Genomic DNA, 460210 nt, shown 5'->3' on the forward strand with positions numbered 1-460210 from the left:
GTGCTCTTGCAGCTCGCGTTGCAGCAGCAGGGTGCGGTCCACGGCCCAACGGTCCAGCGCCAGCATTTCTTCGGCCGGCAGGATGTCGGTGGCCGGGTTGAAACCGGTCAGGTTGGAGAGCAGGAAGCGCGCGGTGTTACGGATCCGCCGGTAGGCGTCCGCACTGCGCTGCAGGATCTGCTCGGAAACCGCCATTTCACCCGAGTAATCGGTGGAAGCGACCCACAGACGCATGATGTCGGCGCCCAGGGTGTCGTTGACCTTTTGCGGCGCGATCACGTTGCCCAGGGACTTGGACATCTTGCGGCCGGACTCATCGACGGTGAAGCCGTGAGTCAGCAGCTCGCGGTACGGCGCGTGATTGTCGATGGCGCAACCGGTCAGCAACGACGAGTGGAACCAGCCACGGTGTTGGTCCGAACCTTCCAGGTACAGGTCGGCACGTGGACCGGTCTCGTGGCCCATCGGGTGCGAACCGCGCAGAACGTGCCAGTGAGTGGTGCCCGAATCGAACCAGACGTCCAGGGTGTCGCTGATCTTGTCGTATTGCGGCGCTTCGTCACCGAGTAGCTCGGCAGCGTCCATCTTGAACCAGGCTTCGATGCCTTCGACTTCGACGCGCTTGGCGACTTCTTCCATCAGCTCGGCGGTACGTGGGTGCAGCTCGCCGCTTTCCTTGTTCAGGAAGAACGGGATCGGCACGCCCCAGTTGCGCTGACGGGAGATGCACCAGTCCGGACGGTTGGCGATCATCGAATGCAGGCGCGCCTGACCCCAGGCCGGAACGAACTTGGTCTCTTCGATGGCTTTGATCGCCCGCTTGCGCAGGGTGTCGCCGGTCACAGGTTCTTTGTCCATGCCGATGAACCACTGCGCGGTGGCACGGTAGATCAGCGGAGTCTTGTGACGCCAGCAGTGCATGTAGCTGTGTTCGATGATGCTGGTGTGCAGCAGCGCACCCACTTCGGTCAACTTGTCGACGATGGCCGGGTTGGCTTTCCAGATGAACTGGCCGCCAAAGAACTCCAGCGACGTTGCGTAAACGCCGTTGCTCTGTACCGGGTTGAGGATGTCGTCGTTGACCATGCCGTACTTCTTGCAGGTCACGAAGTCGTCCACGCCATAGGCCGGCGAGGAGTGAACTACGCCGGTGCCAGCGCCCAGTTCAACGTACTCGGCCAGGTAAACCGGCGACAGACGGTCGTAGAACGGGTGACGGAAGTTGATCAGTTCCAGCTCTTTACCGGTGGTGGTCGCAATGACCGAGCCTTCCAGGCTGTAACGGGCCAGGCACGACTCGACCAGCTCTTCAGCCAGCACCAGCAGTTTGTCGCCGACGTCGACCAGGGCGTAGTTGAATTCCGGGTGAACGTTCAGCGCCTGGTTGGCCGGGATGGTCCACGGGGTGGTGGTCCAGATCACGATCGAGGCAGGTTTGCCCAGCGACGGCAGACCGAAAGCGGCAGCCAGCTTGGCTTCGTCGGCAATCGGGAAGGCCACGTCGATGGTCGAGGACTTTTTGTTCTCGTACTCGACTTCCGCTTCAGCCAGGGCCGAACCGCAGTCGAAGCACCAGTTCACAGGCTTCAGGCCCTTGAACACGAAACCGCCCTTGACGATTTCTGCCAAGGCACGGATTTCACCGGCCTCGTTTTTGAAATCCATGGTTTTGTACGGGTTGGCAAAGTCGCCCAACACGCCCAGACGGATGAATTCGGACTTCTGGCCTTCGATCTGCTCGGTGGCGTAGGCACGGCACAGTTCGCGGGTCTTGTCCGCGCCCAGGTTTTTACCGTGGGTCACTTCGACTTTGTGCTCGATCGGCAGACCGTGGCAGTCCCAGCCCGGAACATAAGGCGCGTCGAAACCCGACAGGGTTTTCGAGCGGATGATCATGTCCTTGAGAATCTTGTTCAGCGCATGACCGATGTGAATCGTGCCGTTGGCGTACGGAGGACCGTCGTGAAGTACGAACTTCGGACGATCCTTGCCAATCTCGCGCAACTTACCGTACAGGCCAATGCTGTCCCAGCGCTGCAGAATCTGCGGTTCGCGCTGAGGCAGGCCGGCCTTCATTGGGAAGGCGGTGTCCGGAAGGTTTAGCGTGGCTTTATAGTCGGTCATTTAAGGCTCTTCATTAGCGATTGGCGCTAGGTGCGACAGGGCACGGGCGGCGGCAACATCCGCATTGATCGCCGTCTTAAGCGCCTCCAGAGAGGCGAAACGCTGCTCTTCACGCAGCTTGTGGTGGAAAACCACCGTCAAACGCCGGTCATACAGATCGCCGGCAAAATCTAAAAGATGCACTTCGAGGTGGGCTTTGCCATCACCTTGAACGGTTGGCCGCACGCCGATATTGGCGACGCCTGGCCAGGTCTTGCCGTCGATGTCGACGTTGACCAGGTAAACCCCGGTCAGCGGCACGCGACGACGCTTGAGTTGTATGTTGGCCGTGGGCGTACCCAACTGGCGCGCCAGCTTCTGGCCATGCAGGACCCGCCCGGCAATCCGGAACGGACGCCCGAGCAGTCGCTCGGCCAAGGCGAAATCAGCAGCGGCCAGTGCATTGCGGACCTGGGTGCTGCTGACGCGAATACCGTCCAGTTCGACAGTCTGCGCCGCTTCGACGGTAAAACCCTGAAGGACGCCAGCCTGTTGCAGGAAATCGAAATCCCCTACCCGGTCGCAGCCGAAACGGAAATCGTCACCGACCTCAAGATGTTGCACACCGAGGCCATCCACCAGAATGGTGTCGACGAATTCGCTGGCGCTGAGCTTGCTCAAGCGCTGGTTGAAGGCCAGGCACAGGACCCGGTCGACACCTTCCTCGGCCAGCAGCTGCAGTTTATCCCGCAGCCGGGCCAGACGGGCCGGCGCCGTGTCCGGCGCGAAGAACTCTCGCGGCTGCGGCTCAAAAATCACCACGCAGCTGGGCACGCCCAACTCGAGCGCGCGCTCACGGAGCCTCGCCAGGATAGCCTGGTGGCCACGGTGAACACCGTCAAAGTTGCCAATAGTGGCGACACAGCCCCGATGCTGGGGGCGCAAGTTGTGGAGGCCTCGAACCAGCTGCATAACGCGCTTCTTGCTCATAAAGTGGTCGATTATAACCACACCCGGCGGCCGACGACAGGCAACACCGTAACCCAAAGTGATCGAGCCGACAAAACCGTCGATTCGCCCGTGTTTATCGAGGTCGTGACCTCAGCTCAGCGTTTTGCGATTGAAGTCTCGCAAACGGAAGCCCATCAACAGCAACATGCCGAAATAAGCCACCACACCGGCAACGACCAATGCGCCCAGACGCAGGAACCGCTCCAGCATATGCCCCTGATCCCAGGCTGGCATGAAATGCATTCCCACCAGTAACACAGCAGACATCACCAACACTGCAATCACTAGCTTGAAGCCGAACTTCGCCCAACCCGGTTGCGGCTCATACATCTGCTGCTTACGTAGCTGATAGAACAGCAGGCTGGCGTTAATGCACGCGCCGATGCTGATGGCCAGTGCCAGACCGGCGTGAGCCAGCGGGCCGATCAACACCAGGTTGAATAATTGGGTAACGATCAGGGTGAAAATCGCGATTTTTACCGGTGTGCGGATGTTTTGTTGCGCATAAAAGCCCGGCGCCAGCACTTTGATCACGATAATCCCGAGTAAACCGACCGAATAAGCGATCAGCGCCCGCTGGGTCATGGAGGCGTCAAACGCGCTGAACTGGCCGTACTGGAACAAAGAAACCGTCAGCGGCTCGGCGAGAATCCCCAGCGCCAGGGAGCACGGCAACACCAGCATGAAACACAGGCGCAACCCCCAATCGAGGATCCGCGAGTATTCCTGGCGATCCTTGCTGGCGTAGGTCTTGGCCAGGGTCGGCAGAAGAATCGTACCCAGCGCCACACCCAGCACACCGGACGGCAATTCCATCAAACGGTCGGCGTAGTACATCCATGACACGGAGCCGGCGACCAGGAACGAGGCGAAAATGGTGTTGATGATCAGCGAAATCTGGCTCACCGATACACCGAGAATCGCCGGCAGCATTTGTTTCATGACCCGCCAGACGCCGCTGTCACGCAGGTTCAGTCGTGGCAACACCAGCAGGCCGATCTTTTTCAGGTGCGGCAGCTGATAGAGCAATTGCGCCAGACCACCCGCCAGTACTGCCCAGCCCAGCGCCATGACCGGCGGATCGAAGTACGGCGTCAGGAACACCGAAAAGATGATCATGCTGACGTTGAGCAGGGTCGGCACGAAGGCCGGCACCGAGAAGCGGTTATACGTGTTGAGGATCGCCCCGGCCAACGAAGACAGGGAGATCAGCAATATGTAAGGAAAGGTCACCCGCAACAGACTGGCCGTCAGCTCGAATTTTTCCGGCGTGTCGGTGAAGCCCGGCGCGGTCACCCAGATGACCCACGGCGCAGCGATCATGCCCAAAGCGGTGACCAACGCCAGCACCAGCGTCAGCAGGCCCGAGACGTAGGCAATGAAGGTTCGCGTCGCCTCCTCGCCCTTCTGGCTTTTATATTCAGCAAGAATCGGCACAAATGCCTGGGAAAAAGCCCCTTCGGCGAAGATCCGCCGCAGCAGATTGGGCAATTTGAAGGCGATAAAGAAGGCGTCAGTCGCCATCCCGGCGCCAAATGTGCGCGCAATGAGAGTGTCACGAACGAACCCCAGAATCCGGGAAAGCATCGTGATAGAGCTGACGGCGGCCAACGATTTGAGCAGATTCATTGAAAGAGTTTGTGCCTGTCGATAAACAGCAGGCGAACAAAGCGCCTACTTATGCGATACTCCGCGCCGCAGCAGCACAGAGCCAAAGCTCGCGAGTTTACAGGTCAAGCGCCGGAAATAAATATCCCGCCTCTTTATACCTACCACTTAGCGGAACGTCTCAACCGCCCTTGACAAGACATCAACTCATCGGCATGATTCGCGGCCTATTTTGTTTGCTATTTCCTAAAAAGTCTTTCGAGGAGCTCGACGGTGGCCAACACACCTTCCGCCAAAAAACGTGCAAAACAGGCTGAGAAGCGTCGCAGCCACAACGCCAGCCTGCGTTCCATGGTTCGTACCTACATCAAGAATGTAGTTAAGGCCATCGACGCAAAAGACGCTGAAAAAGCTCAAGCTGCTTACGTTCTGGCCGTGCCAGTTATCGACCGTATGGCCGATAAAGGCATCATCCACAAGAACAAGGCTGCTCGTCATAAGAGCCGCCTGAACGGTCACGTCAAGGCTCTGAACCTTGCTGTTGCCGCATAAGCGATAAGCTTGTTAAAAAACCGACCCTAGGGTCGGTTTTTTATTGCCTGCGACTTGGTAAACGCCGCGCAAAAAAAATGTGGGAGCGGGCTTGCTCGCGAAAGCGGTGTATCAGGCGATATTAATATCAGCTGATACCCCCTCTTCGCGAGCAAGCCCGCTCCCACATTTGGATCTTCGTTAGCTTATTGAGCCTGCGCCCACGGCAAAATCGGAATCGCAGTCACCGCATTCTGCGGACTGCCTTCGATCACACGATCGCTATAGACCAGGTACACCAGCGTATTGCGCTTCTTGTCGAGGAATCGCACCACCTGCATGGTCTTGAACACCAGTGACGTGCGCTCCTTGAACACCTCGTCACCATCCTTCAACTCGCCTTTGAAGCTGATCGGCCCGACCTGACGACAAGCGATAGACGCTTCTGCACGATCTTCAGCCAACCCCAAACCACCCTTCACGCCACCCGTCTTGGCCCGCGAGAGGTAGCAGGTCACGCCCTCAACCTTTGGATCATCAAACGCTTCGACGACGATGCGGTCATTCGGACCGACAAACTTGAACACCGTCGACACCCGACCAATCTCCTCGGCCGAGGCCAGCAGCGGCATCGCCAACAGCAGACCCAACAATCCTTTTGCCACGCGCATTCAGGTATTCCTTCAGACCAGGATCAGGTTATCGCGGTGAACCAGTTCCGGCTCTGCCATGTAACCCAACAGACCGACAATCGCCTCAGACGACTGACCGATGATTTTTTGTGCCTCCAGCGCGCTGTAGTTGGCCAGGCCTCGGGCGATTTCACGACCGTCCGGCGCCACGCAAACCACCATCTCGCCACGACGAAAGCTGCCCTGGACCAGCTTGACACCCACAGGCAGCAAACTTTTGTTGCCTTTGGACAGCGCCGTCACCGCGCCGGCATCCAGCACAAGCGTGCCGCGAGTTTGCAGGTGCCCGGCCAGCCATTGCTTGCGCGCCGCCAACAGGCCGCGCTCAGGCGACAGCAAGGTGCCGATGCGCTCGCCCGCCTTGAGGCGATCCAGCACACGGTCAATACGCCCGCCAACGATGATGGTATGCGCACCGGAACGAGCCGCCAGCCGCGCAGCACGCAATTTGGTCTGCATGCCGCCACGACCCAGCGCACCGCCCGTACCGCCCGCCACCGCATCCAGCGCCGGATCATCGGCGCGCGCTTCGTAAATCAGGTTGGCGTTAGGGTTATTACGCGGATCGGCGTCGAACATGCCATCGCGATCCGTGAGGATCACCAACAGATCAGCCTCGACCAGGTTGGCCACCAGCGCCGCGAGCGTGTCGTTGTCGCCGAAACGTATTTCATCAGTGACTACGGTGTCGTTTTCGTTGATCACCGGAATAACTTTCAGCTCAACCAACGCGCGCAAGGTGCTGCGGGCATTCAGGTAGCGCTTGCGGTCGGACAAGTCGTCGTGAGTCAGGAGAATCTGCGCGGTATGCCGGCCATGCTCGGCAAAGCTCGACTCCCAGGCCTGCACCAGCCCCATCTGACCGATGGCGGCAGCGGCCTGCAACTCGTGCATCGCACTGGGTCGTACGGTCCAGCCCAAACGGCTCATGCCGGCCGCCACCGCCCCTGAGGACACCAGCACCAACTCGACGCCAGCCTCATGCAAAGCCACCATCTGCTCGACCCAAACACCCATTGCCGCGCGATCGAGGCCCTTGCCGTCCGCCGTCAGCAAAGCGCTGCCGATCTTCACGACCCAACGCTGCGCACCTGTCACCTTGCTCCGCATCATCTTCAACCTTAGCTTGAGGACAGCGCGACCTGGCACTGCCCGTGACGTTAATCGTGGCTATTACTGACCAACGATCGATTTCCAGATACTAAAACGCCGCTCTAGTGAGCGGCGTTTAAGTTTATCGCAACGAATCAGTCACGCACGTAAATGATTTCCGGACCGTCTTCGTCATCCACATCTTCTTCGTCCCAATCATCGTCGCCGATGTCATGGACCGACTTCACGCCGCTACGGCGCAGGGCACGCTGGTCATCCAGGGCCTGCAGCTGAGCACGGGCTTCGTCTTCGATGCGCTGATCGAGCTCGGCCAACTCTTCCTTGTAAACCGGGTCGTTAGCCAGGCGATCAGCACGGTCTTCCATGCAACGCATGATGTCGTGGCAAAGACGCTCGGTGCCCAGCTTGGAGATAGCCGAGATCACGTAGACCGGACCGGTCCACTCCAGGCGATCAACGATTTCCTTGACGCGAGCATCGTGCTCTTCTTCGAGGATCTGGTCGCACTTGTTCAGCACCAACCAACGATCACGCTCAGCCAGGGACGGGCTGAACTTGGTCAGCTCGCTGACGATCACTTCAGCAGCATCCGGCGCGCTGGCGTCATCCAGCGGCGCCATGTCCACGAGATGCAGCAGCAAACGGGTACGCGACAAGTGCTTGAGGAAGCGAATCCCCAGGCCTGCGCCATCGGAAGCACCTTCGATCAGACCCGGAATGTCCGCGACCACGAAGCTTTTCCAGCGATCGACACTGACCACACCCAGGTTCGGCACCAGCGTGGTGAACGGGTAGTCGGCGACTTTCGGCTTGGCAGCCGACACCGAACGAATGAAGGTACTTTTGCCAGCATTCGGCAAGCCCAGCAGGCCGACGTCAGCCAACACCTTCATTTCCAGCTTCAGATCACGCGCCTCACCCGGCTTGCCCGGAGTGGTCTGACGCGGAGCACGGTTGGTACTGGACTTGAATCGGGTGTTACCCAGACCGTGCCAGCCGCCGTGAGCAACCAACAAACGCTGACCGGCCTTGGTCAGGTCACCAATCACTTCCTGAGTGGCGGAGTCGATAACGGTAGTGCCGACCGGAACACGCAGGACCAGTTCTTCACCTTTCTTACCGGTGCAGTCAGTGCTGCCGCCGTTGGAACCACGCTCGGCATCAAAGTGCCGGGTGTAACGGTAGTCCACCAGGGTGTTGAGGTTTTCGTCGGCGATCATGTAGACCGAGCCGCCATCACCACCGTCACCGCCGTTCGGGCCACCGTTTTCAATGAATTTCTCGCGACGGAAGCTCATGCAACCGTTGCCGCCGTCACCGGCCTTTACTCGAATCGATACTTCATCAACAAACTTCATAACAAAACGCCTCTCGTCATACGGACGAGCCGAAAAACACTAAGACATAAGACTCTTGCAAAAATGAGCGCAGCGACCTCAATCAACGACCGCAAATCCAGCGCTGGAGCCCATCACAAACAGCTTTGCAAGAGACTCACCCCACAAACGAAAAAGCCCCGTCGCGAGACAGGGCTTTTCCAGCAACTACGTAATTATGCCGCGACGACTGCAGTCTTCGGGACAATGCTCACGTAACGGCGGTTGAAAGCGCCTTTTACTTCAAACTTGATCACGCCGTCGATTTTAGCGAACAGAGTGTGATCTTTACCCATGCCAACACCGTAACCGGCGTGGAATTGAGTGCCGCGCTGACGCACGATGATGTTGCCCGGAATGATAACCTGGCCGCCATACATCTTCACGCCAAGGCGTTTGGCTTCTGAGTCGCGACCGTTACGGGTACTACCACCAGCTTTTTTGTGTGCCATGAGTCAATTCTCCTAGTGAGGAATTAGGCTGAAATTAAGCCTGAATACCGGTGATTTTGATCTCGGTGTACCACTGGCGGTGGCCCATACGCTTCATGTGGTGCTTACGACGACGGAACTTGATGATGCGGACTTTATCGTGACGACCTTGGGAGATCACTTCAGCCACAACGGTAGCGCCAGCAACAACTGGAGCGCCGATGTTCACGTCATCGCCATTGGCGACCAACAGAACGCGATCAAAAGTAACGGATTCGCCGGTAGCGATTTCCAGTTTTTCGATCTTCAGGTATTCACCTGGGGCGACCTTGTATTGCTTGCCACCAGTAACAATTACTGCGTACGACATGGTATTTCTCCGATAATCCTGCTCACCCAGCTCTTTATAAGAAGAGGTATTGGCTGGCATGGCTGCATTGGGCTGGAAGGCCTGTTTGCAATTGCGTAAGGCAGGTGCTGCCCAGGAAGTTCAGGGTGCGCGATTGTACGCAAGCTGCCGGGGCGATGCAAGAGGCCGTCCATCGTACCTTGACACCCGCCGACGTGGGTCCTAGCATGCCGCGCAACCCTTCTGGAGCACCTGTCGCTGATGCAACCCCAAGCTTTCTACCGCGCGGTGGCGGACGATTTTAGCGCCGTCGACGGCATCATCAAGAAGCAGCTGACTTCCCGAGTGCCGCTGGTATCGAAAATCGGCGATTACATTACCTCGGCTGGCGGTAAACGCCTGCGCCCTCTATTAGTGTTGCTGTGTGGCAAGGCTCTGGGTCGCGAAGGCGATGACCTGCGCCTGCTGGCCGCAACCATCGAGTTCCTGCACACCGCGACCCTGCTGCATGACGACGTGGTCGACATGTCCGGCATGCGCCGTGGCCGTTCGACGGCCAACGCCATGTGGGGCAACGCGCCAAGCGTGCTGGTGGGCGACTTCCTGTATTCGCGGTCCTTCGAAATGATGGTCGAACTGGGCTCCATGCCGGTGATGAAAATCCTTTCGCAAGCCACGCGCATCATCGCCGAAGGCGAAGTGTTGCAGCTGTCCAAGGTTCGTGACGCCAGCACCACTGAAGAAACCTACATGGAAGTCATCCGCGGCAAGACCGCGATGCTCTTCGAAGCGTCGACCCATAGTGCGGCAGCGCTCTGCGAAGCGACATCGGAACAGTCAGAAGCCCTGCGTACATTCGGCGATCATCTGGGCGTGGCGTTCCAATTGGTCGACGACCTGCTGGACTACAAAGGCGATGCCGAAACCCTGGGCAAGAACGTCGGTGACGATCTGGCTGAAGGCAAGCCGACCCTGCCGCTGATCTACACCATGCGCGAAGGCACGCCGGAGCAGGCTGCCCTGGTGCGCAAGGCGATCCAGAAAGGCGGCATCGAAGACCTGGAAAGCATCCGCGAAGCCGTGGAAGCGTCTGGTTCGCTGGATTACACCGCCCAGCTGGCTCGTGACTACGTGGCCCGCGCGATCAAGTGCCTCGACGCGCTGCCTGCCAGCGAGTACCGCGATGCGCTGGTCGAATTGAGCGAATTTGCGGTCGCCCGTACGCACTGATTTTTACAGCAAGATCAAAAGATCGCAGCCTGCGGCAGCTCCTACGGGGCTGCGATCTTTCGCTGTCACCCCTCCTCCGCCTAAAACCCTATATAATGTGCGACTTTTAGCGATCCTCAATCCAAGGAGCTTTAGTGAGCACGTTGCCACCCTGCCCAAAATGCAATTCCGAATACACCTACGAAGACGGCGCCCAGCTGATCTGCCCTGAGTGCGCCCACGAGTGGTCCGCCAGCGGCGAAGCCGAAGCAGTGTCCGATGACACCGTGAAAAAGGATTCGGTTGGCAACGTCCTGCAGGACGGCGACACCATCACCGTGATCAAGGACCTCAAGGTCAAAGGCACGTCGCTGGTGGTCAAGGTCGGCACCAAGGTCAAGAACATCCGCCTGTGCGATGGCGATCACGACATCGACTGCAAGATCGACGGCATCGGCCCGATGAAGCTCAAATCCGAGTTCGTCAGAAAAGTCTGAGCCTGCTGTATTCCATCCCGCGTCCCGCGTGGGATGGTGCTTCACCCTCCCCCGCTTCGCCCAACAATCCCTCGCAATAGCCAAACGCCAGCCGTTTTGACCTTACGCAACCTTTACCCTTAAAAAAACACAAACCGCCAATAGGTCCTTGCTATTTGATGAATAAGAATTATTCTCATTGAAACCCATCAATGGAGATGAGACCCATGACTTATTTGATCGACGCCTGGCTGGACCGCCCACACCCTTACCTCAGGATCCTGCATCGGGAAACCGGGGAAGTTTGTGCGGTGCTTGAAGAAGAAGCCTTGACCGAGCTGCAGGATCAGGGTGATCTGGACGTCAACGGCTTGAGTTCCAGCGAGCCGGTGGTGCTCAAGGAACTGGTGCGCAATCTGTTTCTGTTCTGCTATGCCCGGGCATTGCGCCCGACAAGCGAACTGCACCACAAGATCGAAATATGATGCAGCGCAAAAAACTGTGGGAGCTAGCCTGCTGGCGATTGCGATCTGACAGCCAACATTGCTGCTGACTGACACACCGCTATCGCGAGCAGGCTCGCTCCCACATTAGCCCGACGTAGTATCGAGCCGGGTCTTACAGAACGTCGAGCAGCTCGACGTCGAATACCAGTACGCTGTGCGGCGGAATGCTGCCAACGCCTTGAGCGCCGTAAGCCAGTTCGCTCGGCACGTACAGACGCCATTTGCTGCCGGCGTTCATCAGTTGCAGGGCTTCGGTCCAGCCAGCGATCACGCCGCCAACCGGGAATTCTGCAGGCTGACCACGATCGTAGGAGCTGTCGAACACAGTGCCGTCGATCAGAGTGCCGTGGTAGTGAGTGCGCACTTGATCTTCACGGGTTGGCTTGGCGCCTTCACCCTGAGTCAGCACTTCGAATTGCAGGCCGGAAGCCAGGGTGGTGATGCCGTCACGCTTGGCGTTTTCAGCCAGGAATGCCAGGCCTTCGCCAGCAGCGGCTTCAGCTTTGGCAGCCGCTTCAGCTTGCATGATTTCGCGAATGACCTTGAAGCTCGCGGACATTTCTTCCTGACCTACACGGCTTTCCTTACCGGCGAAAGCGTCGGTCAGACCTGCCAGGATCGCGTCCAGGCTAACGCCCGGTGGCGGGTTGTCGCGCAGTTGATCGCCCAGCTGACGGCCAATACCGTAGCTGACGCGGGTTTCGTCGGTGGACAGATTTACTTCGGACATGACACTGCTCCGCTGTGCGGACGGCCCTGGAACTTGCCGTGCGTACACAGCGCGTCCCGGAGCGCCCGGAACCAAAAGGGCCAGCAGACTAGCACAGATGCCATTGCGTTGATGAGAGGTGTCAGTGCTGCCACGCAATCGGTACCTTCAGGCTCCCCTCGGAACTGGCACCGAGCCCACACATCTCGTCATGAACCGAAACGTGTACAAGGTTGAATGGCAAGCTGGGAAAGGCATGAAGCACTTCACGCGCATGCTCGACCGAACGTAAATGAAACATCTGGCCGTGGTTATCACTCAACGGATACGCCGCGCCATGCATCCGCGCTTCCAACAGGTAGATCCCGCCTTCCATCGAGATCAGATTGAGCTCATCAACCTTCCCGGCGATGGCATAAGCATTCAACTCTTTCAGGTCCATAAACGCACCTCACGCAATGGCGAGCCAAGATCTTTACAGGCATAGGCCTCGGCGCATCAAAGTACAAGCCACAAACGACACCGCCCGTCTGTTTCGCAACAGACGGGCGGTTTGGTATAGCGATAAGAAGCGATCAGTGCTTGGTCAGCTTATCCAGATAACCCATGGCAAACGCCGAAATCACGAAGGTCATGTGGATGACCACGTACCACTTCAAATGCTCGGGATCGACGTTCTTGGCGTCCATGAAAATCCGCAGCAGGTGGATGGAAGAAATGGCCACGATGGAAGCGGCCACCTTCATCTTCAACGAAGAGGAATCCATGGTGCCCAGCCAGTTGAGCTTTTCCTTGTCGTCATCGATATCCAGTTGGGAAACGAAGTTCTCGTAACCGGAAATCATCACCATCACCAGCAAACCGCCTACCAGCGCCATGTCGATCAGCGACAGCAACACCAGAATCAGATCCGACTCGGCCATCGAGAACACGTTAGGGATGACGTGGAAGACTTCCTGGAAGAATTTCAGCGCCAGGGCCAGCAGCCCGAGGGACAGACCGAAGTAGATAGGCGCCAGCAGCCAGCGGCTGGCGTACATTGCATTTTCGATAAAGCGTTCCATTAAATCTCACAAGGGGGCTGGAAATGGCCGCGAGTATATCAGCCACCTGTTACACCCAGAAACCGCCGGGAAATCCGCAACCTGCGAGTGTGTGACAAGGTTTTTCTGCTAGTGTCCAAAGCATTGACAGCTCAGCGACATCGGACAGGAAGACGGGAAATGGATGTGCGATTGCCCTTAACGAGCGCCGGCATTTGCCTGGCTTTGCTGATGAGCGCTTGCTCACCCAGCGATGAGAAGCGCCAGGTCAGCCTCGAGGAAAAGACTGCGCAGTTCGAGAAGTCTCTGGATGCGATTCAAGATCCGAAACTCAAGGAAGCCGTAGCTGAACTCGGCGGCTCACTGTTGTTACTCGAGCGGGCGCAACTCAAGCTCGACAGCAAACCGGTGGAAACAGAATATGGCGAAGACGCCCTCGCCGCCCTCAAGCACTATCCGACGCCCCAAGCCTTGGTCGACACGTACATCAACGGCCTGTTCGTGCTGCACAAAGATTCCAGTTCCGACTACCTGACCGACCTGCAACCGGTGTTCCCCTTCAACTTCAACATTCCGGTCGCGTTTCTCTTTCCCCATAGTCTTGAATGGCAATCGGTGACCTTGAGCAACAAACGCGTCATCCCGTTTCAGCCGGAATGGTCAGAAACCGATCCTGGAATTCAACTGAGCCCGTCGAGCTCAAACCTGACCAACCCCGACGACCTGACGGTGACCTACCCCTTCATCGACGGCCTGGACGTGGACAAAAAGAACCAGCCACAACCGGTGAGCCTGCAAGGCAAGGTGGAAGTGATCGCGCCGCGCCGACTCTACAGCTTCGACCTGACGAAAAAGGACGTTGGTCAGACTCGCACCAACGACAACCTCAGCGTCACCCTGCTGAACCTTGCAAACAACTACGCCGAAATCGAATTCAACAACAGCGCGCCACAGGCCCCCGAGGTCGGCGAAACACCGCTGAACCCGCTGATCGTCCAGGCCAAGGACAGCACCGGGCAATTTCTCTCGCGCTCAGGCTCGATCAACGAAACCTCCACACAAATAGCCTTCTATCAAAAGCAACTGGCGAAAATGCAACAGCAGAAAGCCTGGAGCGAGAGCTTCGAGAAACAGATCGATGAAGAGCAGCGCGCCTTTGAGAAGCAACAGAGCCACCATTATTCCAAGGTGTACTTCAACGGGTCGATCGACGCTCTTGAGGTCAGCGTACTGGACTTTTCAACCGCCACGGTGACCCGCAAGGACCTGAACCTGCCGGTACTTCGCTTCGACCCACACACCACGCAAAAGACCATCCAGCCACTGACGCTGCCGGTGGTGGTGTACGACGACCAGGCCCCGATATGGCTCAAGGGCGCCACGCTTGGCGAGGAACAACTGAAAAAGAGCGTCAGCATCAGTCAGTCGGTCGAAGAGCCCAGCGCCGCGCGTATCGAGTTCTATCACCCCAAAAGCTTCAATGATGAGCTGCTCGGCACCTCCTTCAGCCCCGGCGAAAGCCCGGTCAGTTTCTTTACCGAGGACGGTAACGGCAAACGCGATGAGCCGATCGAGTTGCCGCCTGAGGCTTACCAGGTCGATCCCCTGCGCGGCATCATCACCTACGACTTGAACCTGTTTCCAGAAACCCCGGCTTACGCGGTGGGCTCCATGCCGCTGTTTCTCGCCACTGTCGAAAAGAAAACCATCGACGCCCACCAGTTGCCCAAAGGGCTGGTGCTCAAAGGCAATGCGCTGGTGGTTGATCTGAAGCAGTTTCCCGCCCAGGACTGGCGTTTCTTCGCCAAGGACGACAGCGGCAATTATCTGAAGGAGATTCTTTCGGTCAGCCACGATGCGAGCGCAGAAGGCCCGGCATTATTGGGGGTGCATTACTTCTACGGACAGCCTGCCCGTCTGGAAACCTATCAACGAACCGATCTCTCCACCGTGCAATATGGCTTCGAGGTCAAACTCGACAAGGCGGACACGTCCAACCTTGCTCAATAGCCTGTTCAGTGCTCGGGCCGAAACTCGAAACCTCCAGGGTTGCGGCAGCGGCCACCATTGATTTCCCGCAGCTGAGCTTGCAGGTGCAGGCACCAGATTTGCGGATCATCGGCCAGCTCATAGCCGTGCAGGGTGAGACTTTCAACAATGGTGTCGAGGATCGACTCAGCCACAAAGGGGCCATGAAACGGGCCCTGGGCTTTGATGGCAGAAGGTTGTTCGCCGGCCATTCCAGCGGCGAAGAGTAAGGTCCACATGCCCGTATCCCCCGCCAATGGGCGGATGGCACACTCGATACGGGTCACAAGGCCCAGACATTGACGGGTGAGGCAGAGGTTGCGCGACATGGCGGCGACCCTCGGTAGATCCGGTATTCAGCCCCCACGGGAGGGCTGTCTCGATCCAGTGATTACTGTCGATATCCTTGACCTGAGAATAGAGGAAAAGTCTGACTAGCACGTCAAGTGAGACCAGAAGGCGCCGAATGGTCATTGTGTGAATATTGACGCCAGACTGATGGCACTTTTTCGGAGTGCGCCGGATACAAATGTGGGAGCGAGCCTGCTCGCGAAAGCGGTGTGTCAGGCGACATTGACGTCAACTGACACTCCCTCTTCGCGAGCAGGCTCGCTCCCACAGTGGATCTACGTGATCCTCAAATTGTTTCTGTATCAGGCCGGCTTGGTTTCCACCAAGGCTTCCTGCGCCATCTCTTTCTCAGCTTCCTTGAGGTCTTCTTCGCTGATCATTTCTGCGATGACCCGCAAGCGTTCCACCACCCGCGCGTTAACGCTGCCTTCAGGGAACTGACCATCGGCGTCCGGCGCACCGGCCGGCTCGCCGACCAACAGGCTCAGGGCTTCATCAGCCTGGCGCACGGCGTAGACGTGGAACTGCCCCGCGCGCACCGCCGTCAGCACTTTCTCGTCGAGCATCAGCGTGGCAACGTTGGCGTGGGGAATGATTGCGCCCTGCTCCCCGGTCAACCCGCGCGCTTCGCAGAGTCGGAAGAAGCCTTCGATCTTCTCGTTGACCCCACCCACCGCCTGCACTTCACCGAACTGGTTGATCGAGCCGGTGATCGCAAAACACTGCTTGAGCGGGGTTTTCGACAGGGCCGAAATCAAGGTGCAAGCCTCGCCCAGCGATGCGCTATCACCATCGACGTAACCGTAGGACTGCTCCAGGGCGATACTCGCGGAAATCGCCAGCGGGAATTCCTGGGCGTAACGACTGCCCAGATACCCGGTGAGGATCATCACGCCTTTGGAGTGAATCGGCTGGCCAAGATTGACCTCGCGCTCGATGTCGACGATGCCGCTGCCGCCTGGATACACCGTGGCGGAAATCCGCGCCGGTATACCGAAGGCCGAGTCACCGACCTCCAGCACTGTCAGCCCGTTGCACTTGCCGACCGCCGCACCTGCGGTGTCGATCAGGATGATCCCGGCCAGCATGTCATCGAGAATCCGTGCCGAGACGCGCCCGGTACGCGTGGCCTTGGCCTTGAGCGCACGTTCGATGTGCCCGGCGTCGGTCATTTCGTCACTGGCCAGTTGGCGAATGAAATCCGCCTCGCTGACCAGTTGGAACAGATCACCGATCCGCGCCGACAAACGCCCCTGGTGTTCAGCCAGGCGAGCACTGTAAGTCGCCAGACGCGCCACCGCATCAGCGGTCAGCGGCGCCATGCCTTCTTCGGAGGTGCGGGTCTTGAGCAACTGGGCAAACTGCTCCAGGCTTTCATCGACCATCGGGATGTCTTCGTCGAAGTCCACCAGGACACGGAACATCTCCTGGAAGTCCGGATCGAGGTCCTGCAGCGTGTAGTAGAGCTGTCGGGCGCCGATGATGACCACTTTGACCTGCAACGGAATATGTTGCGGAGTCAGGGTCACAGTGGCGAAACGGCCCATCTCGCCCAGCGGCGATTCCATTTTCAATTTGCGCGATTGCAGCGCGCGTTTGAGCGCATCCCACACGAACGGCTCACTGAGCATTTTTTCCGCTTCAAGAATCAGGAAGCCGCCGTTGGCGCGGTGCAGCGCACCCGGACGCAACTGTCGATACGTGGTGTAGAGCGCGCCCTGATCGGTGGTGTACTCGATGCGGCCGAACAGGTTTTCGTAAGTCGGGTGCGGCTCAAAGACCACTGGCGCACCGCCGCTGAACGGATGACCGACCACCAGGCTCGGCGCGTATTGCTCTTCCAGCAGCTTGCGGGCGATGGCGTCCGTCTTGCTGTCGTCCACCAGTTGCTCGACCACGGTCTTGAGCAGATACACCTGCATCGCTTGCAGGTAACCGCAAACGCCGGCGTTTTCCGCGTACTTTTCCGACAGCGGCGAGAGCAAGGGTTGCAAGGCCAGGGTGATGGTTTCTTCGTTGAGCTGGCGCAGTTGATTGCTCGACTCACGCTTCCATTGCGGCAAGCTGGCGAGTTCTTCGTTCAGCCGCTCTTCCAGCCACGAAATATCCTCGTGAAAACGCTCGCGATCGACTTCCGGCAACTGGGCAAATTCGGCCTCATCCACAGCCTTGCCTTCGCTCATCGGGGTGAAGGCGATATTGGTGCTGTCGCGGTACAGCGCAACGTCCTTCTCCAGCGCCAGGCGCTCGATCACATCCAGCGCCTTGTCGTAACGCTGGTTGAAGGCGCGGTCGATGGCGCTTTTCTTTTGCTGGTAGGACGGGTGTTCGAACACGGCCGGAAAAGTCGCCAGCAGGTTGTCGATCAAGCCGTTGATGTCATCGATAAAAGCACCGGCGGTGCCAGAGGGCAATTCCAGAGTGCGAGGTTCGCGAGGATCATCGAAATTGTTGACGTAGACCCAGTCCGCCGGGGTCTGCAGGCGTTTGCCTTCGGCTTTCAGATAGCGTTTGACGAACGAAAACCGGCCGGTGCCGGGCTCGCCCATGACGAATACGTTGTAACCGGGGCGTGGCATTGCCACACCGAACTGCAAGGCTTCGACCGCACGTTCCTGGCCAAGCACTCCGCGGAAGGGCTCCAATTCATTGGTGGTAGAGAAGCTGAACTGTTCAGCGGAAAACGGACGGGTCAGCGCTTCGGGCGCTAGACGCAAGCTGGCAGCAACAGGATCAGGCATCGGGCTTCCTTACATCAGGCGGGGCAGATAGCGGCATTCTGGCGCTGCCCATACCTCACTTGCAAGGCGCGCCTCTAGCCAAAGCATAGACAAAGCGACATCTCCAAGCGGGGCGGGCTTAAATCAATGTTTTCAACGAATGTTTCGCAAAAAATCACGGAACCCCAGGAACGTGCCTAAACTCCAAACTGCGCGGCTGGAACAATAACCGGCCCACTGGCGCCAGATCGGGCCAGCCCCCTGTCCATTGGTATGCACATAAAGAGAACAAAGCTATGAAACGGATTCTTCTCGGTACTCTCTTCGCCGCTGTATCCATCAACGCCATGGCTCAGGCGCCAGGCGGCCCGGATTGCGGTTGGGGCAACATGCTGTTCGAAGGTCAGCGTGGCACCCCGGCTCACTTCCTGGCATCCACCACCAACGGCACGTCCGGCAACGCAACCTTCGGGATGACCTCGGGTACCAACGGTTGCGCAACCAATGCGTCGCTGACCTATGGCGGCAAATCCTGGATTGCCATGAATGGCATGATGAACGAGCTCTCTGAAGACATGGCTAAAGGTCAGGGCGAAGCGCTGACCACTTACGCTGTAGTACTGGGCGTGGCGCCGGAAGACCGTGCGCATTTCGCCGCCGTCACTCATGAGCACTTCCAGCAGATCTTCAGCAAGGCTGATGTGACCGCTGACGACGTGCATACCAACACCCTGGCCGTTCTGAAGAGCGATCCTCGTCTGGCCAAGTACGCTACTCAAGCTTAAGCTCGAACCGCCCGCTCCTTCTCGGGGCGGGTTTTATTTTTTGAACCTGGCCCTTTTGGCCTGCCCCTTTGGGTCTTTGTTTTTTTCGACTTAAGTTGCCCACTATGCTCAAACGCCTTGCCTGGCTGGCGCTCTGTGTCTGCGCCCCGCTGTCTGCCACGCCCAAAATCGACAATCAACGTTTGCAGCAATTGGCCAATGACCCCTTCTGGATTTCTCTGGGCCACTACGAAACCGCCAAACTCGGTGGCTGGCGCAGCTATGTCAGCGACAAGAAATTCTTCCTCGCCGCCGACGGCAATGAACATCCGGACCGTGAGCTGGCGGCGACCGTGCAAGCGCTGTACGCCCCGGCCAGCGCCGGTGAAAAGCATGCGCAATGCGTCTATCCCGCCCGCACCCGCTGGCTGAAGGCGCAGCTCAACCTGAGCGATCTGCCGACGCTGGACTGCACTGAATTCAAGCAATGGTTCAAGGATGTTTCGCCCCACAGTGCGGTGATGATTTTCCCGGCGGCGTATCTGAACAGTCCGTCATCGATGTTCGGCCATACGTTGCTGCGTATCGACCAGGCCAATGTGCAGAGCGATCAAACTGCCCTGCTCAGTTATGCAATCAACTTCGGCGCGTACATCGAAGGCTCGGACAACAGCATCCTGTATGCCTGGAAAGGCTTGATGGGCGGCTATCCTGGTCTGTTTGCTCTGGTGCCTTATCAGGAAAAACTCTCGGAATACCGCAGTCTCGAGAATCGCGATCTGTGGGAATACCGCCTGAACCTGACCCAGGCAGAAACCGAGCGCATGGTCGAGCACGTCTGGGAGCTCAAGCAGATCCAGTTCGACTATTTTTTCTTCGACGAAAACTGCTCTTATCGTCTGCTGGAATTGCTGCAAGTGGCCCGCCCGAGCCTGCGATTGACCGAACAATTCCCGCTGACCGCGATTCCTACGGACACCGTCAAAGCGGTGAAAGAAGCCGGACTGGTGGAATCCATTCAGTATCGACCGTCTCGCGAACGTGAACTGCTGAGCCGCGCCGAGCCGTTGCCCCATGAAGAACAGGAATGGGTGCTGAAAGTCAGCGCCGACCAGAAGCAACTGCAAGAACCGGCATTCAAGGCTCAACCCAAGGATCGTCAGGCGCTGATCATCGACGCGGCCTATCGCCTGGAGCGCTACCGCGCCAACGGCCAGGAACGCGACCCGCAACGGGCGCAGCGCAGTTTCGAACTTCTGCGGGCGATCAACCAGAACCCCGCGCCGGAACTGGACATCCCGCAACCCGGCTTGCCTGAGGATGGCCACGAATCCCGCACTTGGCAGGCAGGCATCGGCACTCGGGGCGACAAGGCGTTTGGCGAATATGGCCTGCGCATGGCGTATCACGACCTCAACGACAACGCCGAAAGCTTCCCCCTCGGCGCGCAGATTGAAATCCTGCAAATGAAACTGCGCCAGTACGAAGGCAATCACTGGCAGTTGCAGCAATTGGACCTGGCGACCATCCGCTCCCTGACCCCGCGCAATGAATTGCTGCAGCCACTCTCGTGGCAAGTCACCGGCGGCCTGGAGCGCGTGCCGGGCAAGCATGACGACGAAACTCTGGTCAGCCACGTCAATGGCGGTGGCGGCGGGACCTGGCAACTGGGCGACGACATGCTTGGCTTTGCTTTGGGCACCGTGCGCGTTGAGCACAACAACGACTTTGCCGGCTTCATCGCACCGGCGGCGGGCTTCAACAGCGGTTTGCTGTGGAAAAACCCGCTGGGCAACTTCAGCCTGGAAGCCAAGGGCGACTTCTTCACCAACGGCGAAGTGCGCCGTAGCGTGAGTCTGAATCAGCAGTGGGAATTGTCGCGCAACCTGGGTTTACGCCTGAGTGCCCAGCGCGAATTCAGCCACCTGGCTTCGCCCGAGAACGAAGTGATGCTTGAGGTGAAGTGGTATCACTATTGACCTTTTGATCTTTCTTTCACATCCCGCTCACGAATCCACTCCTAGACTTCTCCTATAGGCCGTTGACGGCCTGGGAGTCTGAGATGTGGCGTTGCGTGGGTGTGGCGGGTTTGCTGATGTTGATCGCGGGTTGCCAGACGACCCACGAGGATTTGATCGCCAAGGGTTATCCACCGGCATTCGCCGATGGCTTCGATGACGGTTGCAGCAGTGGCCGGCAAGCGGCGGGGGCAATCACCGGAGAGTTTCGTAAAAACGTTCCACGTTACCTCAAGGACAAGCAGTACGCCGAGGGCTGGAGCGATGGCTTCCGTCAGTGTCAGGCGATGCGCGAAAGCGAGGACCGTGAGGATTATCGCAGCCACCATTGGGACGACCGGAACAAAGCCTGGCAGCAGCAGAAGGATCAGGACGCCGCTCGTGCTTTTCGCTCGCAATAAGTCGCCCACAGATATCTGTCGAAACTAAAAGCCTGCGACCATGGCCCAAACCCTATAACGGGAGACAACCATGAGTCGCGCCTTCGTCAATGAAGATAATGCCGCCGCGCAAGCCGATCAGCCCGTCGAACGGCAAGTCAGCGCGCAGCCCAATTACGTCACGCCCACGGGGCTGGCCCAGTTGCAGGTGAAAGTCGCCGAGGTGCAAAACCTGCTCAATGAACAGAGTGCAAAGGGTGAACTGGCAGACAAACAGAGCCAGGCTGACCTTGAGCGCGACTGGCGGTATTTCAATCAACGCCTGCAAAGCGCTCAGTTAGTCGTACCGGCCTCCTCGACCAACAAAGTGCAGATTGGCGCCTGGGTGACGTTTGCCGATGAACAGGGCAAAGAGCAGCGTGTGCAGTTGGTCGGCGAGGATCAGGCGGACGCTGCCAGCGGATTGATCAATTGGGGGTCGCCACTGGGGCGGGCGTTGCTCGGTGCGCAGGTCGGGGATGAAGTGCTGTGGAAGCGACCGGCGGGAGATTTGGTGATTGAGGTTTTGAATATAGATATTGAGTGACCATTAGGCCGCCTTCGCGAGCAGGCTCGCTCTCACATTTGAAATGCGTTCCCCTGTGGGAGCGAGCCTGCTCGCGATGGCCGCGCTGCGGCCTATCTGAAACCCCATAAAAAAACGGAGCCCGAAGGCTCCGTTCTTTCATGCAACCAACCTGAAATCAGGCCAGTTTCTTGTGCCGTACACGATGCGGCTGAGTCGCGGCTTCGCCGAGGCGTTTGCGGCGGTCGGCTTCGTACTCGGTGTAGTTGCCTTCGAAGAACACCGCTTGCGAGTCGTCTTCGTACGCCAGGATGTGAGTCGCGACGCGGTCAAGGAACCACCGATCGTGAGAGATCACAATGGCGGCGCCCGGGAAGTCCAGCAGGGCTTCTTCCAGGGAACGCAGGGTTTCAACGTCGAGGTCGTTGGACGGTTCGTCGAGCAGCAGGACGTTGCCGCCCTCTTTCAGGGTCAGCGCCAGGTGCAAGCGACCGCGCTCACCACCGGACAGGTCCTTGACGAACTTCTGCTGATCGCCGCCCTTGAAGTTGAAGCGACCGACGTAGGTGCGCGACGGGATCTCGTAGTTGCCGATGCGGATCTGGTCGGAACCGTCGGAGATTTGCTGGAACACAGTCTTGCTGCCGTCCAGGTCTTCGCGGCTCTGATCGACGCACGCCAGTTGCACGGTTTCGCCGACTTCGATGCTGCCCGAATCCGGTGTTTCCTTGCCCATCAGCATGCGGAACAGGGTCGATTTACCGGCACCGTTACCACCGATCACGCCAACGATGGCGCCTTTAGGCATGGAGAACGAAAGGTTGTCGATCAGCACGCGATCGCCGTAGCCCTTGGAAACGTTCTTGAATTCGATGACCTTGTCGCCCAGGCGTGGACCGGCCGGGATGTAGATCTCGTTGGTTTCGCTGCGCTTCTGGAATTCCTGCGATTGCATTTCTTCGAAGCGTTGCAGACGAGCCTTGGATTTGGACTGGCGGGCCTTGGCGCCTTGGCGCACCCACTCCAGTTCTTCCTTCATGGCTTTTTCGTGGGCCGACTGCTGCTTGGATTCGGCAGCCAGACGATTGGACTTGGCTTCAAGCCAACCCGAATAGTTGCCCTCGTAAGGGATACCGGCGCCGCGGTCGAGTTCGAGGATCCAGCCAGCGACGTTGTCCAGGAAGTACCGGTCGTGCGTGATCGCAACCACGGTGCCCGGGAAGTCGTGCAGGAAGTGCTCCAGCCAGGCGACGGAATCGGCGTCCAGGTGGTTGGTCGGTTCGTCGAGCAGCAGCATGTCGGGGGCAGACAGCAGCAGGCGGCACAGGGCCACACGACGCTTTTCACCACCGGACAGGAATTCGACCTTGGCATCCCACGCCGGCAGGCGCAGCGCATCGGCGGCGACTTCCAGTTGGCGATCCAGGTTGTGACCGTCGCTGGCTTGCAGGATGGCTTCGAGCTTGGCCTGTTCGGCGGCCAGTTTGTCGAAGTCGGCATCTTCATCAGCGTAAGCCGCGTAGACCTCGTCCAGGCGCGCCTGGGCGTTCTTGATCACGCTGACCGCTTCCTCGACCACTTCACGCACGGTCTTGGTCGGATCCAGGATCGGTTCCTGCGGCAGGTAGCCGATGTTCAGGTCCGGCATCGGACGGGCTTCGCCCTCGAATTCGGTGTCGACGCCGGCCATGATTTTCAACAGCGTGGATTTACCCGAACCGTTGAGGCCGAGTACGCCAATCTTGGCGCCCGGGAAGAACGACAGCGAAATGTTTTTCAGGATTTCCCGCTTCGGCGGAACAACTTTACCCAGCCGATGCATGGTGAATACGTATTGAGCCATGGAGAACCTAGGGTCAGTGAACGATGAATGATTGGGGCGCGGGCGATGCCCGGCCAGGCCGTGCGCGTTGGCCGATTGATGGGTATCAATGCGTGCGCGCTGAAAAAGCCTGATTCTAGGAGCTGGAACGCTCCCGCGTAACCGGCAAAGCTACCTGATTGACGGAAGGCAGTCCAGCCGAGCGGGACTGGCACTTTGCCACAACTCAGGGCATGCTAGCCGCCCTCCGGGCGTCCGGCTTATAGTGCACGTCGCGCCAGTCCAGCCAAACCGCAGGATTACAGTTTGTCTAATGTCTCTCCCCCTTCTTCCGTGAGCGCACTCAATCCTGCGACCGGCTCACCCCTGCGTGGCTCCTTGAAGGGCGCGCTGGCGACGCTCGTCCTGTTGCTGCTCGCACTGCTGTTCTGGCAGTTGCTGGATCAGCTGCGCGAGACCCAGAAAAACCAGCGTCAGTACACCATCGACTACACCGCCGATCTGGCCTCGCAAGTCAGCTTGAACATGGCGCTCAACGCCCAGATCGCCCTCAACCTGCTACCGATCGTCGAACAACCAAAAAGCGCCGACGAACTGCAGGTGCTGCTGCGCAAGCTGCAAAAATCCTTGCCTGACCTGCGCAGTCTCGCGTTGCTCAGCCCTTCAGGGAAAGTCCTCGGCGACAGTGCCGACGACAGCAACGACGCCGACTACCTGAGCGAACTGGTCCGGCGCAGTCACGCCCAGACCCATTATTTCAGCAATGCCAATGACGGCTCGGTGGTGCACCTGTTGCTGCATCAAGCCAGCGGTAACACCCGCGGCTACTGGGTTCTGCGCCTGACGCCGACATTTTTTTCATCGCTGACCAAACAAAACGAAACCGGTATTCGCCCGCTGTGGCTGGTGGAAAACCGCTTCAATCACCAAGTCATCAGTCGCGATGAGCCACTACCCTTGGCCAAGCCCGGCGAACTGACCGAGGACGATGTGGCCAACAGCGTGCTGACCGTGCCCCTGAGCAGTAGCGACTGGCAACTGCGCGGGTTGTTCGACCGGCAACGGATGATCGAACAGCTGTTGCCGGCGTTCATCGGCAAATGCCTTCTGGGCCTGGCCTTCTCGCTGCTGCCGTTCATCGCCCTGCTGAACATGCGCCGCCGCCAACGCCAGGTGCACGAAGGCCGTCGACGCTACCAGGATATTTTCGAAGGCACCGGCGTCGCCTTGTGTGTACTCGACGTATCCGGGCTCAACAGCTTCTTCGACAAGGCTCAGCTGCACAGCAGCGAACACCTGAAGGCCTGGCTCGAGACACCGGAACAACGCCAGCACCTGCTGCAGGAACTGCGCATCACCGAGGTCAACCTGGTCGCCCTGCAACTGCTCAACGTCAACACGTGCGATCAAGCCTGGAAACTGCTGATCGACGGTAACCCGCAGGACGGCACCGCCATCGGCAATCAAGTGCTCGACGCGGTGCTCAACCAGCAGAAACAGCTTGAACTGGAAATCAAACTGCAAGACGCCAATGGCCGCGACCAGCACTTGTGGCTGGTCCTGCGTCTGCCGGAAGACCAGGACGACTATAAAGCGGTGATCCTGAGCATCACCGACATCACCAGTCGCAAGCTGGTCGAACTGTCGCTGTTGGAGCGTGAAGGATTCTGGTCCGACGTGGTGCGCACCGTGCCGGATCATCTGTACGTGCAAGACGTGATCAGCCAGCGAATGATTTTCAGCAACCACCACCTCGGCCAGACACTCGGTTACAACCGCACCGAACTGCACCAGATGGGTGAGTATTTCTGGGAAATTCTGCTGCACCCCGAAGATGCCGACTTCTACCACCGCTCGCGCCAAACCCAGCGCCAGACCGGTTACAGACAATTGATGCAATGCCAGCTGCGCTTTCGCCATCGGGACGGTAAATGGCGGCGCTTCGACATCCGCGAACAGGCGCTGGCGCGGGACAAGCACGATCAGGTGACGCGAATCATCGGCGTGGCCAAGGACATCACCGATCAGATTGAAGCCAGTGAGTCCCTGCGCGACAGCGAGCAGCGTTACCGGATGCTTGCCGAAAGCATCAGCGACGTGATTTTCTCAACCGACAGCAAGTTGGCGCTCAACTACGTCAGCCCGTCGGTGCAAGCCGTGCTGGGCTACGACGCCGACTGGATTTTCCAGAACGGCTGGCAATCGACCATCGCCAACCCGCAACAGCTGACCGGCATTTACAGCCTGATGGACCGGGTCAGCAAAGCGCTGAATAAACCCGACCAACTGGCGCTGTTGCGCAGCCAGGTGCAGACCCAACTGTTTTTGTTCGACTGCCTGCGGGCCGACGGGCGCAAGATTCCCATCGAACTGCGGCTGGTGCTGGTCTGGGACGAACACGGTGCGTTCGAGGGCGTGCTGGGCGTCGGTCGCGACATCAGCCAGCAACGCCGGGCCGAAAAAGACCTGCGCATGGCCGCGACTGTATTTGAGCACTCGACCTCGGCGATCCTGATCACCGACCCGGCCGGCTACATCGTCCAGGCTAACGAAGCCTTCAGTCGTGTCAGCGGTTATGCTGTGGAGCAGGTGCTCGACCAGTTGCCGAACATGCTGACCGTCGACGATCAGCAGGAAGCCCATCTGCGTTACGTGCTCAAGCAATTGCATCAGCACAGCACGTGGGAAGGCGAAGTCTGGCTCAAACGACGCAATGGCGAGCATTACCCGGCCTGGGTCGGGATCACGGCGGTGCTGGATGACGAAGGCGATCTGGCCAGCTACGTGTGCTTCTTCAGCGACATCAGCGAACGCAAGGCCAGTGAGCAGCGGATTCACCGCCTCGCCTATTACGACGCCCTGACTCACCTGCCCAACCGCACACTGTTCCAGGATCGCCTGCACACGGCACTGCAATCGGCCGAACGGCAGAAGTCCTGGGTGGTACTGATGTTCCTCGACCTGGACCGATTCAAACCGATCAACGACTCCCTGGGCCACGCCGCTGGCGATCGCATGCTCAAGGAAATGGCCACGCGCCTGCTCGGCTGTGTCGATGATGACGACACCGTGGCGCGCATGGGCGGCGATGAATTCACCTTGCTGCTGCAACCGCGGGCCAACCGTGAAATTGCCTTGAACCGGGCGATTCATGTGGCCGAACAGATTCTCGCCAGCCTGGTGAAACCGTTCGTGCTTGAAGGCCGAGAGTTCTTCGTCACCGCCAGTATCGGCATCGCCCTGAGCCCTCAGGACGGTAACGAACTCAGCCAGCTGATGAAAAACGCCGACACCGCGATGTATCACGCCAAGGAGCGCGGCAAGAACAACTTCCAGTTCTATCAGGCCGATATGAACGCCAGCGCCCTGGAGCGTCTGGAACTGGAAAGCGACTTGCGTCACGCCCTGGAGCAGAACGAATTCGTCCTCTACTACCAACCGCAGTTCAGCGGCGATGGCAAACGCCTGACTGGCGCCGAAGCCTTGCTGCGCTGGCGCCATCCGCGACGCGGTCTGGTGCCGCCGGGAGACTTCATTCCGGTGCTCGAAGAGCTCGGTCTGGTGGTGGATGTCGGCGACTGGGTGATCAGCGAGGCCTGCCGTCAGCTCAAGACCTGGCATCAGGCCAAGGTCCGGGTACCGAAGGTGTCAGTGAACATCTCGGCCCGGCAGTTCTCCGACGGCCAGCTCGGCACGCGAATCGCCACCATCCTCAAGGAAACCGGCCTGCCGCCGGCATGCCTGGAGCTGGAACTGACCGAAAGTATCCTGATGCGCGAAGTCAGCGAAGCGATGCAGATTCTCGCCGGGCTGAAAAATCTCGGCCTGAGCATCGCGGTCGACGACTTCGGCACCGGTTACTCATCGCTCAACTACCTCAAGCAGTTCCCGATCGACGTGCTGAAAATCGACCGCACCTTCGTCGACGGCCTGCCGTCGGGCGAGCAGGATGCGCAGATCGCCCGCGCGATCATCGCCATGGCCCACAGCCTCAATCTGGCGGTTATCGCCGAGGGCGTGGAAACCCACGAGCAACTCGACTTCCTGCGCGAGCATGGTTGCGACGAGGTTCAGGGGTATCTGTTCGGCCGGCCGATGCCGGCGAACCGGTTTGAGGCGCAGTTCAGCAATGATGCGTTGTTCATGTTCGACTGAGGCCTTGTGGTGTTGCGGGCGGCCTCTTCGCGAGCAAGCCCGCTCCCACATTTTGAAATGCGTTCCCCTGTGGGAGCGGGCTTGCTCGCGAAGAGGCCCTCCGACGCACCGCATATCTGGTCATGAAGCCCACTTGTCTGCGACATGATGTCCTTTCATATGCCATCTAAAACCCATTGGGTTAGAATGCCCCCCTTTTCTGCCCCGATCCTTGAGGACCGCCATGTTCAGCCGTGATTTGACTATTGCCAAGTACGACGCCGATCTCTTTGCCGCCATGGAGCAAGAAGCTCAGCGCCAGGAAGAACACATCGAGCTGATCGCTTCGGAAAACTACACCAGCCCTGCGGTCATGGAAGCTCAAGGCTCGGTACTGACCAACAAGTACGCCGAAGGCTACCCGGGCAAGCGCTACTACGGTGGTTGCGAGTTCGTCGACGTGGTCGAGCAACTGGCCATCGACCGTGCAAAAGAACTGTTCGGCGCTGATTACGCCAACGTTCAACCGCACGCCGGTTCGCAAGCCAACAGCGCCGTTTACCTGGCTCTGCTGCAAGCGGGCGACACCATCCTGGGCATGAGCCTGGCGCACGGTGGTCACCTGACCCACGGTGCCAGCGTTTCTTCCTCCGGCAAGCTGTACAACGCCGTTCAGTACGGTATCGACGGCAACGGCCTGATCGACTACGACGAAGTCGAGCGTCTGGCGGTTGAACACAAGCCGAAAATGATCGTGGCCGGTTTCTCTGCCTACTCGCAGATCCTGGACTTCCCGCGCTTCCGCGAAATCGCTGACAAGGTTGGCGCCTACCTGTTCGTCGACATGGCCCACGTGGCCGGTCTGGTCGCCGCTGGCGTCTACCCGAACCCGGTGCCTTTCGCTGACGTCGTGACCACCACCACGCACAAAACCCTGCGCGGTCCACGTGGCGGCCTGATCCTGGCTCGCGCCAACGCCGACATCGAGAAGAAACTGAACTCCGCAGTATTCCCTGGCGCCCAAGGTGGCCCGCTGGAGCACGTGATCGCCGCTAAAGCGATCTGCTTCAAGGAAGCGCTGCAACCTGAGTTCAAGACCTACCAGCAACAAGTGGTGAAAAACGCCCAGGCCATGGCCGGCGTGTTCATCGAGCGCGGTTACGACGTGGTGTCGGGCGGTACTCAGAACCACCTGTTCCTGCTGTCGCTGATCAAGCAGGAAATCTCCGGTAAAGACGCTGACGCCGCTCTGGGCAAAGCGTTCATCACCGTGAACAAGAACTCCGTGCCAAACGATCCACGCTCCCCGTTCGTCACCTCCGGCCTGCGCTTCGGTACTCCGGCTGTGACCACTCGTGGCTTCAAGGAAGCAGAGTGCAAAGAACTGGCCGGCTGGATCTGCGACATCCTGGCGGATCTGAACAACGAAGCGGTGATCGACGCCGTTCGTGAGAAGGTCAAGGCCATCTGCAAGAAGCTGCCGGTATACGGCGCCTAATCAGCCCGCAGAACCGCAGCAATGAAAAAACCGGCCAGTGATGGCCGGTTTTTTTTCGTCCGCAATTTTTTCAAACCGCGAAAAGGCTCAAGGTCGGGGCATTGCGCTCAACTGGTAAGACCGGTCATGCCAATTTTTCAAAATATGCTTGCGATCACCCAAAAACAGCGCCTAGACTGCGCCTGCACTGGACATACCGGTAAGACCACAATAATTAAGTCCTGAATCTGATGCGCGAAGCGCACGGCAGCCAGGACACCGACCAGGATTCCTCCCATGCTCAGATGGTGCTCGCGTTCAATCTTCCTCCAAGTGGTTCTCGGACTGGTGCTCGGCATCGTCTGCGGGCTGACCCTTCCTGAATACTCCGCCCAGCTCAAACCTCTCGGCGATGGCTTCATCAAACTGATCAAGATGCTCATCGGTCTGATCGTGTTCTGCGTAGTGGTCAGCGGCATCAGCGGTGCCGGCGACCTGAAGAAGGTCGGGCGCATCGGCCTGAAATCGGTGATCTACTTCGAAATCCTGACCACCATCGCCCTGGTGATTGGTCTGGTGTTCGCTTTCAGCACCGGCATCGGCAGTGGCGCGAACATTCATCTGGATCAGCTTTCCGCTGCCGACATGGGCGACATCGCCCAGCGTGGTCAGCACATGCACACCACCACGCAGTTCCTGATGGACCTGATCCCGACCTCGGTAATCGGCGCCTTCGCGGAGAACAACATTCTGCAAGTGCTGCTGTTTTCGGTGCTGTTCGGCAGTGCGCTGAACCTGGTGGGCGAAGCAGCGTCGGGTATTTCCCGGCTGATCAATGAACTGAGCCACGTGATCTTCCGCATCATGGGCATGATCGTGCGTCTGGCGCCGATCGGCGTGTTCGGCGCCATCGCTTTCACCACCAGCAAATATGGCTTGGATTCGCTGCAACACCTGGGCAGTCTGGTCGGCCTGTTTTACCTGACCTGTTTCGCGTTTGTGTCAGTGATTCTCGGCCTGGTGATGCGCCTGTCCGGCCTGCGGATGTGGCCGTTGCTCAAGTACCTGCGCGAAGAACTGCTGATCGTCATGGGCACCGCCTCCTCCGACGCCGTGCTGCCACAAATCATGCGCAAGCTTGAGCATCTGGGCATCGGCAGTTCGACGGTCGGGCTGGTGATTCCGACCGGTTACTCGTTCAACCTGGACGGTTTCTCGATCTACCTGACCCTGGCCATCGTGTTCATCGCCAATGCCACCGGCACGCCGCTGGCCATGACCGATCTGCTGACGATTCTGCTGGTGTCGTTGATCTCCTCCAAAGGTGCCCACGGGATTCCCGGCTCGGCGCTGGTGATTCTCGCGGCGACACTGACGGCGATCCCGGCAATTCCGGTAGTAGGCCTGGTGCTGGTGTTGGCAGTGGACTGGTTCATGGGCATCGGCCGGGCGCTGACCAACCTGATCGGCAACTGCGTCGCCACTGTGGCCATCGCGCGCTGGGAAAAGGACATCGATATCCAACGGGCGAATAAAGTACTTTCTGGCCAGGTGGGTTATACCTTCCAGCCGAGAAAACCTGTCGGCCCGGCACATCAGCAGGAATTCTGAATAATCGCCGTGTCTGCCCACGGGCAGGCACGGTCATCAATCGTTTTGGATGCTCATGGAGCGAACAGTGATCACCTCGTCAACCGTCGTCAATTCAGTCGTAGAGAAACTCCGGGCCGCTTTGGCCCGTGGTCAGTGGCGCTCCGGCGAGATGCTGCCGGGGCAGCGTGAGCTGGCCGAACAACTGGGCATCAGCCGCCCGAGCCTGCGTGAAGCCGTCATCGTGCTGGAAACCCTCGGGCTGGTGCGCTCCATGCCGGGTAAAGGCGTGGTGGTGCTAGAGGCCAATCTCAGCGACAGCCAAAGCCACGACAGCGCAGTCGCCGGTGCGAGCCTGGAAGACGTGCTGCAACTGCGCTACACGCTTGAACCGTTCATTGTCGGCCTGGTGGCGCAGTCAATCAGCAGCAAGGAAGTCGGGCAGTTGCGCCTGACCCTGATGGACATGCGCGAAGCGCTGGAAGCCAACGACAGTGAAGCCGGGGTGAACGCCTACATCGCGTTCCACGAAGAGCTGTTCACGCTGACCTCGAACCCGATTTTCCAGAGTGTGGTGCAACAGACCAGCAACGCCCTCAAGCAAAGCGCCGACGTGCTGCGCAACTCCCCGGAGCATTTGGCTGAGCGCCTTGAGGAGAACGAAGCCGTGGTGCGCGCTATTCGCAGCAAAAACAGCGCCCAGGCCAGCGCCGAGATGCGTCGGCACATCCTTCGGGAAGGCCAGCGGATGGGCATCGAATTGAATATTCCGGACGACAACCTCGTCACTTGAGTCCGCTTCGAACTGGAGACAAGCCATGAACAGCTTCGCCTCACCGCAAACCCTCACTGCCCTGCCCTTCCCGCGCGCGAACACCGGGAAGCCGTCGGCGGATGATCTCTACTCACGGGTATTCGATGCCATTCTCGAACAGCGCATCCATGCAGCCAGTCGCTTTACTGAAGACAGCCTGGCGCAGATGTTCAGCGCTCGACGCAGTGACATTCGTAGCGCGCTGACGCAGCTGTCCCATCAGCAGATCATTATCCTTCGGACCAATCATCGTCCCCGAGTCGCCGCGCCCGATGCCGAGCAGACTCGGCAGACGCTGCATGCCCGACGACTGACAGAAATCACACTGGCTCGACTGGCCTGCCGACAACCTCGTCCGCAAGACTTGAAACGCCTGCGTGCCTTGATCGACAGCGAACGCCAATGCACGGCGCGTGGTCCGGCAATCCGACTGTCTGGGGAATTTCATCTGCAACTGGCTGAAATGGCGGGGAACGCACCGTTGGCGCATTTTCTCGGCACTCTGGTACCGCTGACTTCGCTGGCGATTGCGCAGTTTGATCCGCAGGTGGAGGGCTATTGCACGTGGCAGGCGCATGCCGCAATTGTTGATGCAGTGGAGCGTGGGGATGCTACGGCGGCCGAGATGTTGATGACCCGGCATCTGGATCATCTTGAGCAGGCACTGCTGAACTCTGGATCGGTAGTCAGCCAGAATCGTGTTGCCGGTTAGATTGCCTTCGCGAGCAGGCTCGCTCCCACAGGTGAATGCATTTCAAATGTGGGAGCGAGCCTGCTCGCGATGGCGGCATCAGGCCCGCTGAAATATCGGGCTTACTCCGCCGCGACCCGCGCAAACCCCTCACGAATCTTCTCTTCCGGCAAATCATCGGCAATGAACACGATCACGCTTTCGCGCGTTTCATCGTCGGCCCACTCCGTGTCCCAATCAAATCCGTATAACTTCAACACCCCCTGAAACACCATGCGCCGCGGCTCGCCAAGGATGTTCAACACGCCTTTGTAGCGCAGCAATTGCTTGCCATGGTCCTCCAGCAGTTCGTTCATGAACTCGCTGAGTTTGTCGATATCCAGCGGCTTGTCGGTGCGCAGCACCAGGCTGGAAATGCGGTCGATGGACGGCGCTTTGCTCACTGGGCGCAGGCTGACGCCGCCACCCAGGTCGGCATTGAGATTGAAGCCGCGCACGTCGAGCAATTCGGCCAGATCGATCTTGCCGTGCTCGACCACGCGGATCGGCGCGCGACGGTTGATGCGGGTCAGGCGCTCGCTCAGCGCGGTAAAGGTCGCCTCGTCCACCAGATCGCGCTTGCTCACCAGTAAGCGGTCGGCGAAACCGATCTGCGCCTGGGCGATGGTTTGAGTCAGGTGGGTGTCAGCGTGTGCCGCATCGACCAGGGTAATGATGCCGTCGAGGATGTAGCGTTCGCGCAGCTCTTCATCGATGAAAAAGGTTTGGGCCACCGGTGCCGGGTCGGCCAGGCCGGTGCATTCGATCACCAGACGGTCGAAGGCGATTTCGCCGCTGTCCAGGCGTTCGAGCAGCAGGTACAAAGCCTTGGTCAGGTCAGTGTGGATGGTGCAGCAGACGCAGCCATTGGACAGCGTCATCACTTGCACCGGTTCGTCGCCCAACAGTTGGGTGTCGATTCCGGCGTCACTGAATTCGTTCTCGATCACGGCGATTTTCAGGCCGTGTTCGGCTTTGAGCAGGTAGCGCAGCAGCGTGGTTTTTCCCGCGCCGAGAAAGCCACTGAGGATTGTTACCGGGATGGGAGAGGACAAACGGGTTCTCCTGTTTCACAAAGTTAAAAAACAACACAAAACAAATGTGGGAGCGGGCTTGCTCGCGAAGAGGTCGTGTCAGTCGACATTAACGTTGAATGACACACCGCTTTCGCGAGCAAGCCCGCTCCCACAGGGATTGCATCAGCCAGTCTGTTGCTTCAACAGCACTTCGGCCCACCCTTGCCGCCGTAACGAGCTTCCTGACGTTCCCGAAAGAACATCTCGTAGGTCATCACCGGTTTGTCCGGGTGTTTGGTTTGCATGTGCTCGACGTAGGTGTCGTAGTCGGGCATCCCGACCATCAGGCGCGCGGCCTGACCGAGGTATTTACCGAGGCGACTCAGGTCATTGAACATGCTGCAATCCTCGATTACGCATCCGGCAGAGCCTGGAATGGCGCTTCTTTATCCGTACGTTCCTTGCTGCCCCAGGCGGAAATACCGACCTTGAGCGCATAGAACAGGATACTGAATACCACGAACAGGAACAGCGCCGTCAGCGTTGCGTTGGTGTAGGCGTTGAAGATCACGTGTTGCATCTGCGTAATGTCCTTGGCCGGGGCGAGGATCTGACCGTTGGCCAGCGCATCGCTGTACTTCTTGGCCAGCGACAGGAAGCCGATCGCCGGGTTGGCATCGAACAGCTTGATGAAGCCGGCAGTGGTGGTGCAGATCAGCAACCACACCGCTGGCAGCATGGTGACCCAGACGTAGCGCTGGCGTTTCATTTTGATCAGCACAACGGTGCCGAGCATCAGCGCGATACCGGCGAGCATCTGGTTGGAGATACCGAACAGCGGCCACAAGGTGTTGATGCCACCCAGCGGATCGATCACGCCCTGGTACAGCAACCAACCCCACATCGCCACGCAACCGGCGGTCGCGATCAGGTTGGCGGTCCAGGACTCGGTGCGTTTCAGCGCTGGCACGAAGGAACCGAGCAAGTCCTGCAGCATGAAACGTCCGGCACGGGTACCGGCGTCGACGGCGGTCAGGATGAACAGCGCTTCGAACAGAATTGCGAAGTGGTACCAGAACGCCATGGTGTTTTCACCCGGCAGGACACTGTGCAGGATCTGCGCGATACCAACCGCCAGGGTCGGCGCACCGCCAGCACGGGCCAGGATCGTGGTTTCACCGATGTCCTTGGCCACCGCTTGCAGCGCTTCCGGGGTAATCGCAAAGCCCCAGCTGCTGACGGTTTGTGCCACGGCCACCACATCACCGCCGACGACTGCCGCCGGGCTGTTCATGGCGAAATACACGCCCGGCTCGATTACCGACGCAGCAACCATGGCCATGATGGCGACGAAAGATTCCATCAGCATGCCGCCGTAACCGATGTAACGGGCGTTGGTTTCATTATCCAGCAGCTTCGGCGTGGTGCCGGAAGCAATCAGCGCGTGGAAACCGGAAACCGCGCCACAGGCGATGGTGATGAACAGGAACGGGAACAGACCGCCCTTCCACACCGGCCCCGTGCCGTCGATGAACTGGGTCAGCGCCGGCATTTTCAGCTCAGGCATGGTGATCAGGATGCCGATCGCCAGCGCCACGATGGTGCCGATTTTCAGAAAGGTCGACAGGTAGTCGCGCGGCGCCAGAATCAGCCAGACCGGTAACGAGGCGGCCACGAAACCGTAACCGACCAGCATCCACGTAATCTGCACGCCAGTGAAGCTGAACGCCTTGGCCCAGACCGGATCAGCGGCAATCTGCCCGCCGAGCCAGATCGAACCCAGCAGCAACAGCACACCGACAACGGAGATTTCACCGATGCGACCCGGGCGGATGTACCGCATGTAAATGCCCATGAACATCGCGATCGGGATGGTCGCCATCACCGTGAAAATCCCCCACGGGCTTTCGGCCAGGGCTTTCACAACGATCAGCGCCAGCACCGCGAGGATGATGATCATGATCAGGAAGCAGCCAAATAGCGCAATGGTCCCGGGAATGCGGCCCATTTCCTCACGAACCATGTCGCCGAGGGAACGGCCATTGCGGCGGGTGGACATGAACAGGACCATGAAGTCCTGAACGGCACCGGCCAACACCACGCCGGCAATCAGCCACAACGTACCGGGCAGGTAACCCATCTGCGCCGCCAGGACCGGACCGACCAGCGGCCCTGCGCCAGCGATGGCGGCGAAGTGGTGACCGAAGAGGATGTGTTTGTTGGTGGGGACGTAGTCCAGACCGTCATTGTTGAGCACGGCGGGGGTGGCCCGTCGCGGGTCGAGCTGCATCACATTGTTAGCGATGAACAGACTGTAGTAACGATACGCAACCAGATAGATGGCCACAGCGGCGACCACAATCCACAAGGCGTTGATCGCCTCGCCTCGGCGCAATGCCACTACACCAAGGGCGCACGCCCCTACGATTGCCAGCAGCAGCCAGGGTAGGTGGCGTAGCAGGCTATTATTATTTTTCATTTTATGATTCCAGCCAGGGTGGACAAGAAAGACAGCCATCCCGAGTTTAGCGCTAACGGCCGCAAAGGCCATCCCCCGCCATGGGGTGAGCCATCACTTTGCTGGCAGCCTTTGACAATGCGGGTCTATAGTCAGCGGACATTTACGAGGATTGCGCCATGAGCGAGCACCCTGCCGATCGCCGCCGCTTCAAACGTATTGCGTTCGATGCCCGAACCGAGCTGAGTCAAGGGGAATTCATCTGGCCGGTGAAGTTGATCGACCTGTCCCTCAAGGGACTGTTAATCGAAAAGCCCGAACCGTGGCTGGGGAATCGGGAGTGGCATTTCCTGGTCGATATTCATCTCAACGAGGACGTCGCCATCAAGATGGATGTGCAACTGACCCACGATGATCATGGTCAGCTCGGCTTCGTCTGCCGACATATCAGCCTGGAATCCATCGAACGCCTGCGGCGATTGGTTGAACTCAACCTGGGCGACTCGCAGGAGCTCGAACGGGAGTTGGGGGCACTGATCGAAGTCTGAAGGCCAATCCCATACTCATGTGGGAGCGAGCCTGCTCGCGAATACGGTCTGACATTCAACATTTAAGTCGACTGACATACTGCTATCGCGAGCAGGCTCGCTCCCACAGGTTTTGTATCGACCTGAAAGTTATTCGAAGAGGGCGTCCAACGCCTGCTCCAGACGCGTTACAGCAATAATCTGCAACCCCGGCGGCGCTTCTTTAGGCGCATTGCCCTTGGGCACGATGGCGCGTTTGAAGCCGTGTTTGGCGGCTTCTTTCAAGCGTTCCTGGCCGCTCGGCACCGGGCGTACTTCGCCGGAAAGCCCGACTTCGCCGAATACCAGCAGATCATGGGGCAGTGGCCGGTTGCGCAAACTGGACATGACCGCTGCCATCAGCGCCAGATCGGAGGCTGTTTCCAGCACCTTCACCCCGCCAACCACGTTGAGAAACACATCCTGATCGTGGGTCGGAATGCCGCCGTGACGGTGCAGCACGGCCAACAACATCGCCAGTCGATTCTGGTCCAGCCCCAGCGTTACCCGACGTGGATTGGCCAGGTGACTGTCGTCCACCAGCGCCTGGACTTCCACCAGCATCGGCCGCGTCCCTTCCCACGTCGCCATGACCACACTGCCCGGCACTTCTTCCTGCGCACGGGTGAGAAAAATCGCCGAAGGGTTGGAGACTTCTTTCAGCCCCTTGTCGGTCATACCGAATACGCCCAGTTCGTTGACGGCGCCGAAACGGTTCTTCACCGCCCGCAGCAAACGCAAGCGCCCATCGGATTCGCCTTCGAAATACAGCACCGTGTCGACCATGTGCTCCAGCACTCGCGGTCCCGCCAACGCACCTTCTTTCGTCACGTGACCGACCAGGAAAATGGCCGTGCCGCTCTGCTTGGCATAGCGCACCAACAACGCAGCGCTTTCCCTGACCTGGGACACGCCGCCCGGTGCCGATTGCAGTTGTTCGGTGAAGATCGTCTGGATCGAGTCGATCACCATCACCTTGGGTTTTTCCTGCCGGGCCGTGGCGATGATGGTCTCGATGCAGGTTTCGGTCATCACCCGCAGTTGATCCTGAGGCAAACCGAGGCGGCGGGCGCGCATGGCCACTTGCTGCTGGGATTCTTCGCCGGTGACGTACAGCGCCGGCATGACTTTGGCGAGGTTGCACAAGGTTTGCAGCAGAATGGTCGATTTGCCGATCCCCGGATCACCGCCGATCAACACCACCGAGCCATCCACCAGGCCGCCACCCAACACCCGATCGAGCTCGCTGGACGCTGTGGAAAAACGCGGGATTTCTTCGACGCTGACTTCGGCCAGGGTCTTGATCTGTGCCTGTTGACCGGTCCAGCCGGTGCGACCGCTGGGGGCTGCGGCGCCACCGCTCTCCACCATGGTTTCAGTCAGGGTGTTCCAGGCCCCGCACTCGCCGCACTGGCCAGCCCACTTGGGGAAGGTTGAGCCACACTCGGTGCAGCCGTACATGCGCTTGGCCTTGGCCATCTGAACTCCCGGCAAAAACCGCGATGATAGCTCAGCTGGTGCGGATCAGCGCGGCGAAGTTACCCAGCGGATCTTCGGCAGCAACTTTCTCAGCCCCTGGAATATATCAACCGCATTACTAATTATAAAAACCTGTACAACTTCCCGCCCCAACATACCCAACCAAATACTAGTCTTGCCCAATGAAACAAAAATCGAAACCTGTACAAATCTTAGCCATTTAAAACCTGAACGTACAACCTAACTGTTAAGCCAAACTTACAACATGAACAACCAAGCCAATGGCAATATAATGGCCTTCGGATATTTAGCACAGGTAATTTGTTTTAGGCGCGAGTCTTTACACCCTGCAAACCATTAATTTAAAAACTTGACGTACCTCACGTTGACTTGCATCAACCCAGTGCGACTGCCCCTACTTTCTATAGTTTTATCCTGCACCTCTCTCCACTCAGTGAGGCGAGTGATCGACGGATAAAATGTCCTGCGGGTGCACTGGAGGCCCCAGTCCAAAGCTGCCACCCCGAGCAAGAGTGATGGCATTTTCAAACTTTTTATCGCCGAGAAGGTCGGTAGCAGGCAAGCTCTGTAAGCAGTTGTTTCGAGCGGGATGCATCATGCTGATTTACACTGCATTCACCAACCTCATCTGTAACAAGGAAATAACCTATGGGCGTGATAAGTGAGTTCAAGGCCTTCGCGGTCAAAGGTAACGTGGTCGACATGGCCGTCGGTATCATCATCGGCGCCGCCTTCGGCAAGATCGTTTCATCGTTTGTCGGCGACGTGGTGATGCCACCCATTGGCCTGCTGATCGGGGGGGTAGACTTCAGTGACCTGGCCGTCACGCTCAAAGCAGCCAACGGCAATATTCCGGCGGTAGTGCTGGCATACGGCAAATTCATCCAGAGCCTGATTGACTTCATCATCGTCGCCTTCGCGATCTTCATGGGCGTCAAAGCCATCAACCGCCTCAAACGCGAAGAGGCCGTTGCGCCAACGCTGCCGCCGGTTCCGACCAAAGAAGAAGAGCTGCTGGAAGAGATCCGCGATCTGCTCAAGGCTCAGAACAATCGGCCCTGAACGCGTTAGTCAAACAAGAAACGGCGCCCTTGAGGCGCCGTTTTTTTTACCAGTAGTTTTCCACCGCCACTTGCCCGGGTCGGCGACTGAGGCTCAAGTGCATGTGGCGCTGTTTGAGCAATTTGCGCGAGTCATCGATCATCTGCGGATTGCCGCAGAGCATGACCCTCGAGTGCTCGGCCGTCAGCGCCAGGCCTGCCGCCCGCTCCAGCTCGCCATTTTCGATCAGCGCAGTGATCCGGCCGCTCAGAGCGCCATGATGCTGCTCGCGCGTGACCGTGGTGATGAACTGCAGCTTGTGCGCAAACTCCGCTAAATAGTCGCGCTGGGCCAACCCGCTGACGAGGTCCTGATAAGCCAGCTCCCGGGCTTCGCGCACGCTGTAGACCAGGATGATTCGTTCGAATTTCTCCCAGACCTCGAAGTCCTGCAGGATCGACAGAAACGGTGCCAGGCCGGTGCCTGTGGATAACAACCAGAGATCACGGCCGTCGACAAAGCGATCCAGCGTCAGGTAACCAAAGGCCTGACGCTCGACCAGCAGCGTATCACCGACTCCCAGCCGACTCAGCTCACTGGTGAACTCCCCCCCTGGCACCACAATGGAAAAGAATTCGAGGAACTCGTCATAGGGCGACGACACCATGGAATAGGCGCGCCATACGGTGCTGCCGTCAGCCTTGGTAACGCCCAGCCGGGCGAATTGCCCTGCACGAAAGCGAAAACCAGGATCCCGGGTGGTCCGCAGGGTGAACAGACTGGGGGTCAGCGACTGGACGTCGAGCAAGCTCTGGCGAGTGAATTTTTCTGCACTGGCGGTCATGGGGTGCTCCATTCAACAGATAGCCACAGTGTCCCGCAAAGCGGAGTGATTAAACACCGGTGATTTGTAGTGGCTTTAGCCAGGGACCCATTCACATCAACTTCATAATACGACTTAACATTAACTACCCAGTTAACGCACAAATCCAAGGCTGATTAAAGTAAGTCAGACATTTCGTTATCTATGCCAGTACTCCATAACGTTAGAACCAGATACTTGCTTAAAAATCGCAAACAAAGCCAAAAAGTCTCACACGAACATAGGAAACATCCTACACTCGGCTCGTGCCAGATCTTGGATCCAAAAAGGCACCCCCCAAGTAACATCACACCTGGAGAGACATAATGGAGAGGTGGAAGGAATCACAACTCAACCAATTATCGCGAACAACGGAGATTGATATTGCCTACCGGATTTCACTGGGTTTCGCGAAAAATATAGGCTTTAAATTTTTTGCCTTTTCAACAACATACCAAACAAAAACTGACCACTTTAATACAGTCCAGCTCAATAACTACCCTACGGACTGGAACATTGAATATGAACAAAAAAATTTCGGCGCGACAGACCCAGTAGTGGCTCACTGCAATCACTCCAGATTGCCTGTCCTTTGGAGCGAAGAACTTTTCTCCAAGACCCCGTGCTTGTGGGATGCGCTTGAGAAACAAGGATTGCAGCACGGCTGGTCACAATCGGTCCATGACGAGGACAGTGGTGTTTGCAGCATTCTGAGCCTGGCCAGAAGCCATTGCCCGATCACTGCGTTTGAGCTGTATGAAAATCTCGGTTTTTCGGTGTTCATCGGGCGCCATCTGCATGCGCTGATCGCACAGACACTGCCCAGGAAATCGACCAAGCCACCCGTGCCGCATTTGTCCCCCCGCGAGATCGATGTGTTGAAACTGGCAGCTGATGGCAAGACTGCGTATGAGAGTGCCAGAATCCTCAATCTCAGCGCACGCACGGTCAATTTTCATGTTCAAAGCGCGATTCTGAAACTGGGGGTCAATAACAAGATTTCCGCAGTCATCGCCGCCACCAAGGACGGTTTTCTAAATAGCAGCGCAATGCGTTGACCCAAAAAACCTGCAAGTAATCCAAAAGAAAAAAACGTACCATTTGCGGTCCTTCTTGAGTGTTGACGTGTGAACCTTCACGACGCAGTGCACTCGGACGGTCACGCCCGCTACAACGCCCTTGGGCCGCGGGACACCTGTTGATGACCCCGTTGATTACCCAGAGCCCCGCCTCATGCCCTTGCTCGAAACACCCTTCGCCCGACTCGACCTGATCCGCCAGCCCGAACAGCAGAACGAACCGCTGCAGGCATTTGATGCCGCAGACGAATACCTGCTCACCCATCTGGCTGACCAACAGCCCTCGGCCGACACTCGGGTTTTGGTGCTCAACGACAGCTTTGGCGCATTGGCCGCCAGCCTGGCGGGCAAGGTTCAAGTGACCAGCAGCGGTGACTCGTTCCTGGCCTTTCAGGGACTGGAAAAAAATCTGATCCGTAATGGCCAAGCATTTGATGCGGTGCCAAGCATACCGGCCAGTGAACCCTTTTCAGGCCCTTTCGACCGGGTACTGATCCGGGTCCCGAAAACCCTCGCCTTGCTGGAAGAACAACTTATTCGCTTGCAGGGTCAACTGGCGCCGGGGGCTCAGGTGATTGCTGCGGCGATGATCAAGCATTTGCCCCGCGCCGCGGGCGATCTGCTGGAACGCTACATCGGCCCGGTGCAAGCCTCGTTGGCGGTGAAGAAGGCTCGGCTATTGGTCGCGACCGCTGAAGTCAAAGCGCCTGTCGTGTCCCCCTACCCGACCCGCTATCGACTCGACGCACCTGAGATCGAATTGCTGAATCACGCCAATGTGTTCTGCCGCGAAGGCCTGGACATCGGCACGCGAGCGTTTTTGCCGCACCTGCCAAAGAGCCTCGGCTCAGCGCGGGTTGCCGACCTCGGTTGTGGCAACGGAGTTTTGGCCATCGCCAGCGCCCTGCAAAACCCCGAGGCCCACTACACGCTCGTGGACGAGTCGTTCATGGCCGTGCAATCGGCAGCCGAAAACTGGCGCGCGGCGCTGGGTGATCGGGAAGTGATTGTACGTGCCGGTGATGGTTTGGCGGGTCAGGAACCTCAGTCTCTGGACGTGGTGTTGTGCAACCCTCCGTTTCATCAACAACAAGTCGTCGGCGACTTCCTGGCCTGGCGCATGTTCCAGCAGGCCCGAGAGGCTCTGGTCGTGGGTGGCGCGTTGTACATCGTCGGCAACCGTCATCTGGGTTATCACAGCAAGCTCGCGCGGTTGTTCCGCGGCGTCGAGCAAGTGGCGGCCACACCCAAGTTCGTGATCCTTAAAGCCCGAAAATAATCCAAGGCAAAAAAAACCCTCCTACAATTGGAGGGTTGTAAATCCGTGCCGCAAGGCAACGGGATGGGATCAGGTGCAAAAAATCAGTGGGTCGTCAGGCCCGCGGCATTCATGAACATGCGCATCAGGCTGGCCACGATGAACAGCGCCACCACGCTGCCGGTCCAGATCATCGCCAGCCAGCCGAGTCGCTGCCAGAGCGGCTTTTTCTCTGCTGCTTCGATTTCCTGCAAGGAATGTTTACCCGCCTTCATCGCAATCTCCTCTGAAGAAATGGCGCAGGTATCAGCCCTGCGCCACTGTCGCGCGTTCTAGTGATAGCCATCTTCGTGGGTGACCTTGCCGCGGAACACGTAGTAGCTCCAGAAGGTGTAACCCAGGATGAACGGGATGATGAACAGCGTGCCCACCAGCATGAAGCCCTGGCTTTGCGGCGGTGCGGCGGCGTCCCAGATCGAGATCGACGGCGGCACGATGTTCGGCCACAGGCTGATGCCCAAACCACTGTAGCCGAGGAAGATCAGCACCAGCGTCAGCAGGAATGGCGTGTAGTGCGCATTGCGAGCCACCGCTCGGATCAGACCGTACATGGTCACCAGCACCAGAATCGGCACCGGCAGGAACCAGAACAGGTTCGGCAGGGTGAACCAGCGAGCGGCAATCTCGGCATGGGCCAGCGGGGTCCAGATGCTGACGATACCGATCACTGCCAACACCACGAAAGCCAGCGGTCGAGCCAGGTCATGCATCTGCTCCTGCAATTTGCCTTCGGTCTTCATGATCAGCCAGGTGCAACCGAGCAGCGCATAAGCCACCACCAGCGCCAGGCCGCAGAACAGGGTGAACGGCGTCAACCAGTCCAGTGAGCCACCGGCAAATTGGCGATTGACCACCGGCAACCCATCGATGAACGCACCCAACGCCACGCCCTGGAAAAAGGTGGCGGCGACCGAGCCACCGATGAACGCTTTGTCCCAGAGATGGCGCTTGTCGTCCCTGGCCTTGAAGCGGAACTCGAAGGCCACGCCACGGAAGATCAGCCCGATCAGCATAAAAATCAGCGGCAGGTACAACGCCGAGAGCACCACCGAATAGGCCAGCGGGAAGGCCCCGAACAACGCCGCGCCCCCCAGCACCAGCCAGGTTTCGTTACCGTCCCAGACCGGCGCGACAGTGTTCATCATCACGTCACGGTCGGTCTTGCCCGGAATGAACGGGAAGAGAATCCCGATCCCCAAATCGAAACCGTCCATGACCACGTACATCATGATGCCGAAGATGATGATCACGGCCCAGATCAGCGGAAGATCAATACCCATGAGTCAAATCTCCTTGGTCAGGCTGGGGCTGTTGTCGCCGTCACCGTTGTCATCGGCGGCGGACATCGGACGGGCCGGCGTGCGTTTCCGGCCAGGACCACCCTCATTGGTTTCCTTGCCTTCGTCGATCTTCGGCCCTTTGCGCACCAAGCGCATCATGTAGCCCAGACCGGCACCGAACAGCGCGAAATAGACCACGACGAACATGATCAACGTGATGCTCATCTGCATGAAGCTGTGATTGGAGGACGCATCTGCCGTGCGCATCAGGCCATAGACGACCCACGGCTGACGGCCGATTTCAGTGGTGAACCAACCGGCGAGGATCGCGATCAGGCCGGACGGCCCCATCCACAACGCCAGGTACAGGAACGGCCGCGAGGTATACAGCTTGTCGCGTTTGCGCAGCCACAGGCTCCACAAACCGGTGAAGATCATCAGAAAGCCGAGCCCGACCATGATCCGGAACGACCAGAACACGATGGTCGAATTCGGTCGATCTTCAGGCGGGAATTCCTTGAGTGCCGGGACCTGTTTGTCCAGCGAGTGCGTGAGGATCAGGCTGCCCAGGTACGGGATCTCTACCGCGAATTTGGTCCGCTCTTCTTTCATGTCCGGCCAGCCGAACAGGATCAGCGGGGTTGGCTCATCGCCATGGTTTTCCCAGTGACCTTCAATCGCGGCGATTTTCGCCGGCTGATGCTCAAGCGTATTCAGCCCGTGGAAGTCACCGATGACCGCTTGAATCGGCGCCACGATCAAGGCCATCCACATGGCCATCGAGAGCATGGTGCGGATCGCCGGGTTGTCCTTGCCACGCAGCAAATGCCAGGCCGCCGAGGAGCCGACGAAGAAGGCAGTCGCAACGAACGCCGCCGTCGCCATGTGCATCAGGCGGTACGGGAACGACGGGTTGAAGATCACTGCCAGCCAGTCCACCGGAATCACCTGGCCATTGACGATTTCATAGCCCTGCGGTGTTTGCATCCAGCTGTTGGAAGCGAGAATCCAGAAGGTCGAGATCAAGGTGCCGATGGCAACCATGACCGTAGCGAAGAAGTGCAGATTGCGCCCGACCTTGTTCCAGCCGAACAGCATGACACCGAGAAAACCGGCTTCAAGGAAGAAAGCAGTGAGTACTTCGTACGTCAGCAGTGGCCCGGTCACCGAGCCGGCAAAGTCCGAGAAACGGCTCCAGTTGGTGCCGAACTGATAGGCCATGACCAGCCCGGAGACCACGCCCATGCCGAAGTTGACGGCAAAGATCTTCGACCAGAAGTGGTACAGATCGCGGTACGTGTCGTTATGGGTTTTCAGCCACAGGCCTTCGAGCACCGCCAGGTAACTCGCCAGGCCAATGGTGATGGCGGGAAATAGAATGTGAAACGAAATGGTGAACGCGAACTGCATCCGGGCGAGATCAAGTGCCTCCAAACCGAACATAAGTCTTCCTCTGTCAGGTAATACCGGCTGAAGGCTTGTGGCCTACACCCACTGCCCCCACGGATATGGAGTGTGGCGAATTTGAATTCGTTCTTTTTTTACAAACATCACAACGTAGGGAGTCTGGCCATCTGGCCGCCGGATCAATTCCACGAGCGGTCTTGATCTGGATCAAGCAACGTTAAAAGAGTAGTCCCATTTTTGACGATGGACGGTGTGGTCTTTTGCCGCGTGACAGGTTGCCTCACCGATGCGGGCCAGGCATATCGGTGTCTAGCTAACGAAATTTCCCAGCCCTGCAACTTTTCGTTACAGCTTGGTGATAATCTCGACCCTCCCTCGCTCAAGACCGGCCCTCAGATGCCCAGCCAAGCGCCCTTGCTGTTACGTCATCACCGCCCATTTATCGCGTTTTGGCTGGCTCGGGTGTTTACCGCCAGTGGTTTCCAGATGCTCACGGTAGCCATTGGCTGGAACCTCTACCAACTGACCGGTAATGTGCTCGACCTGGGCCTGGTCGGTCTGGTGGAGTTTGCCCCGCGAGTGCTGTTCATGCTGCACACCGGGCATGTCGCGGACCGCTATGACCGGCGCAAGGTCGCGGCTATCTGTCAGTCCCTGCAAGCATTGATCGCCCTGTCGCTGGCCATCGGCAGCGCGACCGACAATGTCACCCGGGAGATGATCTTCATCCTCGCGTTCCTGCTCGGTGCCGCCCGCTCCTTCGAGATGCCGACCACCCAGGCCCTGTTGCCGAGCATCGTGCCCAGCGCGCTGTTCCCCCGCGCGGTCGCCGCCGCCCAATCCGCACAACAATCGGCGACTATCGTTGCCCCGGCCCTCGGTGGGCTGCTTTACGCCTTCGGCAGCGTCTGGGTCTACGGCCCGACGGTGATCCTCTACATCATCGCCTGCATGCTGATGCTCAACCTGCCTGCACGGCAGACACCGCTGAACAAGGGCAAAGCAACCCTGGATTCGCTGCTGGCGGGCATCCGCTTCATTCGTAGTCGTCCGGACATTCTCGGGGCGATTTCTCTGGATCTGTTTGCGGTATTGCTCGGTGGCGCGACGGCGTTGCTGCCGGTGTTCGCCAAGGACATCTTGCTGACCGGCCCTTGGGGCCTGGGCCTGCTGCGTTCAGCGCCGGCAGTGGGTGCGCTGCTGATGTCGCTGTACCTGGCGAGATTTGCCGTGGAGCGCAACGTCGGACGGGTCATGTTCACCGCAGTGGGTGTATTCGGCGTTGCGACCATTGCGTTCGGCCTGTCGACCTCGTTCTGGTTTTCCCTGGCGGTGTTGGTGGTGTTGGGCGCGGCGGACATGATCAGCATGGTGATCCGCGCCTCCTTTGTGCAACTGGAAACCCCGGATGAAATGCGCGGCCGGGTCAGTGCCGTGAACGGTCTGTTCATCGGCGCTTCGAACCAGTTGGGCGAGTTTGAATCAGGCTTGACCGCCCACTGGTTCGGCACCGTGCCAGCGGTGGTCATGGGCGGTATTGGTACGTTGGTGGTGACCGGGGCGTGGATCAAACTGTTCCCGACCCTGGCTAACCGCGACCGAATGCATGTGCCGGTGGAAGAAGTGAAGGCTTGAAGCAGTTTGTCCGGGGCACTCTCTAGACCACCAACTCCCCCGCCACCGCCGCTCGCCTGGCTTTGCCGCAGAGTTGTTCCACCAGCGTCAGGGCGAATTGCAACGCCGCCCCTGAACCTTGGGCAGTGATGCAGTTGCCATCGACCACCACCGGTTGATCGACGAAGTTGCACCCCAACAGTTGATGGCTGGCCGATGGCAGGCAGGTCATGCGCCGCTGACGCAGTACGCCAAAGGCTTGCAGCGCCAGCGCCGGGGCCTCGGCGATGCCGGCGAACAGGCGCCCGGCCGCCACCTGATCCTTGATCAATTGTTGCAGGGGTTGATGCGCCGCCAGATGTTGCGCCCCCACGGCACCGCCGGGCAGGACGATCAGGTCGAACGGCTGTGCCAGCACGTCCACCAGCATCGCATCGGACGTCACTCGGGTGCCGCGCGCGCAGGTGAGCATGCGCCGCCCCTCGATGCTGGCCACCACCACTTCAACCTTGGCACGGCGCAGCACATCGATCAGGGTCACTGCTTGCAGGTCATCGATGCCCTCGGCGAGGGTAATCAGAGCTCTAAAGGTCATGGGCGCAGTCCACAGGATGATCTTTAAAGCGTAGTCAGCTTTCCTGACCCTTGTTCGAGCTCGCCGTTACTTGATGTAAAGCTGCGTCGACAGCGTATTGCCGGGCGCGTTGATCGACGTGTTGCTGAAGGTGAACGTGCCTTCCTGTTTACCCGCCAGATCGAAGACATACAGATAGCCGACGGTTTTTTTCCCGACGGTGCAGTCGGTCAGATTACCGTTATCAAACGCACAGACCGGCGTCCGGGTGCCGTTCACCTCAAAACCATCCAGCCCGACATGCGCGCTACGACCGTAACCAACTTCCAGCACGTAGACCTTGATGTTCGGTCCGCTGTGATTGCAGCGGGTTTGTTCTTGCCCCTGCGCGATGTCTTCAAAGCCGCAGGCCGGCGACTCGACCTTGAGTACCTTCACCTGACTCAGCGGCGCCGCCGATGCGGCCGAGGCGGTGTGTGCCCCCAGGAACATGGCGATCGACACTCCGAATACGGCAATCAGACGTTTATTCATGCAATACATAAGTACCCCCAAAACGAGCGCGCAGTATGGCGCACTTGGCTTTTCCGCAAAACATCGACGACGATCGCAGCCATAAGCAGCCATAGCCCCACGCTGCTGGTATGATGCGCGGCTTTTTCCGACCCACAGAAAATTACCAGGCGCCATCAGCGGTCTGTGCTTTGCTGTTGAGGTCGATACATTCACGGCGCCTGGCGCGCCACGGGGAGCAGACATGCTGGAAAGGCTGTTTCAACTCAAGGCACACAACACCAACGTGCGGACCGAGATTCTGGCGGGCTTCACGACCTTTTTGGCCATGGCCTACATTCTGTTCGTCAACCCGAGCATCCTCGGCGAGACCGGCATGGACAAGGGCGCGGTGTTCGTCGCCACGTGTCTGGCCGCCGCCATCGGCTCCACGGTAATGGGCCTGATCGCCAACTACCCGATCGCTCTCGCGCCGGGCATGGGCTTGAATGCCTTCTTCACTTACACCGTGGTCCTGCACATGGGCCACACCTGGCAAGTGGCGCTGGGCGCAGTGTTCATCTCGGCCGTGTGCTTCTTCCTGCTGTCAATCTTCCGCATCCGCGAATGGATCATCAACAGCATCCCGTTGCCGCTGCGTTCGGCGATTGCCGCCGGTATCGGCCTGTTCCTGGCCCTGATCGCCCTGCATAACGCGGGCATCGTGGTGAGCAACCCGGCCACCATGGTCGGCCTCGGCGATTTGAAACAACCGGCCCCGATCCTCGCGACCCTCGGCTTTGCCCTGATCGTGGCGCTTGAAGCGCTGAAAGTGCGCGGCGCGGTATTGATCGGCATTCTGGCAGTGACCATCGCTTCGATCGTGATGGGCTTCACCGCGTTCGGCGGCGTGATGTCGATGCCGCCGTCGTTGGCCCCGACCTTCCTGCAACTGGACATCAAGGGCGCCCTGGACATCGGCCTGGTCAGCGTGATCTTCGCCTTCCTGTTCGTCGACCTGTTCGACAACTCCGGCACCCTGATCGGCGTCGCCAAGCGCGCAGGCCTGATGGGCAAGGACGGCCACATGCCGAAAATGGGCCGCGCCCTGATCGCCGACAGTACCGCGGCCATGGCTGGTTCGCTGCTGGGCACCTCGACCACCACCAGCTACATCGAATCCGCAGCCGGCGTGAGTGCCGGCGGCCGCACCGGCCTGACCGCTGTTGTCGTGGCGATCCTGTTCCTGTTGGCGCTGTTTTTCTCGCCATTGGCGGCCAGCGTTCCACCCTTTGCTACCGCGCCTGCACTGCTGTTCGTCGCAGTATTGATGACATCCGGCCTGGCCGAAATAGACTGGGACGACATCACCGTCGCCGCACCGGTCGTGGTCACTGCTCTGGCCATGCCGTTCACTTATTCCATCGCCAACGGCATCGCCTTCGGTTTCATCTCCTGGACCGCGATCAAGCTACTGTCCGGCCGCGGCCGTGAACTGAACTCGGCACTGGTGATTCTGTCGATTCTGTTCGTGATCAAGTTGGGTTGGTTCAACGCATGACTTTTGATTCCCAAGCTTACGCCGTTCAACTCGAAGAGAAGGTCACGCGCCTGCGTGACCTGTTGGCCCCGTTCGGTGCGCCAGAACCTGCGGTATTCGACTCGCCGCTGAAAAACTTCCGCCTGCGCGCCGAATTCCGCCTGTGGCGCGAAGCCGGCGAGCGTCACTACGCGATGTTTTCCCAGGAAGACAAACGCACGCCGATCCTGATCGAAGAGTTCCCGATTGCCAGCCTGCGCATCAACGAGTTGATGCCGCAGCTGAAAGCGGCATGGCAAGCCAGTGCGGCCCTGAGCCACAAGCTGTTCCAGGTGGAGTTTCTGACCACCCTGGCCGGCGATGCGATGATCACGCTGTGCTATCACCGCCCGCTGGACGAGCACTGGCACACGGCGGCGTCGAAACTGGCCACCGACCTGAACGTCAGCATCATCGGCCGCTCCAAGGGCAAACGCGAAGTGATCGGTCACGATTACGTAGTCGAGCAGATGGACGTCGGCGGTCGCACCTTCAGCTATCGCCAGCCGGAAGGCGCGTTCACCCAGCCCAACGGCACCGTGAACCAGAAGATGCTCAACTGGGCTTACGACTCACTCGGCGATCGCTCCGACGATTTGCTGGAGCTGTATTGCGGCAACGGCAACTTCACATTGCCGCTCGCGACGCGCGTGCGCAAAGTGCTGGCCACCGAAATCAGCAAGGCGTCGGTCAATGCCGCGTTGAGCAATCTCAGCGAAAACGCTGTGGATAACGTTACCCTGGTGCGTTTGTCCGCCGAGGAGCTGACCGAAGCCCTGAACGAAGTTCGTCCGTTCCGTCGTCTGCACGGTATCGATCTGAAGAGCTACGAGTTCGGTAGCGTCTTCGTCGATCCGCCTCGCGCCGGCATGGATCCGGACACCTGCGAGCTGACCCGTCGCTTCGACAACATCCTCTACATCTCCTGCAACCCGGAAACCCTGGCGGCCAACATCGCCCAGTTGCACGACACCCATCGCATCACCCGATGCGCAATGTTCGACCAGTTCCCGTGGACCCATCACATGGAATCCGGGGTGTTGTTGACCCGCCGGTAATTGTCAGTACCAGATACAAATCAGCCGTCATCACGACGGCTTTTTTGTGCTTGCTTAAAGGGTGATATCTGTCTTGCACGGACGCCCGCCCTTACGGCCATTCGCCCGTGCAGCCTCTGCTTTGGCGGCGCTGCTTTGGCGACCATTACGCGAGGCGATGACCGACGCGGCCATATCCATCAGCGGCTTGCTGGCCGAAACCATCCCGGCGATGGAGACCTGCAGATCCTTGCCCTCGTGGCAAAGGGCTGTCCCGGAAAAGCCGACTTTCAGGTCTGCGAAATCCTCGACGTCGAAATCATCGAACTCCGGATAGTGCTGCACGGGCAACAGCACGCCACTGCCATCAATGAAATTGACCGCCAGGCACGGTTCCACAAAGGTCACCGAAGTCGCCCGCAGACCGCCTTTGTGGCGCATTTGGCCACGCTGGATGGCTTCATCCAGCACGGCTTCGGTTACGGGCCGATCCACCAACATTTTTGCTGTTATCGTTTTCATAGTTCGATCTCCACGCCCTCCGGAACGCCCATCAGCGCCAGTAGGGTCTTGTTCGTCTCGGGCTCATAGCAAGCCGAGCCAATCATGCAGGTCGTACTGGCGACCCTTTTTACCACCACGACTTCGCTGGTTTGCCAGTCCCATATCTGATGATCGAGGCAGACCGTGTGCAGCTTGTCCCACCAGATACACCGAGCGCGGCGCAAATGTGCGGGTTGTCCGAGTGCGTGACGCAACCCTTCCAGCACCGCCACAGGTGGCCTGCGAGAATGAGGAACCACGTCCCACAGTTCGACACTGTTGTGCCAGAAGCTGAATTTGAAGCGCGCACTCCAGGTTCCGGCATCCACATGTGCATGCGGCGGGCAGTGCTCATCGCGCAACATGATCACCATTGAAAACCCTTTGTAGCTGAATAATCTCATGCTAACCCATCCGTTAGGTTAATGAGCCCGAAGACCCGACATTCCCTGGAAAATCCGATAACTGGCGCTGAGCTTTCGATCAGCCATCCGCCATTGAGCCTAGTGCTCAGGCTCTTATCAGGCCGACGGATAACGGCGAAAATTGGTAAGCAATCCTTTCACCGCCGCCACAAAAATGGTGGTGAAATTCAGTCCTTCATTTGATCCCCGGTGTAATCAATCATGCAGCGACAATTCGACGATCTTCAGCTGGGCAGCATCGAACTGTTTTGTCTGGCTGCCGAGGCTGGCAGCTTTACCGCCGCCGCGCTGGTGGCTGGTGTGACGCCCGCAGCCGTGAGCCGTTCGGTGTCGCGTATGGAGGAACGCTTGGGCGTGCGGTTGTTCGCCCGCACCACCCGCAGCGTCAAACTGACCGACAGTGGTCGGCGGTATTACGAGGAATGTCGTCAGGCGCTGGCGCAACTGGTCGAGGCCCAGCGCGAGGTCATGGGCCAGCAGCAACAGCCTTCCGGCACCTTGCGCATCAGCATTCCCACCACCTATGCCCATCACCGGATTCTGCCGCTGCTGCCGGCATTTCGGGCACGCTTTCCAGCGGTGAAGGTCGAGTCGCACATCAGCAATCGCAACATCGATTTCGTCGGTGAAGGCTATGACATGGCGATCCGCGTGCGGGCGATTCCGGATTCCGGCCTGATCGCCCGACAGTTGGAAGACGCCGCGCTGGTGATGATTGCCAGTCCTGACTACCTCAAGCACGCGGGCATTCCACACACGCTGGATGATCTTAAACAGCACGAGTGCATCCAGTACGAATTGCCCAGCAGCGGTCGGCGGATTGCCTGGCTGTTCAACGACAATGGCGTGCATCGGGAGATTCTGGCCGAGGGCAATCTCAGTTGTTCCGACGACGTACTGGGCGGCGTGACCCTGGCCAAACACGGGGCGGGACTGTTCCAGACCTATCGCTTCATCGTCGAAAACGAACTGGCCGATGGCTCGCTGGTGGAAGTGCTCAAGCCTTATGGTGGGCGCTCGCGACCGTTCACCCTGCTCTACCCGCAAACTCGCCATATGCCGTTGCGATTGAGGGCGTTTATCGATTTTCTGGTGGAGCATCTGCCCCGCTGAAAAGCCGAAACCGTCCGATCACCGCACACATTAACCCTGAGAACCGCCTCTACAATTGACCAAATTAACCAGCTAGTACAATTTATCTCCACAGGCTGAACCCTCGGCCAATGCCAAAAACAATAAGTGGAGAGACCCCGATGCCCCCTATCGTTCTGGTGCTCAACGGCCCGAATCTGAACCTGCTCGGCACCCGTGAACCGGCGACTTACGGCCACGAAACCCTGGCCGACATCTCAGCGTTGTGCGGTCGTGCCGCCGAAGAGTTCGGCCTGGCGGTGGAGTTTCGCCAGACCAATCATGAAGGCGAACTGCTCGACTGGATTCACGCCGCGCGCGGCCGTTGCGCCGGGATCGTCATCAACCCGGCCGCCTGGACCCACACCTCGGTCGCGATCCGCGATGCGTTGGTCGCCAGCGAATTGCCGGTGATCGAAGTCCACCTGTCCAACGTTCATGCCCGCGAGCCCTTCCGCCACCACTCTTTTGTGTCGGCTATCGCCACGGCGGTGATGGCCGGTTTCGGTAGCCACGGCTATCGTCTGGCGCTGGAGCATTTCAGCCAACGTTTGAAGGGGTGAACGCCGTGACTCAGAACAACGCTGTGCTGGCCGGACTGATCGGCGCCGGCATCCAGGCTTCTCGCACCCCGGCGCTGCACGAGCATGAAGGCGATGCCCAGGGTTTGCGTTACCTCTATCGCCTGATCGATCTGGACCCGTTGAAACTCGACAGCAGCGCCCTGCCCGACCTGCTGATGGCCGCCGAGCGGATGAACTTCACCGGCCTGAACATCACCTTTCCGTGCAAGCAGACGATCATCCCGCTGCTCGACGAGTTATCACCAGAAGCCCGCGGCATTGGGGCGGTGAACACGGTGGTGTTGAAGGACGGCAAACGCATCGGCCACAACACCGATTGCCTGGGGTTCGCCGAGGGTTTTCGTCGTGGCTTGAAGGGTGTTGCCCTTGAGCGCGTCGTGCAAATGGGCGCCGGTGGCGCTGGCGCGGCAGTGGCCCATGCCCTATTGAGTGAAGGCGTACAGCTGCTGAACATTTTCGACGTGGAGATCAGCCGTGCCCAGAGCCTGGCGGACAATCTCAATCAACATTTCGGCGTCGGCCGGGCTGTGGCGGGCCATGACTTGCCGAGCACCCTGGCCCAGGCTGACGGTCTGGTAAACACCACCCCCATGGGCATGAAAAAACTGCCGGGCATGCCAGTGCCGGCGGAGCTGCTTCGAGGTGAGTTGTGGGTGGCGGAGATTGTTTACTTCCCGCTGGAAACCGAACTGCTGCGAAATGCCCGCGCGTTGGGTTGCCGCACGCTGGATGGCGGCAACATGGCAGTGTTTCAGGCGGTGAAGGCGTTTGAGTTGTTCAGCGGCGTGGTGCCGGATGCGCAGCGGATGCTGGAACATTTTCAGAGCATGAATGGCTGAACGAATGTGGCGAGGGGGCAATCCCCTCACCCCACATCAGGCCTGCAGATAGCGCAAAACCGACTCGCAAATCATCTCGCGATGACGCTGCTTGATGCTTTCGTCCGGCAAGTCGATCTGAAAGATCTCTCCGAAGGTATGGCGGTTCGACACGCGATAGAAGCAGAACGAGCTGATCAGCAAATGCACATCCAAAGGCTCGAGCCCCGAACGGAACACACCTTCCTCAGCACCGCGACGCAAAATCTCGCCCAGTGAATCGAGGATGGTGTTGTTCATCGCCTTGATCGCATCGGAGCGCTTCACGTATTCAGCGTTGTGAATGTTCTCGATGCTGACGATACGCACAAAGTCGACGTTGTGATCATGGTGGTCGAAAGTGAATTCCACCAGCCGCCGAATAGCCTCGACAGGAGCCAGTTCGGTCAGGTGCAGACGGTTTTCAGTGCTGCGGATATCGCCGTAGAGTTTCTCCAGCACCTCGATGTAGAGCTGTTCCTTACTGCCGAAGTAGTAATAGATCATGCGTTTTGAGGTGTGGATGCGCTCGGCAATCGCATCGACGCGAGCGCCGGAAAGTCCCTGCTGGACGAACTCGACAATCGCCTCTTGAAGGATGTTCTCGCGGGTCTTTTCCGGGTTGTTCTTGCGACTCTTGCGCGGCTCGACAATCGGCTCGTCGGGCGCTGCGGAGAGTTCTGAAGTTATCGTCATTGCGGGCTCACGGCCATCACTGCACAGGTTGGCGATTATGGGCCGCGCCGCACAGTGAAGGAAGCCGTGCGGCGGCGGTTTGTACCCGTGTTTACGATTTTCCTACAACTTTGCCTGACGTACGGCACCGCTTCGAGACTTGGCCATCGCCGCCAGTCGCACCGCGACATTGGCTGCGCCGTAACCTGCGTAACCGTTCTTGCGCTGGATGATCTCGAAGAAGAAGCGTCCTTCAAACGGCTCGGTATACACATGGAACAGCTCGCCACCCAGGGCATCGCGGTCGTAGAGCACGTTGTAATAGGCCAGTTCGCTGAGGAACTCGTCGTCGAAATCGAACCGCGCGGCGAGGTCATCGTAGTAATTGAGCGGGATATCCAGCAGCGGTACGCCCGCCTCCTTGGCCCGGCTGACTTCGGCAAAGATGTCGTCGCAATCGAAGGCGATGTGATGCACGCCGGAGCCGCGATAACTCGACAGCGCGTGTGAGATCGCGGTGTTGCGGTTCTCGGAAATGTTCAGCGGCAAGCGGATCGAACTGTCCCGGCTGCGCAGCGCCCGACTCTTTACCAGACCGTACGGGTCAGGCAGCACTACTTCATCGTCGGCTTCGAAATCCAGCAGGCTTTTATAGAACAGCACCCAACTGTCGAGGCTGTCGGCCGGCAGCGCCATGGCCATGTGGTCGATGCGCTTGAGGCCGCCACTGGCCATGGCGGCGGGTTGCAGATTGAAGTCGGTGCCGTAGACATCGGCGTCCTGGTCCACCAGATAAATCAGACTGCCATCCGGCGCGCGCACCGCGGCGAGTTCCAGTTCATTGGGGCCAACCAGCCCGCGATACGGCTGACCTTTATAGGCCACGGCCCGGGCCAGCGCACTGGCGCTGTCCTTGACCCGCACGGCAGTGGCGCACAGCGAGGGGCCGTGAGCTTCGAAAAAACTGTGGGCGAACGAGTAAGGCTCGGAGTTGAGGATCAGGTTGATATCACCCTGACGCAGCAGGCTCACGCTCTTGGAACGATGCTGGCCGGCCTTGACGAAACCCAGCCGTTCCAGCCAATGGGACAGCTTGGCGCCAAGGCTTTCGTCCACGGCGAATTCAAGAAACTCGATGCCGTTGTACTCGCTGGCCTTGGGCGTCTCGAACAGAATGTCGACAGTGGCCGGTGGCGTGGCTTCCTGTGCCAGACGTTCGCGGGTTTTCTCCTCCAGGTACAGCAACGAGCGCAAACCGTCGGCGGCATTGGCCCGTGGCGGCGCGGCGCGGAAGCCATCGTTGAAGATCTCCAGCGACAACGGCCCGGTGTAACCGCTCTTGATGATCGGCGCGAGGAAACCCGGCAGATCGAATTCGCCCTGGCCGGGGAAACAGCGGAAATGCCGGCTCCACTCCAGCACGTCCATGGCCAGGATCGGCGCGTCGGCCATTTGCACGAAGAAAATCTTGTCGCCGGGAATCTCGGCAATCGCGCTCGGGTCACCCTTGAGTGACAGCGTGTGAAAGCTGTCCAGCAATACGCCGAGGTTTGGGTGATCGGCCTGACGGACGATGTTCCACACCTGTTGATAAGTGTTCACGTGGCGGCCCCAGGCCAGCGCTTCGTAGCCGATCCGCAAACCACGAGCACCGGCGTGCTCGGCCAGCAGGCGCAAGTCGTCGATCAGAATCTGTTCGTCACCGATGGCGTCGGCCGAGGCGTTGCTGCACACCAGCACCAGGTCCGTGCCCAGTTCCTGCATCAGGTCGAACTTGCGCTCGGCCCGCTCCAGGTTGCGCGGCAGGCGGTCGCGGCGGCAACCCTCGAAATCCCGGAAGGGTTGAAACAGCGTGATCGCGATCCCGAGATCGGCGCACATCTGTTTAATTTCCCGCGGACTGCCGTCGTAGTAGAGAAGGTCATTCTCGAAAATCTCCACCCCGTCGAAACCGGCGGCGGCGATGGCTTCAAGTTTTTCCGGCAGGGTACCGCTCAAGGACACGGTGGCAATGGAACGCTGCATATTTCGACTCCCGGTGGAGGCTTCGGCTACAGGGAATTTGCGCCGCTTTTAAAAGAATGAGCGAATTATTGAGCCGGGTTGTTTAATGAGCAATTCAAAGTGTACTACCCGGTTAGTTTTGCGTGCGATTATCGAACACAATGGCCCTTGGCGAATTGACGATTTTTCGTCCACTGCGCAACATCGACTCCACATTGAGCCCGGTCACACACACCGGTCTCGGTTACCAAAGACCCAGAACACCACATAAAAATAATCGGTGGCCTACATGACTCCTTCTCAAAGCTCTCCCGTGGAGCGTTCCTCCATGACTCCTGCCACTGGTGGCATCGGCGACAAGATCCGCGGCGCGATGGCGGTCGGCAAAACCCGTTGGGGCATGCTGGCGCTGGTGTTCTTCGCCACCACCCTGAACTACATCGACCGCGCCGCACTGGGCGTGATGCAGCCTATTCTCGCCAAGGAAATGAGCTGGACGGCGATGGACTACGCCAACATCAACTTCTGGTTCCAGGTCGGCTACGCCATCGGTTTCGTGCTGCAAGGCCGGTTGATCGATCGGGTCGGCGTCAAGCGCGTGTTCTTCTTCGCCGTGCTGCTCTGGAGCCTGGCGACCGGCGCCCATGGCCTGGCCACTTCGGCCGTCGGCTTCATGGTCTGCCGGTTCATTCTGGGTCTGACAGAAGCCGCCAACTACCCGGCGTGCGTGAAGACCACCCGGTTGTGGTTCCCGGCCGGCGAACGCGCCGTGGCCACCGGCATCTTCAACGCCGGGACCAACGTCGGTGCGATGTTCACCCCCATGTTGTTGCCGCTGATCCTGCATGTCTGGGGCTGGCAGGCCGCGTTCCTGTGCATGTCGTCACTGGGCGGGATCTGGTTGCTGTTCTGGGGCTTGAAGTACTTCAACCCGGAAGATCACCCGAGCGTTAAACAATCGGAACTGGACTACATCCAGAAAGAAGTCGAACCGGAACAATCCCGCGTACCGTTCTCGAAAATCCTGCGCATGCGTGGCACCTGGGCCTTCGCCCTGGCTTATGCGATTACCGCGCCGGTGTTCTGGTTCTACCTCTACTGGCTGCCACCGTTCCTCAATCAGCAATACAACCTGGGGATCAACGTGACCCAGATGGGTATCCCGCTGATCATCATCTACCTCACTGCCGATTTCGGCAGCGTCGGCGGCGGGATCCTGTCCTCGTTCCTGATCGGCCGCGGCGTCAACCCGATCAAGGCGCGGCTGATGTCCATGTTCCTGTTCGCCTGCTGCATCGTCGGCGTGATCATGGCGGCGGGTTCGAGCAGTCTGTGGGTCGCCGTGTTCGCCATCTCCCTGGCCATCGGTGCGCACCAGGCCTGGACCGCGAACATCTGGAGCCTGGTGATGGACTACACGCCTAAACACATGATGAGTACGGTGTTCGGCTTCGGTGGCATGTGCGCGGCCATCGGCGGGATGTTCATGACCCAGTTGGTCGGCCACATTCTGACGATCACCAACAACAACTACACGGTGCTGTTCACCATGATTCCGGCGATGTACTTCATTGCGCTGATCTGGATGTACTTCATGGCACCGCGCAAGATTCCAACCGTCACCCCGTAACCCCCCTCCCCCGGCAGGCCTGATTCCAGGCCTGCCCTGCTGCTCTCACCGACGACTCTGCTGCCAGGCTGCTGCCAACCCGCTGCAACAAATCACCGCGATCCCGACCACCGTGGTCAGGGTCGGCGTGTGAGAAAACAGCAACCAGCCCAGCAAACCGGCAAAGACAATCTGGCAATAACCGAACGGCGCCAACAACGCTGGGGCTGCGTGGCGGAAGGCTTGCGTCAGAAACAGGTGAGCCGTCATCCCGCAGGCGCCCAGCGCCACCATCATGAATCCATGGCCCAGGCTGGGGACTTGCCAGAAGAATGGCACCAGCGCACTCATCACCAGGGTGTTGCACAACCCGGCGAAGAAGTTGCTGGTGGTCGGGCTGTCGATGTTGCTGAGCTTGCGGGTGAGCAACTGATAGAAGCAGAAAAACAGCGCCGAGCAGAGCGGCAGCAACACCGCCGGAGTAAAGAGTTCTCCGCCGGGATGGACGATGATCAACACACCGATGAATCCACAAATCACTGCAATCCACTGGCCACGCGTGACGTGCTCGCGCAGCAGTGGCACCGACAGCGCAGTCACCAGAACCGGCGCAAGAAAGTTGACCGCCGTGGCTTCGGCCAACGGGATGTACTGCAAGCCGGTGGTGAAAAACAGACTGGTGCCCAACAGGCACAACGCCCGCAACAGCTGAAGTAACGGCCGTTTGGTTCGTAGGACACCGAGCCCGGATTGCGGCAGAAAAATCCCGGCCATCAGTAAGGTGTGAACCACATACCGGGCCCACACCACCATGACGATCGGGTAGAAGCCCGAGAGGTATTTCGACAAAGCGTCGTGACTGGAAAACAGGAAGGTCGCAACGACGATCAGCAAAATCCCTTTGAAGGGTTGGTTTACGCCGGAGAGCGGAGTGCTGACGGTCATTCGATATCCCTTGTGTCTTGCAGCAACAATTTAAAAGCATCCCTTACAGCCGCGCTAACAACTCATGGGTTTTACTCAACGCCATCCGCGCTCGCTGCAACCCGCTCACGCCCTGCTCAAGCAACTTCACGGTGGGGATCTCCAGGCTCAACGGAATATCGGCCGGTAAACACTGCAACAACCCCGCCAGATCACAATCGCCATCGCCCGGAAAACGCCGCTCGTTACGGGCCTGGCGCAGAATTTCGGCCATGTCCTTCGGCCTTGGCCCGGCAACGTCGCACAGCTGGACATACCGTAACCGTGACGGGGCAACTCTGGCCAGATCTTCCAGCCGCGAAGCCGAACGGTCGAAGTGAAAGGCATCCACCAACACCGCGCCGTTTTCACGCCCCGCGTTTTCGACGATGCGCACCGCTTGCTCAAGATTGCGCGCATCGGTCCACGGCATGAATTCCAAATGCGGATGAAGCCCGTAAGGTGCCGCCAGATCACACAGCCGAGCGAAGTTATCGGTGAGCCGCTGTTCGTCAGAATCGTTACCGGCCACCAGCAATTCACTGGCACCGAATTCGGCACCGACCGCCAGAATCTTCTCGAAATCGGCGACGACGGTTTCCGGTTTAAGGCGCAGGATTTCGACATCCAACACACGAATGCCGGTATCGCGCAGTCGCGCCAATGTCCTGCGCCGTAACCCGACATCGGCGACCAGCGCAAAGTGGTGTTCTTCAGGCGTCGCAGGCTCCAAGCGTAATCCGACATGACTGTAGCCGGCCTGTGCTGCCACTTCGACCATCTCCGGTGGTGACAATTCCAGTACCGTCAGGCTGGCCAGGGAAAAGATCCTTTCGTTCATGGTCATTCCTCGATCAAGGTCGGTGCGCAGGCACGGCCGGTTTCGGCAGCCTCGCGTATCGCTTCAATCAGCGCCAACGTGCGGGCGGCATCGGCGACGCTCACCAGCGGCTCGACTTCCCGACGCGCCACGCGCACGAAATGCTGCAACTGCAAACGCAGCGCTTCATCGGCGCTGAAGTTTTCCTGCACCGGCAGCAACGGTTGGTGCCACCCCCCATCGGTGTCGGCGTAGTGCCAACGCTTGAGCTGCGGAATGCTCAACGCACCACCGGTCCCGGCCAGCAGATAACACGGCTGATCGGCCTGACGTGGGTACACCGGGTTTTCCCCGGAATCCAGCTCCCAGCTCCAGGGCGCCGCGACCGCGTCCGAACCGGTCAGGCTACCCAGCGCGCCGCTGTCGAATTGCAGCAACACCGCCGCGCAATCTTCGTTGGCAAACCCCCGCACCGCATTGCTGGTGATCGCCTGAACCTGCCGCACTTCGCCACACAAATGCCGAAGCAGATCGAGGTCGTGAATCAGGTTGGTCAGCAACATTCCCGCGCCGGGTTCACGGCGCCAGGGCGTCTCGAAATAGCTGTCAGGTTTGCGCAACTGCCAGAGCGCGGTCACCGTCGTCAGCCGGCCCAGCGCGCCGCTCTGCACCAGTTCATGGGCGCGGACGATCAACGGATTGTGCCGGCGATGATGACCGACCAGCACAGGAACGCCCGTGGCTTTCGAAGCGGCGACCAGCTCGCGGACTTCATCCCTGTGCACGCCCACCGGTTTTTCCAGCAGGACCGGCACACCGACAGCAAGGCAATCGAGAGCAGTGCTGACGTGCAGCGTATTCGGGTTGGCGACGATCACCGCGTCTGGCTTGACCTGCTCCAACATCTGACGGTGATCAGCGAAATACGCCACACCCCACTCCGCCGCGAGGCCTGCGGTTTGCGGACCCGGATCGGCCACTGCGCACAAGGTTGCTTCCGTCAGCGACTTCAGATGCTGGTAGTGCTGCTGGCCCATGTTGCCAGCCCCGATCAGGGCAATACGCAGGGGTGAACTCATCGTGCGGTCCTCTTGTGATTATTGTTGGAAGAGCGAATTCCAATAATTTAGAACCTGGTTCCAGATTCTTACACAAGCAAACCAAAAAAGTGTGCGAACAACGCACGCATCAATCAGCTGAACAACTCTGAAGCCAGACTGGCTGCCGACAGCTCCTCGGTAAACGTCAACAACAGCGGCGCCAACTCATGCAGTCGCGCCCCCGGCATCCGCGCGCTGGGCCCGGCGATGCTCAGCACACCGATGACTCGACCATCACTCGGATGTCGCACGACCGCAGCAATCGCCGAGGTGCCCACCGCCGAACTCTCCTCGACCCAGGCATAACCCTGCTCCCGCGCCATACGCAGGCGTTCCAGCAATTCGATGTTGGAACGCGGTGCATTCGGCCCGAGGTCCTTCGGCCGCTCGCCACCCTGCCGTTCGACCAGGGACAGCGCCTCGGCATCGCTCATGCACGCCAGCCACGCATGCCCCGACGCGGTGTAAAACAAGGGCGCATCGCGGCCCATGTCCGGGTCGTAGCGCAGGCCGGAACGGGCGCCCTGGGATTTGGCGATCCAGATCTGCCGCTCACCTTCAATCACCCCAAGCCGCACCAGCTCGCCGGTTTCCTGGGCGAGGCGATCAAGCACCGGCTGCACAATATCGGCGCCGCTGCCCGACAGGTAACGGAAACCCATGGCCACCAGTTTGGTCGACAGGTGATACCGCAAGTTCTCCGGATTCTGTCGCACATAACCCAGCCGAATTAGCTCGGCGAGCAACCGGTGGGTCGCGCTTTTGGGAATATCCAGTTGCTCCGCCAGCGTCTGCATCGGCAGCCCACGAGGGTCACTGGTGAGGCTTTCAAGCACGCTGAAAACACGTTCGATCTGACTGCCGGCCATGGGAGGTTCCACACAAAATTTGTCCGATTCTAGAAGACAACCGACCGAATGCGAAATCTGGAACCCACTGTCCGATAACCGCCCGATTTACCCCGTTGAGCAGTTGCCGAGCCCGATCACGCTCCTATATTTTCTGGAATCAAATTCTAAAAAATACAAACCGCTGGAGCTTCAGACGATGCCTGCCGAATCAAAAAGTCTCCCGGATATCGATTGCGACGTGCTCATCGTCGGCTCCGGTGCGGCCGGGCTATCGACTGCAGTCACCGCTGCGTGGCACGGTTTGAAAGTCATCGTGGTTGAAAAGGACCCGGTGTTCGGCGGCGCCACGGCGTGGTCCGGTGGCTGGGCCTGGGTGCCGTGCAACCCCTTGGCCCGGCGTGCCGGGATCGTCGAAGACGTCGAGCAACCGCGCACTTACCTGAAACACGAATTGGGCGAACGTTACGAGCCGGCCATGATCGATGCTTTCCTCGAAGCCGGGCCGCGGATGGTGGCGTTCTTTGAGCAGCACACCTCGCTGCAGTTTGCCGACGGCAACGCCATTGCCGATATCCATGGCGATACACCGGGCGCCGGCACGGGAGGACGTTCGGTCATCGCTGCGCCTTATGACGGGCGAAAAGTCGGCAAGCTGCTTAAGCGTCTTCGCAAGACCCTGCGGGAAACGTCGTTCATGGGCATGCCAATCATGGCAGGCGCGGACCTCTCGGCATTTCTCAATCTGACGCGCTCGCTGTCGGCGGCCTGGCACGTGACCCGGCGCTTTTCGCTGCACCTGTTCGATCTCGCCGTTCATGGTCGGGCGATGCAACTGGTCAACGGTGTCGCGCTGGTGGCTCGGTTGGCAAAATCCGCCGAAGACCTCGGCGTATTGCTCTGGGAGTCGGCGCCCGTTACCGAACTGCTGTGCGAAAACGATCAGGTCCGAGGCGCGGTGGTCAGCACCACCAAAGGCAAGGTCCGCATCCATGCGCGCAAGGCCGTGGTGCTGGCGGCCGGCGGTTTTGCCAATGACATCGAGCGGCGCAAGGCATTGTTTCCCCGTACGCCAACCGGGCATGAACATTTGGCGTTGCCACCCCTCGGCGTCTGCGGCGATGGCCTGCGACTGGGCGAAAGCGCCGGCGCGCGGGTGAACACCGATCTGGCGTCGCCGGTCGCCTGGGCACCGGTTTCGCAAGTGCCACACAAGGACGGCAGAATCGGCCACTTCCCGCACATCATCGAGCGCGGCAAACCGGGGATCATCGGCGTGTTGAGCAACGGCCAGCGCTTCGTCAACGAAGCCAACGGCTACTACGACTATGTGACGGCCATGGTCGCCGCCGCCCCGAAGGGTGAAGCAGTCGCCTCCTGGCTGGTTTGCACGCATGGCTTTCAGCGGCGTTATGGCTTGGGTATCTCTCGGCCGTTTCCGCTGCCGCTGTCATCCTTTCTCCGCAACGGCTATCTGAAAACCGGCAACACGATCGAGGAATTGGCCGAGGCCTGCGGCATCGACCCGAACGGTCTGCGCAGCACTGTGTCCGAATACAACCGGCACGCGCGCAACGGTGAAGACCCGCTGTTCGGTCGCGGTTCGACGCCTTACAACCGCAAACAGGGTGATGCGTTGCAGCAACCCAACCCTTGCGTCGCCCCGATCGAACAAGGTCCGTTCTATGCCGTGAAGGTCCAGCCCGGTTGCTTCGGCACCTTCGCCGGCCTCAAGGTCAATGAACATGCCCAGGTTCTTGGCGAATCGGGCGAGGCCATCGCCGGGCTGTACGCGGCGGGCGGCGACATGGCCAGCATCATGGGCGGCCACTACCCCGCCGGCGGCATCAATCTGGGCCCGGCGCTGACCTTCGGCTACATCGCCGCGCGACATATCGCAGGCATTACCGCTTACGAACAGGAGATCGACTATGCAGCGCATCGTTAACGCACAGGGTTTGAACATGCCCAAACTCGGCCTCGGCACCTGGCCGATGCTCGGCGAAGAATGCACACGCGCCGTGGAACAGGCCTTGGCATTGGGTTATCGGCACATCGACACCGCCGCGGCCTACAACAATGAAGACGCCGTCGGCCAAGCGCTGGTGAACAGTCCTACCCCTCGCGATCAAATCCACGTCACCACCAAAGTCTGGTGGGATCAGCTTCAACCCGATGCCATGCGCCATTCCATGGACCGCAGTCTCAAGGCCTTGCGCAGCGATTACGTTGACCTGTTCATGATCCATTGGCCGACCACCGATTGGGACCTGTCGCGCACGATCGAGACCCTGGTGTCGTTCAAGGAACAAGGACTGGCGCGCAACATCGGTGTGGCGAATTTTCCACTGCCGTTGTTGCGCAAAGTCGTCGAGGAACTGGGGACGCCGCTGTCAGCCATCCAGGTCGAATACCACGTACTGCTCGGACAAAACGCTCTGCTGGACTACGCCCGTCAACATGACCTGGCGCTGACGGCCTACACGCCACTGGCCCGCAACAAGGTCTCGGACATCCCGCACATTCAGCAGATCGCCGCCAAACACGGAGTCCTGCCAACACAGGTCGCACTCAAGTGGCTGCTTGATCAACCGAACGTGGCCGCCATTCCAAAAGCCAGCAGCCAGGCCAATCAACTGGCCAACCTGGCGGCGCTCGAGGTGAATCTGGATGACGAAGACCGTGCGTTGATCGCCGGTTTGTCCAAACGCGAACGCCAGGTCAACCCGGACTTTGCGCCGGTGTGGGATGCGTTCGACCGGTAATTCCCTCGACGCGGGCGGTCGCCTGCTCGATAAAAACCCGTCGCCTGAAGGAATTAGATGGGTTGTCTGTGTTCAATACGAGTCTGGAAGACTCCCGGCCACCCTCCACAGGCTGCCGGGAAGACTGCTGTGCGCAACAAAAGATGGACGACCGGACTGGCGCCGCTCCCACTCAGCAGCAACACTCATCCCACGGACAATCAGAGGGTTCCCACATGCTATGGAAAAAAGGCCGACGCAGCGACAACGTGGTCGATGCCCGTGGCGATGATGTCGGCGGTGGCGGTGGCGGGATGCGCTTTGGTGGCGGCAAGGGTCTGAGCCTGACGGCGATTATCTTGATCGTCGGGATCGGCTGGATCACCGGCCAGGACCCGATGCAAATCCTCGGGCAACTGACCGGGCAGATGAGCGAGCAATCAGCACCGGCCCCGACTCAAACCCGCAAGGCGCCGCCGGCCAATGATGAAGGAGCCGAGTTCGTGCGCTCGATCCTCGGCGATACCGAAGACACTTGGGGTCAGATTTTCCAGCAGGCCGGTCGTCAATATAAGGAACCGACCCTGGTGCTGTTCAGCAACCGCATCAATTCGGCCTGTGGTCTGGCGACATCGGCGACCGGCCCGTTCTATTGCCCGGCAGACCAGAAGGTCTACCTGGACATGAGTTTCTTCCAGGAAATGTCCCAACGTTTTTCCGCCGCTGGCGACTTCGCTCAGGCCTACGTGATCGCTCACGAAGTCGGACACCATGTGCAGACCTTGCTCGGTGTTTCGGCAAAGATTCAGACCGCCCGCCAACAGGGCCGTCAGATGGAAGGCGACGGTGGTTTGCTGGTACGCCAGGAACTGCAGGCCGATTGCCTCGCCGGAGTCTGGGCCAACAATGCGCAGAAACGGCTGAACTGGCTGGAACCCGGTGACATCGAAGAAGCCTTGAACGCCGCCAATGCCATCGGCGATGACCGTTTGCAGCAACAAGGTCAGGGGCGCGTGGTCCCGGATTCATTTACTCATGGTACGTCGGCGCAAAGGGTGCGCTGGTTCAAAACCGGATTCGCGCAAGGCCAGGTCGGCCAGTGCGATACCTTTGCAGCGAAAAACCTATAAATGAATAAGTGGCTGTTAGCTCTACTGATCACCTGCGCAAGCGCCCAGGCTGCCGAGCATGCGGTCAAGGAAGTCAGCCCCGGACGCCTGCTGCTGACTGCAGGTGAAATCGCGGTGGGCATCGGCCCGGCGCCGAAAAAAATCGAACGCGTGCTGATCATCATCCATGGTCGATTGCGCAATGCCGACACCTATCGCCAGAGCGCCGTGCACGCGGCCGAACAAGCCGGGCAAAGCGCGAGCACCTTGGTGCTCGCCCCGCAATTTCTCAATGACACCGACGTCGCGGCCAATCCTGTGGCTGACAGCGTATTGCGCTGGCAGGGCAATGACTGGATGGCGGGCGGTTTATCCACCGCTCCGTTTTCCCTGAGCTCCTACGCGGCGCTCGACGAAATCATCGCCCGAATCGGCGATCGGAAGCAGTTTCCAGACGTGAAGCAAATTGTCATCGCCGGTCACTCCGGTGGCGCTCAGGTGGTGCAGCGATACGCGTTGCTGGGCCACGATCAGCCAGCGCTCAAGGCGGCCGACATACAGGTGCGTTACGTCATTGCCAACCCGTCGTCTTATGCATACTTCGATGAACGACGGCCAGTGGCGTTCAAACATGCCGCTTGCCCGAATTTCAATCGCTGGAAATATGGACTGGCGGATTTACCCGCCTACGCAGGCGGGCAAACAGCCAAGCAGTTGGAGGAAAACTACGTCAAACGCGATGTCGTTTATCTGCTCGGGCAGCAGGACAGCGACCCGAAGCAGCCGGCGCTGGATAAAAGCTGTGAGGCCCAAGCTCAGGGAGCCAATCGATTGGCTCGCGGGCGCAATTATTTTGCTTATCTGAAGCGGCTGCATCCTCAAGGATTGAGTCAGCAGCTGATTGAAGTACCCGGGGTCGGGCATGACGGGGATGGGATGTTTAACTCGCAGCAGGGGCAGAAGGCGTTGTTCGGTCAGTGAGTTTTTGTGGTGGCTGAGCTGACGCCATCGCGAGCAGGCTCGCTCCCACTTATGACCGCATTCCAATGTGGGAGCGAGCCTGCTCGCGAAGGGTCCCTCAAGCCGACAACATTTTCCGCAACGCCACACAATCGGCGGCATGCCAATCCGTCAATTCCGGCCAGGGATTATCCGGCAGGTTCACCAACACCGTCCGCGCCCCTGCCGCCCGACCGCAATCCAGATCAAAGCGGTAGTCACCGACCATCACCATCTCACTGGCCGGGACATTCCAGGCCTGGGCCAACTTCAACAAACCACCGGGATGCGGTTTTGGCGGTGCTTCATCACGGCCCAGCACATCCTCCACCGCGAAGCAGTCGGCCAGGCCGATCGCCTCCAGCGTCACATGCGCCAGTTCGCGAGCATTGCGCGTGAGAATGCCCAGGCGATAACCGCGCCCGGCCAGCTCACGCACCAGTTCTACCGCGCCCGGTGCCGCTTTCGAACCGAGCGCCAGGTCCCGTTCGTGTTCCAGCAACCACGCATGTTTGGCGGCGGCTTCATCGGCCGGCAGCGCGGCGAGGTGGGTCAGGATGTCGTCTTCGGCAGGAATCGCCAACGCCACGCGGATCGCCGCGAAGTCATGCACGGCCACCGTCAGGGTGCCGTCCATATCGAACACCCAGTGCCGCACCTCGGCCAGGCTCATGCCCAATCCTTGCGGTGACGAATCAAACCTTCCTGAGTGACCGACGCCACCAGTTGCCCGGCGCGGTTGAACACGCTGCCACGGGAGAAACCGCGCGAGTTGCCCGCCCAAGGACTGTCCATCGCGTACAGCAACCAATCATCGGCACGTAGATCCTGATGGAACCACAGCGCGTGATCGAGGCTGGCGACCTGCATGTCTTTCTGCCAGACCGATTTGCCATGGGGCTGCATCGACGTGGTCAACAGACCGAAATCCGAGGCGTAGGCCAGCAAGTATTTATGCAGTGCCGGAGAATCGGCCAAGGCACCGTCGGCGCGAAACCAGACATACTTGATCGGATCAGACGGCTGCGGGTTGTACGGATCTTTCTCGGTGATCGGGCGGAACTCGATCGGTTTCGGACAGAGAAATTTTTCGCGCATGTGCTCGGGGATCAGGTGCGCGCGCTGCTGAGTGAGTTCCAGCTCCGAGGGCAGGTTCTCCGGGCCAACCACGGTCGGCATCTCGGCCTGGTGCTCGAAGCCTTTTTCGTCGTACTGGAACGACGCACTGCAGGTGAAAATCGGGTTGCCCTTCTGGATCGCCGTCACTCGACGGGTGCTGAAACTGCCACCGTCGCGCACCCGATCAACCTGATAAACCACCGGCAACGCGGAATCGCCGGGACGCAGGAAATAGCCGTGCATCGAATGCACATGGCGCGCTTCTTCGACCGTCTGACTGGCCGCCGACAGGGACTGACCGATCACCTGACCACCGAACAGCTGACGAAAACCCAGGTCCTGGCTGCGGCCACGGAACAGGTTTTCTTCGATCGGTTCCAGGGTCAGCAGGTCAACCAGATCATCCAACACTTGGCTCATTCAGACTCTCCTCACACAACGCATGCCGCGCAGTCTTGGCTGCGACGGTCGATTCAATTTCTGGCCAGGGCCCATGGGAGCCATTGTAAACGTCCGTGCCGGCTTATCCATGCAAGGTTTGTAGCCATTGTTCACGGGTGATGCGGTACAGCGCATGGTGACGCAGGGGATGATCGGCCGCGAGCATCGGGTGGTCGAAATCATCGGCTGAATCATGGTGCATGCCGATTGCCTGCATGACTTTCTGCGACGGCGTGTTGGTTTCGGTGGTGAAGGACACGACTTCTTTCAGTGCCAACCGGTCAAACCCGCAGCGCAGAGCGGTCCACGCCGCTTCACTGGCGTAGCCAAGGCCCCAGTGCTCGCGAGCCAGGCGCCAGCCGATTTCGGTGGCCGGGGTAAAACGCGCGTCGAAGCCGACCTCTGCGAGCCCGGTAAAACCGATAAATGCCCCGGTGTCCTTACGTTCCAGCGCCCAGAGACCGAAGCCATGCTCGGCAAAATGGCCACGAATCCGTCCGATCAACGAAGCACTTTCCAGTCGACTCAAGGGCGCCGGAAAATATCGCATCACCTGTGGATCGGCGCACATCGCCGCAAACTCCGGCAAATCCTCATCACTCCACTGCCGCAACAACAGTCGCGCGCTCTCGAGTTCCAGTATCGGTTCCATCATGCCCCCCGTTCCCATGCCGCAAGTCTACATCGCTGGTAGGATCCTTCACTCATTCCTACCTACCGTCCTGTATAAATCAGCCATGCCCCTGCCCCTGATCTACCACGAAGACTACAGTCCCGAGTTCCCGGCGGATCACCGCTTCCCGATGGACAAGTTTCGCCTGCTACGCGATCACCTGGTGGACAGCGGACTGACTCGCGACGCCGACCTGCTGCGCCCCGACCTCTGCCCGCCAGAGATTCTCGCGCTCGCACATGACCCTGCGTATATCGAACGCTACATGGGCGGCGAGTTGTCCCGCGAAGACCAGCGGCGCCTCGGTCTGCCGTGGAGCGAAGCCCTGGCCCGACGCACAGTACGTGCGGTTGGCGGCTCTCTGCTGGCGGCTGAGCAGGCGCTGGAACATGGTTTGGCCTGTCACTTGGCCGGCGGCACCCATCACGCTCACTACGACCATCCTGCCGGGTTCTGCATCTTCAACGACCTGGCCGTGATCAGTCATTTCCTGCTGGAAAGCGGTCGGGTGAATCGGGTGCTGATCTTCGACTGCGATGTGCATCAGGGCGACGGGACTGCACGGATCCTGCACAACACCCCGGAAGCGGTGACCGTTTCCCTGCACTGCGAGAAGAACTTTCCTGCACGCAAAGCCGAAAGTGACTGGGACATTCCACTGCCCAAGGGCATGGGCGATGCCGATTTCCTGAAGGTGGTGGACGATGCGCTCAATTATTTGCTGCCGCTCTACCAACCTGACCTGGTGTTGTACGACGCCGGCGTCGATGTGCATAAAGATGACGCGCTCGGCTACCTGAAGCTGACAGACGAAGGCGTCGCCGCTCGCGATGAAAGCGTGATGCGTCATTGCCTGGGCCGGGATATTCCAGTGGTCGGGGTGATCGGCGGCGGCTACAGCAAGGACCGCAAGGCCTTGGCGCGCCGTCATGGGATCCTGCATCACAGCGCGCAACGGGTCTGGCAGTCATCAGGTTGTCATTGAGGTGTGGGTCTTTACCCACAATGCCTGTGGAACTGCCTGTGGATAACCTGAGTGAAAGGTCCTACAGGCCACGCTGCATATAGCCTGCAAAGTGGTGGTTGTTTTTTGATCAGCTTCTTCAACAACTCCCACAATGATTCGTGCTGGTAGAATGCGCGGCTTATTCCGCCACGCCGCAGCTCTCACCATGACCCAGCCCTCGCCCTCCGCCTCTTCTCACGTTGCCATTATCGGCGGCGGCCCCGCCGGTTTGATGGCGGCCGAAGTACTGAGCCAGGCCGGGATCAAGGTCGACCTGTACGACGGCATGCCTTCGGTGGGGCGAAAATTCCTGCTGGCCGGCGTGGGTGGCATGAACATCACCCATTCCGAAGCCTACCCGGCATTTCTCTCACGCTACGCCGAACGCGCGCCGCAGATTGCGCCGCTATTGCGGTCATTTGGCGCTGATGCGCTGTGCCAATGGATTCATGAACTGGGCATCGAAACCTTTGTCGGCAGTTCCGGCAGAGTCTTTCCTACAGACATGAAAGCCGCCCCTCTGTTGCGTGCATGGCTCAAACGTCTGCGAGACAGTGGCGTCGTTATCCACACCCGTCACCGCTGGCTCGGCTGGGATGACAGCGGTGAATTGCGCATCGACAGCCCCGAGGGTGAAAAAACCGTCAAGCCTGACGCAACCTTGCTGGCCCTTGGTGGCGGCAGCTGGTCGCGCCTCGGCTCGGACGGCGCCTGGATGCTGCCACTGGAACAACGCGGCGTAGGACTCGCGCCGCTGCAACCGAGTAATTGCGGCTTCGAGGTGCAGGCCTGGAGCGAGTTGATGATCAGCAAATTCGCCGGCGCACCGCTGAAAAACATCGCCATTGGCCTCAATGACGACGTGCCGCGGCTCGGGGAATGTGTGATCACGGCGACCGGGATTGAAGGCAGTTTGATCTACGCCTTGTCGGCGCCGATCCGCGAAGCCATCAATCAGCACGGCTCGGCAACCACTCACCTCGACCTGTTGCCGGGCAAGCCTGTGGATAAGGTTCAGGCTGCGCTGAGCAAACCGCGTGGGTCTCGTTCCATGTCGAAACACCTGCACAGCCAGCTCGGGATCGATGGTGTGAAAGCGGCGTTGCTGCGCGAACTCACTCCGGCCGAATGCTTCGCTGATCCGGCGCTGCTGGCCAAAGCGATCAAGGCGTTGCCACTGACACTGGTGAAAACCCGCCCACTGGACGAGGCCATCAGCAGTGCTGGCGGCGTGATGTTCGAGTCGATGGATGAGCGCTTGATGCTCAAGCAACTGCCTGGCGTGTTCTGCGCGGGAGAAATGCTGGATTGGGAAGCGCCGACCGGCGGCTATCTACTGACCGCGTGTTTCGCCAGTGGGCGAGCGGCAGGGTTGGGGATGGTGGAGTGGTTGAAACGAGGGGCGTGATTTGTTTGCCGCACGTACTACTACAGCCTTCAATATCCACCCCTCACCCCAGCCCTCTCCCCAGTGGGGAGAGGGGGAAAGGGAGCAGATCCCCATGATTTTCAAGCCTGAGTTCGACTCGATTTCTCAGGTCGATGTAGCTCGAAAGAACAACTGGGTCAGTCCCCTCGCCCCTTGGGGAGAGGGTTAGGGTGAGGGGCTGGATCTCAAGCCGATCACACCATCAAGGCTTCTTCTTACGCGGTCCAGTATTAAACACCGGCACCTTCCGCACAGGCTTGATCGAAGGCTCCGGCGCCGAAGCATCCCCACTCTCAACCCATTTACCCAAGTTGCGTTTACCGCCACCGGAGGTCTTCGGCTTCTTCGGTTTTTTCGGCTTCTTGACCACCTGACCGCTGGCATCGGTATCCGGCACCCGGTGCTCAGGCTCGAAGTCATGCTCCATCTGGCGAGGCAATGTCTGACGTGTCAACGTCTCGATGGCCGACAGCAGATTCACTTCATCGGCGCAGACCAACGAAATCGCCTGCCCGGTTGCACCCGCGCGACCGGTACGACCGATCCGGTGGATGTAGTCCTCAGCCACAATCGGCAGGTCGAAGTTGACCACCAATGGCAAATCTTCGATATCCAGACCACGGGCCGCGACGTCGGTGGCCACAAGAATCTGCACTTCACTGGCCTTGAAACGGTCCAGGGCACGCTGACGGGTCGCCTGCGGTTTGTCACCGTGGATCCCGTCGGCATTGATGCCCAGACCCTGGAGTTTTTCCACCAGCGCATCCACGCCGTTGCGGGTCTTGGCGAACACCAGCACCTGCTTCCACTTGCCCTTGCGCAGCAAGTGGATGAACAGCTCCGGCTTGCGCTTCTTGTCGACCGTCACCACCCATTGCTTGACGGTGTTGGCCGCCACGTTGCGCGGGCTGACTTCGATGCTCAGTGGATCGTTGAGCATTTGTCCGGCCAGCAAGCGGATCGCGTCGGAGAACGTCGCGGAGAACAGCAGCGTCTGACGTTGCTTGGGCAGCACGCGGTAGATATTCCCCAGTTCCTCGGAGAAACCAAGATCAAGCATGCGATCGGCTTCGTCCAGAATCAGGGTTTGCAGCTGATTGAACTTGAGGGCCTTCTGGCGATACAGGTCGAGCAAACGACCTGGCGTCGCCACCAGCACGTCAACACCCTTGCGCAGCTTCATCATTTGCGGGTTGATGCTGACGCCGCCGTACACCGCGTAAGTGCTCAACGGCAGGTTCTCGGCGTACTGACGCACGGCTTCGTGAACCTGTTCGGCCAATTCGCGGGTCGGCACCAGGATCAGTGCGCGCACCGAGTTAGACGCCACTTTCGGCCCTTCCATGGCCAGCAATTGCAGGAGCGGCAGCGCGAAGCCGGCGGTCTTGCCCGTCCCGGTCTGGGCGGCGGCCATCAGGTCGCGACCGGCCAGCACCGCCGGAATGGCTTGCGCCTGAACCGGCGTCGGGGTCTGGTAGCCGAGCGTCTCGAGAGAGCGCAGCAAGGGTTCGATCAGGCCAAGGGAGGCGAAAGTCATGGGATTACCGTAGGAAAATTCAGCGCGGTTGTGCAAAACGAGTGTGCAATGGCGCGCAGTTTACCCTAATTCACACGGGATTCTGTCGGCACAACCACGGCGGGACGTTCCGGCGCACGACGCCACTGCGGCAACCCGATCAGCACCACCGCGCTGATGATCACCGCCATGGCCAATGCTTCCTCGATACCAATGGTCTCGCCGACAAACACGATCCCCAGCAACACCGCCACGGCCGGGTTGACGTAGGCATAACTGGTGGCCGCCGCCGGCCGCACGTTTTTCAACAGATACATATAAGCGTTGAAAGCGATGATCGAGCCGAAGAAGGTCAGATAGGCCAGGGCCGCCCAGCCTTCGATCGGCGGCATGGCTTCCAAATGCTCACCGCTCAGTGCACTGCCGATCAACAGGACCACGCCGCCCACCAGCATTTCCACGGCACTGGCCATCGCGCCTTGTGGCAACGGCAAGTGTTTGCTCCACACCGAACCGAATGCCCAGGAAGCTGCGGCGAATATCAGCAACGCGGCACCCAGCGGGCTCGATTGCAGGTTGGAACCGAGATTGAGCATGGCGATGCCGATCAGCCCGAGCACAATCCCGGCCCATTCGAGACGGGTATTACGCGCGCCCCAGAAATATCCGCAGAGCAAGGTAAACAGCGGCACCGTCGCCACCGCCAACGCAGCCACACCCGAAGCGACACCCATGTGTTCGGCCACGCTCACCCCGCCGTTACCGCACGCCAGCAGCAAAATCCCGATGATCCCGGCGGCTTTCCACTGCGCCCAGGTCGGTGCCGGCGCCCCGCGCCAACGCAGGAACGCGTACATCAACGTCCCGGCGATCACGAAGCGGATACCGGCGAGCAGCAACGGCGGCCAGTACTCCACGCCGATGCGAATCACCAGGTAAGTCGAGCCCCAAATCACGTACAACGCGAAGAAGGCAGCGATCAACGGTAAGGGAAAACGACGTAAGCCAGGCATGGGGCAACTCGTAGGCAAGACAAGTGAACAGCTATTCTAGAAAGGCCAGCGGCGTAAAATAAGTTACAAAACCTGTTTATAGCGCCGGTACACTTTTCAAAACACGGAGATCACCGCTATAAACCGTGTTTTCGAAAGTCAGTCATTTTTCAGGAGTCCGACGATGGACAAATACGACCGCATGCTCCTCAGCGCCCTGTTGGAAAACGGTCGTGCGTCCTACGCCGACCTGGCGCGCAAAGTGAATCTGTCCGCTCCGGCCGTGGCCGAGCGCGTCGCCAAACTGGAAACCAGCGGGGTGATCACCGGTTACCAGGCGAAAGTCGACATGGCCAAGCTGGGCTTGCCGATCCAGTGCGTCATCGAACTGCGTTTGAACCAGCACGGTAATCAGAAGGCCTACGACGACCTGATCAAAATCCCACAACTGACCGAGTGCCACCGGGTGACGGGTGATCCGTGCGTGATCATGCAAGCGGCCGTGGGTTCGATGCCGGAGCTGGAAGAGTTGATCAACCGGATCGCCAAGTTCGGGTTCAGCAAGACGTCGATCGTATTGTCGAGCGCCATCGAAAAGCGCGTGCCGCTGGGGCAGTTGGAAGGGAATGGCAAGTAGGAGCTGTCGAGTGAAACGAGGCTGCGATCTTTTGATCTTGTTTCTTAAAGCTAAGTCAAAAGATCGCAGCCTCGTTTCACTCGGCAGCTCCTACAGGGGTTCAGCGGTGTTTCAGTCAGAACCCGCGATGGCGCTTCAGATGCTCATTAATCTTCGCCGCCGGCACTTTCTGCAAGCTCACCAGCAGATCATGGGACAACTCGCGCAACCCATGCTTCTGCCGCAGCTCCTGCGCCAAATGCGCCGTCAGGTTGGCCGCCATCTCGGCATCGGCCATGGCCCGGTGAGCCTGGTTAACAACCCGTTCCCACAGGTGTTACCTCATTCCTGTGGGAGCGGGCTTGCCCGCGAAGCGATCTGTTAAACGCCGCTGTAACTTGCAGACAACAAACCAGGCATATCCCGCAGGCGAACCCAAGGTTCTTTGCGCCAATGCAGCAGCCGCAGCGTTCCGCCCGCCCACTCCATCGCCCGCATATGCGGCGCTTGAGTCGAAACGGGCCCCGCCTCCTCCCGCAACATCGGCACCACATGGTGGGTCAACCAACGTCGCAAATGGCGGTTTTCCGGGCAGTAGTGATAAACCAGCATCGCGTAAACGCCAGACTCACTGAGCATCAAGGTTTCTTGCGCGTCATCGCTTCCAGACAGTCGCATCACTTGCCGCTGATCCGCATCAAGCTTGAGCGCTTGCCGCCCGTTTAGCTCCATCCCCATCAGCCGCCCGATATCGCGGGCACAGAACCACGCCTCCGCATGCAGCAACAGTGCTCGTAGCTGGATGTGATGACGAATAAATGTTTGGGGTACGAATTGAGCTGCGAACGCCGCGACGGCGGACTGAACTAAATCATCAGGGGGATTCGGGGTAACTTTGATCATGGCAAATATCCTAACGAACGTTGGGGATGCCAGCATCACTTGCAGATGATGGGTGGCAGCTGTGTGCGGGTCTGCAAGACCGAGTCGTTAGGCAACCTCGGCAGACCCGAAAGTCTCCCGCACACAGCCACCATAAATCGATGGTCGCCAAGTAAAGCGACGCGATTATAGGTGCGCTGGTAGGCGCCCAACAAATTATCGGCGGGCTTGCAGTCCCGATCGCTGATTTTGCAGCGACGGCCAAGAGATTAGCGGTGCAGCACAGGGGGGGCAAGACGGATAATCCCTAATGTTCGGTAGGACCGATCATCAACCCGAAGGCGTCGTTAAACAGAGTCATTTCTCCGCCTACCGAAACGTATCTATCGCAGGATGGAAGCAAAAAAAATCTGCAGACACCGCTTGCCGATTGAAGGCTATTCAGCTTACCAGGCGAACGACCAGCACGAATTAAATGAAGAAAATGCAGAGATGAGCTAGAAGTAAACTCTGTGTTTAACAGATATTTTTCAGCTCATGAGATGAACACAGCTCAGAGCTTGCTCAGCGTGAATCCTCAAACATATTAAGGAGAGCGATTTGAATCTTGAGACGAACATACCAGCAGAGCTTTGGGCATCGATAAGAACAAACTATGAAAAGCGAAATTTTACCGGAGCAATTTTAGATGCATTTCATTTCTTAAGTGACCTAATACGAAAAAAATCAGGATCAGAGGGAGATGGCGCAGCTCTTATAGGCACTGCTCTTGGAGGAGCCACACCAAAAATCAAGCTCAACAAACTCCAAAGTGAATCAGAGTGGAATGTACAAAGGGGGATGGAGCAACTACTGCGAGGAATCTATCAAACATTTCGAAATCCTCGAAGCCATGAAAAAACTGCTGATAGCGAGGAAGACGCACAAATCATAATTATTTTTCTCGGATACATTGTTCGCCAACTCGACTTAGCAAAATCACAATTCTCTAGAGAAGACTTTATAAAAAGAATACTGGACCCGGATTTCGTTCCACAAGCACGTTATTCAGAACTGCTAGTTGAAGAAATACCGACCAGCCAGCGCTTAGAAACATTTCTTGACGTATATCGCGCTAAGAATTCCGGAAAAATCGACAACCTCCGCCACTTCTTCAACGCGTTACTACCGAAACTTTCAGATGACGAGCGCGCCCAAGCATATGAAGTTATTTCAGAAGAACTAAAAATAGCTGATGACGAAGCGACCATAAGAGTTGTAATCGGTACTCTAGGAAAAACTTGCTGGAAAAACCTGCACGAGACTGCTCGACTCCGAATCGAAAACCGTCTGATCAGATCAGTAAAAGAGGGTAAATATAACGCCAAACAGAAGCGCGTACGAGACGGTTCACTAGGCACGTGGATAATTTCGATATTTTCACAAATCTCATTAAAACAAGAAGCACTCAGAGCCATTTCGGACAGCTTGGAATCATCAAGCACTGAGCGCGAGGACTACATCTTAAAATATATTTTTTCAAGCATGGCAAGCTTATCCGACACATTCCCATTTGGATACGATGACCTTTTTACAAGTAAGCTAAAAAAATGGAGATGAGCGATTTTTCAAAGCAATAAGAGATAGCAGTCCTTGGACTGACTGGAGCTTAGAACTTTCAGACGCAATAATTAACTTCGAAGCGGTAGAACCTATATACGACCCTTTTGATGACGACATTCCGTTCTGAGAACCATCAGACAATGAATTTCGACAAAGATGAAGCCCACTTATTCACGTGAGAATAAATTGAATAAGTGGGCTAACGACGGGAGTAGAGTTCGTTTTGCGGTAGCACTTTATAATTCAACATTGATGTCGTCTGACACGCCGCCATCGCGAGCAAGCTCAGCTCCTACAGGGGATTTGTGGTGGGTGTCAGAACCCGCGATGCCGCTTCAGATGCTCATTGATCTTCGCCGCCGGCACTTTCTGCAAGCTGACCAGCAGATCATGGGACAACTCGCGCAACCCATGCTTCTGCCGCAGCTCCTGCGCCAAATGCGCCGTCAGGTTGGCCGCCATCTCGGCATCGGCCATGGCCCGGTGAGCTTTACCGGTGTGAGGCAGGTTGGCGAACGTGGTAAGCGTGCCGAGTTTGTGGTTCGGCGCGGCGGGCATCAAACGGCGGGCGAGTAGCAGCGAGCAGGCAAAGTTCTGCAAGCGTGTGCGTTTGATCCGCCCCAGCTCAAAGTCCCAGAACTTCTGGTCGAACGCGGCGTTGTGAGCCAGCAACGGTGTGATGCCGACGAATTCGTTGACTTCGTTCATCACCTGCTCGGCCGATGGCGCGGTGCGCAGCATCGCATTGCTGATGCCGGTGAGTTGTTCGATAAAGGCCGGGACGCGCACGCCGGCATTCATCAGGCTTTGGTAACGCTCGACGATGCGCCCCTGTTCAAGGATCACCACGGCAATTTCCGTGGCCCGGCAGCTGCTGCTCGGGGAGATCCCGGTGGTTTCAAAGTCGATGACTGCTATGCGTTCCAAACCTGTTTCAACTCCGTAAAAATCAATTCTTGAGCAGCAACGCGCCTTCGATCGGCACGTAGCGGCTGGCGGCGCGGATCAGCGAGTTGGCCGTCAGGCCCGGTACGCCGTAGGCCACGGCTTGCACCCCGTGCTTGGTGATGATGCGCTCCAGCAACATGTCGAAATCACCGTCACCGGAGGCCAGCACCACTTCGTCGACATGATCGGCGGCGTCCATGATGTCGAGGGTGATGCCCACATCCCAGTCGCCCTTGGCCGAGCCATCGCTGCGCTGGATGTAGGGCTTGAGCTTCACGACGAAGCCGAGGTTGCGCAGGATCTGCTGGAATTGCTGTTGTTTGCTGTCGCCGCGATCGATGGCGTAGGCATAGGCCTCGACGATATCGCCCTGCTTGCTGATATCAGCCCACAGCGCGGCATAGTTGAAATGGCAACCATAGGCCTGACGCACGGTGTAATAGAGGTTCTGAACATCGGCGAACACTGCGATTTTTTTCACCGGTCATCCTCGTTGGCGCGCCGGAGCGCGGGCAGGATCAGGCACCAGGCCCGAAAAGTTGCCCAGTATGCCAGCCTGAAGGATTGTTCCGCGAATAATCGGCCCGAAGCGCCGCAGCGCTCCGGACGAATGGCGTATCAGACGAAGGAATCGTCGTCGCCGCCGAAGAACGATGAGCTGTCATCGCTGTAGTCGGCGTCGGTAAAACCGCCCTGATCACTGGAGTTGTCAGCCACACGCTGATCATCGCCCCAGCCCTTGTCACCGCTCTGATCATTGACCTGAGCCGGTTCTTCCTTGATCACTTCAACCACTTCCGGCTGCTGATTGTGATGGAACAGGCTGCTGATGCCTTGCGCCAGCATCACGCCACCGGCCACACCAGCGGCGGTTTTCAGCGCACCACCGAGGAAACCGCTGCCGGCAGGCTGTTGCGGGGCGTAATTCTGCTGAGGCGGCGCTGCACCGAAGTTCTGTTGTGGCGGCTGCGAGTTGAACGACGGCCGTGCCGGTTCACGCCAGCCGCCACCACTCGATGCGGGTGGACTTTGGGTAGGCGCTGGCTGCGGATCACGGGAACCGCCACCGAAGATGCTCGACAAGAAGCCACCGCTGCTCGGCGCCGCAGCCGCAGGCTGAGCCTTGGCCGATTGCAGTTCGGCCTGCAATTGCTGGACTTGCTGGGCGAGTTGTTTGTTCTGTTCGTCGAGGCTTTTGATGGCGGCCTCTTGCACCAGAATCGCCTGGGTCATGAAATAGCCTGCCGTAGGCTGGCGAGTCAGGTGTTCCTTGATCCGCGCCTCGGCCTGGGCGTCGCGCGGGGCTGAGTCCGTTTCGGCCTGTTGCAGCCGGGAAAACAGTCCATCGATCAGGGTTTGTTCTTCGCTGTTCATGGCGACCTCGTAGATTGCCGGGAATATCGTCGCCCTTATCCACTGTGGATAAGGTGCTCATCTGTAATGGAGGCTGATACAGGATGTTTCAATGGTCTTTACCGAACGTTTACGTTTGCGCCCCAAAGCGCTTCATCGGTTAAAGTGGGCCACTGCTTTCAACCTGCGATACCGACTGATGAATTCGTTCGATGTGCTGCGTGACTCTCTGTACTTCTTCAAGCGCAATCTGGGCCAGATCGTGCGGCTGTGCCTGCCGCTGGTAATCTTCGAGGCGGTCCTCCAGCAAGTGGTCGACCACTCCACCGAGCCGGACAGCTTTCCCGGTATCAGCGTGATTGTCGGCCTGCTGGTCTACCCGCTGTACACCGCCGCGCTGATTCTGTTTCTCGATGCCCGCAGCCGGGGCGAGTCACCGCGCAATCGCGACCTGCTGGCGAGGGCCGCCTACCTGTGGCCGCGCTTCGCCCTGCTCACCGCCCTCAATACCTTGTTGATCCTGATCGGCCTGTCGCTGTATTTCCTGCCGGGCATCTGGCTGATGGTGACCCTGGCGTTTGGCGAGTACCTGCTGGTGCTGCGCGGCTTCGCCCCGCTAGCGGCGATGAAGGAAAGCCTGCGCCTGAGCCGCGGCAACTTCCTGCGCATTCTGGTGTGCATTCTCTGTGTGATGGGCCCGTTGTGGGTGCTCAAGGGCGCAACCCTGGCGGTCTATCCCGAACCGCAGAACCCGGTGATATCGCTGCTGATCGACAGCGCCCACAGCTTCCTGCAACTGTTCGTCAGTGTGGTGCTGTTCCGCTTGTTCATGCTGATCGACGATGTGCCCGAGAAAATTGACGGCCCGCTCTGACCGCTCCACCCGTGGGCTTAAGCCCGTCTGTCGGTTATGCTCGGGGTCAACTTTTGTAACGCTATAAGCCGAGCCATGACCCGTCTACTGCGCTACACCCTGCTGGGCCTGTTGACCGTGGCCGGCCTGATTGCCCTGATCTACAACCTGACCTGGCGCCCCGAAGCCAAGGAAGCCTTGCCGGTCAGTTGCAACGCCCAGGCACCGACGCTGGTGCCCGGTCAGGCGTTGAAGGTGATGACGTGGAACGTCCAGTACCTGGCGGGAAAACGCTACGTGTTCTGGAATGACCTGGCGGCCGGCAATGACGAAAAACCCACGCCCGAAGACATGGCCTTCAGCCTCGATGAAGTGGCGCGGGTGATCCGCGACGAACAACCGGACGTCGTGCTGTTGCAGGAGCTCGATGACGGCGCCAAGGCCAGCGATTACCAAAACCAGTTCAAACTGCTTCAGGAGCGAGTCGCGGACCTGTATCCGTGCAACGCGCACGCCTTCGACTGGAAAGCCGACTTCGTGCCTGAACCGCACATCTTCGGCAGCGTCGGCCGGCAACTGGCCACCCTCAGCCGCTACCAGATCGAACATGCCGAACGCCTGCAATTACCGGTCGCACCAGCCAATTTCATCACCCGCCAGTTCAAACCGAAAAATGCCTTGTTGGTCACGTATCTGCCGTTGAGCGGCGGCGGTCAGATAGCGGTGCTCAACACCCATCTGGACCGCGTTGTCCCGCCCGACGAAACACTGCAATCCCAGGTGACGGCCACGGTCAAAGTCCTCGACAAGTTCGAAAGCCGCGGCACGCCGTGGTTGATCGGTGGGGACTTCAACCTGTTGCCGCTGGGGCAATATCGACGCCTGCCCGACGAGCAACGCACGCCCTACTCCGCCGACAGCGCGCTGCATGTGCTGTGGGACAAATACCCGATGATCCCGACCAACAACGAAGCCAGCGGCATCGACCGGGCGCAGTGGCTGACCCATTACCCGAATGATCCGGGCTTGAACGGCCCGGACCGGACTGTCGACTACCTGTTCTACAGTCCGCGGATCAAACGGGTCGAGGCGACGGTGAGGCAGGACGACACCCTGCGGATCTCCGATCACTTGCCGGTGATCGCCCGTTTCCTTTTACCCGCCAACTAACGATGCAAAACCTGTGGGAGCGGGCTTGCTCGCGAAAGCGGTGGGTCAGCCGACATCAATGTTGAATGATAAATCGCCTTCGCGAGCAAGCCCGCTCCCACAGGGATTTGTGCACGGTCAATGTTCCTCCTCCAGCTCATCGTGCAATAGCCCGAAGATCTTGCGCTTCATGTCGATGAACGAGCGCTCCATGACCATGTCCAGGGTCCGTGGGCGTTCGATCGGCACGTCCAGAATCTGCTTGATCCGACCCGGCCGAGCGCCCATCACGTAGACCCGGTCGCCCAGCAGAATCGCCTCGTCGATATCGTGGGTCACGAACAACACAGTCTTCTTGCTATTGCCCCAGACCCGCAACAACAGTTGCTGCATTTGCAGACGCGTCTGACTGTCGAGTGCACCAAATGGCTCGTCCATCAGCAGGATTTGCGGATCGTTGGCCAGCGCCCGAGCAATGGCGACGCGCTGCATCATGCCGCCGGACAGCTGCTTGGCGTAGTTGTCGGCAAACCCGGTCAGGCCGACTTCGTTGACGTAGTAGTCGACGATTTCCTTGCGCTGAGCGGCGGCCATTCCGCGACGCTTGAGACCGAACTCGACGTTCTGCCGCACGGTCAGCCACGGAAACAGCGTATAGCTCTGGAACACCATGCCGCGATCCGCGCCCGGTCCTTGAACTTGCTGGCCACCGACATAGATCTCGCCTTCCGTGGGCTCATTCAATCCGGCGGTGAGGTACAGCAAACTCGACTTGCCGCACCCCGAAGGCCCGACCAGTACGGCAAATTGTTGATCTGGCACTTCAAACGACACCTGATCCAGCGCGGTGAACACGCCACCATCGGGCTTTTGATAGCGAAGGCTGACCTTGTCCACTTGCAGCCGTGGCGCGGCGTGCACCGGGGCGGCCTGTGGCGTGACGAAACGAGGGTTGACGGCGCTTACTGAGCCCATGCGGCGATCCTCAGACGGAGAAAACGGAACAGTTGATCGGTGACCAGGCCCAACAGACCGATGATCGCGATAGCCAGGAAAATCACATCCACTTGAAAGCCGCGCATGGCTTTGAGGCTCAAGTAACCCAGACCGCTGGAGGCCGCGACCAGCTCGGCGACCACCAGGTAAGTCCAGGCCCAGCCCATGGTCACGCGCAAGGTGTCGAGCACACCCGGCAACGACGCCGGGGCGATCACATGCAGCACCGCATCGCGACGGTTTGAACCCAAGGTGTAAGACGCGTTGATCAGGTCCTTGGAGATGCCTTTGGACACGTCCGCGATCATCACCAGTTGCTGGAAGAACACGCCGAAGATGATCACCGAAACCCGCTGCTCCAGACCGATGCCGATCCACAGAATGAACAGCGGCACGAACGAAGTTACCGGCAGGTATCGGATGAAATTGACCATCGGCTCAAGGAACGCCTGGACGATGCGAAAGCTGCCCATCAACAACCCCAACGGCACCGCCACCAGCGACGACACGATGAAACCGACCATCACCACTTCGAGGCTGGCCCACACATGCAGACCGAGCGTGCCGTCGCGGCTCAGGCGCACGGCGGCCTCGACCACCGCGCCCGGTGTCGGCAGGAACATGCCCGGCACCACGCCACCGTAAGACAACCCGGCCCACAGGCCGACCAATAACACCCAGGCCAGACCGCTCGCGCTCCAGATCACTGAAACCGGCAAGCCGGTCTTGGGCGTGATGCAGCGGCTCAGCCATGAATTGCGCTTGAACATGCAAACCTCCTAGAGCGGGCTGACGAAGCGGTTGTCGATCAGGTCGTCATTGCTGACGCTGTAAGGTTTGCCCTGCAATTCACTGGCGGTCTCGTTGGCCAGTTTGATCAGCGGTTCGCTGTCGCCCGGCTTGCCCGGCGAGCCGAGGAGTTTTTCACTCATGGCCTGATCGTAGAAGCGCACGCCTTGCGCGGCAGCGGCCAATTCCTTCGGATCGGCGAGGTAACCGCCGACGCCTTTGGCCATGATTTTGTAAGCTTCTTGCGGATGGTCCTTGGTGTACTGGACCGCCTTGTACAGACCGGCCACCAAGGCCTTGACGTCTTCCGGCTGTTTCTCGATGACTGTGCAGTTGAGCGCGACCACGTCGACAATCACTCCCGGCGTGCTACTGCTATCGATCAGCACCTTGCCTTGTTGCTTGCTGCGAACCATCGACAGGTGCGGTTCCCACGTCACCGCGGCTGGCACGCGACCGGCGATGAACGCGGTAGCGGCGTCGTCGGCCGTCATGTTCTGCACGGTGATGTCGCTCATTTTCATGCCGTGTTTTTTCAGCAGGTAAGACAGCCAGAACTGCGAAGTCGAACCTTCGTTCACCGCCACGGCTTTGCCTTTCAGCTCCTGCAGACTCTTGACGTCCTTGCCGACCAAAACACCGTCGCCACCATGGCTGTCGTCCAGTGCAGCTACAGCCTTGAAGCAGAATTGCGGACGGTATTTGAGCACTTCGTCGATGGTCGACGCCGAGCCCGACAACTCGCCCGAGGCTTGCGCGGCCATGTACATCGAAGCCTCTTCGACGACGGGTAATTCGACGGTCAAACCGTTTTCCTTGAAATAGCCCAGGTCCTGAGCCAGGTAGAGCGTGCCGTAACCGACCCACGTGGTGTGGCCGATAGAGAGGGTGCCGGCCTGGGCGCTGGTAGCGACCGTCGCGGCAATGGCGGTGACCGCCAGTGGATGTGCGAAGCGGGTAAGCAAGGACTTGATCATGGAGCACTCCCAAAGCTGTTGATTTAGTTTTGTCATGGGCAGTACGGCCAGCGGCCTTGGAGAAGTGCTGCCACCTGAGGTCTCTGATGGACCTTTCGGCGAGCAGCGTTTGGCTGACTGGCGAGGTCGATGTTGGCCCAAGGCGGGGATTAGGAAAATTAGGAAATATGTCGATGGGAGTGATGAAAAAACTGGGTAGCGCGCACTGCGAAAGGGCGCTGTGGACGGGGATGCCCGAGGTGGGTGCAAAAGCCTGGAGAGGTGTGGTGGATGTGCCATAGCAATCGCGAGCAGGCTCGCTCCCACACTGGATCTGTGTCGATCACAAATCCAATGTGGGAGCGAGCCTGCTCGCGATAAGGTCCGAAGGACCTTCCGGCAGCGTCAGAGCCGACCGTATTCCTGTGCCGTACGATCAACGGCTTTCAGAGTTTTGCCAACCAGCTCATCCACCTCTTCACGACTGGCAATCAACGCCGGCGCCATGATCATCCGTCCCAGTGTCGAGCGAATAATCACCCCCTCTTCAAAGCCAATCGTGCGGCAACGCCAGGCAATGTCGTTCTCGTTGGCAAAGCGCTTGCGACTGGTTTTGTCTTCAGCCAATTGCAACGCCGCCACCATGCCGACACCCTGAATATCGCCCACCAACGGGTGCTTGCCGAACACCTCGCGCAAGCACTGTTGCAGGTACGGCCCGATGTCATCCTTGACCCGCGCCACCACCCCTTCATCACGCAATGCCGTGAGGTTGGCGATGGCCACCGCCGCCGCCACCGGGTGCCCGGAATAGGTCAAGCCGTGGGCAAACACCCCGCCCTGCTCCACCAGTACCTGAGCCATTTTCTTCGACAAAATCAGACCGCCCATGGGGATGTAACCCGAGGTCAAACCCTTGGCGATCGACAGCGTGTCCGGCTCGAAACCGAAGTGCTCGTGGGCGAACCATTCGCCGGTCCGACCGAAGCCACCGATCACTTCGTCGGCGCACAACAGCACATCGTACTGGCGGCAGATCCGCTGAATTTCCGGCCAGTAACTCTCTGGTGGAAAGATCATCCCGCCCGCGCCCTGGAACGGTTCGGCGATGAACCCGGCGACCTTGTCCGCACCGAGTTCGAGAATCTTCGCTTCGAGTTGCTGCGCCGCCCGCAGGCCAAATTCAGCCGGGGTCAGGCTGCCCTCGTGGGCGAAAAAGTACGGCTCATCGATGTGTTCGATGTCGGGAATCATGCCGCCCATTTCGTGCATGAACTTCATGCCGCCGAGCGCCGTCGCCGCCAGCGTCGAGCCGTGATAACCGTTCCAGCGACCGATCATGATTTTCTTCTCGGGCTTGCCGAGGATCGTCCAGTAACGGCGCACGGTGCGGATCAGCACCTCGTTGGCCTCGGAGCCAGAGTTGGTGTAGATCGCGTGGCTGTAGTGCCCCGGCAACAGGCTGAACAGCAGCTCCGACAGCTCGATCACCTGCGGGTGGGTGGTGTGGAAAAACATGTTGTAGTACGGCAACTGCTCCAGCTGCCGAGTCGCCGCAGCAGCCAGATCCTTGCGGCCGTAACCGAGGTTGGTGCACCACAGCCCGGACATGCCGTCGAGGTAACGCCGACCATCGTTGTCCCACAGATGCAGACGCTCGCCACGGACCATCACCCGAGGCCCTTCATCGTTGAGCGCTTTTTGATCGACGAATGCGTGGATGTGGTGCGCAGCGTCGGCGGCCTGGTAGTCGCGGGTTTCACGTGGTGTGGTCATCGCCAGTTCTCCGTTTTGTTATTAGCGGCTGTTATGAGCGCAGCTGAAACCAGGTGGTCTTCAACTGGGTGTATTTATCGAATGAATGCAGTGAAAGGTCGCGGCCGAAACCGGATTGCTTTCCGCCGCCGAAAGGCACGGTCACGTCCAGCGCGTCGACACTGTTGACCGACACCGTGCCGGCTCGCAATTGCCGCGCCACGCGGTGGGCGCGATTGAGGTCGTCGGTCCACAGCGACGCGGCCAAACCGTAGACGCTGTCGTTGGCCAGCTGCAAGGCGTGTGCCTCGTCATCGAACGCCGTGACCGCCAGCACCGGGCCGAACACTTCATCGCGAAACAGCGGCATGTCCCGGCTCACGCCGGTGAAAATCGTCGGCTGAATGAAGTTGTCGGAGCCGTTGAAAATCGACTGTCGACCGCCACAAAGTTTCGTTGCGCCTTGGCGTTCGGCCTGTTGGATGAACTTCATGATGCGTGCGGTCTGGCGGCTGTCGACAATCGCCCCGGCGCGGCTCGACGGGTCCAGCGGGTCGCCCGGCTGCCAACGTTCGGCGTGTGCTTTGAGGCGCTCGACGAACTCGTCATGAATAGAACGCTGCACCAACAACCGCGAGTTGGCCGAGCAGACTTCACCTTGATTGAAGAAGATCCCGAACGCGGCTTTCTCGGCGGCGAGGTCAAGGTCCTGACAATCAGCGAACACCAGATTGGCGCTCTTGCCGCCGCACTCCAGCCACACCTGTTTCAGGTTGGATTGCGCGGAATACTGCATAAAATATTTGCCGACTTCGGTGGAGCCGGTGAACACCAGGCAATCGACGTCCGGGTGCAGACCGAGGGCTTTGCCGGTCTGCTCGCCGAGCCCCGGCAACACGTTCAACACGCCGGCTGGCAGGCCGGCTTCCAGCGCCAGCTCGGCCAGACGCAAGGCGGAAAACGGTGATTGCTCGGCGGGCTTGAGGATCACCGAATTACCCGCCGCCAACGCAGGTGCGAGTTTCCAGGCGGCCATGTCCAGCGGGAAATTCCATGGCACCACGGCAGCGACCACGCCCAGCGCTTCGCGGGTGATGGTCGCCAGCACGTTCTGCGCACTCGGCGCGATCTGGTCATAGAGTTTGTCGAGGCTTTCGGCGTACCAGCGAAACACCCCGGCGGCGCCCGGCACGTCGATGTTGTAGGCGTCCATCACCGGTTTGCCCATGTTCAGCGAATCGAGCAGCGCCAGTTCTTCACGGTGGGTCATGATCAGATCGGCCAAGCGCAACAGCACTTGCTTGCGCTCATTCGGCGAACGCGCCGACCAGGTGCCGGCCTCGAACACTTGCCGCGCATTGCGCACCGCGGCGTCCACCTCTTCATCGCCGCACGCGACCACGTTGGCCAGGCACTGGCCGGTGGCGGGGTTGATCGCGGCGAAGGTCTGCCCCGACTGCGCCGCGCGGGGTTTGCCGTCGATCACGGCTTGATCGGGAAACTGCAGCGCAGCGGCTTTGTTTTGCCAGAATGTAAGCTCGAACACGTTCAGATGCTCCTTGGGCTTTCTTGTGGATTGGATGGTGGCCCAGGCCTGTGTCCAGGAAAAATAGTAAAAATGTCTTCGCAGACCATGAAAAAACTGGGCAGCTAATCTCCCCGCTGGCGCGGTATGTGGTTATTGTTCAGGCATAACAACACCGTCGTCAGAACGGATGCAGTCGGCGCGAAAATTGCCTGGATGTCGAAATCATCCACCCCGAGGTTTGCCGTGGCTGCCTACAACCTGCGTCAATTGAAGTACTTCATCACCACCGTCGAATGCGGCAGCGTCGCCGAGGCCTCGCGCAAGCTGTACATCGCCCAACCGGCGATTTCCACGGCGATCAAAGGCCTGGAAGACAGCTTCGGCGTGCAACTGCTGATCCGTCATCACGCCCAGGGCGTGTCCTTGACCCCCAGCGGCGCACGCTTCTACCGCAAGGCACAGGAACTGTTGCGCATGGCCAAGGAGTTCGAACAGAACGCCCTCGCCGACAACGACGTGGTGGCCGGGCAAATCGATATCGGTTGCTTCGAAACGGTCGCGCCGCTGTACCTGCCGCAGTTGATTGCCGGGTTCTCGGCGCTGTATCCGGGGGTAAAAATCCGTATCCGCGACGGCGAACAGCAAGAGTTGGTGCAAGGCCTGACCTCGGGCACCTTCGACCTGGCGATCCTGTATGAACACGACCTCGACGCCACTATCCAGACCGAACCCTTGATGCCGGCGCAGCGACCTTATGCGCTGCTGCCGGCGGATCATCGCTTTGCTCAGCTGAAACAAGTGTCGCTGCGTGACCTGTGCCTGGAGCCGATGATTTTGCTGGACGTGCAACCGAGCAGGACCTACTTCGTCAGCCTGTTCGAAGAGTTGGGACTGACGCCGAACATTGCCTTCAGCTCACCGTCGATCGAGATGGTCCGGGGCATGGTCGGGCAAGGGTTCGGCTTCTCGATCCTGGTCACCCGGCCGCATTCGGAATGCACCTATGACGGCCAGAAAGTGGTGTGCGTGGACATCGTCGAAGACATCACCGGCTCAGGGCTGGTGGCGGCGTGGCTCAAGCGCGGGCAACTGACCAAACCGGCGCAGTTGTTTGCCGACTATTGCCGGGAACAATTGACCGCGAAAGCCGCCTCTTGAACATCAACGTCAAAAGATCTTCAGCTTTTACGGGGTTTGATTCGAGCGGTCGCCTCGGCCACCAGCGGGTCATCCGGCCAGTAGTGCTTCGGATACCGCCCCTTCAAATCCTTCTTCACCTCGGCATACGTGCTGCGCCAGAAGTTCGCCAGATCCTGGGTCACCTGCACCGGTCGCCGCGCCGGGGACAGCAAATGCAGTTTGACCACCTGCCGGCCACCGGCAATCCGCGGGGTTTCGGCCAGGCCGAACAGCTCCTGCAACCGCACCGCCAGAATCGGCGGCTGCTCGCTGTAATCCAGACGAATCGATGAACCCGATGGCACGCTCAAATGATGCGGCGCCAGCTCATCGAGCCGTTGCGGCAGTGGCCACGGCAACAGGTTATGGACGATGCTCGACAAGTCCAGATTACCGAAGTGACTGAGCCGCGAAACTTTGCCCAGATACGGCATCAACCAGTGTTCGAGACTTTTGAGCAATGCAGCATCGCTGACATCCGGCCATTCACTCTGATCTTTACTGCTGAGGTCCAGCTGTCGCAGCAACGCCACTCGCGCTTGCCACTGACGCAGCTCTGGAGTCCAGGGCAACAGCTCCAGACCTTTGCGGCGTACCAGGTTCACCAGCGCCTGACTGCGGGCGGTCTCATCGAGTCCGGTCAACGGCTCGCGGCTGAGGATCAATTCACCAACCTTACGCTGCCGCTCGGCGCGCAACACGCCTTCGCGCTCGTCCCAATCCAGTTGATCGACGTAGCGCACCTGTTCGGCCAACACTGAATCGAACAGCGCCGGATCGAAATCCGCCGCCAGATAAATGCGTTCTTCACGCTGGCCCTGACGACTGCCGAGATCGGCGATCACCAGCCACGGTTGCTTCATCAAACTGTCGGCTTCGGCGAAAAGCGCTGCGCGACCGTTGGCCAGGCGATACTCCGCGCCACCGGCACGACGCTGCTGGGCAACGCGGTCGGGATAGGCCAACGCCAGCAGTGCGCCGAGCCAGCGCGGATGATCCGGATCGCTGACCGGTTCCGACGCCTTGCCCCGCAGATAGCCGCGGTATTGCCGCGCCAGTTGCCGGGCACGTTGCACGCCACCCTGAGCGCCGCGTGCGGCCCGTTCTTCACCGGACAACAGCACCAATCGGCTGTGCAGATCCGCCCCGGCGCCACGCAAAATATCTCGCTCGCCGAGCAAGGCCGCGACATCGCAGGCCATGTCGGCCAAGCCGAGCGCCTGACCGCGCAACAGCAAATGCGCGATACGCGGATGCGCTGGCAGTTCGGCCATCGCCTGGCCGTGACGGGTCAGCGCTTCGCCGTCCAATGCGCCCAGGCGATCAAGCAAGTCCTGAGCCTGTGCATAAGCGGCCGCGGGCGGCACGTCGAGCCACACCAATTGCCCCGGTGTCACGCCCCAACGACCGAGTTGCAACGCTAATCCGGCAAGGTCCGCCGAGAGAATTTCCGCACTGGCATAGGCCGCCAGTTGCTCGTGCTGGTCTTGCGACCACAACCGATAACACACGCCCGGTTCCAGCCGCCCTGCCCGGCCCGCGCGCTGAGTGGCGCTGGCTTTGGAAATACGTTGAGTATCGAGGCGGGCCATGCCACTGCCCGGATCGAAACGCGGCACCCGCGCCAACCCGGCATCGATTACCACACGCACGCCGTTGATGGTCAGGCTGGTCTCGGCGATGTTGGTCGCCAGCACCACTTTGCGTTTGCCGGCGGGGGCCGGATCGATCGCGGCGCGCTGGGCGGCGAGGTCCAGTTCACCGTGCAATGGGCAGAGCAGAACCTGTGTGCTCTCACCCAGTGCATCGGCGAGTTGTTGATGCACCCGACGGATTTCCGCCTGCCCCGGCAGGAACACCAGCACACTGCCTGTTTCATCATTCAAGGCTTCGAGAATGGTCTGCACCAGACGCGGCTCGATGAATTCACCCGGTTGGAACGGTCGGCCCCAGCGCATCGCCACCGGGTACATGCGGCCTTCGCTGCGCAGGATCGGCGCATCATCGAGCAACCCGGCCAGGCGTTCGCCTTCCAGCGTTGCCGACATCAACAGGATTTTCAGCGGTTGATCGTCACGAAACAGCTCGCGGCCATTCAGGCTCAAGGCCAGCGCCAGATCGGCGTCGAGGCTGCGCTCGTGGAATTCGTCGAAGATCAGCAAACCTACGCCTTCGAGCGCCGGGTCGTCCTGCAAGCGTCGGGTCAGAATCCCTTCGGTGACCACTTCGATACGGGTTTTGGGGCCGACTTTGCTGTCGAGACGAATGCGATAGCCGACGGTTTCGCCGACCCTCTCGCCCAGCTCACTGGCCAGACGCTCCGCTGCTGCCCGCGCGGCCAAACGGCGCGGTTCGAGCATCAGAATGGTCTGCCCGGCCAACCAGGGCTCGTTGAGCAAGGCCAACGGCACGCGGGTGGTTTTACCGGCGCCGGGCGGTGCTTCGAGCACGGCTTCGTGGCGTGTAGCCAAGGCTTCACGCAGGGCGGGTAAAACTTCATCAATCGGCAAAGAAATCATGCTGGCTCCCAAACAGAGGGCCGAGTATAACGGCGAACTGCTTGTCGCTCGTTGCTGTCCTAATTCATATCGACGACGCTTCGTTTTCCAGATGACTCAGGAGATTTCATATGCGTGTTCCCTTTCGTTTGATTGGCGGTGTATTGGTCGCGACGTTGCTGACCCAGGTGACCGCTTGCGGATCGATTTTCTACCCTGACCGTCGCGGTCAGATTGACGGCAAGATCGACCCGGCCATCGCCGCGCTGGATGCCGTGGGCTTGCTGTTCTACATCATTCCCGGCCTGATCGCGTTCGCCGTGGACTTCGCCACCGGCGCGATTTACTTCGAGCCCGGCAAGACCGCCCAGGTGGCCCCGGAAAAACTCAAGGAAGCCATCGGCGCCGACGGCAAGGTCGATAACCACAAGTTGCAGACTATTCTCGAAACCGAACTGGGCCGCAGCTTCCCGCTGGATGACCCGCGCCTGATCCAGCACAAGGGCAGCGCCCAGCAACTGGCCATGTTCGGCCTGCAACCCGCCGCGTAATCCGTGCATAAGAAGGAACGACAGCACCTATGATCGCAAGCTCCGAACATGCCCGCCTGCTGCGGCTGGCGACCCGTGCCTCGGTGGCGGTGGCGTGCACGCTGATCGTCGCCAAAGCCATCGCCTGGTGGTTGAGCGGTTCGGTGAGCATGCTCGCCGGGCTGACCGACTCGGCCCTCGACGGCGTCACCTCGCTGCTCAACCTGCTCGCGGTGCATTACGCCTTGCGCCCGGCCGACGATGATCACCGTTACGGCCATGGCAAAGCCGAGTCGCTGGCGGGCATGGCTCAGGCGTTGTTCATTGGCGGCAGTGCGGTGCTGATTGCCTTGCAGGCGATCGATCGACTGAAACACCCGGAACCGGTGGGGGCGCCGTGGATCAGTATCGGGGTGATTGTGTTTTCCCTGGTGCTGACCCTGGCCCTGCTGATGTTGCAACATCGGGTCGTCAAGGCGACCGGTTCCAACGCGGTGCGCGCCGATTCCTTGCATTACCGTTCGGACCTGCTGCTCAACGGCAGCATTCTGGTGGCGCTGGTGCTCGCCGGGTTTGGCTGGCATCAGGTCGACCCTTGGTTCGGTTTGGGGATTGCCGTCTACATTCTCTGGAGCGCGATTCATATCGCCCGGGAAAGCTTTACAGTGCTGATGGATGAAGAACTGCCGTCAGACGTCAGCCAGCACATGCTCGAACTGGCCTGCAGCGTACCGGGAGTATTGGGGGCGCACGACCTGCGCACACGAATTTCCGGCAACCAGTGGTTCGTGCAGTTGCACCTGGAATTGCCGGGGGATTTGACCCTGTCAGTCGCTCACGGCATCAGCGACCAAGCCGCCGATGCCATTCATGCCGCGTACCCGCGAGCCGAAGTGCTGGTGCACGCCGACCCGCAGGAAGTGGTGCTGGCAGGCAAGTCTCAGAAAGAAACCTGATAGCCGCGACTGCTCAGGCAGTTGCCCTGGGCCTGTCGGTAGGCTTGTACCACCGACGGGTCCGGCTGGTAGGTGGCCGTTCGCGGATCGAAGCCACTCTGCTGCACCGCGTATTGATAGCACTCGTAACCGTCCTGATTGACCTGCTCTGGCGACTGACCGTTGGCCGGATAAGCCACCACGTCATAACCATTGCTGACCGGTTGCGGCTGCGGTTGCACGGGCGGCTCGACCACGACGTAATCCTGAGTGCTTTCCTGATAGGCGTAATAAGAACCGGCCGCCAGGAACAACAGCGCGCCACCGATCCACATTTCACGCGCGTAATCGGGCAAGTAGCTGACACGAATCCCGCGTGGCGGCTGTACCACCACATAACGCGGGCCTTGTGGGCGGTACCAGTAGCCGCCGGAGTAGAAGTAATCCTGGCCACGGTACGGCACACGGTAATCACGGTCCGGGAAGCGATCGATCACATGACCGGGACGGTACTGCGGGCCGGGACCCCAGCCATTGCCGTGCCCATCCGGGCGACCGGCCCAGCGATGGTCATCGGGACGCGGACCGTTGTTCTGCCAATGCTGGTTGTTATCGTTGCGCCGCGGCACGTCCTGATAGTAACCACGCTGCGGCTGCTGGGTCTGGCGCACGGTATCGGGCCGGCCCTGAATCGGCAGGTCATTGGCTGGCAACTGCGGAGGTGGGGGCGGCGAGCGAACCGGATTGTTGTAATCGTGCTGCGGCCGGGACTGGTTCTGCCACTGGCCGTTGTTCTGATTCTGGTCGTTGTGCTCGAACTGACGACTGTTGTCGCCACGAATGATTTCGTTATTCTGCGCACGCGGCTGGTTATTCTGCTGCGGATTGTTCTGCGGGCGCGGCTGATTATTTCCGCCATGGCCCTGATTGTTTCCCTGGTGGCCATCCGACCCGTGTTGACCGCCATCGGGGCCACGGGTTTGCGGCTCATCGGCCAGCGATTGCGCAGTGACACTGATACACAGCAAACCAACACCGGCCAAACGCCAGATGCGCGACTTCATGCTTTTCCTCACTGCGGGTTAGGGCCTGTACGTAAGACTGGGAAAGCACCGGCCGGTTCTGCAACAGGTTATCAGTCGCGAAACTTATTTATTGAGCGCCGTCGTCAAATTCCGGGCAAAAGAAAAGGGAGACCCGTCGGCCTCCCTTTAGAGAACTTCGTCCGTGCTCGACGCTTATGACGTCGGCTCACCTCACGCCGTCTTCTGGACAGTGTGTAGCTCGGGGGCCGACTCATCCCCGGTGGGGGTGGCGACCGCAGCTGGCCTGATTGGGCGAGCCGCACTGGACTGTTTGTCCGAGCAGTGATTCTGGTGATAAGAATAGGCTCGCGGCGCCGGCAGAGGATTGCGAAGATTGCTCAAATAAACATCACTTGCGCAATTTTTAACCCTGGATAGATAATCCACCGCAATAGTTATGACAAAGGCCTGATTGATGAGCAAACTCGACCGATACGACCTGAGCATTTTGGCGGAATTGCAGCGTGACGCGCGCATCTCCAATCAGGAGTTGGCCGAACGCATCGGCCTGTCGCCTTCGCCTTGCTCGCGCCGGGTCAAGCAACTGGAAGACGACGGTTACATCTCCCGCCAGGTGGCCCTGCTGGACCGCAAGATGCTCGGTTTGAGCCTGACGGCTTACGTATTGATCGGCATGGACCGGCATACGCCAGAGCGGTTCGAGAACTTCGAAGCGGCGATTCGTACGTTGCCGCAGGTGCTGGAATGCAGCCTGGTGACCGGGATGGATGCCGACTATCAGCTCAAGGTCGTCGTGCCGGACATGGATCATTATCAGAAATTGCTGCTGGGACACCTCACCCGGATTGAAGGGGTGACGAGTGTGCGGTCGAGTTTTGTGTTGAATCAGGTGCTCAACAGCACTGAACTGCCCCTCACTCACTTGCGCAGCTGAGACCCGCTTCTGGTAGGAGCTGTCGAGTGAAACGAGGCTGCGATCTTTTGATCTTGCTCTTTAAAAACAACATCAAAAGATCGCAGCCTCGTTTCACTCGACAGCTCCTACACAGCGCCTACAAGGGTAGGGCCGGGCGACGAATAGCTGCGACACGCTGCCGCAGGTCAATACTTCGCCAATCGCCCATGACGTATACTCCAGCGCCTTTTAGCCCCGCCCGCGCTGGAGATGCCTGATGGATCCTGCAGTACTCGAAGAGTGGATGATGACCGGACTGGTCAGCATCCTGATCATTTTCATGGGTTTCATCGTCTGGGATCTGGCGAAGAAATCCAAGGCCGGCCGCTTTGGCTCGTTCATCCTGTTCTTCGTACTCGGCCTGGGCGTGGCCGCGTTCGTGATCAAAAGTGTGGTCATCGGCCTGATCGAATCCGGCACGTTATAAACGCGCCGGCACTTCCTTCCACTGGCCCTGATCGAGCCCTTCGATCGACCAGTCGCCGATTTTGACCCGCACCAGACGCAACGTCGGCAAGCCGACCGCTGCGGTCATGCGCCGCACCTGACGGTTACGCCCTTCGCGAATCACCAGCTCCAGCCAACTGGTCGGCACACTTTTGCGAAAGCGCACCGGCGGGTTGCGTGGCCACAGTTCAGGTTCTTCAAGCTGTCGCGCTTCAGCCGGTAGCGTCATGCCGTCATTCAGTTCGACGCCATCGCGCAATCGCTGCAATTGCTCAGCACTCGGCTCGCCTTCCACCTGCACCCAATAGGTCTTCGCCAGTTTGTGTTTAGGGTCGGCGATCCGCGCCTGAAGCTGGCCGTCGTTGGTCAGCAGCAGCAAACCTTCGCTGTCGCGGTCCAGCCGTCCTGCCGGGTAAATCCCAGGAATCTCGATGTAATCCTTGAGTGTCGCCCGCCCTTCGCCGTCGCTGAATTGCGTCAGCACATCAAAAGGCTTGTTGAACAGAATCAGCTTCGGCTCGGCCGGCGGCGCTTTGGCGACACGGCGCGGGGCTGAGGACGATGGCGCAGGCTTCACGCCAGGGCGGCGGGAAACGGGACGTTGAGGACGAGACATGGGAAAAGGAACATCTAACGGTCAGGGCTGCTAATGCTAGGGCGTGCCATCGATTATTTCCACCGTCGCGTTGTCGCCTTAAAGCGGGCCAGGCAAGGCGCAGGCCGCTGGGAATGGTCGCTCCCTTTCCAAGGCCTGCAACGCAGCCTGGCCCGCTTTAAGGCACAACCCGAAGGGCCGGGCCTGCTGTTGCGCAGGGCTGCGTTGCTCGGAGCTTATTTGGAATGACCAAACAACGCTCCTCGCGCCTTGCCCTGCGCAACAGCAGACCCGGCGCGGCAGTGGAAATAATCGATGGCACGCCCTGCCCTGACTGCCAAATGACCACGACAAACCGTTAGCGGAACGGCGGCTCGTCGAAGCTGCGCAGTTTACGCGAGTGCAGCGAGTTGAGTTCGGTGCGCAACAGATCCACCGCCTCGATCCCGATCTTCAAGTGCTGGCTGACCGCACGCTCATAGAAGGCGTTGGCCGAACCCGGCAACTTGATTTCGCTGTGCAACGGTTTGTCCGAAACACAGAGCAACGTGCCGTACGGAACCCGCAGGCGATAACCTTGCGCCGCGATGGTGCCGCTTTCCATGTCCACCGCCACGGCGCGAGACAGGTTGATCAGCGGACGTTCCTGAGCCCAGCGCAGTTCCCAGTTACGGTCGTCGTAGGTCAGCACGGTGCCGGTACGCAGGCGTTTTTTCAGTTCGTCGCCCTTCTCACCGGTGATATTGGCCGCCGCTTGCTGCAACGCCATCTGCACTTCGGCCAGCGCCGGAATCGGAATATTCGGCGGCACGACCCGATCGAGAATCCCGTCGCGGCGCATGTAAGCGTGCGCCAGCACGTAATCGCCAATGGTCTGCGACTGACGCAAACCGCCACAGTGGCCGATCATCAGCCAGCAATGCGGACGTAGCACCGCCAGGTGGTCGGTGATGTTCTTGGCGTTGGACGGGCCGACGCCAATGTTCACCAGGGTCACGCCGTGGCCGTCGCTGGCGATCAGGTGATAGGCCGGCATCTGATAGCGGTGCCAAACCACACCGGCGGCAATCGCCGAGGCTTCGCCGTGGTCCATGCTCTTTTCAATGATCACGTTGCCCGGCAAGACCATGCGCACGAAACGCGGATCGCTGCGCAACTGTTCCAGGCCATGAACGATGAACTGGTCGACGTAACGGTGATAGTTGGTCAGCAGAATCCACGGTTGCACATGACGCCAGTCGCTGCCGGTGTAATGCACCAGGCGGCGCAGGGAGAAATCCACCCGCGCGGCGTCGAACAAGGCCAGCGGCAGCGGGTCGGTATTTTCCCAATCGTACAAACCGTCGGCGATGCCATCGGTCGCGGCAGACAAATCCGTACTCGGGAACACTCGCGCCAGCGTGGCAGCGGTGACGCCGGAGCCGGCCAGTTCTTCGCCCTGCTCAACCACGTACGGATAAGGAATATTCTGCTGGCTGATGCCCACTTCCACCGTCACGGTGAAGTCGTGCATCAACGGCACCAGCTGTTCCAGCAGGTATTTACGGAAGGCAGCGGGATGAGTGACGGTGACGCTGTAAGTCCCCGGCAGTTGAACCTTGGCGTAGGCCCGAGTGGTCTGTGGGACTTCGCCCTGGCAAAGGTAGGTCAGACGCAGTTCGGGATAACGAAACATCGCACGCTGTTCGGCGTCCGGTTCGACTCGATCCTTGAGGTATCGCTTGAGCGCCTGGTTCAGCGCGGTGGTTGCACGATTGTGCAAGAGCGCAAGCCGGTCCACGGCTTGCTCGGCGGTTTGAACGACAATAAAAGCTTCGGTCACGATCAGCATCCTGTGTTCTGACTTGCAGGCCTTCATCTTGCCTGTATCGTCGCTTCACGGGAACAGCGGTTGCTACACAAATGCCAAGTCCACCGCAGATCAAATGTGGGAGCGAGCTTGCTCGCGATGACTGACTAACAGTCGACAGAGATGTCGACTGTTATGCCGCTATCGCGAGCAAGCTCGCTCCCACAGGGGTTTTGTGTCGTTCACAAAAGCGGAGTTGAGCGGGCGACAATCGCTTCCACATCCAGCCCACGTGGCAACGCGCCATACACCCGACCGGCCGAACCCAGGCGGCTGGCGATGAAGGCATCACTGACGGCGCCGTTGCCGGCCTCCAGCAACAGCTTGGCCTGAAGGCCCAAGGCGATGTCTTCGGTGAGCTGGCGGGCGCGGTATTGAATGTCGCTGGTGTCTTTGAACGCTGCCTGCAATTGAGTGATGTGTGCGGCCAGGCGCTTGTCGCCATGACCATCGCCCAACTCGCTGAACAGTACGTCGAGCACACCCGGCTCCTTCGACAACGCTCGCAGTACGTCGAGGCATTGCACGTTGCCGGAACCTTCCCACGTCGAATTGACCGGCGCCTCACGGTACAACCGCGGCAGGATGCTGTCTTCGACATAACCGGCGCCGCCCATGCATTCGGCAGCTTCGTTGATCATTCCGGGCGCGCGTTTGCAGATCCAGTACTTGCCCACCGCCGTGACCAGCCGGGCGAATTTGGCTTCATGCTCATCATCCAGATGATCCAGCGCCCGGCCCATGCGCAGGCTCAAGGCCAGGGCGGCTTCGCTTTCCAGGGCCAGGTCGGCCAGTACGTTTTGCATCAAGGGTTGTTCGCTGAGCAATTTGCCACCGACCTTGCGGTGAGCGCAGTGGTGGCTCGCTTGGGTCAGGGCCTGGCGCATCAGCGAACTGGAACCGACCATGCAATCGAAGCGGGTCATGGCGACCATTTCAATGATGGTCGGAACGCCCCGTCCCTCCTCGCCGACCATCCACGCCAGCGCACCACGGAACTCCACTTCGCTGGAAGCGTTGGAGCAATTGCCGAGTTTGTTCTTCAGGCGCTGTATGTAGAACTGATTGCGCGTGTCGTCCGGGCGATGGCGCGGCAGCAGGAAGCAGGTCAAACCCTTGTCAGTCTGGGCCAGGGTGAGGAAGGCATCGCACATCGGTGCCGAACAGAACCATTTGTGGCCCACCAGCTCATACGCCTGGCCCGGACCACTGGCACCGACCGGAAAAGCCTTGGTGGTGTTGGCCCGCACGTCGGTGCCGCCCTGTTTCTCGGTCATCGCCATGCCGATGGTGACCCCGGCCTTGTGGGCCATGCCGACGTTGCGCGGGTCGTATTCGGTAGAGAGGATTTTCGGCAGCCATTGCTCTGCCAGATCCGCTTGCAGGCGCATCGCCGGGACGCTGGCGAAGGTCATGGTCAGCGGGCAACCACTACCGGCTTCGGCCTGGCTGTGCAGGTAGGTCATGGAGGCGCGGGCGACGTGGGCGCCGGACTGCGGATGCGCCCAAGGCAACGAGGTCAGACCGTGCTCGACCGCGGTGCGCATCAACTCGTGATACGCCGGGTGAAATTCCACCAGGTCGATGCGATGGCCGTAACGGTCATGGCTGCTGAAAACCGGCTTGTTCTGATTGGCCAGGAACCCGGCTTCCATCAGCGGCCCGCCGGCCAGTGCGCCGTAAGCGTCGATCCGCGACTCGGCCCACCCGGCCCCGAAACGCCGCGACCACTCCTGCAACGGCAGGTCGATGCGATACAGGTTGGCGCCGTCCAGCGACGGTGGCTGATTGGTGACTTCGTGGGTTTCGGCGAACTGATGCAGGTTCATGACGAGGCTCCTTTGGTCAGCCAAGGGACTTCAGTTAAGCACCGCCCCCCGGCTGAACAAAGTGTCATATCTGCCTAACTGTCGGCGCTTTCGCCTTGTCTTGGACACAGCACCCGGCGATAGAGCGCTGCCTGCAGGTCCTCGAATTTCACCGGTTTGCTCAGGTAATCGATCAAGGCACCGGTCGGGCAGCGTTCCCGATCAATACTCATGGCAATCACGAATACCGGCAGTTCGGCGCAGCCCGGCAACGCGCGGATCTGGCAACAGAGGGACGTGCCACCCAGAGATGGAAGCTGGCAATCGAGCAATACCGCATCGAAGGTTTCGCGCTGCAAGTGATCGATCGCGGCAGCCCCGTTGTCGGCGGTGCGCACCCGGAAGCCCAGCTTGAGCAACATGCCGCGCATCACCAACTGATTGATGCTGTTGTCATCAACCAGTAGGACAGTGCAGTCCTGAGGCAGCCGCAGGCGAGGAAATTCCCGGGTCATCAAGGGCACTGACGGCCGCTCCACCACGGGCAGCTCGAACTCGACGTCGAGCTGGAAGCGGCTGCCACGACCAGGTTCGGAGCGGTGAGTCAGTTTTCCACCGAGCAATTCGACCAGTTGCCGACAGATTGCCAGGCCAACGCCCAGACCGCCGTATTCACGGGTCATCGAGCCATCGAGCTGGAAGAACCGCTGATACAGCGTCGCCTCCCCCAGATCGGTGAAGCCGATGCCGGTGTCGATCACCGCAAAGGACAGCGCCAGTCGGTCGGGCGCCACGGGTTTGCCCGTCACCCGCAGCGCCAGTCCGCCGATCCGCGTGAACTTGATCGCGTTATCCAGCAAGCATTCCAGGCATTGCGCCAACTTGTCGCTGTCGCCGTGCAAGCGATCCGGCAGCCCCGGCGTGACCTCGACCTTGAAGTCCAGCGACTTGCTCAACGCGTTGCCCTCGAACTGCAGGCGCAAAGCCTCGACCACCCCGCGCAAACTGAAAACGGCCGGATAGGTCTTGAGTTTGCCGGCCTGCAACTCGGTCAGGGTGAGGATGCCGTTGACCATGCGCATCATGTCTCGCGCGGAACCGGCGGCCGTTTGCTGATATTGCTCCAGCTCCGGGTCCATCTCGACGGTCTGCATCAGCTCAAGCGAACCGATCACACCGTTCATGGGCGTGCGCAGTTCGTGGGTCAGGGTGGCGAGGAATTCGTCTTTGAGCTTGTTACTGCGAGCCAGTTGCTGGTTCAGCACTTCAAGCGTTTGACCGGCATCGAACAGGGTCTGCGCCTGTTGCTCGCGCATGGCATTAATGCGATCGGCCAGCGCCAGGGACAACAGCGCCACCTCTATCGCCGAGCCGATCTGGCTGGAATACATGGTCAGGAACACGTTTGGCAGGTAACCCAGCACCATCAGGGTGTTGACGATGCCGCCGAGTAAAAACGCCGACCAGGCAATAATGAAATAACGCGCCACTCGCAGGCCACGCAGCCAGGCGAAAATCCCCGCGGCAAAAATCACTACAGTGAAGATCAGTGCCAGCGCCGTCGCCAGGCGCAGGGCCAGGGCGTAACTGGTCATCAACGACAACCCGACCACCACCGCGCTAAACGCAATCAACGCCAGCAGCAAGCGGTCGAGCCAACGACTGTGGGTCGCCGTCTGCAAGAAGCCGCGGGCGAACTGGCTGCCGAACAGGCCTGCGCAACCGATGAAAAACGGCGTCGCTGCGTTCGCCCACCAGGGATTGTTCGGCCAGAAATATTCCACCGCCGCGCCATTCACTGACAGCTGATACAAGCCGAACGAGGCGATATAGAAGATGTAATAGAGGTAGCTGGTATCGCGCACGCTGAGATAGATGAACAGGTTGTACACCAGCATCCCCAGCAACACGCCGTAGATCAGCCCCAGCACATAGAGTCGGATCGGTTGCTCTTCCAGGTAGGCAGTGCTCGACCACAGGGTGACCGGCGCCTGGATCGATCCTTCACTCTGCAGGCGCAGGTACAGGGTTTGCGCTTGATCAGGGGTGAAGTTCAGATCGAACAAATAGTTGTTCTGGCGAATTTCGCGACTGTCGAACGGCAAGGCATCGCCGGTCTGACGTGCCAGTTGATAGCCACCGGCCGCATCGGGCAAATAGAGATCAAGGTGATCAAGGGGTGGATAGGCCAGTTCCAGCAACCAGGTGCGTTGAGCCGCAGGGTTGGTCGGGCGGTAATGCAGGTCGATTTTCAGCCAGAACACTGAACGCGAGTAACCGGCGTTGAGGGTGGCTTTGTCGTGGGTTTTGAAGTTTCCGGCCGCGGCTTGTGCACGGACATCGGCGATGGTCGCCTGACCGCCCGCGTCTTCGAACACTTGCAAGGTTCGGCCCAAGGGAAGGCTTTGAGTGAATTCGTCGAATTCGACTGCACTCGCCATGAGGGGCAAGCACAACAGCAACATCAGCAAATAGCGCATTTAAGCCCCAGCGTGGCCTGTCCGGTTATCTCAGGAAGCCCCTCATTCCTTTTGAGTAGACGTAAAACCGGTATTACCTGTTATTGGTTTGGATCCACTCTAGCATAGCCGTTGGTGGCCATTGAACACCATTGAAATTTTTCCTACAAAGGCTCTAGCACGGGCGTTCCAGCTCGATGTATTGAGATAGAGCTGTTTCGCCGGTCAGATTGTGACAATGGCCTGAAGGCGCACGCATTTTCTCGTCACAAGGCCAATGGGTCGGCACCCGAAAAAAGATGTTTGGTGGTAAGCTCGCGCACCATGAATATCTACAGCTCTCGCCCCGTTGTCCTCTGTCTCTCCGGCCACGACCCAAGTGGTGGCGCCGGCTTGCAGGCAGATATCGAAGCCCTGCTCGCTCAGGGTTGTCATGCGGCCCCGGCCGTCACCGCCCTGACCGTGCAAGACACGGTCAACGTCACTGACTTCCGCGTCCTCGACCGTGAGTGGGTGTTGGCCCAGGCCAATGCCGTGCTCAACGACTCGACGGTCGCGGCGGTGAAACTGGGCATGCTCGGTTCCCTGGAAATGGTCGACACCGTGGTCGAACTGTTGTCGGCGCACCCGCATTTGCCGGTGGTCTGCGACCCGGTGCTGCGTGCCGGTGGCGGCGGACGCCTGGGCAAGGACGAAGTCGGCTACGCCATGCGCGAGCGCCTGCTGCCCCTGTCGATCATCGCCACCCCAAACCTTCCCGAAGCCCGCATCCTCGCCGAACTGCCCGAAGGCACCGCGGACGAGTGCGCCGAAAAACTCCTGCCATTCGTCAAACACCTGCTGATCACCGGCGGCCATGGCGATGAACACGAAATCCACAATCGCCTGTACAGCCGCGACGGTCACCGCGAAACCTTCACCTGCCAGCGCTTGCCCGGCAGTTATCACGGCTCCGGTTGCACGTTGGCCAGTGCGCTGGCCGGTCGTCTGGCCCTCGGTGAAAATCTCGCCAGTGCCGTGCAGACCGCGCTTAACTACACGTGGCGCACCCTGCGTGATGCGGAGCAGTTGGGCAAAGGCCAGTTCGTGCCGCGCCGCCTGCCGCTGGATTTCTGTTCGTAACTGTCCATGCGTAAAGCAAAAAGGATTGCCCGATGAAGCTACGTGGCCTGTACGCCATTACCGATAGCCAACTGTTGGCAGGTAAATTTCTTTCGTACGTGGAGGCGGCGCTGGAAGGCGGCGTCACCCTGCTGCAATACCGCGACAAGAGCAGCGACGAGGCCCGCCGTCTGCGCGAGGCCGAAGCCTTGCGCGATCTGTGCGAACGCTACAAGACCCAGTTGATCATCAACGACGATGCCGAACTCGCTGCACGCCTGAACGTCGGCGTGCACCTGGGACAGACCGACGGCCCGCTGATGCCGGTTCGGGCACTGCTCGGTCGCCAGGCAATCATCGGTTCGACCTGCCACGCGCAACTCGAACTCGCCGAGCAAGCAGCGAAGGAAGGCGCCAGTTACGTCGCCTTCGGTCGTTTCTTCAACTCCAACACCAAACCCGGCGCACCGACTTGCAGCCTCGAATTGCTCGACCAGGCCCGCAGCAAACTGCACCTGCCGATCTGCGCGATTGGCGGCATCACCCTGGAGAACGCCGCGCCACTGGTGGCCCACGGGGTCGATCTGCTGGCGGTGGTCCATGGCTTGTTTGGCGCCGAGAGCACGGCTGAAGTGACACGCCGGGCCCGCGCATTCAACGCCCTGCTTTCTATTTAAGTAGCTTAAAAATCTGATTTGAGAGCCCGATCATGTCTCGTTCCGAAACGCTGTTTGCCAATGCCCAGAAACACATTCCCGGTGGCGTGAACTCGCCTGTTCGCGCGTTCAAAAGCGTTGGCGGCACGCCGTTGTTCTTCAAGCACGCCGAAGGCGCCTACGTCACCGACGAAGACAACAAGCGTTATGTGGATTACGTCGGTTCCTGGGGGCCGATGATTCTCGGCCACAGCCACCCGGATGTGCTGGACGCCGTGCGCAAACAGCTTGAGCACGGACTGTCCTACGGCGCGCCGACCGAGATGGAAACCCAGATGGCTGATCTGGTCTGCTCGATCGTGCCGTCGATGGAAATGGTGCGCATGGTCAGCTCCGGCACCGAAGCCACCATGAGCGCTATCCGTCTGGCCCGTGGTTTCACCGGCCGCGACAGCATCATCAAGTTCGAAGGCTGCTACCACGGTCACTCCGACAGCCTGCTGGTCAAGGCCGGCTCCGGCGCCCTGACCCAAGGCGTGCCGAGCTCGGCCGGTGTGCCGGCGGCCTTCGCCAAACACACCCTGACCCTGCCGTTCAACGACATCGACGCCGTCGAAACCATGCTCGCCGAAGTCGGCCAGGACGTGGCGTGCATCATCGTCGAGCCCGTGGCCGGCAACATGAACTGCGTACCGCCGGCGCCAGGTTTCCTCGAAGGCCTTCGCACCCTGTGCGACAAGCATGGCGTGGTGCTGATTTTCGACGAAGTGATGACTGGTTTCCGTGTCGCCCTTGGTGGCGCACAAGCCCACTACGGCGTGACGCCAGACCTGACCACCTTCGGCAAAATCATCGGTGGCGGCATGCCGGTTGGCTGCTTCGGCGGCAAGCGCGAAATCATGTCGCACATCGCACCATTGGGTCCGGTCTATCAGGCGGGCACCTTGTCGGGTAACCCGCTGGCCATGGCTGCGGGCCTGACGACCCTGCGCCTGATCAGCCGTCCCGGCTTCCACGCAGAGTTGACGGCCTACACCAGTCGCCTGCTCGATGGCCTGCAACAGCGCGCCGATGCGGCGGGTATTCCGTTCGTGACCACACAGGCCGGCGGCATGTTCGGTCTGTACTTCAGCGGCGCCGACGACATCGTGACCTTCGATGACGTGATGGCCAGCGACGCCGCCCTGTTCGGGCGCTTCTTCCACCTGATGCTCGAAGGCGGCGTGTACCTGGCGCCGAGCGCCTTCGAAGCCGGCTTCACCTCGATCGCCCACGGCGAAACCGAGCTGAAACTGACGCTGGATGCCGCCGAACGTGCATTTGCTGCATTGAAATAACGCTGTGCCGCTGACGTTGGCGGTTGCCAGCGTCAGCTTTCACCTGCATTCCCGCCCTTATTCCTACGCTTCTGCTCAAAATCCCCAGCAAAGTGGGCGATATATTCCCCGCGCAGCAGAAAAACGAGTAAAGACTTTGTAAGGTTGGCCCTGCTTATTTCATAATGCGCGCTTATTGGATCCCTCGACGGGTCCGCGCGCCCTTCAGAGGTAAGTCGATTCCCATGAACCGCACCGGCCGCGCCCTTGCATTGGGCTGCCTGTTGCTCCTTCAGCCCCTGCTCGCGCTCGCACAAGCAGGCGGCAACTCGTTGTTAATCCCAGCGATGGGTCGTTGCACCCTCAATACTCAGCCGCAAGACTTGGCGCAGGCTCTCGCCGCCTGCCAGAAAGCGTCGGATGAAGGGGATGCGCAAGCGCAATACGAGTTGGGTGAGTTCTACTACGACGGCAAAAATACGCCGCGCGACCTCAAAAAAGCCCTGGGCTACTTCGAAAAGGCCTCGCTGCAAGGCCATGCTCAGGCGCAATTCAAACTCGGCACCATGTTCTTCCACGGCGAAGGCGTACCGGCCAATAACGTCCAGGCGTATATCGTGCTGAAAATGGCTGCGGTCAATGGCGCTGAAGAAGCGTTGGACACCGCCGACGAAGTCGCCGAGAAAATGCCCCGCGAAGAACTTGAAGTGGCTACCCAGGTACTGGGGCAAATCTTCCGCAAATACCTGATGGAATTGCAGAGCGCCGATGGGCGTACGCCGTTTTCGCCACTGCCTTGAATTCTGCTTCGATCTTTCTGACCCCTTCGCGAGCAAGCCCGCTCCCACATTTGATCTGCGTCTTACACAAATCAACTGTGGGAGCGGGCTTGCTCGCGAAGGGGGCGACGCGGTCTTAAGTTAAGGCTTACTTCTCAGGCATCGGCATCGGAAACGGCATGACATTGCCGACCGCGCCGCGGGCTTCGCTGATTTTCGGCGTGCCGAGGCGCTCGACCTCGTCGATCCGCACAATCGAATGCATTGGCACAAAGCTGCGCACAACGCCTTCGAACTGAGCCTTGAGCTTTTCTTCGCTCGGATCGACGACCACTTGCGTGCGCTCGCCAAAGACGAACTCTTCCACTTCCAGGAAGCCCCACAGATCACTTTGATAGATCTGCTTGGCATACATTTCGTACACCTGGCCCTGATTGAGGAAAATCACCTTGTAGATTGGAGCTTCACGTTTGGTCATGGTGGGCGAGCAACACATCGGGGATAAAAATGAGGGCGCGAACTATAGCATAGCCACCGGACGCACAGCGGTAGGAACCTTGGGTCATGTTCCCTATAATGCGCGGTTCTTTGAATCACGTGATGACTCTGTCCATGGCCAAGAAGCTTTACATCGAAACCCACGGTTGCCAGATGAACGAGTACGACAGCTCGCGCATGGTCGATCTGCTGGGCGAACATCAGGCCCTGGAAGTCACCGCTCGCGCTGAAGATGCCGACGTGATCCTGCTCAATACCTGCTCGATCCGCGAACGCGCCCAGGACCGGGTGTATTCCCAGCTCGGCCGCTGGCGCGAATTGAAACTGGCCAACCCGGACATGGTGATCGCCGTCGGCGGTTGCGTGGCCAGCCAGGAAGGCGCGGCCATCCGCGATCGAGCACCGTACGTGGACGTGGTCTTCGGCCCGCAGACCCTGCACCGCCTGCCGGAAATGATCGACGCCGCCCGCGCTACCAAACTGCCGCAAGTCGACGTCTCGTTTCCGGAAATCGAAAAATTCGACCACTTGCCCGAGCCGCGCGTCGATGGCCCAAGCGCCTACGTGTCGGTCATGGAAGGCTGCAGCAAGTACTGCACGTTCTGCGTGGTGCCTTACACCCGTGGTGAAGAAGTCAGCCGACCCTTCGATGACGTGATCGCCGAGATCATCCACCTGGCTGAAAACGGCGTGCGCGAAGTGACTCTGCTGGGGCAGAACGTCAATGGCTATCGCGGGACCACTCATGATGGTCGTTTGGCTGATCTCGCCGAACTGATCCGCGTCGTCGCCGCCGTCGATGGCATCGACCGCATCCGCTACACCACCTCACACCCGCTGGAGTTCTCCGACAGCCTGATCCAGGCCCACGCCGACGTACCGGAACTGGTCAAACACCTGCACTTGCCGGTGCAATCGGGCTCGGACCGAATCCTTTCCGCGATGAAGCGCAACCACACCGCGCTGGAATACAAATCCAAACTGCGCAAACTGCGCGCCGCTGTACCGGGGATCTGCATCAGTTCGGACTTCATCGTCGGCTTCCCGGGCGAGACCGAGAAAGACTTTGAACAGACCATGAAGCTGATCGAAGACGTCGGTTTCGACTTCTCCTACTCGTTCGTCTATAGCCAGCGCCCGGGTACTCCGGCTGCCGATCTGGCCGACGAAACGCCGGAAGCGCTGAAAAAAGAACGCCTGAACGCCCTGCAACATCGCCTGAACCAGCAAGGCTTCGAGATCAGCCGACAAATGGTCGGGTCGATCCAGCGGATTTTGGTAACCGATTATTCCAAAAAGGACCCTGGCGAGCTGCAGGGTCGGACCGAGAATAACCGCATCGTCAACTTCCGCTGCGACAATCCGACGTTGATTGGTCAGTTCGCCGATGTGCACATTGATGCTGCTCAGCCGCACTCACTGCGGGGCTCGCTGATCTCGTAACACCGCATATTCCTGTGGGAGCGAGCCTGCTCGCGAAGGCGGTTTGACATTCAATTCATGATTGACTGTCAGGCCGCCTTCGCGAGCAGGCTCGCTCCCACAAGGGACGGTGTTGGACGTTGCTTTATTTAAGACCTTTCGCACCCAGGCCACTGGCGTTATCCTTGATTTCATCTTAATTGCCCCAGGGCGGCTAAATACGACCTTGAACGCACCCATAGAACCACATCGTTTTATCCTCGAGCCTTTTGAAGCTCGCCGCTTCGCCAATCTGTGCGGGCAATTCGACGAGCATCTGCGCTTGATCGAACAGCGCCTGACCATCGAGATCCGCAACCGCGGAAACCAGTTCGAACTGATCGGCGAGCCCAAACACACCACCTCCGCGGAAAACCTCCTGCGCCGCCTGTACCGGGAAACCAAAGGTACCGAGCTGTCGCCGGACATGGTTCACCTGTTCCTGCAGGAATCGGCCGTCGAAGAGCTGGACAACGTCTCCCCCTCCGAACCCTCCGTCGCCCTGCGCACCAAAAAAGGCATGATTCGCCCTCGTGGCTTGAATCAGTTGCGCTACGTGAAGGAAATCCTCGGTAACGACATCAACTTCGGCATCGGCCCGGCCGGTACCGGCAAGACTTATCTGGCCGTTGCCTGCGCGGTAGACGCACTGGAACGCGAGCAGATTCGCCGCATCCTGCTGGTGCGCCCGGCGGTTGAAGCGGGCGAAAAGCTCGGCTTCCTGCCTGGCGACCTGTCGCAGAAGATCGACCCGTACCTGCGCCCGCTCTACGACGCACTCTACGAAATGCTCGGCTTCGAACACGTCGCCAAGCTGATCGAGCGTCAGGTGATCGAAGTTGCGCCGCTGGCCTACATGCGCGGTCGCACCTTGAACAACAGTTTCATCATCCTCGACGAAAGCCAGAACACCACCGTCGAGCAGATGAAGATGTTCCTGACCCGGATCGGCTTTGGCTCCACGGCGGTCATCACCGGTGACATCACCCAGGTCGACCTGCCGAAAGGCACCAAGTCCGGGCTGCACCATGTGATCGAAGTGCTCAAAGACGTACCGGGAATCAGCTTCACCCATTTCATGCCCAAAGACGTCGTGCGCCATCCGCTGGTGCAGCGCATCGTCGAAGCTTACGAGCGCTTCGAGAATCGCGTGGCCGACGAACCGGCGAAGTTCTCGTCCAAGGACAACCGCCACGATGCTTGAGCTTGATCTGCAACTGGCTACCGACGCGCCTGCCCCAAGCGAAGCCGAGTTCCGCCAATGGTGCGAACTGGCCCTGCGCCAGCGCACCGCTGATTCCGAGATGACCATTCGCCTGGTCGATGAAGCCGAAGGTCGTGAGCTCAATCACACCTGGCGGCAAAAGGATTACGCCACTAACGTTCTATCGTTCCCCGCAGACGTTCCCGACGAATTCCTGGATATCCCGTTACTGGGCGATCTGGTGATCTGCGTGGCAGTGGTCGAGCGCGAAGCCGCCGAACAAGGCAAGGCACTCAAGGCCCATTGGGCTCATCTGGTCATTCACGGCTGCTTGCATCTGTTGGGTTACGACCATATAGATGACGATGAAGCCGAAGAAATGGAAGCACTGGAACGAACGTTGCTTGCAGAGTTGGGCTATCCCGACCCGTATGCGGACGACGAAACAGACACATCCCCTATCGTTACAACAAAGGATTCAGAGTAATCGCTATGAGCGAAGATCGATCGAGCAACGGGCAAAAGTCATGGCTGGGTAAGCTCACCCAGGCTTTTGCCCACGAGCCGAAGAACCGCCAGGAGCTGCTGGAGCTGCTGCGCGATGCACACCAAAACAAGTTGCTGGACAGCGAAGCGCTGGCCATCGTCGAAGGCGCCATCCAGGTCGCTGACCTGCAAGTACGGGACATCATGGTCCCGCGCTCGCAGATGATCAGCATCAAGGCGACCCAGACACCCCGCGAGTTCCTGCCTGCCGTGGTCGACTCGGCCCACTCCCGCTACCCGGTGATCGGCGAAAGCCACGATGACGTGATGGGCGTGTTGCTGGCCAAGGACTTGCTGCCGTTGATCCTCAAGGAAAACGGCGACAGCTTCAACATCAAGGACCTGCTGCGCCCGGCCACCTTCGTGCCCGAGTCCAAGCGTCTGAATGTGCTGCTGCGCGAGTTCCGCGCCAACCACAACCACATGGCCATCGTCATTGACGAATACGGCGGCGTGGCGGGTCTGGTGACCATCGAAGACGTGCTGGAACAAATCGTCGGCGACATCGAAGACGAGCATGACGTCGAAGAAGACAGCTACATCAAGCCGCTGCCCAGCGGTGACTTCCTGATCAAGGCCCTGACGCCGATCGAGAACTTCAACGAGTTCTTCGACAGCCAATTCTCCGATGACGAATTCGACACCGTCGGTGGTCTGGTGATGAGCGCGTTCGGGCACCTGCCAAAACGCAACGAAATCACTGAAATTGGCCCTTATCGCTTCCGCATCCTGAACGCCGACAGCCGTCGGATTCACTTGCTTCGCCTGACGCCCATTGCTCGGTAAAAACTAAGGATAGAAATGCGCTGGATAACCCGCCCCGGCTGGCCCGGTAACCTGCTGGCCGTGGCGGCCGGTGCACTCACCACCCTGGCCCTGGCGCCGTTCGATATCTGGCCGTTGGCGTTGCTGGCGGTCGGATTCTTCTATGCCGGCTTGCGTGAACTGAGCCCCCGCCAGGCCTTGGGCCGTGGCTGGTGTTTCGGTTTCGGCCTGTTTGGTGCTGGCACCAGTTGGATCTATTACAGCATTCACCACTTCGGCGGCGCTTCGGTGCTGCTGGCCGGTTTCCTGATGCTGATCTTCACGGCGGCGATTGCCTGGTTCTTCGCCCTGCCCGCCTGGATCTGGGCGCGCTGGCTGCGCCGTAACGAAGCACCGCTGGCCGATGCCTTGGCGTTTGCGGCGTTGTGGGTCGGCCAGGAAGCCTTTCGCGGCTGGTTCCTGACCGGTTTTCCCTGGCTTTATTCCGGCTACAGCCAGCTCGACGGCCCGTTGGCCGGGCTCGCGCCACTCGGCGGGATGTGGCTGATCTCCTTCACCCTGGCCCTGACGGCCGCGCTGCTCTATAACGCTTTGCGTCTGGTGCGCACCGGCCGCAAAGGCTTCATCGCCGCGGGTGTGTTGCTGCTGGTCGGCCCTTGGGTGGCCGGCATGGCGCTCAAGGAACACGCCTGGACAACCCCGGCGGGTGCTCCGCTGAGTGTCGCGGCGATTCAGGGCAACATCGAACAGAGCATGAAGTGGGACCCGGCGCAGCTCAACGCGCAGTTGGCGCTGTACCGTGACATGAGTTTCAGCTCGAAACGGGTCGACTTGCTGATCTGGCCGGAAACGGCCATCCCGGTGCTCAAGGAGTCCGCCGAGGGCTACCTGAACATGATGGGAAGCTTTGCGGCAGAGCGTAAGTCCGCGCTGATTACCGGCGTACCGATTCGCGAGGAAGTCCATCACCAGAAGCATTTCTACAACGGCATCACCGTCGTGGGCGAAGGCGATGGCACTTACCTCAAACAGAAGCTGGTGCCGTTTGGCGAATATGTTCCGTTACAGGACGTGCTGCGCGGGCTGATCGCCTTCTTCGACCTTCCGATGTCGGACTTTGCCCGCGGCCCGGTCGATCAGCCGATGCTGCAAGCCAAGGGCTACCAGATTGCGCCGTTCATCTGCTACGAAGTGGTTTACCCGGAGTTCGCCGCCAGCCTTGCGGCGCGTAGCGATCTGCTGCTGACCATCAGTAATGACACCTGGTTCGGCACGTCCATCGGCCCGCTGCAACACTTGCAAATGGCGCAGATGCGCGCACTGGAGGCCGGTCGCTGGATGATCCGTGCCACCAACAACGGCGTGACCGGTTTGATCAACCCGTTCGGCCAGATCACTGTCCAGATCCCGCAGTTCGAGCGCGGCATTTTGTACGGTGAAGTGGTGCCAATGCACAACCTGACGCCCTATCTGCAATGGCGTTCGTGGCCGCTGATCATTGTTTGCGTGTTGTTGTTTGGCTGGGCGTTAGTGGCGAGCCGGATGGCGAAAACCGTTTAGGTATCACGGCGCCTGCAAAAAGATCGCAGCCTCGTTTCACTCGACAGCTCCTACAGAGTACGCAATCCCCTGCAGGAGCTGTCGAGTGAAACGAGGCTGCGATCTTTTGATTTTCAGCGATAAAACATCGAATATCCGATCTGCCCCACCGCCTCATTCAACAACTGCCCGCTTTGCCAGATCGATTTGAATTCCGGCATCCAGCCGCCCAGTGGCCGGGCGTTGTCCACGCCTAAAAACCCCACCGGCGCTGGCACCACTTCAAATCCTGCCTTTTTGAAACTCCAGACTGCTCGTGGCATGTGCCAGGCCTGAGTCACGACGACCACGCGCTTGATCCCTTCCGGCAACAACACTTCCGCGCTGAACTGCGCGTTCTCCCAGGTCGTGCGGCTGCGCCCTTCCTGCCAACGCACAGTCATGCCGAAATCATCGTGCAGCGAGTCCGCCATCAACTTCGCTTCGGTCGGCGGGGTGCCGTAATGCAGGCCTCCGCTGGTCAGAATCGGCAAACCGGAAGCCTTGGCCAGCCGCGCCGCGTAGCGCTCGCGCTCCAGGCCCACGCCCGTTGGCTGGTCAGCGCCCCACGCAAGATCGCCCCGCTCACGCCCCGAACCGAGCACCACGATTGCATCGGCGCGCTGACTCAGCGTTGCCCAATCGTCGCGGGCCAGCGGCGCTTCACGTTCCAGCGCCTTGGCACCCCACTGCACCACCACCGGCAAGCTCATCAGCCAGAAGCCACCCACGCCCAACGCAAAGCACAACCCGGCAAGGCGCGGTCTTGAGCGGCGCAACCACCAGGCAAGCACCAACAGCAGCAAAAGAATGCCGGGCGGCAACAGGAGTTGTTTAACGAAATATCGAAAAGGCATCGAGCATCTCCAAAAAGATGCCCGAAGCCTAAGTGGGTTGACGCAATGCGACAACAAATACGAAAGGGCTATGCTTCACAAATACATCAGACATTGCTTCCAGTGTCCTTACTTGAATTGCAAAGACCGGACCTTTACTGCGTCCCTGCCGGGAACCTTGTCCTTGAGCCAGATGATCTTGGCCGAACGTGGTGCGTCGAGTTGCTTCACTGCTTCTGACAAGCATCCGTGTGTCTCACGTTCACTGCGATCGAGATACGCCTTGACCAGTGCAAACTCTGCGGGGCTCAAGCCACGCAACTCCAGTTCCAGCGGACGCTCATCGCGTAACCGGTTAGCGGTTTTTGCCGCGTCCAGGGCCATTCCCAGACGATCGATCAATCTTTCGTACAGCTCCGGTTTTGTAACTTTTTGCCGTGACTCAACCATCCATCACCTCATTGAAGATAAGACTCACTCCCCATTTAGAGCTTAGCTTCCATGAACAAACCGGCTGAATGCTGCGACCAACGGCCCTCGCAGCGTTTTTTGGGCGACCCGCAGCAGTAATCAGGGTTTCCCTCGGTAGAGTGCGGTCATGTATGCTACGGCGCTTCCTGTAACTCCACTTCCAGCTCGTCTGGGCACCGAAACGCCGATTTGGCGTGATCACCGTCCAGCGTTGCATTGAAGAGGATTAGGCCACCCCTATTCAGTTCAAAAGTAGCCATGCACGAACAATATCAGCCCCGTGAAATCGAAGCCGCCGCCCAGTCGTTCTGGGACGAGCAAAAGTCCTTTGAAGTCAGTGAACAGCCAGGCAAGGAGACGTTCTACTGCCTGTCGATGTTCCCTTACCCCAGCGGCAAGCTACACATGGGGCACGTGCGCAACTACACCATCGGCGACGTGATCTCCCGCTACCAGCGCATGCAAGGCAAGAACGTCCTGCAACCCATGGGTTGGGACGCCTTCGGCATGCCGGCGGAAAACGCCGCGATGAAGAACAACGTAGCGCCCGCCAAGTGGACCTACGAAAACATCGCCTACATGAAAACCCAGCTGCGCAGCCTGGGTCTCGCAGTGGACTGGTCCCGCGAAGTCACCACCTGCAAGCCTGATTACTACCGCTGGGAACAATGGCTGTTCACTCGCCTGTTCGAAAAAGGCGTGATTTACAAAAAAAGCGGCACCGTGAACTGGGACCCGGTCGATCAGACCGTTCTGGCCAACGAACAGGTGATCGACGGTCGCGGCTGGCGTTCCGGCGCGCTGATCGAAAAGCGCGAAATCCCGATGTACTACTTCAAGATCACCGCTTACGCGGATGAGTTGCTGGAGAGCCTCGACGAACTGACTGGCTGGCCTGAACAGGTCAAGACCATGCAGCGCAACTGGATCGGCAAATCCCGCGGCATGGAAGTGCAGTTCCCGTACGACGTCGCTTCCATCGGCGAAGCCGGTGTTCTGAAAGTATTCACTACCCGTCCGGACACCCTGATGGGCGCGACCTACGTTGCCGTAGCCGCCGAACACCCTCTGGCGACCCTGGCCGCGCAGAACAACCCTGAGCTGCAAGCGTTCATCGCTGAATGCAAGGGCGGCAGCGTCGCCGAAGCCGACGTCGCCACCCAAGAGAAAAAAGGCCTGCGCACTTCGCTGTTCGTCGAGCATCCGCTGACCGGTGAGAAACTCCCGGTGTGGGTCGCCAACTATGTGCTGATGCACTACGGCGATGGCGCGGTCATGGCCGTTCCGGCGCACGACGAACGTGATTTCGAGTTCGCCACCAAATACAACCTGCCAGTCAAACCTGTCGTGCGCACCAGCGCTGGCGACGAAACGCCGACTCCGTGGCAGGACGCTTACAACGAATACGGCACACTGATCAATTCCGGCGAGTTCGATGGCCTCGACTTCGCGGGCGCTTTCGACGCCATCGAAGTCGCGCTGATCAAGAAGAACCTCGGCGCCTCGCGCACCCAGTTCCGCCTGCGCGACTGGGGCATCAGCCGCCAGCGCTACTGGGGATGCCCGATCCCGATCATCCACTGCAACACCTGCGGTGATGTGCCGGTCCCGGAAGATCAGTTGCCAGTCATATTGCCGGAAGACGTCGTACCGGATGGCGCAGGTTCGCCGCTGGCACGCATGCCCGAGTTCTATGAGTGCAGCTGCCCGAAATGCGGCGCACCGGCCAAGCGTGAAACCGACACCATGGACACCTTTGTCGAGTCCTCGTGGTACTACGCTCGTTACGCCTCGCCGCACTATGAAGGCGGTCTGGTGGAAAAATCGGCGGCCGACCATTGGTTGCCGGTTGATCAGTACATCGGCGGTATCGAACACGCGATTCTTCACCTGCTGTACGCGCGCTTCTTCCACAAGCTGATGCGTGACGAAGGCCTGGTGAGCTCCAACGAGCCGTTCAAGAACCTGCTGACCCAAGGCATGGTGATCGCCGAGACTTACTATCGTCGCGAAGCCAACGGTGCCTATACGTGGTTCAACCCGGCGGACGTCGAACTCGAACGCGACAGCAAAGCCAAAGTCATTAGCGCCAAGCTGATCGCAGACGGCCTGCCGGTGGAAATCGGTGGCACCGAGAAGATGGCCAAGTCGAAGAACAACGGCGTTGACCCACAGTCGATGATCGACCAGTTCGGCGCAGACACCTGCCGCCTGTTCATGATGTTCGCCTCGCCACCCGACATGAGCGCTGAATGGTCCGACTCCGGAGTAGAAGGTTCGCACCGTTTCCTCAAGCGCGTCTGGCGCCTGGCTCAAGCCCACGTCACTCAGGGCCTGCCGGGCAAACTGGACGTCGCCAGCCTGAATGACGAACAGAAAGTCATTCGCCGTTCGATCCACCAGGCCATCAAGCAGGCCAGCCACGACGTCGGCCAGAACCACAAATTCAACACCGCCATCGCCCAGGTGATGACGCTGATGAACGTGCTGGAAAAAGCCCCGCAAGGCACTGGGCAGGATCGCGCACTGATTCACGAAGGCCTGGAAACCGTGGTCCTGCTGCTGGCGCCAATCACCCCGCACATCAGCCACGAGCTGTGGCATCGCCTGGGTCACGCTGACCCGGTGATCGACGCCGCTTGGCCGGTGCTGGACGAAAGCGCGTTGGTGCAGGACAGCCTGCAACTGGTCATCCAGGTCAACGGCAAGCTGCGCGGCCACATCGAAATGCCCGCCAGCGCCAGCCGCGAAGAAGTCGAAGCCGCCGCACGGGCCAACGAAAACGTGCTGCGCTTTGTCGACGGTCTGACCATTCGTAAAGTGATCGTAGTGCCCGGGAAACTGGTCAATATCGTCGCCAGCTAATTGGATCAGGCGCCAGGTCATGCCTGGCGCCGAGTAAAACCTTTCGGGCCGCAAGATCGGCCCACATGGTTTCAAGGGGAGCAACAAGATGATCAAACGCAATTTGCTGGTGATGGGCCTTGCGGTCCTGTTGAGCGCCTGCGGTTTCCAGCTGCGCGGCACCGGCACCAATGAACTGGCGATCAAGGAACTCGACCTGAGTGCCCGCAACGCCTACGGCGAAACCGTGACGCAACTGCGCCAGGTACTCGAAAGCAGCGGCGTCAAGGTCCACAGCGGTGCCCCCTACAAACTGGTGCTGACTGATGAGCAGGAAAGCCAGCGCATCCTCAGCTACGCAGGTGCCGGTCGTACTGGCGAGTATCAGGTGACTACGGTGCTGAACTACGATATCCGTGGCGGACGCGACCTGTCGCTGCTGAGCGACAAGCTCGAAGTGCAGAAGGTCTTCATGCACGACGGCAACAACCTGGTGGGTTCCGACCAGGAAGGCAACGACGCCCGCAACGAAACCCGTCGTGAACTGGTTCAACGGATGATGCTGCGCCTGCAACAGATCACGCCGACCCAGCTGGATCAGCTGCAACAGACCGCCGAAGCCAGAGCCAAGGCTGAAGCCGATGCACTGGAAGCGGCGCAGAAGGCTGAAGCGCAAACCCCGCGCCAGTCGCCAATCGAACTGCCACAGCAGTAAGACTTACGGGGCGCTCAGGCGCCCCGTTCGCCCTCGCCTATGAAACTCGCCCCCGCCCAACTCGCCAAACACCTGCAAGGTGCCCTCGCGCCGGTCTACATCATCAGTGGCGATGACCCACTGCTGTGTCAGGAAGCCGCCGACGCCATTCGCGCCGCCGCCCGCCAACAGGGGTTCGACGAACGCCAGGTCTTCGCCGCCGATGCCAGTTTCGACTGGGGTACGTTGCTGCAAGCCGGCGCGAGCATGTCGCTGTTCGCCGAAAAGCGCCTGCTGGAACTGCGTCTGCCGTCCGGCAAACCCGGCGACAAAGGCGCTGCCGCGTTTATCGAGTACTGCTCGCGACCGGCCGAAGACACAATACTGCTGATCAGCCTGCCGAAACTTGATGGCAGCGCGCAGAAAACCAAGTGGGGCAAGGCGCTGGTCGAAGGTCAGCAGACCCAGTTCGTGCAAATCTGGCCAATAGAGGCCAACCAGTTGCCAAGCTGGATCCGTCAACGGTTGTCCCAGGCCGGGCTTTCCGCCAGCCAGGACGCCGTCGAACTGATCGCCGCACGGGTCGAGGGCAACCTGCTGGCGGCAGCCCAGGAAATCGAAAAGCTCAAGCTGATGGCCGAAGGTGGTCAGATCACCGTTGAAACCGTGCAAGCGGCGGTGGCCGACAGTGCGCGCTTCGATGTCTTTGGCCTGACCGATGCGATTCTCAACGGCGAAGCGGCTCATGCCCTGCGCATGCTCGAAGGGCTGCGCGGTGAAGGCGTCGAACCACCCGTGATTCTCTGGGCGCTGGCCCGGGAGCTGCGCCTGCTGGCCAACCTGTCGCTGCAGTACAGCCAGGGCGTGCCACTGGACAAAGCTTTCAGCTCTGCCCGACCACCGGTCTGGGACAAACGCAAACCATTGATGAGCAAAGCCTTGCAACGCTACTCGGCTCAACGCTGGGCGCAGTTATTGCTGGAAGCGCAGCGCATCGACGCACAGATCAAAGGCCAGGCGGCCGGCTCGCCGTGGATGAGTTTGAGTCGGTTGTCGTTGTTGATGGCTGGCCAAAGATTGTCGTTGCCCGCTGAATAAGATCAAAAGATCGCAGCCTCGTTTCACTCGACAGCTCCTACATTGGAATGCGTCCCCCTGTAGGAGCTGTCGAGTGAAACGAGGCTGCGATCTTTTGATCTTGCTTCCTACAAATCAAATCTGAATTTCCCCTCTAGACAGCCCCCCAACTTCGGCAGATTATTTCCCCCGCAAAACCCACTCAATCGAGAGATCTGATCATGAGCAAAAAGCCATCGAAGCATGGCCCTAACAAGGCCAAATCCATCATCGCCCAGCCACTGTTCCGCAGCCGTCAGGAACCCGCCGGCAAGGGCAAAGGCAGCTACCGCCGCGAAGCCTTCCAGTCTAATAGCTGGGAGGCTTCTTACTTTCTGGCGGCCTGAAAGGCAAGCGCTCGCTCAACATGTTAAGGTCTGCACCTGATTCGTACTCCCTGGACCCGTGCATGCCCCTTTGTATTTCCCGTCGTTGGCCCCTGCGCCAACTGATAGCTGCCTCCAGCCTCGTTTTGCTAGTCGCCTGCGCGGAAAAACCGACCGCAGCCGACGCCAAGCCGCTTCGGACCCTCCCCGTCGCGACAGCCCCCGCGGTCATTCCGCCCGTGGTTCCGACCGGTGATAACCTCGACATCCAGCCAACCCAGACCTTCGCCGAATGGCAGGCAGGTTTCCGCAAGGACGCTCTGGCCGCCGGTATCCGCGCCGATCTGTTCGACCGCGCCTTCGCCAATGTCAGCCTCGACACCAGCGTTATCCGCGCCGACCGCAGTCAGCCGGAATTCTCCCGCCCGGTGTGGGAATACCTCGACGGCGCCCTTTCGCCGCTGCGGGTACGCAATGGTCAGGCACTGGTCAACCAGTACGCCGACATCCTGCAAAGCATCGAGCAGCGCTACGGCGTCGATCGTCAGGCACTGGTCTCGGTGTGGGGCATGGAAAGTAACTTCGGACAGTTCCAGGGCAACAAGTCGGTGATTAATTCCCTCGCGACCCTGGCCTATGAAGGCCGGCGTCCCGGGTTTGCCCACGCGCAACTGATCGCCGCCCTGCAGATCCTGCAACAGGGTGATATCGAGCCTGAGAAAATGCTCGGCTCCTGGGCTGGCGCCATGGGCCAGACCCAGTTCATCCCGACCACTTACAACACCCACGCCGTGGACTTCGATGGCGACGGCCGCCGCGACATATGGGGCAGCCCGGCCGACGCGCTGGCCTCGACGGCGCACTACCTGCAAAGCTCGGGCTGGCAGAAAGGCCAGCCGTGGGGCTTTGAAGTGCAGCTACCGGGCAGTTTCAACTACGTACTGGCCGATGGCACGATTCGCAAGAGCGTCGCCGAATGGCTGCAACTGGGCGTCACCCTGCCCAATGGCGGCCAGGTCCCGCCAGGCTCCGAACACCTGTCAGCCGCCCTGCTGCTGCCGGCCGGTTACCGTGGCCCGGCGTTCCTGGTCCTCGACAACTTCCGCGCGATCCTCAAGTACAACAACTCGTCGTCTTACGCCTTGGCCGTTAGCCTGTTGTCCGAGCGTTTCAACGGCACCGGCCTGATCAACGGCACATGGCCGAAAGATGATTTGCCGCTGAGCCGTACCGAGCGGATCGAACTGCAGAGCTTGCTGAGCGCCCAGAATTACGACGCGGGCAACGCCGACGGCATTATCGGCGCCAACACCCGCAAGGCGATCCGCAGCGCCCAGCAGTCGTTTGGCTGGCCGGCGGATGGGTATCCGACGCACAAGTTGCTGGAAGGCCTTCGTAACCGCTAAAAGCATCGCGAGCAGGCTCGCTCCCACAGGTGACCGAGTTCTTTCAAAAGAATACGGCCCAATGTGGGAGCGAGCCTGCTCGCGAAGACTGACTATCAGACGACCAAGCTCTAAGACTTGATCACTACATCCTGCTCCAACACCAATTCCTTGTTCCCCGCATCCAATCTGACCAGCGCGCCCATCGGCAACGTCAGGTTCGGATCGCAATGCCCACTACGCCAACCGGACAACACCGGTATCCGCAATGGCTCGAAGGTCTGCTTGAGCAAGCGCTCCAACGCAACCGTATCAACCCCCGCCACATCCCCCACCAGAACCCCGCGCAGCTTGTGCAGCGTGCCGGCAAGACGCAGATGGGTCAGCAGTCGGTCGATGCGATACAGCGGCTCGTTAATGTCCTCGATGAACAGGATGACGCCCTCGGCATCCAACTCATACGGCGTACCCATGGTCGCAGCGATCAGCGACAGATTGCCCCCCAGCAAACGCCCGTGAGCGATACCAGGCTCAATCGTCGCCAACGGGTAGGCCACCGGGTGCGTCAACACGCTACCGGCCTTCACCTGTCCTCTGAGCATGTTGAAGAACGAAGACTCGGTAGGTTTTTGCTTGTCACCCAGCAGGTCGGCGTTGAGCATCGGGCCATGAAAAGTCACGAAGCCCGCATAACGGCTGATCGCCAAGTGCAGCGCGGTGATGTCGCTGTAGCCGATGAACGGCTTGGCATTGTTGCGCAGCAATTCGAAGTCGATGCGATCGAGCAACCGCGGCGTACCGTAACCCCCACGCATGCAAATGATGGCATCGACCTCACTGTCGGCAAACGCTGCGTGCAGGTCATTGAGTCGCACATCGTCGCTGCCGGCCAGGTAATCGTCTTTCTCATACACGCCGGGGAAAACCCGCAGTGAGTATCCGCGAGCGCGCATCCAGGCGATGGCCTTATCGGTGTCCAGCGCTGCGGGACCGGCGGGCGCGATGACGCCAATCAGCCCTTCCGACGGCAAGGCCAGAACGGGTGCGTGAGGACAAAGGGTGTGAGTCGGTCGAACGGTCATCCATGAATCTCCCTGCGTGAAAGCGTCAAGCACACAGTAGTCAGGAACGGGGACAAACAGAAGAGGGTTCGTTGCCCCGCAAGTTGCAGGAAAAAGCGCTGATTGCCGTGGGCAAGGCAAAAAAACGCCCGCAAGACGCAAGGCCTTGCGGGCGTTTTCATGTCTTGCAGCCGATCAGGACGACATCAGCTCGGCCTTGACCAGTTTCGCCTGCTCGTCGGCGTGGTACGAGGAACGTACCAGCGGGCCGGAAGCGACGTTCTTGAAGCCCATCTTGTAACCTTCCTCGGCGAACCAGGCGAACACGTCCGGATGCACAAAGCGCTGGACCGGCAAGTGGCTGCGGGACGGTTGCAGGTACTGGCCCAGGGTCAGCATGTCGATGTCGTGTTCGCGCATGCGCTTCATGACTTCGATCACTTCTTCGTCGGTCTCGCCCAGACCGAGCATCAGGCCGGACTTGGTCGGAATGTGCGGCATCATCTGCTTGAAGCGTTGCAGCAGGGTCAGCGACCACTGGTAGTCCGAACCCGGACGCGCGGCCTTGTACAGGCGCGGCACGGTTTCCAGGTTGTGGTTGAACACATCCGGCGGCTCGGCAGCGGTGATTTCCAGCGCTACGTCCATGCGGCCACGGTAGTCCGGGACCAGGGTTTCGAGCTGCACGTTAGGCGACAGCTTGCGGATCTCGCGGATGCAGTCGGCAAAGTGCTGTGCACCGCCGTCACGCAGGTCGTCGCGGTCAACCGAGGTGATCACTACGTACTTGAGTTTCAGGTCGGCGATGGCGATGGCCAGGCTTTCCGGCTCGTTGGTGTCCAGTGGCTTCGGACGACCGTGGCCGACGTCGCAGAACGGGCAGCGACGGGTGCAGATGTCACCCATGATCATAAAGGTCGCGGTGCCGCCGGAGAAGCATTCGCCCAGGTTCGGGCAGGATGCTTCTTCGCAAACGCTGTGCAGCTTGTGTTTGCGCAGCAGGGCCTTGATGCGGTCGACTTCCGGGGAAACCGGGATACGCACGCGAATCCAGTCAGGTTTCTTCGGCAGTTCGGTGGTCGGAATGATCTTCACCGGGATACGTGCAACCTTCTCGGCGCCGCGCAGCTTGACGCCGGCTTCAACCTTGGCACGCGGGGCCGGACGCTCGGTGACATCCAGCGTCGGGATCATGGTTTGCACTGCATCAGTAGTCATATCAGTCGATTCCGCCCGTTAGGGTCGTCTGCTCAGCATAGTCGAGGTGTTTGACGAGCTGCGCGCGCAGCCGGGCACTTACCTCGGCAAATTCAATCGATCCTGCGTGATCGCTCAGCTGGGTCATCGCCAGCCCGGCGTAGCCGCAGGGATTAATCCGTCGAAACGGTTCCAGGTTCATGTCCACATTCAGGGCCAGGCCATGAAAGGAGCAACCGTGGCGGATCCGCAGACCCAGAGAAGCGATTTTCGCCCCATTGACGTAGACACCCGGAGCATCCGGCTTGGCCACGGCAGTGACGCCGTAGCTGGCCAGCAACTCGATCAGGCATTGTTCCATGCGGCTGACCAGGTCACGCACGCCGAAACCCAGCTTGCGCACATCGAGCAACAGGTAGGCCACCAATTGGCCGGGACCGTGATAAGTCACCTGACCACCGCGATCAACCTTTACCACCGGAATATCCCCCGGGAGCAATAAGTGCTCAGCCTTGCCGGCCTGCCCCTGGGTGAACACCGGTGGGTGCTCGACCAGCCAGATTTCGTCCGCGGCATCGCTGCCGCGTTCGTTGGTGAAGCGTTGCATGGCATGCCAGACCGGCTCGTAAGCCATCTGGCCGAGCTCGCGAAAGCCCACCGCGGCAGACATCACAGCACCATGTGCACGAAACCGGTAGCCCGCAACTCGCTGTTGATGTCGTACAGCTGTTCTTGACCGGTGGCGATGATGTGCAGCTGGATGGTCGTGTACTTGCCGTTGGTACTCTGGCGCTCGGCCAGGGTCTTGTGGTCAACGGTCGCGTGTTTCTCAAGGATTGCGATGATCTTGTCCTTGAAACCCACGCCGGTGTCGCCGATCACCTTGATAGGGTAATCCGCGCAGGGGAATTCGATTTTTGGCGCCTTTACTTCGGTGTCTGTCATGGCGTAACGGCCTCGTAAGCCGTGGCAACGGACATGGCCCCGCTCCGGATTGGAACAGGGCCATGCAGGTCCACACTAATTCAGTTGAACAAGCCGTAGAAGAATAGACGGATGCTATCCCACATGCGGCGGAAGATACCACCCTCGTCGACCGCGTCCAGAGCGATCAGATCAGCGCTGTGCACGACTTTGTCGTCCAGCTTCACTTCGACTTTACCGATTACGTCGCCCTTGGCGATCGGCGCAACCAGTTGCGGGTTCATGGTCATGCTGGCGGCGAGCTTTTTCAGCTGGCCTTTTGGCAGGGTCATGGTCAGGTCTTCAGCCAGGCCGGCCTTGACTTGATTGGTGGTGCCTTTCCAGACAGGAGCCTGAGCCAGCTCAGCGCCTTTCTGATAAAACGTCTGGGTTTCGAAGAAACGGAAACCGTAAGTCAGCAGCTTCTGGGTTTCAGAGGCGCGAGCCACTTCACTGTTGGTACCGAACACCACAGCGATCAGGCGCATGCCATCACGTACTGCCGAAGACACCATGCAGTAGCCGGCTTCGTCGGTGTGGCCGGTTTTCAGGCCGTCGACCGTCTTGTCGCGCCACAGCAGCAGGTTACGGTTAGGTTGCTTGATGCCGTTCCAGAAGAACTCTTTCTGCGAGTAGATCGCGTAGTGAGCCGGGTCTTCGTGGATGATCGCGCGAGCCAGGACCGCCATGTCGTGAGCCGACGAGTAGTGCTCAGGGTTCGGCAGGCCGGTCGGGTTCATGAAGTGGCTGTTGGTCATGCCCAGATCGGCCACGGTTTTGTTCATCATGTCAGCGAAGGCGTCTTCGCTGCCGGCGATGTGCTCGGAGAGCGCAACGCTGGCGTCGTTACCCGACTGAATGATGATGCCGTGCAGCAGGTCGCTGACAGTGACTTGCGAGCCAACCTTGATGAACATCCGCGAACCGCCGGTACGCCAGGCGTTTTCACTGACGGTCACCGGGTCGTTTTCGCCGATCTGGCCACGACGGATTTCCAGGGTCGCGATGTACGCGGTCATCAGCTTGGTCAGGCTGGCCGGAGGCAGACGCTGGTCACCGTTGTTCTCCACCAGCACATTGCCGCTGCTGGCGTCCATGAGTACATAGGCTTTGGCGGCCAGTTGCGGTGGCGACGGCATCATCTCGACCGCGAAAGCGGCAGGCGAGAGGAGCAGCGGGACTAGCAGACACAGGCGTTTGGCAAAGGTGGTGATGTTCATCCGTCTCTCGAAATCGCTAATGGAAACTGCCCTAAGGGGCAAAACTAATCAGACAGCCTTCTAACGGGCCATCGCGTGTTCAGTCGTTCACTCAGAACCCTTGCCGGGCTTTTGTTCTTTAACGAGCCAACAACCAGGTCCGCCCCCCAAACCGCAAGCGAACCGTCAATCAAGTACTACGTCTTACTCGGCAGTGACCAGGCTCGGCGAACCGAGATTGGCCAGGCGCACACTGTTCTGCACTTGCTGGATTTCACCCGGCGAGCCGATCGGCCCCAGGCGCACCCGATGCAGCGTCTGTTGATTGCGCACGATCGAACTGATGAACACCGGAGCGCTCACCATCCCGCTGAGCTTCGATCTCAGGAGTTCTGCAGCGTCCGGGTTGGCGAACGCGCCCACCTGCAGATACTGGCCAGAGGCTGGTACAGAAGCGTTTTTTTTTGCATCGATCGGCACGGGCACAGTGTCCGAAGCGTGTTGCTGCGGCGGTGGCGTCCACTGCTCTACCGTCCCCGCCGAAGCGGTAATCGTCGGCGCGGCATTTTGCGCTACTTGAGGCTCGTTGAGCATCAAAGGCGCCGGACGGCCTTTGGCAGCCCACCACGTTTGCGGGTCAATGCCTTCAACCTTGACCCGCGCCGTGCCGATTTCGGCATAGCCGAGTTTTTTGGCGGCGGCGTAGGACAAGTCGATGATGCGGTCCGAGTAGAACGGCCCGCGGTCGTTGACTCGCAGGACTACGCTCTTGTTGTTGTCCAGGTTGGTCACCCGAACGTAACTTGGCAGCGGCAAGGTCTTGTGAGCAGCACTCATGCCGTACAGGTCGTAAACCTCGCCATTGGCGGTGTTCTGACCGTGAAACTTGGTGCCGTACCAGGACGCAGTGCCCGAGGCCACGTAGGTCTTGGATTCCTGCAACGGGAAATAAGTCTTGCCCAGCACGGTGTATGGGTTGGCTTTATAAGGACCTGTATGCAGGGTCGGCGTGGCATCCGGGATGCGCGATACATCGACGTCCCACCACGGCGCGCCATCTTTGTGCGCGCGGTTGATGTCCAGGCCTGGCGCTGCGCGCACGGCGGTGGAAGACTTCTGGGTCGGCGCACGGCTGGTCGAACAACTGGCGACCAGCACCGCCAACGCGGCGAATGCCATCAGCTTCAGGGGTTTATTCATAGGCAATGCCCGCATTACTTGACGCCCCGTGCTTGGACCAGCTGTTCAGACAGTTGATGTACGGCCATGGCGTACATCACGCTGCGGTTATAACGCGTGATTGCGTAAAAATTCGTCAGGCCCATCCAGTATTCGGGGCCATTGTCACCTTCCAGGCGGAAAGCCGTGACTGGCATATCATCGCGCAGCGCATCATGACTTGACCACCCCAGCGCCCGCAACTCCCCGACGGTTTTAGTCGGTTCGATGCCTGTGGTCAAACCTTCGTCCACCTGATCGCCACGCACATCGGCGCGGCTGACCACCGGTTCGCCGGCGACCCAGCCGTGACGCTTGAAATAGCTGGCGACGCTGCCAATGGCATCGTCCGGATTGGTCCAGATATTAATGTGGCCGTCACCGTCGAAGTCCACCGCATAGGCGCGAAAACTGCTCGGCATGAACTGCGGCAAACCCATCGCCCCGGCGTAAGAGCCTTTGAGGGTCAGCGGATCGACCTGCTCTTCCCGCGCCAGCAACAGGAACTCACGCAATTCCTTGCGGAAAAATTCGGCACGGGGAGGATAGTCGAAACCCAGGGTCGACAAGGCGTCGATTACCCGAAAATTGCCGGTATTACGACCAAAAAAGGTCTCAACGCCGATGATCGAAACAATAACCTGCGCCGGCACGCCGTATTCCTGCTCGGCACGGGCCAGTACCGCCTCGTGCTGACGCCAGAAGTCCACACCACGGGCGATGCGCGCGTCGGTGATGAACATCGGGCGGTACTCGTTCCACTGCTTGACCCGCTCGGCCGGTTTCGAGATCGCGTCCAGAATCGACTGCTTGCGCTCGGCTTCGCGGAACACGCCCATCAGCTGTTCACCGGCAAAACCGTAGTCGCGGGTCATTTCACCGACGAATTCAGCCACCTGCGGTGAGCCTTCGTAATCGCCGGCCAACGCTTCCTGCGCTGTGCCAAGGATGCTTACCAGGCCGACCCATGGCGCATATCGAGTCGCCCAGCCACGCATTACTTGCATTGAAATCTTCACCTTATTCAAACCTGAGCGATCCACTTGCGATGGGTATGGATCGACATCAAAACCCCAAACGCTGACAGCAGCGTCACCAGCGAGGTTCCTCCGTAGCTAATGAACGGCAACGGCACCCCCACAACCGGCAACAGGCCACTGACCATACCGATGTTGACGAAAACGTAAACAAAAAACGTCATGGTCAGGCTGCCCGCGAGCAATTTGCCGAACAATGTCTGGGCCTGGGCGGTAATCACCAGTCCGCGGCCAATCAACAGCAGGTAAATCAGCAGCAGTGCGCAGATCCCCACCAGGCCGAATTCTTCGCCCATGACCGCAATAATGAAGTCCGTGTGGCTTTCCGGCAGGAAGTCCAGGTGCGACTGGGTACCGAGCAACCAGCCCTTGCCGAACACACCGCCGGAACCGATGGCGGCTTTCGATTGAATGATGTTCCAGCCAGTGCCCAGCGGATCGCTTTCGGGATCGAGGAAGGTCAGGATTCGCTGCTTCTGGTAGTCGTGCATGATGAAGTACCACATGCCGACCGCCACCGGCACAGCCGCGGCAATCACGCTGAGAATCCAGCGCCAGCGCAGGCCGCCCATGAACAGAACGAACGCGCCACCGGCGAGAATCAGCAGCGAAGTGCCGAGGTCGGGCTGACGCACGATCAGGATAAACGGCAACCCGATCAGAAACAGACTGACGCCCACATGCTTGAGCTGCGGCGGCAAGGTGCGCTTGGACAGATACCAGGCGATAGTCGCCGGCATCAGAATCTTCATGAATTCCGAGGGCTGGAAGCGGATCACCCCGGGAATGTTGATCCAGCGCGTGGCGCCCATGGCGTTGTGGCCCATGACGTCCACGACGACCAGCAACAGCACGCCGACCACATAACCGACCGGCACCCAACGGGCCATGAAGCGCGGCTCGAATTGGGCGATGACGATCATTGACACCAGGCCGATGCCGAACGAGGTGGCTTGCTTGGCCAACAGGTCCCAGCTCTTGCCGCTGGCCGAATACAGCACGAACAGGCTGCCGGCGGCGAGGGTCAGCAGCAGGATCAGCAACGGGCCGTCAATGTGCATGCGTTGCAACAGCGTCGCGCGGCGACGCATCACATCCTCGCTGGAGAGGATGCGATCGAAATTACTCTTCACGGGCCGTAGCCTCCGCACTGATAGGGCTGGCGTATTCGGCCTTCAACCGACCGTCCTGGTCCAGAAGCCAGGCGTCCATGATTTGACGCACCACGGGCGCTGCGACGCCGGAACCGGACTCGCCGTTCTCGACCATCACCGACACCACGATTTGCGGGTTGTCGGCGGGTGCGAAGCCGACGAACAAGGCGTGGTCGCGATGGCGTTCCTGAACCTTGGAGCGGTCGTACTTCTCGCCCTGCTTGATCGCGACCACCTGGGCCGTACCACTTTTGCCGGCGATGCGGTATTGCGCGCCGATCGCCGCTTTGCGTGCCGTACCCCGGGCACCGTGCATCACCTGTTGCATGCCGTGGTTGACCTTGGTCCAGTCGGACGGGTCACGCAGGATGATGTCCGGCATCGGGTTTTCATCCTTCGGCCGCTCGCCTTCGACGGTCTTGGCCAGGTGCGGACGGTTCCAGACCCCCTTGTTCGCGACCAGCGCCGTGGCCTGGGCCAGTTGCAATGGCGTTGATTGCATGTAGCCCTGACCGATCCCCAGAATCAGCGTTTCACCCGGGAACCAGGCCTGACGCCGGGTTGCACGCTTCCATTCACGTGTAGGCATCAGCCCCGGCGACTCTTCGAACATGTCCAGCGAAACCTTCTGGCCGATGCCGAACTTGCTCAAGTACGCCGACAACCGATCGATTCCCAGCTTGTGGGCCAGGTCGTAGAAGTAGGTGTCGTTGGACCGCATGATCGCCGTGTCCAGATCGACGTAGCCGTCACCGGTACGGTTCCAGTTACGGTATTTGTGATCGTAGTTGGGCAACTGGTAATAGCCGGGGTCATACACCCGACTCGACGCGTTCACAACGCCAGAATCCAGGCCGGCAATTGCCACGGCCGGTTTGATGGTCGAGCCCGGCGGGTACAGACCACGCAACACGCGGTTGAACAGTGGTCGGTCGATTGAATCGCGCAACTCGGAATAGGCCTTGAAACTGATGCCGGTGACGAACAGGTTCGGGTCAAAACTCGGCTGACTGACCATCGCCAGGACTTCGCCGGTTTTCGGGTCCAGCGCCACCACTGCGCCACGGCGACCGCCGAGTGCAGCTTCGGCGGCTTCCTGCAATTTGATGTCCAGGCTCAGGACGATGTCCTTGCCGGAAATCGGTTCGGTACGTTTGAGTACCCGCAGCACGCGGCCACGGGCGTTGGTCTCGACTTCTTCGTAACCGACCTGACCGTGCAATTCGGGCTCGTAGAAGCGCTCGATGCCGGTTTTGCCAATTTGATGGGTGCCGCTGTAACTCACCGGGTCCAGAGACTTGAGCTCTTTCTCGTTGATCCGCCCCATGTAACCCACCGAGTGCGCAAAGTGCGCGCCCTGCGGATAGTGACGAACCAGCTGCGCGACCACTTCCACGCCCGGCAGACGGAACTGGTTCACCGCGATGCGGGCGATCTGTTCTTCGGTCAGCTCGAACAGGATCGGCACCGGCTCGAACGGCCGACGCCCCTGACGCATGCGTTTCTCGAAGATCACCCGATCCTCGGGTGTCAGCTCCAGCACTTCGACGATCACGTCGAGCACTTGCTGCCATTCGCCGGAGCGCTCTCGGGTCATGCTCAAGCTGAAGCTGGGTCGGTTATCCGCCACCACCACGCCATTGCGATCGAAGATCAAGCCCCGAGTCGGCGGAATCGGCTGCACATGGACGCGGTTGTTTTCCGACAGGGTCGAGTGGTACTCGTACTGGATCACCTGAAGGAAATACAGCCGCGCGATCAGCACACCGATCAGCGTCACGACCGCAATTGCCCCGAACACGACGCGGCCACGCACCAGACGGGCGTCTTTTTCGTGGTCCTTGATGCGGATCGGCTGGGGCATGAGGGCAGAACTACTTGTGGTAAGGGTGGCCGGACAGGACTGTCCAGGCACGATACAGCTGTTCGCCGATCAGGATTCGCACCAGCGGGTGCGGCAACGTCAACGGCGAGAGCGACCAGCGCTGATCGGCCCGGGCACAGACTTCCGGCGCCAGCCCTTCGGGGCCGCCGACCATGAAATTCACCGTGCGCGAGTCCAGCCGCCAGCGATCGAGCTCGACCGCCAGCTGCTCGGTGCTCCAGGGCTTGCCGTGGACTTCGAGGGTCACAACGCGCTCGTTCGGCCCGACCTTGGCCAGCATGGCTTCGCCTTCCTGACGGATGAAGCGCGCCACGTCGGCGTTCTTGCCACGGGTGTTGAGCGGTATTTCCACCAGTTCCAGCGCCAGCTCGGACGGAAGACGCTTGGCATATTCATGCCAGCCTTCTTCCACCCACTTGGGCATGCGTGAACCGACGGCGATCAGTCGCAGTCGCACAGCGGTCCCTTATTGCTGGTCTTTGTTGAGCTTGACGAAGTGCTCATGGGTGTTTTCCGGGCTGTGGTGAGCCGCGTTCAGAGCACGGCTCTGTTCTGCACCGGACCACAGACGCTCCAGGTCGTAAAACTGACGAGCCGACGCGGTCATCATGTGCACGATGACATCATCCATATCCAGCAGGACCCAGTCGCTGTCGCCCTTGCCTTCTTCACCCAGCGGCTTGACGCCCAGGGCCTTGACCGCCTCGCGGACCTTATCCAGCATCGCGCCGATCTGGCGGTTGGAGGTACCGGTAGCGATGATCATGAAGTCAGTGATGCTCTGCTTTTCACGAACGTCGATTACCTGAATGTCCTGGCCTTTCACGTCTTCCAGGGCCGCTACGGCAACCTTGACCAGCTCTTCGCCGCGCAGCTCAGGGCCGGTTGGAACTTCTACTGGCAGCGGGGCGCTCTTGAACGTGCCTTTGCGCTTTACTTTAGTTACGTCTTTGTTCGTCATATAAAACTCGTTTTGCTCGTATGTTCGGGCGCTTCGGTACACGCGTTCACGTGTTTTGAAGCGCGCCCTTTTTCAGTTCGACGCACGGTAGAGACCGTGCGCATCGATGTAGGCCAGGACCGCGTCGGGCACCAGGAAACGTACCGACTTACCGCTGGCCAGCAGTTGACGGATCTGGGTGGCGGATACCGCGAGCGGTGTCTGCCAGACGAATGCAATCTGTCCGCTCGGCCCTTTGAGGGCCAGCGGGTCGCTCACCGAGCGTGCCGCCAACAGATTGCGCAAGGCATCCGGCGGCTCGCTGTCGGCATCCGGGCGTTGCAGCACCAGGATGTGGCAATGCTGGAGCAACTCTTCCCAGCGGTGCCAAGTGGGCAGGCCGCAAAATGCGTCCCAGCCCAAAAGTAGAAAAACCTGGTCTTCAGCGGCCAGTTCGGCGCGCATCAGTTCCAGGGTGTCGATGGTGTAGGACGGTTTGTCCCGCTGCAATTCGCGGGCGTCCACCACCAGCGGCGCCACACCGGCCACCGCGCACTCGACCATCGCCAGACGGTCTTTCGCCGATACCTGCGGCGTACCGCGATGAGGCGGTCTGGCACTGGGTGTCAGACGCAGCTCATCGAGCGCCAGCGATTCGGCGACTTCCAGCGCACTGCGCAAATGGCCGATGTGCACCGGGTCGAAGGTTCCGCCCAGCATGCCAATGCGTCGAGGCGCAGGCTCGCTGGCGGTTACCGGGGCTGACAGGTCGAGGTCGCCCAAGTCAGTCCGACGCCTGGCCGCGCAACTGGCCATCACCGACCACGATGTACTTCTCGCAGGTCAGACCTTCGAGGCCCACCGGGCCGCGGGCGTGCAGCTTATCAGTAGAAATGCCAATCTCGGCACCCAATCCGTATTCGAAGCCATCGGCGAAGCACGTCGGGGTGTTGATCATCACCGACGATGAATCGACTTCCGCGACGAAACGCCGGGTGTCGGCAAGGTTTTCGCTGACGATCGAATCGGTGTGATGGGAGCCGTACTTATTAATGTGTTCGATGGCCTGGTCCAGCCCGTCGACCACACGGATCGAAAGAATCGGCGCCAGGTACTCGGTGTTCCAGTCTTCTTCGCTCGCTGCAACAGCCTCGATGACCGCCCGGGTGCGTTCGCAGCCGCGCAGCTCGACGCCTTTTTCGCGGAACTGTGCCGCCATCGATGGCAGGAAATCCTTGGCGATCGATTGGTCCACCAGCAGGGTTTCCATGGCGCCGCAGATACCATAACGGTAAGTCTTGGCGTTGAACGCGATGCGCTGGGCTTTCGGCAGGTCGGCATGGGCACTGACGTAAACGTGGCAGATACCATCCAGGTGCTTGATAACCGGCACGCGGGCGTCACGGCTAACGCGCTCGATCAGGCCACGGCCGCCACGGGGCACGATGACGTCGACGTATTCAGGCATGGTGATCAGTGCGCCAACGGCGGCACGGTCAGTGGTTTCGACCACTTGCACCACGGCGGCAGGCAAATCGGCTTCGGCCAGACCGCGCTGGATGCAGGCGGCAATGGCACGGTTGGAATGAATCGCCTCGGAGCCGCCGCGCAGGATGGTCGCGTTGCCGGACTTCAGGCACAGGCTGGCGGCATCGATGGTCACGTTCGGCCGGGATTCGTAGATGATCCCGATCACGCCCAACGGCACGCGCATCTTGCCGACCTGAATGCCCGACGGCCGAAAGCTCATGTCGCGGATCGCGCCGACCGGGTCCGGCAGAGCCGCTACCTGACGCAAACCGACGATCATGCCGTCGATGCGTTCCGGGGTCACCGCCAGACGCTCAAGCAATGCAGGCTCAAGACCATTGGCACGGCCAGCGGCCAAATCCAGTTCATTGGCAGCCGTCAGCTCGGCGCGAGCAGCGTCCAACGCATTGGCAGCAGCCTGCAAGGCGCGGTTTTTCTGCGCGGTGCTGGCACGGCCGATGACGCGAGAAGCTTCGCGGGCAGCGCGACCCAGGCGGGTCATGTAGTCAAGAACGGACTCAGTCATGGTCTGGAGTGGTCTTTGCTAAGGTCTTGGTAAAGAGTAAAGCGGCAGATTATAGCTGTCGCGTCCCGGGACTAACAGCGGTGACGGGCGGATGGTCGAAATGGAGGGCAATTTGCCGACGTTCAGCCGTGATTAAGCCGCAAATTGTTATCATCGCGACTCAATCAGCCCTGATAAACGCCGTTCATCATGACTAACCTGACTGTTCGCACGTCCGCGACGAGCCTGCCCAAGGGGCTCGCGGATGCATTTTTCGACAGAGATGCCCAAACGCTGGCCCGGGATTTACTCGGCAAAGTCATTCGTCACCGGGTCGGCGACCTGTGGCTCAGCGCCCGAATTATCGAGACTGAAGCCTATTACTGCGAAGAAAAAGGCAGCCACGCCTCCCTCGGCTACACAGAAAAACGTAAGGCTTTGTTTCTGGATGGCGGCCACATCTATATGTACTACGCCCGTGGCGGCGATTCCCTGAACTTCAGCGCCCAGGGTCCGGGCAATGCTGTGCTGATCAAATCCGCCTATCCGTGGGTCGATGACTTGAGCGGGCCGGCGAGCCTGGCGCAGATGCTATCGAACAATCCCGACGCCCAAGGTCGCCCACGCCCCTCGCAAAAGCTTTGCGCTGGACAGACTTTGCTCTGCAAGGCGCTGGGCCTGAAGGTGCCGGTCTGGGACGCCAAGCGCTTCGACCATGAAGTGCTGCTGGTGGAAGATGTCGGCCCGGCGCCCGTTCACATCATACAAACCACGCGCCTGGGCATTCCGCACGGGCGCGATGAGCATTTGATGTACCGCTTCGTCGATGCGGCTTACGCACCGTATTGCACGCGCAACCCGCTGCGACGGGGGCAGATCGAAGGTCGCGATTATTTTTTGCTGTAAACACAATCCCCCCGTAGGAGCTGCCGAAGGCTGCGATCTTTTGCCTTTAAAGGATCAAGATCAAAAGATCGCAGCCTTCGGCAGCTCCTACGCCGGGGTCAATTCGTAAAATGGAGTTGTTTTTATGGGCCCATGGCTCGATAGCGTGACCGGTTGGTTGACGGTCAACCCGCAATGGCTGGCCGCGGCGGTGTTCATAGTGGCCTTTGTGGAATGCCTGGCGATTGCCGGGCTGATCGTGCCCGGTACGGTGTTGCTGTTTGCCGTGGCGGTTCTGGCCGGCAGCGGCGCGCTGTCGCTGGGCGAAACGCTGTTACTGGGGTTCCTCGGCGGCGTGCTGGGCGACATCATTTCGTACTTCCTCGGACGACATTTCCATCAGAACATCCGGCGCCTGCCAGGGTTGCGCCATCATCCGGAATGGATCGCCGGGGCCGAAGCGTATTTCCAGCGCTACGGCATCGCCAGCCTGTTGGTCGGGCGTTTCATCGGTCCGCTGCGACCGATGTTGCCGATGGTCGCGGGGATGTTCGACATGCCCTTCCCGCGCTTCGCCGCCGTCAGTCTGCTGGCTGCCGCCGGTTGGAGCGTTGCCTATCTGCTGCCCGGCTGGGCCACAGGGGCGGCGATTCGCCTGCCGTTGCCGGAGGGTTTCTGGCCTGAGGCCGGCATCGTCGCCGGCAGCATCGCCCTCATGGTGGGCTTGAGCATCACCAGCAGCATGCGCCGTCATCGCAAAGCGACGATGCTGATTACTGGAATGAGCTTTCTGATTCTGGCGGGACTGTTTATCGGCTATCCGCACCTGACCGCCCTCGATCAGGGTGTGATGACCCTGGTGCAGGAACACCGCAGCCCGCTGCTCGATGAAGTGGCGGTGACGTTCACGCTGATCGGCGAGTTTCGCAACATGCTGTTGTTCAGCGCCCTGCTGACGGGTTTGCTGTTGCTCACCCGGCAATGGCGCCAGGCGATTTTCGCCGGTAGCACCCTGCTGTGCACCGCGCTGGGCAACACCGCGACCAAACACTTTTTCGCCCGTGTACGCCCGGAAGTGTTGAGCGATCCCCTGACCAGCTACAGCATGCCCAGCGGCCACGCCTCGGGCTCTTTTGCGCTGTTTCTGACGCTGGCCGTGCTGGCCGGCCGCGGACAACCACCGCGCATGCGCCTGACCTGGCTGCTGCTAGGTTGCTTGCCCGCGCTGGCGATTGCCCTGTCGCGAGTGTACCTGGGCGCCCACTGGCCAACGGATGTGCTGGCCGGCGCGATGCTGGCAGCGTGCGTGTGTGCCGCGAGTTTGTGGCTGAGTCAACGTCCGGCGCCGCTCAACGCCTTGCCACCGAAGGTCTGGTGGTTGGTGTTGCCGGCAATGGTGGCGCTGTTCGGGTTCTTCGCGTTGCGGCACTTACCGCATGCGATGTTGCGGTATGCCTACTGATCAGGCAAACAACTCACCCTGCAACTCATCCAGCAGCGCCTGAATCGCATCCAGTCGCTGCTGCGGATCATCGAGTTGCAGCAGGTCGATCTTGTCCACTTCGGCAAACGGCAACAGGTACGCCAACTGATTGGCCAATGACTGCTGCCCGGTTGCTTCAGTGCCCATGTTCAACGCTTCGACCATCGGGTGTTCGGCCAAGGCTTTGAGCAGCGCAACCAGGTCGGCGTCCTCGTCCTGCAACGGCTGCTCAGGCTCGTCTTCCAGCCACTCGACCTCGGCGACGGTCAGCTGATCGCGCTGAATTTCGGTGCGCAACACGTGGAAACGCCGTCCGCCCTGTACCCGAATACCCAGCAAGCCGTTGTCCTGCTGTTTGAAATCAGTGATCAGCGCCTCGCATCCGACCAGCGCGTAGCCCGCCGGGGCGATGCCGACCTCTTCGCCGTCGAGGATGCACACTACGCCGAAGCCGCCGCCCTGTTTCATGCAGCGACTGATCATGTCCAGGTAGCGCGCCTCGAAGATCTGCAAATCGAGGATGCAGCCAGGAAACAACACCGTGTTCAGCGGAAAAAGCGGCAAGCTCATAGACATTTCCTTACACCACCATCGACACCGCCAACGGCAGGAAAACTGCCGTGGCCACGCCCATCAGACTCATCGCCAGCGCCGCGAAGGCGCCGCATTCTTCATTTTCCTGCATGGCCACCGCAGTGCCTACTGCGTGCGCCGTCATGCCCAGTGCCATACCGCGCGCCTCAGGACTGTGCACACCCAGCCGGGTCAAAAGACTCGGCCCGAATATCGCCCCGATCACCCCGGTAATCAACACGAACACTGCCGCCAGCGCTGCAACACCACCGATCTGCTCTGCCACCAGCATGGCAATCGGCGACGTCACCGACTTCGGCGCCATGGTCATCAGGATCATGTGTTCGGCACCAAACGACCAGCCCAGCAATACGCCCATGCCAGTGGCGACGACGCCACCTATCACCAGCGTAGTAAATATCGGCCAGAACAACTGCCGAATGCGTCGCAGATTGAGGTACAGCGGCACAGCCAGCGCAACGGTCGCAGGCCCGAGCAGGATGCTGAGGATCTCGGTGCTCTTGCGGTACTCGGCATAGGTCAGGCCGCAACCCACCAATACGCCGATCACCAGCAGCATCGAGACCAGTACCGGTTGCAGAAAGATCCAGCGGGTTTTCTCGAACGCCGCCAGCACCAGCTGATAAGCCCCCAGCGTAATACCGATGCCGAACAACGGATGATGAATCACCGACGTCCAGGCGCCGTGCCAGTCGAAGATCATTGGCCGCCCTCACGATGAGCGTGACGCTTGACCATGCGCTGCATCAGCACGCCAGCGAAGGCCAGGGACAGCAACAATGACAACACCAGCGCGCCGACGATGGCCCAGAAATCTGCGGCAATGTCTTTGGCGTAAACCATCACACCTACGGCTGGCGGCACCAGCAACAACGGCAGGTAACGCAGCAGACTGCTGGCCGCGAGGCTCAGCGGTTCGCCGACCTGGCCACGACTGATCAGGAACACCAGCAGCAACAGCAGGCCGACAATCGGCCCCGGCAGCACCGGTAAAAACAAGTGGTTGATGGCTGTGCCCAGCAATTGGAACAGCACCAGCCAGGTCAGGCCACGTAACAACATCCGTCATCTCCCACCAATATCATCCCGCACAAGCGGGCCGAGCATTATAAGCACGCCAACGCTATAGACCGGCATTCGCCAAAATCATGTTCAGTTGACCGGAGCCATTTGCCATGTTGATCTAAAGTGGTAATCCGGGAGGTCAAATCCCCCCACCTCAAAAACTATAAAACCGATGAACCCAAGGAGAGTCTCAATGCCCTATGTTCCCGTTGCAGAGCTCAAAGATTATGTCGGCAAGGAACTCGGACGTTCCGAATGGCTCACCATCGATCAGGAGCGCATCAACCTGTTCGCCGAAGCCACAGGGGATTATCAGTTCATCCACGTCGACCCGGTCAAAGCCGCGCAAACGCCATTTGGCAGCACCATTGCACACGGTTTTCTGTCGCTGTCGCTGATCCCCAAACTGATGGAAGACATCCTGATCCTCCCTGAAGGGGCGAAGATGGTGGTCAACTACGGTCTGGATACGGTGCGTTTCATCCAGCCAGTGAAGGTCAATTCCAGGGTACGACTCAAGGTCGACATGAACGAAGTCACCGAGAAGAAACCCGGCCAATGGCTGCTCAAGGCCACCGCCACGCTTGAGATCGAAGGCTCGGACAAACCGGCTTACATCGCCGAGCCACTGTCGCTCTGCTTCGTGTAACCCATCCCGGATGCGAAGCAGCTCACGCTGTTTCGCGCCCTCTCCTGTTTCCTGGCTATATAAGGTCAAACAGCTGCGGCATACTCGGTCGCCTAATTGCCCGGATCCCGCTATGCGCCCACTTGCACTCCTCGCTCTGACCCTATTGCTCACCGCTTGCGGCGACGGCGAATCGCTGTTGCCCCCCGATGCCCGCTTGCCGGACGGCGGACGCTATCGCGGTGAACTGGTCAACGGATTGCTGCAAGGCCAGGGCCGCATCGATTACCCGAACGGCAGCTGGTACGCCGGCGATTTCGACAAGGGCCAATGGCATGGCCAGGGCGAATGGCACGGCAGTAACGGCGAAGTCTATCGCGGCGGATTCAATCTAGGGCTGTTCGACGGCAAGGGCACACTGACCACCAGCGGCAGCAGCTTCACCGGCGGTTTCAAAGCCGGTCGACGGGACGGCGAAGGCACCCTCAAAGAAAACGGTATGACCTACCGCGGTGAATTCAAGGCCGATCAATATTCAGGGCTCGGTCGTCTCGAACTCGAAGACGGCAGCTCGTATCAGGGCCAGTTCGCCCACGGCAAACCCAACGGCGAAGGCCAACGTGGCGACGCCAGCGGCAATCAGTTCACCGGGCATTTCGTCGACGGTCAGCTCGAAGGCAACGGGACTTTCAACAGCGCCGATGGCGATATCTATGTCGGCGGCTTCAAGAACAACCAACTGCACGGCAAGGGCCGCTACGAGAACGCCGACGGTGATGTCTGGCTCGGTCTGTTCAAGGAAGGGACACTGAACGGCAAGGGCGAGTTGATCGGCGCCGACGGCAGCCATTACATCGGCCAGTTCAGTGACTGGCGCTTCACCGGCCAAGGTCGATTGAACCTGTCCGACGGCAGCTTCTACATCGGCCAGTTCGACGGTGACAGTTACTCGGGGCGCGGTACCCTGGTGCTGACTGACGGCACGGTGCAAAGCGGTACGTGGATCAATGGCCAGCGTGTTCGAGATGCCGATGGCAAGCTGCTGCCCGACAGCCTGGAACTCGGTTTGCTGGCCCAGGGCCGTTTGCTCGACGATGCGCTATCCAACGTGCCGGCTTCGACCCCGGCAGTCGAGTTGTACACCCTGACACTCGGTGGTGACGGCAAGCAAAGCGTGTTCCTGCGCGAATCCGATTACGTCAGCAACATGCTCAGCAGTCGCTTTGGTGCGTTTGGCCAGATCCGCCTGGTGAACCATCGCGACCACCTCGTCGACCGGCCGATGGCCACCCGGGAAAACCTGCGCCGCGCCGCCGCCACCCTGGCCGAACGCAGTGGCCCGGAAGACTTGATCTTCATCTACATGACCAGTCACGGCACCAGCGAACACGAACTGGTGCTCGACCAGCCGCGCATGGAACTGTCCGATCTGCCGGCCGATGAACTTGCCGCGGTGCTCTCTCCGCTGAAAAACCGCGACAAGATCATCGTGATTTCGTCCTGTTACTCCGGTGGCTTCATTCCCGCTCTCAAGGATGAACGCACCCTGATCATGACCGCCTCGCGCGCTGACCGCGTGTCCTTCGGCTGCTCGGAAGAAGCCAACTTCACCTACTTCGGCGATGCGCTGTTCGCCCAGGCACTGAACCAGACCGACGACCTGGAGCAAGCCTTCAAACTGGCCAAAGCCACCGTCGCCGAACGTGAACTGGCGGACAGCTTCGAAGCCTCTGAACCGCAGATCTGGGCACCGAAAACCGTTCTCTCTCACTGGCAGCTGTTACGCAAGCAGCAGGCACGAAAGGCACTTCAAAGTGTCTCTATCAGCAGCACGGATGCAAAGAGCAACTAAGCTGAATAGTATCAAGGGGGAAACACTATGTACTTGACGCCTCAGCACGTACTGCTTGCCGGAGCTACCGGGTTGACCGGTGAACATCTTCTTGACCGTCTGCTCAATGAGCCAACGATCTCACGAGTATTGGCGCCCTCACGCCGGCCACTGGCCGAGCACCCCCATCTGGAAAACCCGGTCGGCGACCCTGCGGTGTTTCTGCCGCAATTGAATGGTCGCGTCGACATCGCCTACTGCTGCCTGGGCACCACCATCAAGAAAGCCGGCTCGGAACAGGCGTTTCGCGCGGTGGACCTGGACATGGTGGTGGCGTTCGCCAAACGTGCACGGGAGATGGGCGCACGGCACCTGATCGTGATCAGTGCACTGGGGGCTGATCGCAGGTCCCCTATTTTCTACAACAAGGTCAAAGGCGAGATGGAATATGCATTGCGCGCACAGGACTGGCCGCAACTGACCATTTGCCGACCTTCGCTGCTACTGGGCGAACGTATGGAACCGCGTATGGCTGAGCAATTCGCTGGGCCCTTGTCCCGCTTGATCCCGGGCAAATACCGCGGCATCGAAGCCTGCCAACTGGCCCGCGCCATGTGGCGACTGGCGCTGGAAGAGCAGGATGGGGTGCGGATTGTCGAGTCGGATGAGTTGCGCAAGTTAGGTAAGTAAGATCAAGAGATCGCAGCCTTCGGCAGCTCCTACATTGGTATTGCGTACACTTGTAGGAGCTGCCGAAGGTTCGGGCCGCGTTCGGACGATCTTTTGCTTTTTACAATCCGCCCGTCGCCTGAAAACTGACCCCGATCACCGTGAGCACCGACAGCGGCAACAGCAGCGTGTCGAGCAACGCACTGGCCGGCAGGTCGACGCCCGGATAGCTCGGGGCTTCGGCGCCGAAACGGTCCATGGCGCAGCAACCGCCATTCATGGCATACAAATCCAGACGCGTCCCCGAATACACCACCGGTGCACCAGGCTTGGCGGCATCAAGCGTTCGCGCCGTGGCGCAGCCAGCCAATTGCAGCGCCAGCACAATCGCCAGCAGCTTATTCATCGCTGGTCAGATGGTGTTCGCCCCAACGCGGCAGCATGTCCTGGGGAATGTTCAGCAGATTGAGAATTCGTGCTACGACGAAATCGATCAAGTCGTCGATGGTTTGCGGCTGATGATAAAAGCCTGGCGACGCCGGCAAAATCGTCACGCCCATGTTCGACAACTTGAGCATGTTCTCCAGATGGATGCTCGAATACGGCGCCTCACGCGGCACCAGAATCAGCTGACGACGTTCCTTCAAGGTGACGTCGGCGGCACGCTCGATCAGGTTGTTGCAGGCCCCCGTCGCAATAGCCGACAAGGTCCCGGTGGAACACGGCACCACCACCATCGCCGCCGGCGCGCCGGAGCCCGAGGCCACCGGCGACATCCAGTCTTCCTTGCCATACACCCGAATCTGCCCGGCGGCAGCCCCGGTGTATTCGGTGAGGAAGGCCTGCATCATCTGGGTTTTCGGCGGCAACGTAACATCAGTCTCAGTGGCCATCACCAGTTGCGCAGCCTTGGAGATCAAGAAGTGCACCTCGCGGTCTTCACGAATCAGGCAGTCAAGCAGGCGCAAACCGTACTGGGCGCCGGAAGCACCGGTCATCGCCAGCGTGATGCGTTCCGGGCCGTTGTTCATTGCAGCGCCTCGGCAAGTTTGCCGTGCAGGCCGCCGAAGCCGCCGTTGCTCATGATCACCACGTGAGTGCCGGGCTGGGCCTGGCTCTTCACGCGCTCGATGATGCCTTCCAGCGAATCGCTGACAATCGACGGCACCGTGCACAACGCAGCAGTAGCCCCCAGATCCCAACCGAGGTTGGCCGGCGCGTACCAGATCACCTGATCGGCATCGACCACGCTTTCCGGCAAGCCGTCGCGGTGAGCACCGAGCTTCATTGAGTTGGAGCGTGGCTCGATGATCGCGATCAATGGTGCATCGCCGATGCGCTTGCGCAGGCCGTCGAGGGTCGTCGCAATCGCCGTCGGATGGTGAGCGAAGTCGTCATAGATGGTAATGCCACGGACCTCCGCGACTTTCTCCATCCGGCGCTTGACGCTTTTGAATGCGCTCAGAGCAGCGATGCCCATGGACGGCACAACACCGACGTGGCGCGCCGCAGCCAACGTGGCCAGCGCGTTGGCGACGTTGTGCTGACCGGTCATGTCCCACTCGACCACACCTTGAGCGACACCTTCGAACATCACTTCGAATTTCGAACCGTCTTCGCTCAGCAGTTTGACCTGCCACTGACCGCCGGCTCCGGTGGTTTGCACCGGGGTCCAGCAGCCCATCTCGATCACACGCTGCAACGCCGGCTCGGTGGTCGGATGGATCACCAGGCCTTCGCTCGGAATGGTCCGCACCAAATGGTGGAACTGCCGCTCGATGGCGGGTAGATCGGGGAAGATGTCGGCGTGATCGTATTCCAGGTTATTCAGGATCGCCGTGCGCGGGCGGTAGTGAACGAACTTGGAGCGCTTGTCGAAGAACGCGCTGTCGTACTCGTCGGCTTCGATCACGAAGAATGGGGTGTCACCCAGACGAGCGGACACCGAGAAGTTTTGCGGCACACCGCCGATCAGGAAACCCGGGCTCATGCCCGCATGCTCCAGCACCCAGGCGAGCATGCTGCTGGTGGTGGTTTTGCCGTGGGTACCGGCGACGGCCAGCACCCAGCGACCTTGCAGCACGTGATCTGACAGCCATTGCGGGCCGGAGACGTAGGGCAGGCCTTTATTCAGCACGTATTCGACAGCCGGGTTGCCGCGGGACATGGCATTGCCGATCACCACCAGATCCGGAGCCGGATCGAGCTGCGCCGGGTCATAGCCTTGGGTCAACTCAATGCCCTGAGCCTCAAGCTGAGTGCTCATCGGCGGATAGACGTTGACATCGGAGCCCGTCACGTGATGGCCCAGCTCTTTGGCCAGAACCGCCATCGAACCCATGAAAGTGCCGCAGATACCAAGAATGTGAATGTGCATTAGTCGACCTCGTAAAACATGGCCGCAGGTTAGCTTAGGGTGGGAAAATTCGCACCCTTTAGCTGATGGCTTGAGATCCACCCCTCACCCCAGCCCTCTCCCCACGGGGGAGAGGGGGGGGAAAGGGAGCCGATCTCCATGCTTTTCAGGACATGAGTTCGACGCGGAATCTCAGGTCGCAATGCCTCGGCCAAACAACTCGGTCAGTCCCCTCTCCCTACGGGCGGTCCGACGTTTCGGGAGGGTTAGGGTGAGGGTTGGATTTACCTGCCTACCGCTCAATCCCGTGTTTACGCAGTTTTCTGTAAAGGGTGTTACGGCTGACGCCAAGTTGTTCAGCCGTATGAGTCATATGCCAGCGCGTCTGTTCCAGCGCATTCAGCAACGCCAGCCGCTCAGCGTCATCCAGCGGATAGTCCGACGGCTCTTCAACGGCAACAACAGGAACCGGCCGGGCCTGACGAATCATCACTGGCAAATCCTCCAGTCCGATCCGCCCACCGTCACACAGCGCGGCTAACGTGCGCAGCACATTGCGCAACTGCCGTACGTTCCCCGGCCAGGCAAAGGCCAGCAACGCCTGGCGTGCCGGACCGTCGATCAATACGGTTTCCCCGCCCGCCTCTTCGGCCAACAAAAAGTCGAGCAACTGAGACTTATCACTGCGATCACGCAGCGCCGGCAGTGCAACTTCCAGCCCGTTGAGCCGGTAATACAAATCCTCGCGGAAGCTGCCGTCCTGCACCCGTTCCAGCAAGTTACGGTGAGTGGCGCTGATGATCCGCACATTGACCGATTCCGGCTCGCCGCCGATCGGCACCACCTGACGATCTTCCAGCACCCTTAATAGCCGGGTCTGCAAAGCCAAGGGCATATCGCCGATTTCATCTAGGAATAACGTGCCGCCATCGGCCTGCTGCAACTTGCCACGCATGCCTTCCTTACGCGCACCGGTAAAGCTGCCGCCGCGATAGCCAAACAGTTCGCTCTCGATCAGGCTTTCGGGGATGGCGGCGCAGTTGAGGGCGACGAAGGCTTTTTCTGCTCGCTGGCTGGCCTGGTGGACGGCTTTGGCAAACGCTTCTTTGCCGGACCCGGTTTCGCCGTTGATCAGTAGCGGTACGTCCCGTTCGAACACGCGCAAGGATTTGCGGAAATCTTCCTGCAACCCCGTGTCGCCCAGACAAATGCCCGACAAGCGCGAAGGCTCGGCGATCACCGCACTTTGCACCACCGGCACCGGAATGCTGCGTGGCTGCCCGCGCAACAACGCAAACAGACTCCGCCCGTCTCGGGTACGCAATGGCCAACTGGCGCTGGCGTTGACACTTGCGCGGCCGAGCAAGTCATCCAGCGAGCAATCGAAAAACGCCTCCACCGGCTTACCCAGCAGCCCACCGCGAATATGCCCCAGCAGGTTCAGCGCACTCTGGTTGACCGCGCTGATCCGCCCTTCCCCGTCGAATGCCAGCAACCCTTCGCTGAACAACCCGACGGATTCGGCCTGAAGGTGAAAACGCAGCAACCACTGATTGTCGAAATAGCGCAGGAAATAGCAGCTCTCAATCATCTTCGCCGAAAGATTGACCAGGGCCATGGTGTGGAATTGGCTTTGACGCGAGACCTCGTGACGCGCCGAGGACACGTCGAGCACCGCCAGCAGTTCGCCATGCGGGTCGAACACCGGACTTGCCGAGCAGGTCAGGCCGGTGTGACGGCCGCGAAAGTGCTCGTCCTGGTGGATGGTCAGGGACTGACGCTCTACCAGACAGGTGCCAATGCCGTTGGTGCCCTCGCAGGCTTCGCTCCAGTCAGCCCCGAGCCAGAGGCCGGCGCGTTCGAAAATCTTCCGTTCGGCAGGCGCGGTGACGCAATTGAGGATCACGCCGCGGGCGTCGGTCAGCAGGACCGCGTGGCCAGCGCCGGAGAGCTGCTGATGAAGACTGGTCATTTCGCTGCCGGCGATGTGCAGCACTTGCTGCAAGCGCTCGCGGCTTTCCAGGACGCGGCCATGTTCCAGCACCGTCGGCGCCATGGTCAGGGCCGGGTCGAGGTGATAATCCTCAAGACAGCGCAGCCAGGAACGGGCAATCGACGGATCGCTGCCGGGGCCGTGCAGGTGGGATTTGCCCTGAGTGACAGTCAGGACCTGCTGGGCATGGCGACTCAAATGGTTGTCGTGCATTTCTTATTGTTCTCCCCGGGGCTCGGCGACCCGTGCTTGAGGTGACGCCCAGCATCCTCCTGCCATCGGCGCATTGCAATGCTGGCGAGACCGCTTCGTCACACGATGTGCCAGAAGCGGTACAAAGTGTCACTGGGACCGTACCGAAAGCGTCACAAGCAGCATCCGCTGGTCCGACAAAAACCGCGTAAGGCCTTGATTTGCCTGACCTGCAAGGCGGTGGCCCGACCTTTGCTCTAAGCTTAAAGCAAGCGCACATGCGCCTCTCTTATAAGTACAAAAGCCAAGGAGAAATCACCATGCGTTACGCTCACCCCGGTACTGAAGGCGCTATCGTTTCGTTCAAGAGCAAATACGGTAACTACATCGGCGGCGAGTTCGTCGCGCCTGTTAAAGGTCAGTACTTCACCAATACCTCGCCAGTGAATGGCCAACCGATTGCCGAATTCCCGCGCTCCACGGCCGAAGACATCGAAAAGGCCCTGGACGCTGCCCACGCGGCCGCCGATGCCTGGGGCGCCACGTCCGCCCAGGCGCGCTCGCTGGTGCTGCTGAAAATCGCCGACCGCATCGAACAGAACCTCGAAGTCCTGGCAATCACCGAGTCCTGGGACAACGGTAAAGCCGTGCGTGAAACCCTCAACGCCGACATCCCGCTGGCGGCGGACCATTTCCGCTACTTCGCCGGTTGCATCCGCGCTCAGGAAGGCAGCGCCGCCGAGATCGACGGCAACACCGTGGCCTATCACATCCATGAACCACTGGGCGTGGTCGGCCAGATCATCCCGTGGAACTTCCCGATCCTGATGGCCGCCTGGAAACTCGCCCCGGCCCTGGCGGCTGGTAACTGCGTGGTGCTCAAGCCGGCCGAACAAACGCCGCTGGGCATTACCGTGCTGATGGAGCTGATCGGCGACCTGTTGCCGCCGGGCGTGCTGAACGTGGTGCAAGGCTTCGGCAAAGAAGCCGGCGAAGCCCTGGCCACCAGCAAGCGCATCGCCAAGATCGCCTTCACTGGTTCGACCCCGGTCGGCTCGCACATCATGAAATGCGCCGCCGAAAACATCATTCCGTCCACCGTGGAGCTGGGTGGCAAGTCGCCGAACATCTTCTTCGCCGACATCATGCAAGCCGAAGAAACCTTCATCGAAAAAGCCGCCGAAGGCCTGGTGCTGGCGTTCTTCAACCAGGGCGAAGTCTGCACCTGCCCGTCCCGCGCCCTGGTGCAAGAGTCGATCTACGACGACTTCATGAAAGTCGTGATGAAAAAAGTGCTGTCGATCAAACGTGGCGACCCGCTGGACACCGACACCATGGTCGGCGCCCAGGCGTCCGAGCAGCAATTCGACAAAATCCTTTCGTACCTGGAAATCGCCAAGGGCGAAGGCGCCGAGCTGCTGACCGGCGGCAAGATCGAAAAACTCGAGGGCAACCTGGCGACCGGGTATTACATCCAGCCGACACTGCTCAAGGGCACCAACAAAATGCGCGTGTTCCAGGAAGAAATCTTTGGCCCGGTGGTGAGCATCACCACCTTCAAGGACGAAGCCGAAGCCCTGGCCATCGCCAACGACACCGAGTTCGGCCTGGGTGCCGGTCTGTGGACCCGCGACATCAACCGCGCCTATCGCATGGGCCGCGCCATCAAGGCCGGTCGTGTGTGGACCAACTGCTACCACCTGTACCCGGCGCACGCCGCGTTCGGCGGTTACAAAAAATCCGGTGTCGGTCGTGAAACCCACAAAATGATGCTCGATCACTATCAGCAGACCAAAAACCTGCTGGTGAGCTACGACATCAATCCGTTGGGCTTCTTCTAAAAAAGCGTGGGCGATGCAGATGTTTCTGCGTCGCCCTTTCAATAGTCATCGCGAGCAGGCTCGCTCCCACATTTACACCGCACTCCCCCTGTGGGAGCGAGCCTGCTCGCGATGGCGCCCTCAATGACACCCCGAACATTGCCCTGCCGCTCTGGCACGGGCTTTGCGTGCTCGCTTTACACGAAAACGTCGCACCTGAAAGTCCAACAAATCAAAAAATAAAAAAGACAGCGAGGACTTATGACTTCTACTACACAGCTCAAACCCACACTCGGCACCCTGCATTTATGGGGCATTGCCGTCGGCCTGGTGATTTCCGGCGAGTATTTCGGCTGGAGTTACGGCTGGGGCACCGCAGGGACCCTGGGTTTCCTCGTCACCGCGTTGATGGTGGCGACGATGTACACCTGTTTCATCTTCAGCTTCACCGAATTGACTACTGCGATTCCCCACGCGGGCGGGCCGTTTGCCTACAGCCGGCGGGCCTTTGGTGAGAAAGGCGGACTGATCGCCGGCATCGCCACGCTGATCGAATTCGTCTTTGCGCCCCCGGCGATTGCCATGGCCATCGGCGCCTACCTCAACGTGCAATACCCGGAACTGGACCCCAAGATCGCCGCCGTTGGCGCCTATTTCGTGTTCATGGGCTTGAATATCCTCGGCGTCAGCATCGCCGCGACGTTTGAACTGGTGGTCACCGTGCTGGCGGTCGCCGAATTACTGGTGTTCATGGGCGTCGTTGCGCCGGGCTTCAGCTTCAGTAATTTCGCGCTTAACGGCTGGTCGGGCGCCAACGAGTTCACTTTGGGCTCGATTCCCGGAATCTTTGCGGCGATCCCCTTTGCGATCTGGTTTTTCCTTGCGATTGAAGGCGCGGCGATGGCGGCTGAAGAAGCCAAGGACCCGAAACGCACGATTCCCAGGGCTTATGTCAGTGGCATTCTGACCCTGGTGTTCCTGGCCATCGGCGTAATGGTGATGGCAGGCGGCGTTGGCGACTGGCGTCAACTGGCGAACATCAACGATCCGTTGCCTCAGGCAATGAAAGCCGTGGTCGGCAACAATTCGTCCTGGATGCACATGCTGGTGTGGATCGGCCTGTTCGGTCTGGTGGCGAGTTTCCACGGGATCATTCTCGGCTACTCACGGCAATTCTTTGCGCTGGCCCGGGCCGGTTACCTGCCTCGCGGCCTGGCCAAGCTCTCGCGCTTCCAGACTCCGCACCGGGCGATCCTGGCCGGCGGCGTGATCGGCATCGCGGCGATCTACAGCGACGGTCTGGTCAACCTGCAAGGCATGACCCTGACGGCAGCGATGATCACCATGTCGGTATTCGGTGCCATCGTGATGTACATCATCAGTATGCTGAGCCTGTTCAAACTGCGTAAAACCGAGCCGAACCTTGAGCGCACCTTCCGCGCGCCGGGCTACCCGATCGTGCCAGGGATTGCGCTGTTTCTGGCGGTGGTGTGCCTGGTGGCGATGGCCTGGTTCAATACGCTGATCGGGTGTGTGTTCCTCGGATTTATGGCTGTCGGTTATTTGTATTTCCAATTGACCGCCAAGCAACGCTTCGACGCACCGGCGGACGCGATGCTCGAAGGCGTCTGAGTTGCACCGGCGCCGGGCCTGTTGCCCGGCGCCTGCCATATTGAAGTGCACGCAGATCCAATGTGGGAGCGGGCTTGCTCGCGAAGGCGGCGTGTCATCCGACACATGTACTGGATGACACGCCGCCTTCGCGAGCAAGCTCACTCCCACAGGGTTCGGTGGTGTATTTGAGTTATTTATAGAATCAGGAGGACTCCGTCCCATGGCCGCATTTGCCCATTCCGTCGGCGCCCAGACCTATCGCTTCGAGAGTCTCAAGGACGTCATGGCCAAGGCCAGTCCGGCGCGTTCCGGGGACTTTCTGGCCGGCGTCGCCGCCCTCAACGACGGCGAGCGTGTGGCCGCGCAGATGGCCCTCGCCAACATCCCGCTCAGCCATTTCCTGCAAGAAGTACTCATTCCTTACGAGGCCGATGAAGTCACCCGACTGATCATCGACACTCACGACAAACACGCTTTCGCGGTGGTCAGCCACCTCACCGTCGGCGGCTTTCGCGACTGGCTGCTCAGCGATGCCGCCGACGAACAGAGCCTGCGCGCCCTCGCGCCCGGCCTGACCCCGGAAATGGCCGCTGCCGTGTCGAAGATCATGCGCGTGCAGGATCTGGTGCTGGTGGCGCAAAAAATCCGTGTTGTTACAAAATTCCGCGGCACGATGGGTTTGCGCGGCCGGTTATCCACCCGCCTGCAACCCAATCACCCCACCGACGAACCGGCCGGCATCGCCGCGAGCATTTTGGACGGCCTGCTGTACGGCAACGGCGACGCGATGATCGGCATCAACCCGGCCACCGATAGCATCGCCTCGATCTGCGCCATGCTGGAAATGCTCGATGCGATTATCCAGCGCTACGAGATTCCGACCCAGGCCTGCGTGCTGACGCATGTCACCACGTCCATTGAGGCAATAAATCGCGGCGTTCCGCTGGACCTGGTGTTCCAGTCGATCGCCGGCACTGAGGCGGCGAACGCCAGTTTTGGTATCAACCTGAACGTGTTGCAGGAAGGCTATGACGCCGGTTTGAGCCTGAACCGCGGCACGCTGGGCCAGAACCTGATGTATTTCGAGACCGGCCAAGGCAGCGCCCTGTCAGCCAACGCCCACCACGGCATCGATCAACAAACCTGCGAAACCCGCGCCTACGCCGTTGCGCGCCATTTCAAACCGTTCCTGGTGAACACGGTTGTAGGATTCATCGGCCCGGAATACCTCTACAACGGTAAACAGATCATCCGCGCCGGCCTCGAAGACCACTTCTGCGGCAAGCTCCTGGGCGTGCCCATGGGTTGCGACATCTGTTACACCAACCACGCCGAAGCCGACCAGGACGACATGGACACCCTGCTGACCCTGCTGGGCGTGGCAGGGATCAACTTCATCATGGGCATCCCCGGCTCCGACGACATCATGCTCAACTACCAGACCACTTCGTTCCACGACGCCCTTTACGCCCGCCAGACGCTGGGCCTGAAACCGGCGCCGGAATTCGAACAATGGCTGGCGAGAATGGGCATTTTCACCCAGGCAGACGGCAAGATTCACTTCGGCGACAGCCTGCCGCCGGCCTTCCGTCAAGCGATGGGGCAACTGGGATGAGTGTTGAAATGGACAAACCACCTGCTGATCCAGAAAACCCGTTACTGGAACTGCGCCGCCTGACACCGGCACGGATTGCCCTTGGTCGTACGGGCACCAGCATGCCGACCAGCGCGCAGCTGGATTTCCAGTACGCCCACGCTCAGGCGCGAGATGCGGTGCACTTGCCGTTCGACCATGCGGGGCTCAGCTCACAACTGGCTGAACGCGGGCGTGCCAGTTTGCTGCTACACAGCGCCGCTACGGACCGGAACAGTTATTTGCAACGCCCCGATTTGGGGCGAAAGCTGAGTAATGAGTCGGCTCAGGCACTGCGCGATTACGCATTGGCCAATCCCGGCGGTGTCGATCTGGCCATTGTCGTTGCCGACGGGTTGTCGGCGCTGGCCGTTCATCGCCATACCCTGCCGTTTCTGGCGCGAATGGAGGATCAGATTGTGAGCGACGGCTGGTCCGTCTCACCGGTCATTCTGGTGGAACAGGGCCGGGTCGCCGTAGCCGACGAGATCGGCGAGCTGCTGGGTGCAAAAATGGTGGTGATCCTGATCGGCGAACGCCCTGGCCTCAGCTCCCCGGACAGCCTGGGGCTGTATTTCACCTACAATCCAAAGGTCGGGCTGACGGATGCCTATCGCAACTGCATCTCCAATGTCCGGCTCGAAGGCCTGAGTTACGGCATGGCGGCACACCGTTTGCTGTATTTGATGCGCGAAGCCTGCCGGCGGCAGTTGTCAGGGGTCAATCTGAAGGACGAAGCCCAGGTTCTGACACTGGAGTCGGACGCAGGAGCGGACATGAAAGGTAATTTCCTACTGAGTTCGTCGGATGCCTGAACCGTTTCCGCATTGCGTTTCTGATCCAGTTTCAGGCAGGATCGAAACACGGCCGCCCGAGTGAGAACCGTTCGCCGTCACAGTACGTGAAGACAGCCACTTGAAGACGAGACCTACCATGCGGATTATTCAAGCGACCCTCGAACACCTGGACCTGTTGACCCCGTTGTTCGTCAAATATCGCGAGTTTTATGGCTCCCTGGCTTATCCGGACTCGTCCCGGGCGTTCCTTGAAAAACGCCTGCGTCGCAAGGAGTCGGTGATCTACCTGGCCCTGGCCGATGACGACAGCAACAAACTGATGGGTTTCTGTCAGTTGTATCCGAGCTTTTCGTCCCTTTCGCTGAAGCGCGTGTGGATCCTCAACGACATTTACGTCGCCGAAGAGGCACGCCGCCAGTTGGTGGCCGACAACCTCATCCGCACCGCGAAAAAAATGGCCAAGGAAACCAACGCTGTACGCATGCGCGTTTCCACCAGCAGCAATAACGACGTCGCGCGGAAAACCTACGAATCCATCGGGTTCAAGGAAGACACCGAGTTCATGAACTACGTGTTGCCGATCAGCGACGAGCTATAAGCCGAAAAGATCGCAGCCCTTATGGGGACGGCCCTGTGGCTGCGATCGTCTTCTCACTGCGCTCCGAAATCCCCCGCTACAAACTCAACGCGCTTTTCACTTCTCAGCCCGTATAATGCCGATCTTTCCGGCTTGTAAGAAAAACTACACCCGTCTGTAGCCTTTTCGCGAAGTCATCCGCACAGGCCTGCAGAGTCGGGCCGTCACCACAGGTGCTCTCCATGGATTTCAACCCGCTCGACATTATTCTGCATCTCGATGTGTACCTCGATTTGCTGGTAAACAACTACGGGCCATGGATTTACGCCATTCTGTTCCTGGTGATCTTCTGCGAAACCGGCCTGGTGGTGATGCCATTCCTGCCGGGCGATTCCCTGCTGTTCATCGCTGGCGCAGTAGCCGCCGGTGGCGGCATGGACCCGGTGCTGCTGGGTGGCCTGCTGATGCTGGCGGCAATCCTTGGCGACAGCACCAACTACCTGATCGGACGAACAGCCGGCGAGCGTTTGTTCAGTAACCCGAACTCGAAAATCTTCCGCCGCGACTACCTGCAGCAAACCCACGACTTCTACGACAAACACGGCGGCAAAACGGTGACGTTGGCGCGTTTCATGCCGATCATTCGCACCTTTGCACCGTTTGTCGCCGGCGTGGCCAAAATGCCCTACCCGCGTTTCTTCGCCTTCAGTGTTTTTGGCACGATCCTCTGGGTGGGCGGTCTGGTGACCCTCGGTTACTTCTTCGGCAACGTACCGTTCATCAAAAAGAACCTGTCGCTGCTGGTCGTGGGCATCATCCTGCTGTCGCTGGTACCGATGATCATCGGCATGATCCGCAGTCGCCTTGCTAATGCCGCGTCCAAAGCCCAATCGCGCTGATTCACCATGTGGTCCCTTAGCGCCTGGCGTCGCCAGCGCACCTTGGCCAAGCATCCGATTGCCGACGACATGTGGCAGCGGGTGCGGCATCACCTGAGTTTTCTTGATGGCATCAGCGCCGCCGAAGACCAGTGGCTGCGCGAAGCCAGCGTGCTGTTCCTCCAGGACAAACACCTGACCGCCCTGCCCGGCGTCGAACTTCACCTGGAGCAGCGCCTGCTGCTTGCCGCCCAGGCGCAACTGCCACTGCTGCACTTGGGCGATCTGAATTGGTATCAGGGTTTCCACGAAATCGTCCTCTACCCCGACGACTTCCTCAGCCCCCAGCGCCATCGCGACGCCAGCGGCGTCGAACACGAATGGGACGGCGAACACAGTGGCGAAGCCTGGCAGCAAGGCCCGATCATCCTCGCGTGGCCCGGCGTGATCGCCAGCGGTGGCTGGGAAGGCTACAACCTGGTGATCCACGAACTCGCGCATAAACTCGACATGCTCAACGGCGACGCCAATGGCCTGCCGCCGCTGCACGCCGACATGCGGGTCAGCGACTGGGCCAAGGTCATGCAAGAGGCCTACGACGACCTCGACCGGCAACTGGACCGCAACCCGGATGCAGAAACCGCCATCGACCCGTACGCCGCGGAAAACCCCGCCGAATTCTTCGCGGTCACCAGCGAATACTTCTTTAGCGCCCCGGATTTGCTGCACGAGGCGTATCCTCAGGTCTATGAGCAGCTGAAGCTGTTTTATCGTCAGGACCCGCTGGCCCGGCTGCGGCAACTTCTGGCCGAAGACCCGGTCTATCAGGCACGCGACTAAGGTCTCTACGACCCTTGGATCGTGGCATCGGCGGCGGAATATGCCTATAATCGCCGCCACTTTTTGGTCAATCCGGCCAAGTGTTTTTGGTCAACTAACGGGGGCAACGCCCAATGAGCTACAGCAAGATTCCGGCTGGCAAAGACCTGCCGAACGACATCTACGTCGCGATCGAGATTCCGGCCAACCACGCCCCGATCAAATACGAAATCGACAAAGACAGCGATTGCCTGTTCGTTGACCGTTTCATGGCCACCCCGATGTTCTACCCGGCCAACTACGGTTTCATCCCGAACACCCTGGCTGACGACGGTGACCCCCTCGACGTGCTGGTTGTGACCCCTTACCCGGTTGCTCCAGGTTCGGTCATCCGCGCCCGTCCGGTCGGCATCCTGCACATGACCGACGACGGCGGCGGCGATGCCAAAGTCATCGCAGTGCCACACGACAAGCTGTCCCAGCTGTACGTCGACGTGAAAGAGTGCAGCGACCTGCCACCCCTGCTGATTCAGCAGATCGAGCACTTCTTCGCGAACTACAAAGACCTCGAAAAAGGCAAATGGGTGAAGATCGAAGGTTGGGGCGACGCAGAAGCCGCTCGCACCGAGATCATGAAGTCGGTTGCTGCCTATAAAGGCTGATAGCCGTCTCTCACGAACGGCTATAACGAAGAACCCCGGTTGATCCGGGGTTTTTTGTGGGCGTTTGAAAATCGCATTCAACAGCACATTTAACTGGCGGGCAAACCGGTTTTTTCTTGTTTAATTTTTACAAAAGACGTCTTACATCAGGACTTAAATTTCACGCCAGATTTGAACGTTTTGTTGAATCAAAGCCTTATGCCGCACGGCTAGACTCGTGTTTATGAAAAAGAACAAAACCTGCGGCCCACGATTCAGAATGCTCCTGAAAGAGCTACAAATCACGACAACGAGATTTGCCGAATTCCTGGGTATTTCCGACCCTCAAACTGTCCATAACTGGTATACCCGCGGAGTCCCTGACTACCGCATGGAAGATGTCGCCAGAAGACTGTCCGTGAACACTGAATGGCTGAAAACCGGCGAAGGACCACAAGACGCCAGGGAATTGCATCTGATCGATGCATCCGGCAATACCTTCGACGCCCAGTCAATCCGGGGCACCTATCGGGTCATCGACCCAGTCGATATCGAACTACCCTTTTACAAAGAAGCGGCCACTGCCCCCGGCTCCGACAAAACCCATGTCATCAAAGACCCCAGCGAAACGATCCGCCTGCCGCGCAGCGATCTTGACTCCCTGGAAATCAACCACGCCGACGCCATCTGCGCCCGCATGGTTGGCAACAGCATGGCCGAAAGAATTGAAGATGGCTCCATCGTCGCCATCGACCGCGGGCTCACGCAAATTGTCGACGGAGAGATTTACGCAATCGAGCACGACGGCATGTTGCGCATCAAATACCTGAGCCGGGTACCAGGCAACGCGATACGCATGCGCAGCCACAACAGCTCCGAATACCCGGATGAAGTCTTCAGACCTCCGCAAATCGAAGAACAAAACATAAGGGTTCTGGGATGGGTGTTCTGGTGGTCGACCCTGAATAAACGCAGGCCACCCATACCTTTTCTGTAAACACAAAACTGTGTAGCAACTGGCGAAGCCTGCGACTACAAGTCACGGGATAGCTCTACCCCGCACACCACGCTGGGAATTCTGCAAAAAAATCAGTATGCTGCGCCCCACATTTGCGCATCGACCCGCCTCGCGGCTCAGATCGCACCGACAAGGCAGATGATTTTCTCGCCAAGTCCCACAGCCGGACGCAAGATCCGGGTGTACGTTTTGAAGGCTGGCGCGGTTTACCAAAAATGAACCAAGCCAGTCCCCGAGAAGCCGGCCACAAGCCGGCTTTTTAATGCCCGAAATAGTCCTGTCCCATCCGCGAAGCTGATATAAGCTCCACGTCTGGCATAAAACCAATAACCCTAAGCAGCCCCCAACCTCAGACTTCTGACCGTTATGGAATACGTGGTGCCCTGGAGCGGTTTTCTTTCGCTGATTGAACCTTATTACCCCCAGACTGGCGGTGGTCGACAGCCCTATCCGCCGGACACTCTGTTACGCATTCACCTGTTGCAGATCGGGTTCGCCCTGAGCAATCCGGCGATCCTGGCGCCTGACAGGCTTTCTGTCATTAACGGTGAGCGGCTCAGTATAATCGCTGATAGTTTGAATACACGTAAGGCGAGGTGAATATGCGGCGTGGTTTTGGCATCAAGATGCGGACTTTGATCTTTGGAACCGGCACCGGCGGCGTTAACTTTTATAAGAGCTGCCGTGATCGCCAAAAAGTTATTGGCTTTCTTGATAACAACCCACAAAAGCATGGCCAGTTGCTATTCGGAAAAACCATCTGTGCGCCAGAACAACTTACCGACTTGTCCTTTGATAAAATAATTATCGCCAGCGATTACCACCACGAAATCAAAAAGCAACTCATGGAAGAGTTCGCAATAAACGAAGATAAAATCACAGTTTATTGGCCGTCCCAAGCGAATCCCTCGAGGCTACAGTTTTTAAGACAGCGCGTGGAGTTGCTCCGCTTTGAACTCATCTGCAAGCGGACCGGATTGGTTTCCGACAAGACTCTTCGAGCGTTAATTGAAGCCGTCGCTACGTCAAAAGGGATCGGCTTGGCCGCGTCAGAGCCTGCAACGCATTGCCTGCGAATAAGCAGCCCTGCGGATACGGTAACGGTTTCGCTGCGCACGATGCGCGATTGGGCGCAAAGAACCGGGTTAACGCTGCTGGAGGTAGGTAAAGTAGAAAAAATCCCCTTCAAAGCGCCTCATGTGTGGGGGTGTCCTGCAACGACCGAAACAACCCTGGCGCTTTCAAACAAGCCCTATGTCGCGGATATTGCGGGCGCCCGCATCTTCGGCAATTCGAGCATTATTCTGACTTCAGACGGCACCGCCATTAGTGACACAGGGGGGCACCCAAAATTTGGACGCTTCGTTAGCTTTATTTATGAACCTGTGGTGCTTGCCCAACAACCCGACAAAGTCATTTTAAGTTTTGGAAAATTTGAGACTAGAGAGATTGAGGCTGGCATTTTTTTATCGGGCTTGGCCTCTAACGCCTTTGGTCACTGGCTACCAGAATTCTTGCCAAAATTGCAATTCCTGCAACAACACCCCGATTTTGCAAATCTGCCACTTATCGTCGATGCCGATATGCCGCAAAGTCACTTTGATCATCTACGACGACTTTCCGACAATCCTCTGATATTGCTGCGAACGAATGAATCGCTCATCTGTCGACGTTTACTGGTAGCGCCATCCCCTGCTTTTTTGCCGACCGAGTTTTTTGCCAACGATATTCCGGTTTCCGAAATGCCGGGCCTATCGCCTCGGGCGTTGCGATTTATCCGGGGAGATCAATCGCTCTACAGCAAGGTGCGCCGCGAAAAACGCATATTTTTAGCCCGTAAAAATATGAAATGGCGACGATTGCTAAATGAAAAAGAAATTGAAATTGCTTTGTCTGACTTTGGCTTCGAAACGGTGTTCACTGAGGACATGACCGTACAAGAGCAAATCGACATGTTTCAGAAGGCTGAGTGGATAGTTGCACCTAACGGATCCGCGCTCCTCAACCTTATTTTTGCCGACCCCGGTGCAAAGCTGCTGGTGCTGACTCAGCCGAATTTACATAACTGGGGGACTTTCCAAGGACCGATGGAGAGCCTGGGGTATTCTCCGCTCTGGGTGTCCGGAGATTATGTACACGTCGAAGATCAAAAACATTCGCACTATCAAGTGCCCGTGGATCGTGTTTTTGAAGCGCTTTCGTTTCTGGGTTTGAACGGGATTAAAAATTAACGTGCGCGATACTAAAAAAAATATTTTTGTCACCCAGCCATCGTTGCCGCCGCTGGAAGAGTTCATCCCATACTTGCAGCAAATCTGGGACAACAAGGTACTCACAAATTGCGGCCCCTTTCATGAGCAACTGGAAAAGGCACTGTGTGAATATCTCGGTGTAGAACATATTTGCCTCTTCACCAACGGCACTATAGCCCTGGTTACCGCCTTGCAGGCGCTGCGAATTACCGGGGAGGTCATTACCACCCCCTATTCATTCGTCGCGACCTCTCACTCGTTACTATGGAATGGCATCAAGCCTGTTTTCGCCGACATTTGCCCCCGTACACTGAACCTTGATCCGGCGAAGATCGAGGTTGCCATCACACCGCAGACGACCGCCATCATGCCGGTGCATTGTTACGGTCATCCCTGCGATGTCGACGCGATCCAAAAGATCGCCGACAACTACAACCTGAAGGTCATTTACGATGCCGCTCACGCGTTCGGCGTGCAATGCCAGGCAGGCAGCATCCTTAATTACGGTGATTTGTCCGTATTAAGTTTTCATGCGACCAAGGTATTCAATACCTTTGAAGGGGGCGCCATTATCTGCCCCGACGCCAAGACAAAAGTGCGAATTGATCATCTGAAGAACTTTGGTCATGTGGGCGAAGTCACCGTTGTGGCGCCCGGCATCAATGGAAAAATGAGCGAGTTCAATGCCGCGCTTGGTCTGTTGCAGTTGAAGTATATCGACCAGGCACTTGAGCGACGCCAAGCGATCGACAAGGTCTACCGCGAACGTTTGAAAGAGGTGAAAGGTATTCACTGTCTGGATGGTGCAGGTGAGAAAGTCGCCAACTACGCTTATTTTCCGATCATGGTGCAAGCCGACTACCCACTCAAACGCGACGAACTGTACCAGCGGCTCAAGGACAGGGGCATCCACCCTCGCCGCTACTTTTACCCGCTGATTTCGGATTTCCCTATGTACCGTGGGCTGCCCTCTGCCCATAGAGAAAACCTGCCTGTGGCTACGACGTCTGCACTACAAATTCTGTGCTTGCCAATCTATCCCGACCTGGAGATGTCAGTGGTCGACGAGATTACTCGTTTCATTGCGGAACAATAAACGTGGGCATACGCACCGCAAGTGACCTGCTGAGGGACAATTAGATGAAGCTGGCTATCATGCAGCCCTACTTCTTCCCGTATATCGGTTACTTCCAACTGATCGCGGCGGTCGATCAATTTGTCGTGTACGACAACATCAAGTACACGAAGAAAGGCTGGACCAACCGCAACCGAATGCTCCAGAACGGCAAGGACGTGATGTTCTCCTTACCGTTGAAAAGCGATTCGGACGCATTGCACGTTTGCGCGCGCGAACTGGCGGCAAACTTCAACCGCGATAAATTGCTGAACCAACTCGCGGGTGCCTATAGGCATGCAGCCTATTTCGACCAGACCTTTGCGCTGCTTGAACAGATCGTGCGTTACGAAGACCCAAATCTGTTCCGCTACCTGCACCACTCCATTGTCCGCGTATGCGCACACCTTGGGCTGAGTACGGATATCCGCATTTCGTCAGAAATCGACATCGATCACGACCTGAAAGGGCAGGACAAGGTTTTGGCGCTGTGCCAGACGCTGGGAGCACAAACCTACATCAACGCCATTGGAGGCATGGCGCTATACGACCGCGAGGTGTTCCAGACTCAGGGCGTGACACTCAAGTTCATCCGCTCGCGGCTGTTCGAGTATCCCCAGTTCGGCGCCCCCTTTGTACCGTGGCTTTCAATGGTGGATGTGATGATGTTCAATGCGCCGGAGCAGGTCAGCGCCGTCGTCAGAGGTTGCTATGAATTGGTTTGAGGGGAAGATATGAGCAACGCGCTGGACAAACACGTGGCCGCCTACCAGGGTGACAATATTTACGATTTCGACAACGAAGTTCTCCTGACCTGGTATCCACAGCGCGTGCTACATCACGCCGGAGAGGCGTGCTCCTTGCTGGAGCTCGGGCTGGGCCACGGTTACACCACGGACATCTTCTCGCGTCGCTTCGCCCGCCATGTGGTGCTGGAAGGCTCCCCCGCCGTTATCCAGAATTTCCGTGACAAACATCCTGACTGCCAGGCAGAGATCATCGAGACCTGGTTCGAGCGCTTCGACACCGACGAGCGCTTTGACGTGATTGTGATGGGTTTCATCCTTGAACACGTGGAAGACCCACTGCTGATCCTTCGACGTTTTCGCGAATTTCTAGCCCCAGGAGGCAAGATGTTCCTGGCAGTGCCTAACGCTGAAGTGTTGAACCGCAGGCTGGGTCAATTGGCCGGACTGCTGGACGACGTCACCACCTTGTCCGAAAACGATCACCTGCTCGGTCACCAACGGTTTTACACAGTGGCGACCTTGAGCGCCGACGTGGCCCTGGCCGGTTGCGTCGTGGAGCGACTTGAAGGCATCTACCTCAAGCCTTTCACCACCCGCCAGATCCTTTCCCTGCAACTGGATAGCAACGTCATCGACGCACTGTGCACCGTTGGCATTGACTACCCGGAACTGAGTTGTGGCCTGTTCGCCGAGATTTCTGGCCAATGAAGATACTGCTCGTAGGCGGTAACTCTTCACTGGCGCAAGTGCTGCGCCCGGTGCTGGCATCGTTCGCCGAAGTACTGACGGCCGGACGCAGTGGCTGCGATGTGGCGCTGGACCTGAGCGAGCCCGTCGAGCAGTGGTATTTGCCACAAGGTATCGATGTCGTCGTCAATCTGGCAGCACACTTTGGCGGCGTTGATTTCGATGCAATGCTTGAGGCCGAGCATGTCAATGTTTTGGGCGGGCTCAAGCTATGCCACGCCGCCAGGGAAGCGGGCGTACGGCATTTTGTGAGCGTATCCAGTATCAACGCATACGTGGATGGCGACTCCGAGTATTACGGGGTTTATGGCCTTTCAAAACGGCATGCTGATGAACTCATTCAGTTGTATTGCACCAAGGTAAACCTGCCCTGCACCCTCTTGAGACCCTCTCAGCTGTATGGCGAGCTGGATAGCTTCAGGCGGCACCAGGTGTTCCTGTACAGCACTTTGGACAAGGTGCTGCGCAACGAAGATATTGTTATCCATGGCAGCAGAGACGCCCGGAGAAACTACCTTCATGCGGAAGACTTTTGCAGGATTGTCGCAGCCGTCATCCGCGGCCGCGTAGAGGGCCTGTATGCCTGTACAAACGAGGAAGATGCCAGTCTCCTCACGGTGGCCAATGAGCTTATCAAGGCAGCAGGCTCTACAAGCAACGTAGCGTTCAATGCCGCCATGAACGACCTTTCGGATAACGTCTTTCCTTACGACGACACCTTGTACCGCAAGACGGGGACTTATCCTGCCATCGGGATAGAGCAAGGACTCGCTCGTCTGGTGGCAAGCAGGTTGGTGACGCCGTGAAAAGAGTACTGGTTTCCGGCGCCAGCGGCATCGTGGGTTATGGCGTGTTGCGCGCTCTTCGCCAGACAGGGCAAGACATTTTCCTGGTCGGCACATCGATCTACGACGATTCGGTCGCGCCCGCATTCTGCGACGTGTTCGAACAGGCGCCGCTCACCGGTACGCCGGAGTATCTCGACTGGCTGCTCGCCACACTACGTCGACATCGCATTGACCTGCTGGTCCCCGGCATCGAAATCGACATGTACCACTGGGTCGACCACATCCCACACATCCAGGCGACAGGCGCATTACCCTTGCTCAATGAGCCGTCGCTGATCGCGCTGTGCAAGGACAAATGGGGGTTTTACCAGCAACTGCTGGCAGCCGGTGTCACCTGTGCCATCGAAAGCTCGCTGGAGCAGGACTTTGCCACACTGGTAGCGCAATTCGGCCTGCCCTTCCTGCTCAAACCTCGCCGGGGCTTTGGCTCCAAGGGCATTGTTCGAGTGACCTCAGAAGCCGTTTTCCAGAGGCATCGCGCAGACATCGGCACTGTACTGATGGCGCAGCCCATCGTCGGAAACGACGAGGAGGAATTCACCACCTCTGCGTTTTGCGACGGGAGCGGCGGTTATTTCGCCAGCATGACGTTGCAGCGCAAGCTGTCGCGTGACGGCTACACCGACAAGGCCGCAGTGGCTGACTCGGCGGAGTTCGCCCCGGCAATCGACGAGCTGTGCCGCTTGTTCCGCCCACTGGGACCGACCAACTTTCAGTTTCGCCGCTGCGCGCAGGGACCCAAGCTGCTGGAAATCAACCCCCGGATTTCTTCCTCCACCGCCATCCGCACCGCGTTCGGTTACAACGAAAGCGCAATGGCGCTGGATTACTTTCTGGATCAACGCGATCCGGCTCAGCCCGTCATTCGCCGTGGCCGCGCCGTCCGCTACACCGACGAGCACATATTCTATGAAGACGGCCTTCATCTCTGACATCCACGGTAATTACGAGGCGCTCAAGGCGGTGCTGGCCGAAATTGACCGGCAGGGTGTGACCAGCATTTACTGCGCAGGCGATGTGGTTGGCTATTACGCACAGATCAACGAGTGCTGCCGCGAACTGCGCGAACGTGAGATCCCCTGCGTGATGGGCAACCACGACTGGTACATGGCGGGCGGCGGCTTCTGTTCGCGCTCGCGCAGCGTGAACGACTGCCTGGTCTACCTGCGCACCATCATCGAACCTGAGCATCTGGACTGGCTGAAAACGTTTCCGGTGCAGCGTGAAATCGGCGAAATCCGCCTGGTTCATGGCGGCTGGACCGATCCAATCGATGAATACCTCAAGCCCTCTGCCGAGTACTTCGAACGGGTACAGGGGCGTATCTTTGTTTCCGGCCACACTCATGTGCAAACCGTGCAACGCTTCGGCGACAAGATTTACTGCAACCCCGGTTCGGTCGGCCAGCCGAGGGACGGCGACCCACGTGCGGCCTTTGCCATTTATGAAGCGGGCGAGTTCACCCTGCATCGCGTCGAGTACGAGATGCAGAAGGTGTTCGACCTGATGGAGGCCGCCGGCTTCAACGATTACTACTACGGCGGATTGAAAACCGGCGCACGCAATTTGCGTCGGCTTGCGGACTGAAGCGGGATTGGGAAATCACATGTTCAGATGGAAAAAACTAGGCAAGGTGTTCGATCCAAAGGATCTGACCCACACCAACTGGATGCATGAGTTCGCGCAGTCACCCTCGGTGCTGGTCTCGGACACTTATGTGCGGGTGTATTTCTGTTCACGTCCAGCGCCCGACCGGGACGGTCAGTACCTCAGCTACATCTCATACATCGACCTTGACCGCAGTAACCTGCGCAATATTCTGCGGGTATGCGAGCAACCGGTCCTGGAACTGGGAACATACGGCACCTTCGACGAGTTCGGCACCTATCCGGTTTCGGTCATCCGCGACGGCGACGAGATTCGTGCCTATTACGCGGGCTGGACACGCTGCGAATCCGTACCGTTCAATGCCGCCATCGGCGTGGCCATCAGCCGAGACGGGGGCGAGACGTTCCAGCGTCTGGGCGACGGACCGGTACTGCCCTACACCCCGGACGAACCCTTCCTGCTCGGTAGCCCGCGCATCCGCAAGTTCAATGGCCGCTGGCAGCTCTGGTACGTCGCCGGCAAGGAATGGCGGATGACCGACGGCAAGCCAGAGCCGGTGTACAAGATTCGCATGGCCACCTCGGACAACGGCATCGACTGGGTCAAGCTGGGCCAGGATCTGATCGCCGACAAGCTGGGCGAGCATGAATGCCAGGCCTGCCCGGACGTCACCTTCCACAACGGCCGTTACCACATGTTTTTTTCCTACCGCGACATCCGCAACTACAAGGAGCGCGAGGGCGGCTACCGCATTGGTTACGCTTCCTCACCGGACATGATCGAGTGGCAACGCGACGACGAGCGAGTGGACATTCAGCTCTCCGAAACCGGCTGGGACTCTGAAATGGTCAATTATCCACATGTCTTCACACTCGATGGCGCTACCTACATGCTCTATCAGGGCAATGGGATGGGCCGCGCCGGATTCGGGTTGGCGGTACTGGAATCGGAAGACGCATGGGGGCAAGCATGAAGTGGAAAAAACTGGGCAAACTGTTCGACCCGACCGAGCATTCGCTGCCCAACCGCTGCGTTGAATTTGCCCAGTCACCGCAGACATTGGTGCTGGAAGACCGGGTGCGGGTGTATTTCTCCACGCGTGAGCGCGACAGCGTGGGCAAGTACCTGAGCCATGTCGCGTACGCCGACTTTTCGCGCGACATGAGCCGCCTGCTTGGCGTCTCCACCGAGACAGTACTGCCGCTGGGCAGCCTCGGTTGTTTCGACGAGCACGGCATTTTCCCCATCAATGTGTTCAAGGATGGCGACCGGGTGCTGGCCTATACCACAGGCTGGAACCGCAAGGTATCGGTCTCGGCCGATGCCGCCATCGGCCTGGCGATCAGTCATGACGACGGGTTGAGCTTCCAGCGGTACGGCACTGGCCCGGTCATGGCGGCGACACTGCATGAGCCTTGCCTGGTCGCGGATGCGTTCGTACAGCGCTACGGCGACCTCTTTCACATGTGGTACATCTACGGCACCAAGTGGCAGAAGTTCAGCGAAACCGAGGCGCCTGACCGGGTGTACAAGATCGCCCATGCTACATCGCCGGACGGTATCACCTGGCAGCGGGACGGGCGGCAGATCATTAGCGACCGCCTGAATGCCGACGAATGCCAGGCTCTGCCCACGGTTATCCAGGTCAATGGCGTCTATCACATGTATTTCTGCTACCGCCAGGCGTATGGCTTCAGGCAGGACAGCAGCCGTGGTTACCGCCTTGGCTACGCCCGCTCAACCGATCTGAAGAACTGGGTGCGCGACGACAGCGTGGCCGGCATAACCGTTTCCTCCGAGGGCTGGGATTCGCAAATGCAGTGCTACCCGCACCTGTTCGAGAGCGATGGCAAGGTGTACCTGCTGTACAACGGCAATGAATTCGGTCGCTACGGCTTCGGTCTGGCGATGCTGGAAAACGATTGATGTCCAATGAGGAACACCGTGGAAAAGCAAAGAGACTTTAACCAGGAATGCAAGGATACCGACGTCCTGGAGAGCGGGCGCAAGTATGCTTACTCGTTTGACTATGATGTGATGCACCCTTACATGATTCGTTCGTTCCAGCCGTTCTTCCGTCCCGGCAACCTGCTCGAACTCGGCAGTTTCAAGGGCGAATTCACTCGGCGCTTTCTCGACCACTTCGACGATATCACCTGCGTAGAAGCTTCCGACGAAGCGCTACGGGAAGCGCAGTCAAAACTGGGGGATCGGGTGACCTACATCAACGCCCTGTTCGAGAACGTGACGTTGCCACGTCGCTACGACAACATCGTGCTGACCCATGTGCTGGAACACCTCGACGACCCGGTGCGCGTGCTGCGCCGAATCAACGACGAATGGCTGGCCGAAGGCGGACGTTTCTTCCTGGTATGCCCCAACGCCAATGCGCCTTCGCGCCAGATCGCGGTGAAGATGGGACTCATCTCGCACAATGCTGCGGTGACTCCCGCCGAGGCGGAGCATGGCCACCTCTGCACCTATACGCTGGACACGCTGGAGCGCGACGCCAATGCCGCGGGCCTGAACGTCGTGCATCGCTCTGGCATCTTTTTTAAGGCGCTGGCCAATTTCCAGTGGGATCGCCTGCTGCAGACGGACATCATCTCCAACGACTATCTCGAAGGGTGCTACAAGCTGGGACAACACTACCCGGATCTGTGCTCCAGCATCTTCCTGATGTGTGAAAAAGGAGCTCCCCGTGGCTAAATCAGTACTGATTTTCCCGGCGGGCATGCCACGCTCGATGGCCTATCTCGAACGTGCCCTGAGCGAAGGGCAATGCGTGATCGGTTCCTCTTCGCTGGGCCACGACCCGGCGCGCCAGCGCTATCCGAACTGGGCACACTTGCCTTACGTCACCGCGCCAGACTTTGACGAGGCGCTGCGCCAAGTCATCGCCGATTTCGACATCAGCGGCATTTTCACCCCCAACCCAGTAGTGTGGGATTACCTTAATCGCTGCATCGTGCAATCGTTCCCGGGAGTGACGCTGGTCAACACCTCGCCGGTGGCCAGCGAAGTAGCGCCTTATCACAAGGCGTTGCAGTTCGGCGAATCGGTGCTGGCCGAACCACTAGCAGTGGCAGGGTCCGGAGAAACCAGGCCAACCGCTTCCGCGCTGGAGATCGCCGCACTGTTCCACCACGCTGAATCCATTCCCGGAATGTGCGACCACGAAAAGATTCGCGCGCTGTGCGAACTGTTTCGTCACGCGCCCGATGGGGATGTGGTGGAGATTGGCAGTTGGTGGGGCAAGTCGGCTTTTGTGTTGATGCGTCTGGCCAGTTGCTACAACGTTGGCAAACTGTTGTGCGTAGACCCATGGTCTAACGAACACCTCATTCAGAACGACGAAAAGGGCTTGGTTGATCGCGTTCCGGTCAACGCCGATGAAGCCTTGACGGTGTTCCAACTCAACCTGCTGCCGTATGCCAACGGCTCAGCGAACTACATGCGCCTGCCCTCCGTTGACGCTGCAGTAGAATATCGCCGCAGTCGACAGGTAACGACAGCAGCGTTTGGCGAAACGAATTACACAGGTCGTATTGCCGTACTGCATATAGACGGTAACCACAGTTACGATAGCGCTCGCGCTGATGTATTAGCCTGGGCGGACCTCGTGCTGCCGGGTGGCTGGATCATCATCGACGACTACATCTGGCCCTATGGTGACGGACCGCAGCGCGTTGCTGATGAGTTTCTCAGAAGCCGACTCTCCATCATTGATTGTGCATTTGTCATGGGGAGTGCGTTGTTTATCAAATTAAAATAACGCTCCCCGCAAACACTGCGCTCGCTCGGTCAAACTCTATTGAAAGCCTCAGAGCGCAGTCTGCTACGCAATCGAAAACTGATTGATGCATCTGATCACATGGTCCTGCTCCGCCTCGCTCAACGTCGGATACAGCGGCAATGACAGGATCTGATCGGGCAGCGACTCGCTGAGCCCCTTCGACGCCGGCGCCAGATGGCGATAGGGTTTGTGGTGATGAATAGGCAATGGATAATGGATCTGTGTCTGAATGCCACTCTCAGCCAGGTGGGCCTTCAACGCGTCACGCCATGGACAGGAGATGACGAACAAGTGCCAGACATGAGCGGACGACTCCACCACCTCGGGCAGCCTGATCAGCGGGTGCTGGATCCGGGCAAGATAGCGCTCTGCAAGGCGGCACCGCCGAATTGTGTCAGCCTCTAGTCCCTTAAGTTTTACACGCAACATCGCGGCCTGGATTTCATCCAGACGGCTATTCACGCCCGCAAGATCATGCTGGTACTTGATGCTGGAACCATAGTTTCCGAGGGCACGCACAAGCTTCGCCAGCCCTGGATCGTCGGTGGTCACAGCACCGCCATCGCCCAAGGCGCCGAGGTTCTTTCCGGGATAAAAACTGAATGCTGCCGCATCCCCCCAATTACCTGCCTTGCGCCCCTGCAAGTGAGCACCATGGGCTTGTGCGCAATCTTCCAGTACCAGCAGATCATGCTGTTTGGCCAATGCCAGAATCTGCGGCATCGGTGCCAATTGACCGTACAGATGCACCGGCAAGATCAAACGGGTTCTGTCGCAAAGCGCGGCTTCAACGGCTGCCATGTCCAGGTTATAGGTAGCGGGATCAACATCTACCAGCACCGGTACCAAGTCGTTTTCCACAATGGCTGAGACAGTGGCAATAAACGTGTTTTTCTGCACAATCACTTCATCGCCTGCGCTCAGCTTCCCCTGTTCTTTCCACGCTCGCAGAACCAGGGAAAGGGCATCGAGACCGTTACCGACGCCGATCGCGAATTGGCTGTTGCAATAACGAGCGAACTCCGTCTCGAACTGAACGAGTTCGTCACCCGAAATGTACCAACCCGAGTCGATCACTCGACTGCAGGCCGCTTTCAACTGGTCGGCATACTCGTGGTTTACACCTTTCAAATCAAGGAAGGGGACGTGCATCGATATACCTTACAATTTTGGCCGGATTGCCCATTACAACCGCGTTATCAGGTACATCGCGGGTCACTACAGCACCTGCTCCCACCATACAGTTTTCACCCAGAATGATACCGGGCAACACGGTGGCATTGGCACCGATCGATGCCCCTCGCTTGACGAGGGTTTGCACAAAACCGTCAGGGTAAACTTTTGATCTTGGGTATTTATCATTGCTGAAAGCCGCGCATGGACCGATAAATACATCGTCCTCAATCGTCAGGCCATCCCATAAATAGACACCCGACTTGACGGTGACTCGGTGGCCAATGACCACCTCATTCTCGATGAAGGTATGCGCGCAGATATTGCAATCGTCACCGATCACCGCTCCCGGCAAGATCACGGCAAACTGCCACACATTGGTGCCGACTCCGATAGACGTTGACTGAACATCGCTCAAGGGATGGATCATTGCGCGACTGCCGTTAAAAAGCTGGCGTAGTCCCGAACATAGTCCGACTCCTCATAGAGCTGATCGGCCAGCACCATCAGCACACAGTCTTCAGAAAAATCGTACATCTCTCTCCAGATAAAAGACTCAATCAGAAGACCCTGGCAGGGATGATCCAGCCGAATCTCGATTTTTTCCTGGCCATCATCCAGCATGAAGCGACAGGAGCCCCTCACCGCGACCGCGACCTGTTTGAGGGTCTTGTGGGCATGAAAGCCCCGTCGAACGCCTTTGCCAGTATCAAACATGTAATAAACACGCTTGACCGGAAAAGGAATGTTTTTACCTTCTTCCAGCGAAATCAACGAGCCACGGTCATCGCCATGAGTTTGCAGTTGCAGAAACTGAACCTTCATCGAGACTTCTCAACAACCATTGTCGACACCTGCGACTGCAGCCAAGTAGCAATGATGTCGGGATTAATAAAATAGGGTTTGTAGTAGAGCTCTCGGGAATCCGATGTGCCGGTCCGGTAGGAAATATAGTCCATCTCCACACCGACAATGGCCGCAATATTGGAGAAACAGGAGAATGCTCCCCACTCTTCGGCCATCCAGCACAATGCCTTCGCGCCTGCCGAGGCAAACATAATATTGGTCCAGGCGGCGCCTGTGGGGCCTACGATTATTTCGGCATTAGCCATGACGGCCACCTGCTGACTGACGTCCAGATCTTCCATGTAAACACAGACAAAACCATGGGTTTCAAGCAGCGTCGCTATCTCTGTTTGATTGTACAGTCTCAAGAAACCCTTTCTGGCCAGGAACACCCGCTTTGGCAAGTCGTCCCTGGGCAGGTGTCGACTCAAGGCAAACGCTTTTTCACGCAGGAACATGATGGACTCGTGACGGGCAAAACTATTTTCTGCAAGGTTCCAAGCGGCGCCCTTGAGGTTGGAAATGAAATTGTTGGGGGCTCGGACCAGCAATAGATCGTCCACTTTATAGGCCGTGAGATTGCCCAGGTAAATAAACGGTCTATTGATGCCAAAACTCTCGATCAACGTTTTAATCGATGAAATGTTCTGACTGGCCATGGAGATCAAAATTGGATAGTCAGCATAGTGGGGGGGCAGCTCTTCGATAAACTGCAACTGACTGAGGATTTCCACTACCCAATGGTAATAATTAAGCTCGTTACAGCCCGAAATCAATATGCCCTTTTCAATACGCTCCGGTTGGAGAGCGCGGACCAGTGCCAGGCTTTTTCCATGATGGAGCAGTTGAGCACCGCTGTAGTCAGCACGGGTCGACGCCGAGGTGGTGACGCGTTCGATCACTATTTGTTCATCGGGGAGGATAACCGAGCGGGAAACAGAGCAGACCTGAGCCTGGCGAAAATGATAGAGCGCCACCTCTGGCAAGGTAATTTCCGTCGGCGCAACGTGCTGGTTCAGATACCGAGGGCCCTGCACCTGCCCTTTCATGGAGGGTCGGAAAACGTGCACCTTGCTGGCAGTAACATCATCCAGCCACCGCACCGACAACCGCTTGATATTGCTCGTTGTGGTCCCCACTACAAAACGATACAGCCAATCAGAAACCAACCCGGGCCGCGTGCAGATGCACTCATAGCCGAGCAACTCGAGACGTTTTCTAAAAGACTGTAGCCTGGAACGCTTTGCCGGGCCTGGCTCATACACAGTGACTTTATCTTCGCTTATCGCGAACTCGTCGATGAGTTGCCTTTGAATTTCGCGGTAGTAATCACTGGCGATAATGATCTTGTCAAAGGATAAGTCGGCAAGTTGTCGTGGTGCATAGATGGTTTTCCCGAATAGCAAACAGCCCTGTCTTTGTTGATTGTTATCAAGAAATCCAATCACTTTTTGACGACCGCGGCTACTCTTATAAAAGTTAACGCCGCCCGCGCCGGTCCCAAAAATCAAGATCCGAACTTTTCGTCTAAACCACGTCCGCACACTCACCTCGCCTTACGTATTTTTCAAAGCCTCAGCGATGATACTGAGCGGGGCAACCCATCGTATTCAGTGCCCTAAACCTTATTGATGATATTGCCTTTTACTTGTGCGATACCTTTTGCATCCAGGTCCCGACGTGTTCTGGCCGGCCTGATTTCACCCTGGATAGTGCTGTTTATCTCATCGATCTGCGTCTCGCCCGCCTGTCCATTGGACTTGCCCACCAAATAGCGCAATGACAATCGAAACCGATCGGATTCATCGTCCAATGGACGGGTCCCGTGCAACGTACAGTTATGCCAAAGGCCGACATAACCTGGCCCACCGAGCAACTTTTGATCCACGCACTCAATCGTCTGGCCTTGGTCGTCAGCGTAAGCCCAACGGTCATCCCCAAGATACTTCAGCTGGTGAGGAAACAACGTCGCGCCCAATCGGTGCGAGCCGGGCATCAGGTGCAGCGGGGAATCACGCTCGGTCACTTCATGCAAATACACATAAACCGTCAGAAACGTTGACGGATCCAAGTCAACACGCCCCTGTGGCCAATCGATGATGTCTTGATGGAAGTCGATGCCACGGAAGTAAGTAATGTCGCGAAATGGCTTCATGATGTAGGGGCCCAGGTTCGCCACGTTAACGTCGCGAATCCTTTCCCGCACCCATTCCGGCAGCCAGGCATCCGGCACACCGCAAACGGCCTTTTTAATCACCACCTCATAGTCGTCACCCAGCACACTACCGAGTACCTCGGTCAGGACCGGGTCCTGCTCTATGAATTGCAGTTGAGGTTCAAACGCATTGAGGTAGTTGAACGTTTTGGTCGGATTGGCGTTGAAGTGGTTTTCCTGAGCGAGGTACTCGGCCTCCTCCATGAACAGACCCGGGCCGAAGTCCCGCGCACAGATCATTTGCTGATACAACGCCTGAGTCTGACCGACGTCCAGGATCTCCCCAAAGAGATAGGCACCCTGTTCTTTGAGGCTATCGATGTAGGTCTGCATACTGCGTCCGCTCATTGTGTGCCGTAATGTATCTGAATTTTATCGGCAGGCTTGGGTGAAACTAGCGGGTGGCGGGTGAAAATATTTGCGTCGCGGACACTGGCCGGGACTGTCAGTCCTCACGGATAACTGAACCCCTTGACCAACGTCAACTCCCCCACAGCCCGCATCGGCACCAGGAACGTCTCCATCTTCTCGTTCGGCGTCCCCTCCTCCGTAATCACCGTCACCTGTGCGGTCGTCAGCGGCTGAACCGCCTCCTCCTGCCCCTCATCATCACTGCGATACCCGCCCCCAAAGTAGTTCACATAGACGAGGTATTGGCCTTTGATCGGCGCCGGCATGGCGAAGATTTCCGGGCCATAGCCGGTCGTCACGTCTACATCGAGCGCAGCACCATTGGGAGCAACGCGGTCGCCGTACCAGATGTGGGCGCCGTCGGGGGTGATGAGGTGCAAGTCGAGATCGGTGCCATCACTGTCCCAAGCCAGCAGCACCCGCAACTTCGCCGGAGTGGCCCCGCCGCTGGCGTTCAGGAATTGCGTGCGATGCCGTTGCTGGCCATCGGGGCTGCGGACTTCGACGCTGTTGCTGCCATTGGGGAATGAGAACGGACGATCAAAGCGACCAGCGGGGTCAATCTTCAGTGGCATGCTGACGCCGTTGACGATCAACCGGCCCGGCTCACTGGACTTGGGCGTGGCTTTGATTTGCCCGGTGATGCGTGCAGTGTTGGCCTGTCCCACCGGGGTGTTCACCGAGGAGGCCGGGTAGTTAACGATCTGGCGAAAGTTTTCGCCTTCGCCTTCAGGCGCACCGGTGCGCCAACCGCCAACGGGTGTGTCGAGCTTGGCGGCGCTTTCGGCGGCGAACGTCGTCGGCCATACGCAAAAAGAACAAAGGAACAGGAAGACCTGTGGATAACGGAGTTTCATGGCCTATTCCGGCAAGAGGTGGCGGGCGAGCCCTTCGATGTAGGTTTCATCCTGGCCGTTGGGGTGTGCTTCGAAGGCCAGGTGCAGGTATTCGTGGGTCAGGTCGAGGCGGTCTTGCAGCGACAACACGCCGCGCACGTAGATGCGCTGGCGTTCGCGGTCGACAAAGGGGCGGCCGAAGGCCAGGCGGCAGACGGCGAAGGTGCTGACTTCGTTGTAGCCAATCTCGCTTTCCAACCGCGGACGCCAGTCGCGGCGTTGGTTCAGCAGCCAGTCTTGCGCGGCGGGGAGTGCTTCGCAGGAGGCGACTGGATTGTCCCAGCGGCTGAGGCTGGCGCGGGGGTAGGCGTGGAGCAAGATGGCGTCGTAGCGTTGGCCAGCGTTGGCTTGTTCGACGGCTTGTTGCCAGGAGAGCTTGTCCGGGCCGGGCTGGTCGGAGTGGTAAGTGACGGTGCTGCCGGCGAGGACCAGGTCGCTGGTCCAGGCGGCGATGTTGCGTGATTCGGCGGTGGCTGGACGTGGGGCGACGCGTTGCCGGCTGCTGCTGTCGTCGATGCTCAGGCAATCGCCGTTGCGGGTGGCGTTTTGCAGCAGGTACGTGCGGATCGCGACGGCCAGGGCTTTGGCGGCTTCGGCGGGTTCGGGCTTGGCTTCGCGCTGGAGGACGCGGGCGACATATTCTTCGCGGTCCAGGCGGGCGATCAATTTGTCTTTCACCAAAAACAGTTCGCCGTCGCTGTGGATATCGAGTTGGTTGCCGTTGGTGAATTCAACGCGGTAGTCGCCCTGCAAGGGCCCGGACTCAACAACACGATCCCCCGCCAGAACGCGCCCGATGGGATAGCGTGAAAACAGCCCCACCTCGACACAGCGTCCCGCCTCCAAAGGCCAATCCACCGGCAACACCGAAGCCAACGCCCCACCGTAGTGACGCAAGACCATTTGGCTGGTCCCACGTCCACCGGCCCAAATCGGCGTACCGTCCGCCGTCCACCCGGCAAACCCGCCCTGACGCGACGAAGGGTCCTGATCCCCCAACCAGCTCCAGGTTTTCACCCGCAACCGGCCACCGAGTTCGCCCACGACATTGCCGTCAGCCGCATTCAACACCACATCCAGCAACACCCGCCGCGCTTGATCCTGCGCCGGCATCACGGCCAGCATTCGCAGCAACTCAGTGACTGAAACTCGCGTGGAAGGCTGCAACGAAGCCAAATCCAGCAACCACTCCGGTGCCTGTCGCGCCTGCCAATACGTGCGCCAGTCAGCGCCTGCAATGCCCAGCCGCTGCGGTTCAAAATACAAACCGCACGACTTCACCAAGGCCTGATCGCGCTCAATCTTGCCGCCAGCCGTGCAGCAATAAACTTCGTCTTTCGACTGACCGCGACATTCGTAAGCCGGCTCATGGGCGTTGGTATCCACCAGCCAGCCGTAGACAAATAACTTCCACACACTGCCCAGCGGCGTCTGCACATCAGCAGGCAACGGCTCGCGCGCGATCACCTGAGTCCGGCTCAACGACAGCAACTCACCTTTAAAAGCCAACCGCAGCGGCTCCTCCTGCGCTGTCGCCAGCGCAGGAATCAGACACAGCCACCACCAGAGCAAACGCCGGGTCATGTCAGTTGACCGTGACCTGGCCAAGGGCCGGTTTCTGTTCCTGAGCCTGATGCTGCGGCGCGTAAACCTGAGTGAAACGCACCGGCGGCAGGTTGAACTGGCCTTTCTGCGAGAAGCGCACCAAATGACGCAGACGCAATTCGGCACTCAAGGCGTCGACCGGAATGGCATAGGCCATTTGCCCCGGCTCGAAACGCGCTTTCTCCAACGCGGACGGTTCGGTGCCGGCCTTGCCCATCAGCTTGATGCCCCACGTGGTGCGCTCGACATCGGCGCCCGGTGGCAGCGGCACTTCGAGCATGCCGTAGCGCAGCGGTTTGGCCGCTTTGCTGGTGATGATCACTTCGTCGAGATACAGGCTGTCGCTGGACAACGGCTTGGTACCGACCGCTTCCAGTTTGAAGGTGAAGGCTTCGTCGCCCGGCACCAGACGCGACAGGCGACGGGTGATGGTCACGGCCATCGGATCAACCAGCGGTTGTTTGGTCTGGAAGCTCAAAGCCGCTCGCAACGGACGCTCTTGCGCACCGGTCAGCGACAACACTGATGGCACAGGCGCAGCACCCTGCCACGTCCAATAAGTCTCACCGGTATCACCGTATTTTTTCTTCCAGCCTTCACCCGGCGCCAGTGCAATGGTGGGCGAAGCCTGCTCGATGCTGCGTTGCAACCAGGTCAGCGCCAATGCGCGTTCCAGGGTCGATTGCTGTGGCAACAGTCGTTGCAACAACGCTGCCGCGTGAGCCTGATCAAAGGCTTGCAGCGACAGGTTCAAGGCTTCGGCAAACGGCTGCGAACTGACCGCCAATCGTTGTTGCGCGTCTGGCAATTGACGATTGAATGCGTCCGGCAGAGTCACCTTCGATTGCTTAGCCAACGCGGCAGTCAACGCACGAGCAGCCGCCAGACCCAACGCCGAATCCGGATCGCTCATGACGATGCTGTCTTCGCCATCGTCCATCAGGTTCGCCGCATTGCCCTCGCCCGCTTTCGACAGATCATCCATCAAACCGCTGAGCAAGGTGTTCACCGGCAATTGCATCTGCTTGGCGAACGACAGGATCAGCGCGCGCTGCAACAGCGGCGTGTTTTTGGCCTGTTTCGAATAGACCTCCAGCACCCGCTGCCAATGCTCCGGCGGCAGACTCAACTCCAGCGCTTTGCTGGCGTGCCAGTCGGCGTAGTAAGCGTAAGCAGTGAGGAACGCATCCGGCTCACCGTCCATGCCCCACCAGGTGAAGCTCGCCGAAGGCCCGGCCATTTGCACCAGGCGCAGACGGCTGTTTTGCATGATCAGGCGCAAGCGATCACGAATCTGCGGATTCGATGACAAGGTCGGATACGCGATGCTCAGCGGCAGCAAACGACTGGCCGTTTGTTCGACGCCGCCGTACGGATAACTCAACAGATCGTCGAGTGCCGAGCGGAACAGCGCTTGTGGACTGTCGTCCAGACGCAGGCGAATATCCGTGGCATCTGCCGGCAAGGTCAGCGGCGTATCACCGCTGGCCACGTCCAGGCTTTGGCTCTGGGTCACCTGCCAGCCTTCGCCGGTCGCGGTCAGCCGCACAGCCAAGGCATCAGCCGTTTTACCGTCCTGCACCAGCTCAGCCGACCACTCGCCACTGGCCAACGCGAACGCCGGCAGCGCGATGTAGTTGATGCCATTGTTCAGCGTCACCGGCACCCGCTGCTCGGTACCGCCGAAATGAATCACCAACTCAGCCTTGGCCGGTTTTTCCGCTTGGCTGAAAGCAAACACACCCAGATCAGGTTTGTCGCCAGCGCGGAATTTGGTTGGGCCACTCCACTTCAGGTACAGCGGTTTTTCCGAGCGTACGAATTGCTTCTTCTGCCCGACCTGACCGTCATCGGCGATGGCCCGGGCGGTGATGCGCCAGCGGGTCAGCGAGTCCGGCATCTTGAAGGTGAAACGGGTTTTGCCATTGGCGTCGGTGATCAATTCCGGCTGCCACGCGGCAGTATCGACGTCTTCACGACGCGGCCGCTCCAGCACTTTCACGCCCCGCTCGCTACGGTTAGCTTTGCCTGGCGCGCCAGGGCTGCCCGGCAATGCCACGTCGTAGCTGATGAACGACAGACTGGCGCTGGTGCGCACGTTGTTGCGGCGCGGGTGATAGAAAAACTGGTCGATGGTCGGCGCGACTTCCGGTTGCAACGCGTAGACCATTTCGTCCACCACGCTGACCGTCAGGTGCGCTGGAACAGGCTTGCCAGCGAACTGCGTGGTCAAGTCCACCGACACGGTATCGCCCGGCTGATACGACTCTTTGTCCGTGGCGATCGCCACGTCGATTTGCGGCGCGATCACTTTGATACCAGCGTTCTGGAAGCTGTACTGACCGCCCTTGGTGTAGAGCACGGAGAAGGTCAGGTTCGGTGCAAAATTATCTTTCACCGGGATCCGCGCGCGGTATTGGGTCTCGCTGAGTTTTTCCATCTTCAGCCAGTCGCCGCCCTTGGACAGCAGCGCTGTGGCCTCGACCTTGTCGCGCTCGAGCGACAACAGTGCATCGCTGATCGGCTCAGGGAACGTGATCAATGCAAGGGCTTCGTCGCCGGCCTTGTACTCGGGTTTATCGAGGACGATTTCCACGGTGCCCGGCACGGCTTTGACGCCGTCGCCAGTGACCGAATGACCGGAGGCACCCACCACACGGCCATGGTCATCCTTCAACGTCAGGTTGTAAGTCCCCGGACGGTCGAAGGCCAGGCTGAAGCCTTTGTCTTTCGCGGCGAGTTTGCCTTCGCCGGTGCTCTGGTCTTCCAGACGCACCCAGCTATAACTGCTCGGCGTGACCGCTTTACTTTGCTCGCTGCCGCCTTCATTCAAATAACTGAACGCAACCTTGTCGCCCACTGCGCTAAAACGCTGAGGCGCGCGCAGGCTGAAACTCGCCGCGCCGCGGTCGATGAGGATTTCCTTGGTGGTCTTGACCCGATACGCCGCACCATCGCTGGCGAACACGGTGAGCATGTAGCGACTCGGCTTCTCGGCAGCCGGCAGATCCAGTGTCGCGTTGCCCTTGGAATCGGTGGTCAGTTCGGTGCTGGTCAACTCCACCGGGAATTGCCCGAGGTATTGCAGTTCGTTGTCGACCATCGACAGTTGTTGAGCGCGCAGGCTCAGGCTCAACTTGGCGTTGGCCACCGGTTTTCCGTCCGGGTACAGCAGCACCAGGCTGCCCTTCACCGGTTCGCCGGTGCGGTAATCCTGCTTGGCCAGGTTCAGGGAAATTTCGAAGTGCGGCTTGATGTATTCGGCGACGCGGAAGGCGCTGCTGTAGGCCTGATCCTTGTAGCTGAAACGCAGCTCATAACCGCCCGCCACCGCGTTGTCCGGCAACTGGAACCGACCTTGAGTGCCCGCCTTGGAATCGAGTTTCAGCGCCAACGATTGCAGCGCCGTGCCGGTCGCATCGAGCACGGTCACGTTGACGTCGGCTGCAGTCGGCAGCACAGAGTCGCGGGCGTTTTTGAACTCACGACCAACGATTTTCAGCGACACCCAATCCCCCGGGCGATACAACGGCCGGTCGGTGAAGGCATAGAGTTTGGTGTCGTAGATTTCGCTGTCGTAATAGAAGTTCTCGGAGACAAACACCCCGCCCTCTTCGTCCTCGCCAATCACGAACGAACGCTCGGGGCTGACGTGTTTCAGACGCAGCAAACCATCGGTATCGGTGGCGCCGCTGCTCATCACACCCAGGCCATCGGTCCACAGCACATTCACCTTCGGCACCGAACTGCCTTCGTGTTTGCGCGCGGCCCACACCAGCAATTCATCACCAGCAATCTTGCTCACGGCCACGGTGTTGGAGACGAAGACCATGGTGGTCGCACGGTACTTGCCGATCAGCGCTTCCACCAGGTACAGGCCCGGTTTCAGGTTACCCAAAGGAATGTAAACGTTGCCCGGCGAGACACTGACGAACTCGCTGGAAGAGCCGGCGAGGTTCACACCCTCGGGCGGCTGGATCGGTTTGGCTTGCCACAGCGGATAACGGAATTGGCTGATCACCGGCAGGCCCGGAATCAGCGCGAATTGCGGCTGAGCGTCGTAAGGCGTTGGCGCGGCCATCGCGGCGCCCATCTTCAGTTCCGGCACTTCCTCGGTGACTTGTTTGCGCGATTCGTAGGAGAACGCTCGCTGCATCACGCGACGGGATTTGCGGTACCAGTTGTCCCACAGGTACGCGAGGGTGTTCGACAGGCCTTCGCCCTTGAACTGGCCGTCGCTGACCACGCGGTGCAGGTTCTTCTGGCGCTTGAGGAAATCCAGCGGCTTGTCGATGCGGTACACGCGAATGTCGGCGCCGCCGTAAGGCTCCATGCGAAACCGACGGTAGTCGCGGCCCGGCGCTTCGAGGCGAACCATCGCCTGTTCGTCGCTGGCAAAACTGCTGTCGGCCAGCAGGAAAAAGCTTTCACCGGCCACCGGCGTATAGCCGCTCGGCTCGACGGTGTCTTCGGCATTCACCGCCGAAAAAGGCAGCACTAAGACCAACAGCAGAGGCAGAAAACGCAGCATGCGGGCACCGATCATTGGGAGAGAAAGTTCAGTCGATAGACGCCGATGAAGTTGGGGTTGGCTGCGTCGGGTATCCATCGGGTGTCCTTCCATGTCATGAGTTGCTGCAGGCTTGCGGAGCGCATGCCGTTGTCAGTCGGGGTGGTGGTGCCGGTGTGATAGGCGATGTAGCGGCCCATCCAGATCATCAGGTGCTGGTCGTCGCCCTGATCGAAAAACATCAGGTCACCGGGCCGGGCTTGCGCCAGATCGCGACCGACCAAATGGCTGTTGAACTGAATCAGTTTGATCGCGTTGACGTAGGGCCCGACCTTGCCGCCGCCCTGCTGCCATTGCTGGGCGAGGCCGCGCTGGGCCTCGCTCAGTTGCAGTTCCGGCGGCAGGTAGCGGTTGGACAGGCCATTGCTGCGCAGCCATTTGTCGTCGTGGACTTTCAGCGCTTCGTTGGCGGCGAAACGAACCAGGCCGGCACAGTCCTGCTGATACCAGCGCGGGCTCGGACCTTGGGTCAGTTGTTCCTGGGCGATGCGCACGAACCAGGCGCGGAACACCTGGGATTGCTGCACGTCCAGCGGCGGTGCCTCAGTGGCAAATGCCCGGGTGCCCAGCAACATCGCCAGCAGGCCGAGGCCTCGAATGAGTGCGGTCACAGGGCTTTCCATTCCAGCGGCAGCCATTGCCAATGGCCGTCGGGCTCGCTGCCTTCGGGCAAGGTCAGGGCGTATTTGCCGTAGCCGCCGAGCTTGCGCAGTTTCGGGATCAGATAGGTTTGCGCGACGTTGTAGAACACCGGCTCCATGTCTTGCGGCAGGCTGTCGAGGGTTTCCTGTTGCATCAGTTGCGCCATGGAATCCGGGCCGAAGTAGACCGGCATCAGCAGGTCTTTCGGCACCACGTCGGCCATCGGCGGGAAGCGTTTGTCGAGGGTGCCGAGGGCCTTGTCCACGAGCTTGTCGTCGAGGGAAAACAGCAGCGTCGAACCGTGGCGCGCCAGACTGACTTTCATGAACGCCTTGCCGGTGATCGCGTCCGGTTGCTCGGCATCCTTGGCCTTGTAAGGGCCGAAGTTGGAGCTGACCTGACGCTGCCATTGGTGGGTTGAGCCTTCCTGTTTCTCGACCACTGGGAACGCGTGTTCTTCAACGTTGCCTTCGTAAGCACCGACCATCGAGCTGAACAGGTTGCCCAGATCGCCGTCGAGTTTGGCGCTGTCATCATCGTTCAGGCTGGCCACCAGCAACGGCGTGTACAACCGCGAATCAGCGTACCAGCACAGGCCGGCGGCACCAGCCATGTGTTCGGTCAGGGCCTGGGCTACAGACTCTTCGGCGCCGAGTTTCACCAGCAGCGGTTTTTGTTGTTCGGCGGCGAGCGGCAAGGCGACACAGGCACTGGCGCCCATCGGCATGGCTTGCCAGATCGGTTTGAAATCGAAGTCCGGCTGGTCGACCAGTTCGTCCATGGCCAGGAAGCTGTGCCAGCCCTTGTCGTCCATGTCGAAGCGCAGCCCGGCGAAGTTCGGGATGAAACGCTGGTATCCCATGGCCAGGACGCTGGAATTCACCGAGAGGCGTTGTTTTACTTCAGGCGCGCGCGGTGGTAGGCCAAAGGCTTCGGGGAAGAGTTTCTCGCCGCCGAGCAACGCTTCCAGGGATTCCGTCGAGACCATGCCGGGCTCATCGACCGGGCCGTGTCCGGCCTCGTACAGCTTCGCCGGGTTGGACAACACCACCAGTTTGTCGCCATGGGACGCGAACAGCAGCGCTTTGCTGTTGTTGTAAGTGAGCTGATACAGCGGCACCACATCGCCCGCGACCTTGATTTCACTGAGCTGGCTCAACTGCGAATCATCCAGCGCGACCTTGGCCAAAGGCTCCAGCACCTTGGCCAGACCACCGCGATCCATCACCAACAAAAAGTCTTTCAGGCGACCATCCGCCCCACGCCACAGCGCCACGTCTGCCGGTTGATCGAAGAGCTGCTCGATCAAACTGTCCTGCAACTTCAGGTCATGCTCGTAAATGATCCGCCGCAGACTGCCGATCAAGCCGAGGCGATCGGCATGCGTTTCGTAATAGAAGACGAAATCTTCGGTCAGGGTTTCCTTGAGGAACGGCACTGCCAGCAAGTCCTTGGGCAACTGGCTCAAGGAGTGGGTTTCGAGCAGACCGTCCGGCCGGCTCATGCCCAGTTTGTCGCTGGCCAACGCTGCTGGCGGCGCCTTGGGTTTGTGCATGAACCAGCCCAACCCGCCCGCCACGCCGGCCACCAGGACCAGCCCGACCAGCAGCGCCGGCCAGCGGCGAGGAGTTTTGGCTGCAGGCGTTTCGGCGGCCGGAGAAACAGTGTTATCGCTCATGTTCACAAAACCCGATGTCATCCGTGGAGCGGGATGCTTAATAGTTGAAAGTCTTGACCAGCAGCAGGTCACCGATGGCCCGCAGGGGCACGATGAAGGTCTCGCGTTTTTCGTCGACGGTGTTTTCGTTGAGCACCAGGTTGATCTGCGAAGTGATCACCTCGTTCTGGTTGCTGGTCTCATCGAAGTTATAGCCGCCACTGCCGAAGTTGCCCCAATAGTTCACGTAAACCAGATAGGTGCCATGCATCGGCGCGGTCATGGTGAACATTTCCGGGCCGGGGCCATCGACGCCGTCCGGGTCCAGACCGCCGCCATTGGTCAGCGCCGAGTGAGCCCAGAACGCGTGCTGGCCGTCGGGGGTAATGATGTGCAGGTCGAGTTCGGCTTTCGGGTCATCCCAACCCAGGACCACGCGAATCCGCGCCGGGGTGCGCAGGTTGTTGGCTTCATAGAATTGAACGCGCTTGAGCGATTGGCCTTCGGAGCTGCGCACTTCGACGCTGTTGGAGCCGGCGCCGAATGCATACGGCCGGGCGAAACGCCCCTGGTCGTCGGTATACAGATTCAGCGGGTTGCCGTTGACGGCCAAGGTGTGCGGCCCTCGCTGAGTGCCGATGGCCTTGAGCTGGCCCTGGATCATTGTGCGATTGCGCTGCACACCGCGATCGATGGGTGGCGTGGGATAGGCGACTTGAGGATTTTCACTGCGGTCCAGCAGGCCGGAATAACGCCAGCCACCCACCGGTTCCGACACCTCGGCCGAAGGCTCGGCCAACGCCGCGGTCGCGCAGACGAGCCCCGTCAGCAATAGAAGAAATGAACGCATGTGACGCCTCCTGCCATGCATAACGAAACCTTGCGCCCGATCCTCGGCGCGTTACAGATCCAAACACTGCGTTTCGTCAGAAAGACCCATGACTATCGGGTCGTAGAAGGCGCGAAGATTAGCCATTCGGCGGTTTTTTAACAATCGGATACATCTATATTTGCGGTGGGATTCACGCTGGCAGGTGGACGGTGAGCCGAATAGGCGTCATATTCGGCTCACTATATGAGCCGAATAACGTTTCTATTCGGCTCACACACTCCAAGAGCACCGAGTTCATGGCACCTCACTGGATCTGGCAGCAGCCCGATTGGCCGAATTTCAACTGGCAAGCCGAGCGCCTGACACCGCTATTGCGCGAGTGCGTGCAGGCCCAAGGTCGGTTGATGGGCATGGCCTGCTCAGTGGGCAGTTCGCTGAGCGCTCAGAGCGAACTGGATGCACTGTTGCAGAATATCGTGACTTCATCCGCCATTGAGGGTGAGCAACTGAATGTAGGTTCGGTTCGCTCGTCATTGGCGCGGCGGTTGGGGCTGGAGCTGGTCGATGGCAACAATGTCAGCCAGCGCAGTGAAGGGCTGGCGCAGTTGATGCTCGACGCCACTCAGCATTTCGCTGAACCGCTGACGTTGGAGCGATTACTCGATTGGCACGAATGGCTGTTTCCCGAGCAAGAGACCGATCTCGCTGCCCGAGCGATCCGTGTCGGCGCATTACGAGGCGATGATCCGATGCAAGTGGTGTCTGGTCGCCTCGACAGGCCTACCGTTCACTTCGAAGCCCCGCCTCGTCAGGGCCTTGAGCGACAGCTCGACACCTTCCTCACCTGGTTTACCGCCAGCCGAAATCAGGCGGGACTCGATCCATTGCTGCGGGCCGGCATCGCTCACTTCTGGTTCGTCACTTTGCACCCTTTCGACGATGGCAACGGGCGCCTGACGCGAACCATCACCGACCTGGCATTGGCCCAAGGTGAAGATCAAGCCATCCGTTTCTATGCCATGTCGGCGAGCATCCTTGAAGACCGGTCCGGCTATTATCGAGTGCTCGAAACCTGCCAGAAAGCCACACTGGATATCACCGAGTGGCTGGAATGGTTTCTGCAAACCCTGCTGCGCAGCTTGCAACAGGCCATGGCACGGATCGAGAGCGTGCTGGGCAAGGCCCGTTTCTGGCAGACGCATCGGGAGTCAGAGTTGTCTGCGGAACAGACCAAAGTACTGAATCGCTTGCTTGATGGCGGGGAGCGCGGCTTTGTGGATGGCATTAGCGCAGCGCAGTATCAGGCTGTGGCGAAGGTATCCAAAGCTACCGCAACCCGTCATTTGGCCGAGTTGTTGGAGAAAGGATGCCTCATACGTCTGCCCGGTGGCGGGCGCAGTACTCGATACCAGATCAACTACTCCGATGTCTCACCACTTTAATTGAACCAAACCGCGATCTGTAGAGTGTGTTGCTGCTGAAACCAGTGGCCGAAACACCCGGCCCATTTGCCCATACCCCCCATGTCTGCTAGTGTCGCGCCGGTTTAACGTCAACCGGAAATAGCCGCCATGGCCCGCAAAAAAGCTGCACTGGATTTCGAACAATCTCTCGCTGACCTGCAAACGCTGGTGGAGCGTCTGGAGAACGGCGAATTGTCGCTGGAAGACTCGCTGACGGCTTTCGAGCAAGGCATCGGTCTGACCCGCGATTGCCAGGCGGCGCTGGCCCAGGCCGAGCAAAAGGTTCAGGTGCTGCTCGAGCGTGATGGCGAGCTGGCCGAGGAACCCTTCGAAGCGGATCAGCCAGAATGATTGCAGCGTATTCGGCGACCAGCCAGGCCCGCGTCAATGCTGCACTGGAAACCCTGTTCAACACGCCGAGCCCTGAGCTCGCGCGTCTGTACGAAGCCATGCGCTACAGCGTGATGAATGGCGGCAAACGGGTCCGCCCGCTGCTGGCCTACGCCGCGTGCGAAGCGCTGGGCGGCAAGGCTGAGCACGCCAACGGCGCGGCTTGCGCGGTGGAGCTGATTCACGCTTATTCTCTGGTGCATGACGATTTGCCGGCCATGGACGACGACGATCTACGTCGCGGCCAGCCGACCACTCACAAAAAATTCGATGAAGCCTGCGCGATTCTGGCCGGTGACGGCTTGCAAAGCCTGGCCTTCAGCGCCCTGCTCGACCCTCGCCTGAGCAACTCTGACGCTGAAATCCGCCTGCAAATGGTCAGCGCTCTCGCATTGGCCGCGGGCCCGGCAGGCATGGTCGGCGGTCAGGCCATCGACCTCGGCTCGGTCGGTCTGAAACTCGATCAAAAAGCCCTCGAAACCATGCACCGGCACAAGACTGGCGCGTTGATCGAGGTCAGCGTCAAACTCGGCGCCCTGGCCAGTGGTCGTGCCGAGAAAGACGAACTGAAGTCTTTGCAGACTTATGCACAGGCCATCGGCCTGGCGTTCCAGGTGCAGGACGACATTCTCGACGTCGAAAGCGATACCGAAACCCTCGGCAAACGCCAGGGCGCCGACATCGCACGCGACAAGCCAACCTATCCGGCCCTGCTCGGACTCGATGCTGCCAAGGCCTACGCCCTGGAACTGCGCGATCAAGCCCTGCATGCGCTGCGACCGTTTGACGCGGCAGCCGAGCCATTGCGCGATTTGGCCCGCTACATCGTCGACCGGCGCAGCTGACGGCGTATCCGCCAAGTTAAAACCAACGCGTGGGCAGGGGGCGATGCATCAGGTAAACTGCCGCATCTTTTATACCTATAACGATTCGCCTGATGCCCACGACGTTTCATGAGATTCCCCGCAAGCGCCCGACCACGCCCCTGCTCGACCGTGCCAACACGCCGGACGGCCTGCGCCGGTTAGGCGAAGCCGAGCTGGAAACCCTGGCTGATGAGTTGCGCCTGGAATTGCTCTACACGGTCGGTCAGACCGGCGGGCATTTCGGTGCCGGCCTGGGCGTCATCGAATTGACCATCGCGTTGCATTACGTGTTCGACACCCCGGACGACCGGCTGGTGTGGGACGTGGGTCATCAGGCCTATCCGCACAAAATCCTCACCGGCCGTCGCGGGCGCATGGGCACCCTGCGCCAGAAGGACGGCGTCGCGGCCTTCCCGCGTCGTTCCGAGAGCGAGTACGACACCTTTGGTGTCGGACACTCCAGCACCTCGATCAGCGCAGCGCTGGGCATGGCCATTGCCGCCCGCCTGCAAAACAGTGATCGCAAGGCGATCGCCGTGATCGGCGATGGCGCACTGACCGCCGGCATGGCCTTCGAGGCGCTGAACCATGCGCCGGAAGTGGACGCCAACATGCTGGTGATCCTCAACGACAACGACATGTCGATCTCGCGCAACGTCGGCGGGCTGTCGAACTATCTGGCGAAGATCCTTTCCAGCCGCACTTACGCGAGCATGCGTGAAGGCAGCAAAAAGGTCCTGTCACGCCTGCCCGGCGCCTGGGAAATCGCCCGTCGCACCGAAGAATACGCCAAAGGCATGCTGGTTCCCGGCACGCTGTTTGAAGAGCTGGGCTGGAACTACATCGGCCCGATCGATGGCCACGACCTGCCGACCCTGATCGCCACCCTGCGCAACATGCGTGATCTGAAAGGCCCGCAGTTCCTGCACGTCGTCACCAAGAAAGGCAAAGGCTTCGCCCCGGCGGAAGTCGACCCGATCGGTTACCACGCGATCACCAAACTCGAACCGCTGGACGCTCCGGCCGCCGCGCCGAAGAAAGCTGGCGGACCGAAGTATTCCGGTGTGTTCGGTGAATGGCTCTGCGACATGGCCGCGTCGGATCCGCGTTTGGTGGGCATCACTCCAGCGATGAAAGAAGGCTCCGATCTGGTTGCTTTCAGCGAGCGTTTCCCGCTGCGCTATTTCGATGTGGCGATTGCTGAGCAACACGCTGTGACCCTCGCTGCCGGTATGGCCTGCGAAGGCGCGAAACCGGTGGTGGCGATTTATTCGACGTTCCTGCAACGTGGCTACGACCAATTGATTCATGACGTCGCGGTGCAAAACCTCGACGTGCTGTTCGCCATCGACCGCGCGGGTCTGGTGGGCGAAGACGGCCCGACTCACGCCGGTAGCTTCGACCTGTCGTTCCTGCGCTGCATTCCCGGCATGCTGGTGATGACCCCGAGCGACGAAAACGAACTGCGCAAAATGCTCACCACCGGCCACCTGTTCAACGGCCCGGCGGCGGTGCGTTATCCGCGCGGCTCTGGCCCGAACGCGACGATCGAGAAAAACCTCGAACCGATCGAAATCGGCAAGGGTGTGGTTCGTCGCCAGGGCAGCAAAGTCGCCCTGCTGGTGTTCGGCGTGCAACTGGCAGAGGCGCTGAAAGTCGCCGAGACGCTGGATGCAACCGTGGTCGACATGCGTTTCGTCAAACCGCTCGATGAAGCACTGGTTCGCGACATCGCCGGCAGCCACGAGCTGCTGGTGACCATCGAAGAGAACGCGATCATGGGCGGTGCCGGTGGCGCCGTCAGCGAGTTTCTCGCCCGCGAAAACATCCTCAAGTCGATGCTGCACCTGGGCTTGCCGGACAGTTACGTCGAGCACGCCAAGCCTGCGCAAATGCTGGCCGAGTGCGGGCTGGATGAGGCCGGGATCGAGGCTTCGGTGCGTGAGCGGTTGGAACTGCTGAACCTCTAAAGACACATACAAAACCCTGTGGGAGCGAGCTTGCTCGCGATAGCGGTCTGACAGTCAACTTATTCATTGACTGACACACCGTCATCGCGAGCAGGCTCGCTCCCACATTGGTTTTCTGTGTCCTTCAAAATTTGTGTTCGGCCTGAAGTGCCAATGGACTGCCGATGAAACTCTTTCCCCTCGCCTTGACGCTGACCCTGCTGCCGGCCGGCCAACTGCTGGCCGACACCTTCGAACGCGACCAGGCCCTGAAGCTTCCCGACGTGCTGATCAGCGCCAACCGTCAGGTCGAAGCGCGCAATGACAGCAGCGCCGCCAACACCGTGTTCACCCGCGAAGACATTGATCGTCTGCAACCGAGCAGCGTGACTGACTTGCTGCGTCGTGTGCCGGGCGTGCAGGTCGGACAAACCGGCGGGCGCGGGAGTCTGCCGGGGATTTACATTCGCGGCACCAAGTCGGCCCAAAGCCTGGTGCTGGTCGACGGCCAGCGCATCGGCAACTCCACCTCGGGCGACAGCAACCTGCAACACATCAACATCGAACAGGTCGAGCGCGTGGAAGTACTGCGCGGTTCCCGCTCGGTGATTTATGGCAGCGATGCGATTGGCGGGGTGATCCAGATCTTCACTCGTCGCGGCGACGAGCAAGGCCTGCAACCGCGAATGCACGTGGGCTTTGGCAGCAACCAGACGTGGGAACGCAGCCTCGGGCTGTCCGGCGGCGACGAGCAGACCCGATTCAATCTCGGCGCCAGCCTCGATGAGACCGCCGGGATCAATCGCACCCATGAGTCGTACCCGAGCGATGGCGATCACGATGAGTATCGCAACAAGTCGTTGAGTCTGAGCCTGAGTCACGCACTCACCGATGACATCGAAATCGGTGCCAACCTGCTGAATAACCGTGGCAAAAGCGCATTCGACAACCCTTTCGGCCGCTTCGATAGCACCACTTTCGAATCGGTCCAGCAGCAGCCTTACAACGAGTTCACCGTGAGCAGCCTCAGCAGTTACGTCGATGCGCGCATCAACGAGCTGTGGAAAACCCGCGTTGAATTCGGCCACAGCGAAAACCGCGAGAAGTCCTTCGACAAGCTCAGCGACGAACGCAGTGTGTTCAACACGTATCGCGACTCGGTGAACTGGCAGAACGACCTGACCCTCGACGAGCGCAACAGCCTGATCCTCGGCGGCGACTGGTACGAGGACCGGATCAACAGCAGCACGCCATTCGACGAGGACAGCCGCTGGAACCGTGCCGCGTTCATTCAGCATCATTACCAGGCGGACAGCTTCTCCACCGAACTGGGCCTGCGCCGGGACCAGAACCAGCAGTTCGGCAGCCAGAACAGCTGGAGCGGCACCTTCACCCTGCCGCTGAATCCGGACAACGATGTGCTGCTGACCTACAGCGAAGGTTTCCGCGCGCCGACGTTCAATGATCTGTATTACCCCGACTTCAGTAATCCGGATCTGAAACCTGAGACCTCGAAAAGCTACGAGCTGCAATGGCGCAGTCAACTGACCGACACCGCTCGCCTTGAAGCTTCTCTGTACCGGACGGACCTGGAAGACGCGATAATTTTCGGCAGCAACTCACGGCCGCAGAACGTGGCCTCGGCACGCATCAACGGATTCGAAGCGGCCTTGAAACAGGAACTGTTCGGCTGGCAGAGCAACCTCGGCGTGGCGATCATCGACCCGCGGGATCGCGACAGCGGTCACACCCTGGCTCGGCGCGCGCGGCGGACCTTGAGCCTGGATCTGGATCGGCAGTTCGACCGGCTAGGGCTCGGCGCCAGCTGGCAAGCGGTGAGCAGCAGCTATGACGATGAGAACAATCAGCAACCATTGGGCGGGTATGCGTTGCTGGGGTTGCGCAGCAGTTGGGCGTTGAATCGTGAGATCAAGCTGGATCTGAAGGTCGATAACCTGCTGGACAAGGATTATAGCCGGGCGCTGTACAGCCATGATGGCAGTCAGTATGGGTATCGAGAGGAAGGTCGGGCGTGGATGTTTGGAGTGAGCTGGACGCCGGAGCTCTGAGCGATCAGCGTGAAGGCGCGATCAACTGGCACAACTTGGCCGTCGCTTCGATCATCTGCCCACTCGGCCGTTCCAGCCCCTTATCGGTCACCAACAGCAATTGCCCCCGAGTCACCGCTGCGACTTGCGGCCAGGCTTTCCACGCATCGAGCTGCGCCTGATCACTGGCCAGAATCACGTCTGGATTACGCTGCAATACCGCCTCAATACTGACCTGCGGCGCCGGCAGTGTCAGGTCGGCAAACACATTGCGTGCCCCGCACACCTCAAGCGCATCGCTGATGATCTGCCCGCCGCCAACGGTGTACAGCGGCCGATCCCAGACCTGATAAAACACCCGCAATGGCACATCCCGACGATAACGCTGGCGCAGCGAATCCAGTCGCTGACGCAAATTTTCAACCAATGAAACGCCACGCTCCGGACGGCCGAGCTGTGAGGCAATCGCCTCAATCTGCGACGTGAGTTGTTCGAGGTTGTGGGGTTCGGCAACGTAGGTCGGGATATTCAACCGCTTGAGCTGTTCACGCTGGGCCGGGCCAACGCTGCCGGGCCAGAGCAACAACAGATCGGGCTTGAGACTGAGCAGCTGTTCCATGTCCAGCTGACCGTAGCGGCCAACCGAAGGAAGGTCTTTGAGCTCGGCAGGACGCTCACCGGCATCCAGCACACCCACCAGCAGGTCCGCAGAACCCAGTTCAACAACGATTTCAGAGAGCGACGGCGCGAGGCTGACAACGCGTTCGACCGCAACCGCCGGGCCACTGACGGCCAGCAACAAAACCGCCAGCCAGACGGATCGCATCAGCCGAGTTGACGCGGAATACGGTAGAGGTAGAACAGCACCAGGGTCGACAGCGCCAGCAGCATCAACGGTACGGCTTCGAGGCCGACGAATACCGCCAGCGCGCCGATCCAGGCCGGCAGCCCGGCAGCCAGGAATGCCGTGCGACGCTTGGCAGCCAGGGCGATCCAGGCAGCAGGTTCTTCAGGGGTGTCGAGGGCTTTTTGAGTGGCGATCAACGCGTGCTTGTAGCCGCCAAAGAATTTCAGGCTGACAAACATCGAAGCCACACCGGCGATGAACAACGGCATCGCCAGCACCGGCAGGATCGCCTCGCTCTGGCCAAATACGCCGTTGATCACGAACAGCGGCACCAAGGCCAGCGCCAGGTATTGCCACCAATTGACGGACAGTCGCCGCCGAACCTGACCGCGGGTCACGCCCGGTCAGCCTCACCCTGATGCTCATTGCCCATCATGTGGTCGAGCTTGCTGGCCTTGGTGGCCAGGTAGAGTTTGTTGTGCGGATTGTGGCCGGTGTGCAGCGGCACGCGCTCGGCGACCACGATACCCATGTCGGTCAAGGCTTTGACCTTGCGTGGGTTATTGGTCATCAGACGCAGGGATTTCACGCCCAGGTGCTCCAGCATCGGCAGGCACATGGCGTAGTCACGTTGGTCGGCGGCAAAGCCCAGACGCTCGTTGGCTTCGACGGTATCGGCGCCGCCATCCTGCAATTCATAGGCGCGGATCTTGTTCAGCAGGCCAATGCCGCGGCCTTCTTGACGCAAGTACAGCAACACGCCACGGCCTTCACGGGCGATGGCCTGCAAGGCAGCCTCGAGTTGCGAGCCGCAGTCGCAACGCTGGCTGAACAAGGCATCGCCGGTCAGGCATTCGGAGTGCAACCGGCCGAGTACCGGGGCACCGTCGGCGAACTCACCCAGGCTCAGCACAACGTGCTCGCGCCCGTTTTCTTCATCGAGAAAGCCGTGCATGGTGAATTGCGCAAAAGGCGTTGGCAGCTTGGAAGCGGCGACAAAAACGACAGGCACCGGTGTGCTCCTGATCAATAAGTACTGGAGATTCGCAGACGCGGCATTGTAACAGCACGTTCCGACAGACGCTTAGGCTGAATTATGGGGCATAACAATCAAAAAGTTAGATATCGGCCCTGCTGTCGACCGTGTGGGAGCGGGCTTGCTCGCGAATGCGGTATGTCAGCCGGCATCAATGTTAACTGATACACCGCATTCGCGAGCAAGCCCGCTCCCACATTGACCGTGTTCAGTTTGGGTCAAACGGATAGGGTTGTTTCCAACGCTCGAAGATCGGTTTCAGCTGGCCGTTTTTCACCAGTTGCTCCATACGCTGATCAAACAGCGCCATCAGGGAGCGAGCCTTGGGAGTCTTGGCAAAGCACAGATACAGCGGCAATTCCGCAATGTGGGTGCGACGGAACTGCGTCGGATCCTTGGCCCACCTGAGGACATAGTCGACCTCGGTCAGCGCGTCGATGTAAAAGTCGGCGCGATTGTGGGTCAACATCGACAAAATCCCGGTACGCCGCATGACTTCGTTATAGCGGCGTATGTTGGGCAGGTAATCCTGATAGTCGTAGCCGCGGACCCAGGCCAGTCGATAATTGCCCAGGGTTTCCGGGGTCGGCGCGGGGTTGCTGGCCAGGCCCAAGGCATAGATGTGATCGGTATCGAAGTTCCAGCGCGGATAGAGCAGATCGCTGGACTCATCAAGATAGGAGCCGACACAGGCATCCACTTCGCCGCGCTGGGCCAGGCCCATGGAGCGCACGTACGGTTCGCTGCGAATGTCCAGCTTGACCCCCGCCGGCTCGAAGACTTCCCGCAATACATCCCAGCCCAGACCGTGGCCATCGGCGGCGGTGTAGTCTTCCCAGTCTTCGCTGGCCAGATGAATCACCGACGGCGTTGTGCCCTCGTCACTCGCCTGGGCGAGCGAGCAAAACATCGCGAAAATCATCAAAGCCAACCAGCGTCGAGCCATCCCTAGTCCCCTGTTTTGCCCGTCAGGCAAAAATCCATACCAGCCCTTGCATCCCCAACCAAGCAAACACCCCGGCCAATACGTCATCGAGCATGATGCCGACGCCGCCATGCACATGCCGGTCGATCCAGCGAATCGGCCACGGCTTGAGGATGTCGAAGAAGCGGAACATCAAAAACCCCGCCAGCAACCAGTACCAACCTTCCGGCACCAGCCACAAGGTGATCCACATCCCGACCATTTCATCCCAGACGATGCCTTCGTGGTCGTGCACCCGCAAATCGTCGGCGACCTTGCCGCACAGCCAGAAGCCGAACAGCATGGTGATGCCGAGCATCAGCCAGTAGCCCCAGTCGGGCAGCATCTGCCACAACGGGATAAAGGGTAGCGCAACTAACGAACCCCAGGTGCCTGGTGCTTTTGGCAAGGTGCCCGAGCCGAAGCCGAATGCCAGGAAATGCCACGGATTGCGCCAGACCGAGGGCGGTACGAATTCCGCCGGGACCTGTTTGGGATGATCTGTCACGGTGTCTCCCGAAAATGTTGATAGCCCCGGGTTTGCGGGGTGATGTCTTGACCGTCGGCATCCAGCAGCACCACGCCCTGCCCCGTCACAACACGCCCGACCACATGGATCGGCCAGCCATCGGCCACCAATTTCGGCAACTCGACGGACGGCAAGGTAAATGCCAGCACGTAATCATCACCGCCGCTCAGGGCCGCTTTTTCGGCACCCGACTGGCCGAGGAAGGCGACTAAAGCGTTCGACAATGGCAGCGTGTCCCGCTCAACCTGAATGCCGACCTTCGACGCGAGCGCGATGTGCCCGCAGTCCGCGAGCAGGCCGTCAGAGATATCCAGCGCCGAGGTGGCTTTGCCGCGAAGCGCCATTCCCAGCCCAAGCTGCGGCAGCGGCGACCAGTAATGCGCCAGCAGCGGATCAGCGATGGCGGCTTCAGCCGTCCGCTGGCCGAGCACCAGCGGCAATGCCCCCGCCGCGTTACCCAGTTCACCGCCAACGCACAGCAAATCGCCTGGCTGCGCACCGCTGCGGGTCAACGCCTTGCCGGCCGGTACACGACCGAACACGGTCATCGTCAGGCTCAACGGCCCACGGGTGGTATCACCGCCCACCAGCGCCACACCGCAGCGTTGCGCCGTGAGGTTCAAACCACGGGCATAGGCGTCCAGCCAATCGGCGGTTACCGTCGGCAAGGTCAGGGCAAGGGTAAAGGCAATGGGGGTGGCGCCCATGGCAGCCAGATCGCTGACGGCCACGGCCAGCGAGCGCTGACCGAGCAGAAACGGGTCGCAAGGATCTGCGAAATGCACACCGGCAACCAGCGTGTCGGTGGAAATAGCCAACTGCTCCCCGGGGGGAACAGCCAGCAAGGCGCAGTCATCGCCGATCCCAAGGGCAACGCCTTCACCGCCCTGCGCACAAGGCGCGGCGGCGAAGAAGTTGCGGATCAGCTCAAACTCGCCCATGGCATCTCCAAGCGCGAATCAGCGCTTGAACGCCTTCACTTCAGCTTCACGCAGACGCGGGGCCAGCTTGTCGAGTACACCGTTGACGAACTTGTGACCGTCGGTGGAACCGAAGACTTTCGCCAGCTCGATACCTTCGTTGATCACAACGCGGTACGGCACGTCGACGCGCTTGAGCAGTTCCCAGGTCGACAGGCGCAGAACGGCCAGTTCAACCGGGTCCAACTCTTCGATGGTGATGTCCAGGCACGGCGTCAGTGCAGCGTCGATCTCAGGCTTGTGAGCCGGAACGCCGTGCAGGATGTCGTGAAAGTAAGCGGCATCGACATCGCTGAAATCGTTATCGACCCGAAACTGCGCTTCGATCTCGTTCAAAGATTGCTTGGCCATGTGCCATTGGTACAGCGCCTGAGTCGCGAGCTGACGGGCTTCGCGACGCTTGACGCTTTTCGATGGCTTGCCGGCATCCGCAGGCTTTGGATCGCGCGGGTTGAAACGATCGCTTTCGTCGCTAATCACTTGGCCTCCAACTGCGCCAGCAGGCTGACCATTTCCAGAGCGGACAGGGCAGCTTCAGCACCTTTGTTACCGGCCTTGGTGCCGGAACGTTCGATGGCTTGCTCGATGGAATCAACGGTCAGCACGCCAAATGCGACTGGAACGCCGAACTCCATGGACACCTGGGCCAGGCCCTTGGTGCATTCGCCAGCCACGTATTCGAAGTGCGGAGTCCCGCCACGAATGACCGCGCCCAGGGCGATGATTGCCGCGTATTCGCCCTTCTGAGCGACTTTCTGCGCAACCAGCGGGATTTCGAAGGCGCCAGGTGCGCGGATGATGGTGATGTCGCTTTCGCTCACGCCGTGGCGAACCAGGGCATCAACTGCACCGCTGACCAGGCTTTCAACGACGAAGCTGTTGAAACGGCCTACTACCAAAGCGTAGCGGCCTTTAGGGGCGATGAAGGTACCTTCGATGGTCTTCAGGGTCATTCGTTAGATCTCTTAAAGAGCCGGGACGCGTTTTCTACGCGTCCCTCAGTGATGTGTTAACCGCGAATCAAGGACTGGAAACAACCGGTCATTATTCGGAGGGCACGTATTCTACAACTTCCAGATCGAAACCGGATATCGCATTAAATTTCATTGGCGCACTCATCAGGCGCATTTTGCGTACGCCCAGGTCCCGAAGGATCTGCGAACCGGCACCGACAATGCTGTAGGTGGTCGGTTTTTTCGCCGGTACGTGCTCCGCGGTTTCGCGGATATGCGCCAGCAATACATCGCCATCCAGCGGGTGGCCGAGCAACAGCACCACACCGCTGCCAGCCTCGGCAACCGCGGCCATCGCGGCGCGCAGGCTCCAGCGGCCAGGCTGCTTGACCATCAACAGGTCGCGCAGCGGGTCCATGTTGTGCACCCGAACCAGGGTCGGCTCTTCGGCGCACACGGTGCCCAGCGTCAGGGCCATGTGCACGTCGCCTTCCACGGAATCACGATAGGTCACCAGGTTGAATTGGCCCAGTTCGCTGTCCAGCGGCTGCTCGGCAATCCGCTGAACGGTACGTTCGTGGATCATCCGGTAGTGAATAAGGTCGGCGATGGTGCCGATCTTGATGTTGTGTTCGGCAGCAAACGCTTCCAGTTCGGCGCGACGGGACATGGTGCCGTCGTCGTTCATCACTTCGCAGATCACGCCGCTCGGTTCGAAACCGGCCATGCGCGCCAGGTCGCACGCCGCTTCGGTGTGGCCGGCACGAGCGAGGGTGCCGCCAGCCTGAGCCATCAGCGGGAAGATGTGGCCGGGGCTGACGATGTCTTCAGCCTTGGCGTCTTTCGCGGCAGCGGCCTGCACGGTACGCGCACGGTCGGCGGCAGAAATGCCGGTGGTCACGCCGGTGGCCGCTTCGATGGACACGGTGAACTTGGTGCCGAAGCCGGAACCGTTACGCGGCGCCATCAAGGGCAGCTTCAGCAGCTCGCAGCGCTCGCGGCTCATCGGCATGCAGATCAGGCCACGGGCGTGCTTGGCCATGAAGTTGATGTGTTCAGGCTGGCAGCACTCGGCGGCCATGATCAGGTCGCCTTCGTTCTCGCGGTCTTCGTCATCCATGAGGATGACCATCTTGCCTTGGCGGATGTCTTCAACCAGTTCTTCGATGCTATTGAGCGCCACAAGGCACCCCCCTTCTTTCGAAATTTGAGCTTCAGGATTTGAGGTAGCCGTTTTGGGCCAGAAAGCTTTCGGTGATGTTACTGGACGTAGGCTCTGCGGCCTTATCGCCTAAAAGCAGGCGTTCCAGATAACGTGCCAGCAAGTCAACTTCAAGATTCACCCGGCGACCTGGCTGGTAAGACGCCATGATGGTTTCGCTCAGGGTGTGCGGAATGATCGTCAGCAAGAACTCGGCGCCATCGACCGCGTTCACGGTCAGGCTGGTGCCGTCGACAGTGATCGAGCCTTTATGAGCGATGTACTTGGCCAGCTCTTTCGGCGCGCGGATGCGGAACTCCACAGCGCGAGCATTTTCGGTACGGGCAACCACTTCGCCCACACCATCGACGTGGCCGCTGACCAGATGCCCGCCGAGGCGAGTGGTCGGGGTCAGGGCTTTTTCCAGGTTCACCGGACTGCCGCTTTTCAGATCATTCATGGCGGTGCAGTCGAGGGTTTCGCGGCTGACGTCCGCCGCAAAGCCGTTGCCTGGCAACTCAACCGCAGTCAGGCACACGCCGTTGACTGCAATGCTGTCGCCCAGTTTGACGTCGCTCAGATCGAGCTTGCCGGTTTCTACGTGCACCCGCACATCTCCGCCTTTTGGGGTCAATGCACGAATACTGCCGATGGATTCGATGATGCCGGTAAACATGGAGTCCTCCTCGAGAACAGGGCCGTCGCGTGGCGCAGGCCCGGAATTATACGCTCGCCGCTGGCGAAGGAATGGCGATGACTCGCCAGTCATCGCCAACCGCGCGAATTTCGGTGATTTTGAGTTCAGGCGCATCCTTCATTTGCGCGAGTGGCCAATCCAGCAGCGGACGCGCAGACGAACCTAAAAACTTGCCGGCGATGAAAATCTGAAACTCGTCCACCAGCCCTTGCTGAGCGAAAGCCCCGGCCAGACGCGGCCCCGCTTCGACCAGCACTTCGTTGACCCCACGGGCGGCCAGTTCGACCAGCAGTTTACGCAGGTCAACCAAGCCATCCTCGCCCGCCACGATCAGGCATTCCGGACCGTTGGCGTATTGCTCCTCGATCGCCATGCACGTGGCGACCAATGCAGGCCCGGCCTTGAAGAACGGTGCATCCAGCGGCACCCGCAGGCGGCCATCAATCAGCACGCGAAGCGGCGGACGGCTCATGGCCAGGGCAGTTTGCTCAGGATCCAGGCCCAGCTCATCAGCACGCACGGTGAGACGGGCGTTGTCTGCCAGCACCGTGTCGGCGCCGGTCAGCACCACGCTGGCCTGAGCGCGCAGGCGTTGCACCGCCGAACGCGCCGCAGGACCGGTGATCCATTGGCTTTCGCCGCTTTCCATCGCTGTCCGGCCGTCGAGGCTCATGGCCAACTTGACCCGCACGAACGGCAAGCCGTGCTCCATGCGCTTGAGGAAACCTTCGTTGAGCTTGCGCGCTTCGCCTTCCAGCACACCGCTTTCGGTAGCAATACCGGCCTGGGCCAGGCGCTGCATGCCACGACCGGCAACCGACGGATTCGGGTCTTGCATCGCCGCGACGACCCTAGCCACACCCGCATGTACCAGAGCATCGGCGCAAGGCGGCGTACGTCCGTGGTGGCTGCAAGGTTCAAGGGTCACGTAAGCGGTGGCGCCTCGAGCCTTATCGCCGGCGGCACGCAGGGCGTGGACTTCGGCGTGGGGTTCGCCGGTGCGCACGTGCCAGCCTTCACCGACAATCTGCCCGTCCCGCACGATCACGCAGCCCACCCGAGGGTTGGGGTGTGTCGTGTAATGACCTTTGCGCGCCAGTTCCAGGGCACGGGCCATGTAATGGGCGTCGAGGATGGCTTGTTCGGCAGAGATGGTCATTCTTTCACCGGCTCACGGGCCAGGCGATCGATCTCTTCACGGAACTCGTTGAGGTCCTGGAAGCGCCGATACACGGAGGCGAAACGAATGTAGGCGACTTCGTCGAGCTTTTGCAGCTCGGCCATCACCAGTTCACCGACGACAAGGGATTTAACCTCTCGCTCACCGGTGGCGCGCAGTTTGTGTTTGATGTGCACCAGCGACGATTCCAGGCGCTCGACACTCACCGGGCGCTTCTCCAGCGCACGCTGCATGCCGGCGCGGAGTTTTTCTTCGTCGAACGGCTGGCGGCTGCCGTCGGTTTTGATCAGGCGCGGCAACACCAGTTCGGCCGTCTCGAACGTCGTGAAACGCTCGCCGCAGGCCAGGCATTCACGCCGGCGGCGTACCTGTTCGCCCTCGGCGACCAGACGCGAGTCGATGACCTTGGTGTCGTTGGCACCGCAGAAGGGACAGTGCATGGTGGCAGGCAACAAAAAAAGGGAGGGCCATGGTAGCGCATCCCCGTGGCAAGACAAGCCATAGGGTTTGCGGTATACAGACGGGCTATAGAGCTAGATCCATGGATTTCACCTTGCTGGAGCCGAAAATGTCCCTAAGACCGCTCGTTTTGCTCAGTCTTTTCAGCCTGCTGGTGGCCTGCAGCAGCGATGCGCCCAAGCCCCAGCCGCCGACGCCAGGCCCCGCGCCACAACAGGCACAGAAGAAAGCCAAGGAATCGGCCAACCTCGGCCCGCTGCCCGCGTATCAGCGTGAATTGAGCGGCACCCTGCAAGGCGTGCCGGCCGACGCCGAAGTCGAACTGGCGCTGCTGGTGATCGATGACAAGGGCCGCCCGCAACAATTGCTCGCCAGTTCCAGCCTGATCGGCACCAATCAGATTCTGCCGTTTCACCTGCGTTTCAACCCGGAATCCTTCCCGGTCGGTGCCCGCGTTGAACTGCGGGGCCGCGCCAGCCAGTCCGGCCAGCTGATTTTGCATCTGCCGTCGCAAGTCATCAGCCAGCCAACGACGCAAGTGCTGGGTCAGCTGCAATTCGTCAAAGCGCCATGATTGCACCGCTCGACCTGCAACAGGCACTGGGTGAGTTGCTCGGTGATGCGCAGCTTGTGCCTGTCGCATTGCCGCAGACCAACCTGAAGCTTTGGCTGATCGACGGCGACAACATGGACCGCGCGTTCAGCCCGGAAGAAACCCGGCGGATTCTGCATGAGCCGCCCTATTGGAGTTTCTGCTGGGCCAGCGGCCTGGCGGTCGCCCGCTATCTCGCCGAATTCCCTGAGTGGGTCAAAGGCAAACGGGTGCTGGATTTCGGAGCCGGTTCCGGGGTGGCGGGGATCGCGGCAGTCAAGGCCGGAGCGCTGGAAGTGGTGGCCTGTGACCTCGACCCGCTGGCGATTGCCGCCTGTCGGGCGAATGCCGAACTCAATGACGTACACCTCAACTACTCAACGGACTTTTTCGCCGAAGCGGATCGCTTTGATCTGATTCTGGTGGCCGACGTGCTGTACGACCGGGCGAATCTGCCGTTGCTCGATGAATTCTTGAGTCGCGGCCAGGAAGCGTTGGTGGCCGATTCACGCGTGAGGGATTTTCGCCACCCGTTGTATCAACGCATCGAGATGCTGGAAGCGATGACCCTGCCCGATCTGGCCGAGCCCGAAGAGTTTCGGCATGTGAGCCTCTACCACGCGCGGCGCGGCTAGCCTTATAGTTGCCCCATTCACGCTTTTACGAGATCCCCCATGAGTCAGGAAACGCCGTACATCTTCGACGCCACGACTGCCGATTTCGAGCAGTCGGTGATCGAGAACTCTTTCCACAAACCGGTGCTGGTGGATTTCTGGGCCGAATGGTGTGCGCCGTGCAAGGCGTTGATGCCGATGCTGCAGACCATCGTCGAGAGCTATCAGGGTGAGTTGCTGCTGGCCAAGGTCAACTGCGACGTCGAGCCGGACATCGTTTCGCGCTTCGGCATTCGCAGCCTGCCGACGGTGGTGCTGTTCAAGGACGGTCAGCCGGTGGATGGTTTTGCCGGTGCACAGCCGGAATCTGCGGTGCGCGCGATGCTCGAACCTCACGTGCAAATGCCGCCGCCGGCTGCTGCCGACCCGTTCGAACAGGCTCAGGCGCTGTTTGATGACAACCGCTTTGCCGACGCCGAAGCCACACTGAAAGTGCTGCTGGGCGAAGACAACACCAATGCCAAGGCGCTGATCCTCTACGCCCGTTGCCTCACCGAACGTGGCGAGCTGGGCGAAGCGCAAATCGTGCTCGATGCGGTCACGAGCGATGAGCACAAAGCTGCCCTGGCCGGCGCCAAGGCGCAGATCCAGTTCCTCGGTCAGGCCAAGGACCTGCCGGATGCGGCAGACCTGAAAGCGCGTCTGGCGAAAAATCCGCAGGACGATGAAGCGGTTTATCAGCTGGCGATCCAGCAACTGGCCCGTCAGCAGTACGACGCGGCGCTGGATGCGTTGCTCAAGCTGTTCGTGCGCAATCGCAGCTACAGCGAAGGCTTGCCGCACAAGACCTTGCTGCAGGTGTTCGAACTGCTGGGCAACGATCACCCGCTGGTGACCACGTACCGCCGCAAGTTGTTTGCTGCGCTGTACTAACCTGCGTTGATCCAGCTGTAGAGCGGCGTATCCCCGCCGCTCGTCACCTTCACATCCGTGCAGTGACGCAAACGCACCAACAGGCGTTTGCCCGACGCCGCGCTGCCGGTCAGTCCTTCCAACTGATCCAGCAAATCCGGCCCGCTCAATTGCCCGGCCTTACACAGTAAATCCTTGGCGATCTGCCACAGCGCATCATCCTGATTGATCGGTTTTGCCGGTGCTGCACTGGCCTCCGGTTTCACCACCTGCAACTGCGCACCGAGCCGTGCCCAGTCGCCGTCATCCATCTCCAGCGTCAAATCCACCGGCCAGTCGCCGATGCTTCCGCGTATACGCAACATAAGTCTGCTCCTGCACATTTCTGACTTGCATGCTCCCATGTGACTTGCGCAACGCCAAGCAGGCGGTCAAACTCTCGGCACTTACGTTATAAGATTACATAACAAATTCTTCATTTTACTTTTCGGAGACCCGCCATGCGCCGTCTGCTTCTCGCTCTGCCGTTTGCCCTCTTGCCGCTGGCCGTCGCCCACGCCGCTGATGAACACGACCATGAGCACGGCAGCCTCGGCGCCCACGAACATGGCGTCGGTCGCCTGAACGCAGCGCTGGACGGGCAGACTCTGGAGCTGGAACTGGAAAGCCCGGCGATGAACCTGGTGGGTTTCGAACACGCTGCCACCACCGACGCCGACAAGGCCAAAGTCGCCGCCGTTCGGGCGCAGCTAGAGAAACCGCTGGTGCTGTTCAACCTGCCGAAAGCCGCTGGCTGCGTGATTGCGACTCAGGAACTGGAAAGCCCGTTGTTCGGCGACAAGCCCGATGCCGATGATGATCACGACGAAGCGGGCAAGGGCGAACATCACCACGACCACAGCGAAATCCACGCGCATTATCAATTCAGCTGCTCGGCACCCGGCGCGCTGAAAAACCTGGACCTGGCGAACATCTTCAACACGTTCCCGGCGACCCAGAAGATTCAGGTACAACTGATCAGCCCGAGCGGGCAGCAAGGCGTAGAAGTGACGGCCAAGGCAGCTGCCCTGAAATTCTAAATTCACCGAAGATCCCTTGTGGGAGCGAGCCTGCTCGCGAAAGCGGTCTGACAGTCGACATTGATGTTGAGGCTGACGGCCCCTTCGCGAGCAGGCTCGCTCCCACAGGGTTCACCACCAACTTGACCGGTTTCACATGACCCAAGCACTCATCGAACTGTCCGACCTGGGCTTCAGCTGGCCCGGTCATCCGCCGCTGCTGGACATCCCGGCGTTTCGCCTTATGCCAGGCGAAACCCTGTTCCTCAAAGGCCCCAGCGGCAGCGGCAAGACCACCCTGCTCGGTCTGCTAGGCGGTGTGCAGAAGCCCGATCGCGGTAGCATCCGATTGCTGGGCCAGGAGCTGACCGAACTCTCGGCCGGCGCTCGCGACCGCTTCCGGGTCGATCACACCGGCTACATCTTCCAGCAGTTCAACTTGCTGCCGTTTCTCTCGGTGCGCGAGAACGTTGAATTGCCCTGCCACTTCTCCAAGCTGCGCGCTGAACGGGCGATCCAGCGCCACGGCAGCGTCGATCAGGCGGCGGCCACCCTCCTCGCCCACTTGGGTTTGAAGGATGAAAGCATCCTCAGTCGTCGCGCCGATTCGCTGTCCATCGGTCAGCAGCAACGGGTTGCCGCTGCGCGCGCGTTGATCGGTCAGCCTGAATTGGTGATCGCCGACGAACCGACCTCGGCCCTGGATTACGACGCCCGCGAGAACTTCCTTCGTTTGCTGTTCGCCGAATGCCGCGAAGCCGGGTCAAGCCTGCTGTTTGTCAGCCATGACCAAAGCCTCGCACCGCTGTTCGATCGCCACCTGTCGCTGGCCGATCTCAATCGCGCCGCCACCCCGTCCGAGGTCTGAGATGTATTTGTTTCGTCTAGCCATGGCCAGCCTGGCTAACCGCCGCTTCACCGCGATCCTCACCGCGTTCGCCATTGCCCTGTCGGTCTGCCTGCTGTTGGCCGTGGAACGGGTGCGCACCGAAGCCAAGGCCAGTTTCGCCAGCACCATCAGCGGCACCGATCTGATCGTCGGTGCACGTTCCGGTTCGGTGAACCTGTTGCTGTACTCGGTGTTCCGCATCGGCAACGCCACCAACAACATCCGTTGGGACAGCTTCGAACACTTCGCCAACAACCCGAAAGTGAAGTGGGCGATCCCGATGTCCCTCGGCGACTCCCATCGCGGTTATCGGGTGATGGGCACCACCGAGGCGTACTTCGAGCATTACCAGTACGGCCATCAACAACACCTGGAACTGGCCGACGGCCGCGCCTTCGCCACTGACCCGTTCGAAGTGGTGCTCGGTGCCGAAGTGGCCGATGCGCTGCACTACAAACTCGGCGACAAACTGGTGCTGGCCCACGGCGTGGCGGTGATCAGCCTGGTCAAGCACGACGACAAGCCGTTCACCGTGGTCGGCATTCTCAAACGCACCGGCACCCCGGTGGACCGCACGTTGCACATCAGTCTCGGCGGTATGGAAGCGATACACATCGACTGGCACAACGGCGTGCCGGCGCGCGGCAACGGTCGGATCAGTGCCGATCAGGCACGCAACATGGACCTGACGCCGCAAGCGATCACCGCGTTCATGCTCGGCCTCAACAGCAAGATTTCGACCTTCGCGCTACAGCGTGAGATCAATGAATTTCTGGGTGAACCGATGCTGGCGATCCTGCCGGGTGTGGCGCTGCAAGAGCTGTGGAGTTTGATGAGCACGGCGGAAAAAGCTTTGTTCGTGGTGTCGCTGTTTGTGGTGCTGACCGGGTTGATCGGCATGCTCACGGCGATCCTCACCAGCCTCAACGAACGCCGTCGGGAGATGGCGATTCTGCGTTCGGTGGGTGCCCGGCCGTGGCACATCGCGACGTTGCTGGTGCTGGAGGCGTTTGCCCTGGCACTGTCTGGCGTGATTGCCGGTGTAGCGCTGCTGTATGTGGGCATCGCGGCGGCTCAAGGCTATGTGCAAGCGAATTACGGCTTGTACCTGCCGCTGGCCTGGCCGAGCGAATATGAATGGACGCTGCTCGGTGGCATCCTGATCGCCGCGCTGCTGATGGGCGGCGTGCCGGCCTGGCGCGCGTATCGCCAATCCCTGGCCGATGGCCTGTCGATCCGTTTATGAGGACGTTGAACATGCCCCGCGCCGTGCTTGCGCTGTTGATGCTGGTCGCCTTGCCCCTGTGGGCGGCCGGGCCGAAAGAGCTGACCTGGTCGGAAATGATCCCCCCGGACGCCGCCCCGGAAGTGCCGAACATGACGCCGTTGCACGACCTGTCGCAGATGGGCAACGCGTTGGCCGCCGAATCGGCGCCAGCGGCCAAGCAAGACATGCCCAATGCACCGGTGGTGAAAAGCCTCGACGGTCAGCACATTCGGCTGCCGGGCTACATCGTGCCACTGGAAGTGAGTGAAGAAGGTCGCACCACCGAGTTTCTGCTGGTGCCTTACTTCGGCGCCTGCATCCACGTGCCGCCACCGCCGTCGAACCAGATCGTGCACGTCAAAAGCAAGGTGGGTGTGAAGCTCGACGAGTTGTATCAGCCGTACTGGATCGAAGGGGCATTGCAGGTTAAAGCGTCGACCAGCGAACTGGCGGATGCCGGGTATCAGATGCAGGCTGACAAGATTTACGTGTATGAGCTGCCGGAGTGAAACCGGTCGTTTTTCTTACCGTTGATATCGCCAAGATCGCAGCCTTCGGCAGCTCCTACCTTGACCGCGTGCAAACCCGATCCTGTAGGAGCTGCCGAAGGCTGCGATCTTTTAGGGCCATCACTGTTTCATTGAGCTGAGTCAAAAGACCGTATCAGAGGGCTCCGTACCATTGGACATCAAAAATTTTTAACGTCCTTTGGAGCCCTCCATGCACAAGTCTTTGCTCAGCGCTTCGCTGTTTGCCCTCGCGCTCGCAGCACCGTTAGCCTACGCCCACGAAGCCGGCGATATCATCGTTCGTGCCGGTGCAATCACCGTCAACCCGAAAGCCGACAGCTCCAGCGTCAAGGTTGATCAAGGTCCGCTGAAGGGTGCCGATCTGGGTGGCAAGGCCACCATGAGCAGCGACACGCAACTGGGTCTGAACTTCGCTTACATGCTCAACAGCCACTGGGGGATCGAGCTGCTGGCGGCCTCGCCGTTCGAGCATGACGTGAAGCTCAAAGGCACCGCCCTCGGCGCGGCCAACGGCAAACTCGGTACGCTGAAACACCTGCCACCGACGCTGAGCGTTGTGTACTACCCACTGGATGCGAAGTCCGCCTTCCAGCCGTATGTCGGCGCCGGTATCAATTACACCTGGATCTACGACGAGCACGTTGGCAGCGAAGCCAGCGCCAACGGTTTCAGCAACTTCAAAGCGGATAACTCTTGGGGCATGGCGTTCCAGGTCGGCGCCGACTACATGCTGACCGACAACATCATGATCAACGCCCAGGTGCGTTACATCGACATCGACACCACCGCGACGGTGCAAAATAACGCAGTGGCGCAAGGCACTCGCGCCAAGGTCGATGTGGACGTGGATCCGTTCATCTACATGGTTGGCCTGGGTTACAAATTCTAAAATTTGCCGCACAAAAAAGGCGCCTCGAAAGGCGCCTTTTTCATGACTGCGTAAACCTCAGCGCCCCAACAACCGCGCCAGTCCGACACGCATCGGTGTCTGCTCCGGGTAGGTAAAGCGCTCCAGCAAACGCTGATTGTTCGCTCGTGAGTGACGGATGTCACCGGAGCGCGCCGGGCCATAGCTCACCGGCGGCAATTGACCGACCACCGCTTCAAGGGCTTCAAGCATTTGCTTGAGGGTCGTGGCCTGGTTCCAGCCGACGTTGACCGCGCCGACTTCGACCTGCGGTTTCTCGATCGCTTGCACCAACAAGTCGACCAGGTCTTCGACGTAGACGAAATCGCGAGTCTGTTCACCGTCACCGAACACAGTGATCGGCAGGCCCTTCTGCGCGCGCTCGCTGAAAATGCTGATTACCCCGGAGTACGGCGAGGACGGATCCTGGCGTGGGCCGAAGATGTTGAAGAAACGGAAAATCACCGGCTCCAGACCATGCTGGCGACGGTAAAAATCGAAGTAATGCTCGCTCGCCAATTTGTCCGAAGCGTAGGGCGTCAACGGTGCCTTGGGCGTGTCTTCGTCGATCGACTCGCCTTCGCCATTGTTGCCGTAGACCGCTGCGCTGGACGCATACAGCACCCGTTTGACGCCGGACTGGCGCATGGCTTCGCAGACATTCAGCGAGCCAATGAAATTGCTCTGGTGAGTCTTCACCGGATCATCCACCGACGCCTGCACCGACGCCACCGCGGCCAAGTGCGCCACAGCGCTGCATCCGACCATCGCCTGCGCGACCAGCGCGGCATCGGCGACATCGCCCACGATCAGTTCGACGCCGGGATTGTCCAGCGGCAAGTTGCTGCGTTTGCCAGTGGAGAGGTCATCGAGGATACGTACCGAATGGCCCTTGGCGAGTAAGGCATCGGTGAGGTGCGAGCCGATGAAACCGGCGCCGCCGGTGATTAAAACAGGGCCGTCAGCCATGGCGATAAAACCTGTCCAGTAAGCCCGGGAGTGCCGCACGCCAGGCGCGGGGCTTGATCCCGAAAGTGTGCAGAATTTTCTTGCAGGCCAGCACCGCGTGTTGCGGCTCTTCGGCGGCGTCCGGTCGCGCGGCGTGAGCCTGGGCGGTCGGCGCTTCGATGGCCAGCGGATGCAGAGCGCGCGCTTCGGTGAGGATCGCCTGCCCAAGTGCCAGCGGCGTGGTCGCCTCATGCCCGGCGTAATGGTAGGTGCCCCACAGCGGCGCCGAGCAATCGAGTTGCTTGAGGACCGAGATGATCACCCGCGCGGCGTCATCCACCGGCGTCGGATTGCCCCGGCGGTCATCGGCCATCAGCAATTCTTCAGGCAGTTCGGCGCGGCCGAGGAAACGCCCGAGGGTGCCGTCGGGGCTGTCATCGAGCAGCCAGCCGAATCGCAGCAACACGTGTTGCGGGCAGGTGGCGCGGACGCTTTGCTCGATCCGCCACAAGGCCTGACCGCGCAGGCCCAAAGGCACCGGTTCGTCTTTTTCGCTATAGGCCGTCGCCCGGGAACCATCGAACACGCGATAGCTCGACGGTTGCAGCAGCACGATGTTGTGATGCTGGCACAGTTCGGCCAGACGCTCGATCGCCCGTTCCTGCCCGGCCAGACGCTGTTCGCTGACCGTCTCCGCCTGAAACCAGTCGAAGTAATAGGCGAGGTTGATCAACGCGTCCGGACGGGTGTCGTCGAGCAGTTGCGTCAGGGTCGCGGCGTCCCAGCCGTCTTGCGGTGGGCGGGGGGCGAGGAAGCCGATGTCTTCCTCCGCACCGAGGCGAATCAGCGCCTGCCCAAGGGCATTTCCGCCGCCCAGTAACATAAGGCGCATTCGCATAGAGTCAGCAGGCCCAGTCTGATAGAAACAATGGCTTTATCGACACCGCTCGCGGGCGATGCCGTCGATAGTTGCCGGAATCGTTGCATTTTGCGGGTTTAGTGCGCAACCGTCATCCGTAAAGTGTAGATACCTGAGATCTGTGCTGCCTGTTCCGGCCCCTTCGCGAGCAAGCCCGCTCCCACATTAGATCCAGGACGCACACAAATCCCCTGTGGGAGCGAGCCTGCTCGCGATAGGGCCCTCAGCAACGACGCAAATCCCGAGCGGTACTTGCATCTTCAGCCCCCCGCCCGCATAAATTGCTGCATGAATCTGCCAATCCCGACGGACAGCGCCCTGGCAGGCTTCCACCCCGCCGTCAGCGCCTGGTTCAGCAGCACCTTCCCGACGGTCACCGCCGCCCAGGCCCGGGCGTGGCCGTTGATCCGCCAGCACCGTTCGACACTGGTCGCCGCACCCACGGGCTCTGGCAAGACCCTCACCGCGTTCCTCGCGGTCATCGACGACCTGGTCCACCGCGCAATGGCCAACGGTGGCCATCTGCCGGATGAAACCCTGGTGGTCTACGTTTCGCCGCTAAAAGCCTTGTCCAACGACATCCAGATCAACCTGCAAAACCCGCTGGCCGGCATCACCGAGCAGTTACGCGAGATGGGCCTGCCGCAATTGCAGATCAACACCGCCGTACGCACCGGCGATACGCCGCAAAAAGACCGCTCTGCGATGCGTAAGACCGCCCCACACATTCTGGTGACCACCCCGGAATCCCTTTACGTGCTGCTCGGTTCCGACTCCGGCCGACAAATGCTCAGTACAACCCGCACGGTGATCGTCGACGAAATTCACGCGATCGCCGCCAGCAAGCGCGGCAGTCACCTGGCCCTGAGCCTCGAGCGACTGCAAGCGTTATGCGCGCAACCGCTGATGCGGATTGGCCTGTCTGCCACGCAAAAACCCATCGAAGCCGTCTCACAATTTCTGGTTGGCCGCGATCGCGCGTGCGAAATCATCGACATCGGCCACGCCCGCCCACGGGATCTGGACATCGAAGTGCCGCCCGTGCCGTTGTCGGCGGTGATGGCCAACGACATCTGGGAACTGGTCTACGACCGCCTCGCCGCCCTCGCCCGCGAACACCGCACCACGCTGATTTTCGTCAACACCCGACGCCTCGCCGAACGCCTGAGCCGTCACTTGAGCGAACGCCTCGGCAAGGACGCGGTGGCCGCCCACCACGGCAGTCTGGCCAAGGAGTTTCGTCTCGACGCCGAACAGCGGCTCAAGCGTGGCGAGCTGCAAGTGTTGATCGCCACGGCGTCCCTGGAACTGGGGATCGATATCGGCGATGTCGACCTGGTCTGCCAGATTGCCTCGCCGCGTTCGATTGCCGGGTTCCTGCAACGGGTCGGCCGCTCCGGGCACCAGGTCGGCGGTACGCCCAAGGGCCGTTTGTTCGCCACCACCCGCGATGACCTGATCGAATGCGCCGCCCTGCTCGACTGCGTGCGGCGTGGCGAACTCGACACCTTGCTGATTCCCAAGGCACCGCTGGATGTACTCGCGCAACAAATCATCGCCGAGGTCAGTTGCCAGGAATGGCACGAGCAGGCGCTGCTGGAGATGTTCCGCAACGCCTCGCCCTACCGCGAACTCGACGAAAAACACTATCAAGCGCTGCTGCAGATGCTCGCCGAAGGCTACAACGGTCGCCTGGGCATCCGCAGCGCTTACCTGCACCGCGACGCCGTGACCCGCACCCTGCGCGGTCGTCGGGGCGCAAAACTGACGGCCGTGACCAGCGGCGGGACGATCCCGGACAACGCCGACTACAGCGTTTTACTCGAACCCCAAGGGCTGAACATCGGCAGCGTCAACGAAGACTTTGCGGTGGAAAGCATCGCCGGGGACGTCTTCCAATTGGGTAACACCTCCTACCGAATCCTGCGGGTCGAAACCGGCAAGGTTCGAGTCGAAGACGCGCAGGGCCAACCGCCGACCATTCCGTTCTGGCTCGGCGAAGCACCGGGACGCAGCGCTGAACTGTCGTTCGCCGTGGCGCGCCTGCAAGCGCAACTCGATGAGCTGCTCGGCGCCACACCCGGTCGCTTGCAGCCCGCTATCGACTGGCTGACCGACACCCTCGGTCTGAACCTCGCCAGCGCGGAACAATTGGTCGATTACCTGGCCCGTGCGCGTCTGACATTGGGCGCCCTGCCGTCACAAGACACGCTGCTGATGGAGCGGTTTTTCGACGAGTCCGGCGGCACGCAATTGATCATCCACACGCCATTCGGTAGCCGCATCAACCGCGCCTGGGGCCTGGCCCTGCGCAAGCGTTTTTGCCGCACCTTCAACTTCGAATTGCAGGCCGCCGCCAGCGAAGACGCCATCGTCCTGTCGCTGTCCACCAGCCACAGTTTCGAACTCGATGACGTCTGGCGCTATTTGCACAGCAACAGCGCCGAGCACACCCTGATTCAAGCCGTGCTCGATGCGCCGCTGTTCGGCGTGCGCTGGCGCTGGAATGCCGGGGTCGCGCTGGCGCTGCCGCGCTACAGTGGCGGCCGCAAAGTCCCGCCGCAGATCCAGCGGATGAAAAGCGAAGACCTGATCGCCAGCGTGTTTCCCGATCAGATTGCCTGCGTGGAAAACCTCGCCGGCGAACGGGAAATTCCCGACCATCCACTGGTGGAACAAACCCTCGACGATTGCCTGCACGAGGCCATGGACAGCGAAGGCTGGCTGGCGTTGTTGCGGCGCATGGAACGTGGCGACATCCGCTTGATCAGCCGCGACCTGCCGGCGCCCTCACCGCTGGCAGCGGAAATTCTCAGTGCCCGGCCCTACACCTTTCTCGACGATGCGCCGCTGGAAGAGCGCCGCACTCAAGCAGTGCTCAACCGTCGCTGGAGCGATCCGCAGTCCACCGATGACCTCGGTGCGCTGGATGCGGACGCGATTCAAGCCGTGCGCGAGGAAGCCTGGCCAGCGCCGACTGGCATCGATGAAATGCATGAAGCGTTGATGAGCCTCGCGTGCATCACCGACGTCGAGGCCCAGGCCCATCCAGACTGGCTCGATTGGCTGAACGCCCTGGCCGACAGCGGTCGCGCCAGCCGCTTGCAAGTCAATGCAGGGCAAGCGCTATGGTTGGCACTGGAGCGGCTGACCTGTTTGCGGGCGATTTATCCGCAGGCGATTTTGCAGCCACCGTTGGAGGCGTTGCCCGGGTTCGATGAAGTCTGGACGCCGGACGAAGCGGTGCTGGAAGTGATTCGTGCGCGGCTCAGCGCGTTCGGTCCGTTGCCGCTGAGCGCGATTGCCGAACCGCTCGGATTAGCGGCGACTCAAGTCACTCAGGCGTTGGCGCAACTGGAACGCGAAGGTTATGTGCTGCGCGGTCAATTCACGCCCGGCACGGCTGAGGAAGAATGGTGCGAACGGCATTTGCTGGCGCGAATTCACCGCTACACCGTCAAGCGTCTGCGGCGGGAAATCGAGCCCGTGGCGTTGCAGGATTTCATGCGTTTCCTGTTTGACTGGCAGCACCTGTCCGCCGCGACCCAGAGTCAGGGCAGCGCAGTATTGCCCGCGATAGTCGGTCAGTTCGAAGGCTACCCCGCCGCCGCTTCAGCCTGGGACAGCGATATTTTGCCGGCGCGAATAAAAGACTTTTCAGCGAGTTGGCTGGATGACCTGTGCCGCAGCGGCAAGCTGGTGTGGACTCGCCTGACCGCGCGCAACAAGAGCGCCAGCACGGCGCTGCGTAGCACACCGATTCTGCTATTGCCGCGCAGTCAGGTCGGGTTGTGGAGCGGGTTGACCGAGCAGACGCCGGCCAGCGAACTGTCGCCCAAGACGCAAAAAGTCTACGAAGCCCTGAGCCAACACGGCGCGCTGTTTTTCGATGAGCTGACTCACGAAGCCCACTTGCTGCGCTCGGAACTGGAGATCGCCTTGCAGGAATTGGTCGGCGCCGGGTTGGTGAATGCCGACAGCTTCGCCGGTCTGCGGGCGCTGATCACCCCGGCCAGCAAACGCCAGAATCGCAGCAGCCGACGCGGGCGCGGTGCGTTGGTCGGCGGGATGGACGATGCCGGGCGCTGGGCCTTGCTGCGACGCGGGACGCAAGCTCCGGTTGTGGAGAACAAACGTCCGGCACCGACGCCGACCGACACCCTTGAACATATCGCCATGACCTTGCTCCGACGCTACGGCGTGGTGTTCTGGCGCTTGCTGGAACGTGAAGCGGATTGGCTGCCGAGCTGGCGAGAATTGCTGCGCACTTTCCATCGGCTGGAAGCTCGCGGCGAGATTCGCGGCGGGCGGTTTGTCAGTGGCTTGGCGGGTGAACAGTTTGCATTGCCTGAAGCCATTCCGTTACTGCGCGAGGTGCGGCGACGGCCGCATGACGGGAGTTTGATTGCCGTGTGCGGGGTTGATCCGCTGAACCTCGCCGGGACACTTTTACCCGGAGCAAAAGTACCGGCATTGGCGAGTAATCGATTGGTGTATCGCGATGGTCTGCCGGCCGCTGCCGAGATTGCCGGCAAGCAGATTTTCTGGCTAGAGCTGGATCAGCAATCAACTACCGAACTGCACAACAAACTGATCCGGCATTGATGTTTTCCGGGCTGGCCTCATCGCGAGCAAGCTCGCTCCCACAGGGGAATGCGATCCAATGTGGGAGCGAGCTTGCTCGCGATGAGGCCATCAGCCCCAACACAAATCATTGAGTACGCGGCTGATCCGGCAGGAACACCGATGAATGCTCCGATGCAAGTCCATCGCTTTGCAGCGGTTCAACAGCCTGTCTTGGCATCAAGACCTGCTGTGGATAAGTCTGCGCGAAATGCACCCACGGGCTGTTATCCACAAGCTTTTTCAAACGCTGGTTGAACGCCCGACTCACTGCGTATTGCCCACCCGACACGGTGCGGAACTGTGCCGTCAGCACCACGCCGTTGAGGTCCATCTTGTCGACACCAAACACATCCAGCGGCCCTTGCAGGTTGTACTTGAGGAACGCATCGTCGCGGATGGAATCTCCAGCCTCGCGGATCAACTCGATAGCCTTGTCGACATCGGTGTCGTAAGTGAATTGCACCGAAAAGAACGCATAGGCGAATTGCCGCGATTGATTGGTCACGGCCTTGATCTGACCGAACGGCACCGAGTGCACAAACCCCTTGCCGTCGCGCAGGCGCAAAGTACGGATCGTCAGGCCTTCAACAGTGCCGGCGTGGCCAGAGTCGAGTACGACCCAATCGCCAATCGACAACGTGTCTTCGATGATGATGAACAACCCGGTGATCACGTCCTGCACCAGTTGCTGGGAACCGAATCCGATGGCCAGCCCTACGACACCGGCACCCGCCAGAAAGGGTGCAACGTTGATCCCCAGGTTAGCCATGGTGGTGATCGCACAGATCACCACCAGGATGATTTTGATCGCATTGCGCAGCAGCGGCAGGATGGTTTTGATCCGGGTGCTGGGCTGGTGCGCCGAGCGTTTGCTAACGGGTGGCTTCAGGGCTTCCTGAATCGCCGTGTCCAACACCACCCAGACCATCCAGGTCACCAGGAAAATCAAACCGATACGGCTCAGGGAATCGCTGATCGCCCGGCCGACTGAATTGCTCACCGCAAATTCAAACAGCGACACACCCCAGATGCGCCCCAGGACATCGATGAACACAATCGCCAGGGCGATGCGCAGCAACGCGTGCGAAAGGCTGAGAAAGCGCTCTTTGTAGGCACTGCTGCGGCGCACGACCAACTCACTGCGCGACTTGAACAGGTGATGCAGCGACGTGCTGAGAAACACCGTCGCAATCAGCAACACCGTGGTAAACAGCGCACAGCGCAGTACTTTCTGGTTGTCATCGCCAATGCCGATCAGGTTGATCACCGACACCAGCACCATCAACAGAATCGGCCAGTACCAGAGCCCGGAAAAGATCCTCAGCATTTCACGCACGGCCGGCTGACTGAGGCGCTGGGACAACGGCAAAATGCGGATCAGATGGGCGACCGGACGGCGCATCTTGATCACCAAAAGGCCAAAGGTGACCGAGGCCGCCACCCCGGTGAACACCGCGACACTGCTGGTGAGATTGCCGCCAAGCAGGCGGGCGATTTGCGGGCTGGTCAAGGCGTCGCTCAGCGCCACGAGGAAGCCCATCAAAAACAGCGGTCGTGGGCTGTGCTGACGAATAATCTGCACCGCCTGGCGCTTGTGGCCGGCGTTGAACAGCACCACCAGCGACAACAGCAACGACGCGGCGAAGATGCCGCTGCTGGTGGCATAGGCGAAACACAATGCCAGCGCCCGGCCGGCGGACACTTGCAGGAAGTGGCTGACATACAGCGTCAGCGGCAGGCTGATCAGCGCCGGAACCGTGTAGGGCAACACATAACCCAGCAAGGCCTGACCGCGCTCGCGAGTGAGCAGCAGGCGGTTCTGGCACAGACGTTTGGTGAGCAGCCCTCCCAGCAGCCAGAGCAACACAAAGACGCCCATCCACACACCGGACAACAGCAGGAAATCCCCCGCCACGCTCCAGCTCGAACGGGACGACGGATGATTGACCAGTTTATCCACCTCAACCGCCGCCCGGTCTGCACGCAGACGCCAGGCGTCCAGCAGGTCCTCGTTGAGATCGAGTTTTCCCTGGACTTCCTCAATGCTCGAACTGATGGCACCCAGCAAACCACCCTGTACCAGCGGTTCGGGATGGGCCAGTGGTGTCGCGGCGGCGGCCGGCACACCCGGCAGTGCGGCAGCCTCCAGCTCGTTGCTGCCCAGAATCAGCAATGCCCCCAGTAGTATCGCGGTCTTGAACTTGAACAAACACGGCGCTCCTGCGAAAGGGTCTGTAAGGAACTGATCGGGAAAGTGTAGGCAAGTTCGGTTATTGGGTGAAATCAAGAGCCACCCCCTCACCCCAGCCCTCTCCCCAAGGGAGAGGGAGCCTACCGAGGTGTTCTTGGAGCTACATCGACCTGAAACATCGAGTCGAACTCAGGTTTTGAAAACAACACAAATCTGCTCCCTTTCCCCCTCGCCCCCATGGGGGAGAGGGCTGGGGTGAGGGGGTAGCTTTTGATCTTTGCGTGCGAAGCAAATATCAAATGCCCATCCCTGTATTTTTCCACACACCCCAAACCCCGACACTGCGCTCCATCAATCAATCCACCGGAGTTGCAGCCATGCCCATTGCCTTGCTCGCGCTGACCCTCAGCGCCTTCGCCATCGGGACGACCGAATTCGTCATCGTTGGCCTGTTACCCACCATCGGCGCCGACCTCGGCGTCAGCCTGCCATCCGCCGGCCTGCTGGTCAGTCTCTACGCATTGGGCGTTGCCATTGGCGCCCCGGTGCTGACCGCCCTCACCGGCAAAGTCCCGCGCAAAATGCTGCTGTTGTCGCTGATGGTGCTGTTCACCCTCGGCAACCTGCTGGCCTGGAAAGCGCCAAGCTACGAATCGCTGATCATTGCGCGGATCGTAACCGGCCTGGCCCACGGGGTGTTTTTCTCGATTGGCTCGACCATCGCCACCAGCCTCGTGCCAAAGGAAAAAGCCGCCAGCGCGATCGCGATCATGTTCACCGGCCTGACCGTGGCACTGGTCACCGGCGTGCCACTGGGGACGTTCATTGGTCAGCACTTCGGCTGGCGCGAAACCTTCCTCGCGGTGTCTGCGCTGGGTGTGATCGCGTTCATCGGCAGCCTGCTTTACGTGCCGAAAAACATTGCCCACAGCAAACCGGCTTCACTGTTGCAGCAATTGCAGGTGCTTAAGCAGCCGCGTCTGTTGCTGGTGTACGCCATGACCGCGGTCGGTTACGGCGGCTCGTTCATTGCGTTCACCTTCCTGGCACCGATTCTTCAGGACATTTCCGGTTTCAGCGCCAGCACGGTCAGCCTGGTGCTGCTGGTTTACGGCATCTCGGTGGCCGTCGGTAACATCTGGGGCGGCAAACTGGCGGACAAACGCGGCCCGATCAGCGCCCTGAAAATCATCTTCGCCCTGCTCGCGGCCGTGTTGTTCGTACTGACTTTCACCGCCGGCAATCCATGGTTGGCCCTGGCCACCGTACTGGTCTGGGGCGCGGTTGCGTTCGGCAACGTGCCGGGCCTGCAAGTGTATGTGGTGCGTCAGGCCGAACATCACACGCCGCATGCGGTGGACGTGGCGTCGGGCCTGAACACCGCCGCGTTCAACCTCGGCATCGCCGGTGGCGCGTGGGGCGGTGGCTTGATCGTTGCTCACATGGGCTTGATTCACACCGCATGGATCGGTGGGCTGGTGGTGTTGGTCGCGTTGGCGCTGACCGCGTGGAGCGGTCGTCTTGATCGCTTGGGTCCGGTGTATGCAGAGAGCACGACCCAGGTTGTGGCCGGTCACTAAACCCTGTGGGAGCGAGTCTGCTCGCGAAGGCGGCAGCACATCCAGCATCGATGTGACTGACACACCGCATTCGCGAGCAAGCTCGCTCCCACATTTGATTTGTGTGGGTCTGTTAAGCATTGACCGTCCGTAGTCCCGTCGAAACTTTCTCGCCCGCCCCGCAGTCATCAAAAGACAGGGGCAGTCCGAGGACCATTAGACGGGAGGCGACATGGCGGCGATCCACATCGGTATTTCAGGCTGGCGCTACACGCCCTGGCGGGGGGATTTTTACCCAACGGGGCTGACCCACAAGCGCGAATTGCAATTCGCCTCACGGGCGGTCAACAGCATCGAAATCAATGGATCGTTTTACGCCCTGCAACGGCCCGAACGTTATGCCCAGTGGTACGCCGAAACCCCGAGGGGTTTCGTTTTCAGCGTCAAAGCCCCGCGCTTTATCACCCACATCAGGCGACTGCGGGACGTCCATAAACCCTTGGCGAATTTCTTTGCGTCCGGGGTTCTGGAACTCAAAGAAAAACTCGGCCCGATCCTCTGGCAATTTCCGCCCAATTTCAAATTCGATGCCAAGCTGTTCGAAACCTTTCTGGAGCAATTGCCGCACAACACCGAAGAGGCCGCCGCCCTCGCCCGCCAGCATGATTCGCACGTGAACGGTCACGCCAGCATGAAGGCCTACGGAAAAAAGCCGTTGCGCCATGCCGTAGAAGTCAGAAACGAGAGCTTCATCGACCCCGCCTTCATCCGCCTGCTCAAACGCCACAATGCGGCGCTGGTGATCGCCGACACCGCCGGTAAATGGCCGTACCGGGAAGACCTCACCAGCGACTTCGTTTACCTGCGCCTGCACGGTGCCGAAGAACTCTATGCCAGCGGTTACACCCCCGAGACGCTGAAACGCTGGGGTGACCGGATCGAGGCCTGGTACCACGGCCAGCAACCGCCCGACCCGCAGCTGATCGCACCCCGGCAAAAGCCCAAGGCGCGCAAGTCCCGTGAGGTGTTTTGCTACTTCGACAACGACATCAAAGTCCGCGCGCCCTTCGATGCCCGCCGCTTGCTGGAGCGTTTTCATCTGGATAAAGACCTTGCCACCCGTCCTGGTGAACCGGCCGCCGAAGGAGTGCTGTCATGAGCATTTCCGAACCGGTCGGCACCACCGACGAACAGCAACCCATCATCACCTCCGTGCGCCGCTTTACCGTGCTGACGGTCAACACGCACAAGGGCTTCACCGCGTTCAACCGGCGTTTCATCCTGCCTGAATTGCGCGAAGCAGTGCGCAGCGTGTCCGCCGACGTGGTGTTTTTGCAGGAAGTCCACGGCACCCACGAGCATCACCCCCAGCGCTACAGCAATTGGCCGGCGATGCCGCAATACGAATTCCTCGCCGACACCCTGTGGCCGCAGTTCGCCTATGGGCGCAACGCGGTCTATCCGGCGGGCGATCACGGCAACGCGCTGCTGTCGAAATTCCAGATCATTCGCCACGACAACCTCGACGTCTCCATCAGCGGTCACGAGAATCGCGGCATCCTGCATTGCGTGCTGCGCCTGCCCGGTGACGGCCAGGAAGTGCATGCCATTTGCGTGCATCTGGGCCTTCGCGAAACCCACCGGACCGAACAACTCAAGTTGCTGGCCCAGCGCCTCGAAGAACTGCCCAGCGATGCCCCGGTGATCGTTGCCGGTGACTTCAACGACTGGCGTCAGCGTGCCGACGCGCTGCTCAAACCCAGTGGTTTACGGGAGGTTTTCGCCGAACTCCACGGCAAACCGGCGCGCAGTTTTCCGGCGCGTTTGCCAGCGCTGCGCCTTGACCGCATCTACGTGCGAAACCTCAAGGCCAGTCAGCCGCAAGTGTTGGCCGCGCGGCCCTGGTCACACCTTTCCGACCATGCGCCGCTGTCGGTGGAGATCGAGCTATGAGCAGCCCGTCGATGGAAAAAACCCATGTGGAGCACTTATCCACAACCCCGCCGGTCCGTGAGCCGGGCGTGGTCGACGTCGAATATGGCTGGCAAGGCAACAACCGCGTAGAGCTGCTGGAAAATGGTGAAGATTATTTCCCTCGGGTGTTCGAAGCCATGCGTCAGGCCAAGACTGAAATCCTGCTGGAAACCTTCATTGTGTTCGAGGACAAAGTCGGCAATGAGCTGCAGGAAGTCCTGATCGCCGCCGCTCAACGCGGCGTGCGGATCACCGCCAGCCTCGATGGCTTTGGCTGCGGTGAACTGGGCACGGGATACCTCTCCGCCCTGAGCGAGGCCGGCGTGCGCATCCAGATTTTCGACCCGGCGCCCAAACTTCTGGGCATCCGCACCAACTGGTTCCGCCGCCTGCACCGCAAGATCGTGGTGGTCGACGGCACGATTGCGTTCATCGGCGGTATCAACTTTTCTGCCGACCATTTGGCTGACTTCGGCCCTGAGGCCAAGCAGGATTATTCCGTTGAAGTGCAAGGCCCGGCGGTGGCCGACATCCATCACTTCGCACTGCTGCAATGCGGTCGCCCGGCTCGCGCCAAATACTGGTGGCAACGACGCAGGCAAAGGCGCTCGGAGCTGGCATTCACCGATCATGACGGCCAGGTTCGCCTGGTGTACCGCGACAATGGCGAGCATCCGACCGACATCGAAGAGGTTTACCGACAGGTGCTGCGCAGTGCCCAGCGCCGGGTTGTGATCGCCAATGCCTACTTCTTTCCGGGCTATCGCCTGCTGCGCGAGATCCGCAACGCGGCGCGCCGAGGCGTCGATGTGCGGCTGATCCTGCAAGGTCAGCCCGATATGCTGGCGGCCAAACTCGCCGCGCGCATGACCTATGACTACCTGCTCAAATCCGGCGTGCAGATTTACGAATATTGCGACCGTCCGCTGCACGGCAAAGTCGCGCTGGTGGATGAGGATTGGAGCACGGTCGGTTCGAGCAACCTCGACCCGTTGAGCCTGTCCTTGAACCTGGAAGCCAATGTGTTGATCCGCGATCGCGCCTTCAACCGCGACCTGTTCGAGCGCCTCGAAGACCTGAGTAACAACCATTGCAAGGTCATGTCCGCAGACAAGTCCCCGCGCGGGCGGGTCTGGCACATGACCGTCGGCTTTCTGGTGTTTCACTTTCTGCGGCACTTCCCGGCCTGGGCCGGTTGGCTGCCGGCGCACAAGCCGCGCCTGAAACCTTTTTCCCATTCCGCCGGGAGTGACACCTGATGAGCCACTCTGATACACAACCGGCGACCCACGCCGACAACCCGACCAAATCCCGCTGGAGCCGCTGGAAACGGCCGCTGACAATGCTGTTTTTCCTGGCGCTGATCGTGCTGTTCACGATGCTTGCCCAGCGCATCGAATGGGATGAAGTGTTCGACAACCTCGCCGATTTCAAGGTGCGCACGCTGATCATCGCGTCCACTCTGACCTTGCTGAGTTTTCTGGTTTACGCCTGCTTCGACCTGATCGGTCGCACCTACATTCGCCAGGAGCTGACGTGGAAGCAGATCCTGCCGGTGGGGATTATCAGCTATGCCTTCAACCTCAATCTGAGTGCCTGGGTCGGCGGCATTGCCATGCGTTATCGGCTGTATTCGCGACTCGGGGTGAGCAAGGGCAATATCGCGAAAATTCTCGGGTTGAGCCTGGCAACCAACTGGTTCGGTTACATGGTGATTGCCGGTGCGGTGTTCAGCAGCGGGCTGGTGCGAATGCCGCCAGGCTGGAAGCTGAGCAGCGACGCCTTGCAAGGTGTGGGCGTGTTGTTGCTGCTGGTGAGCGCGGGGTACCTGGCAGCGTGTCAGTTCTCCAAGCGACGGGAGTGGGCGATACGCGGGGTGGAAATCGACCTGCCGTCCCTGCGCATGGCAGTGCTGCAACTGGCTCTCGGGGCGCTGAACTGGTCGCTGATGGCGGCGGTGATTTTCACTTTGCTGCCGAGCAAGCTGGACTATCCGCTGGTGCTTGGGGTGTTGTTGATCAGCGCGATTGCCGGGGTCATCACGCACATCCCCGCCGGGCTCGGCGTGCTTGAAGCGGTGTTCGTGGCGCTGCTGCAACATGAAGTGTCCCGAGGCAGCCTGGTGGCCGGATTGCTGGCCTATCGGGCGATCTATTTCATCTTGCCGCTACTGATTACCCTGGTGATGTACCTGATCGTGGAAGCCAAGGCCAAGTCGTTGCGGATCGAGAAGAAACCTAAGCATTAACAGCCGATGTTTTTACGATGACTGAATAATGCTCAACCGCTCGCCCACCACCATCTCGGTGATCCAGCCCACCAGGATCGAGGTGTATGCCTGTTGCGAAACAGACTCGCTCAAGGCGTGATCGGCGCCGTCGATAATCCGGTGGGTCAGCGAGTGGGTCTGCTGACACGCAGCGCGGTAACTCATGATGGTTGAGTGGGGCACATAGTCGTCGGTCTCGGACTCCACAAGCAGCACATCCCCGGTAAATTGCGAACAGGCATGCAGCGCACGATTGCTGTCCGCGCGGACTAACGTGCGGCGGTAATCACGTAAATCGAGCTTATCCAGATCACGTTTGGGCGTGTGCCATTGATCATCGCGATACAGGGCCGGCACCCGCAGCGCCAGCCAGCGCACCGGACGCAATGACGTCAGGATCGAGGCCAGGTAACCGCCATAACTGGTGCCGACCACAGCAATCGCCGATGTATCGAGCGCCGGGTGCGCGAGCAAGCGGTCATACGCTGCCAGCAGGTCGCGCAGGTTGTCTTCGCGCGTCACTCGACTCAGCGCAATACCGGCCCCGCCGGTATGTCCCCGCAAGTCGAACGTCAAGCACACGCAACCCAGACCGGCGATGCCTTTCGCCCGCTCCAGGTCCCGCTCCTGACTCCCGCCCCAACCGTGCACAAAGAGCACGCCGGGCACTTTCGATTTTGGACTGAGAAAGGTCCCGATCATCTGTTCATCGTCGATGTCGATTTGAATGGTTTCGCTTCTAGCCGTCATAGGATTTAACCGTTACGTACTTGAGAAGAAAGTCACTGTTTTGCGCCGGCCCGCGATACACCTCGATGGCATCCGCCGGCAGCGGCTGGTCGATGTAGGTCTCGACTGACGACACGCGAATCGCGCGCATCCCGGGGTCGTTGACGAAGCTTTGCAAGGCGGCGACTTCGGCGCTGCTGGCACCGCCCATCCGCCAGGACTGCTCGAGTACTCCGCTGCGCTGCTTGCCATTACTGTCGACACCTTGGGCGATGTCGTAGTTGCGCCGCGAGGCGTAGAAACCGGGATAAGCCTCATCCGCGGCACGGTCGAACACTTGCGCCTGCCGGATCGCCAGCTGAACATCGTCCGGCAGTTCCAGTTCGAGCAGATCGTCGTAATCACCCTGCACGACCAGCAGGTTGGACCCTCCATAAACCTGCTCGCCCTGACCGTCTTTGGTCAAGTATTGATCACCGCAATAACTCAGCACCGTGTCGCCGATAAAACTCTGACCGACGCTGTGGGTGATCACGTGGTCCAGGTCCTGCTCCAGCACCACGCCTTCGCTGAACAGCGCTTTGGCCTCGGGTCTGGCGAGGATGGCATCGAACTGGTCGAGGCTTTTGATCACTTCCTGACCGCGTCCGGCGCAGGCATGAATAGGCTTGATGCGGATCGGGCCGCTGTAGAGCAGATGCTCCGCCGCAGGACGCGCATCGTCCATGGAAAAAACACTGAGGCCGTCGAGCACCACGCTGCGTACACGTTCGGAAAACAACGGTGACCAGCCTTCCGGAGCGTGAGCATTTTTGTTACGCAACCCGTGACTGATGGCTTTGGTGCAGATGAAATCATGGTCGACGTAACCGCCCCACAAATCCTCAGGCCCCTTGACGCCCAATTGACGGGCGGCAGCGACGCCCACAAGCGTCTGGGTCGGCAACAGATACAGGTCTCGACCGTTGTGCAGTTCCGGGTCGTAATTGCCGCCGTATTTAAGCCCCAGGATCTGTGCCAGCCAACGGGCCAGCGCACGATTGGTTTCCACTTCGTGCAACGGAGCCTCGGGGCGCACGGAGTGGGCGACCACCAGTTTCTTGCGGTTTGTTGGGGTCATGCGTCCCCCTTCAATCTGCGCGTGATGAATGTAGTTGAAAGGGTGCAGAGATCAGGCCAAGGAGGGCCAAAGACAAACGTTTTTCAAATCAGACAGTTGCGAAAAGCATGATGGCACCCTGCCTGTTTGATTCTGCACGACAGCCTTCAAGATTCCGGCATTTTGCACGATTCAAGCCTTACACTGACCCAATGTGGGAGTGAGGCTTCTACCGGGTTGCCGCAGTCGGTGTCACTCCAAACCGTGTCCGGTAATCACTCGGCGCCAACCCGGTAATCTTCTTGAACGTCGCCCGAAAGGCACTCGGATCCTGATAACCCACCGTCCAGGCGATGTGATCGATGGTGCCGTTGGTGAACTCGAGCATTTCCCGGGCCTTGCCGACCCGCAGATGCTGGCAGTACTCGGTGGGTTTAAGCCCGGTTGCGGCGCGAAATCGACGCAGGAACGTGCGTTCTTCCAGCCCTGCCCGCTCGGCCATCGTCGGCAGTGACACATCGGTCGCTCCGGTGCTCTGCAGCCAATGCTGGACCTTGAGAATCGAGGCGTCACCATGGCTGAGAATGGGTGAAAAATTGCTGCCGCATTCACTCGCGCTGTCGCTGTGTTCCACCACCAGAAATCGCGCGGTACTGGTGGCGATGCTTGGCCCCAGCAGGCGATTGACCAGGCGCAAGCCCAGTTCGGACCAGGCCATCAGCCCGGCGGTCGTAATCAGGTCGCCGTCGTCAACGATGGGTGTATCGGCCTTGAGCTTGATCGCCGGATAACGCTCGGCGAAGGCTTTGGCCGAGGTCCAGTGGGTGGTGGCGCTGCGACCGTCGAGCAGGCCACTTTCGGCCAACAGAATCGACCCCACACAAACCCCGCCGAGTGTCGCGCCATTCGCATGTTGCTGACGCAGCCAGCGAAACAGCGCCTGCGGTGCCTGACCTTCGGAAAAACCGGCAATCGACGGCGGGATCAACACCGCCACCAACGCACCGTCCGCAGCGGGATGACTGTCGTAGACCCGCTCGGGCGCCTGATCGCCATCAACCTGCCAATGGCTGACCCGCAGCAACGGCAACTGCGCCGCCTGATGCTCGGCGGCAATCCGGTTCGCCACCCCGAACAAGTCCGTCAACCCATGCACCGCCGCCATCTGCGCACCGGGATAGATCAGCACGCCCAACTCGGTGATTGGCCTTTCTGCGTCCATTGTCAGTTTTCCCCCTTCTATTGTCGGTGCGGCCAATCCTCGGACGGCCTGCCAGACCCAATACTTCATTCCACACCAACAAGCACTTCGAGGAAACAGTCATGGCCAAGCAAGCACTCATCGTAGTCGATATCCAAAATGACTACTTCCCCCAAGGCAAGTGGCCGCTGGTCGGCGCCGATGCCGCGGCGGACAATGCCGTTCGTCTGCTCAAAGCCTTCCGCGATGCCGGTGATTCGGTGGTGCACATCCGCCACGAATTCACCTCCGACGAAGCCCCTTTCTTCACCCCGGGTTCGGAAGGCGCGAAGCTGCACCCCAAAGTCCTGAATCGCGCCGATGAGCCTGTGGTGCTCAAGCATTTCGTCAACTCGTTCCGTGAAACACAACTGAAATCGATCCTCGACGAACAAGGCATCAAGGAGCTCGTGGTCGTCGGCAGCATGAGCCACATGTGTGTCGATGGCATCACCCGCGCCGCCGCGGACTTTGGCTACAGCGTTACCGTGATTCACGACGCCTGCGCTACCCGTGATCTGGAGTTCAACGGCGTCACCGTTCCGGCAGCCCACGTTCATGCCGCCTTCATGTCGGCCCTGGGCTTCGCCTATGCAAGCGTGGTGTCCACTGACGAGTTCCTGGCGGCGCATCACTGACCAACGCTTCTGCCTCGGGTGCTGCAATCCGACGCTCCCGAAACAAAGAAGGCCAGTCGCGTGCGCACATGACTGGCCTTTTTTCTGAGACTTACGGCCGAAAAGCCGGATAATGGCGGCCAAATCGTCTAGCCGTTATTCTGGTAATCCCCCATGGAAATCAAGGTCAACTTTCTCGACAACCTTCGACTTGAAGCCAAGTTCGACGACTTCACGGTGGTGGCCGATCAACCTATCCGCTACAAGGGCGATGGCTCGGCACCGGGTCCGTTCGACTACTTCCTGGCTTCGTCGGCGCTGTGTGCGGCTTATTTCGTGAAGCTGTACTGCGACACTCGCAGTATTCCCACCGAAAACATCCGCCTGTCGCAGAACAACATTGTTGATCCGGAAAACCGCTACAACCAGATTTTCAAGATCCAGGTCGAGCTACCAGCGGACATCTCCGACAAGGACCGCCAGGGCATCCTGCGTTCCATCGACCGTTGCACCGTGAAAAAAGTGGTGCAAGCCGGGCCTGAGTTTGTGATCGAAGAAGTGGAAAACCTCGACGCCGATGCCCAGGCGTTGCTGATGCCTGCGTCTAATTCAGAGGCGCACACCTATATCGCGGGCAAGGATCTGCCGCTGGAGCAGACCATCGCCAACATGTCGGCCATTCTGGCGGACCTGGGCATGAAGATTGAAATCGCCTCGTGGCGCAATATCGTTCCCAACGTGTGGTCGCTGCATATCCGCGATGCGCACTCGCCGATGTGTTTTACCAACGGCAAGGGCGTAACCAAGGAAGGCGCGCTGGCGTCGGCGTTGGGCGAGTTTATCGAGCGACTCAACTGCAACTTCTTCTACAACGATCAGTTCTGGGGCGAAGAGATCGCCAACGCGCCGTTTGTGCATTACCCGGACGAACGCTGGTTCAAGCCTGGCCGTAAAGATGAACTGCCGGCCGAAATCCTCGACGCGTACTGCCTGAAGATTTACAACCGCGACGGCGAGTTGCGTGGTTCCCACCTGATCGACACCAACTCGGGCAATGAAGAGCGCGGCATCTGCTCGCTGCCATACGTGCGCCAGTCGGACGGCGAAGTGGTGTATTTCCCGTCCAACCTGATTGAAAACCTGTTCCTGAGCAACGGCATGAGTGCCGGCAACACGCTGGCCGAAGCCCAGGTGCAATGCCTGTCGGAGATCTTCGAGCGTGCGGTAAAACGCGAAATCATCGAAGGTGAATTTGCACTGCCGGATGTGCCCGCCGATGTGCTGGCGAAGTACCCCGGGATACTGGCCGGTATTCAGGCGCTGGAAGAGCAAGGGTTCCCCGTATTGGTGAAGGATGCATCCCTGGGCGGTGAATTCCCGGTGATGTGCGTCACGTTGATGAACCCGCGTACCGGCGGTGTGTTCGCCTCGTTCGGCGCGCACCCGAGCCTGGAAGTGGCGCTGGAGCGCAGCCTGACCGAACTGCTCCAGGGCCGCAGCTTCGAAGGCCTCAACGACTTGCCCCAGCCGACGTTTGAAGGCCATGCGGTGACCGAGCCGAATAACTTCGTCGAGCACTTCATCGATTCCAGCGGCGTGGTGTCGTGGCGCTTCTTCAGCTCCAGGTCCGATTACGAATTCGTGGAGTGGGACTTCTCCGGCCAGGGTGAAAACTCGAATGCCGAAGAAGCCGCGACCTTGTTCGGCATTCTCGAAGGCATGGGCAAGGAAGTGTACATGGCGGTCTACGAGCATATCGGCGCGACGGCATGCCGCATCCTGGTGCCGGACTATTCGGAAATCTATCCCGTGGACGACCTGATCTGGGATAACACCAACAAAGCGCTTTTCTTCCGCGCCGATATCCTGAACCTGCATCGCCTGGACGACGACGAACTGCAAGCGCTGGTTGAGCGCCTGGTGGAAAGTGAGCTGGATGACTACACCGACATCACCTCCCTGATCGGCATCGAATTTGACGACAATACGGCCTGGGGTCAGCTGACGATCCTGGAGTTGAAGCTGCTGATTTATCTCGCCTTGCAGCAATTTGAAGAGGCGAAAGAGGCAGTGGAGATGTTCCTGCAGTACAACGACAACACGGTTGAGCGCGGCTTGTTCTACCAAGCCGTCAACGCGGTGCTGGAGATGAAACTGGACGAAGACCTGGAGCTGGAAGACTACGAGGCCAATTTCCGCCGGATGTTTGGCAACGAACGAATGGATGCAGTGATCGGCTCGGTCGATGGCAGCGTGCGCTTCCATGGTTTGACGCCGACCAGCATCAAACTGGAAGGGCTCGATAGACACCTGCGCCTGATCGACAGCTACAAAAAACTGCACATGGCGCGGGCCAACGTGACGACGTTATCCAGTTAATAGCGCCCACAAAAAAGCGAAGCCAGATGGCTTCGCTTTTTTATTACTGACTGGATCGCAGCTTTTTAGAACGGGATATCGTCATCAAAGCTGTCGAAATCCGGAGCCGGTTGCGGAGCAGCCTGCTGTGGAGCCGGAGCCTGACGCGACTGTTGCGGTGCCGACTGCTGTGGACGCGGAGCCTGTTGGCGTGGGGCCGGGGCGGACTGCTGGTAGTTATTGCCCCCGCCTTGTTGGTCGCCCTGTTGTGGACGGCCGCCCAGCAGTTGCATGGTGCCTTGCATGTCGACCACGATTTCAGTGGTGTAACGCTTGATACCGTCTTTTTCCCACTCGCGGGTCTGCAGCTTGCCTTCGATGTAGACCTGCGAACCTTTACGCAGGTACTCGCCGGCGATCTCGGCAACTTTGCCGAACATCGACACACGGTGCCATTCGGTCTTCTCGACCTTCTGACCGGTTTGCTTGTCGGTCCACTGTTCGCTGGTCGCCAGACTCAGGTTGGTCACGGCGTTACCGTTAGGCAAGTAGCGAACTTCGGGATCCTGGCCGCAAGTGCCGACCAATATGACTTTGTTAACCCCACGGGCCATAACGTTCTCCTAGGCTACGCACGCTGCCTCGGCCGGGTTGTTCACCAGGCGCTCAAGGGTCGTGCGATCCAATAGTTCTGTGTCCAATTTGATGTAAATCGCCGCTTCATCAGCAACGATCACCGCATCTGTTACCCCTACGACGGCCTTCAGGCGCTCAACCAGACCCGCTTCGCGGATCGCCTCGGGCGACAACGGCAAGCGCAGGCTCGTCACGTAGGGTGGTTCGCGCATGGTAACAGCAAAGGCCAGCCAGAGGGCAGCCAGACCGGCGCATCCAAGGAACACAACCGACAGACCGCCATGCTGGAACAACCAGCCGCCGAGGATCCCGCCCAGTGCCGAACCGAGGAACTGACTGGTGGAATAAACCCCCATCGCCGTGCCTTTGCCGCCTGCTGGTGAAACCTTGCTGATCAGCGATGGTAGAGAAGCTTCCAGCAAGTTGAACGCAGTGAAGAACACCACCGTCCCGATCACCAGAGCTCGCAAGCTATCGCCGAACTGCCAGAAGAATAGCTCAGTGAGCATCAGCGTCGCGACGGCGCCGAGTAAAACTCGTTTCATTTTGCGTTTCTTCTCGCCGTAGATAATGAACGGGATCATGGCGAAGAAGGAAATCAGCAACGCGGTCAGGTAGACCCACCAGTGCTGCTCTTTAGGCAACCCGGCTTTTTCGACCAGCGCCAAAGGCAACGCAACGAAGCTCGACATCAACATCGCGTGCAACACAAAAATACCCAGGTCCAGACGCAGCAGGTCTGGATGCTTGAGCGTCGGTATCAGCGCCTGGCGCGCAACGCCGGATTCGCGGTGCTGCAACGGCCCGGTCGAACGCGGCACCATGAACATCACGATCACGATGCCGAACAATGCCATGCCGCCCGTGGCGAGGAACAACCCGGACAGGCCGAAGGCGCGGGTCAGCAACGGTCCTACAACCATCGCGACAGCGAACGACAGACCGATCGTCATGCCGATCATGGCCATGGCTTTGGTCCGATGCTGTTCACGGGTCAAGTCTGACAGCAACGCCATCACCGCCGCGGAAATCGCCCCGGCGCCTTGCAGGATCCGTCCGGCGATCACGCCCCAGATCGAGTCGGCATTGGCCGCCAGCACGCTACCGAGGGCGAAGACGATCAGCCCCAGGTAAATCACCGGACGACGGCCGATACGGTCGGAAATAAAGCCGAAGGGAATTTGAAAGATCGCCTGGGTCAGGCCGTAAGCGCCAATCGCCAGCCCGATAAGGGCCGGGGTCGCTCCTGCCAGATCCATCCCATAGGTCGCCAGTACCGGCAACACCATGAACATGCCAAGCATACGGAAGGCGAACACCAGGGCCAGACCGCTTGCTGCGCGGGTCTCGCTGCCACTCATGCGTTCGCTGTGGGGATCGTGCATGGAAAAACCTCATGTGAACCGGCGGCGATTCTACCAGTCCCATCGATTGACGGGGTATATCGCGACGCTTTGACGCGCTCTGCTGACAGACTCTTCATGTAAGGCTGTAACCCGCTCATTTGATAGTGTGCATCCATCCAGTATTTGGCCGTATACTCCTACGTTTTCGACGCCCGCCGAGCGAGGCCACTTTGGACAAGATCCTGATTCGTGGGGCCCGAACCCACAACCTGAAGAACATCGACCTGACCCTGCCCAGGGACAAACTGATTGTCATCACCGGCCTGTCCGGCTCCGGAAAATCATCCCTGGCATTCGACACGCTGTACGCCGAAGGCCAGCGCCGCTACGTCGAATCGCTGTCGGCCTACGCTCGGCAATTTTTGTCGATGATGGAAAAGCCTGACGTCGACACCATCGAAGGTTTGTCGCCAGCCATTTCCATCGAGCAGAAATCGACCTCGCACAACCCGCGTTCGACGGTCGGCACCATCACCGAAATCTACGACTATCTGCGCCTGCTTTACGCTCGCGTGGGTATTCCGCGTTGCCCGGATCACGACATTCCGCTGGAAGCCCAGACCGTCAGCCAGATGGTCGACCTGGTCCTCGCCCAACCGGAGGGCAGCAAGCTTATGCTGCTGGCCCCGGTGATCCGCGAGCGTAAAGGCGAACATCTTTCGGTCTTCGAAGAACTGCGCGCCCAAGGCTTTGTACGGGCCCGGGTCAACGGCAGGCTCTGTGAGCTGGACGAATTGCCGAAGCTGGATAAGCAGAAGAAGCACTCGATCGATGTGGTGGTTGACCGCTTCAAGGTGCGCGCCGACCTGCAGCAGCGCCTGGCCGAGTCGTTCGAGACCGCGCTGAAGCTGGCAGACGGCATCGCCCTGGTCGCGCCGATGGACGACGAGCCCGGCGAAGAAATCATCTTCTCCGCGCGCTTCGCCTGCCCGATCTGTGGCCATGCCATCAGCGAGTTGGAACCCAAACTGTTCTCCTTCAACAATCCGGCCGGCGCTTGCCCGACGTGTGATGGCCTGGGTGTTAAGCAGTTCTTCGACATCAAGCGATTGGTCAATGGTGAACTGACGCTGGCCGAGGGCGCGATTCGTGGCTGGGACCGGCGCAACGTCTATTACTTCCAGATGCTCGGCTCGTTGGCTTCACACTACAAGTTCAGCCTGGAAGTGCCATTCAACGAACTGACGGCCGATCAGCAGAAGTTCATCCTGCACGGCAGCGGGTCGCAAAACGTCGACTTCAAATACCTGAACGACCGCGGCGACATCGTCAAACGCTCGCACCCGTTCGAAGGCATCGTGCCGAATCTGGACCGTCGCTACCGTGAAACCGAGTCCGCCTCGGTGCGTGAAGAACTGGCCAAGTTCCTCAGCACCCAGCCTTGCCCGGATTGCCGTGGTACTCGCCTGCGTCGTGAGGCGCGGCATGTGTGGGTGGGCGAGAAGACGCTGCCGGCGGTGACCAATCTGCCGATTGGCGATGCCTGTGAATATTTCGGCGTGCTGAAACTCACTGGCCGCCGTGGCGAAATTGCTGACAAGATTCTCAAGGAAATTCGCGAGCGACTGCAGTTCCTGGTCAACGTTGGCCTGGACTATTTGTCGCTGGATCGCAGTGCCGACACGTTGTCCGGTGGTGAGGCGCAGCGTATCCGTCTGGCCAGCCAGATCGGCGCCGGACTGGTGGGCGTTCTGTACATCCTCGACGAACCGTCGATTGGTTTGCACCAACGGGACAACGATCGGCTGCTCGGTACCCTCAAGCACCTGCGGGACATCGGTAATACGGTGATTGTGGTCGAGCACGACGAAGATGCGATTCGCCTGGCTGACTACGTGGTGGATATCGGTCCAGGCGCAGGTGTACACGGCGGACACATTGTCGCCGAAGGTACGCCAGCCGAAGTCATGGCGCATCCAGACTCGTTGACCGGCAAGTACTTGTCGGGCCGGGTGAAGATTGCAGTCCCGGCCAAACGCACGCCGCGTAACAAGAAGTTGTCGCTGTCCCTCAAGGGCGCCCGTGGCAACAACTTGCGCGATGTCGATCTGGACATTCCGATCGGCCTGCTGACCTGTGTAACCGGCGTGTCCGGCTCGGGCAAGTCGACGCTGATCAACAACACGCTGTTCCCGCTTAGCGCTACGGCATTGAACGGTGCGACGACGCTCGAAGCGGCCGCTCACGACAGCATCAAAGGTCTGGAGCATCTGGATAAGGTTGTCGACATCGACCAGAGCCCTATCGGTCGAACGCCGCGCTCCAACCCGGCGACCTACACCGGGTTGTTCACACCGATTCGCGAACTGTTCGCCGGTGTGCCGGAGTCCCGCTCCCGCGGTTATGGTCCTGGACGCTTCTCCTTCAACGTGAAGGGCGGACGTTGCGAAGCGTGTCAGGGCGATGGCCTGATCAAGGTGGAAATGCACTTCCTGCCGGACATCTATGTCCCGTGCGACGTCTGCAAGAGCAAGCGCTATAACCGCGAGACTCTGGAGATCAAGTACAAGGGCAAGAGCATCCACGAAACCCTCGAGATGACGATCGAGGAAGCGCGGGTGTTCTTCGACGCGGTTCCGGCCCTGGCGCGCAAGCTTCAGACGCTGATGGATGTCGGCCTGTCGTACATCAAGCTCGGGCAGTCAGCGACCACGCTGTCGGGTGGTGAAGCCCAGCGGGTGAAGCTGTCCCGCGAACTGTCCAAGCGCGACACCGGCAAGACGCTGTACATCCTCGATGAGCCGACGACCGGCTTGCACTTCGCGGATATTCAGCAACTGCTCGACGTATTGCATCGACTGCGCGACCACGGCAACACCGTGGTGGTGATCGAGCACAATCTGGATGTGATCAAGACGGCCGACTGGCTGGTGGACTTGGGGCCGGAAGGCGGTTCCAAGGGCGGCCAGATCATTGCTGTCGGTACGCCGGAAGAAGTGTCGGAGATGAAGCAATCTCACACGGGCTTCTACCTCAAGCCGCTGCTGGCTCGCGACAAAGCCTGAATCAGGCCCATGAAAAAGCCCCTGTCACCTCATCGGTGACAGGGGCTTTTTTGTAGCCGGTGGAATCAGAACTGCGATTGCAGGTAATTCTCCAGACCGATCAACTTGATCAGACCCAACTGTTTCTCGAGCCAGTAGGTGTGATCTTCTTCGGTGTCATGCAATTGAACGCGCAGAATCTCGCGGCTGACATAGTCCTTGTGCTGTTCGCAGAGCTTTATGCCCTTGCAGAGCGCGGCGCGGACTTTGTATTCCAGCCGCAGGTCAGCGGCGAGCATGTCCGGCACGGTAGTGCCGACATCAAGGTCGTCCGGACGCATGCGCGGCGTACCTTCAAGCATCAGAATTCGGCGCATCAGGGCATCAGCGTGCCCGGCCTCTTCTTCCATCTCGTGGTTGATACGTTCGTAGAGCTCGGTGAAACCCCAGTCCTCGTACATCCGCGAATGGATGAAATATTGATCACGCGCCGCCAGTTCGCCGGTCAGCAACGTGTTGAGGTAATCGATTACGTCTGGGTGGCCTTGCATCGCCCTACATCTCCCTGCTTGAAAGTCTGTAGTTTGAACCAAGCAGACTGTTTGGTCACTCTGCTTGCGCGATAAAAGCGAAGATATTCTGAGAAAAGTAGTTTAAATAACGCAAAAACCGCCCAAATGAGGGCGGTTCTGCTTCTCGTTTAGACTTCGTTAAGCTGTACGTTGAGCAGCTTTGCGATTGCTTCTCCGTACGCCGGATCAGCTTTGTAGAAATGCTGCAATTGGCGGTCAACTACATCGCTGGAAACTCCGGTCATTGCGCCGGCAATGTTGCCGACCAACAGCGCTTTCTGCTCATCGCTCATCAAACGGAACAACGCACCGGCGTGGCTGTAGTAGTCGGTATCCTCGCGGTGATCGTAGCGATCAGCCGAACCACCTAGCGCCAATGGCGGCTCTGCATAACGAGGTGCTTGCTTCGGTGATTCGACGTAGCTGTTCGGCTCGTAGTTAGGTGTCGCTCCGCCATTGCTGCCAAACGCCATTGAACCATCACGCTGATAGCTGTTCACCGGGCTGCGAGGCGCGTTCACCGGCAGTTGCTGGTGGTTGGTGCCAATACGGTAGCGGTGAGCATCGGCGTAAGCGAACACTCGACCCTGCAGCATGCGGTCAGGCGACAAACCGACACCTGGGACCATGTTGCTCGGACCGAACGCCGCTTGCTCGACTTCAGCAAAATAGTTCTGCGGGTTGCGGTTAAGCTCCAATTCGCCCACTTCGATCAGCGGAAACTCTTTCTGCGACCAGGTTTTGGTCACGTCAAACGGGTTCTCGTAGTGCGCTGCGGCCTGAGCCTCAGTCATGATTTGGATGCACACGCGCCATTTCGGAAAATCACCGCGCTCGATCGCGCCGAACAGATCACGCTGTGCGTAATCCGGATCGGTACCGGCCAGGCGTGCTGCATCTGCTGGCGCCAGGTTTTTAATCCCTTGCTTGGTTTTGTAGTGCCATTTCACCCAGTGACGTTCGCCATTGGCGTTAATCAGGCTGTAGGTGTGGCTGCCGAAGCCGTGCATGTGACGGTAGCCATCGGGGATGCCACGGTCCGAGAACAGAATGGTGACCTGGTGCAGCGCCTCAGGTGAGTGCGACCAGAAGTCCCACATCATTTGTGCGCTTTTCAGGTTGCTTTGCGGCAGACGTTTTTGGGTGTGAATAAAGTCCGGGAATTTCAAAGGATCACGGATGAAGAACACTGGCGTGTTGTTACCGACGATGTCCCAGTTGCCTTCTTCGGTGTAGAACTTCAGGGCGAAACCACGTGGATCGCGCTCGGTGTCGGCCGAACCACGCTCACCGCCAACGGTGGAAAACCGCAGGAAGGTTGGGGTTTGCTTGCCGACAGACTCAAACAGTTTGGCGCTTGTGTACTCGGTGATGTCCCGAGTTACGGTGAACGTACCGTAAGCACCCGAACCTTTGGCGTGTACACGGCGCTCAGGGATGTTTTCACGGTTGAAGTGGGCAAGCTTCTCGATCAGGTGAAAGTCGTCGAGCAGCAGCGGGCCACGAGGGCCGGCGGAACGGGAATTCTGGTTATCAGCGACAGGAGCGCCACTGGCGGTGGTAAGTGTTTTATTTTGGCTCATGCGATGTCTTCCTCTGTCAGTCTTTCCTACTGCCGGCTAATCGGCTGAGAGGGAGTATTGACCATCAACATGACACCATCAAATTCATTAAATTGTGAGAATCGATAGATAAATACTAATGAGGCTTTATCGCTTAGGCATTTCGATACTTTTCGAGCGCGCACAAAAAACCGGGCACTAGGCCCGGCTCTTCGTTTCAGACTGACGTCTTACTCAGCGGATACAGCTTCACCGCCGGCAGGACGATCAACCAACTCGACGTACGCCATAGGCGCGTTGTCGCCAGTGCGGAAACCGCACTTGAGGATGCGCAGGTAGCCACCCTCACGGGTAGCGTAACGCTTGCCCAGGTCGTTGAAGAGCTTACCAACGATAGCTTTCGAACGAGTACGGTCGAAAGCCAGACGGCGGTTAGCCAGGCTGTCTGTCTTGGCCAAAGTGATCAGCGGCTCAGCAACGCGACGCAGTTCTTTAGCTTTCGGCAGTGTAGTTTTGATCAGCTCGTGCTCGAACAGCGACACTGCCATGTTTTGAAACATGGCCTTGCGGTGCGAGCTAGTGCGGCTCAGGTGACGACCACTTTTACGATGACGCATGGTTCATTCCTTACCAAACACAACGTTCGGTGATTACGACGATCAGGCAGTCGCCTTGTCGTCCTTCTTAAGACTTGCAGGCGGCCAGTTGTCGAGGCGCATGCCGAGGGACAGACCGCGGGAGGCCAGAACGTCCTTGATTTCAGTCAAGGATTTCTTGCCAAGGTTCGGAGTCTTCAACAGCTCTACTTCGGTACGCTGAATCAGGTCACCGATGTAGTAGATGTTTTCCGCCTTAAGGCAGTTAGCCGAACGTACAGTCAGTTCCAGATCGTCAACCGGGCGAAGCAGGATCGGATCGATCTCGTCTTCCTGCTCAACAACCACTGGCTCACTGTCACCTTTGAGGTCGACGAACGCAGCCAACTGCTGTTGCAGAATGGTTGCAGCGCGGCGAATTGCCTCTTCAGGATCCAGAGTACCGTTGGTTTCCAGATCAATAACCAGCTTGTCCAGGTTAGTACGCTGCTCGACACGGGCGTTTTCCACCACGTATGCGATACGGCGAACCGGGCTGAACGAAGAGTCAAGCTGCAAGCGACCGATGCTGCGGCTTTCGTCTTCATCGCTCTGACGCGAGTCTGCCGGTTCATAACCACGACCACGAGCTACGGTGAGCTTCATGTTCAGGGCGCCGTTAGACGCCAGGTTAGCGATTACGTGATCGGGATTAACGATCTCGACATCATGATCCAGCTGAATATCGGCAGCGGTAACCACCCCCGAACCCTTCTTCGACAAGGTCAGCGTAACTTCGTCACGGCCGTGCAGCTTGATAGCCAGACCTTTAAGGTTCAACAGGATTTCAATTACGTCTTCCTGTACACCTTCGATGGCGCTGTACTCATGGAGCACACCGTCAATCTCGGCCTCGACTACTGCGCAGCCGGGCATTGAGGACAACAGGATGCGGCGCAGCGCGTTGCCCAGGGTGTGGCCGAAACCACGCTCGAGAGGCTCGAGAGTGATCTTGGCGCGGGTTGGACTGACAACCTGCACATCAATATGGCGGGGTGTCAGGAACTCATTTACCGAAATCTGCATGGATGCACCTATTTTCTAGCCCTTACTTGGAGTAGAGCTCGACAATCAGGCTTTCGTTGATGTCGGCGGACAGATCACTGCGAGCAGGAACGTTCTTGAAAACGCCCGACTTCTTCTCAGTGTCTACTTCTACCCATTCTACGCGGCCACGTTGGGCACACAGATCGAGAGCTTGGACAATGCGAAGTTGGTTCTTTGCTTTCTCGCGAATCGCGACCACGTCACCAGCACGAACCTGGTACGACGGCACGTTTACGGTCTGACCGTTAACGCTTACGGATTTGTGCGATACCAGCTGACGGGATTCGGCACGAGTAGAGCCAAAACCCATACGGTATACAACGTTGTCCAGACGGCATTCGAGCAGTTGCAACAGGTTTTCGCCAGTTGCACCTTTCTTGCCAGCAGCTTCTTTGTAGTAGCCGCTGAATTGACGCTCGAGAACGCCGTAGATACGACGGACCTTCTGCTTTTCACGCAGTTGGGTGCCGTAATCGGACTGGCGACCGCGGCGTTGGCCGTGGATACCAGGTGCTGCTTCAATGTTGCACTTCGATTCGATCGCGCGCACGCCGCTCTTCAAGAAGAGATCGGTGCCTTCGCGACGAGCGAGTTTGCATTTTGGACCAATGTAACGAGCCATTCTTTACAATCTCCTGGATTACACGCGGCGCTTCTTCGGCGGACGGCACCCGTTGTGCGGGATTGGCGTCACGTCGGTGATGCTGGCGATCTTGTAGCCACAGCCGTTCAAAGCGCGGACTGCAGATTCACGACCTGGGCCTGGACCTTTGACGTTAACGTCGAGGTTTTTCAGGCCGTATTCCAGCGCAGCTTGACCAGCACGTTCAGCAGCTACTTGAGCAGCAAACGGGGTGGACTTGCGGGAACCGCGGAAACCCGAACCACCGGAGGTAGCCCAGGAAAGAGCGTTGCCTTGACGGTCGGTGATGGTCACGATTGTGTTGTTAAAAGATGCATGGATGTGGGCGATGCCATCAACCACTGTCTTTTTAACTTTTTTACGAGGACGAGCAGCAGGTTTAGCCATGATTAATTTCCTGTCGATTCGCTGGGGCGATTACTTGCGGATCGGCTTACGCGGACCTTTACGGGTACGCGCGTTAGTCTTGGTACGCTGACCGCGCACTGGAAGACCACGACGATGACGCAGACCGCGATAGCAACCGAGGTCCATCAAACGCTTGATTTTCATGTTGATTTCGCGACGCAGGTCACCTTCAGTGGTGAACTTCGCCACTTCGCCACGCAGCTGTTCAATCTGCTCGTCGCTCAGATCTTTGATCTTTGCGGCTGGGTTTACCCCAGTCACTGCACAGATCTTCTGTGCAGTAGTGCGACCAACACCATAGATGTAGGTCAGCGAGATAACAGTATGCTTGTTATCTGGAATGTTAACGCCTGCAATACGGGCCATTCAGTGGGACTCCAATTGACAGCTACCTACGCCCCGGAAGCCAAGAAATAGGGCGCGAGATAATATCGCTGTAATAACAAATAATCAACCCGGCAGCGCACTAGCTGCCGGGCTTGAAGCACAATCACACTCAGCCTTGGCGCTGTTTGTGACGCGGTTCCGCGCTGCAAATTACTCGAACAACACCTTCGCGGCGAATAATCTTGCAGTTACGGCACAGCTTTTTCACCGATGCACGAACTTTCATCACCAACTCCTCGAACCTTATGGGTACTCAGCGCAACATGCCGCTGCCGTAACCCTTCAGGTTGGCTTTCTTCATCAGGGATTCGTACTGGTGCGAAACGAGGTGCGATTGTACTTGGGACATGAAGTCCATCACAACCACGACGACGATCAGCAACGAGGTCCCGCCAAGGTAGAACGGTACGTTTGCTGCAACCACCAGGAACTGGGGCAGCAGGCACACGGCCGTCATGTAAAGAGCACCGAACATGGTCAAGCGAGTCAGAACGCCATCAATGTAGCGCGCAGACTGCTCACCTGGACGGATGCCCGGAATAAAGGCACCGGACTTCTTCAGGTTTTCCGCTACGTCTTTCGGATTGAACATCAACGCCGTATAGAAGAAGCAGAAGAAAATAATCCCTGCACTAAACAGCAGAATATTCAACGGCTGACCAGGAGCGATCGACTGCGAGATGTCCTGCAACCAGCCCATACCTTCAGACTGACCGAACCAGGCACCCAACGAAGCCGGGAACAGCAAAATGCTGCTCGCGAAAATGGCCGGAATAACGCCGGCCATGTTCACCTTCAGCGGCAAGTGGCTAGTCTGCGCAGCGAAGACCTTGCGGCCCTGCTGACGCTTGGCGTAGTGAACAGCAATACGACGCTGACCACGCTCAATGAACACCACGAAACCGATAATCGCTACTGCCAGCAAACCGATGGCAACCAGGGCGAAGATGTTGATATCACCCTGACGTGCAGACTCGAAAGACTGCCCGATCGCTCTCGGAAGACCGGCGACGATACCCGAAAAAATCAACATCGAGATACCGTTACCAACACCACGCTCAGTAATCTGCTCACCCAGCCACATCATGAACATCGCACCAGCCACAAAAGTGGATACCGCGACGAAATGGAAGCCAAAGTCACCAGTGAACGCAACGCCCTGCCCTGCCAGACCAATGGACATGCCAATTGCCTGAACGAGAGCGAGGACGACAGTGCCGTAGCGGGTGTACTGGCTTATCTTGCGACGGCCAGCCTCACCTTCCTTCTTCAACTGCTCCAGCTGCGGGCTGACGGCGGTCATCAGTTGCATGATGATCGATGCCGAAATGTACGGCATGATCCCCAGCGCAAAGATGCTCATCCGCTCCAGCGCGCCGCCGGAAAACATGTTGAACAAGCTAAGAATGGTCCCCTCATTCTGTCGAAACAGGTCCGCGAGTCGGTCCGGGTTGATACCTGGAACCGGGATGTGTGCGCCTATTCGGTAGACGATAATCGCCAGGAACAGAAAACGCAGACGAGCCCAGAGTTCAGACATACCGCCTTTGCCGAGCGCAGAGAGAGCACCTTGCTTAGCCATTTATTCCTCGAACTTGCCGCCAGCTGCTTCGATAGCCGCACGCGCACCTTTGGTGGCGCCGATTCCCTTTCCGATGGTGACAGCGCGAGTAACTTCGCCGGACAGCATGATTTTCACACGCTGAACGTTGACGTTGATCACGTTGGCATCTTTCAGGGACTGCACGGTGACGATGTCGCCTTCCACTTTAGCCAGCTCGGACAGACGCACTTCTGCGCGGTCCATGGCTTTCAGGGAAACGAAACCGAACTTCGGCAGGCGACGATGCAGCGGCTGTTGACCGCCTTCAAAGCCTGGAGCAATGGTGCCACCGGAGCGGGAGGACTGACCTTTGTGGCCACGGCCACCGGTCTTGCCCAAACCACTACCGATACCACGGCCCGGACGATGCTTTTCGCGACGGGAACCCGGCGCTGGACTCAGATCATTGAGTTTCATCGATTAACCCTCGACACGCAGCATGTAGTAAGCCTTGTTGATCATCCCGCGATTCTCGGGAGTATCAAGTACTTCTACAGTGTGACCGATGCGACGCAGACCCAGACCCTTAACGCACAATTTGTGGTTAGGGATGCGGCCGGTCATGCTTTTGATCAGCGTAACTTTTACGGTAGCCATGATCAGAAGATCTCCTTGACGCTTTTGCCACGCTTGGCGGCAATGGATTCAGGAGACTGCATAGCTTTCAAACCTTTGAAAGTGGCGTGAACCACGTTTACCGGGTTAGTCGAGCCGTAGCACTTGGCCAGAACGTTCTGAACGCCAGCAACTTCGAGGACAGCACGCATAGCGCCGCCAGCGATGATACCGGTACCTTCAGAAGCAGGCTGCATGTACACCTTCGAAGCGCCGTGACCGGACTTCATTGCGTACTGCAGAGTGGTGCCGTTCAGGTCAACTTGGATCATGTTGCGGCGAGCAGCTTCCATTGCCTTCTGGATCGCAGCAGGCACTTCACGCGACTTGCCACGGCCGAAGCCAACACGCCCTTTACCATCACCAACCACGGTCAACGCGGTGAAAGTGAAGATACGGCCGCCTTTAACGGTTTTGGCTACGCGGTTAACTTGAACCAGCTTCTCGATGTAGCCTTCGTCGCGCTTTTGGTCGTTATTTGACATAACTTAGAACTCCAGCCCAGCTTCACGAGCAGCATCAGCCAGCGCCTTGACGCGGCCGTGATACTTGAAGCCAGAGCGGTCGAAAGCCACCTGCGAGACGCCAGCGGCTTTAGCACGCGTAGCGACCAGCTGGCCAACCTTAGTGGCCGCGTCGATGTTGCCAGTGGCGCCATCACGCAGTTCTTTATCCAAAGTCGAGGCAGATGCCAGGACTTTGTTGCCGTCGGCCGAAATGACCTGGGCGTAGATGTGCTGCGACGAGCGGAACACGCAGAGACGCACGACTTCGAGTTCGTGCATTTTCAGGCGTGCTTTGCGAGCGCGACGCAGTCGAGTAACTTTTTTGTCGGTCATTTGCTATGCCCTACTTCTTCTTGGCTTCTTTACGACGGACGACTTCGTCCGCGTAGCGCACACCTTTGCCTTTGTACGGCTCTGGTGGACGGAAGTCGCGGATCTCGGCGGCCACTTGACCTACCAGCTGCTTATCGATGCCCTTGATCAGGATATCGGTCTGGCTAGGAGTCTCAGCGGTGATGCCTTCCGGCAGTTCATAATCCACTGGGTGCGAGAAGCCAAGAGCCAGGTTCAGCACTGTGCCTTTTGCTTGCGCTTTGTAACCAACACCGACCAGCTGGAGCTTGCGCTCGAAGCCTTGGCTTACGCCTTGGACCATGTTGTTTACCAACGCACGAGTGGTACCAGCCATTGCGCGAGTTTGTTGATCGCCATTGCGAGCAGCGAAACGCAGCTCACCAGCTTCTTCAACGATCTCAACGGACGAATGGATGTTCAGTTCGAGAGTGCCCTTGGCACCCTTCACCGAAAGCTGTTGGCCTGCGAATTTGACTTCGACACCGGCTGGCAGCTTAACGGGGTTCTTAGCGACGCGTGACATGCTTATCCCCCCTTAGAACACAGTGCAAAGAACTTCGCCGCCGACACCGGCAGCGCGCGCAGCACGATCCGTCATCACACCTTTGTTGGTGGAGACGATAGACACACCGAGACCGCCACGAACTTTTGGCAGATCATCGACGGACTTGTACTGACGCAGGCCTGGACGGCTAACGCGCTTCACTTCTTCGATAACCGGACGGCCTTCGAAGTACTTCAGCTCGATGGACAGCAGTGGCTTGATTTCGCTGCTGATCTGATAACCCGCAATGTAACCTTCGTCCTTCAGGACTTTGGCAACAGCTACCTTCAAAGTAGAAGATGGCATGCTTACGACGGACTTTTCAGCCATCTGGGCATTACGGATTCGAGTTAGCATGTCCGCTAACGGGTCCTGCATACTCATGGGCTAGACGCTCCTAATACAAAAAAATTAGCCTTGCGGCTACTACTTGTCGCCGAGCTCATCCATGCGGAAAAAGCACGGGCTCAGGCGAGCCGGGTATTCTAGACACACCCCACAAATGAATCAAGCCCCAAAAGGGGCTTGATTCAAGTTCAAGGTCACCGGTGGTCAGGATCTTGCGATCCCGAACACCGAGACTTTGACAGTGCTTACCAGCTGGCTTTAACCAGACCAGGTACGTCACCACGCATTGCAGCTTCACGCAGTTTGTTACGGCCGAGGCCGAACTTGCGGTAAACGCCGTGTGGACGACCGGTCAGGCGGCAGCGGTTACGCATGCGCGAGGCGCTTGCGTCACGTGGCTGCTTCTGCAGAGCTACTGTAGCTTCCCAACGCGCTTCTGGACTTGCGTTCAGATCAACGATGATAGCTTTCAGTGCTGCACGCTTTTTGGCGTACTTGGCAACCGTGAGCTGACGCTTCAGCTCGCGGTTTTTCATGCTCATCTTGGCCATTTTCCTACTCCAATCAGTTGCGGAACGGGAATTTGAAAGCACGCAGCAGCGCGCGACCTTCATCATCGTTCTTGGCAGTGGTGGTCAGGGTAATGTCCAGACCGCGGAGAGCATCGATCTTGTCGTAGTCGATTTCCGGGAAGATGATCTGCTCTTTAACGCCCATGCTGTAGTTACCACGACCATCGAAGGACTTGGCATTCAGGCCGCGGAAGTCGCGGACCCGAGGCAGGGAGATCGACAGCAGACGATCCAGGAATTCGTACATACGCTCACGGCGCAGGGTCACTTTGACGCCGATCGGCCAACCTTCACGGACTTTAAAGCCAGCGATGGATTTCCGAGCGTAGGTCACAACGACTTTCTGGCCGGTGATCTTTTCCAGGTCAGCAACAGCGTGCTCGATGACTTTTTTGTCACCGACCGCTTCGCCCAGACCCATGTTCAGGGTGATTTTTGTAACGCGTGGAACTTCCATCACGTTCGAAAGCTTAAGTTCTTCCTTAAGCTTCGGTGCGATTTCCTTCCAGTAAATCTCTTTTAGTCGTGCCATGGTCTTCTACCTAGCAGTGTTCAAGCATCAACCGCTTTTTGGGTCGACTTGAAGACACGAATTTTCTTGCCGTCTTCTACTTTGAAACCAACGCGGTCAGCCTTGTTGGTTTCGCCGTTGAAAATGGCGACGTTAGAAGCGTCCAGTGGAGCTTCTTTTTCGACGATACCGCCTTGTACGCCCGACGCCGGGTTAGGCTTGGTATGACGCTTAACCAGGTTCAGACCACCAATAACCAGACGGTTATTAGCGAGAACCTTAAGCACCTTACCGCGCTTACCTTTGTCTTTGCCGGCGATCACGATGATCTCGTCGTCACGACGAATCTTTTGCATGTCGGATCTCCTTACAGCACTTCTGGGGCGAGCGAGACGATCTTCATGAACTTCTCAGTACGAAGTTCACGGGTCACTGGCCCAAAGATACGGGTGCCGATCGGCTCTTGCTTGTTGTTCAGAAGAACAGCAGCGTTGCCATCAAAGCGGATAATGGAGCCATCAGCACGACGTACGCCGTGACGAGTGCGGACTACAACAGCAGTCATCACTTGGCCTTTTTTCACTTTACCGCGAGGAATTGCTTCCTTCACGGTAACTTTGATGATGTCACCGATACCAGCGTAACGACGATGGGAGCCACCCAGCACCTTGATGCACATAACACGGCGAGCGCCGCTGTTATCGGCCACATCGAGCATGGATTGAGTCTGAATCATATAATTTCTCCGACCCCTAGTCCTTAGACTTCCACAGCGCGTTCGAGAACATCAACCAGCGCCCAAGACTTGGTCTTGGCCAAAGGACGAGTTTCACGAATAGTGACTTTGTCGCCGATGTGGCACTGATTGGTTTCGTCGTGCGCGTGCAGCTTAGTCGAACGCTTAACGTATTTACCGTAGATCGGGTGCTTAACGCGACGCTCGATCAGAACGGTGATGGTTTTGTCCATCTTGTCGCTGACAACACGGCCAGTCAGCGTACGGACAGTTTTTTCGGCTTCAGCCATGATTACTTACCTGCCTGCTGGTTAAGCACAGTCTTCACGCGAGCGATGTCACGTTTAACTTGCGAGAGCAGATGAGACTGCCCCAACTGGCCAGTTGCTTTCTGCATACGCAGATTGAACTGGTCGCGCAGCAGGCCGAGCAGTTGCTCGTTCAGCTGCTGTGCGGATTTTTCACGAAGTTCATTCGCTTTCATCACATCACCGTCCGTTTAACAAAGGCGGTGGCGAGCGGCAGCTTTGCAGCAGCCAGGGCAAAAGCCTCACGCGCCAGCTCTTCAGTAACACCCTCGATTTCATACAGGACTTTGCCTGGCTGAATCTGGGCAACCCAGTACTCCACACTACCCTTACCTTTACCCATCCGAACTTCGAGTGGCTTTTTGGAAATAGGCTTGTCCGGGAATACACGGATCCAGATCTTGCCGCCACGTTTAACGTGACGGGTCAGAGCACGACGCGCTGACTCGATCTGACGAGCGGTGAGACGACCACGAGCTACAGACTTCAGCGCGAACTCGCCGAAGCTGACTTTGCTACCGCGCTGTGCCAGACCACGGTTGTGGCCTGTCATCTGCTTGCGGAACTTCGTACGCTTTGGTTGCAACATTTGGCGTACCCCTTACTTAGCAGCTTTTTTACGAGGCGCTGGTGCTTGTGGTTTCAGTTCTTCTTGGCGACCACCAATTACTTCGCCTTTGAAGATCCAAACCTTTACACCGATCACACCGTAAGTGGTGTGAGCTTCGTAGTTGGCATAGTCGATGTCGGCACGCAGGGTGTGCAGTGGCACACGACCTTCGCGATACCATTCAGTACGTGCGATTTCAGCACCGCCGAGACGACCGCTCACTTGGATTTTGATGCCTTTGGCACCAATGCGCATGGCGTTCTGAACAGCGCGCTTCATAGCGCGACGGAACATTACGCGACGCTCCAGCTGCTGAGCTACGCTCTGCGCAACCAGCATACCGTCGAGCTCCGGCTTACGGATCTCTTCGATATTGATGTGCACAGGCACACCCATTTGCTTGGTCAGGTCCTGACGCAGTTTCTCAACATCTTCACCTTTCTTCCCGATAACGATACCTGGACGAGCGGTGTGGATGGTGATACGTGCAGTCTGAGCCGGACGATGGATATCGATACGGCTTACGGACGCGCTTTTTAGTTTGTCTTGGAGATACTCGCGCACCTTCAGATCAGCGAACAAATAGTCCGCATAAGTCCGACCGTCTGCGTACCAGACGGAGGTGTGCTCCTTGACGATTCCCAGGCGAATGCCAATGGGATGTACTTTCTGACCCATCTCTTCGACTCCGTTACTTGTCAGCAACCTTGACAGTGATATGGCAAGACCGCTTGACGATGCGATCAGCACGGCCTTTGGCACGTGGCATGATGCGCTTCAGCGAACGCCCTTCGTTGACGAAAACGGTGCTGACTTTAAGGTCATCAACGTCTGCGCCTTCGTTATGCTCGGCGTTGGCTACGGCCGACTCCAGCACTTTCTTCATGATCTCGGCGGCTTTCTTACTGCTGAAAGCCAACAAGTTGAGCGCTTCGCCCACCTTCTTCCCGCGGATCTGGTCGGCGACCAAGCGGGCTTTCTGGGCGGAGATTCGAGCGCCCGACAACTTAGCGGCTACTTCCATTTCCTAACCCCTTAACGCTTGGCTTTCTTGTCTGCCACGTGCCCACGATAAGTGCGGGTACCGGCGAACTCGCCCAGTTTGTGGCCGACCATGTCTTCGTTAACGAGAACTGGGACGTGTTGACGACCGTTGTGTACTGCGATGGTCAAACCGACCATTTGTGGCAGGATCATCGAACGACGCGACCAGGTTTTCACCGGTTTGCGATCATTCTTTTCCGCCGCCACTTCGATCTTCTTCAGTAGGTGAAGATCGATAAAAGGACCTTTTTTCAGAGAACGTGGCACTGTCGTATCCCTCTATTTACTTGCGACGACGGACGATCATTTTGTCGGTACGCTTATTACCACGAGTCTTCGCGCCCTTAGTCGGGAAGCCCCATGGCGATACCGGATGACGACCACCAGAGGTACGACCTTCACCACCACCATGTGGGTGGTCAACCGGGTTCATGGCAACACCACGAACGGTTGGGCGAACGCCACGCCAGCGTTTGGCACCAGCTTTACCCAGCGAACGCAGGCTGTGCTCGGAGTTCGAGACTTCACCCAGGGTCGCGCGGCATTCAGCCAGCACTTTACGCATCTCACCAGAACGCAGACGCAGGGTCACGTAGACACCTTCACGAGCGATCAGCTGAGCCGAAGCACCAGCGGAACGAGCGATTTGCGCGCCTTTACCTGGCTTCAATTCGATGCCGTGTACGGTGCTACCAACTGGAATGTTACGCAGTTGCAGAGCGTTGCCCGGCTTGATCGGTGCCAGAGCACCTGCGATCAGCTGGTCGCCAGCACTCACGCCTTTAGGGGCGATGATGTAGCGACGCTCGCCATCTGCGTACAGCAGCAGAGCGATGTGAGCAGTACGGTTTGGATCGTATTCAATACGCTCGACAGTGGCAGAGATGCCATCTTTGTCGTTGCGACGGAAATCGACCAGACGATAATGCTGCTTATGGCCACCACCGATGTGACGAGTGGTAATACGACCATTGTTGTTACGACCACCAGTCTTCGATTTTTTCTCGAGCAGCGGTGCGTGAGGAGCGCCTTTATGCAGCTCCTGGTTGACCACCTTGACCACAAAACGGCGGCCAGGGGAAGTCGGTTTGCATTTAACGATTGCCATGATGCACCCCTTCCTTACTCAGCACTGCTGCTGAAATCGAGATCTTGGCCTGGCTGAAGGGAGATAACTGCCTTCTTCCAGTCATTACGCTTGCCCAGACCGCGAGCAGTGCGCTTGCTCTTACCCAGAACATTCAGGGTAGTAACACGCTCTACTTTCACGCTGAACAGGCTTTCGACGGCCTTCTTGATTTCCAGCTTGGTTGCGTCAGTTGCAACCTTGAAAACGAACTGGCCTTTCTTGTCAGCCAGAACCGTAGCCTTCTCGGAAACGTGCGGGCCAAGCAGAACTTTAAATACGCGTTCCTGGTTCATCCCAGCAGCTCCTCGAATTTCTTCACGGCCGACACGGTGATCAACACCTTGTCGTATGCGATCAGACTAACCGGATCGGAACCTTGCACGTCACGTACATCAACGTGTGGCAGGTTACGAGCAGCCAGGTACAGGTTCTGATCAACTACTTCAGACACGATCAAGACGTCAGTCAGGCCCATGCCGGTCAGTTTGTTCAGCAGATCTTTGGTCTTCGGTGCATCAACAGCGAAGTCCTGAACCACAACCAGACGATCAGTACGCACCAGCTCAGCAAGGATGGAACGCATTGCTGCGCGATACATCTTCTTGTTCAGCTTCTGGGAGTGATCCTGAGGACGAGCTGCGAAAGTGGTACCGCCGCCACGCCAGATTGGGCTACGGATAGTACCGGCACGAGCACGGCCAGTACCTTTCTGACGCCATGGGCGCTTACCGCCACCACGAACGTCGGAACGGGTCTTTTGCTGCTTGGTACCTTGACGGCCGCCGGCCATGTAGGCCACGACTGCTTGGTGAACCAGCGTCTCGTTGAACTCGCCGCCAAACGTCAGTTCGGAAACTTCGATCGCTTGAGCGTCATTTACATTTAATTGCATGTCAGCTTCCCCTTAACCGCGAGCCTTGGCTGCTGGACGTACAACCAAGTTGCCGCCAGTAGCGCCAGGAACAGCGCCCTTGACCAACAACAGATTGCGTTCAGCGTCCACGCGCACTACTTCGAGGGACTGCACGGTCACGCGCTCAGCGCCCATATGACCGGACATTTTTTTGCCCTTGAATACACGACCAGGAGTCTGGCACTGGCCGATAGAGCCTGGAACGCGGTGGGATACGGAGTTACCGTGGGTATTATCTTGCCCGCGGAAATTCCAACGCTTGATCGTACCCTGGAAGCCTTTACCTTTGGACTGACCGGTTACATCAACCAGTTGACCAGCGGCGAAGATTTCAGCGTTGATCAGATCGCCGGCCTGGTACTCGCCTTCTTCAAGACGGAATTCCATTACGGTACGACCAGCGGCAACGTTCGCTTTAGCGAAGTGGCCAGCTTGAGCAGCTGTAACACGCGAAGCACGACGCTCGCCTACAGTGACTTGCACTGCACGATAGCCATCGGTCTCTTCAGTTTTGAACTGGGTGACGCGATTCGGTTCGATCTCAATGACCGTGACCGGAATGGAGACACCTTCTTCGGTGAAAATACGGGTCATACCGCATTTACGACCGACTACACCAATAGTCATGTTGTAAACCTCATGAGTGTACGGGGCTTTCACCCGCTATGGCCGCCCATTTCAGAGCGTTACACGACTAAGACCGAGTCTTAGCCGAGGCTGATCTGCACTTCCACACCGGCCGCAAGATCAAGCTTCATAAGAGCATCAACGGTTTTATCCGTTGGCTGGACGATGTCCAGAACGCGCTTATGAGTACGGATCTCATACTGGTCACGCGCGTCTTTGTTGACGTGCGGGGAGACCAGAACGGTGAACCGCTCTTTACGGGTAGGCAGTGGAATTGGACCACGCACTTGAGCACCAGTACGTTTCGCGGTTTCCACGATTTCCTGGGTGGATTGGTCGATCAGGCGATGGTCAAAAGCCTTCAACCTGATACGGATTTGCTGATTTTGCATTGGATTTCAGACTCCGGCTGCTATTCCCAGCGAGCGCAATACGCCCGTTAAAAGGAGGCGCAATTCTATAGACGGGCTACTACAGTGTCAACCCAATAAAAAAGCCCCCGCTAGGCGGGGGCTTTTTCAAGTCATCACTTATTAAGCGATGATTTTGGCTACGACGCCAGCGCCGACGGTACGACCGCCTTCACGAATAGCGAAACGCAGACCATCTTCCATTGCGATGGTTTTGATCAGGGTGACAACCATTTTGATGTTGTCGCCTGGCATTACCATTTCAACGCCTTCCGGCAGTTCGCAGTTACCGGTCACGTCAGTGGTCCGGAAGTAGAACTGTGGACGGTAGCCTTTGAAGAACGGAGTGTGGCGACCGCCTTCTTCTTTGCTCAACACGTACACTTCAGCTTCGAAGGTAGTGTGCGGCTTAACCGAACCTGGCTTGACCAGAACCTGGCCACGCTCAACGTCGTCACGCTTGGTGCCGCGCAGCAGCACGCCGCAGTTCTCGCCAGCACGACCTTCGTCGAGCAGCTTACGGAACATTTCAACACCGGTGCAGGTGGTGACGGTAGTGTCACGCAGACCAACGATTTCCAGTGGATCCTGAACCTTGACGATACCGCGCTCGATACGGCCAGTTACAACAGTACCGCGACCGGAGATCGAGAATACGTCTTCGATTGGCATCAGGAACGGCTTGTCGATAACACGAACTGGATCCGGAATGTAGCTATCCAGAGTTTCTACCAGGCGCTTAACAGCGGTGGTACCCATTTCGTTGTCGTCTTGGCCGTTCAGAGCCATCAGAGCCGAACCGATGATGATCGGAGTGTCGTCACCTGGGAAGTCGTAAGTGCTCAGCAGATCGCGCACTTCCATCTCAACCAGTTCCAGCAGCTCAGCGTCGTCAACCATGTCAGCCTTGTTCAGGAAGACAACGATGTACGGAACGCCAACCTGACGGGACAGCAGGATGTGCTCACGGGTTTGTGGCATCGGACCATCAGCGGCCGAGCAAACCAGGATAGCGCCGTCCATTTGAGCAGCACCGGTGATCATGTTCTTCACATAGTCAGCGTGACCTGGGCAGTCAACGTGAGCGTAGTGACGGATCAGCGAGTTGTATTCAACGTGTGCGGTGTTGATGGTGATACCACGAGCCTTTTCTTCCGGAGCGCTGTCGATTTTGTCGAAAGCAACAACGGCCGAACCGAAGATTTCGGAGCAGACGCGAGTCAGAGCAGCGGTCAGCGTGGTTTTACCGTGGTCGACGTGACCGATGGTGCCAACGTTGACGTGCGGGAGGGTACGGTCAAATTTTTCTTTAGCCACGACAATTAACTCCTAGCCTAAAGGGGCTGAATCAGCCTTGTTTTTTGGTAACAGTTTCGACGATATGCGACGGAGCTGTATTGTATTTTTTGAATTCCATAGAGTAGCTTGCGCGACCTTGGGACATGGAACGAACGTCGGTTGCGTAACCGAACATCTCACCCAGCGGAACCTCGGCGCGAATCACTTTGCCGGAAACCGTGTCTTCCATACCCAGGATCATGCCGCGACGACGGTTAAGGTCGCCCATCACGTCACCCATATAGTCTTCAGGCGTAACAACCTCTACCGCCATGATCGGCTCAAGCAACTCACCACCGCCCTTCTGGGCCAGTTGCTTGGTCGCCATGGAAGCAGCCACCTTAAACGCCATCTCGTTGGAGTCGACGTCGTGGTAGGAACCATCAAACACGGTAGCCTTCAGGCCGATCAGCGGATAGCCGGCAACAACGCCGTTCTTCATCTGCTCTTCGATACCCTTCTGGATAGCCGGGATGTATTCCTTAGGAACCACACCACCCACTACTTCGTTCAGGAATTGCAGACCTTCCTGACCTTCGTCAGCAGGAGCAAAACGAATCCAGCAGTGACCGAACTGGCCACGACCGCCGGATTGGCGAACGAACTTGCCTTCAATTTCGCAGCTCTTCGTGATGCGCTCACGGTACGAAACTTGAGGCTTACCGATGTTGGCTTCGACGTTGAACTCACGGCGCATCCGGTCAACCAGGATGTCCAGGTGCAACTCGCCCATGCCGGAGATGATCGTTTGACCAGTCTCTTCATCAGTCTTGACGCGGAAAGATGGATCTTCCTGAGCAAGCTTGCCCAGAGCGATACCCATTTTTTCCTGGTCGTCCTTGGTCTTAGGCTCTACGGCAACCGAAATAACCGGCTCCGGGAAGTCCATGCGAACCAGGATGATTGGCTTGTCAGCGTTGCACAAAGTTTCACCAGTGGTGACGTCCTTCATGCCGATCAAGGCCGCGATGTCACCAGCGCGTACTTCCTTGATTTCTTCACGGGCGTTTGCGTGCATTTGCACCATACGACCCACACGCTCTTTCTTGCCTTTAACCGAGTTGATCACGCCGTCGCCGGAGGCCAACACGCCCGAGTAAACTCGAACAAAGGTCAAGGTACCCACGAATGGGTCGGTAGCGATCTTGAACGCCAGAGCCGAGAACGGCTCGCTGTCGTCTGCGTGACGCTCCATTTCCTGGGTCTCGTCATCAGGGTCAGTACCCTTGATGGCAGGAATGTCGCTTGGAGCAGGCAGGTAGTCGATAACGGCGTCGAGAACCAGGGGAACACCCTTGTTCTTGAAGGAAGAACCGCAAACAGCCAAGACGATCTCACCAGCGATAGTACGCTGACGCAGAGCAGCCTTGATTTCCTCGTTGGTGAGTTCTTCACCTTCGAGGTACTTGTTCATCAGCTCTTCGCTGGCTTCAGCCGCAGCTTCAACCATGTTGCCGCGCCATTCGTCAGCCAGTTCCTGCAGTTCAGCAGGGATAGGCTTGCGAACTGGAACCATGCCTTTGTCAGCGTCATTCCAGTAAACAGCTTCCATAGCCATCAGATCGATCTGACCCTGGAAGTTGTCTTCGGAACCGATAGCCAACTGGATTGGCACCGGGGTGTGACCCAGACGCTGCTTGATCTGACCGATCACGCGCAGGAAGTTCGCACCAGCACGGTCCATCTTGTTTACGTAAACAAGACGTGGAACGCCGTATTTGTTGGCTTGACGCCATACGGTTTCCGACTGAGGCTCAACGCCCGAGGTGCCGCAGAACACAACGACCGCGCCATCGAGTACACGCAGGGAACGTTCAACTTCAATAGTGAAGTCAACGTGGCCCGGGGTATCAATAACGTTAAAGCGGTATTGGTCCTTGTGCTGCTTCTCGGAACCCTGCCAGAAGGCGGTAATAGCAGCAGAAGTAATGGTAATACCACGCTCCTGCTCCTGCACCATCCAGTCTGTGGTCGCGGCGCCGTCATGCACCTCGCCCATCTTGTGACTTTTGCCAGTGTAAAAAAGGACGCGCTCGGTGGTGGTGGTTTTACCAGCATCCACGTGAGCAACGATACCAATGTTACGGTAGCGATTAATCGGTGTAGTACGAGCCATAAAGCCCTCGCAAAATTAGTGACGCTAAAATTAGAAGCGGTAGTGCGAGAAAGCCTTGTTGGCTTCAGCCATACGGTGCACGTCTTCACGCTTCTTAACTGCAGCACCTTTACCTTCGGCAGCGTCCAACAGTTCGCCAGCCAAACGCAGAGCCATAGACTTCTCGCCGCGCTTACGGGCGAAGTCTACCAACCAGCGCATTGCCAGGGCGTTACGACGGGACGGACGAACTTCAACCGGAACCTGGTAAGTAGCACCGCCTACACGGCGCGACTTTACTTCGACCAGCGGAGCGATGGCGTCGAGAGCTTTCTCGAAGATTTCCAGGGGGTCGCTGTTCTTGCGTTCTTTAACCTTCTCCAGCGCGCCATAAACGATACGCTCGGCAACGGCTTTCTTGCCGCTTTCCATAACGTGGTTCATGAACTTGGCCAGGATTTGGCTTCCGTATTTTGGATCGTCAAGCACTTCGCGCTTGGCTGCTACGCGTCTTCTTGGCATGGATAAGCCCTCAAACGGTCTTCAGGTTCGCTCGGAATCGGTGCCCTTTCGGGACGCCTCCGACCTTACTCTTATCGACTCAGAAAAATAGAAAATCAGTTTTTACAAAAAGCCACTACTACTTAGGCTTCTTGGTACCGTACTTCGAGCGACCCTGGTTACGACCTTTAACGCCGGAAGTATCCAAAGAACCGCGTACGGTGTGGTAACGAACACCTGGCAAGTCTTTTACACGACCGCCGCGGATCAGTACCACGCTGTGCTCTTGCAGGTTGTGGCCTTCACCGCCGATGTACGAGGAAACCTCGAAACCGTTGGTCAGACGCACACGGCATACTTTACGCAGTGCCGAGTTAGGTTTTTTCGGCGTGGTGGTATACACACGGGTGCATACGCCACGACGTTGCGGGCAGTTCTGCAGCGCAGGCACGTCGGATTTCTCGACGATACGCTTACGCGGCTGACGTACCAGCTGGTTGATAGTTGCCATCTACTAGCTCCACTGTTGTCTTGCGACGCTATTGTCTTGCAAGAAAAGCAAAATGGCAGGAACGAATTCCCGCCAAATTTAGGGGTACAAGAGTCTAAAGAGGATCTTGCCCCCAGTCAAGGCAAGGCCCCGACCTCCTCACTCATCCAACCTCGACAAATTGTCTCGATTCGATGAACGGAATGGCCAGGGCCTTACGCTCATTTACCGCAGAACTCAGTTACCGCTCGAGTTCAGCGCTTCGGTCAGTGCAGCTTCCACTTCACTGGCGCTTACGCGCAACGGTTTGTCAGCATCACGGCGGCGTTTGCGCTCGCTGTGATAAGCCAGACCGGTACCAGCCGGGATCAGACGACCCACGACCACGTTTTCTTTCAGGCCGCGCAGGTAATCGCGCTTGCCGGTTACCGCCGCTTCGGTCAGTACGCGAGTGGTTTCCTGGAAGGAAGCCGCCGAGATGAACGATTCGGTGGACAACGACGCCTTGGTGATACCCAGCAGCACGCGAGTGAACTTGGAAACGAATTTCTCGTCGCCAGCCAAACGCTCGTTCTCTACCAGAACGTGAGTCAACTCCATCTGGTCGCCCTTGATGAAAGTCGAGTCGCCGGATTCAGCGATTTCAACCTTACGCAACATCTGACGCAGGATGGTCTCGATGTGCTTATCGTTGATCTTCACGCCTTGCAGACGATAAACGTCCTGGATCTCGTTCACGATGTACTTGGCCAGCGCACTCACACCCAGCAGACGCAGGATGTCGTGTGGATCGCTCGGGCCGTCGGAGATAACTTCGCCGCGGTTTACCTGTTCGCCTTCGAAGACGTTCAGGTGACGCCACTTAGGAATCAGCTCTTCGTACGGATCGGTACCGTCGTTCGGGGTGATAACCAGACGGCGCTTGCCTTTGGTCTCTTTACCGAACGCGATGGTGCCGCTGACTTCAGCCAGAATCGAGGCTTCTTTCGGACGACGTGCTTCGAACAAGTCGGCAACACGTGGCAGACCACCGGTGATGTCACGGGTCTTCGAAGTCTCTTGCGGGATACGAGCGATAACGTCACCGATCGCAATCTTCGCACCGTCCGCTACACCAACCAGGGCGTTAGCAGGCAGGAAGTACTGAGCAATTACGTCGGTACCCGGCAGCAAGAGATCCTTGCCGTTGTCATCAACCATCTTCACAGCAGGACGGATATCTTTACCGGCAGCTGGACGGTCTTTGGCGTCGAGTACTTCAATGTTGGTCATACCGGTCAATTCGTCAGTCTGACGCTTGATCGTGATGCCTTCTTCCATGCCCACGTAGGTCACGGTACCTTTCATTTCGGTAACGATTGGGTGAGTGTGCGGATCCCACTTGGCCACGATTGCGCCAGCGTCGACCTTGTCACCTTCTTTAACCGAAATCACAGCACCGTACGGCAGCTTGTAACGCTCGCGCTCACGACCGAAGTCATCCGCGATTGCCAGCTCACCGGAACGGGACACAGCAACCAGGCAACCATCCACTCGCTCCACGTGCTTCAAATTGTGCAGACGAACGGTACCGCCATTCTTCACCTGGACGCTGTCCGCAGCGGAGGTCCGGCTAGCGGCACCACCGATGTGGAACGTACGCATGGTCAGCTGGGTACCCGGTTCACCGATGGACTGGGCAGCGATAACGCCGACCGCTTCACCGATGTTCACCTGGTGACCACGAGCCAAGTCACGGCCGTAGCACTTGGCGCAAATGCCATAGCGGGTTTCGCAGCTGATCGGCGAACGCACGATCACTTCATCGATGCTGTTCAGCTCGATGAACTCAACCCACTTCTCGTCTACCAGCGTGCCGGCAGGAACGATGATTTCTTCGGTACCTGGCTTGAACACGTCACGGGCAATAACACGACCCAATACGCGCTCACCCAGCGGCTCAACAACGTCACCGCCTTCAATGTGCGGAGTCATTACCAGGCCATGCTCGGTGCCGCAATCGATCTCGGTCACAACCAGATCCTGCGCCACGTCTACCAGACGACGAGTCAGGTAACCGGAGTTCGCAGTTTTCAACGCGGTATCCGCCAAACCTTTACGAGCACCGTGAGTGGAGATGAAGTACTGAAGTACGCTCAAACCTTCACGGAAGTTCGCAGTAATCGGCGTTTCGATGATGGAACCATCCGGCTTGGCCATCAGGCCACGCATACCGGCGAGCTGACGGATCTGCGCAGCAGAACCCCGTGCGCCCGAGTCGGCCATCATGTACATCGAGTTGAAGGATTCCTGGTCGACTTCGACGCCATGGCGGTCGATGACTTTCTCTTTCGAGAGGTTGGCCATCATCGCCTTGGAAACTTCGTCGTTCGCCTTGGACCAAAGGTCGATCACTTTGTTGTACTTCTCGCCCTGGGTTACCAGGCCGGAGGCGTACTGACTTTCGATCTCTTTCACTTCATCAGTAGCAGCATTGATGATGCGGGCTTTTTCATCCGGGATAACGAAGTCGTTAACACCGATGGAAACGCCGGAAATGGTCGAATAGGCAAAACCGGTGTACATCAACTGGTCAGCGAAGATCACGGTCTCTTTCAAACCAACCACGCGGTAGCACTGGTTGATCAGCTTGGAGATCGCCTTTTTCTTCATCGGCTGGTTGACGACGTCGTACGACAGGCCAGGTGGAACAACCTGGAACAACAGCGCACGGCCGACAGTGGTGTCGACGATACGAGTGCCGCTCACGCTGCCGCCATCACGGTCGTTGACGGTTTCGTTGATCCGCACTTTGACTTTAGCGTGCAGTGCGGCTTCGCCGGCACGGAACACACGGTCAACTTCTTGCAGATCCGCAAACACACGACCTTCGCCCTTGGCGTTGATCGCTTCACGAGTCATGTAGTACAGACCCAATACAACGTCCTGCGACGGAACGATGATTGGCTCACCGTTGGCTGGCGACAGAATGTTGTTGGTCGACATCATCAACGCACGCGCTTCCAACTGGGCTTCCAGTGTCAGCGGTACGTGCACGGCCATTTGGTCGCCGTCGAAGTCGGCGTTGTACGCAGCACAGACCAACGGGTGCAGCTGGATAGCCTTACCTTCGATCAGTACCGGTTCAAACGCCTGGATACCCAGACGGTGAAGGGTCGGTGCACGGTTGAGGAGAACCGGGTGTTCACGGATCACTTCAGCGAGAACGTCCCAAACCTCTGGCAGCTCGCGCTCGACCATCTTCTTGGCAGCTTTGATGGTGGTCGCGAGACCACGCATTTCCAGCTTGCCGAAAATGAACGGCTTGAACAGCTCGAGAGCCATCTTCTTCGGCAGACCGCACTGGTGCAGACGCAGGGTCGGACCTACGGTAATTACCGAACGACCGGAGTAGTCAACACGCTTACCGAGCAAGTTCTGACGGAAACGACCTTGTTTACCCTTGATCATGTCAGCCAGGGATTTCAGAGGACGCTTGTTGGAACCGGTGATAGCGCGGCCACGACGACCGTTATCGAGCAGTGCGTCGACAGCTTCCTGCAACATACGCTTTTCGTTGCGCACGATGATGTCCGGAGCGGACAGATCAAGCAGGCGCTTCAAGCGGTTGTTACGGTTGATCACTCGACGATACAGATCGTTGAGGTCGGAAGTCGCGAAGCGACCGCCATCCAGCGGGACCAGTGGACGCAGATCTGGCGGCAGAACCGGCAGAACGGTCAGCACCATCCATTCTGGAAGGTTGCCGGAACCCTGGAAGGCTTCCATCAACTTCAGACGCTTGGACAGCTTCTTGATTTTGGTTTCGGAGTTGGTTTGCGGAATTTCTTCACGCAGACGGCCAATCTCGTGTTCCAGGTCGATAGCGTGCAGCAGTTCACGGACAGCCTCGGCACCCATACGGGCATCGAAATCGTCGCCAAACTCTTCCAGCGCTTCGAAGTACTGCTCATCGTTGAGCAGCTGACCTTTTTCAAGGGTGGTCATGCCTGGATCGATAACGACATAGCTCTCGAAGTAGAGAACGCGTTCGATATCACGCAGGGTCATGTCCATCAGCAAGCCGATACGCGACGGCAGCGATTTCAGGAACCAGATGTGGGCAACTGGCGAGGCCAGTTCGATGTGCGCCATGCGCTCACGACGAACTTTGGCCAGCGCGACTTCAACGCCGCACTTCTCGCAGATCACACCGCGGTGCTTCAAGCGCTTGTACTTACCGCACAGGCACTCGTAATCCTTTACCGGGCCAAAGATCTTGGCGCAGAACAGGCCGTCACGCTCAGGTTTGAACGTACGGTAGTTGATGGTTTCCGGCTTTTTAACTTCACCGAACGACCACGAACGGATCATCTCAGGCGATGCCAATCCAATACGGATGGCGTCGAACTCTTCGACTTGACCCTGGTTTTTCAGCAAATTCAGTAGGTCTTTCAAGGCCTTTCCTCCTGGCGGAGCAGAGAGCGGGCAATCCTGCCCCGCTCTCGATTCGCGTCACGTGTTATTCGGTTTCCAGATCGATATCGATGCCGAGGGAACGAATTTCCTTGATCAACACGTTGAAGGACTCGGGCATGCCCGGCTCCATACGGTGATCGCCATCCACGATGTTTTTGTACATCTTGGTACGGCCGTTCACATCGTCCGACTTCACTGTGAGCATTTCTTGCAGAGTGTAAGCAGCACCGTATGCTTCCAGTGCCCAGACCTCCATCTCCCCGAAACGCTGACCACCGAACTGCGCCTTACCACCCAGCGGCTGCTGAGTAACCAGGCTGTACGAACCGGTAGAACGAGCGTGCATCTTGTCGTCTACCAAGTGGTTCAGCTTCAGCATGTACATGTAGCCAACAGTAACCGGGCGCTCGAACTTGTTGCCGGTACGGCCGTCGGTCAGCTGCATCTGGCCGCTTTCTGGCAGGTCTGCCAGTTTCAGCATGGCCTTAATTTCGCTTTCCTTGGCGCCGTCGAACACTGGAGTGGCCATTGGAACGCCGCCACGCAGGTTCTTCGCCAGATCCAGGATTTCCTGGTCGGAGAAGCTATCCAGATCTTCGTTACGACCGCCGATCTGGTTGTAGATCTCGTCCAGGAATTTACGAAGCTCAGCGACTTTGCGCTGCTCTTCGATCATCCGGTTGATCTTCTCGCCCAAGCCTTTAGCCGCGAGGCCCAGGTGGGTTTCAAGGATCTGACCAACGTTCATACGCGAAGGTACGCCCAACGGGTTGAGGACGACGTCGACCGGGGTGCCATTGGCATCGTGCGGCATGTCTTCAACCGGCATGATCACGGAGACCACACCTTTGTTACCGTGACGACCGGCCATCTTGTCGCCCGGCTGGATGCGGCGACGGATTGCCAGGTAAACCTTGACGATTTTCAGCACGCCTGGAGCCAGGTCATCGCCCTGCTGCAGTTTGCGCTTCTTGTCTTCGAACTTGTCGTCCAGCAGACGGCGGCGATCAACGATGTAGGCCTGAGCCTTCTCGAGCTGCTCGTTCAGAGCATCTTCAGCCATGCGCAGTTTGAACCACTGACCATGCTCAAGACCGTCGAGAACTTCGTCGGTGATTTCCTGACCTTTCTTCAGACCGGCGCCGCCTTCGGCTTTGCGGCCGACCAGAGCGGAACGCAGACGTTCGAAAGTTGCGCCTTCAACGATACGGAACTCTTCGTTCAGGTCCTTGCGGATCTCGTCGAGTTGAGTCTTCTCGATCGACAGTGCACGAGCATCACGCTCAACGCCGTCGCGGGTGAAGACCTGTACGTCGATGACGGTACCCTTGGTGCCGGTAGGCACGCGCAGGGAGGTGTCTTTAACGTCGCTGGCTTTTTCACCGAAGATGGCACGCAGCAGTTTTTCTTCCGGAGTCAGCTGGGTCTCGCCCTTCGGAGTGACCTTACCAACCAGGATGTCGCCTGCGCCAACTTCAGCACCTACGTAAACGATACCGGCTTCGTCCAGCTTGTTCAGTGCAGCTTCACCCACGTTCGGGATGTCTGCAGTGATTTCCTCTGGCCCAAGCTTGGTGTCACGTGCCACACAGGTCAGTTCCTGAATGTGGATCGTGGTAAAGCGGTCTTCTTGAACAACTCGTTCCGACAGGCAGATGGAGTCTTCGAAGTTGTAACCGTTCCAGGCCATGAACGCGATGCGCATGTTCTGACCCAGCGCCAGTTCACCCATGTCGGTGGACGGGCCGTCAGCCATGATGTCGCTACGCTGAACCCGATCACCTTTACGCACCAGCGGACGCTGGTTGATGCAGGTGTTCTGGTTGGAGCGGGTGTATTTGGTCAGGTTGTAGATGTCGACACCAGCTTCACCGGTTTCAACTTCATCATCAGCAACACGAACCACGATACGGCTGGCGTCGACGGAATCGATAACGCCACCACGACGAGCCACGACGCAAACGCCGGAGTCACGAGCTACGTTACGCTCCATGCCAGTACCGACCAGCGGCTTGTCAGCGCGCAGGGTTGGTACAGCTTGACGCTGCATGTTCGAACCCATCAACGCACGGTTGGCGTCATCGTGCTCGAGGAACGGGATCAGCGACGCTGCAACCGAAACTACCTGCTTCGGAGAAACGTCCATCAAGGTGACGTCTTCCGGCGCCTTGACGGTGAACTCGTTCAAGTGACGAACAGCTACCAGCTCGTCGATCAGCATTTTCTTGTCGTTCATCGTGGCCGAAGCCTGAGCGATCACGTGATCAGCTTCTTCGATGGCGGACAGGAACACGATCTCGTCGGTGACCAGAGCGTCTTTCACCACACGGTACGGGCTCTCGAGGAAGCCGTACTGGTTGGTGCGCGCATAAGCGGCCAGGGAGTTGATCAGACCGATGTTCGGACCTTCCGGCGTTTCAATCGGGCATACACGACCGTAGTGAGTCGGGTGTACGTCACGAACTTCAAAGCCAGCACGCTCACGAGTCAAACCGCCAGGGCCGAGTGCAGAAACACGACGCTTGTGGGTGATCTCGGACAGCGGGTTGTTCTGGTCCATGAACTGGGAAAGCTGGCTGGAACCGAAGAACTCTTTCACCGCCGCAGCCACTGGCTTGGCGTTGATCAGGTCTTGCGGCATCAGGCCTTCGCTTTCAGCCATCGACAGACGTTCTTTGACCGCACGCTCAACACGTACCAGGCCAACGCGGAACTGGTTCTCGGCCATTTCGCCTACGCAGCGAACACGACGGTTACCCAAGTGGTCGATGTCATCGACGATGCCTTTGCCGTTACGGATGTCGACCAGAGTCTTCAGCACCGCAACGATGTCTTCCTTGCACAACACGCCCGAACCTTCGATCTCGGTACGACCGATACGACGGTTGAACTTCATCCGGCCGACCGCAGACAGGTCATAGCGCTCAGGGCTGAAGAACAGGTTGTTGAACAGAGTCTCGGCAGCGTCTTTGGTTGGCGGCTCGCCTGGACGCATCATGCGATAGATCTCGACCAGCGCTTCCAATTGGTTGCTGGTGGAGTCGATCTTCAGCGTGTCGGAGACGAACGGACCGCAGTCGATATCGTTGGTGTACAGAGTTTCGATGCGAACAACCTGGGCCTTGGCGATTTTTGCCAGGATCTCGGTGTTCAGCTCGGTGTTGCACTCAGCCAGGATTTCGCCGGTTGCCGGATGCACGATGGCCTTGGCGGTAGTGCGACCCAGGACGTAGTCCAGAGGCACTTCCAGGGTCTTGAGACCGGCTTTTTCGATCTGGTTGATGTGGCGCGCAGTAATACGACGACCAGCCTCAACGATGACCTTGCCCTTCTCGTCCTGAATATCAAGAACAGCGATTTCACCACGCAGACGCGAAGCAATCAGTTCCAGACTGAGGGTTTCGCCGCTCAGGTGGAAAACGTTGGTGGTGTAGAAAGCGTCCAGCACTTCTTCGGTGGTATAGCCGAGCGCGCGCAGCAGTACCGATGCAGGCAGCTTGCGACGACGGTCGATACGCACGAATACGCAGTCTTTCGGGTCGAACTCGAAGTCCAGCCACGAACCGCGGTAAGGAATGATACGCGCCGAGTACAACAGTTTGCCGGAGCTGTGCGTCTTGCCACGGTCGTGGTCGAAGAACACGCCCGGGGAACGGTGCAGCTGGGAAACGATTACACGCTCGGTACCGTTGATTACGAAGGTACCGTTCTCAGTCATCAGGGGGATTTCACCCATGTAGACTTCTTGCTCTTTAATGTCCTTGATCGCTTTGTTCGACGATTCTTTGTCGAAAATGATCAGGCGCACTTTTACCCGCAAAGGTACGGCATAAGTTACACCGCGCAATACGCATTCTTTGACATCAAATGCCGGTTCGCCCAGGCGATAACCGACGTACTCCAGCGCAGCATTGCCGGAGTAGCTGATGATCGGGAAAACGGATTTGAAGGCCGCATGCAGGCCCACGTCGCGGAACTGATCTTTAGTCGCTCCCGCTTGCAAGAATTCACGATACGAATCCAGCTGGATGGCCAGGAGGTACGGCACATCCATGACGTCCGGCAACTTGCTAAAGTCCTTGCGGATACGTTTTTTCTCAGTATATGAGTAAGCCATCAGCGTTCCCCAGCTTGGTCACCTGCTTGTTTGGCCCCTCCCGACGGGAGCAGCCAGAAAATCGTGCAAACCCCATGGTTTGCGCCACCGCATCGGGTGGTTACAGCTCGTTATCAGCACCGACCCAGTCGGCTGCCAATAACGGAAAAAGGCCGGTGGCAAGAGCCACCAGCCATCAGCCTTTCGCTTAACGCTCGGGCTGGAGACGCAAAGTCGATGCTTACTTCAGCTCGACTTTAGCGCCTGCTTCTTCCAGAGTGGCTTTTGCTTTGTCAGCTGCGTCTTTCGAAACAGCTTCCAGAACAACGCCAGGAGCGCCGTCAACTACAGCCTTGGCTTCTTTCAGGCCCAGACCGGTCAGTTCACGTACTGCCTTGATCACGTTAACTTTCTTCTCGCCAGCTTCCAGCAGCATGACGTTGAATTCAGTTTGTTCTTCAACAACGGCAGCGACAGCAGCTGGACCAGCGGAAGCAGCGGCAGCGGAAACGCCGAACTTCTCTTCCATGGCCTTGATCAGCTCAACGATTTCCAGAACGGATTTTTCGCCGATTGCTTCGATGATTTGGTCGTTAGTCAGAGACATGACTATAAATTCCTGTATTGGGGTGACAGCCTACGCGGCCATCGAAATAAACAATAAACGCTGAAAGGAGTCGCTCAGCCTTAGGCTGCGGCAGCTTCTTTCTGGTCGCGAAGAGCCGCCAGAGTACGAGCCAATTTGCTGGTTGCGCCTTGAATCACGCTCATCAGCTGAGAAATTGCTTCGTCACGGGTCGGCAGGCTTGCCAGTACGTCGATCTGATTAGCTGCGAGGAACTTGCCCTCGAACGCAGCTGCCTTGATCTCGAACTTATCCTGACCTTTTGCGAACTCTTTGAAGATACGAGCAGCAGCGCCCGGATGATCTTTGGAGAATGCAATCAAGGTCGGGCCGGTGAACACGTCGTTGAGCACGTCATATTGAGTGCCAGCAACGGCGCGCTTGAGCAGGGTGTTACGTACAACACGTACGTAAACGCCAGCTTCACGAGCCTCTTTACGGAGTCCGGTCATAGCGCCTACTGTTACGCCACGGGCATCAGCCACGACAGCGGACAGAGCAACTTGGGCAGCCTTGTTGACTTCAGCGACGATGGCCTTCTTGTCTTCAAGTTTAATTGCCACGGGAAAAACTCCTGCTTGTTACCGTTTCATCCAACCGAGGCCAGATGTCGTTTTGGTGTCTGATTCGGTAAGGAACCGGGAGCACCATCTGCGTAGGCTTGGGGTTTAAGGCTTGCGCCGCCTACGGTCTTGGATAGCCCCCGCCAGGCAGGGACCCCAATCTTTCAATTGACGCAATCGCTTGCGCCAACCTGTGTCTTACGCGTCGAGCGAACCTTGGTCGATGACCAGGCCTGGACCCATGGTGGTGCTCAGGGTAACGCGCTTGACGTAAATACCTTTCGAGGAAGCAGGCTTGATACGCTTCAGATCAGCGATCAGGGCTTCAACGTTTTCCTTCAGCTTGACGGCGTCGAAGCCAACCTTGCCAACGGAGGTGTGGATGATGCCGTTTTTGTCGGTGCGATAACGAACCTGACCAGCCTTGGCGTTCTTAACCGCGGTAGCTACGTCTGGCGTTACGGTGCCGACTTTAGGGTTAGGCATCAGGCCACGTGGGCCCAGGATCTGACCCAACTGACCAACAACGCGCATTGCATCCGGGGATGCGATAACTACGTCATAGTTCAGGTCGCCGCCTTTCATTTCGGCAGCCAGATCGTCCATACCTACACGGTCAGCGCCGGCAGCCAAAGCGGCCTCAGCAGCTGGACCTTGGGTGAACACAGCAACGCGAACGGTCTTGCCAGTGCCGTGTGGCAGCACAGTAGCGCTACGAACGACCTGGTCGGATTTACGCGGGTCAACGCCCAAGTTTACAGCAACGTCGAACGACTCGCTGAACTTGACGGTCGACAGCTCAGCCAGCAGAGCAGCAGCGTCTACAAAGTTGTAGGACTTGCCTGCTTCGATTTTGCCGGCGATAGCCTTTTGACGCTTGGTCAACTTAGCCATTACACACCCTCCACGTTAAGGCCCATGCTACGAGCAGAACCGGCGATAGTACGCACGGCCGCGTCCATATCAGCTGCAGTCAGATCCGCGTTTTTGGTTTTCGCGATTTCTTCCAGCTGAGCACGGGTAACGGTGCCAACCTTAACTGTGTTCGGACGAGCGGAACCGCTAGTCAGACCAGCAGCTTTCTTCAGCAGAACCGAAGCAGGCGTGGATTTGGTTTCGAAAGTGAAGCTACGGTCGCTGTAGACAGTGATGATCACTGGAGTCGGCAGACCTGGTTCAATACCCTGAGTACGGGCGTTGAAAGCCTTGCAGAATTCCATGATGTTCACGCCGTGCTGACCCAGAGCAGGACCAACAGGTGGGCTTGGGTTAGCCTGAGCGGCCTTCACTTGCAGCTTGATGTAAGCGGTAATCTTCTTGGCCATGAGGCACTCCAATTACGGGTTCGAACGCCTCGAAAGGCTCCCCGGTTACTTGCGCGTTTATCCCAGTGACGACAAAACCCCACAGCCTAGGGCTGCGGGGTTGGGATGCTTGCTCAGCTAGACCTTTTCGACCTGGCTGAACTCTAGCTCTACCGGAGTAGAGCGACCGAAAATGAGCACTGCCACTTGGATCCGGCTCTTCTCGTAGTTAACTTCTTCGACCGTGCCGGTAAAGTCGGCAAACGGACCGTCATTGACACGCACCGACTCACCTGGCTCGAACAACGTCTTCGGCTTCGGCTTGTCGCTACCATCAGCAACGCGACGCAGAATCGCTTCTGCCTCTTTATCAGTAATAGGTGCAGGTTTATCCGCAGTACCGCCGATAAAGCCCATCACCCGAGGAGTATCTTTGACCAAGTGCCAAGTACCCTCATTCATATCCATCTGAACCAGCACATAACCTGGGAAGAACTTGCGCTCGCTTTTGCGTTTCTGGCCATTACGCATTTCAACCACTTCTTCAGTGGGAACCAGAATTTCGCCGAAGCCATCTTCCATGCCAGCCAGCTTTACGCGCTCTACCAACGAGCGCATGACATGCTTCTCGTAACCGGAGTAAGCATGCACAACGTACCAACGCTTAGCCACGGGACACCCTTAGCCGACAATCAAGGAAACAAGCCAGCCGAGCAGGGAATCAAGCCCCCACAACAGCAACGCCATAACCAGAACAACAGCCACAACAATCAACGTGGTCTGCGTGGTTTCTTGGCGAGTTGGCCATACGACTTTACGAATCTCGGTGCGAGCTTCCTTAACCAGTACAAAGAAAGACTTGCCCTTGACCGTCTGCAGGCCTACAAAGGCAGCTACAGCAGCAATGGCGAGCAAAGCAAGTACGCGGTACAGGATCGGCGAAGCAGAGTAATACTGATTGCCAACAACGCCAACAACCACCAAAGCAACTACTACTAGCCACTTGAGCAGATCGAAGCGAGAGCCTTGAGCTTCAGCTTTAGGAGTCATCTATGAAGATCCTGTTAAAAGAAAGCCAGACACACCAAGTGAATCTGGCAGGTCAGGAGGGAATCGAACCCCCAACCTACGGTTTTGGAGACCGTCGCTCTGCCAATTGAGCTACTGACCTAAAACAAAATCAGGCCGACCATTATGCCGGCCCGAAAAAGACATTACAACAATTTACTCGATAACCTTAGCAACGACACCAGCGCCGACGGTACGACCGCCTTCACGAATGGCGAAACGCAGACCATCTTCCATTGCGATGGTTTTGATCAGAGTGACCGTCATTTGGACGTTATCACCTGGCATCACCATTTCAACGCCTTCCGGCAGTTCGCAGTTACCGGTCACGTCGGTGGTCCGGAAGTAGAACTGTGGACGGTAGCCTTTGAAGAATGGCGTATGACGACCACCCTCTTCCTTGCTCAAAACGTAAACTTCAGCAGTGAACTTGGTATGCGGCTTGACAGTGCCCGGCTTAACCAGAACCTGGCCACGCTCAACATCATCACGCTTGGTACCACGCAGCAATACGCCGCAGTTCTCGCCAGCACGACCTTCGTCGAGCAGCTTGCGGAACATCTCAACACCAGTGCAAGTAGTTTTGACAGTGTCACGAAGACCAACAATCTCAACCTCTTCCTGAATGCGGACAATGCCACGCTCAACACGACCAGTCACAACAGTACCGCGACCGGAGATCGAGAAAACATCCTCGATCGGCATCAGGAACGGCTTATCAATAGCACGCTCAGGCTGCGGAATGTAGCTATCCAGAGTCTCGACCAACTTCTTGACAGCAGTAGTGCCCATCTCGTTGTCGTCTTGACCATTCAGCGCCATCAGCGCCGAACCAATGATGATCGGAGTGTCATCACCTGGGAAATCATAAGCGCTCAGCAGGTCGCGCACTTCCATCTCAACCAGCTCCAGCAGCTCAGCATCATCGACCATGTCAGCCTTGTTCAGGAAGACAACGATGTACGGAACGCCAACCTGGCGGGACAGAAGGATATGCTCACGGGTTTGCGGCATCGGACCATCAGCGGCCGAGCAAACCAGAATCGCACCATCCATCTGAGCAGCACCGGTAATCATGTTTTTTACGTAGTCAGCGTGACCTGGACAGTCAACATGTGCGTAGTGACGCACAGCCGAATCGTACTCAACGTGAGCGGTGTTGATGGTAATACCACGAGCTTTTTCTTCAGGGGCGCTATCGATCTTGTCGAAGTCAACCTTTGCCGAACCGAAAACCTCGGAGCAGACGCGAGTCAAAGCAGCAGTCAGAGTTGTTTTACCGTGATCGACGTGACCAATGGTACCAACGTTGACGTGCGGCTTATTACGTTCGAACTTTTCCTTAGCCATCAAAACCACCCCTAGGAGAAGAATTAAGCAGGTCAAACAAGCCATTAAAACAAAGGCAGATATTTTCATATCTGCCTTGTTATATGGAGCTCTTGAGCGGATTTGAACCGCTGACCTCACCCTTACCAAGGGTGTGCTCTACCAACTGAGCTACAAGAGCGTAACGCTGTGCAGGATCTGCAAACTTGGAGCGGGTAGCGGGAATCGAACCCGCATCATCAGCTTGGAAGGCTGAGGTTCTACCACTAAACTATACCCGCGAGCTTGCAGCTCTCGCTAAAAATGGTGGAGGGGGAAGGATTCGAACCTTCGAAGTCGTAGACGTCAGATTTACAGTCTGATCCCTTTGGCCGCTCGGGAACCCCTCCTAAGCGAGCCGGCATTCTATATCATGCCAGCCTTCTGTCAAGCATTTTCTCATTAAAAACCTGAGGTTAGCTGCGTTGACATCACTTTGCGGTGTTAACCGTTAAAGGTCTTCACTGCGAAGCGGGCGCCATTCTATGCAAACTATTCGGCGGGTGCAACCCCCTCGCACGGCATTATTTTATGTTTTAACTCATTGAATTCTCTAGAAAGGTTTTTCAGCTGCGAATCATCCAGCCAACGCCGGCTTTCTGGTGCCACACGCACCCAGTAACCATCAGAGTCGGCGGGAGGCCTCAGCAAGGACTCAAACTTGATTTCCATGCCGCTCAATCGCCGCTCAACCGCCTGAGCTGCCTCCTGACGAGTAAAACCGCCAAGATAGAGGCATCCATCGTCTGCCTGGGTAGGCTTTCCTTTATCACGAGCCGCGTCAGTCGTTTCACTCAACAAGCGAATATCCTGCTGCGAACCCCTATATAAATTCAAAGGGGTTACATCCTTCGCACGCAGAGGAGCCTCTTGCTGGTGCCAGACGTAATAGAACACATTGAGAACAAGCAGCAGCAGAAACAACCAACGCATAAAAACCTCACGACAAGGGACACGCCATAGCCAAACCTACAAACACCAGATCAGGAACCACCCTGGCCTCAGGCACGATCTCGGAAACCAGGTCTGCATCTCCTCCAGTGAGGAACACAGCAAAATCATCTCCCCAATAGCTATGCGCCAACTCTAGCTGCGTCAGGACAAAGCCTCTCAGCATCAATGAGCATCCCCGCTCGACAGCTTCGACAGTTGTCCGACCAGGAACAAGACTTTCCAGAGCGCGCTCGGCGGCTAGATCGCCATAACGAATTCTACGGGTGTGGGTACGCAATTGGTTTCGCATCAGAGGCATTCCCGGGCATATAAATCCTCCGAGGTGCTCTCCATCCCTAGAGATGAAGTCCGCAGTAACAGCCGTACCAAAATCAAGCACAAGGCACGCACCCGAAGCCAGTTGGAATCCCCCAAGCATCGCCAGCCAACGGTCGAGCCCTAACCGCTCGAACTCCTCATAGCCATTACGAACTCCGGACATCTCGCGGGATGGCGCTGCACATACCACCGACACACCAAAAGCTTCTGTCAGCAGAGAAATCAGTGCACTGGTCTCTTCTGCGGTCCTGACACTGACCAACCGGCAAAACTTGAGAGCGAGACCCTTGAGCGCTTTCAAGCTCTCCAACAAAGCGAGATCCGAATCAACGACGCCCTCGCCAATCACCCGCCGAACATCCGCGTCGAGCACACGCCACTTGATAAAACTGTTTCCGCAGTCGAGCTCAAGAATCATCACGCAACCTCAGACTGAGCTCACCACCACTAAAGACTTTTTCCACACCACCCACCTTCAAGCGCAGAGCACCCTGACTATCAATACCCAGCACTTCGCCATCTATATGGTTAACACCTGCGATCAACGACACGGCCCGTCCCTGCCAGAGATGATTTTGCTCCCACTCTGCCTGGATAGCTGAAAATCCGTCGGCTTGATGACGAGACAGATATGCCTGGAGCATCGCACCCAATTCCCCGACCAAGTGATTTCGATCAAACACCTTGCCCGACTCTAGCCGCATGGACGTCCACTGCTGATCTACCTCATCGGTAATCTGCATATTCACATTAATTCCCACACCCAGCACAACGTGACACACATCAGCAGGGTCTCCCACCAGCTCGAGCAATATCCCGGCGATCTTCTTCTGACCAACCAGAACATCGTTGGGCCACTTCAATCCAGCCCCAGAAATACCAAGCTCACGCAGGGCCTGCATGACGGCGAGCCCAACAACAAGACTCAAGCCTTCCAGCTGACGCATTCCACCTTCAATACGCAGCACGAGGCTGTAATAGATGTTTTCCGCAAATGGACTCGCCCATTTACGTCCACGCCGCCCGCGCCCCGCAGTTTGCCGTTCGGCAAGCACCAGAAAGGGTGCCGCCTGCCCCCGCTCTATGGCGCGCAAAGCCTCGGCATTAGTAGAATCAATTGAATCGAAAACCAGGATGGGCCAATCACAAGAAGGCGCCTGCTCTCTTATCTCGACAGGATCAAGCAGCGTCAATGGCGCAGCCAGTTGATAGCCGCGACCCCGCACCTTATGAATGGATAATCCCAGCTCAGCTTCTAAATGCTGAAGCTGCTTCCAAACGGCACTACGACTGACACCCAAGGCGACGCCCAAGGCCTGACCCGAATGGAATCGGCCATCTTTAAGAAGCTTTAACAATGTCAGCATGCAAGTCTCGCCTCACAATGAGGCCCGCATGATAGCCATGCCCCGCGCCATTGCATAGAAACCCTACAGGTCAGTTTTTCTGCGGGCAAAACAAAACCCCTACCTGCATACGCAGATAGGGGTTTCGGAATTTAATCTTGACGATGACCTACTCTCACATGGGGAAACCCCACACTACCATCGGCGATGCATCGTTTCACTGCTGAGTTCGGGATGGGATCAGGTGGTTCCAATGCTCTATGGTCGTCAAGAAATTCGGTAGCCAGGTCGTTCTCCTTGCGGATTACGCTCCAGCGAATGGGTATGCGATAGTTTGGTGTTTGGTGAGTATCTCGAACTTTCGGTTCGTTTCGTCTTCACACACCGCAATCTGGTGCCTCTTCAGGACAGCAAATTGCTTGGGTGTTATATGGTCAAGCCTCACGGGCAATTAGTATTGGTTAGCTCAACGCCTCACAGCGCTTACACACCCAACCTATCAACGTCGTAGTCTTCGACGGCCCTTCAGGGGACTCAAGGTCCCAGTGAGATCTCATCTTGAGGCTAGTTTCCCGCTTAGATGCTTTCAGCGGTTATCTATTCCGAACATAGCTACCCGGCAATGCCACTGGCGTGACAACCGGAACACCAGAGGTTCGTCCACTCCGGTCCTCTCGTACTAGGAGCAGCCCCTCTCAAATCTCAAACGTCCACGGCAGATAGGGACCGAACTGTCTCACGACGTTCTAAACCCAGCTCGCGTACCACTTTAAATGGCGAACAGCCATACCCTTGGGACCGGCTTCAGCCCCAGGATGTGATGAGCCGACATCGAGGTGCCAAACACCGCCGTCGATATGAACTCTTGGGCGGTATCAGCCTGTTATCCCCGGAGTACCTTTTATCCGTTGAGCGATGGCCCTTCCATACAGAACCACCGGATCACTAAGACCTACTTTCGTACCTGCTCGACGTGTCTGTCTCGCAGTCAAGCGCGCTTTTGCCTTTATACTCTACGACCGATTTCCGACCGGTCTGAGCGCACCTTCGTACTCCTCCGTTACTCTTTAGGAGGAGACCGCCCCAGTCAAACTACCCACCATACACTGTCCTCGATCCGGATAACGGACCTGAGTTAGAACCTCAAAGTTGCCAGGGTGGTATTTCAAGGTTGGCTCCACGCGAACTGGCGTCCACGCTTCAAAGCCTCCCACCTATCCTACACAAGCAAATTCAAAGTCCAGTGCAAAGCTATAGTAAAGGTTCACGGGGTCTTTCCGTCTAGCCGCGGATACACTGCATCTTCACAGCGATTTCAATTTCACTGAGTCTCGGGTGGAGACAGCGCCGCCATCGTTACGCCATTCGTGCAGGTCGGAACTTACCCGACAAGGAATTTCGCTACCTTAGGACCGTTATAGTTACGGCCGCCGTTTACCGGGGCTTCGATCAAGAGCTTCGCGTTAGCTAACCCCATCAATTAACCTTCCGGCACCGGGCAGGCGTCACACCCTATACGTCCACTTTCGTGTTTGCAGAGTGCTGTGTTTTTAATAAACAGTCGCAGCGGCCTGGTATCTTCGACCGGCATGGGCTTACGCAGTAAATGCTTCACCCTCACCGGCGCACCTTCTCCCGAAGTTACGGTGCCATTTTGCCTAGTTCCTTCACCCGAGTTCTCTCAAGCGCCTTGGTATTCTCTACCCAACCACCTGTGTCGGTTTGGGGTACGGTTCCTGGTTACCTGAAGCTTAGAAGCTTTTCTTGGAAGCATGGCATCAACCACTTCGTCACCCAAAGGGTAACTCGTCATCAGCTCTCGGCCTTAGAATCCCGGATTTACCTAAGATTCCAGCCTACCACCTTAAACTTGGACAACCAACGCCAAGCTGGCCTAGCCTTCTCCGTCCCTCCATCGCAATAACCAGAAGTACAGGAATATTAACCTGTTTTCCATCGACTACGCTTTTCAGCCTCGCCTTAGGGACCGACTAACCCTGCGTCGATTAACGTTGCGCAGGAAACCTTGGTCTTTCGGCGTGGGTGTTTTTCACACCCATTGTCGTTACTCATGTCAGCATTCGCACTTCTGATACCTCCAGCAAGCTTCTCAACTCACCTTCACAGGCTTACAGAACGCTCCTCTACCGCATCACCTAAGTGATACCCGTAGCTTCGGTGTATGGTTTGAGCCCCGTTACATCTTCCGCGCAGGCCGACTCGACTAGTGAGCTATTACGCTTTCTTTAAAGGGTGGCTGCTTCTAAGCCAACCTCCTAGCTGTCTAAGCCTTCCCACATCGTTTCCCACTTAACCATAACTTTGGGACCTTAGCTGACGGTCTGGGTTGTTTCCCTTTTCACGACGGACGTTAGCACCCGCCGTGTGTCTCCCATGCTCGGCACTTGTAGGTATTCGGAGTTTGCATCGGTTTGGTAAGTCGGGATGACCCCCTAGCCGAAACAGTGCTCTACCCCCTACAGTGATACATGAGGCGCTACCTAAATAGCTTTCGAGGAGAACCAGCTATCTCCGAGCTTGATTAGCCTTTCACTCCGATCCACAGGTCATCCGCTAACTTTTCAACGGTAGTCGGTTCGGTCCTCCAGTTAGTGTTACCCAACCTTCAACCTGCCCATGGATAGATCGCCCGGTTTCGGGTCTATTCCCAGCGACTAGACGCCCTATTAAGACTCGCTTTCGCTACGCCTCCCCTATTCGGTTAAGCTCGCCACTGAAAATAAGTCGCTGACCCATTATACAAAAGGTACGCAGTCACCCAACAAGTGGGCTCCCACTGCTTGTACGCATACGGTTTCAGGATCTATTTCACTCCCCTCTCCGGGGTTCTTTTCGCCTTTCCCTCACGGTACTAGTTCACTATCGGTCAGTCAGTAGTATTTAGCCTTGGAGGATGGTCCCCCCATATTCAGACAAAGTTTCTCGTGCTCCGTCCTACTCGATTTCATGACTAAGAGATTTTCGCGTACAGGGCTATCACCCACTATGGCCGCACTTTCCAGAACGTTCCGCTAATCTCAAAGCCACTTAAGGGCTAGTCCCCGTTCGCTCGCCACTACTAAGGGAATCTCGGTTGATTTCTTTTCCTCAGGGTACTTAGATGTTTCAGTTCCCCTGGTTCGCCTCTTAAGCCTATGTATTCAGCTTAAGATAACCATCTTATGATGGCTGGGTTCCCCCATTCAGACATCTCCGGATCAAAGTCTGTTTGCCGACTCCCCGAAGCTTTTCGCAGGCTACCACGTCTTTCATCGCCTCTGACTGCCAAGGCATCCACCGTATGCGCTTCTTCACTTGACCATATAACCCCAAGCAATCTGGTTATACTGTGAAGACGACATTCGCCGAAAATTCGATAATACTCAATTAAGAGCAACTCACAAATTTTACCTTAGCCTGATCCAACACCAGTGAAAGTGTTGTTCAGTCTATCTTTCTATCACATACCCAAATTTTTAAAGAACGATCTAATCCAAAGACTAGAAATCAACATTCACCATCATCACGATGGAATGCTCATTTCTAAGCTTTCAACAAACAGAAGCAGTAGTGGTGGAGCCAAACGGGATCGAACCGTTGACCTCCTGCGTGCAAGGCAGGCGCTCTCCCAGCTGAGCTATGGCCCCGTATTTCTACAGGTTCCCACACAAAATTGGTGGGTCTGGGCAGATTCGAACTGCCGACCTCACCCTTATCAGGGGTGCGCTCTAACCAACTGAGCTACAGACCCAATTTCGGGCTGCTTCTTATCGTCTTCTTCAATGAATCAAGCAATTCGTGTGGGAACTTATGGAGCAGCTGATGTCGTCGATTAAGGAGGTGATCCAGCCGCAGGTTCCCCTACGGCTACCTTGTTACGACTTCACCCCAGTCATGAATCACACCGTGGTAACCGTCCTCCCGAAGGTTAGACTAGCTACTTCTGGTGCAACCCACTCCCATGGTGTGACGGGCGGTGTGTACAAGGCCCGGGAACGTATTCACCGCGACATTCTGATTCGCGATTACTAGCGATTCCGACTTCACGCAGTCGAGTTGCAGACTGCGATCCGGACTACGATCGGTTTTCTGGGATTAGCTCCACCTCGCGGCTTGGCAACCCTCTGTACCGACCATTGTAGCACGTGTGTAGCCCAGGCCGTAAGGGCCATGATGACTTGACGTCATCCCCACCTTCCTCCGGTTTGTCACCGGCAGTCTCCTTAGAGTGCCCACCTTAACGTGCTGGTAACTAAGGACAAGGGTTGCGCTCGTTACGGGACTTAACCCAACATCTCACGACACGAGCTGACGACAGCCATGCAGCACCTGTCTCAATGTTCCCGAAGGCACTCCGCTATCTCTAGCAGATTCATTGGATGTCAAGGCCTGGTAAGGTTCTTCGCGTTGCTTCGAATTAAACCACATGCTCCACCGCTTGTGCGGGCCCCCGTCAATTCATTTGAGTTTTAACCTTGCGGCCGTACTCCCCAGGCGGTCAACTTAATGCGTTAGCTGCGCCACTAAGAGCTCAAGGCTCCCAACGGCTAGTTGACATCGTTTACGGCGTGGACTACCAGGGTATCTAATCCTGTTTGCTCCCCACGCTTTCGCACCTCAGTGTCAGTATCAGTCCAGGTGGTCGCCTTCGCCACTGGTGTTCCTTCCTATATCTACGCATTTCACCGCTACACAGGAAATTCCACCACCCTCTACCATACTCTAGCTTGTCAGTTTTGAATGCAGTTCCCAGGTTGAGCCCGGGGATTTCACATCCAACTTAACAAACCACCTACGCGCGCTTTACGCCCAGTAATTCCGATTAACGCTTGCACCCTCTGTATTACCGCGGCTGCTGGCACAGAGTTAGCCGGTGCTTATTCTGTCGGTAACGTCAAGACACCAACGTATTAGGTTAATGCCCTTCCTCCCAACTTAAAGTGCTTTACAATCCGAAGACCTTCTTCACACACGCGGCATGGCTGGATCAGGCTTTCGCCCATTGTCCAATATTCCCCACTGCTGCCTCCCGTAGGAGTCTGGACCGTGTCTCAGTTCCAGTGTGACTGATCATCCTCTCAGACCAGTTACGGATCGTCGCCTTGGTGAGCCATTACCTCACCAACTAGCTAATCCGACCTAGGCTCATCTGATAGCGCAAGGCCCGAAGGTCCCCTGCTTTCTCCCGTAGGACGTATGCGGTATTAGCGTCCGTTTCCGAGCGTTATCCCCCACTACCAGGCAGATTCCTAGGCATTACTCACCCGTCCGCCGCTCGCCACCAGGTACAAGTACCCGTGCTGCCGCTCGACTTGCATGTGTTAGGCCTGCCGCCAGCGTTCAATCTGAGCCATGATCAAACTCTTCAGTTCAAACATCTTTGGGTTTTTAAGAAACCCTAAACTTGGCTCAGCAATCGTTGGTTACATCTTTGATTTCTCGCGGAGTAACTTGTGATGCTGATAATCTTGTTGACTATCAGTCTGACTCCACAAGCACCCACACGAATTGCTTGATTCAGTTGTTAAAGAGCGGTTGGTTAAGATCTTTCGTCTCAACCGAGGCGCGCATTCTACAGCAGCCTCTGTTGCTGTCAAGCGGTTATTTTCCGAAGTTTTCAAAGTTTCCTTTGCAACTTCAACCACTTGCGCTTTCGATCTCTCGTTAGCGGGAGGCGAATTCTACAGCGTTACTCGCTGCTGTCAACACCTCTTTTACACCGCTTTCGACCGAGAAGATCGAATCGTCAATCAAGCTAAACCACCCTGCCTGACCGACTCCTTCTGGGCTTCGATGACCTGAAGCAACTCGCTGTCGAAAACTGCACAACTCGTTGTTTACCAAGGAGTTTTCCGTTTCGACTGCGCCGGAAGTGGGGCGAATTATAGACTTCCAGAGTCTGCCGTCAACCCCTAATTTGAGCTTTATTCGGATTTGAGCGTGATACGCGCAAATGCCTTCTTCCCAGCCTGGCAAACATGGGTCGCGCCCAGTACGTATATAAAGGTGCGATCGACAACCTCACCATCTATACGCACACCACCAGAACCTAGAAGGTCCCGCGCGACAGCCGAGTTCTTGACCAGACCTGCCTTATTAAGGACAGCAGCGATCGGCATGTCTTCAGTAGCAGTCAATTCGATCTCTGGCAGATCGTCCGGCAGTTCGCCTTCCTTCATCCGGTTACCCGCCGCACGGTGAGCATTGGCCGCAGCCTCTTCACCATGGAAACGCGCAACGATCTCCTCGGCCAGCTTGATCTTGATATCACGCGGATTGGCACCCGCCTCGACATCAGCACGGAATGCATTGATCTCATCCATGGAGCGGAAACTGAGCAATTCGAAGTAGCGCCACATCAGCGCATCCGGAATGGAAACCAGTTTGCCGTACATCACACCCGGCGCTTCCTGAATACCCACGTAGTTGCCCAAGGACTTGGACATCTTCTTCACACCGTCCAGACCTTCGAGCAGCGGCATGGTCAGAATGCACTGAGCCTCTTGACCATATCCGCGCTGCAGTTCGCGCCCCATCAACAGGTTGAATTTCTGATCAGTACCACCCAACTCGACATCCGCGCGCAAGGCTACCGAGTCGTAACCCTGAACCAGCGGGTAGAGAAACTCATGAATGGCGATTGGCTGATTGGTGGTGTAGCGCTTATAGAAGTCGTCGCGCTCGAGCATGCGAGCCACGGTGTACTGAGAAGTCAGACGAATGAAATCGGCCGGCCCCATCTGATCCATCCAGGTGGAGTTGAACGCAACTTCGGTTTTCGCCGGATCAAGAATCTTGAAAACCTGGGTCTTGTAGGTCTCGGCATTCTCGAGAACCTGCTCGCGGGTAAGAGGAGGACGCGTCGCACTCTTGCCACTCGGATCGCCGATCATCCCGGTGAAGTCACCTATAAGGAAGATCACCTGATGCCCCAGCTCCTGGAACTGGCGCAGCTTATTAATAAGCACGGTATGACCCAGGTGCAAATCCGGCGCGGTCGGATCGAAGCCTGCCTTAATACGTAGCGGCTGGCCACGCTTGAGCTTTTCGATCAGCTCGGACTCGACCAACAGTTCTTCCGCACCACGTTTAATCAGCGCTAGCTGCTCTTCAACCGACTTCATAACAGACCCGCAAGGCTCGAATTCAAAGGGAACCAACCATACAAGATCGCGCGTCAAATACAAGTTTTGCCCGGCGCACGGACGCCAATCCACGGACACAGCGTTCGCGGACTTGCTTCAGAGATGATTTGGTTATATTTTATACAGTTATTTCATCTTCATCATGTCATTCATCTTTTCCAATTCATCTTTTTCAAAGTCAAAAATTACCTATGACCAAAGAATCGTCTAAAGCGCCGCCGCTTTACCCGAAGACCCACCTGCTCGCAGCAAGTGGCATCGCCGCCCTTCTGAGCCTGGCGCTTCTGGTATTTCCTTCCAGTGATGTTGAAGCCAAAAAGACGACCCTGAGTCTTGAACTGGAAAGCCCAGCTGAACAACTGACACAAGATCAAGACGCTGCCGAAGCGGTCCAGGCCACAAATGAGCCAGCAGCTTCCCCTTTCGCGCAGATCGAAAACAGCGCCGAAGAACCCCAGGAAACCGCTCAGGCCGCGCCGGCGCCGGCGCCTGTGATCGAAGAAAAGAAGTCTCCAAACCACAGGGAAGTGATCGTTTCTAAAGGCGATACGCTCTCCACACTGTTCGAAAAAGTCGGCCTCCCAGCTGCTTCGGTGCATGAAGTGCTGGCCAGCGACAAACAAGCCAAGCAGTTCAGCCAACTCAAACATGGCCAGAAACTCGAATTCGAACTGAGCCCCGATGGCCAGCTGAGCAACCTGCACAGCAAGGTCAGCGACGTCGAAAGCATCACCCTGACCAAGAGTGACAAGGGTTATGCATTCAACCGCATCACCGCCAAGCCGACCGTGCGCTCTGCCTACGTTCACGGCGTGATCAACAGCTCGCTGTCGCAGTCCGCTGCACGCGCCGGCTTGTCCCACAGCCTGACCATGGACATGGCCAGCGTGTTTGGCTATGACGTCGACTTCGCCCAGGATATTCGCCAGGGTGACCAGTTCGACGTGATCTACGAACAGAAAGTCGTCAACGGCAAGGCTGTCGGTAATGGCCCGATCCTTTCCGCTCGCTTCACCAACCGCGGCAAGACCTACACCGCCGTGCGTTACACCAATAAACAAGGCAACAGCAGCTACTACACTGCTGACGGCAACAGCATGCGCAAGGCGTTTATCCGTACCCCGGTGGACTTCGCCCGTATCAGCTCGAAATTCTCGATGGGCCGTAAGCACCCGATCCTGAACAAGATCCGCGCTCACAAAGGCGTCGACTATGCAGCGCCGCGCGGCACCCCAATCAAGGCAGCGGGTGACGGCAAAGTGTTGTTGGCCGGTCGCCGCGGTGGCTACGGCAACACCGTGATCATCCAGCACGGCAGCACCTACCGTACGCTGTACGGCCACATGCAAGGCTTTGCCAAAGGCGTGCAGACTGGCAGTAGCGTCAAACAAGGCCAAGTGATCGGCTACATCGGGACCACCGGACTTTCCACCGGACCGCATTTGCATTACGAGTTCCAGGTCAATGGCGTGCACGTCGACCCACTAGGCCAGAAAGTGGCGATGGCCGATCCGATCTCCAAAGCTGAACGCGCACGTTTCCTCGCGCAGAGCCAACCGCTGATGGCGCGCATGGATCAAGAGAAATCCACGCAACTGGCTTCGAGCAAGCGCTAAGCCATGGCTCTCTATATAGGTGTGATGTCCGGGACCAGCCTCGATGGCCTGGACATTGCGCTGGTTGAGCTGGCCCCGGCGATCAAACTGATCGCCACGCACTACACCCCAATGCCTGAATCCCTGCGCGCCGAGCTGCTTGGCTTGTGCGCCAGCGGCCCGGACGAGATTGCCCGCTCCGCCATCGCCCAACAAAACTGGGTGAAGCTGGCAGCACAGGGCATTCACTCCCTCCTTGATCAACAAAACCTGAAGCCTGAAGACATTCGTGCGATTGGCAGCCATGGCCAAACCATTCGCCACGAGCCGGCGCGCGGCTTCACCGTGCAGATTGGCAACCCTGCCCTTCTGACCGAGTTGACCGACATCACCGTGGTCAGCGACTTTCGCAGCCGCGATGTTGCGGCTGGCGGACAAGGCGCCCCACTGGTCCCTGCCTTTCACGAAGCGTTGTTTGAAGAGCGCGCAGGCAATCGCGCGGTATTGAACGTTGGCGGATTCAGCAACCTCAGCCTGATTGAACCTGGCAAACCGGTAGCCGGTTTCGACTGCGGCCCGGGCAATGTGCTGCTGGATGCCTGGATTCACCAGCAACGCGGAGACAACTTTGATCGCGATGGCCAATGGGCTGCCAGCGGCAAGGTCGAACCGGTTCTGCTGAATGAACTGCTGAGTGATCCATTTTTCGTGACCAAAGGCCCCAAGAGCACCGGCCGCGAAGTGTTCAACCTTGCATGGCTGACACAGCATCTATCGAAACTGTCGACCTTCGCCGTCGAAGACGTGCAGGCCACCCTGCTCGAACTGACCGCATTGACCATCGTCGAGTCACTGCAAAGCGCTCAATCAGATACCCAGGAGCTGTTGGTTTGCGGCGGCGGCGCGCACAACGCCACGCTGATGAACCGCTTGGCCAGCTTGCTGCCAAACACCAAGGTCAGCAGCACCGCGGCTTACGGTGTAGACCCGGACTGGGTCGAAGCCATGGCCTTCGCCTGGTTGGCCCATTGCTGCCTTGAAGGCATCGCTGCCAATCGCCCGAGCGTCACCGGCGCCCGCGGCCTGCGCGTACTCGGCGCCATCTACCCCGCTTAATCTGCACACAGCAAAACGCCGCAGAGCCCTGAGGCCATGCGGCGCTTGGTGATGCGATGATTGCGATCAGATCGAGAACGAAGAGCCGCAGCCACACGTGGTGCTGGCGTTCGGATTCTTGATCACGAAGCGCGAACCTTCCAGACCTTCCTGATAATCCACCTCGGCACCTGCCAGGTACTGGAAGCTCATCGGATCAACGACCAGACTCACCCCTTCGCGCTCGACAATGGTGTCGTCATCGGCCACTTCTTCATCGAAGGTGAAGCCGTACTGAAAACCTGAACAACCGCCGCCCGTAACGAATACGCGCAGCTTCAAGCGATCATTCCCCTCTTCATCGACCAGGCTCTTCACCTTGTGCGCGGCACCGTGGGTGAATTGCAAAGCCGTGGGGGTGAAGGATTCGACGCTCATGCTAACTATCTCCCGGCGTTACGCCGCCATAATGCGTGATGACGCGCATTATCCGCTTCTCCTAGAAAATCGGTCAACTATTGTTACGGTATATCAATCAACCCAATCGTAAGCCCGGAATGCAGAAAGGCCCGTCAGACGGGCCTTTTTGCTGAGCAGGATAAAGCCTTACGGAAGCATGCCTGCGTGGGACAAGCCAAGACGTTCATCCAGACCAAACAGGATGTTCAGGTTCTGTACCGCCTGACCCGACGCACCTTTCACCAGATTGTCGATTACCGACAACACCACCACCAGATCACCATCCTGCGGACGATGCACCGCAATACGGCAAACGTTGGCACCGCGCACGCTGCGGGTTTCTGGATGGCTGCCGGCAGGCATGACATCGACGAACGGTTCGTTGGCATAACGCTTTTCAAACAACGCTTGCAGATCCACGGAGCGATCCACGACAGTCGCGTAGAGCGTCGAGTGGATGCCTCGAATCATTGGCGTCAGGTGCGGAACGAACGTCAGACCGACGTCCTTGCCCGCAGCACGACGCAGACCCTGGCGGATTTCCGGCAGGTGACGGTGACCTTTGACGGCGTAAGCCTTCATGCTTTCCGACGTCTCAGAGTACAGCGAACCTACAGACGCGCCACGACCGGCACCACTGACACCGGATTTGCAGTCAGCAATCAAGCGAGTGGTATCGGCCAGACCGGCTTCCAGCAATGGCAGGAAACCCAATTGCGTAGCCGTCGGGTAGCAACCCGGCACGGCGATCAGGCGGGCCTGCTTGATTTGCTCGCGATTGACCTCCGGCAAGCCATAGACCGCCTCTTCCAGCAGTTCCGGCGCGCCGTGCGGCTGACCGTACCACTTGGCCCATTCATCGGCGTCTTGCAGACGGAAGTCCGCCGACAGGTCGATGACTTTGGTCCCGGCCGCCAACAGTTCGCCAGCCAGCGCATGGGCAACACCATGAGGCGTGGCGAAGAACACCACGTCGCAAGCACCCAGCGTCTTGATGTCCGGAACGCTGAACGCCAGACCGTCGTAATGACCGCGCAGGTTCGGATACATATCAGCCACGGCCAGACCGGCCTCGGATCGGGAAGTGATGACTGCCACTTCAGCTTGCGGATGTTGCGCCAACAGACGCAGCAGTTCGACACCGGTGTAACCCGTGCCGCCGACGATACCGACCTTGACCATAAACCTGCCCTCAACGAACCCACTGGAAAGCCGTCGATAATAGGGGCCGCGCGGCTCTGCGACAACCGTCAAGGTGACGTGCGGCGGCACAAGCCTCTACTATTCGGGCTACCGTGAACCTGGGAATAACTAAAAATGCTTTATCTGTGGCTCAAAGCGCTTCACATCGTCAGCATGGTCTGCTGGTTTGCCGGCCTGTTCTACCTGCCGCGCCTGTTCGTCTATCACGCCCAAAGCGAAGACACCGTCAGCAAGGAACGCTTCAGCATCATGGAGCGCAAGCTGTACCGCGGCATCATGGGGCCAGCCATGATCGCCACCTTGATTTTCGGCATCGCACTGATCGGCCTGAACCCAAGCATATTCAGTCAGGGTGCGTGGATTCACGCCAAGTTGACCCTGGTGGTGATCCTGATCGGCTACCACCACATGTGCGGCGCCCAGGTGAAACGTTTTGCCCGTGGCGAGAACACCCGCAGCCATGTCTTTTATCGCTGGTTCAATGAAGTCCCGGTTCTGATATTGCTGGCTATCGTAATTCTGGTCGTGGTTCGGCCGTTCTAATTCCAATAAGCACAAATCACCGGGGTACTTCCAATGTCGCTGCCCGCTCTGCTCGAACAACGCTTGCGTCTGCCTGTGGTGGCAGCGCCAATGTTCCTGATCTCCAACCCACAACTGGTGCTCGCCTGCTGCCGCAATGGCGTGGTGGGCAGCTTCCCCGCACTGAATCAGCGCGAGAGCAGCGGCTTCAAGGCCTGGCTGGAAGAGATCGAAGCAGGATTGGCGACATTGGACAATCCAGCGCCTTATGCGGTGAACCTGATCGTCCACAACAGCAACCCGCGGCTGCAAGCGGATCTGGAGATCTGCATCGAGCACAAAGTGCCGATTGTGATCACCAGCCTCGGCGCCGTGAAAGAACTGGTCGATGCAGTGCACAGCTATGGCGGTCTGGTGTTCCACGACGTGACGACTCGCCGCCATGCAGAGAAAGCCGCCGAGGCCGGCGTGGATGGCTTGATCGCCGTGGCAGCAGGCGCCGGTGGACACGCCGGAACCTGGAGCCCGTTCTCGCTGATTGCCGAGATACGCCAATTCTTCGACAAAACCCTGCTGCTGGCCGGTTGCCTGAACCACGGCCACGAGATTCTCGCGGCACAATTGCTTGGTGCGGATCTGGCCTACTTCGGTACGCGATTTATCGGCACCACCGAAAGTCATGCGTCTGACGCCTATAAAGAGATGCTGCTGACTTCCAGAGCGGCGGACATCGTCCATACTCCAGCGGTGTCGGGAGTACCGGCGAGCTTTATGCGTCAGAGCCTTGAGGCTGCAGGTTTCGACATGGCAGCGCTGCAAGGCAAGGGCGAAGTGAACTTCGGCTCCAAACTCAAGCCCATGAGCGATGAAGCTAAAGCCTGGAAAACCGTCTGGTCCGCAGGCCAGGGTGTCGGCGAGATCGATGACCTGCCGAGTGTCGATCAATTGGTCGCTCGCCTCGATGCCGAGTACCGAAAAGCACTGGAGCTGGCGGCAACGCTGCCCAAGCGCTGGCCACGCTGACAGGAAAACTTGGCCAGCCCATTTCGGCTGGCCTTACACTCCACCCGCAATACTCCCTGAAACATTCGCGACAAGGATGCCTCGCAATGAGCGAAAACCGTTTCAAGATCGTGTTCGACGGCGCTCTGCTGCCAGGTGTTGACGTCACCACCGCCAAGCTCAATCTCGCCGAGTTGTTCAAAAGCGATGTGGCTGCCATCGAGCGGCTGTTCAGTGGCAAGCCGGTTGCGCTCAAACGCGACCTGTCGCAGGTCGATGCGCAAACTTATCTCCAGGCGCTGACCAAAACCGGTATCGATGCCCGGATCGAAAGTGAACCGTCGATCGAGCTGAACCTGTCTGACGTTCATGAACACGCCCCTGTGGTCGCGGCAGATCCCGAATCCCCTTACGCACCACCCCGGGCTACCGTTGGCGAAGTTTTGCCTGAATTCTCCACACTCAAGCCGTTCAGCTTCGAGGGTCGGGTCGGCCGCTTGCGCTATCTGGCCTGGACGATGTCGCTGACGCTGGTAACCCTTGGTGTTGGCGCTGTGCTTGCTGTTTTCGGCTTGGCCCTCATCACTACGGACACGACCGCCGGCCTGATTCTCGGTGGCCTGCTGGTCTTTATTCTCGTCGTGGCGCTCGCGTTCGTCAGCATTCAGTTCAGTGTCCAGCGCCTGCACGATATCGGCTGGTCTGGCTGGCTCTGGCTGCTGACCCTCGTGCCATTCGTGGGCAGCATCTTTCCGTTCGTGATGATGATCGCGCCGGGTAACAACACCGCCAATCGATATGGTGCGCCAGCACCGCCCAACAGCACCGCGGTCAAGGTCCTGTCTTCACTGTGGCTGGTGTTTATCGCGATCCTGTTCATCGGCGGACTGACCGGTGGCCTTACTACCATCCAGAGCGAATATGAAAGCGCCACCCAGAGCAGCTATGAAAGTGACTCCGTGACCACCGAAGAGATCGAAGATCAAGCCGCTGTGGAAGCAGAGCCAGCGCCAAATTCGGCCGACGAAGCAGCCGAAGCAGCCCAGCCCCCTGTAGACTCTGCGAAAGAATGAACAGCGCTCCCCGTCCGTGACACCTGCGTCGCCGGCGCGGAGCTGATGCGATGGAGAAATGCATGACCCGTTACGCTCTGATCACTGGCGCTTCCAGCGGCATCGGCCTGGCGATGGCCGAAGCGCTGGCCCGGCGCGGCCGCAGCCTGATTCTGGTGGCCCGTCAGCGTGATCAGCTGGAAAGTATTGCTATTGAGCTAACCCAACGTTTTGGCGTGGAGGTGTTGTTCCGAGCCTGTGACCTCGGCGAGCCGCTACGGCTGTCCGGTTTTCTGCTGGAGCTGGAGGAAGGTGACCGACAGATCGATTTGCTGGTCAACTGCGCCGGCATCGGCACCTGCGGCCCTTTTCTGGCTCAGGACTGGATGACTGAGCAGGACCTGATCGAAGTGAACATCCTCGCGCTCACTCGCCTGTGTCACGCGATCGGCAACAGTATGGCGCTGCAGGGCGGCGGGCAAATTTTGAATGTCGCCTCGGTGGCGGCGTTCCATCCCGGCCCGTGGATGAGTACTTATTACGCCAGCAAGGCTTATGTGCTGCACTTTTCCGAAGGGTTGCGCGTCGAACTGAAAAAATGTGCGGTCAAAGTGTCGGTGCTCTGCCCCGGGCCTACCCGCACGGCATTTTTCCGCACCGCGCAATTGGACGCTGGCAAACTGATCGACAGCAAAATGCTGATGAGCCCCGAGGAGGTCGCGCTCTACACCGTGCGGGCTCTGGAGAAAAATCGCGCCATCATTATTCCGGGTCGACGCAACCGCTGGCGCGCCTTCCTGCCGCGACTCGGCTCGCGCTGGCTGACCCGGACAATCGCCGGCATGGTCAACAAGGCTTACTGCCCGCGCTGATCGCACCCTCAAGGTAAAAGGCTGGGCTCGGGCATAACCCATGGTTACACTCAGGCCAGCCCAAACAACGGAGAAAACAGCTGTGGATACTCTGTTCACCAAGATCATCAACCGGGAAATCCCGGCCAAGATCATTTACGAGGACGACCAGGTACTGGCCTTCCACGACATCGCCCCACAGGCACCGGTGCATTTTCTGGTGATCCCGAAAAAAGCGGTGCGCACGCTTAACGACCTGACCGAGGACGACAAGGCATTGGCTGGGCATATTCTGTTCACCGCCCAGCGTCTGGCCCTGGAACTGGGTTGCGAAGAGGGCTTCCGCGTGGTCATGAATTGCAATCCACTGGGTGGGCAAACCGTCTATCACATTCATATGCACGTGCTGGGTCAGCGCCAGATGCATTGGCCGCCGGGCTGATTGCAGTAAACCTCGTGGGGGTGGGCAACCGCTCCCACAAGTACCTGCGTCGCAATGACCCAGCGCAAACCTTCCCCGGCCGATTGGGTTAAACTGGCCGCCGAGATTCTTCCCGGAGGTCAGCATGACTACCCAACGTCACTACTCGCCGATTGACCGCCTTCTGCTGCAAGCCGATGCCGCGATGCGTACCTTGTTGCCCTTCAGTGGTCAGCCGTACCGTCCTTCACCCGCTATCGTTCAGCCGGATGCGCAAATGAGCGACGAAGACACCCGGCACGTCGCCGGCCTGATGCGCATCAACCATACCGGCGAAGTCTGTGCCCAGGCGCTGTATCAGGGTCAGGCCCTGACCGCCAAGCTGCCGCAAGTGCGCGCCGCCATGGAACATGCCGCCGAAGAAGAAATCGACCACCTGGTCTGGTGCGAACAACGCATAAAACAGTTGGGCAGCCACACCAGCATTCTCAATCCGCTGTTCTACGGCATGTCGTTCGGGATTGGCGCGGTGGCCGGGTTGATCAGCGATAAAGTCAGCCTGGGTTTCGTTGCCGCAACCGAGCACCAAGTGTGCAAACACCTGAACGAACACCTTGAGCAACTGCCAGCCGAGGACGAAAAGTCCCGGGCGATCCTCGAGCAGATGCGCATTGATGAAGAACACCACGCCGAAAGCGCGCTGGAGGCTGGGGGTTTCCGCTTCCCGGCACCGGTGAAGTTCGGCATGAGCCTGATGGCCAAGGTCATGACCAAAAGTACTTATCGGATCTGACCGCCAAATCCCGAGCACAAAAAAGGGCGCTTTTCAGCGCCCTTTCTTTTTGCTCGCAGAAAATCAGCTCGACATGTTGCGCGCGTAGAAGATTTCCAGCATTTCGTGTTTCACACGCTCGGTCACCTGAGCACGCTGCTCAGCGGACAGGTTGCTGGTGGCGTCGCCGAACAGGTAGTTATCCAGTTCGAAGTTCTTCAGCAGCATTTTGGTGTGGAACAGGTTTTCCTGGTACACGTTCACGTCGGTCATCTGGTACGCGTCGCGGGTGTCTTCGGAAAGGTAGTTCTGAATCGAGTTGATCTCGTGGTCGATGAAGTGCTTTTTGCCTTCCACATCACGGGTGAAGCCGCGCACACGATAATCCACGGTCACGATGTCCGAATCGAACTGGTGAATCAGGAAGTTGAGCGCCTTGAGCGGTGAAATGACGCCACAGGTCGACACATCAATGTCCACACGGAACGTTGCGATGCCATCGTCCGGATGGATTTCCGGGTAGGTGTGCACCGTGATGTGGCTCTTGTCGAGGTGGGCCAGGATAATTTCAGGAAGCGGGCCCGGGGACTCTTCGATCTGACTGTCGGTCGGGGTCACCGGTTCTTCGGAGATCAGGATCGTGACACTGGCGCCCTGGGGTTCATAGTCCTGACTGGCGATGTTCAGGATGTTGGCACCAATGATATCGACAACTTCTGTGAGGATCTGCGTCAGGCGCTTCGCGTTGTACTCTTTATTGATGTACTCGACGTAAGCCTGTTGGTCCTGCGGGGTTTCCGCGTAGCAGATGTCATAGATGTTGAAGCTCAAGGTCTTTGTCAGGTTATTGAACCCGTGGAGCTTGAGTTTGCTTTTCACCGTTAAGACTCTCTATGTATTGCGGCCCGGCCGCATGATCAAGCATGCCCGTCAGATGCGAACGACACACCTGCGTAGGACGGTTAACACCTCTTCGCAATGGCGACTTTGGTTGTCTGTTCGGGTGCGCGGTCTGTCGACGGACAGGCCACTACCCTGAAAAAAGTGGCGCATTGTGCAGACGTCAGCTTGGGATCGCCACAGTCTGCACTGCCTTTATGATAGTTGAATGTCGATTCAACCGAGCTCGATGATCTCGTAGTCGTGTGTGATCTCTACGCCCGCCGCACCCAGCATGATCGACGCCGAGCAATACTTCTCGGCAGACAGCTCGATGGCGCGTTTGACCTGGGCTTCTTTCAAGCCGCGGCCCTTGACCACGAAGTGCATGTGAATCTTGGTGAAAACCTTCGGATCTTCGGTGGCACGCTCGGCTTCGAGGAAGGCTTCACAGCTTTCAACGGCCTGACGGGACTTCTTGAGGATGCTGACCACGTCGAAATTGCTGCAACCGCCAACACCCAGCAGAAGCATTTCCATCGGCCGGACACCCAGGTTGCGACCGCCGGCATCGGGCGGACCGTCCATGACCACGACATGACCGCTGCCGGATTCGCCGAGGAACATGGCTTCGCCAGCCCATTGGATGCGTGCCTTCATCGCCAAGACTCCACTGTATAAAAAAGGGTCGCCAGCTTAGCACAGGGGCCTTGATTGACGGCGTCTCGCCTTCCTACGACGCAAGCCGCTGCGCTGTAGGTAAATTCTCGAATATTGCAGGAAGTGTCTGTTAAGCTGGCGCCAATTCACTGGCGCATAGCCAGCTTTGTAGCAACCTCAGCGACTCATAAGAAAACCAAACACACCGTGAAGTCTTTTCGGGATACAACCATGGTTGCTATTACCCCAACACCCAAAATCAAAAACCTCGACAAGCTGTTGATGCACTGCCAGCGCCGTCGTTATGCGGCCAAAAGCAACATCATTTGTGCCGGCGACCGCTCGGAAACCCTGTTCTTCATCATTAAGGGTTCGGTCACCATCCTGATCGAGGATGACGATGGCCGCGAAATGATCATCGCCTACCTGAACTCCGGAGACTTTTTCGGCGAGTTGGGCCTGTTCGAACAGGCCGGCCTGGAACAGGAACGCAGCGCCTGGGTGCGCGCCAAGATCGAATGCGAAGTCGCGGAAATCAGTTACGCGAAATTCCGCGAACTGTCCCAACAGGATCCAGACATTCTTTACGTGCTCAGCGGACAAATCGCACAGCGCCTGCGCAACACCACCCGCAAGGTGGGGGATCTGGCGTTCTTCGACGTTACCGGCCGCGTCGCACGCTGCCTGCTGGAACTGTGCAAGCAGCCAGATGCGATGACTCACCCGGACGGCATGCAGATCAAGGTGACCCGTCAGGAAATCGGGCGGATTGTCGGTTGTTCACGTGAGATGGTCGGTCGCGTACTCAAGGATCTGGAAGAACGCAACCTGGTGGACGTCAAAGGCAAGACCATGGTGGTCTTCGGTACGCGCTAAACCCTGAACATGTCTGCCAGCAACTGGCGGTACAACGTGTCGAGTCGTTCCAACGCATCAGGTGCTGCATATTTTTCATGAAGAGCAATGTGGCTCTCGGCGCGAACTCGCTGCTCCAGGCCACAGGCTTCATTGAACCGGTTAACCGCCGCAACCATCGACTCACGCTCGTTATCGAGCAAAAAAGCACCATGCACCAACCCTACCGGACGCGTACCGCCCTTGCTCTGACGCCAGCGTTGAGCCGTGCCGACCATCTTGCGCCCATCAAGGTTGACGTTGAAACGCCCATCACAGAACGCACCCTCTATTTCGCCCAAAGACGAAACGCCGCCCAGTTCATCGAGTAGCTGACTAATCGGATCGCAAAGCCGGTGATAACCGGTTTCGATACGGTTCTGGTCACCCTCGCTACGCGGTGGCGCGTAGACCAGTGCGATGTTGATCGTTGAGGCCGATTGCGGCACCGGTTCACCGCCGGTTTCACGCAACAGCACCGGCCAACCTGCCGCCGCCGACACCTCGCACGCGGCCTCGAACCCAGGCAGACGATTCAACCGTCGCGGCATGACCAGCGCCTTATCACTGGGTTGCCAGAACAACAGACCAAACTCCGAATCGCCGGTGCACACATGGGCCAACAGATCCTGTTCGGCGAGCAAGCCGGCTTCGACGGTCAAGGCGATGGGCTGGGTCATGGCAGTAGACATCCTTTGTTTGGGGTATAAAAAAGCCGGCATCGCCGGCTTCTTCATCAAGTCACGTTCAGTCGAGTGTAGAACCGCTCACCGCGATGCCACGCTCAGGAAAGAACAGACGCTGCAGTTCGGTGCCCGGGCTTTCGGCGCGCATAAACGCTTCGCCAACCAGGAACGCGTACACATCGCTGATTTCCATCAGCTCGACATCGGCCCGGTTGAGAATGCCACTTTCGGTGATCACCAAGCGATCACGCGGGATACGCGGCAACAGATCGAGGGTGGTTTCCAGATTGACGTCGAAGGTGTGCAGGTTGCGGTTGTTCACGCCGACCAACGGAGTGTCGAGGGTTTTCAAGGCCCGCTCCAGCTCGTCGCCATCGTGAACTTCCACCAGCACATCGAGGCCGACACTTTTGGCCACGGCCGCCAGCTCGGCCATTTTCACGTCATCCAGTGCGGAGACGATCAACAGCACGCAGTCGGCGCCCAACGCTCGGGCCTCAATGATCTGGTACGGATCGATCATGAAGTCCTTGCGGATCACCGGCAGTTTGCACGCCGCCCGCGCCTGTTGCAGATACGCATCGGCGCCCTGGAAATAATCGATATCGGTGAGCACTGACAGGCAGGTCGCGCCGCCCTTCTCGTAACTCTTGGCGATGTCGGCGGGAACGAAGTTCTCGCGAATCACACCTTTGCTCGGTGAAGCTTTCTTGATTTCTGCAATGACCGCTGGCTGCTTGAGCTTGGCCTGAGCCAACAATGCCTTGGCAAAACCACGGGGTGCATCGGCCGCCTTGGCCAGACTTTCCAGCTCCGCCAGGCTTACGCGAGCGCTACGCTCGGCGACTTCCTGGATTTTACGGGCCAGAATGTTTTCCAGAACCGTCGGTACACTCATCCCTCATTCTCCACTTTGAATACCGCGGTAAATGCACCCAACTCCTCCAGTTTTTCCCGAGCGAGGCCTGTGTGCAGCGCATCGTGCGCCAGGGCAACGCCTTCTTTCAAACTGCTGGCATGGTCGGCGGCGTACAGCGCGGCACCGGCATTGAGCACAATCATTTCCGCGGCTTTCTGACCGTTCTCGGTCTTGCGCTTGCCCAGGGCATCGCGGATCAGCTCCAGCGAGGCCGCCGGGCTATCCACTGCCAGACCGTGCAGGCTCTGGCTCTTCATCCCCAAGTCTTCTGGCTCGACCCAATACTCGGTGATCTGGTCATCCTTCAATTCCGCCACGAAGGTTGGTGCTGCCAGACTGAATTCGTCCAGGCCATCCTTCGAGTGCACCACCAGCACGTGCTTGCTGCCCATACGCTGCAAGACTTCAGCCAGCGGACGGCACAACGCCTGATTGAACACCCCCACCACCTGATGCTTCACGCCGGCCGGATTCGTAAGCGGGCCGAGCATGTTGAACAGCGTGCGCAAGCCCAGCTCCCGGCGCGGGCCGGCGGCGTGCTTCATGGCGCTGTGATGGGTTTGGGCGAACATGAAACCGATGCCGACGTTGTCGATGCAGCGTGCGACCTGAACCGGCGTCAGGTTCAGGTAGATACCCGCCGCCTCCAGCAGATCGGCGCTGCCGCTTTTGCCCGAGACCGCACGGTTACCGTGCTTGGCGACGGTGCAACCGGCCGCCGCGACCACGAACGAGGAAGCAGTCGATACGTTGAAGATATTGGCACCGTCACCGCCGGTACCCACCACATCGACGACGCCGTCGAGGGTCTTGAGTTCGACCTTGTCTGCCAGCTCGCGCATGACCGACACGGCGCCGACGATCTCGTCGATGCTTTCACTCTTCATGCGCATGGCCATCATGAACGCGCCGATCTGCGCATCCGTGCATTGACCGGTCATGATTTCGCGCATGACATCGCGCATCTCATCGGTGCTGAGGTCGAGCTGTTCGACGATACGGCTCAGGGCTGTCTTGATATTCATGAAAAGTCCTTAGCGCGTGCCGCCGGTTTGTTTGAGGAAATTAGCGAACAGCTCGTGGCCTTGTTCGGTGAGGATCGACTCAGGGTGAAACTGGACGCCCTCGATGTTCAGTGTCTTGTGGCGCAGGCCCATGATCTCGTCGACCGAGCCGTCTTCAAGCTGAGTCCAGGCGGTCAGTTCCAGGCAATCGGGCAGGGTTTCGCGTTTGACGATCAGTGAATGATAGCGGGTGACCGTCAGCGGATGGTTCAGGCCTTCAAATACGCCTTTGTCCTCGTGGAACACCGGGCTGGTTTTGCCGTGCATGACCTGACGGGCGCGGACCACATCGCCACCAAAGGCCTGGCCGATGGACTGATGGCCCAGGCACACGCCGAGGATCGGCAATTTACCGCCAAAATGTTTGATCACATCAATCGACACGCCAGCTTCGTTCGGCGTGCAAGGGCCGGGCGAAACGACGATCCGCTCAGGGTTGAGGGCTTCGATTTCGGCAATGGTGAGCTCATCGTTGCGCACGACTTTGACCTGGGAGCCGAGCTCACCGAGGTATTGCACAACGTTGTAAGTAAAAGAGTCGTAGTTATCGATCATCAGCAACATGGCTTAAGAACCTCTTGAATTTACTGACTTTGAATACAGCCTTCGAATGATTTACCCGCAGCGTCCTGCACTTTGTCAGTCGCTGGAGTCGCGCTGCAAAGCGGTTTGTCTTGCGGATAAAGAAGGCAAAGCGGTAAAGATCCGGCCGGGCCGGCAGAAGGATTCAGGCGCGCCAACGCCAACGGGCGTGTGCCTTGATGACTTGATCCAGAAGTTTGCTGACGATCAACACGGGGAAGGTCTCATTTATACGTCTCGGCACAGTAACTTAGCTGGGCAGAGCGTGCAATATGGGGCGGTAGAACCTCTTGAAACAATTGGCGGGTTCGCGCCGAACGGCAACAGGCCCTATAGTTTTTGGCACTATCGTTTTGCTCATTACAACAATAACAAAAGGACTTGCTCATGATCAGACGGACGTTGGCTGTACCGCTTGCAGGTTGCTTCCTCGCCATGGCCTGCAGCCAGGCGATCGCGGCGCCCAACCCTTATTCGAATTTCATCGTCTTCGGCGATAGCCTCAATGATGCCGGGCAGTTTACCGACACGGGCGGCCCTCCCGGTTCGACCGTGCGCTTCACCAACCGGACCGGACCGCTTTACCAGGACGGCAGCGGCGAAGTCTATTCCGCCAACTCGACCCAACTGCTGGGTGGAAAGCTCGGGTTTTCACCGGACCAGACGGCCGCTTCAACCTCGGCGGCGCGGGCGAACCAGGGTCTGCCGGACGGTAATAACTGGGCCGTTGGCGGATATCGCACCGACCAGATCCTCACCTCGATCACCACCGCATCCGCCACGGGCGAACGCACACGCCCTGGCTATCTGCCGACAAACAACTTCAGCGCCGATCCGAATGCGCTGTATTACATTTCCGGGGGTGGTAACGACTTTCTTCAGGGACGTGTACAAAGTGGCGCTCAGGCGAATGCCGCTGCGGATCGACTGGCCAACAGCGTCCAGGTTCTGCAAACCGCCGGCGCCCGGTACATCATGGTATGGCTGCTGCCCGACCTGAGTTTGGCGCCCGCCATCAATGGCACGCCCCAGCAGACACCCACCTCACTACTGAGCGCTGCCTTCAACCGGCAACTGATCACTCGACTGGCGGGGATCGATGCCGAAATCATCCCGCTGAACATTCCGCTGCTGTTGCAGGAAACCTTCGCCGATCCGGCTCGATTCGGTTTTGCTACCGGCCAGAGCCTGACGGCGACTTGCTTCAGCGGTAACAGCTGCACCGAAAACCCTGTGTATGGCATCAACAGTGCCACCCCGGACCCCAGCAAGCTGATTTACAACGATGGGGTTCATCCGACCGAAGCCGGGCAGCAACTGATTTCCGACTATGCCTATTCCCTACTGGCTGCGCCGTGGGAGCTGACATTACTGCCAGAAATGGCCCACGCCACCTTGCGTGCGCACCAGGATGAACTGCGCAGCCAATGGCAATCGGACTGGGAGAACTGGCAGGCGGTCGGCCAATGGCGCGCGATTGTCGCCGGTGGCGGACAGCATCTGGATGTCGATAGCCAAAGCAGCGGGGCCAGCGCCGACGGCGACGGTTACAACTTGAATATCGGCGGCAGCTATCGTCTCAATGACGCTTGGCGCGTCGGTGTGGCGGCGGGCCTCTATCGTCAGAACCTGGAAGCAGGCAATAACGATTCGGACTACAAACTCAACAGCTACCTGGCCACCGCCTTCGCCCAGTTCCAGCAGAATCGCTGGTGGGCCGATGCCGCGTTGACCGGCGGCAAGCTGGATTACGACAACCTCAAACGCAAATTCGACCTGGGTGCCAGCGAAGGTGCGGAGAAAGGCGATACCGATGGCTATCTGTGGGCCTTCAGCACACGGGTTGGCTACGACATTGCGCAACCGGGCAACGAGTGGCACCTGTCGCCGTTCATCAGCGCCGATTACGCAAAAGTGGAAGTCGACGGCTACTCGGAAAACAGCACTCGTTCCACAGCGCTGACCTTTGATGACCAGAAACGCGATTCAAAACGTTTGGGTGCCGGTTTGCAGGGTAAGTATCAGATCACCGCACAGACTCAAGTATTCGGTGAATACGCGTATGAACATGAATACGAGGATGACACTCAGAAAGTAAACATCGCGCTCAACAGCCTGCCGTCCCTGGACTTCAAACTGGACGGCTATACACCGCAAAGCCACTTGAATCGCGTGAGCCTGGGGGTCAGCCACAAGTTGACGGCCGAACTGGCACTGCGTGGCGGATACACGTTCCGCAAGGATGATGACTTTACCCAGCAAGGGCTTACCGTTGGGGTTGCACTGGACTTCTGATCCGGCAAACAGCAGGCACAAAAAACGCGGCGCCCTCACAGGTGCCGCGTTTTTTTATGGTGCTGAGGTCTTTGTGGGAACTCAGCTTTCCGGGGTTTGTTCGGCAAGGGCCACTGCACGGAACATCGCGCGGCGCTTGTTCAGGGTTTCTTCCCATTCCAGCGCCGGTACCGAGTCGGCGACGATGCCGCCACCGGCCTGTACGTGCAGTTCGCCGTTCTTGATCACCGCGGTGCGGATCGCGATTGCGGTGTCCATGTTGCCGTTCCAGGCGAAGTAGCCGACGGCGCCGCCGTAGACACCACGCTTGACCGGTTCCAGTTCGTCGATGATTTCCATCGCGCGAATCTTCGGTGCGCCAGACAAGGTGCCCGCCGGCAGAATCGCGCGCAGTGCGTCCATCGCCGTCAGCCCTGCCTTCAATTGACCGGTGACGTTGGAAACGATGTGCATCACGTTGGAATAACGCTCGATGACCATTTTTTCAGTGAGTTTCACCGAACCGATTTCCGAGACCCGACCGGTGTCGTTACGACCCAGGTCGATCAGCATCAAATGCTCGGCAATTTCCTTGTCGTCGGACAGCAGGTCTTTTTCCAGTGCCAGGTCGGCCTCTTCGTTGGCCCCGCGTGGGCGAGTGCCGGCGATCGGGCGCACGGTGATCAGGTTGTCTTCGACCCGCACCAGCACTTCCGGCGAACTGCCGACGACGTGGAAGTCGCCGAAGTTGAAGAAGTACATATAAGGCGTCGGGTTGAAGCAACGCAGCGCCCGGTACAGATCGATCGGAGCGGCCTTGAAGTCGATCGACATGCGCTGGGACGGCACGACCTGCATGCAGTCACCGGCCAGGATGTATTCCTTGATGGTGTCGACGGCTTTTTCGTAATCGTCCTGGGTGAAGCTCGAACGAAACACCGGATCAGCAGACTGTTGCTTACTGAAATCCAGGCCACGGCGCGGCGTGATCGGCTGACGGAGTTTTTCCAGCAGCTCTTCCAGACGCGCCTGACCTTGTTCGAAAGCATCGTCCTGCGAAGGATCGGCCAGGACAATCGCGTGCATCTTGCCGGCGAGGTTGTCGAACACGACCACCGCGTCGGAGACCATCAGCAGAATGTCCGGCACGCCCAGCGGGTCCGGGTTCGGGCACTTGCCCAGTCGCTTCTCCACATAGCGCACGCAGTCGTAACCGAAGTAACCCACCAGGCCGCCGTTGAAGCGCGGCAGGCCAGGGATGGTCGGCACGTTGTAGCGAGCTTTGAATTCTTCGACGAACGCCAGTGGATCTTCGGCTTCGTGGCTTTCGATTTCGATGCCGTCGTGGGTAACGCTGATGTGATGGTCCTGAACCCGCAGCACGGTGCGGCACGGCAGGCCGATGATCGAGTAACGCCCCCACTTCTCCCCGCCCTGCACCGATTCCAGCAGGTAGGAGTTGGGCTCGTCGGCCAGTTTCAGGTAGATCGACAGCGGCGTGTCAAAGTCGGCCAGGGTTTCGCAGGCAAGCGGGATGCGGTTGTAGCCGGCAGCGGCCAAACGCAGGAATTCTTCGCGGATCATGGGGTAGCCTCGTGGCTTGAGGGTCTAACAGTCAGGTATGCAAACGCGCCGGTATGCCGGCCAGGAACAAGTCAGGCGCGCCAACGCCAGCGGGCCAGGGCCTTGATGACTTTCATCCAGAGTTTGCGAGTGACCACCACGATGGCGTTTCCAGAAGGGGGTTGAACAGCGTCGGGCAACGTTATCTCAGCGGCCGGATCCAGGCAACCGGGAATTAACTTGCGCAGATCGTCAATCACCAGCGCCGGCGACTCTTCGGCAATCGGCCGGCCATGGTTATAGCCGTAACTCAGCGCCACGCATTTGACCCCCGCCGCTTTTGCCGCCAGCACGTCGCTGCGCGAATCGCCGACGAACAAGGATTGCGACGCCGGGATGTTGGTCATTTTCATCACGAAAAACAACGCTGCCGGGTCCGGCTTTTTCTGTGGCAGGGTATCGCCGCCGATGATCAAGCGGAAATAACGACCGATTTTCATCTGATCCAGCAGCGGCGCGACGAAGCGCTCCGGCTTGTTGGTGATCAGCGCCATCTCGACGCCCTGCTTGTGCAGCCATTTCAGGGTGTCGCGCACGCCGGGGTAAACCACCGTCAGCTCGTGACCGTCCTCGTAAAAGCCGTTGAACAGCTCCAGGGCATGCTCGGCCTCGACGTCATCGACACCCTCGGCGTCGATGTGGTTGGCCAAGGCCCGGCGCACCAGCGTGTGCACGCCGTTGCCCACCCACTCGCGCACCGATTCGATGCCGGCAGGTTTACGCCCGAGTTTGAGCAGCATGTTATCCACAGCCGCTGCGAGGTCGGGGACCGAATCGATCAGCGTGCCATCCAGATCGAACATCACCAGCCGTGGCAGAGACCCCGGGAACAGCTGCTCAAAGCCACTCATGGGCGGGCCAGCGCCAGTTCGGAACGCATCTTTTCAATCACCTCTTGGTAGTTCGGCGCATTGAAGATCGCCGAGCCGGCGACGAAGGTGTCGGCGCCAGCAGCGGCGATTTCACGAATGTTGTTCACGTTCACGCCGCCGTCGATTTCCAGACGGATGTCACGGCCGCTAGCATCGATCAGCGCCCGTACTTCACGCAGTTTATCCAAGGTGCTTGGGATGAACTTCTGCCCGCCGAAGCCTGGGTTGACGCTCATCAGCAGGATCATGTCGACCTTGTCCATCACGTACTTGAGCACGTCCAGCGAGGTCGCCGGGTTGAACACCAGGCCTGACTTGCAGCCACCTTCGCGGATCAGTTGCAGGGAGCGGTCGACGTGCTGCGTGGCTTCCGGGTGAAAAGTGATGTAGGTCGCGCCGGCTTCGATGAAGTCACCGACGATGCGGTCCACCGGGCTGACCATCAGATGCGCGTCGATCGGCGCGGTCACGCCGTACTTGCGCAGCGCGGCACAGACCATCGGGCCGATGGTCAGGTTCGGCACGTAGTGGTTGTCCATGACATCGAAGTGCACGAAGTCGGCGCCAGCGGCCAGGACGTTGTCCACTTCTTCACCCAGGCGGGCGAAGTCGGCGGAGAGAATCGACGGAGCAATTACGAAGGGCTGCATGACGCACCTCTTTTGAGCAGAATCACGATGGCGCGCATTGTATACCTCATGCTTTGGCCCGCGCACCGTGGCCGCGATGATCAGTAGGCCGCTCGGTAGATCTTCTCGATATCGACGGCACTCAATTTGCGTGGATTGTTGCGCATCAGGCGCTCAATTCCCGCCGCCTCCACCGCCATGGCCGGGATGGCATCTTCTGGAACGCCGAAGCTGTGCAGGCCCGGTGGGATTTCCACCGCAGCGCACAACTCGGTCATCGCCTCCACGGCCTTGTCCGCCGCGTCGTTGGCGCTCAGATGAGCGGTCTTCACCCCCATGGCCTCGGCGATATCTTGCATGCGCTCCACGCAGGCCATTTTGTTCCAGGCCATGACATACGGCAGCAGCAAGGCGTTGCTGACGCCATGGGCAATGTTGTAACGGCCGCCCAGCGGGTACGCCAGCGCGTGCACCGCGCCGACCCCGGCATTACCAAATGCCATACCGGCCATCAGGCTGGCGGTGGCCATGTCTTCGCGGGCCTGGAGATTGGAGGGATTGGCGTAAGCCTTCGGCAGCGCCTTGGCGATGAGCTTGATGGCGCCGATGGCCAGCGCGTCGGTAATCGGTGAGGCGTTGAGCGACAGATAGGATTCGATGGCGTGCACCAGTGCATCGACGCCACTGGCGGCAGTGACACTGCGCGGACAGGTCAGGGTCATTTGCGGGCTGACCAGCGCCACGTCCGGCAATAGATAGTCGCTGACGATGCCTTTCTTCAGCTGTGCGACCTTGTCGGAGAGGATCGCCACGTTAGTGACTTCCGAGCCGGTGCCGGCGGTGGTCGGAATGGCGATCAGCGGCGGACCTTTGCGCGGCACCTGATCGATGCCGAACAGATCCTCCAGCGCCCCGTGATAACCGGCGTAGGCCGCGACACTTTTAGCGATGTCGATGGCACTGCCGCCGCCCAGGCCGATCAGTCCGTCGTGCCCGCCCTCGCGGTAGACCCGCATGCAGTCTTCGACGATGGCGATTTCCGGGTCTGGCAACACACGGTCGAAAATTTCGTAGGTTCGGTCGCCCAGCTGCGCCAGCGCCAGCTCGACCGTGCCGGACTTGACCAGTGCGGCATCGGTGACGATCAGCGGGTTGTCGATGTCCAGACGTGTCAGTTCAGCCGCCAGTTGCTCGATGGCACCTGCGCCAGTGATCAGTTTGTGAGCGATTTTGAAAGAGGAAATACTCATGTGCGCAGCCTCTTATAGATAGGGGAGCTGGGCACAAGAGTAGCTTGGGATTGGGGTTTGTCTGCTATTCAGGTGATGAATGATCGGTTGGTTTGCGGTGTTGGGTGAGCATTGGGTGGGTCAGTTGGATCGACCCCTCACCCTAACCCTCTCCCCACTGGGGCGGTCCGACGTTTCGGGAGGGTTGGGGTGAGGGGTGGCTCTCCAGCTCGCCACTAAACCTGGGCGGTACGCAGTTTTTCGCTACGGCCGCGCAGCCATTCCAGGGTCAGCAGCAGGATTACCGAGAAGGCAATCAGCAACGTCGCCGCCGCCGCGATGGTCGGGCTGAGGTTTTCGCGGATGCCGCTGAACATTTGCCGAGGCAACGTCGCCTGTTGGGGGCCGGCGAGGAACAGCGTTACCACCACCTCATCGAACGACGTCGCGAAGGCAAATAGTGCCCCCGAGATCACTCCCGGCGCGATCAACGGCAAGGTCACGCGGCGGAATGCCGTCAGCGGCGAAGCGCCAAGGCTGGCCGCCGCACGCACCAGGTTCTGGTTGAAACCTTGCAAGGTAGCCGACACGGTAATGATCACGAACGGCACACCCAACACCGCATGCACGACGATCAGCGAGACAAAGCTGTTACCAAACCCCAGCGGAGCGAAGGTCAGGTAACTGGCCACACCAATGATCACCACCGGCACCACCATCGGCGAAATCACCAGCGCCATCACCAGCGGTTTGCCCGGGAAGTCGCCCCGCGTCAGGCCGATTGCCGCCAGCGTACCGAAGATCATCGCCAGCACAGTCGCCGCCGGAGCAACGATGATGCTGTTCTTCAGCGAACGCATCCACTCGGCCGAAGCGAAGAAGTCCTGGTACCAGTGCAGCGAAAAGCCTTGCAGCGGGTACACCAGAAAACTCCCGGAGTTGAACGACAGCGGGATGATCACCAGCACCGGCAGAATCAGGAACAACAGGACCAGCCCGCAGAGAATGCGCAAGCTGTAGAACCACACCCGTTCAATGGGCGACATATAAGGACTCAGCATTTCGTTCTCCCCTTAGCTCAGGCGCAGGCGACTGGCGCCCACCAGCCAGCTGTAAATCAGATAAAGCACCACGGTCGCCAACAGCAGCAGCCCACCGAGTGCGGTCGCCATGCCCCAGTTGATGCTGGTGTTGGTGTAGAAGGCGACGAAGTAACTGACCATCTGATCGTTCGGGCTGCCCAGCAAGGCCGGGGTGATGTAGTAGCCGATGGCGAGGATGAACACCAACAGGCAACCGGCGCCGACACCGGCATAGGTCTGCGGGAAGTACACCCGCCAGAAACTGGCGAACGGGTGGCAGCCGAGGGAAATCGCGGCGCGCATGTAGGTCGGCGAGATGCCTTTCATCACGCTGTAGATCGGCAGAATCATGAACGGCAGCAGGATGTGCACCATGGAGATGTAAACCCCGGTGCGGTTGAACACCAGCTCCAGCGGTTTATCGATGATGCCCATCGCCATCAGGCCGCTGTTGATCAAGCCACCCGATTGCAGCAACACGATCCACGCGGCGACCCGCACCAGGATCGAGGTCCAGAACGGCAGCAGCACCAGAATCATCAGCAAGTTGCTTTGCCGTGACGGCAAATTCGCCAGCAGGTAGGCCAATGGATACGCCAGCAGCAGGCAGATCACGGTGATGATCAGCCCCATCCAGAACGTCCGGGTAAAGATGTCGAGGTAGATCGCCTGATCGGGCGTGGCCGGGGCGATTTCGCCGAGGTCATCGATACGGTGATCAACCGCTGCCAGCAAGTAATAAGGCGTGATGCTGCTGGTGTTGCGGCGCACGGCTTGCCAGTAGGCCGGGTCGCCCCAGCGCTCGTCGAGACCTTCCAGCGCTTCTTTATAGGAGGCCGGTTCGGTGGCTAATGGTAAGGCACGTGCGGTTTTGGTCAGCAGGCTGCGGTAGCCGGCCAACTCCATGTTCAAGCGCTTGGACAGGTCGCCCAGGGTCTGATTCTTGCGGGCTTCAGCGAGGTCTTCGCTGGCCGCCTTGTAAACCGGTTCAGCGGGCAGGCCGCGGCCATCCCAACTGGCGATAGCCGCCACGGTGCGCGGCATGCCGCCGACCACTTCCGGGTTACCAACGCTTTTGTAGAGCAGCGCCACGATGGGCACCAGGAACACCAGCAACAGAAACAGCACCAACGGCGCGATCAAGGCTTGTGCTTTCCAGCGGTTGATCCGCTCGGCGTGCTTGAGCCGCTGCTTCAAGGTGGGGTCGGTGCCCGCGTTCAGGGGAATGGCGGTGGCCATGGCGTACTCCGGAAATCTTTGATCGTTGCAGAGATGGCGTACCACCTCGAACTTTTAGTGTGGGAGCGAGCCTGCTCGCGATGGCGTCTTCAAATTCAACATTGATGCTGACTGATACACCGCAATCGCGAGCAGGCTCACTCCCACAGAAGGGCGAGCCCTCTAGTTACTTCGCAGCCCAGGAATTGAAGCGCTGTTCCAGTTGCTCGCCGTTGTCAGCCCAGAAGCTGACGTCGATCTGCACCTGGTTGGCGATGTTTTCCGGGGTGGTCGGCATGTCTTTCAGGACATCCTTGGCCAGCAACGGTACGGCTTGAGTGTTGGCCGGGCCGTAGGCGATGTTTTCCGAGTAGGTCTTCTGCTGCTGCGGCTGCACCGAGAACGCGATGAATTTCTTCGCCGCTTCAGCGCGTGCTTTATCCAGACCTTTTGGAATGGCCCATGCGTCAAAGTCGTAGATACCGCCGTTCCACACGACTTTCAGGTTGCTTTCTTTCTGCACGGCAGCGATCCGGCCGTTGTAGGCCGAGCTCATGACCACGTCGCCGGAGGCGAGGTACTGCGGCGGTTGCGCGCCGGCTTCCCACCACTGGATGCTTGGTTTGAGCTCATCGAGTTTCTTGAACGCGCGGTCCTGACCATCCTTGCCGGCCAGTACTTTGTAGACGTCTTTCGGCGCAACGCCGTCGGCCATCAGAGCGAATTCCAGGGTGTACTTGGCGCCTTTGCGCAGGCCACGTTTGCCCGGGAATTTCTTGGTGTCCCAGAAATCCACCCAACTGGTCGGTGCGGAAGCCAGTTTGTCGGCGTTGTAGGCCAGCACGGTCGACCATACGAAGAAGCCCACGCCGCATGGCTGGATAGCGCCTTTGACGTAGTCTTCGGACTTGCCGAACAACTTCGGATCAAGCTGCTCGAACATGTCTTCGTCGCAACCACGAGACAGTTCTGGCGATTCAACTTCTACCAGGTCCCAGGACACGCTCTTGGTGTCGACCATGGCTTTGACCTTGGCCATTTCGCCGTTGTACTCGCCCGCCACGATCTTGCCGTTACCTGCCGCTTCCCACGGCGCATAGAAGGCTTTGACCTGCGCTGCCTTGTTCGCCCCGCCAAAGGACACCACGGTCAGGTCCGGGCCTGCCGCCATTGCGTGTGCCGCACCGATCATGCCCATGACCAAAGCGGTGAATTTCAGGGATCTCAACATTTATTGTTCTCTCCACGTGCAGGGTTGTGTTGTTGAAGCAGGGGGGGCGATCAATGCGCCTCTAAAAGTGGGTCGAGCGCGCGAACGTGTTCGACCTGCCAGCCAAGCGGTACCACGTCGCCGACGGCCAGCGCGGGATCGAGCTCGGCAATCGGTTGTTTCACAAAAAAATCGGTCTTGCCGCAGACTTCCAGGCGAACCCGGACGTGGTCGCCCAGATAGATGAATTCCTCCACCCTCCCTGAGAAGCGGTTGACGCATTGATCGCTTGCGCCGTTGAGGCTAATGCGCTCGGGGCGAATCGACAGCGTGACCGGTTCGCCGGTCTTGCCGACGTTGACCGCCAGGGCCTCAACCTTTTCACCGCGACCCAACTCAACCACGCAGCGGTCGCCGGTGTGGCTGTGCAAGCGGCCATTGAGGCGGTTGTTCTCGCCGATGAAGTTGGCGACGAAGGTGTTTTTCGGCTCTTCGTAGAGGGTGCGCGGCGGCGCGATCTGCTGGATTTCGCCCTGATGGAACACGGCTACACGGTCGGACATGGTCAGGGCTTCGCCCTGGTCGTGGGTCACGTAGACCACGGTCACGCCGAGGCGCTGGTGCAGGTGCTTGATCTCCATCTGCATGTGTTCGCGCAGTTGTTTGTCCAGTGCACCGAGGGGTTCGTCCATCAGCACCAGTTGCGGTTCGAACACCAACGCCCGGGCCAAAGCCACACGCTGTTGCTGACCGCCGGACAGTTGCGCCGGATAACGCTGGGCGAAGGTATCGAGCTGAACCATGCTCAGGACTTTTTTGACCTTGTCGCTGACGTCGCTCTTGTTCAAGCCGCGCACGGTCAACGGGAACGCCAGGTTCTCGGCGACCGTCATGTGCGGGAACAATGCGTAGTTCTGGAACACCATGCCGATGTCGCGCTTGTGTGGCGGCACGTTGTTGATGGAACGCCCGGCCAGCTGGATTTCGCCTGCGGTCGGTGTTTCGAAACCGGCGAGCATCATCAGGCTGGTGGTCTTGCCGGAGCCGGACGGCCCGAGCAAGGTGAGGAATTCGCCTTTGCGAATCTCCAGGTTGAGGTCTTTGACGATCAGGTTCTCGCCGTCGTAGCTTTTTTGTACTCCACGAAAGCTGACCAGAATATCGCTGGCCCCTGCGCTTGAATCGACCTGGCTCATACCCACACCTTTGTTGTTGATGACTGCTGTGGACTAAGCCTAGTGGACGCTGCCGACCACGCAAATCGGGGCGCAGGAGAGAATGGCCTCAGCAGGATGGAAGGTTGGGGGTAGGGATTGCCCTACAATGATGGCGGGGATGGATAGGGCAGCGGCTAGCTTGACGCTGCAAGCCGCAAGAACGGGCAAAAGCAGCGTTGGTGGCATGTCGCAATTGGACATGCCACCAAAATCTCTGTGGGAGTGAGCCTGCTCGCGATAGCGGTGGCTCAGTGCAAATTATGTCGACTGACACACCGCTATCGCGAGCAGGCTCACTCCTACAATGTTCGGTGGTGTGTCTTAGAGGAGTTTGTGCTCCATCGCGTACTTCACCAGTTCCGCCAGGGAGGTGATGTTGAGTTTCTGCATCAGCCGTGCCTTGTGGGTGCTGATGGTTTTGCTGCTCAAGGCCAGTTGCTGGGCGATGTCGTTGACGTTGGCGCCCTGGGCCAGGCGTTCGAACACCGAGAACTCGCGCTCGGACAGCAACGAGTGCAACGGCCGCGAATCGGTCAGGCCGACTTCGAAGACCATACGGTCGGCCAGGTCCGGGTCGATGTAGCGCCCGCCCGCCGCGACCTTGCGGATCGCCGTCAGCAGCAGCGCCGGATCGCTGTCCTTGGTCGCATAACCGGCGGCGCCGACCTTCAACGCACGGGCGGCCATTTGCGCTTCGTCGTGCATCGACAACACCAGAATCGCCGGCGGATTGTTCAGCGCGCGAATCCGCGGAATCGCCTCCAGCCCGTTAACCCCAGGCATGGAGATGTCCAGCAAGACCACTTCGCAGGGAACATGGCGCAAGGTCTCGAGCAACTGCTCGCCATTGCTCGCCTCCCCTACCACCAGCAAATCCTTGGCCAGGCCGATCAATTGCTTGATGCCTTCGCGGACGATGGTGTGGTCTTCGGCTACCAATACACGGATCACTTACTTCTCCTCATCCAGCGGCACTCGCACGCTCAGGGTCGTGCCTTCACCCGGTTCACTCTCAAGCGACAACTGTCCGCCCATGATCAACACTCGCTCGCGCATGCCGACCACCCCGAAGGATGTTGACCTACCGGTGGCGGGGACAAATCCTACGCCATCATCACTGACGGTCAGACACAACTCGTCGCCTTCCAGCGCCAATGTCAGTTCGACAGTATGCGCCTGGGCATGGCGCATGACATTGGTCAGCGCTTCCTGAAGGATCCGGAACAGGCCAATCGCCTTGGCATCACTGAGCACCGGCAGATTCTCCGGCACCTGCACCAGACACGGAATCTGCGTGCGCGCTTCGAATCGACGGGCCTGCCACTCGATAGCCGAGGCGATCCCGGCGTCGAGAATCGGTGGCCGCAGTGCCGTGGCCACGTCGCGTACCAATTGGAACAGCTGCGCTATCAGTCGCTTCATGCTGTTCAAACGTTCATTCAGACCAGGGTCGAGCTGGGCGTAGGCCAGTTCGCACATGGAAGTTTCCAGTTTGAGCACGGTCAACATCTGACCCAGTTCGTCGTGAACTTCCCGGGCGATGCGAGCCTTTTCCTCTTCCCGCACGCTTTCCAGGTGCGCGGACAACTCACGCAACTGCTCGCGAGAGCTGGCCAGTTCCAGTTCGATGCGTTTGCTCTCGCTGATGTCCCAGACGATCCCGTCCCAGACATAGGCGCCGTCTTCGAGTCGGCGGGTGATGGCCTTGATCTCGGCCCAGCGCTGTTTGCCCGAACGGGTGAGAATCCGTCCCTGCCACGACCAGTCACTGTCGGTATCCAGCGCATGGTCCTGGGTTTGGTGATAACTGGCCTTGTCGTCCGGGTGCACCAGGCTGCGCAGGCCTTTGTCGCGATGGGCCAGGGTGGCCGGCGAGTAACCGACCAGGCTCTCGCTGCCTTCACTGATGTAGGCAAAGTCGATCTGCCCCGTCACCGGCGCCCGTTCCAGACGAAAGACCAGTCCTGGAACGTTGGCGGCGATCCCTTGCAATCGGGCCTCGCTTTCCTGCAACGCGGCCAACGCACGGCGGCGCTCGGTGACATCGTTGAGGTAAACCACCAGGTATTCGCTGTCGCGAAACCGCAAAAAACTCAGCGAAACATCCACCGGCAGATTGCTGCCATCCGCCCGTATGCAGTTGGTTTCGAAACTTTGCGGGCCGTCTTCACTGGCCCGGGCGCGTTTCCACAGGTTCAGCCAGCGGTCCATGTGCAAGCCGGGCTCGAAGTCGATCAGCGGCCGATCAATGATCCCGCCCGCCGGATAACCCAGCATGGTTTCGGCCGCGCGATTGGCGTAGCGCACATGGCTGTCCCAGTTGACCCAAAGGATGCCGACGGTGCTCTGATCGATGGAAAACTGAGTGAGGCGCAAGGCTTCTTCGCTGGCGGCACGCAGGGCAATGTCTTCGCGCGCGGCCCGCAAACGATGCTCAAGACTGTGCTGCTGCCGACGCTGCCAGAACACGATGGCCATGCTGCTCAGCATCAACACCGCCAACAGCAGACAGAGGTTTTGCCAGAAACCCGGGGACTCGGTCAGGCGCGGGTATTTGGGTTGCAGCCACTGGTTGTGCAGTTGCTCCAGGTCCTTGGCCGGGATCGCGCGTAATGCGCTTTCGACGATGCCGGCCAGTTCCGGCCAGTCCCGGCGCGTGGCCACACGCAACAGTTGCGGCAGCCCGATGTCTCCCACCACCACCAGCCCGGCGAACTCCGGCTCGACGGACAAACGCCCCAGCTGCGCTTCGTCGACCACGGCGTAACTGGCCTGCTGACTCAATAACAGTTGCAGTGCCTGGCGCTCGATCGGTACGCCTTGAAGGTTCAGGTGCGGGTAATTGCTGCGCAGGTAATCGGCGGTGGCGCCGGGCATGCGCACGGCGACGCGGGTCTGGCTGTCGAGTTTTTCCAGCTCTACCACGACAGTGCTTTTCTGGTCGCTGACCACCAGTTGCGGCACCCGCATATACGGGTCGGAAAACTGCCAGAGACGCAGGCCACCGGGGGTTTGAGTCAGCCCCGGAGCGATGTCGATTTCACCCTCGCGCGCGGCGTCTTCCAGCTGCGCCAGGTCGGGAAAATTGCGCCAGCTCAGCTCGACTTTAAGCGCCTTGGCCAGCCACTTCATCAGCTCGACATTGACCCCGGACAAACGCTGCAAGCGGCGATCGTATTGGGCGTAGGGCACTTGCAACACCAGCCCCACGCGCAATTCGCCATGTTGCGCCAGCCATTGCTGCTGGCCCGCGGACAATTGCGCGACATGCACCGGTGGCGCGGGAGCCGCCCAGCCCATCAAGGGAAACCACAAACAGCCGATAACCCACAGGCAGCAAAAACGCATCATCGAAGTCTCACACACTGACAAATACTGACCAACCCATTAGGCTGCCGGAATAACTTCTGGCCTGGAATATCCGATGCCCCCTGTCTACCGCCTGGCACTGCCAGCATTGTGCCTGTCGCTGATCCTGCCTTGCGCCTTTTCTGTCGAAGCCGCCGCCCCGGTACCTGCCGCAACGGAAACACCCGCCGAAGAAAAACCGGTCGAGCGCCAGCCGCTGCTTGAGCGTAGTCAGGAAGAAGCGTCTGCACTTGAGCGACAGATCCCGGCTCAGGAACAGCAGCAACTGCAAGCGGGCAGCGACACGTTTCTGGCCTTGTGGAAACCGGCCAATACCGCCGACCCCAAAGGCGCGGTGATTATCATCCCGGGCGCCGGCGAAACCGTTGACTGGCCGCAAGCAATCGGTCCATTGCGACGTAAATTGCCGGACGCCGAGTGGAGCAGCCTGAGTATCACCTTGCCGGACCTGCAAAGCGATGCCATTGCGCCGCGTATCGCAGAAGTGGCGCCGACACCAAAAACCCCTGACACCGGCAGCAAAGACTCGACCACCGCAGCGCCCATCGAACAAGCAGCGGGCGGCGAAGCGGAGGTGGCGGACAAGGCGATCGCCGAAACCACCGAGGAACAGGCCAGAGCCGACGCCGAACGAATCTTCGCCCGCATCGATGCCGCCATTGCCTACGCCGAACAGCAAAGCGCTCGCCGCATTGTCGTGCTGGGGCATGGCACTGGCGCCTACTGGGCCGCGCGTTACCTGAGCGAGAAGCAGCCCTCGCAAGTGGAAAAGTTTGTGATGGTCGCCGCTCAGATGCCGGCGAAAGCCAAACCAGAGCTGGTCGAACTGACACCGACCCTGAAGCTGCCCACCGCAGACATCTTCTATATGGATAGGCCGCTGGATCGCAACCTGGCGCTGGAACGTTTGCAGGCCAGCAAACGCTTGAAGACTTCGGGGTTCAGTCAGGTTTCGCTCAAGGCTTTGCCCGGTAACTCCAAGGCTGAGCAAGAGCAGCTGTTCCGTCGGGTGCGGGGCTGGTTGAACCCACAGAACGCGGTGAACTGATAGACCGCTACCGAAAATCCCGCCGCTCACGAATCAATGTGTAGGCGCTATGCAGTTCGCGAGTCTTGTCAGTGGCTTCGCGCACCTGCAGCGCCGTCGCACCGCTGCCAGCGATCTTGTCCGGGTGATGGCGACTCAGCAGGCGTCGATAAGCACGTTTGATCTGCGCCGGCTCGGTGGTCGCCGAAACGCCCAGAAGCCGCAGGGCATCTTGATAGGTCAGCACACTGCTGGTCTGTGCAAACTTGTGCTGCTCATAATCAGCCGACAGAGCCTGCACCTGTCGTGACGTCCAGCCCAGCCATTTACCCCACTGTCTGATCAGCTCTCGCTCAGCGCTACCGGCGCGGCCATCAGCCCAGATCATCCGCCAGCAGGCACGCAAGACGCCTTCGGCCGCATGAGGCTGAGCGCTCAAGCGGCGCAAATAACCGCGCAACCGGTCATCTCCCGACTTGCCGCGATTGAACGCGGCAATGGCCCGACGCTGGGCCGACTCGGTCATTTCCAGCGAACGCATTTCCTGACGGGCCTGCTGGATATGCCCTTCCACCACCCGCCCATCGCACTTGGCCAGCCGTCCCAACAACACAAACAGCAGTTCATCGTTGCGCAGCACTGAGCGGCCACCGAGCTTTTCTCGCAAGTGCGCCCAGCTCTGTATGTGCAAGTGCCGATCCAGCACCTGCCCCAACAAGGCGCCCAGCATGGCCCCCGGAATGCTGGCGATGTAAAAGCCCGCTCCGGCTCCAATCAGAGTCCCTGGCCACAACATGTCAGCGTCTCGCTTCTAACAGGGTTTCGACTTCAGCCAGACGTTCGTGAGTGCCAACATCCACCCAATGTCCATTAAGGTGCTCACCGGTGACGTGTCCATCGGCCATGGCCTTGCGCAGCAGCGGTGCAAGCTTGAAGGCGCCGGCGGAGCAACCGTCGAACAGCTGCGGGTGCAGGACCGCGATGCCGCTGTAGGTCAGGGTTGCAGTGTCAGGTTGACCGTCGCGTACTCGCCCGTCGATCAGACTGAAATCGCCGGTCGGGTGATGGGCCGGGTTGTCCGCCAACACCAAATGCGCCAGCCCGGTGATGGGTTGGTGCAACACGCTGAAGTCGTAGTCCGTCCAGATGTCACCGTTGACCACCATAAAGGCCTCGTCACCCAGCAACGGCAGCGCGCGGAAAATCCCGCCTCCGGTTTCCAGCGGCTCACCTTCCGGCGAGTACTGAATACGTACGCCGTATTGCGAGCCATCACCCAGGTAGTTTTCGATCAGCTGGCCGAGCCAGGCATGGTTGATCACCACCTCGGTAAACCCCGCCACCGCCAAGGCCTTCAAGTGATACTCGATCAACGGAATACCGCCAGCGCGAACCAGCGGTTTCGGCGTGGTCAAGGTCAGCGGGCGCATGCGCTCGCCTTTCCCTGCCGCCAGAATCATTGCCTTCATGCATTCACTCCAGCACGCAGACTCAGCAGCAACACATCCAGCTCGGCCAGTTCAGGACGGCGGGCGATCACGGCGTCGATATAAGCGAAGAAGCGTGGCACATCACTGAGATAGCGTGGCTTGCCGTCACGGTGGCAGATGCGGGCAAAGATGCCGATCACTTTCAGGTGCCGCTGCACGCCCATCAGGTCGCTGGCACGCAGGAAATCATCGAAATCGGGCTGAACCGGGATCCCGAGATCGCCCGCTTGCTGCCAGTAGGCTTCCAGCCAGCCGCGCACACGCGCCTCGGGCCAGCTGAGGAACGCATCCTTGAACAGGCAGATCACGTCGTAGGTCACAGGACCATAGACGGCGTCCTGGAAATCCAGCACGCCGGGATTGGGCTCGCTGAGCATCAGGTTGCGTGGCATGTAGTCGCGGTGCACCAGCACTTTCGGCTGGGCCAGCGCGCTGTCGATCAATAGCTCAGTCACGTTCTGCCAGAGCATTTGCTGCGCCGAGTCGAACTCGATACCCAACTCGCGCTTCACGTACCACTCGGGGAACAATTCCAGCTCGCGACGCAGCAGCGCCACGTCATAACTTGGCAGTGGTGCAACCATCGGCAACTGCTGAAAAGCCAGCAGCGCTTGCAGGGCATCCTTGAACAAATCGTCGGCATTTTCGCTGTCGATCACGTCCAGGTAAGTCTTGTTGCCCAGGTCATTGAGCAAAAGAAAACCACGTTCGAGGTCTTCGGCATAAATTTTCGGAACATTTATTCCGGATTTCGCCAGCAAAAAAGCGATATCCACGAAGGGTTTACAGTTTTCCTGGGGCGGTGGCGCGTCCATCACGACGAAGCTTCTGCCCTCGCCTTCCCAGCGGAAATAACGTCGAAAACTCGCATCGCTACTGGCCGCGGTCAACGTGGCCGGGGGTACGGCACCCCAACCCTGTTCTGTAAAGAGGACAGCCAATTGCTCATCGAGCCAAACTTTCAGGTGTTGCAAACGTACATCTTGGTCAGGCATTGCAAGGGTCTCCGACGGCGCTAGCCGTCAAGCGGGTCATGCTTTATTATCCAGCATCTTTTTCAGACCATCGAGAGGCGTGCGGCCCACACCGCGGGCAGATGGCACGCAGGAAGCCCGGACTAATAAGATGGCATTGAAATCCCCCGCGTTTCGTAAAAAATTTCCGTTGTTGGTTACCGGCAGTCTGCTGGCCCTGCAACCTCTAGCCACTTCGTTCGTGGTCGCCGCGGAACAGTATGACTGCTCAGTCTCTGCTTCGGGTGCCTGGAACTGTGCGCCAAAATCTCCAGCAGCTGCGCTGCCACCTCGCCCCGTCCATGACGGCAGTGCGGCGGTAAGCACGAGCGGCGAGACTCCGGCTGACAGCGGTTCAAGTCAAGACACCGGTGCCAAGCCTGTGCTGGTGACCGAATCCAAGGGCCGAGGGCTAAAGTCGCGTAGCGAAGACTACAGTCACCTCGATTGGGTTCCGCGCGAGAAGCTCACTGCAGCGCAATTGGCCGAAACCGGTCCTTACTGCTCTGGTTCCTATATCGAACCGATTCGTCCTGGCATGAATGACAAGACGAATAAAAGTGACACTCCGACCTTTCTCGGCGCCAAAGCCTCTCGCTATAAGCAGGATGAGCAGGTCGCGACCCTCGCGGGTGACGTGGTCATGCGTCAGGGCAGCATGCAGGTCGAAGCCGACGAAGCGAACCTGTACCAGGCCGAGAGCCGTGGCGAACTGAGCGGCAACGTCCGTGTTCGCGACAACGGCGCGCTGATCGTGGGCGACCACGCCGACGTGCAGCTCGACACCGGTGAAGCCAAGGTCGACAACGCCGAATACGTGATGCACAAATCCCGTATCCGCGGGAATGCGCTGTACGCCAAACGTGCCGAGAACGCGATCATCCGCCTCAAGGATGGTACGTACACCACGTGCGAACCGAACAGCAACGCCTGGCAGCTCAAGGGCAACAACATCACCTTGAACCCGGCCACCGGTTTCGGTACCGCGACCAACGTGACGCTTCGGGTCAAAGACATTCCGGTTCTGTACACGCCGTACATCTATTTCCCGATCGACGACCGTCGCCAGTCCGGCTTCCTGCCGCCGACCATCGGCACCGGCAGCGATACCGGCTTCATGCTGGTCACACCGTATTACTTCAACCTGGCACCGAACTACGATGCCACGTTGTACCCGCGCTACATGAGCAAGCACGGGCTGTTGATGGAAGGCGAATTCCGTTACCTGACCCCGTCCAGCGAAGGTCAGTTCGGCGCCGCGTACCTCAACGACGAAGACACCGATCGCAGCAAGCAGACCGACTACCAGAAAAACCGCTACATGTATAACTGGCAGCACAAGGGCGGTCTCGACTCGCGCGTTCTGACACAAGTCGATTACACCAAGATCAGCGATCCGTATTACTTCCAGGATCTGCAAACCGACCAGATCGGGGTTAAAAGCTCCGATTATGTGAACCAGCAGGGCTCTGTCACCTATCGTGGCGACAGCTACACCGCTCGTGTGAACGCACAGGCTTATCAGCTCGCGACCGTTTCGGACATTACGCCGTACGATCGTTTGCCGCAGATCACTTTCGTGGGTCAGCTGCCGACTCACCCTGGCGGCCTGAACTTCGACTACGAGACAGAAGTCGTACGCTTCGACCGTGATTTGAAGAACGGTAACTTCGTAAACGAAGATGGCACCGTTGAACCGCGCCTTGATAACAACGTTACGGGACTGGCACGTGCCAACGGCGACCGTTTGAATCTAAAACCGGGTGTCAGCCTGCCGTTGGACTGGACTTATGGCTTCGTGAAGCCATCGCTCAAGTACCAGTACACCCAGTACCAACTGGATCTGGACGGTACCGGCAAAAGCCAGATTGACGCGCAAACCGCGGAGCAGCAAAAGCTCAACGGTACCTTCAGCAGCAGCCAGAACCGTGGCGTGCCGATTGCGAGCATCGACAGCGGCCTGTACTTCGATCGCAACACCCAATGGTTCGGCAAGAACTATCGCCAGACCCTCGAACCGCGCCTGTTCTACCTGTACGTACCTGAAACGGATCAGGAAGACATTCCGGTCTTTGACACCGGCGAATACACCTTCAACTACGCGTCGCTGTTCCGTGACAACCGCTTCTCCGGCTCCGACCGTGTCGGCGACGAGAACAAACTGTCTCTGGGCATAACCAACCGCTGGATCGAAGACAACGGCTTCGAACGTCAACGCATCAGCGTCGGCCAGGCCATGTATTTCAAGGATCGTGAAGTTCAGTTGCCGGGTATCGATGCAAAAACCCGCCAGGACGCGCAGGCTAATGTCTCGCCGTATGCGCTGGAATACGAATACCGCTGGAACCGTGATTGGCGCACCACGGCCGATTACAACTGGGACCCGGACAGCCGCAGCCCTCGCTCGGGCAGCGCGATGTTCCACTACCAGCCTGAAGACAACCCGAACAAGGTCATCAACGCCGGCTATCGCTATCGCAATGACCAGGTCCGTTACGACCAGAACACTGGTAAATGGTCGGTGGGCGGCGGTGACTACGGCACCCCAGGCCAACCTGGCTACGTGAAGGACTACTACAAGATTGAGCAGCACGATTTCTCGGTGATCTGGCCGATCGTGCCGCAATGGAACGCCATCAGCCGCTGGCAGTATGACTACAACCGTAACCGTACCCTGGAAGCTTTCGGTGGTTTCGAGTACGACAACTGCTGCTGGAAACTGCGCCTGATCAACCGTTACTGGGTCAGCTATGACGAATTCAGTCAGAACGCCCCGGAAAACGAAAAAGGCGACCACGGCGTCTTCCTACAAATCGTTCTGAAAGGTCTCGGCGGCCTCACCGGCGCCAAAGTAGAGAGCTTCCTCGACAAAGGCATCCAAGGTTATCGTGAACGTGAAGACCAAGCTTTCTGATTGTCTGCGCCCGCTAGTGTTGGGCGCGTTGTTCCTGGGTACCGCGGCGAACGCCGCGGTACAGTCCATCGATAAAGTGGTGGCCATTGTCGACAACGACGTGGTCATGCAGAGCCAACTGGACCAACGTGTTCATGAAGTTCAGCAAACCATCGCCAAGCGTGGTTCTGCCGTACCGCCGGCCAACGTGCTGGATCAGCAGGTACTTGAACGTCTGATCGTCGAAAACCTGCAACTGCAGATCGGCGAACGTTCCGGTATCCGCATTACCGATGAAGAACTGAACCAGGCTGTCGGCACCATTGCCCAGCGCAACAACATGTCGATTGAGCAATTTCGCGCCGCTCTGACTCACGACGGTCTGTCTTACGACGACGCCCGTGACCAGATTCGCCGCGAGATGGTCATCAGCCGTGTGCGTCAGCGCCGTGTGGCCGAGCGTATCCAGGTTTCTGAACAGGAAGTGAAGAACTTCCTCGCTTCCGACCTTGGCAAAATGCAGCTGTCCGAAGAATTTCGCTTGGCCAACATCCTGATTCCTACACCGGAAAGCGCCAACTCCGACGCGATTCAGAATGCAGCCAAACAGGCAGACGCGGTTTACCAGCAGCTCAAGCAAGGCGCTGACTTCGGTCAGTTGGCAATCGCCAAATCCGCCAGCGAAACCGCACTGGAAGGTGGCGACATGGGCTGGCGTAAAGCCGGTCAACTGCCACCTCCGTTCGATCGCATGCTGAGCACCATGACCGTTGGCGACATTACCCAGCCAATGCGCACACCGGGCGGCTTCATCATCCTGAAGATCCTCGACAAGCGTGGCGGTGAGACCCAGACACGCGATGAAGTGCACGTGCGTCATATCCTGGTCAAACCGAGTCCGATCCGCGACGAAGCAAAAACCAAAGCCTTGGCTCAGTCGCTCTACTCCCGAATCGAAGCGGGCGAAGATTTCGGCGAACTGGCGAAAAGCTTCTCGGAAGATCCGGGTTCCGCCCTCAACGGTGGCGACCTGAACTGGATCGACCCGAATGCATTGGTGCCTGAATTCCGCGAAGTGATGGCCAAGACCCCACAAGGTCAGCTGTCCAAGCCATTCCAGACTCAATATGGCTGGCACGTTCTGGAAGTCCTTGGCCGTCGTGCCACTGACAGCACCACCCAGGCCCGCGAGCAGCAAGCAATGACCGTATTGCGTAACCGCAAATACGACGAAGAGCTGCAAACCTGGCTGCGTCAGATCCGTGACGAAGCGTACGTAGAGATCAAACTCCCTGGTGCAGACCAGGCAGCACAGTGAAACCCAAACGTTTCGCGCTGACACCCGGCGAACCGGCCGGCATAGGTCCCGACCTGTGCCTGCTGCTCGCCTCGCAAGCCCAGCCACATCCCCTGATTGCCATTACCAGCCGCGACCTGCTCCTTGAGCGGGCCGTGCAGCTGGGCGTGGTTGTCGATTTGCTGCCGGTCACCCCGGACAATTGGCCGGATGTACCCGCGCCAGCCAACAGCCTGTATGTCTGGGATACCCCGCTCAACGCCAAGGTCACTGCCGGGCAACTGGACAAGGCCAACGCGGCTTTCGTTCTCGAAACCCTGACTCGAGCTGGCCAAGGCTGCCTGGACGGGCATTTTGCCGGCATGATCACGGCCCCTGTGCACAAGGGCGTGATCAATGAATCCGGGATCGCCTTTTCCGGGCACACAGAGTTTCTCGCCGACCTGACCCATACCGCCCAAGTGGTGATGATGCTCGCCACTCGCGGATTGCGCGTGGCGCTGGTCACCACTCACCTGCCTCTTCGCGAGATTGCCGATGCGATCACGCCGGAGCGTCTGGAACGGGTCACGCGAATCCTGCACACCGATCTACAAGAAAAATTCGGCATTGCCCGGCCACGCATCCTCGTCTGTGGGCTCAACCCCCATGCCGGCGAAGGCGGACACTTGGGCCATGAAGAAATCGACATCATCGAACCTACATTAGAGCGCCTGCGCGGCGAAGGAATGGACCTTCGTGGCCCCCTGCCCGCCGACACTCTGTTTACCCCCAAATATCTGGAGCACTGCGATGCGGTGCTGGCGATGTACCACGACCAGGGCCTGCCTGTGCTGAAGTACAAAGGATTCGGCGCGGCAGTCAACGTGACCCTCGGCTTGCCGATCATCCGCACATCGGTCGACCACGGCACTGCCCTGGACCTGGCCGGTAGCGGCAAAATCGATACCGGCAGCCTGCAAGTCGCCCTGGAAACCGCCTACCAGATGGCCGAGACCCGTTTATGACCGAGCATTACCAACACCGAGCGCGCAAGCGCTTCGGCCAGAACTTCCTGCACGATGCCGGCGTCATCGACCGCATCCTGCGCGCCATTCGCGCCAAGCCTGAAGACCACTTGCTGGAAATCGGCCCTGGCCAGGGTGCGCTGACTGAAGGCCTGCTTAACAGCGGTGCCCAGCTGGACGTGGTGGAACTGGACAAGGATCTGATCCCGATCCTCAACCAGCAATTCGCCGGCAAGAGCAACTTCAATCTGCATCAGGGCGACGCACTGAAGTTCGACTTCAACAGCCTGAACGCTGCGCCGAACAGCCTGCGGGTGGTCGGTAACCTGCCGTACAACATCTCTACGCCGCTGATTTTTCACCTGTTGCATAACGCCAGCCTGATTCGCGACATGCACTTCATGCTGCAAAAAGAAGTGGTCGAGCGCCTGGCAGCAGGCCCTGGTGGTGGTGACTGGGGTCGCTTGTCGATCATGGTTCAGTATCACTGCCGGGTTGAGCATCTGTTCAACGTTGGCCCCGGCGCGTTCAATCCGCCGCCCAAAGTCGATTCGGCTATCGTGCGCCTGGTGCCTCACGCGGTGCTGCCGCACCCGGCCAAGGATCACAAGTTGCTGGAGCGTGTCGTGCGCGAAGCCTTTAACCAGCGCCGCAAGACCCTGCGCAACACCCTCAAGCTGCTGCTGAGCAACGCTGAAATCGAAGCCGCCGGCGTTGATGGCAGCCTGCGCCCCGAACAGCTCGATCTGGCCGCCTTCGTGCGCCTGGCCGACAAGCTCAGCGAACAAGTCCTACAGACACCCGCCGCCGACTGACAGGCAATGAGCGTTATCGGGTAGGACACCAGCCTTCATGTCTGGTTTACTACCCGATACTTGGCCTAGACTGAGTTCTATCAGCTACGCCCCGCGTTCCGCTTCGTTTAAGGCCTCTTGCATGTCCGATCCTCGTTACCAGGTCGACGTCAGCGTCGTCACCCGCTATCTGGCAGAACAATCGCAACCCGAGCAAAACCGCTTTGCCTTCGCCTACACCATCACCGTGCACAACAATGGCGAGCTACCGGCCAAGCTGTTGTCACGGCACTGGGTGATCACCGACGGTGACGGGCATGTCGAAGAGGTTCGCGGAGCCGGCGTTGTTGGCCAGCAACCGTTGATCGAGGTGGGCGAGAGCCACACCTACAGCAGCGGCACCGTCATGACCTCCAAGGTCGGCACGATGCAGGGCACTTATGAAATGGTTGCCGATGACGGCAAACACTTCGACGCCATCATCGCCCCATTCCGCCTGGCGGTGCCCGGAGCCCTGCACTGATGGCAACGTATGCCGTCGGCGATCTGCAAGGCTGCCTTCAAGCCTTGCAATGCCTGCTCAAGCAGGCCGCCTTCGACCCGACACAGGATCGTCTGTGGCTGGTCGGCGATCTGGTCAACCGTGGCCCGCAGTCGCTGGATACCTTGCGCTTCCTCTATAGCATCCGCGAATCGCTGGTGTGCGTGCTCGGCAACCACGACCTGCACTTGCTGGCTGCCGGAAAAAACATCGAACGCTTGAAGAAGTCCGACACCCTGCTCGAAATTCTCGCAGCGCCCGATTGCGCGGAACTGCTGGAGTGGCTGCGTCAGCAAAAGCTCATGCACTACGACGAACAGCGCGACGTCGCCCTGGTACATGCGGGCATTCCGCCCCAGTGGTCACTGCGCAAGGCCTTGAAGTATGCCGCCGAAGTCGAGACGGCATTGCGCGATGACAACCTGTTGCCGCCCTACCTCGATGGCATGTACGGCAACGATCCGGCGAAATGGGACAACGACCTCAAAGGCGTGACACGCCTGCGGGTGATCACCAACTATTTCACCCGCATGCGGTTTTGTACCGCCGAGGGCAAGCTTGACCTCAAAAGCAAGGAAGGCCTCGACAATGCGCCACCGGGCTACAAGCCCTGGTTTCAGCACAAAGAACGCAAGACCAAGGGCCTGAAGATCATCTTCGGCCACTGGGCCGCTCTGGAAGGCCGATGCAATGAGCCGGGCATCTCGGCCCTCGACACCGGTTGTGTCTGGGGTGGCGCACTGACCCTCATGAATGTCGACAGCGGTGAACGCCTGTCTTGCAAATGCGACGAGCATGGCCTTGCCCTGCCGCCAGTCGCCGCACACATCCCCGAACCATCGTCAGCCAGCGCCCCGCGCTAGACTGCGCTTTCAGCCGAGCCACAGGAGCCCGCCATGAGCGAATTCAAACGTATCCCCCCGGAACAGGCCCAGGCCCTGCGCGAGCAAGGCGCAGTGGTGGTCGATGTTCGCGACCCAGCGACCTTTGCCGCACTGCACATCGCCGGCTCGAAGCATCTGGATAACCACTCCATCTCGGATTTCATCCGCGCTGCCGACCTCGACGCACCGACAGTGGTCGTCTGCTACCACGGCAATTCCAGTCAGAGCGCCGCTGCGTACCTCATTAGTCAGGGCTTCTCCGACGTCTACAGCATGGATGGCGGTTTTGAGCTGTGGCGTACGACTTATCCTTCGGAAACGGCGCAAGGCACTTCCGAATAATTTTTTTGTAACGCGCAAGCCCCGGCCCCCGCGGGCTCGCGCGGTGGCAGACGAACGGTCTGCCACAACTAATTACGTATCTCGCCTTTACCTCCCGAATTCCCAACTATCCTTAAGCGCAGGCCATCCAAAACAGGGGAGAGCCGGTACACCGGCGCGCGGGTCATCGGGAGTAGCTTTCGGGGTAGTCAGCTTCGAAAGAGTTCTGGGGGGTAAACAGCGACTGCATATTCGGTCGCTGCCAGCATCGACTGAATGATCCGGCGTCGGCTCCACGTATCGAGCGAGGTGACGTCATGAGTATCTTTAGCCACTTCCAACAACGCTTCGAGTCCACACGCCAGGAAGAACTCTCGCTGCAAGAGTATCTTGAGCTGTGCAAAAGCGACCGCAGCGCCTACGCCTCCGCCGCCGAGCGTCTGTTACTGGCCATCGGTGAACCGGAGCTCCTCGACACCTCGGCCAACTCGAGGCTGTCGCGAATCTTTTCCAACAAGGTAATCCGCCGCTATCCAGCCTTTGAAGACTTCCACGGGATGGAAGAATGCATAGACCAGATCGTGTCGTATTTCCGCCATGCCGCTCAGGGCCTGGAAGAGAAGAAACAGATTCTCTATTTGCTCGGCCCTGTGGGTGGCGGTAAATCGTCCCTGGCCGAGAAGCTGAAACAGCTGATCGAAAAAGTGCCCTTCTACGCGATCAAGGGCTCGCCGGTATTCGAATCGCCTCTGGGTCTGTTCAACGCCACCGAAGATGGCGCGATCCTCGAGGAAGACTTCGGCATTCCACGGCGCTACCTCAACACCATCATGTCGCCATGGGCTACCAAACGCCTGGCCGAATTCGGCGGCGACATCAGCCAGTTCCGTGTGGTGAAGCTGTATCCGTCGATCCTCAACCAGATCGCCGTGGCCAAAACCGAGCCGGGAGATGAAAACAACCAGGACATCTCGGCGCTGGTGGGCAAGGTCGATATCCGCAAACTTGAAGAATTCCCGCAGAACGACGCCGACGCCTACAGCTACTCGGGCGCACTGTGCCGGGCCAACCAGGGCCTGATGGAGTTCGTCGAAATGTTCAAGGCACCGATCAAGGTGCTGCACCCACTGCTGACCGCCACTCAGGAAGGCAACTACAACAGTACCGAAGGTCTGGGAGCGATTCCGTTTACCGGGATCCTGCTGGCCCACTCCAACGAATCGGAATGGCACACCTTCCGCAACAACAAGAACAACGAAGCCTTCATCGACCGGATCTACATCGTCAAAGTGCCGTACTGCCTGCGGGTCAGCGACGAAGTGAAGATCTACGACAAGCTCTTGTTCAACAGCTCCCTGGCCAAGGCTCACTGCGCGCCTGACACCCTGAAGATGCTTGCCCAGTTCACCGTACTCTCGCGACTGAAAGAGCCTGAAAACTCCAACATCTACTCCAAGATGCGCGTTTATGACGGCGAAAACCTCAAGGACACCGATCCGAAGGCCAAGTCGATCCAGGAATACCGCGACAACGCGGGTGTCGACGAAGGCATGAACGGCCTGTCGACCCGCTTCGCGTTCAAGATCCTGTCGAAAGTGTTCAACTTCGATCCGCACGAAATCGCTGCCAACCCGGTGCACTTGCTTTACGTGCTGGAACAACAGATCGAACAGGAACAATTCCAGGCGGAAACCCGCGAACGCTATCTGCGCTTCCTCAAGGAGTACCTGGCACCGCGTTATATCGAGTTCATCGGCAAGGAAATCCAGACCGCCTACCTCGAGTCTTACAGCGAGTACGGTCAGAACATCTTCGATCGCTATGTGCTGTACGCCGACTTCTGGATCCAGGACCAGGAATACCGCGACCCGGAAACCGGCGAGATCCTCAACCGCGTAGCGCTGAACGAAGAACTGGAGAAAATCGAAAAACCGGCTGGCATCAGCAATCCGAAGGATTTCCGCAATGAAATCGTCAACTTCGTACTGCGCGCCCGGGCCAATAACAACGGCAAGAACCCGACCTGGCTCAGCTACGAAAAACTGCGGGTGGTCATCGAGAAGAAAATGTTCTCCAACACCGAGGACCTCCTGCCAGTCATCAGCTTCAACGCCAAGGCCAGCAAAGAGGACCAGCAGAAACACAACGACTTCGTCACACGGATGGTCGAGCGGGGCTACACCGACAAACAGGTACGACTGCTGTCCGAGTGGTATCTGCGGGTCAGAAAATCACAATAACCCGCTGCCGGTCAGACCGGTTGTCGTCAGCCAGAGGCCTGTGTACGCATTTTCTGTTACACAGACCTCTGGAAGGTGTTCGAAAGTCGGTAGCGAGGTTCAGGCAGCGTCCAAAAGCGCTTGGGGGGAGCGTGAACATCCCTTGGCTCGGTCGATGCTGCATAACCACTCGCCCCTTTCAGGACAGCTTCTAAGGAGCAGTCATGAGCTATGTGATCGACCGACGTCTCAATGGCAAGAACAAGAGCACGGTGAACCGTCAGCGGTTTCTGCGGCGTTACCGTGATCACATCAAAAAGGCTGTCGAAGAGGCGGTCAGCCGGCGCTCCATTACAGATATGGAGCACGGCGAACAGATCAGCATCCCCGGTCGCGACATTGACGAGCCGGTGCTTCACCACGGTCGCGGTGGCAAGCAGACCGTCGTGCACCCGGGCAACAAGGAATTCACCAGCGGCGAGCACATTGCCCGCCCGCCCGGAGGTGGCGGTGGCAGAGGCCCCGGCAAGGCCGGCAACTCGGGCGAAGGGATGGACGAATTCGTCTTCCAGATCACCCAGGAGGAATTCCTCGAATTCATGTTCGAGGACCTTGAGCTGCCGAACCTGGTCAAGCGCAACCTGACCGGCACCGATACCTTCAAGACCGTTCGTGCCGGGATCAGTAACGAGGGCAATCCGTCGCGGATCAACATCATCCGCACCTTGCGCTCGGCCCATGCACGGCGAATCGCCCTGTCTGGCAGCAGCCGGGCGAAACTACGCGAAGCCAAAGAAGAACTTCTGCGCCTGAAGCAGGAAGAGCCAGACAACTTCGGCGATATTCAGAAAATCGAAGCAGAAATCGAAAAACTCAGTGCGCGGATTCATCGCATACCGTTCCTCGATACCTTCGACCTCAAGTACAACTTGCTCATCAAGCAACCCAACCCCAGTTCCAAGGCGGTGATGTTCTGCCTGATGGATGTGTCCGGCTCCATGACCCAAGCGACCAAGGACATCGCCAAGCGCTTCTTTATCCTGCTGTACCTGTTTCTCAAGCGTAACTACGACAAGATCGACGTCGTGTTCATCCGCCACCACACCAGTGCCCGGGAAGTGGATGAAGAGGAGTTTTTCTATTCTCGCGAAACCGGCGGCACCATCGTTTCCAGCGCCTTGAAACTGATGCAGGAGATCATGGCCGAACGCTATCCGAGCAACGAGTGGAACATCTATGCCGCCCAGGCCTCCGACGGCGATAACTGGAACGACGACTCGCCGATCTGCCGCGACATACTGATCAACCAGATCATGCCGTTCGTGCAGTACTACACTTACGTAGAGATCACCCCCCGCGAACATCAGGCCCTGTGGTTCGAGTACGAACGCATCGCCGAAGCCTTCTCTGACACTTTTGCCCAGCAACAACTGGTCTCGGCCGGGGATATCTATCCGGTCTTCCGTGAACTCTTCCAGCGCAGGTTAGTGACATGACCGCCAAAGAGCAGAAGCGCCAACCCATTTCCACCGGCTCCGAATGGACGTTCGAGCTGATTCAGGCCTACGACAAAGAAATCAGTCGTCTGGCGGCTCGCTACGCGCTCGATACTTACCCTAACCAGATCGAAGTGATCACCGCCGAGCAGATGATGGACGCCTACGCCTCCGTCGGCATGCCGCTGGGTTATCACCACTGGTCCTACGGCAAACACTTCCTCAGCACCGAGAAATCCTACTCTCGCGGCCAGATGGGGCTGGCGTACGAAATCGTGATCAACTCGGACCCCTGCATCGCTTACTTGATGGAAGAAAACACCATCTGCATGCAGGCGTTGGTCGTCGCCCATGCCTGCTACGGGCATAACAGTTTTTTCAAAGGCAACTACCTGTTCCGCACCTGGACTGACGCCAGTTCGATCATCGATTACCTGGTCTTCGCCAAGCAATACATCATGCAGTGCGAAGAGCGCCACGGTATCGACGCGGTCGAGGACCTGCTGGATTCCTGCCACGCCCTGATGAACTACGGGGTAGATCGCTACAAACGCCCCTATCCGATTTCCGCCGAAGAAGAACGTCGCCGGCAAAAGGATCGGGAAGAACATTTACAGAAACAGATCAACGATCTGTGGCGGACCATTCCAAAAGGTGCGGACAAGTACAGCGACAAGGACAACGCACGCTTCCCCGCCGAACCTCAGGAAAATATCCTCTACTTCATCGAAAAACACGCACCACTGCTGGAGCCATGGCAGCGGGAAATCGTGCGGATCGTGCGCAAGATCGCTCAGTATTTCTACCCGCAACGTCAGACTCAGGTGATGAACGAGGGCTGGGCCACGTTCTGGCATTACACCCTGATGAACGACCTGTATGACGAAGGTCTGGTGACCGACGGCTTCATGATGGAGTTTTTGACGTCCCACACCAGCGTGGTCTACCAACCCGGCTTCGACAGCCCCTACTACAACGGCATCAACCCCTACACCCTGGGTTTTGCCATGTACCGGGACATCCGCCGCATGTGTGAACACCCGACCGAAGAGGACTACCGCTGGTTCCCTGAGATTGCCGGTACCGACTGGCTGTCGAGCATCAAGTTCGCCATGAGCAGCTTCAAGGATGAAAGCTTCATCCTGCAGTACCTGTCACCCCAGGTGATCCGTGACCTGAAATTGTTCAGCATTCTTGATGACGACCAGAAGGACGATCTGCTGGTGCCCGCCATACACGATGAGCCGGGCTACCGCATCATCCGTGAAACCCTGGCGGCGCAGTACAACCTCGGCAATCGCGAACCCAACGTGCAGATCTACAGCATCGACCGGCGCGGCGACCGCTCCCTGACCTTGCGTCACCAGCAACACGACCGCAAACCGCTGGGCGAATCCACCGAGGAAGTGCTCAAACACCTGCACCGCCTCTGGGGCTTCGACATTCACCTGGAAACCCTGCAAGGCGACCAAGTGATGAAAGTCCATCACGTTCCACCCAGAAGTGAACACGCCGAGGGGGATTACGGCCGGCTGGACCTGGCTGTCATTCACCTTTGATTCTGTTTCTGCCTCCGGAAGTTCGACGCAACGGTTATTCTGTCGAGCTAACGGAGGTTTTTTATGCAGATTTATAAAGTCGGCGGTGCCGTACGCGATCGCCTGCTAGGCAAGCCTGTCACCGACATCGACTGGGTTGTGGTGGGCGCCACCACTGAAGAAATGCTCGCCAAGGGCTTTCGCCCGGTGGGTGCGGATTTCCCGGTATTTCTTCACCCCAAAAGCGGTGAGGAATACGCCCTCGCCCGGACCGAGCGCAAAAGCGGACGCGGTTACGGCGGCTTTACCTTTCACGCCAGCCCCGAAGTCACCCTCGAAGAAGACCTGATCCGTCGTGACCTGACCATCAATGCCATGGCCGAAGACGATCAGCAGAACCTGACCGATCCTTACCACGGCCAGCGCGATCTCGAGGCGCGCTTGCTTCGTCACGTTTCCCCCGCGTTCGCCGAAGATCCGCTCCGGGTTTTGCGTGTTGCTCGCTTCGCTGCTCGTTATTCAAGTTTGGGGTTCACCGTCGCACCCGAGACAATGGACCTGATGCGCCAACTCAGCGAATCAGGCGAACTGGAAGCCTTGACCGCCGAACGCAGCTGGAAGGAAATTTCCCGCGCCCTGATGGAAGACAAGCCACAGGTGTTCATCGAGGTGCTGCGAGAGTGTGGCGCTCTCAAGGTATTGATGCCGGAAGTCGACGCCCTGTTCGGCGTACCGCAACCGGAAGCCCACCACCCGGAAATCGACACGGGCGTGCACACTTTGAGCGTGCTGGAGCAAGCGGCGAAGCATAAACAACCACTCACCGTACGCTGGGCCTGCCTACTGCACGACCTCGGCAAGGGACTGACGCCCGAGGAAGAGTGGCCCCGACACATTGCTCATGAGCACAAGGGCTTGAAGCTGATCAAAGCGGTCAACGAACGCTTCAAGGCGCCGAAGGACTGTCAGGAGCTGGCACTGCTGGTGGGCAAATATCACACCCACGGCCATCGCGCCCTGGAGCTGAAGCCGTCGACGTTGCTGGAGTTGCTGCAAAGTTTTGACGTTTACCGTCGGCCACAGCGGTTCGAGGAATTTATCGCGGCGTGCGAGATGGACGCGCGCGGACGCAAAGGGCTGGAGCAGCGAAGTTATCCACAGGCTGATTATTTGCGGGGGGCGGCGAATGCCGCTCGGCCCGTGGCGGTTCAGCCGTTGCTGGAGAAGGGACTCAAAGGGCCGGAGCTGGGTGAGGCGATCAAGCGCGAACGGCTCAAGGCGCTGAAGGCTTACAAAGAAAAAGCCTAAGCAAGAGCAAAAGATCGCAGCCTCCGGCAGCTCTACAGGGCGCACATCAATCCATGTAGGAGCTGCCGAAGGCTGCGATCTTTTGCTTTACAGCAAATCTGAGGGGGTCAGCGGCTCGCCGCGCCACTCGAACGCCACCGGCGACAACACCTGATCAATCTGCGCTTCCCGCCACAAAGCCGCAAAGCTCTTGCCTACCCCCGGATGCACGCGATCCGGCGCAATCAGCGACAACGGCCACAGCACGAAGGCATTTTTCAGAATTTCTGCCCGCGGCAGGATCAGGCCATCGAAGTTGCCCACCAGGTCGCCGAACAGCAGCACGTCGATATCCAGCGGCAAACCCTTGCGCTCCGGCGCATAACGGCCGTTGTCCGCCTCGATGAATTTCAGCCGGCGATCCAGCTCCATCAGCGGCAAATCGGTAAAAGCCGACACCACAAAATTGAAGAACGGCCCGCTCTTGATCCCCACCGGCTGGCTTTCGAACACCGCCGAGCAGCGTATATCCACCAGAAAACCTGCCAGGGCTTCCAGGCCAGCCTGCAAATGGGATTCGCGCTCGATATTGCTACCGAGCCCGAGAAACACCTGAGTCAGCGACATCCGCGCTCGATCTCCACACCCACACCGCCCGTGGCAGCCGGGATGGCGCCTGGCTTGGTCAGCTTGAGGCGCATCCAGGTGATGTTGAATTCGCTCATCAGGACTTCAGCCAGACGCTCGGCGAAGGTCTCGACCAGCTGGAACTGCGCCTGCTCGGCAAAGGCCTGGATTCGCGACGACACACTGGCGTAATCGAGCGCCAGCGTCAGGTCATCACCGGCGGCGGCCGGGCGATTATCCCAGGCGAAGCTCAGATCAAGACGCAAGCACTGTCGGATGCCTCGCTCCCAGTCGTAGGCACCAATCACGGTGTCGACTTCCAGGCCCTCGATAAACACTCTGTCCAAGCACTTTTCTCCGCTGCACGACAAGGGCGCAATGCGCCGTTAGAATCAGGGCGTCCTCGCCCGGAATAGTTAGCATGTTTTGGTTACTGGCGACCCTCGCCTACCTGCTCGGCTCTCTGTCCTTCGCCATTTTGCTCAGCCGCCTGACCGGTAAACCCGATCCGCGAACGAGTGGTTCGGGCAATGCCGGTGCCACCAACATGTTGCGCCTGGCCGGCAAAAAACTCGCCGCCCTGACCTTGATCGGAGACCTCTTCAAAGGCCTGCTGCCCGTACTTATTGCCGGCGTTGCGGGCCTTTCGCCTCAAGAACAGGCCTGGATCGGCGTCTGTGCCGTCATCGGTCACCTGTTCCCGCTGTACTTTCGCTTCCGCGGCGGCAAGGGTGTCGCCACCTCTGCCGGCATGCTGCTGGGGCTTTACCCGCCCGCCGCACTGTTGGCGGTCTGCGCCTGGCTGCTGACGTTCTACCTGACTCGCACCAGCTCACTGGCAGCCCTGATCGCCACACCGCTGACCCTGCCGTTGCTGGCCTGGCAGGAGCCGGCGGCACTGCTGCCCATGAGCGCACTCACGGGACTGATCGTCTGGCGCCATCGGGGCAATCTACGCGACCTGTTTGCCGGGCGCGAACGGCATTTTTAAATATCGGACATGAACGCGGCTCATCCCGCACATCATCACAGCGCCGACAATTGCTCCATCGGCCAACGCGCCTGCACGCTGATCGCCAGGCTTTCATGCTGACCGGCCTGTAAGCGCTGGCAGCCGGCAAAGGCAATCATCGCGCCGTTGTCGGTGCAGAACTCCGGACGGGCATAAAAAACATCGCCCTTCATGTCGCCGAGCATCTTCTCCAGTGAGGTACGCAGTGCCTTGTTGGCGCTGACGCCGCCAGCGATCACCAGACGCCTCATACCGGCCTGTTTCAGGGCACGCTTGCACTTGATGGTCAAAGTCTCCACCACGGCCTGCTGGAACGCCAGCGAGATGTCGCAACGGGCTTGCTCGCTGTCGTCCCCGGCGCTGACGCTCTGCTGCCAGGTGTTCAGGGCGAAGGTTTTCAAGCCACTGAAACTGAAAGCCAGCCCTGGACGGTCGCACATCGGGCGCGGGAAAGTGAAACGTCCTGCAACCCCCTGCTCCGCCAGCCGAGCGATTTCCGGACCACCCGGATAATTGAGGCCCATCATCTTCGCGGTCTTGTCAAAAGCTTCGCCGGCGGCATCGTCGAGGGTCTCGCCCAAGAGCGTGTATTGACCGATCCCGTCGACCTGAACCAGCTGCGTATGACCGCCAGACACCAACAAAGCGACGAACGGGAATTCCGGTGGTTGCGACTCCAGCATCGGCGCCAGCAAGTGACCTTCCATGTGGTGCACACCCAGCGCCGGAATACCCCAGGCGAAGGCCAGCGCCTGAGCGCAGGAGGCGCCCACCAGCAAGGCACCAACCAGGCCAGGACCCGCGGTGTAGGCGATGGCGTCGATTTCGGTTGGCACACAGTCAGCTTCGGCCAACACCTGACGAATCAAGGGCAGCATGCGCTTGACGTGGTCACGCGAGGCCAGCTCCGGCACCACCCCGCCATAGGCGCGGTGCAGGTCGATCTGGCTGAACAGCGCGTCGGCCAGCAGGCCGCGCTCACTGTCATATAATGCGACACCGGTTTCGTCGCAGGAGGTTTCTAATCCCAGTACTAGCATGGGTTTACGCCTTGTTTAGGCTAAATTCGAAGGCGCGCATAATAGTCGCCATGGGATGCCCCGACTAGCGGTTTTCGATCAGAGGCTTTGCATTCCGAGCGATGAGGGGTTAACATCCGCAACCCTTAAAAACCGACGTCTTCAAGTGCTCTTTTGCCACGAGGATGTTGACCCCGGTAATGAATGAAGGTAGCTCTGGATGCCAGCCGTCAAAGTAAAAGAGAACGAACCCTTCGACGTAGCTCTGCGTCGTTTCAAGCGCTCCTGCGAAAAAGCCGGTGTACTGGCTGAAGTTCGTAGCCGCGAATTCTACGAGAAGCCTACTTCTGAGCGTAAGCGCAAAGCAGCAGCCGCTGTTAAGCGTCACGCCAAGAAAGTTCAGCGCGAACAGCGCCGCGCCGTTCGTCTGTACTAATACACAGACGTTCGTAGCAAGCTTCTGCCAAGCCCGGCCCTCAGCCGGGCTAATGGCATTTGCGGAATACGCTTGATGCTTCACCGTCAAAGCCGCAGACGCGACCGAGACAAATCTGCTTCACAGCGTCAGACCTGGCTCTTTTGCCAGCGGTGCACGTCTTTTCTGACGAGCCTTCCAAGGCTACTGACGAGCACACCCACTGATTCCTCTCACGACGATCAGCCCAAGGCACCTTCTTGCGTGCCAGCTTATGAGCTATCCGAGGCCATCGACTGGCCGCAGCCGGATTCAGCGCAACACTTTCAAATAGTCGAATACTGATTGGTACTAACGTCAGTGGATTTTCGGCAGATACACTTCCCGACAGCGATTACGCAGACGACACTGGTCGAGCCGCACATTTTGCGCGCCTCAAACAACGACCCGCGCTCAGCCGCTCTTCGTTTCGGATCAATTGCAGCGCAGATGACGAGAACGCCATGGCCGGGCTAATTCCCCAGAGCTTCATTGACGACCTTCTGAACCGCACCGACATCGTCGATGTGGTCAGCTCGCGCCTGCAAATGAAAAAGGCCGGCAAGAATTACACCGCCTGCTGCCCGTTTCACAAAGAGAAAACCCCCTCCTTCAGCGTCAGCCCCGACAAGCAGTTCTATTATTGCTTTGGCTGCGGCGCTGGCGGCAACGCCCTCGGCTTCATGATGGACCACGACAATCTGGATTTCGTCCAGGCTGTCGAAGAACTGGCCAAAGCCGCCGGCATGGAAATCCCCCGCGAAGAAAGCGGACGGCCGCACAAACCGCGACAGCCGACCGATTCGCCGCTCTACCCGCTACTCACCGCCGCCGCCGACTTTTACCGCCAGGCACTGAAAAGCCATCCATCGCGAAAAGCGGCTGTGGATTATTTGAAAGGTCGCGGACTGACCGGTGAAATCGCCCGAGACTTCGGCCTCGGCTTTGCCCCGCCCGGCTGGGACAACCTGTTCAAGCACTTGAGCAGCGACACCCTGCAACAGAAAGCCATGATCGATGCCGGCCTGCTGATCGAGAACGCCGAAACCGGCAAACGCTATGACCGCTTCCGCGATCGCGTGATGTTCCCGATCCGCGACAGTCGCGGGCGAATCATCGCTTTCGGTGGCCGGGTATTGGGCGACGACAAGCCGAAATACCTGAACTCACCGGAAACCCCGGTATTCCATAAGGGCCAGGAACTCTACGGCCTTTATGAAGCACGCAAGAACAACCGCAACCTCGACGAAATCATCGTCGTCGAAGGCTACATGGATGTTATCGCCCTCGCCCAGCAAGGCCTGCGCAATGCTGTCGCGACCCTGGGCACCGCCACCAGCGAAGAGCACTTGAAGCGCCTGTTTCGCGTCGTGCCCAACGTGCTGTTCTGTTTCGACGGCGATCAGGCAGGTCGAAATGCCGCCTGGCGGGCATTGGAGGCAGCGCTGCCGAGCCTGCAGGACGGGCGGCGCGCACGCTTTCTGTTCCTCCCCGAAGGCGAAGACCCGGATACGCTGGTCCGCTCCGAAGGCACCGATGCCTTCCGCGCACGGATCAACCAGCACGCCCAACCACTAGCGGATTATTTTTTTCAACAGCTGACCGAGGAATCGGACCCACGCTCGCTCGAAGGCAAGGCCCATATGGCCACCCTCGCCGCGCCGCTGATCGACAAAGTCCCCGGGGCGAACCTACGCATCCTGATGCGTCAGCGCCTGACCGAAATTACCGGGCTTAGCGGTGAAGCCGTGAGCCAACTGGTGCAAAGCGCACCCCAGGAAGCGCCACCGGCGTACGACCCGGGCATCGATTACGACGCCATGCCGGATTACAGCGACTACCATCAGCCGCAGGCACAAGAGATGTATGCGCCGCAGCAGGAATGGACACCGAAGAAACCCGGCGCCGGCGGCAAAAAATGGGACAAAAAACCGTGGGACAAAAACGGCAAACGCGGTGGTGATCACGATCAACCCCGCGCGCCACGGGTGCCGGCCGCTGTAGAGCCGCCGACCCTGGCCGCCTTGCGTACGCTATTGCATCACCCGCAATTGGCCGAGAAAGTCGAGGATGCCGGGCACTTTGCTGCCGAGGATCACACCAACACGCAATTACTGGTGGCCCTTCTCGAAGCCGTACAGAAGAATCCCAAGCTAAACTCATTTCAGTTGATTGCACGCTGGCACGGTACGGAGCAAGGACGTTTGCTCAAGGCGCTGGCGGAAAAGGAATGGCTGATTGACGGAGATAACCTTGAACAACAGTTTTTCGACACCATTACTAGCTTGTCAGCCCGCCAACGCGAGCGAAACCTGGAACAACTTCTCAGGAAAGCACGTCAAAGCGAACTGAGTGCCGAAGAGAAAAATCAACTGCGCGACCTATTAAGTCGCAATGTTTCCGCAACAAGCCCGACCTCAACTGGCGCGTGAGGTCATAGCTCAGGTATAATCCTCGGCTTGTTTTTTGCCCGCCAAGACCTTCAGTGGATAGGGTGTTATGTCCGGAAAAGCGCAACAGCAGTCTCGTATCAAAGAGTTGATCACACTTGGTCGTGAGCAGGGTTACCTGACTTACGCGGAGGTCAACGACCACCTGCCGGAGGATATTTCAGATCCGGAACAGGTGGAAGACATCATCCGCATGATCAATGACATGGGGATCAACGTATTCGAGGTTGCGCCAGATAAGGATTCCCTTATGCTGGCCGACGCCGATACCGACGAAGCCGCGGCCGAAGAGGCAGCAGCAGCGTTGGCAGCGGTCGAGACCGACATTGGTCGCACTACCGACCCAGTGCGCATGTACATGCGCGAAATGGGTACGGTAGAGCTCCTCACACGTGAAGGCGAAATCGAAATCGCCAAACGTATTGAAGAGGGCATCCGTGAAGTGATGGGCGCAATTGCGCACTTCCCTGGCACGGTTGACCATATTCTCTCCGAGTACACCCGCGTCACCACCGAAGGTGGCCGCCTGTCCGACGTCCTGAGCGGTTATATCGACCCGGACGACGGCATTGCGCCGCCTGCAGCAGAAGTGCCGCCGCCTGTCGACCCGAAAGCCGTGAAAGCGGACGACGACACCGACGACGATGACGCTGAAGCCAGCACTGACGACGAAGAAGAAGCCGAAAGCGGTCCGGATCCGGTCATCGCAGCTCAGCGCTTTGGCGCTGTCTCCGATCAGATGGAAATCACCCGCAAGGCGCTGAAAAAGCACGGTCGTGGCAACAAGCTGGCAATTGCCGAGCTGGTGCTTCTGGCTGAGCTGTTCATGCCGATCAAACTGGTTCCGAAGCAATTCGAAGGCCTGGTCGAGCGTGTTCGCAGTGCCCTGGATCGTCTGCGTCAGCAAGAGCGCGCGATCATGCAACTTTGCGTTCGTGATGCTCGCATGCCGCGTGCCGACTTCCTGCGCCAGTTCCCAGGCAACGAAGTCGACGAAAGCTGGTCCGACGCACTCGCCAAAGGCAAAGGCAAATACGCTGAAGCCATTGGTCGCCTGCAACCGGACATCATTCGTTGCCAGCAGAAGCTGACCGCGCTGCAAACCGAAACCGGTTTGACGATCGCCGAGATCAAGGACATCAACCGTCGCATGTCGATCGGTGAGGCCAAGGCCCGCCGCGCGAAGAAAGAGATGGTAGAAGCGAACTTGCGTCTGGTGATCTCCATCGCCAAGAAGTACACCAACCGCGGTCTGCAATTCCTCGATCTGATCCAGGAAGGCAACATCGGCTTGATGAAAGCGGTAGACAAATTCGAATACCGCCGCGGCTACAAGTTCTCGACTTATGCCACCTGGTGGATCCGTCAAGCGATCACTCGCTCGATCGCCGACCAGGCCCGCACCATCCGTATTCCGGTGCACATGATCGAGACGATCAACAAGCTCAACCGCATTTCCCGCCAGATGCTGCAGGAAATGGGTCGCGAACCGACCCCGGAAGAGCTGGGCGAACGCATGGAGATGCCTGAGGACAAGATCCGCAAGGTATTGAAGATCGCTAAAGAGCCGATCTCCATGGAAACCCCGATCGGTGATGACGAAGACTCCCATTTGGGTGACTTCATCGAAGACTCGACCATGCAGTCGCCAATCGATGTCGCCACTGTTGAGAGCCTTAAAGAAGCGACTCGCGAAGTTCTGTCCGGCCTCACTGCCCGTGAAGCCAAGGTTCTACGCATGCGCTTCGGCATCGACATGAATACCGACCACACCCTCGAGGAGGTTGGTAAGCAGTTCGACGTGACCCGTGAACGGATTCGTCAGATCGAAGCCAAGGCGCTGCGCAAGCTGCGCCACCCGACGAGAAGCGAGCATTTGCGCTCCTTCCTCGACGAGTAATAACAAAACCCCCGGCCCAGGCCGGGGGTTTTGCTTTTATACAGATTAAATCCCCCGCACCTCCCCCCCTCCGAATTGCCCGTCTACACTCGAAACATTCCCCGAGCCATAACGAGACCGTTATGCCCAGACTGCCGACCGTGCTTTTTTTGCTGTCGCTATTGACCTGGACCGCAACGGCTGGCGCGCTGACTCTGACCGACGAAGAACGTAGCTGGCTGGCGGCTCACCCGGACTTGCGCCTGGGTGTCGATGCGTCTTGGCCACCCTTCGAGTTTCGCGACGATCAGGGCCGCTATCAGGGCCTTGCGGCAGACTATATCGACCGGATCCGTCAACGCCTGGCCATCAAGCTCACGCCTATCGAGCCCGTCAGCTGGACTGTCGTCCTGGAGCAGGCCAAACAAGCCAAGCTGGACCTGTTGCCCGGCATCATGTCGACCCCGGAGCGCCAGACATACCTGTCATTCACCCGCCCCTACCTGGACTTTCCGATTGTCATCCTTGCCCATATCGGAGGCCCCCAGCCACGCAACCTCAAAGACTTGTACGGTCTGAAAGTCGCCGTGGTGGAAAACTACGCACCCCACGAACTGTTGCGCACCCACAATCCCGACCTCAATCTGGTGGCGATGCCCAACGTCAGCTCAGCGCTGCAGGCGCTGGCTACCGATGAAGTGGATGCGGTGGTCGGTGATCTCGCCTCCAGCGTCTGGAGCCTGCGTCAGCTCAAGCTCGACGGGCTCTACGTCAGCGGCGAAACTCCCTATCGTTATCAATTGGCAATGGGCGTGCCCCGGGACAACAAGATACTGGTCGGCATTCTGGACAAAGTCCTGGCGGACATGACCCCGAACGAAATCAATGAGATTCAGGAGCACTGGGTCGGCAACGTCCTCGATCATCGGACATTCTGGAACGATCTGCTGGTTTACGGTCTGCCAGGATTGCTGCTACTGATCATCGTGCTGGCGATGGTTATCCGGATCAACCGTCGGCTGAGTTCGGAAATTGCCCGCCGAGTCGACCTGGAGCAAGAACTGCGCAGCAGCGAATACCATTACCGCGGGCTGGTGGAGAGCCTTTCGGCCATCGCCTGGGAAGCGCGGATCAGCGATTTCACCTACAGCTATGTGTCCCCCCATGCCGAGGATCTGCTCGGCTACCCCTTGTCTCATTGGCTGATTCCGGGTTTCTGGCGCAACATTATCCACCCGGCCGACCTGACTCGCGCCCAGACCTTCTGTGATCACGAAGTACTGGCCGGACGCGATCACAGCCACGATTACCGGGTCATCACCGCCGATGGCCGCTGCATTTGGGTGCGCGATATCGTCAGCCTGATCGAGCACGGCCATGAACCGGTGATGCGCGGACTGATGATCGACATCAGCGAAGCCAAGCGCACCGAAGAGGCGTTGCGCCTGTCGGAACAGAAGTTCGCCTCGGTGTTCCAGCAATGCCCGGACATACTAGTCATCGCGCGACTCTCCGACGGCTGCCTGCTGGAGGTCAACGAGGCATTCGAAGAACAGATCGGCCTCAAGGCCGAAGACGTCATCGGCCAGACGGCCACCGACCTGAACATCTGGGGCATACCCGGCGTCGGGCCAGGCTTGTTGCAACGGTTGCAGGCCGGCAGCATCCGTAACCTGGAGATGCCCTTTCGCCGCAACAATGGCCAAGTGTTTACCGGCCTGATCTCCGCTGAACCGTTCGACCTCGATACAACCCCTGCGCTGGTAGTGGTCGTGCGGGACATCAGTCAGCTCAAGGAAACCCAGCAACAACTGCAAACCTCCGAAGAGAAATTCGCCAAGGCCTTCCATGCCTCACCCGACGGCTTGCTATTGTCACGGCAGAGCGACGGTTTACTGATTGAGGTCAACGAGGGTTTCAGTCGCATTACCGGTTTCAACAGCGCGATGTCCGTGGATCGCTCCGCCCTCGAGCTGGGAATCTGGGTCAATCTCAACGAACGCAAACAGATGCTCGATCTGCTGCACCGGGACGGTTTCGTCCGCGACTTCAGTTGCCATATACGCCGCAGCGACGGACAGATCCGCCTCTGTGAGGTGTCCAGCCGTCCACTACCGATCGGCGATGAAGATTGCATGCTGACCATCGCCCGGGATATCACCGAGCGACACCTGATGCAGGAGAAACTGCAACAGGCCGCCACGGTATTCGAGAGCACCGCCGAAGGTGTATTGATCACCGACACCCAACAGCACATCAGCGCGGTCAACCGTGCGTTTACCGAAATCACCGGCTACAGCGAGAGCGAAGCATTGGGCCACACCCCTCGCCTGCTCGCCTCGGGCCTGCACGACAGCGCGTTTTATGCCGCCATGTGGCATCAACTGACCGCCGAAGGTCATTGGCAGGGCGAAATTTCCAACCGGCGCAAGAATGGCGAGCTCTATCCGAGCTGGCTGACCATCAGTGCGGTGCGCAACCGGGACAAATTCGTCACCCACTTTGTCGCGGTATTCGCAGACATTTCCAGCCTCAAACACGCCCAGGCCAAGCTCGATTACCAGGCACACCACGACCCACTGACCGGTCTGCCGAATCGCACGCTGTTCGAGAGCCGATTGCTGACTGCGCTCAACAACCAGCAGGAAAACGGCGGCCAGGGCGCGGTGCTGTTCCTCGACCTGGACCGTTTCAAACACATCAACGACAGCCTGGGTCACCCGGTCGGCGACCTGCTGCTCAAGGGCATTGCCGTGCGCCTCAAGGAGCAGTTGCGCGACATCGACACCGTGGCGCGCCTGGGCGGCGACGAATTCATCATCCTGCTGCCCGGGCTGCAGCAATCCAGTGACGCCGACAACATCGCGACCAAATTGCTCAATTGCTTCGGCGCACCGTTCCAGGCCGGCGAACATGAGTTTTTTATCAGCGCCAGTATCGGCACCAGTCTGTACCCCAAGGATGGCTGCGACGTCGCCACGCTGGTCAAGAACGCCGATGCGGCGATGTACCGCTCCAAGGCCAAGGGTCGCAACCGGGTCGAAAGCTACACCCGCGACCTCACTGCTCAAGCCAGCGAGCGAGTGGCACTGGAACATGAACTGCGACGCGCTATCGAGCGCAACGAACTGCACCTCCATTATCAACCGAAGATCAGCCTGGTCGACCATCGCCTGGTCGGCGCAGAAGCGCTCATTCGCTGGCGCCACCCGACCTTCGGCGATGTGCCGCCGGAGCATTTCATTCCGCTGGCCGAAGAAAACGGCATGATCCTGCAAATCGGCGATTGGGTTCTCGAAACCGCCTGCCGGCAGATGTTCGAGTGGAATCAGGTTTACGAACCCGTCGGCCCGCTGTCGGTCAACCTCGCGGGCGCTCAATTGCGCCAGCCGAACCTGCTCGGTCGGATCGAACAATTGCTCAAGGACAACCGCCTCAAACCCGGTTTCCTGCAACTGGAAATTACTGAAAACTTCATCATGAGCCAGGCTGAAGAGGCGCTGGCAGTACTGCATCAACTCAAACACCTGGGCGTGCAACTGGCGATCGACGACTTCGGCACCGGTTACTCCTCACTGAGTTACCTCAAACGTCTGCCGTTGGACATTCTCAAGATCGATCAGTCTTTCGTCCGCGGCCTGCCGGACGATCCCCACGACGCAGCCATCGTTCGCGCCATCATCGCCCTGGGCCGCAGCATGCAATTCACCATCATTGCCGAGGGCGTGGAAACCCTCGCACAGCAGCAATTCCTCGCTGCCGAAGGCTGTGAACAGATCCAGGGTTACATCGTCAGCCTGCCCTTGCCACCGGAAGAATTTGCCGCGACGTTTCTTCGTATAGCCATTTCAGACTTTTCGGATAGCACAGCCGAGAAACCGTCGCTATAATCCGCGGCCTACTGAGGGCCTATAGCTCAGTTGGTTAGAGCAGAGGACTCATAATCCTTTGGTCCACGGTTCAAGTCCGTGTGGGCCCACCAAACAAGAAAGCCGCGCAATGCGCGGCTTTTTCGTGTCTGTTGGAATAACTCAATCGCGACGAGCGCCTGCCGAAACATCACTCAGTTGGCGAAATTCTCGATCCTGATCTGGCCCTCAGGAAAGGTCGCGATAATTTCCAGTTCGCCACCCATGGCGCGGATGTAGTTTCGCAAGGTGCTGATGTACATGTCTGTGCGCCGCTCCATTCTGGAGATCGCTGCCTAGTTGACCTGCAACGTCTTGGCCAGCGTTTCCTGACTCAGCTCTTGAGCCTTACGCAGTTCGTGCAGAGGCATTTCTTTCAGGTGTTGCTGGAACAACCGCTCCGCGTTAGCGCGAGACTCCGGCGTCATGCGAGCTTGAAGTTCAGCAAATTTTTTAGCCATCGTTGCGGCCCTCTTTACGCAATGTTTCCAAATGGTCGTCATACAATGTTTCCACCTGCGGGACATGCTCGTCATACCAACGGTTTCGACCGGTTTTTTTGCCACCCAAGGAATATGACCTCAAGGGAATAACTCTAGGCTTTAACGGCCGTGCGAACACCTTGGTTGCCAATCAAATTGTTAACGTTGGTTTCTGGTTGGATCTGGGTGTTCGGTGCCTGGCGTTTGGTTGTGTTTACCTAAGGTGTCGAAATATCGGATGACACCTGAGGACCTTGTAGGCAAACTCCGAAAATTGCATTTGGGCACTTTGCTGCCATGTTGCGCTTTTCTTCGACGGGATACTCTCGGACGTCGCTGCCAATGCAGTGATCGGGCTTGGTAACCCGGCGAGTTAGGCGCAACAGCGCCCCATCACGATTGCAGGCGTTTTTCTGTCTCTGCAATTTTGAATTATGGCGGCTGTGCGTGGGACGCCTTCGGGTGTGCCGGTTTCCTTGACTCCCGGTTTACCAACCTGCGCCCAGCTGCCACCCATTCGTTTGGTAACGAACGCGGCAGCTCCTCGAGTCAAGGAGCTAGACCATGAGCAAAACAAACCCGTCCGAACCTTCAGAACTGAAAACCATCGGCTTCACCCCGTTGATTTATTGCTCGAATCAAGCGCTGTTCAACGTCCGCGCCGGCGTCCCGATCAGCGATGCGCTGGCACAGGCTTCTGATTTTCTTTTCCTAGCCAAAGCGTTTGCTGTGGATGCCGCCTACGCAAAAGACACCGACCGCCATGCATGGGCTGCGCATTATCTGATGGCGATGAGTAAGGCTGTGATTGATGATGTGGTGAAGGTGCTGACACGAACTCCTGTTCAGACGAGACAGAAAGCCAACCAGCCGAACAACACATAATTACACCCGCGTTGAAGATTCCCAAAAAGGGACTTATCGCTCCCTTTTTGGGACCTATCGAGCCTGCCAGGAAACCAACGCACTGGTCGCTACTTTCTATGCTGACCGGCAACACTGCAGCTGTCAGTACAAACACTTAACGCTGGAATGGCCTTCACCGATTGCAGCCGTTCAAGCATTTCACCCGTCCATACGACTTCATACGTATCTGCCGCCCTACCCCACTGCTCCACGATGACCATGCCGTCTACCAGCGCACTTGCCAGTCCAGTAATCGTATCGGCCAACGCCTCTACGATCGTTTGAGTCCGGAGCCACACACGATCAGTAATCTCTTTCAGCTCAGCCGTGATGCGGTCAGACGACGCCGGATCCGTATCGGGGTAGGCGATATTGCGCAGCAAGTGCCGTAACTCCCTTATTTTTGCGTAATCCTGTTCCGCACCAAACTCTCCTTTGAGGATGGCTGTCGCTTTCGACTTATCGACGCGTTTGTCGGGCGAATACTTTGAAACTAATGCCTGCCCCATAGCGCCAGCAAAGAGGACCATCATCCGGGCTTTCAGATGTTCCCTCATGGCTTCCATCGACGAAATTGACCGCACCAAGCTAATGGACGCCCCGCCTTGATGCCGCAGGTCCATGGTCACTGTCAGGGTCACGCCCCCCGTTTCAAACCCCAAGGCTCGGGCAATGACGTAGTGCGCCATTTCGTGATTGGCAATCTGCAACGCACGTTCCCGTACAGCGGGCGGCATTTTCTTTGTCATTTCCATTGCCTCGCATCCCTCGATTTCGCATTCGACTACGACTGACTGTTGGTGTCCATCCTGTCGATCGCGCCTTGTTCAAGCCAAAGAAAAACCCGAGAGGTAGAAAACGGTATGAACGGTACTGAGGCGAGATCAAACATCCGCGGTGCGAGATGTGCCTGTAACATGCCAACCCATTGATCTGTACCGCTGGAGACGACCTTTGCCTGACACTCGCCCGCCCGTTCTTGACGAAATCGACCGCCAATTGATTGCAGCTCTGCAGATCAATGCCCGCGAAAGCGTAGCCATGCTCGCCCGCCAACTGGGCATCGCCCGCACCACCGTTACTTCGCGGCTGGCCCGGCTGGAAAAGGCCAAGGTGATCACCGGTTACGGCGTGCGTTTGGGTCAACGCGTCGTGGATGGCGGCTTGCAGGCGTACGTCGGGATCACGGTGCAACCGCGCTCGGGCAAGGAAGTGTTGCGACGTCTCAGCGCGATGGCTCAGGTGCAGCAATTGTGTGCGGTCAGTGGCGAATTTGATTACGTGGCGTGGTTGCGCACCGACTCACCTGAGCAGCTGGATCAGTTGCTGGATCAGATCGGCAGTGTGGATGGGGTGGAGAAGACGACTACGTCGATCATCTTGAGTAGCAAGATTGATCGGGGGCAACCGGTTTGAGTTTTTGCCGATAGCTCTTTGGTGTCTGGGAGGGCCTCATCGCGAGCAAGCTCGGCTCCCACATTGACGATGTGTAGCAACATGTCGTCAGTATGATCAAATAATTAGCAAAACGACGACACATTGCGTCTTATTAACGTGTTCTACGCTCTCTAGAATGGCTGCCATCTTTTCCTATACTCAGACGCGCATGCCGCGTCCGGTCGCCAGCAAGGTCAGCCATGAACAAGAACAATCGCCATCCTGCAGACGGTAAAAAACCAGTCACCATTTTCGGTCCGGACTTTCCCTTCGCCTTCGACGACTGGATCGAGCACCCGGCCGGTCTGGGCAGCATCCCTGCGCACAACCATGGCGCCGAGGTAGCGATCGTCGGTGCCGGTATTGCAGGTTTAGTGGCAGCGTACGAATTGATGAAACTGGGCCTAAAACCCGTCGTCTACGAAGCCTCGAAAATGGGCGGCCGTCTGCGCTCCCAGGCATTCAACGGCGCTGAAGGCATCATCGCCGAGCTCGGCGGCATGCGCTTCCCGGTGTCGTCCACTGCGTTTTATCACTACGTCGACAAGCTTGGGCTGCAAACCAAACCTTTCCCGAACCCGCTGACACCTGCCTCGGGCAGCACGGTGATCGACCTCGAAGGCCAGACTCATTACGCACAGAAACTGGCGGATCTTCCTGCACTGTTCCAGGAAGTCGCCGACGCCTGGGCCGATGCGCTGGAAGCCGGTTCGCAGTTCTCTGACATCCAGCAAGCGATCCGCGATCGCGATGTGCCGCGCCTCAAAGAGCTGTGGAACACCCTCGTTCCGCTGTGGGACGACCGCACTTTCTACGACTTCGTGGCCACCTCCAAAGCCTTCGCCAAACTCTCGTTCCATCACCGCGAGGTGTTTGGTCAGGTCGGTTTCGGTACCGGCGGCTGGGATTCGGACTTCCCGAATTCGATGCTGGAAATCTTCCGCGTGGTCATGACCAACTGCGACGATCACCAACACTTGGTGGTCGGCGGCGTCGAACAAGTGCCGTTGGGGATCTGGCGTCATGTGCCGGAACGTTGCGTGCACTGGCCAGAAGGCACCAGCCTCAGCTCCCTGCACAACGGCGCGCCGCGTACCGGCGTGAAAAAAATTGCCCATGCGGCAGACGGGCGCTTTGCCGTCACCGACAACTGGGGCGACACCCGCGAATACGCAGCGGTGCTGACCACCTGCCAGAGCTGGCTGCTGACCACCCAGATCGAATGCGACGAAAGCCTTTTCTCGCAAAAGATGTGGATGGCCCTCGACCGTACGCGCTACATGCAATCGTCGAAAACCTTCGTGATGGTCGACCGGCCATTCTGGAAGGACAAGGATCCGGAAACCGGCCGCGACCTGATGAGCATGACCCTCACCGATCGCCTGACCCGTGGCACCTACCTGTTCGACAACGGCGACGACAAGCCGGGCGTGATCTGCCTGTCGTACTCGTGGATGAGCGACGCGCTGAAAATGCTCCCGCAACCGGTGGAAAAACGCGTGAAACTGGCGTTGGATGCGTTGAAAAAGATCTACCCGAAAGTCGACATCGCCGCGCGAATCATTGGCGATCCGATCACCGTATCCTGGGAAGCCGACCCGCATTTCCTCGGTGCTTTCAAGGGCGCCCTGCCCGGCCACTACCGTTACAACCAGCGCATGTACGCGCACTTCATGCAGGCTGACATGCCGGCCGAGCAGCGCGGGATTTTCATCGCCGGTGACGATGTTTCGTGGACGCCTGCGTGGGTCGAAGGTGCGGTGCAGACCTCGCTCAATGCGGTGTGGGGCATCATGAAACACTTCGGCGGTGAAACTCACGCCGAGAACCCGGGTCCAGGAGATGTGTTCAACGAGATCGGTCCGATCGCCCTGCCCGAGTAAGAGGAATCCGAAATGCGCGTAGCCCTTTACCAATGTCCACCGCTGCCCCTGGATGTCGCCGGCAATCTGCAACGCCTGCATCAATTGGCGCTGGAAGCCAAGGGCGCGGATTTGCTGGTGCTGCCGGAGATGTTTTTGACCGGCTACAACATCGGCCTCGACGCGGTCAGCGTGCTGGCGGAGGTGCACAACGGTGAGTCGGCGCAGCAGATCGCGCGCATCGCCAAGACGGCCGGGATCGCCATTTTGTATGGCTACCCCGAGCGCACCGAAGACGGTCAGATTTACAACGCCGTGCAGTTGATCGACGCCAATGGCGAGCGCCTGTGCAACTACCGCAAGACTCACCTGTTCGGCGACCTCGATCACTCGATGTTCAGCGCCGGGCCGGATGAGTTTCCGCTGGTTGAACTCAATGGCTGGAAGCTCGGCTTCCTGATCTGCTACGACCTGGAGTTCCCGGAAAACGCCCGACGCCTGGCCCTGGCCGGCGCCGAGCTGATTCTGGTGCCGACGGCGAACATGATTCCTTACGACTTCATTGCCGACGTCACCGTCCGCGCCCGGGCTTTCGAAAACCAGTGCTATGTGGCTTACGCCAACTATTGCGGCAACGAAGGCGAGATCCAGTATTGCGGCCAGAGCAGCATCGCCGCGCCGGATGGCAATCGCATCGCCCAGGCAGGCCTTGATGAAGCACTGATTGTCGGCGAGCTGGATCGTCAGTTGATGGTCGATTCCCGCGCCGCCAATCGCTACTTCCTCGATCGCCGTCCCGAGCTTTATGGCGAGCTGAACAAGCGCTGACCACCCCTAATCCGCTAGCATTAGCGCTTCTCTGCTCTGGAAGTGCTCATGCCTGCGCTGAACCACCCCCACCTTCACACTGAAATCCTGGCCAACGGTCTGCGGGTGACGCTGCGTCATGTTCCCGATTTAAAGCGCAGTGCTGCGGCGTTGCGCGTCGCGGCGGGCAGCCATGACGTGCCGCTGGCCTGGCCCGGACTGGCGCACTTTCTCGAACACCTGCTGTTTCTCGGCACTGAGCGCTTTCCTGCGAGCCAAGCACTGATGGCCTACGTCCAGGGTCATGGCGGCCAGGTGAATGCGCGGACCAGCGAACGCACCACGGACTACTTTTTCGAGTTACCGCCTCAAGCGTTTACCGGGGGATTGGAGCGCCTGTCAGACATGCTTGCTCATCCACGTATGAATCCGGACGATCAGCGGCGGGAACGGGAAGTGCTGCACGCAGAATTTGTCGCCTGGTCGCGGGATACGACCGCTCAACAGCAATTCGCGCTGTTCGATGGTCTTTCAGCGGCGCATCCACTCCGAGCGTTTCATGCCGGCAACCGCTACAGCCTGCCGGTGCCGCAACCTGAGTTTCAGCAAGCCTTGCAGGGTTTCTATCAGCGGTTTTATCAGACCGGGCAGATGACCTTGAGCCTGGTCGGGCCGCAGAGTCTCGATGAGTTGAGGGCGATGGCTCATAGCTTTAGCGCTGCTATTCCCGTAGGGGAAAAGGTCCCGCAACAAGCGCCTACATCGCTGATGGATTCTTCGGACAAAAGTTATCAACAGGCTGGAGCGCGTCGACTGGATCTGCTGTTTGCCTTCGACGCGTTGTCCGATTCATCGCCCGAGGCGCTGGCGTTCCTGTGTCATTGGCTGAACGCGGCGAAACCCGGCGGTCTGCTGGCGCAATTGCGCGAGCGCGGGCTGGCTGACAGCCTGAAAGCTGCGCCACTGTATCAATTCGCCGGCCAGGCTTTGTTGCACATCGAGTTCACGTTGCCCGCCAACGCGACGCCCAACGGGATCCGCGAGCGGCTTCTGGATTGGCTTGGATTCTTTGCCTCACAGCAACCCTGGACCAGGTTGCGCGAAGAATACGCCGCCCTGCTCCAACGCCAACAGCAAGTCAGCGGCGCCCTGCAACTGGCCCGACTCGACAGTGAACAGCGTGAAGCCGGGTTATCTGAATCGGGCGTTGCAGCCCTCAAGGACGTCCTGAAACAAATCGGCGCTGTGGACAACTTCACCGGCCAATGGCAACTGCCCACACCTAATCCGTTTTTACGCGCCGAGGCTCCGGCCCCGAGTGCCGGACTGATCCGCGGCCAGACCAGCAAACACCGAGGCTTGCGGACCTTTGCCCAGGATCGCTCACGCGGTCGTCGCGAACGTTCGCCCATGCAGTTCAGTCAGGCGTTGCCCGATAACAGTGCCGAAGGTGCCGTTTACCTGCGCTGGCGTCTGGACTCGGCACCTCGAAGCAACCTTCAGGCGAGCCTGGAAAACCGCCTTCAGCCGTTGCGTGAAGACGCTCGTCAGGCAGGTGTGGACTTGTCCTTCAGCGCATCAGGCAATGAATGGCTGCTGAAAATGACCGGGCTACAGGAGCCGATGCCGACCATCCTCGAGCACGCGCTGAAAGAACTGACAAAACCTGGTGAAAATTTATCGCAGGAAAAGCCGAGCGTTGCGTTGATGCCGATTCGACAGTTGCTTAAAGCGCTGCCCGATCACTGCCTTGAGCGCACCGTTGATTCGGACGACTTGGCTCAGCTTTGGTCGAGCGCACGCTGGGATGGTCTGGCGACCGGCCTGTCCGCCCAGACACAAGCGGCGATGGGCCTTGCCTTGAGTCGTGTGCCTGGCACTGCAGACAATCAACTGACTGCGCCGCCCCCGATAAACGCGCAGCATCTGTGGAGCGCGGTCGACACCGGGTCCAGCGAACACGCGCTGCTGCTCTTCTGCCCGACCGCAACGGCAGACATCGCAGACGAAGCCGCCTGGCGCTTGCTGGCTCACCTCTGCCAGACGCCGTTTTACCAACGCCTGCGGGTAGAACTGCAGCTCGGTTATGCCGTGTTCAGCGCCCTGCGTCAGATCCATGGGCAGACAGGATTGTTGTTCGGCGTGCAATCACCCAGCGTCGCCCCTCTGGATCTGCTGGAACACATCGAACACTTCCTGCGTGGATTGGCCGGGATGATCGACGATATCGATCACGAGACCTTCATCGGCCAGCGCCAGGCACTGGCCGATCAATTCGATAGCGCGGCACTGCCCAATGCGCAGGCCGCCGAACTGCTCTGGCAGGGCAAACTGGCCGGCCACTCGTCGGAATATCTGACTCAACTGCCTCAGGCAATTCTGATGATCGACCGTGAAACGTTACTGGCCGCAGCACAACGACTGAATCAGGCCGAAGGCGGTTGGCGCTGTCTGGCCAGCGGCCCTTGCCCGAGCTCACCTTGGCAAGCGGCAAAATGATCATTACCGGTGCTGCAATTAGCTTTCTCAAAGATTCCCGGCCAATCGCCCTGTAATTTTGAGTAAGATAGCCACCTAACTATCTGAACATCTCCGGCTGGAGGTGGACTATATGTATAGATCTCAACTGTCCCATCACCTGAAGGAGCGCTCCTATGTCCTGGTCCAAACCTGCTTACACCGACCTGCGTATCGGCTTTGAAGTCACCATGTACTTCGCAAGCCGCTAATCTTTTTGTAGCGCAGTGCAACGCCTCGGCTCGCCGAGGCGTTTTTATTTTCAGTTTTCGAATGATGGAGCGGCCATGTTTGTCCAGATTCTAGGTTCCGCCGCCGGCGGTGGTTTCCCCCAGTGGAACTGCAACTGCGTGAACTGCGCCGGTTTTCGTGATGGCAGCCTGAACGCCAAGGCGCGGACCCAGTCGTCCATCGCGATTTCCGATAACGGCGTGAACTGGGTGTTGTGCAACGCATCGCCGGACATTCGCGCCCAGCTCCAGAGCTTCGCCCCGATGCAACCGGGCCGCGCCCTGCGCGATACCGGTATCAACGCGATCATCCTGATGGACAGCCAGATCGACCACACCACCGGCCTGCTCAGCCTGCGCGAAGGTTGCCCGCACCAGGTCTGGTGCACCGACATGGTCCACGAAGACCTGAGCACCGGTTTCCCGCTGTTCACCATGCTGACCCACTGGAACGGCGGGCTGACCTGGAACCAGATCGAGCTTGACCGCAGCTTCACCATCCCGGCCTGCCCGAGTCTGCGCTTCACCCCGCTGCCGTTGCGCAGCGCCGCACCGCCGTACTCGCCGCACCGTTTCGACCCGCACCCCGGCGACAACATCGGCCTGATCGTTGAAGACCTCAACACCGGCGGCAAACTGTTCTACGCACCGGGCCTGGGCAAGGTCGACGCACCGCTGCTGGAGATCATGGCGGGCAGCGATTGCCTGCTGGTGGACGGCACGATGTGGGATGACGACGAAATGCAGCGCCGTGGCGTCGGCACCCGCACCGGTCGTGAAATGGGCCACCTGGCGCAGAACGGCCCCGGCGGCATGCTGGAAGTGCTGGAACAGCTGCCCAACCAGCGCAAAGTACTTATCCACATCAACAACACCAACCCGATTCTCGATGAGGATTCGCCAGAGCGTGCAGAACTGGCTCGGCGTGACGTTGAAGTGGCGTATGACGGCATGAGTATTGTGCTGTAGGGACATCGAGACCGCTGCGCGGTCTATCGCCAGCAGGCTGGCTCCCACAGGGGAATGCGATCAACTGTGGGAGCGAGCTTGCTCGCGATGAGGCCGGTCCTGACACCAAAGAATCCACCGGTCGTACCCGGAGAACCGAAATGACTGACACAGCAATGTCCCCCGTCGAGTTCGAAGCAGCCCTGCGCGCCAAGGGCGCCTATTACCACATCTATCATCCGTATCACGTGGCGATGTATGAAGGCCGGGCAACGCGCGAACAGATCCAGGGCTGGGTGGCCAACCGCTTCTACTATCAGGTGAACATCCCGCTCAAGGACGCCGCGATCCTCGCCAACTGCCCGGACCGTGAGATTCGTCGCGAGTGGATTCAGCGCCTGCTCGACCATGACGGCGCCCCCGGCGAAGACGGCGGCATCGAAGCCTGGCTGCGTCTTGGGCAAGCGGTCGGCCTCGACCCGGATCAGCTACGCTCGCAAGAATTGGTACTGCCCGGCGTACGATTTGCCGTCGATGCCTACGTCAATTTCGCCCGTCGTGCCAGTTGGCAGGAAGCCGCCAGCAGCTCGCTGACCGAACTGTTCGCGCCACAAATCCACCAGTCGCGCCTCGACAGCTGGCCGCAGCATTACCCGTGGATCGACCCGACCGGTTATGAATATTTCCGCACTCGCCTGGGTCAGGCACGTCGCGACGTGGAACACGGCTTGGCGATCACCTTGCAGCACTACACGACTCGGGCCGGCCAAGAGCGCATGCTGGAAATTCTCCAGTTCAAACTGGACATTCTTTGGAGCATGCTCGATGCCATGAGCATGGCCTACGAACTGAAACGCCCGCCGTATCACAGCGTGACCGAGCAACGGGTCTGGCATAAAGGAATCACCTTATGAGTTTTGATCGCAGCAGGACCCCGACCTGGCGTCCCGGCTACCGCTACCAGTACGAACCGGCGCAGAAAGGTCATGTGCTGCTCTACCCGGAAGGCATGATCAAACTCAACGAAAGCGCCGCGCTGATCGGTGGTTTGATCGACGGCGAACGTGACGTCGCGGCGATCATCGCCGAACTGGACGCGCAGTTCCCCGGCGTACCCGAGCTCGGGGACGACATCGAGCAATTCATGGAGGTCGCCCGTGCTCAGCACTGGATCGAACTTGCCTGATTCCGCGTCAGACACGTTACCGCCCAAACCGGAAATCGGCCTGCCGCTGTGGCTGCTGGCCGAGCTGACCTATCGCTGCCCGCTGCAATGCCCGTACTGCTCCAATCCGCTGGACTTCGCCGAGCAAGGCAAAGAGCTGAGTACCGAGCAGTGGATCAAAGTGTTCCGCGAAGCGCGGGAGATGGGCGCGGCGCAGTTGGGCTTTTCCGGCGGTGAACCGTTGGTGCGTCAGGACCTCGCCGAGCTGATCACCGAGGCGCGCAAGCTGGGTTTCTACACCAACCTGATCACCTCCGGTATCGGCCTGACCGAGCAGAAAATCAGCGACTTCAAGAAGGCCGGCCTGGACCACATTCAGATCAGCTTTCAGGCCAGCGACGAGCAAGTGAACAACTTGCTGGCCGGCTCGAAAAAAGCCTTCGCCCAGAAGCTGGAAATGGCCCGCGCAGTGAAAGCCCACGGCTATCCAATGGTGCTGAACTTCGTGACCCATCGGCACAACATCGACAAGATCGACCGGATCATCGAGCTGTGCATCGCCCTTGAGGCGGACTTCGTGGAACTCGCCACGTGCCAGTTCTACGGTTGGGCGCAGCTCAATCGGGTCGGTCTGTTGCCGACCAAGGAACAACTGGTCCGCGCCGAACGCATCACCAACGAATACCGCGCCAAACTGGAAGCCGAAGGGCATCCGTGCAAGCTGATTTTCGTCACCCCGGACTATTACGAAGAGCGCCCGAAAGCCTGCATGAACGGCTGGGGCAGTATTTTTCTGACAGTCACGCCGGACGGAACCGCTCTGCCCTGTCACGGCGCCCGACAGATGCCGGTGCAGTTTCCCAACGTACGCGATCACAGCATGCAGCACATCTGGTACGACTCATTCGGCTTCAACCGCTTCCGCGGTTACGACTGGATGCCCGAGCCGTGCCGTTCCTGCGACGAGAAAGAAAAAGACTTCGGCGGCTGTCGCTGCCAGGCATTCATGCTCACGGGGGACGCGAGCAACGCCGACCCGGTGTGCAGCAAATCGGAACATCACGGCGTGATCCTCAAGGCTCGCGAAGAAGCCGAACACGCGACCCAGACCATCGAACAACTGGCCTTTCGCAATGAACGAAATTCACGACTCATCGCTAAAAGCTGAACCCTTCAGCGCTGCCAAGGCTGTCGCGGCCGGCATCGACTTCGCCGAGTTGCAGGTCGGCCGCCACGGCTTATTCTGGAACGAGTACCGCCCCGAGGACGCCGCCTGCCGGATCTGGCATTGGCGTGACGGCCAGGCGCATTGCCTGACGCCTGCGGGCTTCAGTGTGCGCAGTCGGGTGTACGAATATGGCGGCGGCGCGTTCTGTCTGACCGATGACGGGATAGTGTTCGTCAACGAAGCGGACCAACAGCTGTATCGGCAGTCGCTGGCCGGTGAGACACCTGAGTTACTGAGCTCAGGCGAATGCCGATACGGCGATCTGCAGTTCGCTAACGGGCAGGTATTGGCGGTTGAAGAAAACCGCGATCGGCATCGTCTGGTGGCTATCGATGTGGCTGACGGGGTACGTCATCTGCTGGCCGAAGGCGCCGACTTCTACGCCGCGCCGACGTTGAGTCCCGACGCGCAACGACTGGCGTGGATCGAGTGGAGCCGCCCGGATCAGCCATGGACCGCGACTCGCCTGATGGTTGCCGAACGCCAGAACGACGGCCGTTTTGCTATGCCGCGTTGCGTGGCGGGCGAAGACGCTGAGGAATCACTGCAACAACCGAGATTCGATACCAGCGGCCGTCTGTTTTGCCTGACAGATCGCGGCGGCTACTGGCAGCCTTGGGTGGAATCGGCAGACGGTCTGAGCCCGCTGCCGAGTGCCACCGCGGATCATGGACCAGCGCCGTGGCAGTTGGGTGGCTGCACCTGGTTGCCGCTGAGCGAAGGCCGCTATCTGGCGAGCTGGACCGAAGACGGATTTGGCAGACTGGGTCTTTGTGGTGACGCCGGTGAAGATTTCACCGGCGATTACAGCCGCTTCCGCTCTCTCGCACTGGATGAGCAGTTCATTTACTGCATCGCCGCTTCGCCAGTCAGTTCATCGGCAGTCATTGCCATCGACCGCCAGACCCGGCAAGTCAAAACACTGGCTGGCGGTATTGCACCGTTGCCTGCCGAGCAGATCAGCGTCCCGCAAACCCTGCGCTACCCGAGCGGTTCGGGCGAAGCACACGGATTCTTCTATCCCGCGATGACCGGTGACGCGAAACCGCCTCTGGTGGTGTTCATCCACGGCGGCCCGACGTCGGCCTGCTACCCCATGCTCGATCCACGTATCCAGTACTGGGCGCAACGTGGCTTCGCCGTGGCCGACCTCAACTACCGCGGCAGCAGTGGCTATGGCCGGGCTTATCGACAAGCGCTGCATTTGAGCTGGGGCGAAGTGGATGTGGAAGACGCCTGCGCCGTCGTCGCTCATCTTGCCGATCGCGGACTGATCGACGGCAACAAGGCGTTTATTCGCGGTGGCAGTGCTGGCGGCTACACCACTCTGTGTGCGCTGGCTTTTCACACAGTCTTCCGCGCCGGCGCCAGCCTGTATGGCGTCAGCGATCCTGTGGCGCTGGGTCGGACGACTCACAAGTTCGAAGGCGATTATCTGGATTGGCTGATTGGTGATCCGGTGCAAGATGCCGAACGCTACACCGCTCGAACGCCGTTGCTGCACGCGGGCAACATCCGTGTGCCGGTGATTTTCTTTCAGGGTGAGCTGGACGCTGTGGTGGTGCCGCAACAGACCCGCGACATGGTCACGGCGCTACAGGACAACGGCATTCTGGTGGAAGCGCATTACTACGCCGACGAACGCCATGGCTTTCGCAAGGCCGGCAATCAGGCCCATGCGCTGGAACAGGAGTGGTTGTTTTATCGAAGGGTGATGGCGTTGGTGGACTGAAGGTCGCGCTGAGTGCGGAAATTGCGGTGCCCCTTTCGCGAGCAAGTCGAATCGTCGCACCGCCACTCCCACACTGACCGAGTCCTCCCAGGGGAATACGGTCGAATGTGGGAGCGGGCCTGCTCGCGAAAGCGATCTATCTGACGCCAAGAAACTCAGCGTTTGGCGATGATGTACACCGCATGCACGATCCCGGGGATGTAACCGCACAGCGTCAGCAGAATATTTAGCCAGAACGCCCCGGCGAAACCGACTTGCAGAAACACACCCAGTGGCGGCAACAGAATGGCGATGATGATGCGAATAAAGTCCATAGGGTCAGCTCCTGATTAAAGTTGGCTCGTGTGAGCCTACAGCTAATCGACCTTTGCCGTTCGTCAGGGTTCAGTGCGGTTCTTCAGGCCAGTATCTCAAGACCGTGTTTCTGAACGATGCTCAGCAGCTTCAACGCCATGCCGCTGGGGTGCTTGTCTCCCGCTTCCCATTGTTTAACCGTCGAGGCGCTGGTGTTCAGGTAACGCGCAAACACTGGTTGGCTGACATTATTGCGCTCGCGTAGCGCTTTGATCTGCTCAGCGGGGATCGCATCTGGAACCGTTGCAAGACATGATTCATCGAACTCGCGCATGGTTGCCTTGCTGATTGCACCGATGGCAAACAAGGCACTGGCTGACTCGTATACCGATTCTAACGCCTCACTTTTGAATTTCTTACTCATAAAGAATCTCCATAAACTCCTTCGTATCCAGTAAGTACTGGACTTGCAGCTCTGTCAGCCCCTCGTAGGTCTTCGCCATTTTCCGAAAACCGATCAGATCGGCCTGACTGATATTGCTCTGATCTTTCTTGGCATACAGGAACTGATAAACCCAGTAGCCACTACCTTTGGCCAAGACAATTGATCGATGACGATTGGCATTCAAGCGCTTCTTCCAGACCCCACCGCCGAGATTGTCCGCCTGGCCATTGAGCATTTCGGTGAATGCTTCCCGAAGCTCGTCGTCATCGATCCAGGCCTTCCCGACCTGCATCGAAAAGCGTTTCGTTTTGAATAACCTTGGTGACATTGGCATCCCTTCCACAAAACATACCACCCAGTGGTATAGAAATCAAAGCCAGCTCCACCAACATATTGTTTCGCTGGCACCGGCATTCCTTGCCGACACCCGCTAAAAAGCCATTGATCCCAATACGGCTCAAGCACTGAAATGCATTTGGCAAAATGCAGAGACAAAAAAACGCCCCACGCCAAAAGAATCAGGCATGGGGCGATGCGTTATACCGCGAGACGGTTCGGGAATTCGTGTAGGGCGGGTCTGATTAGACGGCAATCCCTTTGCGGCACTGCAGTTGCGCAGTGCGCACGCGGGAGAAGGCGCGGGCCAGGCGCAGGAGCATTTCGTCGATGTTGGCTTTGCTGACGGTCAGGGCCGGAGTAAAGCGCAGGCAGTCAGGCTGCGGAGCGTTGAGCAGCAAGCCTTCGTACAGCGCCGCTTTGACGACGGCATCAGCCGATTCGTCGGACAAGGTAAGACCCCAGAACAGTCCTTTCCCGCGTAACTCGCCGTGACCATAGCGATGGGATAAACGCTGCAGACCTTCGCTCTGGTGCTGACCGGTTTCCCCGACATGATCGAGAAATCCCTTGTCCTGCACGCTGTCGAGGACGGCAAGACCGGCCGCCGTCATCAGCGCATTGCCATGATGAGTTCCTGTCACTTCACCGACGTCGAAACAGCAGGCTTTACCCCGCGCCAGCAACGCTGCCAATGGCACGCCACCACCCAGCCCTTTGCCGAGAACAACGATATCTGCCCGCACGCCGTAGGAATGTTCGGCGAGCAAAGTGCCGCAACGGCCGATACCGGTTTGCACTTCGTCAAAGATCAGCAGAATGCCCAGCTCACGGCACAGGCGCTCGACCCCTTTTAGGTAATGCTCGGTGGCCGGTATCACCCCGGCTTCGCTCTGGATCGGTTCGAGCATGATCGCCACGGTCTGGGCGTCGACGGCTGCATGCAAGGCCGGAAGATCATTGAACGGCACGTGACTGAAGCCCGGAAGGAGCGGCTCGAATCGGTTAGTCAGATTCGAACTGTCCGACGCCGAAATCGTCCCCAGACTACGACCATGGCAGCCGTTGTTGGCAACGATGATCCGCGAAGCCCCGCCGCGATGCCGTTGACCCCATTTGCGCGCCAGTTTGATCGCCGCTTCACAGGCTTCGCTGCCACTGTTGAGCAGATACGCCTGATCACTGCCGGTGCTGGAGCATAGGCGCTCAGCAAGATTGAGCATGCCGCGGTTATGCAGGCCGAAACCGGGATTAATCAGCGACTGAGCCTGCGCCGCGATGGCGTTGACCAGAACCGAAGGACTGTGTCCGAGGCTATTGGCCCCGCCACCCTGTGAGAAATCCAGATAAGCGCGGTCATCGCTGTCCCACAACCATGAGCCCTGGCCGCGCACGAATATCTGTTTCGGTCGCTCGACACTGGGCATCAGGCACTCGCTGGAAATATTGTCGCCTTGGGACGGCAAGAAGCCGTCCACGGCCAGGTCATCAAGACTCGGAGGATTGCGCCGCAAGCTGAACAAGTTCATCTGATCAAACCTCGTACGAGGTTTTTTGCCTTACCTATGTAAACACCCTCGAAGGAAACGGTATTCATCGCGCTCTGTGGCCCTGTAAGCCTTGTGAATGCGGTTAGACTAGGCTCAGCCAAGGCCTTGAGCCATTTCGATTTCCCAGCATTTTCGATAAGCATTCCTTATGGATTTCAAGCAACTGCGTTATTTCGTCGCGGTCTACGAAGAAGGTCATGTGGGCCGGGCTGCCGAGCGGCTTTCAATCTCCCAACCGGCGCTGTCCCAGCAGATCCGCCACCTCGAGCAAAACCTCGATGTGAGCCTGTTCGAACGCAGCAGCAAACGTCTGCTGCCCACCCTGGCTGCTCATACTTTGTACAACCATGCCCTGCCCTTGCTGGATGGATTGCAGCGGGCACGGGAAGCCTTGGGCAACTTCAAGGGTCAAGCGCTGCGCACGTTGGCGATCGGTGTATTGCAGACCGTCCATACCAGCCTGGTGCCGCAGATGCTCGAACGCGTGCGCAAGGCGCAGCCGCATTTGGTGGTGCAGATCTATGAACTGACGGGGCTGGAAATCGAGCGGCGCTTGCTCAACGGCTCTCTGGACATTGGCATCAGCTATCTGCCGCCTCGTCAGCCGGGGTTGCACGGCGTGATGCTGTACGAAGACGAGCTGACCCTGGTCATCCCGGCGGATCACCCGTTGCGGGAATTCAAGAAAGTGTCCATGAGTCAGGCCGCCGAATTGCCGATGTTGCTGCTGGGTGAAGAGTTTCAAGTGCGGCAGATCTGGCAGGCGCAATTGGCCAACCTGGGACGACGTCCGCAGGTACAGGCAGAACTGAACAACATGGCGGGGATTCTCGACAGTTTGCCGCACACGCGACTGGCGACGGTGTTGCCCGGACGCTCACAACAGGCACACGGCAACAAGGAACTGTTGTGGAAACCATTGAGCGAGCCGAGGGTGCCGCTGAAAGTTGGTTTGGTGTGTCGGGATGTGCAGCGACAACAGGCCTCGCTGGCCTTATTGCGTACGTTGCTGGAAGAAGTGATGAATGGCTCGGAGGGGCGTTTGAGCAGCCCGGCAACGCGGGATGAAATGAGCTGAGCACTTTTCTGCAGGCAAAAGAAAACCCCGCCGAAGCGGGGCTTTGCAGACTGTTTCCCTGACATCCATTTCACTCCGCCGTCCTGGCAGAATCCTACGTGTCCGTGTTGTTGCTTTGCGCTTCCTGCGCGACGTCCATGTGAAGTAGATTAGCTGTGGATCCAATCTTCATCTATGGGAGAAGAGCAGCACGTCATGTAAGAGAATGCTTACATGACGTTACATTGTCAGAACTGCCCTGCATCCAGCAGGAACAACGACTCGCTACCGGCCTTCACCGACGCGCTCAACGAGTGAATACGCGGCAGAAGGCGTGCGAAATAGAAGCGCGCCGTGCCCAACTTGCTCGCGTAGAAATCGTCCTGCGCCTCTTTGCCAAAAGCGGCCTTGGCCATCAGTGCCCACATGTACGCATACGACACGTAACCGAATGCTTGCAGATACTCGACCGAGGCAGCGCCGATTTCGTTCGGGTTGCTTTTCGCCCGATCGAGCAGCCACGCGGTCAGTTCGTCGAGGGTAGTTACCGCATCGTTCAGCGGCTTGGTGAACTCGGCCAGATCAGCACTGGCAGTCGCGGTGAAATGACGGATCTCGTCGGCAAACAGGTTGTAGAACGCCCCGCCGGTGCCGACGATCTTGCGTCCTACCAGGTCCAGCGCCTGAATGCCGTTGGTGCCTTCGTAGATCTGGGTGATGCGCACGTCGCGAACCAGTTGCTCCTGGCCCCACTCACGGATGTAACCGTGGCCGCCGAAAACCTGCTGGCCGTGAATCGTGGTTTCCAGACCCAGGTCGGTCAGGAACGCCTTGGCCACCGGGGTCAGCAAGGCCACCAAATCTTCCGCGCGTTTGCGGGTCGTGGCGTCTTCGCTGAACTTGGCGGTGTCCAGCTGCATGGCCACGTAGGTCGAGAAGGCACGACCGCCTTCGTTCGAGGCTTTCATGGTCAGCAGCATGCGACGCACGTCCGGGTGGACGATGATCGGGTCAGCGACCTTGTCCTTGTTCTGCGCGCCAGTCGGCGAACGGCTTTGCAGACGGTCACGGGCGTATTCGACGGCGTTCTGGTACGAACGCTCGCCACTGGCCAGGCCCTGGATACCGACGCCCAGGCGTTCGTAGTTCATCATGGTGAACATCGCGGCCAGGCCTTTGTTCGGCTCGCCGACCAGATAACCCACCGCCTCGTCGAAGTTCATCACGCAGGTCGCGGAGGCCTGGATGCCCATCTTGTGTTCGATCGAACCGCAGGTCGCCGGGTTGCGTGCGCCCAGGCTGCCATCGGCATTGACCATGAACTTGGGCACCAGGAACAACGAAATGCCTTTGGGCCCCGCCGGTGCGTCTGGCAGTTTGGCCAGTACCAAATGAATGATGTTCTCGGTCAGGTCGTGCTCACCGCCGGTGATGAAGATCTTGGTGCCGCTGACTTTGTAGGAACCGTCAGCCTGAGGATCTGCCTTGGTGCGGATGATCCCCAGGTCAGTACCGGCGTGTGGCTCGGTCAGGCACATGGAGCCGGCCCAAACGCCCGCGTACATGTTCGGCAGGTACGCGGCTTTCAGCGCTTCGCTGGCGTGGGCGTTGATCGACAGGCAGGCGCCCGCGGTCAGCATCGGGTACAGACCGAACGACAGGCTGGCGGAGTTGACCATTTCTTCGACCTGCGCCGAAACAGCCTTGGGCATGCCCATGCCGCCGTAGGTCGGATCGCCACCGACACCAACCCAACCGCCTTCAGCGTAAGTCTGATAAGCCTGTGGGAAACCTGCCGGCGTGGTGACGGCACCGTCCGCCCAATGACATCCTTCTTCGTCTGCCGCACGGCTCAGGGGCGCGATACTTTTGCTGGTGACCTTGCCGGCTTCTTCGAGAATGGCTTCGACCGTTTCAGCATCGACAGTCTCGGCCAGCGCAGGCAGCTCGGCCCAGAGTTTGGCGACCTCGAACACTTCATTGAGGACGAAGCGCATATCGCGCAGGGGCGCTTTGTAGTCAGCCATGGCAAACCTCGCAAGATCTAAACAGGTGATTCGTAGGAGTGGTGCTTTCGTTGGGTTCGAGTGTAACCCAACAACTTTTACGACACATAGGGTCAGCTCATGACCGTTTTGTTATTTTTAGTCACTGAAAAGCGAACCATTAAAGAAGCCCGCAACCAGGCGGGCTCTTTTACCTCGGCTTGAAACACTATAGTGCGAATAACTCCGCAGGCAGGCTCATCAGACAATCGCTGCCCGCCTCTATGGCCGCCCGATGAGCCGCCGTGCGTGGCAGCAAACGCTTGAAGTAAAACTCGCTGGTCGCCAGTTTTGCCTGGCAGTAATCAGCATCGCCACTGCCCGAATCGAGCTGCGCCTGAGCGACCAACGCCATGCGCAGCCAGAGATAGCCGAGGATGATGTAACCGCTGTACATCAGGTAATCCACCGACGCCGCGCCGACTTCATCCGGATTTTTCATCGCGGCCATGCCGACCCTGGTGGTCACCTCTCCCCACTGCTGATTCAGGTCGTTGAGCTGCGCCACGTAGCTGGCGAGTTGCGGATGTCCGGCGTTTGCCGCACAGAACTTGTGAACGATTTTGGTGAACCCGCGCAGCAATTTGCCTTGGCTGCCGAGGACTTTTCTGCCAAGCAAGTCCAGCGCCTGAATGCCGTTGGTGCCTTCGTAGATCGGTGCGATCCGGCAGTCGCGTACCAGCTGCTCCATGCCCCACTCGCGGATAAAACCGTGACCACCGAACACCTGCATGCCGTGGTTGGTCACTTCCAGTCCGGTATCGGTCATGAAGGCTTTGCAGATTGGTGTGAGGAACGCCAGCAGGTCTTCGGCATCCTGACGCGCCGTCACATCCGGGCTCAGATGCGCCACGTCCAGCAACTGCGCGGTGAAATAGGTCAGCGCCCGATTGCCTTCGTTGAAGGCTTTCATCGTCAGCAACATCCTGCGCACATCAGGATGAACAATGATCGGATCGGCAGCTTTTTCCGGCGCTTTCGGGCCGGTCAGCGCTCGCATCTGCAGTCGGTCGTTGGCGTATTTGATCGCGCCCTGAAAGCTCGCCTCCCCCAGACACAAGCCCTGCATGCCGGTGCCCAGTCGTGCATGGTTCATCATGGTGAACATGCAGTTCAGGCCCTTGTTCGGCTCACCGATCAAGAAGCCCTTGGCGTCGTCGAAGTTCAGCACGCAGGTAGCCGAGGCCTTGATGCCCATTTTGTGTTCGATCGAGCCACAGGAAACGCCGTTGCGCTCGCCCGCCTCACCTTCGTCGTTGGGTAGGAATTTAGGAACGATAAACAGCGAAATGCCCTTGGTGCCTGCCGGAGCATCCGGCAGTTTGGCAAGCACCAGATGAATGATGTTTTCACTCATGTCGTGCTCGCCGGCAGAGATGAAGATCTTGCTGCCGGAGATCGCATAGCTGCCGTCAGCCGCAGGCACGGCGCGGGTTTTGATGATGCCCAGGTCAGTGCCGCAATGAGCTTCGGTCAGGCACATGGTGCCGGTCCATTGGCCGGCGGTGAGTTTGCTCAGGTAAGTCTGTTTCTGTGCTTCAGTGCCATGGGCGTGGATCGCCGACATTGCACCGTGAGTCAGACCGGGGTACATGCCCCAGGAGGTGTTACTGGAGCCGACCATTTCGCTGATCACCAGCCCCAGTGAACTCGGCAAACCCTGGCCACCGTAAACCGGATCAGCCGCCAGACCATGCCAGCCACCTTCAACATATTGTGCGAAGGCCTGCTTGAAGCCTGTAGGCGTAGTCACCACGCCATTGTCGAAATGGCAGCCTTCTTCGTCGCCGCTTCGGTTCAGCGGTGCGAGAACGTTCTCACAGAACTTTGCACCTTCTTCGAGGATCGCATTGACCATGTCCGGGCTGGCATCGGTGGCGCCCAGCGCGGCGTAGTTGCTGTGAAAATCGAAGACGTGGTCGATCAAAAAGCGCATGTCGCGCAGGGGAGCTTTGTACTCAGGCATGGTCATTTCTCCGGCAGCAGATTCCCCAAACCTACTGCCGCGCACCCGGCCTCACAATCACAGTCCAGACGCTGAATGCGCCATCATCACTCAATCAGTAGCGGCATCCATGCGCACCGCACCACGACGGTTCTGACCGAATGCCACCACACAGTTGCGCCCCGCGCCCTTGGCACTGTAGAGCGCCTCGTCAGCGGACTTGAGCACTTTCTCGGGGGTGCGCTGCTCCAGTCGTTCGGCCACGCCAATGCTGACGGTGACCGACACACTTGAGGCGCCCGAGCCTGCGCGACGTTGACGACCTTGCTGGTCGTCCTGAGGACGGCTGTCCTGATTGCGCAGTTGAATGTTGTAGGTGGCGATGGACTCGCGGATGACTTCCAGGTGCGGCATGCACTCTTCGAGGGTCTTGCCTGCGAACACCAGGGCGAATTCCTCACCGCCGTAGCGATACGCCCTACCGCCTCCGCCGATTTTCGACAGCTTGCTGGCGACAAGTCGCAATACCTGATCGCCGACATCGTGACCGTGGGTGTCATTGAATTTCTTGAAGTGATCGACGTCGCTCATCGCCAGCACGTAATTGCGCCCCAATCGCTGCATCCGCTCGTTCAAGGCGCGGCGCCCCGGCAGGCCGGTAAGCTCGTCGCGGAAGGCCATTTGATAGGCCTCATGGGCGACCGCTGCGGCAATCATCAACATCACCTGACTGCACATGATGTTCAGGGTGAACGGCAGGATGAAGGTTTTCGGCAACATCCAGAACAACCCAAGCAAACCCACCAATTGGGCAGCATGCAAGGGTCTCGGGTTGCGCCAGTATTGCCAGGCCAGTAACGCAAACGAGGCGAAAAACACTGGATAAGACAACTGGATCAGACTCATCCAGGCGCCATGCAACGCTGGCCAGCGGATCTCCGACAGCCACATCAACAGCGCCTGCGGGTAACTTTGTTCCAGCCCCAACGCCACGCTACCGAAGGCCAGCAATACAGCGAAGCGCGCCACCATGTCCTGGAACAGGTGGGTGCGCTCCTGCCAGCCGGCGAACAAGCCATAGAGCAACGGCAGCAACAGGCAACACAGATGGAAGACCACTGCGGCGTCTTCACGAACCTTGCCGTTGTCGCGGTAATAGTCGGTCTGGGTGTCGAGCAGGAAGTAGGCGATGTACACCGTGACCATCAGAAACAGCTCACGCTGACGTCGGTAAACCGCGCAGTAAGCACCGCCGAGCAACAACACCAGGGTTGGCAGTACGTTGAACAGCGAGGTGAAAAAGACGTTCAGATCCTTCACGTACGCAGCCGCAAGCCCCGCGAGTAAAAGCAGTAATGACGGCAGGAAATGGCTGAAACGTACAGCGGAAGAACGCGGCAAGGGTAAAGCTCCGACCCGGCAAACAAAGATGGCATTGTGCCTGCTCTTCGAGCGACATGTCACATCGCCACCCTCTTTAACGGCAGCAAAGTCATTCTTCTTAGCGTTTTAGTCAGGAATATTTACGCGTAGATATCGCGCACAAAAAAGCCGCTGCTCCCGAGGAAGCAGCGGCTTTATGAAGCGACAGCGTAGGACTTAGTAACCCAGCGCGAAGTCTTCTTCTTTCATGTCCATCAGGTTGTTAGCGCCCGACAGCATGGTTACAACGTGAGTACGGGTACGCGGCAGGATGCGCTGGAAGTAGAAGCGCGCAGTCTGTAGCTTGGCGGTGTAGAACGCCGTTTCGGTGGTGCCGGCAGCCAGTTTCTCGGCAGCCAGACGCGCCATGTCAGCCCAGAAGTAAGCCAGGCAGGCGTAACCGGAGTACATCAGGTAATCCACCGACGCCGCGCCGACTTCTTCGCGGTCTTTCATGGCAGCCATACCGACCTTCATGGTCAGCTCGCCCCATTCTTTGTTCAGCGCAGCCAATGGCTCGACGAACTCTTTGACCGCTTCGTTGCCTTCGTTGGTCTGGCAGAACTTGTGGACGATCTTGGTGAAGCCTTTCAGGGCCTCGCCTTGAGTCATCAGCACTTTACGGCCCAGCAAGTCGAGTGCCTGGATACCGGTGGTGCCTTCGTACAGCATCGAAATACGGCTGTCGCGAACGTTCTGCTCCATGCCCCACTCGGCGATGAAGCCGTGGCCGCCGTAGATTTGCACGCCGTGGTTAGCGGATTCGAAACCGACTTCAGTCATGAAGGCCTTAGCGATCGGAGTCATGAAGGCCAGCAGTGCGTCGGCTTTCTTCTTCTCTTCTTCGTCCACGCCGTATTTAACGATGTCGACTTGCTTGGCGGTGAAGTAAACCATCGCACGGTTGCCTTCGGCGAAAGCCTTCATGGTCAACAGCATGCGACGTACGTCAGGGTGAACGATGATCGGGTCAGCCGCTTTTTCCGGCGCTTTCGGGCCAGTCAGGGAGCGCATTTGCAGACGATCACGAGCGTATTTCAAGCCGCCCTGGAAACCGATTTCGGCGTGAGCCAGACCTTGCAGCGCGGTGCCCAGACGTGCGGTGTTCATGAAGGTGAACATGCAGTTCAGGCCTTTGTTCGCCGGACCGATCAGGAAACCAGTGGCTGCGTCGAAGTTCATCACGCAGGTGGCGTTACCGTGGATGCCCATCTTGTGTTCCAGGGAACCACAGGTCACAGCGTTGCGTGCGCCGACCGAACCGTCTTCGTTCGGCATGAACTTGGGAACGATGAACAGCGAAATGCCTTTGGTGCCAGCCGGTGCATCCGGCAGACGTGCCAGCACGATGTGGACGATGTTGTCGGCCATGTCGTGTTCACCGGCCGAGATGAAGATCTTGGTGCCGGAGACTTTGTAGGAACCGTCGGCCTGAGGTTCGGCCTTGGTGCGCAGCATGCCCAGGTCGGTGCCGCAGTGCGGTTCGGTCAGGCACATGGTGCCGGTCCATTCGCCGGAAACCAGCTTGGTCAGGTAAGCCTCTTGCTGCTCAGGCGTGCCGTGCTCGGAAATAGTGTTCATCGCGCCATGGGACAGGCCTGGGTACATGCCCCACGACCAGTTGGCTTCGCCAACCATTTCGCTGACGGCCAGACCCAGAGATTCCGGCAGGCCTTGGCCGCCGTGCTCTACGTCATGGGCCAGGCTTGGCCAGCCGCCTTCGACGAATTGTTTGTAGGCTTCTTTGAAGCCCGTCGGGGTTTTAACGCCGGACTCGCTCCAGGTGCAGCCTTCGGTGTCACCCACGCGGTTCAGCGGAGCCAGCACCTGCTCACAAAACTTGGCGCCTTCTTCGAGAATGGCGTCAACCATGTCTGGAGTTGCGTCCTGGCAAGCCGGAAGGCTCTGATAGTGCGCTTCGTAGCCGAGCAGTTCGTCACGAACGAAGCGAATATCACGCAAGGGGGCCTTGTAGTCAGGCATAGCGATAAACCTCTGCTGATGTAACCGGGAATGAACGACCGCGTTGATTTGTTGTGGCGGTCAAACAGTTGTTTGAAACATACGTTTACGCCCAAATCTTGTCAAGCACCGATCTTTTGCCGTTTGTCATCATCCTTAGTAAAGCAACATTTAGAGCTCATCGTAGATCCGCGCTGATTCTGCGCCGCCCGATATCTCTGACAAATGAAAATCGGGTCAGACGAAGGGAGCCGGGACGCAAGAAGAGTTCGAGTCAGGAAAAACATCCCATCACTGCGCCTATACCCACCAGAAGAAACATCTGGCCCGGGAGGACAATACTATGGCCACAAAGGCCACAAATACCTGTCATTTATGACAGTTATCTATCTTCTTTTAATAGGTTTTCATTGTGTTTAAGACCTGCTCGGCGAGCAGCAGACAGACGACTTATTCACAGCCCCCACGGAACAGACATGAACAGTTCTATCAATCAGCCACAAGCAACGCAGGCGGGTGAGCACGATCCAACGTTCGGTAAAAACAGCGGTGGATTCACACCTGAAGGCAAAATTCCCAGCAGCGCCCGCGCACTGGCAGTGACTTCTGACGGAGAGCTCAATCTGGCAATCTCGGTAGACGGGGAGTATCTCTTTACCCGTGCCAGTGCTGACGGTTTCGGTATTGAAGGTTTCACGCCCACCCGAGGAAAATTCGAAAACGCCGGAACGTCGATACCCACTCGATTGCTATGGCAAAAGGATGACGGGAAAACGGTACTTATTGGCGACTCGATCACCAATGGCGTGAGCCGACCCGCCGTAACACGCTTCAATGCCAGTGGCAGCCCGGACCTGGTTTTCGGTCATCAAATCCTCGGTATTACTCCTGAAGGCGCTGTAGCTCCCGCGCGACCTCGCCGCATGACTGACGGCTGCCTGCAAGCAGACAAAATCCTCGTCACTTGCTGTTATCAACTGCCTCCCAACAATTCCCTCGATGTCATTAGCCGCCTTGCCCGCTTACAAAGTGACGGCCAATTGGACCCAACCTTCGGCGAAGGGGCAGGCTTCATCGACCTGCGATTCGGTAACTTCACCACTCACTCATCGAGTGTTCAGCTTCAACCGGATGGCAAGATCGTTGTAGGCGGAATGATCGTGGGTCAAGGTGATCTGCAAATAACGCTGTCCCGCTATAGCGCCGACGGTGTTCCAGACCTTGGTTTTGGAATAGAAGGTTATGCAAAGTGGGGAATCGCCAATCACAATTGCATCCTGGAACAAATGGTTGTTCAGAGTGACGGGAAATTGGTTTGCGCCGGTTACACGACAGGCCTCCAGCGCAGTTGCCTGTTGATGCGATTTGACACCCACGGGAACCTTGATCCGCAGTTCAATGACGGTAAGCCAGTGCTGATTCACGAGGGGCTAAAGCATCCCGAATGGAACACCGTTGCGATTCAACCCGATGGCAAGATTGTCGTTGCTGGCTCAACAGACACGGACGATAACGGCAAGCTTCTGATCATGGGGCGCTTCCTGCAAAACGGCACACTCGATTCAAGCTTCAAGGAAAAAGGCTGGGCAATTGTATCTGACGGTCTGTGTTGGGACGTTGCGATACAGCCCCGCACAAACAGAATTATCTCGGCTGGCGAAACAAACACCGCCCGTGAATTTCGCTATTCCTACGTTGTGGGGCTGCTTGGGCAGTAATTGATTCGCCTACTATCTTCAGTGCCCGCGCCTGTGGCACGGAACATGGGTTACGCGAAAGTATCAATCAACGTACCGAGCATTTCGTCAGAAGCCTTGGCGACTTTGACGCCCAGTTCTGCCTGGATCTTGCCTTGAGACATGTCAACCATATTGCTGGCCAAGTCTGATTGCCGGCTGCGATCAACCGAGCGCAGTCGGTCGACTTGAGCCTCGGAAGACTGGCTGGTGACCGAACGCTCGATCGTCGTGTTGGCGATCTGGCCAGAGGCTTGATCGACACGGTTCTGCCCTGTCTGAATAGTGCTCAGACCGGCATAAAAAGCGGTGTTTCCTGAGATTTCCATGGGAGAACTCGTCCTACAAAGGATCAACAGCAGTCATTGAAGCAGACCCACTGACAAAAGACCCGACAAAAACACTAATGGCACAGTGCCTTGTCATAGTTAAAACCCTAGTCCAGCAGATCCAGCTGCAGATACTCCGCCACCGCTTCAGCCGTCACCAACTTGAGTTTCGGCACTCGCCCAAGACACGGAGCGGGGATCCGCTCAGCGAGTGTCGCGAGGTTTTCTTCCAGGCGCGAAGTCTTTGGATCGATGATATTGGCCACCCACCCCGCCAACTGCAAACCGTCCTGAGCAATCGCCTCGGCCGTCAGCAGCGCATGGTTGATGCAACCCAGGCGCACACCCACCACCAGGATCACCGGCAGATCCAGCGCCATCGCCAGGTCCGACAGATTGTCCTGATCTGCCAAAGGCACCCGCCAGCCTCCAGCACCTTCGATCAAGGTGAAGTCCGCTTGCATATCGAGAATCTCCAGCATGGGCGTCAACAGTGATTGCACCGTCAATGCCACGCCGGCCTCCCGCGCAGCCAGATGCGGTGCGATCGGCGGTTCGAACGCCATAGGGTTGACCTGTGCATAAGTCAAAGGCACTGAGCACTCCGCCAGCAACGCCAACGCATCGGCATTGCGCAAGCCCTTGGGCGTCACATCGCAACCGGAGGCGACCGGTTTGCCCGCCGCCGTGCTCAAACCGGCCGACCGCGCGGCATGCAGCAAAGCTGCGGCAATGGTGGTCTTGCCGACATCGGTGTCAGTACCGGTGATGAAATAGGCTGCGCTCATAAGGGTTTCTCCAACACGGCGTAGACCACTTGATAAGTCGCCGGCAATCCTTTGGCCTGACGAAACCGCTCATAAGCCTCGATCAAACCGAGGATCCGCGCCCTGCCGGTCAAACCGCCCGGCCGACCGGGGTTCAGGTTGTGTGCGCCCAGCGCCTTCAGCTCATGGGTCAGGCTACGCACATCCGGGTAATGCAACACGTGCGGTCGGGTTTCCAGACTCGCGACGCTCAACCCACTGTCCGCGCAAAGCTGTTGATAAACCCCGAACTCGCGGAAGCGGTTGACGTGCACCATGCCATCCACCTGACGCCAGCTGTCACGCAGCTCTAACAGTGTGCCCACGCACAGACTAGCAAACGCGAAAATTCCGCCAGGTTTCAATACGCGATTGGCTTCACTGAGCACCGAAGCGAAGTCCGCACACCACTGCACTGCCAGGCTAGAGAAGATCAAATCGCAGGTCGAATCCTGCAACGGCAACCGCTCGGCATCGCCGGCGATGAAATGCGTTGCGCCACCCAATGGCCGAGCGTGATTGAGCATGCCTTCGGCGATGTCCAATGCCAGTCCGTGACTGGCAGGAAATCGCTCGCCCAATGCACGACTGAAATGCCCGGTGCCACAGCCCAGATCCAGCCACACACCCGGCACAAAGTCCTCAGGCAAACGACTCGACAATTCACTGCCAACGTCGCGCTGAAATTCGGCCACGCTGTCATAGCTTGCCGCCGCACGGGAAAAAGATGCCGCCACCTGGCGTTTGTCGGGCAAGCCGCCGGGCAGGTTGGGAAGGGATAAATCAGTCATCACCGGACTCATGCAAAAAGGCCTGAATCGCCCCCGCCACACCGTGAGGGTCTTCCAGAAGAAACGCGTGACTGGCCTGCTCGATCAGACCGATTTCAACATCCGGCAGCAATGTCAGCAGGTCGCCCGCCGCTTCGGCTGGAACCAGTCCATCGAGGCCGGCGAACAAGTGCAATTGCGGACCGCGGAACGCCTGCAAAGCCTGGCGGGTATCCAGTTGTGCGAGCAACTCCAGGCCGCTCATCAATACCTCTGCCGAAGTGTGTGGCGCGCCACCGAGCAACAGCCGAGACAACCCGCGCGGGTCTTCGGCCCCCTGAGCGCAGAGCAGCGAAAAACGCTTCAACGTCATGCGCGGATCGGCCTTGCAACCGGCCAGAAACGCATCGAAGGTTTCGGCAGGCATCGCGCTCGGCCATTGCTCATGGGCGACAAAAGAAGGATTGCTCGCCAGGGTCAGCAAGCCGCAGCAGCGATCGCCGCGCCGGGCCGCCAACTCTGAAGCGAGCATGCCGCCGAGCGACCAGCCGCCGAGCCAGGCGTCCTGAGGCAACGTCGAATCCAGCTCATCGAGCCACTCCTCAAGATCGCTTGATTCCAGTTCCGGCAACGGCTCGATCTCGACCCGCAAGTGTTCATCCAGTCCTTGCAACGCTGCCGCCAAGGGCTCCAGGGGAGAAATTCCGAGGCCCCAGCCGGGCAGCAGAATCAGACGGTCACGCATGGCTTGGCTCCGGTCCCAGTTGTTGAAAACAATCGGCCAGTCCATTTAACAATAGCTGTACCTGCGCCTCGCTGTGCGCGGCGGTCAGGGTCACCCGCAGTCGGGCGCTGCCGGCGGGCACGGTCGGTGGACGGATAGCCGTCACCATCAGACCGCGTTCACGCAGCATCTGCGACAGTCGAACCGCACGCCCGGCATCGCCGATCATGATCGGCTGGATCGGTGTGAAGCTGTCCATCAACTCCAGGCCGATTTGTTCGGCACCGTGGCGGAACTGGGCAATGAGCGTCTTCAGATGCTCACGCCGCCAGTGTTCGGTGCGCAGCAATTCGAGGCTTTTCAGCGTCGCGCAGGCCAGCGCCGGCGGCTGGCTAGTGGTGTAAATGTAGGGACGGGCGAACTGGATCAGGCCCTCGATCAGCTCTTCGCTGCCAGCCACAAAAGCCCCGGCGGTACCAAACGCCTTGCCAAGGGTGCCGACCAGTACCGGCACGTCTTCCTGGCTCAGGCCGAAATGCTCGACGATCCCGCCACCAGTGGCGCCCAGCGGACCAAAGCCGTGAGCGTCATCGACCATCAGCCAGGCACCTTTGGCTTTCGCCTCCCGAGCCAGCGCCGGCAGGTCGGCGATGTCGCCGTCCATGCTGAACACGCCGTCGGTGACCACCAGGGTATTGCCGGTCGCCTTCTCGAGACGCTTGGCCAGACTCGCCGCGTCGTTGTGCAGATAGCGATTGAAGCGCGCTCCGGACAACAGACCCGCATCCAGCAGGGACGCGTGATTGAGCCGGTCTTCCAGCACCGTATCGCCCTGCCCGACCAGCGCGGTGACCGCGCCGAGGTTGGCCATGTAACCGGTGGTGAACAACAGCGCGCGCGGTCGACCGGTGAATTCGGCCAGGGCCTCTTCCAGCGCATGATGCGGGCTGCTGTGGCCGATGACCAAATGCGACGCCCCGCCGCCGACGCCCCAACGGGCCGCACCGGCGCGCCAGGCTTCGATCACTTGCGGGTGATTGGCCAGGCCCAGGTAGTCGTTGTTACAGAACGCCAGTAACGGCTGACCATCGACCACCACTTCCGGGCCTTGAGGGCTTTCGAGCAATGGGCGTTGGCGGTAGAGATTTTCGGCACGACGGGCAGCAAGGCGCGCGCTGAGATCGAAAGACATGCGGACCTCGGGCAGTCAGATTACATAAATCAAATTGATCGCTACCCCTGTGGGAGCGAGCCTGCTCGCGATGACGGTGCCTCATTCAACATTGAAGTCGACTGAACTGGCGCCATCGCGAGCAGGCTCGCTCCCACAGGGGTTTTGCATTCATTCAGGAGATGAATGCAGGATTTCAGACAGCAGCGTTATAGAACTGCTCGCTGCTCTTCTGCTCAACCAGCGCTTGTTCGATCGCGGCCTGATGCACTTCGTCAGCGTGCTCTTCGCGCGCTTCCGGCAGGATGCCCAGGCGCGAGAACAGTTGCATGTCCTTGTCCGCCTGCGGGTTGGCGGTAGTCAGCAGTTTTTCGCCGTAGAAAATCGAGTTCGCGCCGGCGAAGAACGCCAGGGCCTGCATCTGCTCGTTCATCGCTTCGCGGCCGGCGGACAGGCGCACGTGGGATTGCGGCATCAGGATGCGTGCGACAGCCAGCATGCGGATGAAGTCGAACGGGTCGATATCGTCAGCATTTTCCAGCGGCGTACCGGCGACTTTCACCAGCATGTTGATCGGCACCGACTCTGGGTGCTCTGGCAGGTTGGCCAGCTGGATCAGCAGATTGGCGCGGTCATCGAGGGACTCGCCCATGCCGAGGATGCCGCCGGAGCAGATCTTCATCCCCGATTCACGCACGTAAGCCAGGGTTTGCAGGCGCTCGCTGTAGGTGCGGGTGGTGATGATGCTGCCGTAGAACTCCGGCGAGGTATCGAGGTTGTGGTTGTAGTAGTCGAGGCCGGCGTCGGCCAGTGCAACGGTCTGGTCCTGATCGAGACGACCGAGGGTCATGCAGGTTTCTAGGCCCATGGCTTTCACGCCTTTGACCATTTCCAGCACGTAAGGCATGTCTTTGGCCGACGGATGTTTCCACGCCGCGCCCATGCAGAAACGGGTCGAACCGATGGCCTTGGCGCGAGCGGCCTCTTCGAGGACCTTCTGCACTTCCATCAGCTTTTCTTTTTCCAGGCCGGTGTTGTAGTGACCGGACTGCGGACAATATTTGCAATCTTCCGGGCAGGCACCGGTCTTGATCGACAGCAGCGTCGACACCTGGACCCGATTGGCGTCGAAATGCGCGCGGTGCACCGTCTGCGCCTGAAACAACAGGTCATTGAATGGCTGAACGAAGAGTGCCTTGACTTCGGCCAAAGACCAGTCATGACGCAGGGTTGCAGTGGTGCTGGCGCTCATGGGCGTTTCCTTTGTTTTATGCTTGGCAAGCGGCTGGGGAATGGAATACCCACAGACGCGACACGGATGTTCGGCATATTTAAGGAAGACTCATGCGCTGTCAACCACGATACGAAGGACAGGTTTACATCTGGTTAAAAAACGAACAATACTGTTTACTCTGTTCAGAACCCGCCGATGAATGCACACCCATCTGCATGGCCTGTGAAACGGAGTTGCCCTGGCTGGGCGATCAATGCCAAACCTGCGCCCTGCCGTTGCCCACTGCTGGCCTGACCTGTGGCCAATGTTTGAAACAGCCGCCAGCCTTTGAACGGGTCGCTACGCCCTGGACTTACAGTTTTCCGGTGGACACGTTGATCACACGCTTCAAACACTCTGCGAAGTGGCCGTTTGGTCGCCTGCTCGCCGAGCTTCTCGCTCAGTTCCTGCAACATCGCTTCGATGAAGACCTGAATCGACCCGACGCGCTCATCCCGATTCCGTTGGCCACCAAACGCCTGCGCCAGCGGGGTTTCAACCAGGCCGCGATGCTCGCCCGCTGGCTCAGCAGCAGCCTCGACATTCCGTGCGATGAAACGCTGTTGCTGAGGATTCAGGACACCAGCGCCCAACAGGACCTGAATGCCGAGGCCCGCAAAAAGAACCTGCGCAACGCCTTCGCCCTGACGCCCGATGCGTGCATCAAGGGTCGTCATTTAGCATTGGTGGACGATGTGTTGACCACCGGCGCCACGGCCCAGGCCCTGGCTCGCCTGTTGATGGACGCCGGCGCCGCACGTGTCGACGTCTATTGCCTGGCCCGCACACCCAAACCCGGCGATGCGCCCTGACTTGACTCCCGGGCCCCAAGCCGCCAACGTCCTTCCCATCGCCACAGCCCAAAGCGTCTTGCCATGTCCTTGCCTACGTTGTTGTCCCAGCACATTGCCCGTCGTCCGCAGCGCATCGCGTTGCTGCAACACATCGCCGAACAGGGCTCGATCACCCGTGCCGCGAAAAGCGCGGGGCTGAGCTACAAAGCGGCCTGGGACGCCATCGATGAGTTGAACAACCTTGCGCAAAAACCGTTGGTGGAGCGCAGTGTCGGCGGCAAGGGCGGCGGCGGTGCCAAACTCTCCAGCGAAGGCGAGCGCGTATTGCGCCTGTATCAAAAGCTGCAAGCCTTGCAGGCTCAGGTGCTGGAAGCCGCCGAAGATGCCAGCGATCTCGACCTGCTCGGCCGACTGATGCTCAGAACCAGCGCGCGCAATCAACTGCATGGCAAGGTCGTAGCGATTGATAACCAAGGGCACAACGACCGGATTCGCCTTGAACTGGCCGAAGGCTTGAGCATCGATGCGCAGATCACTCACGACAGCACCCTGCGTCTGGAACTCGAAACCGGCACCGAAGTGGTCGCACTGATCAAGGCCGGCTGGCTGGAGTTGCTGGGCATCGATCAAGTGGCAACACCCGGCAATAATTGCCTGAAGGGCATCATCGAGGAAATTCTCGACGCCGAGAACGGCCCCAGCGAAGTGCGCATCGGCCTGCCCAATGGCCAGACACTCTGCGCACTGGCCCAACCGCTGCACTTGAGAACCCTCGGCCTCGCCGCCAATAAACCGGTGCTGGTGCAGTTCGCGCCATCCAACGTTTTACTCGGTACACCGCTTTGAAACACAAGTGTCATTAACGCTCATTAAGGTGACTGCAAAAACCCGCAGGGAGCCTGATGTGAGCCTATTAGAAGACAACCAATCCACCGACCTCGAGAAAATGGTCGGCCTCAGCCGCCGAGGCTTCATCAGCGCCGGCGCCCTTTGCGGTGCAGCGATGTTCATGGGCGGCAACCTGCTGAGCCGCAGCGTGCTGGCCGCCAGCGTCAGCGCCGGCTCCAGCAAACTGTTGGGTTTTGACAGTATTCCCGCTGCCACCAGCGACGCCATCACCCTGCCGCCAGGTTACAAATCTTCGGTATTGATCAGTTGGGGCCAACCCCTGCAGAAGAACGGCCCGGCATTCGACCCGAGTGGCAACGGCACAGCCGAACATCAGGAAGTCCAGTTCGGCGACAACAACGACGGCATGAGCCTGTTCGAGTTTCCTGGTGACAAAAACCGGGCGCTGATGGCGATCAACAACGAATACACCAACTATCGCTACCTCTACGCCCACGGCGGCATGCCGCAGTCGGCTGCTGACGTGCACAAGGCGCTGGCCTGCGAAGGCGTGTCGGTGATCGAAGTGCAGCGCAAGAACGGTCAGTGGCATTTCGTCCAGGGCTCGCGCTACAACCGGCGCATTCACGGCAACGCGCCGATCAGCCTGAGCGGTCCGGCCGCCGGCCACGCGCTGCTGAAAACCAGTGCCGACCCACACGGCAAGAACGTCCTTGGCACCTTCCAGAACTGCGCCAACGGCAAGACGCCGTGGGGCACGTACCTGACCTGCGAAGAAAACTTCACTGACTGCTTCGGCAGCAGCAATGCCGAACAAAAGTTCGACGCCGCGCAGAAACGCTACGGCGCGGTGGCGGCCAGCAAAGAGATCAACTGGCACCCGCACGACGAGCGTTTCGACCTGGCGAAAAACCCCAACGAACTCAACCGTCACGGTTGGGTCGTGGAGATCGACCCGTTCGACCCGCAATCGACGCCGGTCAAACGCACTGCGCTGGGACGCTTCAAACATGAAAACGCCGCCCTGGCCGAAACCAGTGACGGTCACGCCGTGGTGTACATGGGCGACGATGAGCGCGGCGAGTTCATCTACAAATTCGTCAGCCGCGACAAGATCAACCACAAAAACCCCAAGGCCAACCGCGACCTGCTGGATCACGGCACCTTGTACGTGGCGCGTTTCGACGCGGGCGACGGCAATGCCGATCACCCGAAAGGCCAGGGCGAATGGATCGAACTGACTCACGGTAAAAACGGTATCGACGCCAGCAGCGGTTTCGCCGACCAGGCCGAAGTGTTGATTCACGCCCGCCTCGCCGCCAGCGTGGTGAAAGCCACGCGCATGGACCGCCCGGAATGGATCGTCGTCAGCCCCAAGGATGGCCAGGTCTATTGCACGCTGACCAACAACGCCAAACGTGGCGAGGATGGCCAGCCGGTGGGCGGACCGAACCCTCGCGAGAAGAACGTCTACGGGCAGATTCTGCGCTGGCGCACTGACCGCGATGATCACGGCTCGAAAAGCTTTGCCTGGGATCTGTTTGTGGTCGCGGGCAACCCCGGTGTTCACGCTGGTTCGCCGAAGGGCGGCTCGTCGAACATCACCCCGCAGAACATGTTCAACAGCCCGGACGGCTTGGGTTTCGACAAGGCTGGGCGGTTGTGGATTCTCACCGATGGCGATTCGAGCAATGCCGGTGATTTCGCGGGCATGGGCAATAATCAGATGCTGTGTGCTGATCCGGTGACCGGGGAGATTCGCCGCTTCATGGTCGGGCCGGTGGGTTGCGAAGTAACAGGGATCAGCTTCTCGCCAGACCAGAAGACCTTGTTTGTCGGGATTCAGCATCCGGGGGAAAACGGCGGGTCGACGTTCCCTGAGCATCTGCCGAATGGCAAGCCGCGGTCTTCGGTGATGGCGATTTCCCGTGAAGATGGCGGGATCGTCGGCGCCTGAAGGCCCTCATCGCGAGCAGGCTCGCTCCCACAGTTGATCTCCTGTGTGACACAGATAGTGTGCACACCCAAGATCCCTGTAGGAGTGAGCCTGCTCCGGGCGGCGTTCCGACGATGGCGTCAGCCGAAACACCACTGATCTCAAGCCCAAACCCTAAAGAAGCCCCGTCTGCGCTACCATGCTTGGCCGGACGCGGCAGCCTGCTGCGCGCAGGAGTCAGCATGGCCCACCCGTTTGCAACCCTTACCCCAGACCTCGTGCTCGATGCCGTCGAAAGCATCGGCTTTCTCAGCGACGCGCGCATTCTGGCGCTCAACAGCTACGAGAACCGTGTCTATCAGGTCGGTATCGAAGACTCCGAGCCGCTGATCGCCAAGTTCTACCGTCCGCAGCGCTGGACCAATGAAGCGATTCTCGAAGAACACCAATTCACCTTCGAACTCGCCGAGTGCGACGTGCCGGTGGTCGCGCCGATGATTCACAACGGCGCCAGCCTGCACGAACACAACGGTTTCCGATTCACCCTGTTCCCCCGCCGTGGCGGCCGTGCGCCGGAGCCGGGCAATCTCGATCAGCTGTATCGCCTGGGGCAACTGCTCGGTCGCTTGCACGCCGTCGGCACTACAAAACCGTTCGAGCACCGTGAAGCGCTGGGGGTGAAGAACTTCGGTCATGACTCGCTGACGACATTGCTCGAAGGCAATTTCGTACCCAAAAGTCTGCTGCCGGCCTACGAGTCCGTGGCCCGAGACCTGCTCAAACGGGTGGAAGAGGTCTACAAGGCCACGCCGCACAAGAACATCCGCATGCACGGCGACTGCCATCCCGGCAACATGATGTGCCGCGACGAGATGTTCCACATCGTCGACCTCGACGACTGCCGCATGGGCCCGGCGGTGCAGGACATCTGGATGATGCTGGCGGGTGATCGCCAGGAATGTCTCGGTCAGTTGTCGGAATTGATGGACGGCTACAGTGAGTTCCACGACTTCGATCCGCGGGAACTGGCGTTGATCGAACCGCTGCGCGCCTTGCGCCTGATGCACTACAGCGCCTGGCTCGCCCGCCGCTGGGACGACCCGGCGTTCCCGCACAGTTTTCCGTGGTTTGGCAGTGAACGGTATTGGGGCGACCAAGTGTTGGCCTTGCGCGAACAACTGGCTGCCCTGAATGAAGAACCCCTGAAACTCTTCTAACCACCACAGATCCCCTGTGGGAGCGGGCTTGCTCGCGAAGACGGACTGCCATTCACCGATGATGTCGACTGTACTGACGCCTTCGCGAGCAAGCCCGCTCCCACATTGGTCCGCGACCATTCCTGCAAACCTCCTTACAATCCCCTCTTTGTTAGCTGCCTAAGCAAGGATTCTGCATGCAAGCCGCCAACCCGCGTCGCGGGTACATTCTGGGCCTGAGTGCCTACATCATCTGGGGACTTTTCCCGCTCTACTTCAAAGCCATCGCCAGCGTGCCCGCCGTGGAGATCATCATCCACCGAGTGCTCTGGTCCGCTCTGTTCGGCGCCTTGCTGCTGATGGTGTGGAAACATCCGGGCTGGTGGCGCGAGTTGCGTGACAACCCGAAACGCCTGGCGATCCTGGCCCTGAGCGGCACGCTGATCGCAGCCAACTGGCTGACCTACGTCTGGTCGGTGAACAACGGGCGCATGCTCGAAGCCAGTCTCGGTTACTACATCAACCCGCTGGTGAACGTGTTGTTGGGCATGCTGATCCTTGGCGAACGACTGCGGCGCATGCAATGGCTGGCGGTTGGCCTGGCGGCGGTCGGCGTCGCGCAGCAGGTCTGGCAAGTCGGCAGCTTGCCGTGGGTGTCCCTGGTGCTGGCGCTGACGTTCGGTTTCTACGGACTGATCCGCAAGCAGGCACCGGTCAAGGCGCTGCCGGGGCTGGTGGTGGAAACCTGGATGCTGGTGCCGATTGCCGTCGCGTGGTTGCTGTTCAACCCCACCGCAAGCAGCGCTCAAGCCGAATTCTGGACCACGTCCGAAGCCTGGTGGCTGGTGGCCGCTGGTCCGGTGACGCTGGTGCCGCTGGTGTGTTTCAACGCCGCTGCACGGCATTTGCCCTACACGACGCTGGGATTCCTCCAGTACCTGGCGCCGACGCTGGTGCTGTTGCAGGCCGTTCTGCTGTTTGGCGAACATTTGTCGTCGAGCACACTGGTAGCGTTCATCTTTATCTGGGCCGGTCTGGCGGTTTACAGCGTCGACGCGTGGATAAGTCTGCGACGCCGCCGCTGATCAAAAAACACCCAAACCTCTGCAAGCCACGGATCCCGTGGCTTGCATCGATCCTTCCCAAGGTTATCCACAACGTGATCCCCGGCGTTTGTGCGCAAGTCCCTGAAACTGCTGGTTTTTTGATCAAGTCCTGAAGAACCCCGGCCGACGTGGCCTGGAGGACAGTCTCTACAGGTTATCCACAGGCAGGTGCACGTATAACTTGGATAACCTGTTCAGGGTTCACTGCGCAGCACCAATTCGACCATCAAATCATCCGCCAGGGTTTCCAGGCGCGATTGCAGCACGTCCAGGGACAGCGTCAGCGGCACCGCCAGAATCGCTTCGGCGTGGAACAAAGGCTCGCTGCTCATCGGCGCCGGACGTACTTCGGTCACCAGACGCTCCAGGTTCACCCCCTGTTCACTCAGAAGACGCGTGATGTCGCGTACGATCCCTGGGCGGTCATTGCCCACCAATTCCATGGCTATCGGTTTCCAGGTGCAGGATTGCTCGATGCCGCTTTCGGCAATCAGCACGCGAATGCCGTGGGCCGACAGCGCCTGTAAGGCATCTACCAATTCATCGTAGGCCTCGGCCGGCACGCCCACACGAAGAATCCCGGCGAACTGCCCGGCCATGCGTGACATGCGGCTCTCCAGCCAGTTGCCGCCGTGCTCGGCGATGCATTGGGCAATGCGCTCGACCTGCCCTGGCTTGTCCGGAGCGAAAACAGTGAGTACGAGGTGGTCCATGGCACAGCCCTCTTGTCATGACTTTTGTTATAGAAAAGCAAGTATAGGCAAGGGACGGGAATCGGCTTGGCGCCTCAGAAAACCAAAGCCCCATAGCAGGGCAATGAAGATTATGTGTACAAGTTTTTATATTTAACTGGAACAATCCAATGGTTTTTTGAGAACATCCCGTACCCCGACGTGACCGCAATGCGTCATAGCGTCGCAGAACGACGTAATTAGTCTAATTTTCACAAGCGCAATTCATCATGTAGTATGCCGCAGCGCGCACTACATAACGCTGGATCGATGTCTGCCGCAGGTGCAGCCACAACCCTGAAAGCCCCGTCAGCAAGGCCTCAACGCCGTTGATTGGTCATAACCCAGCCGCCCGCAATGGCATGTACTGGTTAAAAGGTTTGTGGTTTAAATGCCAGAGGCTTCATTGTTAAATTGAAGAGCTGAAAAGCGAAATAGCTGAGCAGAGTGAGGCAAGCAATGACTGAACACGTTCAAGTCGGTGGCCTGCAGGTCGCCAAAGTCCTGTTCGACTTCGTGAACAACGAAGCCATTCCCGGTACCGGCCTCACCGCCGATAAGTTCTGGGCCGGTGCCGACAAGGTCATTCATGACCTGGCGCCGAAGAACAAAGCCCTACTCGCCAAACGCGATGATTTCAAGGCTCGTATTGATGGCTGGCACCAATCCCGTGCCGGCCAGGCGCACGACGCCGTGGCTTATAAGGCCTTCTTGCAAGACATCGGTTATCTGCTGCCAGAAGCGGCCGATTTCCAGGCAACGACGCAAAACGTCGATGACGAAATCGCCCGCATGGCCGGTCCACAGCTTGTGGTTCCGGTGATGAACGCCCGTTTCGCGCTCAACGCCTCGAACGCCCGTTGGGGGTCGCTGTATGACGCGCTCTACGGCACCGATGCCATCAGCGAAGCTGACGGCGCGGAAAAAGGCAAAGGCTACAACAAGGTTCGCGGCGACAAAGTCATCGCCTTCGCCCGCGCCTTCCTCGACGAAGCGGTGCCATTGGCTGCCGGCACTCACGTCGATTCCACCGGCTACAAGATCGTTGACGGCAAACTGGTGGTCGCCCTTAAAGGCGGCAGCAATACCGGCCTGCGCAACGATGCACAGCTGATCGGTTTCCACGGCGATGCAGCCGCACCGACCGCGATCCTGCTGAAAAACAACGGCCTGCACTTCGAAATCCAGGTCGATGCCAGCACCCCGGTCGGCCAGACCGACGCGGCCGGCCTCAAAGACATCCTGATGGAAGCCGCGCTGACCACCATCATGGACTGCGAAGATTCCGTCGCCGCCGTCGATGCCGATGACAAAGTGGTGATCTACCGCAACTGGCTCGGCCTGATGAAGGGCAATCTGTCGGAAGAAGTCTCCAAGGGCGGTCAGACCTTTACCCGCACCATGAACGCCGACCGCACTTATACCGGTGTCGATGGTAAAGAACTGAGCCTGCATGGTCGTTCCCTGCTGTTCGTGCGCAACGTCGGTCACCTGATGACCATCGATGCGATCCTCGATAAGGACGGCAACGAAGTGCCGGAAGGCATCCTCGACGGCCTGGTCACCAGCCTCGCGGCAATCCACAGCCTCAACGGCAACAACTCGCGCAAGAACAGCCGTACCGGCTCGGTCTACATCGTGAAGCCGAAGATGCACGGCCCGGAAGAAGCGGCGTTCACCAACGAGCTGTTCGGTCGCATCGAAGAAGTGCTCGGTCTGCCGCGCAACACGTTGAAAGTCGGGATCATGGACGAGGAACGCCGTACCACGGTCAACCTCAAGGCCTGCATCAAGGCTGCCAGCGAGCGTGTAGTGTTCATCAACACCGGGTTCCTCGACCGTACGGGCGATGAAATCCACACCTCCATGGAAGCCGGCCCGATGGTGCGCAAGGCGGACATGAAGGCAGAGAAGTGGATCGGCGCCTACGAGAACTGGAACGTCGATATCGGTTTGAGCACCGGCCTGCAAGGTCGTGCCCAGATCGGTAAAGGCATGTGGGCCATGCCGGACCTGATGGCAGCGATGCTCGAACAGAAAATCGCTCACCCGATGGCCGGTGCCAATACTGCCTGGGTTCCATCGCCGACGGCTGCTGCGCTGCATGCGCTGCACTACCACAAGGTCGATGTGTTCGCCCGTCAGGCCGAACTGGCCAAACGTGCACGCGCTTCGGTGGATGACATCCTGACCATCCCGTTGGCCGTCAATCCAGACTGGACCGCGGAACAGATCAAGAACGAACTGGACAACAACGCCCAGGGCATTCTCGGTTACGTGGTGCGCTGGATCGACCAAGGCGTCGGTTGCTCGAAAGTGCCGGACATCAACGACGTCGGCCTGATGGAAGACCGTGCGACGCTGCGTATTTCCAGCCAGCACATCGCCAACTGGCTGCGTCACGGCATCGTCACCGAAGATCAGGTCATGGAAAGCCTCAAGCGCATGGCGCCAGTGGTTGACCGTCAGAACGCCAATGACCCGCTGTATCGTCCGTTGGCACCAAACTTCGACAGCAACATCGCCTTCCAGGCGGCCGTCGAACTGGTGGTCGAAGGTACGAAGCAGCCGAACGGCTACACCGAGCCGGTCCTGCACCGTCGTCGCCGCGAGTTCAAGGCTGCCAATGGCCTGTAACTAAGCGCTGACGTCGGACAAAAAAAGCCCTGATCGAAAGATCAGGGCTTTTTTGTTTCAAATCGGTTCCTACGCATCCATTCCCAACTCATGCTTGACCAGCTCCAACAGCTTGCCGGTATCGACAGGCTTGAGCAGGAAGTCGACCACGCTCAAGTGCATCGCAGCGATCGCATCTTTCACGTCGGCGTCACCGGAAACGATGATGAACGGCATTGCCGCCCGAACCGATTCACGGACCTGCCGGATCAGGTCCAGACCATCGACATTGCCCATCCGCAGATCGGTAATCACCAGGCCAATCGATGGCATCGTCTCCAACATCCTGAGTGCAGTTTCGCCACTGGCGGCAGTCATGCAGCGCACCCCGTCCAGCGCCAGAATCTCCGACAGCAACTCGCGCGCGTCTTTATCGTCGTCGACGATCAGCACCCGCTGCGGCGGCAGGTCAGGTTCCAGCATGACGTCACTCAGCGCCTTGCGCTCGGCGTCACTCAAAATATCGTGGTCGGACATGGCTTACTCTACGTTTTCATTTCTATTCCCTAGCACATCCGTCAGACATCGCTAAGCAGGCCTTTAATGTGCACGTCGTCGGAAAAGTTTCCTATAGCCAATGTAGGAGGTTTTTCCCACAGTTGCGTCAGACATTTCCCAAATACCGACAGCTTCCCTGCCTACCTAGACTTACGTCCAATGGGCACCCCGCGCGCAGGGGTCGACCATGGCTAAGTCATCCGACAACAACAATTCAAAAAAGACTGCGGTAATGGTTATGAGTAAAGCGGACGCCTTCACACAGGCAGGGAAAACCGCGGTATTGCAGAATATCCAGGGCACTTTGCAATTCCTTCAGCGCTTCCCGCCCTTCAATCAAATGGAACACGCCCACCTGGCGTACCTGGTCGAGCAGTGTCAGCTGCGTTTTTATGCGCCCGGCGAGAGCATCCTCAAGCCCGCCGACGGCCCGGTTGAGCATTTCTACATCGTCAAGCAAGGCCGGGTCGTGGGTGAACGCCCCCATACGGCCAAGGGCGGCACCGAAACCACCTTCGAAATCACCACCGGCGAGTGTTTCCCCCTCGCCGCGCTGCTGGGTGAGCGCGCGACTCGTACCGAGCATCTGGCCTCCGAAGACACCTTTTGCCTACAGCTGAACAAGCTGGCGTTCATCAAACTGTTCGCGCTTTCCAACGCGTTTCGCGACTTTTCCCTACGCGGCGTGAGCAGCCTGCTGGATCAGGTCAACCAGCAAGTCCAGCAAAAAGCCGTGGAAACCCTTGGCACCCAGTACTCGCTCAATACCCGCCTGGGCGAATTGGCCATGCGCCACCCGGTGACCTGCAGCCCGACCACGCCACTGCGTGAAGCCGTGACCCTGATGCATGGGCAGCAGGTCGGCAGCATTGTGGTGGTCGACGAACATAAAGCGCCGCTGGGGATTTTCACCCTGCGCGACCTGCGCCATGTGGTGGCCGACGGCACTAACGATTTCAACGAAGCTATCGAACGCCACATGACCCGGGCGCCGTTTTACCTGTCGCCGGACCACAGCGCCTTCGACGCGGCGATTGCCATGACCGAGCGGCACATCGCCCACGTCTGCCTGGTCAAGGATCATCGCCTGTGCGGCGTGGTCTCGGAACGTGATCTGTTTTCCCTGCAACGGGTCGATCTGGTGCATCTGGCGCGGACGATCCGCAGCGCCCAGAAGGTGGAAAATCTGGTCGCGATGCGCGGCGAGATCGGCCAACTGGTGGAACGCATGCTGGCCCACGGTGCCTCTTCAACTCAGATCACGCACATCATCACCTTGCTCAATGACCACACCGTGTGCCGGGTGATCGAACTAACCCTCGCCGAGAAAGGTGACCCTAGCATTCCGTTCAGCTGGCTGTGCTTCGGTAGCGAAGGCCGTCGCGAACAGACGCTGCACACCGATCAGGACAACGGCATTCTGTTCGAAGCCCGGGACGCGGCCCACGCCGCCGAGATTCGCGGCAAGTTGTTGCCCATCGCCCAGCACATTAACCAGAGCCTGGCGCTCTGCGGTTTCACCCTGTGCAAGGGCAACATCATGGCCGGCAACCCTGAGCTGTGTCTGTCCCGCGCCGAATGGTCACGACGTTTTGCGGCGTTTATCCGCGAGGCAACGCCGGAGAACCTGCTGGGTTCGAGCATTTATTTCGACTTGCGGGTGGTCTGGGGTGACGAGCAAGGCTGCGAGCAGCTGCGCCGGGGAATTCTCGATCAGGTGAATGACAACCGACTGTTCCAACGAATGATGGCCGAGAACGCCCTGCGCAATCGTCCGCCCGTAGGACGTTTCCGTGAGTTTGTACTGGCTCGTAAGAATGGCGAGAAAGCCACTCTGGACTTGAAGGTCCAGGGGCTGACGCCGTTTGTCGACGGTGCCCGACTGCTCGCTTTGGCCCATGGGGTCGAGGCGAACAACACGCTGGAGCGCTTTCGCCAACTGGTGGACAAAGAAGTCATCGAACGGCTGGACGGTGCGGCGTACGAAGAGGCCTATCACTTCATCCAGCAAGCTCGCATGCAGCAACATCAGCTACAAACCCGGGAGAACTTGCCCTACTCCAACCGGGTCGATCCAGACAGCCTCAATCATCTGGATCGACGGATCCTGCGTGAATCCCTGCGCCAGGCACAACGCCTGCAAAGCAGCCTGGCCCTGCGGTATCAGCTATGAGCCTGTTTTCATGGCTGCGCCCGGCAGGTCCGAGCCTTCCCGGCGAACTCCAACAACGTCTGCAACGCTTGTCTTCGGCGGCAGAGCTTGGCGAATGCAGCCTGCGCGAACAACGCTGGGTGGTGCTCGACCTGGAAACCACCGGGCTGAACCTGAACAAGGATCGGGTGTTGTCCATCGGCGCGGTAGTGATCGAGGACGGCGCGATCGATTTCAGCCAGCAGTTCGAACGCACGTTGCAATGCACCGACATGAAGTTGGCTCCCAGCGTGTTGATCCATGGCCTGGGGCCGAGTGCGATTGCCGCGGGCAGCGATCCGGCTCAGGCCCTGGTCGAATTCATGGAATTTGTTGGCGATAGTCCGGTGTTGGCGTTTCACGCGCCGTTCGATCAGCACATGCTCGGGCGCGCCTTGAAAGACCATCTGGGCTACAAGTTGCAGCATCCGTTTCTGGATGTGGCTGATATCGCACCGTTGCTTTGCCCTCAGGCGCACATTCGCGATGCCGGTCTGGATCAGTGGATCGACTGGTTCAAACTCGAAGTGTTCGAGCGCCACAATGCCAGTGCCGATGCGTTGGCCACCGCTGAACTGGCGTTGATTTTGTTCAGCCGGGCGCGGCAGATGCAGATTCATAGCCCGTTGAATTTGCAGCAGCGGATGAGTCAGTGGAAGCGCAGACAGCGAGCACCTTCTTTCTAAAAGACACCGCAATCCTTTGTAGGAGCTGCCGAAGGCTGCGATCTTTTGATCTTAAAATCCAAAGTCAAAAGATCGCAGCCTTCGGCAGCTCCTACAGGGGGTTTTGCGCCAATACACCGACGTTGGCGGCCACCCGACCAGCGCCAATTGCTTACCTCCCCCGCCTCTGACACAATCGCGAACAATTCTCGTTAGTTAATACTTCCCAATCGGTGCTGCTACGTGTCGTCAGTCCAAAGCCCTCAAAGTGAGCTCGTTGGTGCGTTGTATCGCGACCACCGCGGTTGGCTATTGGCCTGGCTGCGACGCAATGTGGCCTGTCCGCAACGAGCCGAAGACCTGAGTCAGGACACTTTCGTGCGTTTGCTGGGCCGTGAAGAACTGAAGGAACCGCGTGAACCGCGCGCGTTTCTGGTGGCGATTGCCAAGGGTCTGCTGTTCGACTATTTCCGCCGCGCCGCGCTGGAACAGGCCTACCTCACCGAACTGATGCTGATCCCCGCAGGTGAACAACCGTCGGTGGAGGAACAGCAACTGATCCTCGAAGACCTCAAAGCCATCGACCGCCTGCTTGGCAAGCTCTCAAGCAAGGCCCGGGCGGCGTTTCTCTATAACCGTCTCGACGGCCTCGGCCACGCCGAAATCGCCCAGCGCCTGGGTGTGTCAGTACCGCGGGTGCGTCAGTATCTGGCACAAGGCATTCGTCAGTGCTACATCGCGCTGTACGGTGAGCCGGTATGAGTCCGGTCAGCTCCAAACCCGTCTCGGCGCAGGTGCTGGATGCCGCGATTGCCTGGCAGTTGTCCCTGGATTCCGGCAACCCGGTGGAGCGCGAAGAGTTCGCCAAATGGCACGCTGCCCACGAAGAACATGCGCGGGCCTGGCGCCAACTGGGCATGCTCGACCAGCGCTTCAGTGTTGCCAGCGGCCCGGCCCGCACCGCTTTACTGCAATCGCGCGAAAGCATTCGCCGGCGCGTGCGCAAACTTGGCAGCGGCGTGGCCAGCATCGTCGCGGTGATCGGGTTGGCGTTGTTCGCCGGTGATCGTTATCTGCCGATCGACTATTGGCTGGCCGACCAGCGCACCGCCACCGGCGAGCAACGCACCCTGCGCCTGACCGACGGCACGCTGATCAACCTCAACACCCACAGCGCCGTGGATGTGCGTTTCGATGAAAAACAACGGCTGATCATCCTCCAGGAAGGGGAAATCCTCGTCGAAACCGGCCATGGCGACGCCCGGCCGTTTATCGTCGAAACCCGCGAAGGCAGCCTGCGTGCACTGGGGACGCGGTTCCTGGTCAAGCGTGAAGAAGACGGTACGCGCCTGAGCGTGCTGAAGTCGGCGGTGGCGGCCCATCCCGAGTCGAGTCCTGAAGAGCAGATTCTGCGTGAAGGCCAACAAGTCCTGATGCGCAGCAATGGCCTCGGGCCGATTGTCGCGCTCAACCTCGGCGCCGATGCCTGGACCCGCGGCATGCTGGTGGTGGACAACGCGCGGCTGGAGGACCTGGTCCATGAACTCGGTCGATATCGCCGCGGGTATTTGGGGGTTACACCTGAAATCGCCGATCTGCGAATCACCGGTAGCTTCCCGCTGCACGACACCGATCTGGCCCTGAGCGCCCTGCTGCCGACCCTGCCGGTGCAGATCGAACAGCACACGCCGTGGTGGGTGACGGTGGCGAAGGCTGAAGCCAAACCCGTAGGAGCTGTCGAGTGAAACGAGGCTGCGATCTTTTGACTTTGTTTTTTTAGGAGCAGGTCAAAAGATCGCAGCCTCGTTTCACTCGACAGCTCCTACACAGCTCCCACACGGCTCCTACAAAGGCGGGCAATCACTGAATCGAAATTATTTTCAATCAGACCTATCACTTTTGAATTCTCGTTCGGCACCTAGGCAATTGAGAAATATTTCCATTCAGGAGCCGCTGTATGTCCCGTTCGCTCGACACCTTGTTGCGCCCCAGTTTGCTGGCGATTGCCATTGCCCTTTGCGCCCCTCTGGCCAGCAGTCAGCTGATGGCCGCTGAACAGGCGTCCAGCGTTCGCGCCTACAACCTGCCAGCCGCGCCATTGGCCAGCACCCTGAACCAGATCGCCAGCCAGGCGGGTCTGGCGCTGTCGTTGAATCCTTCACTGGCAGCGGGCAAGACCTCGGCGCCGGTCAAAGGCCAGTTCGACGCAGCCGGCGCCCTGCGCGAAGCCTTGCGCGGCACAGGTCTGCAACTGGAACAGAGCAGCGCTGGCACTTATAGCCTGGTGGCCGTGCCTGAAGGCGTGATGGCCCTGCCGGAAACCGCCGTCATTGGCGTGGAAAACACCGAAAGTGCCTGGGGACCGGTGGAAGGTTATCTGGCGACCCGCACCGCCGCCGGCACCAAGACCGATACCGCGCTGGTCGAAGCACCGCGCTCGATTTCGGTCGCCACCCGCGAGCAAATGGACGACCGCAATGTGCACAGCCTCGATGACGCGGTGCGCTACATGCCCGGCATCACCGCCAGCAGCTACGGCAGCGACACCCGCGCCGACTGGTTGCGTGTGCGCGGTTTCGAACCGACGCAATTCCTCGACGGCCTGCCACTGCCAAAAGGCGTGTACGCCAACCCGAAACAGGAAACCTGGAACCTCGACCGCCTCGCCCTGCTGCGCGGCCCGGCCTCGTCGGTTTACGGCCAGACCCCGCCAGGCGGTTTGCTGGACATGGTCAGCCGTCGTCCCAGCGCCGAATCGAGCAGCGAAATCCAGGTGCAATATGGCAGCGACAACCATCGCCAGATCAACTTCGCCAGCACCGGCAAGATCGATGACGAAGGCCAGTTCCTCTACGGTTTGAGCGGTGTGGTGCGCGACAGCGGCACGCAGGTCGACCACGTCGACAACAAGCGCTACAACATCGCGCCGAGCCTGACCTGGAACATCGACGAAGACACCAAGTTCACCTTGCTGACGCAATTCACCCACGACGATACCGGCATCACCAGCCAGTTCCTGCCGGTGCAGGGCACCAGGATCCACTCGCCGCTCGGCAAGATTTCCCATCACAAGAACCTCGGCGACCCGGACTGGGAATTCTACGACCGCACCTACTACGCACTGGGCTACGCCTTTGAACATCGTTTGAACGATGTCTGGCAGTTCAAGCAGAACCTGCGCTACACCAAATCGGACCTGTCCTTCCAGGCCCTCACTCCCGGCGCCTACCCGTTCACCCAGGTCGATGCCGAAGGCAACGTTGGCCGCTCGAGCACCAGTGTCGACGAGGACATCAGCCAGTTCGCCGTGGACAACAACTTCCAGGGCGACTTCGCGACCGGCGACATCCGTCACACCCTGTTGATCGGCCTCGATCACCAGCGTACCAACACCAACTACACCTCGATCTTCGGTGACGGTCTGACCACCAACGTCAACAACCCGATCTATGGCCAGCCCATCGTTCGTCCGCCACGTTCGGCGGCGTTTTACGACTACAACCAGAAGACCTACCAGACCGGCCTGTACGTTCAGGACCAGATGGCCCTCGACCAATGGCGCCTGACGTTGGGTGGTCGTGAAGACTGGGTCCACACTGGCACCAAATTCTTCAACAAAGGCGATGCCACCAACACCGAGCGCGACAAGAACTTCAGCGGCAACGCGGCGATCAGCTACGTGTTCGACAACGGCATCGTGCCGTACCTGTCGTACGCCGAGTCGTTCCAGCCGACCAGCAACGCCACGGCATCGCCGACCGATTCGCTCAAGCCGACCGAAGGCAAACAGTGGGAACTGGGCATCAAGTACCAACCGCCTGGCAGCAGCACCCTGCTGACCGCTGCGGTCTACGACCTGACCCAGAAAAACGTCTCCGTCACCACGACCAACTCGGACAACGTTTCGGTCACCAGCCAGACCGGTGAAGTGAAAGTCAAAGGCCTGGAACTGGAAGCCGTTTCCGATGTGACCGAGAACCTCAAGGTCATCGCCGCTTACACCCTGGCCAAATCCGAAGTGCAGAAAGGCGATTTCAAAGGCAATCGCCTGCAACTGATGCCCAACCAACAGGCTTCGCTGTGGGCCGATTACACCTGGTACAACGGCGTGCTGGACGGTTTCGGCATCGGCGCCGGCGCTCGCTACACCGGCAATACCTACGGCGATCAGGGCAACACCTCGCTCGGCAAGGCTGACGCCTACACCGTGTTCGACGCCGCGGTTCATTACGACCTGGGCCGCCTGGACAACAGCCTCAAAGGCGCCTCCCTGGCACTGAACGCCACCAACCTGTTCGACAAGGACTACATCTCCACGTGCGACAGCTTCTACTGCTACTACGGCGACCAACGCAGCGTCGTCGCCAGTGCCACTTACAAGTGGTAATGGCCTGACCTGACACGCCCAAGACCCGAGCCGTCCGACATGGACGGCTTTGGTATTTCTGAAGGCTATGAAATGAAAAGCAAAACAATTCGCCGCTGGTCCTTCGTCCACACCTGGTCCAGCCTGATCTGCACCGTGTTCCTGCTGATGCTCGCGCTGACCGGCCTGCCATTGATCTTCCATCACGAGATCGACCACCTGCTGGGCGATGCCGCTGAATTGAAGGCAATGCCGGCGGACACTCCGCTGCTGAATTTGCAGCAATTGGTGCAGGCGGCTGAACAGCATCGGCCCGGCGAGGTCATGCAGTATTTCGGCTTCGATGAAGACGAGCCCAACGCCGCGATTGCGATCATGGCGGCCACCGCCGGCACTGAACCGAACTCGTCTCACACCTTCATGCTCGACGCCCGTACCGGCGAAGCGCTGGAGATGCCGTCGGCCAATGGCGGCTTCATGATGATCATGTTGCGCCTGCACGTGGACATGTTCGCCGGTCTGCCGGGCAAGTTGCTGCTGGCGTTCATGGGGATTCTGTTCGTGGTGGCGATTGTCTCCGGGACGGTGCTGTACCTGCCGTTCATGCGGCGCTTGAAATTCGCCACCGTGCGCCAGGACAAATCCACGCGCCTGCGTTGGCTCGATCTGCATAACCTGATCGGTGTAGTGACGCTGACCTGGGCCTTGGTGGTCGGCGTCACCGGCGTCATCAGCGCCTGCGCCGACCTGCTGATTGCCGCGTGGCGCAACGACAGCCTGAGCGCGATGGTCGCGCCGTACCGCGATGCGCCGCCACTGACACAACTGGCGCCCGCGACCCGCTTGCTCGACATCGCCAAGGAAGTCGCACCCGACATGCAGCCGGACTTCATCGCCTTCCCCGGCACACGCTTCTCCAGCGAACACCATTACGCGGTGTTCATGAAAGGCAGCACCCAACTGACCTCGCACCTGCTGACACCGGTGCTGATCGACGCCAGCACCCTGCAAGTCACCGCCGTCGCCGAACGCCCGTGGTACATGGACGCCATGGGCATGTCACAACCGTTGCACTTCGGTGATTACGGCGGCATGCCGATGAAGATCCTCTGGGCGACGCTGGACGGGCTGACCATCATCGTCCTCGGGAGCGGAGTTTACCTGTGGGTGGTGCGGCGCAAGGCGGCGAAACCGGTGCTCGAGAACGCGGAGAGTCCAGCATGAGGCCGCGGCAATCGAGTTTCTGGAAAGTCTTCTCCACCCCCACGGTTATCGCCCTGCTCAGCGCTGCGGGGTTGTTTTCCGCGTTACTGGGGGACGGCGTGTGGGACGCATTGAGCTGGTTGGGTCTGGGCATTCCCGCAATCCTCGCCCTGCGCGGCCTGCTGCAACACCACTAAAACCTGTGGGAGCGGGCTTGCTCGCGAAGGCGGTGTGTCAGTAAACATTGATGCTGACTGACACACCGCCTTCGCGAGCAAGCCCGCTCCCACAGGGGTTAGGTATTTACTTCGATCTTGAGCTCCCGGATCAACGCGCTATGCTGCCCAGCACTGCCCCACACACCGAGACGCGCCCATGTCCGCCCCCAGCATGACCCTGTTCCACAACCCGTTGTCGCCCTTCGTTCGCAAAGTCATGGTGCTGCTGCACGAAACCGGTCAGCAGGACCGCGTGGCGTTGCAAGACTGCGTGCTCACGCCGGTCAGCCCGGACCTGATACTCAACGAAGACAATCCGCTGGGTAAAATCCCGGCCTTGCGCCTGGCCGATGGCAACGTCATCCATGACAGCCGAGTGATCCTCGATTACCTCGACCACCAGCACGTCGGCAACCCGCTTATCCCGCGTAACGGCTCGGCTCGCTGGCGGCGCCTGACCCTGGCCTCCCTGGCCGACGGGATCATGGACGCTGCGGTGCTGATTCGTTATGAAGTCGCCCTGCGTGCCCCGGAAAAACACTGGGACGCGTGGCTTGATGGCCAGCGCGAGAAGATTCGTCGCGGCCTGGCATTGCTGGAAGTGGACGCGATTGCCGAGCTGACCAGCCATTTCGATGTGGCGGCGATCAGTGTTGCCTGTGCGTTGGGTTACCTCGATTTGCGCCATCCGGATCTGGAATGGCGCACGACGAATCCGAAGCTGGCGAACTGGTACTTTGAGGTGAGTCAGCGGGCTTCGATGCTGGCGACGATGCCAAAGGTTTAGAATTTCGCTGGCTGTTCCGGCCTCATCGCGAGCAGGCTCGCTCCCACAGTTGATTGGTTGTGTGCACGAATTTTGTGTTCACTGGAGATCCCTTGTGGGAGCGGGCTTGCTCGCGAATGCACCACACCGAATCGACTGGAAACAACCTGTAAATCAGCGTCGCCAACACCTCCCCCACCCGCTGATCCTCGCGCAACCCCAACGACCGGCTCATTCCACCGCTCCCATATCAAACACCAACGGCTTGACCGACTTCTGCCCAACCCCATACCAGTCCAGCTTGCGGGTCAGCACCATAAACACGCCCAACAACCCGAACAACAGCAACGACCCCATCAACAACGCGTAATCCTCGGCACTCAGCAAGCCATAGAGCAAGCCATACAACGCCGCCAATCCCACCGAAAAACTCAAGCCGTGACGCACGCTACGCAGCACATGGCAGACATAAAAACCAATCAACAACACACAGCCGCCCGCCGACAGCAGGTACGCCAGGGCAAAGCCGATGTGCTCGGACAGCGATAGCAGTAACAGGTAGAAAAACGCCAGGGCCACGCCCACCAACGCGTACTGGATTGGATGCACGGCCATGCTTTTGAGCACTTCGAACAGGAAGAATCCGGCGAAGGTCAGGGCAATGAACAGCAGCGCGTATTTGATCGCCCGATCACTCTTGAGGTACTGATCCACCGGATCGATGAAACTCACCCCGAAGTTGCGACTCTTGAGCTCGTCACAACGGTCGCTGGTCAGGCAGTTGGTCAAGGCTTCTTCCAGGTTGGTGGAAAAGAACGAAGTCTGCCAATTCGCGGTAAAACCTGTCCCGGTGACTTCACGCTGAGCCGGCAAGTAGTTGCCGATAAAGCTCGGGTGAGGCCAGTTGGCCGCCAGTTGCACCTTGCTGGTTTTGCCGACCGGAGTGATCTGCAACTGGCCGGTGCCCTGCAGGCGCAGGTCAAAGGCGAACGCCAGTTCCGCGCCTTTGTGCCTGTCCAGCGCGGGCAACATGACGTGTGCCCCCTCGCCTAGCCAGCCCAGCTGCGTGCCCGGTTCAAAATCCAGACTCTGACCATTGAGGTCCAGTTTCAGGGCATTTTCGATCCCGCGGATATCGCTGATGCCTATCGTCAGAAACGCTTGATCAAACTGATAATCGGCGAAATCCTCCTTGATACCCAGCTGCGCGGGAATCGAAAACAGGCCGCTGATGTGGTTGTCGGCGTGATACAGCCGCGCCTCGTAAATACCCCGCGAGCGCAATTCTGTCTGCACCTTGCCGTCGAGCTCGAAACGCTCCGGCAGAAAATACAGATGGCCGCGTTCTTCGCCGGTTTCCTGGTAGCGCTTGTTGGTTTTCTCATTGGTCTTCCAGATCCGCACCACTTTGCGATACGGCACCACCATGATCGGACCGCTCAGTTGCTGGCTGTAGCTGGAGCTGCGGGCGATGTCTTCGAGCACGCCGTCGCGCAGTCGCTGACGGTCATTGATGATCCCGTTGATCAGCAGCAGAGGAATCATCAACAGCAGAATCAAAAGGGCAATCGCCCCCAGTTTTAGGGTCAGGCTACGGTTCATGGGACTCTCCCTGTTTGGATGGGGAGAGTCTGGAATCGGTGTGTGGGGGATTTATGGGCGGAATGTGGAGAGTGTGTGGAGACTGGGCCGGCCCCATCGCGAGCAGGCTGAACTGGCCTAATAATTCCGGACACCTCTTAAGGGCGATATGATTTCGCCAACTTGGAGGCTCCATGAACGAAAGAAAGGTCTATTCGCGCGAGTTCAAACTGCGTGCTGCCAGCATGGTACTTGATGATGATTGTCCCGTTCCAGACGTCTGCGCGTCGTTGGACATTGGGCCTACCGCTTTGCGGCGGTGGGTCGAACAGGTTCGTAAGGAGCGCGAAGGCCAGCCGGTAAAAGGCACCAAAGCGATTACCGAAGATCAGCGTCAGATTCAGGAGCTGAAGGCCAAAATCAAGCAAATGGAGTTGGAGGCCGAGATCTTAAAAAAGGCTACCGCGCTCTTGATGTCGGATCCCGCTCGTTTTCGATGATAGCGGAGCTGAGAGCGTCGTATCCGACCGCCACGCTGTGTCGTGTTTTCAACGTCAAGCGCAGTAGCTTCTATGAATGGATTCAGCGGCGCTCCCGCCCCAAAATCAGGCGTGAAGAGCTTATGGCTCAGGTGGTCAACCTACACGCTGAGAGCCGCGAAAGTATGGGCTCCAGAATGATCTCCAAACGCCTGAAGGCCGAGCATTTTCCAGTAGGAAGAAGCCTCGCTGCGTCGCTGATGAAGGAAGCCAACATTGTCAGCAAACAGCGCCGACCGCATCCATTCAGATCCAAGGGGGTCGAAGCCTTTGTTGCGCCTAATCGACTCGAACGTAACTTCAGGCCGGCGGCCATCAACCAGGTCTGGTGTGGCGATGTAACCAGTCTTTTAGTGGGAAAACGCTGGTGCCACCTGGCAATCGTGATCGACTTGTTTGCGCGGCGTGTCATTGGCTGGGCGTTTTCCCTGATCAATGATGCCAACTTGGTCAGCAAAGCACTGCGCATGGCAGCAGACCTTCGACAAGGTGCGCCAGGGCTGATGTTCCATTCTGATCAGGGCTGCCAATACACGAGCCGCAAGTTTCAAGGGGAGTTGGAGCGATATGGCATATTGCAGAGCATGAGCCATCGTGGGCAATGTTGGGACAACGCACCGACGGAGAGGTTTTTCGGAACGCTGAAGTCGGAATGGGTACCTCGCAAAGGCTACGGCAGCACCGAAGAAGCACAAACCGACATGGTTCGCTTCTTCATGTACTACAACCGCACTAGGCTCCACAGCTACAACAACTACCTGTCGCCAATAGCTATGGAGCAAAAAGCGGCATAAACACCGTAACCGGTGTCCGGATTTGCTTGACCAGTTCAGGCTCGCTCCCACAGTGATCTGGGTGAGTTCACGGATGTAATTCACAACCGAAGCCCAATGTGGGAGCGAGCCTGCTCGCGATGGAAGCGACTCGGTTTTAAGGCAGGCGCAAAGTCACTTCAACGCCACCGTCGACATTACCGATGCTTACCGTTCCACCATGCAACTTGACCACCTCTTCAACGAAGTTGAGCCCCAACCCCGTGCTCTTGCGCCCGCTGTCCGGTCGCGGCAGTGAATAGAAACGCTCGCTCAGTCGCGGCAACGCATAGTCGGGAATGGCCTCAGCCTGGTTGAACAGCCTGAACTCAATTTGCTCCCCAATGCGCTCAGCACTGAATCGCAACAAACCCTGAGCCGGGGTGAAATCCAACGCGTTCTCCAGCAGATTGCCCAGCGCCTGACGCAACAGGAACGGTTCACCGGTCAGCACCAGATCCGCTGCAATGGTTTGTTCCACGCGCAATTGCTTGCCTTCGATGCGCGCCGCCTGAGCGCTCAGCAACTCATCTACCAACTTCGCCAGCGGCACCGCCACCCGCTCTTCCAGCCCTTGGCGTTGCTCGACCAGGGCCAGATTCAACAGGCGCTCGATCAACTGCTGCATCCGCGCGCTTTCGCTGTCGATGTTGCTGACAAAACGCTGCTGCTGGGCCAGCGGCATCTCGCCTTGCAGCAACTCCGCTGCGCCGCGAATCGCCGCCAGCGGGCTTTTCAGTTCGTGGGTCAATGTGTGCACGTAACGCTCAACGTAGGCTTTGCCTTCGAGTTGCGTGCGCATCTGCTCCACCGCTGTCGCCAGTTGTTCCAGCTCGCCGCCACGGTAGTGCGGAACCTCGACCCGCCGGCCTTCACTGACTGCCTGTGCATAAGCCGTCAATCGCCGCAGCGCCGCGCTCAACCACCACGACAACAGCGCGCCGAACAGCAGACCGAGGCCGATCAGCCCCGCACCCCAGGCAAGCAATCGCCGTTCAGTGCGATCAACGTATGGCTGCAACGAGCTGTTGGGTTTGGCGACGGTGACCACGCCGATGATCTGGCCGTTGTCGCGAATCGGGGCACCGACGTGCATCACTGAGGAGTTCGGATCGTCCGGATCGCTGCGGCTGGAACGAGCGCCGTATTCGCCTCGCAGGGTCAGTAATACGTCGTTCCAGCGCGAGTAATCCTGCCCCACTGCCACACCGCTGGAGTCCAGCACCACAATGCCCTTGGCATCGGTGACGTAGATCCGGTGGTTGACCTGATTTTTCGGCAATCCCCAGATGTTCGCCTTCGGTTGCCGTTCGCCATAAGCCTTGAGCAGCTCGGGCCAGCGGTTCTGATTCAGGGTGCCGGCCTTGAAGTCGTCGCGCAGGATTTCGGCCATCAGGTTGGCGGTGTCGACCAGCGTTTCTTCGGTGGACTGGCGCACGCCGGGACGGATTTCTTCCATCACGGTGTTCAGCACGAAGTAACCGGTCAGGCCGATAAACAGCACGTAGACCAGGAATATCCGAATCCCCAGAGGCATCAGCTATGCCCCGGGTTGTAGCTGTAGCCGAGGCCGCGATGGGTCTGGATCGGTTCCGCGTCGGCCTTCACCTGGCGCAATTTGGCGCGCACGCTCTTGATGTGGCTGTCGATGCTGCGCTCGTAACCGGCATCGGCGGCGACGCCCAGCGCATCGAGCAATTGCTCGCGACTGAAGACCCGTTCGGGTTGGTCCAGCAGGCATTGCAGCAGACGAAACTCATGGCGGGTCAGGGTTAGAAGCTGACCGCGGTAGCTGATCTGCACTCGTTCGCCGTCAATGCGAAACAGCGCCGATGGCACCTCGGCTGTCGCTCGCGGCGCCATGCGCTTGAGAATCGCCCGGACCCGCGCCGCCACTTCCCGAGGGCTGAACGGCTTGACCACATAATCGTCGGCACCGATTTCCAGGCCCACGACGCGATCGATTTCGGCATCACGGGCACTGAGAAAAATCACCGGCACTTCGCTGAAACGCCGCAATTGCTTGCAGGTCTCGAAGCCGCTGATGTCCGGCAGACCAATGTCGAGAATGATCAGGTCAGCCGGGGTCTGGCGCTGATGCTCAAGCGCAGCGGCGCCAAGGCTCAGCCAGGTGGTGGTGAAGCCCTCACCCTGCAAGGCGAAAATCAGGGTGTCGGCAATCGCTGCTTCGTCTTCGACAATCAGGATATGAGGCATGGCGTCCGAGCCCGGGAGTTAAGTGGGCGAACGGTGCCCCAAGGCTCACGTCACGTCAATGAGACCACTTGAAATCAGCAGTCGGGTTTGTCCGCGGTAAAGCGCCGTGCCGGGTTCACCGCCGCGCCGAACTCACGTAAGGCTTTGGCACCGATCAACAATGGATAGTTGAAGCTGCTGCGGTCGGTGAGGTTGACCTCAACGGTGCGCTTGACGTTGCCCAGGCACAGTTCCAGATCGACCACCGGACGCTTGGTGGGTTCGACCGCTTCCTTGTCATCCTCATCTTCTTCGGAGCGGGTCTTGATCTTGCTGATCCGCGCGACCTTGTGTTCGTAGACCTTGTTGCTCGCGCCTTTGGTGGCGAGGCGGAAACGCACCCACTCGTCGCCATCGCGGGTAAAGGTTTCGATGTCTTTGGCCGACAGCGACGCGGTCAGGGCGCCGGTGTCCATCTTGGCCTTGAGGACTTCGCCACCGATTTCCGGCAGCGCGATGTATTCGTAGCGCCCGTACAGGGTCGGCTCAGCGGCCAGGACCGGCAGGGCCACGAGGGAAAGCAGTGCAAGGAGGGATTTCACGTAATGGGCTTCCTTGAGGAGTGGGCAGCGGAATTTTAGACCGTTGCCTTTGAATTCGTTCGGCGTCTGCAAAACCAAAGATCAAAAGATCGCAGCCTTCGGCAGCTCCTACAGGTGTACGGCGTGCTTTTGTAGGAGCTGCCGAAGGCTGCGATCTTTTCAGCCGACCTCCAGCATAGCGGTCCATAGGTGAAACATTCGTCGTCACCGATTTGGCCTGCCGTCCGAAGCTGCTTATCATTGCGCGCCCAAATGCTTTCAAGAGTTACTTATGCGCCGCCTGCTCACCGGCTGTTTCGTTACCCTGCTGCTGTTGCTCAACACCTTGGTCCTGTTCGGGCCGCTGATGGTGTTCGCCTTGCTCAAACTGGTCCTGCCCGGGCGCTTGCGTGATTACGCGTCATGGACGGTGATGGGGATCGCCGAGACCTGGGCCGAAATCGACAAGCTGATTTTCCGCCTGTGCATCCCCACGCAATGGGATATCCGTGGCGGTGACGACCTTCGGGTCGACACGTCGTATCTGGTGATCAGCAACCATCAATCCTGGGTCGATATCCCGGCGTTGATCCAAACGCTGAATCGCCGCACACCGTTCTTCAAGTTCTTCCTCAAGAAAGAGCTGATCTGGGTGCCGTTCCTCGGGTTGGCGTGGTGGGCGCTGGATTACCCGTTCATGAAACGCTACACCAAGGCATTCCTGGCGAAGCATCCTGAGCTGGCCGGCAAGGATCTGGAGATCACCCAAGCGGCGTGCGAGTTGTACAAACGTCAGCCGGTGACGGTGGTCAATTACCTGGAAGGCACACGCTTTACCGCTGCGAAACGTGCCCAGCAGCAATCACCCTTCACCCACCTGCTCAGGCCCAAGGCTGGCGGCGTGGCGTTTGTTCTGGCGGCAATGGGCGAACAGCTGGACGCCGTCCTTGATGTGACGGTGGTGTATCCGCAGCAGACGATTCCGGGGTTCTGGGATTTGCTCAGCGGCAACGTGCCGAAAGTCATCATCGACATCAAGACCCGCGAACTCGACCCGGCACTGTGGCAGGGCGATTACGAAAACGATCCGCAGTTTCGCGAAACCATCCAGAACTGGGTCAACCAGCTCTGGATCGAGAAGGACCAGCGCATCGACGCGTTGCGCGCCGAGCGCCGCTGAATCAGGTACCGGTGCCTGCGCCCCAGATCCCGCCCAGGTTTGTCAGCAGCGACCCGCCGACTCCCTGCTGACCGAAAAATTGCAGAAGCACGGGGGCAAACAGGCCGATCATGCCAGTGTCCATGCCCAATGCGTTGAAGGCACTGTTCAGGTCGTTGGTGTTATTCAGGTTGCCCAAGACGTTGTCCAGACCTGCCGCTTTACCGGACGAGCCAAGCAAGCCGCTGAGGAGGCCCAGTTGACCGCCACCGGAGAGTAAGTCGATTCCGGGCACGCTTTTGGCCAACTCCGAGTAGTCGGTCGAACTCAATTGATTCTTCGCCAGACCGAGCATCGCCCCGGCACCGCCAATGGCTTGTTCTGGCGTCACGTTCAATTGGCTGAGCGCACTCAGCAGACCGGCCGTCTGCGCGGTCATCGCGGTCGGCGCGGCCGCGGCGGCGTCATCGTCCTGCGTGCCAGAGATGGCATTGGCCGCATCGAACAGGCTGAACTGAGCAAAGACCGGACTGGCCGCCAGACACATCAGCGAAGCCAGTGCAAAACCGCGTGAAATCTTCATTCAGACATCCTCATGTGCCATGAAAACCGCCCGGCAATGGGCAGCGAAAAACCGTGTGTTGGACTGGCATCCCAGGGGATTGTTCCGAGTCTTGGCGAGCCCCCGACGAACAGTCGAAAAAGAATTGACCGGCGCTGCATCCAGTCTGGTCCCGCCCGCGTATATCAAGCACGGACAGACATTCCTGGCCGATTCCCTGCACGAGGATCATCACCATGAAACGCACTTCGATCAAAACGCCGTTGATTGCCAGCCTGCTGACCCTGGCCCTTGGCGGCGGATTCGTCCTGAACACTGTGCAAGCGGCAGACACGAGCCACGCGGTCATCGTCGGCGGCCAGAGCATGATGCCGAGCAAGGACATCATCGATAACGCGGTGAACTCCGCCGACCACACCACCCTGGTCGCCGCCGTGAAAGCCGCAGGCCTGGTGGACACCCTCAAGGGCAAAGGCCCGTTCACCGTGTTCGCCCCGGTCAACTCGGCCTTCGCCGCCCTGCCGGCCGGCACGGTCGATACCCTGCTCAAACCCGCCAACAAGGCGACCCTGACTCACGTGCTCACCTACCACGTGGTCGCCGGGAAGCTCGACATGATCACCCTGGCCGAGAAGATCAAGGCCGGTGGCGGCACGGCCGAACTGACCACCGTCGCAGGCGGCAAGCTGTGGGCAATGATGAACGGTCCGCACAACATCACGATCAAGGATGAAAAAGGTGACGTCGCCGACATCACCACCTATGACGTGTACCAGTCCAACGGCGTGATTCAGGTCATCGACAAAGTACTGATGCCGAAAAGCTGAGGCGTGCCGCCGACCCTGCGCATCAGGGTCGGCGGTTTCCGAGGTGGCCGCCCATGAATGGAACTACCACGCACCGTGAACTAACCTCTGCCTGCAACCGGCACCTCACCCAGCCCGCTTCGATTGCCCGGAGAACTGCCATTCCCATCGCCGACGCCGATCAGCTCAGGCAGCTTCTGGCCCAGTGTTCACTGGGCGACCGCCGCGCTTTCGAGACGCTTTACCGCAGCGTCGGCCCACGGCTGCATGGCGTAGCGCTGCGATTCATGGGGCGGCCGGATCTGGCTGAAGAAGTGCTGCAGGAAAGCTTCGTGCGCATCTGGAACAACGCCTCGCGCTACGAGGCGCACCTGTCGACGCCGCTGACCTGGATGATCAACATCACCCGTCATCAGGCCATCGATCAGTTGCGCAAACACCGCGACCGGCCGTTGAGCGACCTTGAAGAACAGGCGCTGGTGGACGAAAGCCCATCGGCCCACGAACAACTCAGCAGTGCCCGTGAGGCCAACGCCTTGAATCGCTGCCTGGAAAGCCTCGACGGCATGCAGCGTCAATCGATCACCGTGGCTTACTTTCAGGGGCTGTCCTGCTCTGAGCTCGCCGAACACCTGGCCGCGCCGCTGGGCTCGGTGAAATCCTGGATCCGCCGCGGTATGGAGCGACTGCGTAGGTGCCTTGAATCATGAACTATCAAACCCCGACCTTGCGCCGCGCCCTCGCCGCCGATTACGCCATTGGCTTGATGCCCTCTGCCGCTCGTCGACGTTTCGAACAGTTGTTGTTGGAGGACGCAGCACTGCGCGCGGAACTAGCGCAGTGGCAGGAAAGCCTGGCCAGTTTGACCGAAGCGCTGCCCGAGCAGCCGGTGCCGGATCGGGTGTGGCAGGGAATTACGGCGCGGATTGAGCCGCAAGTGCTGCACATGCCGGAAAAGCGACCGTTCTGGAGCTGGTTGCGAGTGACGGCTGCGGTTTGCTCGCTGGTGATCGCCGTGACGTTGGGTGTGATCTATAACCGCGACAGTGCGCGTTACAGCGCCACGCTGCTGACGGCCGACGCGCAGCCTGCGCTGAAGGTAGAAGCGCATGAGGATTATTTGAACGTTGAGCCGCTGACGCTGGCAGCGGTTGACCCGGGGCGAAGTCTGGAGCTGTGGGCGATTCCAGCGGATGGCAAGCCGATTTCCCTTGGTGTGATCCCGGCGGGCGGCAAGGGGCGCGTAGAGCTGAGCGATACGCAGAAGACGTTGATCGGCAAGCCGATTGCGTTGGCGGTGAGTCTTGAGCCGCAGGGTGGTTCGCCGACGGGGCAACCGACGGGACCGGTGTTGTATCAAGGGGCGTTGGCGGCCTTGTAAACCACCCCTCACCCTAGCCCTCTCCCGGAGGTAGAGGGGACTGACCGAGTTGTTCTTTCGATGTACATCGACCTGAAAGTCCGAGTCGAACTCAGGTTTGAAAAGCATAGAGATCGGCCCCCTTTCCCCCTCTCCCCGCCGGGGAGAGGGCTGGGGTGAGGGGTGGGTTTCGAATACGACAAACCTCTCGATCTGCCAACATCAAAAACACAAAAAAGGCGACCCGAAGGTCGCCTTTGTTTTGCGTGAAGCCTTACGCTGCGCTGAACAGTTTGTGCGGATCGATCACAAACTTCTTCGGCACGCCCGCATCGAACTCGCCATAACCACGTGGCGCGTCATCGAGGCTGATAACTTCCACACCCACGATGTCGGCAATGTGGATACGGTCCCACATGATCGCCTGCATCAGCTGGCGGTTGTACTTCATCACTGGCGTCTGGCCGGTGTGGAAGCTGTGGGATTTGGCCCAGCCCAGACCGAAGCGGATGCTCAGGCTGCCCATTTTCGCGGCTGCATCGACTGCACCCGGATCTTCAGTCACGTACAGGCCTGGGATACCGATTTTGCCGGCAACCCGAACCACGCCCATCAGCGAGTTGAGCACGGTGGCCGGAGCCTCGTGTTTCACGCCGTCATGGCCATGACCACGCGCTTCGAAGCCCACGGCGTCGACGGCGCAATCCACTTCAGGCTCGCCCAGCAGTGCAGCGATCTGTTCGTGCAGCGGGGTGTCCAGGGACAGGTCGGCGATTTCGAAACCCTGAGCCTTGGCGTGCGCCAGGCGGACGGTGTTGACGTCACCGATGATCACCACCGCTGCGCCCAACAGGCGAGCGGAAGCGGCAGCAGCCAGACCGACAGGACCGGCACCAGCGATGTACACGGTGCTGCCCGGGCCAACGCCCGCCGTCACTGCGCCGTGGTAACCGGTCGGCAGGATGTCGGAGAGGCAGGTCAGGTCGCGGATTTTTTCCATCGCGCGATCGCGATCCGGGAGTTTCAGCAGGTTGAAGTCGGCATACGGCACCATCGCGTATTCAGCCTGGCCGCCGGTCCAGTCGCCCATGTCGACATAACCGTAAGCACCGCCCGGACGCGCCGGGTTAACGCTCAGGCAAACACCGGTGTGCATTTCCTTGCAGGAACGGCAGCGCCCGCAAGCCACGTTGAACGGTACGGACACCAGGTCGCCGATTTGCAGGTTTTCGACGTCGCTGCCCTTCTCGATCACTTCACCGGTGATCTCGTGGCCCAGAACCAGGCCGGTTTGAGCGGTAGTACGGCCACGCACCATGTGCTGGTCGGAACCACAGATGTTGGTGGAAACCACACGCAGGATGACAGCGTGGTTAATCTTCCTGCCGCGCGGGTCCTGCATTTTTGGATAGTCGATTTTCTGTATTTCGACTTTGCCATTGCCGAGATACACCACACCACGATTGCCAGACATGCTTTCACCTCGCTGTTGTTTTTATGTAGCGGTCGCGTCGCCATGGAACGGCGGCGCGTTGATTGCTCGGGTTATTGCTTGTGTGTCTTGTGTTGTTTGTAAGGGCCTCATCGCGAGCAGGCTCGCTCCCACAATGGATCTTTGGTGTGTCCGGGGTTTGTGCACTGACACAAATCCCTGTGGGAGCGAGCTGCTCGCGATAGCGATCTAAAGAACGACCGTCCGATTGGCGTTCAAAAACACTCGTCGTTCAATGTGATAACCAACGGCCCGGGCCAGCGTCAGCCCTTCGATATCCCGCCCCTTGGCGATCAAATCTTCCGGGTAATGACTGTGGTCCACAGCCTCTACGCCCTGGGCGATGATCGGGCCTTCGTCCAGGTCGTTGTTGATGTAGTGCGCCGTGGCGCCGACCAGTTTCACGCCCTTGTTGTAGGCCTGGTGATAAGGCTTGGCGCCCTTGAAACCCGGCAGCAGGGAGTGATGGATGTTGATCGCCTTGCCGTCGAGTTTGCGGCACAGCTCTGGCGACAGGACTTGCATGTAGCGGGCAAGAATCACCAGTTCGGCGCCGGACTCTTCGATCACCTGCCAGACCTGACGCTCCTGGGACGGTTTGTCGTTCGGGTCCAGCGGGAAGTGGTAGTACGGAATCTGGTGCCAGTCCGCCAACGGCTTGAGGTCCGGGTGGTTGGAAACCACGGCGGCCACGTCCATCGACAATTGACCGATGCGCTGGCGGTAGAGCAAATCGTTGAGGCAGTGATCGGCCTTGGAGACCATGATCACCACTTTCGGGCGGTAGTTCGGCGCGGTCAGTTCGAAGATCATGCCGAAGGCTTGGCCGCGTTCTTCGAGGCCGGCGCGGAAGGCTTGTTCGTCGAAGCCGTCGGGCTGGCGGAATTCCACGCGAATGAAGAAACGGCCCGAAAGCCGATCATCAAAGGAATGGTGCTCGGTGACGTAGCAGCCCTGCTCGAACAGAAAGCGGGTCACCGCGTCCACGGTGCCGAGAACGCTTGGGCAGTCGGCGGTCAGAATCCATGTGTCTGGGGCGCGGCTCATAGTGCGGTGACTCCTATCTGATCGTTCCCACGCTCTGCGAGGGAACGCCGCCATGGACGCTCTGCGTCCGCTTTGGGACGCGGAGCGTCCCGGGATGCATTCCCACGCAGAGCGTGGGAACGATCGTTACGCCTGGACGCTGAGGCCGTATTCAGCCGCAGCATCCTGCAACCACAACCACCAGTAATCCGAGAAGCTGCGACGAATCAGCAGTTCCCAAGTGTCCTCAGCGGTGTGGCGAATCATCAGTTGCGACTTGGCAAACACGGTGCCCACAGCCTTGCCCACCGGGAAGCTGTTGGGGTGCACGTCGTAGCTGGTGGACTTCATCAGCACCTGGCGCACGTTCGGGCCGCTCAGTTCGAGGAGCTGCTGGCCGCCGCTGACGTTGGTGATCGCGATGTGCAGGTCGCCCAGCGCTTTACGCAGTTTTTGCTCGGCGGCGAACTCTTCACCGGTCGGCACGATCAGCAGCCATTCATCCGGCCCCATCCATTGCAGGCTGGTTTCGCCTTTGACGACGACGGTCAGCGCACCCGGCAATTCGATACCGAGGGCTTTGTGCACACCGGCAGCGAACGCCGCATCATGGCCATCGCCACGAATGGTCAGGTGGCCGAGGAGTTTTTTCTCACGCACGATCACGCCGGCGCTTTTGCGGCCCTTGCCCACCAGGCTGGCGAGGTCGGCGTGATGCAGCGACGACTCGGCCTTGGCCCCAGTGGTTGGGCGTTGTTGGTAAACATTGGCTGCGGTCATAAAGCACCTTTCTTTTGTTGATCGTTCCCACGCTCTGCGTGGGAATGCCGCCATGGACGCTCTGCGTCCGCTCTTGGGACGCGGAGCGTCCCGGGATGCATTCCCACGCAGAGCGTGGGAACGATCGACTTATACGTTCTGGCGATCACCCTTTGGATCGAAGAACACCGAAGAAACGATTTCTGCCTCGATCACGCTGCCATCGGCCAGCGGTGCGAACACACGCTCACCCATGCGCTTCAACCCGCCCTTGACCACACCCATGGCAAACGAATAGCCCAGGGAGTTGTGCAAATAGCTGGAGGTGACGTGACCGACCATGGTCATCGGGATCGCTTGCTTGGTGTTGAACACCAGTTGCGCCCCTTCTGGCAGCCATTTGGTCGGATCGATCGGCTTCAGGCCAACCAACTGTTTGCGCTGATCACGCACGCAGTCTTCGCGGTTCATGCCACGCTGGCCAATCCACGAGAAAGGTTTAGTGCGACCGACACACCAGCCCATGTTCAGGTCGTCCGGGGTCATCGAGCTGTCAGTGTCCTGGCCGACGATGATGAAGCCCTTCTCGGCCCGCAGCACGTGCATGGTTTCGGTGCCATATGGCGTCAGGTTGTACTTCTTGCCAGCATCAACAATTTTTTCCAGCACGCCCATTGCATAGTCGGCTTGCACGTTGACTTCGTACGACAGTTCACCGGTAAACGAAATCCGGAATACCCGCGCCGGCACACCGCCGACCAGACCTTCTTTCCAGGTCATGAACGGGAACGCTTCGTTGCTCAGGTCGATGTCGGTGACTTCGCTGAGCAGCTTGCGGCTGTTCGGCCCGGACAAGGTCATGGTTGCCCAGTGATCCGTCACGGAGGTGAAGTACACCTTCAGGTCTGGCCATTCGGTCTGGTGGTAGATTTCCAGCCATTGCAGCACGCGTGCAGCGCCGCCGGTGGTGGTGGTCATCACGAAGTGGTTGTCGGCGAGACAGGCGGTTACGCCGTCGTCGAAGACCATGCCATCTTCTTTGCACATCAGGCCGTAGCGGGCCTTGCCCACGTCGAGCTTGGTCCAGGCGTTGGTGTAGATGCGGTTGAGGAACTCACGGCAATCCGGGCCCTGGATGTCGATTTTGCCCAGGGTCGACGCGTCCAGCAGGCCGACGCTGTCGCGCACGGCTTTGCATTCGCGTTTCACGGCGGCGTGCAGGTCTTCACCGTTTTTCGGGAAGTACCAAGGACGCTTCCATTGACCGACGTCTTCGAACTCGGCGCCGTTCTTCACGTGCCAGTGATGCAGCGCGGTGAAACGCACCGGTTCGAAGATGTGCCCACAGTGACGACCGGCCACAGCGCCGAAGGTGACCGGCGTGTAGTTCGGGCGGAACATGGTGGTGCCCATCTGCGGGATGGTCACGTTCAGCGAACGGGCGGCAATGGCCAGACCGTTGACGTTGCCGAGCTTGCCCTGGTCAGTACCGAAGCCCAGTGCGGTGTAGCGTTTGACGTGCTCGACCGACTCGAAGCCTTCGCGGGTTGCCAGTTCGATGGCGGCCGCGGTGACGTCGTTTTGCAGGTCGACGAATTGCTTCGGCGCACGTGCGGTGTTCTTTTCGTGCGGCACCTGGAACAGCGCCAGTGTTGGCTCTTCCAGACGGCTCAGGGCTTTCGGCAAGGTGCCTTCGACCACGCTGAAACCGGCTTCGCTGGCTGCGCGAGCGCCGCCTTCAAAACCATCGGCCAGGGAATCGCCGAGACCATAAACGCCGTTGATGCCACCGACGCACACGCGCTTCTGCGGTGCTTCGCCCGGTACGAAACCGAGGATGTCTTCACGCCAGATCGGCTTGCCACCCAAGTGCGACGCCAGGTGAACCACCGGGCTGTAGCCGCCGGAGCTGGCAACCAGGTCGCACTCGAGCCACTCACCAGGACTGGTCACGGTGTGCGCTTTGACATCGATCGCGGCAACGCGAGCGGCGGTCACGTGCTTGCTGCCACGGGCCTCGATCACGGCGCTGCCGGTCAGGATGCGGATGCCTTTGGCGCGTGCTTCTTCAACCAGCGCACCGCGCGGATTGCTGCGGGCATCGGCGATGGCGACGACTTGCAGGCTGGCGTCGAGCCAATCCAGAGCAACGCGATAGGCGTGATCGTTGTTGGTCGACAGCACCAGTTTTTTGCCCGGTGCCACGCCGTAACGACGCACGTAAGTCGACACAGCGCCGGCGAGCATGTTGCCCGGCACGTCGTTGTTGCCGTAAACCAGCGGACGCTCGTGAGCACCGGTCGCCAGCACTACACGCTTGGCGCGAACGCGGTGGATGCGCTGACGGACCTGGCCAATCGGGGCGCGGTCGCCGAGGTGATCGGTCAGGCGCTCGTGAATGGTCAGGAAGTTATGGTCGTGGTAACCGTTGACTGTGGCGCGCGGCAACAGCAGCACGTCCGGGGTGTCTTTCAGTTCGGCGATGACGCTGGCGATCCATTCGGCAGCAGGCTTGCCGTCGAGGCTTTCGCGGGAGTCGAGCAGGCTGCCGCCGAACTCTTCCTGTTCATCGGCGAGGATCACACGGGCACCGCTGCGGGCAGCCGCCAGTGCAGCAGCCAGGCCAGCAGGGCCACCGCCGACGATCAGCACGTCGCAGTGCTGGTTCATGTAGTCGTAGGTGTCCGGATCGTTCTCGGTCGGCGAGCGGCCAAGACCGGCGGCCTTACGAATGTACTTCTCGTAAGTCATCCAGAACGATTGCGGGTACATGAAGGTTTTGTAGTAGAAGCCCGGCGGCATCAGCTTGCCGCCGACCTTGCCGAGAATCCCCATCATGTCGTTGTTCACGCTCGGCCAGCCGTTGGTGCTGGTGGCGACCAAACCTTGATACAGCGCTTGTTGCGTGGCGCGTACGTTCGGGATCTGCGTGGCTTCGGTCGCGCCGATCTGCAGCACAGCGTTCGGCTCTTCGGCGCCGGCGGCAAAGATGCCGCGCGGACGGGAGTATTTGAAGCTGCGACCGATGATGTCCACACCGTTGGCCAGCAAGGCTGCGGCCAGGGAGTCGCCCTCAAAGCCTTTGTAGCTCTGGCCGTTGAAGGTGAAGCTCAGCACTTTGTTGCGGTCGATCCGTCCGCCGTTGGACAGGCGATTGATCTGGCTCATACCTTCTCTCCCAGAGCCGTGGCGGCCGCTTTCGGGCTATCGGTCTTGTCGGTGAATTGTGGCTTTGCACCGATCTTGTAAGTCTCGAGGATCTCGTAGGTCACGGTGTCACGGGTGGCGTTGAAGTACTGACGGCAACCGGCGACGTGATCCCACAGCTCGTGGTGCAGACCGCGAGGGTTATCGCGGAAGAACATGTAGTCGCCCCACTCCTCGTCGGTGCAGTTGGTCGGATCCAGTGGACGCGGGATGTGCGCCTGGCCGGATGCGTGGAATTCCTCTTCGGAGCGCAGTTCGCCGCAGTGAGGACAGAAGATATGCAACATGGGGATTTCTCCTGTTAGTGGGCAACCGCAGCAGCGCCGTGTTCGTCGATCAACGCACCGTTGTGGAAACGGTCGATGGAGAAAGGTGCAGCCAATGGGTGCATTTCACCCTTGGCCAGACTCGCGGCAAACACGTTGCCCGAGCCAGGTGTTGCCTTGAAGCCACCGGTGCCCCAACCGCAGTTGAAGAACATGTTCGGCACCGGGGTTTTCGAGATGATCGGGCAGGCGTCCGGCGTGGTGTCGACGATGCCGCCCCACTGACGGTTCATGCGCACGCGGGACAACACCGGGAACATCTCGACGATGGCCTGAATGGTGTGCTCGATCACCGGGTACGAACCACGCTGGCCGTAGCCGTTGTAGCCGTCGATGCCGGCGCCGATCACCAGGTCGCCCTTGTCGGACTGGCTGATGTAACCGTGTACGGCGTTGGACATGATCACGCTGTCGATAATCGGCTTGATCGGCTCGGACACCAGCGCTTGCAGCGGATGCGATTCGATCGGCAGACGGAAACCGGCGAGTTTGGCCATGTGCCCGGAGTTACCGGCGGTCACCACACCGACGCGTTTGGCGCCGATGAAACCTTTGTTGGTTTCAACACCGATGCACACGCCGTTTTCCTTGCGGAAGCCAATCACTTCGGTCTGTTGAATCAAGTCCACGCCCAAGGCGTCGGCGGCACGGGCAAAGCCCCACGCCACGGCATCGTGACGGGCCACGCCGCCGCGACGCTGGACGGTAGCGCCCATCACCGGGTAGCGAGTGTTCTTCGAGCAGTCGAGGTACGGAATTTCGTCGGCGACTTGTTTGGCATCGAGCAGTTCGCCATCGACGCCGTTGAGGCGGTTGGCGCTGACCCGACGCTCGGAATCACGAATGTCTTGCAGGGTGTGGCACAGGTTGTAAACGCCACGCTGGGAGAACATCACGTTGTAGTTCAGGTCCTGGGACAGGCCTTCCCACAATTTCATTGCGTGTTCGTACAGGTGCGCCGACTCGTCCCACAGGTAGTTGGAGCGAACGATGGTGGTGTTGCGCGCGGTGTTACCGCCGCCCAGCCAGCCTTTTTCGACCACGGCCACGTTAGTGATGCCGTGCTCTTTGGCGAGGTAGTAGGCGGTCGCCAGACCATGCCCGCCACCGCCGACGATGACCACGTCATAGACCTTTTTAGGGGTCGGCGTGCGCCACATCTTCTGCCAGTTTTCGTGATGGCTGAGGGAGTGTTTGAAGAGGCCGAAGCCCGAGTAGCGTTGCATAGTCATTTACTCCAAAACCGCGCTCAGCGATAAACCGGGAAGTCCGCGCACAGGGCCGAAACTTGCTGCGCAACATTGGCCTCGACATCGGCGTCGCCGAGGTTGTCGAGGATGTCGCAGATCCAGCCGGCAAGCGTGACGCACTGGGTAACCTTGAAGCCGCGAGTGGTCACCGCCGGGGTGCCGATGCGCAGGCCGGAGGTCACGAACGGCGACTGTGGATCGTTCGGGACAGCGTTCTTGTTCACGGTGATGTGGGCGCGACCGAGTGCTGCATCCGCCTCTTTGCCGGTGAGGCCTTGACGGATCAGGCTGACCAGGAACAGGTGGTTATCGGTGCCGCCGGACACTACATCGTAGCCGCGTTTGATAAATACGCCGGCCATGGCCTGGGCGTTGTCGATCACTTGTTGCTGGTAGGCCTTGAAACCAGGCTCCAAAGCTTCCTTGAAGCACACGGCCTTACCGGCAATCACGTGCATCAGCGGGCCGCCCTGGGCACCCGGGAAGACTGCCGCGTTGAGCTTCTTCTCGATTTCTTCGTTGGACTTGCACAGGATCAGGCCGCCACGTGGACCGCGCAGGGTCTTGTGGGTGGTGGTGGTGACCACATCGGCGTACGGCAGCGGGTTCGGGTACAGGCCGGCAGCGACCAGACCTGCAACGTGAGCCATGTCGACGAACAGCAGCGCACCGACCTTGTCGGCGATCTGACGGAAGCGTGGGAAGTCGAGGGTCTTGGAGTAAGCAGAGAAGCCGGCGACGATCATCTTCGGCTTGCACTCGACGGCCAGGCGCTCGACTTCGTCGTAGTCGATCAGACCGGTTTTGGTGTCGATGCCGTACTGCACGGCGTTGTACAGCTTGCCCGAGGACGACACTTTGGCGCCGTGGGTCAGGTGACCGCCGTGGGCCAGGCTCATGCCGAGGATGGTGTCGCCGGCCTGCAGCAGAGCCAGGTACACGGCGCTGTTGGCCGAGGAACCGGAATGCGGCTGCACGTTGGCGTAATCAGCACCGAACAGTTGCTTGGCGCGTTCGATGGCCAGCGCTTCAACTTTATCGACGTGCTCGCAGCCACCGTAGTAGCGCTTGCCCGGATAGCCTTCGGCGTATTTGTTGGTCAGGCCACTGCCTTGCGCTTCCATGACGCGTTTGCTGGTGTAGTTCTCTGACGCGATCAGCTCGATGTGATCTTCCTGGCGTTGCTCCTCGGCATTCATCGCCGCCAGCAGTGCATCGTCGTAACCCTGGATCTGGTCTTGCTTGCTGAACATCGCGTCTCTCCCAGCGGCATCTATGCGCCATTCGTCTCGGTAAGGCACTGGTGTTTCGACAGTGCCCTTTGAATGCGATGGTATGACCGGCGCAGACAGGCCAAATGCCTACGGACGCCACGCAAAGGTGCGTTTACGACATGGCGGAGAATGGCATGCCGAACACACTCTCCAAACCAGCAGAGATCCCCTGTGGGAGCGAGCCTGCTCGCGATGACGGTGAGTCAGCAACATTGATGTCGCCTGACACTCCCTCATCGCGAGCAGGCTCGCTCCCACAGGGGTTAGGCGATGACCTGTCGCACTGCGAGCAACAGTAGAAAGTGCAACGGATACAAGGCATACGCCCAGCGGCGCATTGGAGGCGGCGGCTTAAGCTGACCGGCGTAACGCAGCAAAAGCAGGCCGGCCAGTGGCGCAATCAGACAAGCGGCGATGCCGAGGATGGCTTCAACATTGTGAAACCGCGCGGACAGAACCAGGGAAACGCCAACCGCCCCGGCACATACAGCAGATCGACGGAATAACCAACATATCGCAGGTGATCGAGCACCATGCTCAAGAGCGCCAGCCACTTGAGCAGATCCAGTGCCCCATCCCTTTGCGTCCTGTGCATAATTGCCCGTCGTCTTTGTATTTTTCTGTCAGACGCATCGCGTGTGCTCTCCGGATGATCTTCGGTAAAGTGCGCACCATCATTGACCACGAGATTCTTCACCATAAGAGTCTCGACCACGGAAAGCAGGGCCATGACCGATAAGAGCCAACAATTCGCCAGCGACAACTATTCCGGTATCTGCCCTGAAGCCTGGGCTGCCATGGAACAGGCCAACCACGGCCACCAACGCGCCTATGGCGACGACGAATGGACGGCACGCGCGTCAGACGATTTCCGCAAACTGTTCGAAACCGACTGCGAAGTATTCTTCGCCTTCAACGGCACCGCGGCCAACTCCCTGGCCCTGTCGTCGCTGTGCCAGAGTTACCACAGCGTGATCTGCTCGGAAACCGCCCACGTCGAAACCGACGAATGCGGCGCACCGGAATTCTTTTCCAACGGTTCCAAGCTGCTCATCGCCCGCACTGAGAACGGCAAGCTGACCCCGGAATCGATCCGCGAAATCGCGCTCAAGCGCCAGGACATCCACTACCCGAAACCGCGCGTCGTGACCCTGACCCAGGCCACCGAAGTCGGCAGCGTCTACACCCCGGAAGAAATCCGCGCCATCAGCGCCACGTGCAAAGAGCTGGGCCTGAACCTGCACATGGACGGCGCGCGGTTCTCCAACGCCTGCGCGTTCCTCGGCTGCTCGCCAGCGGACCTGACCTGGAAGGCCGGTGTCGACGTGTTGTGCTTCGGCGGCACGAAAAACGGCATGGCGGTAGGTGAGGCGATTCTGTTCTTCAACCACAAACTGGCCGAAGACTTCGATTACCGTTGCAAACAGGCCGGGCAACTAGCGTCGAAAATGCGCTTCCTGTCGGCGCCTTGGGTCGGGATTCTGGAAAACGACGCCTGGCTCAAATACGCCCGCCACGCCAACCACTGCGCGCAGTTGCTGGCTGAGCTGGTGAGCGATATTCCAGGCGTGGAACTGATGTTCCCGGTGCAGGCCAACGGCGTGTTCCTGCAACTCTCGGAACCGGCCATCGCTGCACTGACGGCCAAGGGCTGGCGCTTCTACACCTTCATCGGCAACGGCGGCGCACGCTTCATGTGCTCGTGGGACACCGAAGAAGAACGCGTACGGGAATTGGCGGCGGATATTCGCGAAGTCATGTCCCGGTAAAACCCGCCAGCCTACTGATCGTTCCCACGCTCCGCGTGGGAACGATCAATCGGGGCGCACGCCTTGGTCTACATTAATCTGCTCAGATAACAATAATCAGGAGCGCACGCATGTCATTGAAAGGCAAAACCCTGTTCATCACCGGTGCCAGTCGCGGGATTGGTCGTGAGATCGCGCTGCGGGCTGCGCGGGATGGAGCCAACATTGTGATTGCCGCGAAAAGCGCCGAGCCGCACCCCAAGTTGCCGGGCACGATTTTCAGCGTGGCCAAGGAAGTCGAAGCCGCGGGCGGCAAGGCGCTGGCCTTGCAGGTGGATGTGCGTGATGAAGTCGCGGTGCGCGAGGCTCTGGCCAAGGCCAACGAGCATTTCGGCGGCATTGATGCGCTGATCAACAACGCCGGGGCGATCAAACTGACCGGGGTTCAACACATCGAGCTCAAGCGCTTCGACCTGATGCACCAGATCAACACCCGCGCCGTGCTCCTGTGCAGCCAGGCCGCCCTGCCCTATCTGAAGAAAAGCGGCGGACACATCCTCAGCCTTTCCCCGCCACTGAATCTGGCGAGCAAATGGTTTGCGCAGTACAGCCCTTACACCGTGACCAAATACGGCATGAGCATGCTGACATTGGGCATGAGTGAGGAGTTTTCGGCCTATGGCATCAGCGTCAATTCGTTATGGCCGCAGACGATGATCGCCACCGCCGCCATCGAGTTTCAGTTGGGGTCACGCGAGTCGTTCAAGCATGCGCGCACGCCCGCGATCATGGCCGATGCCGCCCATGTGATTCTGAGCAGCAGCGGTCGCAGCATTACTGGGCGATTGCTGATTGATGAGGAAATCCTGGGTGAACACGGGGTGACGGATTTTGAACCGTATCGGTTCGCGCCTGACACCACCGACCCGCTGATGCCGGACCTGTTTGTCGACTGAAGAAACAACCGATCAGAAAAGAATACAAAACCTGCTCGCGAAAGCGCCGGATCAGTCAACATCAATGTTGAATGTCAGTACGTCTTCGCGAGCAGGCTCGCTCCCACAAGGGATTGGCGTTGCTTAAAACTCGATGCGCACGTCGCCCTTCGGCACGCTGCAGCACGAAAGAATGAACCCTTCGGCTTCGTCTTCCTCGGTGATCCCGCCGTTGTGGTCCATCTCGACCTCCCCGCCCAGCTTCATCACCTTGCACGTCCCGCAGATCCCCATCCCACACGCCTTCGGAATCAACAGACCCAACTTGGCAGCGGCGGCGTGAACGGTTTCCCCCGGTGCCACACGAATGCTTTTCCCGGATGCAGTGAATTCCACCTGGTGCAAGTCCGCCACGTCGATGTCCGGCGCGTCTGCGGCGATTTCGGCTTGTTCCACCGCATCAGCACGGGCTTCCGCTGGCGTAGCACCGAACGATTCCTCGTGATAACGCGACATGTCGAAGCCGACCGCTTCCAGCATGCGCTTGACCGCATTCATATACGGCGTCGGGCCACAGCAGAAGACTTCGCGCTCCATGAAGTCCGGCGCCATCAGCTCTAGCATCTTGTGGTTCAGGTAACCGCGATAACCCGCCCACGGCTCGCCCAGACCATGCTTCTCGCAGATCAGGTGCAGGCTGAAGTTATCGATCCGCGACGCCATGTGTTCCAGCTCGCGGTGGTAAATGATGTCTTTAGGCGAACGGGCGCTGTGGATAAACACCATGTCGACGTTGCCGTTGGTGTCGTAGAACCAACGCGCCATCGACATGACCGGCGTGATACCGACACCGCCGCTGAGGTACAACACCTTCGGCGCGGTGAAGTCCATGGCGTTGAACAGCCCGACCGGCCCGTGCACCGCCAGCTCCTGGCCTTCGTGCAGGGTGTCGTGCAGCCAGTTGGAGACTTTGCCGCCCGGCACGCGCTTGATCGTCACCGAAAAGCTGTACGGCACCGACGGTGAGCTGGAAATGGTGTAGGAGCGCATGATCGGCACCCCTTCGATTTCCAGCTCCAGGGTGACAAACTGCCCCGGTTTAAAGAAGAACAGGATCGGCTGGTCAGCCATAAAGCAGAAGGTGCGCACATCCCAGGTTTCCTGGATGACTTTGACGCAACGGACGATGTGTCGACCATTGGCCCAGGTCTGGGTGGTTACCGGATTCAGGAAGCTGTTGGACATGCTGTTCTCCACCGCCGATGGTCGGCCTTATGTTGGCGATTCTGCGTAACGTGCGAACCACCCATTTACCTATCTGCGACATTCACATACTTATCGCGACCAGCCTGCATCTACCGGGGGTTGCGCGTCGGGAACAGATTGGGCCATGTCGCCCATGGATAAGGTTCTGCCCAGCGCCGGCCCCACACTCGCTCCACACAAAGACGATTTCTTTACACCCTTGCGTAGCAAACCGTATCAGCCACTTTCGCCGGCCGCACAGAATGGCCTTGAGGATCAAATCGATGGACGTCACCGCAAAAATCAGCCTGGGCGATCCGCTGGAACCCGCACGCAAGGCCACCGCGCAGATGCTGCAAGAGCGCGAGCGCACTTTCTCGCTGCCGCAGCCGTTTTACTCTGACGAGCGGCTGTTTGATATCGACATGCAGGAAATCTTCCAGAAAGAGTGGTTGATCGCCGGCATGGCCTGCGAAATCCCGACCAAGGGTAACTACCTGACCCTGCAAGTCGGCAAGAACCCGATCATCGTGATTCGCGGCGCCGAAGGCGTGATCCATGCGTTCCACAACGTCTGCCGTCACCGTGGTTCGCGGCTGTGCACCAGTGAAAAAGGCAAAGTCGCCAAACTGGTCTGCCACTACCACCAGTGGACCTACGAACTGGACGGTCGTCTGCTGTTCGCCGGCACCGAGATGGGCGCCGACTTCGACATGAAGGAGTACGGCCTCAAACCGGTCAACGTGAAGACTGCCGGCGGCTACATCTTCATCAGCCTGTCGGAAAATCCGCCAGCCATTGATGACTTCCTGTCGACGCTGAACCATTACATGGAACCGTACGACATGGAGAACACCAAGGTGGCGATTACCACCACCTTGATGGAAAAGGCCAACTGGAAACTGGTGCTGGAAAACAACCGCGAGTGCTACCACTGCAACGCGTCGCACCCGGAACTGCTGAAAACCCTGCTGGAATGGGACGACGTCACCGACCCGCGTGCCGACCAGGCCTTCAAGGACCACGTCGCCGCCTCCGCCGCTGCCTGGGAAGCCGAGAAGATCCCTTACGCCCACGCCAGCTTCGGCCTGCGTAACCGCATCGTGCGCATGCCGCTGCTCAAGGGCACCGTGTCGATGACCCTGGACGGCAAACAAGGCTGCGCCAAACTCATGGGCCGGATCAAAAACCCGGACCTGGGCTCGATGCGCATCCTGCACTTGCCGCACTCGTGGAACCACTGCATGGGCGACCACATCATCGTGTTCACCGTGTGGCCGATCAGCGCGCAGGAAACCATGGTCACCACCAAGTGGATCGTCCACAAGGACGCCGTCGAAGGCGTGGACTACGACGTGGAGCGCATGCGCCAGGTCTGGGATGCGACCAACGACCAGGACCGTCGTCTGGCCGAAGAGAACCAGCGCGGCATCAACTCCACGGCTTACCAGCCAGGCCCTTACTCCAAGACCTATGAGTTTGGCGTGGTGAACTTCGTGGACTGGTACAGCGAGCGTTTGCTGAACAATCTGGGCGCGGAACCTGCGCCTTACCTCAAAGGGGTTCCGGTTCAAGGCTGACCGATCCCGCTGAAAAAAAACCGCGAACATGTTTCGCGGTTTTTTATTGTTCAAATTTCGATCAATCGCTTTAGAGCTGCCGCTGGCATGGGGCTGCAGCGGTTCGCGAACAAGTTATCCACACCTCCACCCACAGCAAATGGGGACAACTCGGTTTACGGCGCAAAATTTCTCCACAGAAACTGAAGAAAATCCGTGACTTATCCAGAAGCAGGGTTTTGAGCAGCGATTGGTTGTTTTTTGATCGGAAGCTTGTAAGGCACGTTATACGTGGCTTGCAGAGGATGGCGAACACCTTATCCACAGAAGCGCCAACAGACTTTGGGGGCAACTTGGGCGGATCTGTGGAAAACCGTTGGAAGCCGCGATAAATCGGGGTTTGCGCGAGGTTTCTCGGTCTAAAACGACGATTTGATCGTTTTTTGATCACTCGCCTAATAAGCCCGGTTTATATGGTCTGTAGAGGACAGCGAACATCTTATCCACAGATGCGCTAACAGAGATTGGGGGCAAGTATTGGCTCGCTTCCAAAGTTATCCTCTGGAAAAAGCCCGAAAAAACCGCAAGTTAGGCTGGTTGTTTTTTGTACGAAGGGTTGTAGGGCTTGATTTGTATGGGGTGTAGCGATGGGCGAACACGTTATCCACAGAAGCGCTAACAGGGATTGTGGGTAACCTCGATCAGGTCCTGTTGAAACACGACCGGCCCGAGTCGATGTCCAGATTCAACTCATAGTCATTGAATGCACCCCACCCAAGCAAAAGCGAAGGCACGTACTGACCCAGCAACAACGACGGAGGAATCGTAAAGTCCGGGTAGTAGTTGTAAGTGACCAGTTGGATATGTCCCGCCAGGCTCAATTCACCCTTGAAGATTTGGGAGCGCGGCTTATCGGTGACATGAATGGGTGAGTTGCCCGGCGAGGAGGACGTCAGGTAATCAACATTGCCGGTGTCAATAATCGCCGGCGTCGCCCGACGATCCAGGCGTGCGGCAATGGTCAGTCGTTGATTGATGTCGATGCGCGCATAGGTAATTGGCGAATCACATCGCGCGGGAGATTCGGCGTTAAGCTCCAGGGTCTTTTGGGTGACCTTCAAACGCCCCAACTTACCGAGCAAATCAAGCCCCAACAGGTTTTCCCGGTCGCTGACAAACACCAGGACGTTTCTGAACTCGCTTGAGCCTATCTTTAAAGACTCAAAGATCCCGAGTCTGGCAGACAGGTCACGTTCACCATAAAACGTGCTGTAGCCATAGTGAGAGTCGCTTAATAACCTGACTCCCATCAGCTTCGCAGTGTCGAGGTTGACCCGGGTTTGCGGTGCGCCGGTGTCCAGAATGAAGCGCGACAAGACACCATTGGCCGCTTTGACATCGAGGTAGGGCAGCACCTCGTCAGTCGCGTGACCGTCACTGGCGTAAGGATGAATCGCCAGCACCTCGTGCCGCTTCGCTCTTGTCACCGAGAAATCGCCGACCGCCCGCAAGGTCGCGAGGGATTCGCTGCCGAACATGGAAAACATTGCGTTGAGTTCAGGATCATTCGCGATTGCTTGAGCGTGACGACGCTTGATCGCCAGATAGTATTCGGGAATCTGGTTTGCGGTTTTGGCCTCGAACATTCGGGCGAGAACGGACACTGAACAATTCAGGTTTTTTTCAGCATCCAACACCTTGGCGCATTGCTGTTTCAGCTGCACCAAGGATGCTTTTTGTCCCTGTTCGGACTCTAACCATGTGTAGAAATCCGGAGCTGCCGGGCGGGTATCAGCCATCGCACTTGTTGCTGCACAGATAAAAAATGCAAGCAGCACCAGAGACGACTTTGAATTCACGCCGCCGATCAGACATGTCTCACGCCGACTGACCGCTTTCATGTTCAACCCATTCTGAAAACGAGTTTTATGAACTAGCGCTGCGGCACCCCTGAGCAGCTCATAGTGAAATGTAGCTCATCAGGGCCGATACATCAGATAGGCCTCACCCGTGACCCGAATCATCGGATGGGGAGTGATTTGGCAGGTATCGACGATACGAAAGCCATGTCGCTCGTAAAACCGACGGGCGCCGGTGTTCACCGCGTAGTCGATCAGGCTCAAGCCATTGAGCCCCAGCTGGTTGGCACGGTCGTAAGCGTAGGCGAGGAATTGCTTGCCCAGGCCCTGGTTTCGCCAGCCTTCATGGAGCGCCAGGCTGGATATATAGAGAGTGTCGGGGATTTCCATCTTGGCGTACGGCGCCAGAACCGGATCGGTTACTGGAGGCGCCAGCGGATCGTGACGCATCACGTAGCTGTGCATCATGCCAATGACGTTTCCATCAACCTCGGCGATGAGGCAGTTCTGATAAGAAAAATCTACGTCGTCACGGGCGTAACGACTGGCGCCCACGTCCAGTAAATCCTGACCGGGCTGCGCCAGATGGCTCCAGATGTAATCCGCAGCACCTTCTGACGAAATCTGGAACAAGCGAGCAATCTCCCGCGCATCCGCGCGCAGGGCCGAACGAAATTCAACGGTCATTGTTTCCCCATAAATGTCGGTGACAGGAGCACCCTGTGGGAGCGAGCCTGCTCGCGAAAGCGATGGATCAGTCGCCGGAGATGTTGACTGACACACCGCTTTCGCGAGCAGGCTCGCTCCCACATTAAATCTGTATTGGTTATTCGCTAGCGGACCACGCCTTCTTCGATCAGTAACTTGAGAATCGCCTCAGCCCCCGCCTCGGCGCTCAACCCTTTTAGCACCTGCCCGCCACCGCCACTGGCCTTGGCAGTCGCAGCTTTCATCCGGTCCGCGCCGCTCTTGGCCTTGATCACCTTCAAGCGTTTAGGCCGTGGCTTGGCCGGTTGCAGCGTGGCGACTGCCAGCAGTTCATCGTCGATCACTTCGACTTCATCCGCCTGCAACACCCCGCGTCGGGCCGGACCGTAAGCGCTCTGCCGAGGCTTCGGCGCGGCGTTATCCACAGTCGCGAGGAACGGCAGCCGTACTTTCAGGCGACGGCGCTGACCGCGCGGCAAAGCTTGCAGCACCAGTGCTGAATTACCATCGATGGATTCAACTTGAGCCAGCCCGACGACCAGCGGCCAGCCCAGGCTTTCGGCCAGCAAGAACGGCAACATGCCAGAGCCTTCGCCGGTTTCCGCCTGGCTACCGGTCAGCACGACCTGAGCCCCGGCGTCACGCAAATACGCGGTCAATGCCGGCAGTGCATCGGCGCCTTCCGGCTGCTCAAGCACGTGCAGCTGTTCCAGGCCCATGCCCAGATACGCGCGTAGCGCCGGTTCCGCGACGTCGCCGGCATGCAGCACTTGCAGGTTATCCCCAGCCAGTTGCAGGCCCAGCTCCACCGCCCGCGCATCCTGCTCCGCGCGACGTGGCCGGCCGGAGGTCGGGTGGGCGCCGATGGACACCAGGCTGATGATTTTCGTGCTCATAACCCTTTCCTTCCCTTAAGCCGCATCGCGCTTGGCTTCGTTGCGGTAAGCCTCTACCGCGTCGATCAAGGCTTGAAGAATCTCGGCGCTTTCGCCGATCACCGACAGGTCGGCCCGTTTGATCATGTCGCAACCAGGGTCGAGGTTGATTGCCACCACCTTGTCGCAGGCACCGATGCCTTGCAGGTGCTGGATCGCCCCGGAAATCCCTACCGCCACGTAGACACGTGCGGTGACCCAGGTGCCGGACGCGCCGACTTGACGGTCGCGCGCCATGAAGCCATCGTCCACCGCCACTCGGGACGCGCCTTCGGTAGCGCCCAGCGCTTCGGCGGTCCTGTGGAAAAGTCCCCAGTCCTTGACCCCGTTGCCGCCGGAGAAGATGAACTCGGCTTCGGCCATCGGAATCGCCGCCGGATCGACCGCCACCGCGCCCAAATCCTCGATGCGCGAGAGACTGCGCGCCAGCGCTGTGGATAACTCCACCGGCAAGGCTTCGTGACGGGTTTCGCTGACCGGTTCGGCGCATTCGACGGCGGCCAGGATCAAGCGTGCAACCGGGCGCGCAAGGTCCTGCAAACCGGCACCGGCGCGGCCGATGCATTCCTGATCCTTGACCTGCCAGACCCGCGTGGCCGGGCGTTCGCCCAGCGCGGCGGCAAAGCGTCGACCCAGTTCACCACCACCGCTGCGGCTGTCCGGCAGCAACCAGTGACGCGGGCTGAACTGGTTATCCACAGCCCGCAGGCCCTGGACCCGTTGTTCCGGTGCATAACCGCTGAATTCGTCACCGTCGAGCACCAGCAAGCGATCGACGCCAGCGGTGGCGAAGGCATTCTCTTTGTGTTCACCGAAGACCACGGCCAATACCGCGCCGTCCGTACCGGCCAACTGATGCGCCAACCCCAGCAAGTCGCGGTCGTGGCTGCTCAAGCGGCCGCCGACCATGTCCGGCACCACGCTGATGTAAAACGCAGGTGCAGGCACTTGATGCAGCGGCAACTGGACTTCAACCGCAGCCGAGCGTTTGCTCGCCCCGCCCTGTTGAGCGCCGCTGCGGTCGATTCGCTTGATGCCATTGGGACCGATAAAACCGATGCCATGGGGATTCTTGCGGATGACGCCATTAGGCCCCATCCAGCTGTGTTGCGCCGGTTGCATGGCCGCGTGCAGCGGGTGCAAACGGTTACGGGCGATCCATTCGGCGCGTGGGTCGCGGCGGATAATGTCGCTCATCAGTGGGCCTCCGCAGGTTCACGTTGGGCCGGTTTGGTCGGCTTGCTCGGGGCTGCGTCTTCGAGCAACGCGTCCGCCACCAGTTCGGCGATGTCCTTGATCAGCGGCCGGGGTTCGACCACGCCTTCGAGCATCGCGGTGCACTGTGGACAACCCACGGCCACCAGTTCGGCGCCGGTTTCGCGGATGTCTTCCATGCGCATGTCGGGGATCCGTTGCTTGCCCGGGATGTCGGTGATCGGCGCACCGCCACCACCGCCACAGCAGCGCGAGCGGAAACCGGAGCGTTGCATTTCCTTGATCTCGATACCCAGGGCGCGCAGCACTTCACGCGGTGCCTCGTATTCGCCGTTGTAACGGCCGAGGTAGCACGGATCGTGATAAGTCACGCTGCTGCCTTTGTGCTGGCCGAGGTTCAGGGCGCCAGCGCCGATGATTTCCGCCATGTAAGTGCTGTGGTGCTGCACGAGGTAGTTGCCGTCGAAGGCGTCGTACTCGTTTTTCAGCACGTGGAAGCTGTGCGGGTCGCAGGTGACGATGCGGTTGAAGCTGTACTTGGCCAGGGTCTGGATGTTGCGTTTGGCCAACAACTGGAAGGTGGCTTCGTCGCCCAGACGTCGGGCCACGTCACCGCTGTCACGCTCTTCGAGACCCAGCACCGCGAAGTCGACCTTGGCCGCTTTCAGCACTTTGACGAAGGCGCGCAGGGTGCGCTGGTTGCGCATGTCGAAGGCACCGTCGCCGACCCAGAACAGCACGTCGACGGATTTCTTCTCGCTCATCAGATTGAGGTTCAAGTCCGCCGCCCAGTTCATCCGCCCACCCGGGGCGAAGCCGCCAGGGTTGTCGGTGGCGATCAGGTTTTCCAGGACTTCGGCGCCCTTGTTTGGGGTCGCGCCTTTTTCCAGGGTCAGGTGACGGCGCATGTCGACGATGGCGTCGACGTGCTCGATCATCATCGGGCACTCCTCGACGCAAGCGCGGCAGGTGGTGCAGGACCAAAGGGTTTCAGCGTCCACCAGACCGTTGACGATTGGTTGATGCGGGTTACCGGCGTGTTCGCCGATGGCTTTGCCCGGATAAGGGCTGCCAGCGAACTTGGCGTCGGTGCCACCGGCCAGGCCAACGACCATGTCTTGAATCAGTTTTTTCGGGTTCAGCGGCTGGCCGGCGGCGAACGCCGGGCACGCAGCTTCGCATTTACCGCACTGCACGCAGGCGTCGAAACCGAGCAATTGGTTCCAAGTGAAATCCTTGGGTTTTTCCACGCCCAGTGGCGCGTTTGGATCGTTCAGGTCCAGCGGTTTCAAACCGGTGGAACGGCCGCCGCCAAAGCGTTCGGCGCGACGGTGCCAGGCCAGGTGCAGGGCCCCGGCGAAGGCGTGTTTCATCGGCCCGCCCCAGGTCATGCCGAAGAACAGTTCGCTAACGCCCCACAGCACACCGACGCCGAGGATCGCAGCCACCACCCAACCACCGAAGTTTTCCGGGAGGATGCCGGCGACCGGCAGGGTCAACAGGAAGAAGCTCGCAGAGAACGCCAACAGGCTTTTCGGCAGACGCATCCATGGCCCTTTGGAAAGGCGAGCCGGTGGGTTGCGACGACGCAGGAACATGAAAATCGCACCGGCGAACATCACCGCCGAGGCAATCAACAGGGCAACACCGAGAATGCGATTGTGCAGGCCGAAACCGTGAACCAGGATCGCCAGCACAATGGACGCCACCGCACCGCCAGCCGTGGCGACGTGAGTGTTGGCGATGTATTTGTCCCGCGCGACCACATGGTGCAAATCGACCATGTAACGCTTGGGCATGGCGAACAGGCCGCCGATCAGGTCGACTTTCGAAGCCCGGCCTCGGCGCCACATAGCCACCCGCCGCAACGCGCCGAGGACGGCAAGGCCCAGGGCAGCGAACAACAGGATTGGAAGAAGGGTGTTCAACATGGTGAAGCTCCCAAAGACCGCAGGGTCTTGCAGGCCAAACTACCTGGATGCCTTGCCCGATTCCTGTGGGAGCGAGCTTGCTCGCGATTCAGGCGACGCGGTGCATCAGAAACTCCGCGTTATCGTTCATCGCGAGCAAGCTCGCTCCCACAGGGTTATCCACAAGCTCTTAGAAATCCTTGCACAACCGCAACGCGTCGTAGATCGCCGCGTGGGTGTTGCGCTGCGCCACGCAGTCGCCGATGCGGAACAGCAAGTAGCCGTCGCCTGCCTGGCTCAACGAAGGTTGCGGCTTGATCGCGAACAGGGCTTCGATGTCCATCTGGCCTTTGTTGCGCGACGCTTCCTTCAGCGCGTAATAGATTTCTTCGTCCGGACGTACGCCGTTTTCGACGACGACCTGGTCCACCACCCGCTCCTCTTTGGCGCCGGTGTATTCGTTTTCCAGCACCGCCACCAGCTTGTCGCCTTCGCGGTAGACCTTCTCCAGCATCATGTCCCCGGTCATGATCACTTCTTTCGGGTACATGCTGCGGTAGTACGTCGGGAACGAGGTGCCGCCAATCGCCACGCCCGGTTTGATGTCGTCGGTGACGATCTCGACCTGGCTGCCCTTGTCGGCGAGGAAGTCGGCGGTCGACATCCCGGTGAACTCGCAAATGGTGTCGTAGACCAGCACGTTCTTGCCTGGTGCAACCTTGCCGTCGAGGATGTCCCAGCTGCTGACCACCAGGCCTTCAGCCGCGCCCCAGTGCTCGTTCTGCTCCAGGAATGGATGACCGCCGACGGCGAGCACCACCACGTCCGGACGCAGGTCGAGAATGGTTGCCGCATCCGCCGCCACGCCCAAGCGCAGGTCGACTTTCAAACGCGCCAATTCCAGCTGGAACCAGCGAGTGATACCGGCGATCTGGTCCCGTTGCGGAGCTTTCGACGCGGTAGTGATCTGCCCACCGATGAATTCTTTCTTCTCGAACAGGGTCACGTCGTGGCCACGTTCGGCCGACACACGCGCAGCTTCCATCCCGGCAGGACCGGCACCGACCACCACAACTTTGCGCTTCACACCGGTCGACTTCTCGATGATGTGCGGCACGCCCATGTATTCACGGGAGGTCGCGGCGTTCTGGATGCACAACACGTCCAGACCCTGGTACTGACGGTCGATGCAGTAGTTGGCGCCGACGCATTGTTTGATCTGGTCGACCTGGCCCATTTTGATCTTGGCGATCAGGTGCGGGTCGGCGATGTGGGCGCGGGTCATGCCGACCATGTCCACGTAGCCGCCTTCCAGAATACGGGTCGCCTGGTTCGGGTCCTTGATGTTCTGCGCGTGCAGCACCGGGGCCTTCACCACTTCCTTGATACCGGCCGCCAAGTGCAGGAACGGCTCCGGTGGATAACTCATGTTCGGGATAACGTTGGCCAGGGTGTTGTGGGTGTCGCAACCCGAACCCACCACGCCGATGAAGTCGATCATGCCGGTGTCGTCGTAGTACTTGGCGATCTGCTTCATGTCCTCGTGGGACAAGCCGTCCGGGTGGAATTCATCACCGCACAGACGGATGCCGACGCAGAAATCCGGGCCGACTTCAGCCCGCACAGCCTTGATCACTTCCAGGCCGAAACGCATGCGGTTTTCGAAGCTGCCGCCCCATTCGTCGGTACGTTTGTTGACGCGCGGGCTCCAGAATTGGTCGATCATGTGCTGGTGCACGGCGGACAGCTCGACGCCGTCCAGGCCACCGGCCTTGGCCCGCGCGGCGGCGCTGGCGTAGTTACCGATCACCCGCCAGATTTCTTCCGGCTCGATGGTTTTGCAGGTCGCACGGTGCACCGGCTCACGGATGCCCGAAGGCGACAGCAGGGTTGGCCAATGCTCGCCGTCCCAACGGGAACGACGACCCATGTGAGTAATCTGGATCATGATCTTGGCGCCATGCTTGTGCATGGCATCGGCCAGGTTCTGGAAGTGCGGAATGATCCGGTCGTCGGCCAGGTTGACCGACTTCCACCAGCCTTGCGGGCTGTCGATGGCCACACTGGAGGAACCGCCGCAAATCGCCAGGCCGATCCCGCCCTTGGCTTTCTCTTCGTAATACTTGACGTACCGGTCGGTGGTCATGCCGCCGTCGGTGGCATAGACCTCGGCGTGCGCGGTGCTGAGCACGCGGTTGCGGATGGTCAGTTTGCCGATCTGGATCGGCTGGAACATTGCTTCGAAAGCCATGGCGGGTTCCTCGACTTACAACGGCTTGACGGTGAACAGGCCGTCGTCGTGGCCTTCTTCGGAGCCACCGTAAACCTGTTCGGCAACGGTGCGGATCTTGCTGCCACGGGCTTGCAGAATCTGGTCCATGGCACCGGCAAACCAGCCAGTGAACATGTAGTCGACCTTGCGCCCGACCTTGCCGTACACGTAGACGAACGCCGAGTGTTCAAGCTTGACGCTGGCAGTGCCTTTGTCGAGGTCGATGTCCTGAATCTTGAACAGGCCCCAGCCGCGCTGCGACAGGCGCTTCATGTAGTGCTCGAACACCGCAACGCCTTCCAGGCCGTGGCATTCAGCTTCTTTTTCACACCAGTGCCAGGCGGATTTGTAGCCGGCCTTGTAGAGGATTTCGGCGTAGGCGTCGGCGCCCAGGACTTCCTCGATGCCCATGTGGTTGTTGACGAAGAAATGACGCGGCACATACAGCATCGGCAGGGCGTCGGAGGTCCAGACACCGGTTTCGCTGTCGACTTCGATTGGCAATTGCGGGGCGATCTTGGCCATGGAAACTTAACTCCAGAAAAATTTTGGTGTTGCCCCCGGCACGGACGGCCGGGGGAAAGGATTCAGAGGTGCAGTGGCTTATTCGCCCCAGACGTCCTTCAGGACGCTCACCCAGTTCTCGCCCATGATCTTGCGGACCACGCGCTCGGAATGGCCGCGCTTGAGCAGGGTTTCGGTCAGGTTCGGGAACTCGCCGACGGTGCGGATGCCCAGCGGGTTGATGATCTTGCCGAAACTGGTCAGACGGCGGGCGTAGCCCTTGTCATGGGTCAGGTATTCGAAGAAGTCCTGGCCATGGCCCTGGGTGAAGTCGGTGCCGATACCGATGGCGTCTTCGCCGACGATGTTCATGGTGTATTCGATGGCTTCGGCGTAATCGTCGATGGTCGAATCGATGCCCTTGGCCAGGAATGGCGCAAACATGGTCACGCCGACGAAACCGCCGTGATCGGCGATGAACTTCAGTTCTTCATCGGATTTGTTGCGCGGGTGAATTTTCAGACCCGACGGCAAGCAATGGGAGTAGCAGACCGGCTTCTTGGATTCGAGGATGACTTCTTCGGAGGTTTTCGAACCTACGTGGGACAGGTCGCACATGACGCCGACGCGGTTCATCTCGGCGACGATTTCGCGACCGAAACCCGACAGACCGCCATCACGCTCGTAGCAACCGGTACCGACCAGGTTCTGGGTGTTGTAGCACATCTGCACGATACCGACGCCCAGCTGCTTGAACACCTCGACGTAGCCGATCTGGTCCTCAAAAGCGTGAGCATTCTGGAAGCCGAACAGGATGCCGGTCTTGCCCTGCTCCTTGGCCTTGCGGATATCGGCGGTGGTGCGCACTGGAATCACCAGGTCGCTGTTTTCGCGGATCAGCTTCTGGCTGGCGGCAATATTGTTGACGGTGGCCTGGAAGCCCTCCCACACCGACACGGTGCAGTTGGCCGCGGTCAGACCGCCCTTGCGCATGTCTTCGAACAGCTCACGGTTCCACTTGGCAATAATCAGACCGTCGATAACGATGCTGTCGGCGTGCAATTCGGCTGGGCTCATCAGGCTGTCCCCTATTAGCGATTCATGCGCCGAATCGTGTGTCGGCGCTTTGGGGCCAGCATATGCCTGAGGGAGGGGGCAGCCGGGTGCAAAAACGACAGGGGGTTTGCCGAAAGCGTCAATCCGCGACAAAGGGTAGTCGCCGGACGTCATGAGCCACCTGTTCAAGGGCCTGCGCATGGGCCAGAATTCGCGCCATTACTGGATGTTTCACTGGATGCTTTACTGGAATAAGGGGCGGCGGCGCAATGAAATCGATCTTCCTGGCTTTGGCACTGATAGCGACCGGTGTACACGCGGCTGAAGAGGCCGACGATAACCCCTGCGACAAAGTCGAAAACGAAGTCCAGACCCTGGAATGCTCGACCTTTAGCAAAAACACCGCCGAACAGCTGCTAAAAGACAACTATCAGGGCCTGACCGAGCGCATGCAGACGCTCTACGGCAAGAACCCGGCGCAACTGACCGACATCACCGCCAAGCTCAAAGCCGCACAACAGCAGTGGCTGAAGACGCGTGATGCGGATTGCGCGGTTGAGGCGTTTCCGGCGACGAGCGGTAGCAAGGCATTCACGATTGCGCAGAATGATTGTGTCGCGCGGATGAGTGATGAGCGGTCGGAGTTTTTGGAGTCGATTGGGCAGGAGTAGAAACATACACATGGAGAATCATTTGATCCCACACGAAGTAGTCAGTCTTATCGTTGATGGCGCACTACCTATCAGGGCCTGGCGCGAACATCTGAACCTTACTCAGGATGAAGTGGCCAAACGCATGGGCATCTCCCAACCGGCCTTTGCCCAACAGGAGACCGTCGCCAAGCCTCGCAAGGCGACCCGTGAGAAAATTGCCGCGGCTTTTGGCATCAACGCCGATCAGCTTGAGCTGTAAGCTGCACGCCATCAGCCAGTTAAGGAATTCAAATGAAAATCTGCGGCATCGAAATCAAAGGCAGCGAAGCCATCATCGCCGTGGCCTCCCTCGACGATCAGGTCCTGAGCCATGTCGCCCTGGCCACCAAGAAAATCGCCCTCGACGATGACGACGAAGCCGCCAACGTCAAAGTGTTTGCCGCTCAGGTGGCGTCGTTTGTGCGCGAAAACTCCATCGACCGGATTGCGATCAAGAAACGCAGCAAGAAAGGCGAGTTCGCCGGTGGGCCGACCACGTTCAAGATCGAGGGTGTTTTCCAGTTGCTGGAAAATTGCGAGGTCACGCTGCTGTCGCCACAGACGATTAATGCGCAGAACAAGAAGTTCGACTTTGAGCTGCCGGGGACGCTGAACAAGTATCAGCATGAAGCTTACAAAGCGGCGTGTTCCGCCCTGATGAAGAAGTAAAAGCGAAACCGGATCAAAATGTGGGAGCGAGCCTGCTCGCGATAGCGGTCCGTCATTCAAGTTGATATTGACTGATCCACCGCTATCGCGAGCAGGCTCGCTACCACAGGGGATCTTCTGTGTTCAGACCAGCTCCCGGCCATCTCCCAACCGCCGTCGATCTTCCCGCGGGCACCGCTCAAACTTCGCCCGATAGCTTCGGGTGAAATACGACGGCGATTCAAACCCGCACGCGATACTCACTTCCAGCACACTCATATCCGTCTGCCGCAACAACTGCCGGGCTTTCTCCAACCGCAAGCGCAGGTAGAAATTGCTTGGCGTGTCATTCAGGTGCAGGCGGAACAGGCGTTCCAGCTGACGACGGGTGACTTTGATCGATTCCGCCAGTTCCAGCGTGCTCAGCGGCGGTTCGCTGTGCTGCTCCATCTCCCCAATTACCTGCACCAGTTTCTTGTTGCTGATGCCATAACGCGTGGCGACTTCCATGCGTTGGTGGTCTTTGCGCGGGCGGATGCGGCCGAGCACGAATTGTTCGCTGACCTGGATCGCCAGTTCCGGGCCGTGGGCCTGGCTGATGAGGTCGAGCATCAGGTCGATGGAAGCGGTGCCGCCGGCGGAGGTGATGCGCCGGCGGTCGATCTCGAACAGCTCCTGGGTGACGCTGAGCTGTGGATAGGACTCCTTGAAGGCATCGATGGCTTCCCAGTGCAGGGTCAGGCGATGGCCGTCGAGCAGGCCGGCCTCGGCGAGGATGAAGCTGCCGGTGTCGATGGCACCGAGGGTCACGCCTTCGTTGTCCAGGCGGCGCAACCAGTGTTCCAGCGCCGGGGTGGCGAATTTCAGCGGTTCAAAGCCTGCGACCACCAATAGCGTTGCGCCTTTCTTCAGCGGTTCCAGCGCCGCATCGGCGTTGACCGACATGCCGTTGCTGGCCAATACCGCCCCGCCGTCCGCGCTGAGCACATGCCAGCGGTAGAGCTCGCCACGAAAGCGATTGGCGACCCGTAGCGGCTCGATGGCCGAGATGAATCCGATGGCCGAGAAACCCGGCATCAACATGAAGTAGAAGTCCTGGGACATTGAGCGCACTCGATGGCAGGTAGCGAGAGGACGGGAAGCGTGTGGACGTTGATACGCCACTTGCCGGCGGCATTCAAGAGCGCAGGTCGCTGCAGTGCAAGAGCTGGTCGCCGCAGTGCGTTTTAACGGGCCTTAAGCTGCGTAACTTGGCATCACCGGCGCACAAAGACGACCGGACCCACAATAACGAACTGCCGAGGAACCTGAGATGAAACGACTGATCAGCAGCTGTGTTCTTGCACTCAGCGGTACCGCTTTCCTGAGCGCCAGCGTCATGGCGGCCGAACCTGCTTCATGCCAGAACGTGCGCATGGGCGTTGTGAACTGGACCGACGTGATCGCCACCAGTGCCATGACCCAAGTCCTGCTTGATGGCCTCGGCTACAACACCAAACAAACCAGCGCTTCCCAGCAAATCATCTTCGCCGGGATCCGCGACCAGCGCCTGGACTTGTTCCTGGGCTACTGGAACCCGCTGATGACCCAGACCATCACCCCGTTCGTTTCGGCCAATCAGGTCAAGGTGCTTGAGGCGCCAAGCCTGAAAGATGCCCGCGCCACACTCGCGGTACCGACTTACCTCGCCGACAAGGGCCTGAAAACCTTTGCCGACATCGCCAAGTTTGAAAAGGAACTGGGCGGCAAGATCTACGGCATCGAGCCTGGCTCGGGCGCCAACACCCAGATCAAGGCGATGATCGCCAAGAACCAGTTTGGCCTCGGCAAGTTCCAGTTGGTCGAGTCCAGCGAGGCCGGCATGCTCGCGGCGGTGGATCGCGCCGTGCGACGCAAGGAGGCCGTGGTGTTCTTCGGCTGGGCGCCGCATCCGATGAACGTCAACGTGAAGATGACGTACCTCACCGGCAGCGACGATGCTCTGGGCCCGGACGAAGGCATGGCCACGGTCTGGACCGTCACCGCGCCGAAATACGCCGAGCAATGCCCGAACATCGGTCGCTTGCTGAGCAACCTGACCTACACCGCCGAAGACGAGAGCCGGATGATGCAGCCGCTGCTGGATCACAAGGACGCTTTCGAGTCGGCCAAGCAATGGCTGAAAGATCACCCGCAAGACAAGCAACGCTGGCTCGAAGGCGTGACCACCTTCGATGGCAAACCGGCCGCTGAAAACCTGCAACTGACCACCAAATAAACCCGATTGAACCACCGACTCGCAGCCCGACCGGGCTGCGAATCGACTAATCACGCCCGCCATTCCCATAAAGAACAGGAACCGCCTCATGAACCACGACGTCATCATCACCTGCGCACTCACCGGTGCTGGCGACACGACCAGCAAGAGCCCACACGTGCCGGTCACCCCGAAACAAATCGCCGCGGCCGCCGTGGAAGCGGCCAAGGCCGGCGCCACTGTCGTTCACTGCCACGTTCGTAACCCCGAAACCGGCAAATTCAGCCGTGATGTCGCGCTGTATCGCGAAGTGATGGAGCGCATCCGCGAGGCGGACGTCGACATCATCGTCAACCTCACCGCCGGCATGGGCGGAGACCTGGAAATCGGCGCGGGCGAGAACCCGATGGAGTTCGGGCCGAACACTGACCTGGTCGGCCCGCTGACCCGTCTGGCTCACGTTGAAGAACTGCTGCCGGAAATCTGCACCCTCGATTGCGGCACCCTGAACTTCGGCGACGGCGACACCATTTACGTGTCCACCCCGGCCCAGCTACGCGCTGGCGCCAAACGCATTCAAGAGCTGGGCGTGAAGGCCGAGCTGGAAATCTTCGACACCGGTCACCTGTGGTTCGCCAAGCAGTTGATCAAGGAAGGCTTGCTCGACGACCCGCTGTTCCAACTCTGCCTGGGCATCCCGTGGGGCGCGCCGGCCGACACCACCACCATGAAAGCCATGGTCGACAACCTGCCAGCGAATGCGGTGTGGGCTGGCTTCGGCATCGGTCGCATGCAAATGCCGATGGCCGCGCAGGCTGTGCTGCTCGGCGGCAACGTGCGGGTCGGTCTGGAAGACAACATCTGGCTGGACAAGGGCGTACTGGCGACCAACGGCCAACTGGTCGAACGCGCCTCGGAAATCCTCAGCCGTCTCGGCGCCCGTGTTCTGACCCCGGCTGAAGGCCGGGCAAAAATGGGCCTGACCAAGCGCGGTTAATCGACCTTTTCAAATTCTGGAATTGCCATGACTTTTATCACTGAAATCAAAACCTTCGCAGCCTTGGGCAGCGGTGTCATCGGCAGCGGTTGGGTGTCCCGCGCCCTCGCCCACGGCCTCGACGTGGTGGCCTGGGACCCGGCGCCCGGTGCCGAAGCCGCGCTGCGAAAACGCGTCGCCAATGCCTGGGGCGCTTTGGAGAAACAGGGCCTTGCGCCGGGTGCATCGCAAGATCGGCTGCGCTTTGTCGCCACCATTGAAGAATGCGTTCGCGACGCGGATTTCATTCAGGAAAGCGCCCCTGAGCGTCTGGACCTGAAACTGGAACTGCACAGCAAAATCAGCGCGGCGGCCAAGCCCAATGCCTTGATCGGCTCCAGTACTTCCGGCCTGTTGCCGAGCGAGTTCTACGAGAGTTCGACACACCCGGAACGTTGCGTGGTCGGGCACCCGTTCAACCCGGTTTATCTGCTGCCGCTGGTGGAAGTGGTTGGCGGTAAAAACACCGCCCCGGAAGCCGTTCAAGCAGCAATGAAAGTCTATGAGTCCTTGGGCATGCGTCCACTGCATGTGCGCAAGGAAGTACCCGGTTTTATCGCCGACCGCTTGCTCGAAGCGCTGTGGCGTGAGGCGCTGCACCTGGTCAACGACGGTGTGGCGACCACCGGTGAAATCGACGATGCGATTCGCTTTGGCGCGGGTCTGCGCTGGTCGTTCATGGGCACGTTCTTGACGTATACCCTGGCGGGTGGCGATGCGGGCATGCGGCACTTCATGGCGCAATTCGGACCAGCGTTGCAGTTGCCGTGGACGTATCTGCCGGCACCGGAGCTGACCGACAAGTTGATCGATGATGTGGTGGATGGCACCAGTGATCAGTTGGGCACGCACAGCATTTCGGCGCTGGAGCGCTATCGTGATGATTGCTTGCTGGCGGTGCTGGAAGCGGTGAAAACCACCAAAGAGAAGCATGGGATGGCCTTCAGCGAATAATGAGTCAACAGGGCCGGCCCCATCGCGAGCAGGCTCGCTCCCACACTAGATCTGCGTCGTTCACAGAACCAATGTGGGAGCGAGCTTGCTCGCGATGAGGCCATCCAGTCACCACACCATTTGGATCCCTCACCATGCCCACCCTCACCACCTATCAAACCAAAATCATCCCCGACTGGGTCGACTACAACGGCCACCTGCGCGATGCCTTCTACCTGCTCATCTTCAGCTACGCCACCGACGCGCTGATGGATCGTCTGGGCATGGACAGCAACAACCGCGAAGCCAGCGGCAATTCGCTGTTCACCCTCGAACTGCACCTCAATTACCTGCACGAAGTGAAGCTAGATGCCGACGTCGAAGTACACACCCAAATCATCGGTCACGACAGCAAACGCCTGCACCTCTATCACAGCCTGCATTTGGTAGGTAACGACAAGGAGCTGGCAGGCAACGAGCAAATGCTGCTGCACGTCGACCTCGCCGGGCCGCGCTCCGCACCCTTCAGCGAAGACACCTTGAGCAAGCTGCAAGCCATCGTCGCCGAGCAAACCGACCTTCCCGCCCCCGACTACATTGGCCGAGTGATCGCGTTACCCCCTAAAAAATAACAAGGAGATCGCCATTGAACACCGCCGCCGCTTTTGCCGACTTCCGTACCTACCCGTTGATCAGCGCGTTGACCGCCGTACACACCCTGGCGGACCGAATTCAAGTGAAGTGGGCCGATGACCGTGTCAGCCCGTTTCATCATCAGTGGTTGCGGGACAACTGCCCGTGCCCGCTGTGCGTCTACACCGTCACCCGCGAGCAAGTGCTGGAAATCGTCGACGTAGCCGACAACCTGATGCCCTCGGACGTCAGCATTGATGCCGAAGGCTGCCTGCGTGTCGATTGGCAGGACGGCCATCTCAGCCGCTTCGATCCTGGCTGGTTACGGGCTCACGCCTACGATGACGAGTCCCGCGCCGAACGCCGGGCTGCCAAGCCAAAAAGCCAGCTCTGGAACAGCAACCTGAAGCTGCCGGTATTCGACTACCAGGCGTTGATGGACGACAACGAAGCCTTGCTGCAATGGCTGCTGGCCGTGCGCGATCTCGGCCTGACCCAGGTCCGCGGTGTGCCCACCGAACCGGGCTCGTTGAAGTTGATCGCCCAGCGGATTTCCTTCATCCGCGAGAGCAATTTTGGCGTGCTGTTCAACGTGCAATCCAAGGCCGATGCAGACAGCAACGCCTACACCGCGTTCAACCTGCCGCTGCACAGCGACCTGCCGACCCGGGAGTTACAACCGGGGCTGCAGTTTCTGCATTGCCTGGTGAATGACGCCGAGGGCGGCGAGAGTATTTTCGTCGACGGTTTTGCCATTGCCGAAGCCTTGCGCGATGAAGATCCCGAGGCGTTCAAAAGCCTTTGCGAAATACCTGTGGAGTTCCGCAACAAAGACCGCCACAGCGACTACCGCCGTCTCGCGCCGATCATCGCGCTGGATGCCTTTGGGCAGGTTTCGGAAATCCGCATGGCGAACTTTCTGCGCGGTCCGTTCGATGCGTCGGTCGAGCAGATGCCCGCTCTCTATCACGCCTACCGCCGCTTTATTGCGATGACCCGGGAAACGCGATTCCGCGTGATGACGCGGCTAAACCCCGGTGAAATGTGGTGTTTCGACAACCGCCGCACCCTCCACGCCCGCAACGCTTTCGACCCCGCCACTGGCGCCCGGCATTTTCAGGGTTGCTATGTCGACCGTGATGAATTGTTGTCGCGCATCCTTGTGTTGCAACGCTAAAACCGCGTAATCGTTCTTCGCGAGCAAGCCCGCTCCCACATTCGACCGAGTGCTCTCAGGAGAATGCGGTCAACTGTGGGAGCGGGCTTGCTTGCGAAGGCGTCAGCCCAGACACCACCTCTATCCCTGATTCACAGGCAAAAAAAACCCCGATCAAGCCGTGACAGGATCGGGGCAGAGGTGGGTACTGTTGAGGAGCCGTTGCGCGAGGGTGACCAAACCTTCGTGAAGCCAGCTGATCCCAGTGTGCCCACTCTCCTTCTGCGCAAGTTAGCCGAAAACGACCTGTTCATAGGTATTGCGGCCATTGCGACAAATCGTCCTTGCCGCCACTCCGTACCCCTACGAGAATCGATCCACGACACCGTTCCCTGAAGAAGGATTGCGTCATGATGTACGCCGATTTGATTGACCAGGAAGACCTGTTGGGCCAGCTCAAGGCGTTAGGATTTGCGGTGCCCCCTGGTGCAACCGCTGAGCAGGCCTGCGAATGCGCGGTACGAGGTTTGAACAACGAACGGGCAACGGAACTGCGGACCATGGTCAAGCAGATGTACACCAGCAGCGCGACCATCCTGCCGGCCGTGCGCCAGGCCATCGACAAGCAATTGTTGCCCGCGTTGGCGGAGTATCAGCAGAGCCGTAGCGCCTGATAAACCGCCTTCGCGAGCAAGCCCGCTCCCACATTTGACCGTATTCCCCCTGAGAGACTCGGTCGAATGTGGGAGCGGGCTTGCTCGCGAAGGGAGCGCCTCGGTTTAGAGCCTTACGCTGGCAAACGTCGACTCGTTACGCGCCTGACTCAACGCCGACAACGGCCCGGACAACGGCGACAGCACCAGTGCTTGCGGCAGCGGCATCATCGCCACTTGTTGCGTGGTGTTGGAACCTACGCGCTCGTCACGCGGCGGAATGCCGAAGTATTCGCGGTAGCACTTGGAGAAGTGCGGCGTGGACACGAAACCACACACCGACGCCACTTCGATGATCGACATCGGCGTTTGCTTGAGCAGCTGCCGGGCGCGAATCAAGCGCAGTTTCAGGTAGTAACGCGATGGCGAGCAGTGCAGGTATTTCTGGAACAGCCGCTCCAGCTGACGACGCGACACGGCGACATACACCGCCAGTTCGTCGAGGTCGATCGGCTCTTCCAGGTTGGCCTCCATCAGCGCGACGATTTCCTGCAACTTCGGCTGGTTGGTGCCGAGCATGTGCTTGAGCGGCACACGCTGGTGATCCTGCTCGTTGCGAATACGCTCGTAGACAAACATTTCCGAAATCGCGGCCGACAGTTCACGGCCATGATCGCGGCTGATCAGGTGCAGCATCATGTCCAGCGGCGCGGTGCCACCGGAGCTGGTGAAACGGTTACGGTCGAGGGTGAACAGACGGGTACTCATGGCCACACGCGGGAAAGCTTCCTGCATCGAGGCCAGGCATTCCCAGTGCACGCTGCAATCGAAACCATCCAGCAGGCCGGCGCACGCCAGGGCCCAGCTGCCGGTGCAGACCGCACCGAGACGGCGCGACTGACGCGCCTGGCTTTGCAGCCACGAAACGTGTTCACGGGTAACAGTGCGCTGGATGCCGATACCGCCGCAGACAATGATGGTGTCCAGGGCGGGTGCTTTGTGCATGGAGCAATCGGGGGTGATCTGCAGGCCATCACTGGCCCAGACCTGACCGCCATCGACTGTGATCGTGGTCCAGCGATACAGCTCACGACCGGACAACTGGTTGGCCATACGCAGGGGTTCTACTGCGGAGGCCAAAGAAATAAGCGTGAAATTGTCCAGCAGCAGAAAGCCGATGGATTGAGGCGCACGGTTCTGGGGTTGGGCCCCGGAGTTGAACGTCGTCATCGCGGTATCTCCTCACACAAAGCGGGTGATGGCCTCAGGCGGAGGCTCTTGTTATTGCCATCGTTCTCGCGTGGGAGACGGGCTTTGTAATGACAGAGCAAATGCCATGCCTAAAGTTGAATGGCCGTTCAATAACTCCTGAAAACGACGTCGTGATGTGTCTAAATATGACTCGCAGAGACAGGAGGTTATAAGTGCCATTATCGGCGGGAGGCGCTCTGCCCCGCTGGGCGTGAGCAAATCGGTAGCACTTGTGGGAACAGGGCTACAGCGACCTGGTGGAGAGTGTCACCGCAAGCACAGGTGACAGGCGGTAACGGCCAACCTGGATCCGTGATCCAGGTGAAGCCGCTTGTCTGTAAGCGACGCGCCAAAACGTGGCGCGTTTTGAATCGGGTGTTCACTTTGCGCGCAGTTTTGACTGGTCTGACGCTATCGCGAGCAAGCTCGCTCCCACAGTTGACCGCATTCCCTGTGGGAGCGAGCCTGCTCGCGAAGGGGTCGCTACGGTCTCAGCACTCAACCGCGCTAACCGCCAACCCACCGCGCGATGTCTCTTTATATTTGTCATGCATGTCCGCGCCGGTATCACGCATCGTGCGGATCACCCGATCCAGCGAGATAAAGTGCTGACCGTCGCCACGCAGCGCCATCTGCGCCGCGTTGATGGCTTTCACCGCGGCAATCGCATTGCGCTCGATGCACGGCACTTGCACCAACCCGCCCACCGGGTCGCAGGTCAGGCCGAGGTTGTGTTCCAGACCGATTTCCGCCGCGTTACACAGCTGCTCCGGTGTCGCCCCCAGAATCTCCGCCAGTCCGGCGGCCGCCATGGCGCAAGCCGAACCGACTTCGCCCTGGCAACCGACTTCGGCACCGGAAATCGAAGCGTTCTTCTTGCACAGAATCCCTACCGCCGCCGCACTGAGGAAATAGTCGACCACGTTGGCGTCGGTCACCACCTCGCTGAACTTCATAAAGTAGTGCAACACCGCCGGAATGATCCCCGCCGCGCCATTGGTCGGTGCCGTAACCATGCGCCCGCCAGCGGCGTTTTCTTCGTTGACCGCCAGGGCGAACAGGTTGACCCACTCCATGGCGCTCAAGGTCGAGCCGATCACATTGGGCTTGTTCAGTTCTTGCAGGCTGCGGTGCAGTTTGGCCGCGCGACGACGCACATTCAGGCCACCGGGCAAGATGCCTTCGTGCTTGAGGCCTTGCTCCACGCAATCCTGCATGGCGCGCCAGAGTGTCATCAGGCCGGCGCGGATTTCCTCTTCGCTGCGCCAGACCTTCTCGTTGGCCATCATCAACTCTGCAACGCGCAGGTTGTGCTGCTTGCAGAGGCTAAGCAGTTCGGCGGCGCTGGAGAAATCGTACGGCAGCACGGTGCGGTCCAGATCGACCACGCCGCTGGAAGCCTGTGCCTCATCAACGACAAAGCCTCCGCCGATGGAATAGTAGGTGTCGCGATGCAGCTCGCCGTCATCGCCTTCGACGATCAGCGTCATGGCGTTGGGGTGGAACGGCAGGTTCTCGTCGATCAGGCGCATGTCCCGGGCCCAGATGAACGGGACCGACAAACGACCGTCGAGCAACAGCGTGTGGGTTTCACGAAGGGTTTCGATGCGAATGCCGATTTGCGACGGATCGATCGCGTCCGGCCATTCGCCCATCAGGCCCATGATCACGGCGTTGTCGCTGCCGTGACCGATGCCGGTGGCCGACAACGAACCATAAAGCTGAACTTCGACGCGCCGTACTTGTTCCAAAAGTCCCTGCTCACGCAAACCTTGCACGAACAACGCCGCGGCGCGCATAGGCCCCACGGTGTGCGAACTGGAAGGGCCGATGCCGATTTTGAACAGGTCGAAAACACTGATAGCCATTACTGCCGAACTCCTGGATGTGCCAACTCCAGACGCAAAAGCGCCCAGTGACGGAGCTGCTACGCTCAAGCTGCAATCCGCCGAGATGGCCGCATCATCAGGCTTTTGTCATGTCGTTCGACGTCTCACACCGACGCACTCATGCCCACCAACGCCGCGAGGCTTTGACGCTACGTTTTCGCCGTTTTTTTGCGGATCAGAGGGTCAAAGGGGGCTGAAAAAAGCTGTAAACGACGTCACCGACACTGGATGCGACCATCCCTGTACTGGTTACGACGCACCCTGTAGGCGTCAGATTTTCACTGGTACATGATCGTATCGACTCGATTGCAAGGCGCCGTGGTAGAGATGTCTCCAAAACGCCATCCAACCGCAACCTATAAGTGCGGTGGTCCAGTCGGAACACTGCCAAAAAAAACACCAAGGAGTCCATCCATGAAAGGTTCCCCGTCGTTGTTGTTGGCCGCCATGCTGAGTCTGCCGTTACTGGCTCAAGCCGCAGAACCCGCTCAGTGCAGCACCGTAAACTTCTCCGATGTCGGCTGGACTGACATTACCGTCACCACCGCCACCACCAGCGTCGTTCTCGATGCGCTCGGCTACAAGACCAAAACCACGATGATTTCCGTACCGGTGACCTACAAGTCCCTGGCCGACGGCAAGAACATGGACGTATTCCTGGGTAACTGGATGCCGACCATGGAAAACGACATCAAGGCCTACCGCGATGCCGGCACCGTGGACACCCTGCGCGCCAACCTGGAAAACGCAAAATACACACTCGCCGTGCCCGAAGAGTTGTATAACAAAGGTCTGAAAGATTTCGCCGACATCGCCAAGTTCAAGAAAGAACTCGACGGCAAGATCTATGGCATCGAACCAGGCAACGACGGCAACCGCCTGATCCAGAGCATGATCGACAAGAACGCCTTCGGCTTGAAAGACGCCGGCTTCAAGGTGGTCGAGTCCAGCGAGGCAGGCATGCTCTCGCAAGTCGATCGCGCCCAGCGCCGCAACACCGCCGTGGTGTTCCTGGGCTGGGAACCACACCCGATGAACACGCGTTTCAAGATGAAGTACCTGACCGGCGGCGACGACTATTTCGGCCCGAACTTCGGTCAGGCAACCATCTACACCAACACCCGCAAGGGCTATGCGCAGGAATGCAGCAACGTCGGTCAGTTGCTGAAAAACCTGCAGTTCACGCTGAACATGGAAAGCACCCTGATGGGCAACGTCCTGGACGACAAAATGAAGCCTGACGCGGCCGCCAAGGCCTGGCTGAAAAAGAATCCACAGGTCCTCGATACCTGGCTCGCTGGCGTGACCACCATTGACGGTAAACCAGGCCTGGAGGCCGTGAAAGCCAAGCTCGCGCAGTAATCGCTTACGCCGGGCGAGTTCGCTCGCCCGGGCTGTTTATTTCCTTGCATGCGGACGTTCACTACCATGCTGATTGATCAGAAAATACCTTTAGGCCAGTACATCGCGGGCTTCGTTGAATGGTTGACGCAACACGGCGCCAGCACCTTCGACGCAATCGCCGTGTCACTGGAAACGATGATCCACGGTGTGACTTTTGCGCTGACCTGGTTCAACCCGCTGGCATTGATCGGCCTCATCGCGCTACTGGCACACTTCATTCAACGAAAATGGGGCCTGACCGTTTTTGTCATCGCCTCCTTCCTGCTGATCCTCAATCTGGGGTACTGGCAGGAAACCATGGAAACTCTCGCACAGGTGCTATTTGCCACCTTCGTCTGCGTGATCATCGGCGTGCCGTTGGGCATCGTCGCCGCGCATAAACCGATGTTCTACACACTGATGCGTCCGGTGCTCGATCTGATGCAGACCGTACCGACCTTCGTGTACCTCATTCCTACCCTGACCCTCTTCGGTCTGGGTGTGGTCCCGGGTCTGATTTCTACGGTGGTGTTCGCGATTGCCGCGCCTATCCGCCTGACTTACCTGGGTATTCGCGATGTCCCGGAAGAATTGATGGACGCTGGCAAGGCCTTTGGCTGCTCGCGACGTCAGTTGCTCTCGCGAATCGAACTGCCCCACGCCATGCCAAGCATCGCGGCCGGTATCACCCAGTGCATCATGCTGTCGTTGTCGATGGTGGTGATCGCGGCACTGGTGGGCGCCGATGGCCTGGGCAAACCCGTGGTCAACGCACTGAACACTGCTGATATCGCCCTGGGCTTCGAAGCAGGCCTGGCGATCGTACTGCTGGCGATCATGCTCGACCGTATCTGCAAACAACCCGAAGCCAAAGTAGGGGGTGACGCATGAGCATTATTCGCTTCGAAAACGTCGACGTAATCTTCTCCAAGGATCCACGCGAGGCGCTCAAGCTGCTGGATCAAGGCATGACCCGTAACGAGATCCTGAAAAAGACCGGGCAGATCGTTGGGGTCGAAAAGGCCAGCCTGGACGTCGAAAAAGGTGAAATCTGCGTACTGATGGGCCTTTCCGGCTCCGGCAAGTCCAGCTTGCTGCGCTGCATCAACGGCCTCAACACCGTCAGCCGCGGCAAACTGTTCGTCGAGCACGAAGGCAAGCAGATCGACATCGCTTCCTGCACCCCGGCGGAACTGAAAATGATGCGCACCAAGCGCATTGCGATGGTGTTCCAGAAGTTCGCCCTGATGCCTTGGTTGACGGTGCGCGAGAACATCAGTTTCGGTCTGGAAATGCAGGGTCGCCCTGAGAAAGAACGCCGCAAACTGGTGGATGACAAGCTTGAGCTGGTGGGCCTGACCCAATGGCGCAACAAGAAACCCAACGAGCTGTCCGGTGGTATGCAACAACGCGTGGGCCTGGCCCGTGCCCTGGCGATGGACGCCGACATTCTGCTGATGGACGAACCGTTCTCGGCCCTTGACCCGCTGATCCGCCAAGGCCTGCAAGACGAACTGCTGGAACTGCAAAGCAAGCTGAACAAAACCATCGTGTTCGTGAGCCACGACCTCGATGAAGCCCTGAAGCTCGGCAGCCGTATCGCAATCATGAAAGATGGCCGCATTGTTCAGTACAGCGTGCCGGAAGAGATCGTGTTGAACCCTGCGGACGATTACGTGCGGACCTTCGTCGCCCACACCAATCCGCTGAACGTGCTGTGCGGTCGCAGCCTGATGCGCACCCTGGACAACTGCAAACGCATCAACGGTTCGGTATGCCTCGATCCGGGCGGCGATTCCTGGCTGGACCTGGCCGAAGGCAACACCATCAAAGGCGCACGCCAGAACGGCGCAAGCCTGGACCTGCAGAACTGGATCCCAGGGCAAGCGGTTGAAGGCTTGGGCCGTCGTCCAACGCTAGTGGATTCGAATATCGGCATGCGCGACGCGCTGCAGATTCGATATCAGACGGGTAATAAGCTGGTGCTGCACGACAACAACAAGGTTGTCGGGATTCTGGGTGACAGCGAGCTGTATCACGCACTGCTCGGCAAGAATCTGGGGTAAGGCAACACACACAAAAACGCCGCGAGAGGATCGCGGCGTTTTTGTTTATGGCGATATCGGGTCAAGCAGCTTTACGGCTGATGGCCTCTTCGCGAGCAAGCCCGCTCCCACAGGGGTATGCATTCCAATGTGGGAGCGAGCCTGCTCGCGAATGAAGGCGGCGCGGTGGTTCAGACTGAAACACCAAGCCTGTTCAACACTCAGCTATAGACACGGCCAAGGAGCTGCCGATGGCTTTCAAACTGATCGAGCACGTCACGGGTGATCTGATCCGAAGTGAAGCCCATCAAGTCGTAGTCCTGGCTGCCGTTGTGCAGGTACACCTCGGCGCGGTAGTAACGTGCACGCGGTTCATCAGCACTTTCAGCCGAAACCATGTCGCTCGCCGCTGCCAGATAGCCGTCCAGGCTCACTTCGTAGACAAAAGGGTTGCCCTCTTCCATCTCGATCCGCAGGCCCATGCAACGCTTGGCCTTGCCCAGCAACGTTTGCACGTCCAGACCCTTGCCACGCAATTGCACCACAGCCTCTTCCAGCGCCGGGCTGACTTGCTTGTCCATGAAGCGTTGAACAATCGACTGGTTCGGCTGCAAGTCCAGCTGCGTCAAACGCTCGCTGAAACCACGACGACCACGCGCTGCGAGCTCCGCTTGCTCCTGTTCGATCTGCACGTCCTGGCGCATCGCCTTGTGCAGGCCAAACATGAAGAACACCAGCACCACCGAGAACGGCAGGCCGGCCAGCACCACCATGGTTTGCATGGCTTCGAAGTTACCGGCGAACAGCAGGCCGATGGTCACCAGCGTGATCACCGCCGACCAGAAGATCCGCAGCCAGTGCGGGGCGTCTTCGTCGACGTTACCGCCCTTGCAGGAAAGGTTGGCCATCATCACCGCGCCGGAATCCGCCGGGGTCAGGAACAGCACGAAACCGACAAATATCGACACGCCGATCACGATTTTCGACGCTGGGTAGTGCTCAAGCAGTTGGTAAATCGCCATCGACGGCTGTTCGAGCGCCGTCTTCCCGAGCTCCACCGCCCCATGGTTCATCACCAGGTCCAGGGCCGAGTTACCGAAGATCGACAACCACGCCAGGGTGAAACCCAGCGGAATCAGCAGCACGCCGGCCACCAGTTCACGCACCGTGCGACCACGGGAAATACGCGCGATGAACATGCCGACGAATGGGGCCCAGGAAATCCACCAGGCCCAGTAGAACAGGGTCCACAGGCCCAACCAGCGGTCAGACTTCTCGCTATCACCTTCGTACACATAGAGGTCGAAGGTCTTCAGCACCACGCCGTTCAGGTAGTCGCCGACGTTTTGCACGAAGCCGTTGAGCAGGTGCAGGGTCGGGCCGAACAGCAGCACGAAAATCAGCAGGCCGCTGAACAGCACGATGTTCAGGTTGGACAGACGGCGAATGCCGTTTTCCACGCCGGACACGGCAGCGATGGTCGCCACGGTGCTCATCACGATGATCACGATCAGCAGGTTGGTGTTGCTGTGTTCCATGCCGAACAGGTTTTCCAGCCCCGACGACACTTGCAGCGAACCAATCCCCAGGTTCGTCACCAGACCCAGCAGGGTCACGAACATGCCGAAGCCGTCTACCGCATGACCGGCGGCGCCTTTGACCCAACGCTCGCCGACCAGCGGATACAGCGCCGAACGCAACGCCAGCGGCTGGTTATGACGGTAAGCAAAGTAAGCAACGGCCAGGCCGACCAATGCGTAGATTGCCCAGCCATGCAGGCCCCAGTGCAGGAACGTCAGCTGAACGGCCTGACGGGCGGCCATGTTGCTGGCAGCCACGCCTTCCGGCGGGTTGAAGTAGTGGTCCAGCGGCTCCGAAGCACCGAAGTACAGCAGCGAAATGCCGATACCCGACGAGAACAGCATCCCCGCCCAGGCGCCGTAGCTGAAGTCCGGGGTGTCGTCCTTGCTGCCCAGTTTGAGCTTGCCGTAGGACGAAAACGCCAGGCCGACCACGAACACCAGGTAGGCGGCGATCACCACCATGTAGTACCAGCCGAAGCTGCGGGACAACCAGGCCTGGGCAATACCGAGCAATCTGCCAGCCTCTTGCGGGGCGATGATCAGAATGGCGGTCAACAACAGGATCAACGCGGTAGAGGTGTAGAACACCCAACCGTTGACCGTCACCTTCTCGGGTGGGGTCTTTATTAGAGAGGCAGAACTCATGGCACAGATGCTCCAGGCAGTGCGAGAGAAGAACACAAGGCAACGCGTTACCCGACCAATCGCTTAGTTGGCAGCCGACCAGCGGGTGATATAAAGACAGCCCGAAAAAAGCCCGAAACCCGGGAGCGCCAATGCGCGTGGGTTTCGAGCGTTTTCGGATGTCGTTTTTCCGCCAACTACATGTAGGAAAAACCTGTAGGCAGCGACGAATTGTCGCAGATCTTATTCTTTGTTGATTGAACGTTCAATCAAAACAAAATAGACTGGCCTTCAATCCGATAGACGTTTCACGTCCGCCGGAAGGCCTAAGGAGATGTGCAAGATGCCCAAGGTCGGTATGCAACCCATCCGCCGCCAGCAGTTGATCGAAGCCACGTTGCAGGCGGTAGATCAGGTCGGCATGGGGGACGCCAGCATTGCGCTGATCGCCCGTTTGGCCGGTGTCTCGAATGGCATCATCAGTCACTACTTTCAGGACAAGAATGGCCTGATCGCCGCCACGGCGCAGTACCTGATGAGTGTCCTCAGCGAGAACGTCACCGCGCGCCGTCAGGCGCTGGAGGACAGCAGCCCGCGGGCGCACCTCCAGGTGATTATCGAAGGCAACTTCGACGCCAGCCAGGTCAATGGCCCGGCAATGAAAACCTGGCTGGCCTTCTGGGCCACCAGCATGCACCACCCGTCTTTGCACAGGTTGCAGCGGATCAACGATCACCGTCTGTATTCCAACCTGTGCTGCCAGTTCCGCCGTGTATTGCCGCTTGATCAAGCGCGCAGTGCAGCCCGCGGCCTGGCAGCCCTCATTGACGGTTTGTGGTTGCGCGGCGCGCTGTCGGGAGATGCTTTCGACACCGGGCAGGCGCACCAGATCGCTTACGAATACATGGATTTCCAACTGGCCAAGCAGGTGAGTTAGAGCACACAGAACCGCTCAGCACCTGAACCGCCACTGACCAGCGTTGCCCAAGCTATAAGGCACGCCCAGTGGTTACCGCCAACCAACTTATGCTCTTGCGAGGACTATATGGCCCGTTTCGAACTGCAAAAACTCTACATCGATGGCGGCTACAGTGACGCCAGCAGCGACGCCACTTTCGAAGCCATCAACCCGGCTAACGGTGAAGTCCTCGCAACCGTACAACGTGCGACAAAGGAAGACGTTGAGCGCGCTGTCGTCAGCGCCGAAAAGGGCCAGAAAATCTGGGCCGCGATGACCGCCATGGAGCGTTCGCGCATCCTGCGTCGTGCCGTCGACATCCTGCGCGAGCGCAACGATGAACTGGCTGCCCTGGAAACCCTGGACACCGGCAAGTCGTTCTCCGAAACCAAGTACGTCGACATCGTCACCGGCGCTGATGTGCTGGAGTACTACGCAGGTCTGGTTCCGGCCATCGAAGGCGAGCAGATTCCACTGCGCACCACTTCGTTCGTCTACACCCGTCGCGAGCCGCTGGGCGTTGTGGCCGGTATCGGCGCGTGGAACTACCCGATCCAGATCGCCCTGTGGAAATCCGCACCTGCCCTGGCGGCCGGTAACGCGATGATCTTCAAGCCAAGCGAAGTCACTTCCCTGACCACGCTGAAACTGGCCGAGATCTACACCGAAGCCGGCGTTCCGGCTGGCGTGTTCAACGTGCTGACCGGCAGCGGCCGTGAAGTCGGTACCTGGCTGACCGAGCACCCACGCATCGAAAAAATCTCCTTCACCGGCGGCACCGACACCGGCAAGAAGGTCATGGCCAGCGCCTCTGCTTCGTCGCTGAAAGACGTGACCATGGAATTGGGCGGCAAATCCCCGCTGATCATTTTCGACGACGCCGACCTCGATCGCGCCGCCGACACCGCCATGATGGCCAACTTCTACAGCTCCGGTCAGGTCTGCACCAACGGCACTCGCGTGTTCGTGCCGAGCCACCTGAAAGCCGCTTTCGAAGCCAAGATCGTTGAACGCGTTGCGCGCATCCGCGTCGGCAACCCGGAAGACGAGAACACCAACTTCGGCCCACTGGTCAGCTTCGCCCACATGGAAAGCGTGCTGGGTTACATCGCCAAAGGTAAGGAAGAAGGCGCTCGCGTGCTGTGCGGCGGCAGCCGTCTGACCGAAGGCGAATTCGCCAAAGGCGCGTTCGTGGCACCGACCGTGTTCACCGACTGCACCGATGAGATGACCATCGTGCGCGAAGAAATCTTCGGCCCGGTGATGAGCATCCTGACCTACGAAACCGAAGAAGAAGTGATCCGTCGCGCCAACGACACCGAGTTCGGTCTGGCGGCTGGTGTTGTCACCAAAGACCTGAACCGCGCTCACCGCGTGATCCATCAACTGGAAGCCGGTATCTGCTGGATCAACGCCTGGGGCGAATCCGACGCCAAGATGCCGGTTGGCGGCTACAAGCAGTCGGGCGTGGGTCGTGAGAACGGCATCAGCTCGCTGAACAACTTCACACGCATCAAATCGGTACAGGTCGAACTGGGCGATTACGCCTCGGTTTTCTAAGGCGATATCCGCTTCGCCTGCGAGGCCGTCATCGCCAGCAGGCTGGCTCCCACAGGAGTACGCATTCCAATGTGGGAGCCAGCCTGCTGGCGATCGAGTGCGCAGCACTCGTCAGGCCTGACCTGACCAACTTCAAAGAGGGTGCATTCAATGTCCCAAGAATTCGATTACATCATCATCGGTGCCGGCTCGGCCGGTAACACCCTGGCGACCCGTCTGACTGAAGACGAAGGCGTCACCGTCCTGCTGCTCGAAGCAGGCGGCCCGGACTACCGTATGGATTTCCGCACGCAAATGCCGGCTGCTTTGGCATTCCCGCTGCAAGGTCGTCGCTACAACTGGGCCTACGAAACCGATCCAGAGCCACACATGGACGGTCGCCGGATGGAATGCGGTCGCGGCAAGGGCCTGGGTGGTTCCTCGCTAATCAACGGCATGTGCTACATCCGCGGCAACGCGATGGACTACGACAACTGGGCCAAACTGCCAGGTCTTGAAGACTGGGACTACCTGAACTGTCTGCCGTATTTCCGCAAGGCTGAAACCCGTGACATCGGCCCGAACGACTACCACGGTGGCGACGGCCCGGTCAGCGTGACCACGCCGAAAGCCGGCAACAACCCGCTGTTCCACGCGATGGTTGAAGCCGGCGTGCAAGCCGGTTACCCGCGCACCGAAGACCTGAACGGTTACCAACAGGAAGGTTTCGGTCCGATGGACCGTACCGTGACGCCGAACGGCCGTCGCGCCAGCACCGCTCGCGGTTACCTGGACATCGCCAAGAAGCGCTCGACCCTGACCATCGTCACCCACGCCCTGACCGACAAGATCCTGTTCGAAGGCAAGCGTGCGGTCGGCGTGCGTTACTTGATCGGCGCCGCTGAAGAGCGCGTTGAAGCCCGCGCCCGCAAAGAAGTGCTGCTGTGCTCCGGCGCCATCGCTTCGCCGCAGATCCTGCAACGCTCCGGCGTCGGTCCGGCCGAGCTGCTGAAAAAACTCGACATCCCGGTGGTCCACGACCTGCCGGGCGTTGGTGAAAACCTGCAGGATCACCTCGAGTTGTACCTGCAATACGCTTGCACCCAACCGGTCTCGCTGTACCCCTCGCTGCTGCTGCACAACCAACCGGCCATCGGTGCCGAGTGGCTGTTCAAAGGCACCGGCATCGGCGCCAGCAACCAGTTCGAAGCCGGCGGTTTCATCCGTACCCGTCCGGAATTCGATTGGCCGAACATCCAGTACCACTTCCTGCCGGTCGCGATTAACTACAACGGCAGCAACGGTGTGAAAGAACACGGTTTCCAGGCGCACATGGGCTCCATGCGTTCGCCGAGCCGTGGTCGCATCCAGGCCAAGTCCAAGGATCCGCGCGAGTACCCGAGCATCCTGTTCAACTACATGGCCACCGAGCAGGACTGGCAGGAATTCCGCGACGGCATCCGCCTGACCCGTGAAATCATGCAACAGCCTGCACTGGACGCTTTCCGTGGCCGCGAAATCAGCCCGGGCATTGACGTGCAAAGCGATGAGCAGCTCGACAAGTTCATCCGCGAACACGCCGAAACCGCGTTCCACCCGTCCTGCTCGTGCAAGATGGGCACCGACGAAATGGCGGTGGTTGACGCTGAAGGTCGTGTGCACGGCATGCAGAGCCTGCGTGTGGTCGATGCCTCGATCATGCCGATCATCACCACCGGCAACCTGAACGCGCCGACGATCATGATCGCCGAGAAAATCGCCGACAAGATCCGTGGCCGCAAGCCATTGCCTCGTAGCAAGGCTGCTTACTTCGTGGCGGGTGATGCTCCGGTGAAAGGCAAGCCGTTGCGTGATGTGAGCCTGACCGCTCAGTAAGTCTTAACACCGCGGTGCTGCCTTCGCGAGCAAGCCCGCTCCCACAGGTTTTTTGGTTGGATTGCAGATTTGTGATCAACCCCAATCCCTGTGGGAGCGAGCTTGCTCGCGATGGGGCCCGCCGCGACAACACACCTCTCCCTGCCCCACCAAGTAATCCTTTCCTACACCGCTCCGCGCTTGATCCTACCCCCCGCGCAGGCCTAATCTAGCGCCACGCAAACGTTCCCCCCCCCTCGCAACATCGATACACCGCCACTCCATACCAAGGAGGTTCCCGAATGTTCGATTTCCATCCCCAGCTCAAGCAGCGCTTCGCTGCCTTGCGCACGGGCGCTGAATTCTTTTCGTTGCGTTATGTGCGCGAGTCCGGCCAGTACCTGTCGGTGCGCAAGAATGTCGCCGAACCTCCGAGCCTGAGCCGTGACGAAGGCGCGATGCTGACCGTTCGGGTCAACGGCGTCGAAGCCTACGCCGCGACCAATGACCTGTCGCAATCCGGCCTGCAAGCCGCGCTGGAGCGAGCCGAGCAGCAAGCCCGCCGACTCAAGCCCCACGCCCTGCTCGACCTGCGCGAGCAAGCCGTCTCCAGCGACCGCGCCGACTACTTTTCGCCGAACCTGGACCAGCCCTTCCCATCCCTGAGCGATTGCTACCAACTGCTCGGCGCCGAATCCGCGTCCGTGCCCAAGGACGAGCGACTGGTGAATTGGCAGGTGAGCATCGGCATCACTAACGTCGAGCAGATTTACCTCAACAGCGCCGGCGCCGAACTGCGCCAGGCCCAGCGTTTCGTCTACCCGAGCGTGGACGTCACCGCCTACGACGGCAATGACAGCCAGACCCGCACCCTGGGCCGCGAAAATTTCGGCCAACAAGGCGGCTTCGATGTGATCAGCCGCTGCGGCCTGGTCGGCGCCGGTCCGAAAATCGCCGATCAGGTGCTGCAATTGCTGCTGGCGCCGAACACCCCGAAAGGCCCGCGTGACCTGCTGTTGATGCCGGACCAGATGATGCTGCAGATCCACGAATCCATCGGTCACCCGCTGGAACTGGACCGCATCCTCGGTGACGAGCGCAATTACGCCGGCACCAGTTTCGTCAAGGCAGAAGACTTCGGCAGCCTGCAATACGGCTCCAAACTGCTCAACGTGACCTTCGACCCGGACATTCCCGAGCAGCTAGCCAGCTATGGCCATGACGACGACGGTACTGCCGCGAGCAAACAATTCCTGATTAAAGAAGGCTTGCTGCTGCGCCCATTGGGCGGTGCACTGTCGCAATTCCGTGCCGGCATGGAAGGCGTTGCCAACAGCCGCGCCTGCAGCTGGAACCGTCCGCCTATCGACCGCATGGCCAACCTGAACATCGAGGCCGGCGATCAACCGCTGGAGCAGATGATCGGCAACATCGAGCACGGCATTTTGATGAGCACCAACCGGTCCTGGTCCATCGACGATGCCCGCAACAAATTCCAGTTCGGCTGCGAATGGGCTCAGTTGATCGAAAACGGCGAACTCAAAGGCGTGGTGAAGAACCCCAACTACCGGGCGATTTCCGCGCAGTTCTGGAAAAGCCTCAGCGCTGTTGGCGATGCCAACTCCGTCAAGGTCCTGGGCACACCGAACTGCGGCAAGGGCGAACCGAATCAGGTGATCCGTGTCGGCCATGCGTCGCCGGCCTGTGTGTTCAGCAATGTGGATGTGTTTGGGGGAGATGCCTGATGAGTACTTCAAAAAGTCAGGCCGATGCGTTCAAGGCCTTGGTCAACTGGCTGCGCGACGCGATTCACGAGCCGGAACAATTCACCCTCAGTTACGCCGCGGAATCGTCGGCCTTCGTGCGTTTCAACCACGCCAAGGTGCGTCAAGCCGGGCAGGTGCAACAGGCGAGCGTCGGGTTCAAACTGATCAACGAGGGGCGCCACGCCGACCTGAACATCACCCTTTCCGGTGATGCGGAAGTCGACGTTCAGCGTCTGGCCGAGGGTCTGCAACAGTTGCGCGAAACCTTGCCGCTGCTGCCGCAGGATCCGTACCTGCTGCTCAACCACAACGGTTGGCAGAGCAAGAATGTTCAAGATCACCCGCTGCCGGACACCGAGCAGGTGGTCGCTGAAATCACCCTGGCCGCCGAAGGGCTGGACCTGGTGGGTTTCTACGCCGCCGGCCCGATCAGTCGTGGTTTCGCCAGTTCTTCGGGCGCGTTCGGCTGGCATCAGGCCAACAGCTTCAACTTCGATTTCAGTCTGGTCCATGAAAACGGCCAAGCGGTGAAAGCCAGTTACGCCGGGCACGACTGGAACAGCGAAGGGTTTGCCAGGCGCTTTGCGCAGGCGCGCGAGCAATTGGCGTTTCTCGGCAGACCGCAACACACCCTGGCGCCGGGTCAGTACCGCGCCTATCTGGCACCGGCAGCTCTGGGAGAAATCATGGACATGCTGGGCTGGGGCGGTTTCTCGGCGCAGTCGATTGCCAGCAAAAACAGTCCGCTGCAGAAGCTTTACGCGGGCGACAGTGCGTTCAGCCCGTTGGTGTCGGTCGATGAAAAGGTCAGCGGTTCGTTGAGCCCCGCATTTTCCGGCGAAGGTTATCCGCGCAGCGATCTGGGGTTGATCGTCAACGGCAAGGCTGGCGCGCAGATGGTCAGTTCGCGCAGTGCAGCCGAGTACGGCCTGACCGCCAACGGCGCCAGCGGTGGTGAAATGCCAAGCGCAGTGAACATGGCCGCCGGCACGTTGCCTGATGCAGAGATTCTCAAGCAATTGGGCACGGGCTTGTACATCAGCAACCTCTGGTACCTGAACTACTCCGATCAGCCGGCGGCACGCCTGACCGGCATGACGCGGTTTGCGACCTTCTGGGTTGAGAACGGCGAGATTCAGGCGCCAGTGAGTACGATGCGGTTTGATGACAGTGCCTACAGTTTGCTGGGATCGCAGCTGGAAGCATTGACTGAAGAGCGCGAGCTGATGTTGTCGGCCAGCACCTACAGCCAGCGGGCCACCGCTTCGGCGTTGTTGCCGGGCGCTATGATCAGCAAACTCACGCTGACCCTGTAAAAAGCTTCGCGAGCAGGCTCGCTCCCACATGGACAGCGAACATCCTGTGGGAGCGAGCTTGCTCGCGATGAAGTCACCGCGGACTCCCTGAATCACACCCACAAGAGGTCCCATGCCCAACCGCCCGCCTCTCGACGCTGTCACCGCCCGCTGGGTGCCGTGGGTCGTCGCCATCGCGTTCTTCATGCAATCCCTCGACGGGACCATCCTCAACACCGCCCTGCCCGCCATGGCCCGTGACTTGGCCGAAGACCCGTTGCGCATGCAGGGCGTGATCATCGCCTACATGCTCACCGTCGCCTTGCTGATCCCCGCCTCGGGCTGGATCGCCGACCGTTTCGGTACCAAGAAAATCTTCTTCAGCGCGATCCTGCTGTTCAGCCTCGGCTCGTTGCTCTGCGCACTGTCGAGCACCCTGAGCCTGTTGATTGGCGCACGAGTGATTCAGGGCCTGGGCGGCGCGCTGATGTTGCCGGTCGGGCGGTTGGTGGTGCTGCGTGCCTACCCTCGATCGGAGCTGGTGCGAATCATGGGTTTCATCACCATTCCCGGATTGCTCGGCCCGTTGATCGGCCCGACCATGGGCGGCTGGATGGTGGAATACCTGACCTGGCACTGGATCTTCCTGATCAACCTGCCGGTGGGCGCCGTCGGTTGTTACGCGGTGTGGAGATTTATCCCCGACCTGCGCGGCACCGAACGCACCCGCTTCGATAGCCTGGGGTTTTTACTGTTCGGCGCGGCGATGGTGCTGATCACCATCGCCATGGAAGGCCTCGGCGAGCTGCACCTGCCGCACTTGCGCGTGATGCTGCTGCTGTTCGCCGGCATGGCCTGTCTGGCGGCGTATTGGTTGCGGGCCGGGCACATCGAAAATCCTCTGTTCGCACCATCGTTGTTCAAGACCCGGACGTTTGCCGTGGGCATCCTCGGCAACCTGTTCGCCCGACTGGGCAGCGGCGCCCTGCCATTCCTCGTGCCGTTGCTGCTGCAAGTGGCGCTGGGTTACTCGCCGTCCCAGGCCGGGATGAGCATGCTGCCGCTGGCGGCGGCAGCGATGGTCGCCAAGTCGGTGGCGCGACCGCTGATCGAACGTTTGGGCTATCGCATCGTGCTGACCGGCAATACGTTGGCGTTGGGGCTGATGTTGGCGAGCATGGGGCTGGTCAGCGAGCAAACGCCGTACTGGCTGCTGTTGGTGATGCTATCGATTCTGGGGGCGATCAACTCCTTGCAGTTCACCGCAATGAACACCGTAACCCTGATCGACCTCGACGACGCCAGCGCCAGCAGCGGCAACAGCTTGCTGTCGGTGGTCGCGCAATTGTCCCTGAGCCTGGGTGTTGCTTGCGCAGGCGCCTTGCTCGGCGGCTTCACGGCGGAGATCGGCAACGACGGCGTGGACACGGTTTTGGGCGCGTTCCAGCTGACCTTTGTAACGGTCGGAATTATGGCGATGCTGGCCGCAACGATCTTTTCTCAGCTCTCAAAGGAAGACGGACGGCGCGTCAAGCGTCCGGAAGAGCACATAGAGCCTTAGGGCGAATGGCCACCGGGCTGGTACACTGCGCGACATTTTGTTTTGCAGGCCAGTCCCGTGACCACCATCGCCACCGCTTTTAATACTTTGCCGCTGTCCGCCGCCATGCTGGCTAACCTCGACTCTTTGGGTTATGCCGAGATGACGCCGATCCAGGCGCAAAGCTTGCCGGTGATCCTCAAGGGGATGGACCTGATCGCCCAGGCCAAGACCGGCAGCGGCAAGACCGCCGCCTTCGGTATCGGCCTGCTGAACCCGATCAATCCGCGCTTCTTCGGTTGCCAGGCGCTGGTCATTTGCCCGACACGTGAGCTGGCTGACCAGGTCGCCAAGGAACTCCGTCGTCTGGCCCGCGCCGAAGACAACATCAAGATCCTGACCTTGTGTGGCGGCGTGTCCTTCGGCCCGCAGATCGGCTCTCTGGAGCATGGCGCGCACATCATCGTCGGTACCCCGGGTCGCCTTCAGCAGCACCTGCGCAAGGGTTCGCTGATTCTCCATGGCCTGAACACGCTGATCCTCGACGAAGCCGACCGCATGCTCGACATGGGTTTCTACGATTCCATCGAAGAAATCATTGCCCAGTGCCCGGAGCGTCGCCAGACCCTGCTGTTCTCCGCCACGTACCCGACGGGCATCAAGCAGTTGGCCGCGAAGTTCATGCGCAACCCTCAGATCGTGAAGGCCGAGGCGTTCCACGACGACACGCAGATCGAGCAGCGCTTCTACGAGATTTCCCCGGAAGAGCGCATGGACGCCGTGGTCAAAGTCCTCGCGCATCATCGTCCGGCATCCTGTGTCGCCTTCTGCTTCACCAAGCAGCAGGTTCAGGAAACCGTCGACCACCTGTCCTCCAAAGGCATCTCCGCCGTCGGCCTGCATGGCGATCTGGAACAGCGTGACCGTGACCAGGTACTGGCCATGTTCGCCAACCGCAGTACCTCGGTGCTGGTCGCCACTGACGTCGCCGCTCGCGGTCTGGACATCGATGCGCTGGACATGGTGATCAACGTCGAACTGGCCCGTGATTCGGAAATCCACATCCACCGTGTTGGCCGTACCGGTCGCGCCGGTGAGAAAGGGATTGCGATCAGCCTGGTCGCACCGTCCGAAGCGCACCGCGCCCAAGCCATCGAGCTACTGCAGAAGTCGCCGTTGAGCTGGGATCAGCTGGACAACCTCAAATCCCAGGGCGGCGCACCGCTGCTGCCGGTGATGAGTACGCTGGTCATCGGCGCTGGCCGTAAAGACAAGGTGCGTCCGGGCGACATTCTTGGCGCACTGACGGGCGATGCGGGTATTCCGGGCGCTCAGGTTGGCAAGATCGCGATTTTCGACTTCCAGGCTTATGTGGCTGTGGAACGCGGAATCGCCAAGCAAGCGTTGCAGCGCCTGAATGACGGCAAGATCAAAGGCCGTTCGTTGCGCGTGCGTATCCTGTAAGAACAACGCAACTCCCCCTGTGGGAGCGAGCCTGCTCGCGAATGCAATTTGTCAGTCGGCCTATAGGCTGACTGACACACCGCTTTCGCGAGCAGGCTCGCTCCCACAGTTTGTTTTGTGGTGACACATTAAGAGGACACCGTTTTGCGCTCTACCGAAGTCGTGATCATTGGCGCTGGCGCCGCAGGTTTGATGTGTGCGCTGACCGCCGCCGGGCGCGGGCGCAAGGTGATGTTGCTCGACCATGCGAACAAGGCCGGCAAGAAAATCCTGATGTCGGGCGGTGGCCGCTGCAATTTCACCAACATGTATACCGAACCGAGCAATTTCCTCTCGCAGAACGAACACTTCTGTAAATCCGCCCTGGCCCGCTACACCCAGTGGGATTTCATCGGCATGGTCGCCAAACACGGTGTGCCGTATCACGAGAAAAAACTCGGCCAGTTGTTCTGCGATAACAAATCCAGCGACATCCTTGAAATGCTGCTCAACGAGTGCGATCAGGTCGGCGTCAGCCTGCACCTGGACACCTCGATCCAGCACATCGAGAAAATGGAAAGCGGCTACCTGCTGCAAACCACCCTCGATCAGATCACCTGCGAATCGTTAGTGATCGCCACTGGCGGCTTGTCGATCCCGACGCTGGGTGCGACCGGTTTCGGCTATCAGGTGGCCAAGCAGTTCGGCCATGACTTGCTGCCGACCCGCGCCGGGCTGGTGCCGTTCACCATCACCGATCAGCTCAAGGAGCTTTGCACCGAACTGTCCGGTACGTCGGTGGATTGCCTGGTGAGCTGCAATGACCAGAGTTTCCGCGAGAACATCCTGTTTACCCACCGCGGCCTCAGTGGTCCGGCGATTTTGCAGATCTCTTCGTTCTGGGAATCCGGTGACACGGTAGAGATCAATCTGATGCCGGACCATGACGTGCCGACCTGGCTGCAACAGCAGCAAGCCGAACGGCCGAACAGCGAGCTGAAAACCCTGCTCGGGGAAATCTTCACCAAGAAGATGGCCAGCCTGCTGGCAGACAACTGGTTCGTCTCCAAACCGATGAAGCAGTACACCCACGCGGAAATTGCCGACCTCGCCGAAAAACTGGCGAGCTGGAAAGTGGTTCCGGCCGGCACTGAAGGCTATCGCACCGCTGAAGTGACATTGGGCGGCGTCGATACCAACGAGGTGTCGTCCAAGACCATGGAATCGCTGAAAAGCCCCGGCCTGTATTTCATCGGAGAAGTGCTCGACGTCACCGGGCATCTGGGTGGTTTCAACTTCCAGTGGGCCTGGGCCTCCGGCTACGCTGCTGCGCAGTACGTCTGACCCGCATCCCTCCCCGCATGTAGGAGCTGTGTAGGAGCTGTCGAGTGAAACGAGGCTGCGATCTTTTGACTTTGCTTTTTAAAAACAAGATCAAAAGATCGCAGCCTCGTTTCACTCGACAGCTCCTACAGGGGATTTCATTTCAAGGTGATGTTCGCCAGGGAAGGAACAGATTTTGCTGTCAGATGTGATCGGCGCCATTGCGTCGGCGTCATTACTGGCTCAATTTAGCGTCATTGCCTCGGAAGGCCCTCGCACTTCATGTCATCGACCCCTTTTAGTCAGTCTCTGCGTCGCCTCTGGGCGCTGGATAAATTCAGCTACAGCGTGCGGGTATTCATCGCCCTGACCGGCAGCATGGCGCTGTGTTGGTACAAGGATGAAATGGGGCTGCTGATCCCGCTGTTCCTCGGGATCATCGCCAGCGCCCTGGCCGAGACCGACGACAGTTGGCAAGGCCGCCTTAACGCACTGGCCGTGACGCTGGTGTGCTTCAGCGTCGCCGCCCTCTCCGTCGAGTTGCTCTTCCCCTATCCCGTCGTCTTTGTCATCGCCCTGGCCCTGGCCAGTTTCGGCCTGACCATGCTCGGCGCCTTGGGTGAACGCTATGGCGCGATTGCGTCGGCGACGTTGATTCTGTCGGTCTACACCATGATCGGCGTGGACCAGCGCGGCGGTGCAGTCACCGATTTCTGGCATGAGCCGGTGCTGCTGGTGGCCGGTGCGGCCTGGTACGGTTTGCTCTCGGTGCTGTGGCAGGCGATGTTTTCCAATCAGCCGGTGCAGCAAAGCCTGGCGCGGTTGTTCCGCGAGTTGGGTTACTACCTGAAGCTGAAATCGTCGCTGTTCGAGCCGATCCGGCAGATGGACGTGGAAGCGCGTCGACTGGAACTGGCGCAGCAAAACGGTCGTGTCGTGGCGGCGCTGAACGCCGCCAAGGAAATCATCCTGCACCGGGTCGGCAATGGTCGACCGGGCTCGAAACTCAGCCGTTACCTGAAGCTGTACTTCCTCGCTCAGGACATCCACGAGCGCGCCAGTTCCTCGCACTACCCTTACAACGCCCTGGCAGATGCCTTCTTTCACAGCGATGTGATGTTCCGCTGCCAGCGCTTGCTGCGCCAACAAGGCAAGGCCTGCCGGGCGCTGGCCGAGTCGATCCAGATGCGCCAGCCATTCATCTATGACGCGAGCTTCGCCGAAGCCCTGAGCGACCTGCACGCCTCCCTCGAGCACCTGCGCATTCAGAGCAACCCGGCGTGGCGCGGATTGCTGCGTTCGTTGCGGGCATTGGCGGCCAACCTCGGCACACTCGATCGTTTGCTCAGCGATGCCAGCAACCCCGACGCCTTGGCCGACGCCACCGACAGCAGCCTGCTCGACCGTTCGCCCCGTAGCCTCAAAGATGTGTGGATTCGGTTGCGCACGCAGCTGACACCGACGTCATTGCTGTTCCGTCACGCACTGCGTTTGCCCCTGGCCTTGAGCATCGGCTACGGGATGGTGCATTTGATCCACCCGTCTCAGGGTTACTGGATCATCCTCACCACGCTGTTTGTCTGCCAACCGAACTACGGCGCCACCCGCCGCAAACTCGGCCAGCGGATCATCGGCACCGCCATCGGCCTGACCGTGGCCTGGGCGCTGTTCGATCTGTTTCCGAATCCCTTGGTCCAGTCATGCTTTGCGATCGCTGCCGGGGTGGTGTTCTTTATCAACCGCACCACCCGCTACACCTTGGCGACGGCCGCGATCACCTTGATGGTGCTCTTCTGCTTCAACCAGGTCGGGGATGGTTACGGGCTGTTTCTGCCGCGGCTGTTCGATACCTTGCTCGGCAGCCTGATCGCCGGGCTGGCGGTGTTCCTGTTCCTGCCGGACTGGCAGGGCCGACGCCTGAACAAAGTGCTGGCCAACACCCTGACCTGCAACAGCATTTACCTGCGCCAGATCATGCAGCAATACGCCGCCGGCAAAAGCGACGACCTGGCATATCGCCTGGCCCGACGCAATGCGCACAACGCCGACGCGGCACTGTCGACGACGCTCGCCAACATGCTGATGGAACCGGGGCATTTCCGTAAGGAAGCGGATGTCGGGTTCCGCTTCCTGGTGCTGTCGCACACCTTGCTCAGTTATTTGTCCGGACTGGGCGCACACCGGGAAACCCAGCTACCGCCCGACGTGCGCGAGCATTTGATCGACGGCGCCGGCGTGAAACTGGCCGCCAGCATCGATGAAATTGCCCAAGGCTTGTCGAGCAAACTGCCGATTGCGATTCAAAGCGATGAGGAAGAGGCACTGGCCAACACGCTTGAACAGATGCCGGACGAAATCGATGAAGGCCAACGGCTGGTGCAGACGCAGTTGGCGTTGATCTGCCGTCAGCTTGGGCCATTGCGGACGTTGGCGGCGCACCTCATCAAGGAAACGAGTGAGGATTGAGATGTGCGGCGGCTGAGCGGGCCTGCTCGCGAAGAGGCCATCAGCCACACCACAAAACTCACATCCCGTGTTGTTCCATCAACCGCTGATAACTGCCATCCACTTTCATTGCCGCGATCTCGCGGTCGAAACCGGCGACGATCTGTTCATGCAGGGGGTTCTTCAGGCTGACCAGGATGTGCAGGCTGTTCTCGCTCAATGGCTTGGGCAAAAACTCCACGGCATTGCGCACCTTGGATGATTCCCGAGCCAGGTAGTAACGCGCGACGTATTCGTCTTCCAGCGTCAACTTGACCCGGTCGGCGACGACCATGCGCACCGCCATGGAAAAGCTGTGCACCGGGACTTTCTGCAGCGACTCGTCGTCATCGAACTCCGGCGAATAGGCATAACCGCGCACCACCGCTATCGGGTAGGTATGCAGTTGTTGCAGGTTGTTGTATTCGATGGGCGTGTCTTTGCGCTTGAGAAAGCGCACTCGATTGAGCAAGTATTCGCCGGAAAACTGGCCAAGCTTCGTACGATCGTCGGTGTACCAGGCGTTGACCAACACGTCGTATCGACCCTCGCCAACCCCCAGCAAGGCGCGCGCCCAAGGCACTTGTTCAAAGTCACTGGCATAACCGGCCCGGGCCAGTGCTGTGCTGACGATGTCCGTGGCCAACCCACCGTTGACCAACGTGGAGTCGGTAAAGGGTGGCCAGGCATCGGCTACCAATCGCAGCTTTTCCGCTGTCGCGCTTTGAGTCAGCAACAGCAATCCAATCAAAGCAAAGGCTCGATGCAATCGCGGCATGCTAGAAAATCCTTAGCGGGCGGGACGCCCGACGTGTTTTCAGCCAAAACTCCAAGGCCCCCGTACTGCCAAACCCAGGTACTCACATTAGCTCATCGAAGTCATTGCACAGCGCTTCATCCCAGATTACACAAACAAGACAAGACCGCGCGAAATGAATGATGGCATTTTGGCCTTTGTCACAGATTTCTCTGCCATACAGACATCTTTCGCCTGGGCGCTTAGTATCGGAGCGACGATGTTCAAGGAGTGTGAAGATGACAATCGATTGGGTCTGCAAACACCACAGCGATCTGGGCAAAGAGCAGCTGTACGCCATTCTGCAGCTTCGTGCAGAGGTGTTTGTCGTTGAGCAGAAATGCGTCTATCAGGACGTCGACGGCCAGGATCTGGAAGGTGACACCTGCCATTTAATGGCTTGGGACGGGGATCGGCTGGTGGCGTACTTGCGGTTGCTCGACCCGGAGTTACAGGGTGGCGACGTGGTCATCGGGCGGGTGATCATTGCCCCTCAAGCGCGCGGTACCGGGCTTGGGCATGAGTTGATGGCACAGGCGTTGAAACAGGCTGAAAAGCGCTGGCCTGAAGTACCGATCTATCTCTCGGCCCAGGCACATTTGCAGGGGTATTACGGGCGGTACGGGTTTGTGGTGGCGGGCGAGGAATTTCTCGAGGATGACATTCCGCATATCGGGATGCGCCGGGTTTGAGACTTGCGACAGGCTCTGGAATCCCCCCCTCACCCTAACCCTCTCCCCAAGGGGCGAGGGGACTGACCGATGTGTTATGTAGAAAATTGGCGACTTGAACTACCGAGTCGAACTCAGGATTCGAAAGGCTTGAAGATCTGCTCCCTTTCCCCCTCTCCCCATTGGGGCGGTCCGACGTTTCGGGAGGGCTGGGGTGAGGGGTCGATCTAAAGCGAACCCAACAATCAGGGATACTCCAGCACCGCTTTGATCTGCCGAAGATTACGCTCGATCCACCCCCGATCTATCGCCCCCCACTCGCGAATCCGATAGCGCCCGGCATGATTGCGCGCCCCTTCTTCCTGCTGGAACTCGCAAATAATGTCCAGATCCGCCAACGCTGCGATGGTGTCCTGAGCCGTGCGCCGGGGCATGCCGGTCACTTCGGTCAGCGCCGGGACGCTACTGGCCAACCCGCTATCAATCAGGTACGCCACGTACAACCGACGATAGAAGCTGCTCTTGGTCTTGCTTACATCCATCTAAACACTCCCGGTTGCGATATTTTGATCTCTATTGCATATCCCGCCACGTCAGGTACACCCGCACATCGAACTCCACCTGGTGATACCCCGGCAACATGTGTTCGCAAAGCTTGTAGAACGCCTTGTTGTGATCCGACTCTTTGAAGTGCGCCAGTTCATGCACCACGATCATTTTCAGAAACTCGGCTGGCGCCTCCTTGAACAACGAAGCAACACGAATTTCTTTCTTGGCCTTGAGCTTGCCGCCCTGCACCCGCGATATCGCGGTGTGCAATCCGAGGGCGCGGTGGGTCAGGTCGAGGCGGTTGTCGAACAACACCTTATCGATGGCCGGGGCGTTACGCAGGTATTCCTGCTTGAGGTCCAGCGTATAGGTGTACAACGCCTTGTCGCTCTGTACCCGGTGTTTTTCCGGGTAACGCTGGCTCAGGTAGTCGCCCAGCCGACCGTCGGCGATCAGCTGACGCACTTGGTCCTGCAGCGCTGCAGGATAGGCCTGGAGGTATTTCAACGCGGTCATTGGGGCGGCAACACGATTCACGAAAAGGTCGCCAGTGTAGCGAATTCAGCCGGTCAGCGTGTTCCAGTCGAACGGCTGCACAAAGTCGCCGACGTCCTCGGCCATCATCGGCCGTGCGACCAGAAACCCTTGCACATACTCGCAACCATTGGCTTGCAGCCACCGATATTGCGCAACGGTTTCCACCCCCTCGGCAATCACCAGCATCCCGTACTCCTTGCACAGCTCGATCACATTGCGCACCAGCGCCGCATCGCGTGAGGACTCCAGTAGCCGGGCAATCAAATGCCGGTCGAACTTGAGCGTGTCCAACTCCAGATCCCGCAGATGAGACAGCGAACACGGCCCGCAACCAAAGTCATCCAGGGCCACTCGCACCCCCAGATTACGCAGCAGGCGCAGCTGTTTACGGGTTTCCTCGGGGTTTTGCATCAAGGCCTCTTCTGTGACCTCGACTTCCAGATGGCGCGCCTGCAAACCATGGCGCTCCAGTACCTGGCGCAACTCGGTGACCAGATTGGGCATGCCGAATTGCGTACTGCTCAAACTGACGCCCAGCACCAGGTCGTCAGCAAACAAGGTTTCCCAGGCTTTTCGCTGGCTCGCCCCTTGTTGATAGATCCAGCTGCCCAGGTGACTGATCAACCGCGCCTCTTCCAGCAATGGCAAAAACAGCCCCGGTGGTACATCGCCGACGCTCGGGTGCTGCCAACGGATCAGCGCTTCGAACCCGCGAATCTGCCCGCTGGCAATGGCCACCTGAGGTTGATACACCAAATTGAAATCACGGTTCTCGATCGCCGCGCGCACACTTTCTTCGAGCATCAACCGCGAGCGCGCCCGGCCGTTCATTTCGTGATCGTAGAAACGATATTGCTGACGGCCGGCGCGCTTGGCTTCGTACATGGCGATGTCAGATGCGCGCAACAAACCGTCGAGATTGGAACCGCAATCCGGGTACGTCGCAATGCCGATACTGGCGCCCAACGCGATATCCAGACCATCGATCTGCTGACAGATCGACACCCGCTCAATCAGCTTCTCGGCGATTTTTGCCGCTTGCTCGGGGAACTCCAGATCCAGCAACGCGGTGAACTCATCACCGCCCATGCGCGCCAGAATGTCGAAGGGCCGCAAACAGGCCTTCAACTGCTCGGACACCCAACGCAGCACCCGGTCGCCGGCATCGTGACCGAGGGAATCGTTGACCCGTTTGAAGCCATCGAGGTCCAGATACAGCAGCACCCAGGCGCTATCGGAGCGGTCGCCACGCAGCAGCAGGTTTTCCGCCGTCTGGTAAAAGCCGCGACGATTGAGCAGCCCGGTCAATGGGTCAGTGACGGCCTGAAACTCCAGTTGCTGATGCAGATGGCGCACCACCGACATGTCCAGCACCGTCACCACCATCGCATGTTGTTCGCTGGGCAACGGTGCGCAGGACAGCGCCACGGGCACCTGTTGACCGGGCGCCGTACGCAGCAATGCATCGTGCAGTCGCAGGGTTTCGCCGCGTTTGTAACCGGCTAACAGCTCGGAGTCAGCCCAGATCGGGATGTGCGGATTTTGCAGGAAATCCAGGAATTCTTTGCCTTGCAGGTCTTGCACCGTGGCATTGAGCAGCCGCGACATCGCCGGATTGGCAAAGCGGATCAGACCGTCCTCACCGACCACCAGGATGCCTTCGGCGGCATTGTCGAGCACCGAGGCATTAAACGCGCGCGCGACCTCCAGATCGTGGCTCAGGCGCTGTAACGCACGGCGATTGCGCTGATGCTCGAGCAGCGCCTGGACTTTGGGCTTGAGAATTTGCGGGTCGAACGGTTTGAACAGGTAATCCACCGCACCACTGGCATAGCCCTTGATCACGGCGTCCTGGGACTGTTCGTTGGCGGTAAGGAAAATGATCGGTGTGAGGCGGGTTCGTTGGCTACCGCGCATCAGGCGTGCCACTTCAAAACCGTCCATGCCCGGCATCTGCACATCCAGCAGCACCAGGTCGACATCGTGTTCGAGTAACAGACTGAGCGCCTCGAAGCCCGAGGCGGCGGTCATGACCTGCCAGTCCTGGCGCTGCAACAACGCGCGCATGCTGATCAGGTTTTCAGGGTAATCATCAACGATTAAAAGAATTGAGTTGCCTTCAGCTGGCGTGGGTTGCGCGCATTCCATGCTGCTTCTCTTATGCGGGACGTCAGGCCGGTTTCTCGTGAAAACCGGACAAATACTAAGCCTTCACTCTAGACCGGGTTCCGCAAAAGCAGAAGCTATCAGTACGCCATCATTTAACCAAAGCGTCCATTTGCCGACTAACGGTCAGCGCCACAGCCCCCTAAAACCGGGAAAGATGGCCTTTTAACAGGATTTTGACGTCACCCGTTTGTCATTTACGCATTAACAAATTGAACTTCTGCGATTATAAGGATTGCCCCCAAGGCGCGTGCCAGAGCTTCTGGAACGTGCGTGCAGCAAAAAATCCGTGGAAGCTTTTGTCTATGATCGATCTCGCAACCTGGAACCTCAGCGTTCCCGTCGGCAATCCGCCGTACACCGTTGAAACGTCAAAACTGGTGGATGGCTTCAAGGATCAATACTTCCACTCCGACACCGGCACCTTGTTTTTCTGGGCCCCGGTCACCGGCTCCAAAACTGAAAACGCAAAGTATGCCCGCACCGAACTTCGCGAAACCTACAGCAATGGCACCCTGAAAAACTGGCTCTACCCGGACGCCGACAATACCCTGCGAGCCACCCTGGCGGTGAACCAGGTACCGAGCTCGGGCAAGATCGTCATCGGCCAGATCCACGCCTATGAAAGCCAGAAACCGATGGTGAAGCTCGAGTATCAGTACTCGACCAGCACACAGTCGGGCAACATCGTCGCCAAGGTTCGTATGCACCCTGATGACGATAGCGCACGAATAATCACCATTGCTACCGGGGTGAAACTGGATCGGGAGTTTTCCTACCTCATCCACCTGAGCCCGCGCGGCGCGCTGGGCATCAGTGCGGCGGGCTACCAGTGGGACACCGACATCAGCAAGACCTGGAGCGTCAAACCGCTGTACTTCAAGGCCGGCGTGTATGTGCAGGACCACACCGGGTACACCAGCGAAGGCGGGCAAGTGACGTTCAGCAAGCTGGATATTGATCACGACAAATAACGCTCCCAAGAACAACTCGATCTCTGTAGCAGCTGCCGAGCCTGCGAGGCTGCGTCCGAGGACGAAGTCCTCGCAAGCCCGCAGAACCCGGTCTAACCGAATAAATGCGTTGTCTGATTTACGACTGCTACGCAGCCGAACGCAGCCTCGCAGGCTCCACAGCTGCTACAAAATCCTGGCGTCCGCAAATCTCGTAGGACCACTCCGACCGTGGCGAGGGAGCTTGCCCCCGTTGGGATGCGAAGCGTCCCCAAAACCCTCCCCCCAATTTCCTCAGACACACCACATCGCCCGGTTCTATTGCCGCTACGCCACCGAACGAGACCAAACAGTCTCGCCAGTTGACCGGGACGGCGCCCTACAGCCCGGTTGCGGTCACCCGAATCGCTGCCTAAAGTTGACCTGTCGCTGACATCGTTGGCGACAGGGTTTCGCAGCCCTTACGGTACGAGTAACTCTCCTTTTAGGTACAAGGAAGATTTACTTATGACAATGAACAATCCGCCCCGCCGCTTCACCCCCATGTCCCAATTCGCCACCGACTACCCCGTCCTGCTCATCGACAGCGACGCCCCGCTACGCGAACTCCACAACTGCGTCAGCGAACGCCTCAACGCCGTCCTCAAATATCTGAACCTCATGGCCTGCACCAGCCTGCCGGACTATGCCGAGAACGACATCAACACCGTCACCAACATCGCCCGGATCATGGTCCAGGATGTGAGCGATGTGTTTCGGGTGATTGAGCAACGTGGGTTTGACGAGAAATCGAACCGCTAAAATAAGATGGATGTCACCCATATCGGACTTTTCTGCCTCGATCCTTAAAAATGTCCGTTATAGGTGACATTGATTCGCCGAGCATTAGCTGCGCCGCGTAAAAATCTCCGACCATAAAAAACCCGCCTCTCGGCGGGTTTTTTAATGCGATTCAAACACCAAAGGCTTAGTTAACCTTAGCGTTCAACTCACCCTTCAAATAACGCTGGTACATCGCTTCCAACGAGATCGGCTTGATCTTCGAAGCATTACCCGCCGTACCAAACGCTTCATAACGTGCGATACACACATCACGCATGGCAGTAACAGTCGCGCCGAAGAATTTACGCGGATCAAACTCGCTCGGGTTGGTGGCCATCAGGCGACGCATCGCACCGGTGGATGCCAGGCGCAGGTCGGTGTCGATGTTGACCTTGCGCACGCCGTGCTTGATGCCTTCGACGATTTCTTCAACCGGTACGCCGTAGGTTTCTTTGATGTCGCCACCGTACTGGTTGATGATCGCCAGCCAGTCTTGCGGAACCGAAGACGAACCGTGCATCACCAGGTGGGTGTTCGGGATGCGTTTGTGGATTTCTTTGATGCGGTCGATGGCCAGCACGTCGCCGGTAGGCGGCTTGGTGAACTTGTACGCGCCGTGGCTGGTGCCGATGGCGATGGCCAGGGCGTCGACCTGGGTGCGTTTGACGAAGTCAGCGGCTTCTTCCGGGTCGGTCAGCATTTGGCTGTGATCCAGAACGCCTTCGGCGCCGATGCCGTCTTCTTCACCGGCCATGCCGGTTTCCAGCGAACCCAGGCAGCCCAGCTCGCCTTCTACCGATACGCCGCAGGCGTGAGCCAGGGCTACAGTTTGTTGGGTGACGCGGATGTTGTAGTCGTAGTCGGTCGGGGTCTTGCCGTCTTCGCCCAGGGAACCGTCCATCATCACCGAGCTGAAGCCCAGTTGGATGGAGCGCTGGCAGACGTCAGGGCTGGTGCCGTGGTCCTGGTGCATGCACACCGGGATGTGCGGGAATTCTTCGATTGCCGCCAGGATCAGGTGACGCAGGAACGGTGCGCCGGCGTATTTGCGAGCACCGGCCGAAGCCTGGACGATCACCGGGGAGTCAGTCTTGTCAGCGGCTTCCATGATGGCGCGCATCTGCTCAAGGTTGTTGACGTTGAAGGCTGGAACGCCGTAGCCGAACTCGGCTGCGTGGTCCAGCATCTGGCGCATGCTGATAAGTGCCATTGTGTGTGTATCTCCCGGTTGAGGGTCGTTAATCGTGCCAGCCTGCCGTAGCGGCGGCGGCTATTCAAGTTATTGCAGATCGGGGGTCAGCCCGGCCTGCCAATTCGGTGTTGCCTCAATCTTGCGGCGTTACTGCGCTTTGCAACCGCGGCCGATCAAATCATTGGTGGCGACCCAGTACACCAGGCCTTCCTCACCTTTTATGTGAAACGCCAGCATGTCATTGCTGTACAGCGAACCTTCGGCGCCCGGCTCATGCTTCAAGCGGTAGACCTGATCGGCACCGCCCAGGCGGACGTCGACTTCCTTGCGGCTGTCGTCGGTGTAGCGCCAAAGCACCTTGGCCTGACTGTCGCAGGTCCAGGTGGTCCAGCTGTCCGTCGATTCGGCAGGCTTGAACAGGTTCAAATTGGAGCAACCTGCCAGCAGAGCCAGCGCCGTAACGGCGATAAAACCTTTCATCCATGTTCCTCGACTGACGGCGCACGCCGCCAGCCCTGAGTAAAGTGTCAGACCTTTCAAGGGCAACCATGTTCCTTGGCCGGGGTCTGTGTCTCGTATTTGTCCAGGCCATCAGGCCCGGAACGCTTGTTGATCACCGGGTTGGTTTCGGCCTGCCAGTCGGCCTGGTAACAGCCTTTGTCCTGTTCAGGCGTCTCGGGCACCTTCGGAGCTTTCGGGTTACTCCCGCAAGCTGCCAACGATCCCGCGATAATCAACAACGCTAATGTTTTGACCATCTGAACACTCCTTTGCCTGGTCAAATGGGCGGCCTCAGGCCTTGGCCCGGCTTTCCAGGACCTCAACGGCCGGCAGCACCTTGCCTTCGACGAACTCGAGGAACGCGCCGCCACCGGTAGAAATGTAGGAGATCTGATCGGCAACGCCATATTTATCGATGGCGGCCAGGGTGTCGCCGCCGCCAGCGATGGAGAATGCCGAGCTTTCGGCGATGGCCTGGGCCAGCACTTTGGTGCCGTTACCGAACTGGTCGAATTCGAACACGCCCACCGGGCCGTTCCACAGGATGGTCTTGGACGACTTCAGCAGCTCGGCGAAATTCGCCGCGGTCTGTGGGCCGATGTCCAGAATCATGTCGTCTGCGGCCACATCAGCGATCAGCTTGACGGTAGCGGTGGCGCTTTCAGCGAATTCCTTGGCAACCACGACGTCAACCGGCAGCGGCACGCTGACCTTGGCGGCGATGGCGCGAGCGGTGTCCAGCAGGTCCGGCTCGTACAGGGACTTGCCGACCGGGTGACCGGCAGCCGCCAGGAAGGTGTTGGCAATGCCGCCGCCGACGATCAGCTGGTTGCAGATCTGGCTCAGGCTGTTCAGCACGTCGAGTTTGGTCGAGACCTTGGAGCCGGCAACAATGGCAGCCATTGGCTGAGCCGGGGCGCCCAGGGCTTTGCCCAGTGCGTCCAGTTCGGCGGCCAGCAACGGGCCAGCGGCCGCGACTTTGGCGAACTTGGCCACGCCATGGGTCGAACCCTCGGCGCGGTGAGCGGTGCCGAAGGCGTCCATCACGAACACGTCGCACAGGGCGGCGTATTGCTGGGCCAGTTCGTCAGCGTTCTTTTTCTCGCCTTTGTTGAAGCGCACGTTTTCGAACAGCACGATGTCGCCGGCCTTCACGTCAACGCCGCCCAGGTAATCGGCCACCAGCGGCACTTCACGCCCCAGAGCCTTGCTCAGGTAGTCAGCGACTGGCTTGAGGCTGTTCTCAGCCGAGAACTCGCCTTCGGTCGGACGGCCAAGGTGCGAGCAGACCATCACGGCCGCGCCTTTTTCCAGGGCCAGCTTGATGGTCGGCAGCGAGGCCAGGATTCGCGCATCGCTGGTGACAACACCGTCCTTGACTGGGACGTTGAGGTCTTCGCGGATCAGTACGCGCTTACCTTGCAGATCGAGGTCGGTCATCTTCAACACGGTCATGGGTCGCAATTCCTGGATTACTGTTTTGTGGAAATAGCTGTTTGCAGATAGTGCTCTGCAACGTCCAGCATTCGATTGGCAAAACCCCATTCGTTGTCAAACCAGGCCAGGATGTTCACCAGCCGTGGGCCGGAAACTCGAGTCTGACTGGCATCGACGATGGCCGAATGTGGGTCATGGTTGAAATCACAACTGGCGTGAGGCAACTCGGTGTAGGCCAGAAGGCCTTTGAGCGGGCCAGCAGTGGCGGCCTCGCGCAAAATCCGGTTGACCTCGGTGGCGTCGGTGTCGCTCACGGTCTGCATCGTAATGTCGAGGCAAGACACGTTAACCGTCGGCACCCGCACGGCTTTGGCCTGAATTCTCCCGGCAAGTTCCGGTAACAGGCGTTCGATGCCACGCGCCAGACCAGTGGACACCGGAATCACTGACTGAAACGCCGAACGGGTGCGGCGCAAGTCTTCGTGATGATAGGCGTCGATCACCGGCTGATCATTCATCGCCGAGTGAATGGTGGTGATCGACACGTATTCCAGACCAATGGCCTGATCCAGCAGGCGCAACAGCGGCACGCCGCAGTTGGTGGTGCAGGACGCGTTGGACACCAGCAACTCATCACCGGTCAGGCAATCCTGGTTCACGCCGTAGACGATGGTGGCGTCGACATCCGCCTCGCTGGCCATCGGCTGGGAAAACAACACACGCGGCGCACCGGCATCCAAGAAACGCTGGCCGTCTTCACGGGTGTGGTAAGCGCCGGAGCACTCCAGCACCAGATCGACGCCCAACGACGCCCAATCGATGCCTTCGGGGGTGGCACTGCGCAGGACCTTCACGCAGTCGCCATTAATATGCAGACAATCGCCGTCGACCTTCACTTCGCCGGGAAAACGCCCGTGAGTGGAGTCGAAGCGTGTCAGGTATTCGATGCTGGCCATGTCAGCCAGATCGTTGATCGCAACAATTTCAAACCCGGCCTTCTCGCCTCGCTCAAACAACGCACGCAAGACGCAACGACCAATCCGGCCGTAGCCGTTGAGTGCAACTTTGTAAGGACGCGGTTGAGGCATGGGGTTCTCGATTACCGTGGTGAATCCGTTATTGCAGCGTTGCCCGGACTATCGCTTTCGCGAGCAAGTCGAACCGTCGCACCGCCGCTCCCACATTGGAATGCATTTCCCTGTGGGAGCGGCGGTGCGACGATTCGACTTGCTCGCGAAGACGGCAGTCCAGACAAAACAACTTCTGGATCAGTCTTCCAGCAGCTCTTCAGCCTGACCCAGGATGTTTTCCAGGGTGAAGCCGAACTCTTCGAACAAGGCTGGCGCAGGCGCCGACTCGCCGTAGGTGGTCATGCCGATCACGCGGCCTTCCAGGCCCACGTACTTGTACCAGTAGTCCGCGTGGGCGGCTTCGATCGCGATACGGGCACTGACCTGCAACGGCAGAACCGCTTGCTTGTAGCCGGCATCCTGAGCATCGAACACGCTGGTGCAAGGCATCGAAACTACACGCACCTTGCGACCCTGTTCGGTCAGCTTGTCGTAAGCCTGAACCGCCAGACCGACTTCGGAACCGGTAGAGATCAGGATCAGCTCAGGCTCGCCGTCGCAGTCCTTCAACACGTAACCGCCACGGGCGATGTCGGCGATCTGGAACGCATTGCGGGTTTGATGCTGCAGGTTCTGACGCGAGAAAATCAGCGCCGAAGGGCCGTCCTTGCGTTCCAGGGCCATTTTCCAGCACACCGCCGATTCAACGGCATCGGCTGGGCGCCAGGTGTCGAGGTTCGGCGTGCTGCGCAAGCTGGTCAGTTGCTCGATCGGCTGGTGAGTCGGGCCGTCTTCGCCCAGACCGATGGAGTCGTGGGTGTAGACGAACACGACACGCTGCTTCATCAGCGAGGCCATACGCACTGCGTTGCGGGCGTATTCCATGAACATCAGGAAGGTCGCGCCGTAAGGCACCAGACCGCCGTGCAGGGTCACGCCGTTCATGATCGCGCTCATGCCGAATTCGCGAACGCCGTAGTACATGTAGTTGCCGCTGGCGTCTTCAGCCGTAACACCTTTGCAACCTTTCCACAGGGTCAGGTTGGAACCGGCCAGGTCAGCGGAGCCGCCCAGCAGTTCAGGCAGCAGCGGGCCGTAGGCATTCAATGCGTTCTGGCTGGCTTTACGGCTGGCGATGGTTTCGCCTTTGGCAGCGACTTCAGCAATATAAGCCGAGGCTTTTTCAGCGAAGTCTTCCGGCAGTTCGCCGCTCAGACGACGAATCAGCTCGTTGGCCAATTCAGGGAACGCTGCAGAGTAGGCAGCGAAGCGCTGATCCCATTCGGCTTCGGCCGCGCGACCGGTTTCCTTGGCGTCCCATTCGGCATAGATGTCGGCCGGGATTTCGAACGGACCGTAGTTCCATTTCAGCGCAGCACGGGTCAGAGCGATTTCCGCGTCACCCAGTGGGGCGCCGTGGCAGTCTTCCTTGCCTTGCTTGTTCGGCGAACCGAAACCGATGGTGGTCTTGCAGCAGATCAGGGTTGGTCGATCGCTTTTGCGCGCAGTTTCGATCGCGATCTTGATTTCTTCAGGATCGTGACCGTCAACGTTACGGATCACCAGCCAGTTATAAGCTTCGAAACGCTTAGGCGTGTCGTCGGTGAACCAGCCTTCGACTTCGCCGTCGATGGAGATGCCGTTGTCATCGTAGAAGGCGATCAGTTTGCCCAGGCCCAAAGTACCGGCCAGGGAGCCGACTTCGTGGGAAATGCCTTCCATCATGCAGCCATCACCCAGGAACACGTAGGTGTGGTGGTCGACAACATTGTGGCCCGGACGGTTGAACTGCGCCGCCAGGACTTTTTCTGCCAGGGCAAAACCAACGGCGTTGGCCAGGCCTTGGCCCAATGGACCGGTGGTGGTTTCAACGCCCGGGGTGTAGCCGAATTCCGGGTGACCCGGAGTGCGGCTGTGCAGCTGGCGGAAGTTCTTCAGGTCTTCGATCGACAGATCGTAGCCGGTCAGGTGCAGCAGCGAGTAGATCAACATCGAGCCGTGACCGTTGGACAGCACGAAGCGGTCACGGTCGGCGAACGATGGATTGCTCGGGTTGTGCTTCAGGTAGTCACGCCAAAGTACTTCGGCGATATCCGCCATACCCATAGGGGCACCGGGATGGCCGCTGTTGGCTTTTTGCACGGCATCCATGCTGAGGGCACGAATGGCGTTGGCACGCTCACGACGGCTGGGCATCGCTGTTCTCCTGCGGATATTGAATCGAGAGTGAATAAAACGAAACGGAAAAAAGGCGAGCATTTTCCCTCACCCACCCGCCTCGGGGCAATGACAGATAGTCATCTGAAGGCGTTTTTCCGGTGGATAAAGTCGCATTCGCCTGGTGAAACCTTTCCGCTGACGATTTGTAGAGTGACCCTTTCCCCGAGAAGTGCCATCTATCGAGCAATATCAAAACTTTTTGATATTGCTCTTGCGGTGTTTTCTGACCGTCACTAGACTGCTGGCCTTATGAATTCACGTGCGCCTTCCATTCGACATGACGATTGCGATGAGCTGGCGGCCCTGTGCAAGGCCGGCGGCGATCCTCTGCGGCTGAATGTATTGCGCGCGCTGGCCAACGATTCGTTTGGCGTACTGGAGCTGGCGCAGATCTTTGGCATCGGCCAGTCCGGCATGAGTCATCACCTCAAGGTATTGGCCCAGGCCGGCCTGGTGGCGACTCGTCGTGAAGGCAACGCGATTTTCTACCGTCGCGCCCTGCCCCACACCGACCTGCTGGGTGGCAAGCTGCATGCCGCGCTACTGGAAGAAGTGGACAACCTGACCCTGCCTGCCGAGGTGCAGTCGCGGATCGCTCAGGTCCATGGGCAACGTGCGGCGGCCAGCCAGGACTTTTTCTCACGGGTCGCGGAGAAGTTTCGCGCCCAGCAAGACTTGATCGCCGGTCTGCCGCAATACCGCGAAAGCGTGGTGGCATTACTCGACAAGCTGAGTTTCAACGAAGGCGCCACGGCCATCGAAGTCGGCCCCGGCGACGGCGCATTTTTGCCGGAACTGGCGCGCCGCTTCACCCAGGTCACGGCGCTGGACAACAGCCCGGCGATGCTCGAACTGGCGCGCCAGGTTTGCGAACGTGAAACGCTGGCTAACGTCAGCCTGCAACTGGCCGATGCATTGAACGGTGTCCGCCTCAAGGCTGACTGCGTTGTACTGAACATGGTGCTGCACCATTTCGCCGCGCCGGCCGAAGCACTCAAGCACATGGCCGACTTGCTGCAACCGGGCGGTAGCCTGCTCGTGACAGAGTTATGTAGCCACAACCAGAGTTGGGCCAGGGAGGCCTGCGGTGATCTATGGTTGGGGTTTGAACAGGACGATTTGGCCCGTTGGGCCACCGCTGCGGGACTCGTTCCCGGGGAAAGCCTCTATGTAGGCTTACGTAATGGTTTCCAGATCCAGGTCCGCCATTTTCAGCGACCGGCTGGCGACACTCACCATCGGTAAATTCAGGAAAAAATCGAGATGAGCGAATACTCCCTCTTCACCTCCGAGTCCGTGTCCGAAGGACATCCGGACAAAATCGCCGACCAGATTTCCGATGCGGTGCTGGACGCCATCATTGCTGAAGACAAGTTCGCCCGTGTAGCGGTCGAGACCCTGGTAAAAACCGGCGTGGCAATCATCGCAGGTGAAGTCACCACGTCGGCCTGGGTCGACCTGGAAGAGATCGTGCGTAACGTCATTCTGGACATCGGCTACA

At 59.0% G+C, this 460210-nt stretch carries 419 protein-coding genes, 7 tRNA genes, 3 rRNA genes and 5 pseudogenes (2 of these 434 only partly in view); 192 read left to right on the plus strand and 242 right to left on the minus strand.

What is annotated here, in order from left to right; genetic code table 11:
* The 3 genes from ileS to murJ all read right to left on the minus strand — a co-directional run.
* Nucleotides 1-2124 carry the 5' portion of an isoleucine--tRNA ligase gene (gene ileS / locus ACYZTZ_RS23785; RefSeq protein ID WP_461999884.1) on the minus strand. 708 nt of this gene lie to the left of the window's left edge, so only the first 2124 of its 2832 coding nucleotides appear in the window; its start codon is at nt 2122-2124; its stop codon lies beyond the left edge, outside the window.
* The gene (gene ribF / locus ACYZTZ_RS23790; protein WP_056742826.1) at nt 2125-3075 is read right to left on the minus strand and encodes a bifunctional riboflavin kinase/FAD synthetase; all 951 of its coding nucleotides are present in this window, start codon (nt 3073-3075) and stop codon (nt 2125-2127) included.
* Between the two features lie 129 nt (nt 3076-3204).
* Entirely contained in the window at nt 3205-4743 is a 1539-nt protein-coding gene (gene murJ, locus ACYZTZ_RS23795; RefSeq protein ID WP_461999885.1) for a murein biosynthesis integral membrane protein MurJ, read from the minus strand.
* 252 nt (nt 4744-4995) lie between these two features.
* Here murJ and rpsT point away from each other — a divergent pair, with 252 nt between their 5' ends.
* Nucleotides 4996-5274: a 30S ribosomal protein S20 gene (gene rpsT / locus ACYZTZ_RS23800; protein ID WP_008154937.1), complete on the plus strand. Its 279-nt coding sequence runs from the start codon at nt 4996-4998 to the stop codon at nt 5272-5274.
* A 185-nt stretch (nt 5275-5459) separates the two neighbouring features.
* On the opposite strand, the gene ACYZTZ_RS23805 is transcribed toward rpsT, so the two are convergent.
* From ACYZTZ_RS23805 to rplU, 5 genes are all read right to left on the minus strand, one after another.
* Nucleotides 5460-5924 (minus strand): CreA family protein, encoded by a 465-nt coding sequence (locus ACYZTZ_RS23805; RefSeq protein WP_461999886.1) that lies wholly within the window; start codon nt 5922-5924, stop codon nt 5460-5462.
* Nucleotides 5925-5936: 12 nt separating this feature from the next.
* Nucleotides 5937-7055, minus strand: coding sequence for a glutamate 5-kinase (proB, locus tag ACYZTZ_RS23810; protein WP_461999887.1), 1119 nt, complete (start codon nt 7053-7055; stop codon nt 5937-5939).
* 137 nt (nt 7056-7192) lie between these two features.
* Nucleotides 7193-8416, minus strand: coding sequence for an Obg family GTPase CgtA (cgtA, locus tag ACYZTZ_RS23815; RefSeq protein WP_461999888.1), 1224 nt, complete (start codon nt 8414-8416; stop codon nt 7193-7195).
* Nucleotides 8417-8610: 194 nt separating this feature from the next.
* Complete coding sequence (gene rpmA, locus ACYZTZ_RS23820) at nt 8611-8886, minus strand: 50S ribosomal protein L27 (protein WP_046048788.1); 276 nt, start codon at nt 8884-8886, stop codon at nt 8611-8613.
* Nucleotides 8887-8920: 34 nt separating this feature from the next.
* Nucleotides 8921-9235, minus strand: coding sequence for a 50S ribosomal protein L21 (gene rplU, locus ACYZTZ_RS23825; protein ID WP_003176051.1), 315 nt, complete (start codon nt 9233-9235; stop codon nt 8921-8923).
* Nucleotides 9236-9475: 240 nt separating this feature from the next.
* On the opposite strand from rplU, the gene ACYZTZ_RS23830 reads away from it, so the two are divergent.
* The 3 genes from ACYZTZ_RS23830 (at nt 9476) to ACYZTZ_RS23840 (ending at nt 11384) form a co-directional block, all read left to right on the plus strand.
* Nucleotides 9476-10444, plus strand: a complete 969-nt coding sequence (locus ACYZTZ_RS23830; RefSeq protein WP_033054288.1) for a polyprenyl synthetase family protein — start codon at nt 9476-9478, stop codon at nt 10442-10444.
* 134 nt (nt 10445-10578) lie between these two features.
* Nucleotides 10579-10920, plus strand: coding sequence for a zinc ribbon domain-containing protein YjdM (locus ACYZTZ_RS23835; protein ID WP_008154270.1), 342 nt, complete (start codon nt 10579-10581; stop codon nt 10918-10920).
* A gap of 206 nt (nt 10921-11126) precedes the next feature.
* On the plus strand, nt 11127-11384 hold the full coding sequence (locus ACYZTZ_RS23840) for a PA4570 family protein (protein ID WP_461999889.1): 258 nt from the start codon (nt 11127-11129) through the stop codon (nt 11382-11384).
* Between the two features lie 133 nt (nt 11385-11517).
* Here ACYZTZ_RS23840 and ACYZTZ_RS23845 read toward each other — a convergent pair whose 3' ends face one another.
* The 3 genes from ACYZTZ_RS23845 to ACYZTZ_RS23855 all read right to left on the minus strand — a co-directional run bounded on the left by ACYZTZ_RS23845 (nt 11518) and on the right by ACYZTZ_RS23855 (nt 13178).
* Complete coding sequence (locus ACYZTZ_RS23845; RefSeq protein ID WP_046048787.1) at nt 11518-12135, minus strand: FKBP-type peptidyl-prolyl cis-trans isomerase; 618 nt, start codon at nt 12133-12135, stop codon at nt 11518-11520.
* A gap of 121 nt (nt 12136-12256) precedes the next feature.
* On the minus strand, nt 12257-12556 hold the full coding sequence (locus ACYZTZ_RS23850; protein WP_056742834.1) for a DUF6482 family protein: 300 nt from the start codon (nt 12554-12556) through the stop codon (nt 12257-12259).
* Between the two features lie 133 nt (nt 12557-12689).
* Nucleotides 12690-13178 carry a TIGR00645 family protein gene (locus ACYZTZ_RS23855; RefSeq protein WP_056742836.1) on the minus strand — a complete coding sequence of 163 codons (489 nt, stop codon included), beginning with the start codon at nt 13176-13178 and terminating at the stop codon, nt 12690-12692.
* A gap of 159 nt (nt 13179-13337) precedes the next feature.
* Between ACYZTZ_RS23855 and ACYZTZ_RS23860 the strand changes: the two genes are divergently transcribed.
* A complete protein-coding gene (locus ACYZTZ_RS23860) occupies nt 13338-15167 on the plus strand; it encodes a hypothetical protein (RefSeq protein WP_461999890.1) in 1830 nt (609 codons plus the stop codon).
* Between the two features lie 5 nt (nt 15168-15172).
* On the opposite strand, the gene ACYZTZ_RS23865 is transcribed toward ACYZTZ_RS23860, so the two are convergent.
* Nucleotides 15173-15514: a PA4575 family protein gene (locus tag ACYZTZ_RS23865; RefSeq protein ID WP_046048783.1), complete on the minus strand. Its 342-nt coding sequence runs from the start codon at nt 15512-15514 to the stop codon at nt 15173-15175.
* 324 nt (nt 15515-15838) lie between these two features.
* Nucleotides 15839-18277, minus strand: coding sequence for a Lon protease family protein (locus ACYZTZ_RS23870; RefSeq protein ID WP_056742840.1), 2439 nt, complete (start codon nt 18275-18277; stop codon nt 15839-15841).
* Nucleotides 18278-18552: 275 nt separating this feature from the next.
* Between ACYZTZ_RS23870 and ACYZTZ_RS23875 the strand changes: the two genes are divergently transcribed.
* The 4 genes from ACYZTZ_RS23875 to ACYZTZ_RS23890 all read left to right on the plus strand — a co-directional run bounded on the left by ACYZTZ_RS23875 (nt 18553) and on the right by ACYZTZ_RS23890 (nt 22004).
* Nucleotides 18553-19041 carry a DUF3015 domain-containing protein gene (locus ACYZTZ_RS23875; RefSeq protein ID WP_056742842.1) on the plus strand — a complete coding sequence of 163 codons (489 nt, stop codon included), beginning with the start codon at nt 18553-18555 and terminating at the stop codon, nt 19039-19041.
* 104 nt (nt 19042-19145) lie between these two features.
* Nucleotides 19146-20999, plus strand: a complete 1854-nt coding sequence (locus ACYZTZ_RS23880; RefSeq protein WP_461999891.1) for an Lnb N-terminal periplasmic domain-containing protein — start codon at nt 19146-19148, stop codon at nt 20997-20999.
* Between the two features lie 83 nt (nt 21000-21082).
* Entirely contained in the window at nt 21083-21439 is a 357-nt protein-coding gene (locus ACYZTZ_RS23885; RefSeq protein WP_461999892.1) for a hypothetical protein, read from the plus strand.
* A gap of 70 nt (nt 21440-21509) precedes the next feature.
* A complete protein-coding gene (locus tag ACYZTZ_RS23890) occupies nt 21510-22004 on the plus strand; it encodes a GreA/GreB family elongation factor (RefSeq protein ID WP_461999893.1) in 495 nt (164 codons plus the stop codon).
* Nucleotides 22005-22161: 157 nt separating this feature from the next.
* Here the strand turns inward: ACYZTZ_RS23890 and ettA are convergent, their stop codons facing one another.
* Nucleotides 22162-23826 carry an energy-dependent translational throttle protein EttA gene (ettA, locus tag ACYZTZ_RS23895; RefSeq protein ID WP_046048776.1) on the minus strand — a complete coding sequence of 555 codons (1665 nt, stop codon included), beginning with the start codon at nt 23824-23826 and terminating at the stop codon, nt 22162-22164.
* Nucleotides 23827-24111: 285 nt separating this feature from the next.
* Between ettA and ACYZTZ_RS23900 the strand changes: the two genes are divergently transcribed.
* From ACYZTZ_RS23900 to ACYZTZ_RS23920, 5 genes are all read left to right on the plus strand, one after another.
* On the plus strand, nt 24112-27960 hold the full coding sequence (locus ACYZTZ_RS23900; RefSeq protein WP_461999894.1) for a sensor domain-containing protein: 3849 nt from the start codon (nt 24112-24114) through the stop codon (nt 27958-27960).
* 223 nt (nt 27961-28183) lie between these two features.
* Nucleotides 28184-29437, plus strand: a complete 1254-nt coding sequence (gene glyA, locus ACYZTZ_RS23905) for a serine hydroxymethyltransferase (protein WP_033054266.1) — start codon at nt 28184-28186, stop codon at nt 29435-29437.
* A 276-nt stretch (nt 29438-29713) separates the two neighbouring features.
* A complete protein-coding gene (locus ACYZTZ_RS23910) occupies nt 29714-31027 on the plus strand; it encodes a C4-dicarboxylate transporter DctA (RefSeq protein ID WP_461999895.1) in 1314 nt (437 codons plus the stop codon).
* A gap of 67 nt (nt 31028-31094) precedes the next feature.
* On the plus strand, nt 31095-31799 hold the full coding sequence (locus ACYZTZ_RS23915; RefSeq protein WP_150658214.1) for a FadR/GntR family transcriptional regulator: 705 nt from the start codon (nt 31095-31097) through the stop codon (nt 31797-31799).
* A 25-nt stretch (nt 31800-31824) separates the two neighbouring features.
* Complete coding sequence (locus ACYZTZ_RS23920; RefSeq protein ID WP_461999896.1) at nt 31825-32532, plus strand: GntR family transcriptional regulator; 708 nt, start codon at nt 31825-31827, stop codon at nt 32530-32532.
* A 101-nt stretch (nt 32533-32633) separates the two neighbouring features.
* On the opposite strand, the gene yjiA is transcribed toward ACYZTZ_RS23920, so the two are convergent.
* From yjiA to ACYZTZ_RS23935, 3 genes are all read right to left on the minus strand, one after another.
* Nucleotides 32634-33605 (minus strand): GTPase, encoded by a 972-nt coding sequence (gene yjiA, locus ACYZTZ_RS23925; protein ID WP_008154234.1) that lies wholly within the window; start codon nt 33603-33605, stop codon nt 32634-32636.
* A 161-nt stretch (nt 33606-33766) separates the two neighbouring features.
* On the minus strand, nt 33767-33964 hold the full coding sequence (locus ACYZTZ_RS23930; protein WP_461999897.1) for a YbdD/YjiX family protein: 198 nt from the start codon (nt 33962-33964) through the stop codon (nt 33767-33769).
* A gap of 14 nt (nt 33965-33978) precedes the next feature.
* Nucleotides 33979-36045, minus strand: a complete 2067-nt coding sequence (locus ACYZTZ_RS23935; RefSeq protein ID WP_461999898.1) for a carbon starvation CstA family protein — start codon at nt 36043-36045, stop codon at nt 33979-33981.
* A gap of 158 nt (nt 36046-36203) precedes the next feature.
* On the opposite strand from ACYZTZ_RS23935, the gene ACYZTZ_RS23940 reads away from it, so the two are divergent.
* Nucleotides 36204-36572, plus strand: a complete 369-nt coding sequence (locus ACYZTZ_RS23940) for a PilZ domain-containing protein (RefSeq protein WP_461999899.1) — start codon at nt 36204-36206, stop codon at nt 36570-36572.
* Between the two features lie 129 nt (nt 36573-36701).
* Here ACYZTZ_RS23940 and radA read toward each other — a convergent pair whose 3' ends face one another.
* A complete protein-coding gene (gene radA, locus ACYZTZ_RS23945; protein WP_008149143.1) occupies nt 36702-38069 on the minus strand; it encodes a DNA repair protein RadA in 1368 nt (455 codons plus the stop codon).
* 669 nt (nt 38070-38738) lie between these two features.
* On the opposite strand from radA, the gene mscL reads away from it, so the two are divergent.
* Nucleotides 38739-39152 carry a large-conductance mechanosensitive channel protein MscL gene (gene mscL, locus ACYZTZ_RS23950; RefSeq protein WP_046048765.1) on the plus strand — a complete coding sequence of 138 codons (414 nt, stop codon included), beginning with the start codon at nt 38739-38741 and terminating at the stop codon, nt 39150-39152.
* Between the two features lie 46 nt (nt 39153-39198).
* On the opposite strand, the gene ACYZTZ_RS23955 is transcribed toward mscL, so the two are convergent.
* Nucleotides 39199-39975, minus strand: a complete 777-nt coding sequence (locus ACYZTZ_RS23955; protein ID WP_461999900.1) for a ferredoxin--NADP reductase — start codon at nt 39973-39975, stop codon at nt 39199-39201.
* 344 nt (nt 39976-40319) lie between these two features.
* Here ACYZTZ_RS23955 and ACYZTZ_RS23960 point away from each other — a divergent pair, with 344 nt between their 5' ends.
* Both ACYZTZ_RS23960 and ACYZTZ_RS23965 read left to right on the plus strand, forming a co-directional pair.
* Nucleotides 40320-41051: a helix-turn-helix transcriptional regulator gene (locus ACYZTZ_RS23960; RefSeq protein WP_461999901.1), complete on the plus strand. Its 732-nt coding sequence runs from the start codon at nt 40320-40322 to the stop codon at nt 41049-41051.
* Nucleotides 41052-41226: 175 nt separating this feature from the next.
* Nucleotides 41227-42351, plus strand: coding sequence for a methyltransferase (locus tag ACYZTZ_RS23965; protein ID WP_461999902.1), 1125 nt, complete (start codon nt 41227-41229; stop codon nt 42349-42351).
* 83 nt (nt 42352-42434) lie between these two features.
* Here the strand turns inward: ACYZTZ_RS23965 and ACYZTZ_RS23970 are convergent, their stop codons facing one another.
* The 3 genes from ACYZTZ_RS23970 to ACYZTZ_RS23980 are packed head-to-tail and all read right to left on the minus strand — an operon-like array spanning nt 42435 to nt 45113.
* Nucleotides 42435-42605: a DUF2474 domain-containing protein gene (locus tag ACYZTZ_RS23970; protein ID WP_082555883.1), complete on the minus strand. Its 171-nt coding sequence runs from the start codon at nt 42603-42605 to the stop codon at nt 42435-42437.
* 57 nt (nt 42606-42662) lie between these two features.
* Complete coding sequence (gene cydB, locus ACYZTZ_RS23975) at nt 42663-43670, minus strand: cytochrome d ubiquinol oxidase subunit II (RefSeq protein ID WP_046048761.1); 1008 nt, start codon at nt 43668-43670, stop codon at nt 42663-42665.
* Between the two features lie 3 nt (nt 43671-43673).
* Entirely contained in the window at nt 43674-45113 is a 1440-nt protein-coding gene (locus ACYZTZ_RS23980; protein ID WP_461999903.1) for a cytochrome ubiquinol oxidase subunit I, read from the minus strand.
* A gap of 360 nt (nt 45114-45473) precedes the next feature.
* On the opposite strand from ACYZTZ_RS23980, the gene ACYZTZ_RS23985 reads away from it, so the two are divergent.
* Nucleotides 45474-46712: an MFS transporter gene (locus tag ACYZTZ_RS23985; RefSeq protein WP_046048759.1), complete on the plus strand. Its 1239-nt coding sequence runs from the start codon at nt 45474-45476 to the stop codon at nt 46710-46712.
* A 22-nt stretch (nt 46713-46734) separates the two neighbouring features.
* Here the strand turns inward: ACYZTZ_RS23985 and ACYZTZ_RS23990 are convergent, their stop codons facing one another.
* Together ACYZTZ_RS23990 and ACYZTZ_RS23995 are read right to left on the minus strand one after the other, a co-directional pair.
* Entirely contained in the window at nt 46735-47286 is a 552-nt protein-coding gene (locus ACYZTZ_RS23990) for a DJ-1 family glyoxalase III (RefSeq protein WP_056744652.1), read from the minus strand.
* A 66-nt stretch (nt 47287-47352) separates the two neighbouring features.
* Complete coding sequence (locus ACYZTZ_RS23995; RefSeq protein WP_056744650.1) at nt 47353-47808, minus strand: DUF4879 domain-containing protein; 456 nt, start codon at nt 47806-47808, stop codon at nt 47353-47355.
* 214 nt (nt 47809-48022) lie between these two features.
* Here ACYZTZ_RS23995 and ACYZTZ_RS24000 point away from each other — a divergent pair, with 214 nt between their 5' ends.
* Nucleotides 48023-49318: an NCS2 family permease gene (locus ACYZTZ_RS24000; protein WP_461999904.1), complete on the plus strand. Its 1296-nt coding sequence runs from the start codon at nt 48023-48025 to the stop codon at nt 49316-49318.
* Entirely contained in the window at nt 49315-50394 is a 1080-nt protein-coding gene (trmA, locus tag ACYZTZ_RS24005; protein ID WP_461999905.1) for a tRNA (uridine(54)-C5)-methyltransferase TrmA, read from the plus strand. The genes ACYZTZ_RS24000 and trmA overlap by 4 nt, the downstream gene beginning before the upstream one ends.
* Nucleotides 50395-50448: 54 nt before the next feature.
* Here trmA and ACYZTZ_RS24010 read toward each other — a convergent pair whose 3' ends face one another.
* Nucleotides 50449-50895, minus strand: a complete 447-nt coding sequence (locus tag ACYZTZ_RS24010; RefSeq protein ID WP_461999906.1) for a DUF2442 domain-containing protein — start codon at nt 50893-50895, stop codon at nt 50449-50451.
* Nucleotides 50892-51320: a hypothetical protein gene (locus ACYZTZ_RS24015; protein ID WP_056744643.1), complete on the minus strand. Its 429-nt coding sequence runs from the start codon at nt 51318-51320 to the stop codon at nt 50892-50894. Before ACYZTZ_RS24015 ends, ACYZTZ_RS24010 begins: the two co-directional genes overlap by 4 nt.
* 222 nt (nt 51321-51542) lie before the next feature.
* Here ACYZTZ_RS24015 and ACYZTZ_RS24020 point away from each other — a divergent pair, with 222 nt between their 5' ends.
* The 3 genes from ACYZTZ_RS24020 (at nt 51543) to ACYZTZ_RS24030 (ending at nt 53895) form a co-directional block, all read left to right on the plus strand.
* A complete protein-coding gene (locus tag ACYZTZ_RS24020; protein ID WP_129441027.1) occupies nt 51543-52454 on the plus strand; it encodes a LysR family transcriptional regulator in 912 nt (303 codons plus the stop codon).
* Between the two features lie 140 nt (nt 52455-52594).
* The gene (aroQ, locus tag ACYZTZ_RS24025; protein WP_008084592.1) at nt 52595-53035 is read left to right on the plus strand and encodes a type II 3-dehydroquinate dehydratase; all 441 of its coding nucleotides are present in this window, start codon (nt 52595-52597) and stop codon (nt 53033-53035) included.
* Between the two features lie 5 nt (nt 53036-53040).
* Entirely contained in the window at nt 53041-53895 is an 855-nt protein-coding gene (locus tag ACYZTZ_RS24030; protein WP_461999907.1) for a shikimate dehydrogenase, read from the plus strand.
* 36 nt (nt 53896-53931) lie between these two features.
* Here ACYZTZ_RS24030 and ACYZTZ_RS24035 read toward each other — a convergent pair whose 3' ends face one another.
* Both ACYZTZ_RS24035 and quiC read right to left on the minus strand, forming a co-directional pair.
* Entirely contained in the window at nt 53932-54609 is a 678-nt protein-coding gene (locus ACYZTZ_RS24035) for a TetR/AcrR family transcriptional regulator (protein ID WP_461999908.1), read from the minus strand.
* Between the two features lie 102 nt (nt 54610-54711).
* A complete protein-coding gene (quiC, locus tag ACYZTZ_RS24040) occupies nt 54712-56613 on the minus strand; it encodes a 3-dehydroshikimate dehydratase QuiC (protein WP_461999909.1) in 1902 nt (633 codons plus the stop codon).
* Between the two features lie 307 nt (nt 56614-56920).
* Between quiC and ACYZTZ_RS24045 the strand changes: the two genes are divergently transcribed.
* Nucleotides 56921-58222 carry an MFS transporter gene (locus ACYZTZ_RS24045; RefSeq protein WP_236713333.1) on the plus strand — a complete coding sequence of 434 codons (1302 nt, stop codon included), beginning with the start codon at nt 56921-56923 and terminating at the stop codon, nt 58220-58222.
* 45 nt (nt 58223-58267) lie between these two features.
* On the opposite strand, the gene ACYZTZ_RS24050 is transcribed toward ACYZTZ_RS24045, so the two are convergent.
* The 4 genes from ACYZTZ_RS24050 to ACYZTZ_RS24065 form a co-directional block, all read right to left on the minus strand.
* Nucleotides 58268-59146, minus strand: coding sequence for a DMT family transporter (locus tag ACYZTZ_RS24050; RefSeq protein WP_056744635.1), 879 nt, complete (start codon nt 59144-59146; stop codon nt 58268-58270).
* A 43-nt stretch (nt 59147-59189) separates the two neighbouring features.
* Nucleotides 59190-60005, minus strand: coding sequence for a sugar phosphate isomerase/epimerase family protein (locus tag ACYZTZ_RS24055; RefSeq protein ID WP_461999910.1), 816 nt, complete (start codon nt 60003-60005; stop codon nt 59190-59192).
* 2 nt (nt 60006-60007) lie between these two features.
* Nucleotides 60008-61063 (minus strand): Gfo/Idh/MocA family protein, encoded by a 1056-nt coding sequence (locus tag ACYZTZ_RS24060; protein WP_461999911.1) that lies wholly within the window; start codon nt 61061-61063, stop codon nt 60008-60010.
* Nucleotides 61064-61176: 113 nt separating this feature from the next.
* Nucleotides 61177-61953: an IclR family transcriptional regulator gene (locus ACYZTZ_RS24065; protein WP_046048747.1), complete on the minus strand. Its 777-nt coding sequence runs from the start codon at nt 61951-61953 to the stop codon at nt 61177-61179.
* Between the two features lie 178 nt (nt 61954-62131).
* Between ACYZTZ_RS24065 and ACYZTZ_RS24070 the strand changes: the two genes are divergently transcribed.
* From ACYZTZ_RS24070 to ACYZTZ_RS24085, 4 genes are all read left to right on the plus strand, one after another.
* Nucleotides 62132-63880, plus strand: a complete 1749-nt coding sequence (locus tag ACYZTZ_RS24070; RefSeq protein ID WP_461999912.1) for an FAD-dependent oxidoreductase — start codon at nt 62132-62134, stop codon at nt 63878-63880.
* Nucleotides 63864-64697: an aldo/keto reductase gene (locus ACYZTZ_RS24075; RefSeq protein ID WP_461999913.1), complete on the plus strand. Its 834-nt coding sequence runs from the start codon at nt 63864-63866 to the stop codon at nt 64695-64697. Before ACYZTZ_RS24070 ends, ACYZTZ_RS24075 begins: the two co-directional genes overlap by 17 nt.
* 215 nt (nt 64698-64912) lie before the next feature.
* Nucleotides 64913-65806 carry a KPN_02809 family neutral zinc metallopeptidase gene (gene ypfJ / locus ACYZTZ_RS24080; protein ID WP_461999914.1) on the plus strand — a complete coding sequence of 298 codons (894 nt, stop codon included), beginning with the start codon at nt 64913-64915 and terminating at the stop codon, nt 65804-65806.
* Complete coding sequence (locus tag ACYZTZ_RS24085) at nt 65807-66766, plus strand: alpha/beta fold hydrolase (protein ID WP_461999915.1); 960 nt, start codon at nt 65807-65809, stop codon at nt 66764-66766.
* Between the two features lie 97 nt (nt 66767-66863).
* Here ACYZTZ_RS24085 and ACYZTZ_RS24090 read toward each other — a convergent pair whose 3' ends face one another.
* From ACYZTZ_RS24090 to ACYZTZ_RS24100, 3 genes are all read right to left on the minus strand, one after another.
* A complete protein-coding gene (locus ACYZTZ_RS24090) occupies nt 66864-67457 on the minus strand; it encodes an HAD family hydrolase (RefSeq protein WP_461999916.1) in 594 nt (197 codons plus the stop codon).
* The gene (gene tesB / locus ACYZTZ_RS24095) at nt 67454-68323 is read right to left on the minus strand and encodes an acyl-CoA thioesterase II (protein ID WP_140680951.1); all 870 of its coding nucleotides are present in this window, start codon (nt 68321-68323) and stop codon (nt 67454-67456) included. Before tesB ends, ACYZTZ_RS24090 begins: the two co-directional genes overlap by 4 nt.
* 103 nt (nt 68324-68426) lie before the next feature.
* Nucleotides 68427-68996 (minus strand): GNAT family N-acetyltransferase, encoded by a 570-nt coding sequence (locus tag ACYZTZ_RS24100; protein ID WP_046048742.1) that lies wholly within the window; start codon nt 68994-68996, stop codon nt 68427-68429.
* 85 nt (nt 68997-69081) lie between these two features.
* On the opposite strand from ACYZTZ_RS24100, the gene ACYZTZ_RS24105 reads away from it, so the two are divergent.
* Together ACYZTZ_RS24105 and ACYZTZ_RS24110 are read left to right on the plus strand one after the other, a co-directional pair.
* Nucleotides 69082-70002 carry a histone deacetylase family protein gene (locus ACYZTZ_RS24105; protein WP_461999917.1) on the plus strand — a complete coding sequence of 307 codons (921 nt, stop codon included), beginning with the start codon at nt 69082-69084 and terminating at the stop codon, nt 70000-70002.
* Nucleotides 70003-70189: 187 nt separating this feature from the next.
* Nucleotides 70190-71431, plus strand: a complete 1242-nt coding sequence (locus ACYZTZ_RS24110; protein ID WP_461999918.1) for a TIGR03862 family flavoprotein — start codon at nt 70190-70192, stop codon at nt 71429-71431.
* 223 nt (nt 71432-71654) lie between these two features.
* Here the strand turns inward: ACYZTZ_RS24110 and ACYZTZ_RS24115 are convergent, their stop codons facing one another.
* Both ACYZTZ_RS24115 and yedA read right to left on the minus strand, forming a co-directional pair.
* Nucleotides 71655-72989 carry a DEAD/DEAH box helicase gene (locus tag ACYZTZ_RS24115; protein WP_046048739.1) on the minus strand — a complete coding sequence of 445 codons (1335 nt, stop codon included), beginning with the start codon at nt 72987-72989 and terminating at the stop codon, nt 71655-71657.
* A gap of 65 nt (nt 72990-73054) precedes the next feature.
* A complete protein-coding gene (gene yedA, locus ACYZTZ_RS24120; RefSeq protein ID WP_461999919.1) occupies nt 73055-73981 on the minus strand; it encodes a drug/metabolite exporter YedA in 927 nt (308 codons plus the stop codon).
* Nucleotides 73982-74144: 163 nt separating this feature from the next.
* On the opposite strand from yedA, the gene ACYZTZ_RS24125 reads away from it, so the two are divergent.
* On the plus strand, nt 74145-74597 hold the full coding sequence (locus ACYZTZ_RS24125; RefSeq protein WP_461999920.1) for an Lrp/AsnC family transcriptional regulator: 453 nt from the start codon (nt 74145-74147) through the stop codon (nt 74595-74597).
* Between the two features lie 115 nt (nt 74598-74712).
* Here ACYZTZ_RS24125 and ACYZTZ_RS24130 read toward each other — a convergent pair.
* Nucleotides 74713-74889, minus strand: a pseudogene (locus tag ACYZTZ_RS24130) (3'-5' exonuclease); the annotation flags it as partial.
* Between the two features lie 68 nt (nt 74890-74957).
* Nucleotides 74958-75479, minus strand: a complete 522-nt coding sequence (locus ACYZTZ_RS24135; RefSeq protein ID WP_461999921.1) for a BRO-N domain-containing protein — start codon at nt 75477-75479, stop codon at nt 74958-74960.
* A gap of 579 nt (nt 75480-76058) precedes the next feature.
* On the opposite strand from ACYZTZ_RS24135, the gene ACYZTZ_RS24140 reads away from it, so the two are divergent.
* Nucleotides 76059-77057: a TIGR02391 family protein gene (locus tag ACYZTZ_RS24140; protein ID WP_461999922.1), complete on the plus strand. Its 999-nt coding sequence runs from the start codon at nt 76059-76061 to the stop codon at nt 77055-77057.
* 318 nt (nt 77058-77375) lie between these two features.
* Here ACYZTZ_RS24140 and ACYZTZ_RS24145 read toward each other — a convergent pair whose 3' ends face one another.
* From ACYZTZ_RS24145 to ACYZTZ_RS24155, 3 genes are all read right to left on the minus strand, one after another.
* Nucleotides 77376-77987, minus strand: coding sequence for a 3'-5' exonuclease (locus tag ACYZTZ_RS24145; RefSeq protein WP_046048736.1), 612 nt, complete (start codon nt 77985-77987; stop codon nt 77376-77378).
* A gap of 22 nt (nt 77988-78009) precedes the next feature.
* Nucleotides 78010-78489: a LabA-like NYN domain-containing protein gene (locus ACYZTZ_RS24150; RefSeq protein WP_046048735.1), complete on the minus strand. Its 480-nt coding sequence runs from the start codon at nt 78487-78489 to the stop codon at nt 78010-78012.
* Nucleotides 78490-78626: 137 nt separating this feature from the next.
* Nucleotides 78627-79382, minus strand: coding sequence for a DUF2076 domain-containing protein (locus tag ACYZTZ_RS24155; RefSeq protein WP_461999923.1), 756 nt, complete (start codon nt 79380-79382; stop codon nt 78627-78629).
* Between the two features lie 178 nt (nt 79383-79560).
* Here ACYZTZ_RS24155 and ACYZTZ_RS24160 point away from each other — a divergent pair, with 178 nt between their 5' ends.
* Together ACYZTZ_RS24160 and ACYZTZ_RS24165 are read left to right on the plus strand one after the other, a co-directional pair.
* Complete coding sequence (locus ACYZTZ_RS24160; protein WP_461999924.1) at nt 79561-80235, plus strand: YciC family protein; 675 nt, start codon at nt 79561-79563, stop codon at nt 80233-80235.
* A gap of 75 nt (nt 80236-80310) precedes the next feature.
* The gene (locus ACYZTZ_RS24165; protein ID WP_461999925.1) at nt 80311-81384 is read left to right on the plus strand and encodes an endonuclease/exonuclease/phosphatase family protein; all 1074 of its coding nucleotides are present in this window, start codon (nt 80311-80313) and stop codon (nt 81382-81384) included.
* 117 nt (nt 81385-81501) lie between these two features.
* Here ACYZTZ_RS24165 and ACYZTZ_RS24170 read toward each other — a convergent pair whose 3' ends face one another.
* The 5 genes from ACYZTZ_RS24170 to ACYZTZ_RS24190 form a co-directional block, all read right to left on the minus strand.
* Nucleotides 81502-82338, minus strand: a complete 837-nt coding sequence (locus tag ACYZTZ_RS24170; protein ID WP_046048732.1) for an ABC transporter ATP-binding protein — start codon at nt 82336-82338, stop codon at nt 81502-81504.
* Nucleotides 82326-83129, minus strand: a complete 804-nt coding sequence (locus ACYZTZ_RS24175) for an ABC transporter permease (RefSeq protein WP_008149230.1) — start codon at nt 83127-83129, stop codon at nt 82326-82328. Before ACYZTZ_RS24175 ends, ACYZTZ_RS24170 begins: the two co-directional genes overlap by 13 nt.
* Before the next feature lie 9 nt (nt 83130-83138).
* On the minus strand, nt 83139-84125 hold the full coding sequence (locus ACYZTZ_RS24180) for an ABC transporter substrate-binding protein (protein ID WP_461999926.1): 987 nt from the start codon (nt 84123-84125) through the stop codon (nt 83139-83141).
* A 384-nt stretch (nt 84126-84509) separates the two neighbouring features.
* Nucleotides 84510-85880: an aspartate aminotransferase family protein gene (locus tag ACYZTZ_RS24185; RefSeq protein WP_461999927.1), complete on the minus strand. Its 1371-nt coding sequence runs from the start codon at nt 85878-85880 to the stop codon at nt 84510-84512.
* A gap of 31 nt (nt 85881-85911) precedes the next feature.
* On the minus strand, nt 85912-87405 hold the full coding sequence (locus ACYZTZ_RS24190; RefSeq protein WP_461999928.1) for an aldehyde dehydrogenase: 1494 nt from the start codon (nt 87403-87405) through the stop codon (nt 85912-85914).
* A gap of 225 nt (nt 87406-87630) precedes the next feature.
* Between ACYZTZ_RS24190 and ACYZTZ_RS24195 the strand changes: the two genes are divergently transcribed.
* Nucleotides 87631-88545, plus strand: a complete 915-nt coding sequence (locus ACYZTZ_RS24195) for a LysR substrate-binding domain-containing protein (RefSeq protein WP_046048823.1) — start codon at nt 87631-87633, stop codon at nt 88543-88545.
* Between the two features lie 20 nt (nt 88546-88565).
* Here the strand turns inward: ACYZTZ_RS24195 and hrpB are convergent, their stop codons facing one another.
* Nucleotides 88566-91085 carry an ATP-dependent helicase HrpB gene (hrpB, locus tag ACYZTZ_RS24200; protein WP_461999929.1) on the minus strand — a complete coding sequence of 840 codons (2520 nt, stop codon included), beginning with the start codon at nt 91083-91085 and terminating at the stop codon, nt 88566-88568.
* A gap of 110 nt (nt 91086-91195) precedes the next feature.
* Between hrpB and ACYZTZ_RS24205 the strand changes: the two genes are divergently transcribed.
* Nucleotides 91196-91615: a hypothetical protein gene (locus tag ACYZTZ_RS24205; protein ID WP_046056587.1), complete on the plus strand. Its 420-nt coding sequence runs from the start codon at nt 91196-91198 to the stop codon at nt 91613-91615.
* 29 nt (nt 91616-91644) lie between these two features.
* On the plus strand, nt 91645-92550 hold the full coding sequence (locus ACYZTZ_RS24210) for a cation diffusion facilitator family transporter (protein ID WP_461999930.1): 906 nt from the start codon (nt 91645-91647) through the stop codon (nt 92548-92550).
* Here ACYZTZ_RS24210 and ACYZTZ_RS24215 read toward each other — a convergent pair.
* Nucleotides 92535-93593, minus strand: coding sequence for a DUF6515 family protein (locus ACYZTZ_RS24215; RefSeq protein ID WP_461999931.1), 1059 nt, complete (start codon nt 93591-93593; stop codon nt 92535-92537). The genes ACYZTZ_RS24210 and ACYZTZ_RS24215 overlap by 16 nt on opposite strands.
* Nucleotides 93594-94029: 436 nt before the next feature.
* Here ACYZTZ_RS24215 and ACYZTZ_RS24220 point away from each other — a divergent pair, with 436 nt between their 5' ends.
* Both ACYZTZ_RS24220 and ACYZTZ_RS24225 read left to right on the plus strand, forming a co-directional pair.
* The gene (locus ACYZTZ_RS24220; protein WP_007937367.1) at nt 94030-94509 is read left to right on the plus strand and encodes an Lrp/AsnC family transcriptional regulator; all 480 of its coding nucleotides are present in this window, start codon (nt 94030-94032) and stop codon (nt 94507-94509) included.
* A 238-nt stretch (nt 94510-94747) separates the two neighbouring features.
* Nucleotides 94748-94957, plus strand: a complete 210-nt coding sequence (locus tag ACYZTZ_RS24225) for a DUF2788 domain-containing protein (protein ID WP_007894445.1) — start codon at nt 94748-94750, stop codon at nt 94955-94957.
* Here ACYZTZ_RS24225 and ACYZTZ_RS24230 read toward each other — a convergent pair.
* The 4 genes from ACYZTZ_RS24230 to ACYZTZ_RS24245 all read right to left on the minus strand — a co-directional run bounded on the left by ACYZTZ_RS24230 (nt 94952) and on the right by ACYZTZ_RS24245 (nt 101709).
* Entirely contained in the window at nt 94952-95593 is a 642-nt protein-coding gene (locus ACYZTZ_RS24230) for a pseudouridine synthase (RefSeq protein ID WP_095130726.1), read from the minus strand. The genes ACYZTZ_RS24225 and ACYZTZ_RS24230 overlap by 6 nt on opposite strands.
* Nucleotides 95594-95930: 337 nt before the next feature.
* Nucleotides 95931-97430, minus strand: coding sequence for an AMP nucleosidase (gene amn, locus ACYZTZ_RS24235; protein WP_177338874.1), 1500 nt, complete (start codon nt 97428-97430; stop codon nt 95931-95933).
* A gap of 173 nt (nt 97431-97603) precedes the next feature.
* A complete protein-coding gene (locus ACYZTZ_RS24240; RefSeq protein ID WP_461999932.1) occupies nt 97604-99250 on the minus strand; it encodes an acyl-CoA dehydrogenase family protein in 1647 nt (548 codons plus the stop codon).
* 74 nt (nt 99251-99324) lie between these two features.
* Nucleotides 99325-101709, minus strand: a complete 2385-nt coding sequence (locus ACYZTZ_RS24245) for a 7TM diverse intracellular signaling domain-containing protein (RefSeq protein ID WP_461999933.1) — start codon at nt 101707-101709, stop codon at nt 99325-99327.
* A 303-nt stretch (nt 101710-102012) separates the two neighbouring features.
* On the opposite strand from ACYZTZ_RS24245, the gene ACYZTZ_RS24250 reads away from it, so the two are divergent.
* The 4 genes from ACYZTZ_RS24250 to ACYZTZ_RS24265 all read left to right on the plus strand — a co-directional run bounded on the left by ACYZTZ_RS24250 (nt 102013) and on the right by ACYZTZ_RS24265 (nt 105561).
* Nucleotides 102013-102810 carry a hydroxymethylpyrimidine/phosphomethylpyrimidine kinase gene (locus ACYZTZ_RS24250; protein WP_008152868.1) on the plus strand — a complete coding sequence of 266 codons (798 nt, stop codon included), beginning with the start codon at nt 102013-102015 and terminating at the stop codon, nt 102808-102810.
* 32 nt (nt 102811-102842) lie between these two features.
* The gene (gene thiE, locus ACYZTZ_RS24255; RefSeq protein ID WP_056744592.1) at nt 102843-103466 is read left to right on the plus strand and encodes a thiamine phosphate synthase; all 624 of its coding nucleotides are present in this window, start codon (nt 102843-102845) and stop codon (nt 103464-103466) included.
* A gap of 32 nt (nt 103467-103498) precedes the next feature.
* On the plus strand, nt 103499-104782 hold the full coding sequence (hemL, locus tag ACYZTZ_RS24260; RefSeq protein ID WP_150658258.1) for a glutamate-1-semialdehyde 2,1-aminomutase: 1284 nt from the start codon (nt 103499-103501) through the stop codon (nt 104780-104782).
* Nucleotides 104783-105006: 224 nt separating this feature from the next.
* Entirely contained in the window at nt 105007-105561 is a 555-nt protein-coding gene (locus ACYZTZ_RS24265) for a tetratricopeptide repeat protein (RefSeq protein WP_056744588.1), read from the plus strand.
* A gap of 127 nt (nt 105562-105688) precedes the next feature.
* Here ACYZTZ_RS24265 and ACYZTZ_RS24270 read toward each other — a convergent pair whose 3' ends face one another.
* The gene (locus ACYZTZ_RS24270) at nt 105689-106018 is read right to left on the minus strand and encodes a DUF1820 family protein (RefSeq protein WP_007894425.1); all 330 of its coding nucleotides are present in this window, start codon (nt 106016-106018) and stop codon (nt 105689-105691) included.
* 134 nt (nt 106019-106152) lie between these two features.
* Here ACYZTZ_RS24270 and miaB point away from each other — a divergent pair, with 134 nt between their 5' ends.
* From miaB to lnt, 5 genes are all read left to right on the plus strand, one after another.
* Nucleotides 106153-107481: a tRNA (N6-isopentenyl adenosine(37)-C2)-methylthiotransferase MiaB gene (gene miaB, locus ACYZTZ_RS24275; RefSeq protein ID WP_046048821.1), complete on the plus strand. Its 1329-nt coding sequence runs from the start codon at nt 106153-106155 to the stop codon at nt 107479-107481.
* Nucleotides 107482-107686: 205 nt separating this feature from the next.
* Nucleotides 107687-108703 (plus strand): PhoH family protein, encoded by a 1017-nt coding sequence (locus ACYZTZ_RS24280; protein ID WP_033054171.1) that lies wholly within the window; start codon nt 107687-107689, stop codon nt 108701-108703.
* The gene (gene ybeY / locus ACYZTZ_RS24285; RefSeq protein WP_056744586.1) at nt 108696-109190 is read left to right on the plus strand and encodes an rRNA maturation RNase YbeY; all 495 of its coding nucleotides are present in this window, start codon (nt 108696-108698) and stop codon (nt 109188-109190) included. The genes ACYZTZ_RS24280 and ybeY overlap by 8 nt, the downstream gene beginning before the upstream one ends.
* Nucleotides 109191-109195: 5 nt before the next feature.
* Nucleotides 109196-110035 carry an HlyC/CorC family transporter gene (locus tag ACYZTZ_RS24290; protein WP_008152854.1) on the plus strand — a complete coding sequence of 280 codons (840 nt, stop codon included), beginning with the start codon at nt 109196-109198 and terminating at the stop codon, nt 110033-110035.
* A gap of 15 nt (nt 110036-110050) precedes the next feature.
* Nucleotides 110051-111574 (plus strand): apolipoprotein N-acyltransferase, encoded by a 1524-nt coding sequence (gene lnt / locus ACYZTZ_RS24295; protein WP_461999934.1) that lies wholly within the window; start codon nt 110051-110053, stop codon nt 111572-111574.
* A gap of 113 nt (nt 111575-111687) precedes the next feature.
* On the opposite strand, the gene ACYZTZ_RS24300 is transcribed toward lnt, so the two are convergent.
* Together ACYZTZ_RS24300 and ACYZTZ_RS24305 are read right to left on the minus strand one after the other, a co-directional pair.
* The gene (locus ACYZTZ_RS24300; RefSeq protein ID WP_461999935.1) at nt 111688-112449 is read right to left on the minus strand and encodes a YdcF family protein; all 762 of its coding nucleotides are present in this window, start codon (nt 112447-112449) and stop codon (nt 111688-111690) included.
* A gap of 108 nt (nt 112450-112557) precedes the next feature.
* The gene (locus ACYZTZ_RS24305; RefSeq protein ID WP_056744580.1) at nt 112558-112878 is read right to left on the minus strand and encodes a hypothetical protein; all 321 of its coding nucleotides are present in this window, start codon (nt 112876-112878) and stop codon (nt 112558-112560) included.
* A gap of 279 nt (nt 112879-113157) precedes the next feature.
* On the opposite strand from ACYZTZ_RS24305, the gene leuS reads away from it, so the two are divergent.
* From leuS to ACYZTZ_RS24330, 5 genes are all read left to right on the plus strand, one after another.
* Nucleotides 113158-115764, plus strand: coding sequence for a leucine--tRNA ligase (leuS, locus tag ACYZTZ_RS24310; RefSeq protein WP_461999936.1), 2607 nt, complete (start codon nt 113158-113160; stop codon nt 115762-115764).
* Between the two features lie 88 nt (nt 115765-115852).
* Nucleotides 115853-116458 (plus strand): LPS-assembly lipoprotein LptE, encoded by a 606-nt coding sequence (locus ACYZTZ_RS24315; RefSeq protein ID WP_461999937.1) that lies wholly within the window; start codon nt 115853-115855, stop codon nt 116456-116458.
* A 39-nt stretch (nt 116459-116497) separates the two neighbouring features.
* The gene (gene holA, locus ACYZTZ_RS24320; protein ID WP_461999938.1) at nt 116498-117535 is read left to right on the plus strand and encodes a DNA polymerase III subunit delta; all 1038 of its coding nucleotides are present in this window, start codon (nt 116498-116500) and stop codon (nt 117533-117535) included.
* A gap of 200 nt (nt 117536-117735) precedes the next feature.
* Nucleotides 117736-117900 (plus strand): alternative ribosome rescue factor ArfA, encoded by a 165-nt coding sequence (gene arfA, locus ACYZTZ_RS24325; RefSeq protein ID WP_056744572.1) that lies wholly within the window; start codon nt 117736-117738, stop codon nt 117898-117900.
* A gap of 62 nt (nt 117901-117962) precedes the next feature.
* A complete protein-coding gene (locus ACYZTZ_RS24330) occupies nt 117963-119285 on the plus strand; it encodes a lytic murein transglycosylase (protein WP_461999939.1) in 1323 nt (440 codons plus the stop codon).
* Nucleotides 119286-119395: 110 nt separating this feature from the next.
* On the opposite strand, the gene ACYZTZ_RS24335 is transcribed toward ACYZTZ_RS24330, so the two are convergent.
* From ACYZTZ_RS24335 to ACYZTZ_RS24395, 13 genes are all read right to left on the minus strand, one after another.
* Nucleotides 119396-120346, minus strand: coding sequence for a S66 peptidase family protein (locus ACYZTZ_RS24335; RefSeq protein ID WP_461999940.1), 951 nt, complete (start codon nt 120344-120346; stop codon nt 119396-119398).
* A 174-nt stretch (nt 120347-120520) separates the two neighbouring features.
* The gene (gene lipA, locus ACYZTZ_RS24340) at nt 120521-121543 is read right to left on the minus strand and encodes a lipoyl synthase (protein ID WP_008152832.1); all 1023 of its coding nucleotides are present in this window, start codon (nt 121541-121543) and stop codon (nt 120521-120523) included.
* A 1-nt stretch (nt 121544) separates the two neighbouring features.
* Nucleotides 121545-122192 carry a lipoyl(octanoyl) transferase LipB gene (gene lipB / locus ACYZTZ_RS24345; protein WP_056744566.1) on the minus strand — a complete coding sequence of 216 codons (648 nt, stop codon included), beginning with the start codon at nt 122190-122192 and terminating at the stop codon, nt 121545-121547.
* On the minus strand, nt 122192-122467 hold the full coding sequence (locus ACYZTZ_RS24350; RefSeq protein ID WP_008152827.1) for a DUF493 domain-containing protein: 276 nt from the start codon (nt 122465-122467) through the stop codon (nt 122192-122194). Before ACYZTZ_RS24350 ends, lipB begins: the two co-directional genes overlap by 1 nt.
* A gap of 80 nt (nt 122468-122547) precedes the next feature.
* On the minus strand, nt 122548-123705 hold the full coding sequence (locus ACYZTZ_RS24355) for a D-alanyl-D-alanine carboxypeptidase family protein (RefSeq protein WP_033054153.1): 1158 nt from the start codon (nt 123703-123705) through the stop codon (nt 122548-122550).
* A gap of 183 nt (nt 123706-123888) precedes the next feature.
* On the minus strand, nt 123889-124899 hold the full coding sequence (locus tag ACYZTZ_RS24360) for a septal ring lytic transglycosylase RlpA family protein (RefSeq protein WP_461999941.1): 1011 nt from the start codon (nt 124897-124899) through the stop codon (nt 123889-123891).
* Complete coding sequence (mltB, locus tag ACYZTZ_RS24365; RefSeq protein ID WP_347803401.1) at nt 124899-125909, minus strand: lytic murein transglycosylase B; 1011 nt, start codon at nt 125907-125909, stop codon at nt 124899-124901. The genes ACYZTZ_RS24360 and mltB overlap by 1 nt, the downstream gene beginning before the upstream one ends.
* 17 nt (nt 125910-125926) lie before the next feature.
* Nucleotides 125927-127030: a rod shape-determining protein RodA gene (gene rodA, locus ACYZTZ_RS24370; RefSeq protein WP_046048707.1), complete on the minus strand. Its 1104-nt coding sequence runs from the start codon at nt 127028-127030 to the stop codon at nt 125927-125929.
* A gap of 31 nt (nt 127031-127061) precedes the next feature.
* Nucleotides 127062-128957 (minus strand): penicillin-binding protein 2, encoded by a 1896-nt coding sequence (mrdA, locus tag ACYZTZ_RS24375; protein ID WP_461999942.1) that lies wholly within the window; start codon nt 128955-128957, stop codon nt 127062-127064.
* Between the two features lie 10 nt (nt 128958-128967).
* On the minus strand, nt 128968-129435 hold the full coding sequence (gene rlmH / locus ACYZTZ_RS24380) for a 23S rRNA (pseudouridine(1915)-N(3))-methyltransferase RlmH (RefSeq protein WP_007937439.1): 468 nt from the start codon (nt 129433-129435) through the stop codon (nt 128968-128970).
* A 9-nt stretch (nt 129436-129444) separates the two neighbouring features.
* Nucleotides 129445-129939 carry a ribosome silencing factor gene (rsfS, locus tag ACYZTZ_RS24385; RefSeq protein ID WP_033054148.1) on the minus strand — a complete coding sequence of 165 codons (495 nt, stop codon included), beginning with the start codon at nt 129937-129939 and terminating at the stop codon, nt 129445-129447.
* Nucleotides 129940-130011: 72 nt separating this feature from the next.
* Complete coding sequence (nadD, locus tag ACYZTZ_RS24390; RefSeq protein WP_259696405.1) at nt 130012-130701, minus strand: nicotinate-nucleotide adenylyltransferase; 690 nt, start codon at nt 130699-130701, stop codon at nt 130012-130014.
* A 1-nt stretch (nt 130702) separates the two neighbouring features.
* Nucleotides 130703-131974, minus strand: coding sequence for a glutamate-5-semialdehyde dehydrogenase (locus ACYZTZ_RS24395; protein WP_461999943.1), 1272 nt, complete (start codon nt 131972-131974; stop codon nt 130703-130705).
* 189 nt (nt 131975-132163) lie between these two features.
* Here ACYZTZ_RS24395 and ACYZTZ_RS24400 point away from each other — a divergent pair, with 189 nt between their 5' ends.
* Together ACYZTZ_RS24400 and ACYZTZ_RS24405 are read left to right on the plus strand one after the other, a co-directional pair.
* A complete protein-coding gene (locus tag ACYZTZ_RS24400) occupies nt 132164-132859 on the plus strand; it encodes a DNA-3-methyladenine glycosylase (RefSeq protein ID WP_461999944.1) in 696 nt (231 codons plus the stop codon).
* A gap of 124 nt (nt 132860-132983) precedes the next feature.
* Nucleotides 132984-134300 carry a bifunctional DedA family/phosphatase PAP2 family protein gene (locus ACYZTZ_RS24405; protein ID WP_461999945.1) on the plus strand — a complete coding sequence of 439 codons (1317 nt, stop codon included), beginning with the start codon at nt 132984-132986 and terminating at the stop codon, nt 134298-134300.
* Here the strand turns inward: ACYZTZ_RS24405 and ACYZTZ_RS24410 are convergent, their stop codons facing one another.
* From ACYZTZ_RS24410 to ACYZTZ_RS24420, 3 genes are read right to left on the minus strand one after another with little or no spacing between them, the layout of a single operon-like run.
* On the minus strand, nt 134301-134891 hold the full coding sequence (locus ACYZTZ_RS24410; protein WP_008152802.1) for an LON peptidase substrate-binding domain-containing protein: 591 nt from the start codon (nt 134889-134891) through the stop codon (nt 134301-134303). It abuts the gene before it with no gap.
* Nucleotides 134892-134901: 10 nt separating this feature from the next.
* Entirely contained in the window at nt 134902-135618 is a 717-nt protein-coding gene (locus ACYZTZ_RS24415; RefSeq protein ID WP_056744547.1) for an LrgB family protein, read from the minus strand.
* Nucleotides 135615-135977 carry a CidA/LrgA family protein gene (locus ACYZTZ_RS24420; protein ID WP_461999946.1) on the minus strand — a complete coding sequence of 121 codons (363 nt, stop codon included), beginning with the start codon at nt 135975-135977 and terminating at the stop codon, nt 135615-135617. Before ACYZTZ_RS24420 ends, ACYZTZ_RS24415 begins: the two co-directional genes overlap by 4 nt.
* Before the next feature lie 196 nt (nt 135978-136173).
* On the opposite strand from ACYZTZ_RS24420, the gene ACYZTZ_RS24425 reads away from it, so the two are divergent.
* The 3 genes from ACYZTZ_RS24425 (at nt 136174) to ACYZTZ_RS24435 (ending at nt 139129) form a co-directional block, all read left to right on the plus strand.
* Nucleotides 136174-136629 (plus strand): MaoC family dehydratase, encoded by a 456-nt coding sequence (locus ACYZTZ_RS24425; protein WP_008152797.1) that lies wholly within the window; start codon nt 136174-136176, stop codon nt 136627-136629.
* A 112-nt stretch (nt 136630-136741) separates the two neighbouring features.
* Nucleotides 136742-138460, plus strand: coding sequence for a C13 family peptidase (locus ACYZTZ_RS24430; RefSeq protein ID WP_461999947.1), 1719 nt, complete (start codon nt 136742-136744; stop codon nt 138458-138460).
* A 27-nt stretch (nt 138461-138487) separates the two neighbouring features.
* Entirely contained in the window at nt 138488-139129 is a 642-nt protein-coding gene (locus ACYZTZ_RS24435; protein WP_461999948.1) for an oxidoreductase, read from the plus strand.
* A gap of 100 nt (nt 139130-139229) precedes the next feature.
* Here ACYZTZ_RS24435 and ACYZTZ_RS24440 read toward each other — a convergent pair whose 3' ends face one another.
* The 4 genes from ACYZTZ_RS24440 to ACYZTZ_RS24455 all read right to left on the minus strand — a co-directional run bounded on the left by ACYZTZ_RS24440 (nt 139230) and on the right by ACYZTZ_RS24455 (nt 143670).
* Nucleotides 139230-139514 carry a YceK/YidQ family lipoprotein gene (locus tag ACYZTZ_RS24440; protein WP_046055560.1) on the minus strand — a complete coding sequence of 95 codons (285 nt, stop codon included), beginning with the start codon at nt 139512-139514 and terminating at the stop codon, nt 139230-139232.
* Nucleotides 139507-140139, minus strand: coding sequence for a flavin prenyltransferase UbiX (gene ubiX, locus ACYZTZ_RS24445; protein ID WP_008152788.1), 633 nt, complete (start codon nt 140137-140139; stop codon nt 139507-139509). The genes ACYZTZ_RS24440 and ubiX overlap by 8 nt, the downstream gene beginning before the upstream one ends.
* A complete protein-coding gene (mpl, locus tag ACYZTZ_RS24450; RefSeq protein ID WP_461999949.1) occupies nt 140136-141485 on the minus strand; it encodes a UDP-N-acetylmuramate:L-alanyl-gamma-D-glutamyl-meso-diaminopimelate ligase in 1350 nt (449 codons plus the stop codon). Before mpl ends, ubiX begins: the two co-directional genes overlap by 4 nt.
* Nucleotides 141486-141756: 271 nt before the next feature.
* Entirely contained in the window at nt 141757-143670 is a 1914-nt protein-coding gene (locus ACYZTZ_RS24455) for a sigma-54-dependent Fis family transcriptional regulator (RefSeq protein ID WP_461999950.1), read from the minus strand.
* A 299-nt stretch (nt 143671-143969) separates the two neighbouring features.
* Between ACYZTZ_RS24455 and exaC the strand changes: the two genes are divergently transcribed.
* The 21 genes and pseudogenes from exaC (at nt 143970) to ACYZTZ_RS24560 (ending at nt 164539) form a co-directional block, all read left to right on the plus strand.
* Nucleotides 143970-145490, plus strand: a complete 1521-nt coding sequence (gene exaC / locus ACYZTZ_RS24460) for an acetaldehyde dehydrogenase ExaC (RefSeq protein ID WP_461999951.1) — start codon at nt 143970-143972, stop codon at nt 145488-145490.
* A 240-nt stretch (nt 145491-145730) separates the two neighbouring features.
* Entirely contained in the window at nt 145731-147101 is a 1371-nt protein-coding gene (gene eat, locus ACYZTZ_RS24465; RefSeq protein WP_461999952.1) for an ethanolamine permease, read from the plus strand.
* 202 nt (nt 147102-147303) lie between these two features.
* Complete coding sequence (locus tag ACYZTZ_RS24470) at nt 147304-148698, plus strand: ethanolamine ammonia-lyase subunit EutB (protein ID WP_461999953.1); 1395 nt, start codon at nt 147304-147306, stop codon at nt 148696-148698.
* Between the two features lie 8 nt (nt 148699-148706).
* Entirely contained in the window at nt 148707-149531 is an 825-nt protein-coding gene (eutC, locus tag ACYZTZ_RS24475) for an ethanolamine ammonia-lyase subunit EutC (protein WP_461999954.1), read from the plus strand.
* A 118-nt stretch (nt 149532-149649) separates the two neighbouring features.
* Entirely contained in the window at nt 149650-150111 is a 462-nt protein-coding gene (locus ACYZTZ_RS24480) for a GNAT family N-acetyltransferase (protein ID WP_056743612.1), read from the plus strand.
* Nucleotides 150112-150332: 221 nt separating this feature from the next.
* Nucleotides 150333-150989, plus strand: a complete 657-nt coding sequence (locus ACYZTZ_RS24485) for a DedA family protein (RefSeq protein ID WP_056743613.1) — start codon at nt 150333-150335, stop codon at nt 150987-150989.
* 6 nt (nt 150990-150995) lie between these two features.
* Nucleotides 150996-151808 carry a M90 family metallopeptidase gene (locus ACYZTZ_RS24490; RefSeq protein WP_056743615.1) on the plus strand — a complete coding sequence of 271 codons (813 nt, stop codon included), beginning with the start codon at nt 150996-150998 and terminating at the stop codon, nt 151806-151808.
* A gap of 113 nt (nt 151809-151921) precedes the next feature.
* Entirely contained in the window at nt 151922-152449 is a 528-nt protein-coding gene (gene ppa / locus ACYZTZ_RS24495) for an inorganic diphosphatase (RefSeq protein ID WP_046047374.1), read from the plus strand.
* 223 nt (nt 152450-152672) lie between these two features.
* A complete protein-coding gene (locus ACYZTZ_RS24500; RefSeq protein ID WP_046047373.1) occupies nt 152673-153425 on the plus strand; it encodes a S24 family peptidase in 753 nt (250 codons plus the stop codon).
* Between the two features lie 378 nt (nt 153426-153803).
* Nucleotides 153804-153962 (plus strand): annotated as a pseudogene (locus ACYZTZ_RS24505) (IS5/IS1182 family transposase); the annotation flags it as partial.
* An 86-nt stretch (nt 153963-154048) separates the two neighbouring features.
* A complete protein-coding gene (locus ACYZTZ_RS24510) occupies nt 154049-155677 on the plus strand; it encodes a glycosyltransferase 61 family protein (protein WP_461999955.1) in 1629 nt (542 codons plus the stop codon).
* A gap of 1 nt (nt 155678) precedes the next feature.
* On the plus strand, nt 155679-156794 hold the full coding sequence (gene vioA / locus ACYZTZ_RS24515; protein ID WP_461999956.1) for a dTDP-4-amino-4,6-dideoxy-D-glucose aminotransferase VioA: 1116 nt from the start codon (nt 155679-155681) through the stop codon (nt 156792-156794).
* 44 nt (nt 156795-156838) lie between these two features.
* Nucleotides 156839-157537, plus strand: coding sequence for a WbqC family protein (locus ACYZTZ_RS24520; RefSeq protein WP_461999957.1), 699 nt, complete (start codon nt 156839-156841; stop codon nt 157535-157537).
* Nucleotides 157538-157546: 9 nt separating this feature from the next.
* Nucleotides 157547-158269, plus strand: a complete 723-nt coding sequence (locus ACYZTZ_RS24525) for a class I SAM-dependent methyltransferase (RefSeq protein ID WP_461999958.1) — start codon at nt 157547-157549, stop codon at nt 158267-158269.
* Nucleotides 158266-159114 (plus strand): NAD-dependent epimerase/dehydratase family protein, encoded by an 849-nt coding sequence (locus tag ACYZTZ_RS24530; RefSeq protein WP_461999959.1) that lies wholly within the window; start codon nt 158266-158268, stop codon nt 159112-159114. Before ACYZTZ_RS24525 ends, ACYZTZ_RS24530 begins: the two co-directional genes overlap by 4 nt.
* The gene (locus ACYZTZ_RS24535; protein WP_461999960.1) at nt 159111-160088 is read left to right on the plus strand and encodes an ATP-grasp domain-containing protein; all 978 of its coding nucleotides are present in this window, start codon (nt 159111-159113) and stop codon (nt 160086-160088) included. The genes ACYZTZ_RS24530 and ACYZTZ_RS24535 overlap by 4 nt, the downstream gene beginning before the upstream one ends.
* Nucleotides 160066-160743, plus strand: a complete 678-nt coding sequence (locus ACYZTZ_RS24540; RefSeq protein ID WP_461999961.1) for a metallophosphoesterase family protein — start codon at nt 160066-160068, stop codon at nt 160741-160743. The genes ACYZTZ_RS24535 and ACYZTZ_RS24540 overlap by 23 nt, the downstream gene beginning before the upstream one ends.
* A 19-nt stretch (nt 160744-160762) precedes the next feature.
* Entirely contained in the window at nt 160763-161737 is a 975-nt protein-coding gene (locus tag ACYZTZ_RS24545; RefSeq protein WP_461999962.1) for a glycoside hydrolase family protein, read from the plus strand.
* Nucleotides 161734-162690: a glycoside hydrolase family protein gene (locus tag ACYZTZ_RS24550; protein ID WP_461999963.1), complete on the plus strand. Its 957-nt coding sequence runs from the start codon at nt 161734-161736 to the stop codon at nt 162688-162690. The genes ACYZTZ_RS24545 and ACYZTZ_RS24550 overlap by 4 nt, the downstream gene beginning before the upstream one ends.
* A gap of 18 nt (nt 162691-162708) precedes the next feature.
* Nucleotides 162709-163473 (plus strand): class I SAM-dependent methyltransferase, encoded by a 765-nt coding sequence (locus ACYZTZ_RS24555; protein ID WP_461999964.1) that lies wholly within the window; start codon nt 162709-162711, stop codon nt 163471-163473.
* Entirely contained in the window at nt 163466-164539 is a 1074-nt protein-coding gene (locus ACYZTZ_RS24560; RefSeq protein WP_461999965.1) for a class I SAM-dependent methyltransferase, read from the plus strand. Before ACYZTZ_RS24555 ends, ACYZTZ_RS24560 begins: the two co-directional genes overlap by 8 nt.
* Before the next feature lie 63 nt (nt 164540-164602).
* Here the strand turns inward: ACYZTZ_RS24560 and ACYZTZ_RS24565 are convergent, their stop codons facing one another.
* From ACYZTZ_RS24565 to ACYZTZ_RS24615, 11 genes are all read right to left on the minus strand, one after another.
* Nucleotides 164603-165712 (minus strand): DegT/DnrJ/EryC1/StrS family aminotransferase, encoded by a 1110-nt coding sequence (locus ACYZTZ_RS24565; protein WP_461999966.1) that lies wholly within the window; start codon nt 165710-165712, stop codon nt 164603-164605.
* Complete coding sequence (locus tag ACYZTZ_RS24570; protein WP_461999967.1) at nt 165693-166163, minus strand: acyltransferase; 471 nt, start codon at nt 166161-166163, stop codon at nt 165693-165695. The genes ACYZTZ_RS24565 and ACYZTZ_RS24570 overlap by 20 nt, the downstream gene beginning before the upstream one ends.
* Nucleotides 166160-166558, minus strand: coding sequence for a sugar 3,4-ketoisomerase (locus ACYZTZ_RS24575; protein ID WP_461999968.1), 399 nt, complete (start codon nt 166556-166558; stop codon nt 166160-166162). Before ACYZTZ_RS24575 ends, ACYZTZ_RS24570 begins: the two co-directional genes overlap by 4 nt.
* A complete protein-coding gene (locus ACYZTZ_RS24580; RefSeq protein WP_461999969.1) occupies nt 166555-168090 on the minus strand; it encodes a glycosyltransferase family 61 protein in 1536 nt (511 codons plus the stop codon). Before ACYZTZ_RS24580 ends, ACYZTZ_RS24575 begins: the two co-directional genes overlap by 4 nt.
* Nucleotides 168091-168197: 107 nt before the next feature.
* Entirely contained in the window at nt 168198-169127 is a 930-nt protein-coding gene (locus ACYZTZ_RS24585; RefSeq protein WP_461999970.1) for a phytanoyl-CoA dioxygenase family protein, read from the minus strand.
* A 119-nt stretch (nt 169128-169246) separates the two neighbouring features.
* Entirely contained in the window at nt 169247-170062 is an 816-nt protein-coding gene (locus ACYZTZ_RS24590; RefSeq protein WP_461999971.1) for a YfaP family protein, read from the minus strand.
* Nucleotides 170063-170065: 3 nt separating this feature from the next.
* Nucleotides 170066-171685: a DUF2300 domain-containing protein gene (locus ACYZTZ_RS24595; RefSeq protein WP_461999972.1), complete on the minus strand. Its 1620-nt coding sequence runs from the start codon at nt 171683-171685 to the stop codon at nt 170066-170068.
* Between the two features lies 1 nt (nt 171686).
* Nucleotides 171687-176252, minus strand: a complete 4566-nt coding sequence (locus ACYZTZ_RS24600) for an alpha-2-macroglobulin family protein (RefSeq protein WP_462000709.1) — start codon at nt 176250-176252, stop codon at nt 171687-171689.
* Nucleotides 176249-176851, minus strand: coding sequence for a DUF1175 domain-containing protein (locus ACYZTZ_RS24605; protein WP_224789262.1), 603 nt, complete (start codon nt 176849-176851; stop codon nt 176249-176251). Before ACYZTZ_RS24605 ends, ACYZTZ_RS24600 begins: the two co-directional genes overlap by 4 nt.
* Nucleotides 176852-176883: 32 nt before the next feature.
* Nucleotides 176884-178596: a DUF2138 domain-containing protein gene (locus tag ACYZTZ_RS24610; RefSeq protein ID WP_461999973.1), complete on the minus strand. Its 1713-nt coding sequence runs from the start codon at nt 178594-178596 to the stop codon at nt 176884-176886.
* A gap of 37 nt (nt 178597-178633) precedes the next feature.
* Nucleotides 178634-179425, minus strand: a complete 792-nt coding sequence (locus ACYZTZ_RS24615) for a YfaP family protein (RefSeq protein WP_461999974.1) — start codon at nt 179423-179425, stop codon at nt 178634-178636.
* 278 nt (nt 179426-179703) lie between these two features.
* Here ACYZTZ_RS24615 and ACYZTZ_RS24620 point away from each other — a divergent pair, with 278 nt between their 5' ends.
* From ACYZTZ_RS24620 to ACYZTZ_RS24640, 5 genes are all read left to right on the plus strand, one after another.
* Complete coding sequence (locus ACYZTZ_RS24620; RefSeq protein WP_461999975.1) at nt 179704-180849, plus strand: Fic family protein; 1146 nt, start codon at nt 179704-179706, stop codon at nt 180847-180849.
* A gap of 129 nt (nt 180850-180978) precedes the next feature.
* On the plus strand, nt 180979-181221 hold the full coding sequence (locus ACYZTZ_RS24625) for an exodeoxyribonuclease VII small subunit (RefSeq protein WP_056743654.1): 243 nt from the start codon (nt 180979-180981) through the stop codon (nt 181219-181221).
* A complete protein-coding gene (ispA, locus tag ACYZTZ_RS24630) occupies nt 181218-182105 on the plus strand; it encodes a (2E,6E)-farnesyl diphosphate synthase (protein WP_461999976.1) in 888 nt (295 codons plus the stop codon). Before ACYZTZ_RS24625 ends, ispA begins: the two co-directional genes overlap by 4 nt.
* A 92-nt stretch (nt 182106-182197) precedes the next feature.
* Nucleotides 182198-184096: a 1-deoxy-D-xylulose-5-phosphate synthase gene (gene dxs / locus ACYZTZ_RS24635; RefSeq protein WP_461999977.1), complete on the plus strand. Its 1899-nt coding sequence runs from the start codon at nt 182198-182200 to the stop codon at nt 184094-184096.
* 164 nt (nt 184097-184260) lie between these two features.
* A complete protein-coding gene (locus tag ACYZTZ_RS24640; protein ID WP_461999978.1) occupies nt 184261-186144 on the plus strand; it encodes a TonB-dependent receptor domain-containing protein in 1884 nt (627 codons plus the stop codon).
* 4 nt (nt 186145-186148) lie between these two features.
* On the opposite strand, the gene ACYZTZ_RS24645 is transcribed toward ACYZTZ_RS24640, so the two are convergent.
* The 12 genes from ACYZTZ_RS24645 to nrdR form a co-directional block, all read right to left on the minus strand.
* Complete coding sequence (locus tag ACYZTZ_RS24645) at nt 186149-186949, minus strand: cobalamin-binding protein (protein WP_461999979.1); 801 nt, start codon at nt 186947-186949, stop codon at nt 186149-186151.
* Entirely contained in the window at nt 186949-187368 is a 420-nt protein-coding gene (locus ACYZTZ_RS24650) for a hypothetical protein (protein WP_033059418.1), read from the minus strand. Before ACYZTZ_RS24650 ends, ACYZTZ_RS24645 begins: the two co-directional genes overlap by 1 nt.
* Complete coding sequence (gene ribA / locus ACYZTZ_RS24655; RefSeq protein WP_027924335.1) at nt 187365-187982, minus strand: GTP cyclohydrolase II; 618 nt, start codon at nt 187980-187982, stop codon at nt 187365-187367. Before ribA ends, ACYZTZ_RS24650 begins: the two co-directional genes overlap by 4 nt.
* Before the next feature lie 232 nt (nt 187983-188214).
* Nucleotides 188215-188952, minus strand: coding sequence for a substrate-binding periplasmic protein (locus ACYZTZ_RS24660; protein WP_461999980.1), 738 nt, complete (start codon nt 188950-188952; stop codon nt 188215-188217).
* Nucleotides 188953-188974: 22 nt separating this feature from the next.
* Nucleotides 188975-189478 (minus strand): phosphatidylglycerophosphatase A family protein, encoded by a 504-nt coding sequence (locus ACYZTZ_RS24665; RefSeq protein ID WP_056743666.1) that lies wholly within the window; start codon nt 189476-189478, stop codon nt 188975-188977.
* Complete coding sequence (gene thiL / locus ACYZTZ_RS24670) at nt 189475-190440, minus strand: thiamine-phosphate kinase (RefSeq protein WP_461999981.1); 966 nt, start codon at nt 190438-190440, stop codon at nt 189475-189477. The genes ACYZTZ_RS24665 and thiL overlap by 4 nt, the downstream gene beginning before the upstream one ends.
* Nucleotides 190441-190458: 18 nt before the next feature.
* Nucleotides 190459-190959 (minus strand): transcription antitermination factor NusB, encoded by a 501-nt coding sequence (gene nusB / locus ACYZTZ_RS24675; protein ID WP_008153530.1) that lies wholly within the window; start codon nt 190957-190959, stop codon nt 190459-190461.
* Nucleotides 190956-191432: a 6,7-dimethyl-8-ribityllumazine synthase gene (gene ribH / locus ACYZTZ_RS24680; protein ID WP_003185938.1), complete on the minus strand. Its 477-nt coding sequence runs from the start codon at nt 191430-191432 to the stop codon at nt 190956-190958. The genes nusB and ribH overlap by 4 nt, the downstream gene beginning before the upstream one ends.
* Before the next feature lie 91 nt (nt 191433-191523).
* Nucleotides 191524-192615, minus strand: a complete 1092-nt coding sequence (gene ribBA / locus ACYZTZ_RS24685) for a bifunctional 3,4-dihydroxy-2-butanone-4-phosphate synthase/GTP cyclohydrolase II (RefSeq protein WP_033059428.1) — start codon at nt 192613-192615, stop codon at nt 191524-191526.
* A gap of 31 nt (nt 192616-192646) precedes the next feature.
* Nucleotides 192647-193309: a riboflavin synthase gene (locus ACYZTZ_RS24690; protein ID WP_046047353.1), complete on the minus strand. Its 663-nt coding sequence runs from the start codon at nt 193307-193309 to the stop codon at nt 192647-192649.
* 46 nt (nt 193310-193355) lie between these two features.
* Complete coding sequence (gene ribD, locus ACYZTZ_RS24695; RefSeq protein WP_461999982.1) at nt 193356-194489, minus strand: bifunctional diaminohydroxyphosphoribosylaminopyrimidine deaminase/5-amino-6-(5-phosphoribosylamino)uracil reductase RibD; 1134 nt, start codon at nt 194487-194489, stop codon at nt 193356-193358.
* Nucleotides 194486-194950, minus strand: a complete 465-nt coding sequence (nrdR, locus tag ACYZTZ_RS24700) for a transcriptional regulator NrdR (protein WP_003228656.1) — start codon at nt 194948-194950, stop codon at nt 194486-194488. Before nrdR ends, ribD begins: the two co-directional genes overlap by 4 nt.
* Before the next feature lie 128 nt (nt 194951-195078).
* Here nrdR and ACYZTZ_RS24705 point away from each other — a divergent pair, with 128 nt between their 5' ends.
* The 3 genes from ACYZTZ_RS24705 to trxA are packed head-to-tail and all read left to right on the plus strand — an operon-like array spanning nt 195079 to nt 197108.
* Nucleotides 195079-195543 (plus strand): hypothetical protein, encoded by a 465-nt coding sequence (locus ACYZTZ_RS24705; protein WP_056743691.1) that lies wholly within the window; start codon nt 195079-195081, stop codon nt 195541-195543.
* Complete coding sequence (locus ACYZTZ_RS24710) at nt 195540-196196, plus strand: class I SAM-dependent methyltransferase (RefSeq protein ID WP_461999983.1); 657 nt, start codon at nt 195540-195542, stop codon at nt 196194-196196. The genes ACYZTZ_RS24705 and ACYZTZ_RS24710 overlap by 4 nt, the downstream gene beginning before the upstream one ends.
* Before the next feature lie 39 nt (nt 196197-196235).
* A complete protein-coding gene (trxA, locus tag ACYZTZ_RS24715; protein WP_461999984.1) occupies nt 196236-197108 on the plus strand; it encodes a thioredoxin in 873 nt (290 codons plus the stop codon).
* Here the strand turns inward: trxA and ACYZTZ_RS24720 are convergent.
* Nucleotides 197105-197452, minus strand: a complete 348-nt coding sequence (locus tag ACYZTZ_RS24720) for a hypothetical protein (protein WP_461999985.1) — start codon at nt 197450-197452, stop codon at nt 197105-197107. The genes trxA and ACYZTZ_RS24720 overlap by 4 nt on opposite strands.
* Before the next feature lie 135 nt (nt 197453-197587).
* Between ACYZTZ_RS24720 and ACYZTZ_RS24725 the strand changes: the two genes are divergently transcribed.
* The 5 genes from ACYZTZ_RS24725 (at nt 197588) to ACYZTZ_RS24745 (ending at nt 201720) form a co-directional block, all read left to right on the plus strand.
* Nucleotides 197588-198166 carry a DUF2796 domain-containing protein gene (locus ACYZTZ_RS24725; protein ID WP_461999986.1) on the plus strand — a complete coding sequence of 193 codons (579 nt, stop codon included), beginning with the start codon at nt 197588-197590 and terminating at the stop codon, nt 198164-198166.
* Nucleotides 198167-198302: 136 nt separating this feature from the next.
* Nucleotides 198303-199013 carry an ABC transporter ATP-binding protein gene (locus ACYZTZ_RS24730; protein WP_056743679.1) on the plus strand — a complete coding sequence of 237 codons (711 nt, stop codon included), beginning with the start codon at nt 198303-198305 and terminating at the stop codon, nt 199011-199013.
* A 1-nt stretch (nt 199014) separates the two neighbouring features.
* Nucleotides 199015-200280 carry an ABC transporter permease gene (locus ACYZTZ_RS24735; RefSeq protein ID WP_461999987.1) on the plus strand — a complete coding sequence of 422 codons (1266 nt, stop codon included), beginning with the start codon at nt 199015-199017 and terminating at the stop codon, nt 200278-200280.
* Nucleotides 200281-200291: 11 nt separating this feature from the next.
* The gene (locus ACYZTZ_RS24740; RefSeq protein WP_056743681.1) at nt 200292-200810 is read left to right on the plus strand and encodes a DUF3299 domain-containing protein; all 519 of its coding nucleotides are present in this window, start codon (nt 200292-200294) and stop codon (nt 200808-200810) included.
* Nucleotides 200811-201021: 211 nt separating this feature from the next.
* Nucleotides 201022-201720, plus strand: a complete 699-nt coding sequence (locus ACYZTZ_RS24745) for an OmpW/AlkL family protein (RefSeq protein WP_461999988.1) — start codon at nt 201022-201024, stop codon at nt 201718-201720.
* 57 nt (nt 201721-201777) lie between these two features.
* On the opposite strand, the gene ACYZTZ_RS24750 is transcribed toward ACYZTZ_RS24745, so the two are convergent.
* Both ACYZTZ_RS24750 and ACYZTZ_RS24755 read right to left on the minus strand, forming a co-directional pair.
* Nucleotides 201778-202707: an NAD-dependent epimerase/dehydratase family protein gene (locus ACYZTZ_RS24750; protein WP_461999989.1), complete on the minus strand. Its 930-nt coding sequence runs from the start codon at nt 202705-202707 to the stop codon at nt 201778-201780.
* Nucleotides 202700-203584, minus strand: a complete 885-nt coding sequence (locus ACYZTZ_RS24755) for a sugar nucleotide-binding protein (protein WP_046053235.1) — start codon at nt 203582-203584, stop codon at nt 202700-202702. Before ACYZTZ_RS24755 ends, ACYZTZ_RS24750 begins: the two co-directional genes overlap by 8 nt.
* A gap of 309 nt (nt 203585-203893) precedes the next feature.
* Between ACYZTZ_RS24755 and ACYZTZ_RS24760 the strand changes: the two genes are divergently transcribed.
* Nucleotides 203894-208210, plus strand: a complete 4317-nt coding sequence (locus ACYZTZ_RS24760; RefSeq protein WP_461999990.1) for a DEAD/DEAH box helicase — start codon at nt 203894-203896, stop codon at nt 208208-208210.
* Nucleotides 208211-208316: 106 nt separating this feature from the next.
* On the opposite strand, the gene ACYZTZ_RS24765 is transcribed toward ACYZTZ_RS24760, so the two are convergent.
* Nucleotides 208317-210440 (minus strand): mechanosensitive ion channel family protein, encoded by a 2124-nt coding sequence (locus ACYZTZ_RS24765; protein ID WP_461999991.1) that lies wholly within the window; start codon nt 210438-210440, stop codon nt 208317-208319.
* Between the two features lie 359 nt (nt 210441-210799).
* Between ACYZTZ_RS24765 and ACYZTZ_RS24770 the strand changes: the two genes are divergently transcribed.
* The 5 genes from ACYZTZ_RS24770 to ACYZTZ_RS24790 all read left to right on the plus strand — a co-directional run bounded on the left by ACYZTZ_RS24770 (nt 210800) and on the right by ACYZTZ_RS24790 (nt 216203).
* Nucleotides 210800-212002, plus strand: coding sequence for an MFS transporter (locus ACYZTZ_RS24770; RefSeq protein WP_461999992.1), 1203 nt, complete (start codon nt 210800-210802; stop codon nt 212000-212002).
* A 211-nt stretch (nt 212003-212213) separates the two neighbouring features.
* Nucleotides 212214-213140, plus strand: coding sequence for a DUF72 domain-containing protein (locus ACYZTZ_RS24775; protein WP_461999993.1), 927 nt, complete (start codon nt 212214-212216; stop codon nt 213138-213140).
* Nucleotides 213137-213934 carry an endonuclease/exonuclease/phosphatase family protein gene (locus ACYZTZ_RS24780; RefSeq protein WP_461999994.1) on the plus strand — a complete coding sequence of 266 codons (798 nt, stop codon included), beginning with the start codon at nt 213137-213139 and terminating at the stop codon, nt 213932-213934. The genes ACYZTZ_RS24775 and ACYZTZ_RS24780 overlap by 4 nt, the downstream gene beginning before the upstream one ends.
* A complete protein-coding gene (gene clsB, locus ACYZTZ_RS24785) occupies nt 213931-215214 on the plus strand; it encodes a cardiolipin synthase ClsB (protein ID WP_461999995.1) in 1284 nt (427 codons plus the stop codon). The genes ACYZTZ_RS24780 and clsB overlap by 4 nt, the downstream gene beginning before the upstream one ends.
* Nucleotides 215214-216203, plus strand: coding sequence for a lysylphosphatidylglycerol synthase domain-containing protein (locus ACYZTZ_RS24790; RefSeq protein ID WP_461999996.1), 990 nt, complete (start codon nt 215214-215216; stop codon nt 216201-216203). Before clsB ends, ACYZTZ_RS24790 begins: the two co-directional genes overlap by 1 nt.
* A 12-nt stretch (nt 216204-216215) precedes the next feature.
* Here ACYZTZ_RS24790 and ACYZTZ_RS24795 read toward each other — a convergent pair whose 3' ends face one another.
* From ACYZTZ_RS24795 to ACYZTZ_RS24805, 3 genes are all read right to left on the minus strand, one after another.
* Nucleotides 216216-216974 carry an alpha/beta hydrolase family protein gene (locus ACYZTZ_RS24795; protein WP_461999997.1) on the minus strand — a complete coding sequence of 253 codons (759 nt, stop codon included), beginning with the start codon at nt 216972-216974 and terminating at the stop codon, nt 216216-216218.
* On the minus strand, nt 216964-218073 hold the full coding sequence (locus ACYZTZ_RS24800; RefSeq protein WP_461999998.1) for a DUF3182 family protein: 1110 nt from the start codon (nt 218071-218073) through the stop codon (nt 216964-216966). Before ACYZTZ_RS24800 ends, ACYZTZ_RS24795 begins: the two co-directional genes overlap by 11 nt.
* A gap of 208 nt (nt 218074-218281) precedes the next feature.
* Nucleotides 218282-219274: a GlxA family transcriptional regulator gene (locus tag ACYZTZ_RS24805; RefSeq protein WP_461999999.1), complete on the minus strand. Its 993-nt coding sequence runs from the start codon at nt 219272-219274 to the stop codon at nt 218282-218284.
* 101 nt (nt 219275-219375) lie between these two features.
* Between ACYZTZ_RS24805 and ACYZTZ_RS24810 the strand changes: the two genes are divergently transcribed.
* On the plus strand, nt 219376-219930 hold the full coding sequence (locus tag ACYZTZ_RS24810; RefSeq protein ID WP_462000000.1) for a cysteine hydrolase family protein: 555 nt from the start codon (nt 219376-219378) through the stop codon (nt 219928-219930).
* 153 nt (nt 219931-220083) lie between these two features.
* A complete protein-coding gene (locus ACYZTZ_RS24815) occupies nt 220084-222288 on the plus strand; it encodes an OsmC domain/YcaO domain-containing protein (protein ID WP_462000001.1) in 2205 nt (734 codons plus the stop codon).
* Nucleotides 222289-222353: 65 nt separating this feature from the next.
* On the opposite strand, the gene ACYZTZ_RS24820 is transcribed toward ACYZTZ_RS24815, so the two are convergent.
* Both ACYZTZ_RS24820 and ACYZTZ_RS24825 read right to left on the minus strand, forming a co-directional pair.
* Nucleotides 222354-222881 (minus strand): single-stranded DNA-binding protein, encoded by a 528-nt coding sequence (locus tag ACYZTZ_RS24820; protein WP_016969466.1) that lies wholly within the window; start codon nt 222879-222881, stop codon nt 222354-222356.
* 9 nt (nt 222882-222890) lie between these two features.
* Complete coding sequence (locus ACYZTZ_RS24825) at nt 222891-224288, minus strand: MFS transporter (protein WP_033059461.1); 1398 nt, start codon at nt 224286-224288, stop codon at nt 222891-222893.
* A gap of 191 nt (nt 224289-224479) precedes the next feature.
* Between ACYZTZ_RS24825 and uvrA the strand changes: the two genes are divergently transcribed.
* Nucleotides 224480-227314: an excinuclease ABC subunit UvrA gene (gene uvrA, locus ACYZTZ_RS24830; protein ID WP_033059462.1), complete on the plus strand. Its 2835-nt coding sequence runs from the start codon at nt 224480-224482 to the stop codon at nt 227312-227314.
* Nucleotides 227315-227379: 65 nt separating this feature from the next.
* Here the strand turns inward: uvrA and bfr are convergent, their stop codons facing one another.
* From bfr to tyrS, 56 genes are all read right to left on the minus strand, one after another.
* The gene (bfr, locus tag ACYZTZ_RS24835) at nt 227380-227844 is read right to left on the minus strand and encodes a bacterioferritin (protein ID WP_462000002.1); all 465 of its coding nucleotides are present in this window, start codon (nt 227842-227844) and stop codon (nt 227380-227382) included.
* 149 nt (nt 227845-227993) lie between these two features.
* Nucleotides 227994-229448, minus strand: a complete 1455-nt coding sequence (locus ACYZTZ_RS24840) for a catalase (RefSeq protein WP_462000003.1) — start codon at nt 229446-229448, stop codon at nt 227994-227996.
* Nucleotides 229449-229657: 209 nt separating this feature from the next.
* Nucleotides 229658-230044 carry a 50S ribosomal protein L17 gene (rplQ, locus tag ACYZTZ_RS24845; protein WP_008145500.1) on the minus strand — a complete coding sequence of 129 codons (387 nt, stop codon included), beginning with the start codon at nt 230042-230044 and terminating at the stop codon, nt 229658-229660.
* Between the two features lie 42 nt (nt 230045-230086).
* Complete coding sequence (locus ACYZTZ_RS24850; protein ID WP_003186012.1) at nt 230087-231088, minus strand: DNA-directed RNA polymerase subunit alpha; 1002 nt, start codon at nt 231086-231088, stop codon at nt 230087-230089.
* A gap of 22 nt (nt 231089-231110) precedes the next feature.
* Entirely contained in the window at nt 231111-231731 is a 621-nt protein-coding gene (gene rpsD, locus ACYZTZ_RS24855; RefSeq protein ID WP_003210056.1) for a 30S ribosomal protein S4, read from the minus strand.
* Nucleotides 231732-231749: 18 nt separating this feature from the next.
* Nucleotides 231750-232139 (minus strand): 30S ribosomal protein S11, encoded by a 390-nt coding sequence (gene rpsK / locus ACYZTZ_RS24860; RefSeq protein WP_002555466.1) that lies wholly within the window; start codon nt 232137-232139, stop codon nt 231750-231752.
* Between the two features lie 30 nt (nt 232140-232169).
* Nucleotides 232170-232526: a 30S ribosomal protein S13 gene (gene rpsM, locus ACYZTZ_RS24865; RefSeq protein ID WP_003186020.1), complete on the minus strand. Its 357-nt coding sequence runs from the start codon at nt 232524-232526 to the stop codon at nt 232170-232172.
* 130 nt (nt 232527-232656) lie between these two features.
* Entirely contained in the window at nt 232657-232773 is a 117-nt protein-coding gene (gene rpmJ / locus ACYZTZ_RS24870) for a 50S ribosomal protein L36 (RefSeq protein ID WP_002555468.1), read from the minus strand.
* A gap of 27 nt (nt 232774-232800) precedes the next feature.
* On the minus strand, nt 232801-234129 hold the full coding sequence (secY, locus tag ACYZTZ_RS24875) for a preprotein translocase subunit SecY (RefSeq protein ID WP_003228718.1): 1329 nt from the start codon (nt 234127-234129) through the stop codon (nt 232801-232803).
* Complete coding sequence (gene rplO, locus ACYZTZ_RS24880) at nt 234130-234567, minus strand: 50S ribosomal protein L15 (RefSeq protein WP_007896782.1); 438 nt, start codon at nt 234565-234567, stop codon at nt 234130-234132. It abuts the gene before it with no gap.
* A gap of 3 nt (nt 234568-234570) precedes the next feature.
* On the minus strand, nt 234571-234747 hold the full coding sequence (gene rpmD / locus ACYZTZ_RS24885) for a 50S ribosomal protein L30 (protein ID WP_003186033.1): 177 nt from the start codon (nt 234745-234747) through the stop codon (nt 234571-234573).
* A gap of 2 nt (nt 234748-234749) precedes the next feature.
* Complete coding sequence (gene rpsE, locus ACYZTZ_RS24890) at nt 234750-235250, minus strand: 30S ribosomal protein S5 (RefSeq protein ID WP_007943782.1); 501 nt, start codon at nt 235248-235250, stop codon at nt 234750-234752.
* A 3-nt stretch (nt 235251-235253) separates the two neighbouring features.
* Complete coding sequence (gene rplR / locus ACYZTZ_RS24895) at nt 235254-235604, minus strand: 50S ribosomal protein L18 (protein WP_003186037.1); 351 nt, start codon at nt 235602-235604, stop codon at nt 235254-235256.
* 10 nt (nt 235605-235614) lie between these two features.
* The gene (rplF, locus tag ACYZTZ_RS24900; RefSeq protein WP_003176412.1) at nt 235615-236148 is read right to left on the minus strand and encodes a 50S ribosomal protein L6; all 534 of its coding nucleotides are present in this window, start codon (nt 236146-236148) and stop codon (nt 235615-235617) included.
* A 12-nt stretch (nt 236149-236160) separates the two neighbouring features.
* Complete coding sequence (gene rpsH / locus ACYZTZ_RS24905; protein WP_003186040.1) at nt 236161-236553, minus strand: 30S ribosomal protein S8; 393 nt, start codon at nt 236551-236553, stop codon at nt 236161-236163.
* 209 nt (nt 236554-236762) lie between these two features.
* A complete protein-coding gene (gene rpsN / locus ACYZTZ_RS24910) occupies nt 236763-237068 on the minus strand; it encodes a 30S ribosomal protein S14 (RefSeq protein ID WP_003176414.1) in 306 nt (101 codons plus the stop codon).
* A gap of 13 nt (nt 237069-237081) precedes the next feature.
* Nucleotides 237082-237621: a 50S ribosomal protein L5 gene (gene rplE / locus ACYZTZ_RS24915; protein ID WP_003176415.1), complete on the minus strand. Its 540-nt coding sequence runs from the start codon at nt 237619-237621 to the stop codon at nt 237082-237084.
* Between the two features lie 20 nt (nt 237622-237641).
* Entirely contained in the window at nt 237642-237956 is a 315-nt protein-coding gene (gene rplX / locus ACYZTZ_RS24920; RefSeq protein WP_008145498.1) for a 50S ribosomal protein L24, read from the minus strand.
* An 11-nt stretch (nt 237957-237967) separates the two neighbouring features.
* A complete protein-coding gene (gene rplN, locus ACYZTZ_RS24925; protein WP_002555479.1) occupies nt 237968-238336 on the minus strand; it encodes a 50S ribosomal protein L14 in 369 nt (122 codons plus the stop codon).
* 23 nt (nt 238337-238359) lie between these two features.
* Complete coding sequence (rpsQ, locus tag ACYZTZ_RS24930; RefSeq protein WP_003176419.1) at nt 238360-238626, minus strand: 30S ribosomal protein S17; 267 nt, start codon at nt 238624-238626, stop codon at nt 238360-238362.
* A gap of 2 nt (nt 238627-238628) precedes the next feature.
* Nucleotides 238629-238820: a 50S ribosomal protein L29 gene (gene rpmC, locus ACYZTZ_RS24935; protein ID WP_002555481.1), complete on the minus strand. Its 192-nt coding sequence runs from the start codon at nt 238818-238820 to the stop codon at nt 238629-238631.
* Nucleotides 238820-239233: a 50S ribosomal protein L16 gene (gene rplP, locus ACYZTZ_RS24940; RefSeq protein ID WP_008145497.1), complete on the minus strand. Its 414-nt coding sequence runs from the start codon at nt 239231-239233 to the stop codon at nt 238820-238822. Before rplP ends, rpmC begins: the two co-directional genes overlap by 1 nt.
* A gap of 12 nt (nt 239234-239245) precedes the next feature.
* Nucleotides 239246-239932 carry a 30S ribosomal protein S3 gene (gene rpsC / locus ACYZTZ_RS24945; protein ID WP_003176422.1) on the minus strand — a complete coding sequence of 229 codons (687 nt, stop codon included), beginning with the start codon at nt 239930-239932 and terminating at the stop codon, nt 239246-239248.
* 13 nt (nt 239933-239945) lie between these two features.
* Complete coding sequence (gene rplV / locus ACYZTZ_RS24950; RefSeq protein ID WP_003103908.1) at nt 239946-240278, minus strand: 50S ribosomal protein L22; 333 nt, start codon at nt 240276-240278, stop codon at nt 239946-239948.
* A gap of 11 nt (nt 240279-240289) precedes the next feature.
* Nucleotides 240290-240565, minus strand: a complete 276-nt coding sequence (gene rpsS / locus ACYZTZ_RS24955) for a 30S ribosomal protein S19 (protein ID WP_002555486.1) — start codon at nt 240563-240565, stop codon at nt 240290-240292.
* A 16-nt stretch (nt 240566-240581) separates the two neighbouring features.
* A complete protein-coding gene (gene rplB, locus ACYZTZ_RS24960) occupies nt 240582-241406 on the minus strand; it encodes a 50S ribosomal protein L2 (protein WP_003176423.1) in 825 nt (274 codons plus the stop codon).
* A 14-nt stretch (nt 241407-241420) separates the two neighbouring features.
* Nucleotides 241421-241720 carry a 50S ribosomal protein L23 gene (gene rplW, locus ACYZTZ_RS24965; protein ID WP_002555488.1) on the minus strand — a complete coding sequence of 100 codons (300 nt, stop codon included), beginning with the start codon at nt 241718-241720 and terminating at the stop codon, nt 241421-241423.
* On the minus strand, nt 241717-242319 hold the full coding sequence (rplD, locus tag ACYZTZ_RS24970; protein WP_046047318.1) for a 50S ribosomal protein L4: 603 nt from the start codon (nt 242317-242319) through the stop codon (nt 241717-241719). Before rplD ends, rplW begins: the two co-directional genes overlap by 4 nt.
* Nucleotides 242320-242331: 12 nt before the next feature.
* On the minus strand, nt 242332-242967 hold the full coding sequence (gene rplC / locus ACYZTZ_RS24975; protein ID WP_003186059.1) for a 50S ribosomal protein L3: 636 nt from the start codon (nt 242965-242967) through the stop codon (nt 242332-242334).
* 80 nt (nt 242968-243047) lie between these two features.
* Nucleotides 243048-243359: a 30S ribosomal protein S10 gene (gene rpsJ, locus ACYZTZ_RS24980; protein WP_003186070.1), complete on the minus strand. Its 312-nt coding sequence runs from the start codon at nt 243357-243359 to the stop codon at nt 243048-243050.
* A gap of 141 nt (nt 243360-243500) precedes the next feature.
* Entirely contained in the window at nt 243501-244694 is a 1194-nt protein-coding gene (gene tuf / locus ACYZTZ_RS24985) for an elongation factor Tu (RefSeq protein ID WP_046047317.1), read from the minus strand.
* 31 nt (nt 244695-244725) lie between these two features.
* Nucleotides 244726-246831 (minus strand): elongation factor G, encoded by a 2106-nt coding sequence (fusA, locus tag ACYZTZ_RS24990; RefSeq protein ID WP_056743438.1) that lies wholly within the window; start codon nt 246829-246831, stop codon nt 244726-244728.
* Nucleotides 246832-246861: 30 nt separating this feature from the next.
* Nucleotides 246862-247332 carry a 30S ribosomal protein S7 gene (gene rpsG, locus ACYZTZ_RS24995; protein WP_002555493.1) on the minus strand — a complete coding sequence of 157 codons (471 nt, stop codon included), beginning with the start codon at nt 247330-247332 and terminating at the stop codon, nt 246862-246864.
* A gap of 118 nt (nt 247333-247450) precedes the next feature.
* Nucleotides 247451-247822, minus strand: a complete 372-nt coding sequence (rpsL, locus tag ACYZTZ_RS25000) for a 30S ribosomal protein S12 (protein WP_002555494.1) — start codon at nt 247820-247822, stop codon at nt 247451-247453.
* 216 nt (nt 247823-248038) lie between these two features.
* Nucleotides 248039-252238 (minus strand): DNA-directed RNA polymerase subunit beta', encoded by a 4200-nt coding sequence (gene rpoC / locus ACYZTZ_RS25005; protein WP_046047315.1) that lies wholly within the window; start codon nt 252236-252238, stop codon nt 248039-248041.
* 64 nt (nt 252239-252302) lie between these two features.
* Entirely contained in the window at nt 252303-256376 is a 4074-nt protein-coding gene (gene rpoB / locus ACYZTZ_RS25010) for a DNA-directed RNA polymerase subunit beta (RefSeq protein ID WP_056743440.1), read from the minus strand.
* Nucleotides 256377-256596: 220 nt separating this feature from the next.
* Nucleotides 256597-256962, minus strand: coding sequence for a 50S ribosomal protein L7/L12 (gene rplL, locus ACYZTZ_RS25015; RefSeq protein WP_008145490.1), 366 nt, complete (start codon nt 256960-256962; stop codon nt 256597-256599).
* An 80-nt stretch (nt 256963-257042) separates the two neighbouring features.
* Nucleotides 257043-257543, minus strand: coding sequence for a 50S ribosomal protein L10 (rplJ, locus tag ACYZTZ_RS25020; RefSeq protein WP_008145489.1), 501 nt, complete (start codon nt 257541-257543; stop codon nt 257043-257045).
* Nucleotides 257544-257741: 198 nt separating this feature from the next.
* Nucleotides 257742-258437 (minus strand): 50S ribosomal protein L1, encoded by a 696-nt coding sequence (rplA, locus tag ACYZTZ_RS25025; protein WP_007896626.1) that lies wholly within the window; start codon nt 258435-258437, stop codon nt 257742-257744.
* Nucleotides 258437-258868, minus strand: coding sequence for a 50S ribosomal protein L11 (gene rplK, locus ACYZTZ_RS25030; RefSeq protein ID WP_003210097.1), 432 nt, complete (start codon nt 258866-258868; stop codon nt 258437-258439). Before rplK ends, rplA begins: the two co-directional genes overlap by 1 nt.
* A 117-nt stretch (nt 258869-258985) precedes the next feature.
* The gene (gene nusG / locus ACYZTZ_RS25035) at nt 258986-259519 is read right to left on the minus strand and encodes a transcription termination/antitermination protein NusG (RefSeq protein ID WP_007896622.1); all 534 of its coding nucleotides are present in this window, start codon (nt 259517-259519) and stop codon (nt 258986-258988) included.
* A 9-nt stretch (nt 259520-259528) separates the two neighbouring features.
* A complete protein-coding gene (gene secE / locus ACYZTZ_RS25040) occupies nt 259529-259897 on the minus strand; it encodes a preprotein translocase subunit SecE (protein WP_008145488.1) in 369 nt (122 codons plus the stop codon).
* A 45-nt stretch (nt 259898-259942) separates the two neighbouring features.
* A tRNA-Trp gene (locus ACYZTZ_RS25045) sits at nt 259943-260018 on the minus strand.
* A gap of 53 nt (nt 260019-260071) precedes the next feature.
* A complete protein-coding gene (gene tuf, locus ACYZTZ_RS25050; protein ID WP_019693885.1) occupies nt 260072-261265 on the minus strand; it encodes an elongation factor Tu in 1194 nt (397 codons plus the stop codon).
* A gap of 84 nt (nt 261266-261349) precedes the next feature.
* A tRNA-Thr gene (locus tag ACYZTZ_RS25055) sits at nt 261350-261425 on the minus strand.
* A gap of 26 nt (nt 261426-261451) precedes the next feature.
* Nucleotides 261452-261525: transfer RNA gene (locus tag ACYZTZ_RS25060), tRNA-Gly, on the minus strand.
* Nucleotides 261526-261548: 23 nt separating this feature from the next.
* Nucleotides 261549-261633, minus strand: a tRNA-Tyr gene (locus tag ACYZTZ_RS25065).
* A 142-nt stretch (nt 261634-261775) separates the two neighbouring features.
* A complete protein-coding gene (locus tag ACYZTZ_RS25070; RefSeq protein WP_056743442.1) occupies nt 261776-262216 on the minus strand; it encodes a hypothetical protein in 441 nt (146 codons plus the stop codon).
* 7 nt (nt 262217-262223) lie between these two features.
* Nucleotides 262224-262973 (minus strand): pantothenate kinase, encoded by a 750-nt coding sequence (locus ACYZTZ_RS25075; protein WP_056743444.1) that lies wholly within the window; start codon nt 262971-262973, stop codon nt 262224-262226.
* Entirely contained in the window at nt 262963-263922 is a 960-nt protein-coding gene (gene birA / locus ACYZTZ_RS25080) for a bifunctional biotin--[acetyl-CoA-carboxylase] ligase/biotin operon repressor BirA (protein WP_462000004.1), read from the minus strand. The genes ACYZTZ_RS25075 and birA overlap by 11 nt, the downstream gene beginning before the upstream one ends.
* A 135-nt stretch (nt 263923-264057) precedes the next feature.
* Nucleotides 264058-264173: ribosomal RNA gene (gene rrf, locus ACYZTZ_RS25085) — 5S ribosomal RNA — on the minus strand.
* A 158-nt stretch (nt 264174-264331) separates the two neighbouring features.
* Nucleotides 264332-267222, minus strand: a 23S ribosomal RNA gene (locus tag ACYZTZ_RS25090).
* Between the two features lie 250 nt (nt 267223-267472).
* Nucleotides 267473-267548: transfer RNA gene (locus ACYZTZ_RS25095), tRNA-Ala, on the minus strand.
* A 27-nt stretch (nt 267549-267575) separates the two neighbouring features.
* A tRNA-Ile gene (locus ACYZTZ_RS25100) sits at nt 267576-267652 on the minus strand.
* A gap of 82 nt (nt 267653-267734) precedes the next feature.
* A 16S ribosomal RNA gene (locus tag ACYZTZ_RS25105) occupies nt 267735-269273 on the minus strand.
* The 16S, 23S and 5S rRNA genes sit together here with 2 tRNA genes alongside, the layout of an rRNA operon.
* Before the next feature lie 552 nt (nt 269274-269825).
* Nucleotides 269826-271025, minus strand: coding sequence for a tyrosine--tRNA ligase (gene tyrS, locus ACYZTZ_RS25110; RefSeq protein WP_056741332.1), 1200 nt, complete (start codon nt 271023-271025; stop codon nt 269826-269828).
* Between the two features lie 212 nt (nt 271026-271237).
* On the opposite strand from tyrS, the gene ACYZTZ_RS25115 reads away from it, so the two are divergent.
* Nucleotides 271238-272662 carry a peptidoglycan DD-metalloendopeptidase family protein gene (locus ACYZTZ_RS25115; protein WP_462000005.1) on the plus strand — a complete coding sequence of 475 codons (1425 nt, stop codon included), beginning with the start codon at nt 271238-271240 and terminating at the stop codon, nt 272660-272662.
* A 3-nt stretch (nt 272663-272665) separates the two neighbouring features.
* Entirely contained in the window at nt 272666-273757 is a 1092-nt protein-coding gene (locus tag ACYZTZ_RS25120) for an anhydro-N-acetylmuramic acid kinase (protein ID WP_462000006.1), read from the plus strand.
* 66 nt (nt 273758-273823) lie between these two features.
* Here ACYZTZ_RS25120 and erpA read toward each other — a convergent pair whose 3' ends face one another.
* Both erpA and argC read right to left on the minus strand, forming a co-directional pair.
* Nucleotides 273824-274174 carry an iron-sulfur cluster insertion protein ErpA gene (gene erpA / locus ACYZTZ_RS25125; RefSeq protein ID WP_007947969.1) on the minus strand — a complete coding sequence of 117 codons (351 nt, stop codon included), beginning with the start codon at nt 274172-274174 and terminating at the stop codon, nt 273824-273826.
* A 168-nt stretch (nt 274175-274342) separates the two neighbouring features.
* Nucleotides 274343-275377, minus strand: a complete 1035-nt coding sequence (gene argC, locus ACYZTZ_RS25130) for an N-acetyl-gamma-glutamyl-phosphate reductase (protein WP_046045401.1) — start codon at nt 275375-275377, stop codon at nt 274343-274345.
* Nucleotides 275378-275512: 135 nt separating this feature from the next.
* On the opposite strand from argC, the gene hemJ reads away from it, so the two are divergent.
* The 6 genes from hemJ (at nt 275513) to coq7 (ending at nt 280039) form a co-directional block, all read left to right on the plus strand.
* Nucleotides 275513-275941 carry a protoporphyrinogen oxidase HemJ gene (gene hemJ / locus ACYZTZ_RS25135; protein WP_046045400.1) on the plus strand — a complete coding sequence of 143 codons (429 nt, stop codon included), beginning with the start codon at nt 275513-275515 and terminating at the stop codon, nt 275939-275941.
* A gap of 33 nt (nt 275942-275974) precedes the next feature.
* A complete protein-coding gene (locus ACYZTZ_RS25140; RefSeq protein WP_462000007.1) occupies nt 275975-276943 on the plus strand; it encodes an NAD(P)H-dependent flavin oxidoreductase in 969 nt (322 codons plus the stop codon).
* An 86-nt stretch (nt 276944-277029) separates the two neighbouring features.
* Nucleotides 277030-277995: a DUF805 domain-containing protein gene (locus ACYZTZ_RS25145; RefSeq protein WP_462000008.1), complete on the plus strand. Its 966-nt coding sequence runs from the start codon at nt 277030-277032 to the stop codon at nt 277993-277995.
* Nucleotides 277996-278057: 62 nt separating this feature from the next.
* Nucleotides 278058-278846 carry an SDR family NAD(P)-dependent oxidoreductase gene (locus ACYZTZ_RS25150; RefSeq protein WP_046045397.1) on the plus strand — a complete coding sequence of 263 codons (789 nt, stop codon included), beginning with the start codon at nt 278058-278060 and terminating at the stop codon, nt 278844-278846.
* 82 nt (nt 278847-278928) lie between these two features.
* The gene (locus tag ACYZTZ_RS25155; RefSeq protein WP_008147240.1) at nt 278929-279267 is read left to right on the plus strand and encodes a histidine triad nucleotide-binding protein; all 339 of its coding nucleotides are present in this window, start codon (nt 278929-278931) and stop codon (nt 279265-279267) included.
* Nucleotides 279268-279391: 124 nt separating this feature from the next.
* A complete protein-coding gene (gene coq7, locus ACYZTZ_RS25160) occupies nt 279392-280039 on the plus strand; it encodes a 2-polyprenyl-3-methyl-6-methoxy-1,4-benzoquinone monooxygenase (protein ID WP_008147238.1) in 648 nt (215 codons plus the stop codon).
* Between the two features lie 63 nt (nt 280040-280102).
* Here the strand turns inward: coq7 and speD are convergent, their stop codons facing one another.
* Nucleotides 280103-280897 carry an adenosylmethionine decarboxylase gene (speD, locus tag ACYZTZ_RS25165; RefSeq protein ID WP_056741326.1) on the minus strand — a complete coding sequence of 265 codons (795 nt, stop codon included), beginning with the start codon at nt 280895-280897 and terminating at the stop codon, nt 280103-280105.
* Nucleotides 280898-281134: 237 nt separating this feature from the next.
* A complete protein-coding gene (locus ACYZTZ_RS25170) occupies nt 281135-281557 on the minus strand; it encodes an OsmC family protein (protein ID WP_008061600.1) in 423 nt (140 codons plus the stop codon).
* Nucleotides 281558-281788: 231 nt separating this feature from the next.
* On the opposite strand from ACYZTZ_RS25170, the gene crp reads away from it, so the two are divergent.
* Nucleotides 281789-282433: a cAMP-activated global transcriptional regulator CRP gene (crp, locus tag ACYZTZ_RS25175; protein ID WP_046045393.1), complete on the plus strand. Its 645-nt coding sequence runs from the start codon at nt 281789-281791 to the stop codon at nt 282431-282433.
* Here the strand turns inward: crp and ACYZTZ_RS25180 are convergent.
* The 4 genes from ACYZTZ_RS25180 to ACYZTZ_RS25195 form a co-directional block, all read right to left on the minus strand.
* On the minus strand, nt 282430-283131 hold the full coding sequence (locus ACYZTZ_RS25180) for a lipoate--protein ligase family protein (RefSeq protein WP_462000009.1): 702 nt from the start codon (nt 283129-283131) through the stop codon (nt 282430-282432). The two genes, crp and ACYZTZ_RS25180, sit on opposite strands and share 4 nt — an antisense overlap.
* A gap of 67 nt (nt 283132-283198) precedes the next feature.
* The gene (trpC, locus tag ACYZTZ_RS25185) at nt 283199-284035 is read right to left on the minus strand and encodes an indole-3-glycerol phosphate synthase TrpC (RefSeq protein WP_056741324.1); all 837 of its coding nucleotides are present in this window, start codon (nt 284033-284035) and stop codon (nt 283199-283201) included.
* The gene (gene trpD, locus ACYZTZ_RS25190; protein ID WP_095127233.1) at nt 284032-285081 is read right to left on the minus strand and encodes an anthranilate phosphoribosyltransferase; all 1050 of its coding nucleotides are present in this window, start codon (nt 285079-285081) and stop codon (nt 284032-284034) included. The genes trpC and trpD overlap by 4 nt, the downstream gene beginning before the upstream one ends.
* A gap of 9 nt (nt 285082-285090) precedes the next feature.
* Nucleotides 285091-285684, minus strand: coding sequence for an aminodeoxychorismate/anthranilate synthase component II (locus tag ACYZTZ_RS25195; protein ID WP_033056198.1), 594 nt, complete (start codon nt 285682-285684; stop codon nt 285091-285093).
* Between the two features lie 405 nt (nt 285685-286089).
* Here ACYZTZ_RS25195 and estP point away from each other — a divergent pair, with 405 nt between their 5' ends.
* Nucleotides 286090-287997 (plus strand): esterase EstP, encoded by a 1908-nt coding sequence (gene estP / locus ACYZTZ_RS25200; RefSeq protein ID WP_462000010.1) that lies wholly within the window; start codon nt 286090-286092, stop codon nt 287995-287997.
* An 81-nt stretch (nt 287998-288078) separates the two neighbouring features.
* Here the strand turns inward: estP and trpE are convergent, their stop codons facing one another.
* The 10 genes from trpE to ACYZTZ_RS25250 all read right to left on the minus strand — a co-directional run bounded on the left by trpE (nt 288079) and on the right by ACYZTZ_RS25250 (nt 300407).
* Nucleotides 288079-289560, minus strand: a complete 1482-nt coding sequence (gene trpE / locus ACYZTZ_RS25205) for an anthranilate synthase component I (RefSeq protein ID WP_462000011.1) — start codon at nt 289558-289560, stop codon at nt 288079-288081.
* 71 nt (nt 289561-289631) lie between these two features.
* Nucleotides 289632-290450, minus strand: coding sequence for a phosphoglycolate phosphatase (locus ACYZTZ_RS25210; protein ID WP_462000012.1), 819 nt, complete (start codon nt 290448-290450; stop codon nt 289632-289634).
* Nucleotides 290447-291121: a ribulose-phosphate 3-epimerase gene (gene rpe / locus ACYZTZ_RS25215; RefSeq protein WP_056741319.1), complete on the minus strand. Its 675-nt coding sequence runs from the start codon at nt 291119-291121 to the stop codon at nt 290447-290449. Before rpe ends, ACYZTZ_RS25210 begins: the two co-directional genes overlap by 4 nt.
* Nucleotides 291122-291201: 80 nt before the next feature.
* Nucleotides 291202-292350, minus strand: coding sequence for an iron-containing alcohol dehydrogenase (locus ACYZTZ_RS25220; protein ID WP_056741318.1), 1149 nt, complete (start codon nt 292348-292350; stop codon nt 291202-291204).
* A gap of 215 nt (nt 292351-292565) precedes the next feature.
* Nucleotides 292566-293390, minus strand: a complete 825-nt coding sequence (locus tag ACYZTZ_RS25225; protein ID WP_046045385.1) for an ABC transporter permease — start codon at nt 293388-293390, stop codon at nt 292566-292568.
* Between the two features lie 12 nt (nt 293391-293402).
* Nucleotides 293403-294650, minus strand: coding sequence for an ABC transporter permease (locus ACYZTZ_RS25230; RefSeq protein WP_056741316.1), 1248 nt, complete (start codon nt 294648-294650; stop codon nt 293403-293405).
* A 166-nt stretch (nt 294651-294816) separates the two neighbouring features.
* Nucleotides 294817-295860: an ABC transporter substrate-binding protein gene (locus tag ACYZTZ_RS25235; protein WP_056741315.1), complete on the minus strand. Its 1044-nt coding sequence runs from the start codon at nt 295858-295860 to the stop codon at nt 294817-294819.
* A gap of 50 nt (nt 295861-295910) precedes the next feature.
* Entirely contained in the window at nt 295911-297035 is a 1125-nt protein-coding gene (locus ACYZTZ_RS25240) for an ABC transporter ATP-binding protein (RefSeq protein WP_056741314.1), read from the minus strand.
* 342 nt (nt 297036-297377) lie between these two features.
* Complete coding sequence (locus ACYZTZ_RS25245; RefSeq protein WP_003210977.1) at nt 297378-298007, minus strand: response regulator; 630 nt, start codon at nt 298005-298007, stop codon at nt 297378-297380.
* Nucleotides 298008-300407, minus strand: coding sequence for a PAS domain-containing sensor histidine kinase (locus tag ACYZTZ_RS25250; RefSeq protein ID WP_462000013.1), 2400 nt, complete (start codon nt 300405-300407; stop codon nt 298008-298010). It lies immediately after the preceding gene.
* Between the two features lie 73 nt (nt 300408-300480).
* On the opposite strand from ACYZTZ_RS25250, the gene ACYZTZ_RS25255 reads away from it, so the two are divergent.
* Complete coding sequence (locus ACYZTZ_RS25255) at nt 300481-301473, plus strand: alpha/beta hydrolase family protein (RefSeq protein ID WP_462000014.1); 993 nt, start codon at nt 300481-300483, stop codon at nt 301471-301473.
* 7 nt (nt 301474-301480) lie between these two features.
* Here the strand turns inward: ACYZTZ_RS25255 and ACYZTZ_RS25260 are convergent, their stop codons facing one another.
* From ACYZTZ_RS25260 to ACYZTZ_RS25270, 3 genes are read right to left on the minus strand one after another with little or no spacing between them, the layout of a single operon-like run.
* On the minus strand, nt 301481-302248 hold the full coding sequence (locus ACYZTZ_RS25260) for a TerB family tellurite resistance protein (protein ID WP_462000015.1): 768 nt from the start codon (nt 302246-302248) through the stop codon (nt 301481-301483).
* A 1-nt stretch (nt 302249) separates the two neighbouring features.
* The gene (gene murU, locus ACYZTZ_RS25265; RefSeq protein WP_056741310.1) at nt 302250-302921 is read right to left on the minus strand and encodes an N-acetylmuramate alpha-1-phosphate uridylyltransferase MurU; all 672 of its coding nucleotides are present in this window, start codon (nt 302919-302921) and stop codon (nt 302250-302252) included.
* Nucleotides 302918-303937 (minus strand): aminoglycoside phosphotransferase family protein, encoded by a 1020-nt coding sequence (locus tag ACYZTZ_RS25270; protein WP_462000016.1) that lies wholly within the window; start codon nt 303935-303937, stop codon nt 302918-302920. Before ACYZTZ_RS25270 ends, murU begins: the two co-directional genes overlap by 4 nt.
* Nucleotides 303938-304067: 130 nt before the next feature.
* On the opposite strand from ACYZTZ_RS25270, the gene ACYZTZ_RS25275 reads away from it, so the two are divergent.
* The 11 genes from ACYZTZ_RS25275 to ACYZTZ_RS25325 all read left to right on the plus strand — a co-directional run bounded on the left by ACYZTZ_RS25275 (nt 304068) and on the right by ACYZTZ_RS25325 (nt 318253).
* Nucleotides 304068-306869, plus strand: a complete 2802-nt coding sequence (locus tag ACYZTZ_RS25275) for an LPS-assembly protein LptD (protein WP_462000017.1) — start codon at nt 304068-304070, stop codon at nt 306867-306869.
* Nucleotides 306850-308166 carry a peptidylprolyl isomerase SurA gene (gene surA / locus ACYZTZ_RS25280; RefSeq protein WP_462000018.1) on the plus strand — a complete coding sequence of 439 codons (1317 nt, stop codon included), beginning with the start codon at nt 306850-306852 and terminating at the stop codon, nt 308164-308166. The genes ACYZTZ_RS25275 and surA overlap by 20 nt, the downstream gene beginning before the upstream one ends.
* Complete coding sequence (gene pdxA / locus ACYZTZ_RS25285) at nt 308163-309152, plus strand: 4-hydroxythreonine-4-phosphate dehydrogenase PdxA (RefSeq protein ID WP_462000019.1); 990 nt, start codon at nt 308163-308165, stop codon at nt 309150-309152. Before surA ends, pdxA begins: the two co-directional genes overlap by 4 nt.
* On the plus strand, nt 309149-309967 hold the full coding sequence (rsmA, locus tag ACYZTZ_RS25290; RefSeq protein ID WP_056741305.1) for a 16S rRNA (adenine(1518)-N(6)/adenine(1519)-N(6))-dimethyltransferase RsmA: 819 nt from the start codon (nt 309149-309151) through the stop codon (nt 309965-309967). The genes pdxA and rsmA overlap by 4 nt, the downstream gene beginning before the upstream one ends.
* Before the next feature lie 121 nt (nt 309968-310088).
* On the plus strand, nt 310089-310469 hold the full coding sequence (gene apaG, locus ACYZTZ_RS25295) for a Co2+/Mg2+ efflux protein ApaG (RefSeq protein WP_008147202.1): 381 nt from the start codon (nt 310089-310091) through the stop codon (nt 310467-310469).
* Nucleotides 310469-311350, plus strand: a complete 882-nt coding sequence (locus ACYZTZ_RS25300) for a symmetrical bis(5'-nucleosyl)-tetraphosphatase (RefSeq protein WP_462000020.1) — start codon at nt 310469-310471, stop codon at nt 311348-311350. Before apaG ends, ACYZTZ_RS25300 begins: the two co-directional genes overlap by 1 nt.
* A 33-nt stretch (nt 311351-311383) precedes the next feature.
* The gene (glpE, locus tag ACYZTZ_RS25305) at nt 311384-311713 is read left to right on the plus strand and encodes a thiosulfate sulfurtransferase GlpE (protein WP_008147200.1); all 330 of its coding nucleotides are present in this window, start codon (nt 311384-311386) and stop codon (nt 311711-311713) included.
* Nucleotides 311714-312009: 296 nt separating this feature from the next.
* On the plus strand, nt 312010-313932 hold the full coding sequence (locus tag ACYZTZ_RS25310; RefSeq protein WP_033056218.1) for a PrkA family serine protein kinase: 1923 nt from the start codon (nt 312010-312012) through the stop codon (nt 313930-313932).
* A 203-nt stretch (nt 313933-314135) separates the two neighbouring features.
* Nucleotides 314136-315407 carry a YeaH/YhbH family protein gene (locus tag ACYZTZ_RS25315; protein ID WP_046045371.1) on the plus strand — a complete coding sequence of 424 codons (1272 nt, stop codon included), beginning with the start codon at nt 314136-314138 and terminating at the stop codon, nt 315405-315407.
* Nucleotides 315404-316966, plus strand: a complete 1563-nt coding sequence (locus tag ACYZTZ_RS25320) for a SpoVR family protein (RefSeq protein ID WP_056741303.1) — start codon at nt 315404-315406, stop codon at nt 316964-316966. The genes ACYZTZ_RS25315 and ACYZTZ_RS25320 overlap by 4 nt, the downstream gene beginning before the upstream one ends.
* A gap of 63 nt (nt 316967-317029) precedes the next feature.
* On the plus strand, nt 317030-318253 hold the full coding sequence (locus tag ACYZTZ_RS25325) for a multifunctional CCA addition/repair protein (protein ID WP_462000021.1): 1224 nt from the start codon (nt 317030-317032) through the stop codon (nt 318251-318253).
* A gap of 87 nt (nt 318254-318340) precedes the next feature.
* Here ACYZTZ_RS25325 and folK read toward each other — a convergent pair whose 3' ends face one another.
* A complete protein-coding gene (gene folK, locus ACYZTZ_RS25330; RefSeq protein ID WP_462000022.1) occupies nt 318341-318859 on the minus strand; it encodes a 2-amino-4-hydroxy-6-hydroxymethyldihydropteridine diphosphokinase in 519 nt (172 codons plus the stop codon).
* Nucleotides 318850-319206, minus strand: coding sequence for a dihydroneopterin aldolase (folB, locus tag ACYZTZ_RS25335; RefSeq protein WP_008008297.1), 357 nt, complete (start codon nt 319204-319206; stop codon nt 318850-318852). Before folB ends, folK begins: the two co-directional genes overlap by 10 nt.
* 74 nt (nt 319207-319280) lie before the next feature.
* Between folB and plsY the strand changes: the two genes are divergently transcribed.
* Nucleotides 319281-319850, plus strand: a complete 570-nt coding sequence (gene plsY / locus ACYZTZ_RS25340; RefSeq protein ID WP_056741300.1) for a glycerol-3-phosphate 1-O-acyltransferase PlsY — start codon at nt 319281-319283, stop codon at nt 319848-319850.
* Between the two features lie 35 nt (nt 319851-319885).
* Here plsY and tsaD read toward each other — a convergent pair whose 3' ends face one another.
* Nucleotides 319886-320911 carry a tRNA (adenosine(37)-N6)-threonylcarbamoyltransferase complex transferase subunit TsaD gene (gene tsaD, locus ACYZTZ_RS25345; protein ID WP_008147192.1) on the minus strand — a complete coding sequence of 342 codons (1026 nt, stop codon included), beginning with the start codon at nt 320909-320911 and terminating at the stop codon, nt 319886-319888.
* Between the two features lie 199 nt (nt 320912-321110).
* Here tsaD and rpsU point away from each other — a divergent pair, with 199 nt between their 5' ends.
* From rpsU to ACYZTZ_RS25370, 5 genes are all read left to right on the plus strand, one after another.
* Complete coding sequence (rpsU, locus tag ACYZTZ_RS25350; RefSeq protein WP_002551877.1) at nt 321111-321326, plus strand: 30S ribosomal protein S21; 216 nt, start codon at nt 321111-321113, stop codon at nt 321324-321326.
* Nucleotides 321327-321808: 482 nt separating this feature from the next.
* Entirely contained in the window at nt 321809-323776 is a 1968-nt protein-coding gene (gene dnaG, locus ACYZTZ_RS25355; protein ID WP_033056223.1) for a DNA primase, read from the plus strand.
* 67 nt (nt 323777-323843) lie between these two features.
* Nucleotides 323844-325694: an RNA polymerase sigma factor RpoD gene (rpoD, locus tag ACYZTZ_RS25360; RefSeq protein WP_462000023.1), complete on the plus strand. Its 1851-nt coding sequence runs from the start codon at nt 323844-323846 to the stop codon at nt 325692-325694.
* 122 nt (nt 325695-325816) lie between these two features.
* Nucleotides 325817-329563, plus strand: a complete 3747-nt coding sequence (locus ACYZTZ_RS25365) for an EAL domain-containing protein (protein ID WP_462000024.1) — start codon at nt 325817-325819, stop codon at nt 329561-329563.
* Between the two features lie 15 nt (nt 329564-329578).
* Nucleotides 329579-329655 (plus strand) — tRNA-Ile (locus ACYZTZ_RS25370).
* Nucleotides 329656-329736: 81 nt separating this feature from the next.
* On the opposite strand, the pseudogene ACYZTZ_RS25375 reads toward ACYZTZ_RS25370, so the two are convergent.
* A pseudogene (locus tag ACYZTZ_RS25375) lies at nt 329737-330042 on the minus strand (helix-turn-helix domain-containing protein).
* 585 nt (nt 330043-330627) lie between these two features.
* On the opposite strand from ACYZTZ_RS25375, the gene ACYZTZ_RS25380 reads away from it, so the two are divergent.
* Complete coding sequence (locus tag ACYZTZ_RS25380) at nt 330628-330948, plus strand: DUF3077 domain-containing protein (protein ID WP_462000025.1); 321 nt, start codon at nt 330628-330630, stop codon at nt 330946-330948.
* Nucleotides 330949-331037: 89 nt separating this feature from the next.
* On the opposite strand, the gene ACYZTZ_RS25385 is transcribed toward ACYZTZ_RS25380, so the two are convergent.
* Nucleotides 331038-331718, minus strand: a complete 681-nt coding sequence (locus ACYZTZ_RS25385) for a peptidase M41 (RefSeq protein ID WP_462000710.1) — start codon at nt 331716-331718, stop codon at nt 331038-331040.
* A gap of 205 nt (nt 331719-331923) precedes the next feature.
* On the opposite strand from ACYZTZ_RS25385, the gene ACYZTZ_RS25390 reads away from it, so the two are divergent.
* The 10 genes from ACYZTZ_RS25390 (at nt 331924) to ACYZTZ_RS25435 (ending at nt 342895) form a co-directional block, all read left to right on the plus strand.
* On the plus strand, nt 331924-332385 hold the full coding sequence (locus tag ACYZTZ_RS25390) for an Lrp/AsnC family transcriptional regulator (RefSeq protein WP_007980298.1): 462 nt from the start codon (nt 331924-331926) through the stop codon (nt 332383-332385).
* Nucleotides 332386-332606: 221 nt separating this feature from the next.
* Nucleotides 332607-334289 (plus strand): flavin monoamine oxidase family protein, encoded by a 1683-nt coding sequence (locus ACYZTZ_RS25395; protein ID WP_056741293.1) that lies wholly within the window; start codon nt 332607-332609, stop codon nt 334287-334289.
* A gap of 12 nt (nt 334290-334301) precedes the next feature.
* Nucleotides 334302-335096, plus strand: a complete 795-nt coding sequence (locus tag ACYZTZ_RS25400) for a carbon-nitrogen hydrolase family protein (protein WP_150658491.1) — start codon at nt 334302-334304, stop codon at nt 335094-335096.
* A 48-nt stretch (nt 335097-335144) separates the two neighbouring features.
* Nucleotides 335145-337574, plus strand: a complete 2430-nt coding sequence (pqqF, locus tag ACYZTZ_RS25405) for a pyrroloquinoline quinone biosynthesis protein PqqF (protein ID WP_462000026.1) — start codon at nt 335145-335147, stop codon at nt 337572-337574.
* Between the two features lie 155 nt (nt 337575-337729).
* Nucleotides 337730-337804: a pyrroloquinoline quinone precursor peptide PqqA gene (gene pqqA / locus ACYZTZ_RS25410; RefSeq protein ID WP_009045898.1), complete on the plus strand. Its 75-nt coding sequence runs from the start codon at nt 337730-337732 to the stop codon at nt 337802-337804.
* 75 nt (nt 337805-337879) lie between these two features.
* Nucleotides 337880-338791, plus strand: coding sequence for a pyrroloquinoline quinone biosynthesis protein PqqB (gene pqqB / locus ACYZTZ_RS25415; RefSeq protein WP_462000027.1), 912 nt, complete (start codon nt 337880-337882; stop codon nt 338789-338791).
* 140 nt (nt 338792-338931) lie between these two features.
* Nucleotides 338932-339684, plus strand: coding sequence for a pyrroloquinoline-quinone synthase PqqC (gene pqqC / locus ACYZTZ_RS25420; RefSeq protein ID WP_462000028.1), 753 nt, complete (start codon nt 338932-338934; stop codon nt 339682-339684).
* Nucleotides 339681-339956: a pyrroloquinoline quinone biosynthesis peptide chaperone PqqD gene (gene pqqD, locus ACYZTZ_RS25425; RefSeq protein ID WP_056741288.1), complete on the plus strand. Its 276-nt coding sequence runs from the start codon at nt 339681-339683 to the stop codon at nt 339954-339956. The genes pqqC and pqqD overlap by 4 nt, the downstream gene beginning before the upstream one ends.
* Complete coding sequence (pqqE, locus tag ACYZTZ_RS25430) at nt 339949-341103, plus strand: pyrroloquinoline quinone biosynthesis protein PqqE (RefSeq protein WP_462000711.1); 1155 nt, start codon at nt 339949-339951, stop codon at nt 341101-341103. The genes pqqD and pqqE overlap by 8 nt, the downstream gene beginning before the upstream one ends.
* Nucleotides 341069-342895, plus strand: a complete 1827-nt coding sequence (locus ACYZTZ_RS25435; protein ID WP_462000029.1) for an alpha/beta hydrolase family protein — start codon at nt 341069-341071, stop codon at nt 342893-342895. Before pqqE ends, ACYZTZ_RS25435 begins: the two co-directional genes overlap by 35 nt.
* A 155-nt stretch (nt 342896-343050) precedes the next feature.
* Here ACYZTZ_RS25435 and ACYZTZ_RS25440 read toward each other — a convergent pair whose 3' ends face one another.
* The 4 genes from ACYZTZ_RS25440 to ACYZTZ_RS25455 all read right to left on the minus strand — a co-directional run bounded on the left by ACYZTZ_RS25440 (nt 343051) and on the right by ACYZTZ_RS25455 (nt 345499).
* Nucleotides 343051-343209, minus strand: coding sequence for a YqaE/Pmp3 family membrane protein (locus ACYZTZ_RS25440; RefSeq protein WP_007904205.1), 159 nt, complete (start codon nt 343207-343209; stop codon nt 343051-343053).
* A gap of 83 nt (nt 343210-343292) precedes the next feature.
* Nucleotides 343293-343613 carry a helix-turn-helix domain-containing protein gene (locus ACYZTZ_RS25445; RefSeq protein ID WP_462000030.1) on the minus strand — a complete coding sequence of 107 codons (321 nt, stop codon included), beginning with the start codon at nt 343611-343613 and terminating at the stop codon, nt 343293-343295.
* Nucleotides 343606-343962: a type II toxin-antitoxin system RelE/ParE family toxin gene (locus ACYZTZ_RS25450; RefSeq protein ID WP_462000712.1), complete on the minus strand. Its 357-nt coding sequence runs from the start codon at nt 343960-343962 to the stop codon at nt 343606-343608. The genes ACYZTZ_RS25445 and ACYZTZ_RS25450 overlap by 8 nt, the downstream gene beginning before the upstream one ends.
* A 253-nt stretch (nt 343963-344215) precedes the next feature.
* Complete coding sequence (locus ACYZTZ_RS25455; RefSeq protein ID WP_462000031.1) at nt 344216-345499, minus strand: aspartate aminotransferase family protein; 1284 nt, start codon at nt 345497-345499, stop codon at nt 344216-344218.
* Between the two features lie 169 nt (nt 345500-345668).
* On the opposite strand from ACYZTZ_RS25455, the gene ACYZTZ_RS25460 reads away from it, so the two are divergent.
* The gene (locus tag ACYZTZ_RS25460; RefSeq protein WP_046045351.1) at nt 345669-346598 is read left to right on the plus strand and encodes a LysR family transcriptional regulator; all 930 of its coding nucleotides are present in this window, start codon (nt 345669-345671) and stop codon (nt 346596-346598) included.
* Nucleotides 346599-346825: 227 nt separating this feature from the next.
* On the opposite strand, the gene ACYZTZ_RS25465 is transcribed toward ACYZTZ_RS25460, so the two are convergent.
* From ACYZTZ_RS25465 to ACYZTZ_RS25480, 4 genes are all read right to left on the minus strand, one after another.
* A complete protein-coding gene (locus tag ACYZTZ_RS25465; protein WP_462000032.1) occupies nt 346826-348604 on the minus strand; it encodes an acyl-CoA dehydrogenase C-terminal domain-containing protein in 1779 nt (592 codons plus the stop codon).
* Between the two features lie 187 nt (nt 348605-348791).
* A complete protein-coding gene (locus tag ACYZTZ_RS25470) occupies nt 348792-350588 on the minus strand; it encodes an acyl-CoA dehydrogenase C-terminal domain-containing protein (RefSeq protein ID WP_462000033.1) in 1797 nt (598 codons plus the stop codon).
* Between the two features lie 90 nt (nt 350589-350678).
* Complete coding sequence (locus ACYZTZ_RS25475; RefSeq protein ID WP_462000034.1) at nt 350679-351968, minus strand: GGDEF domain-containing protein; 1290 nt, start codon at nt 351966-351968, stop codon at nt 350679-350681.
* Nucleotides 351969-352166: 198 nt separating this feature from the next.
* Nucleotides 352167-353972 carry a phenylacyl-CoA dehydrogenase gene (locus ACYZTZ_RS25480; RefSeq protein ID WP_056741279.1) on the minus strand — a complete coding sequence of 602 codons (1806 nt, stop codon included), beginning with the start codon at nt 353970-353972 and terminating at the stop codon, nt 352167-352169.
* 455 nt (nt 353973-354427) lie between these two features.
* On the opposite strand from ACYZTZ_RS25480, the gene ACYZTZ_RS25485 reads away from it, so the two are divergent.
* Nucleotides 354428-355669 carry a hypothetical protein gene (locus ACYZTZ_RS25485; RefSeq protein WP_462000035.1) on the plus strand — a complete coding sequence of 414 codons (1242 nt, stop codon included), beginning with the start codon at nt 354428-354430 and terminating at the stop codon, nt 355667-355669.
* A 50-nt stretch (nt 355670-355719) separates the two neighbouring features.
* Here the strand turns inward: ACYZTZ_RS25485 and ACYZTZ_RS25490 are convergent, their stop codons facing one another.
* From ACYZTZ_RS25490 to bioB, 6 genes are all read right to left on the minus strand, one after another.
* The gene (locus ACYZTZ_RS25490) at nt 355720-356016 is read right to left on the minus strand and encodes a pyrroloquinoline quinone biosynthesis protein PqqE (RefSeq protein WP_462000036.1); all 297 of its coding nucleotides are present in this window, start codon (nt 356014-356016) and stop codon (nt 355720-355722) included.
* Nucleotides 356017-356123: 107 nt separating this feature from the next.
* Nucleotides 356124-356804 (minus strand): dethiobiotin synthase, encoded by a 681-nt coding sequence (gene bioD / locus ACYZTZ_RS25495; protein ID WP_462000037.1) that lies wholly within the window; start codon nt 356802-356804, stop codon nt 356124-356126.
* A complete protein-coding gene (gene bioC / locus ACYZTZ_RS25500; RefSeq protein WP_462000038.1) occupies nt 356801-357613 on the minus strand; it encodes a malonyl-ACP O-methyltransferase BioC in 813 nt (270 codons plus the stop codon). Before bioC ends, bioD begins: the two co-directional genes overlap by 4 nt.
* On the minus strand, nt 357606-358337 hold the full coding sequence (locus ACYZTZ_RS25505; protein ID WP_046052400.1) for an alpha/beta fold hydrolase: 732 nt from the start codon (nt 358335-358337) through the stop codon (nt 357606-357608). The genes bioC and ACYZTZ_RS25505 overlap by 8 nt, the downstream gene beginning before the upstream one ends.
* The gene (bioF, locus tag ACYZTZ_RS25510) at nt 358330-359508 is read right to left on the minus strand and encodes an 8-amino-7-oxononanoate synthase (protein WP_462000039.1); all 1179 of its coding nucleotides are present in this window, start codon (nt 359506-359508) and stop codon (nt 358330-358332) included. Before bioF ends, ACYZTZ_RS25505 begins: the two co-directional genes overlap by 8 nt.
* A gap of 175 nt (nt 359509-359683) precedes the next feature.
* Nucleotides 359684-360739, minus strand: coding sequence for a biotin synthase BioB (bioB, locus tag ACYZTZ_RS25515; protein ID WP_008147151.1), 1056 nt, complete (start codon nt 360737-360739; stop codon nt 359684-359686).
* 92 nt (nt 360740-360831) lie between these two features.
* Here bioB and ACYZTZ_RS25520 point away from each other — a divergent pair, with 92 nt between their 5' ends.
* The 5 genes from ACYZTZ_RS25520 (at nt 360832) to rarD (ending at nt 366620) form a co-directional block, all read left to right on the plus strand.
* Nucleotides 360832-361572: a ComF family protein gene (locus tag ACYZTZ_RS25520; RefSeq protein WP_462000040.1), complete on the plus strand. Its 741-nt coding sequence runs from the start codon at nt 360832-360834 to the stop codon at nt 361570-361572.
* 63 nt (nt 361573-361635) lie between these two features.
* Nucleotides 361636-362400, plus strand: coding sequence for a TOBE domain-containing protein (locus tag ACYZTZ_RS25525; protein WP_462000041.1), 765 nt, complete (start codon nt 361636-361638; stop codon nt 362398-362400).
* Nucleotides 362401-362458: 58 nt separating this feature from the next.
* A complete protein-coding gene (locus ACYZTZ_RS25530; protein WP_462000042.1) occupies nt 362459-364360 on the plus strand; it encodes a PhoX family protein in 1902 nt (633 codons plus the stop codon).
* Nucleotides 364361-364581: 221 nt separating this feature from the next.
* Nucleotides 364582-365556: a serine/threonine protein kinase gene (locus tag ACYZTZ_RS25535; RefSeq protein WP_008147144.1), complete on the plus strand. Its 975-nt coding sequence runs from the start codon at nt 364582-364584 to the stop codon at nt 365554-365556.
* A gap of 176 nt (nt 365557-365732) precedes the next feature.
* Nucleotides 365733-366620, plus strand: coding sequence for an EamA family transporter RarD (gene rarD / locus ACYZTZ_RS25540; RefSeq protein WP_046045337.1), 888 nt, complete (start codon nt 365733-365735; stop codon nt 366618-366620).
* A gap of 215 nt (nt 366621-366835) precedes the next feature.
* Here rarD and ACYZTZ_RS25545 read toward each other — a convergent pair whose 3' ends face one another.
* Complete coding sequence (locus ACYZTZ_RS25545; protein ID WP_007947710.1) at nt 366836-367354, minus strand: glycine cleavage system transcriptional repressor; 519 nt, start codon at nt 367352-367354, stop codon at nt 366836-366838.
* 477 nt (nt 367355-367831) lie between these two features.
* Between ACYZTZ_RS25545 and ACYZTZ_RS25550 the strand changes: the two genes are divergently transcribed.
* Complete coding sequence (locus ACYZTZ_RS25550; protein ID WP_462000043.1) at nt 367832-370009, plus strand: malate synthase G; 2178 nt, start codon at nt 367832-367834, stop codon at nt 370007-370009.
* A gap of 69 nt (nt 370010-370078) precedes the next feature.
* Here the strand turns inward: ACYZTZ_RS25550 and ACYZTZ_RS25555 are convergent, their stop codons facing one another.
* Nucleotides 370079-370525, minus strand: a complete 447-nt coding sequence (locus ACYZTZ_RS25555) for a response regulator (protein WP_462000044.1) — start codon at nt 370523-370525, stop codon at nt 370079-370081.
* Between the two features lie 253 nt (nt 370526-370778).
* Between ACYZTZ_RS25555 and ACYZTZ_RS25560 the strand changes: the two genes are divergently transcribed.
* From ACYZTZ_RS25560 to ACYZTZ_RS25595, 8 genes are all read left to right on the plus strand, one after another.
* Nucleotides 370779-372719 (plus strand): putative nucleotidyltransferase substrate binding domain-containing protein, encoded by a 1941-nt coding sequence (locus ACYZTZ_RS25560; protein WP_462000713.1) that lies wholly within the window; start codon nt 370779-370781, stop codon nt 372717-372719.
* Nucleotides 372716-373423, plus strand: coding sequence for a 3'-5' exonuclease (locus tag ACYZTZ_RS25565; protein WP_462000045.1), 708 nt, complete (start codon nt 372716-372718; stop codon nt 373421-373423). The genes ACYZTZ_RS25560 and ACYZTZ_RS25565 overlap by 4 nt, the downstream gene beginning before the upstream one ends.
* A 222-nt stretch (nt 373424-373645) precedes the next feature.
* The gene (locus tag ACYZTZ_RS25570; RefSeq protein WP_033053398.1) at nt 373646-374164 is read left to right on the plus strand and encodes an RNA polymerase sigma factor; all 519 of its coding nucleotides are present in this window, start codon (nt 373646-373648) and stop codon (nt 374162-374164) included.
* Nucleotides 374161-375147, plus strand: a complete 987-nt coding sequence (locus ACYZTZ_RS25575) for a FecR domain-containing protein (protein WP_462000046.1) — start codon at nt 374161-374163, stop codon at nt 375145-375147. The genes ACYZTZ_RS25570 and ACYZTZ_RS25575 overlap by 4 nt, the downstream gene beginning before the upstream one ends.
* 212 nt (nt 375148-375359) lie before the next feature.
* Complete coding sequence (locus ACYZTZ_RS25580) at nt 375360-377789, plus strand: TonB-dependent siderophore receptor (RefSeq protein ID WP_462000047.1); 2430 nt, start codon at nt 375360-375362, stop codon at nt 377787-377789.
* Nucleotides 377790-377861: 72 nt separating this feature from the next.
* The gene (locus ACYZTZ_RS25585) at nt 377862-378992 is read left to right on the plus strand and encodes a PepSY-associated TM helix domain-containing protein (RefSeq protein WP_462000048.1); all 1131 of its coding nucleotides are present in this window, start codon (nt 377862-377864) and stop codon (nt 378990-378992) included.
* Nucleotides 378989-379168, plus strand: coding sequence for a hypothetical protein (locus tag ACYZTZ_RS25590; protein ID WP_462000049.1), 180 nt, complete (start codon nt 378989-378991; stop codon nt 379166-379168). The genes ACYZTZ_RS25585 and ACYZTZ_RS25590 overlap by 4 nt, the downstream gene beginning before the upstream one ends.
* Before the next feature lie 178 nt (nt 379169-379346).
* Nucleotides 379347-379976 carry a glutathione S-transferase gene (locus ACYZTZ_RS25595; protein ID WP_046045328.1) on the plus strand — a complete coding sequence of 210 codons (630 nt, stop codon included), beginning with the start codon at nt 379347-379349 and terminating at the stop codon, nt 379974-379976.
* 210 nt (nt 379977-380186) lie between these two features.
* Here ACYZTZ_RS25595 and creD read toward each other — a convergent pair whose 3' ends face one another.
* Nucleotides 380187-381557: a cell envelope integrity protein CreD gene (gene creD / locus ACYZTZ_RS25600; protein WP_462000050.1), complete on the minus strand. Its 1371-nt coding sequence runs from the start codon at nt 381555-381557 to the stop codon at nt 380187-380189.
* Nucleotides 381558-381730: 173 nt separating this feature from the next.
* On the opposite strand from creD, the gene ACYZTZ_RS25605 reads away from it, so the two are divergent.
* Both ACYZTZ_RS25605 and ACYZTZ_RS25610 read left to right on the plus strand, forming a co-directional pair.
* Complete coding sequence (locus ACYZTZ_RS25605; protein ID WP_056742306.1) at nt 381731-382036, plus strand: transposase; 306 nt, start codon at nt 381731-381733, stop codon at nt 382034-382036.
* Nucleotides 382033-382869 carry an IS3 family transposase gene (locus tag ACYZTZ_RS25610; protein ID WP_056742309.1) on the plus strand — a complete coding sequence of 279 codons (837 nt, stop codon included), beginning with the start codon at nt 382033-382035 and terminating at the stop codon, nt 382867-382869. The genes ACYZTZ_RS25605 and ACYZTZ_RS25610 overlap by 4 nt, the downstream gene beginning before the upstream one ends.
* A gap of 136 nt (nt 382870-383005) precedes the next feature.
* On the opposite strand, the gene creC is transcribed toward ACYZTZ_RS25610, so the two are convergent.
* From creC to rloA2, 3 genes are all read right to left on the minus strand, one after another.
* Entirely contained in the window at nt 383006-384424 is a 1419-nt protein-coding gene (gene creC / locus ACYZTZ_RS25615; protein WP_462000051.1) for a two-component system sensor histidine kinase CreC, read from the minus strand.
* The gene (gene creB, locus ACYZTZ_RS25620) at nt 384424-385104 is read right to left on the minus strand and encodes a two-component system response regulator CreB (RefSeq protein WP_462000052.1); all 681 of its coding nucleotides are present in this window, start codon (nt 385102-385104) and stop codon (nt 384424-384426) included. Before creB ends, creC begins: the two co-directional genes overlap by 1 nt.
* 74 nt (nt 385105-385178) lie before the next feature.
* Nucleotides 385179-385685 carry a retropepsin-like aspartic peptidase RloA2 gene (gene rloA2, locus ACYZTZ_RS25625; protein WP_033053442.1) on the minus strand — a complete coding sequence of 169 codons (507 nt, stop codon included), beginning with the start codon at nt 385683-385685 and terminating at the stop codon, nt 385179-385181.
* 271 nt (nt 385686-385956) lie between these two features.
* Between rloA2 and ACYZTZ_RS25630 the strand changes: the two genes are divergently transcribed.
* Nucleotides 385957-386844 carry an acyltransferase gene (locus tag ACYZTZ_RS25630; RefSeq protein WP_462000053.1) on the plus strand — a complete coding sequence of 296 codons (888 nt, stop codon included), beginning with the start codon at nt 385957-385959 and terminating at the stop codon, nt 386842-386844.
* Nucleotide 386845: 1 nt separating this feature from the next.
* On the opposite strand, the gene ACYZTZ_RS25635 is transcribed toward ACYZTZ_RS25630, so the two are convergent.
* A complete protein-coding gene (locus tag ACYZTZ_RS25635; protein WP_462000054.1) occupies nt 386846-387406 on the minus strand; it encodes a DUF2780 domain-containing protein in 561 nt (186 codons plus the stop codon).
* A gap of 215 nt (nt 387407-387621) precedes the next feature.
* On the opposite strand from ACYZTZ_RS25635, the gene ACYZTZ_RS25640 reads away from it, so the two are divergent.
* The 3 genes from ACYZTZ_RS25640 to ACYZTZ_RS25650 are packed head-to-tail and all read left to right on the plus strand — an operon-like array spanning nt 387622 to nt 389572.
* Nucleotides 387622-388212, plus strand: coding sequence for a fasciclin domain-containing protein (locus tag ACYZTZ_RS25640; protein ID WP_223431240.1), 591 nt, complete (start codon nt 387622-387624; stop codon nt 388210-388212).
* A 53-nt stretch (nt 388213-388265) separates the two neighbouring features.
* Nucleotides 388266-388901 (plus strand): sigma-70 family RNA polymerase sigma factor, encoded by a 636-nt coding sequence (locus ACYZTZ_RS25645; RefSeq protein WP_462000055.1) that lies wholly within the window; start codon nt 388266-388268, stop codon nt 388899-388901.
* Nucleotides 388898-389572: an anti-sigma factor gene (locus ACYZTZ_RS25650; RefSeq protein WP_462000056.1), complete on the plus strand. Its 675-nt coding sequence runs from the start codon at nt 388898-388900 to the stop codon at nt 389570-389572. The genes ACYZTZ_RS25645 and ACYZTZ_RS25650 overlap by 4 nt, the downstream gene beginning before the upstream one ends.
* A 253-nt stretch (nt 389573-389825) precedes the next feature.
* On the opposite strand, the gene fdhA is transcribed toward ACYZTZ_RS25650, so the two are convergent.
* From fdhA to ACYZTZ_RS25690, 8 genes and pseudogenes are all read right to left on the minus strand, one after another.
* Entirely contained in the window at nt 389826-391025 is a 1200-nt protein-coding gene (gene fdhA / locus ACYZTZ_RS25655; RefSeq protein ID WP_007947729.1) for a formaldehyde dehydrogenase, glutathione-independent, read from the minus strand.
* 207 nt (nt 391026-391232) lie between these two features.
* A complete protein-coding gene (purU, locus tag ACYZTZ_RS25660) occupies nt 391233-392090 on the minus strand; it encodes a formyltetrahydrofolate deformylase (RefSeq protein WP_008147101.1) in 858 nt (285 codons plus the stop codon).
* A gap of 126 nt (nt 392091-392216) precedes the next feature.
* Nucleotides 392217-392849 (minus strand): sarcosine oxidase subunit gamma, encoded by a 633-nt coding sequence (locus ACYZTZ_RS25665; RefSeq protein ID WP_056741252.1) that lies wholly within the window; start codon nt 392847-392849, stop codon nt 392217-392219.
* 129 nt (nt 392850-392978) lie between these two features.
* Nucleotides 392979-395996: a sarcosine oxidase subunit alpha gene (locus ACYZTZ_RS25670; protein WP_462000057.1), complete on the minus strand. Its 3018-nt coding sequence runs from the start codon at nt 395994-395996 to the stop codon at nt 392979-392981.
* Nucleotides 395993-396322, minus strand: a complete 330-nt coding sequence (locus tag ACYZTZ_RS25675; protein ID WP_123368610.1) for a sarcosine oxidase subunit delta — start codon at nt 396320-396322, stop codon at nt 395993-395995. Before ACYZTZ_RS25675 ends, ACYZTZ_RS25670 begins: the two co-directional genes overlap by 4 nt.
* Before the next feature lie 14 nt (nt 396323-396336).
* Nucleotides 396337-397587, minus strand: coding sequence for a sarcosine oxidase subunit beta (locus ACYZTZ_RS25680; protein ID WP_007947735.1), 1251 nt, complete (start codon nt 397585-397587; stop codon nt 396337-396339).
* A gap of 23 nt (nt 397588-397610) precedes the next feature.
* Entirely contained in the window at nt 397611-398864 is a 1254-nt protein-coding gene (glyA, locus tag ACYZTZ_RS25685) for a serine hydroxymethyltransferase (RefSeq protein ID WP_033053962.1), read from the minus strand.
* A 284-nt stretch (nt 398865-399148) separates the two neighbouring features.
* Nucleotides 399149-399480, minus strand: a pseudogene (locus ACYZTZ_RS25690) (TraX family protein).
* Nucleotides 399481-399613: 133 nt separating this feature from the next.
* Here ACYZTZ_RS25690 and ACYZTZ_RS25695 point away from each other — a divergent pair.
* Nucleotides 399614-400654, plus strand: a complete 1041-nt coding sequence (locus tag ACYZTZ_RS25695; RefSeq protein WP_046045314.1) for a threonine aldolase family protein — start codon at nt 399614-399616, stop codon at nt 400652-400654.
* Between the two features lie 110 nt (nt 400655-400764).
* Entirely contained in the window at nt 400765-401589 is an 825-nt protein-coding gene (locus ACYZTZ_RS25700; RefSeq protein WP_462000058.1) for an SDR family oxidoreductase, read from the plus strand.
* Between the two features lie 123 nt (nt 401590-401712).
* On the opposite strand, the gene gbcB is transcribed toward ACYZTZ_RS25700, so the two are convergent.
* Nucleotides 401713-402813, minus strand: coding sequence for a glycine-betaine demethylase subunit GbcB (gene gbcB, locus ACYZTZ_RS25705; RefSeq protein WP_056739089.1), 1101 nt, complete (start codon nt 402811-402813; stop codon nt 401713-401715).
* A gap of 284 nt (nt 402814-403097) precedes the next feature.
* Between gbcB and gbcA the strand changes: the two genes are divergently transcribed.
* Complete coding sequence (gbcA, locus tag ACYZTZ_RS25710; protein ID WP_046045311.1) at nt 403098-404393, plus strand: glycine-betaine demethylase subunit GbcA; 1296 nt, start codon at nt 403098-403100, stop codon at nt 404391-404393.
* A 680-nt stretch (nt 404394-405073) separates the two neighbouring features.
* Here the strand turns inward: gbcA and ACYZTZ_RS25715 are convergent.
* From ACYZTZ_RS25715 to ACYZTZ_RS25750, 8 genes are all read right to left on the minus strand, one after another.
* Entirely contained in the window at nt 405074-406273 is a 1200-nt protein-coding gene (locus ACYZTZ_RS25715) for a retropepsin-like aspartic protease (RefSeq protein WP_462000059.1), read from the minus strand.
* Nucleotides 406274-406351: 78 nt separating this feature from the next.
* Nucleotides 406352-406918, minus strand: coding sequence for a GNAT family N-acetyltransferase (locus ACYZTZ_RS25720; RefSeq protein ID WP_056739083.1), 567 nt, complete (start codon nt 406916-406918; stop codon nt 406352-406354).
* Nucleotides 406919-407064: 146 nt separating this feature from the next.
* Nucleotides 407065-407835: an electron transfer flavoprotein subunit beta gene (etfB, locus tag ACYZTZ_RS25725; RefSeq protein ID WP_056739081.1), complete on the minus strand. Its 771-nt coding sequence runs from the start codon at nt 407833-407835 to the stop codon at nt 407065-407067.
* A 15-nt stretch (nt 407836-407850) separates the two neighbouring features.
* Nucleotides 407851-409071 (minus strand): electron transfer flavoprotein subunit alpha, encoded by a 1221-nt coding sequence (etfA, locus tag ACYZTZ_RS25730; protein ID WP_462000060.1) that lies wholly within the window; start codon nt 409069-409071, stop codon nt 407851-407853.
* Complete coding sequence (gene dgcB / locus ACYZTZ_RS25735) at nt 409071-411020, minus strand: dimethylglycine demethylation protein DgcB (protein WP_462000061.1); 1950 nt, start codon at nt 411018-411020, stop codon at nt 409071-409073. The genes etfA and dgcB overlap by 1 nt, the downstream gene beginning before the upstream one ends.
* Before the next feature lie 169 nt (nt 411021-411189).
* Nucleotides 411190-413250: a dimethylglycine demethylation protein DgcA gene (dgcA, locus tag ACYZTZ_RS25740; protein ID WP_046045305.1), complete on the minus strand. Its 2061-nt coding sequence runs from the start codon at nt 413248-413250 to the stop codon at nt 411190-411192.
* Nucleotides 413251-413265: 15 nt separating this feature from the next.
* Entirely contained in the window at nt 413266-413796 is a 531-nt protein-coding gene (locus ACYZTZ_RS25745) for a DUF5943 domain-containing protein (RefSeq protein WP_008033249.1), read from the minus strand.
* 78 nt (nt 413797-413874) lie between these two features.
* Nucleotides 413875-414852: a dipeptidase gene (locus ACYZTZ_RS25750; RefSeq protein ID WP_128874053.1), complete on the minus strand. Its 978-nt coding sequence runs from the start codon at nt 414850-414852 to the stop codon at nt 413875-413877.
* A gap of 248 nt (nt 414853-415100) precedes the next feature.
* Here ACYZTZ_RS25750 and ACYZTZ_RS25755 point away from each other — a divergent pair, with 248 nt between their 5' ends.
* The 3 genes and pseudogenes from ACYZTZ_RS25755 to ACYZTZ_RS25765 all read left to right on the plus strand — a co-directional run bounded on the left by ACYZTZ_RS25755 (nt 415101) and on the right by ACYZTZ_RS25765 (nt 416192).
* Nucleotides 415101-415502 (plus strand): lysozyme inhibitor LprI family protein, encoded by a 402-nt coding sequence (locus ACYZTZ_RS25755; protein ID WP_046045304.1) that lies wholly within the window; start codon nt 415101-415103, stop codon nt 415500-415502.
* Between the two features lie 10 nt (nt 415503-415512).
* Nucleotides 415513-415743: pseudogene (locus tag ACYZTZ_RS25760) on the plus strand (helix-turn-helix domain-containing protein); the annotation flags it as partial.
* A 32-nt stretch (nt 415744-415775) separates the two neighbouring features.
* The gene (locus tag ACYZTZ_RS25765) at nt 415776-416192 is read left to right on the plus strand and encodes a DUF3010 family protein (RefSeq protein ID WP_462000062.1); all 417 of its coding nucleotides are present in this window, start codon (nt 415776-415778) and stop codon (nt 416190-416192) included.
* Between the two features lie 123 nt (nt 416193-416315).
* On the opposite strand, the gene ACYZTZ_RS25770 is transcribed toward ACYZTZ_RS25765, so the two are convergent.
* Nucleotides 416316-417275 (minus strand): GlxA family transcriptional regulator, encoded by a 960-nt coding sequence (locus ACYZTZ_RS25770; protein WP_046045302.1) that lies wholly within the window; start codon nt 417273-417275, stop codon nt 416316-416318.
* Between the two features lie 208 nt (nt 417276-417483).
* On the opposite strand from ACYZTZ_RS25770, the gene choX reads away from it, so the two are divergent.
* From choX to ACYZTZ_RS25800, 6 genes are all read left to right on the plus strand, one after another.
* Nucleotides 417484-418428 carry a choline ABC transporter substrate-binding protein gene (gene choX, locus ACYZTZ_RS25775; protein ID WP_462000063.1) on the plus strand — a complete coding sequence of 315 codons (945 nt, stop codon included), beginning with the start codon at nt 417484-417486 and terminating at the stop codon, nt 418426-418428.
* An 88-nt stretch (nt 418429-418516) separates the two neighbouring features.
* Complete coding sequence (locus tag ACYZTZ_RS25780; protein ID WP_017341199.1) at nt 418517-419404, plus strand: 3-dehydrocarnitine:acetyl-CoA trimethylamine transferase CdhC; 888 nt, start codon at nt 418517-418519, stop codon at nt 419402-419404.
* A 27-nt stretch (nt 419405-419431) separates the two neighbouring features.
* Nucleotides 419432-420397 (plus strand): L-carnitine dehydrogenase, encoded by a 966-nt coding sequence (locus ACYZTZ_RS25785; RefSeq protein WP_338920995.1) that lies wholly within the window; start codon nt 419432-419434, stop codon nt 420395-420397.
* A gap of 134 nt (nt 420398-420531) precedes the next feature.
* Complete coding sequence (locus ACYZTZ_RS25790) at nt 420532-421008, plus strand: thioesterase family protein (protein ID WP_462000064.1); 477 nt, start codon at nt 420532-420534, stop codon at nt 421006-421008.
* Nucleotides 421009-421022: 14 nt separating this feature from the next.
* Nucleotides 421023-422186 carry a gamma-butyrobetaine dioxygenase gene (locus ACYZTZ_RS25795; protein WP_462000065.1) on the plus strand — a complete coding sequence of 388 codons (1164 nt, stop codon included), beginning with the start codon at nt 421023-421025 and terminating at the stop codon, nt 422184-422186.
* Nucleotides 422187-422575: 389 nt separating this feature from the next.
* Nucleotides 422576-422839, plus strand: a complete 264-nt coding sequence (locus tag ACYZTZ_RS25800; protein ID WP_008151923.1) for a hypothetical protein — start codon at nt 422576-422578, stop codon at nt 422837-422839.
* A 105-nt stretch (nt 422840-422944) separates the two neighbouring features.
* On the opposite strand, the gene gbdR is transcribed toward ACYZTZ_RS25800, so the two are convergent.
* Nucleotides 422945-424048, minus strand: coding sequence for a choline metabolism transcriptional regulator GbdR (gene gbdR, locus ACYZTZ_RS25805; protein WP_046029844.1), 1104 nt, complete (start codon nt 424046-424048; stop codon nt 422945-422947).
* A gap of 512 nt (nt 424049-424560) precedes the next feature.
* Nucleotides 424561-425937, minus strand: coding sequence for an L-serine ammonia-lyase (locus ACYZTZ_RS25810; protein ID WP_046045295.1), 1377 nt, complete (start codon nt 425935-425937; stop codon nt 424561-424563).
* Nucleotides 425938-426372: 435 nt separating this feature from the next.
* Between ACYZTZ_RS25810 and ACYZTZ_RS25815 the strand changes: the two genes are divergently transcribed.
* From ACYZTZ_RS25815 to choV, 3 genes are all read left to right on the plus strand, one after another.
* Nucleotides 426373-427320 carry a choline ABC transporter substrate-binding protein gene (locus tag ACYZTZ_RS25815; RefSeq protein WP_046045294.1) on the plus strand — a complete coding sequence of 316 codons (948 nt, stop codon included), beginning with the start codon at nt 426373-426375 and terminating at the stop codon, nt 427318-427320.
* 66 nt (nt 427321-427386) lie between these two features.
* On the plus strand, nt 427387-428232 hold the full coding sequence (gene choW, locus ACYZTZ_RS25820; RefSeq protein ID WP_046045293.1) for a choline ABC transporter permease subunit: 846 nt from the start codon (nt 427387-427389) through the stop codon (nt 428230-428232).
* Nucleotides 428229-429407 (plus strand): choline ABC transporter ATP-binding protein, encoded by a 1179-nt coding sequence (choV, locus tag ACYZTZ_RS25825; RefSeq protein WP_056739058.1) that lies wholly within the window; start codon nt 428229-428231, stop codon nt 429405-429407. Before choW ends, choV begins: the two co-directional genes overlap by 4 nt.
* Before the next feature lie 200 nt (nt 429408-429607).
* On the opposite strand, the gene ACYZTZ_RS25830 is transcribed toward choV, so the two are convergent.
* The gene (locus ACYZTZ_RS25830; RefSeq protein ID WP_236713222.1) at nt 429608-431557 is read right to left on the minus strand and encodes a BCCT family transporter; all 1950 of its coding nucleotides are present in this window, start codon (nt 431555-431557) and stop codon (nt 429608-429610) included.
* 379 nt (nt 431558-431936) lie between these two features.
* Between ACYZTZ_RS25830 and betI the strand changes: the two genes are divergently transcribed.
* From betI to yccS, 9 genes are all read left to right on the plus strand, one after another.
* Nucleotides 431937-432530 (plus strand): transcriptional regulator BetI, encoded by a 594-nt coding sequence (betI, locus tag ACYZTZ_RS25835; protein ID WP_150658430.1) that lies wholly within the window; start codon nt 431937-431939, stop codon nt 432528-432530.
* 108 nt (nt 432531-432638) lie between these two features.
* Complete coding sequence (betB, locus tag ACYZTZ_RS25840; RefSeq protein ID WP_046045290.1) at nt 432639-434111, plus strand: betaine-aldehyde dehydrogenase; 1473 nt, start codon at nt 432639-432641, stop codon at nt 434109-434111.
* A gap of 150 nt (nt 434112-434261) precedes the next feature.
* On the plus strand, nt 434262-435965 hold the full coding sequence (gene betA, locus ACYZTZ_RS25845) for a choline dehydrogenase (protein ID WP_462000066.1): 1704 nt from the start codon (nt 434262-434264) through the stop codon (nt 435963-435965).
* A 281-nt stretch (nt 435966-436246) separates the two neighbouring features.
* The gene (locus ACYZTZ_RS25850; protein ID WP_462000067.1) at nt 436247-437689 is read left to right on the plus strand and encodes a TldD/PmbA family protein; all 1443 of its coding nucleotides are present in this window, start codon (nt 436247-436249) and stop codon (nt 437687-437689) included.
* The gene (locus ACYZTZ_RS25855; protein WP_462000068.1) at nt 437689-439026 is read left to right on the plus strand and encodes a TldD/PmbA family protein; all 1338 of its coding nucleotides are present in this window, start codon (nt 437689-437691) and stop codon (nt 439024-439026) included. Before ACYZTZ_RS25850 ends, ACYZTZ_RS25855 begins: the two co-directional genes overlap by 1 nt.
* Before the next feature lie 112 nt (nt 439027-439138).
* Nucleotides 439139-440566, plus strand: coding sequence for a multidrug transporter subunit MdtD (gene mdtD, locus ACYZTZ_RS25860; RefSeq protein ID WP_462000069.1), 1428 nt, complete (start codon nt 439139-439141; stop codon nt 440564-440566).
* A gap of 105 nt (nt 440567-440671) precedes the next feature.
* Nucleotides 440672-442009: an ATP-dependent RNA helicase DbpA gene (gene dbpA, locus ACYZTZ_RS25865; protein ID WP_236713221.1), complete on the plus strand. Its 1338-nt coding sequence runs from the start codon at nt 440672-440674 to the stop codon at nt 442007-442009.
* 144 nt (nt 442010-442153) lie between these two features.
* Nucleotides 442154-443332, plus strand: a complete 1179-nt coding sequence (locus tag ACYZTZ_RS25870) for a BaiN/RdsA family NAD(P)/FAD-dependent oxidoreductase (RefSeq protein WP_462000070.1) — start codon at nt 442154-442156, stop codon at nt 443330-443332.
* 261 nt (nt 443333-443593) lie between these two features.
* Nucleotides 443594-445777 (plus strand): YccS family putative transporter, encoded by a 2184-nt coding sequence (gene yccS / locus ACYZTZ_RS25875; RefSeq protein WP_462000071.1) that lies wholly within the window; start codon nt 443594-443596, stop codon nt 445775-445777.
* A 58-nt stretch (nt 445778-445835) separates the two neighbouring features.
* Here yccS and ACYZTZ_RS25880 read toward each other — a convergent pair whose 3' ends face one another.
* Nucleotides 445836-446573 (minus strand): substrate-binding periplasmic protein, encoded by a 738-nt coding sequence (locus ACYZTZ_RS25880; protein ID WP_462000072.1) that lies wholly within the window; start codon nt 446571-446573, stop codon nt 445836-445838.
* 257 nt (nt 446574-446830) lie between these two features.
* On the opposite strand from ACYZTZ_RS25880, the gene ACYZTZ_RS25885 reads away from it, so the two are divergent.
* Nucleotides 446831-447283 carry a GNAT family N-acetyltransferase gene (locus tag ACYZTZ_RS25885; protein ID WP_462000073.1) on the plus strand — a complete coding sequence of 151 codons (453 nt, stop codon included), beginning with the start codon at nt 446831-446833 and terminating at the stop codon, nt 447281-447283.
* A 224-nt stretch (nt 447284-447507) separates the two neighbouring features.
* Here the strand turns inward: ACYZTZ_RS25885 and ACYZTZ_RS25890 are convergent, their stop codons facing one another.
* From ACYZTZ_RS25890 to ACYZTZ_RS25900, 3 genes are read right to left on the minus strand one after another with little or no spacing between them, the layout of a single operon-like run.
* Nucleotides 447508-447804, minus strand: coding sequence for a winged helix-turn-helix domain-containing protein (locus ACYZTZ_RS25890; RefSeq protein ID WP_150658418.1), 297 nt, complete (start codon nt 447802-447804; stop codon nt 447508-447510).
* A 31-nt stretch (nt 447805-447835) separates the two neighbouring features.
* Nucleotides 447836-448327, minus strand: a complete 492-nt coding sequence (locus tag ACYZTZ_RS25895; RefSeq protein ID WP_033060381.1) for a M48 metallopeptidase family protein — start codon at nt 448325-448327, stop codon at nt 447836-447838.
* A gap of 45 nt (nt 448328-448372) precedes the next feature.
* The gene (locus tag ACYZTZ_RS25900) at nt 448373-450496 is read right to left on the minus strand and encodes a putative bifunctional diguanylate cyclase/phosphodiesterase (RefSeq protein WP_462000074.1); all 2124 of its coding nucleotides are present in this window, start codon (nt 450494-450496) and stop codon (nt 448373-448375) included.
* A 323-nt stretch (nt 450497-450819) separates the two neighbouring features.
* Here ACYZTZ_RS25900 and ACYZTZ_RS25905 point away from each other — a divergent pair, with 323 nt between their 5' ends.
* Nucleotides 450820-451488 carry a polysaccharide lyase family 7 protein gene (locus ACYZTZ_RS25905; protein ID WP_462000075.1) on the plus strand — a complete coding sequence of 223 codons (669 nt, stop codon included), beginning with the start codon at nt 450820-450822 and terminating at the stop codon, nt 451486-451488.
* A gap of 486 nt (nt 451489-451974) precedes the next feature.
* On the plus strand, nt 451975-452268 hold the full coding sequence (locus tag ACYZTZ_RS25910) for a fructose-bisphosphate aldolase (RefSeq protein ID WP_140674909.1): 294 nt from the start codon (nt 451975-451977) through the stop codon (nt 452266-452268).
* Nucleotides 452269-452434: 166 nt separating this feature from the next.
* On the opposite strand, the gene fba is transcribed toward ACYZTZ_RS25910, so the two are convergent.
* The 6 genes from fba to tkt all read right to left on the minus strand — a co-directional run bounded on the left by fba (nt 452435) and on the right by tkt (nt 458685).
* On the minus strand, nt 452435-453499 hold the full coding sequence (gene fba / locus ACYZTZ_RS25915) for a class II fructose-bisphosphate aldolase (protein WP_046045276.1): 1065 nt from the start codon (nt 453497-453499) through the stop codon (nt 452435-452437).
* Nucleotides 453500-453628: 129 nt separating this feature from the next.
* Nucleotides 453629-453961, minus strand: coding sequence for an MliC family protein (locus ACYZTZ_RS25920; RefSeq protein WP_462000076.1), 333 nt, complete (start codon nt 453959-453961; stop codon nt 453629-453631).
* Between the two features lie 56 nt (nt 453962-454017).
* Nucleotides 454018-454239 carry a hypothetical protein gene (locus ACYZTZ_RS25925; RefSeq protein ID WP_046045274.1) on the minus strand — a complete coding sequence of 74 codons (222 nt, stop codon included), beginning with the start codon at nt 454237-454239 and terminating at the stop codon, nt 454018-454020.
* 34 nt (nt 454240-454273) lie between these two features.
* Nucleotides 454274-455437 carry a phosphoglycerate kinase gene (locus ACYZTZ_RS25930; RefSeq protein ID WP_033060390.1) on the minus strand — a complete coding sequence of 388 codons (1164 nt, stop codon included), beginning with the start codon at nt 455435-455437 and terminating at the stop codon, nt 454274-454276.
* Nucleotides 455438-455454: 17 nt separating this feature from the next.
* On the minus strand, nt 455455-456507 hold the full coding sequence (gene epd, locus ACYZTZ_RS25935; protein WP_462000077.1) for an erythrose-4-phosphate dehydrogenase: 1053 nt from the start codon (nt 456505-456507) through the stop codon (nt 455455-455457).
* A gap of 180 nt (nt 456508-456687) precedes the next feature.
* Entirely contained in the window at nt 456688-458685 is a 1998-nt protein-coding gene (gene tkt, locus ACYZTZ_RS25940) for a transketolase (RefSeq protein WP_462000078.1), read from the minus strand.
* A gap of 273 nt (nt 458686-458958) precedes the next feature.
* Here tkt and ACYZTZ_RS25945 point away from each other — a divergent pair, with 273 nt between their 5' ends.
* Both ACYZTZ_RS25945 and metK read left to right on the plus strand, forming a co-directional pair.
* The gene (locus tag ACYZTZ_RS25945; protein WP_462000079.1) at nt 458959-459954 is read left to right on the plus strand and encodes an ArsR/SmtB family transcription factor; all 996 of its coding nucleotides are present in this window, start codon (nt 458959-458961) and stop codon (nt 459952-459954) included.
* Nucleotides 459955-459972: 18 nt separating this feature from the next.
* Nucleotides 459973-460210, plus strand: partial view of a methionine adenosyltransferase gene (gene metK, locus ACYZTZ_RS25950; RefSeq protein WP_282380640.1) — the start only. It continues 953 nt past the right edge of the window; only the first 238 of its 1191 coding nucleotides appear in the window; its start codon is at nt 459973-459975; the stop codon falls past the right edge of the window.

Source organism: Pseudomonas sp. LB3P58, assembly GCF_054897895.1.

Excerpts from the sequence above, each read along its gene's own strand:
- mdtD (WP_462000069.1), top strand. The coding sequence starts at position 439,139 with ATGCCCAACCGCCCGCCTCTCGACGCTGTCACCGCCCGCTGGGTGCCG.
- ACYZTZ_RS25815 (WP_046045294.1), top strand. The coding sequence starts at position 426,373 with ATGAAAGGTTCCCCGTCGTTGTTGTTGGCCGCCATGCTGAGTCTGCCG.
- ACYZTZ_RS24265 (WP_056744588.1), top strand. The coding sequence starts at position 105,007 with ATGAACCGCACCGGCCGCGCCCTTGCATTGGGCTGCCTGTTGCTCCTT.
- ACYZTZ_RS25240 (WP_056741314.1), bottom strand. The coding sequence starts at position 297,035 with ATGAGCCAGGTCGATTCAAGCGCAGGGGCCAGCGATATTCTGGTCAGC.
- ACYZTZ_RS24250 (WP_008152868.1), top strand. The coding sequence starts at position 102,013 with ATGAATATCTACAGCTCTCGCCCCGTTGTCCTCTGTCTCTCCGGCCAC.
- ACYZTZ_RS24105 (WP_461999917.1), top strand. The coding sequence starts at position 69,082 with ATGCCCCTGCCCCTGATCTACCACGAAGACTACAGTCCCGAGTTCCCG.
- ACYZTZ_RS24775 (WP_461999993.1), top strand. The coding sequence starts at position 212,214 with ATGGCGGCGATCCACATCGGTATTTCAGGCTGGCGCTACACGCCCTGG.
- ACYZTZ_RS25480 (WP_056741279.1), bottom strand. The coding sequence starts at position 353,972 with ATGCCTGACTACAAGGCCCCCTTGCGTGATATTCGCTTCGTTCGTGAC.
- ACYZTZ_RS25905 (WP_462000075.1), top strand. The coding sequence starts at position 450,820 with ATGATCGATCTCGCAACCTGGAACCTCAGCGTTCCCGTCGGCAATCCG.
- ACYZTZ_RS24335 (WP_461999940.1), bottom strand. The coding sequence starts at position 120,346 with ATGACCGTTCGACCGACTCACACCCTTTGTCCTCACGCACCCGTTCTG.
- ACYZTZ_RS23990 (WP_056744652.1), bottom strand. The coding sequence starts at position 47,286 with ATGACCTTTAGAGCTCTGATTACCCTCGCCGAGGGCATCGATGACCTG.
- ACYZTZ_RS23935 (WP_461999898.1), bottom strand. The coding sequence starts at position 36,045 with ATGAAAAATAATAATAGCCTGCTACGCCACCTACCCTGGCTGCTGCTG.
- murU (WP_056741310.1), bottom strand. The coding sequence starts at position 302,921 with ATGAAGGCAATGATTCTGGCGGCAGGGAAAGGCGAGCGCATGCGCCCG.
- ACYZTZ_RS23875 (WP_056742842.1), top strand. The coding sequence starts at position 18,553 with ATGAAACGGATTCTTCTCGGTACTCTCTTCGCCGCTGTATCCATCAAC.
- ACYZTZ_RS24600 (WP_462000709.1), bottom strand. The coding sequence starts at position 176,252 with ATGATCGGTGCCCGCATGCTGCGTTTTCTGCCTCTGCTGTTGGTCTTA.
- ACYZTZ_RS24585 (WP_461999970.1), bottom strand. The coding sequence starts at position 169,127 with ATGCAGACCTACATCGATAGCCTCAAAGAACAGGGTGCCTATCTCTTT.
- ACYZTZ_RS24240 (WP_461999932.1), bottom strand. The coding sequence starts at position 99,250 with ATGAACCTGCATCAGTTCGCCGAAACCCACGAAGTCACCAATCAGCCA.
- etfA (WP_462000060.1), bottom strand. The coding sequence starts at position 409,071 with ATGAGCGACATTATCCGCCGCGACCCACGCGCCGAATGGATCGCCCGT.
- rpsE (WP_007943782.1), bottom strand. The coding sequence starts at position 235,250 with ATGTCAAATAACGACCAAAAGCGCGACGAAGGCTACATCGAGAAGCTG.
- ACYZTZ_RS24565 (WP_461999966.1), bottom strand. The coding sequence starts at position 165,712 with ATGCACGTCCCCTTCCTTGATTTGAAAGGTGTAAACCACGAGTATGCC.
- ACYZTZ_RS23910 (WP_461999895.1), top strand. The coding sequence starts at position 29,714 with ATGCTCAGATGGTGCTCGCGTTCAATCTTCCTCCAAGTGGTTCTCGGA.
- aroQ (WP_008084592.1), top strand. The coding sequence starts at position 52,595 with ATGCCCCCTATCGTTCTGGTGCTCAACGGCCCGAATCTGAACCTGCTC.
- eutC (WP_461999954.1), top strand. The coding sequence starts at position 148,707 with ATGGACAAACCACCTGCTGATCCAGAAAACCCGTTACTGGAACTGCGC.
- ACYZTZ_RS24220 (WP_007937367.1), top strand. The coding sequence starts at position 94,030 with ATGAGCAAACTCGACCGATACGACCTGAGCATTTTGGCGGAATTGCAG.
- ACYZTZ_RS24490 (WP_056743615.1), top strand. The coding sequence starts at position 150,996 with ATGTGGTCCCTTAGCGCCTGGCGTCGCCAGCGCACCTTGGCCAAGCAT.
- ACYZTZ_RS25310 (WP_033056218.1), top strand. The coding sequence starts at position 312,010 with ATGAGTATCTTTAGCCACTTCCAACAACGCTTCGAGTCCACACGCCAG.
- betB (WP_046045290.1), top strand. The coding sequence starts at position 432,639 with ATGGCCCGTTTCGAACTGCAAAAACTCTACATCGATGGCGGCTACAGT.
- ACYZTZ_RS25300 (WP_462000020.1), top strand. The coding sequence starts at position 310,469 with ATGGCAACGTATGCCGTCGGCGATCTGCAAGGCTGCCTTCAAGCCTTG.
- rpmD (WP_003186033.1), bottom strand. The coding sequence starts at position 234,747 with ATGGCTACCGTAAAAGTTACGCTGATCAAAAGCATGACCGGCCGCATC.
- ACYZTZ_RS24455 (WP_461999950.1), bottom strand. The coding sequence starts at position 143,670 with ATGCACGACAACCATTTGAGTCGCCATGCCCAGCAGGTCCTGACTGTC.
- ACYZTZ_RS25575 (WP_462000046.1), top strand. The coding sequence starts at position 374,161 with ATGAGTCCGGTCAGCTCCAAACCCGTCTCGGCGCAGGTGCTGGATGCC.
- hrpB (WP_461999929.1), bottom strand. The coding sequence starts at position 91,085 with ATGATTTCTTTGCCGATTGATGAAGTTTTACCCGCCCTGCGTGAAGCC.
- bioF (WP_462000039.1), bottom strand. The coding sequence starts at position 359,508 with ATGTCTTTCGATCTCAGCGCGCGCCTTGCTGCCCGTCGTGCCGAAAAT.
- rplA (WP_007896626.1), bottom strand. The coding sequence starts at position 258,437 with ATGGCTAAGTTGACCAAGCGTCAAAAGGCTATCGCCGGCAAAATCGAA.
- bioC (WP_462000038.1), bottom strand. The coding sequence starts at position 357,613 with ATGACTGATTTATCCCTTCCCAACCTGCCCGGCGGCTTGCCCGACAAA.
- trxA (WP_461999984.1), top strand. The coding sequence starts at position 196,236 with ATGAGTCAGGAAACGCCGTACATCTTCGACGCCACGACTGCCGATTTC.
- ACYZTZ_RS24795 (WP_461999997.1), bottom strand. The coding sequence starts at position 216,974 with ATGACGGCTAGAAGCGAAACCATTCAAATCGACATCGACGATGAACAG.
- ACYZTZ_RS23885 (WP_461999892.1), top strand. The coding sequence starts at position 21,083 with ATGTGGCGTTGCGTGGGTGTGGCGGGTTTGCTGATGTTGATCGCGGGT.
- ACYZTZ_RS23930 (WP_461999897.1), bottom strand. The coding sequence starts at position 33,964 with ATGTTCAATGACCTGAGTCGCCTCGGTAAATACCTCGGTCAGGCCGCG.
- ACYZTZ_RS24070 (WP_461999912.1), top strand. The coding sequence starts at position 62,132 with ATGCCTGCCGAATCAAAAAGTCTCCCGGATATCGATTGCGACGTGCTC.
- ACYZTZ_RS24625 (WP_056743654.1), top strand. The coding sequence starts at position 180,979 with ATGGCCCGCAAAAAAGCTGCACTGGATTTCGAACAATCTCTCGCTGAC.
- ACYZTZ_RS24850 (WP_003186012.1), bottom strand. The coding sequence starts at position 231,088 with ATGCAGATTTCGGTAAATGAGTTCCTGACACCCCGCCATATTGATGTG.
- ACYZTZ_RS25920 (WP_462000076.1), bottom strand. The coding sequence starts at position 453,961 with ATGAAAGGTTTTATCGCCGTTACGGCGCTGGCTCTGCTGGCAGGTTGC.
- coq7 (WP_008147238.1), top strand. The coding sequence starts at position 279,392 with ATGACTACCCAACGTCACTACTCGCCGATTGACCGCCTTCTGCTGCAA.
- ACYZTZ_RS25910 (WP_140674909.1), top strand. The coding sequence starts at position 451,975 with ATGACAATGAACAATCCGCCCCGCCGCTTCACCCCCATGTCCCAATTC.
- ACYZTZ_RS25810 (WP_046045295.1), bottom strand. The coding sequence starts at position 425,937 with ATGGCTATCAGTGTTTTCGACCTGTTCAAAATCGGCATCGGCCCTTCC.
- erpA (WP_007947969.1), bottom strand. The coding sequence starts at position 274,174 with ATGAGCGTCGAATCCTTCACCCCCACGGCTTTGCAATTCACCCACGGT.
- rsmA (WP_056741305.1), top strand. The coding sequence starts at position 309,149 with ATGACCGAGCATTACCAACACCGAGCGCGCAAGCGCTTCGGCCAGAAC.
- rplL (WP_008145490.1), bottom strand. The coding sequence starts at position 256,962 with ATGTCTCTGACTAACGACCAAATCATCGAAGCAATCGGCGAAAAATCC.
- ACYZTZ_RS25770 (WP_046045302.1), bottom strand. The coding sequence starts at position 417,275 with ATGTCCCAGGACTTCTACTTCATGTTGATGCCGGGTTTCTCGGCCATC.
- rpmA (WP_046048788.1), bottom strand. The coding sequence starts at position 8,886 with ATGGCACACAAAAAAGCTGGTGGTAGTACCCGTAACGGTCGCGACTCA.
- ACYZTZ_RS25750 (WP_128874053.1), bottom strand. The coding sequence starts at position 414,852 with ATGAGCCCAGCCGAATTGCACGCCGACAGCATCGTTATCGACGGTCTG.
- hemJ (WP_046045400.1), top strand. The coding sequence starts at position 275,513 with ATGCTTTATCTGTGGCTCAAAGCGCTTCACATCGTCAGCATGGTCTGC.
- ACYZTZ_RS25440 (WP_007904205.1), bottom strand. The coding sequence starts at position 343,209 with ATGGACTTTATTCGCATCATCATCGCCATTCTGTTGCCGCCACTGGGT.
- ACYZTZ_RS23840 (WP_461999889.1), top strand. The coding sequence starts at position 11,127 with ATGACTTATTTGATCGACGCCTGGCTGGACCGCCCACACCCTTACCTC.
- ACYZTZ_RS25490 (WP_462000036.1), bottom strand. The coding sequence starts at position 356,016 with ATGGAAATCTCAGGAAACACCGCTTTTTATGCCGGTCTGAGCACTATT.
- ACYZTZ_RS25180 (WP_462000009.1), bottom strand. The coding sequence starts at position 283,131 with ATGACCCAGCCCATCGCCTTGACCGTCGAAGCCGGCTTGCTCGCCGAA.
- thiL (WP_461999981.1), bottom strand. The coding sequence starts at position 190,440 with ATGGGCGAGTTTGAGCTGATCCGCAACTTCTTCGCCGCCGCGCCTTGT.
- ACYZTZ_RS25580 (WP_462000047.1), top strand. The coding sequence starts at position 375,360 with ATGTCCCGTTCGCTCGACACCTTGTTGCGCCCCAGTTTGCTGGCGATT.
- ACYZTZ_RS23960 (WP_461999901.1), top strand. The coding sequence starts at position 40,320 with ATGGAGAGGTGGAAGGAATCACAACTCAACCAATTATCGCGAACAACG.
- ACYZTZ_RS25635 (WP_462000054.1), bottom strand. The coding sequence starts at position 387,406 with ATGAAGATTTCACGCGGTTTTGCACTGGCTTCGCTGATGTGTCTGGCG.
- ACYZTZ_RS25670 (WP_462000057.1), bottom strand. The coding sequence starts at position 395,996 with ATGAGCCAGATCAATCGCCTGTCCAACGGCGGACGGATCGACCGCAAC.
- rpsQ (WP_003176419.1), bottom strand. The coding sequence starts at position 238,626 with ATGGCTGAAGCCGAAAAAACTGTCCGTACGCTGACTGGCCGTGTTGTC.
- argC (WP_046045401.1), bottom strand. The coding sequence starts at position 275,377 with ATGGTCAAGGTCGGTATCGTCGGCGGCACGGGTTACACCGGTGTCGAA.
- creD (WP_462000050.1), bottom strand. The coding sequence starts at position 381,557 with ATGAACCGTAGCCTGACCCTAAAACTGGGGGCGATTGCCCTTTTGATT.
- rplE (WP_003176415.1), bottom strand. The coding sequence starts at position 237,621 with ATGGCACGACTAAAAGAGATTTACTGGAAGGAAATCGCACCGAAGCTT.
- ACYZTZ_RS24590 (WP_461999971.1), bottom strand. The coding sequence starts at position 170,062 with ATGAAACTCCGTTATCCACAGGTCTTCCTGTTCCTTTGTTCTTTTTGC.
- ACYZTZ_RS25210 (WP_462000012.1), bottom strand. The coding sequence starts at position 290,450 with ATGAGTGGCTTTGAGCAGCTGTTCCCGGGGTCTCTGCCACGGCTGGTG.
- thiE (WP_056744592.1), top strand. The coding sequence starts at position 102,843 with ATGAAGCTACGTGGCCTGTACGCCATTACCGATAGCCAACTGTTGGCA.
- ACYZTZ_RS25895 (WP_033060381.1), bottom strand. The coding sequence starts at position 448,327 with ATGACCGCGTTGAAATACCTCCAGGCCTATCCTGCAGCGCTGCAGGAC.
- ACYZTZ_RS25640 (WP_223431240.1), top strand. The coding sequence starts at position 387,622 with ATGAAACGCACTTCGATCAAAACGCCGTTGATTGCCAGCCTGCTGACC.
- ACYZTZ_RS25595 (WP_046045328.1), top strand. The coding sequence starts at position 379,347 with ATGTCCGCCCCCAGCATGACCCTGTTCCACAACCCGTTGTCGCCCTTC.
- ACYZTZ_RS23830 (WP_033054288.1), top strand. The coding sequence starts at position 9,476 with ATGCAACCCCAAGCTTTCTACCGCGCGGTGGCGGACGATTTTAGCGCC.
- ACYZTZ_RS24100 (WP_046048742.1), bottom strand. The coding sequence starts at position 68,996 with ATGGAACCGATACTGGAACTCGAGAGCGCGCGACTGTTGTTGCGGCAG.
- ACYZTZ_RS24500 (WP_046047373.1), top strand. The coding sequence starts at position 152,673 with ATGAAAAAGAACAAAACCTGCGGCCCACGATTCAGAATGCTCCTGAAA.
- leuS (WP_461999936.1), top strand. The coding sequence starts at position 113,158 with ATGCACGAACAATATCAGCCCCGTGAAATCGAAGCCGCCGCCCAGTCG.
- rplP (WP_008145497.1), bottom strand. The coding sequence starts at position 239,233 with ATGTTGCAACCAAAGCGTACGAAGTTCCGCAAGCAGATGACAGGCCAC.
- tuf (WP_019693885.1), bottom strand. The coding sequence starts at position 261,265 with ATGGCTAAGGAAAAGTTCGAACGTAATAAGCCGCACGTCAACGTTGGT.
- rpsJ (WP_003186070.1), bottom strand. The coding sequence starts at position 243,359 with ATGCAAAATCAGCAAATCCGTATCAGGTTGAAGGCTTTTGACCATCGC.
- ACYZTZ_RS24755 (WP_046053235.1), bottom strand. The coding sequence starts at position 203,584 with ATGCGAATGCGCCTTATGTTACTGGGCGGCGGAAATGCCCTTGGGCAG.
- ACYZTZ_RS25520 (WP_462000040.1), top strand. The coding sequence starts at position 360,832 with ATGCGCTGTCAACCACGATACGAAGGACAGGTTTACATCTGGTTAAAA.
- ACYZTZ_RS24155 (WP_461999923.1), bottom strand. The coding sequence starts at position 79,382 with ATGAACAGCGAAGAACAAACCCTGATCGATGGACTGTTTTCCCGGCTG.
- ACYZTZ_RS25315 (WP_046045371.1), top strand. The coding sequence starts at position 314,136 with ATGAGCTATGTGATCGACCGACGTCTCAATGGCAAGAACAAGAGCACG.
- ACYZTZ_RS24170 (WP_046048732.1), bottom strand. The coding sequence starts at position 82,338 with ATGGGCTCAGTAAGCGCCGTCAACCCTCGTTTCGTCACGCCACAGGCC.
- ACYZTZ_RS25220 (WP_056741318.1), bottom strand. The coding sequence starts at position 292,350 with ATGAGTATTTCCTCTTTCAAAATCGCTCACAAACTGATCACTGGCGCA.
- bioD (WP_462000037.1), bottom strand. The coding sequence starts at position 356,804 with ATGAGCGCAGCCTATTTCATCACCGGTACTGACACCGATGTCGGCAAG.
- bioB (WP_008147151.1), bottom strand. The coding sequence starts at position 360,739 with ATGAGCGCCAGCACCACTGCAACCCTGCGTCATGACTGGTCTTTGGCC.
- ACYZTZ_RS23860 (WP_461999890.1), top strand. The coding sequence starts at position 13,338 with ATGGATGTGCGATTGCCCTTAACGAGCGCCGGCATTTGCCTGGCTTTG.
- rsfS (WP_033054148.1), bottom strand. The coding sequence starts at position 129,939 with ATGACGAACAAAGACGTAACTAAAGTAAAGCGCAAAGGCACGTTCAAG.
- ACYZTZ_RS25790 (WP_462000064.1), top strand. The coding sequence starts at position 420,532 with ATGCCCACCCTCACCACCTATCAAACCAAAATCATCCCCGACTGGGTC.
- ACYZTZ_RS23920 (WP_461999896.1), top strand. The coding sequence starts at position 31,825 with ATGAACAGCTTCGCCTCACCGCAAACCCTCACTGCCCTGCCCTTCCCG.
- ACYZTZ_RS24410 (WP_008152802.1), bottom strand. The coding sequence starts at position 134,891 with ATGAGCTTGCCGCTTTTTCCGCTGAACACGGTGTTGTTTCCTGGCTGC.
- ACYZTZ_RS24610 (WP_461999973.1), bottom strand. The coding sequence starts at position 178,596 with ATGAGCGATAACACTGTTTCTCCGGCCGCCGAAACGCCTGCAGCCAAA.
- trpE (WP_462000011.1), bottom strand. The coding sequence starts at position 289,560 with ATGATCCGCGAAGAATTCCTGCGTTTGGCCGCTGCCGGCTACAACCGC.
- rpsM (WP_003186020.1), bottom strand. The coding sequence starts at position 232,526 with ATGGCCCGTATTGCAGGCGTTAACATTCCAGATAACAAGCATACTGTT.
- estP (WP_462000010.1), top strand. The coding sequence starts at position 286,090 with ATGATCAGACGGACGTTGGCTGTACCGCTTGCAGGTTGCTTCCTCGCC.
- rpsN (WP_003176414.1), bottom strand. The coding sequence starts at position 237,068 with ATGGCCAAGATGAGCATGAAAAACCGCGAGCTGAAGCGTCAGCTCACG.
- ACYZTZ_RS23940 (WP_461999899.1), top strand. The coding sequence starts at position 36,204 with ATGAGCGAGCACCCTGCCGATCGCCGCCGCTTCAAACGTATTGCGTTC.
- ACYZTZ_RS24065 (WP_046048747.1), bottom strand. The coding sequence starts at position 61,953 with ATGGCCGGCAGTCAGATCGAACGTGTTTTCAGCGTGCTTGAAAGCCTC.
- ACYZTZ_RS24110 (WP_461999918.1), top strand. The coding sequence starts at position 70,190 with ATGACCCAGCCCTCGCCCTCCGCCTCTTCTCACGTTGCCATTATCGGC.
- ACYZTZ_RS24060 (WP_461999911.1), bottom strand. The coding sequence starts at position 61,063 with ATGAGTTCACCCCTGCGTATTGCCCTGATCGGGGCTGGCAACATGGGC.
- ACYZTZ_RS24290 (WP_008152854.1), top strand. The coding sequence starts at position 109,196 with ATGAGCGAAGATCGATCGAGCAACGGGCAAAAGTCATGGCTGGGTAAG.
- ACYZTZ_RS24225 (WP_007894445.1), top strand. The coding sequence starts at position 94,748 with ATGGATCCTGCAGTACTCGAAGAGTGGATGATGACCGGACTGGTCAGC.
- ettA (WP_046048776.1), bottom strand. The coding sequence starts at position 23,826 with ATGGCTCAATACGTATTCACCATGCATCGGCTGGGTAAAGTTGTTCCG.
- ACYZTZ_RS23995 (WP_056744650.1), bottom strand. The coding sequence starts at position 47,808 with ATGTATTGCATGAATAAACGTCTGATTGCCGTATTCGGAGTGTCGATC.
- rpoD (WP_462000023.1), top strand. The coding sequence starts at position 323,844 with ATGTCCGGAAAAGCGCAACAGCAGTCTCGTATCAAAGAGTTGATCACA.
- ACYZTZ_RS24160 (WP_461999924.1), top strand. The coding sequence starts at position 79,561 with ATGAATTCGTTCGATGTGCTGCGTGACTCTCTGTACTTCTTCAAGCGC.
- rplB (WP_003176423.1), bottom strand. The coding sequence starts at position 241,406 with ATGGCAATCGTTAAATGCAAACCGACTTCCCCTGGCCGCCGTTTTGTG.
- rpe (WP_056741319.1), bottom strand. The coding sequence starts at position 291,121 with ATGCAGCCCTTCGTAATTGCTCCGTCGATTCTCTCCGCCGACTTCGCC.
- ACYZTZ_RS24750 (WP_461999989.1), bottom strand. The coding sequence starts at position 202,707 with ATGGCTGACGGCCCTGTTTTAATCACCGGCGGCGCCGGTTTCATCGGC.
- ACYZTZ_RS24645 (WP_461999979.1), bottom strand. The coding sequence starts at position 186,949 with ATGCGATCCGTCTGGCTGGCGGTTTTGTTGCTGGCCGTCAGTGGCCCG.
- dbpA (WP_236713221.1), top strand. The coding sequence starts at position 440,672 with ATGCTGGCTAACCTCGACTCTTTGGGTTATGCCGAGATGACGCCGATC.
- ACYZTZ_RS25700 (WP_462000058.1), top strand. The coding sequence starts at position 400,765 with ATGTCATTGAAAGGCAAAACCCTGTTCATCACCGGTGCCAGTCGCGGG.
- bfr (WP_462000002.1), bottom strand. The coding sequence starts at position 227,844 with ATGCAAGGCCACCCAGACGTAATCGATTACCTCAACACGTTGCTGACC.
- rplN (WP_002555479.1), bottom strand. The coding sequence starts at position 238,336 with ATGATTCAGACTCAATCCATGCTCGATGTGGCCGATAACAGCGGCGCT.
- ACYZTZ_RS25665 (WP_056741252.1), bottom strand. The coding sequence starts at position 392,849 with ATGACCGCAGCCAATGTTTACCAACAACGCCCAACCACTGGGGCCAAG.
- quiC (WP_461999909.1), bottom strand. The coding sequence starts at position 56,613 with ATGCAGCGTTCCATTGCCACCGTGTCCTTGAGCGGTACCCTGCCGGAA.
- ACYZTZ_RS25195 (WP_033056198.1), bottom strand. The coding sequence starts at position 285,684 with ATGTTGCTGATGATCGATAACTACGACTCTTTTACTTACAACGTTGTG.
- gbdR (WP_046029844.1), bottom strand. The coding sequence starts at position 424,048 with ATGACGACGTTCAACTCCGGGGCCCAACCCCAGAACCGTGCGCCTCAA.
- ACYZTZ_RS24305 (WP_056744580.1), bottom strand. The coding sequence starts at position 112,878 with ATGGTTGAGTCACGGCAAAAAGTTACAAAACCGGAGCTGTACGAAAGA.
- ACYZTZ_RS24360 (WP_461999941.1), bottom strand. The coding sequence starts at position 124,899 with ATGCGGGCATTGCCTATGAATAAACCCCTGAAGCTGATGGCATTCGCC.
- ACYZTZ_RS24350 (WP_008152827.1), bottom strand. The coding sequence starts at position 122,467 with ATGACAGACACCGAAGTAAAGGCGCCAAAAATCGAATTCCCCTGCGCG.
- ACYZTZ_RS24020 (WP_129441027.1), top strand. The coding sequence starts at position 51,543 with ATGCAGCGACAATTCGACGATCTTCAGCTGGGCAGCATCGAACTGTTT.
- ACYZTZ_RS24010 (WP_461999906.1), bottom strand. The coding sequence starts at position 50,895 with ATGAAAACGATAACAGCAAAAATGTTGGTGGATCGGCCCGTAACCGAA.
- rplV (WP_003103908.1), bottom strand. The coding sequence starts at position 240,278 with ATGGAAGTAGCCGCTAAGTTGTCGGGCGCTCGAATCTCCGCCCAGAAA.
- trmA (WP_461999905.1), top strand. The coding sequence starts at position 49,315 with ATGACTTTTGATTCCCAAGCTTACGCCGTTCAACTCGAAGAGAAGGTC.
- ACYZTZ_RS23855 (WP_056742836.1), bottom strand. The coding sequence starts at position 13,178 with ATGGAACGCTTTATCGAAAATGCAATGTACGCCAGCCGCTGGCTGCTG.
- ACYZTZ_RS24185 (WP_461999927.1), bottom strand. The coding sequence starts at position 85,880 with ATGACCACACCACGTGAAACCCGCGACTACCAGGCCGCCGACGCTGCG.
- ACYZTZ_RS24570 (WP_461999967.1), bottom strand. The coding sequence starts at position 166,163 with ATGATCCATCCCTTGAGCGATGTTCAGTCAACGTCTATCGGAGTCGGC.
- betA (WP_462000066.1), top strand. The coding sequence starts at position 434,262 with ATGTCCCAAGAATTCGATTACATCATCATCGGTGCCGGCTCGGCCGGT.
- nrdR (WP_003228656.1), bottom strand. The coding sequence starts at position 194,950 with ATGCACTGTCCCTTCTGCGGTGCCAACGACACCAAGGTCATCGACTCG.
- ACYZTZ_RS25850 (WP_462000067.1), top strand. The coding sequence starts at position 436,247 with ATGTTCGATTTCCATCCCCAGCTCAAGCAGCGCTTCGCTGCCTTGCGC.
- rplD (WP_046047318.1), bottom strand. The coding sequence starts at position 242,319 with ATGCAATTAAATGTAAATGACGCTCAAGCGATCGAAGTTTCCGAACTG.
- rpoB (WP_056743440.1), bottom strand. The coding sequence starts at position 256,376 with ATGGCTTACTCATATACTGAGAAAAAACGTATCCGCAAGGACTTTAGC.
- ACYZTZ_RS25550 (WP_462000043.1), top strand. The coding sequence starts at position 367,832 with ATGACTGAACACGTTCAAGTCGGTGGCCTGCAGGTCGCCAAAGTCCTG.
- ACYZTZ_RS25115 (WP_462000005.1), top strand. The coding sequence starts at position 271,238 with ATGACCAAAGAATCGTCTAAAGCGCCGCCGCTTTACCCGAAGACCCAC.
- ACYZTZ_RS24175 (WP_008149230.1), bottom strand. The coding sequence starts at position 83,129 with ATGTTCAAGCGCAATTCATGGCTGAGCCGCTGCATCACGCCCAAGACC.
- ACYZTZ_RS24125 (WP_461999920.1), top strand. The coding sequence starts at position 74,145 with ATGGACAAATACGACCGCATGCTCCTCAGCGCCCTGTTGGAAAACGGT.
- ACYZTZ_RS25800 (WP_008151923.1), top strand. The coding sequence starts at position 422,576 with ATGATGTACGCCGATTTGATTGACCAGGAAGACCTGTTGGGCCAGCTC.
- tyrS (WP_056741332.1), bottom strand. The coding sequence starts at position 271,025 with ATGAAGTCGGTTGAAGAGCAGCTAGCGCTGATTAAACGTGGTGCGGAA.
- ACYZTZ_RS25630 (WP_462000053.1), top strand. The coding sequence starts at position 385,957 with ATGCGCCGCCTGCTCACCGGCTGTTTCGTTACCCTGCTGCTGTTGCTC.
- ACYZTZ_RS25545 (WP_007947710.1), bottom strand. The coding sequence starts at position 367,354 with ATGGACCACCTCGTACTCACTGTTTTCGCTCCGGACAAGCCAGGGCAG.
- ACYZTZ_RS25855 (WP_462000068.1), top strand. The coding sequence starts at position 437,689 with ATGAGTACTTCAAAAAGTCAGGCCGATGCGTTCAAGGCCTTGGTCAAC.
- ACYZTZ_RS25270 (WP_462000016.1), bottom strand. The coding sequence starts at position 303,937 with ATGCCTGACCAAGATGTACGTTTGCAACACCTGAAAGTTTGGCTCGAT.
- ACYZTZ_RS24690 (WP_046047353.1), bottom strand. The coding sequence starts at position 193,309 with ATGTTTACCGGCATCATCGAATCCATCGGCAGTATTCGTGCATTGACC.
- ybeY (WP_056744586.1), top strand. The coding sequence starts at position 108,696 with ATGCTTGAGCTTGATCTGCAACTGGCTACCGACGCGCCTGCCCCAAGC.
- ACYZTZ_RS24485 (WP_056743613.1), top strand. The coding sequence starts at position 150,333 with ATGGATTTCAACCCGCTCGACATTATTCTGCATCTCGATGTGTACCTC.
- ACYZTZ_RS24745 (WP_461999988.1), top strand. The coding sequence starts at position 201,022 with ATGCACAAGTCTTTGCTCAGCGCTTCGCTGTTTGCCCTCGCGCTCGCA.
- ACYZTZ_RS25455 (WP_462000031.1), bottom strand. The coding sequence starts at position 345,499 with ATGAACTTGTTCAGCTTGCGGCGCAATCCTCCGAGTCTTGATGACCTG.
- mpl (WP_461999949.1), bottom strand. The coding sequence starts at position 141,485 with ATGCACATTCACATTCTTGGTATCTGCGGCACTTTCATGGGTTCGATG.
- ACYZTZ_RS25325 (WP_462000021.1), top strand. The coding sequence starts at position 317,030 with ATGCAGATTTATAAAGTCGGCGGTGCCGTACGCGATCGCCTGCTAGGC.
- ACYZTZ_RS25445 (WP_462000030.1), bottom strand. The coding sequence starts at position 343,613 with ATGAGTAAGAAATTCAAAAGTGAGGCGTTAGAATCGGTATACGAGTCA.
- exaC (WP_461999951.1), top strand. The coding sequence starts at position 143,970 with ATGCGTTACGCTCACCCCGGTACTGAAGGCGCTATCGTTTCGTTCAAG.
- rpsG (WP_002555493.1), bottom strand. The coding sequence starts at position 247,332 with ATGCCAAGAAGACGCGTAGCAGCCAAGCGCGAAGTGCTTGACGATCCA.
- ACYZTZ_RS24605 (WP_224789262.1), bottom strand. The coding sequence starts at position 176,851 with ATGTTGCTGGGCACCCGGGCATTTGCCACTGAGGCACCGCCGCTGGAC.
- mscL (WP_046048765.1), top strand. The coding sequence starts at position 38,739 with ATGGGCGTGATAAGTGAGTTCAAGGCCTTCGCGGTCAAAGGTAACGTG.
- ACYZTZ_RS24355 (WP_033054153.1), bottom strand. The coding sequence starts at position 123,705 with ATGAACATCACCACCTTTGCCAAACGCCTGTGTCTGCTAGTCCCGCTG.
- ACYZTZ_RS24545 (WP_461999962.1), top strand. The coding sequence starts at position 160,763 with ATGTTCAGATGGAAAAAACTAGGCAAGGTGTTCGATCCAAAGGATCTG.
- ACYZTZ_RS24035 (WP_461999908.1), bottom strand. The coding sequence starts at position 54,609 with ATGACGATAACTTCAGAACTCTCCGCAGCGCCCGACGAGCCGATTGTC.
- ACYZTZ_RS24045 (WP_236713333.1), top strand. The coding sequence starts at position 56,921 with ATGACTCCTGCCACTGGTGGCATCGGCGACAAGATCCGCGGCGCGATG.
- glyA (WP_033053962.1), bottom strand. The coding sequence starts at position 398,864 with ATGTTCAGCAAGCAAGACCAGATCCAGGGTTACGACGATGCACTGCTG.
- ACYZTZ_RS25150 (WP_046045397.1), top strand. The coding sequence starts at position 278,058 with ATGACCCGTTACGCTCTGATCACTGGCGCTTCCAGCGGCATCGGCCTG.
- ACYZTZ_RS25385 (WP_462000710.1), bottom strand. The coding sequence starts at position 331,718 with ATGACAAAGAAAATGCCGCCCGCTGTACGGGAACGTGCGTTGCAGATT.
- cydB (WP_046048761.1), bottom strand. The coding sequence starts at position 43,670 with ATGGGTATTGATCTTCCGCTGATCTGGGCCGTGATCATCATCTTCGGC.
- ACYZTZ_RS25525 (WP_462000041.1), top strand. The coding sequence starts at position 361,636 with ATGTCCTTGCCTACGTTGTTGTCCCAGCACATTGCCCGTCGTCCGCAG.
- fdhA (WP_007947729.1), bottom strand. The coding sequence starts at position 391,025 with ATGTCTGGCAATCGTGGTGTGGTGTATCTCGGCAATGGCAAAGTCGAA.
- ACYZTZ_RS25650 (WP_462000056.1), top strand. The coding sequence starts at position 388,898 with ATGAACTATCAAACCCCGACCTTGCGCCGCGCCCTCGCCGCCGATTAC.
- ACYZTZ_RS25900 (WP_462000074.1), bottom strand. The coding sequence starts at position 450,496 with ATGGAATGCGCGCAACCCACGCCAGCTGAAGGCAACTCAATTCTTTTA.
- ACYZTZ_RS24420 (WP_461999946.1), bottom strand. The coding sequence starts at position 135,977 with ATGTTGTTACGTGGCCTGACCTGGCTGGTGCTGTTCCAATTGCTGGGC.
- holA (WP_461999938.1), top strand. The coding sequence starts at position 116,498 with ATGAAACTCGCCCCCGCCCAACTCGCCAAACACCTGCAAGGTGCCCTC.
- ACYZTZ_RS25365 (WP_462000024.1), top strand. The coding sequence starts at position 325,817 with ATGCCCAGACTGCCGACCGTGCTTTTTTTGCTGTCGCTATTGACCTGG.
- ACYZTZ_RS24440 (WP_046055560.1), bottom strand. The coding sequence starts at position 139,514 with ATGAATAAGCTGCTGGCGATTGTGCTGGCGCTGCAATTGGCTGGCTGC.
- ACYZTZ_RS24725 (WP_461999986.1), top strand. The coding sequence starts at position 197,588 with ATGCGCCGTCTGCTTCTCGCTCTGCCGTTTGCCCTCTTGCCGCTGGCC.
- ACYZTZ_RS24395 (WP_461999943.1), bottom strand. The coding sequence starts at position 131,974 with ATGACTGAGTCCGTTCTTGACTACATGACCCGCCTGGGTCGCGCTGCC.
- ACYZTZ_RS24430 (WP_461999947.1), top strand. The coding sequence starts at position 136,742 with ATGCGCCCACTTGCACTCCTCGCTCTGACCCTATTGCTCACCGCTTGC.
- rpsL (WP_002555494.1), bottom strand. The coding sequence starts at position 247,822 with ATGGCAACTATCAACCAGCTGGTACGTCAGCCGCGTAAGCGTATCGTC.
- rpmJ (WP_002555468.1), bottom strand. The coding sequence starts at position 232,773 with ATGAAAGTTCGTGCATCGGTGAAAAAGCTGTGCCGTAACTGCAAGATT.
- ACYZTZ_RS25605 (WP_056742306.1), top strand. The coding sequence starts at position 381,731 with ATGAACGAAAGAAAGGTCTATTCGCGCGAGTTCAAACTGCGTGCTGCC.
- ACYZTZ_RS25250 (WP_462000013.1), bottom strand. The coding sequence starts at position 300,407 with ATGATGCGTTTTTGCTGCCTGTGGGTTATCGGCTGTTTGTGGTTTCCC.
- rplQ (WP_008145500.1), bottom strand. The coding sequence starts at position 230,044 with ATGCGTCATCGTAAAAGTGGTCGTCACCTGAGCCGCACTAGCTCGCAC.
- ACYZTZ_RS25590 (WP_462000049.1), top strand. The coding sequence starts at position 378,989 with ATGAGGCCGCGGCAATCGAGTTTCTGGAAAGTCTTCTCCACCCCCACG.
- ACYZTZ_RS24415 (WP_056744547.1), bottom strand. The coding sequence starts at position 135,618 with ATGATCTTCGACTGGCACGGCGCCTGGACGTCGGTGATTCATCATCCG.
- ACYZTZ_RS23965 (WP_461999902.1), top strand. The coding sequence starts at position 41,227 with ATGCCCTTGCTCGAAACACCCTTCGCCCGACTCGACCTGATCCGCCAG.
- ACYZTZ_RS24115 (WP_046048739.1), bottom strand. The coding sequence starts at position 72,989 with ATGACTTTCGCCTCCCTTGGCCTGATCGAACCCTTGCTGCGCTCTCTC.
- ribF (WP_056742826.1), bottom strand. The coding sequence starts at position 3,075 with ATGCAGCTGGTTCGAGGCCTCCACAACTTGCGCCCCCAGCATCGGGGC.
- glpE (WP_008147200.1), top strand. The coding sequence starts at position 311,384 with ATGAGCGAATTCAAACGTATCCCCCCGGAACAGGCCCAGGCCCTGCGC.
- ACYZTZ_RS24050 (WP_056744635.1), bottom strand. The coding sequence starts at position 59,146 with ATGACCGTCAGCACTCCGCTCTCCGGCGTAAACCAACCCTTCAAAGGG.
- ACYZTZ_RS24205 (WP_046056587.1), top strand. The coding sequence starts at position 91,196 with ATGCGTGTTCCCTTTCGTTTGATTGGCGGTGTATTGGTCGCGACGTTG.
- ACYZTZ_RS24705 (WP_056743691.1), top strand. The coding sequence starts at position 195,079 with ATGTCCCTAAGACCGCTCGTTTTGCTCAGTCTTTTCAGCCTGCTGGTG.
- rodA (WP_046048707.1), bottom strand. The coding sequence starts at position 127,030 with ATGCGTCGCCGCGCGACGCTGTTGCAACGCATGCACATTGACGGCCCG.
- ACYZTZ_RS24730 (WP_056743679.1), top strand. The coding sequence starts at position 198,303 with ATGACCCAAGCACTCATCGAACTGTCCGACCTGGGCTTCAGCTGGCCC.
- ACYZTZ_RS25255 (WP_462000014.1), top strand. The coding sequence starts at position 300,481 with ATGCCCCCTGTCTACCGCCTGGCACTGCCAGCATTGTGCCTGTCGCTG.
- rpmC (WP_002555481.1), bottom strand. The coding sequence starts at position 238,820 with ATGAAAGCGAATGAACTTCGTGAAAAATCCGCACAGCAGCTGAACGAG.
- ACYZTZ_RS24825 (WP_033059461.1), bottom strand. The coding sequence starts at position 224,288 with ATGCACGATCCCCACAGCGAACGCATGAGTGGCAGCGAGACCCGCGCA.
- ACYZTZ_RS25720 (WP_056739083.1), bottom strand. The coding sequence starts at position 406,918 with ATGACCGTTGAATTTCGTTCGGCCCTGCGCGCGGATGCGCGGGAGATT.
- ACYZTZ_RS24400 (WP_461999944.1), top strand. The coding sequence starts at position 132,164 with ATGACTAACCTGACTGTTCGCACGTCCGCGACGAGCCTGCCCAAGGGG.
- tkt (WP_462000078.1), bottom strand. The coding sequence starts at position 458,685 with ATGCCCAGCCGTCGTGAGCGTGCCAACGCCATTCGTGCCCTCAGCATG.
- secE (WP_008145488.1), bottom strand. The coding sequence starts at position 259,897 with ATGACTCCTAAAGCTGAAGCTCAAGGCTCTCGCTTCGATCTGCTCAAG.
- ACYZTZ_RS24090 (WP_461999916.1), bottom strand. The coding sequence starts at position 67,457 with ATGAGCCTGGCCGAGGTGCGGCACTGGGTGTTCGATATGGACGGCACC.
- ubiX (WP_008152788.1), bottom strand. The coding sequence starts at position 140,139 with ATGAACAACGGCCCGGAACGCATCACGCTGGCGATGACCGGTGCTTCC.
- ACYZTZ_RS25565 (WP_462000045.1), top strand. The coding sequence starts at position 372,716 with ATGAGCCTGTTTTCATGGCTGCGCCCGGCAGGTCCGAGCCTTCCCGGC.
- ACYZTZ_RS24550 (WP_461999963.1), top strand. The coding sequence starts at position 161,734 with ATGAAGTGGAAAAAACTGGGCAAACTGTTCGACCCGACCGAGCATTCG.
- ACYZTZ_RS25260 (WP_462000015.1), bottom strand. The coding sequence starts at position 302,248 with ATGTTGTGGCCAGGGACTCTGATTGGAGCCGGAGCGGGCTTTTACATC.
- ACYZTZ_RS24000 (WP_461999904.1), top strand. The coding sequence starts at position 48,023 with ATGCTGGAAAGGCTGTTTCAACTCAAGGCACACAACACCAACGTGCGG.
- secY (WP_003228718.1), bottom strand. The coding sequence starts at position 234,129 with ATGGCTAAGCAAGGTGCTCTCTCTGCGCTCGGCAAAGGCGGTATGTCT.
- lnt (WP_461999934.1), top strand. The coding sequence starts at position 110,051 with ATGCGCTGGATAACCCGCCCCGGCTGGCCCGGTAACCTGCTGGCCGTG.
- ACYZTZ_RS23980 (WP_461999903.1), bottom strand. The coding sequence starts at position 45,113 with ATGTTCGGTTTGGAGGCACTTGATCTCGCCCGGATGCAGTTCGCGTTC.
- ACYZTZ_RS24315 (WP_461999937.1), top strand. The coding sequence starts at position 115,853 with ATGATCAAACGCAATTTGCTGGTGATGGGCCTTGCGGTCCTGTTGAGC.
- yccS (WP_462000071.1), top strand. The coding sequence starts at position 443,594 with ATGTCATCGACCCCTTTTAGTCAGTCTCTGCGTCGCCTCTGGGCGCTG.
- ACYZTZ_RS24740 (WP_056743681.1), top strand. The coding sequence starts at position 200,292 with ATGCCCCGCGCCGTGCTTGCGCTGTTGATGCTGGTCGCCTTGCCCCTG.
- amn (WP_177338874.1), bottom strand. The coding sequence starts at position 97,430 with ATGAAGGCCTGCAAGTCAGAACACAGGATGCTGATCGTGACCGAAGCT.
- tesB (WP_140680951.1), bottom strand. The coding sequence starts at position 68,323 with ATGAGCCAAGTGTTGGATGATCTGGTTGACCTGCTGACCCTGGAACCG.
- ACYZTZ_RS25925 (WP_046045274.1), bottom strand. The coding sequence starts at position 454,239 with ATGGTCAAAACATTAGCGTTGTTGATTATCGCGGGATCGTTGGCAGCT.
- ACYZTZ_RS24595 (WP_461999972.1), bottom strand. The coding sequence starts at position 171,685 with ATGACCCGGCGTTTGCTCTGGTGGTGGCTGTGTCTGATTCCTGCGCTG.
- ACYZTZ_RS25890 (WP_150658418.1), bottom strand. The coding sequence starts at position 447,804 with ATGGATGTAAGCAAGACCAAGAGCAGCTTCTATCGTCGGTTGTACGTG.
- ACYZTZ_RS24615 (WP_461999974.1), bottom strand. The coding sequence starts at position 179,425 with ATGCGTTCATTTCTTCTATTGCTGACGGGGCTCGTCTGCGCGACCGCG.
- ppa (WP_046047374.1), top strand. The coding sequence starts at position 151,922 with ATGAGCTACAGCAAGATTCCGGCTGGCAAAGACCTGCCGAACGACATC.
- dnaG (WP_033056223.1), top strand. The coding sequence starts at position 321,809 with ATGGCCGGGCTAATTCCCCAGAGCTTCATTGACGACCTTCTGAACCGC.
- murJ (WP_461999885.1), bottom strand. The coding sequence starts at position 4,743 with ATGAATCTGCTCAAATCGTTGGCCGCCGTCAGCTCTATCACGATGCTT.
- ACYZTZ_RS24770 (WP_461999992.1), top strand. The coding sequence starts at position 210,800 with ATGCCCATTGCCTTGCTCGCGCTGACCCTCAGCGCCTTCGCCATCGGG.
- ACYZTZ_RS25780 (WP_017341199.1), top strand. The coding sequence starts at position 418,517 with ATGAACCACGACGTCATCATCACCTGCGCACTCACCGGTGCTGGCGAC.
- rplW (WP_002555488.1), bottom strand. The coding sequence starts at position 241,720 with ATGAACCAGGAACGCGTATTTAAAGTTCTGCTTGGCCCGCACGTTTCC.
- ACYZTZ_RS24165 (WP_461999925.1), top strand. The coding sequence starts at position 80,311 with ATGACCCGTCTACTGCGCTACACCCTGCTGGGCCTGTTGACCGTGGCC.
- ACYZTZ_RS24815 (WP_462000001.1), top strand. The coding sequence starts at position 220,084 with ATGGAAATCAAGGTCAACTTTCTCGACAACCTTCGACTTGAAGCCAAG.
- ACYZTZ_RS24300 (WP_461999935.1), bottom strand. The coding sequence starts at position 112,449 with ATGCCTTTTCGATATTTCGTTAAACAACTCCTGTTGCCGCCCGGCATT.
- mrdA (WP_461999942.1), bottom strand. The coding sequence starts at position 128,957 with ATGCCCCAGCCGATCCGCATCAAGGACCACGAAAAAGACGCCCGTCTG.
- ACYZTZ_RS25485 (WP_462000035.1), top strand. The coding sequence starts at position 354,428 with ATGAACAGTTCTATCAATCAGCCACAAGCAACGCAGGCGGGTGAGCAC.
- rpsD (WP_003210056.1), bottom strand. The coding sequence starts at position 231,731 with ATGGCTCGTTACATTGGTCCAAAATGCAAACTCGCTCGTCGCGAAGGC.
- apaG (WP_008147202.1), top strand. The coding sequence starts at position 310,089 with ATGTCCGATCCTCGTTACCAGGTCGACGTCAGCGTCGTCACCCGCTAT.
- ACYZTZ_RS25555 (WP_462000044.1), bottom strand. The coding sequence starts at position 370,525 with ATGTCCGACCACGATATTTTGAGTGACGCCGAGCGCAAGGCGCTGAGT.
- betI (WP_150658430.1), top strand. The coding sequence starts at position 431,937 with ATGCCCAAGGTCGGTATGCAACCCATCCGCCGCCAGCAGTTGATCGAA.
- ACYZTZ_RS24180 (WP_461999926.1), bottom strand. The coding sequence starts at position 84,125 with ATGATCAAGTCCTTGCTTACCCGCTTCGCACATCCACTGGCGGTCACC.
- ACYZTZ_RS23880 (WP_461999891.1), top strand. The coding sequence starts at position 19,146 with ATGCTCAAACGCCTTGCCTGGCTGGCGCTCTGTGTCTGCGCCCCGCTG.
- ACYZTZ_RS25785 (WP_338920995.1), top strand. The coding sequence starts at position 419,432 with ATGACTTTTATCACTGAAATCAAAACCTTCGCAGCCTTGGGCAGCGGT.
- ACYZTZ_RS24640 (WP_461999978.1), top strand. The coding sequence starts at position 184,261 with ATGAAACTCTTTCCCCTCGCCTTGACGCTGACCCTGCTGCCGGCCGGC.
- ACYZTZ_RS24575 (WP_461999968.1), bottom strand. The coding sequence starts at position 166,558 with ATGAAGGTTCAGTTTCTGCAACTGCAAACTCATGGCGATGACCGTGGC.
- ACYZTZ_RS23955 (WP_461999900.1), bottom strand. The coding sequence starts at position 39,975 with ATGACCGCCAGTGCAGAAAAATTCACTCGCCAGAGCTTGCTCGACGTC.
- rplX (WP_008145498.1), bottom strand. The coding sequence starts at position 237,956 with ATGCAAAAGATTCGTCGTGACGACGAGATCATCGTGATCGCCGGCAAA.
- pqqC (WP_462000028.1), top strand. The coding sequence starts at position 338,932 with ATGACTGACACAGCAATGTCCCCCGTCGAGTTCGAAGCAGCCCTGCGC.
- rplF (WP_003176412.1), bottom strand. The coding sequence starts at position 236,148 with ATGTCACGCGTCGCTAAGAACCCCGTTAAGCTGCCAGCCGGTGTCGAA.
- plsY (WP_056741300.1), top strand. The coding sequence starts at position 319,281 with ATGTTTTGGTTACTGGCGACCCTCGCCTACCTGCTCGGCTCTCTGTCC.
- dgcA (WP_046045305.1), bottom strand. The coding sequence starts at position 413,250 with ATGGCTTTCGAAGCAATGTTCCAGCCGATCCAGATCGGCAAACTGACC.
- rpsH (WP_003186040.1), bottom strand. The coding sequence starts at position 236,553 with ATGAGTATGCAGGACCCGTTAGCGGACATGCTAACTCGAATCCGTAAT.
- dgcB (WP_462000061.1), bottom strand. The coding sequence starts at position 411,020 with ATGTTGAACACCCTTCTTCCAATCCTGTTGTTCGCTGCCCTGGGCCTT.
- ACYZTZ_RS24055 (WP_461999910.1), bottom strand. The coding sequence starts at position 60,005 with ATGAACGAAAGGATCTTTTCCCTGGCCAGCCTGACGGTACTGGAATTG.
- ACYZTZ_RS23850 (WP_056742834.1), bottom strand. The coding sequence starts at position 12,556 with ATGGACCTGAAAGAGTTGAATGCTTATGCCATCGCCGGGAAGGTTGAT.
- ACYZTZ_RS24800 (WP_461999998.1), bottom strand. The coding sequence starts at position 218,073 with ATGACCCCAACAAACCGCAAGAAACTGGTGGTCGCCCACTCCGTGCGC.
- pqqF (WP_462000026.1), top strand. The coding sequence starts at position 335,145 with ATGCCTGCGCTGAACCACCCCCACCTTCACACTGAAATCCTGGCCAAC.
- ACYZTZ_RS23985 (WP_046048759.1), top strand. The coding sequence starts at position 45,474 with ATGCCCAGCCAAGCGCCCTTGCTGTTACGTCATCACCGCCCATTTATC.
- cgtA (WP_461999888.1), bottom strand. The coding sequence starts at position 8,416 with ATGAAGTTTGTTGATGAAGTATCGATTCGAGTAAAGGCCGGTGACGGC.
- ACYZTZ_RS25755 (WP_046045304.1), top strand. The coding sequence starts at position 415,101 with ATGAAATCGATCTTCCTGGCTTTGGCACTGATAGCGACCGGTGTACAC.
- ACYZTZ_RS24530 (WP_461999959.1), top strand. The coding sequence starts at position 158,266 with ATGAAGATACTGCTCGTAGGCGGTAACTCTTCACTGGCGCAAGTGCTG.
- ribH (WP_003185938.1), bottom strand. The coding sequence starts at position 191,432 with ATGACCCTGAAGACCATCGAAGGTACCTTCATCGCCCCTAAAGGCCGC.
- rplC (WP_003186059.1), bottom strand. The coding sequence starts at position 242,967 with ATGACTATTGGTGTAGTCGGTCGTAAATGCGGTATGACCCGTATTTTC.
- rplU (WP_003176051.1), bottom strand. The coding sequence starts at position 9,235 with ATGTCGTACGCAGTAATTGTTACTGGTGGCAAGCAATACAAGGTCGCC.
- miaB (WP_046048821.1), top strand. The coding sequence starts at position 106,153 with ATGGCCAAGAAGCTTTACATCGAAACCCACGGTTGCCAGATGAACGAG.
- ACYZTZ_RS25885 (WP_462000073.1), top strand. The coding sequence starts at position 446,831 with ATGACAATCGATTGGGTCTGCAAACACCACAGCGATCTGGGCAAAGAG.
- ACYZTZ_RS24330 (WP_461999939.1), top strand. The coding sequence starts at position 117,963 with ATGCCCCTTTGTATTTCCCGTCGTTGGCCCCTGCGCCAACTGATAGCT.
- ACYZTZ_RS24525 (WP_461999958.1), top strand. The coding sequence starts at position 157,547 with ATGAGCAACGCGCTGGACAAACACGTGGCCGCCTACCAGGGTGACAAT.
- ACYZTZ_RS25505 (WP_046052400.1), bottom strand. The coding sequence starts at position 358,337 with ATGCGTGACCGTCTGATTCTGCTGCCCGGCTGGGGCCTCGGAATTTCT.
- ACYZTZ_RS24210 (WP_461999930.1), top strand. The coding sequence starts at position 91,645 with ATGATCGCAAGCTCCGAACATGCCCGCCTGCTGCGGCTGGCGACCCGT.
- ACYZTZ_RS24620 (WP_461999975.1), top strand. The coding sequence starts at position 179,704 with ATGGCACCTCACTGGATCTGGCAGCAGCCCGATTGGCCGAATTTCAAC.
- gbcA (WP_046045311.1), top strand. The coding sequence starts at position 403,098 with ATGGACGTCACCGCAAAAATCAGCCTGGGCGATCCGCTGGAACCCGCA.
- ACYZTZ_RS24840 (WP_462000003.1), bottom strand. The coding sequence starts at position 229,448 with ATGAGCCAAAATAAAACACTTACCACCGCCAGTGGCGCTCCTGTCGCT.
- ACYZTZ_RS25765 (WP_462000062.1), top strand. The coding sequence starts at position 415,776 with ATGAAAATCTGCGGCATCGAAATCAAAGGCAGCGAAGCCATCATCGCC.
- fba (WP_046045276.1), bottom strand. The coding sequence starts at position 453,499 with ATGGCACTTATCAGCATGCGCCAGATGCTGGACCACGCAGCCGAGTTC.
- ACYZTZ_RS24735 (WP_461999987.1), top strand. The coding sequence starts at position 199,015 with ATGTATTTGTTTCGTCTAGCCATGGCCAGCCTGGCTAACCGCCGCTTC.
- choW (WP_046045293.1), top strand. The coding sequence starts at position 427,387 with ATGCTGATTGATCAGAAAATACCTTTAGGCCAGTACATCGCGGGCTTC.
- rplR (WP_003186037.1), bottom strand. The coding sequence starts at position 235,604 with ATGACCGACAAAAAAGTTACTCGACTGCGTCGCGCTCGCAAAGCACGC.
- ACYZTZ_RS23870 (WP_056742840.1), bottom strand. The coding sequence starts at position 18,277 with ATGCCTGATCCTGTTGCTGCCAGCTTGCGTCTAGCGCCCGAAGCGCTG.
- ACYZTZ_RS24135 (WP_461999921.1), bottom strand. The coding sequence starts at position 75,479 with ATGATCAAAGTTACCCCGAATCCCCCTGATGATTTAGTTCAGTCCGCC.
- rpsK (WP_002555466.1), bottom strand. The coding sequence starts at position 232,139 with ATGGCTAAACCTGCTGCTCGTCCTCGTAAAAAAGTTAAAAAGACAGTG.
- proB (WP_461999887.1), bottom strand. The coding sequence starts at position 7,055 with ATGCGGAGCAAGGTGACAGGTGCGCAGCGTTGGGTCGTGAAGATCGGC.
- ACYZTZ_RS25435 (WP_462000029.1), top strand. The coding sequence starts at position 341,069 with ATGAACGAAATTCACGACTCATCGCTAAAAGCTGAACCCTTCAGCGCT.
- ACYZTZ_RS25585 (WP_462000048.1), top strand. The coding sequence starts at position 377,862 with ATGAAAAGCAAAACAATTCGCCGCTGGTCCTTCGTCCACACCTGGTCC.
- ACYZTZ_RS24790 (WP_461999996.1), top strand. The coding sequence starts at position 215,214 with ATGAGCCACTCTGATACACAACCGGCGACCCACGCCGACAACCCGACC.
- ACYZTZ_RS25075 (WP_056743444.1), bottom strand. The coding sequence starts at position 262,973 with ATGATTCTTGAGCTCGACTGCGGAAACAGTTTTATCAAGTGGCGTGTG.
- epd (WP_462000077.1), bottom strand. The coding sequence starts at position 456,507 with ATGCCTCAACCGCGTCCTTACAAAGTTGCACTCAACGGCTACGGCCGG.
- ACYZTZ_RS25070 (WP_056743442.1), bottom strand. The coding sequence starts at position 262,216 with ATGCGTTGGTTGTTTCTGCTGCTGCTTGTTCTCAATGTGTTCTATTAC.
- creC (WP_462000051.1), bottom strand. The coding sequence starts at position 384,424 with ATGCCTCTGGGGATTCGGATATTCCTGGTCTACGTGCTGTTTATCGGC.
- ACYZTZ_RS25465 (WP_462000032.1), bottom strand. The coding sequence starts at position 348,604 with ATGGCTGACTACAAAGCGCCCCTGCGCGATATGCGCTTCGTCCTCAAT.
- ACYZTZ_RS25145 (WP_462000008.1), top strand. The coding sequence starts at position 277,030 with ATGAGCGAAAACCGTTTCAAGATCGTGTTCGACGGCGCTCTGCTGCCA.
- birA (WP_462000004.1), bottom strand. The coding sequence starts at position 263,922 with ATGCTGACATTGTTAAAGCTTCTTAAAGATGGCCGATTCCATTCGGGT.
- ACYZTZ_RS25470 (WP_462000033.1), bottom strand. The coding sequence starts at position 350,588 with ATGCCTGAGTACAAAGCTCCCCTGCGCGACATGCGCTTTTTGATCGAC.
- ACYZTZ_RS23890 (WP_461999893.1), top strand. The coding sequence starts at position 21,510 with ATGAGTCGCGCCTTCGTCAATGAAGATAATGCCGCCGCGCAAGCCGAT.
- radA (WP_008149143.1), bottom strand. The coding sequence starts at position 38,069 with ATGGCCAAGGCCAAGCGCATGTACGGCTGCACCGAGTGTGGCTCAACC.
- fusA (WP_056743438.1), bottom strand. The coding sequence starts at position 246,831 with ATGGCTCGTACTACACCGATTAATCGCTACCGTAACATTGGTATCGTT.
- ACYZTZ_RS24780 (WP_461999994.1), top strand. The coding sequence starts at position 213,137 with ATGAGCATTTCCGAACCGGTCGGCACCACCGACGAACAGCAACCCATC.
- ACYZTZ_RS24710 (WP_461999983.1), top strand. The coding sequence starts at position 195,540 with ATGATTGCACCGCTCGACCTGCAACAGGCACTGGGTGAGTTGCTCGGT.
- ACYZTZ_RS25645 (WP_462000055.1), top strand. The coding sequence starts at position 388,266 with ATGAATGGAACTACCACGCACCGTGAACTAACCTCTGCCTGCAACCGG.
- ACYZTZ_RS24015 (WP_056744643.1), bottom strand. The coding sequence starts at position 51,320 with ATGAGATTATTCAGCTACAAAGGGTTTTCAATGGTGATCATGTTGCGC.
- ACYZTZ_RS25140 (WP_462000007.1), top strand. The coding sequence starts at position 275,975 with ATGTCGCTGCCCGCTCTGCTCGAACAACGCTTGCGTCTGCCTGTGGTG.
- ACYZTZ_RS25395 (WP_056741293.1), top strand. The coding sequence starts at position 332,607 with ATGAACAAGAACAATCGCCATCCTGCAGACGGTAAAAAACCAGTCACC.
- trpD (WP_095127233.1), bottom strand. The coding sequence starts at position 285,081 with ATGAATATCAAGACAGCCCTGAGCCGTATCGTCGAACAGCTCGACCTC.
- ACYZTZ_RS24425 (WP_008152797.1), top strand. The coding sequence starts at position 136,174 with ATGCCCTATGTTCCCGTTGCAGAGCTCAAAGATTATGTCGGCAAGGAA.
- rarD (WP_046045337.1), top strand. The coding sequence starts at position 365,733 with ATGCAAGCCGCCAACCCGCGTCGCGGGTACATTCTGGGCCTGAGTGCC.
- arfA (WP_056744572.1), top strand. The coding sequence starts at position 117,736 with ATGAGCAAAAAGCCATCGAAGCATGGCCCTAACAAGGCCAAATCCATC.
- ACYZTZ_RS24215 (WP_461999931.1), bottom strand. The coding sequence starts at position 93,593 with ATGAAGTCGCGCATCTGGCGTTTGGCCGGTGTTGGTTTGCTGTGTATC.
- ACYZTZ_RS24520 (WP_461999957.1), top strand. The coding sequence starts at position 156,839 with ATGAAGCTGGCTATCATGCAGCCCTACTTCTTCCCGTATATCGGTTAC.
- yedA (WP_461999919.1), bottom strand. The coding sequence starts at position 73,981 with ATGCCTGGCTTACGTCGTTTTCCCTTACCGTTGATCGCTGCCTTCTTC.
- ACYZTZ_RS24245 (WP_461999933.1), bottom strand. The coding sequence starts at position 101,709 with ATGCGCTATTTGCTGATGTTGCTGTTGTGCTTGCCCCTCATGGCGAGT.
- ACYZTZ_RS25450 (WP_462000712.1), bottom strand. The coding sequence starts at position 343,962 with ATGTCACCAAGGTTATTCAAAACGAAACGCTTTTCGATGCAGGTCGGG.
- pqqB (WP_462000027.1), top strand. The coding sequence starts at position 337,880 with ATGTTTGTCCAGATTCTAGGTTCCGCCGCCGGCGGTGGTTTCCCCCAG.
- choV (WP_056739058.1), top strand. The coding sequence starts at position 428,229 with ATGAGCATTATTCGCTTCGAAAACGTCGACGTAATCTTCTCCAAGGAT.
- ACYZTZ_RS24720 (WP_461999985.1), bottom strand. The coding sequence starts at position 197,452 with ATGTTGCGTATACGCGGAAGCATCGGCGACTGGCCGGTGGATTTGACG.
- ACYZTZ_RS24660 (WP_461999980.1), bottom strand. The coding sequence starts at position 188,952 with ATGGCTCGACGCTGGTTGGCTTTGATGATTTTCGCGATGTTTTGCTCG.
- ACYZTZ_RS25120 (WP_462000006.1), top strand. The coding sequence starts at position 272,666 with ATGGCTCTCTATATAGGTGTGATGTCCGGGACCAGCCTCGATGGCCTG.
- ACYZTZ_RS24820 (WP_016969466.1), bottom strand. The coding sequence starts at position 222,881 with ATGGCCCGTGGGGTTAACAAAGTCATATTGGTCGGCACTTGCGGCCAG.
- ACYZTZ_RS24230 (WP_095130726.1), bottom strand. The coding sequence starts at position 95,593 with ATGTCTCGTCCTCAACGTCCCGTTTCCCGCCGCCCTGGCGTGAAGCCT.
- ACYZTZ_RS24405 (WP_461999945.1), top strand. The coding sequence starts at position 132,984 with ATGGGCCCATGGCTCGATAGCGTGACCGGTTGGTTGACGGTCAACCCG.
- ACYZTZ_RS24540 (WP_461999961.1), top strand. The coding sequence starts at position 160,066 with ATGAAGACGGCCTTCATCTCTGACATCCACGGTAATTACGAGGCGCTC.
- rplO (WP_007896782.1), bottom strand. The coding sequence starts at position 234,567 with ATGAAACTCAATGATCTGAGTCCAGCGCCGGGTTCCCGTCGCGAAAAG.
- pqqD (WP_056741288.1), top strand. The coding sequence starts at position 339,681 with ATGAGTTTTGATCGCAGCAGGACCCCGACCTGGCGTCCCGGCTACCGC.
- crp (WP_046045393.1), top strand. The coding sequence starts at position 281,789 with ATGGTTGCTATTACCCCAACACCCAAAATCAAAAACCTCGACAAGCTG.
- ACYZTZ_RS25460 (WP_046045351.1), top strand. The coding sequence starts at position 345,669 with ATGGATTTCAAGCAACTGCGTTATTTCGTCGCGGTCTACGAAGAAGGT.
- ACYZTZ_RS25680 (WP_007947735.1), bottom strand. The coding sequence starts at position 397,587 with ATGCAACGCTACTCGGGCTTCGGCCTCTTCAAACACTCCCTCAGCCAT.
- ACYZTZ_RS25320 (WP_056741303.1), top strand. The coding sequence starts at position 315,404 with ATGACCGCCAAAGAGCAGAAGCGCCAACCCATTTCCACCGGCTCCGAA.
- hemL (WP_150658258.1), top strand. The coding sequence starts at position 103,499 with ATGTCTCGTTCCGAAACGCTGTTTGCCAATGCCCAGAAACACATTCCC.
- etfB (WP_056739081.1), bottom strand. The coding sequence starts at position 407,835 with ATGAGCACGAAAATCATCAGCCTGGTGTCCATCGGCGCCCACCCGACC.
- rpsU (WP_002551877.1), top strand. The coding sequence starts at position 321,111 with ATGCCAGCCGTCAAAGTAAAAGAGAACGAACCCTTCGACGTAGCTCTG.
- ACYZTZ_RS24810 (WP_462000000.1), top strand. The coding sequence starts at position 219,376 with ATGGCCAAGCAAGCACTCATCGTAGTCGATATCCAAAATGACTACTTC.
- ACYZTZ_RS25880 (WP_462000072.1), bottom strand. The coding sequence starts at position 446,573 with ATGCCGCGATTGCATCGAGCCTTTGCTTTGATTGGATTGCTGTTGCTG.
- dxs (WP_461999977.1), top strand. The coding sequence starts at position 182,198 with ATGCCCACGACGTTTCATGAGATTCCCCGCAAGCGCCCGACCACGCCC.
- lipB (WP_056744566.1), bottom strand. The coding sequence starts at position 122,192 with ATGTCTGCCGCGGTGGGCTTTCGCGAGCTCGGCCAGATGGCTTACGAG.
- clsB (WP_461999995.1), top strand. The coding sequence starts at position 213,931 with ATGAGCAGCCCGTCGATGGAAAAAACCCATGTGGAGCACTTATCCACA.
- lipA (WP_008152832.1), bottom strand. The coding sequence starts at position 121,543 with ATGACTACTGATGCAGTGCAAACCATGATCCCGACGCTGGATGTCACC.
- rpsC (WP_003176422.1), bottom strand. The coding sequence starts at position 239,932 with ATGGGTCAGAAAGTACATCCCATTGGCATTCGCCTGGGAATCGTCAAG.
- ACYZTZ_RS24510 (WP_461999955.1), top strand. The coding sequence starts at position 154,049 with ATGCGGCGTGGTTTTGGCATCAAGATGCGGACTTTGATCTTTGGAACC.
- ACYZTZ_RS25695 (WP_046045314.1), top strand. The coding sequence starts at position 399,614 with ATGACCGATAAGAGCCAACAATTCGCCAGCGACAACTATTCCGGTATC.
- ACYZTZ_RS25715 (WP_462000059.1), bottom strand. The coding sequence starts at position 406,273 with ATGAAAGCGGTCAGTCGGCGTGAGACATGTCTGATCGGCGGCGTGAAT.
- ACYZTZ_RS24075 (WP_461999913.1), top strand. The coding sequence starts at position 63,864 with ATGCAGCGCATCGTTAACGCACAGGGTTTGAACATGCCCAAACTCGGC.
- creB (WP_462000052.1), bottom strand. The coding sequence starts at position 385,104 with ATGCCTCATATCCTGATTGTCGAAGACGAAGCAGCGATTGCCGACACC.
- ACYZTZ_RS25380 (WP_462000025.1), top strand. The coding sequence starts at position 330,628 with ATGAGCAAAACAAACCCGTCCGAACCTTCAGAACTGAAAACCATCGGC.
- ACYZTZ_RS25225 (WP_046045385.1), bottom strand. The coding sequence starts at position 293,390 with ATGCTGAGTCCTTATATGTCGCCCATTGAACGGGTGTGGTTCTACAGC.
- ribD (WP_461999982.1), bottom strand. The coding sequence starts at position 194,489 with ATGACCATCTCTGCCGAACAAGCCATCCTCGACGCCCATTACATGGCC.
- purU (WP_008147101.1), bottom strand. The coding sequence starts at position 392,090 with ATGAGCCGCGCCCCAGACACATGGATTCTGACCGCCGACTGCCCAAGC.
- ispA (WP_461999976.1), top strand. The coding sequence starts at position 181,218 with ATGATTGCAGCGTATTCGGCGACCAGCCAGGCCCGCGTCAATGCTGCA.
- ACYZTZ_RS25275 (WP_462000017.1), top strand. The coding sequence starts at position 304,068 with ATGGCATTGAAATCCCCCGCGTTTCGTAAAAAATTTCCGTTGTTGGTT.
- glyA (WP_033054266.1), top strand. The coding sequence starts at position 28,184 with ATGTTCAGCCGTGATTTGACTATTGCCAAGTACGACGCCGATCTCTTT.
- ACYZTZ_RS25945 (WP_462000079.1), top strand. The coding sequence starts at position 458,959 with ATGAATTCACGTGCGCCTTCCATTCGACATGACGATTGCGATGAGCTG.
- ACYZTZ_RS25235 (WP_056741315.1), bottom strand. The coding sequence starts at position 295,860 with ATGTTGAGATCCCTGAAATTCACCGCTTTGGTCATGGGCATGATCGGT.
- ACYZTZ_RS24470 (WP_461999953.1), top strand. The coding sequence starts at position 147,304 with ATGGCCGCATTTGCCCATTCCGTCGGCGCCCAGACCTATCGCTTCGAG.
- ACYZTZ_RS24270 (WP_007894425.1), bottom strand. The coding sequence starts at position 106,018 with ATGACCAAACGTGAAGCTCCAATCTACAAGGTGATTTTCCTCAATCAG.
- eat (WP_461999952.1), top strand. The coding sequence starts at position 145,731 with ATGACTTCTACTACACAGCTCAAACCCACACTCGGCACCCTGCATTTA.
- ACYZTZ_RS25230 (WP_056741316.1), bottom strand. The coding sequence starts at position 294,650 with ATGGCCACCGCCATTCCCCTGAACGCGGGCACCGACCCCACCTTGAAG.
- ACYZTZ_RS25930 (WP_033060390.1), bottom strand. The coding sequence starts at position 455,437 with ATGACCGTGTTGAAGATGACCGACCTCGATCTGCAAGGTAAGCGCGTA.
- ACYZTZ_RS24805 (WP_461999999.1), bottom strand. The coding sequence starts at position 219,274 with ATGGACGCAGAAAGGCCAATCACCGAGTTGGGCGTGCTGATCTATCCC.
- mltB (WP_347803401.1), bottom strand. The coding sequence starts at position 125,909 with ATGCAAGTAATGCGTGGCTGGGCGACTCGATATGCGCCATGGGTCGGC.
- rplK (WP_003210097.1), bottom strand. The coding sequence starts at position 258,868 with ATGGCCAAGAAGATTACCGCTTACATCAAGCTGCAAGTGAAGGCCGCT.
- ACYZTZ_RS25535 (WP_008147144.1), top strand. The coding sequence starts at position 364,582 with ATGGCCCACCCGTTTGCAACCCTTACCCCAGACCTCGTGCTCGATGCC.
- trpC (WP_056741324.1), bottom strand. The coding sequence starts at position 284,035 with ATGAGTGTACCGACGGTTCTGGAAAACATTCTGGCCCGTAAAATCCAG.
- ACYZTZ_RS24480 (WP_056743612.1), top strand. The coding sequence starts at position 149,650 with ATGCGGATTATTCAAGCGACCCTCGAACACCTGGACCTGTTGACCCCG.
- ACYZTZ_RS23805 (WP_461999886.1), bottom strand. The coding sequence starts at position 5,924 with ATGCGCGTGGCAAAAGGATTGTTGGGTCTGCTGTTGGCGATGCCGCTG.
- ACYZTZ_RS25675 (WP_123368610.1), bottom strand. The coding sequence starts at position 396,322 with ATGTTGCATATCTTCTGTCCTCACTGCGGCGAACTGCGCTCCGAAGAG.
- folK (WP_462000022.1), bottom strand. The coding sequence starts at position 318,859 with ATGTCGCTGACTCAGGTGTTTCTCGGGCTCGGTAGCAATATCGAGCGC.
- ypfJ (WP_461999914.1), top strand. The coding sequence starts at position 64,913 with ATGCTATGGAAAAAAGGCCGACGCAGCGACAACGTGGTCGATGCCCGT.
- ACYZTZ_RS23865 (WP_046048783.1), bottom strand. The coding sequence starts at position 15,514 with ATGTCGCGCAACCTCTGCCTCACCCGTCAATGTCTGGGCCTTGTGACC.
- ACYZTZ_RS25745 (WP_008033249.1), bottom strand. The coding sequence starts at position 413,796 with ATGGCCAAGATCGCCCCGCAATTGCCAATCGAAGTCGACAGCGAAACC.
- choX (WP_462000063.1), top strand. The coding sequence starts at position 417,484 with ATGAAACGACTGATCAGCAGCTGTGTTCTTGCACTCAGCGGTACCGCT.
- ACYZTZ_RS25560 (WP_462000713.1), top strand. The coding sequence starts at position 370,779 with ATGGTTATGAGTAAAGCGGACGCCTTCACACAGGCAGGGAAAACCGCG.
- ACYZTZ_RS25170 (WP_008061600.1), bottom strand. The coding sequence starts at position 281,557 with ATGAAGGCACGCATCCAATGGGCTGGCGAAGCCATGTTCCTCGGCGAA.
- ACYZTZ_RS24085 (WP_461999915.1), top strand. The coding sequence starts at position 65,807 with ATGAATAAGTGGCTGTTAGCTCTACTGATCACCTGCGCAAGCGCCCAG.
- ACYZTZ_RS25400 (WP_150658491.1), top strand. The coding sequence starts at position 334,302 with ATGCGCGTAGCCCTTTACCAATGTCCACCGCTGCCCCTGGATGTCGCC.
- ACYZTZ_RS24435 (WP_461999948.1), top strand. The coding sequence starts at position 138,488 with ATGTACTTGACGCCTCAGCACGTACTGCTTGCCGGAGCTACCGGGTTG.
- ACYZTZ_RS23845 (WP_046048787.1), bottom strand. The coding sequence starts at position 12,135 with ATGTCCGAAGTAAATCTGTCCACCGACGAAACCCGCGTCAGCTACGGT.
- tsaD (WP_008147192.1), bottom strand. The coding sequence starts at position 320,911 with ATGCTAGTACTGGGATTAGAAACCTCCTGCGACGAAACCGGTGTCGCA.
- ACYZTZ_RS25610 (WP_056742309.1), top strand. The coding sequence starts at position 382,033 with ATGATAGCGGAGCTGAGAGCGTCGTATCCGACCGCCACGCTGTGTCGT.
- ACYZTZ_RS24760 (WP_461999990.1), top strand. The coding sequence starts at position 203,894 with ATGAATCTGCCAATCCCGACGGACAGCGCCCTGGCAGGCTTCCACCCC.
- gbcB (WP_056739089.1), bottom strand. The coding sequence starts at position 402,813 with ATGTCCAACAGCTTCCTGAATCCGGTAACCACCCAGACCTGGGCCAAT.
- ACYZTZ_RS23970 (WP_082555883.1), bottom strand. The coding sequence starts at position 42,605 with ATGAAGGCGGGTAAACATTCCTTGCAGGAAATCGAAGCAGCAGAGAAA.